Source organism: Vreelandella halophytica (assembly GCF_968193635.1).
Genome location: NZ_OZ309107.1, coordinates 1 through 455,849, shown reverse-complemented (window position 1 = coordinate 455,849; position 455,849 = coordinate 1). Strand labels below are relative to the sequence as shown.

Genomic DNA, 455,849 nt, shown 5'->3' with positions numbered 1-455,849 from the left:
TGTGCATGGCGCTGGTGGACAAGGTCTGCCACTCCAATGCCCTGATGCAGCGCCTGGCCATTCCCGAGTTCATGTGGGACACCATTTTTGAGTCCTGGCGCGCCGGGCAGCCGCATCTCTACGGACGCATGGACTTTGCCTACTCAGGTGTAGGCCCGGCGAAGCTTTTGGAGCTCAACTACGATACGCCGACCTCGCTCTACGAGACCGGGCTTTTTCAGTGGGTGTGGCTCGAGCAGGCGATTCAACAAGGGCTCATTCCCCGCCAGGCCGACCAGTTCAACTCGGTGCACGAGCGTTTAATGGGCGCCCTTGCCCATATCGGCCAGCGCCTCGACGACGCCACCCTCTACTTCTCGTGTATCAAGGACAACATCGAGGAGCGCGCCACGGTTCACTATCTACAGGATATCGCCGTGCAGGCAGGGCTCAAGGCGCCGTTCATCCATACCGAGGATATCGGCTACCAGCCCGGCGGCGACTACTTTTTGGATATGGACGATGCGCCGATCGGCGCTCTGTTCAAGCTCTACCCCTGGGAAGAGCTGGCGCTTGAAGACTTCGGCAAGATGATCCCTAAGCTTGCGACCCACTGGTTCGAACCGCCCTGGAAGGCGGTGCTCTCCAACAAGGGGATTTTGCCGCTTTTATGGGAAGAGTATCGGGACCACCCCAACCTGTTGCCCGCCTACTTCGAAAAGCCGGGCGAGTCGCCGCTGGCGCCGGGCTGGGTGCGCAAGCCGTTTTTCTCCCGCGAGGGTAGCAACGTCGCGATGATGACCGATAAAGGCGAGTTTGAAGAGGTCAGCGGGCCCTACGTGGATAGCCCCTGGATTCGCCAGGCGTACCACCCGATGCCGCGCTTTGGGCAGTATCACGCCCTGGTGGGGAGCTGGGTCATCGGTGATCGTGCCTGCGGAATGGGCATCCGCGAGGATGTGGGGCGCATTACCAAGGATTCCTCCTGTTTTGTACCCCACGCCATCGTTTAAGCCGCTTTTAGGCGGCGCTTGCGCTTTGCAGTGAGTGCTCGCTTCGTGCGCGGCTCGCCAGGGCGGGCGCATCGCATTCAGCCTCCGGCAGTACGAAACCGCGCGGGCCAACCCAAGAGACAGGCCCACCCAGCTCGACTTCCTCGAGTGCGCTGCCTTTTGAGAAACGCAAAAGATAGTCGTCGCTTTCCGTGGGGTGCCAGTGCGCTAAAAGCTCGAACGGCGCCTGCTGCGCGCGGCGGGCAGCAATAACGCCCAGCGCGGGCTCGCTATAGAGCTCCACGATATGGGCAACGCCTTTTTCTTTCAGCGCACGGTGGGTGTCGGCGTCCAGCGGCGTGGTGGCCAGGGCCGTGATGCCCTCGGGAAGCGTTGGCAAACGCTGGACCAGCTGACGCCAGCGCGCCCTGTCGGTGGCAATGACATCGCCGGCGTTGAGTTCCCAAAGCGCCGCGGCGCTTTCGAAAAGCGAACGCGCCTTCCAGTTGGCCTGTTGGGGCAGCAGCGCGCCGAGCATGAAGCCCGAAACGGTTTGTAGCGAAAGCCAGCTAATCAGCGTGCGCCCGCCGCCTGTCGGAAGATCCAAAAACGCTTTCAACCCTTCGGCTTCCTGTACAAGTGCCGTACTCGAATGGCGGTAAGGGCGCTGCAGGCGGTTACAAAACGCCCCGGAGGTCGTGTCGAAAAGATTGAGATAGTCGATCTCGGCATGGCTCAAGGCGTTTGCCCATTCGCTCAAGGTGATCGAAGACGCGGGCAGTGAAAGCGTGCGCGTGCCGAAAAAGTGCTCGAGCGCATGCATCAACCCGGCGCGTTCGGGGGTGCCCGCACTGGGCAGCATATCCGTATGCTTCACCCGATAGTACTGAGCCGTCACCGCGCGAAGAACGCTCGAGGTCGTTTCAAAAGAGAGTGACAACATGACAGCATCCTCTGCAAGTATGTCGATCTGATACGGTAAATTACTTTGATGTATCACTCTTGTCAAAATAATTACACTTAGCGAATCCGCCGAAAATTCTTAAAAATGCTTCAAATTCTGATATTTATCAAAAAAACATGAAATGAAAAGCTCATTTCCAATAAAGGCAAAGATACCTCTGTACAATATTAACCAATGTTATGCCAATACGCGGTACAGACGAAATGGCGCCGTTTCAGCCGCACCCTCCTTTAGCCGATAAACTAGAAACGGGCTATAACCTGCAAGCGCGTTGCCCGTATGATGGGCCTAATCATACGTAGCGCTTGCTATCATTCTTACCGGTTTCTCTGGAGCATCAGTGTTGATAACGGCGCGTTGGAAGTCCTTATCCCTTGGTTTAAGACTATTCCTCTCGTTTGGAGCGGTGCTGGCACTCACCCTGCTGCTAGCACTTTATTTGCAGGCGCGGGCCCAAGGCCTGGCGCGCCTCGAACGGCTGATCAACGAAGAGTTGCCCCAGCAGGTAGAAGGGCTCGCCACGCACTTGCTGCTGCGCTTGAGCCCGTCGCTTGCGATATCGGAAAGCCTGGCGAATAGCTTCATGCTCGAGCAGTGGGTGCTGGACGGCCTGCCGGAAACCGGGCGACCCGATGTTGCCGGCTACCTTTCACGTACCAACGCCCAGCTGGATACGGACCTGTCCTTTTTGGCCGTTCAGTCCCCGGCCGGGGCTTACTACTTTCAGTACCGCGACGGCGAGCTTTTACAGCGCCCGCTTCAAGACCCAGCCAGCGGCGACCGCTGGTACTTCGAGTTCATCGGTAGCGAAGCACCTTATAACCTCAACCTGGACGCCGACACGTTCACGCCAAGCGATGCCTTCGTTTTCTTGAACGTTCGAAGCCAGGCGTCGGCGCCTAACGGTCGCCCGCTCATCGTGGCGGGCGCGGGGCTCAACCTGGCGCAGATGTCTCGGCTCATCGAAGGCTTTTCACTGGGGGAGACCGGCCGGGCAGCGCTTTTGAACGCCGAAGGCGAGCGGATGATCGACAGCGAAAGCACCCGATTACCAAGGCCTGGTCCAGCCCTGTCAGGCGAGGCGCGCAAGCGTAGCGGCATTCAGGTCGAGGAAATCACTCGCGGTGACGCCATTTATCTCACCGCCACCCGCTGGATGCCGGAGCTACAGCGCTACCTGGTGATCGAGGTCGCCAAAAACGAGTACGTCTTGGCTGCCAAGCAGCGCTTTTTGAGCTCCACCGGCTGGGGGTTTTTGATTTTGCTGGCGGGGCTGGTACTGCTTTACCCGCTGACCGCTAGCCTGCTGCGTCCGTTGAAGCGCTTCCAGCGCCAGCTCAAGGAGATCACGCTGAGTCTCGACCTGACCCGCCGGGTCACCACGGATGACCGGGCCGAGCTTGGCGATTTGGCCAAGCAAACCAATGAACTACTGGCGCGCCTGGCGCGGGCCATGACCGCCGTCTCCCACAATGCGCTGGCGCTCGATAGCGTGGCGGATCGGCTGGCGCATACCGCGGGGCTCTCCGGCGCGAAACCAAGCGGCCCGGGGCTGGAAGCCGACCAAACCATGGCCGCAGCGGTCGAGGAAATGGCCTCGTCGGTGGCCGAAATCACCGCCACCATGGAGGAGTTCTCTGCCTCGTCGACGCAAATTGCCGATCACTCCCAGTCGGTGGTGGAGGTGGCCAACCAGACCCTGGAGCGCAGCCGCAAGGGCTCCGACGCCATGGCGCACCTGCAGTCGCAAATGCAGGATATTCGTCGCGACAGCGAGCAAAGCCTTGCCGAGATCGTCGCGCTGGGCACCAAGTCCAAACAGATCAATAAGGTGATGGTGCTCATCAACGGTCTGGCCGCTCAAACCAAGCTGATCGCCTTCAACGCCGCGCTCGAGGCCTCGAGCGCCGGGGAGTCCGGGCGGCGTTTTTCGGTCGTGGCCAGCGAGATTCGCCGCTTGGCCGACAGCGTGACCGACTCCACCCAGGAGATCGAAGAGCATACCGAGGATATTCAGCGCTCGATTAGTCGGCTGGTCGTGGCCTCGGAAAAAGGCGCGGGCTCGATCGAGAAAGGGGTCGAGGTGAGCTTTACCACCGCCGAGGATCTGGAGGCCGTATTGATGGCCGCCCGCCAGACCAGCAGCGCGGCCCAACAAATATCGCTCTCTACGCAGCAGCAAAAAACCGCCAGCGGCCAGGTAGTCAGCGCGCTTCGCGATATCGACCAGGCCGGCGCCCGCAACGCGCAGTCGGTGCGCCATATTACCGATATCAGCCAGGAGATGATCAAGATGTCCGCCGAGCTCAACGAGCTGGTCCAGGAATTCACGCTTCCCGTGGCGCCCGATGACACCCGCTAAACCAGAACACCTGCCCGGTTACAAGACGGTTAGTGCCCCCCTGCCGACCCGCCAGGGCGCTTTTTCATCCCGGTCATTGCCATTATGAGCTCATACGCCCCGTTCAAGCAGCTGGTGTACGAACACTACGGCCTGCACCTCGATGGGCTGGCCGAGCCGCGGCTGGTCAAAGCAGTCGAGGCGCTTCACGCCGCTACCGGCGAGACGGATAGCGCGGCGCTTGCCGGTCGACTGCGCCAGGAAAGCGCCCTGTTCGACACGTTCATCAGCCAGCTGACCATCAACGAAACCTACTTTTACCGCGAACCCGAAGCGCTCGACTGGCTGGCAAGCCACTACCTGCCCGCCCTGTTGGCCGAAAAAACGCCGCCGCTGCGCATCCTAAGCGCAGGCTGCTCCTCCGGCGAAGAGCCCTATAGCCTGGCCATGACGCTTCTGGAGCGCTTTGGCGAGCGCGCTAAAACGCTTTTCCATATCATCGGCGGCGATGTGGACCACCAGGTGCTGGCCCGCGCCCGGCGCGGTATTTACGCGGGTCTGGCGTTTCGCGCCCTGCCAAAAGCGCTACAAAGGCGCTATTTCACCGCCCGGGGCCGCCACTACGTCATCGATGCTTCGCTGCGCGGCTGGGTCGGCTTTTGCACGTTCAACGTCCTCGAAGAACACGCGGATGCCGCGCCCTTCGACGTGATCTTGTTTCGCAACGTCTCGATCTATTTCGACAAAAATACGCGCGGCCTCATTCAAAAGCGCCTGGCAAAGCGCCTGGCCCCGCAGGGCATACTGCTGTGCGGCGTCGCCGAAACGCTGGGCAACGACCTGGGTGTGCTCGAACTTGCCGAAAACCAGGGCATTTTCTACTTCCATCGCCCCGCGACTACGCCCCCCCCCGCGCTTTCGCCGCCGTCTTTGACCCTGGTCGCTCAAAGTCACGAAGAAGCTTGTGCTCAAACGGACGCCAGTACGCCGGCAAGCGCCTGTGCGGGCGAGGCGCTCACCCCCGCATCGCCGGCTGAAGCGGCGCTTGAAGAAACGCTCGGCCAGGGTGTTCACGCCGCCCATGCGCACCTGGATCAAAGCCGTTTCAATGACGCCGAAACGCTTTTGAGCGCCCTTTTGAGCGAACACCCCAGGAGCGTGGACGCCCTTTTACTGGCGGGGCTGGCGGCACGCTGGCAGCGAAAGGCGCGAAAGGCCTACGACTACTTCGAGCGCGCCCTCTCTATCGCCCCCGAGTGCTGGCCGGCCCATTTTTATCAGGCCGAGCTTTTCCGCCTCGAGGAACTCCCGCCCGGTTCAGAGCCCCCTGGCCTGGGTTACGAGGCGGCCCTTCGCCTTCTAGCGGCAAACCCCAGGTCCAGCGGCGGGCTGACGTTTCTTCGCTCGCCCATCCCGCCGGGAGACGCGGCCTTTTTGGCAAAGTGCTATCTTGCACAGTGCAATCTTGCAAAGAGCTATCTCGCAAAGAGCGATCTCGCAAGCGATACGCTAGAGCGCGCCCGCCATGGCCCTTGATATTACCCGTTTTATCGAACGCTTTGTCGAGGAGGCGCAGGATCAACTGCCGCGCCTGCGCGAAGGCGTGACCGCACTCGAACACGGCGGCCACCGCCCGCAGGCGATCAACGCGCTGTTTCGTGCGGTGCACACGCTCAAGGGCTCGTCGCGCATGCTCCGCCTGGAGGCGATTAGCACGCTGACCCATGCCATGGAAGAGCTTTTGGGCGCGCTGCGCGATGGGCTGCGCGAGCCGGACCCGGCAACGCTTGGGCTTCTTAACCAGGCCGCCGACCTGCTCGACACCCAGGTGAACCGGCTGGCCGAGGGCCACCCGCCACAGACGCTCCCCCAGGCCGACCCGGCGCTTTATCGCGCCCTGACGATGGCGCCGGATGCGATCCAGATCCCGGACAGCGCGCTCCAGCGGGACAGCAGCGCCGCGGCGGCGCCTTCTGACCAGGCCACGCCCTCGGTTGCCAGCGGCTCCCCCCCGCCGCGGCTTCGGCTCAGCGACAGCGTTCGGGTTCGCCGGGAGCGGCTGGACGATCTTATCCACCTGATGGGCGAGGTGCTGTCAGGCCACCACCACCTGCACGACCTGGTGGACCAGGCGCGGGGGCTCGGCGCCGCGCTCCCCGAAGGGCACCAGCCCGCGCTGCGCGCCTTTCACCGGGAGTTCAAGGATAGCGTGCAAAGCCAGGACGCCTCGATGAGCGAGCTCCACGACCGCGCGCTTCAACTGCGTATGCTGCCGCTGGCCGTGGTGTTCGACCCACTCGCACAGATGACCAGGGACCTGGCGCAAGGGCTCGACAAAAAGGCCGTGTGCCGGCTCCAGGGCAGCGACATCGAGCTCGACCGGCAGATGATCGACCACCTCTCCGAGCCGCTGCTCCACCTGTTACGCAATGCGCTCGATCACGGCCTTGAATCCCCCGAGGCGCGCCGCCTGGCGGGCAAGAACGCCCAGGGGCGAATAACCCTCGAGGCAAGGCAGGACGGCAACGGTGTGGTCATCGAGCTTGGCGACGACGGCGCGGGTATCGACATCGACGCGGTTCGAGAGCAGGCGCTGGCGCGCAGGCTTGTAAGCGAAGAGGAGCTGGCGCTTTTGAGCGAGCAGGAGATCGTCGAGCTGATTTTTGCCCCGGGCTTTTCGACCCGGCCGACCATCACCGAGACGTCCGGCCGGGGGGTGGGCATGGACGCCGTCAAGCGCACCGTCGTGGATGAGCTAAGCGGCGATATCCGCCTCGCCCACCGCCCGGGCGAAGGCTGCACCGTGACTCTACACTTGCCGCTGTCACTTGCCATGATGCGGGTGCTGCTCGTCCGCGCGGGCCAACACACCTTTGGCGTTACCGCGCCCTACGTGGCAACGCTTTTAGAGGTTTGGCGAAAGGAGCTGACCGACACCGCGGGCCAGCGCACGCTGATTTTGGGCGACGCCTCCATTCCCGTGGCCGCGCTGGCGACGCTTTTGGGGCTGGAGGCGGCGCCGGAGAACGACCGCTTGCTGCTACTCATCGCCCAGCAAGGAACCCAGAAGCTTGCGCTCATCGTCGACGAGATCATCGACGAGCGCGACATGGTCATCAAGCCCCTCCCCGAGCACCTGGGCGATCTGCCGCTGGTCGCGGGGATGGTCAGCACAGGGCGAAACGCACTCGTTAGTCTGTTACACGTCCCTTCCCTATTAACCCAGGTTAAACTACACCCGGAGCGCGACAGCACCGGGGAACCCGACGGCCATTTTTCGCCTCGTATCCTGATCGTGGATGATTCGCTCCACACGCGCGAAATCGAAAAGGATGTGCTCGAGGCCTGGGGCTACCGGGTGACGCTTGCCGAAAATGGCCAACAGGGGCTCGACAAGGCGCTGGCGAACGCCTTCGATGCGATACTCACGGATATCGAAATGCCGGTAATGGATGGGTTTACCCTCATAGCCCGGCTGCGTCGAAACGAGCGCTACCGCCAGGTGCCGATCATCATCATCACCTCGCGAGAGCAAGAGATGGATCGTAAGCGGGGTATGGCGGCAGGCGCCAACGCCTATATCATTAAAGGCGACTTCGACCAAAACCACCTGGTGGACACGCTGAAGACCTTGCTGGACTAGTCACCGCGTTTTTAAAAAGAGGATAATCATGCGGATTTTAGTCGTCGACGACGATGAACTGTCGGCCGAAATGACCGCTGCGATCATTGCCGCGCAGGATTACGCGCCGGTGACGGCGCACAATGCGATGGAGGCGGTTCTACAGTTGCAGGCGCAACCGGATATCGCCTTGATCGTCAGCGATATGTACATGCCGCTGGTCAACGGCGTTGAGCTTCATGCCATGTTAAGCGAGCAAGGCGTGACGCTTCCGTTTATCCTTTTGACCGGCGACACCCCGGATACCGCGCTCGCCGCCACGCCGGGCCTTTATGCATGTCTGCAAAAAGAGGCAGACCTGGCGCACACGCTGGGTCGCACCATCGACCAGGCATTGAATCCTTCGCCCGCCCGCTTTTAAGTTAACAGGTACGCTCATGTCTTCCATGACACTGCACGAGAAGCTTGACGAGCTAAGGTGGCGCTTTATCGAGCAGCTACCCGCCCGGTTACAGCTCACCGCCCAGCAGTGGCAGCAAAGTCGGCTCTGCCTCCCGGCGCGGGCGCGCCTGGCCCCGGAGCTTCACCGATTTTTTCATAGTTTGAAAGGGACCGGACGCTCCCTCGGGTTCGAGCGGATCGCTGCACTGGCGCACCAGGGCGAAGAGGCGCTCACGCTCTCTCCGTTGCCCGAGGATCTCGATCACACCATCGAACACCTGCTGGAAAGGCTCACCCAGGAGCAGACACAGCTACGTCAAGAGCGAACGCCGCCGCCCAAGCCACCATCGTTCAATACCGTCGAGTTCGCCGCGCCCGCTCAGCCTTCGGGCAGCCGCCAGCGGCTGATCTACCTGTGCGACGACGAGCCCGGCCAGATAAGCCAGCTGCTTCACCATCTGCGCTGCTTTGGGCACGAAGTGGTCCACTTTGCCGATCCTCACGCCTTCTTCAACGCCGTGCTGACACGCCGCCCCGATGCCATCATCATGGATGTGCAGTTCCCCCAGGGGGATACCGCCGGCACCGAAACGCTGACCAGCCTGAACAAGCTCACCGGCGAGCGCCTACCGGCCATCGTGCTTTCCGCCTTCGGCGATTTCCATTCGCGGCTCAGCGCCGTGCGCGCGGGCTGCAAGGGCTATTTCACCAAGCCGTTCAAACCGCTGGACGTGATGCTGGCCGTGGACGAGATGACCTCGCCGCCGGATGGCGAGGCGCTGCGTGTGCTGGTGGTGGACGACGAGCCGGAGATGGCCGGCTATCACGCGCTGCTGCTCGAGCAGGCAGGTATGGTCGTCGAGCAGGCCCACCACCCGTCCGAGGCCCTGGGGGCGCTCGAGCACTTCAGCCCGGATTTGATTTTGATGGATATGTACATGCCGGTTTGCTCCGGCGAGGAGCTGGCCACGATCATTCGCCAGCAGCCCGAGCACGTAGGGTTGCCGATACTCTATCTCTCCGGCGAGACCAACAGTCAAAAGCAGTTCACCGCCATGACCGCGGGCGTCGAAGGGTTCATTACCAAGCCGGTCGTGCCTGCCGAACTCGTCTCGGCGGTGCGGCTGCGCGCCGAGCGGCTGCGTCATCTTCGCACGCTGATGACCCAGGACAGCATGACCGGCCTATACAACCACAGCACCACGACCGATCTGATCGACCGCGCGCTGGTTCAGGCGTATCGCGACGATGGCCGACATGTCATGGCGATGATCGATATCGACCATTTCAAGGAGGTCAACGACACCCACGGCCACCTGGCCGGCGACCAGGTCATCATTACCCTGGCGCACATGCTCAAAACCCGCCTGCGGGTATCCGACATCGTGGGCCGTTGCGGGGGTGAGGAGTTCGTCGTGTTACTCAAAGACATCAGCGTCGAGTGCGCGGTTACGCTCATCGACGGGCTACGCCACGACTTCGAACAGGTCGAATTTCACGCCGGGAGCGCTCGCTTTAGCTGCACCTTTAGCGTGGGCCTGAGCGCTTTTCCGGAGCAGCCGTCGACCGAGGCGCTGCGCGTGAGCGCCGACCGCGCGCTGTACCGGGCCAAAAACCGCGGCCGCAACCAGGTCGCCATCAGCCAGGATCCGCCGGGTGAGTGACCCCGACCCCCCGGGCCTGAGCGAGGCCGACGAGCCGACCGAGCAGCTGGTACTGTTTCGCCTGGCGGGGCAGCGCTTTGCGCTCAAGGGGCATCACGTCAGCGAGATATTGAGCGGCGATCAGAGCGTCTACTTCGTACCCGGCGCGGGCGATTACGTCGAAGGGGTGATTCACCGGCGCGGCAGAATCGAATCCGTCATGACGCTTCACACGCTTTTGGGACTTCACCCGGCCGGGGCAGGCGGCATGGTGCTGTTCGTCAACGCCGCCTCGATACGAACCGGCGTGCGTATCGAGGCGCTGGAGGATGTCTGCGAGGTAAAAGTGAGCGCCTTGAAAACGCCGTCCAGGGCCCAGGCCGAGGCGCTTGCCCCCTTCGTCTGCGCGCTGATCGAGTCAGCGCTCCATGAAACGATTCATGTGCTGGATGCCGACGCGCTACTGAGCGCGTTGCAGTCAGCCCAGCGCCCGCCAGGCCCTGACCGGGCTAGCGGCGCCGCTTTCGCCCCTTAGGGTTGAAGCCAAAGGCAGGCCACCGTATCCCCCGGTTCGACCGTCTGATGGGGGTCGATCACCGCCAGGCCGTCCGCCGCTACGCAGGACGAAAGCACCGACGAGTCCTGATCCTCAAAGGCGCTCGCCTCGATGCCCGCCGGGGTGAACGAAAGCGTAACGCGCATATAGTGCTGGCGCGGGCCGGTGGTGGTCGAGAACGCCGCAACCGCGCTCAACCGGGGAAGCGAGCCAAGCGCCGGGCAGCCAAGTAGCGCCCCCATCAGCGGGCGCAAAAAGAGCCACGCCCCCACGAAGCCCGACACCGGGTTACCGGGCAGGCCGACAAAGCGCGCCAAGCTTGCGTCTTCTCGCGGCAGGCGCCCCAGCGCCAGGGGCTTGCCGGGGCGAATCGCCAGCCGCCAGAGATCCAACCGCCCCAGCATCTGCAGCGCGTTTTTGACGTGATCCTCTTCGCCCACGCTCACCCCGCCGGTGGTGATCACCACGTCACTCAGCGCGGCGGCCTCTTTCAAACACTGCTGCGTGCGTTCGGCGCTGTCCGGTACGCTTTCAAGCTGCACGACCTCGGCGCCGAAGGTTTCCAGCAGGTGCTTGAGCATCGGGCGGTTGCTGTTGTAAAGCTGGCCCGGCTTCAAGGGGGTGCCGGGCTCGACGACCTCATCGCCGGTCGATAAAAGCGCCACGCGGGGTCGGCGCCTCACTTCGACGTGCGCGATACCCTGCCCCGCCAGATGGCCCAGCGCCGCGGCGTTCAGCCGCGTGCCGGCTTCGATCAACGTAGCCCCTTTGGCGACATCGCGGGCGCGGCGGCGCACGCTATTACCCGGGGCTATACCGGCGGGAATGCGCGCGCGCTCGCCGCCGCGCTCGCCGCTGCACTGGACCTCTTCCTGCATTACCACGCAGTCGGCGCCCTTTGGGAGCTCGCCGCCGGTAAAGATGCGCGCGCAGGTGTTCGGCGCCAAAGGCGCGGCGGGGCTGCCCGCCGCAATACGCTGGGACACTGGCAACCAGCCGCCGGCGTCCGCGGCGCGCAGGGCGTAGCCGTCCATGGCGCTGTTATCGAAGGCCGGCACATCCAGGGTGGCCACGGCGTCTACCGCCAGCACTCGGCCGGCGGCGTTTGCCAGCGTGACGTGTTCGGCGCCAAGCGGGGTGACGTCGCCAAGCAGCGCCTCAAGGGCCTGCTCGATGGGGGCGAGTTCAGCCATGCTGGCCTCGCCCGGGGATCACCAGGTTGGCGAAATTGCAGGGTTTGTGGCGGCTGTCGAGCTGTTCGGCCAAGAGATGATCCCAGCCGGTACGGCACGCCCCGGTCGAACCCGGCAGGCAGAAGATGACGGTGGCGTTGGCAAGCCCGCCCAGGCAGCGGCTTTGGATGGTGGAGCTTCCGATCTCGTCACCGCTTAGCTGGCGAAAACGCTCGCCAAAGCCCTGGATTTCCTTGTCGAAGAGTACACAGACCGCTTCCGGCGTGGAGTCGCGCCCGGTAAAGCCGGTGCCGCCGGTGGTGATCACCACCTGGACCTCGGGCTCGGCGATCCAGTGCGCCACCTGGGCGCGAATGCGGTAGGTGTCATCCGCCACGATACGCTTTTCCACCAGCCGGTGGCCGGCCTCTTTCAGGCGCTCTACTAAAAGCGCCCCGGAGCGGTCGCTCGCCTCGTCACGGGTATCGGATACGGTCAGCACTGCGATATTCAACGCCACCATCGTTTCCAAAGCGCTACTCCTTGTGCTCTTTTGTCGCCTGGCGGGCTTCCAGGGCGGCCAGCTGTTCCGGCGTTGCCTTGGCCTGATACAGCTCTTTCCACTCGCTGTAGGGCATGCCGTAGACGTGCTCCCGGGCGGCTTCATAATCGAGCGTCTCACCGCGCGCCTCGGCGGCGCTCACCAGCCACTTGGAGAGACAGTTGCGACAAAAATCCGCCAGGATCATCAAGTCGATGTTCTGGACGTCCTTGTTGTCGTCCAGGTGGGTGAGGAGCCTGCGAAAGGCGGCGGCTTCGAGCTCGGTCTGGGTCGGCTGGTCTAATTCGTTGAAGGCTTGCATGATATCTCCCGGGTGTCGGACGTTTCCCAGCATAGCAAAAGACACGCTTTAAAAACGCCTTCACCGCTGCGAATATGATAAACCCCGGGCACTCGCCGGCCCTGCCCGAGTCTATACTCAACGCCTGGCAGCGCCGCTTGCCGGGGGCGGGCTCACTCATCACGCGCAAGGCATTTCAATGATCGCCCAAGACGAACTGACCGGAATGATTTTAGCTGGCGGCGAAGGCCGGCGAATGGGCGGGCGCGACAAGGGCCTCGAGCCCTTCGAGGGCTTGCCGCTGTTTGCCCACGCCTTGACGCCGCTTCAGGGCCGTGTGGCCGAGATCCTCGTCAGCGCCAACCGCAATCTGGATGCCTATAAGCTATTCGGCCACCGCGTGATCGAGGACGTCGAGCCGGGCTTTCATGGGCCGCTCATGGGGATCTACAGCGGGCTTTTGGCGGCGAAAACGCCGTGGCTGCTCGTCGTGCCCTGCGATACGCCGCTGCTGCCGGCGACGCTGGCCGAGCGCCTGAGCGCCGCAATCGGTGACGGCCATATCGCCGTGGCCTTCGACGGCGAGCGCCGCCACCCGACCGTGGCGCTGATCGCCACGTCGCTGGCGGCGGATCTGGGTGCGTTTTTGGCCTCGGGGGAGCGCAAGCTGGGCCTTTGGTACGATCGCCACGGCGCCCAAAATGTCGATATGGCGGATATCAAGGACGCATTCGTCAACCTCAATAGCGAAGCGGAGAAGCAGCGCCTGGCGTTTGCCCGCGCCGAGTCGAAGGGGCGCCCATGACGTTCTCCTGCTTCGAAGACGATGCGCTCCTCGGTGTCGACCAGGCCCGCGAGGCGCTGGCTGCGCTGATCCCCCGCCGGGTGGGTGTGGAAGAAATCGCCCTCGACGAAGCCTTTGGCCGCCGCCTGGCCGCGCCGGCCATCGCCCCGCTCGATGTGCCCCGGTACACCAACGCCGCCCTCGACGGCGTGGCCCTTGCCTGGCCTGGCGAGGTGCAAGAGCATTGGCCGCTGGCGGGCAGCGCCTTTGCAGGCCAGGCGCTCGAAGGCGCGGTGGCGCCCGGCACCTGCGTACGCATCACCACCGGCGCGCCGCTGCCCGCGGGCACCGACACCGTGATTGCCCAGGAGCAGCTCGATGAGCACGGCGCGGGGGTAACGCTCACCGCCCCCGAGCGCGTAACAAAAGGCCAGAACGTGCGCCTGGCCGGGGAAGAGATTGCCACGGGGACTACCGTGCTAAGCGCGGGCACGCGTTTGGACGCCGCCGCGCTTGGCCTGATCGCCTCGCTCGGTTTTGCCAGGGTCAGCGTTTTCAAACGCCCGGTGGTCGCGCTTTTTTCGACCGGCAACGAGGTGACCGCCCCCGGCGAGGCGCTGGCCGAGGCGGGTATATATGACGCCAACCGCTTTGCGCTCATGGGCCTTGTGCGCGAACACGGCGCCACGCCGCTCGACCTGGGCATACTGCCCGACGACCCGGCGGCGCTTGGGAGCGCACTTGGCAACGCCGCCGGGCAGTGCGATTTAGTGCTGACCAGCGCCGGCGTGTCCGCCGGGGCGCGGGACTTCACCCGCACGGCGCTGGAAGAACTGGGCAAGCTGGTGTTCTGGCGCGTGGCGCTGCGCCCGGGCAAGCCGCTGGCCTGCGGCTACCTGGGCGATGATCAAACCCCTTTCGTCGGGCTACCCGGCAACCCGGTGGCGGCCATGGTGACGTTTCATCAGTTCGTCGCGCCGCTGCTGTCACGTTTGGAGGGGCAAACGCCCGGCCCGGCCCGGCGCCTGACGGCGGTGCTGGACGCACCGGTCGAAGGACGCCTGGCGCGCACCGACCTGATTCGCGGGGTATACCGCGGCGATACCCAGGGCAGGCTTCGCGTTTACGCGCTCAAAGCCCAGGGCTCGGGTATGTTAACCTCTATGGTAGCGGCCAACTGTTTGATCGAACTCAACGAGGCGCTCGAGGCCGCCGCTGAAGGCGAGGTGGTCGTTATTCAGCCGCTTCGTTCGCCGCAATCGCCTACACTGCCCTAATTCACAGGCTAGAGAGATGGCAATGACCGAGCAACTGATTGACAGCGTTGGCCGCCGGGTCAACTACGTACGGATCTCAGTCACTGACCGCTGCGACTTTCGCTGTGTGTACTGCATGAGCGAGGAGATGACGTTTCTCCCTCGGGCCAAGGTGCTGACCCTGGAAGAACTCGCCACCCTCGCCCGCGCCTTTACCGAGCTTGGGGTCGAAAAGATCCGCCTGACCGGCGGCGAGCCGCTGGTGCGTAAAAACATCGAAGAGCTGGTCGACGAGATCGGCGCGCTGCCGGGGCTCGACGACTTCACCATGACCACCAACGGCGCCGGGCTCAGAAAGCACGCAAAGCGTCTTTTCGACGGCGGGCTAAAAAGGCTCAACGTTAGCCTGGACTCCCTCGACCCCGAACGCTTCAAGGCGCTGACGCGTACCGGCGATCTGCACAAGGTGATCGACGGCATTCGCGCCGCCAAGGAGGCGGGGTTCGAGCGCATCAAGCTCAACGCGGTGATTTTAAAAGGGCGTAACGACGACGAAGTGCTGGATCTGGTCGAATTCGCCCGCCGTGAGGGTCTCGATATCAGTTTCATTGAGGAGATGCCGCTGGGTGATGTATCGGATCACTCCCGGGCGGAGACCTTCTACTCCAGCGACGACGTCAAGGCGCTAATCGAGGCGCGTTACCCGCTGACCCCGAGCACGGTGACGACCCCCGGGCCTTCGCGCTATTACCAAATGAGCGACAGCGACAGCCGTGTCGGGTTTATTTCGCCTCACACCCACAACTTCTGTGAAAGCTGCAATCGCGTGCGCGTCACCGTCGAGGGGCGGCTTTTACTCTGTTTGGGCAACGAGCACTCGGTGGATCTGCGCGCGGTCATGCGCCGCCACCCCGGCGACATGGACGCGCTCAAACGCGCCATCATCGACGCGCTGCCGCTAAAACCCGAGCGTCACCACTTCACCACCGACGGCGATGTGCAGGTGGTGCGCTTCATGAATATGACCGGCGGCTAGAGGGTGGCGACGGCGCGCATCCCCACCCACGTGGTGACCGGCTTTCTGGGCAGCGGCAAGACCACGCTTATCCACAGCCTGATCGAGCAAAAGCCTGTGGACGAGAAATGGGCGATTCTGGTCAACGAGTTCGGCCAGATCGGCATCGACCAGGCGATGTTCGAAGACCGCGACGATGTGGTGGTGAAAGGCCTGCCCGGCGGCTGTCTGTGCTGCCAGCTCGCGTTCGTGTTGCAGGCGGCGCTGGTGAGTTTGATCACCCGCACCCAACCCGACCGGCTGATCATCGAACCCTCGGGGCTTGGCCACCCGGCGGGGCTTTTGGACCTGCTGCGCGGCGAGGCTTTTGCCTCGACCCTCGAGGTGCGCGATATCATCGCCACCCTCGACCCGCGCCGGCTGGACGAGGCCCGGGTGCGCGAGCACGAGACCTTCAACGACCAGCTCGCCGTGGCCGATGCGCTGGCGCTGACCATGACCGAGCAGGCAAGTGCTTTACAGCTCGAACGTGGCGATGCGTTTATCGAAACGCTTTGGCCCGCCCCCAAATGGGTGCACCGGGCCGCAGGCGGCACGCTCCCGCTTTCGCTTCTTCTTCAAAGCGGGCCCACCGCGGCCGAAGAGCGCGCCCGGCCCGCCGCGCATCGAGCCCTCGAGGCGCCCCCTTCTGTCGAAGGCGTGTTTTTCGATGCCCCGCCCGAGCCCGGCGCCCCGCGCGTCGAAACCGCCAGCGCCCTGGGCTATAAAAGCACCGGGCTTCGTTGGCACCTAAGCGAGCGCTTCGATCTCGACCAGCTCGCCCAGGTGCTTTCGACACTCCCCAAAAAGGCGCGCGCCAAGGGCGTCTTCAACACCGCCGATGGCTGGAAGCGGCTCAACCGAGGCTTGGGCACCTTGAGCATCGAGGCGAGCGCCTGGCGCCAGGACTCGCGCCTGGAGATCATTCTTCCTACGGAATGTCCGGCGCTGGACCCGCACCAGCTGCTCGAGCGCCTGCACGCCGTTACGTCCCGCTCACCCCCAGCGCTTGGCGCGTGAGCGCGGCCACCGGCATGGGCCGGCCGAAGAGAAACCCCTGATACGAGAGGCAGCCATGGGCGAGAAGCCAGGCGTACTGCTCGCGGGTTTCCACGCCTTCGGCGATCACGTCCAGGTTCAAACTTTTCGCCAGGGCGATGGTACTCTCCACGATGGCGGCGTTGGCCGTGCTGCCCGGTATCTGCTGCACGAAAGACTGGTCGATCTTGAGCTGATCCAACGGCAGCTGGGCCAGGTAGGCAAGCGACGAGTAGCCGGTGCCGAAATCGTCCAGCGAGAAACGTACGCCCCGGGCTTTCAGGCGCAGCATGGTCTCGCGCACCTCGCTCGGCGCCTCGACGAACAGCGACTCGGTCACTTCGAGCTTCAACTGCTCCAGCGGCGCGCGGGTGCGAGCAAAGACGCTTTCGATGCGCTCGGCAAAGCCTGATTCGCGAAACTGCACCGGGCTGATATTCACCGAGATGGTCAACCGACCCAACACCGGGTGCCCCGCCCACTCGTTGAGCTGCCAGCAGGCCTGCTCGAGTATCCACTCGCCGACTTCGTTGATCAGCCCCGTGCTTTCCAAAAGCGGTATGAACTCGCCCGGCGAGATGATCCCGCGCTCCGCGTGGTGCCAGCGCAGCAGCACTTCCATACCACTCATGACGCCGCGCGGGTCGACCTGGGGCTGGTAGTAAAGCTGCCACTGCTTGAAGAGCACCGCCTGGCGAAGATCGGACTCCAGCCGTACCCGGGCCAGTAGCTCGGCCTGCATACCCGGGTTGAAAAAGCGCAGCGTTTGACGTCCGCTGCTCTTGGCCTGGGAGAGCGCCATGTCCGCCTGCTGGAGATAGTCGTCCATGTTGTGCTGGTCGCTGGACATCATCGTGACCCCGGCGCTGACGGTGATCGTGACCAGGCTATTATTGAGCTTGATGGGCTCGTTCAGCGACTCCATCAGCTTGTAGGCGATTCCCTGGGCAAGCTGGTGCGTCTGGGCGAGGTTGCTGTTGACCCCTTCGATCAGCACGGCGAATTCGTCGCCCCCAAGCCTTGCCAGGGTGTCGGTATCGCGCAGCATCCGCGAAAGGCGCTGCGCCACGCCCTGCAAGAGCTGGTCACCGGCGTGATACCCCTGGGTGTCGTTGACCTCCTTGAAATTATCGATATCGAAGAGCATGAGCGCACCGTAGCGCTGGTGACGGTTAAGCTCTTTCAGCGCCGCTTCCAAACGGTCCATGAACAGGCGCCGGTTGATCAGCCCGGTGAGCGGGTCGTAAAACGCCAGTTGATGTATCTCTTGCTCGGCCGCCTTGCGCTCGCTGATATCGCTGATGGTCGCGACGTAGTGGCTGAGCGTGCCGTCATCGTCGTAAATGGCGCTGATGGTGATCCACTGCGGGAAAAACTCGCCGTTTTTACGCTTGTTCCAGATCTCGCCTTCCCAGTTGCCCACTCGATTGACGCGCTGCCAAAGCTCGCGGTAGAACGCCGCGCCGTGCTGGCCCGAGCTGAACATCCGCGGGGTCTTGCCGACCATATCGGCGTCCTGGTAGCCGGTGATGCGCTTGAACGTGTCGTTGGTCTTTAGGATGTAGCCCTTTCGGTCGGTGATCAAAATACCCAGGTGGGTTTGAAAGGCCGCGGCGGCGATCTTGAGCTCCGCCTGGAGCCTTTTGTCCTCGGTCACATCGCGCACCACGGACAGCACGCCGCTAAAGGTTCTGCTGACATCGACCAGCGGGCTCACCGTGGCATGGAAACAGTGGTGTTGGCCGTCGATCATCAGCGCGTATTCGAAGGTTTTGACCTGATGAAAGCGCTTGACCCGATCGAAGACGTCGCTGAACGTTTCCGCGATGTCGGCGGGTAGAATGTTCGAAAAGTGCTGGCCAAGCGCCGCGTCCGGGTCGATCAACAGAAGCCGCTGGTCGATGGCGTGAATATGGCGAAACCGCCCCTGCTCATCGAACACGAAGAGCAAGTCCTGCAGGGAATTGACCAACGCGTCCAGGCGGACCTCGCGCTCGAGGGCATGAGCGCGGGCCGCCTCGCGTTCCTCGATACGCCGTTGCAAAAGACGCGAAAGCGTAATCCGGTTGAGGTAGTGGCGAAGCCCCCAGCCCCCTAGCAGCGCGATGACCACCATGATGACGAGCAGCAGCGCCGTGCGGTCGCGCCAATCGCTGAGCAGGCTTTGCAGGTCGACACCGACCACGGCGTACACGGGGTAGTCGCCGATACGCTCGAGGCGAAACAGGCGCTCGCGCTGGTCGACCGGCGAGCGCATACGAAAGGCCTGGCCCGCCTCGCCGCCGCCCACCGGGCGCCACTGAGTCGGCGGTTCCAATCTTTGCCCTACCGTGACGTCCAGGGGCGGCTGTGAATGCCGGGCTATCAACTGGAAATCGGTATCGACCAGCGTGATGCTCTCGCCTTCATTCATGCTCAGTCGTTGCAGCGCATCGGCAAAGATTTGCGGCTGGATGCGCGAAACGGCGATACCGGCAAACTCGCCCAGCGCATTCTCCAACCGCTTGGCGTTGTACAGAAACACTTCGCCGCTTTCCGGGGAGCGCTGTAGGGTCGTCACCTCACGCGTGAGCTCGCTGTCTCGAAACGCCTGAAAGAATTCGGTGTTGCGGTAGGAGAACCCCTCGTAGCGCTCGTCGCTACTCAGCACAACGCGCCCCGCGGTATCGAGCACGCCCATGGCATCCACCGACGACACATATTGGGTGAGCTCGTCGATGGCCTGCTCGAGCACCTGGCGGCTCTGCTCATCGGGATCTTCGAACAGCGTGACCAGCTCGTTGAGGCTAAAAAGCGCTTGCTCGCTCTGGCCCAAAACGCCCTGGGTCCACTGGGCCACGACGCCGACGCGGGCCTCCATGCGTACCGTGGCCGCTTCTATCTCGCGCTGGTACTGCTCGTAGGCCAGCCAGCCGAACATGCTTGCCATGAAGAGCAGCGCCAGCACGTAGAGCAGTACGGCGCGCCGGCTGGCGCTGGCGGTTTCATCGGGCCCAATAGCGGCCGGGGGGGAAGTATCCGGTACAACGGACATTGCGCGTATGCCTTTTCTTAATAAACCCTGCAAACCGCTGTAAAAACAGCCACCCGAGGCGCCATTTTCCTTTAAAAAACGTGGTCCTGTCTAATGGCAGCGTGCTATTTTCGATACAAACCGTTTTTATTGTAAATGATTTGTTAAGCAAGGCCGTTTCGTACAGCGCGAAGGAGGCGCCCATGGTATCGCTTGGGCAAATGAGTGATTACGAGATCCGCTTGGTCCGCGTGTTCAATACGGTGGTCGAGTGCGGCGGCTTTACCGCGGCGGAAACGACCCTGGGGATCAGCCGCTCGGCGATCAGCCAGCACATGAGCGACCTGGAAAAACGCGTGGGTTTGTCGCTTTGTCAGCGCGGGCGCGGCGGCTTTAGCCTCACCGAAGAGGGCAAGGAGCTCTACCAGGCCGGGCTCACGCTGCTCGCCGCACTGGAAGCTTTTCGCAGCGACGTCAACGCTCTACATCATACCATCAAGGGCGAGCTCAATATCGGCATTACCGATAACCTGGTCACGCTGCCCGCCATGAACGTCACCAACGCCCTGGCCGAGCTTACCGGGCAAAGCAGTGAGGTGAGCGTCAATATCCATATGGAGCCCTCCGACGCGGTAATTCGCCAGGTGATGGACGGCCACTTGCACGTGGGCGTCGTCCCCAGCGTCAACCTGCCGGCAAGCCTCGAGACACGCTGGCTCTACGACGAACCTTCCTACCTTTACTGTGGCGCCGGCCACCCGCTTTTCGAAACCACAAGCCAGCCCCCGGATGCGGCCGAAATTACCCGGGCGCCGGGGGTGGCGCCGCGCTATCCGCTGCCCCCCAAAGCGCGCCAGGCCCACGACGCCTTGACGCTACGCGCCTCGGCTTCGGATCGCGAGGGCGCGGCCTTTCTCATTCTCACCGGGCACTACATCGGCTTTTTACCCGAACACGTGGCCGCGCAGTGGGTCGCCGCCGGTAAAATGCGCCCGCTATGCACCGACCAGTACGGCTATCGCGTTCCGTTCGTGCTGATTACCCGCCGCGACCGGCGCCCCAACCGGGTGGTGGATGCCTTCTTGAGCCTGGTGAGCACCGCGGCGGCCGATACCTAGCCGCGGCTGGCAAGGTCGGGCGCACACATTTTACTACAATCGTTGAATATAAATTGACGCAAACGGCCTCGATTAGCTGCTAAAGTGTGTTTAAAACTTGCATAAAAAAATCAGCATCACGACCGGATCGCCCCGGGTGTGAGGGGAGCGCTTTTCATGAAGCGCTACTCGTCTGCCCGTGTCGATCGATGCACGAGGTGAGACCATGACGATTCAAGTAACCCGACGCGGGTTTTTCAAGCTGGGGGCGGCAGGGCTTGCCACCTCCAGTATGGCGATGATGGGGTTCTCCCCGGAAGCCGCCGCCTCTTCTATTCGCCCTTTCAAGCTGACGCACACGAAAGAGACGCGCAATATCTGCACCTACTGTTCCGTGGGGTGCGGGGTGCTGATCTATAGCCGCGGCGACGAGGCGAAAAATGCCCACCAGCAGATCATCCACATCGAGGGCGACCCGGACCATCCGGTGAGCCGCGGCGCGCTTTGCCCCAAGGGCGCGGGCCTACTCGACTACGTGAAAAGCCCCTCGCGCCTGAAATACCCCGAGGTGCGCGAGCCCGGCACCAACGAGTGGAAGCGCATCTCCTGGGAGGAAGCTAACGACCGTATCGCCCGCCACATAAAAGCCGATCGCGACGAGAACTTCGTTGCCACCGACGACGAGGGCCGTACGGTCAACCGTTGGACGACCACCGGCTTTCTGGCGGCCTCGGCCTCTTCCAATGAATCGGGCTATCTCACCCACAAGTTTGTAACCAGCCTTGGCATGCTGGCTTTCGACAACCAGGCGCGCGTTTGACACGGACCAACGGTGGCAGGTCTTGCCCCAACATTTGGTCGCGGTGCGATGACGAACCACTGGGTCGATATTCGCAATGCTGACGTCATTCTGGTCATGGGTGGCAACGCCGCTGAGGCGCATCCGGTCGGTTTTCGCTGGGTCACCGAAGCAAAAGAGCACAATAACGCCCAACTGATGGTGGTGGACCCGCGCTTTACGCGTACGGCTTCAGTGGCGGATTTCTACGCGCCGATTCGTACCGGCACGGATATCTCCTTTCTCGGGGGCTTGATTCGCTATCTGATCGACAACGACCAGATTCAGCACGACTACGTGCTCAACTACACCGACGCCGCCCTGCTGGTGGACGAAGGTTTTGGCTTCGAAGAAGGCCTGTTCGACAGCTACGACGAAGCGACCCGCTCCTACGATAAGGAGAACTGGGTCTATCAAACCGATGAAGACGGTTTCGCGCTTAGAGACGATACGCTGACGCACCCGCGCTGCGTCTACCGGCTGCTGCGCGAGCACTTCGACGCCTACACGCCGGAAATGGTCTCCTCGATCTGCGGCACGCCCGTGGACAAGATCATGCGCGTGTGGGAGACATTGGCGAGCACCGCCACGCCAGATCGCACCACCACGCTTTTGTACGCGCTTGGCTGGACTCAGCACTCGCTGGGTTCGCAGATCATTCGTACCGCGGGCATGGTGCAACTGCTGCTGGGCAACATAGGCCAGCTCGGCGGTGGCGTGAACGCGCTGCGCGGTCACTCCAACATTCAGGGGCTGACCGACCTTGGCCTGCTCTCGAACCAGCTGACCGGCTACATCGCCGCACCGACGGACGACGAGGAAGACCTCGACACCTTCCTCGAGGCCCGGCGGCGGGCGCCGCTGCAGCCCAATCAGGTCTCTTACTGGCAAAACGCCGACGCGTTCTTCGTAAGCCTGATGAAGGCCTGGTACGGCGACAACGCCCGCGCGGACACCCAGTGGTGCTTCGACTGGCTGCCCAAGCTCGACAAGCCGCTCTACGATATCCTCGACACCTTCAACCGGATGTCGAAAGGCGAGATCTACGGCTACTTCTGTCAAGGCTTCAACCCGCTGGCGGCGATTCCCAACAAGGCGAAGGTGTCACGCTCGCTTTCGAAACTGCGCTATCTGGTTTCGATCGACCCGCTCAACACAGAAACCGCCGAATTCTGGCGCAATGCCGGCGAGTACAACGACGTCGACCCAAGCGAGATCCAGACCGAGGTATTCCGCCTGCCGGCGCTGTCGTTCGCCGAGGACGCGGGTTCCACAGTCAACAGCGCCCGCTGGCTGCAGTGGCACTACCCCGCTGCGGACGGCCCCGGTGAGGCGCGCGCCGATACCCATATTCTGGGGGCCCTGTTCACCCGGGTGCGCGAGCTTTACGAGCGCGACGGCGGCGCCTTCCCGGATCCGATCCTGGGCCTTGCCTGGAACTACAAAAAGCCCGAGGAGCCCGCACCGGAAGAGCTTGCCCGGGAATACAACGGCCGCGCGCTGAGCGATGTGTACGTCGACGGGCGGCTGGTGCGTCCCATGGGTGAGCAGCTCGCGGGCTTTGGCGAGCTGCGCGACGACGGCTCGACGGCCTGCGGCTGTTGGATTTTCGCGGGCTCCTGGACCGAGGCCGGTAACCAGATGGCCAACCGCGATAACGCCGACCCCTACGGCATCGGCCAAACCCTGGGCTGGGCCTGGTCCTGGCCTGCCAACCGGCGCATTCTTTACAACCGCGCCTCGGCCAAGCTCGATGGCAGCCCCTGGTCCGAGCGCAAGTCCCTGGTGTGGTGGGATAACGTGACGCGGCGCTGGACCGGTGCGGACGTGCCGGACTTCCCGGTCGACTCCGCCCCTACCCGCGGGCAGATGCCTTTCATCATGAACCCGGAGGGCGTGGGCAAGCTGTTCGCAAGCCAGGGCATGGCGGAAGGCCCCTTCCCCACCCACTACGAGCCGCTGGAGAGCCCGGTGCCGGAGGGCAACCTGCTCTTCCCGCGCAACAACCGGGTGCGCTACAACCCGGCGGCCCGGGTCTTCGACGAGGACCTGGCGATGATGGGGACCTGGGAGGATTACCCTTACGCGGCGACCACGTACCGCCTGACCGAGCACTTCCACTACTGGACCAAGCACGTGCATCTGAACGCGATCGTGCAGCCGGAGCAGTTCGTGGAGATCGGCGAGGCGCTGGGGAACGAACTCGGCATCGTGGAAGGCGACTGGGTACGGGTTTCATCGAAACGCGGCTATATTCGCGCCGTGGCGGTGGTCACCAAGCGGATCAAGGCGATTACCGTGGGAGACCGCATCGTGCACCAAGTCGGTATTCCGATCCACTGGGGCTTTTTGGGGCTCGCCAAGAAGGGCTTTTTGGCGAATACGCTGACGCCCTTCGTAGGCGATGCCAATACCCAGACCCCGGAGTTCAAATCCTTTCTGGTCAACGTTGAAAAAGACACCACAGGAGGCAGGGCATGAGCAATCCGCAAAATATCCTGCGCCGCTCGGCAACGACGACGACGCCCCCCCAGGGGCGTCACGAGGTCGAACCCGTGGCCAAGCTGATCGATGTCAGCCGCTGTATCGGTTGCAAGGCGTGCCAAGTCGCCTGCATGGAGTGGAACGACGTGCGCGACGAGGTCGGTATCAACACCGGCACCTACAACAATCCCAATGACCTGACCGAAGACTCCTGGACGGTGATGCGCTTCACCGAGTTCGAGAACGCCCAGGGCGATCTCGAGTGGCTGATCCGCAAGGACGGCTGCATGCACTGCGCCGACCCGGGCTGTTTGACCGCTTGCCCGGCGCCGGGGGCCATCGTTCAGTACGCCAACGGTATCGTCGATTTCGACTCGGACAAGTGTATCGGCTGCGGCTACTGCGTGACCGGCTGCCCCTTCGACATTCCGCGGATCTCCGAGCGTGACAGCAAATCCTACAAATGCACGCTCTGCTCGGATCGGGTCTCGGTGGGCCTGGAGCCCGCCTGCGTGAAAACCTGCCCAACCGGCTGTATCGAGTTCGGCTCCAAGGCGGACATGCTGACCCGCGCCGCCCAGCGCGTGGACGACCTGAAAGGCCGCGGCTTCAGTGAGGCGGGCATTTACGACCCGGCCGGCGTCGGCGGCACCCACGTCATGTACGTGCTGCACCACGCGGACACCCCGGACATCTACGCGGGCTTGCCTAATGACCCGAGCATTTCGCCCTTCGTCAGCGCCTGGAAAGGCCCGACCAAGCCGATCATGAGCGCGATCATCGGCATCACGGCGTTTGCCGGCTTCATGCACTACCTCACCAAGGGGCCGAAGGACGAGCCGCTGGATGAAGAGGTGTTCGGCCCGGAAGGCGAAGACGCCTACCTGCGCGATCATCCCTCTGATGCGCCGGACGCCGAGCAGGCCGATGCTCGGCAGGAGAAGTGACGATGAAACGCGATTCTTACAAGCGTAACCAGCTGGGTCAGCGCATGATGCTGCGCTACCCGCCCTCTACCCGGGTCAACCACTGGACGATGGCGCTGAGCTTCATTTTGCTGGCGCTGTCGGGGCTGGCGTTCTTTCATCCGGCGTTTTTCTTTCTCTCCCACACCCTGGGCGGGCCGGTGTGGGCGCGCATTCTGCACCCGTTCATCGGCGTGGTGTTCTTTCTGCTCTTTGCCCTCATGGCCGTGGGCCACGTTCGCTCCAACCTGCCGATCAAAAACGATGTGCGCTGGATGAAGCAGCTCGATGATGTGCTGAGCAACCGCGATGAGAAAGTCCCGCCGATCGGTAAGTACAACCCGGGCCAAAAACTGGTGTTCTGGCTGTTGGTGCTCTGCGTGCCGACACTTCTAATCACCGGTGTGCTGATGTGGCGCCCCTGGTTTGCCGGCTACTTTCCGGTCACGGTGGTGCGTATCGCAAGCCTTTTGCACGCGGTGGCCGCCTTCGGGGCGATCGTCACGATCGTGGTGCACATCTACGCGGCGATCTGGATCAAGGGCTCGTTCGGCGCCATGATTCGCGGCTGGGTGACCCACGCCTGGGCCAAACACCACCACCCGCTCTGGTACGATGAGCACGTTAAAGGCGAGCGCGAACGCCAATCCCGGGAGCCCACTCCGGCGGCCGACGACCCGCACCAACTCAACACTCAGGACTAACACGGGGCGCCAACGGCGCCCCGTGTGACAGGAGCAGGCATGAGCGAATGGATTTCCGATACGCTGCACGACCCCAAGCCGCCGCGCCACGGCGAGCCGCCATTGGTGGTGCTGCCGGAATCGCGCCTTTTCGCTACGCGGGCCACTCGCTTTAGCGAACTCGAAACGCGCTTCGATGAGATGGCGCCGTTTCTCGCCTTCAACGCCCACCTGGCCCGCGCTCAGCACCGTGTATTGAAGGATCGCAAGGCCGAGTCCTTTGATTCACAGAGCTGGGATGTCGCGCTTGATCACGAGTTTCCGCCGCTCGCGCCCTCGGCACTGATCACTACCCTGGATTGGCAGGCGGATCTAAACGCCCTGATCGCAGAGCTCGACCGGGCGCTCGAGGCCGAAAACGCCACGTTCGCCGCCCAGCGTGAGCTACTCGCCAGGCTGGGGGGGCTCAGTGAGCGCAAGGTGGCCGAACTTGCCCGGGCGATTGTCGAGCAGCAAGGCGTCGACGCCGAGCTTCGCGGCCTGGCGCCGCTGGTCGGCGCGGCGCTCCAGGTGGCCTGGACGCGGCTGGCGCAGTCGCTTGCCCGGCTTCCCCACCGCCCCAAGGACGCAGCCCAGGGACTTTGCCCCTGCTGCGGTACGCCGCCAGTGGCCTCTACTGTGCAACTGGGTCGGCACCGCTCGCGGGTACGCTATCTGGTGTGCGGGCTTTGCGCCACCCAGTGGTACCTGGAGCGGACGCGCTGCAGCCACTGTTTCGACACCGAAAAGCTCGACTATATTGGTGTTGAAGGGCCGGACGGCAAGCGTGCCCTGCCCATTCGCGCCGAGAGTTGCGGGGCCTGCCGGGCAAGCGTTAAGTTAATGGACCGCGAATGGGAAGCCGACACCGACCCCTTTGCCGACGATATCGCAACGCTTGGCCTGGACGTACTACTGGAAGAGCAGGGCTACGCCCGCGCCGGCTTCAACCCGCTGCTCGCCTTTGGCGGCGAGGACGGCTAGCCCCCGCGCCTGCGATATCACTCCCGGACACCGCTCGACACGGATGCAAGCCTGATGACGGATATCGCCCCCTCTCAAACAACCGAAGACTGGCGCCGCACGCTGCCCTCGGTCGACCGGCTGCTCAACCACCCGCACCTTTTGGCGCTTGCTGCCCAGTACGGCAAGCCGCTTTGTAAACGCATGACCCGCGACACGTTAAGCGCGCTGCGCCAGGCCCCTCTTCATGAGCCGCTGGATGACGAGGCGATTACCCGCCAGGTGCAGGCAAGGCTTCTGGAGGCTATCCGCCCCAACGCCCGCGCCGTGTTCAACCTGACCGGCACCGTGATTCACACCAACCTGGGCCGTGCGCTGCTCTCGGAGTCTGCCATCGACGCCATGGCAAGCGTTGCCCGCTCGCCGGTGGCGCTGGAGTACGACCTGGCCACCGGCGGGCGTGGCGACCGGGATGATCTCATCGAGGCGCTGATTTGCGAGCTGACCGGCGCCGAGGCCGCCACGGTGGTCAACAACAACGCCGCCGCGGTGGTGCTCACCCTGGGCGCTTTGGGCGCTGGGCGAGAAGGAATCGTCTCCCGCGGCGAGCTGATCGAGATCGGCGGCTCCTTTCGCATGCCGGATATCATGGCCGCCGCCGGTTGCCAGCTTCGCGAAGTCGGCACCACCAACCGCACGCATCCGCGCGATTACCGCGAGGCCATCAACGAAAACACCGGGCTTCTGGTCAAGGTGCACGCCTCCAACTACGCCATCGAAGGTTTTACCCAGTCAGTCGACGAAGCCGGCATGGCCGAGATCGCCCACGCAGCCGGGCTACCGCTGGTGGTGGACCTGGGCAGCGGCGCGTTGACCGACCTGTCCCGGTATGGCCTGCCCTACGAGACCCAGCCCCTGGATGCCATCACCGCCGGCGCCGATGTCGTCACCTTCAGTGGCGACAAGCTTTTGGGCGGCCCCCAGGCGGGTATCATCGCGGGCAGCCGCGCCTGTATCGAGCGCATCAAGCGCCATCCCCTCAAGCGCGCGCTGCGCCTGGACAAACTCGTGCTGGCCGCTTTAGAGGCCACGCTCAGACACTACCGCGACGACGAACACCCGAATCAAACGCTGCCCACGCTTAGAATGCTCACCCGCCCCGAATCGGATATTCACGCGGCGGGCGAGCGCTTGATGGCGGCGCTCGCAACGCCGCCGGGGGAATACGAACTCGCCCTGGTGTCCTGCATGAGCCAGCTGGGCAGCGGCTCGCTCCCGGTGGATCGGCTACCCAGCAAAGCGCTGGTCATCGCCTCGACCGCAAAGCGGCGCGAGACCCGCGAGCGCGATCTGCGCCGGCTGGAAAGCGCGCTTCGCGGCCTGCTTAGGCCGATCATCGGGCGCATCAAGGAAGGCGCGCTATGGCTCGATTTACGCTGCCTTTTCCCTGACGACGAAGCGCTGCTCGCCGAGCAGCTACACACCGCGCTGACCCAAGAGACGGCTTCATGATTCTGGCAACCGCCGGCCACGTCGACCACGGCAAGACCACGCTGATCCAGCAGTTGACCGGCGTCGACACCGACACGCTCAAGGAAGAGAAAAGCCGCGGGCTGACCATCGAGCCCGGCTTCGTCTACCCGGAGACCGACGGCAAGGCGGAGCTTGGCTTCATCGATGTGCCCGGCCACGAGCGCTTTATACACAACATGCTTTCCGGCGTGGCCGGTGTCGACGGCGCGCTGTTGATCATCGCCTGCGATGATGGCGTCATGCCGCAAACCCGTGAGCATTTGGCCATTCTTCAACTGCTCTCGATTTCGATTACCGCCGTGGTACTGACCAAAAGCGACCTGACAAGCGCCGAGACCCACGCGCTTCGCCGCCAGCAAGCCCAGGCCCTCGTCGGCGACGTACCGGTCTTTTGTGTCTCCGGGCGCACCGGCGAAGGCGTGGCGGCGCTATCCCAGTGGCTGAGTGAACGGGCCGAACGCTGGCAAGCGCGCCCGGCACCGGGGCGCTTTCGCCACGCCATCGACCGTGTGTTCAGTAAAAAAGGCGCGGGGCTCGTAGTGACCGGCACGGTAGTGGACGGCACCATCGAAGAAGGCCGCCATCTCTGGCTGCTGCCCCAGGGCCAGCGGGTGCGGGTGCGCGGACTGCGCCGCCAGAACCGGCCCTCCCAAAGCGCCCAGCGCGGCGACCGCTGCGCCCTCAACCTGGCCGGCATCGAGCGCGAAAACGTCGCCCGGGGCGATTGGCTGCTGGACGCACCGGCGCCGCTTCCCGGCAGCCAGCGCCTCGATGTCACGGTCAACCTGCTCGACTCGCTGGAGCGCGACACGCCTCACTGGACGCCGGTTCACGTGCATATTGGGGCGGCCCACCTGACCGGGCGCTTGGGGTTGCTGGAGGGCCAAAGCCTTGCCCCCGGCGGCCGGGCGCTGGGCCAGCTGACCCTCGACACCCCGCAACACGCCTGCTGCGGCGACCGCTTCGTTATCCGCACCCAAAGCGCCGACCACACCCTGGGCGGCGGGCGCGTGCTCGACCCGCAGCCACCCCGGCGCGGCGCGCGGCGCCCCGAACGGCTGCGCACCCTCAAAACCCTGGAGCAGGCGATTGAAAGCGGCGCGCCGGAGCGCCTCGAAGGCTACGCCGACACGCTGAAAACCCTGGCGCAGCAGCAAGCCAACGGTGTATCGCTTGTCGCGCTGGCCGCCACCTTCAACCGCCCACTCGAGGCGCTGGAAAGCCAAGCGAACGAGCAGGGTTTGACGCTGCTCAGCGCCGGCGAAGAGCACCGCGCGTTCGACCCGGCGAACCTCGCAGCACTCGGCCAGACGCTTTGCCAGGCGCTGGCCGCGTACCACGAGAATGCCCCCTCCGAAGTCGGCGTGGAGCGCGACCGCCTGCGCCGTTGGGTCGCCTCCAAATGGCCGGACGGCATCTTTCGCCGCTGGCTGGACACGCTGATTCAGGCAAACCAGGTTCGCGCCCAGGGCCCCTTCATCGCGCTACCCGAGCACCGCGCCCGCCTCGATGAGGCCGACGAAGCACAGTCCCAGACATTATTGCCCCTGCTGGAAGCGACCTTCGATCCCCCTCGTGTGCGCGATATCGCCCATGCCCAGCAGCTCGATGAGCCCCGGGTACGCGAGGTGCTGCGCGCCAATGCGCGTTTGGGGCGGCTATTCGAGGTCCGCAAGGATCACTTCTACCCGCTGGCCACTTTGCAACGTCTGGCCGAACAGGTGGAGACCCTCGAGGCCGACCATGGCGCTATCACCGCCGCCGGCTACCGCGACCGTACCGGCGTCGGTCGCAAGCTCGCCATCGCCCAGCTCGAATTCTTCGACCGCGTCGGTTATACCCGGCGCGTGCGCGACGAGCGTAAGCTGCGCCAGCCTGGCATGTGGCGTTAAAAACCGTTAGGCTTTCCTGGTGTGTGAGGAGGAGGATCGTTCCCCGGTGGGGCGACCGGACTTCAACTCCGTGTAGGGGCTGCCATGCAGCCCCTGGTGAGTTCGACTCTCACCCTCCTCCGCCATTTTTTGGCCGTGCCCCTCAGCGCGATTGCGCCGCCGCAACGCCTCCCGCCGCGCGCTCATGGCCCAGCACGGTGCTGGCCACGTAGTAAACCACCGCTCCAAGGGCCGAGCCGGTAAACCAGCCGTAGTCGTAGAACCAGCTCATCGTACCTGTCAAAAGCGCCATCAATGTCAGCGCGACGGGCACGCCGAAGGCGATAAAGCCTGCGATGTTGACCGCCGGGTAAGCGCGCCCATCCTGATACAAGCTCGGCACATCCAACTGCTGCTTTTTGATCAAAAAGTAATCCACCGCCATGATGCCGGCAATCGGCCCCAGCAGGCTCGAGTACCCCAGCAGCCAGTTGGAGTACATCTGCTCGAGCGACACCCCCTGAGCGATCACCCCCGCCTTTTGCAGCAGGTCATACCCCATCAATAGCACCCCGACGAGCCCGGTCAACAGCACCCCGCGGGTCTGATTGATCAATTTCGGCGCGATGTTCTGAAAGTCGTTGGTGGGCGAGACGATGTTGGAGGCGGTGTTGGTCGAAATGGTGGCCACGACGATCAACAGCATCGCCAGAATCACCCAGAACGGGCTGTCGATGAAACCGATCAGGCGCACCGGGTCCGCCACCGTCTGCCCCACCAGGGATTCGGAGGCCGCCGTCATCACCACGCCAAGGGAGGCAAAGAAGAACATGGTCAGCGGCAGGCCGATGATCTGGCCGACGATTTGATCCTTCTGGCTTTTGGCGAAACGGCTAAAGTCGGGAATGTTCAGCGAAAGCGTGGCCCAAAAGCCGACCATGGCGGTCAGGCCCGCAAAGAAGTAGCCGTAGACCGAGGCGCCTTCCGGCCGCGACGGTGGCTGGGCCAAAAGCGCGGTCATCGACATGTTCGGCCACGCCCACACCATCAGCCCGATGCCCACCACCAGCAGCAACGGTGCGGCGAGCGTCTCCATCCATTTGATCGACTCCGCCCCGCGAATCACCACGTAAAGATTCATCGCCCCGAATACGAAAAAGCCGATCACCTCGCCGACCCCGCCAAGTGCCGCCCAAGCGGGAAACAGCGCCGACAGCAGCAGGTGAATGGCCAGCCCCCCGAACATGGTCTGAATACCGAACCAGCCACACCCGACCAACGCCCGCACCAGGCAGGGCACGTTGGAGCCCAGAATACCGAAGGAAGAGCGCAGCACGATGGGAAACGGTATGCCGAATTTAGTGCCTGGAAACGCGTTGAGCGTTAGCGGCAGCAGCAAAATGACGTTGGCCAGCAAAATGGCAAACAGCGCCTCCCCCACGCTCAAGCCAAAGTAGGCGGTCAGTACACCCCCCAGGGTATAGGTAGGCACGCATATCGACATCCCCACCCAAAGAGCGGCGATGTTCCATTTGCTCCAGGTGCGCTCAGCGGCGGTCGTGGGGGCAATATCCTCATTGAAGCGCGGGCTATCGCGCACGTCATCGTTGACTTCAAGCTCGATCAATCCCTCGCGATCCACCATCCGAGATGTTGACACAGTCATGACTTTCTCCTTGAAGAGCCGCTGTCTATTATCGTTATCTAGTCAACTCAAACTCCAGCAATAAGCATGCCTAACCGATTAACTCGGCACATAACCTATTGATAAAAAGCTGACTTTATCGACAGTTAAAGCACTTCTTCACATATTGTTTTTGTTATCAACCGCCTTCTTATAAGGCACTCCTTAAAAAGAGTAGCTTTAAAAAAATAAAAGCACCATAAAAGCGCGACCCAAAATCAACACACTTCATAAAATTAAATAACCAATTGATTATTAAACAATTAAAAAAGAAATATAGTAGTGCAAGCATTCACCAAACTGGTTACTTAACTACTAAACTCAAGCTTAATCATAAGCTTGCGCGTTATTCTAAAAACACTTGAAATAGTCCACATCATCAAACTAATCTAAAAGCTGTCTTGATAGACAACTTTTAAAATAATAACGGTGCCTTGATAAAAAAGGCCAAACAGCACGCCACTAACGCCAATAACCTACTCAATCGTTAGCCGCCTGGGCGACTCGGGCGGGGTGTGGACTACAAGAGAGGGCTCTTGCATGCAAAAGATGAAAATCGGCTTGATCCAAATGGGCTTGAAAGCCAGCACAGAATCCGACCCGGCAGAGATTCGCGAGGCCATGAATGCGGCGCACCTGCCGATGATCAAGCAGGCCGCCGAACAGGGCGTTCAGGTGCTCTGTTTTCAGGAGGTCTTCAACCAACCGTACTTCTGCCCCAGCCAGGACGAAAAGTGGTACGCCGCCGCCGAAAAGGTGCCCGAGGGCCCCACCTGCCAGATGATGCAGAAACTCGCCGCCGAGCACCGCATGGTGATCATCGTACCGGTTTATGAAGAAACCGAAACCGGCGTTTACTACAACACCGCCGCGGTATTCGACGCCGACGGCAGCTACCTGGGCAAATACCACAAAACACATATTCCCCAGATCGCCGGCTTCTGGGAGAAGTACTTCTTCAAGCCGGGTAAGTCCAACTGGCCGGTGTTCGATACCGCCTTTGGCAAGATCGGCGTGTATATCTGCTACGACCGCCACTTCCCCGAAGGCTGGCGGGCGCTGGCGCTCAATGGCGCCGAGGTCATCTTCAACCCCTCCGCTACGGTCGCCGGGCTTTCCCAATACCTGTGGGAGCTCGAACAGCCCGCCTCCGCCGCCGCCAACGGCTGCTTCATCGCCGCCATCAACCGGGTGGGTACCGAGGCGCCCTGGAACATCGGCGACTTCTACGGCTCGAGCTATATCGTCAACCCGCGCGGCAAGATCGAGGCTCAGGCCAGCGCCACCGAGGACGAGCTGCTCGTTCACGAGATCGACCTGGACGCGGTGCGCGAGGCGCGCAACAACTGGCAGTTCTTCCGCGACCGCCGCCCCGAGACCTACACGCGCCTGACCGACGGCGAGTAATCAAGCGACTGGATAAGCAGGAGTAACGCAATGAGCCTATTGATCAAGGGCGGCACGGTCGTCACCCATGCCGACACCTACCGCGCCGACGTCCTCTGTGTGGATGGCAAGATCGAAGCGATCGGGGTCGATCTGGATACGCCCCAGGGTTGCGAAGTCATCGATGCCACGGATCAGCTGGTCATGCCCGGCGGCATCGACCCGCACACCCACATGCAGATGCCCTTCATGGGCGCGGTGGCCAGCGAAGATTTCTACACTGGCACCGCCGCGGCCATGGCTGGCGGCACGACCACCATCATCGACTTCGTCATCCCCCAACCTGGGCAGTCGCTTTTGGAGGCGTTCGACACCTGGCAGGGCTGGGCGGAGAAAGCCGCCACCGACTTCGCCTTTCACGTGGCGATCACCTGGTGGGACGAAAGCGTCAAGGAGGAGATGGGCACGCTGGTACACGAGCACGGCGTGAACAGCTTCAAGCACTTTATGGCTTACAAGGGCGCGATCATGGCCACCGACGATATTTTGGTGGAGAGCTTCTCGCGCTGCCTGGAGCTGGGCGCGGTGCCCACGGTGCACGCCGAAAACGGCGAGCTGGTCTACCACATGCAGCAGAAGCTGCTCGCCCAGGGCATGACCGGGCCCGAGGCGCACCCGCTTTCCCGCCCACCGCAAGTGGAGGGCGAGGCGGCCAGCCGCGCCATTCGTATCGCCAGTACGCTGGGCGCGCCGGTGTATCTGGTTCACGTTTCGACCAAAGACGCGGTGGACGAGATCGCCTACGCCCGACGCCAGGGCCACGCGGCATTTGGTGAGGCGCTGGCCGGGCATTTGATGATCGACGACAGCGTCTACCAGAACCCGGACTGGGCCACCGCCGCGGCCCACGTAATGAGCCCGCCCTTTCGCCCGAAAGGCCACCAGGAGGCCCTCTGGCACGGCCTGCAGTCCGGCAACCTGCAAACCACCGCCACCGACCACTGCTGTTTCTGCGAAGAGCAGAAAGCCAACGGCCGCGAGGACTTCACCAAGATCCCCAACGGCACCGCCGGGGTCGAGGACCGCTTGGCGGTGCTGTGGGACGAAGGGGTGAACACCGGCAAGCTCTCGCCCCAGGAGTTCGTCGCGGTGACCTCCACCAATACCGCCAACATCTTCAATCTCTACCCGCGCAAGGGCGCCATCCAGGTAGGGTCGGATGCCGATATCGTCGTCTGGGACCCTAACGGCACCCGCACGATCTCCGCCAAAACCCACCACCAGAACGTCGATTTCAACATCTTCGAGGGCAAGACGGTGCGCGGTATCGCCCGCCATACCGTAAGCCAGGGCAAGTGGGTGTGGCGTAACGCCGAGGAGCTTCACGCCGAGCGTGGCGCCGGGCGCTATCTCGAGCGCCCGGCCTACCCCGGCGTCTTCGAGCAGCTCAAAAAGCGCGCCGAGCGTGAAACCCCCAAGGCCGTGAGCCGCTAATAACGCTAATAACACCCCGGGAGAAACGACCGTGACCCATTCCCTCGATCACCTGCCCAGCGCCAAGGAGGTAGGCACCTTCGACCCCGAAGCGCTTGCCCGCAACTTCAGCGATATTCACCCGCCGCTCACCGACCGCCAGGCGATCATCGAGAGCCAGCGCTGTCTCTACTGCTTCGATGCGCCCTGCGTCGAGGCCTGCCCTTCGGAAATCGACGTGCCGAGCTTCATTCGCCAGATCAGCGAGGGCAACGTCAATGGCGCAGCACAAACGATTCTCGAGGCCAATATCCTGGGCGGTAGCTGCGCCCGGGTCTGCCCGACGGAAATACTCTGCGAAAAAAGCTGCGTGCGTAACCACGACGCCGAGTGCCAGCCGGTGTTGATCGGCCTTTTACAGCGCCACGCCACGGATAACATGCACTTCGACGGCCACCCTTTCCAGCGGGAAGCGCCGACCGGCAAGCATATCGCCGTGGTGGGCGCCGGCCCCGCCGGGCTCTCCTGCGCGCATCGCCTGGCGCTTTTGGGCCATCAGGTGACGATTTTCGAAGCCGAGCAAAAACCCGGCGGCTTGAACGAATACGGCATCGCCCGCTACAAGATGACCGACGACTTCGCCCGCCGGGAGGTCGAGTTCCTGCTCGGCGTGGGCGGCATCACCATCGAGTACGGCCAGCGCCTGGGCGACAACCTGAACCTCGAGGCGCTGCGCGAGCGCCACGACAGCGTCTTTCTAGGCCTTGGGCTAGGCACCAGCCGCGCCCTTGGGCTGGTGGATGAAAACACCCCGGGCTTGCTGCCCGCGGTGGAGTACATCAAACCGCTGCGCCAGGAAACGGATCTCGAGCGGCTGGCGGTGGCCAATCGCTGCATCGTCATCGGCGCGGGCAATACGGCGATCGACATGGCCACCCAGATGGCAAGGCTCGGCGCCAAAGAGGTATCGCTGGTCTACCGCCGCGGCAGCGAAGCGATGTCCGCCACCCAACACGAGCAGGACATCGCCAAGGCGAACGGCGTGCGCATCGTGACCTGGGCGCAGCCCGACGAAGTGCTGCTCGACGAGCAGGGCCGGGTGGCCGGCATGCGTTTTGCGGCCACGAAGGACGAGGACGGGCGCCTGGTAAGCACCGGCGAGACCTTCGAGATTGCCGCCAACGCGATTTTCAAGGCAATCGGCCAAGGGTTCGATAGCCAAAGCCTGGCCGATGTCACCGCCCGCGAGCTTGACCGCGACGGCGAACGCATTCGCGTCAACGCCCACTTTCAAACCTCACTTGGCAATGTGTATGCCGGTGGCGACTGCATCGCGCCGGGCCAGGATCTGACCGTCCAGGCGGTGCAGCACGGCAAGCTCGCCGCCCACGCCATCCATCAGGCGTTGACCGCCCAGCAGGAGGCCGCATGAGCACATTCGCATTTAACCCCAGCGTTAGGCAAAACAGCCGCGAAAACAGCGTCAACGGGGTCGATCTTTCGGTGAACTTCGCCGGCATCAAGGCGCCCAACCCCTTCTGGCTCGCCTCCGCCCCGCCCACGGACAAGGCGTATAACGTGACCCGCGCGTTCGAGGCGGGCTGGGGCGGCGTGGTCTGGAAAACCCTTGGCGAAGAGCCCCCGGCGGTGAACGTCTCCTCGCGCTACTCCGCCCACTACGGCAAGAACCGCGAGGTGATCGGCTTCAACAACATCGAGCTGATCACCGACCGTTCGCTGGAGGTGAACCTGGCGGAGATCACCCAAGTAAAGAAAGACTGGCCGGACCGGGCGCTGATCGTCTCGATCATGGTGCCCTGTGTGGAGGAGTCCTGGGCGTACATCCTGCCGCGGGTCGAGGCCACCGGCGCCGACGGCATCGAGCTAAACCTGGGCTGCCCCCACGGCATGCCGGAGCGCGGCATGGGCGCAGCGGTCGGCCAGAACCCGGATCTGATCGAACAGGTCACCGCCTGGTGCAAGAAGTACTACTCCAAACCGGTGATCGTAAAGCTGACCCCGAATATCACCGACATTCGCGTGGGTGCCCGGGCGGCGCTGCGCGGCGGGGCGGATGCGGTCGCATTGATCAATACCATCAACTCGATCTCCAGCATCGATCTGGACAACATGGTCGCCAAGCCCACGGTGGGTCATCAAAGCACCCACGGCGGTTACTGCGGCAGCGCCGTCAAGCCCATCGCCATGAACATGGTGGCCGAGATCGCCCGGGACCCGGCAACGCCGACGCTGCCCATCTCCGGCATCGGCGGTATTGCCAGCTGGCGGGATGCGGCAGAGTTCATCGCCCTGGGGGCGGGCAGCGTGCAGGTCTGCACTGCGGCGATGCTCAACGGCTTTCGCATCGTCGAGGAGATGAAAGATGGCCTGTCGCGCTGGATGGCAGAGAAAGGGTATGACTCCATCGCGGCGTTTTCGCGCAAGGCGATCCCGCAGACCACCGACTGGAAGCACCTGGACATCAACTTCCAGACCATCGCCCACATCGACCAGGACCTGTGCATCGAGTGCGGGCGCTGCTATATCGCCTGCGAGGACACCTCGCACCAGTCGATCGCCAAGCTCGCCGAGCCCGACGGCGCGCGCCGTTACGAAATCATTGAGGAAGAGTGCGTGGGCTGTAATCTCTGCCAGATCACCTGCCCGGTAGAGAACTGCATCACCATGGTGCCCCAGGACACCGGCAAGCCCTTCCTGGCCTGGGACCACGACCCGCGCAACCCCTTCAAGGCTGCGGGCTAATCGCCTTAAGCGCCCTGCGGGGCGCTTTTTTTGGGCTCGGCCACCATCACGTAATCCGCGCCGTGGCTGAGCCCGCCGTCGATCTCGATATGCTCAAGCGCCCGGCGCTCCAGGTCGTCGACGTGCTCGAGCATCGCCCGGGCCAGCTTGCGGTCGGCGATGGTCGCCATGCGCTGGCGACACATCTTCATCTGCCCCTCGACGAATTTCCTGGCGTAGCGAATCGGGAAGCGCTTGGTCTCGACGACCTCGAAACCGGCACGGCCCAACTGGCGCTCGACCCAGGCGCTCGGGTACTCGCGGTAGGTGCGCTCGCCGGCAAGCAACAGGCAGGCGTCGCGCAGCCGACCGATCTCCACCACCAGCTTACCCGCGGCGGTGGTCGCATCGAAGGGCACGTAGGGCTCGAGGCCGACCAGGTAAAGGCGCTTTTTGGTGAGCGCACAAAGCCTTGGGAAGAGCTCGTCCTGCCAGTAGGGGGCGAAGCCGTCGATGGCGCCGAGCAGGTAATCCGCCAGCACGGTGTCGAAGCGCTCCTCTTCCAGAAAGCGCGGGTCTTGCCAGTTGCCCAGTACCAAACGGTCCTGGTCGCGTTTTTTGCCCGCCACCGCGCGCTCGACGCTTTGCGCCATGCCGCCGGCACCGGTGACCGCCGTCCAGCTCTCGGTGTTCAAAGCGCTGACCCAGCCAATCGAGTTGACGCCGGTCCCGGCGTCCAGAAAGTGGCCCCAGGGGCGCTCGCCCTGTAGTGCCTCGATGTGCTCGAAAAGTAGTGAGGCCACGTGCCCCTCCCAAAACCGGTTGCCCTTTTGAATGGCCGAACGAGGCCATCTATTTAATTACATTATAACATATCAAATTAAAACATTAACCGCGAGCTTCTTGAGGCGCTCGTAAATTCAATGAATTAGCGTGACAGCCTCAGACTAATTTGCCATTATGATAATCGATCTCATATAAAACACTTTCTCAAAAAGGAGACATCATGAAAAAAATGCCCCTCAACAACGCCGCCCTGAAGACACCGGTCATCACGGCGTCGCTGCTCGCGGCCGCCATGAGCGCTTCTGCCCACGCGGATGAGCGCTTCGCCGTTTTCGATCTGGGTAGCCTGGACACCCTGGACGCGCTGGGCGCAAGCGACCAGGTCGTGGGCCTGCCCAAGCAGGTGCTGCCGGACTACCTTGCTCACTTCGACGCCGACGAGTACACCGACCTTGGCGGGCTAAAGAGCCCGGATCTCGACGCGCTCGAACAGAGCGAACCGACGCTGATCGTCTACACCGGCCGCCAAAACGAATCGAAAGCAGAGTTCGAAGAGCTCGCGCCGCTGTTCGATGCCGGTATTAGCGGTGACGATTACCTGGCCGCCTTCGACGACAACGTCCGTACTCTGGCCGAGCACGCCGGCGTCGAAGAGCAAGCCGAAACCTCGCTGGAAACGCTACACAGCGAAATCGAAAACCAGCGCGAAGCGCTCGAGGACGCTCCCCGCACTCTGGTGATCATGCACAACGACGGCAGCTACTCGCTGAACGAAAACCCGGTGGTCCACGAGGTGCTGGGGGTCGCGACCCAGGACATCCCCGAGAGCGCCGAACGACGCACGTTTGGCGAGCGCACCTTCGTCACGCTAACCCCCGAAACCATCGCCGAGATCGACCCCGAGCGCCTGTTGGTCGTCGACCGTAGCGCCGCCATCGGCCAGGAGCCGCTGGATGCCGACGAACTGCGCCAGCAGCTCGCGGACGCCGGTGCCGACAATGCCGAGGTGGCACTGCTCTCTCCCGAGCTTTGGTATCTTTCCGGCGGCGGCCTGCAGAGCCTGACGCTACAGATCGAAGAAGTGGTCAGCGCACTGGCAACCCAGCCGTAACGGCTCTTGGGTACACAAGCCCCTCCCACCTGGTGGGCAGGGGCTTTTTTATGGAAGTAACCTGGGCGACACCTGGCGTCAAACCATTAAGCCCCTGTTCTGGCACTATTATTGCTTATTGTTAGTACTACGTTGCGAACAATTACGTTGCTAACCATGAGGCCACGCCCGTGCAATCTTCCGACTACCCCCTCAAAGAGGTACCCCAAAGCGCTCGCAAGGGGCTTTTATCCACATCGGTGGTCCTGCTCGGGTTCACCTTCTTCACCGCCACCATGTGGGCCGGCGGCTCGCTGGGCCAGGCGTTTCCCATCGGCCAGCTTTTATGGATCATTCTGGCGGGCAATTTGCTACTCGGCACCTACGCCGCGGCCCTTGGCTATATCGCCTGCAAAAGCGGCTTGAACGCCGTATTGATGGGACGCTTCTGCTTTGGCGAAAAAGGCAGCAAGCTGTCGGATTTCATCCTCGGCTTTACCCAGATCGGCTGGTACGCCTGGGGCACCGCGACCATCGCGGTGGTACTGGTACGCACCACGGGGATGCCCGAATGGATGGAAAGCCCCTTAATGGTGCTTTTTGGCTTCGGCTTTTGCATCACGGCGATGATTGGTTACCGCGGTATGGACTGGCTTTCGCGTTTTGCCGTGCCGGCGATGATGCTGTTCATCGTGATCAGCCTGTTCACCGGACTGGTGGACGTGGGCGGCCTGGCCGGACTTGGCCGGCAAACGCCCACCGAGAGCATGAGCGTGGCCGCGGCGGTCACGGTGATCATCGGCACGTTTATTAGCGGTGGCACTCAGGCCACCAACTGGAGCCGCTTCGCCAAAAGCCCGCGCACGGCGGTGGTGGCCACGCTGGCGGCTTTCCTGGTGGGTAACGGGCTCATGGTACTGACCGGCGCCCTGGGCGCCATGATCTATCAGCAGGCGGACATCGTGGACGTGCTCATCGCCCAGGGCTTCGTCTCCATGGCGGTGCTGATGCTGTTTCTCAACATCTGGACCACCCAGGACAACACCATCTACAACTTTGCCGTAGCCGGCTGTAACCTGCTGCGCACTAAGCGCCGCCGGCTGGTCACGGTGGCCGGCGCGGCCATCGGTACCGTACTCGCGGTGGGCGGTATGTATAACCTGCTGATTCCCTTTCTGGTGTTGCTGGGTACGTTCATCCCGCCGATGGGCGGGGTCATCATGGCGGATTTTTGGCTGAAACATAATGGCCGTTACCCGGCGCTGGACACCGCGCGACTTCCCGACTTCAACCGCCGAGGCCTGGCCGCCTACGCGCTCGGCGCGGGCGCGGCCTACTTTTCGCCGCTGCTGCCCCCATTGGTGGGGGTGCTGGCCGCTGCGCTAAGCTACGCCGTACTGCTTCGCCTGAACCAGGCTTCTTCAACCGCCCCCTCACCCGCTACCGCTAAACAATAAGTGAGCTTCCCATGGATATCGTCAATGCCCGCCTGCGCCACCGCTCCGAGCTTTTCCATCTTACGATCGAGGACGGCGTATTTAGCGCTATTACTGCCCAGGACAGGCACAATCAGGCGACGCCAGAACAAACCGATGCCAAAGGCCAACTGGTCTGCGCGCCTTTCATCGAACCCCATATTCACCTGGACGCCGCGCTGACCGCCGGCGAGCCTGCCTGGAACGAGAGCGGCACCCTGTTCGAAGGTATCGAGCGCTGGGGCGAGCGCAAGCCGCTGCTCTCGGAAAACGATATTCGCGAGCGCGTGTACAAGACGCTGAACCTGCTGATCGGCAACGGCGTGCAGTTCGTGCGTACCCACGCCGACACCAGCGACCCGAGCCTGGTCGGCCTGCGCACGCTGTGTGCGCTTCGCGACGAATTGAAGGACAAGATCGAGATTCAGGTGGTGGCGTTTCCCCAGGACGGGCTGCTCTCCTACCCCGGCGGTGACAAGCTCATGGAGGAGGCGCTGGAGATCGGCGCCGACGTGGTCGGCGGCATCCCGCACTTCGAGTACACCCGGGAGCTTGGCGTGGCCTCCATGAAGCGCGTCATCGAGTTGGCCCTGAAGTACGACCGGCTGGTCGACGTGCACTGCGACGAGATCGACGACCCCAACTCACGCTTTCTCGAAGTGCTGGCGGCCGAGGCGCTGTTCAACGACCTGGGCTCGCGGGTGACCGCCAGCCACACCGTGGCCATGCACTCCTACGATAACGCTTACTGCTCGAAGCTCTTCTTGTTACTCAAGAAGTCAGGCATCAACTTCATCTCCTGCCCGACCGAGAGCATTCACTTGCAGGGGCGCTTCGACACCTACCCCAAACGTCGCGGCGTCACACGCGTTAAAGAGCTCAATGAGGCGGGTATCAACGTCTGCTTCGCCGAGGACTCGATTTTTGATCCCTGGTATTCGCTGGGTAACGGCAAGCTCTTGCGCACGCTGGATTTCGGCCTGCATATCTGTCAGATGATGGGCTACAAGGACTTCAGCCAGGCGCTCTCCTTGGTGACCGACAACAGCGCGCGCACGCTCAATATCCAGGAGCGCTACGGCATCGAAGTGGGCAAGCCGGCAAGCTTCAACGTACTGGACGGCGAGGACGACTACAGCGTGCTGCGCAACCAGGGCGACGTGCTTCTTTCGGTGCGAAACGGCGAGACCATCATGCAGCGCGAGCCCTCGCGCATCGTTACCCCAAACTGGATTGGCTGAGTCGAAAAAACCGCGTTAATCTGAAACGGTTCCCAACAAGGAGGTGGATGTATGAGCGTTGAAACCGTGCGCAGTTTTCTGGCCGAGCACGCCCCGGACATCGAGATCATCGAATCCAGCGAGAGCACGGCGACCGTGGCCGAGGCGGCCCAAACTCACGGCGTCGAGCCGGGCCAAATCGCCAAGACGCTCGCCTTCAAGGTGAACGAGATGCCGCTTTTGATCGTGGCCGCCGGGGATGCCCGCATCGACAACGCCAAAATCCGCGCGCGATTCGAAGGCAAAGCGACGATGCTCGACGCCGATACGGTGATGGAACTGACCAGCCATCCGGTCGGCGGTGTCTGCCCGTTCGGTCTTGCCGCCGACGTGCCGGTTTACTGCGATGCCTCGCTCAAGCGCTTCGATGAAGTGCTGCCCGCCGCGGGTTCCGGCAACAGCGCCGTGCGCATCGCCCCCAAAAGGCTCGCCGAGCTGGTGCACGCCGAGTGGGTGGATGTCTGCTCGCTCAACGACACACGCTAAGCGCTTTAAATCGATCAGTACAAGGGCCCTGCGCCGCTGGCGGCGCAGGGCCCTTGTGCGTACACTAAGCGGGCTAACGGCTCGCGCCGATACGGTGCGAGCGATCAGCGACGTTCTCAGGGCGGGGTGCAAGTCCCCACCGGCGGTGATGGCGCACTAAACGCCCAAGCCCGCGAGCGCTCCAGCCTTATGTTGGAGGTCAGCAGATTCGGTGAGACTCCGAAGCCGACGGTGATAGTCCGGATGAAAGAGAACGGCGCCGCGACCCGCTTTTATGCGTGCCCCTGGGCGCGTGCAAGGGCGTGGCGGTCGGGCGCCGCATGCCCTGATTCTGGCACTTTATTCGATGAGAATGACCATGAATCAGACCTTTCCGTTAGAGCTTTCCTCGCACACCACGTCTCAGCGTATCGCCTTCATTCAGGGCCACTGGCATGGCGACATCGTCGGCCAGGCGTACCAGGCGTTTATCGCAGAAATCGAGCAAAACGGCCTCAAAGCCGATCAGGTCGATGTCTTTACCGTTTCCGGCGCTTATGAAATTCCGCTACAGGCGAAAGTGCTGGCCGAAAGCGGCCGCTATGGGGCAATCGTCGGCGCGGGCTTCGTGGTGGATGGCGGCATCTACCGCCACGACTTCGTCGCCCACGCGGTGATCGACGGCATGATGCGCGTTCAACTCGATACCCAGGTCCCGGTGATCTCGGTGGTGCTCACCCCGCACCACTTCCACGAGCACGCCACCCATCACGACTTCTACTTCCAGCACTTCCTGGCCAAGGGCAAGGAAGCAGCAAGTGCGTGCCTGAACACCATGGAAAACCTGCACCGCGCGCGCAAGCTAAGCGAAGCGTAATACGCAGCGAAGCGTAACCGCACGGGGCCCGGCCGTTGCCGGGCCCCGGTTTTTTAGGCTAGCAGCCGCACTCCGCAAGCGGCGCTTTCAAAAGACGCCCCCGCTCTTCCCCTTCCTGTACCGGGTGCGCGTCCCGGCGCCAGAAATCCAGCCCGCCTAAAAGCTCCTTTACATGAAAGCCGGCACTTGCCAGCTTCCACGCGCCCTTGGTCGAGCCGTTACAACCGATGCCGTCGCAGTAGGTAACGTACACTTTCGAGGGGTCGAGCGCGGCAAGTCGCTCGGACGTCATTTCCCGGTGGGGAAAGCTCACCGCTCCGGGAATGTGCCCGGCGCAGTAGTGCTCGAAACTTCGCGTGTCGATCACTACGACCTCCTCGACGTCGTTGGCGAGATCCTGGGCCAGGTCCCAGGCATCGGTGTGATGGCAAAGCTTGTCGTACATCGCTTTGGCCATATCGGAAGGAGGCGCAGGCGGGAAGGCGAGCACCGCGGAAGAAGGCGTATCGGTCACGAATGTCTCCTTTATCAGGTATTCAACAGGTAGCTGTAGAAAGCCGTGTTGCGCTGCCAGCCCAGTGTTTCGTAAAGGCGCTGGGCCGGTTCGTTTTCGACCTGGGTCATCAGCACCAGCCGCGCCACGCCGTGCTCGTGGGCAAGCGATGCCGCAGCCTCCATCAGCGCCCGGCCAGCCCCTCGCTGGCGGGCGCTGGGGGCGACGTAAAGGTCGTTGAGCGTCCAGCGGGCGTTCAGGCCGACGGTGGAGAGCCCGGGAAATATCTGCACGAACCCGTCGAGTTCGCCGCGTGCGTCTTCGCTGACCAAAATGAACGAGTCCCCCAGCCCGAAGCGCTGTTCCAGAAAATGGCGGGCGGTGCTTACATCGCCGGGCTGCTGGTAGAACTGACGGTACGCATCCAGCAGCACGCTCAACGCTTCGAGATCGTTCATTACGGCGGCTCTGATCGTCATGGGCTTTTCCTCTTGACTGGCTGTTGGACGATTCAGTCTCGCGCTATAGTGGCCCCTTGGTAAGAGCCACTTTTTGTAATATCGGGGGAACCAGTGAGCCAGCGCGCTACCGCCAGTGATTGGATCATCGATGCCTTGGCGCTGCGGGTCGCCCCGTACACCGCCACGCCGCTAAACCGCCAGCTCTACACGACGCTTCGCGACTGGATACAGCGCGGCGAGCTGGGCGCCGGCAGCCGTTTGCCTTCGTCACGGCGGCTGGCAGGCGGGCTAGCGCTTGGCCGCAACACGGTACTCGCCGCGTTGGAGCGGCTGGTGGCCGAGGGCCTGGTGGTCTCGAAAAAGGGCGCGGGGCTTTACGTTGCCGAGCTGCCCGCCTTCACTGCCCCTAATGCGCCGCCACCGCCCGCCGCGTTCAGCGCCTCCCACCGGGGCCAGGCGCTATTGGAGCGCTGCGCCACGCTAAGCGAAGAGCACCTGGCGTTTGCCCCGGGCGTGCCGGGGCTCGATCTTTTCCCCCACGCCCAGTGGCAGCGCCTTTTACGCCGCCACTACCGCCAGGCCGATAGCCAATGGCTTGGCTATCAAACCCAAGGCGGCCTGCCCGCTTTAAAAGAAGCGCTGTGCGATTATCTGACGCTCTCGCGCGCGGTGCGCTGCCGCCCGGCTCAGATCGTAATTACCCAGGGCGCCCAGCAGGCGTTCGAACTCATCACCCAGCTCTTAACCGACCCCGGCGACGGCGTATGGATGGAGGAGCCGGGCTACGGCGGCGCCCAAACCAGTTTTCTGGCCGCCGGCCTCGATCTGATCCCCGTGCCGGTGGATGACAAAGGCCTAAACCCGGCGCGCTGCCCGCCGGGCTCCAAGCCGCCACGGCTGATTTACGTCACGCCCTCGCATCAGTACCCCACCGGGGTGACCATGCCGGTGCCCAGGCGCCTGGCGCTTTTGGAGCAGGCCGCCGCCCAGGATGCCTGGCTGATCGAGGACGACTACGACAGCGAGTTTCGCTACGATATTGCGCCGGCCCCGTCGCTTCAGGGGTTGTCGGAGACGGCGCGGGTTATTTACATCGGCACCTTCAGCAAGGTGCTCTACCCCGGGCTTCGGCTGGGCTATATCGTGCTGCCCGAGGCGCTGGCGGACACCTTCCGGCTGGCCAACGCCCGCCTTCACCGTGAGGGGCATTACCCGTTGCAGGCGGCGCTGGCCGAGTTCATCACGAAGGGGGATTTTTCCCGCCATATCGGGCGGATGCGTGGCTACTACCGCCAGCACCAGGCCTGCCTGCGCCGGGCGCTGGCACCGGCAGTCGAAGCCGGGCTGGCCCTGTCGTCCGGCCATGCCGGTATGCACCTGGTCGCCGAGCTTGAAAACATGCAGCAAGAGCGCGCGCTCGTCGATAGGGCGCGAAAGGCTGAAGTGACGCTGTCACCGCTTTCCCGCTACTATATGGGCCAGCCCCAGCGTGCCGGGTTGGTGCTGGGCTACGCCGGAGCGAGTGAGGACGAACTTTCCCGCGCCGGCCGCTGGCTCAGCCAAGCGTGGCTCGAGGTAACGCGCGACCCGTCAAACGGCGTCACCGGCTAATGCGGCAGGCATCTTAAACGCCCGCGGCTTCAATGTTTCAGCTATCTTCATTAAAGCCGCCTGGCGTCTTCAAAGCGCCCGCGACCAAAAGAACGCCATCGGGTCACGTATTCCCGGTGCAGCGTCTTGTAGTAGGGTAGCGCTTTAAACGCACATCTATACACCCAACAGTCCGGGAACACGGCGTTCCCCATGAGGTTAACGTGGCTCAACCGCTCTCTTCACCCGCCCCCTCACACGCATCACGATACAAGGCGTGGAGCGTGCACGTGTTAACGGCCAGCGGTGTGCTGCTGGGCACCATGGCGCTTCTGGCGCTGGTCGATGACAACCCGGTGGCCTGCCTTTTGTGGCTAGGCGCGGCGATGATGATCGACGGTTTCGACGGTACGCTTGCACGCAAGTACGAGGTCAAAACGATACTCCCGCACTTCGACGGCTCCACCCTGGACATGGTCATCGATTACCTGACCTGGGCGTTCATTCCTGCGCTTTTCATCTACTACTTCATCGACCTGCCCGCCGGGTTCGAGCTGCTGGCGGTCTTCACCATCCTGCTTTCGTCGATGTTCTGCTTTTGCAACGTGGACATGAAAAGCCAGGATAACTACTTCGTCGGCTTTCCCGCGGCCTGGAATATCGCCGCGGTCTACTTCTATATTCTCGGCTTCCCCGCCTGGGTCACCTTTGCCGGCATCATCTTTCTAGCCGTGCTCACCGTTACCAAAATGAAGTTTCTCCACCCGTTCCGGGTGCGCCGGTTCATGCCGGTCAATATCGCCATCACGCTGTTATGGTGCGTGTGCGCCACCGCGCTGGTCCTTTCAAGCCCGCAACACGCAGGCTGGGCGCTGGTGGGGCTGGCGGTATCCTCTGTTTATTTTGTCGGCATGTGCGTGTGGCGCACCGCCCAGGAGTGGTTCGAGTAAACGATGTCCCTCACGCCGCGCCAACTCGAACACTTCGAAGCCCTGGCCGCCGAGACCGACGGGATCGATCTCGAGGTGTACGCGCGCTTCGAGCGCGACCCGCTTAAACCAATCATCGGCCTGGGCGAGCCCCATTTGCGGGTCGGCTTTTTCGGCCGCGACCCGGGCCGGGACGAGGTCCGCCATGGCGACCCCTTCATCGGCGCCGGCGGCCAACTGGTGAGAAAAGCGCTTTATGAGCGCCTTTACGGCGAAGAATTGCCGGACTTCGAGGCCTCCCGCGCGGTGGGCGAGCACTTTTTCTGGATCAACACCGTGCCCTACAAACCGATTGGCAACAAGGCGTGGTCGATGAAGGTCAAGCGCCGCTTCCACCCCTTGATCAGCGAGGTGGTAGTTGCAGACTGGCAGGGCCAGGATTTGATCACCCTGGGGCGCGAGGCGTTTTTATGGTTCGGGATCAACCGCTCCAAAGAGGAGCGCGCCCGGCTCGAGGCGTTCTGGAAACGTGACGACCGCTTCGAGAGCAGTATCGATGTGACCCTCGAAGACGGTAACGGCGAGGCGCGCAGCGTCACGCTTCATCCGCTGCCCCACCCCTCCCCGCTCAACCAGACCTGGTACACCCGCTTTCCCGGTTTATTGAAGCAGCGTCTGGCGCAGCTCGATGTGCGCCAGGATAACCTGCGGCTTTAAACGGCGCCGCCGGCGCCAGGCGGCGCCAGCTCGGTAATCTCGATGATCTCGGTGAGCTTCGCTTCCAGCAGCGCCTGGGTGTGCGGTGCCTCGTAGTGGGCCTTTAGCCCCGCCTTGCCTTCCCAGCACTCCCAGAGCAGAAAATCTCCGGCCCGCGCACTATCTTCCAGCACCTGAAACTGATGGCAGGCGGGCTCCTTTTGGGTCGCTGCCTCCAGCTTTAGAAGTCTTTCCCGGGTTTCATCGAGGCGCTGGAAGTCGGTGGCGCGGATACGCGCGCATAGATAGTAAGCCGTCATGTCGTTCTCCTTTGGGGTCAGGAGACGTAGCGTACTCGGCCCGCCTGCCGGCCTGTAGCGCCAACCTTTCAAAGCCGTTTTTCAGAAGTGGAAAGCAAGTCGCGGGCGGAGGCTAAACCGAGAGCCCGATCCCGCGCAGTACGATCGAGGTCACCGACTGCACCGCCTTCTCGAATTGCATGTCGCTAAGTGGCTGGTCGTCGTTGAGCAGTTCGACCTGGTAGTCGAAGTCGGCGTAGTGCTGGGTGGTGGCCCAAATCATATAGAGCAAGTGAGAAGGGTCGACCGGCGCGATTTGCTGGGAGGCCACCCATTCGGCGATCTTGGCCTCTTTGAGCTTGGCCCAATCGAACAGGTTCTCGCGCAGGCGCTCCTTGAGAATCGGCGCCCCCTGCATGACCTCCGCTGCCCATACTTTCGAGCCCTGGGGGCGATAGCGCGAGTGGTTCATCTTGGCGCGAATATAGCTCGAAAGCACCACGCGGGGGTCATCGTAGAGCTCGAAGCAGAGCGCATCCTGTTTCCAAAGCGCCAGCAGGGCCAGCAGCACCTCCTGGTAGAGCGCTTCTTTGGTCGAGAAGTAGTAGTGCACGTTGGATTTGGGCAGCCCGGCCCGGGCGGCGATCTCGGCCATCGAGGCCCCGGCGTAGCCCTTTTCCGCAAACAGCTGCTCCGCCGCCTCGAGAATGTTCTTGACGTTGGTTTGCCGAATTTCATCCTGGGTTCTCGCCACGCGATACACGTCCCTTTCCATTCAGTGACCTAAAAAAGCACGCCCCCACCGGGTGAAGACGCTGTGACGATCACCTGAATAGCCACCAACGTCAACTCCAGCGGCGGATGATAAGCCAAACGCTTTCTCACTCCCTGCGCAGCGGCAACCCTTGAGCCTTCGTGCGGCCAAATTCTTCTTTGCCATTTTGTATATTAGAGACCGTTCGAGTAGGCTAACCGGAGTGCCTGGGAGTCCGCCAAAAGCGGTCGGGCATCGCCCGTTGGTTCGACAGAAGTGTCTCGAACACTGATTCATTCAAGGAAGCGCCCCATGAAGTGTACGGCCTGCCAAGAAGGCAAACTCGTTCCCAGTTTTCTCGACTCGCTCTTTCGCTGTCATACCTGCGAAAATTGCGGCGGCAACTGGCTCTTGATCGAAGACTATATCAGCTGGAAAGAGCGCCACCCCGAGCACGTGTTCGACGATGACCACATCGAAAACATCGATGCCGAAGACACCGTGGGCGCGATGATCTGCCCGGTCACCGGCGGCATCATGAGCAAGTTTCGTATCAGCAAGGACCACAGCCACCGCCTGGACTACAGCGCGCGGGTCGGCGGGGTCTGGCTCAATCGGGGCGAGTGGGAAATGCTGGTGGCGGAAGGCCTGGCGGGTAATCTGAACGCCATTCTCACCGATCACTGGCAGCAGCGCATTCGCGCGGAAAGAACCAGCGACACCTTCGCCGACCTCTACCGCCAGAAGTTTGGCGATGAAGATTACGAGAAGGCGCTAGCGATTCGCCAATGGCTTCACGACCACCCGCAAAAGCCGGACCTGCGGGCGTTCCTGATGGCCGAGAACCCGTTTTCCGCCGTCGAATAAACGCGCAAGGCGGGCCCCAGGGGATACTGTTCAGCACGATACTGAGCCCGAGGCTATGACCGCTCGGGCAGGCTATTGGTACTGTCCAGGCGCGGTTCCTGCTCCAGCAGTTGGGCTCGCCAGCTAGCAAAACTATTATCAAACAGCTTCAATTTTATTTAGTTGAGATGCACGCTTTTGCTGAAGATGTAATATCCAGAACGACAGTACAGCCAACGCTGAGACGCCAATAATCAAAGTCCATGCACTTTGGTAGCCAAAATCTTCAATAAATGAACCCATAAACATGTAGGTTGGCATCAGCCCTATATTTCGGATGGTGAGCAAAGTACCGCTGATTCGTCCTCGATGACTAGCAGGCGATTGATTGGCAATGTAAACGCCTTCTTTGGTTAAGAGCAAAACCTCGGCGGCGGCAAGGAAAAACCAAGCAACAAATTGCATTGGTATGGTGGCATATGCAATAACTAAACTATAGCCGATCACAAAGAGGGCGCCTGAAACAGCTAAGCTATTCAGTTCGCAATGACGAGAAGTCATTCTCATTAGAACAGGAGTGATAATCACCACGGAAATGCTTGCAAAAGTCATCAATTGACCAAACAGAACGGCGCCTTCTTTATCAAAGATATGACTGTAATACAGAGGACTGGTCAAGGTCATTTGGTTCAGGGTAAACCAAAGAAAAGTACATAAAATGCCAAACACAAGCAGACGAGGGCGTTCTTTCAATATTGACCATACCCCTCCATCGGTACTCTTTTCTAGCTCAGATACCTCTTGCTCACCGTCGATTGTCTGGGGCTTATCTTTGACGTAAAAGGCCACAACAAAAATCCCGATCAAAATAGCCAAACCATTTCCCCAATACACCCACTCTGTGTAATTCCAGAACAAGTATCCCGCTATCACTGGTCCAACTCCAGAACCGAGATTATAGGCAAGATAGCTCAGCGACATAACGGCATCACGGTTTTGAGGATTCGAATGATCGGCAACTAAGGCATTGCTGGCTGGTAAGGCGATACCGATAAAAAAGTACCCCAGGAACAATAGCCCCGGCGCCAGCAAATAGTGCTCTGCAAAAAATCCGCAGGCGATAATAACCAAAGCGCCAAGCAGCTCGCCAATAACCATGATTTTTTTATGGCCATAAGCATCAGAAAGTTTGCCACCCAAGAGGCTACCGGCCATGTAGGTACCAATCACAACCATGACTAACGAACCCGCCACGGAGGTTGAGTAACCTTGTTTTTGAGTGAGCAGGAGCACCATGAAAGGAATGATAAAATTGCCTAACCCCAGAATAAACCTTGCAAGGGCAAGGTAATAAATGTCTTTCGGCAAACCTTTATATAATAAAAATATATTACTGATCCTTTGTAGCATGCTTAAGCCTTTTTTTGCTTTTGTGATTTCTCATTAGCCCTAAACCTTAATAAAAATACTTTTTTATTAATCTTCCATCGAGATCAGTGAGATGTATACTTATGCCGTCTAAATTATTTTTCGTTATCTTAGAGTATTTTTTGAAGCTCTACTCTTGAAGTAACTTTCTACATTATGTGTCCGGCATAGTAAAATGATGCCTGATGAAACAAGGGGCAGGGATTACCCACCACTGCTCAACTCGTACTCTTAGCTGTTTTATAAAACCCTGGAAGCTAATTAGTTCAATACTTTGATGGCCGGGAATTTCGGTCGGCTGAGCCATGTCCTCCCAACGGCGAGTTGGGAGGATCTTCTTGATCATCAAACGTCGCCGATAATGACCGTGCCCGAGCCTTCGATCACGGTATTGCCGTGGGCGCCGACGCTACTGAGAACGGCGGCGGGCTTGCCGTTGATGAATACCGTGGAGGAAACGGTCCCGGTGATGGGGCTTCCACAGGCCGACTTGTCGCCGAGCCGTGCCGCGGACAATCCGTCGTGAAACACGTCGGGGGAGCCCTCGACCAGCGGGTTGGTTCCGTGCCCGGGGATCGGGCACGCGGTGTCGTCGGTCACACGTGCTGCTGGCTTGCCACTCATGGTCGAACTCCTTGAAAAAACGTGTTTTCGGCTGTCACACCCGGTACGTCATAAGGCCTCATTAGCCTTCGTCCTGGCGCGTCTTGCCCCACTGACCAACCCCTTCGGCGATCAAACTCAGTTGGCGCACCACCAACGCGCCGGTTTCTTCGTCGCCGCCGGTGAGCTGGCGGCGCTTGAACTCGCGCTTGATCTCGTCCCAGCGCGCTTTTTCCTCCTCGCTTAGCGTGCCGCGAAGCTCCTTGAGCTTGAGCAGGTTCTCCTCCGCGCCCTGGGTGAGAAGCTGGGCTTCGCCCACGTAGTGGTCGTCGATGATCGCCTCGAGCTCGGCGTCGCTCAGGATGGGCGATATCTTCTCCGCCAGGCGGTTCATGTTGCGGTAGCTGCCCTGAAGGCGAAACGGCGGCTCGGTGCGGTACTCATCGGCCTGGGCGCTGGAGGCGATGTACTGCTGATTGACCCGCAGAACCACCTCGCGCACCTTGAACATGTTCTTGAGCACGGCCAGGATCTCTTCGCGCTCTGCACCGCTGTAGTCGTGCTCGAAGTCGGTGCTGGGCACCTCGCGCCCCTGGGCCTGGTCGACGAAGCGGTAGAAGTCGTCCAGCCCGCGGGTAGAAAGCGGCGCCAGCACCGTGTTGGCACTCATCGAGTTCTCGATATAGGAGAGCGCGAACACCTCTTCCATGCCGCTCAATACGTCGCCCAGGTTGTAGACGTCGGCGCGGTTGGCGAGCATGTCCGGCACCTTGAAGACGTCGCCGCTTTCCGTGTAGGGGTTGCCCGCCATGGCGATGCAGAAACGCTTGCCGCGCATGTCGTAGGTTTGGGTGCGCCCGTTCCAGATGCCGTCGATTCGCCGGCTGCCGTCGCACAGCGAGATGAACTTCTGCAAAAACTCCGGGTGCGTGTGCTGAATGTCATCGAGATAGAGCATGACGTTGTTGCCCATCTCGAAGGCCAGGTTCAGCTTGATCAACTCAGCCCGGGCGGTGGAGTGGGTGGCGGACTCCGGGTCCAGCGACGTCACGTCGTGGCCAAGGCTTGGGCAGTTGATCTTCATAAAAATTAGCCCCAGCCGGTTGGCCACATACTCCATCAGCGTCGTTTTGCCGTAACCCGGCGGCGAGATCATCATCAAAAGGCCGCTGTTATCGGTGCTGCGCGACTCCCCGACGGTGCCCATCTGCTTGGCGAGGTTGTCGCCGATGATGGGCAGGTAGCTCTCTGTAATCAGCTTGTTGCGCACGAAGGAGTTCAGCGGCTTGGGCAGGTACTCCTCGAGTCTCAAGCGTTCGCGCTGCTCGCGCAGAATGATCTGGCGGCGCTCCTGAAGCTGTGTCCAGTCGCGAATCACCACGTGCTCGTGGTGGCGCAGCCGCTGTTGGAAGTCGTCGAGCTGTAGCGCAAGGCTTTGCTGATCCAAACGTTCGTGTTGGCCAATCAGCCCCTCGACGGTAAAGGCGAGCTCGACGCTGTGGGCACTCGTCGTCAGCCGCTGGGCGGTGTTGAGCAGGGCAATGGCTTCGGGCAGATAGTGCAGCACGCCCTGCTGGCCGGCCTGGCGGGCGTGGGCCTGGAGCCAGTGGGACGTAATCGTCCAGCGCGCGCCGGGCTGGCCTTTGACCACCGCCAGCGCCTCCTGAAAATGGGCGTAGTGCCCCTGGCGCTGCATGGTCTCGATAAAGCCCTCGGTAAGGGCCGCGGCGTATTGCGTGGTCGAGAACGCTTCGCCTTCCTCGGCAAGCTGGCGCACCAGAAACTCCGCGGCGCTGTCGCGCTCGGCGGGGCCGCTCGGGAGCGCATGGTGCTCAACAAAGGCGCTTAGCTTTGGCGCGATCTCGTCGATCAGCGCGCGCAGCAGGTCTTCGCTTTGCATGATGCGGCTCAAAATCCCCGCGGACAGGCAGCGCGCGCGCAGGTTGCGCGCGGCCTCGTCGTCGCTCAAGCGATCCGCCCAGAACAGCATGGCCAACGCCCGCGGCAGCGGCCCGAAGCCGAGCAGCCCGGCGCTCTGGCGGGCGGGCCACAGCGTGCGCACGATCAAGGCGGCGTCGTGGTCGTGGATGCCCTTCTCGTAGCCTTCCCGGTAACGCGGCGAGGCAAACGTGGCAATCTCGCGCTGGAGCGCCTCGGTGTCTTCCACGTTAATGGGCGCGGCGTCGGGCTTAGCCAGTTCCTCCATGAAGCGGTAGGCCAGGTACTCCGCCCGGTAGACCTGGCGGCTTTCGGAAGGCAGCGACATAGTCCAGTAGCCGCTAAGCGCACTCAGGCGCTCATCCGTCAGCGGCTCGTAATACTGGGTGCCGGTCAGGTGCAGCATGATGCGCTCGTCCCGCGGCACCAGGGTCAAATCCAGATGCTGCTGGTTGACGCTGAAACGGTGGCGCGGGCCCAGGCGAATCACGTTGCCGCCGGATTCGAAGATATCGGCGCGGTCGCGCACGCTGCGCAGCGCCGCGTCCTGGGAGGCGCGCAGGCGTCCGCCGATGTCGTCGGCCTCCAGATTGGCGCCGAAGCCGCGCAGCTCCTCCACCATGCTGCGCACCTTGCCCACCATGGCATCGGCGGCGAAGAAGCTGTGCAGCTCCTCGAGGGTTTCGAAGCGCTCGGTGCGCTGGACGACGTTGTCGAGAATGCGCCGGCTGGCGTCGGTCAGGGTGGTGACGCGGCGCTGGCGCTCGTCCTGAAGCTGCTGGCGGCGGCTTTCGATGCTCTCGTGGGCGCTTTCACGCTGCTCGAGGATCGTGGTCAAAAATTCGTCATATTCGCCGAACTGGCTCTCAAGCTCCTGAAGCTGGTCGAGTATGCGCGTCATTAGCTGGTCGCAGTCGTCCGGCTCGCGAAGGGCGCCCACGCCGTTGGCCAGGCTCTGCTCGAACAGGCGAATCTGGGCGGCGAACTGGGCCTGGGCCTCGGCGCTGCCCTGCTCGCGCAGGCGGATTTCGGCCTTCGAGCGCTGTTGGTTGATGCTGGCGTAGATGCTCGAGATATTCTCGGTAATGCGCGTCTGCTCCTGGGCGTCGCCGCCGGGCATCGACGAGAGCAGCCCCTGGATCATGTCGAGACCGGCGGTCAGCTCACGGTAGCGCTCGACACACTCCGCCAGCGCCTTGCGGTTTTCCGCTTCGCTGACCGCGGTTTTGATCTCGTCGAGGGTGGCGCGATACCCTTCGAGCGCCTCGGGCGTTGCGAGAAACGAGAACGTCTGCTCGGTCAGCGACGTTTCGGCTTTATCCAGCGCCTGTTCGAGCTCGGCCAGGCGCGCCGTATCGAGATAGCGCCGCTCGCCCAGCGCCATCAGCCGCCCGCGGTGATCGCGCAGCTTTTTCAGGTAGGTGACGAACAGATCCGGCGTTTTCCAGCTGCTCGGCTTGAGCTCGCGCAGAAGCGCCGACTGGGCCTTTTCGAGCTCATTCAGGGCCTCGGCGGTCTGCGCGCGGATCGCCTGTACTTTCTCGTACTCGTCGAGCATCAGCTCGGCGGTGTGCTTGAGCTGTTCGAGCACGGCGTGAATGGCGGAGAAGTCCGCCTCGCCCATCCAGTAGAACTGATTCAGCGTGCGGTCCACCCGGCGGATGATGGCGTTGAAGTGGCGCTCGTTGGCCTGACCGTCGCCGGCCAGTTGAACGATGCTGTTGAGCTCGGCGATGCCGCGCACCAGCTCCGGGTTGCCGATCCGCCCCATGGGCGTGTCGTTGCGCACCGCCTCCTGGGCGTGAAAGCCTTCGGACATGAACGGCGTCGCCCACACCTGAATGGGGTGCACCAGGGTCGGCTCGTCCTCGGCGTAGAAAATCGCCAGGTGGCCGTTTTCGAGCACCGCGGCGCCATGGCCGACCATGGGCGTGTCGACCTCTTTGCGGATCAGGTTGTAGCGGTACAGCACGACCTGCCCGGTACTCACGGCGTAGAACACGTAGAGCACGTCCTCGCCATTGGGCGAGCGCACGACGCGCTTGAAGCGCAGATCCTCTTCGGGCACCTCGAACGTGGTCAGCTCGCCATTGTTGAGGTAGCACCCGGTGGGAAAGATGATGCCGTGGTTTTCCGGAAGCTCGACCACCGAGCCCGCCATGGCGTCGATGCGTTTGACGTGCTGCTCGCCGCGATTGAACAGGTAGTAGCGCCATTCGGCTTCGTTGAAGGGCAGAATGCGCACCAGCAGCACCGCGCCCAGGTCGGCGTACTCGAAGGTGGCATCGTCCAGCGACTGGGAGTCCGAATCGACCGGGTCGCTGAAGATCCCTTCGCCGCTTTTGGTGTTGTTCTCGATCTTGAACGTGATGTTGCCGCCCAGGTTGTCGACGAACACCGTATCGAGAATGTTCAGGTGCGGCGCACGGCCCTGCTCCTGCATATCGCGCCCGGCGCTTTGCCAGGCGAAAGCGAAGCGCTCGGGAAAGACCAGGTCGCGCTCGCCGCGGTTGTCGATATAGCGGCTTACCTCGCCCTGGGCGCTGAGCTCCCAGCGGAAAACCCGCAAGTCGGTGAGCTTTTCACCGATCTGAAACGCCACCAATAGCTTGCCGCTTAACGTGGCCATCTGCGAAAGCGTGGCGTTGCTGTAATACTGCTGTAGCTCGCGAAAGTCGCGGACGAACTGCTCGTCGGTTAGAAAGCTATCGGCCAACGTGCTTTCGGTGAGTTCGAGCCCGTCGTCGTCATCCTTGAGATGATAAAGCGCGAAGACGTCGCTTGCCTCGAGCGCCTTGCGAAGCCCTAGCTGAACATTGAAGCCGAACAGAATCTGGCCGCCGATACGCACCATGTCGCGGGCGACGGCGTTGTTCTCGGTACGCACCCGGGCGCGGCCCAACAGCGCCATGTTGCTGGTACCGAAAACCTCGGCGCGCGCGTCGTTCAAACGCGTCACCGACGCGCCCAGCTCGCTTGACTGGGTGGTCAGCCGGCGCTGAATGGTCTCGAAGGCCGAGCTCTCCCTGACGAGGTTCTCGACGGCGTCCTTCGACGTAGTATCGCTTGATCCAGTGTCCTTCGACATCGTGTCCATCCTGAATGAGTGCTCGCGAGACAAGGGCTCACGACAAAACAAAAAAGACCGCACGTGGCGAACACCTGCGGTCTTTCAAAGGCGCTACAAGGCGGCGGTTAAACCGTTTCGGACGACTTTTTCGCGCCCAGGGCGCGGTCGGCCAGGCCTGCAAGGGTGGCCTGCAGCGCCGGCGATTTGTCGAGCACGCCCTGAATGGACTTGCCGTAACCGATACCGGTGGCGAACTTCTCGAAGATGTCGCCGTCGCCGCCGATCAGCTCGAACTTGGCGTTTTGCAGGGCAGCGGCCATGACCTTGCCGTTTTCCAGCATACCGACACGATGCGCCTCGATCTGGGCCATCACTTCCTTCTCGTGAACCTCCAGGTTCATGCGGAACTCTTCGAAGTTGCGCGCTTCTTCGGACATGTTGTCGTAGGCGCGCAGCTTCTCGACCAGGCCGTTGGCCTCGGCCTTGGCCATCGCCTCGCGGGCCTGGGCCTTGGCGGTACCCAGCTTCTCTTCGCCCATGGCTTCGGCTTCCAGGCGCTGTTCGAGCACGCGCACCTCGGCCATGCCGGCATCTTCGTCGGCCTTGGCATTAGCGGTTTTGACTTCCGCCTGGGCCAAGCCCTCGCTGCGCTGGGCGTGGGCCCGCGCTTCCAGCACCTGGGCTTCGGCCAGACCATCCGCCGCGGCCAGTGCCTGGTGGCCACGCGCCTGCTTCTCTTCGGCGGCGGCGCGCTTCTCGGCGGAATCCAGCTCGGCCTGAGCGCGGATGATGGTTTCTTCGGCTTCGAGCTTGGAGCGCTCGAAGACCGCTTCGGCGGCGCGCACTTCCTTGAGCTTGCTCTCTTCGGCCTCGGCCTGGGCGGCGGTCAGGCGAGTGACTTTCTTACGCTCGGCTTCGGAGCGGTTGCGAACATCGTTGATGTTCTCTTCTTCTTCGGCCACGCTGCGCTCGACGGCGATGCGCTGGCTGGTAATCTCGGCAATGTCCTTGCGCTCTTCTTCCAGCGCTTTCTCCATGCCGATCCGTTCGATCTCGACTGCCCGCTCGCGGTTGACGTCCTCGAGCTCCTTGGCCTGGCGAATACGCACTTCTTCGATCTGGACGGCGCGCTCGCGGGCCTTGGTCGCCATCTCGATCTGGCGCTGCATGTTCTCGTCGGCAATCGCCAGCTCTTCATCGGTCTTGATGCGAGCGGCTTCGCTCTTGGAGCGCTCCTGCTGGCTGACCTGCTCGGCTTCGGACTCTTCGCGCGAGCGTAGGCTTTCGATCTCGCGGCGCTGGCGCGCCTCGGCGTCGGCCTGGGTACGCTCTAATTCGAGCGCCGCTTCCCGCGCCGAGACGTTCTTGCGCTGCACCTCGAGGTCTTGATCGCGCTCGAGCCGGTTGGTCTCGACATTATGCTTCGCGGTGATCTCGGTGATGCACTTGATACCTTCGGAATCAAGAATGTTGTTCGGGTCGAGCGAGCTCTTGGGCGTCTGCTCCAGGTAGTCGATCGCCACGTCTTCGAGCACGTAGCCGTTGAGATCCTGACCGATGGTTTCGACGATGGCGTCGCGGAACTGCTGGCGCTCGTCGAACAGCTGCATGAATTCCATCTTCTTACCGACGGTCTTCAGTGCCTCGCTGAACTTGGCGTTAAAAAGCTCGTTGACGGCGTCGCGGTCCGAGGCGCGGTTAACACCCACGGACTTGGCCACCCGCAGCACGTCTTCGGCGGTCGCGTTAACGCGCAGGTAGAAGGCCACGCTGATGTCGGCGCGCAGGTTATCCCGGCAAATCAAGCCCTCTTTGCCCGTCCGGTTGAGCTCGAGGGTAATGACCGAGATTTGCATGGTTTCGGCGCGGTGAATCACCGGCAGCACCATCGCCCCCGTGAAATAGACCTTCGGCGTGGTTGCCAGATCGTTGACGATCAGCGCCTGGCCCTGGTCGATCTTGCGATAGAACGTTTTGATGAGCGATAAAATCGCCAACAAAAGAACCACAATGATGCCAATGACAAAAAGCGTTGGCATGAGCCACGGTAAGTCCATTTCTTCTCTCCTGTTAACGGGGTGGTCAGTCGTTCGAGCCGGCGTTGAAATCGTCTTCCGGGATGACCCGGTAGGCGTCCTCATCGGCCAGGTAGTTAATCAAAATCGCACGATCCCCCCGTACCAGCGGTTTGTCGCTGCGCACCTGAAGGATGAGATGGTCGCCGTCGATATAGGCGTCGGCGCGCCCACGGGCTCTGTCGACGCTGCCGGAGCGGATCGTACAAAGCGTGCCTGCCAGGCGCTGCTCGGTAGGCAGATGCAGCGCGGGCTTGAAGAGCGGGCGCAGTGGCTTGATCAGCCAGGAGGTAATGAAGATACCCACGAAGAACCCGAGGACCAGCACGACCAGGCTAAAGAGCCCGTATAAAAGCCCGGCAGCGACGTACTCCCCCACCAAGAGCTCGGCGAAATAGCTAAACAGCCAGCCAAACAGCACGACCAGGGTAACGGCCAGCGGGAGTGGCACGCCCTTGAGGCCTAACGTCGCCAGCAGGCCGCCGGCGTCCACGGAGCCATCGGCGCCGTCCATATCGCCCAGGTCGTCACCGGTCATGCCAGACAGCGAGATCAGCCAGTAGATGACGGCCACGCTGAGCAGAATGGTGAAAATCACCGTCGGGAAGGTCGAAATGATCGAGATAAATAAAGGCATGCGCCTTCTATTCCTTGAAAGCCGGGTCAGGATGGCGCTCGCAGCGAACGCCCTGCGCGATAGTGAGAGTCAGCGAGAGCAGGCGCACCGCGCGCTATTTTCCTGCCCTCAGGATTAGCAAAAACTACAGGAGCGATGCTTAAAAGCAAGATATAAGGAGTTTTTAAGCGATCACTTACATAGCGTGTAGGCAATCTCTTACATTTCGAGTTAATTCGACTGTAGTTATTAAAAAATTGAATGGAAGCGTACGTCCTCGATGACCTTATTAGCTTTGCCTTAATAAACGCCACGTCATACATTAAGGCCCCAAGCGCTTACACGGCGCGCCGCAGTACTCTGACGCAACTCGGCAAACGGCTATCCAACTCAGGGATGAATACCATGGATGACACGCTTTCTAACGGCTTCTCTTTGGCCGAGTTTCAGCAAGACCGGCTATCGGCGGATCAGCGCACATTGCTGCAATGGGCCGACTGCGAACTCTATTCGGCCTTTGTGCGCAATGCAGCAGGTGAGGAAGAGCCGGCCGTCGTTCAGATGGACTCGGCGTCACGCTACGTCGCCTCCACCAGCCCGGACACCTTGCACACCCTGCTGGCTGGAGCCAAGCTTGCAGAAGGCAGCGAAGTGGTCGTCAAGCCACTGCCACTCAATGAGTTGGCGCGCAATGCGTACCTCTATGCTGTGGGCCTACACATTCTCGACGACGAAAACGGCCAGTATCTCGACCGCCCGACCCTGCTAACACTGGGGTTGACCGCCGTGGTGGCGTTGCCGGAAAGTAAAGAGACCCTCTACCAAGCGGACATTTTCTTTTTCGCACCAGCGCACGATGCCCAAACCGTGCCGCACGGCGCCGTTCAGTACTGGTACGACGCAAGCCCCGAGCCCTTCGAAAGCCAGGACACGAGCCTAAAAGCGTCGATCTACGTATTTGACGATGAGCTGGATTGGGCCAACCCGCTCTTTCCCGACCTGCCCGAAGGCGCGGTTGCGTTGAGCACCCTTTCGCCCGGCGCTAAGGCCTTTTTCGAGCGTACACGATGGCCGCTGCTAAGAGGCCTGAACCTGGAGCCAGCAAAGCCTCTCGAAGGCGAGCAGCCCTACCACAACAGCCTGGCCGAAGGACAAGCGCTGACCTCTTTCAACCAGCTGCGGGCCATGATGGGGCGGGACATCGTACCCTCAGCCCTGGACATCACCCTGAACGTTGCAGACGCTGACGCGCAGGAGAAAGAATCTGCCAATACCTCGGCGATCTGGAAGGTCACGATCAGCTTTACCACACCCTTGAACATCAAGGCGCTCTTCACACCACTGTGGGTGCCGGCGTCGCTATGTCAGGCCAACACAGAGCTACCCGACACCACCGGCATCCACCGCGCCAGCAAAGCGCTACGCGAGCGTATCGTGGATCATCTCGCCTGGATATTTCTCCACCGAGGGCGAAGTTTCGACGTGGCGCTGTTCGGCAACTGCCTGGAAGGGCTACTACCTGGCCACGTAATCAACCAGTTCGAGCCTTTTCAGCCGGACTACACCGACCACCGTTTTCCCTGCTTGGCGCGCTTTCAATGTGCGGATGAACAGGTGCCCGTACTGCTACTCGGCCAGGAGGGTGGCCACTACGTGTGCAAGCCGCTGAAGAATGCCGATATACAGGAATCGAAGGTACCCACCTCGATCCCCCGCCGCAGCGAACTGATCGATATGGCCTCCCAAAGCATGCCGCTCTCCAGTATTGACGACATTCTGGTGCTCCCCCCCGCGCTCATCGATTTCCCCGAACCGTGGTACGAAGGCATACGGATCAGCGATCAAAATCTCAAGGCGTCGTTTTTTTCCAGCATGCGCGTCAACGTCTTCCTGGACGAGGTCGAGCGAAACGATAGCGCGGCCACCAGCCCCCTGGTGAAAGGGATATTGGGGGCCTGCCTGGTCGTGATGGTGATTACTGCCCTCGTCGCGTTGAGTTTGTAGCTTTCACCGGGTTAATGCGTGAATGGCGAACCTGGAGAACGGCTGCCGCACGGGCATAAAAAAACCCGCCTTCGACCGAGACGGGTGTTTAGATGAGAAGGCCCGGCGCCTGCCCGGGATGGCAGGCGCCGGATAAGCCGCTACTCGGCTTCGAAGATAACCGGGTACTCCTCGACGGGTTCGTCGCAGGCTTCGGCGGCGCGGTATTCGGTGAGGTGAAAATCGGCGCCCTGCCACTGCCAGGTGCGTGCACCGCCACAGCCGCCAGCGCCGCGGTCCTTGTACTGATCACTCAGCACCGCGGTATCGGCATCGAACGTTGGGTCGAAAAGTTGATCGGTGCCGGTCCAACTGCCGTTACGCCACTGGGCAAAGAGTAGCTTGCGCGGATCGGCGTCCTCGGCCTGATAGATCGCCTCATAAGAGGTCTGATAGGCACCGGCGTTGCACGGCACCAGCCACAGATCGCCACTGACCAGATCATCCTCGATTTCGTGATGCTGCGGCGCAATTCCCCGGGCGGGGTCGATCGGCCCACAGGCCTCCCCCACCATTGCGGCTACCTCTTCCGGCAACTCTTGGGGCGCCGAAGAGGTCTCATTCATCTGCGCGGCGGCAAAGCCGGCGGAAACCGTCAGCGTCGCGGCGGTCAACCAGCTTAGTGTGCGTAACATCATATCCACCTCCTGTTTGTGGTTTGCCTTGAATAACGTTTTTCGACAAGCGCTCAAGCGTGCTGGCTACTTCATAACGCATTGTTTGGCCGTCTGTCACGTGGCTATCCAGGTTTAGCTGATTGTTTCAGAGCGATTCGCCCCCGCGCCTGCGGGGAACGGAACGGCATGTAAAAACCAATGAAGAAATCAACGTACAAATTGCAGCGTGTAACGTTACGCGCTACAGTGCTATCGACATTCACAACATGGGAGGGGTTAGCAATGCGATGATTAAAAAGATTAAGCACAAGGGTTTGAAACGGCTCTATACGCATGGTGAAACACAGGGAGTCCAGCAAGATCATGTCATCGATTTGAGAGAAATACTTTCAGCACTGGACGATGCCGTAAAACCCAAGGATATGGATTTGCCCGGGTTGGATTTTCACCCTTTGAAAGGCAAGAGAAAGGATTTTTTCTCGGTGCATGTAAACGGTAATTGGGTGGTCATATTTACGTTTGAAGGCGACCAGGCAACCCTTGTCGATTATTTGGATTACCACTAGTGGCGGCGCATCTTGATAACTGGCTCGGTACGGTTATCAAGGTGCACCGAACAGGTTATTGCCGGCGATGCCGGTAGCCTGGATGGCACCACCTTTAAATAGAGTAGAGAGACTCAAAAAAATGACGATGATGAACCCGCCCCATCCAGGTAGTTTATTGCGCCGTCGGATCGTTCCGGCGCTGGGACTGACGGTCACCGAATTTTCCGAAAAGCTGGGCATGTCACGCGCGGCTGTATCACGCGTATTGAATGAACGCGCCAGCATCTCCCCTGATTTTGCCGTTAGGCTCGAACATGGTGGCATCGGTAATGCCCGGCATTGGCTAGCAATGCAGTCGAGTTACGAGTTGTGGCAGGCTGAGCGTAAAGAGCAGAATCACATAGATAATTTTGCTACTGCTTGACTGGGTCTAATACCCAGCCAAAAAGCCCGGTGTACTGCGACGCCGGGCTTTTTGGGTATAAAGGAAGCTGTGTAAATCAAAACGATGATCTGATTAAACCGCAGAGACTATATGCGTCTTGATAAACGACTCACCCCCACGCCTACGCGGAATGCTTGAACCTCGACATTATAACGCGCGGTGCGACCAAGGGCTTGTTACGCAAGCGACGCCTGCGACTCTTCCACCATCTCCCCCGCCAATTCACCCACCGTACGCACCGCGCTTTCCATCGCCGGCGTGAGCGTGAACGCGTAGTTCAGCCGCAGGCACTGGCGAAACTTGCCCGAGGCGGAGAAGAGCGACCCCGGCGATATATGAAGCGCGTGGGGCGCCAGGCGTTCGTTCAGGCGTACGCAGTCCACCGCGGCGGGCAGCTCCACCCAGAGTAGAAAGCCGCCCTGGGGGTAGCTGATCGCCGTGCCGTCGGGGAAATAGCGCTGCACCCAGTGGATCATCACATCGCGCTGGCGCTGGTATTGGCGAACGACAAAGCGCAGGTGGCGATCGAAATAACCCTTGGCGACGAACTCTGCCACGGCCAACTGGGGGAGCGTGGCCGAGGCGCCGGTGGAGACGTATTTCATGTGCAGCGCCTGGTCGCGGTAGCGCCCCGGTGCCATCCACCCTACTCGAAGCCCCGGCCCCACGGTTTTGGAAAAGCCGCTGCACAGTAGCACCCGGCCATCGTCATCGAAGGATTTTATGGTGGGCGGCCGGGGCTGGCTGAATGACAGGTCGCCGTAGATGTCGTCTTCGATGATCGCCACGTCAAAACGCTGGGCGAGCTGAAACAGCGCTCGCTTACGCGCGGCGGGCATGGTGTAGCCCAGCGGGTTATTAAAGGTGGGCGTGACCTGAATGGCGCGGATCGGCCACTGCTCCAGGGCCAGCTCCAGCGCCTCCAGGCTGATGCCGGTTTGCGGGTCGGTGGGAATCTCGAGCGCCTTCAGGCCGCTGGCCTTGAGAATCTGCATGGTGCCGTAGAAGCTGGGGGAATCGACCGCGACCACGTCGCCGGGCTGGGTCAGGGTGCGCAGCGCGATGGACAGCGCCTCCTGGCAGCCGGTGGTGACCATGATGTCATCCGGGTGTAGCAAACAGCCCGAGGCGACCGCCAGGCGCGCCACCTGCTGGCGAAGCTCGGGGCTTCCAATCAGCTTGTCGTAGTTGAAGCCGTGAAGGTCGGTGCGGCGGTGCAGTCCCGAGAGGATTTTGGAAAGCGGGTTGAGCGTTTCGTACTCTAAATTGGGGATGCCGCGCCCCAGCAGCAGGCGCTGGTCGTCACGCTGGGTGGCGACCATCTCGAGCACCTGGTCCCACTGGGAAACGTCCAGCGGGCGCTGGGCCGGGCGCGACACCGAAGGCAACGCCGCCGGCGCCCGGCGGGCCAACACGAAGTAGCCCGACCGCGGCCTGGATCCGATCACCGCCGAATCCATCAGTTGGCGGTACGCCTCCTGGGCGGTGGAAATACTGACATCCAGCTCCTGGCATACGGCGCGAATCGAGGGTAGCCGCTCGCCCACGGGGTAAATATCGTGCTCGATGCGCTCGCGCAGAATACCCGCCACTTGCTCGTAACGCGTCATACCAGTCTCCCGATGAAGGCTCCAACGACCATACAGATTGAAGGATTTTTACCCTACAGAGCGCTAATATCGACCCTCTGTATCTTAAAATCAATAAATCCTATATCTGTATCCTCATTCACGCGCCGGTTACCTTGGAAAAGCCCTCCCAAGGAGACTCGCCATGCCCCGTTTCAGCCTGAACCAGCTTCGCGCTACCCTACGCAAGTACCTCGAACGCCGCCGCAGCCGCCGCCAGCTGTTGACCCTAGACGACCGCCTGCTGCGCGATATCGGCATGAGCCGCGCCCAGGTCAATCGCGAAGCCAAGCGCCCGTGTTGGCGCAGCTCACTACCCCAAGGAGGCCCGTATGACACGCGCTGATTACTACCTGCTCGATGTATTTACCGATCGACCCTTTACCGGCAACCCGCTGGCGGTGTTTCTGAAAAGCGACGCGCTCGATACCCCCACCATGCAGGCGATCGCCCACGAACTGAACCTGGCGGAAACGGTGTTTCTGGGTACGGCCAAAGCACCCGGGCACTACCCGATGCGCATCTTCACCCCAATCGAGGAGCTGGATTTCGCCGGCCACCCCACCGTGGGCACCGCTCAGCTGCTTGCCGAACTTGGCCTGGTCGAGCGCGAGCAAACGCTGGTATTGGCGCCGCCGGTAGGCGAGTTGGCCGTGCGCTTCTCGGATACAAAAGCCACGTTTACGACCGCCCGCGCGGCCAGCATTGACCCGAGCCCGCTCAGCCGCGAAGGCGCCGTGGCTCTTTTAGGGCTTGAACCTGGCCAGGTACTGGGCGAGCCGGTCGTCGCCTCCTGCGGGCTGGCGTTTCATCTTGTCGAGCTGAGTGATGCCAAGGCCCTGGGCGCCGTGCAGGTGTCCGCCGCCGAGTGGAACGCCACGATTGCCCCGAGCGGCGCCGAGCAGGTCTATCTTTACGTGCGGGAAACCGACACCAATAACGCGGGCGCCATTCGCAGCCGCATGTTCTCGATGCACGATAGTCTTTGCGAGGACCCGGCCACCGGCAGCGCGGCGGCGGCGCTTAGCGGCTATTTGGCTACCCAAGGGGATACGCGCCGCTGGACGATCCACCAGGGCGTTGAGATGGGCCGGCCTAGCGTGATCGAGACTGAAATGAACGGCGATTTGGTGGACGTGAGCGGCCAGGCGGTACTCGTGGGCAAAGGCACGCTCTACTTACCGGATTAACATGAACAAGCCCCACCCGGTTATCCGGATGGGGCTCTCAATGCCGCTGCGCCAGGCGCTAACGCCTGGCGCTTCTCATCAGTTCTGATTGGCGGGAAACGAGAACTCCGCCCGGGTCGCTTCACTGACCGACGGCCAACGCTGAGACACCGCCTTGCGCCGGGTGTAAAAGCGCACCGCGTCCGGGCCATACGCGTGTAGGTCGCCAAACAGCGAGCGCTTCCAGCCGCCGAAGCTGTGGTAGGCCACCGGCACCGGCAGCGGTACGTTGACGCCGACCATGCCCACTTCGATACCGTCGGTGAAGCGGCGCGCCGCCTCGCCGTCGCGGGTGAACAGGCACGTGCCGTTGCCGTACTCGTGGTCGTTGATCAGCTGCATGGCTTCATCCAGGCTGCCCACGCGCACTACGCAGAGCACCGGGCCGAAGATCTCTTCCTGGTAGATGCGCATATCCGCGGTGACGTTGTCGAACAGGCAGCCGCCGACGAAGTAGCCGTTTTCGTGGCCTTTCACGGTCAGCTTGCGGCCGTCGGCCACCAGTTTTGCCCCGGCATTCACGCCCTCTTCGATAAAGCTCAGCACCTTGTCGCGGTGTTCGGCGGTGACCAGCGGGCCCATGTCCAGGCCCTTGTCGGTACCCGGGCCGACCTTGAGATCGGCGATCTTGGGCAGCATGGCGTCCACCAGCCGGTCGGCGGTTTCATCGCCCACGCATACCGCGACCGAAATCGCCATGCAGCGCTCGCCGCAGCTACCGAACGCAGCGCCCATCAGCGTGTTGGCGGCGTTATCGAGATCCGCATCCGGCAGCACCACGGCGTGGTTCTTCGCCCCGCCCAGGGCCTGAACCCGCTTGCCGTTGGCGGTGCCGCGGGTGTAGATCGCCTCGGCCACCGGGGTGGAGCCCACGAACGAGACCGCCTTCACCGCCTTGGCGTCCAGCAGCGTTTCCACCGCCTCGCGGCTGCCGTGGACCACGTTCATCACGCCATCCGGCAGGCCCGCTTCTTTCAAGAGCTCGGCCACGGCCATGGTGGAGGATGGATCCTTCTCCGAGGGCTTCAATATGAAGCAGTTACCGCAGGCGATCGCCATGGGATACATCCAGAGCGGCACCATGGCGGGGAAGTTGAACGGCGTGATGCCGGCCACCACGCCCAGCGGCTGAAAGTTCGACCACGCATCGATGCCTGGGCCCACGTTGTGGGAGTACTCGCCTTTCAAAAGCTCCGGCACGCCGCAGGCGTACTCGACGTTCTCGATGCCGCGCTTGAGCTCGCCCAGGGCGTCTTCCGGCGTCTTGCCGTGCTCTTCACTAACGAGCTGCACCAGGCGCTCTTGGTTGTCTTCCAAAAGCTGCTTAAAGCGGTACATCACCTGGGCGCGCTTGGCCGGGGGCGTATCGCGCCAGGCCGGGAACGCGGCCTGGGCGGCTTCGATTGCACGCTCGACATCCTCGGCACTTGCATCGCACACCTGGCGGATTACTTCGCCGGTCGAGGGGTTGGTGACGTCCAGCGTGCGCGGGCTTTCGACGCGCTCGCCGTTGATGAAATGAGAAACAACGCTCATCGCTTTACTCCAATCGGTTATGCCAACGAATCCAGGGTACTTGCCACCGCATCGAACAGCCGCTCGAGCTCGGCTTCCGTGGTACCAAACGGAGGGCCGAACTGCAGCGTATCGCCACCGAAGCGTACGTAAAAGCCGGCTTCCCAGAGTGCCATATGGGCATCCCGGGGGCGAATGGTCGGGTCGCCGTCGCGCGGGGCAAGCTGAATCGCCCCGGCCAAGCCAAAATTGCGGATATCCACCACGTTCGCGCGGCCTTTTAGCGCGTGCAGCTTCGCCTCGAACGCCGGGGCGATACCGCGTACCTGGCCGGGGAAGTCTTCGCGCTCGAACAGTTCGAGCGAGGCCAGCCCCGCCGCGCAGGCTACCGGGTGGGCGCTGTAGGTGTAGCCGTGGACGAACTCGATGGCGTGGTCCGGCCCGCCGCCGTGCATGAAGGTATCGAAGATCTCACTGTTGGCGATCACCGCGCCCATGGGCACCGCGCCGTTGGTGACCTGCTTGGCCACGTTCATGATGTCCGGCGTCACGCCAAAGGCCTCGGCGCCGGTACGCGCGCCACTGCGCCCGAAGGCGGTAATCACTTCGTCGAAAATCAACAGGATATCGTGCTCGGTACAGATCTGGCGCAGCCGGTCCAGGTAACCTTTCGGCGGCACGATGACGCCGGCGGAGCCGGACATCGGCTCGACGATCACCGCGGCGATGTTCGAGGCGTCGTGCAGGGCGATCTGGTCGAGCAGCGCATCGGCAAGCTCCGCGCCGGTCTCGGCCTGGCCCTTGGTGAAGGCGTGGCCAGTCTGGAGGGTGTGCGGCAAGTGCGTGACGTCCAGCAGCTGGCCGTAGTGCTTACGGTTGCCACCAATGCCGCCCATGCTCGTGCCGCCCACGTTCACACCGTGATACCCCTTGGCGCGGCCGACCAGCCGCGTCTTTTCGGGCTTGCCTTTCAAGCGCCAGTAGGCCCGGGCCATCTTGAGCGAGGTGTCTGCCGCATCAGAGCCGGAGTTGGTGAAAAAGACGTGGTCGAGCCCTTTAGGCGTAAGACTTGCGATCTTCTCCGCCAGCTCGAACGCCAGGGGGTGGCCGATTTGAAAACCCGGGGCGAAATCCAGCGAACCGAGCTGCTTCGAGACGGCTTTTTGGATCTCCTCCCGGTTGTGCCCCGCGCCACACGTCCAGAGCCCGGAGAGCGAATCGAAAAGCTTACGGCCCTGGTCGTCGATGTAGTAGCGCCCCTCGGCGCCGGTAATCACCCGGGGGTGAGCGCGAAAATCGCGGTTGCCGGTGTAGGGCATCCAGTAGTGCTGGTTCATCGTTTCGTTGGCGCCTTGCTGGGCCCCAGCGTGCGAGGTCGTGGAGAGATCCGTCACGGTGGCAAACTCCATAGCGATAGGGATATGAAGTCAGCATGCGTTACGAAATACGTTTATCAAACAAGATTTCTCTTTAGCTCACGTTAGTAAATTTATACGTAATACGTGGCCGTGACAGGCACGCACTCCTTGACGTTTTTTGTGAACAGCCCTAATTATTGTATTTATACGAATAAATATAAAAACCGATAAGCACGCCTACCCAGGTCACACATCGCGGCGCCCTTGCGGCTCTCGACGGTGCTGACTGCCGCTCACAACTACGTATAAAGCGGATATCAACAAAGGGCTAACTCGTCATGAAGCACTTCCCTCCTGCCAAGCTGTGGCTGTATGGCGCCATCGCGTTTGGTTTTGTAATGCTGGAAAGCCCCCTCATCCTGGTGGCCAATCGTATCGAGCCGACGGTGCTCGGCATTCCCTTCTTTCTGGCCTGGAACCTGTTCTGGTGGCTGATGCTGACGCTGACGTTTTTGGTGGCGTATTTCACCGACTGGGGCAGCGCGGCACCGGCTCGTCGAGCGGACCACCCCACTGATCAGGGAGAAAAATAATGTCTGGCAGCCTCTTTATCATTGCGGCCTTCATGATCATCCCGTTGATCGTTGGGGTGCTATCGGCCCGCCAATCCCAGGCCACCAGCGAGGACTTCTTCGTTCAGGGCCGGGCAATGGGCAGTATTGCGGTATTTTTTACCGTGGCGGCGACCTGGTGGAGCGCCTTCGCGTTTCTGGGCTCCAACGCCACCTTCTACACCAACGGGCCGGTCTTTCTCACCGCCCTTGCCTGGAATCTCCAGTTTGGCTTCATGTATTACGCCGTGGGTAAACGGGTCTGGTTTCTGGGCAAGCGGTTCGACTATTTAACGCCTTCGGACCTGATGGGCGACTTTTATAACAGCGAGGCGCTGCGCATCACTGTGGCCGCCATCATTCTGTTTTTTACCGTCCCCTATCTGCAGATCCAGCTCACCGGCGGCGCCTACTTGATCGAAGTCGCCTCCAACGGCTTGATTCCCTTCTGGCTGGCGGCGCTGCTTTTCTACTTCATCATCATCGTTTACGTCTGGATCGGCGGTATCCGCGCCATCGCCTGGACCGATGTGATCTACGGCGCCCTGCTGTTTTTCGGCATGATGTACGCGGGCTACTACATCTCGAACCAGTTGGGCGGGCCTGTCGCGCTATTCAGCCAGCTACAGCAATCCTCGCCGGCGCACCTGACCCTGCCGGGGCCGAACGGCAACATGGGCTACCCCATGTGGTTCTCGCTGTTTGCGATTACCGCCATCGGCGCCTTCATGGGCCCGCAAATCTGGCTGCGCATGTACTCGGTCAAGCACGGCAAGCTTTTCAACCTGATGCCCTTTTTGCTGGGCCTGGCAGCCTTTGCCTACGTGGGTTCGGTGCTGTCGGGCTACTCCGGCGTGCTGCTGGAGCCGGGCGTGGAAAACCCCGACCAGATCCTGCCCATCATGCTGATGGAGTACGCCCCTTATCTGCTTGCCTCGCTGATCATGGCGGCGGGCGCTTCGGCGGCGATGTCGACGGCCAACTCCCAGATCCACGCGGTGTCCACCGTGGTCACCATGGATATCTACAAGCGCTACGTGAACCGGGACGCGAGCCAGATACGCATCGTGACCATCGGGCGCTACTCGCTGGTCGGCTTCTCGCTGGCCGCTTACATCATGGCGCTCACCGTGCCCGGCGTGCTGGTGACTATCGGCATTGCCGCGCTGGCGGGTACCGCGCAGCTGATCGTGCCCACCGTTGGCGCTATCGCCTGGAAGCGAGCCCACCCCATCGCCGCCCTGGCCGGCCTGTGGGCGGGCGTGGCCTGCGTACTGCTGATGACCTTTGGCCCGCTGAGCGCGCCCTTCGGTTTTCACGCCGGCATCTGGGGGCTTTTGCTCAACGTTTTGCTGTTTATCGGGCTGAGCCGTGCGTTAGAGCGCCGCGACACCGAGGTGGTCGAACGCTTCACCCAGGCGCGTAGAGAGTACGACGCCGAGTACCACCCGGAGCGCCTGACCACCGATACCGCTTCCACCGCTACGCGTAACCGGTAAGGAGCGCCTTGATGGCTCACCCCGCCACGCCCGGCCGCCGCCCCAAGCTCGCCGAGCTGATCAGCGACGACATCAAGCGCTGGATCGCCGCTGAGTCGCTCGGTGAAGGCGACCGGCTGCCCAACGAAAAAGCCTTGATGGAACTCTACGGCAGCGCCAAAGCCACCGTGCGCGAGGCGCTGAAGATTCTCGAGGTCGAGGGGCTGATCACCTTGAAAACCGGCCCCAAAGGGGGTGCGGTGATCAATCAGCCGGGCATGGAACCCGCCAGCCGCATGCTGCGCAATTTTCTGCACTTTCAAAAGCTCGACGGCTGGCAGGTGTACCAGTTGCGCAAACTTCTGGAAGTGGAGCTGGCCGCCTCCGTGGTCGGTCGGCTGAGTGAGGAAGATTACCGCCAGCTCGAAGCCAATATGGCCGCTTGCGGCGGCTGTGGTGCCAGCGAGGACGATCACCGCCATCAGCGGTTTCTGGAGCTCGAGTTCCATCAGCTGCTGGCGGCCGCCTGCCCCAACCCATTGCTTGCATTCATGTGCCGGTTTCTCAACGACATGCTGCGCGACCTGGTCGTCATCAAGAAGGCTTACGTGCCCGAACGCGGCCAGTTCGACCGGGCCAACCAGGACTACCACCGTCAATTGGTAGAGGCCTACCGCGCCGAGGACACGCCGCGCGTGCGCAAGATAATGGCCGAGCACATGGCGGATGCGGAATTTCACATGAGCGCCCTGGAAGCCGAGATGGCCGCCCAGATGCTGACCGGCAGCCTTCACTTCGATTCACATCAACGCTCCAAACTGCACGATTTGCTGACAGACAACGCTCGACCGGCGCCCTCGGCGCTTAACCCTGCGAGGAGAACAAAATGACCGCGACGCAAACCACCCCAACCGACCTGACCACCGACAGCGAGCGCCTTTGGGCCTCGATGATGGAGATGGCCAAGCTGGGCGAAACGCCTAAAGGCGGCGTCAACCGCCAGGCGCTCACCGACCTGGACCGTCAGGGGCGCGATTTATTCATCGAGTGGTGCAAGGCCGAAGGCTGCACGGTGCGTATCGACCGCATCGGTAACATCTTCGCCCGCCGGGAAGGCCGCGACCCGCAGGCCAAGACGGTCATGGCCGGCAGCCACCTGGACAGCCAGCCCACCGGCGGCAAGTATGACGGCGCCTTTGGCGTGCTGGCGAGCCTCGAGGTCGTTCGCACCCTGAACCAGCACAACATCAAAACCCGCGCGCCCGTCGAGATCGCCGCCTGGACCAACGAAGAGGGCTGCCGCTTTGCCCCCTGCATGATGGGCTCCGGCGTGTTTACCGGCGAGCTCGGCTTCGACGAGATGATGGCGCGCACCGATGCCGAGGGCATGACGGCAAGCGACGCGCTGGATGAGACCGGCTATCGCGGCAGCGACGCCGTCTCCCCCGAGGAAATCGCGGCCTACTTCGAACCCCACATCGAGCAGGGCCCCATCCTCGAAGACACCGACACCACCATTGGCGTGGTGATCGGCGCCCTCGGCCAGCAGTGGTTCGACCTCACGCTCACCGGGTTAGAAGCCCACGCCGGCCCCACGCCCATGGATTTACGCCGCGACGCCATGATGGGCGCAGCGGAAGTCACCCAAGCGCTCAACCGTATCGCCCATGCCTACGCCCCCCACGGCCGGGGTACGGTGGGTTACATGGCGCTTCACCCGGGCTCGCGCAACGTGATTCCCGGTCAGGTGAAGATGACTCTGGACATGCGCCATTGGGAACCCGAGGCGCTGGAAGCGATGAGCCGCGAGGTAACCCAGGCCGTCGAGGAGATCAGCAAACGCCACGGGCTCGAGTACGAGCTCACGCCGACAGCGACCTTCGCGCCGGAGTTTTTCGATAAAACCTGCGTCGAGCGTGTTCGCCAGGGCGCCGAGACGTTGGGGCTGTCGCATCAGGAGATCATCAGCGGCGCGGGCCACGACGCTATTTTCATCAATCGCGTGGCGCCGGCGGCGATGATCTTCATCCCCTGCAAGGACGGCATCAGCCACAACGAGGCCGAAAGCGCCACGCCCGAACACGTTCACGCCGGCGCCAACGTGCTGCTCCGGGCGGTGCTGGACGCAGCGGGTATCGATGAAGGGAGCGCGTGATGACCACCCCTTCCCAGGAAACCTTCGAGACGCTCACCGCCTGCGAAGCGCTGGCGCGGTTTCGCGAAGGTACGCTCAGCCCGGAAACCCTCGTCGAAGACTGCCTGGCCCGCATCGCGCGCGACAACCCACGCGTGAACGCCTTTAGCGTGGTCAATGAGCGCGAGGCGCGCGAACTCGCCAGGGCATCGCACCAGCGCTGGCAGCGGGGCGCGCCCTGCGGGCCGCTGGACGGCGTACCGGTGACCATCAAGGATTTGACGCTGACGAAGGGGCTGCCCACCCGCATGGGCTCGACCACCACCTCGCCGGATGGCCCCTGGGAGGTGGACGCGCCCATCAGCCGCCATCTTCGCGCGGCAGGCGCCATCGTGGTCGGCAAGACCACCTCGCCGGAATTTGGCTGGAAAGGCGTGACCGACAACCCGCTGCATGGCATCACCCGCAACCCCTGGAATACCCGGCTGACGCCCGGTGGTTCATCCGGCGGCGCGGGCGCGGCGGCGGCGCTGAACCTGGGGCTACTGCACCAGGGTAGCGATGCGGGCGGCTCCATTCGCATTCCGTGCAGCTTTACCGGCACCTTCGGCATCAAGCCAACGTTTGGCTGGGTACCCCAATGGCCCGCCAGCGCCATGAGCACGCTTTCGCACTTGGGGCCCATGACCCGCACCGCCGCGGACAGCGCGCTGATGTTAAGCGTGATGGCCCAGCCGGACAGCAGGGACGGCTACGCGGGCAACCCACAAGGCCCCGACTGGCGAGCCCCCCCGCCGGCCGACCTGAGCGGCTACCGCATCGCCTTTAGCGCGAACCTGGGTTACGTGGACGTGGCGCCGGACATCGCCAGGCGAGTGGAAGAAGCGGTCACGCACCTTGAAGCGCTGGGTGCCACGGTCGAACGCGTCGACCCGGGCTTCGACAACCCGCTGGAAACGTTTAATACGCTCTGGTTCGCAGGCGCCACCCAGGCGCTGGAAAAGCTCAACGAAACACAGCAAGCGGCCCTGGACCCGGGCTTTTTGGATATTGCCCGGCGTGGGCAGGATGTATCGCTTTCTGCGTACCTGGCCGCCCGGCGCGCGCGCAGCGAGCTGACCGCCCACATGGCGGCGTTTCACGAGCGATATGACCTGCTGGTGACCCCCACCATGCCGATATCACCGTTCACGGCGGGCCATAACGTGCCGCCCGGTGGGCCTTATAAGGATTGGATGGACTGGACGCCGTTCAGCTACCCTTTCAACCTCACTCAGCAACCCGCAGCGTCGATGCCCTGCGGGCTGGATGACCAGGGGCTGCCGGTAGGGCTTCATCTGGTGGCGGGGAAATATCAGGATATGAAGGTGCTGCATGTGGCGCGGGTGTTGGAGGGGGTATTGCCGAGGTTAACGCCACCTGCCGCATGAATATAACCAACGGCAGTGAAATGCTTATCGGGATATTCAATAAGGCGGCGTTTATGTTGAAGGGTGGGCTCGTTTCGTCATAACACCTTGCTCACCGGTGAATTAGGAGCGCAGCGAGTAATTTATCCGCGTGCAGCAACTTGTTATGCTTCGCCCGCACCAAGACTTCGAATGAGGGGTGCAATCTCAACATAATCATCTACCCAGATCACGTTCAACCCAAGCTCGTTTGCGTCTTGCTCCTCCAGCAAATGGGCCAGTTCATCTACCGTCTCGCCCGATGAGACCGTAGACGGAGACTTCTTGATAATGTAGTGACCAAGTACTGAGGAAGGGTTCTTTCGATTTGCGACATCTAGGAGCCTGCGCATATTCGGGTCGGAAAGACTGAGTCCAACAAACAAGCAAACATTCTGACTAAGCTTGTTAAGCTGAATTAAATTTGACCAACTGAATGGATCGATAAATTGGCTGTGATAGGCATCTTCAGAAAAGACAATTTCGTCGTCCTTTTTGATGCGTCCCTTACGGGGCAAGTAACCGTGCACATGATAGATAGGGAGTTCTGACGGCTTCGTCCGCTCACCCTCTTGTGAGATAGCCTTAAACTTAATATGGCTGGCTGCAAGGTTTTCTTCGATGAGCCCATCAAAGTTAAATGTGATTATTGAATCTAGAGGTTTTCCATCTCGTTGTGGGCGAGAAAGATCCACTATCGCATCAATCATTTCGCAACTAGAGGGATTTTTACTATACAGAGCATCACGAAGTTTTGGCAAAAAATCGCTGCCAAGATGAGACTTTAGGTACTTACCAACTACCAAAGAAGAAGGACCATATTTGTCATGGAATTTCTGCGCCTCTGCACCTTTCAAAGAAATTGAATGGTTTTGAGATATCGCGTCCATCATGGACTCAAGTAAGTTCATTAGCAGATCGTTCCATGAGGACACACCTGCTCCGATGGATACGCCCGCGCCGCACACGAGTGTTAGATTTCCAGCTGACAGCGCTAGGGATAGCTGTTTAATTGCGTTATCGTAGTTCCTTTTTCGATCTAGCGCTCGAGGTGCTTTTTTCTTCTTGGAAGTGCCCAAGGCATCTAGAATCCTGCCTAAACCAATTTCTCGGTCTTGGGTTAAATCTACGTAGAGATAGCGCGCCAAATAATCTGGCATGCTGCTTCCATCAATCAATACCGGAATGATCTTTAGCTCACGACCTGAAATATCTCCCAGGGCCAGAGCCGAGTACTCTTTCATTACCCACTTTGATCGAAGGGAAGCCTTACTAACTATCACGATGAGCGCGTCCGCACCCTTCAATCCGGATTCAATTTTATTGAGGAGGTTATCTCCAACGCGAAGAGCCCATTTATCAAACCAGACTTTATGGTTCGCCTCTTTCAACCTACCAGCCAACCACTCGGCAAAGTCTTTATTGTGTTGGCTGTAGCTTAGAAATACGTTCATCGTTCACCTAGATACATAACGCCCGCAACAGCGGAAAATTTAGCGCATAGCGATTAATTTGTCCGGCTGATTGCGTTTGTTAGAATAACTATGAATCTAACTTAGCTGTTAATATCTTAAACCCTGCCGCTCCAAAAAAAACGGCGAAAAAAGCTTCAAACCAGCGGCGAAGTTTTAGATACGTACTACGAACTTTGGGTATTGAGAAAATATAAGCGTAACCTTGAAATATAATTAAACTTTCTAAACCAACAACACCTATTACTTTGATTAAGTCCTGTGGTGAGGTATTAGCTGGTATACCAATGGCATACAATGACCCATAGAACAAAATGGCTTTCGGGTTGGTTAAATGAATGGCAACACCTCGGAGGTATGTTTTCATTAAGCTTGATTTAGAGGTGCTACTTATTTCAATATCTTTGTGATAAATGGATGAACGAAACGCCTTGTAAGCTAAAAATATTAAGTAGCATGCCCCAACGTATCTAACCAGCTCAAGTAACCATGCATTCGTATACATAATAGCACTAAGACCAAATGCTGCTGAACAAGACCAGAAAAAAGACCCTGTTAGCGTTCCGGCCGCCAAAGTCGCACCATGTAAACGCCCTTGACTCATTGATGTTCCTGCAATGGCTAGAGTCGCTGGCCCGGGGCTGGCTACTACAAAAAAAGCAGCTGCGATTATTAAAATATAATTTATTTCCATCATGGTTTTCAGCCCTTTTTCAAGTTTGTACTATCTGTGACTTATTCTAATGCAGAGCGCACCGGCGGCCTTTACAGAGCGAAGCGGCGTAAAGTGCATCCGAGTGCCGCGTTTTGTTAAGGCTTTCGCCCTGTTGTGATTTGATTAGAAAGTACCGGGAGCACATAAATTGTTCTTAACATAGCCTCCGCTATCTCCAGAGCAGCTATTAACTCCGGTGGTCGAGCAACCCCCACTTCATGGGCTGCTACATTCCCTAAAAAACGATGCCCGTGCAATATAGCAGCCTGATCACTCGATAAAACGCCATTGCCAGCCAAGCCGTCTATCAGCTTTTCAAGGTTACTACCTTTGACTCCCCTGTCTTTGCATATGGCTTCTATCAATGCGCGCAGACCTATCGCCGTTAACAAGGGTAGCTGAGCATTCATTGCACCAATAATTTCGCGGTAAATAGATCGAATTTTCAGGGGCAGCAGGTGATTGTCATCAAAGGTATGACGTTGGCTTTTTGAATTTGGATAAGTTCGCCAGCTTGAATCCATTTCTCCTGTGTGAGGGTTCCAGTCAGCCTCGTCCCATTCCGAAATGGCGTATGCATAGCTATCACAACCTGCGCACTGGCAAAAATAGTGCTGCTGGCCCCATTTTTCGACTTCTAATGGATGAGAATCCACAGACCGCTTTGCAATGATCAAGTGGTTTGTAGAGCGCTTGCAATCGCCGCAGTATATTTTGACTTTGTCTCCTATCACCATATTTTCGTAGCCTTAACGCTTGCAGCATGCGGGCCCATGGAATGGAGCCGAAGGCGCAATGTAATGGGGGTCGCCATGCCTGCACTTGTTATACATCATTTGAAACTTGCTCCCAAACCGCTAAGCGCCATTCACTCAAATAAGGCAGACAATTAACCAGCAATAGCTCCTTTTCCCCACACAAGTCAGAAAGCAGATCTGATAGTGGATAATCAGCCGAATCCCTGCTATTGAGAATGGTATCTACTGTTTTTTGCGCCCTATACTGAAGCTCTGAAAGCCAGTAATGCCACTCAGGTTCATGTTTCCAATAGTTGGCCGCAGAGTGGACTAATTTTGCTACTGCGACCCCATTTCTGCTTTTGGGGCCCAATTCTCTTGCTAGCCCAGGGTCAATTTTCACATCACGCAGAATATCGAATAGGTACCGCTGCATGACACAGAACCCTGCGCCGATAAGATATTCACCTTTGTCACACAGGCAGCCTCTATCCCAGACATCCAATTTCATTAATTGAGCATTTGTTTTAGCCAGAGACACATCAATGGAACCCAGCAACTCTTCGAGATAGGAAAATTCGGCGTCCGCAAATTTCACCTGCTCTCCATCGTTAATCACAAGGAACACTGCGAATCCCTCTTGATGTATAACAGTGATTATACGCCCAACCACATAACACCAATAAACGCGCCAGCGCGTTTATTGGTGTTATACAGCCCGCACGCGGCCCATAACTTACTGATCTCTTTAGATCCGATAAACTTTTTAGGCAGCCTATCCACTGTTCACGTGCCCACTCGTTTTACTCGATTCAATCATACCCTATCGCCAAATTTACCTTAGATCACGCAAAAATTTGATGACACCCATCAGCCATAGGTCGTAGATGCTCGCTCGCCAGCTCTTTCGGCTTGCCTAAGCATTTTCCGCGCCTTCGCAGCAAACGCCTGTCGTGAGGGCTTGAACCCCACACCCTCAGGCCAGGCAAGCCAGGCGTCCGGCACCATGAAACCAGCCAGCGCTTCACGTACCCAGGCGTCGAGCGCGGCTTCGGCCACCGCCTCGGCGTGGTAGTCAATAAACGCCACCGGGCGTTCGCCCCATTCCGGGTGGGGCACGGGCACCACCAGCGCCTGGGCGATGCCGGGGTGGTCGACCAGACGCTGCTCGATGGCTTCGGGTTGGATGTTTTCGCCGCCGGAGATAAAGGCGTTGTCCCGCCGTCCTTCGACGACCAGCTCGCCTTGTTCGGTGAAGTGGCCCTTGTCCTTGGTGGCAAACCAGCCTTCACTATCCACCGCTGAGTCGAGCTGCCCTTCGCGCAAGTAGCCGTCGAAAAGCGTTTCGCCGCGCACCTGAATCTCGCCCTCTTTGATGCGTACCTCGCGCCCGGGTAGCGGTACGCCGACCACGCCGGGGGCGCCGGGCAGGCCGGTGCATACCTGGCTTGCCATCTCCGAGAGCCCGTAGCTCACTTTGGGCGTTAACCCGAGGGCAGTCATTTTGTCGACCAGCGGCGTGGGGATCGCCGCGCCGCCCAGCAGTAGCTCGCGCAGTTTGGTCTTTTGCGGGTCAAAGCCCGCGTGAAGCAGGCGCCAGAGCTGGGTGGGCACCAGCGAGAGGTGGGTGATTGGTTGCTGCTCGAGGCGCGCCAATAAGGGCGAGCCGTCGTCGATAATGACGCGCCCGCCGGCCAGAAAGACCCGAAAGGCGATGGCGTAGCCGCCGATATGAAAAAGCGGCAGCGAGAGCAGCCAGCCGCTCGTTTGATCCACGGGAATAAACGACGCCGAGCCCCGCGCCGAGGCCAGGTGGTTGCCCAGCCGGTGCTGCACCGCCTTGGGCGTGCCGCTGGAGCCGGAGGTAAAGATCGTATTGCTGGGCTGCTCTGGGTCGAGGGTGGGTTCGCCCGGCTCGGCCTCAGCGATGAAGTCCAGCGCCAGCGCCGTCAGCGCCTTGGCGTTTGTAAGCTCCGCGCTGACGCCTTCGGGCTGGGCCACGAAACGCGCGGGCAGGCGCCCCGCCATGGCAAGCTGCTGGGCGGCGGGAAACGCCGGGTTGACCGGGCAGAACACCACGCGGGCGCGCAGGCAGGCCCAGGCCAGCAACAGCGCTTCAAGCGAGCCGCGGGCGGGCACCAACAGCCGCTCGCCGGGCGGGACGTGTCGCGCCAGCTGTTGGGCCAGCGCTGCCACGCGGCGGTCCAGGCCGCGGTAGCTTAGCCGCAGGTCGCCCGCTTCGATTGCAGTATGTTCGGGGGTCTGGGTGGCCCAGTAATGGATGGGGCATAGCTCGGTCACGCAACACTCCTGACGATGGCTGAATGAAGTGGATAACGGGGAACGCGAGGGCGTCTCACTCCGCGCGGCAAAGGCACTGGCAGCGCTCACGCAGGACCGCGCCGCGCTCATCGGTGATGCGCTCCGCAAGCCAATCCGCGGTATCGAGCCCCGGCGGCTGGCCCGGCGCCCACTCCCGGGCAAGGCGCGAAAGGAGGCCTAGCCCTAGGTCGGATTCGAAACTCGACGAGACCACCACGCCAAGCCCCAGCGCCCGGGCGCGTTCGACCAGCGCCTGGCATTTGGAGAGCGAGCCGACCAGGGTGGGCTTGATGACCAGCGCGGCGAGCTGCGGATGGGGCTGCCAGGGGCGCTGCTGCGAGAGCGTTTCGTCCAGCGCAAACGCCACCCCGGTCGCCTCGGCCACCGCCTGGGTGTCGGCAAGCGCGGCGCAGGGTTCTTCCAGATAGTCGACTTGCCCTACCGGCAGCCGGGCGCAAAAACGCAGCGCCTGCTCGCGGGTAAAGCCCCCGTTGGCATCGAGGATCAGCCGGGTGGTGGGCAGGCGCTCGCTTAGCCGCTTGATGAGCGCCAGCTCTTCATCGATGGGGTAACGGGCGACCTTGAGTTTGAGGCGCGCAGGCGGCGCCGTTCGCCACGCCTTGAGGCGGACTTCGATAGCGACCATCAGATAGGCGGGCGTGCCCTGCAGCAGCGGATAAGGGGCGGCCGCCTCGGGTAAGTGTTCGGGCCAGGCGCGCTGGGCGCAGTCGAGGCCAAACTGCACCGAGGCAAGCTGCGGGGCGATGGGTTCGCCGCGCTCGAGGGCGGCAAGGCAGTCAAGCGCCTCGGCTTCGGCCTGGGCCAGCGTCTCTTTGGAGAAGCCCGGCAGCGGGGCGACCTCGCCCCACTGGCCATCGGTCTCTATCAGCAAGCCCTCGCGGTGGGTCAGCCGTTCGCCCTTCAACACCAGCGGCTTAGTCAGCGCCAGCGCGTAGCGGTAGAGCGCCCGCGCCATCAGGGGTTACGCGGGTAGCGGGAGAAGTCCGGGCGGCGTTTTTCGTTGAACGCGTTGCGCCCCTCCTGGCCCTCTTCGGTCATGTAGTAGAGCATGGTGGCGTTACCGGCCAGCTCCTGAAGCCCGGCCTGGCCGTCGCAGTCGGCATTGAGCGAGGCTTTCAGGCAGCGCAGCGCCATGGGGCTGTGCTGGAGCATCTCGCGACACCAACGCACGCTCTCGCGCTCGAGCTCGGCAAGCGGCACCACGTGGTTGACCAAGCCCATGTCGAGCGCCTTGTCAGCGCTGTACTGGCGGCACAAAAACCAGATCTCCCGGGCCTTTTTCTGACCCACGATACGCGCCAGATACGAGGCCCCAAAACCGCCGTCAAACGAGCCCACCTTGGGCCCAGTCTGGCCGAACACCGCGTTATCGGCGGCAATGGTCAAATCGCACATCAGGTGCAGCACGTGGCCGCCGCCAATGGCGTAGCCCGCCACCATGGCCACCACCGGTTTCGGGCAGGTGCGAATGTCGCGCTGAAAATCCAGCACGTTGAGGTGATGGGTGCCCTCTTCGTCCTGGTAGCCGCCGTAGTCGCCGCGAATGCGCTGGTCGCCGCCGGAGCAGAACGCTTTATCACCGGCGCCGGTCAGTAGAATGGCGCCAATGGCGCTGTCGTGGCGGGCGCGATTGAGCGCCTGGGCCATTTCATTGACCGTTTGCGGGCGAAAGGCGTTGCGCACCTCGGGCCGGTTGATGGTGATGCGGGCCACGCCCTCGCTCGAGGTGTGATACAGAATATCCTGGTAGTCTGCGGAGTTGTCCTGCCACTCGATGGGGGCATAGAGTTCTGATTCAGTCAGTCCGTTAATCATGTCAGTCTCTTTTAATCGGTTAAGGCGTTCTGCGTCCCGGTCAGCTCAGCATACCGGCCACCACCAGGCCTAATGCCAGCATACTCAGCAGCGTAGCCGCGCCGTACATCAGTTTCTTGTTGAAGCCGTCGCGGCCCACGCTTATATCGAACAGGCCATGGCGCAGCCGGTGGGCAGCATGAAAGAGCGGCAGGCACACCACTGCGCCGACAAACAAAAAGCCCGGTACGCTGAACAGTAGCGCCGTGGCCCGCCCGTAGCTTAGCGCGTCGGCGGGCAGCAGCCCAAGCGGCAACAAAACGCCAATAAACAGGATAACGGCGGGCAAAAGGACGGCAAAACAGACGCCGCCCGCGCTGAAAAGCCCCCACCAAAGCGGCTCATCGAAGGCTTGTTGGTGGGGGGCCGCCTGTGTACTGCCGGGTTTACTCATGGCTTGCTTGCTCATATTCAGGCCCTCCCCAATAACCAGAAGAACAGCAGCGCGACGACCACCACACCTGCCCACTGCCCCGCCACGATCATGTTGTCAGGCAGGCTACGGCCCGCGATGCGCAGCGGCATGACCCGTGGAAACAGCACAAAGAACGTGGCGGCGTGATAAAGGCTCGCGGCAAGCGCCAGAAGGTTCAGCGCCAGCACCAGCGGCGAGCCCATGAAGCCCACCCAGCCCTGCCAGCTCTCCGCCCCCTGAACGAGCGCCACCATTCCCGCCATCAAACAAAGCAGGAAAAACACCAGCGGCAAAACCGTGGCTTCGCGCAGCATATAAAGCTTGAAAAACCGATGCTTTAGCCACCAGTTGCGTTTCAGTGGCGGCAAGCGTTGCGATGATGTTTTATTCATGCGCCTTCCCCTCGCCGTTCATCTCATCGCCTTTGAACAAGGCGATCAAGGTATGCTTGGCCGCTTCGACCTTGCCCTGGTTCACCGCCGCGGCGGGGTCGACGTGCTTCGGGCACACCTTCGAGCAAAAGCCGACAAAGGTGCAGCTCCACACGCCCTCGTGGCGGTTGAGCTCCGCCATCCGCTGCTTTTTGCCGTGGTCGCGGCTGTCCTGGTTGTAACGGTGGGCCAGCGCGATCGCCGCCGGGCCCCGAAACTCCGGGTTGAGCCCGAACTGCGGGCACGCCGAGTAGCAGAGCCCACAGTTGATGCAGTTGGCGAACTGTTTGTAGCGGGCAAGCTGCGCCGGCGACTGCTTATAGGTTTCCGGCGCTTTAGGGTCGTAAGGTTTTACTGGATTGTCGTCAATCAGGTAGGGCTTCACCGCCGCCAGGTGCTCGAGAAAGATCTCCATGTCCACGACCAGGTCGCGCTGTACCGGAAAGTGGGCGAGCGGCTCGATACGAATCTCGCCGTCATAATCGCGCAAAAAGGTTTTGCAGCCGAGCTTGGGAATGCCGTTCACCATGACCCCACAGGAGCCGCAGATCGCCATGCGACACGACCAGCGGTAGCTCAGCGTGCTATCCAATTGCTCTTTTATATGGTTGAGGGCGTCCAGTAGCGACGTGCTGTCATCAACCGGCAGCTCGAAGGCCTGCCAGTAAGACTCCGCCGCGTTATCGGGTACGTAGCGCTTAACGCTGATGGTCTTGTTCATACCTTGCCCCCTTTACCGGCATCCCCATAAGCCCTTTCTGCCGGGGCGGAAAAGCGTACATCGACCTCCTGCCAGTGCAGCCTGGCAGGCGCCTCGCCTTGATAGAACACCTGGCTGTGCTTGAGGTAGTTAACGTCGTCCCGCGTTTGCATCCCTTCGTCCAGACGCTGGTGGGCACCGCGGGATTCACGCCGCTCCAGGGCACCAAGGCACGAGGCTTCGGCGATATCCAGGCCACACCCAAGCTCGAGGCACTCCAGAAGCTCGGTATTGAATATCTTGCTGGTATCGTTGACGCGAATCTCGCGGTAGCGCGCGCGCAGCTTTCGAATTTGTGCCAACGCCTGGGCCATGCTCTCCTCGGTGCGGTAGATACCACAGCCGCTTTCCATGGCCTGCACCATGGCGTGCTTGAGATCCACCCAGTTCTCGCCGCCGCCGCCGCCATCGCAAAGGCGCGCAAGCGTGGCCTGTTGGCGCTCGGCCTGGGCGTGTAGAAGAGCGCTATCGGCCCATTCGGTGTGTGCCGCACGCCGGCTTGCCTGTTCACCGGCCAGGCGGCCAAACACCAGCAGTTCGGTGAGCGAGTTGGAGCCCAGCCGATTGGCGCCGTGCAAGCCGACCGAGGCACACTCCCCGGCGGCGTAGAGCCCAGTGATCGAGGTTTCGCACTGCGGGTTGGTCTCGATCCCGCCCATGGTGTAGTGAACGGCGGGGCGAATGGGGATGGGTTCCTTCACCGGGTCGACGTTGATATAGGATTTGGCCAGCTCGCAGATGAACGGCAGGCGCTCGAGGATGGTTTTCTCACCCAGGTGGCGAAGGTCGAGATACACCACGTCGCTGTCGCTGAACTTGCCGGTGCGCCCGGCCTGTTGCTCCTGCCAAAACGCCTGGGAGAGCTTGTCCCGCGGGCCCAGCTCCATGTACTTGTTTTCCGGTTGGCCCAGCGGCGTTTCCGGGCCCAGGCCGTAATCCTGCAAGTAACGGTAGCCGTCCTTATTGAGCAGAATCCCGCCTTCGCCGCGGCACGCTTCGGTAATCAGAATGCCGGAACCGGGCAACCCGGTAGGGTGATATTGCACGAACTCCATATCGCGCAGCGCCACGCCGTGGCGGTAGGCCATCGCCATGCCGTCGCCGGTCACGATGCCCGCATTGGTATTGAAGCGAAACAGGCGCCCGGCGCCGCCGGTGGCCAGCACCACCGCCTTGGCGCGCAGCAGGGTCAGCTCGCCGGTCGCGATCTGCAGCGCAATGACGCCGATGACCGCGCCTTCGTGAACGGCCAGGTCGAGCACGAAATACTCATCGAAGCGCTCGATTTCCGGGTATTTGAGCGAGGTCTGAAAGAGCGTATGCAGCATGTGAAAGCCGGTTTTATCCGCGGCAAACCAGGTGCGGGCGGTTTTCATGCCGCCAAAACGGCGCACCTGCACCTGGCCGTCGTCTTTACGGCTCCAGGGGCAGCCCCAGCGCTCCATCTGCACCAGCTCCTGGTAGGCATGGTGAACGAAGTAGTCCACCACGCCCTGCTCGACCAGCCAGTCGCCGCCGGAGACGGTGTCATCGAAGTGTGCCTGGTGGGTGTCGTCGCTGCTGGTAACCGCCGCCGCGCCACCTTCGGCGGCTACGGTATGCGAGCGCATGGGATACACCTTGGAGAGCATTGCAATACGCTGCGAGGTGCCCTGCTCTTTGGCGGCCTCGGCCGCGCCTATCGCGGCGCGCAACCCCGCACCGCCTCCCCCTACGATGACAATATCGAAATCCTGCTGGCGCATGGCACCCCCTTCCGCTGGTCAGGTTAAAAGCCTACCGATACAGCGCTCTACGGCATTCTCTGCTGATTTGAAATTACCATACCCGGGCACGGCAAAGTATTGATTGCGCCTTAATCTAAAGAACTATTGACACATATCAATCAACGGCTTCTAGCACACGTATTACAGTCATATCTCCACCCATCGTGACGTTGCGCCGGCGTCTTTCAGGCCGCGCACAAGGAGGCCACTCACCCCCACTTTTTCCTCCCGTGAATGATTTACGGGTAATTTTCTGACCTGACCCGCTATAAGAGAGGGCAACATGACCAGCCGTGCTCAACCCGTGCCGTTATGGAAGTTGTTAGCACCCGTTTTCGTCGCCATCGTCGTTGCCTTGATACCCGCGCCATCGGGACTGGCACCGCATGCGTGGTACTTTTTTGCCATTTTTCTGGGCTGTGTGGTCGGGCTGATACTCGAGCCCCTGCCCGGTGCAGTCGTTGGCCTACTCGGGGTGACGCTGGCCGCGCTGCTTTCGCAATGGGTACTGTTTTCACCGGAGCAGCTGGCAGCGGATGGCTTCAATGCGGCCAACCAGGCCTTCGCCTGGGCGGTCTCGGGCTTCACCAACTCGACCGTTTGGCTGATTTTTGGCGCCTTCATGTTTGCCCTTGGCTATGAGAAAACCGGTCTGGGGCGACGCATCTCGCTTTGGCTGGTGAAATCCATGGGCAAGCGCACCCTAACGCTGGGTTACGCGGTCATGATTGCGGATGCGATTCTGGCGCCGTTTACCCCCTCCAACACCGCGCGTAGCGGCGGCACCATCTACCCGGTGATTCGCAACCTGCCGCCGCTTTATGATTCCCACCCCAACGACCCCAGCATGAAGCGCATGGGCAGCTTTTTGATGTGGACGGCCATCGTGTCCACCTGTGTCACAAGCTCGCTGTTTCTGACCGCACTGGCCCCCAACCTGCTGGCCATCGCACTGACCGAAAGCGCCACCGGCCTGCATATCCACTGGGGGCAGTGGTTCATGGCGGTCGCGCCGGTGGGCATTTTCCTGCTACTCCTGGTGCCCTTGTTGTGCTACTGGCTGTGCGCCCCAGAGGTAAAAGCGGGTAATGAAATTTCCGACTGGGCCGGCCAGGAACTGGCCAAGCTGGGCCGCTTGACCCGCCATGAAATCCTTTTGGTCGTCATGGTGGCCACCGCCTTGCTGCTGTGGATCTTTGGTGGCGATATCATTTCGGCGTCCCTGGTGGGCCTGGTGGTCATTTGCGCCATGCTGCTGACCGGCATCATCGACTGGAACGATATTCTCGATAACCGCGCGGCCTGGAATACCTTTGTCTGGTTTGCCACCCTGGTGGCCTTGGCCGGCGGGCTGAGCCAGGTCGGGTTCGTCAACTGGTTCGGTGGCGTGGTCGGCGGGCAGATCAGCGGCTTCAACCCCGTGATGGCCATGGTCGCGCTCACCGTGATTTTCTATCTGCTCCACTACCTGTTTGCCAGCGTCACCGCCCACGTGACGGCTTTACTGCCGGTCATGCTGGCGGCGGCCTCGGGCATCGCGGGGCTGGATATGGAGCTGTTCGTTCTGCTGCTGCTCCCCACACTTGGCTTCATGGGCATTCTGACGCCCTACGGCACCGGCCCCAGCCCGGTCTACTACGGCAGCGGCTACCTGCCAAGCGGCCTTTGGTGGCGGCTGGGAGCGGTCTTTGGTCTGCTGTTTCTGGTGGTCTGGCTGGCGGTCGGGCTTCCGTGGCTGCTGCTGATCCACTGAGTAAAGGGCCCTTAAAGGAGCGCGCGATACCAGCTTTCCAGCTGCCGCGCGACCTGGCCGGGCTGCTCGGAATGCAGATTGTGCCCCCCTTCGAGGGGGGCATGCGCTATATGGGGCGCCGCCGCTACCAGGCGGGTCGCCAGGCCGCTGAATTTGGCGTCGTGAAGGCCGGACAGATAGCCGACCGGCAACGAGGTATTCGCCAGCCACTGCCACTGAGAGGGCTGATGCCCCAGCGACGTGGCCCGCAACATGCAAGCAACGGACTTACCAATATTGTGCCCCCGGCGCTTGCACTGCTGGCTGCGCGCTGCGGTGGAGAGATCGGCAAATACGGGCTGCTGGTACCAGTTGGCGAGCACGTTTTGAAGCGGCTCCTGCTCGAAGCGTATTGCCCAGCGTTCATCATGCGCAAGACGCCCCGGCCGCTCGCTTTCGGGTAGCCCGGGGTGGGCACTCTCCAGCCATAACGCTTGAAGCCCCGGCGGTTGTCGGCTGGCGTGATAAAGCGCCAGCCGCCCGCCCAGGGAATACCCCAGCAAGCAGTAGCGGTCGATGCCCCGGGTGTTCAAGGTATCGCCCAACCAGTGATGAAACGCGTCGAAAGAGCTTACCTGCACGTCGTGGTTCTCGCCGTGACCGGGCAGGTCCAGTGCCAGCGTCGGGATACCTTTCCCCGCCAACTGGTCACGGACCTTTATCCAGTCGTGCCGGTCGCCTAACAGGCCATGCAGCATTACCAGGGGCGGGTTGGAAAAATGGCTGGAAGAATGGTTGGAAGAGTCGCTCACGTCAGGCCTCTCGAATCACTGCGCCCAGGGCCGCCAGCTCATCTGCTACCTGCTGATGAGGCAAGCTGATTTCGATCAGCGTAACGCCGGCCTCGAGGGCCTGTTGGTAGGCCGCGGTAAAAGCATCGAGCGAATCCGGCGCGGCGTACGCAAGCCCGAACATCGAAGCCGCATGCTCAAAGCTCAGCCCGTGGGGCTGGCGAAAGTAGCGCTCCAGCTGCTCGCCTTCTTTGGGCACCGGCAGCATATGAAAAATGCTGCCACCATCGTTATTGAGAATGACCACCACCAAGGGGTGCGCCGCCCGTTTCAGCAGCGCCAGGCTGTTGAGGTCGTGCAGGGCGCTAGTGTCCCCCAGCACGAGGGTGGTGGGCCCTGGATGGGTACGACTGAGGCCGTAGGCCGTGGCCGTCAGGCCATCGATGCCGGAAGCGCCGCGATTGGTGAATACCCGCAGGGGCATTTCGCGGTGGGTGCCCAGCATATTCATCAGCCGCGCCACCAGGCTATTGCCGACCACCAGCTGCCCTTTCGCCTGCTGCGCCAGCTGGTGGCACACCCCCAGTTCGGAAAACGCAGCACATCGCGCGTCGATACACTCGCGGGTGCGCCGTTGAAGGCGATCCAGCCGGTGCCAGGCCGGCCGCTCGGCGGGTGTGGGCAACGCTTCAATGAACGCGTCGGGCGGGCTGACCCAGCGGCGCCTGATCAGGTAATCGGGGTCGAGCCGTTGCGGCAGCGGATCGACCAGCCAGGTGTCCTGCCAGGGCTTTTGCGCAATAAAGCCGGTCAACCGCTTGGAAATCAGCCGCCCGCCAAACTGCAGCAGTACCTCGGCCTGGGCGAGCTCTTCGTAAAACTGCGGGTCATGAAGGGCCAGGTCGAAATACACCAGGTTTTGCGGATCGAAGCGAAGCTGGCTTTGCAGGTCCGCCAATAAAGGCCAACCCAACTGTTTGGAGAGCTCGACGATCTTCGCTACCTGGTGGGGGGCATGGGCGCTTCCCTCGATATTGCCCACGACAATCACGCCCTGCTTTCGGGAAAACACCTCCCACTCGCTATCGCACGCGCTAGTGTGTGCAGGGGTTTCCACAGGCGCCTGCCAATCACTCCAGGGGGCGGGGCCTGCCTGCCAGCGGCCTAGCGGGGCAAGATAGTGGGTGGCATCCAGTAACTCGCGGCCCGGGTAGAGCGGTTCGCGATACCGGCAGTTAATATGGATAGGCCCAGGCGTGCGGCGCTGTCGATCGACACAGTGGTCGATGGTACTCAGCAAAAAAGCCGCTGGCATCTCAGCGGCTGGCGGCGGCAAATCCCGGTGCTCGACCGTGTGGCGGGCGAAAATATCCCGCTGATCGATCGCCTGGTTGCTGCCGTTATCCAATAGCTCGATCGGCCGGTCGGCGGAGAGCACCACCAGCGGAACGCCGGTCAATTTGGCTTCCACGACCGCCGGATAGAGATTAGCGACCGCCGTCCCCGAGGTCGTGATGATCACGACCGGCCGATGGCTGCCTCGGGCCATGCCGAGCGCGAGAAAGCCAAGCCCGCGTTCGTCGAAATGGCAGTGGCAGTTTAACCCGGCATGTTCGCTGGCCGCCGCCGTCAACGGGGCCGAGCGCGAGCCCGGCGCCAGCACCACATCGCGCACTCCCAGGCGATAAAGCTCCTCCAGCATCAGCGCGGCCCAGAGGTGATTGAAGGTGGCGTGATGTGTTGCAAAGCCAGGCATCGAAGCAGGCGCGGTCATGTGTGTTACCCCATACCCAAAAGCGCCATGATATCGGCAATTTTACTATCCAGCTCGCGCCATTCAGCCTCGGGTTCAGAGCCTTCCACGATACCGGCACCGGCGTAGAGGCGAATCGTATCGGTGCCTACATGGGCACAGCGGATCGCGACCGCCAGGTCGCTATTGGCATGGCTAATACGCCCGACGACCCCCGCGTACCAACCACGCTGATGGCTTTCATGGCGCTGAATGAACGCCAGCGCCGCGGCGCGTGGCACGCCCCCCACCGCCGGCGTGGGCGGTAGGCGCATCAAAAGCTGCTGATCGGTCACCTCGGGATGAAGCTCGGCATGAATGAGGCGGCGGATATGCTGCACCGAACGCAGCGTAACGATGTGCGCCTCGCCCGTGCCGACCTGGCGCGAAAGCGGTTTTAGCTGGGTCAGTATCTGATGATACACACACTGGTTTTCCAGACTGTTCTTGGTATCCCGAAGCAGTGCGTCCGCCAGCTCACGATCCTGCTTGGCATCGCGCCCGCGGCGCGTCGTGCCCGCCAGGGCTTCGCTCTCCACGTGGCGGCCTTCGCGCCCATAAAGCCGCTCCGGCGGGCAACCAATAAACGCCTCATCGGGGGTGAACTGAATACCAAACTGAAAACAGCCGGTGGCTTTCGCCTGCCACCGCGCCAGCAGCGCCCAGGGGTCCGGCAGTTCACTGCTCGTCAGGCGTGTCTCGCGTGAAAGCACGACCTTGGGGGTTTCATTCAATTGCTCGGGCCGTGTCACGCGTTTGACCCGTTCACCCCACTCTGCCCGCGTGGGTATGTCGTCTCGCATAAGGGTAAGCGGCACGGGGGGCGGAAAGGGTCGTGGGGGCATTAGTGAATCGAGCGCTGCCCGGGCATCGGCCAGCTCCTGCTCCCGCGGGCGCTCATCAAAGCGTAGATTCAGCGACAGGGTCGTAAGCGAGCCCTCGCGCTTTAGCTCTATACGGGGCAACACGAAATGACAGGCGCCGAACCCGGTCCACCCAGGTGCCCCGGGGTCGAAGGCCATTCCGCCAAAATAGCCGGGCTGCGCGCCTGGTTCGGCGGCCAGGGCCCACTGGTCGCCATGCAGCGCCGCCAGGGTATTAAACGCCCGGGCGGCGCCCACTATGGCGTATTCCGGCGCTTCGGCTTCCCGCGCTTTCCAGTAAAGCCTGGGTAACGCGCTCTGCCCGTTCAGCCAATCCATCAAAGGGCCACACGGGCAAGGCGTGCTCAGGCGTATAAATCCCCGCCGGTCGTCAGGGCAAAGCGCCTCCAACTGGCGCTTTAGCTCGACGACCGGCGTTGGTGATGACTTCATTGAGCACCTACTTCCTTTACCTGCTGCGCAATGCGACGGCCCGGCTTAGAGGTGGTTCGCCTCAAGAGCGGCGGGCACCCAGCCACCGGTGTTTGATATAGGGCAGCACCCAGCGGTCTCCGCCAAAGCGGCCTGCATTGGCGCCGGCAACCAGCAAGAAGAAGGTGAGCGCGATCATCCACGGGTTGGTCGAGACGGTACCCGCCATCAAGAAGGACATATTCATGACGATGGCGAAAAAAGCGGCAAACGACGTCAAAACGCCCGCGATCAGCCCAAGCCCGACCAGCATTTCGCCCATGGGAATGACCACATTGAACACGTCGGCGTAAGGCAGTGCGAAGTGTTCCAGAAAGGCCACGTAGTTGGGGTACACCATGCTACCCTCGCGCATGACCGGGTTGGCGACCGCATTACTCAAAAAGCCCTGAGCATCGAAGCCCCCGGTGATCTTGCCAATGCCCAGCATGAGCCAGGTCACGCCCAGGTAAAGGCGCAACACCAACCAAACGAAGGCCGCATATTTGTTTTTCCTAAATAAGTCACCGATCATCTCGTAGACTCCTTTTTAAAAGGGAACACCCTTATTGTGGTTGAAAGTGGGCTGGCGCTTTATGACACATGTCTATGTTTCATCACTTAATCGGCCATTCACCTACGTTTTTGCCTGGGTTGCTTGCAGGATGAGCCAACTCGCCGTTTCTTAATCCATGTTATCAAAAGAGATAGTAATCGATGGTCCACTTCAAACGATACCCCGACTTCAAAACCTGGCTTTTGGCGGCCCGGCCACGCACCTTACCGCTGGCCTGCGCTTCCATCTTGCTGGGTAGCGGGCTGGCCGCCCAGCAGGGAAGTTTCGAGACGGGTATTTTCGTGCTGACCCTGTTGACGGCGATGTCGCTGCAGATACTTTCCAATTTGGCAAACGACTACGGCGACGCGGCCTCTGGCGCCGACGACGACGCGCGTATCGGCCCGGTTCGAGCGGTGTCGTCGGGCCTTATGACGGCGGCGGCAATGCGCCGGGGCATGGTGGTCACCGCCGGGGCGGCCGCGGTGTTGGGAAGCTGGCTATTACTGGCCGCGTTCGGCGGGCAGTGGGGGCATATTCTGGCGTTTTTGCTATTGGGGGCGGCGTCCCTGCTGGCGGCAATTACCTATACCGTGGGGCTCGGCGGCAAGCCTTACGGCTACCGGGGGCTGGGCGATATCGCCGTGTTCTTGTTCTTCGGGCTACTGGGGGTGCTGGGCACGTATTATCTTCATACGCAGCACATAAGCGGGCTTTCGATACTCCCCGCCGCGGCCTGTGGGCTGTTATGCACCGCCGTACTGAACGTGAACAACGTGCGCGATATCGAAAGCGACGCGCGTAATGGCAAATTGACCCTGGCGGTCAAGCTCGGCCGCGAAAGCGCCCTTCGCTATCACTGGGCACTGCTGGGCACGGCGCTACTGCTGACCCTGGCCTACCTGCTACTCCTACCGGTGCCCTGGCTGGGCTGGAGCTGCCTGCTGGTGGCAAAGCCCCTCTCTGATGCCGCCAGAACGCTTGGCAACACCCGCGACGGTGAAACCCTGACCGGAATGCTGAAGAAGACGGCGCTTTCGACGCTGGTTTATAGCGTACTGCTGGCGAGTGGGTTGGCGTTTTTTTAGGGGATGTCGGCAAGTGTTGAGAGCCCGTTATAAACGACGGGCACTTAACTGCGGCTAACCATCTTGATGTGAGGCACACGATACCGCTACCCACACATATCGCCTTAATCACTAAAGCCAATGCTTAGTAAAAATGCCATGCGTGCCGAATCTACTGAACAATTTTTAGATCGCAGCTACTACTCATCAATGTTCTTGGACATATTGAAACCAGTAATCGCAAAGCCGACTTCCTGGTATAGCTTGAGCGCACGCTCATTTTGGCAAGCTACCCTTAGCTTTATTTGATTAATACCCACTTCTTTTAGCTGCTGTTCAAAAGCGGCAATAGCCAAGGTGCCATAACCCAAACCCCGAAACTCATCCAATACGAAGAAATCACAAATATATGTCGACTTATCTTCAGCATTGATCGAATGCCACAAATAACCTACATGCTTTAGCTGCCCATCAATGTCAGCATCAATGCACAACAGTGAATGCTCACTCCCCTGTAAACCATTGGGAAAGCAACGTTGGAGATCCTTCTTAGCCAGCTCAACTCCCCACTCTATGGAGTGCCCATAGTTTTGGGCTATTTCCCGGCTGTAGTCGTCAATAAAATACTGACAATAAGTGGGATATTCCTCTTTTCGCATTTCCCGAAGCACCACCATTTATATTCCTTTTTATACGATGAAACTCATTTGCAATATAACGCCGCGTCAAGGGGTGAGCAACGCCGACCACCACACCTAAACCATCGTCCCTTACCCTTAAAAACGAAATTCAACTTAAACTAAAATAGTCGAGCGTTGCGAACGCGCTTTAACTAGCTGTCTCGAAGTGGATAAAACATTAGAAGATCGACATCTTTAGCTTGTGACAAGCTGTAACCTTCACCCACGACATTGGAAACGGCAGATTCCCAGAAACTCAGGGCGCCGGAGTTCTCCAGAAGAATACGAACTTGCCACTTACCAGGAAACGCCTTAACCACCTGCGAAAAAATATTTTTACCTATTCCTTGACCTTTAAACTTACGAAGTACGAAAAACTGGGCGACATCGTATATTGATAAAGCGCCTGGATAACGACGAATCAACACAAAACCAGCCAGTTCGGAACCCACGTAAATAAAGTAAGGGATACAATCTTCCTGCTCCCAGTACACGTCAAACATTGAAACGTCGTAACTAAATTTACCCTCATGGTCAGGATTCCATTTCATATACTCGGTCATATCGTATATGTAATAGGAAAACAGGTTCTCAAGTACCTTGCGCTCTTGCTCTTTAATTTTGATCAGCTGAACTTCCATTTCTCTCCTGCCAGTTAACGTCCGGTTAAGGGGCTGACAACGCAAAAACAATAAACCTAAAATAACAACCGTAAGCACACATGCCAATTTAAAAAAATTGTCACGCGTTGGCAGTCTCTCTTGAACCGTTTTTTTATTTTATTTATAGACGACCTTGACGCGTTCTAAAACCAACAGCATATCCTCTGTTGGCTCAATACTCAGTTCGCTGCACTCTAAGCTGAAAAATTCCCAATGGGCTTCTCGCCACCACTTTAATGACTTGTCGCCCTCACCTTCTTCTGCTGCAAACGCCGCTGTCACATCGCTGTATTTACACTTACTGACGGAGGTGAGTTCGATGATACAGACTGGGTTACCCTCCCAATCCGTCACTACTTGAAGATGACCAACTTCTGGCATGGGTTCACCCTCGTGACTATACCAACACTCCAGGCTACACGAGGCACGTTTTTCTCCACGCAGTATTAAGTCGGCACATACATTGGCGTTGTACTCATCTGCGCAGAAATAATCAGCACTGAAAGACGTATATTTTTCCGCGGTTTCGCTAGGCAATGAGTTTAGATATTTGTTTAAATAAGCCTGACTTCTTTCTTCCATAATCTCGAATCCCAATTAAAAATATAACGCTAATCTAAGTGGCTAAAAATGCCACACTAGCCCTAAAATTACCACCGTAAACATATAAATCCAATTTAAAATAAAACCGCCACGCGTTTGCAATCCGCCTTAAGCACCATGTTATGTGCGCAGCCAACTCTTACACCATTTTTACCCATTTGGAACGCCATTCTTGCGCTTCCTTTGGGTCAGGCCAGAATTCTTTTTGTTTACGGATAAGCCCATTTTCTACAGTATGGAACGTAATAGCACGCGCCTTTTTAATGCTATCAGTTATAAAAACATCAGTGACTACGGTTTCGCCATCACAGACGATTGAATGAACGATGAATTCCCAAGTACTATTTGCTGGATAGTAGGAGTTGATTGCTGTGAAATTTTCTCGTCCAACAATAAGCTCACCAGATTGAGGCCAAAAACCTTCAAAACCCGGACTAAGCCACTCACTAGCTTTCGCGAAATCATTAGTTTTCATTGCATCCCAAAATGACAAGACAACTTCCTTTGAATCCATGATTTCCCTCCAAGCACATAACGCCGCGTTAAGGTATGAGCGACGCTTGGCTATACTTGAGCGAAGCGAAACTGCCAAGCGTTGCGAATCACTCTTAAATGCTTTGTTATGCGTAATTTTTGACGTACTTTGTCATTGCTGTTTCCGAGACTGACAAACCGTCGATTCTATATTGATCTTTGAACTCTCCAACAACATCGAACCCTGCTTTTAGGTAGAGGTTCTTTGCTGAGAAATTCTCTGATAGTACACAAAGATCAAGCCAGTCAATTTCGGCTTTTTCTTGGCAGAAATTTATAACCGCATCAATGAGTCGTTGACCAATACCTTGTTTCCGGCAGGAAACATCTACGCCCATACCAAGTAGAACTCGATGAGAACGGCTATCATCACCGTGGTGGCGAAGATCAATGTGACCTTTGATACTTCCAGAGGTGTCTTTTACAACCCAGAGCTTTCTCCAACCTAAATCGCCAAAGTGATGGGAAAAGCCTTGGATAAACTTATCTTTTGTTGCTTCTGGAATTTCACTTTGCTCTCTGGATATTGGCTGGAAAAGAGGAACTTCTCCATTACCATTTTCAGACAGCTGATTTTCAAGATACGCAAAGAATGAATCTAAATCCGATTTTTCCGCTTCTACTACTTCCATCTAATACTCCGTAGTCCATCGATTACGCATAACAGTGATTATACGCCCAACCACATAACATCAATAAACGCGCCGGCGCGCTTATTGATGTTATGCAGCCCAAGCGCAGCCCGTAACTTACTGATCAATTTAACGCCGACCCTTTTTCAGGCAACCTATTCATTATTCGCATGCCCGCTCGTTTTGCTCGCTTCAATCATACCCTATCCACAAATTTATCTTCGGTCACGCGTAAATTCGATTACGGTTTTCAGCCATAGGTCGTAGGCTTTCGCTCGCCGACTTTTAATAAAGGCCCAACACAACACTGCCGCTCGTAAGCGGCAGCATTGAATGAGTGGTTGGAAAGCGAAGCGTCAAAGCACCACTTCATACCCTTCGAACTTCGTGGGCCAAGGTAGATGCCTGAAGGTGACTTGGCATTGGCGTGGGCCCTGCGGAAGGCTTCGGACTGGGCCCAGGCGCGGAAGGCTTTTTTCACGGTCCCATACGCTGTGGGAGATGAAGACGGTGTGGTCGTCCTGCTTGTCGCCCTGGAGCATCTTGAACTTCTTTAACTTCTTTAACTTCTTGAAGCCGGGCACTTCATCGAGGTGGGAGTCGCGGTTGCGCCACACCTCCAGAAAATCCTCTTCCCGGCCGGGGGCGATACGAAAACGGTTCATGGCGATGCTTCTATAGGGGCTGGTTACCATAACGCACCCTGTAGCAGAATGACGTGCTGGCTACGCGCCGCGATCAGCACCTGGCTTGGCAGCACCAGCAGCGCTTCGGGTTAACGAATCCAGCGATACATTAGGTTTGATGGCTCCAGATAGCCGATGCAAGCAACAAGCTAAACGGTCCATTTGTACCTTCTTCTTAAACGGCCGCCACTTTTATACGCTGGGTCGGTTTTTGGAACGACTAGCGTCTCTAAATATTCTGCGCCAAGGAGCTCGATGACCCGGATAGACGCCTTATTATCATCTTCCACAGTCAAAATTAATTCGCCATGCATATCGACTGCCTGCTGCTTTAGTGCCATGCATGCGAAATAAGAATAACGGTTTCCTCTAAATTTCTCATGGACGCCATAGCCGATATGTCCAGCGTATTTCAAAATATGTTCTGTATTTCCGTCTTTTAAAGAAATATGACCCACTTGTTGTGAGCCTGCATGAATGCAGTAGCGATAGAAGGGCACCAGTTGGCCAACCTCTTGGGGCACAATTTTCTTGTCGAACCGAAGAACTATGGGGCCATATTCTATCACTTCGTCCCGCAACGTTTCTCTCCTTTAATACTTAACGTTTGAATTTACGCCTAACATGATTTTTTAGTTGCCATTCCGCATATCCAACACCATGAATCTAGAATCTGAACGGCAGCTAGCACCATCGCTCCCACACCAGATACCCCAAATCGTGCTACCGATATTAATGAAGTAAATGACCAGGCTTTGATCAAGTGATCCAGTTACAGCTAATCGGTGTGCCTTTTCTACAGGCTCTGGGTCTAGCCCTGATTGCAGCTCAGTTATAGCGGCCTGCGCCTCTGGATTGTTAGTGGGCATCTCTAAAAATTCAATCTTTGTAATGTGAGACGCTCCGCCAATCGGTTCCGGCTGAGTATGTAAACATCCCCGTTCAACCATTATGCCGAATCCTAAAGATCCAGTGCAGCGATAGACTGAATACCGCAAGAAACGGGTCGGCTTGGAAGAAAATCTTGTCAACAATGGAGGTCCTACCCCTAACGAAAGTTCATTGATCGAGGTATGCCTAATGGTTCGTTTTGTAGCTCTTGATACTGCCTCCGTACGGAAGCTCCAGAATGGAGGGCTTGATGCCAACGGGCAACCGTGTGAGCAGGCGACTTCCACTGGTGGCGGAATACCGTGTCGCCACTGTCTTCGACACATTGAGGAAGGTGACAAATATCTAATTCTATCATTTCGCCCATTTTCTACCCTCCAGCCCTATTCCGAGCAAGGCCCCATATTTCTGCACGCGAAGGAATGCGAGAGGCATGAAAGCGGTAGCGACCTTCCCCCCATTCTGGATAGCGCTCAATACATTGTCAGAGGCTACGATTCCTCCGACAGAATAAGATATGGAACGGGAAAGGTTACCCAGAGAACTCTGATTTCGGACTACGCAGAAGCGCTTTTTGCGGACCCAGGCGTTGCTTATCTTCACGTGCGGTCGGCCGCAAACAACTGCTACCAGTGTCGAATCGAAAAAGAGTGAACCGATTCACGGTGCACTCTATCTCATCGGTATTCGTTGGGTTCGGTTGCAGTTCCTAACGCCTGGCGCTGGCGGTCGCTTTGCCGCTGTTTTTTAGGCTACTGATGCTTTGAAACCAGCAACAAACCACCAGCGCCAATTAAACTACCACCAAATATTTTACCCAAATTAAGCGGCAAACTTCCTACAACTTTATGCGACGCCTTGCGTACAAGTATTGAGCACACACATAAACAGCTAAATGATAAAGCTACAAACGTTCCTAACAATATTGAAAACTGAAAAAATACGCTTTGGCTCTGCTCGATAAACTGAGGAAAGAGCGCCGTTGTAAACGCAATAGCTTTAGGGTTTGAAAGTGAAACCGCGATACCTTGTAGGTACAAGAATCTACCACGTTCGTTTGAATCAGCCTCTTCGACATTAATAGGCGAGACGCCATTCCGCCAAATTTTGACTCCAAGATATATGAGGTAGAACGCTCCCACTATTTTAACGGTCAGAAAAGCGCCTGAAGAATACATGATTAGCGCACTTAAGCCCGTAACCGAGATGCTCGATAGAATGGCCAGACCCGTAATGTTACCCAGGATCGTTTTTAACGATTGAAGGATTCCGAATTTCAAACTATGTGTGGCGACCAGAAGCATCGCCGGCCCAGGCACGATAGTCGCTACGGATGCAATTGCAGTAAATGCCAGCCAAACTTCGATGTTCATTAATTTCTCTAAGTAGCCTAACGTTTTTGTCGCCGCGGCCAGAAGTGGCGCGCCAGCGACGCTTAGGTGTCTGGTCCCGCGAAGGGATGGAATCGACTAGCGTGATGATCATAATGATCGCGTAGCCGGTTGAGTGCTGAAGTGAAGGCTGCCTATGCCAATCAAAAGTGCCCGCCCAGCCTACTCCTCGGGTGGGGAAAGGTGGGCATCGGTCAACGTACGTGGTCGGTACTCATACGTGGTATCGGCCCAGCGCTTCCATACACTCACATCGACTGACATATTCACCGCAGGCAGTCCCTGCATGCCGTGCGAATATTGCCGGTACAAACGACCGTCCGGTGCCTTTCCAAGGCGTTTGGATCTGGCGTAGAGGCCCTTAGAACACGAATCCCTGGGTGCCATGTTCCAGCCGAGCCCAGCCACATCGAAAGGTGCCACTTTTAGGCCTGCCTTTTGCGCTTTGGCTACCATTCAGCTCAGCGATATGTCGGCCAGCGTGTCGTCGGTGCCATAGCCGCCGCCTACATTAGCATGAGCACCGATGCACCAGCGCGGTTCTACGTCGCTGTTACCCGCTTTCTGCTGGCCGTCTTTGCTCGTCCAGAGCGAAAAGTAGTCATTGAGCCAACAGGTTCAAGAATCGACAGCGCTATTTAAACCACACTTTTCCCCCGATAAATTTATACGCTGGCGTGCCGCGCACCAAGGTCTCGCGTGCGAACGCTTTGTCGCATTGAGGACATATACAAGCCAGGGCGGTGAAGTCTTCCACAATGCGTTCTTTGAAACATTTCACCAGCGCCCCCTTCCCCCCTTTGCGATATTTGAACAGCTGGGCACCGCAGTTCTTACAAAAGATATCGATGGTTTTGGTCGGGCCCTTTTTATTGGGTTTCGCCATTTGCTGCCACTCGTAACTTCATGTGAGATTTCAAGCGTGCATCGTGATGAGTCTGCTCAAGCATGTCAATTTCGTGGATAGCGCGAGTTGGCTTCTAAAGTCGGCGTAAGATTTTTACCTTCTCAGTGTGGTGCTAGAAACAACTGATAGGTAAATGAAATGCTAAATAAAATTTATTGTCGTCTTGCCAGGCTGTGCTAGCAAACAATCCGGCAGCCAATACAGCAATGCTTTCCGGGAGCATGGAAGAAGCCTCGATTTGGCTTAACGCAAGCCATCAGCCGCGCGAGGTACGAGCGTCGGCTGAATGGCCTCGTTCGATGCTATCCGTATTTGCTTTCAGGATTTCCTGCGTAGACTGAGAGAATTTAAGCGGAGCGCAGTCGAAGCGGACACCATACTTGAGACGAATCCCATCGCTATCAAATTCGAAGAATAGCTTCCGCAGCTCCGTCGACGTCTCAACGTATTGAGGTAGTACGGACTCGAGCTGCGGCACGCCTACCTTCCAAAATGAGTCGATCAGAGACTCAGATGGGTTTGTTATGCAGACATCGACTTCAACAACGTGGTCGTGATGAGGGTGACCAACATGCGTTGAGAAAATTAGCAGGAACTCATCTTTCGAAGCGGCTTTCCTCTCAATGAGTTTGCTCAGTTTCTTTTTAGCTAAGTCCCAAGAATCTGAACCCATCTTGCCGAAGAAGCCGGCTGCAAACGACGATCCCGCGACCCCAAGGAAGCCCGCGATTAGCCATAATATACTGAGAGGTTCCGCGGCCTTCTTATGCTCTTGATTAGTGTGGGCGCCTATGGCTTCAGCCAACTCTGCGATGAGTTCCTGATCCTCTTCATTGAGATAGCTGCGGTCCCAAGTGACGGCTAACGTGCCACTGGGTTGGGTACGGTTCTGCACGACCTCCCGGCCATCCTGGATCTTGGCAATAGTCCCTTCGAAAATCTCAACATCCGCGGCTACTTCATATTCTCCGTCGGCCCTCTCCCTTACCTCTGCCGACAAAACGCGCCCGCAAGGACCTCCGCGTGGATCATGCTCGACGTTCATCGGAATAAACGAGTTGCAAACCGAATCCGCCAGTTGATCCAACGCAGATCGTGCCAGTCGGTCTCCGTGTTTATCCGGATGGGATGTCGCCATTATCGTGGTGTATCGCTTCATTCCGACTCCATTGAACGCCCGGCTAACCGCGCAAATGTTTTATGGCGACTTTTTTGCGATTTTTTTGCAAAAATGGTGGCAGTGAATATTTTTCCATTTGAGCCGATTGTTATGTTCTTTTGAGATCATTATTAGCCACCTCGACGAGTTTTTTCAGTGTTTTGTCATGCTCTTTGTATTCTTGTTCATAGAACTCAAATCTTGGTTCATTATAGTAATCTAGCTGCTCTCGGCTTCTCAATTTCTGAAGTACATATACAGCATCCTGAGAAATATAAAAAGCTCCAATGTCAGTAGCTTTACTTAACGACGAAGAAGCTCTGATGTACTCTTGAAGTAATTCTCGCTCTCGCTCATCTGACAACCCTGTACCTTGACCATGATCCTCTTTATGTACCCTAAAGTATTTAATCATGTCATATAGAGCGACAATTATTTCTTCGTATGCTTGTTCACGCCTCGTGATTTGTGTTTTATAACTTTCAAGTTTTAAATCATATTCGTGCTTTACTGAGGCTTTAAGCCTTTCCAATAACCAATTACGACCCAGATACGTAAGAAGCGCGATTAAACTAACGCTACTAACTGAGCTGAGCAGTGCAACTAGAATACTTTCCATGCTCCCTCACGAACATAACAGTGATTATACGCCCAGCCACATAACCTCAATAAACGTGCCGACACATTTGTTGAGGTGGCCAACGCAAAAACCATAACCCACTGATAAATATAGCATGCCCCAATTGCCAGGCAGCCTACCCCCTCTTCGCGTGCCCGCTCGTTTTACTCGATTCAACCATACCCTATCCACAAATTTATCTTCGGTCACGCTTAAATTTGATGAAAGCCGCAAGCCATAGGTCTTAGGCCTGCGCTCGCCAATTTTTAGACAGGCCCCACACAACACTGCCGCTCGTAAGCGGCAGCATTGAATGAGTAATTGAGGCTCAAGCGTTAAAGCACCACTTCATACCCTTCAAACTTCGGCGGGCCCAGGTAGATGCCTTCCGGCGACTTGGCATTGGCATGCGCCTTGCGAAACGCTTCGGATTGCGTCCAGGCGCGGAAGGCGTCCTCGGATTCCCACACGCTGTGCGAAATAAACACGGTGTGGTCATCCTGCTTGTCGCCCTGGAGCATCTTGAACTCCTTGAAGCCGGGCACTTCATTAAGGTGCGAGTCGCGGTTGCGCCACACGTCCAGAAAATCCTCTTCCCGGCCCGGGGCAATACGAAAACGGTTCATGGCGATATACATGGGCTTGCTCCTTGGAAAATGGTGATGTGACGTCACTCGATGGTAACGTCACGGATCAGGCGCGGATAGCCTTGGGAGGCAGTATGGCAAAGACCGGCATCCAGGTGGTTTGGTTCAAGCGCGATCTGCGTATTCACGATCACGCCCCGCTCAGCCTTGCCTGCGTAGCGGGCCCGGTGCTTCCCGTGTTCGCCATCGAACCCGGCCAGTGGCAGGCGCCGGACAGCGCCCTGCGCCACTGGCAGTTCGCTGCGGAATCACTTGTTGATCTTTCAAACGCTTTGGACGCGCGTGGCCTGCCGCTGTGTATCTGGCAGGGTGATATTATCGCGCTGCTGAATGCCTTGAAGGCGCGTTATGACACCATCACGCTCCACTCCCACGAAGAGACCGGCAACGCCTGGAGCTACCAGCGCGACCGCGAGGTAAAAGCGTGGTGCAAGGCGCAGGACACCGAATGGCTGGAGGCGCGCCAGGTGGGCGTGGTACGCGGGCTTTCAAGCCGCGCTGACCAAACCGACTGGGAGGCGCAGTGGGAAGCGCTGATGCAGGCGCCGCCCTTCAAGGCCCCGGAAGGTGCCCGTGCCGCCCCCGGCTGGGAGGCGTTTCACCATCTTTCAGTAGAGGCGCTGCCCGCGCTTTCGCTTGGCTTTGACACCACGCCCTGCCCCGGGCGCCAAACCGGGGGCCGCAGCGCCGGGCGCGCGCTCTGGTACAGCTTCATCACCCGGCGGGGCGAGCGCTACCGCGGCTCGATCTCCAAGCCTCTGCTGGCCTGGGAGTTCGGCTCGCGGCTTTCGCCGCACCTGGCCTGGGGCACGCTTTCGATGCGTGAAGTGGTGCGCTCGCTTCGCCACCAGCGCGAAAAACACGCCGAAGAAACCCGCTGGGCGCGCTCGCTGCGGGCGCTCGCCTCGCGGCTTCACTGGCACTGTCACTTCATTCAAAAGCTGGAAAGCGCGCCGAGTATCGAAGACCAAACCCTGCACCCGGCGCTCAAGGGGCTTCGCGAGCGTGACCCGGACCACCCGCGCTTGCTGGCCTGGAAGCAGGGCCAAACCGGCGTGCCGCTAGTGGATGCCTGCATGCGCTGCCTGCGTGATACCGGCTGGATCAACTTTCGCATGCGCGCCATGCTGATCTCGTTCGCCACCTTCGGCCTGGGGCTTCACTGGCTGGAGCCGGGCCGCCACCTGGCCCAGCTGTTCACCGACTTCGAGCCCGGCATTCATTACCCGCAGATCCAGATGCAATCCGGCGCAACCGGCTTCAATGCCCTGCGTATCTACAACCCGGTCAAACAGGCTGAAGAAAACGACCCCGACGGCGAATTCGTCGCCCGCTGGGTGCCGGAACTCACCGTATTGCCCGTCGAGTGGCGCGCCAAACCCTGGGCGCTGCCGGAAAGCCTGCAAACGCGCTACGGGTTTATCCCCGGCGAGCACTACCCGCTGCCCCATGATTTCGAAACCGAGGCCCGCCACTGGAAAACGCTGATTTATGAGGCAAGCCACACCCCCGAGGCCAAGGCCATTAGCCAGGAATTGATGGCGCGGCTGGCCAGCCAGCGCCGCCCCAGCGCCCGGCGTAAAACGACAAAACCCGCCCACCGTCAGCAGCTTTCGCTGTTTGACGGCGGCGGGTCGGGTTTTGAGCGTGGCTAGCTCGCGGCTAACAAGGGCGCCAGCGTACGCTTTCTAGAAGTGGTAGTTGATGAACGCGCCGGTGCGCCACTGCACGTCGTTGCCTACATCGTCGACGATCGGGCTGTCGCTGGCGTCGCCGGTGAGCTTCGACACGCCCAGAAGGCCGGTAACGGACCACTGCTCTGTCAGGTAGTAACTCAGCGATGCATTGGCACCTAGCGCGAAGGCGCCATCGTCGGACTCGAAAGCCGCGATGCCGGAGCGCGCGCTATCGGCGGGCGAGACACTAAACAGGGCATCGGTCCATTTGTCGCTGGTATAGGCCAGTTCCGGACCGAAGGTCATCACAGTGCGTTCGCTCAAGCGCGTGACATGCTGGGCCTTGAAGGCGAGGCGGTAGCCGTCGATATCGCCGGTAAAGGGCGTTTCCGCCGACCCGGTGTAGCGCCAGCCAGCACCGCGGTAGCTAACGCGCAGCCCCGCCGTTGCGCCACCATCGACCTCTTCGAAATGCCTCAGGTCGCCGGTATCGTCGCGGCCGAAGGTGTAGCCGATAAAAGGCGCCACCTTCAAGTTACCCTGATTGATGACGTTCCAGCCGATCCCGTCGCGAATGCTCAAGAACAGCGTGTCGTCGTAGGTCGCTTCCACCACCGGGAAGGGGTTCCACTCGTAGTCGTCACTGCCCAGGTAGTCCGGGGTGTAGATCGCACCGGCGCCCAGCGTGCCCTCCCACTGCGCCGATGCCGATGAGCAAAGTGCCCAACTGCCAATGGCCAGCACAAGCGTTAGCGGGCGGAGATAGTCGTTGGCATGCATCATGTCCTGGGTCCTGAGCGGCTCGAAGTCAGCATGCACTCTATGTACAAATCAATGATCGGGCAATCGTATAACGACCCAGTGGTCGTTAAGGCATAGTCGACTTTTCAACGCTAGCGAGGCGGTTTCGTCTCAAGATGCGCGCCAAAAAATGCCTATCTCGGCGCCTTGTAGAATAAAAACTCGCCTTCGTTGGCCGCATTTTGCCCCCAGAGCCAACCTGATCATGCGCATATAGTTTAGACACACCACCTGTTTCGGTTTAAAATTTTTACCATATTGTACTTTTTATAAACCAACGTATGCCTTACGCATAGAGGTCGCCATGATTGGAGAACGTGTTAAGCGTGCCCGCGCTGCAGCGGGTCTCTCGATGCAGGTATTGGCCCAGCATGTTGGCGTCAGCGCCAACATGATCAAAAAATATGAGCACGATGAAAGCATGCCAGGGTCAGGCGTGCTCATTAAGCTGGCGAAATCACTTGGCGTTCGCAGCGAATACTTCTTTCGCCCGATGAAAGTAGAGTTAACGGGCGTGGAATACCGCAAACGCGCCAAAACACCTAAAAAACTCCTCGATAAGATATCTGCTGATGTTTTAGACCAGGCCGAGCGATGGGCCGAACTCGAGAATTTATGGCCTAATTCTCCACTTGCGGATTTTGTTATTCCTGAGGCTTTCTCCAAGCATTTTGAGTCGCTGGATGAGGTTGAAAATGCGGCTAATGTACTGCGCGCTAACTGGGCGCTAGGTACCAACCCGATACATGACTTGATCGATACTTTCGAATCTCATGGCATCCTCGTCATTACCACCAACGTAGATGTAGAAACCAAATTCGATGGTCTACAGGCTCAAGTTGCCAATAAGCCCGTGATCGTTGTCTCTTCCAATTGGCCGGGGGATCGACAGCGCTTTACGCTGGCTCATGAACTAGGCCACTTGCTACTTCACGGACGGCTGGGCGATCACCTTGATGAAGAAAAGGCCTGTAACCGTTTTGCCGGGGCATTCTTGCTACCCGACACCCGGGTTTACCAGCACTTGGGTGAGAAACGCCGCCATCTCGAGCCCAAAGAGCTCTATCTGCTCAAAATGGAGTACGGGATTAGCATGCGGGCATGCGCCTTTCGCGCGCTAGACCTTACGATTATCGACAGAAATCACCACCGCCAGCTTTCGATCACGTTTTCCAAGCATGGATGGCACAAAAAAGAGCCGGGCGCTGATTATCCTGGGGAAACGACGCTAACGTTTCAGCAGCTGGTTTATCGAGCGTTAGGCGAAAAAATCATCAGCGAATCAAAAGCAGCTGAGCTACTCGGCATCTCACTGATGCGCTTTCATAAGGAGCGCAAGCTGGAGCCATTGAATGCAACAGCTACTCATCAGTGATACCAATATCCTGATTGACCTGGAAGAAGGTGAGCTGATCGCCACGTTGTTCCTTCTTCCTTATGACTTTCAAGTACCCGATATTCTTTATGTAGAAGAACTTGAAGAGCAACATGGTTACTTGCTTTCGATGGGACTTTCACAACGAGAGCTATCACCTGAAACGCTGACTTATGCACAGCGCATCATGCAAAATTCCCTCGGGCCCAGTCGTAATGATTGCTTTGCGCTCGCGCTTGCACGTCAAGAAAATTGCCCCCTCCTCACGGGTGACAAAGCGCTGAGAACGACTGCTCTGACTGAGGCCATCGATGTTCGTGGCACCATTTGGGTCGTTGAAGAACTTATCCGCTACCAGCTTATTACCCCTGAGCATGCCCACCAAACCTATACATTAATGCAGGCGCGCGGCCGACGCCTGCCTTGGGCACACGCGTTTAAACGCTTGGAAACATTCGCAAGTAAAGGTTAATAACACACAAAACCCGCCCCCGCCGCAAGCGGACACTTGCAGCGGGGCGGGCTAGTCGTGCCTACCGCTTTGTTGGCTCGGCGAGCGAGGGGTGACAAAGCGCGGGGCCATGAAGGCAAGGCCCAGGCGTCTTTTATCCATCGAACGGGGAGAGCGGATAAAAAAGGTAGTCGCCCCCGGCGGCCACATCGGTATCCGGCTCGACCATCAGGTAGCCATCGGCCTGGCTTGCGGCGCTGAGCATATGCGAGCCCTGCCCACCGGCCAGCCGGGCCACCGGCGTGTCGCCCTGCCAGGTCAGCGCCACCCGTAATAGCTCACAGCGCCTCTTGGGCCCGCGTTTGTCGAAGCCGGCTTTTACCCGGTAGCGCTGAAGCGGCGCCGTGCGCCGGCCTTGCCGCGCGTGAATGAAGGCCAGCGCCAGCCAGTGCCAGCCCACCAGCGAGGCGACCGGGTTACCCGGCAGCGCGATCAGCGGCGTGGTTGCGTCGCCGCTTCCAAGCGTGGCGAAAGCGAAGGGTTTACCGGGCTTGACGGCGACGCCGTGAAAGTCGATTCGCCCCAGCCGCTGGATCACCGAGCGCACGTGATCCTCCTCCCCCACCGAGGCCCCGCCGCTACAAAGCACTACATCCGCCGACGTTGTGGCCGCTTGCAAGACGCGATATAGCGCCTCGGGGTCATCGGCGATGATCCCGACGTCGATCACCTCGCACTGTGCTTTTACCAGCAGTGCGTTAAGCATGGCGCGGTTGCTGTCGAACACCTGCCCCGACGCGCGCGCCGCGCCCGGTTCGATCAACTCGTCGCCGGTGGAGAGCAGCGCAACGCACAGGCGGCGATACACGCTCACTGTGTTGACGCCGTGGCTTGCCAGCAGGGCGATGGCCGCCGCGTCCAGCGTATCGCCCGCCTCGAGAAGCGGCGCGCCGGTGCGCGTTTCTTCCCCTTGCCGGCGAATGTTGGCGCCCAGCGTCGGTGCTTCATCCAGATGAAGGCGGCCCCGGGCATCCAGCCAGGTGCGCTCCTGGGCCACGACGGTATCGGCGCCCAGCGGCAGCGGCGCACCGGTAAAGATGCGCGCGCAGCCGCCTTCGGGCAGGTGCAGGACACCCGCCCCGGCCGGCACGCGCAGCAGCACGGGCAGCCCTTCGCCGTTGGCGGCGTAGTCCGCCAGGCGCAGGGCAAAGCCGTCCATGGCGCTGTTGTCCACGCCGGGCAGGTCCACCGGCGCGGTGACGGCCTCGGCCAACACGCGGCCCTGGGCGTGGGCAAGGGCAACACGCTCGGTGGCGTTAATCGGCGTCGCGGCGTCGACCAGCCGCTGCCGGGCCTCGAAAAGCGGCATGAGGGGGCGGTGTTCGAGCTCGCCGCAGGGGCAGCTCATAGGCCCTCCGGGTCGTTCGAGGCCACCGCGTGCCGGCGGCTGCCGCAAAGCGGCGCGGTGGGGAAGATCATGGTGGCGAAGTTGCAGGGCCGGGTGCGCGCATCGAGCTGCAGCGCGATGATCTTGTCCCAGGCCAGCGCGCAGGCTTTGGGGGAGCCTGGCATGGTGAACAGCAGCGTCTGGTTGGCAAGCCCCGCCACGGCGCGGGACTGGATCGTGGCCGTGCCGATCGTCTGAAGTGAATAGTGGCGAAAGAGCTCGCCGTAGCCTTCGATGGCCTTGTCGAACAGCGGCGTCAGCGCCTCGGGGGTGGTGTCCAGCGCGGTGAAGCCGGTGCCGCCGTTGACCAGCACCACGTGGATCTCGGGCTCGGCGATCCAGGCCGAGACCGCGGCGCGAATCTGGTAGATATCGTCCACCAGGATACGCCGCTCGACCAGCACGTGGCCCTGCGCGGTCAGGCGCTCGGCGAGCAGATCGCCGCTGCCGTCCCGGTCCGGCCCGCGGGTATCGGACACGGTCAGAACCACACAGTTGAGCGGGATGAACCGAGCATCGAACGGGGTATGCGACATGAGTGCCTCCTGCTTACTGCATCAAGGAGCCGCTGGCGTCGTCGTCCAGCGCAAAGCCTTCGACGCCGAACTCGCTCTCCAGGGCCAACAGATAGTGGCGAAGCGCCCGCCGCGAGGTCTGCTCGCGCAGGTGATGGCGAACTCTATCGGCCACGTGTTCGAACACGGCCTCGCGCCCTTCTACCCGCTCATCGATGCTGACCACGTGCCAGCCGTAGCGCGAGGCGAGCGGGCGCGCGTGAAGCCCTACGGGCAGATGCTGTAGCGCCCGGTCGAGCTCCGCCACGGTCTGGCCGGGCACCAGCCAGCCCAGGTCGCCGCCGCTCTCTTTGGAGGGGCAGGCGGAGTAACGCGCGGCGAATTCATCGAAGCGCTCGGGCATCGTCTTAAGTGTCTCGATCAGCGATTCGCCTTGCCGGTACGCCGCGTCGCGCCCGGCCGCGTCGTCCGGGGCGGCGGCCAGCAACACATGGCGAACGTGGATCTGCGCGGGTTCGTTGAAGCGCTGCTGGTGCATCTCGAAAAAGCGCCGCGCGTCGTCCTGGGAGGGTTCCGGCACCTGGAGTACCTGCTCTAAAAGGGCCGTGATCGCTGCCTCCTGCTCGGCGCCGGATGGCTCATCGCCATCCGCCCAAAGCCCCAGCTCGCCGGCGCGCTGGCGTAGAAGCGCCTGAACCACCAGCGCCCGCGCCGCTTGGCTCTGCGCCTCTCCGGCGGTGGCCGCCGGGTGGTGCTGCATTTCCCGGGCGATGGCTTCCTCGTCGATCACGACACCGCCTACGCGAATCACCGGGGCCACGGCGCTGCCGGGAAGCTGTTCTATATCGATCTTTTGAAAATCAGTTGCCTGCATCTGGATCACCGTTGTCTCGTTGGCTTGATTGAAGGATTAACCGCGGCGGCGAACCAGCTGGTAGCGCCGGGTAACGTAGCCAAAGGGCGCGCTCCACACGTGCACCAGACGAGTGAAGGGGAATAGCAAAATGATGGTCAGCCCCAGGAAGATATGCATCCGGTAGATCCAGGGGACTTCCTGCATGTAGTCCGCCGCACCACCGCCGAAGAAGACGATGGCCTGGGCCCAGCTGGAGAGCGTGAGCATCATTTCGCCGTCCATATGGCCCAGCGAGAAGAGAATAGTGACCATGCCAAGGCCCGCCTGTACCACCAGAATCGCCAGTACCAGGGTGTCCATCAGGCTGGAGGATTGACGCACGCGCAGATTGAAAAGGCGGCGATACAGCAGTATGCCCCCGCCGGCAAGGCACATGGCCCCGGCGATGCCGCCCACTAAGATGGCGAGCAGCTGCTTGTTATGCGCGGCGATGAAGGGCTCATACACCCAGTGCGGGGTGAGCATACCGAACAGATGCCCAAAGAAGATGACGATAATACCCACGTGAAACAGGTTGCTCCCCAGGCGCATAGTGCCGGGAGAGAGCATCTGGCTGGAACCGGTTTTCCAGGTGTACTGGCCATGGTCGAAGCGGACCAGACTGCCGATCAAAAACACCGTGCCGGCCAGATACGGGTAGTAGCCGTAGATCAGGTGGGTGAAGTAGTGCGCGATGGCATCGAACATGATCTTTCTCCTTTAACGACCGGCGGACGGGGAAGACGAGCCGGCATTGCCGGGCATGATGCGCACCGTCTGCGGCTGTACGGCGTGCTTGCGCTCGGCCAGGCGGCGGCCTTCGGCGGATTGCAGGGCGCAGTCTTCGTCGGATTTGGCGGAGAAGCGCACCGCCTCCTCTTCCCACACCGCATCCAGCGCTTCGGGGGTGTGATCCGGCGCCTCCTTTTGTACCTGGGGTCGGTGAGCGGCAACGTCGTCCTGCGCGCCGATCAACGCCAGAAGCGTTAGCGGCACCAGGGCGTGGTCGGCCTCGCGCTCTTCGAGCCGCGCGGTCAAAAGCGCCAGAATATGGCGGATCTCGCCCAGCCAGCGGCCGATATCCGCCGGGCTGCAAAACGACAGATACTCCAGAAACACCGGCAGGTGGTCCGGAAGCTCCCGGGCGTCGAGCTCGAAGCCGGCGGCGCGATACTCGGCCAGCAGGTCCACCATGGCCTGGCCGCGATCCCGGGACTCGCCGTGCACGTGCTCGAAGAGCAACAGCGAGGTGGCGCGCCCTTTATCGAACAAGGCGACATACTCCGCCTGCAGTTCGAGCAGGTCGTACGCCTGTAGGCGCTGACACCACCCGGTGAGCGACGCCTTCATGGCGCCGTCCAGGCGCGGCTCGGCCTCGATGATCTCGACCATTTCGCCACACGCTTGTTGAAGCGCCGCACTGGGGTAGTCCAGCAAGCGGGCCAAAACCCGCAGCGTGCGCATGCCGTGCTCCTCGGTGGGTAAAGCCTCGGCGCCAAGCGCTTTTGGGGCCACATTAGTCATGACGCACCTCCTCGGATTGTGGCTCGAAAACGCCGACCGGCTCGACCAGCACACTGGTCTGCTTGCGGCCGTTGAACAGGTTGGGTTGGCTCTCGCCGTGGCAGCCATCGCCGAAGGTGAAGCCGCAGCCACCCCGTTCGGGGAAGGCATCCACCGCCATTTCCCGGTGGCTGGTAGGAATCACGAAGCGGTCCTCGTAGTTGGCGATGGCCAGGTAGCGGTACATCTCTTCCACCTGGCCGCGGGTCAGCCCCACCGCCTCGAGCACGTCGTCGTTCAACTCGCCCTCTACGTGCTTGCCGCGCATGTAAAGGCGCATTGCCATCAGGCGCTTGAGGGCCAGCACCACCGGAGCCTCTTCGCCGGCGGTCAGCATGTTGGCCAGGTACTGCACGGGAATGCGCAGCGACTCGATTTTGGGCAGCACGCCGTCGAACTCGATGTGCCCTGAATCAAAGGCGGACTGAATCGGCGAGAGCGGCGGCACGTACCAAACCATGGGCAGCGTGCGGTACTCCGGGTGCAGCGGCAGCGCCAGCCCCCAGTCGATGGCCATCTTGTAGACCGGCGACGCTTGCGCTGCCTTGATGACGTTGTCTTCCACGCCGTCGCGCTTGGCCTGGGCGATCACCTCCGGGTCGTGAGGGTCGAGAAATATCTCGCGCTGGCGATGATACAAATCGCGCTCGTCAGCGGAGGCGGCGACCTCTTCGATGCGGTCGGCGTCGTAAAGCAGCACGCCCAGGTAGCGGATACGGCCCACGCAGGTTTCGGAGCAGATCGTCGGCTGGCCGGACTCGATGCGCGGGTAGCAGAAGATGCACTTCTCGGACTTGCCGCTTTTCCAGTTGTAGTAGATCTTTTTGTACGGGCAGCCGGAGATACACATCCGCCAGCCGCGGCACTTGTCCTGGTCGATCAGCACGATGCCGTCCTCTTCGCGCTTGTAGATCGCCCCGCTGGGGCAAGAGGCCACGCAGGTGGGGTTCAGGCAGTGCTCGCAAAGGCGCGGCAGGTACATCATGAAGGTGTTTTCGAACTGGCCGTAGATATCCGCCTGCACGTTATCGAAGTTGGCGTCCTTGCGCCGCTTGGCGAACTCAGTACCCAGGATCTCTTCCCAGTTGGGCCCCCACTCGATTTTCTTCATGCGCTTGCCGGAGATCAGCGAGCGCGGGCGGGCCACCGGCTGGTGCTTACCGACTTTGGCGGTATGCAGGTGCTGGTAGTCGAAGGTGAACGGCTCGTAGTAGTCGTCGATGGCGGGCAGGTCCGGGTTGGCGAAGATATTCGCCAACACCCGCCACTTGCCGCCGATACGCGGCTCGATGCTGCCATTGGCACGCCGCAGCCAGCCGCCCTTCCATTTGTTCTGGTTCTCCCACTCCTTGGGATAACCGATGCCGGGCTTGGTTTCGACGTTATTGAACCAGGCGTACTCCATGCCTTCGCGGCTGGTCCAGACGTTTTTGCAGGTCACCGAGCAGGTATGGCAGCCGATGCACTTGTCGAGGTTCAAGACCATGCCGACCTGGGAGCGAATCTTCATTTCACGGCCTCCTGTGAACGGTTGTTTTGCTTATCGTCATCTTGCGCGTCGCTGTTCTGAGCGTCTTTAGGCTGACGACCGGGTTCCTGGACGCTGTCGTTGCCCTCGCCATCCAGCCAGTCGACGTGGTGCATCTTGCGCACCAGCACGAACTCGTCGCGGTTGGAGCCGACCGTGCCGTAGTAGTTGAAGCTGTAGGAGAGCTGGGCGTAGCCACCGATCATGTGGGTCGGCTTGGGGCAGACGCGGGTCACCGAGTTATGGATACCGCCCCGGGTACCGGAGACTTCGGAGCCGGGCACGTTCACCTGGCGCTCCTGGGCGTGATACATCATCACCGTGCCGTCCTTGACCCGCTGGCTCACCACGGCGCGGGCCGCGATGGAGCCGTTGGCGTTGTACACCTCGAGCCAGTCGTTATCCTCGATCCCGATATCCGCTGCGTCACTCTCGGAGAGCCACACCACGGGTCCGCCGCGGTTGAGGGTCAGCATCAACAGGTTGTCGGAGTAGGTGGAGTGAATGCCCCACTTCTGGTGCGGGGTAATGAAGTTGAACGCCTTGCTCTTGAAGCCGTTGTCCGCCGGCAGAATGAAGCCTTTGGCCGCTTTGGTATCGATGGGCGGACGGTAGACCAAAAGGCTCTCGCCGAAGGCGCGCATCCAGGCGTGGTCCTGATAGAACTGCTGACGGCCGCTGACGGTGCGCCAGGGAATCAGTTCGTGGACGTTGGTATAGCCCGCGTTGTAGGAGACGTGCTCGTCCTCCAGGCCCGACCAGGTGGGGCTCGAGATGATCTTGCGCGGCTGCGCGACGATATCGCGAAAGCGAATCTTCTCCTCGTGCTTGGAGGTGGCCAAGTGGGTATGGTCACGCCCGGTAATATTGGAGAGCGCCTGCCAGGCCTTCACGGACACCTCACCGTTGGTTTCCGGCGCCAGGGTCAGGATCATTTCCGCGGCGTCGATGGCGGTGTCGATACGCGGGCGCCCGGCGTGGGGGCCTTCGGTTTTGCGGTGGTTGAGCTTGCCCAAAAGCTCGACCTCGGCCTCGGTTTTCCAGGCAATGCCCTTGCCGCCGTTGCCGATACTTTCCAGAAGCGGCCCAACCGAGGTGAAGCGCTCGTAGGTTTCCGGGTAGTTACGTTTCACCTCGATGAGTGACGGCATGGTCTTGCCGGGAATCGCCTCGCACTCGCCTTTTTTCCAATCGAGTACCTCGGGCTGGGCAAGCTCGCCGGGGGAGTCGTGCTGCATGGGCAGCGTGACCAGATCGGTCTCTTCGCCCAAGTGACCTTCGCAGACCCTGGAAAACACCTTGGCGATGCCCTTGTAGATCTCCCAGTCGCTGCGGGACTCCCAGGCGGGATCGGTCGCGGCGGTCAGCGGGTGAATGAAGGGGTGCATGTCGGAGGTGTTGAGGTCGTCCTTCTCGTACCAGGTCGCCGTCGGCAGCACGATGTCCGAATAAAGACAGGTGGTGGACATGCGAAAATCGAGGGTGACCAGCAGGTCCAGCTTGCCTTCCGGGGCGTCGTCGCGCCAAACCACTTCCTCGGGTTTCTGGCCGCCGAAATCGCCCAGGTCCTTGCCCTGAATGCCGTGGCGGGTGCCCAGCAGGTACTTGAGCATGTACTCGTGGCCCTTGCCGGAGCTTCCCAGCAGGTTGGAGCGCCAGATGAACATGTTGCGCGGGAAGTTTTCCGGGGCGTCCGGGTCTTCTGCCGCGAAGCGAAGCTTGCCGCTTTTGAGCTGGTCGACGGCGAAGTCGGCGGTGGCCATGCCCGCGGCCTCGGCCTGAGCTTTCAAGCGCAGCGGGTTGGCGCCCAATTGCGGCGCCGAGGGCAGCCAGCCCATGCGCTCGGAGCGTACGTTGAAGTCGATCAAACTGCCCGGGTACTCCTCGGCCCTGGCCAGCGGCGAGAGAATCTCCTTGATCTCCAGCTTTTCGTAGCGCCACTGGGAGGAGTGGTTGTAGAAAAACGAGGTGGAGTTCATGTGCCGCGGCGGGCGCTGCCAGTCCAGGCCAAAGGCAAGCGGGGTCCAGCCGGTCTGCGGGCGTAGCTTTTCCTGGCCCACGTAGTGGGCCCAGCCGCCGCCGCTTTGACCGATACAGCCGCACAGGATCAGCATGTTGATCAGGCCGCGGTAGTTCATGTCCATGTGGTACCAGTGGTTCATACCGGCCCCCACGATGATCATGCTGCGCCCCTGGGTCTTGTGGGCGTTGTCGGCGAACTCCCGAGCGATACGGGTACACTGCGAAGCCGATACGCCGGTGATCTTCTCCTGCCAGGCCGGGGTGTACGGGCGGATCTGCGCGTAATCGGTGGCGCCATCGTCTTCGCCGTCGGCGGCCAGGCCGCGGTCGATACCGTAGTTGGCGCACATCAGATCGAACACCGTGACCGCCAACATCTCGCTACCGTCGGCACGCTTCAAACGCTTGGCGGGCAGATGGTGGAACAGCAGATCGTCGGCGGCACCAGCGCCCTCGCCTTTCACGTGGGCAAAGTGCTCGTGCTCGATCCCTCCAAAGTAAGGGAAAGCCACCCGCGCCACGCTGTCGTGATGGCTCACCAGGCTCAGTAGAGGCTTGATCTCGACGCCTTCGGCGTCCAGCGGCTCGAGGTTCCACTTGCCGACGTTGTCGCCGGTTTCACCCCACCGAAAGCCGATAGAGCCGCGGGGCACGACGAGCTGGTCGCGGGTTTCGTCCCAGGCGACGGTTTTCCACTCCGGGTTGTTCTCCTGACCCAGCGCGGCGTCGAAATCGCTGGCGCGTAGCTGGCGGCCCGGCGCAAAGCTTCCGTCGGCGCGGGGCTCGAGCTCGACCAGAAACGGCATGTCGGTATAGCGGCGCACGTAGTCGGTGAAGTAGGCGCTGGGGTTGTCGAGGTGGAACTCCTTCAAGATGACGTGGCCCATGGCCATCGCCAGGGCGGCGTCGGTGCCCTGCTTGGCCGAGAGCCACTCATCGGTGAGCTTGGAGACTTCCGCGTAGTCCGGGGTGATCGAGACGGTCTTGGTGCCCTTGTAGCGCACCTCGGTGAAAAAGTGCGCATCCGGCGTGCGGGTTTGCGGCACGTTGGAGCCCCAGGCAATGATGTAGCTCGAGTTGTACCAGTCGGCGGACTCGGGTACGTCGGTCTGCTCGCCCCAGGTCATGGGGGACGCCGGGGGTAGATCGCAGTACCAGTCGTAGAAGCTCATGCACACGCCGCCGATCAGCGACAGATAGCGGCTGCCCGCGGCGTAGCTCACCATCGACATGGCGGGGATCGGCGAGAAGCCGATGATGCGATCGGGCCCAAAGGTTTTCGCGGTATAGACGTTGGAGGCCGCGACGATCTCGTTCATCTCCTCCCACTCGCCGCGCACGAAGCCGCCCATGCCCCGAGCGCTTTTGTACTGCTTCGTTTTCGCCGGGTCTTCGACGATCGAGGCCCAGGCATCCACCGGGTCGGCGTGTTGGTCGCGCGCCTCGCGCCAAAGCGCCAGCAGCGGCTTGCGCACCAGCGGGTACTTCAGCCGGTTGGCGCTGTACAAATACCAGGAGTAGCTGGCGCCGCGCGGGCAGCCGCGGGGTTCGTGGTTGGGCAGGTCCGGGCGGGTACGCGGGTAGTCGGTCTGCTGGGTCTCCCAGGTCACCAGGCCGTTCTTGACGTAGATTTTCCAGCTGCACGAGCCGGTGCAGTTGACGCCGTGGGTGCTGCGCACCACCTTGTCGTGCTGCCAGCGCGAACGGTAGCTATCTTCCCACTGGCGGGATTCGCTGCGTAGTTCGCCATGCCCGTTGGCGTAGGCGTCGCGGTCTTTGCGAAAGAAATTCAGCCGATCTATGAAGTGACTCATGGTCGCTCTCCAGGCTCCTTGAAAATGGGCGCTGCCCGCCAGGCGGGCTCCATGGCGACAAGTCTGAGCGATTGAAAAGCGAATTACTGCGTGGTTACCTCCATATACCGCCGGTCTACCTCCAAGGTGATAGAGCCCTTGTCAGCCGGGATTAGCCGCGCGGCCCTCAATCTTCTTATAATGGTCTGGATACAACGGCGAACGGCCCACTCAGGAGCAACGCACCTTCCATGCAACTTACCCAATTCACCGACTACTCCATTCGCGTGTTGATTTATCTCGCCGTGAAAGGGGAAGAGCGCGCAACGATCAGTGAGATTGCCGAGACCTTCGAGATCTCGCGCAACCACCTGATGAAGGTGGTCCAGGCGTTGAGCCAGAAGAACTACGTGACGGCGATGCGGGGTAAAAACGGCGGGTTATGGCTGGCGCGGGACCCGAAAACGATCAAAATGGGCGAGCTGGTGCGCGAGATGGAGCACGATATGGGCCTGGTCGAGTGCTTTCAGCGAGGCAACACCTGTGTCATTACCCCTTCGTGTCAGCTCAGGTCCGTACTGGGCGAGGCGCTCGCCGCCTTTTTGGCCGTGCTCGACCGCTACACGCTCTCGGACGTACTCGACAACCGCCACCCGGAGCTTGCCGGGCTGATGCGCATTCCCACCGTCAACGCCTGAGACTGAAAAACATAACCTTGACGGAGATCAACTGGCGGCGCCTTTTTCAGATTGTGTTTTCAGAACGCGCTTTATAAGATGCATATGAAATACATCTTATAAGGAAAACGCCATGCTCAGCCACGAACAAGAAGCCCTGATCAGCGCCACCGCGCCGGTGGTTGCCGAACATCTCAACACCATCGCCCAGCAGTTCTATCAGCTGATGTTCAAGCGCTACCCCGAGGTCAAGACCTTCTTCAACCAGGTACACCAGGAAAACGGCAGCCAGCCGCGGGCGCTGGCCGCCTCGGTACTGGCCTACGTTCAGCTCCGTAGCAACCCCGCCAAGGCGCGGGCGGCGCTGGACATCGTGGTCAGCAAGCACGTTTCGTTGGGTATCCTGCCCGAGCACTATCCGATCGTTGGCGAATGCTTGATGGAGACCATCGGCGAGGTGCTGGGCGACGCCGTGACCCCCGAAATCGCCGACGCCTGGACCGCGCTCTACAACGAGCTGGCCGCGCTTTTGATCGACCTGGAAGACCAGCGCTACCGCGAGTTCGAAAGCCGCCCCGGCGGCTGGCGGGGTACGCGTCGCTTCAAGATCGCGCGCACCCAGCAGGAAAGCTCGGTCATCCGCTCGTTCGTGTTCGAACCCGAGGATGGCGGCCCGGTGGCGGACTTCGAACCCGGCCAATACGTCGGCGTGCGCTTGATGATCGACGGCGAGCCGGTGTATCGCCACTACAGCCTTTCCGATACGCCCAACGGCAAGAGCTACCGTATCTCCATCAAGCGCGAAGAGCACGGCCGCGTCAGCCGCCATTTCCACGACGTGCTGAAACCCGGCGATACGCTGGAGCTTCTTCCCCCCGCCGGCGATCTTACTCTGGCCCAGGGCGACGAGCCGGTCCTATTGGCAAGCGGCGGCGTAGGCCAAACGCCAATGCTGCCCATCGCGCGCCACGCGCTCTCCCAGGGGCGCCAGGTGGTATACATGCACGCGGCCATCGACGGCGAGCATCAGGCCTTTCGCGATGACATCGCGGCGTTGGCCCAGGACTACCCCGAGCAGCTCAAAGTGGTCAACGTCCACGAGCGGGGCGACCAGGCGGACCATCAGGGCCGCATAAACCGCGACCTGTTGGCGCGCTACTTGCCCAACCTGGACACGCGCTGCTACTTCGTGGGCCCGCAAGGCTTCATGGCGGCCATGAACACTACCCTGGCGGAGCTGGGTATCGAGGAGAGCCGCCGTCATTTCGAACACTTCGGCCCCGCGCGCCCGCTCGAAGCCGCCTGATCCAAAACGGCCCCCGGGTGTATTGCACACCCGGGGGCCGTTTTTTTGCTCGAAGGCCCTGGCTTGAAACGCCTGACTTAAGGGCCTTTTCTCAGACGGCTAGCGCCCGTCGGTGCCTTCATCCAGCTGGGCGACGATGGGGTGGCTGATACAGCGATCCACCAGATCCGTCGAGGCGCCGATACGATCGGCCACTTCCGTTCTCGACATGCCCTGATCGATGAAGGGCTTAAGCGACATCCCCAGGTCCGCCACCGGGTTGTTGGTGTGCTCATGCCCACCCGGATTGGCATCCGGCCCGGTGTCCGTGGCGGCCTCGGCATCCTGAATCATGGTCGGTGTGACGTCTTCGAGATTTTTAACGATCGGCATGACAGCTCCCTGTCTCTTGAGTGTACTCAATACAGTAGAAGAGGGAGACAGAAGCTTCAAATGCCAGCCCGCATTCCTAGAGCAGATCGGCGATCCCCGGCAGGTCCAGCTTCTCGTTCAAGTGGCGAAGCTCCGGCTGGTGGCGCCGGGCAATCGCTTCGACGTGCTGCGCACCCTTGGGCAGAAGGTGGACCTCCATACGGCGACCGTCGCTTCGCCCGGGGCGGCGCTCGACGAGCTCGAGCTGCTCGCAGCGATCCACCAGCATCACCACGGCGTGGTGCTTGGACTGCAGCCGCTCGGCAAGCTCACCGATGCTCGCCCACTCGCGCCCCTCGAACCCCATCAGGTGTAGCAGGAGCTGATACTGCAGCGGCGTCAGTCCGTGTTCTCGGCAGATGTCCTCGCTCTGCCTGAGAAAGCAGCGCAGTTGATAGCGGAAGTCGGAGAGCTTGTGGAAGTCCTGCTTGGATAGCGGCGCGTCGGCCATTGCGTTCTCCTCTTGACAAATACCCGTGATCGTCTTAAATCTAAATAATATCATACCGTGATATAAAGCATTCGCTCATTTCCGGTGCGTGCGTTCCAAACGACAAGCGAGGCGATCATGACGCCACTCAATATCCTGCAACTCCCCTTCACTCACCAGACGGGCTGGCCAGCGCTCAAACGACACCGCCCCTCCATCGCCACACTGGCTTGGGGCGTGGTGCTGCCCATGTCGCTATTGCCGCCCATTCTGCTTTTCTATGCGGGAACTCACTACGGCGATGCCTTCGCCGCCGGGTTTGCCGAACGCCAGTGGCGCTTCATTACGACCATCCTGTTTCTCGCCGAACTTTTAACCTTCTTCGTGATGGGCTGGCTGATTCAGGCGGTGGTCAACGGCCACGACGAGCTATCGATCGACTATCACAGTGCCTACCTGCTCGCCGCCCTGGCGCCGCTGCCGCTCTGGATCGCGTCGCTAGGGCTTTTAGTTCCCAGTCTGGTCGTCAATGCGGTACTGGCACTGGCGGCGCTCGCCCTCGCCTGTAGTCTGGTCTACCACGGTCTGCAGGCGCTTTGCGAGCGCCACACCCGCGACGTCGCGTTGATGTCGGTCACTCACACCATCATGGCCGCCGGCGTGCTGGCCTGGGGGCTATTGATGGCGATCGTCTGGGCTTACTGAATCGAGGAGGGAATATGGCAATCGAACTGAAACGCGCCTTCGACACACCGCACAAGGAGGACGGCTACCGCGTGCTGGTAGACGGCATGTGGCCCCGCGGGGTCTCAAAGCAAGAGGCCAATATCGACGAGTGGCCCAAGGAGATCGCCCCGAGTAGCGCGCTGCGCAAGGCGTTTCACGACGGCTCCCTCGGGTGGGGCGATTTTCGCAAGCGCTACATGAAGGAGTTGACCGGCCATCGCGAGCGCCTGCGAGAGCTTGCCAGGCGGGCTCAAAAGGAAAAGGTGACGCTGGTGTTCGCCTCGAAGGAGGAGCGCTACAACAACGCTGGCGTGGTACGCCAGTACCTCAATATGCTGACGTAAAAAGGCCGACGCTTTTGCGCCGGGCACTGGCCCAGGCCGCCATTACGCAAGCCAGGAAAGCGGGCTGTGCCGGATGGCGGCGCCGACCATGTAGGCGAACACCGCCACCGCCAGCAGCGCGGCCACGCCGCGCCGGCGTGGCGTGGCGCCCCGCTTGATCGCCAGGGTGCCAACGCCGATGTAGACCAAAAGTGCCAATAGCTTGGCGGCCAGCCACGGCTGCTGCCAGGGCCAAAACCGCAGCGTCACCATGAGCGTGACCCCCAGCCCCAGTAGCGCCGTGTCGATGAGGTGCGGAAGGATCTTCACCCAGCGCGCCTGCAGGCGCGGGCTTTCGCGTACCGACCACCAGGCGCGTACCAAAAATAAACCGATACTCAGCGCCGCCGCGCCCATGTGAAGATGCTTGATTAAAAAGTAGTGTTCTATCACGTAACCCTCTCCCTTGGTCTACCCATCACTTTCTTTCATCGGGCTCTGCGGCGCCTCGACGAATAGCCACAGCAGCAGCATGATCATCACCAAAGGAACGAGCAGACTCAGCGGAGCCGCCTGAAAGCCATAGGCCTTTACCACCAGCGGCACCAGGCGCAGCGAAAACCCCACCCCCGCCAGGGTGGCCACGCAAAGGCTTGCCGCCAGGCATAGCCAGCAGCCGGGCAGCCACCGCCTGGCATGGGCGGTACCGCTTGCAATGATGCCACCCCCGAGCCCAAACCCGACGCCCAGTAGCCAGAACTGCCAGGGCTTGTGGGCAACGCCAAAGAGCAGCAGCGCCAGAGCAAGCCCCGCCAACAGCCCAAGCATCAGGTAGCAGGTGCTATAGCGCCGCGCCCAGTATCCGCAAGCCAGGGCCAGCAGCAGGCCACTCATCAGGGGCAGCCATACATAAGCCGGACGGGCGGCGAGCATGGCGTAAAGCGTCCAGCCCGCCACCGCCACCGCACTTGCCAACGGCACCAACAGCATCGCGACCAGCCTTTGGTAGTCATTGACAGGCAACGGCGGCGGCCTGGTTTTCGCGCTAGGGGGCACACTGGAGGGCATCGCAAGATTTCCCGTTAGGCTAGGAAGGCGCCAGAAGACATGCCAGAATTGTCGGCGCTCGTCTTATCCAGGTCAAAAATCATTAGGGGTAATACCGCTACCCCCAAAGGGATAGCACCGCGTATGCCGGTCACGATAGTGCCACACTCCTTTTCCCTTCTCAGGCGGCTGGAACCGTTATGAAACTGCTCCAACGCTCGCTAGTGGCCCGTATCATGGCGTCACTGATCGCGATCAGCGCCATGGCGTTCATCAGCATCACGCTGACCATGAACATGTCGAATAGCACCCGCGGCGACGCCTCGGCGATCAACGTGGCCGGGTCGCTGCGCATGAACGCCCACCGCATTCTGGTCGAGCTGCAGCGCTTGGAGTACGCCCCGGACGCAACCACCGGCGGCCAACTCGACGCGCTCGTGGCGCGCTTCGACCAGCGCTTGCACGGCGCTACCCTGCAACGCAGCGTGCCCGAGGATGCCCATCACGAACGGCGCCAGCAATTAAGCCGTATTCAGCGCTACTGGCAAGACACCGTGCAGCCCGCGCTGGACGAGGCGGGCGCCGGTGGCGGCATCGATCTCGCCGCCTTCGAGACCATGGTGACCACCCTGGTCGGCGATATCGAGATACTCGTCGAGCAGCTCGAAAACAGTACCGAAGCCAAGGTGAGGCTTTTGGGCATCATGCAGGTGCTCTTTTTGCTGCTCATTAGCCTGGTCGTCGCCATTGCTCTTTTCGATGTGCGCCACAACCTGGTCGCCCCGTTGCACCAGCTCATGGCGCTTACCCGGGAAGTGGCGAAGCGCAACTTCAACCAGCGCTCGAAGCTTTCGGGCAGCGACGAGCTGGCGCGGCTGGGGCGAACGTTCAACACCATGGCCGCGGAGCTTGCAACGAGTTACGCCGCTCTCGAAGAGAGCGTCTCGCGCAAGGAGCAGGCGCTCGAGCGCAGTAACCAAGCCATGCGCGTAATGCACGATGCCAGCCGCACTCTTTTCGGCGGCGGCAACGACCTTTGCGCCAGCGCCGCCCCCATGCTGCGCGAGCTGGAAAGCCTGCTGGGTCTGGGCCCCATCCGCCTGTCGCTCAACGACCCCTTCGACCAGCGCATCATGCCGGTTTTGGAAACGCACTCGGTGACACGCCCCGAGTACTGCCGCGACATGGCCTGCGATGCGTGCCTGATCGACCCGCTGCCCGCCTCGGGCGAGCGCCTCCAGTGTCTACAGCTCTCCATTCGCGCCGGCGATACGCTACTGGGTAACCTGGAGGTGTGGTACCCCGAAGGCGAGCTCAACGATAACACCCGCCGGCTTTTGAACATTCTGGCCGACCAGCTCGCCACCGCCGTGTATTTGCAGCGCCGTATCGACGAGCAGCAGCAGGTCACGCTCATCAACGAGCGCACGATCATCGCCCGGGAGCTGCACGACTCCCTGGCGCAGTCGCTCTCGTACCTCAAGATGCAGGTGACCCGGCTCGAGCGCATGCAGCAAAAAGAGGCCTCCCGCGAGGCCCAGGCCACCGTGATCGACGAGCTGCGCAGCGGCCTGAACAGCGCCTACCGCCAGCTGCGCGAGCTTTTGACCACCTTCCGGCTCAAGCTGGAAGGCCCGGGGCTTCAGTTCGCCCTGCGCCAAACCACGGACGAGTTCACCCAGCGCCTGGGCTTCGCGGTCGCGCTCGATTACGATGTACCGCCCTACCTGCTCAACCCCAATGAAGAGATCCACGTTCTACAAATCATTCGCGAGGCGCTGGCCAACGCGCACAAGCACGCCCAGCCCACTTGGGTCAGCATCACCGTGCGCTTTAGAGATGCCCGCTTGCAGGTCCGCGTGGAAGATGACGGCATCGGCCTTCAAAACGACGCCTCGCCGCCGATGCATTACGGCCTGGTCATCATTCGCGACCGCGCCACCACCTTGAACGGCGAGCTCTCCATTTTTAATCGCCCCGTTGGCGGGGCCTGCGTGGAGGTCATCTTCACCCCCTTGACCGCTCGCTTGACTCAACAGCCGCCGACAGCGGCCACCGACGATGCTCATTCAGGCACACGGAATCTTTAATGTCTCAGACCAGCCACGACACCCCTGCCACGCTTTTGATCATCGACGACCACCCGCTATTGCGCCGCGGCGTGGCGCAGCTTCTCGAACTCGAAGACGACCTGGAATTGGTCGGCGAGACCGGCAGCCCCGAAGAGGGCATTCGGCTGACGCTCTCGCTCGAGCCCGACCTGGTCCTGCTCGATTTGAACATGCCCGATATCGACGGCCTGGAGGCTTTACGCCGCCTGCGGGAGAACGACTTTAGCGGCCGCATCGTCATGTTCACCGTCTCCGACCATGAAGAAGACGTGGTAGCGGCCCTGCGCGCCGGCGCCGACGGCTACCTGCTCAAGGACATGGAGCCCGAGGACATGGTGCGCCAGCTACGCCAGGCCGCACTCGGGCGCATGGTGATCAGCGAAAGTCTTACCGCGCTTCTGGCCGAGGCGCTGCGCAATCAGCGCGCGACGCCCACCGCGCCGGATATTCGCAGCCTCACCCAGCGCGAGCGCGAGATCTTGCGCCAGCTCGCCGGCGGCCTTTCCAACAAGCTGATCGCACGCAAGCTGGATATCACCGAAGGCACGGTGAAGGTGCACGTCAAACACCTGCTCAAGAAACTCAACCTGCGCTCGCGGGTGGAGGCGGCGGTTTGGGCCGTGCAAGCGGGCATCAACGACTAGCCAATCAATGTAGATACCTCCAAATAGCGCGCCGGCGCCTGCGCTTCTCGGCGCGCTTACCCCTTCGCTTTTTTCTTCAATGAAATCAGGCTTCTGGCTCTTGAAAGCACCTACCCACAAAGAGGTAGGCTATTGATTTCGCTGGCTTTCAGGGCCATTCCCAGCCCTTCCCCGCGCGCGTATCTTTCCTTTATCGGTGAGCCGCTAATGGTTCGACGCCAGGTAATGGTTTACGCAAAGGGGAACCATCATGACCAAGAGAAATGCCGACATCGTCGCTTGGGATGTCGAAGACGAACGCTTCTGGGAGCAGCAGGGTAAACACGTTGCCAACCGCAACCTTTGGATCTCCATTCCAAGCCTGCTGGTCGGGTTTGCGGTGTGGATGATGTGGGGCATGATCACCACCCAAATGCAGAACCTGGGCTTTGCGTTTTCCGTCGAGCAGCTCTTTACGCTCACGGCACTGGCGGGGCTTTCCGGGGCGACGCTGCGCATTCCCGCCTCGTTCATGATTCGCATTGCCGGCGGGCGCAACACCATCTTTTTGACCACGGCGCTACTGGCCATTCCTGCCGCCGGCACCGGCCTTGCGCTGATGAGCCCGGAGACACCGTTCTGGATTTTCCAGGCGCTGGCGCTGCTCTCCGGCATCGGGGGCGGTAACTTCGCCTGCTCGATGAGCAATATCTCGACCTTTTACCCCAGCAAGCAGCAGGGTTACGCGTTGGGCATGAACGCGGGACTGGGCAACTTCGGCGTCACCACCATGCAGATTTTGATTCCGCTGGTGATGACCGTCGGGCTCTTCGGAGCGCTGGCCGGCGGCCCCATGGCACTGGAAAGCGCCAGCGGCACCTTGATCGGGCGTATCGAGGCCGGCACCGACACCTGGATTCAAAACGCCGGCTTCGTCTGGCTAGTACTGCTGGTGCCGCTCGCCTTTTTGGGTTGGTTTGGCATGAACAATATCCGCACGATCACCCCCAACCCGGGCGCGCCCCTCACCGCCTTTGGCAAGATTCTCGGGCTTTACGGCGTGGGCCTTTTGACCTCGATCGCCGGTATGCTGGCCCTCGCCTGGCTCAACATGTGGGTCGCCCTGCCGCTTACGATCGTGCTGACGCTGGTGCTGCTGCGCCTGATTCCCGGCGACATCAAGCCCAATATCCAGAAGCAGTTCGCGATCTTTTCCAACCATCACACCTGGGCGATGACGATTCTCTACATCCTCACCTTCGGCTCCTTCATCGGCTTTTCGGCGGCGCTGCCGCTGTCGATCAACGTGATCTTCGGCAACATGATGGAAAGCGCCGCCGACGGGAGCCTGGTGCGCGTGGTCAACCCTAACGCCCCGAGCGCCCTCACCTGGGCCTGGATAGGGCCGTTCGTCGGCGCGCTCATTCGCCCGGTCGGCGGTTGGATCTCCGACAAGGTCGGCGGCGCCATCGTCACCCAGATCATCTCCGCGGTCATGGTGGTGGCCTCCGTTGCCACCGGCTACGTGATGATGCTGGCCTACAACGCCACCGACCCCAATGCATTCTTCTGGCTCTTCCTTTTGCTTTTCATCGTGATGTTCGCCGCCAGCGGCATCGGCAACGGCTCCACCTTTCGCAGTATCGGGGTGATCTTCGACGCCCAGCAAAAAGGCCCAGTGCTTGGCTGGACCTCGGCGGTGGCCGCCTACGGCGCCTTCATCGCCCCCAGCATCATCGGCGCGCAGATCCAGGCGGGTACCCCGGAGCTTGCCATGTACGGCTTTGCCGTCTTCTACACCATCTGCCTGGGCATCAATTGGTGGTTCTACCTGCGCAAGGGCGCGGCTATTCGCAACCCTTGAAAGAGACGCGGCCCGATACCGGGTATCGGGCCGCTCTGATCACCGACCCGGATCGTTACCCGGCGTCGGTGATATCGGTAATCCAGGTGAGCGCGGCCACGGCGGCGGGAAAGCCGATGGTCGGCACCGCCAGCATGGCGGCCTGCTTGAGCTCTTCAGCGCTTAGCCCCTCTTCGAGCCCACGGCGCACGTGAGAATGCACGGCGCCTTCGGAGCGGTTGCCAATGGCAAGCGCAAGCTTGACCAAGCGTAGTTCGCGGCCCTCTAACGGCCCGGAGTGCGAACACGCCTTGCCCAGTGCCGCGTAGGCGTCCCATACCTCGGGGTATTCACCGGCGACATCGCCGGCGCCGGAGGGAAGCTTCTCTGACGTCATGACGCGTCTCCTTATACAGTGATTGTGAACTCATTATAGAAGCCCGTATCAGTGTCGCCAGAAACGCCGTTGGTCGCCCGCGTTACGCGCGGCTGAAAAAACGAATCACCCTGCCCATGGTCAGCCCTTGCACGGCAATCGAGAAGATCACCACGCAATAGGTGAGCGTCAGCGCCAGGTCGCGAAACTCGCTTGCGGGTAGTGACAGCGCCATGGCCACCGAAATACCGCCGCGCAGCCCGCCCCAGGTCAGAATCGGAATCGCACCTTTCGACTGATCCTTAAGCTTGCCAAGCGGGCCCATGATACTGGCGACACACAGCAAACGCGTTCCCAGCACGATGATGATCGCAAGCCCTCCGGCCACCAGCCAGTCACGCTCGATCGGCAGCACCAGAAGCTCCAAACCGATCAGTAAAAACAGCACCACGTTGAGGATTTCATCGACCAGTTCCCAGAAGGTATCGACGTTGTCGCGCGTTTTATCCGACATGGCGAACAAGCGTCCGTGATTACCAATGAACAGCCCCGCGACCACCACGGCGATGGGCGCCGACAAGTGCAGGCTATCCGCCAGGGCGAACAGGCCCATCGCCAAGGCGAGAGTGATCAACACCTCGACCTGGTAGTTATCGACCCGCTTGAGCATCTGGTAAACCAGGTAGCCCGCCACTGACGCCAACAGCACCGCCCCGCCAACCTCCTTAAGGAGCAGCAAACCGATGGCCGCAATATCGATAGATGACTCGACCGGTACCTCTTCCCCGCCCATGGCGCCCAGCCCGGAAAGGCCCAAAAGTACCAGAAAGACCACCACGCTCAGGCCATCGTTAAACAGCGACTCGCCGGCAATTTGATTTTCGAGCTGCCTGGAAACGCCGACGGATTTCATGATGCCCACCACCGCGATGGGGTCGGTCGGTGAGATCAAGGCGCCGAACACCAGGGCATACAAAAAGGGCACGGGCAGCTCCAGCCACCCCAGCACCAGCCAGGTCAACGCGCCGATAATAAAGGTCGACATCACGTTGCCCACCACGGCAAGCAGCGCGATGGTTAGCCACTCTTCCCGCAGGTGGTCGAACTTGACGTGTATGGCCGCGGCAAACAGCAAAAAGGCCAACATGCCGTGCAGCACCACCTGATCGAAATCGATCCGCTCCACCAGCGCCGCTGCCTGGCCGTGCAGCCCCGCCGTGTAGGGTGTGACGATAATCAGCAAAAGCGACGACACCAGCGCCAGCAGCATGACGCCAATGGTGGTCGGCAGCTTGATATAGCGATAGTTTAAGTAGCTCGAGACGGCGGCGAGCGTAATCAGTACGCTCACCAGGGAAAATAGACTCATCGGGACTCCTGATAGATAAAGCGGCGGTATCGATAAAGGGCGCGGCGGGCGGGCCCGGCACCTTTTAGGGGCGTTACTGTAGCCCTAAAACGCGCAACCCGCCGCAAGCAAGCGCTTGCGGCGGGCAGGCCGTAGAACCTCGGGCGACGTATCCTCCAATGGCAGGTACTCAGGGGATGCGATTTAGAAGCCGCCCTCGCCCTGAACCGGCTCGATGACGCTGGCCACGTGCCGGTTTTTGAGTACGTTCAGCGCCTGACGGCATTGACGACGCCTCAAAGCCCACCAACACAGACGTATTTCAACTCGGTGAATTCATCCAGGCCGTGGTGGGAGCCTTCGCGGCCAAGGCCGGACTCCTTCACGCCGCCAAACGGCGCCAGCTCGGTGGAAATCAGGCCTTCGTTGACACCGACCATGCCGTACTCGAGCGCCTCCAGGGTGTGCCAGATGCGCCGGTAGTCGGTGGCGTAGAAGTACGCCGCCAGCCCAAACGGCGTATCGTTGGCCATTCGGATCGCCTCTTCATCCTGGGTGAAGCGGAACACTGGCGCGACCGGGCCAAAGGTTTCCTCATCGGCCACCGCCATCTCGGTGGTGACATCCGCCAGCACCGTGGGCGTGAAGAAGCGCTCGCCGGCCGCGTGGGCCTGGCCGCCGCACAGTACCCGGGCGCCCTTTTGCTGGGCGTCGTCTACGTGGCGCTGTACTTTATCCACCGCGGCCTGGTTGATCAGCGGGCCGATGACGCTGCCCTCACTCAGGCCATCCCCCACGTTCAGCGCCTGAACACGCTCGGTCAGCTTGGCAACGAACGCATCATAAATGCCGTCCTGCACCAGAAAGCGGTTGGTGCAGACGCAGGTTTGCCCGGCGTTACGGAATTTGGAGGCAATGGCGCCGTCCACGGCGGCGTCCACGTCCGCATCATCGAACACGATAAACGGCGCGTTGCCGCCCAGTTCCATGGCGGTTTTCTTCACCGTGCTGGCGCACTGGGCGAGCAAACGCTTGCCCACCGGCGTGGAGCCGGTGAACGACACCTTGCGCACGCGGGAATCCGTGGTCAGCACCTCGCCCACCTCGGCGGGTTTCGAGGCCGTGACCACGTTAATGGTGCCGGCGGGCAGGCCGGCTTCCAGGCCCAGGTAAGCCGCGGCGAGTGCGGTGAGCGGCGTGGCCTCGGCGGGTTTGATCACCACGGTGCAGCCGGCGGCCAGCGCCGGGGCGCACTTGCGGGTGATCATCGCCAGCGGGAAGTTCCAGGGGGTGATAGCGGCGACCACGCCGACCGGCTCGCGTAGCACCATCAGACGCTTGTCCGCGCCGTGGCCTGGCAGGGTTTCACCCGCCATGCGTTTGGCCTCTTCAGCGAAGAACTCGATGAACGAAGCGCCGTAGCCCACTTCGCCCTTGGCTTCAGCTAGTGGCTTACCTTGTTCCAGGGTCATCAACCGCGCCAGGTCGTCGGCGTGTTCATTGATCAGTTCGAACCAGCGACGCAGCACTTTGGAACGTTCCTTGACCGGGGTGGCCCGCCAGGCGGCGCCGGCATTGTAAGCGGCGGCCACGGCATCCGTAGTGTCATCGGCGCTCAATTCGGCCACCCGGGCGATGGTCTCGCCGGTGGCGGGGTTGTCGACAGCAAAGGTCTCTTTGCCCTTGCGCCACTCGCCGCCGACCAGCGCCGGTACGCTGTCGCTCAACCACTGTTCGATAAAGCTCATAAAGTCTCCTAAACGCTTGAAAAATTAAAGATCGCCGAGCATGTGCTGGTCGCTGTAGGCGCGCCCGTAGGTGCGCAGCGAATGGATGTAAAGCGCCACGCCAAGCAGCGACCAGCCGGCGAAAATGACCCACTCGGCGCCGCTTAGCGCGGAGGGGCTGCCCGGCATGTACAAAAACGCCATGCCGACGGAGAGCAAAATCGCCAGCACGCCGCAGGGCAGCCCGAAGCTCACGCGAAACGGGCGCGGCATGTCCGGCTCGCGCAGGCGCAGCACGACGAAAGAGATCGCCACGAACAGGTAGGCGATCACGATGCCAAGCCCGCCGGCGTTGACGATCCAGACCAGCGCTGGGCGGCCGAAAAACGGCGCCAGACACGAGAGAAAGCCCATCATGAAGATGGCGTTGGTCGGGGTTTTATAGCGCGGGTGCAATTTAGCGAACGCCCTGGGCAGCATGCCCGCGGTGGCCAAGGCGTAGATGGCGCGGGAGCCGCCAATGTAGAAGGAGTTCCAGCTGGTGATGATGCCCGCGATACCGGCCAGTACCATCAGGTTGCTCGCCCAAGGGGCGTTGAACAGCGCGCCCATGGCATCCGGTACGCTCAAGCTCGACCCCTCCAGCGCCACGCTATCCAGCGAAAGACTGGTGGCCAAAATGATCAGCGAGTACCACGCCACGGCCAGCAGCACGGAGACCATGAGGACCTTGCCGATCGCCTTGTAAGGCAGGTTGATCTCTTCGGCGGCCTGGGGGATGACGTCGAAGCCGACGAACAGAAACGGCACCATGACCAGCACCGTCACGATGCCGGCCAGCACACCGGTCTCATTCGAAGCGAACAGCGGCGACATGTTCGCGGTATTGCCCTCGAATAAAGCGCCGGTAATGAACATCACGCCCACCAACAAAATCAAGCCGGTGACGACCTTTTGCAAAAGTGCGGCGGTGCTTACACCGAAGTAGTTGATCATCATCATGGCAAGTGAGCCACCCACGCCGACCGCGACCCAGGTCGCCTTGACCTCCCAACCGCCGATGGTCCACAGATGGCCGACGGCGTAGTTGGGCGCAATATGCTCGACCACGGTGGGAAGCGCCACGGCCTCGAACGCCACCACGCTCAAATAGCCCAGGATGATCGCCCAGGTGCATAAAAACGAGGCGCCGTGGCCCAGCGCCCGGTAACTGTAAACGTGTTCGCCGCCCACCTTGGGCATCGCTGAGGCGAGCTCGGCGTAGGTCAGCCCCACCAGCAGGATCGCGATGCCGCCCACGATGAAAGCAAGAATGGCGCCGAGGCTGCCGGCGGACTCAATGGCGGTGCCGGTCAGTACGATCCAGCCCCACCCGATCATGGCCCCGAAGGCCAGCGCCAGCACGTCCCCCCGTGCCAACACGCGAACAAGCTTTGCCTGTTCAGGAGTCGATGTCGTCATGATGCAAATATCCCAGCTGTGATTGGTGGTGGGTGGTTGTATGAGCGTGGCAGGTTGTTATTGAGCGCCGCGATGCAGGCCCTGGCCGTGGGGCCAAGCCCTGGCATGGGCTTTACTACACGCTAGCAGGGCCGGCCAGCTACGCGAATGGACCACTTTCGGGTTTCACTGGACCACTTTGCGCTAATATGCGATAACGCCTCGACTTTAGGGCCACTACGCTTTTTACTCGCAAGCGTTGAAGGAGCGTCAATGGACTACGAGAAGATGCTCGCACAGTTAACCGCGCTCTTTCAGTCCCAGCCGGAGCGGCTCAATAAGCAGGTTCGTATCGAGCAGGCGCTGCGCCAGGCGATTACCCAGCACTGGCGCCAGGGTAGCCGCTTGCCGCCCCACCGGGCGCTTGCCAAAGCCGTTGGCTGCGCGCGCCAAACCCTGGCGCAGGCGGTCAATACGCTGCTTGGCGAAGGGCTTCTCAAAACCGCTCACGGCCAAGGCACCTGGGTGCGCCGGCATCCTCCCGCCCCCGCGCCCTCGACGCTTTCCACGCCGCTTTCAAAACGCGCAAGCCAGGTATTGAGCGCGCCGGGGTCGAGCAGTATTCAAAACGGCTCCTTCATGCCCGGTATTCCGGATATCGCCCAGTTCCCCATGCGGCGCTGGCGAAAGCTTTATGAAAGCGTCACGGTGTCGCAAAATGCCCTGCTGCTTTCCTACTCCACCGGCGGGTTTGGGCCTTTAAAGCGCGCCATTCGCGATTTTTTGGCGCGCTGGCGCAACATCGACTGCGACGTGGACCAGATCATCATCACCGATGGCACCCATAACGGCATCGAGCTTTGCGCCATGGCGCTCACCGACGTGGGCGATACGGTGGTCATGGAATCGCCCTGCTACTGGGGGGCGCGCAACGTTTTCACCGCCGCCGGGCTCGATATCGACCTGCGGCCCTGGTATCCGGAGCACGGCTACCCCCTGGCCGGCGCATCGAAGCCCGTCGCCCTTGCCTACCTGACCGGCTCCCACCACTACCCGCTGAGCATGCCCGCGAGCGCCGCGCACAAGGAGCGCTTGTGCGCGGCGCTCGAGCCCGCCTACGTGCTGGAGGACGATTACGAGTTCACGCGAGACGACCATCCCGAGCTTTTGTTCGAGCCCGGCTCTTCGCGGCATTTGCTGGTGGGCTCGTTTTCCAAGATGATGTTTCCCGGCCTGCGTCTGGGGTATCTGGTAGTGCCTCGCCATCTGGCCGCGCCGATGAACCGGCTGCGCAGCGAGCTCTTTCGCGAAGGCCGCATGCTCGATCAGGCGGTACTCGCCCAGTTCATGTTCGATGGCAGCCTGGACAGCTGGTGCCGGCGCATACAGCGCGACTACCTGGGCCGCCAGCAAGTCTTGCACGACCAGCTTTGCACACTGCCTCGGGTCGAGCGGATATCGCCGCCCAGCAGCACCCTTAGCCTGTGCATCGAATTCGAGCCCGGCGTCGACGACGTGGCCATTGCCCAGGCGCTTTTGAAGGAGCACCTGATCGCGCGCCCGCTAAGCCCGGTGTGTGGCCAGGGGGACACCCGCTCGGGGCTGGTGATGGGCGTCGGCATGCTCTCCGGCGAAACGCTGACCCGGGAAGTACAGCGCCTGCGCCACCGGCTGGCGGCGCTTTTGCGCTAAAGGTAGCCCCCCAACAACCGATAACACCGCATACCGATCAAACAGGAGACTTCATGCGCTACCCTAGCGGCTTTACCGGACACGCCCGGCGTCTTTGGGCGCTGTGTGCCCTATTCATGCTCTCGGGCTGCGCCACCTTCGCGCCCAACCCGCCGCAAAATCAAAGCAACGTGTGCGAAATCTTTCGCGAACAGCCCAGCTGGTACGACTACGCCCGCGACTCCGAAAACCAGTGGGGCACCCCGATTGCGACGCAAATGTCGTTCATTCAGCAGGAGTCCTCGTTTCGAAGCCACGTTCGCCCGGACCGTAAATACTACCTGGGCTTCATACCAGGCCCCCGCCCCTCTTCCGCCAAGGGCTACGCCCAGGCCCAGGACCCGGTATGGGGCGAGTATCGCGACCAGGCCGGTAGCCTCTTTGCCCGGCGTACCCACATGAAGCACGCCACGGACTTCATCGGCTGGTACAACGCCCGCACCCGCGCGCAAACCGGCATTTCGCTGAATAACCCGGAGCACCTCTATTACGCCTACCACGAAGGCGCCGGCGGCTATAAGCGCGGCACCTACCGAGGCAAGCCCCATGTGCTGCGCGCCGGGCGCCAGATCGCGGAACGATCGAGTCGCTATCAGGCCCAGCTCAACGCCTGCGAGGCGGAGTTTCAGTGCCGCAAGTTCTATCAGGTGTGGCCTTTCTGCCGCTAGGGACGTCCCATGACTTTATTGATGGGTGCGGTGTTCGCCGGCGTTGTGTTTTTGACGTCGCTTTTATCGGGCATTTTCGGCATGGCCGGCGGGCTGGTGCTTTTATGGTTTCTGCTGCTGGTGTTTCCCGCCGCCTCGGCCATGGCGGTTCACGGGGTCATTCAGCTCACTGCCAACGCTTCCCGCGCCTGGCTTTCACGGCGTTTCATCAATTGGCGGGTGGTCGCGCTGATGGCCGCGGGCGTGGCCGGCGCGGCGGGGCTTTTGCTGTTTTTCGACTACAGCCCCAACGCCGCCACGGTATCGCTTTTGATCGGCCTGCTGCCGGTGCTGGTGTGGATGCCCAAGCGCTGGTTCTCGCTCAACGCCAACCGCGCAAGCCATGCCCTGGCGTGCGGTCTCGCCTCCGGGGGCTTGACCATTGCGGCGGGGGTGTCCGGCCCGTTGATCGATATCTTCTTCGTGCGCTCGAACATGGACCGCCGCGCAGTCGTCGCCACCAAGGCGATGATCCAGGTAATCGCGCACAGTATCAAGATTCTCTTTTACCTGGGCTCGGCGCTGGCGCTTGGCGCTGGAGAGTGGGGTATGGTGTTGCTCGCCACGCCCTTTGCGCTTTTGGGCACCCAAACCGGCACGCGCATTCTGCACCGGCTGACCGATGCCAACTTTCGCGCCTGGACCCGCTGGATCGTCACCGCCATCGGGGTGTTTTACCTGATCCAGGGGCTTTACCTGCTGGCGGGCTAGCCCAGGCCGCGCGTTTGACACCGACACGGGCGCACGCTATCTTTGCATCTAAATGTAAATGAGAAACATTTTACTTTAATGAGTCGCAATGGAGCATCAGCATGAAAAGGTGGAGTGCCCCCCAGCCCCCGCGCCAACTTCGCCACACCGTGCTCTTTTTACGCACCTCGTTCGAAGCGATGCAGAACGCCATCGCCGTACGCCTCGAAGACCCGCTGCCCTGCTGGCTGGATACCCATACGCTCTCGATGCTCGCCAGTGAGCTCAAACAAGCAAGCCAGGCCGCCAAATCGAGCCTGCCGCCGGATGCCTTCACCCAGCTCTGCGTGGCCTCCAACCAGTGCGAGCTGTTGCTGAAACAGTGCCCCGGCGTTTTAAGCAGCGCCGTGTGCCACCGCCAGCTAGGCGCGATCGTCACTGCCCTGACGACCGCCCTTGTGCATATGGCCGCCCCCGCCCCTAAAAGGCGCTGGTTCTGGCCGTCCTGATACCGCGTTAGCCAGCAACGTCCGGTGCGCCGGGCGGGTATGTAACGCCCATGCACTATTCATTTTTTTCAGCCATGCTCGATACTGTTTTTCAGACACGTTCGAAACCGCGTCGGGATTAGCCCATCCAATAAGTGCATCGAGCGCCATATAAAATCGTAATTGGCGCTTGGTAGTAAACTGGTCTATTCTGCCCTGACACTATTTAATCGCAAGAAGGAGTTTGCCCATGGCGTTCGAGACACTACTCGCCCCTACCCAGCTTGGCAGCCTGCCACTTCCCAACCGGGTCATCATGGCCCCGCTCACCCGGGCGCGTACCCCGGACAGCGTTCCTGGTGAAATGCAGCAAGCCTACTATGGCCAGCGCGCCGGTTCGGGTTTGATCATCTCTGAGGCGACCAATATCTCGCCCACTGCGCGGGGCTATGTGTATACCCCGGGTATCTGGACCGACGAGCAAGAAGCCGGTTGGAAAAACGTCGTCGACGCGGTGCACGCCAAGGGCGGACGCATCGCCATGCAGCTCTGGCACGTTGGGCGCGTTTCTCACGAAATGGTTCAGCCCGAAGGTCAAGCACCGGTCGCGCCCAGCGCCTTGAAAGGTGAAGGCGCCCAGGCCTTTGTCGAGTTCGAGGATGGCAGCGCCGGCCAGCACCCTGCGAGCACGCCGCGGGCGCTCGAGACCGACGAAATCCCCGGCATCGTCGAGGATTACCGCCAGGCGGCGCAGCGCGCCAAGCGCGCAGGCTTTGACATGATCGAAGTCCACGCGGCGAACGCCTACCTGCTCAACCAGTTTCTGGCCACCGGCACCAATAAGCGTGACGACCAGTACGGCGGCTCGGTCGAAAACCGTGCGCGCTTCCCGCTGGAAGTCGTCGATGCCGTCATCGAGGTGTATGGCGCCGACCGCGTGGGTATCCGCCTGACGCCGTTCATCGAGATTTTCGGTCTGACCGACGACGAGCCCAAGGAGATGTCTTTTTATCTGGCCGACGAGCTCGCCAAGCGCGGCCTTGCGTATATTCACTTGAACGAGCCCAACTGGGCCGGCGGTGACAATGAGTTCCCGGAAGGCTTTCGCGAGCAGATGCGCGAGCGCTTCAACGGCAGCATTATCTACTGCGGCCACTACGACGCCGAAAAGGGCGAGGCGCTGATCAAGAGTGGTAACGGCGACCTGGTGGCCTATGGTCGTCCCTATATCGCCAATCCGGACCTGGCCGAGCGTTTCCGGGCCAACGCGGCGCTCAACGAGCCAAACCACGACACGTTCTACGGCGGCGATGAAAAAGGCTACACCGACTATCCGTTTATGGATAACGGCCATGACCGCCTCAAATAAGCGTCGCCTTGTGATAGGTTATTGACGTTTATAAAACGTACTTGATTGATCCAAAGCACCACTCACGTGGTGCTTTTTTTATATCCTCGCGCCTGTAAAGCCTGCTATTTTCACCTACCTTATCGATAAGGTTTTAGGACGCCCGTCGTCAAGGTTTGATTAAAGGCGTCCCTAATGTTGGTATCAGGCTCAGGGTGATAAAATGGACACTGTTTCCCTTCCCGTAGGATTTGCGCTTTTTTCGCTGCTTCTCGGCGTGGTCGCTATCGCGATTTTCGCTTATTTAGCGCTGGCAAAAAAACGCCGCATCAAAGCACCCAGGGTCGCGCCGCCGACCCACCCGCCCCGCGCGCAAGCGTCTCAAGCGGCCGCGCCCACGGCGCCCACCCCGGCGGCGAATAGAAAAAAGCAGCACTCGCTGTTCGTGATTTTCGCCCAGCCAGACGTAACCACCGACGAGCGTCTGACCGAGTGGCTACGCGGCAAAAACGCCCGGTTCGACCCGCTCAAAAAGGTGTTTTTGATCGACGGGCAAAAGCGCACCAACCCGATCGTCGTCGCCAACGCCTTTCCCCCGGGGGAGATGCCGGACCTGTTGCGGGGCGAAACCGACGGCACCATTCGCGGGGTCAGTTTGCTGGTCAAGCCGCCCATTCATCGGCGACGCAACCAGCAGATGCACGTTTACGTGGCGCTGGCCAAGGAGATGAACGACACCTTCAAGGGCGATATTCTCGATAGCGAACAAAACCCTGTCTCGGAAGCGACCTACCAGCACATATTGGGCGAAACCCAGTAGGGTTAGACGACGCCCTGGCTTTTCAGGTAGTCGTCGTAGCTGCCGCTGAAGTCGATGATTCCCTCGGGCTGCATATCCAGAATGCGCGTGGCCAAACTCGATACGAACTCCCGGTCGTGGCTGACGAAAAAGAGCGTACCGGGGTAGTTCTCAAGCGCCAGGTTGAGCGCCTCGATGGACTCCATATCCAGGTGATTGGTGGGTTCGTCCATCAGCAGTACGTTGGGGTTGGTCAGGGTCAGCTTACCAAACAGCATCCGCCCCTGCTCGCCGCCGGAAATCACCTTCACCGACTTGCCGATATCGTCGCTTGAGAAGAGCATGCGGCCAAGCGCGCCGCGCACCACCTGCTCGCCGCCTTGCGTCCACTGGCCCATCCACTCGAACAGGGTGGCATCCTCGGCGAAGTCCGCCGCGTGGTCCTGGGCGAACACGCCAAGCTCGGCGGCGTCGGTCCACTTTACCTCGCCGCTGTCGGGTGCGAAATCGCCGGACAGGGTCTTCAAAAGCGTGGTCTTGCCGATGCCGTTGGGGCCGATGATGGCTACGCGCTCGCCGGCTTCGACCCCCATGGAGAAGCGCTCGAACAGCGGCTTGTTGCCATCATAGCCTTTGGTGATCGCCTCGACGTTCAGCGCATTACGGTGAATCTTTTTGTTCTGCTCGAAGCGGATGAACGGGCTGACCCGGCTGGAGGGCTTGATGTCTTCGAGCTTGATCTTGTCGATCTGGCGCGCCCGGGAGGTGGCCTGTTTGGCCTTGGAGGCGTTCGCCGAGAAGCGGCTGACGAACTGCTGAAGTTCGGCGATCTGGGCTTTTTTCTTGGCGTTGTCCGCGTGCTGGCGCTCGCGGGCGGCGGTGGCCGCGGTCATGTAGTCGTCGTAGTTGCCCGGGAACAGCGTGATCTCGCCGTAGTCCAGGTCCGCCATGTGGGTGCAGACGCTGTTGAGGAAGTGGCGGTCGTGGGAGATGATCACCATGGTGCTGCTGCGCGCCTTGAGCATGTCTTCCAGCCAGCGGATGGTGTTGATATCCAGGTGGTTGGTCGGCTCGTCGAGAAGCAAAACGTCCGGATCGGAGAACAGCGCCTGGGCGAGCAGCACGCGCAGTTTCCAGCCCGGCGCTACCTCGCTCATGGGGCCGAAGTGCTGCTCGATGGGGATGCCCAGGCCCAACAGCAGCTCGCCGGCGCGCGCCTCGGCAGTGTAGCCGTCGAGCTCGGCAAAGCGCACCTCGAGATCCGCCACGGCCATGCCGTCCTCTTCGCTCATTTCGGCCATCGAATAGATGCGCTCGCGCTCTGCCGCGACTTTCCAGAGCTCGGCATTGCCCATGACGACGGTGTCGATCACGCGCTCATTTTCGAACGCGAACTGATCCTGGCGCAGCTTACCCAGGCGCGTGCTGCTATCGAGCATCACCTGGCCGGCGGAAGGCTCGAGTTCGCCGCCGAGAATCTTCATGAAGGTCGACTTGCCGCAGCCGTTGGCACCGATCAACCCGTAACGGTTACCGTTGTTGAATTTGACCGAGACGTTTTCAAACAGGGGCTTGGCCCCGAACTGCATGGTGATATTGGCGGTGGCGATCAAGAGGAGCCCCTGGTTGATGATGAGTGCACACGTGCGCGCATTAAAGGCTCGCGATTCTACGCGCTCTCACCGCGTCTGGCACTACCGTAACGCGCCCAACACGCTTTAGAGCAGCGTCAGCAAAACCCGGCCTTCATCCAGCGCCTGACGCAGCCGCGTGTGCAGGATCGCCACGATGCCATCGTGCTCACCGGCTAATGGCGTGGTGACTACCTCGAGGTTTGGATGCCGCGCCTGGGCGGCGCGGCAGATCTCGGCGATATCGCCGTCTTCCCCGGCGTGGCGCCCGGGGGACAGGAATAAAAGCGCCACCACCACGGTGGCACTATTAAACCTATCACTTTCCAAAAGGTGCTCCAAAAGCGGCTCGTTGAAGCGGTATTCGTCGCCTTCGCGGCGCTCCATGGAGGCCGGCGCCACGCAGGCGGCGCGCTCGCCCAGCACCGCGCCGAGCTGGCCCGCCAGGCGGTTACGCACCGCGGTGACCTCGAAGATCGGGCTGCCGTGATCCACCAGCACCACGCTGGGTGGCGCGCCTTCGGGCATTGTCTGGAGGACGTTGTCGGCCAATAAATGCGCCAAGCGCAGGTCGTTGTCGCCCTGCTCGTCCACCAGCGGCATCGCAACGCGCACCCGCACGTTTGGAAAGCGCGCTTGCAGCTCGCCCATACGTTTGGGCAGGTAGTCGGTCAGCGCACGGCTTGCGCCGAAGAAAAACGGCAGCACGATGATCTCGCAGGCACCCGCCTCGGCGCTTCGTTCGGCGGCCGGGCCCAGCGTCTGCGCCGCTACGCCGCCGAGCGCCTCGGCGTCCACCTTGTTGGAGTGCAATAGCGAGGCGGGCTGGACCGTCTCGCCCAGCCGTTCGCTGAGTGCCCCCGCCACCCGGCGCAGGTTGAGCGTTGCCGCCGGGCGCAGCGAGCCGTTATCGACCAAGAAAATCGCGCGCATAAAAGCCTCCCAAAGAGCGTTTCAGGCCATGTTACCATGGCCGTTTACCGACTTTTTGTGGCGATTTCATGTTGATAGATACCACCGCCGTTAACCAAAGCCGCCGCCCTTTCGATGACAACGGCGACATCTGGCTATTCGGTTACGGCTCGCTGATCTGGAAGGCGGACTTTCCCTTTCTGGAGCGGCGAAGCGCCTACATCACCGGCTGGGAGCGCCGCTTCTGGCAGGGCTCCCACGACCACCGCGGAACACCGAACGCCCCGGGCCGGGTAGCCACCCTGGTACCGGTAGAAGGCGCGGTCTGTCACGGTATGGCCTACCGAATTACCGAGGAGACTTTGGCACCACTCGATCACCGGGAAAAAAACGGCTACCTGCGTGAAATCACGCCGCTGCACTTTGCAGACGCCAGCGAGGTGCAAGGGCTTGTCTATATGGCGACCGACGATAACCCGGCGTTTTTGGGCCCCGCCCCGCTTGATGCCATGGCGCGCCAAATTGCCGCCGCGGTGGGCCCCAGCGGCCCCAACCGCGACTACCTGGTCAATCTTGCCCAGGCACTGCGCGAGCTGAACGTAGAAGATGCGCATATCTTCGCGCTGGAAGAGCAGCTCAAACGATTTTGAGACTACCAGTAGCGCGGGTAACGGCGGTGGCGCGCCAGGTTATTGACCAGTATCGCCACGACCAGCATGACCACGCAGCCCATGCCGATCGGCAACAGCGGATACCACCACCCCAACTGATGAACGCTCGCCCCGCCGCCGACCGCGATCAACGCCGCCGCCGCGCCAGGCGGATGTACCGTATGAGTCAGCTGCATGACCAGAATGGAGAGCGATACCGCCAGCGCCATGGAGACCGGCGTGGCACCCAGTAGCTGGTAGCAGGCAACGCCCACCCCGGCGGAGAGAACGCTGCCAAACAGCACGTGGCTTGGCTGGGCGAAGGGGCTTTCCGGGGCGGCGTAAATCAGCACCGAGGTCGCGCCGAACGAGCCCACGATCAACAGCTGCTGGCTAAGCCACTCGGCGCTGAGCCAGCAGATCAAGGCCATACCGCAGAAAGCCCCGATCCAGGACCAGAGTGCATCCTGCCAGCCTACCCGGGCACGCTTGAAAGGCTCCCCGCGCATTTTGCCTAAATACGTTTTCATCACACTCACGCAAGCACTAAATGAGTGCGAATAATCGCAAAATGTACTCAATAAGCAAGTGGTGATTGATCAAGATCGAATGAATTTCATTCAACCAGACCCGGCACTACATCATCAGCCACGAGAGGATGAAAAGCGCGATCAGGGTTTGCACGATACCGCCAATGATCGAACCACGCAGAAACGACTTGATGCCGCCCCATAGAATCAGCAGACCAATGATCAGCACGGCAATGCTGAAAAAGGAGTCGTTGATGCCCAGCGAGCGCGTCAGGCCATCGATGAAGTCGCCAAACGCGCCAAAGAAGTTGCCAAAAATGCCCAGCAGGAACTCTACCACCACGCGAATTGCATCGCCGATGGCCTCGCCTACCCCGTCGAAAAATCCGTTTGCCTGCATGCGCGTCGTCTCACGTGGAAAGAAGTCCGGCATTGTCGGTTAAAACGTTTATCAGGGCAAAGCATGGGGACTACAAAGCAGTCGACTCTCCAGCACTCAATCTTGCTTTGAGCCTGGTCTGCTAAACTAGATTTCCTCTCCTTTATGCTTTATCGGGTGATGTTTCATGCTCAACCAGCGCGCGCTCGTCTATTTGAACGAGGTCATCCGCCGAGGCTCACTGCGCCGAGCGGCGGCACATCTGGATGTGGACCCTTCCGCTCTTAGCCGCCAAATAAAGGCACTAGAAGAGGCGCTTGGCAGCAAACTTTGCGAAAGAGCCGGCAGCGGTATGCGTGCCACTCAAGCAGGACAACTGCTCGCCCAGCATTTCAATACGCAGCGCGCTCAGGAAGAAGCGGTTCTCTCTCGGTTGACTGCGCTACAAGGGCTCTCTCACGGCAACGTACGTATCGCAGTAGGGGAAGGATTCATCGCTGACCTTATCGCCAAGCCGTTGGGCGAGTTCATGAATGCGTTCGAAGGTATCAACGTGGATATCCGCATGGCCGGCGTCAACGAGGCCGTCTCGCTTCTGAAGGATTACGAGGTAGATTTAGCGCTTTTATACGCTCCGCCCGTCGACTCGGCGCTTTATTGTCATGTGGAGACGCGTCAGCCGCTGGATTTGATCGTTCCGCCGAACCACCCGCTGTGCGAACTCGAGCGTCCCTTAACGCTGGTGGATCTCAGCCCTTGGCCGCTTGGCCTCATGGACAATCCTTTCGGTATGCGCCAGATGGTCAATATGGTCGAACAGCTAGAGCGTATCCACCTCGAGGCGCGTCTCTATACCAATTCTGTGGCGGTACTCAAAAATTTCGTACGCTCGAATATTGGGGTTACTTTCATGCCCGAACTGACCGTGGTGGATGAAATCGAACGCGGCGAGATCGTTACGCTGCCCATGCAGTACCCCTTGATGAACGACGCCCGCGCGCAAATCGTGAGCCTCAAAGGCCATGAACTCACCGTTGCCGCCGCAACTTATCTCGATCACCTTCATCTCGGCATGCGCTTTTTCTCAAATGACGCGCCACGTCTGTTGCCTTAAAAACAACGCTTCAGGTATTGCATAGTCAACACTTCAATGCCTAACCTCATTATGAGGTTCGATCAATAATAAATAGGTAATCCATTACCTGCTCACAACGATCTGATCATTATAAATTGAAGACAGGAGATCCCTTATGCTGCGTTTCACACCGAACCGCCTTGTCAGCGCCTGCCTGCTCGGTTCATTGGCCATCGCAGGCAACGCACTTGCTGCCACGACCATCAACCTGAGCTATAACGGCGCCCCGGACCCGGAAAAAAATGCGGTGCACGTTTTCGCCACTAACCTGAAAGAGCTGGTGGAGGAACGTACCGATCAGGAAATAGAACTGCGTCTTTTCGCCAACAGCATGTTAGGTGACGAAGAAGAGCGTATGGAACAAACGATGAATACGCCCATGCTTAACATTGCCTCTTTTGCTGGCATCTCACCTTTAGCGGACGAACTGTTTGTTAGCGCGATTCCCTTTTTGTTCGAAGATTTTTCAGACGCTCGCCGCTTTTTTGATGAGGGCACCTACTGGAAAGCTTTTAAGGATGAATTCAGTGAGCGCACTGGGGTAGAGATGCTCGCGGTGGTCGAGGAAGGCGGCTTTCTCTCCTTCACGAATAACGAACGACCCATCAGTCATCCGGACGATTTCGAAGGTCTACGTTTTCGTGCCATGGACCCAAGCCAGGTAGCACTTTACGAGTCCTTTGGTGCCTCAGGCACACCGATACCCTGGACGGAAACCTACATGGCACTGCGTACCGGCGTAGCCAACGGCCAGATGAATCCGCCGATGTACATTATCCTGGGTAGCCTTTACGAAGTGCAGGATTACCTGACACTGGCCAATATCCAGTACTCCGATCAGTTTCTGGTAGGCAACAGCGCCATGATCGATAACTGGGACGATGAGCTTCGTGAAACTTTCATGGAGGCGGTCGTCGAGGCGAACCAGAACGCGCGTGAAAGCAATGAAGCGCAGGTCGAATCACGTATCGCCTACCTTGAAGAACAAGGCATGGAAGTAATTCGCCCATCTCAAGAAGAGCTTGAAGCGTTTCGTGATATCGGCCAACCCGCTTATTTTGAGTGGCTGGAAGAGCGCGGCATCGAACAGCGCTGGATCGACATGGCGCTCGAGGATGCAGGCGAAAGCGGCACGGCACAGTAGCCAGTAACTTTTACCGCTTTAGGGGCCAGCAACCGCTGGCTCTTTTCCAAAGGCTTGCCGGAGCGATGCCATGCTAACCACCTTACGTCAGCGGCTGCTTACGATAAGCCGCCCCGTTACCCTCACGTTGGCCGGCGGTTTGCTGGCGATCAACGTTGCCATTATTTTATACGGCGTCTTCGCGCGCTATATAGCAGGTGGCGCACCTATATGGACCGACGAGCTCTCGCGTTTTCTTATCATTGCCACCGTGATGCTGGCAGCCGGAGCTGTATGGACAGAAGGTGGGCATATGCGGGTAGCGTTACTAGAGCGTCTATTACCCGCCCCCTTTTCAAAAGGGCTCAACCTCTACCAATGGGTAGTGACACTGTTAATCACCCTGGGGGGTGCCTGGATAAGCTTTCGTTACGCACTTTCCCCATCGGTAGGACTTTTCAAAACGTCCGGCCTAGGCATTAGCCGCTCAGTACCGCTATGTTCTCTAGGCATCGGGTTTGCACTACTCGCCTGGCAAGTACTTCTTTACGGGCCCGCACCGCTTAAAACCGTGGAGGATAACGCATGATTCTGACCATGCTGGGTGTCTTTCTCGCTCACGTGCTGCTCGGGCTGCCACTTTTCATCGCGCTTTTAGTTACCGCTTTGACCGGGTTCCTGTTCGTTGATCCCGCCATGATCTTGCGGATGATGCCCCAGCAGTTTTTTGGCGGCATCAATGTCTTCTCGCTGATGGCGATTCCGCTTTTCATCCTGGCGGGCAATCTGATGAACGCCAGCGGTCTCACCGAGCGCTTGATGGGCTTCGCCCGGCTGATCGTTGGGCACCTGCGTGGTGGCATGGGGCATGTCAATGTGGTGTCGAGCGTCTTCTTTGCCGGCGTGAACGGCTCGGCAGTAGCCGATACGTCCGCGCTGGGCTCGCTGCTGGTCCCGGCCATGGAGAAAGAGGGATACTCCCGCGCCTTCGCCGCTGGCCTAACTGCGGGCAGTTCACTGATCGGGCCGATCATTCCACCTAGTATTTTCATGATTCTCTACGCCTCGCTCACCAATACCTCGGTAGGCGACCTGTTCCTCGCCGGCGTCGTGCCTGGGCTACTGCTGGGCCTGGCCTTTATGGGCATGAACGCTTGGTATGCCTGGCGCCACAATTTGACCACAAACGGCCGTCTGCCCACTTTGAAAGAGCTGAGCGTGGCGTTCGTAGCCGCGCTGCCAGCGCTGATTGCCCCGTTCATCATCGTCGCAGGTATCGTGCTGGGTGTGTTCACACCGACAGAGTCGGGGGCACTAACGGCTCTTTACGTTGCGCTTTGCGGTGCGGTATTGGGCGGGCTGCGGCTGCGCCACTGCTGGCAAGCTATCAAAGACACCGCCCGACTTACTTCAGCGATCTTTTTGATCATGGCCGCATCGTCCATCATCAGTTGGCTGCTCTCCTACGCGCAAGTGCCGACGCAATTCGTCGACCTTCTCTCGCCTTACGTGGATAACATGGTCGTCATCTTGTTATTGCTTAGTGCGATCACCTTCATCACGGGGATGTTCATGGAGGAGGTGTCGGCACTAATGCTGCTCACACCCATCTTTTCGCCGGTAGCGATGATGGCGGGCATCGACCCGATCCATTTGGGCGTGATCATCACGCTGAACATCACCATTGCGCTGATCACCCCGCCACTGGGAGCGTGCGTGTTCGTAGCCGCCGCCGTGAGCCGGCTGGAAATCGTCTCTCTATTCAGGACGATCTGGCCTTTTGTTCTCACCGCCGTGGCCGTACTGCTGCTATTGATCGTGTTCCCTCAGCTCACGCTTTGGCTGCCCACCTATTTTGGATAACACCGTGTTGGATGAAAAAGCGTTGCACACGAACCCTTTGAATAAAACCTTGGCCAACAAGACAGAGCCACTAAGTAACGAAGAGTGGCGGGCATTGCCGCCTATCCCTCACTATCCCGCGCCAGACTGGGAGCACGTCAACAGGCTCTCGATTCGGGACAATGGCGAACGGCTACTGCCAATGAGCCTGGCGCCCGCGCCCATCCGAGTCTTCCCTGCCTACGCGCGTTTGGGTATTCCTGGCGCGATTAATGAGTGTTTCGTGCGTGAAGGAGTTTACCGAGCGCTAGTGGCCGCTGCGCGGCGCCTGCCCAGCGGGCTGGGGCTGATCGTGCTGGATGGCTGGCGCCCTTGGCGAGTGCAGCAGTATCTTTTCGAAACGCTGCAGCTGGCGATCCGTGATCGTTTCCCCGACCTCGACGAAAAGGCGCTGCTACTGCGCACCCGAGAGTTCGTCTCCCTTCCCAGTCAAGACGCCGCGGCGCCTAGCCCGCACCTCACCGGTGGAGCGGTGGACGTCACCTTGTGCGACGCGGACGGCGTACCGCTCGACATGGGCACGCTGTTCGACGAGGCGATCCCCGCCTCGCATACTGCCTACCTCGAGCGCTCTCTCGAGCACCACTCACTCGATGCCCGAGATCATCGGCGCCTGCTTTACCACATCATGACCGAACAAGGATTCACCAACTTACCGAGCGAATGGTGGCATTTCGACCGAGGCGATCAACTATGGGGACACTATCAAGAGCAATCCGAGGTGACTTACGGCTCGGCGGCACTGGATACGATCGAGAACCGCTGGCGCCGCCAGTTAGGCTAAGCCTTCACGAACACGGCCCAAACCCGCTACATTAGAGTGGCGCAGTACAATATTCACGTCAGTCAGGAGGTTTTACGATGCCTAGCGTTTTGATTACCGGCGCCACGTCGGGCTTTGGCCGGGCCGCCGCCTACCGCTTTGCCAAGGCGGGCTGGTCATTGATTTTGACCGGGCGCCGTGAAGAGCGTTTGAAAGCGCTCGAAAGCGAGCTTGGCGATCAGGTCAGCGTGCTCACGCTGACGCTGGACGTGCGCGATAGCGACGCCGTTACCCGCGAGCTTGGCAACCTGGACGAAGCGTTTTTACCGCTGACGTGTCTGGTCAATAACGCGGGGCTTGCGCTAGCGCCGGGGCCGGCGCAGAACGCCGATTTAAAAGACTGGCACACGATGATCGACACCAATATTACCGGGTTGGTCAACGTCACCCACGCGGCGCTGCCGCTTTTGATCGATCACGGCGAAGGGGCGAGCATTTTGAACCTGGGTTCGGTGGCTGGGCACTGGCCCTACCCGGGTGGGCACGTGTATGGGGCGTCGAAGGCATTCGTCGAGCAGTTTAGCTATAACCTGCGCTGCGACTTGCTGGGGACCGGCGTGCGCGTCACCGACCTGGCGCCGGGCATGGCGGAAACCGAGTTTACCCTGGTGCGCAACAAGGGCGATCAGGAAGCTTCGGACAAGCTCTATCGTGGCACGAGCCCGTTGCAGGCCGAGGATATCGCCGAACAGCTTTTCTACCTGGCCACGCTGCCCGCGCACATCAATATCAACCGTCTCGAGATCATGCCGGTACGTCAGGCGTGGTCCCCGTTTGCCGTGGATCGCGACAATGGCTGATTAGTAGCGGACCCGATTACGTCCTTGCTCCTTGGCCTGGTAAAGGGCGTTATCGGCACGTTTCATCACGCTTTTTTGCGATTCGTTCAGGCGTGCCTCGATGACTCCCAGGCTGACCGTCACGCTGCCCACCTGGGGAAAGCGCGTCTTTTGTATACAGCAGCGGATCTTTTCCGCCAGCTGTACCGCCTGTTCGAGGGAGGTTTCCGGGGCCAAAATCATGAACTCTTCGCCGCCCCAACGGGCGCAGTGGTCCACTTTACGCAGGTTGTTTCTCAGTAGCCTGCCAAGCTTTGCCAGCACCTGGTCGCCTACGTCATGGCCGTGGCTGTCGTTGATCGTCTTGAAAAAGTCGATATCGAGCATGATCAGCGAGAAAGAGCGCACGTAACGGTTGAGCCGGTTGATCTCTTTTTTAAGCAGTTGGTCGAAGCGGGCGCGGTTATAAAGCCCGGTCAACGTATCGGTGGTGGCAAGGCGCTCGAGCTCGGCCTCTTTTTCGACGCGTTTGGAAATATCGCGTTGGACCAGTACCAGTACGCGCTCGGTGTAGCCGGGCATGGTAATCGCCGTAACGCGCCACTCGATCAGTACGCTCGGCTTACCCGCGCTTAGCGGGCTCTTATCGAGCCCGCTAAGCGAGTAGCCAGCGTCCACGTCCCCCTTGGCCAGCGCACAACTTAGCTTGCGCAGTAGCTTTCGGTTGTCGATATCGTGACTCACGATTTTAGGCGATGCGCCCAGCCACTGCTTGCGCTCTCCGCCCCAGAACCGCGTGTACTCATCGCTGGCATCCAGAATATGCAAGCCCATGCTATCCGGCCGGCCGCCCAAAATGGCGATGGCTTGGCGATTGGGCTCCATAACAGGAGGAGTTGGCGTTACCAGAGGTTCCAGCATGTATTTTCGTCCAATGAATCATGATTGAGCAGCGTCCTTCACTACTCTTTAAAGCCGTGAAAATACTGGCAGCCGCTATAGGCCGCCAGGACGGCTCTTTTCAATTACACTATGATACACTTTTTAACCGATATCGCTGATATCCCACACTATTAAACAAATAAATTACATAACAAAAACAGTTCTCTCACTTTTTCAGGGGTGGCCGGGGAGCCGAATCCATCGCCTCCTGGCGCCACACCTGGAGGCTATGACACCGGTAAACGCCGCCACGTTCTAAAAAAGGCGCGCTTTCACCTCGGTCGCTACCCAAAAAACGCCCCCAGGCGATTGAGCGCAGGGGGCGTTGGGTGATGTTGTCAGCACTGCTGCCCGGTTAGTGGGCGAGCATTTCCGATACGATTTCGTCGCTATCCATTCCGCTTGGGTAGTAGGTTGGCCAGTTCGTCACCTCTTCCAGCAGGGCTTCGCGGTCATCGCCCCAGTAGAGGTGGAAGTGATGTGCCTGGACCGGATAAATATCATGATCGCTGAACTGGATATAGCGCGGCATGCTATCGGTGTCCTCGTTTTCAAAGATAAACCGAACGCCGCGATTGCCCGCCTCGTATTCCAGAATTTCGTAGCCGTCGTATTGATACTCGGCGCTGCGCTCTTCGCCGTTTTCATAAAACGTGATGGTGTTGCCATCGATCACGATGCGCTCGACCTCGGTTTCATAACCGATGTCGTAGTAATCGGCATACTCCTCGGCGGTTTTGTCACCGTTTTCAGCCTTGTGCTCGAACACCGGCTCCAGCGAGCCATCCTGTAGATAGGGATAAACGGACTGCCAATCGCCTTCCCAGTCGGTTAGCGGACGATCTTCCACCTGTTCATCATCGAAGTAGCCGGCGTAAATATCGCTGTCGTGATCGTGGGAATGCGAATGGTCATGGCCGTGATCGTGATCGTGATCGTGAGAATGGTCATGGTCGTGGGAGTGCTCATGATCGTGGGAGTGCGCGTGGTCCTCTTGCTCGGCATGCGCGCCCTGCAAACCTACCAGCAGCAGCGAACCCGCGGCGACCGCCCCTAGTGTCTTGCCTGAAAAACGTGACATATACGCTCCTGTTTTTAAATCAAATGTAACCCGAGGGTTTGTTTTGAGCCTGATGGACAGCCCTTAAAACAATGATATAACATATCAATAAAAAGCGAGATTCGCCAATAGTCCAACCCGCTTTTTTAATCCTGGTAGTGATCGTTTTATCGCGCTAATTTAAGCGGGTAGGCGCCGACATGGCCGGGGATAACAAGGATCGAACATGCTTTACACACTGAGTTTGCTGGGCGGCATCGCGCTTTTAACGCTGGGCGGTGAAGGGCTCGTTCGCGGTGCGGTCGCCGGGGCCGAGCGCCTCGGCGTCTCGGCACTTTTTACCGGTCTGGTGATCGTCGGCTTTGGCACGTCCATGCCGGAGCTCATGGTGTCGATCAACGCCGCGCTCGGGCAACAGCCCGATATCGCCATTGGTAACGTAGTGGGCAGTAATATCGGCAACGTTCTGCTGATTCTGGGTCTGTGTGCGCTGATATTCCCGCTTACCGCCAAACGTGAAGTGCTCAAGCGCGATGGCCTGGTCATGCTGCTCGCCACGTTTTTATTCATCGCGCTGGGCTTGAGCGGCGAGCTTGGCCGGTTGGATGCCATACTGCTGCTGGCCGGGCTTGCCGCCTACCTCGTTTGGGCGTACCTGGGCGAGCGTCAAGCGGGCGGTGAGGCCGAGCTCGCCAAGACCCCAACACCGCCACCGGCCAAGCGCCCTACCTCGACCCTGTGGATTCTCGCCAGTCTCGCCGGCGGGCTCGCGCTGTTGATTGGCGGCTCTCAGCTGCTGCTTTACGGCGCCGTGGGCATCGCCCAGGCGGCGGGGCTCTCCGAGGCGGTCATCGGGCTAACCGTGGTGGCGGTGGGCACTTCATTGCCCGAGCTTGCGGTGTCGCTGGTGGCCGCTCTTCGCCGCCAAGCCGATGTAGCGGTGGGTAACATTCTGGGCAGTAACATCTTCAACCTGTTGGGTATTCTGGGCATATCGGCATTTTTACAGCCGCTTACGCTGGTCGAGCGCATGGCGGCGTTCGACCAGTGGGTCATGCTGGGCGCGGCGGTCGTGCTGGTGATATTTCTCTACACCGGGCGGCGCCTTTCCCGAACGGAAGGGGCACTGCTGCTGGCAGCCTACGTGGCCTACGTAGCGGCAAGCTTTACGCTTTTGGCATAATGATGCGCCCCCCTGCCGATGAAAGGAGCCGCCCGTGCGTTTGGGCACATTAGGACCAGAGAGCAGCAACCACGCGCTGATCGCCCAGCGCTACCTGGCACACCACGCCCCAGCGGGCCAGAGCGTCTACTTTGACACCTTCGAGCGCGCCTTCACCGCGCTTTTAAACGGTGAGATTACCCACCTGCTGCAATGCACCGCTCACGCAAGCCACGCCGAGTGCGTGAGCCGCACCATGCACCGCGCCTTTCCGGTGGACACGTTCATTGCCGGCTCCCACCCGCTGGCGTTGGTGGTGCGCCGCGACGTCGAAAGCCCCGCGCGGGTGGCGCTTCAAGCGGCTACTCGCTACTACACCGATTTGAGCGCCTTTGCCGAGGTACGGGAATTGCCGACCACCGCCGCTGTTGGCCAGGCGCTGCTGGAAGGCGAAGAGGTGGCGGGCATTTGCGCCGAGGCGGTGGCGCTTAACGCGCCAAGGACGTTGCGCGTTGCGCGCTCACTAGGCCCAGCGCTGGATAGCTGGGTGGTCTACGCAACCACCCCGCTTGGAAAGGATTCGCCGCTGTGGCTACACGAGAAAGATCGCCGCGGCGCCTAACAGTACCAGCAGCACTCGCCACCAGGTCGCGCGCCGGGCGATCACGCCAAACGAGATCAGCGCCAGGCCTACCGCCACCTTGAACGCCATGAGCACCGCCTGGGCGGGGTCGACGGCAAGCTCGATGATGGCGGGGTTGGCCACCATGGCCAGCGGAATGATGTAGAGGCCGATACCCAGCGCCATTGCCTTCAAGGCGACCTTGAGCCAGTTCTCCCCCACCATGCCCGCAGCGATGAACACCCCACCGCACACCGGCGGCGTAATCGTGGACAACAGCGCAAACCAGAACACGAACAGGTGGGCCAGCAGCGGCGAAAGGCCGAGTGAGGTCAACGCCGGCCCCGCCACCGACACGCAAATGACGTAGGCGGCGGTAGTGGGCACTTCCATACCCAGAATCAAACAGGCCAAAGCGGTGAGCAAAAGTGCGGGCCAGAGCATATCGCCGGAAAGCGACAAAATGCCCGAGGTGATCTTCACCCCCAGCCCGGTCAGCGAAAGCACGCCAATCACCAGCGAGGCGCAGACGATGATCGAGCCGATCACGGCGATCTGGCGCCCGGCGGTGAGGGCCGCCTCGCTCAAACGCTGACCAAACCCGGCCAGCGAGAAGCGCAAGCGAACGTTGAACAAAAGCAGCGCCATGCCCGCGAAAATCGCAATACTCGCCGCGTACTGCGGGGTATAGCCGCCGTTGAAAATACGCTCCAACAGCAGCACGAAGGGCACCGCGAAAAACAGCGAGGTAATCAGCACCTCTTTCGCCGCCGGGCGCTCGCTGGCCGCCACGGGCTTGAGATCGTAGCGGGTCGCATAGGCGTTGATGCCTACCCAAACGGTCAGAAAATAGAGCACCGCGGGCAGGGCCGCCGCCGCCATGATCAGGGTATAGGGCGTGCCGGTCAGCTCGACCATGACGAAGGCGCCGGCCCCCATCAAGGGCGGCATGATCTGCCCGCCGGAAGACGCCACCGCTTCGACCGCGCCGGCCAGCGAACGCGGGTAGCCCAGCCGCACCATGGAGGGAATGGTGATCGCGCCGGTCGAGGCCACGTTGGCCGAGGCGGACCCGGAAATCGAGCCCATCAGCGCCGAAGAGATCACCGAGACCTTCGCCCCGCCGCCGGTCAACCGCCCGGCAAGGGCGCCCGCCAGGTTCATGAAGCCCCGGCCCGCCTCGCCTGCGTTGAGCACCGCGCCAAAAATGACGAAGATCGCGACCACGCCGACGCTAACCCCGGTGAGTGACCCCCAAAGCCCGCCTTCGGCGATGGTGAGCGTGCCCACCATGCTGGGTAAAGGAATGCCCGCGTGGCCGAACGTGCCGGGAATGTATTCACCGAAGACGCCGTACATCAGCGCCAGCAACGCCACCAGCGGCAGCGGCCAGCCAATCGCCCGGCGGGCGGCCTCCAGGGCGAGAAAGATCAAAAACACGCCGATGGCCATCTGAAGCGGCGTATCGATGAAGCCGTACTGGTAAGCCAACGCCTGCTCGTTGAGCGCGATATAGCCACACGCCGCCACGCCCAGAAGCGTCAGCAACCCACCGCTTAGCCGTTGAAAGCGGGTGCGTGCCATATACACCAGCACCCAGGGCAGCAGCAGCGCCATGTGCAGCGGCCGGCTGACCAGCGCCGGGGCCAGGCCGTAAAAAATGAGTCCAAGATGAAAAAGGACGCTTGCCGCGCCCAGGGCCACCCACCCCTTCGCCCAAGGGCTTGCCTTGGCCGCGGGCGTTTCTGAAAGAGCCTGCATCGGATATGCCTATCAACACAAACGCACTACAGCGGCCTGGCCGCTGTAGTGCGTATCAGGAAAATAAAGGGGGTTAACGCAGTGCGTCGGGCACGTCGATACCGGCTTCATCGTAATAGCGCAGCGCCCCGGAGTGCAGCGGCGTTGCCAGGTTGTCCAAAAGCGCCGGGGTGATGCTGCCCCACCAGGCGGCTTCTTCGGCCATGGCGTCGCGGCGCTCCCAGAAGGTTTTGGTCAGCGTGTAGGCGGTGTCGTCGTCCATTTGCGCGGTGGTAAAGGCCATGACCGGCAGCGACGTGGTGTTGACGTCTTCATCCACGCCGGGATAGGTACCGCCGGGAATCAACTGCGCCGTCGCGCCGGTTTGCTCGATCTGCTCGTCGGTAAGCGATACCAGCGTGATCGGCATACTGGCGGCGATTTCGATCACGTTGGGCGTCGGGAAGGAGCTTGCGGTCACGAAGGCATCGATCTGGCCGTTTTTGAGCGCATCCGGGCCGCTGCCCAGCGCCGCATCCGCCACGCGAATGTCGTTTTCAAGGTCGAACAGCTCGAAATAGCGCTGCGCTTCCCGGGCGCCAAAGGTGCCGCGGCCGATCAACACGTGCTTACCCGCTAGCTCGTCGAACGACGCCGTCCCCTGGTCGTCGGCCAGCACGAAGTGCATGGTAATGAAAGGAATCGGGAAAAGGCCGCGAATTTCCTGTAGGCGCGGGCCCTGGCGCTGAGCAAAAGGCCCCTCGCCCGCCATGGCCTGCTCGACGAGCGCCGGCGGCGTAGTGAACACATAATTGCCCTGGCGCGCCATCACTTCCATGACGTTTTGTACCGAGCCCTGGCTCTCCTCGAGCGTCAGAATGATGTCATCCTGGGTACCTTCGCGGATCGCTTCGGAAAGCTCGACGCCCATTTGATAATAAGCGGTTCCCGCCGAAGAGGATTTATAGGTGATCCGGGTTTCCGCCTGGGCGGCGAAGGATAAAGCACTCAAGGCGAGCAACGTGGCCGATACACTCAGTGCGCGGCGAAGTGAGCAAGTAAAATGGCGCATGGGGCGTCCTCGTTGGGGGCAGCTCTCGATAGAGATCTCTTGATGGCCAGCCCGCGAGGCCGGCGCGGCTAACATACCATGACTTGACGCTCGAGACAGCTACATGCCGAGCCCCGCCCCAGCGCCTGAGCTGATCCATAGTGCCAGGCCCATAGTGTCAGGCGGTCTTATCGACTGGCGGCTTATCGAAACCCGTTTAACGTGCTTTATCGACTAACGGATAAGAGCATTAAGAGATATGCCACTTATGGGCGATATTGGCTATTAGCGAAACGGTTAATTTACTAAAAAAAGATTCATTAAAACCAACTTACTACAAACTTCGTTCGTTTTAATTCCGTATTGCGATAAAAGCTGAATTGTTAAACTTGGCAGGACTTTTTCGCCCTTTTTAAACTCACAGGAACTTGCTCTCATGCTAACGCTGCATCAAGCCCCACGCCAGCCGCGACCCTCTCGCCGCTGGCTTTTTTGGTTGTCACTAGTGCTTTTTTGTTTGGCTCCTTCCGCGTTTGCGGTGACCGGCGATCTCGATTTGACCACATCAACAGTGGGATTTTTTGCGCTGGGCGTGTTCGTACTGGCCTATGCGCTGGTCATGGCCGAAGAAAAGATCCACATGCGCAAATCCAAGCCGGTGCTGGTCGCCGCGGGCATCATCTGGGGACTCATTGGCTGGGTATACGTTCAAAACGGGCTATCAGAGGCGTCGGAGTACGCGTTTCGGATGACCCTTTTGGAGTTTACCGAGCTAATGCTGTTTTTGCTGGTGGCCATGACCTACATCAACGCCATGGAAGAGCGCCGGATATTCGATGCCCTGCGCTGCTGGATGCTGCGTAAAGGCTTCAATTACCGCACGCTGTTTTGGTTGACCGGGGGGCTTGCCTTCGTGCTTTCGCCCATTGCCGACAACCTGACCACCGCACTTTTGATGTGCGCAGTCATTACCAAGGTCGCCGAAGGCGACCGGCGTTTCATCAACCTGGCGTGTATCAATATCGTGGTGGCTGCCAACGCCGGCGGCGCGTTCAGCCCCTTTGGCGATATCACCACGCTCATGGTGTGGCAGGCCGGGCTCATCGAGTTTCAGGACTTCTTCATTCTATTCGTGCCGGCACTGGTCAACTTCCTGGTCCCTGCGCTGATCATGAGCGCCTTCATCAAGAACCAAAAGCCGGGCAGCGTTTACGAGGAGGTCGCTTTGAAGCGCGGCGCGCGGCGTATCGTTGCGCTGTTTTTGCTCACCATTACCACCGCCGTACTGTGTCATACGCTTTTACACCTGCCGCCGGTGCTGGGCATGATGACCGGTCTTGGCTACCTGCAGTTTTTCGGCTTTTACCTGCGCAAGAGCTTACCCAAGTCGCTTGCGCGAAAGCGCGAACGTTACAGCCGCCGGGGCGACAATAAAAAGCTCGAGCAGTTGGGTAGCGTGGTGCCTTTCGATGTTTTCAACCGGGTGGCACGGGCCGAGTGGGACACGCTGCTATTCTTCTACGGGGTGGTGATGTGCGTAGGGGGCCTTGGCTTCATGGGCTACCTGGGGCTTTTGTCCGAGGCGCTCTATACCGGCTGGAACCCGACCTGGGCCAACGTGGTGCTCGGCGTGGTCTCGGCGGTGGTGGACAACATTCCGGTGATGTTCGCCGTGCTGACCATGCAGCCGGAGATGGCGCACGGCCAGTGGCTATTGATTACGCTGACCGCCGGGGTCGGGGGCAGCCTGCTCTCGATTGGCTCGGCAGCGGGGGTCGCGGTGATGGGCCAGGCCCGCGGGTCGTATACCTTCATGGGCCACCTTCGCTGGACGCCGGTGATTCTGCTTGGCTACGTGGCGAGTATTCTGGTCCACCTGTGGCTCAACGCGGGTAGCTTTGGGCCACTGAATTAGCCCTACCCCCGGCGCCGCTCGTCTGGCGCCGGGGCAATCGTTTAACGCTCGAGTATATTCAAAGGCCCGGCGCGTTCGATCACGCGCTGCCAGGTCGGGTCGCTTTCGATGCGTTGGGCGTAGGCGTCGATGCTTGGATACGCCTCCAGCGAGCGTGTGCCCTTCAGCGCCAGAATGGGAAAGCTCATCTGCACATCCGCGCCGCTTGGCCACTGGCCGCCGAAGTTGCCGTGCTTTGCCAGGTGCGCTTCCATGAACGCCACGTGCTGGTCGAGCTGCGGGTCGATAAAGCGCTCGCGCACCGTCGAGCTTATGCCCTTGGCCACGGGCCGCACCAGGGCCGGCGACTGTTTGGGAATCATGCTAAAGATCAGGCTCATCAGCAGAAGCGGCATCAAGGAGCCTTCGGCGTAGTGCAGCCAGTAACGATAATCGACCCAGTCATTGAGCGCGTCGATGTCCGGTTTGAAACGCCCGTTGCCGTAGCGCTCGATCAGGTAGTCGATGATCGCGCCGGACTCGGCAATGACCAGCTCGCCGTCGGTAATCACCGGCGATTTGCCCAGCGGATGCACGTCCTTGAGCTCTTTGGGCGCCTGCTGGGTTTTGGGGTTGCGCTTATAAACGCGGATCTCGTACTCGAGTTCCAAAAGCTCTAAAAGCCAGATAACCCGGTGGGAGCGCGATTTCTCGAGATGGTGTACGTGGATCATGGCCCTTCCCTGTCGTCGATGGCGGTATTGCCTGGTGCCTATCGTCTGGCCGGGCTTGCCGACCAGACGTCATCCGTTACAGCTTGGCCTGGGAGCGGTAGCTTTGCCACCAGCGCGAAAGCATCTCCCGCGGCGGCCACTTGCCCTGAAGCCAGGGCCGGAGCAGTCGGGTCGAGAGCGGAATAAAGATAAACACCATGACCGGAGTGAGCGCTAGCGTACTCACCAGTACACGGGGCACCAGCGCCCAATCCGCCAAAAAAGCACCAAACAGCGCCTGAAACATCAGCGAAATGGGAAAGAACGCCAGCCACACGGCTACCGCTTGCTTCCAGCGCGGCGGCGGCTCGCCCCCATCCATTTGAAACCAGGCGCCAAGCCCCGTGGCGCGCTGTTCGATTGGGGCATCGTAAAGGCCCTTACCCCGCTTGAGCCAGCCGCCCCGAGAGGCCGAATGCTGCCAGGCGTTGAGCGTTTGGTGGCTACTAAAGCGAAAAACGATTTGATACTCGTCGTCGCCCTTGGGCGGCGCCAATACGCCGGAGCCCAGGTAGCCGGGGAAATCCGCCGCCAGGTCACGGCCTTCGTTCAACCAGCGGTTAAAGTCCTGATAGCGGCCGTCGGCCACGCGACGGGCCACCATCAAGGTAACGGGTGAGGCAGACATGGGTTATCTCCTGATCAATGAAGCAGCTTGCCGGGTAGGCCGGCTGCCAGCCGCCGGGGCGGGTAAGCCCTGGGCGAGCGTCTCATTATAGAGGCAATATGCGTGCCAGTGGAGTCTAAACCTGGGAATTAATGATGGACGGGCGTCGAGCGCTCGCCGCGCTGAAAAGCGCGTACGCGCTGGTAGATGGCAATGGCCTCGGCAACGGCCAGCTCTTCATCCTCCGAGAGCCAAAGCGCCTCGGTGGGGTGGTGTTCATCGGCAAGCAGCGCGTTCACATCGCGCCGGTGGCGCTCCAGCAGCACCTCCAGCGCCAGGCGCAAGCGATACACCTCCAGTGTAAAGTGCTCTTTTTGCTCTTTACGCCTTATCACCTCGAACGGGTCACTGGCGCTTTCGATCAAACTTTCGAGCGTATTGAACACCAGCTTTTCCGCCAGGTTCAGGTTGGGAATAACGCTAAGTACCAACTCCCGGAGGGTTGTCGTCACTGCCTTTTGGGAGTGCATTTAAATCACCTTCGAACAAAAACGATACGACTAAAACGACCTTCATCGGTAAAGATCAACCTAAACACGCCGTGGACACCGTCCTGGTCCACTACGCGGCGAAGCGCTTCAGCGGGAAACACGACCCAGCGGCCGTCGATACTGCGTGCCCGTACATTGTTATAGCGACCTTCGTAGTGCGCCAGGCACTCACGCTGGGTCAGGTTAAGGATAACATCGATAGAGGGCATGGTCGGGGCTTCAAAAATCACTCAAACTAACATCGTTCGACATTTATCGCAGGCCTTTCGATAACGGCTTGAGGGTTTGCCAATCGAGACGCTCGGGCCACTGCTCGATCCAGCCAGGCACCTGGCCGGCGGCCATGGGTTTTGCGATACCGTAGCCCTGGGCCAGGTGACAGCCAAGTGCCATCAACGCGCTGGCGTGGGCCAGCGTTTCCACGCCTTCCGCCAGCATCGGTTTTTTGAACCGGTTGGCCATATAGATCACGCTCTCGACGATCGCCATGTCGTCGTTGTCGATGAGCATATCCCGCACGAAGCTTTGATCGATTTTAATCAGGTTCACCGGCAGCTGACGAAGGTGGGTCAGCGACGAGAAGCCGGTGCCGAAGTCGTCGATCGCAAACCCGACCCCCAGTGCCTGGCAGCAGGTCATGTTGACCAGGGCTGACTGAATATCGTGAATGGCAGCGCTTTCGAGCACCTCCAGCTTCAAAAAGCGGGGGCAAACGTTGGGATACGCCGCCAAACACGCCGACAAACGCTGGCTGAAGTCCTTCACCAGAAGATGAGCCGGGCTGATATTGACACTGACCGTCAGCGCCAGTCCCTGATGTTGCCACACCGAGAGCTGGCGCAGCGCTTCGTTGATCACCCATTCGCCAAGCTCTACCTCGAGGCTGGTGGTTTCGATGGCCGGTAAAAAGGCCGCCGGCGCCAGCAGGCCATCTTCAGGGTGCTGCCAGCGGATCAGCGCCTCCAGGCCAATGACCTCGCCGCTTCGCATATCGATTTGCGGCTGATAGTGAAGGCGTAGCTCCTGATGGCTGAGCGCGTCGACGAAGCGCTTGCGCTGTTCGTGACGCGCGCGCAGCAGCCGGTCCTGGAGAGGGTCGAAAAAGTGGTAGATATTGCGCCCGCGCTGCTTGGCGCGGTACATCGCCTGATTGGCATGGCGCAGCAGTACATCACCCTGGGTGTCATCTTCCGGGTAAAGCGTGACGCCCAGACTCACCGTCAGGTAGATGCTTTGCCCATCGATCAACAGCGGCTGACGAATAGAGTCCAGCAGCGCCTCGAAATACGCCTGGTCCACGCCGTGGTGCAACAGCAGCACGAACTCGTCGCCGCCTACGCGGGCCAGCACGTCATCGCCAAATAGAAGGTGACTGACGCGCTGGGAGAACGTGGCGAGAATCGTGTCGCCGCACTGCGGCCCCAAACGCTCGTTGATCGTTTGGAAGTAGTCGATGTCCAGCGAACACACCGCCAGCGGAAGCCCGCGGGCGTCGGCGTGGGCAATGGATTCCTGGATCAGCTGGGTCAAAAGCTGCAGGTTGGGCAGGCCGGTCAGCGAATCGAAATAGACCTCGCGGTTTAAATGCCGCGCATGGGCGGGAATGGCCGAAAGGTCCGCGAGCACGATGACGTGGTAGGCCACCGCGCCCTGCGTGTCGCGTACCCGGTTGGTCGACATCATCGCCGGGTAGAATTTGCCATCGTGGCTTTTGTAGCTGACCTGGCTTTTGCCGCGATCACGAAACCGGGCTTCCTCGCGGACCAGGCGCGATTCGTGGTTATCCTCAAGCGCCAGAATACTGAACGACTGGGGCGACTTACCCATCGCCTGTTCGCGTGTAAGCCCGGTCAGCTCGCAAAACGCCGGGTTGACGTCGAGCACCAGGTTGTCGGCATCGGTAATGATAATGGCTTCGTTGGCGTAGCCGAACGCGGCCTCGCTGGGCGAGAAAGAGCCGCCGACGTCAACGACCGACAGCGGTGCACCGGGGCCCAAAGACGGCGCAATATCGGTTTTTTGTGGGGTCAATGAACTGCTCCTTAAGCAGATCGAGCAGCGGGCTTTATCGCGCCCGTCTTACTCTCTTATGCAATCGACACACCGGTCACTGATACCGCTTGCTTGACCACCCTTTACTCACACGCGTGACTGACACGCGTAGCTCATGCTGCTCGTCACTCGAACGAACCCTCGAGCGGCCGGGCCACGCCTCCCTGAACGTCTAAACCTGGTCGCGCCCGGCGTAACGGTATTAAAACCCTCATACCCGCGTCAGGGTAATTCTCATTTTATCCAGGATAACACTATTAACACTTTCCCGACGTGCTTGCATTAAACGTACGAGGTTTACTGACCCGATCAAGGCGCCAGGGCGGCGGCGCCCAAATAGCGCTGTTCCCAGTAGTCGATATCCAGCGGCACGCTCACCACGTGACGACCGGAGCCCGGGGCGTGAATCATCTGACGGTTACCCCGGTAAATTCCGACGTGGGTTGCCTTGGAGCCGCTGCCAAAAAACAGCAGGTCCCCCGGGCGCGGTGTTGCCGTGTTGGGGAGCGCGCGGTACTGCGCGTCGGCGGTGCGGGGCACGCGCAAACCAGCGGCGCGATAGGTCATTTCGACCAGCCCCGAGCAGTCGAGCCCCTTGGGGGAGTTACCGCCAAAGCGGTAGGGAGTGCCGATCGCCTGCTGGGCGTGGGAGAGGATCAGCGCGCGCTCCATCGAGATACCCGCCATGGTGTCGGGGCCGGGCCCCGGCGCGGTGGCGATCTCTTTACTGGCGCACCCGGCCAATAGAAAAAGGGCCAAAAGCGGCCCAAGACGGCGAAGACCAACGGCGTAGAACGAGGCAAACGAAAACAAAGTGGTCGACATGGAGCACTCAGCCAATTGAAGTGGGATGCCTTCATCATGGCCCAAGCCGCGGCCCCCCGCCACTCGATCCTACACCTGGCGCCTCAAAGCATGGCGTGGCGCACCCGCGCCGAGACCCACTCGGAAACCAGTACCGTGGCAAAAATCATCACAAAGATGACGCTGACCTGGCTCCAGGCCAGACTGTTGATCGAGGCGTTCAGCTGAAGGCCGATACCGCCAGCGCCCACCAGCCCCAGCACCGTCGATTCGCGGATATTGATATCCCAGCGATACACGCTGATACCTGCGAAAGCGGGCATGACCTGGGGCAGCACGGCGTAGTTCATCACCTGCAGGCGGCTGGCACCGGTGGCGCTGATCGCTTCCACCGGGGTCGGGTGGATCTCTTCGATCGCCTCATACAAAAGTTTGCCCACGAAACCAATCGAGCGCAGGGCAATGGCGATGATGCCCGCCAGTACGCCGGGGCCGACGATGGTGACCAACAGCATCGCCCAGATCAACGAGTTGATCGAGCGCGACGAGACGATCACGGTCAGCGCCGCACTGCGCACCAGCGGGTGCGGCGTGGTATTACGCGCGGCCAGAAACGCCACGGGAAAAGCCATTAAAATGCCCAGCGCCGTGCCCAGGGTCGCGATGTTGATGGTGTCCCACATGGGCTGCCAGAGCCTGGCGGCGTATTCCCACTTGGGCGGCAACATCCGGCTGATCAGATCGCTCCCCTGGCGCCCGGCGTCCAAAGCGAACACCCACATGGTGTTGTCGGAAATCACTTTCCAGCAGAGCAAAAAGAGACTTGCCCCAAAAAGCCAGCCGCCGAAACGCAGCCACTGAGCGCGAGACGTGCGCCGCTGCCAAAGCGGTACGCCGGTGGCGGAGGTTGAAACGGGCATCGCGGGCTCCTATTGAGTAAAGCGGCGGACGTGGCTGGAGGCGTATTCGCTCAGCAGCACGATCGCGATGATGATCAGCAAGATAGCCGCGGAAGTGCTGTACTCGTAGCGGCTAAGCGAGGTGTTAAGCGTCGCCCCGATTCCCCCGGCGCCGACGATGCCGATCACCGCGGACTCGCGAAAATTGATATCCAGCCGGTACATGGAGAGCCCGATCAGACGCGGCATCACCTGGGGCTGCACGGCGTGGTTCATCACCTGCCACCAGCCGGCGCCGGTGGCGCGCACGGCCTCGACCTGGCGCGCGTCGAGATCCTCGATGTCTTCGGCGAGAAGCTTGGCCATGAAGCCGATGGTGGCAAACGCCAGGGTGATCATGCCCGCCAGCGGCCCGAAGCCGAACATCACCACGAACAAAATGGCGATGATGATTTCCTGAAAGGTGCGCGAGATGGCGATGATCGCCCGGCACACGGCGTAAACCGGCAGCGGGGCGATGTTACGCGCCGCCCCCAGCCCCACGGGAATCGCCAGCAGTACACCGATCACCGTAGAGGTGAGCGTCATGGTCAAACTTTCCAAAAGCCCCGCGATGATATCGTTTTGACGGCTAACGAAATCCGGCTGCGTGAACGCCGCCAGAAAATTGACCGCCCGCCCGGCGCCTTCGGCGACCCGGGCCCAGTTGACCTCGACGGACGCCAGCGCCAGCACCAGATAAACGCAAGCGCCAACGATGATGGCCAAGCGTAGCCAAGGGCGCTCGATGAACGGCCGCCGCCGCCACTGGCCAAGCCGTGCAGCCGCCAGGCGCGCGTCGGTGTTTGGCCCCCTCATCGCACGGCCCCGCTTGCCGGTGCTGACAACACCCGAGGCTTGGCGGCTGTATCGATACGCCGAACCGGCGGCGGGTTTTCCGGGATGGGCTCTTCGGCCTCCTCGGCGCGGGTGTCCCACTCCTCTTCGCCGTAGATGGTCGTGAGGATATCGCCGCTAAGTTCGGCCGGGGCACCGTCGAAGACGATTTGGCCCGCGTTGAGCCCGACGATGCGGTCGGCGAACTGCTGGGCCAGCGCGACATCGTGAATATTGATGATGGCGGCAAGGCCGCGCTCGGCGCAGAGCTCACGAATCAAACGCATGATCTGGCGCGAGGTTTTCGGGTCGAGGCTCGCCGTGGGCTCGTCGACCAGCAAAAGCCGAGGGCTTTGTAAAAGCGCCCGGGCGATACCCACCCGCTGGCGCTGCCCGCCGGAGAGCGCATCGGCACGCTTGTCGATGGCGTGGGCAAGCCCGACCCGTTCGAGCAGGCGAAACGCCTCAGCCACCGCGTCCTCGGGGTAGCGGCGCAAAAAACTGCGCCAAAAACCGACGTAGCCCAGCCGCCCGGAGAGCACGTTCTCCATCACCGTGAGCCGGTCGATCAGCGCGTACTCCTGAAAGATCATACCCATGGAGCGCCGTGCCCGGCGAAGCGCGCGCCCGGAAAGCCCGGTCAGTTCGAGTTCGTCCAGCCGAATGCAGCCTTGGGTTGGCTCGACCAGGCGGTTCACACAGCGAATCAGGGTGCTTTTACCCGCCCCGGAGGGGCCGATCAACGCCATGACTTGCCCTTTGGGCAGCGAAAGCCCGATATCGGTCAGGGCATGATCCCCGGTGGGGTAGCGTTTGCCAACGCCGGTTAGGGTAAGCATTGAAACACCTCCTCTGGATAGCAAGCCGGCCGAAAGGATGCCCTTTCGGCCGGCGTTCGTGGTGCGTCAGCGCTTAGTCGCAGTCGTAGGTCACATCGTTGGCGTCGGCGATGGTACGAATGACCGACCAGTCTTCTTCATAGGTGATGGGAATGAACTGCGCTTCACCGGAGTTGGCGAACTCTTCTTCCAGCGCTGTGCCTTCCCAGTCATAGCTGAAAAACGCGTCCTGAATCTGCTGGGCCAGTTCCGGATCGAGGTTGTGGGCCAGGCCGTAGCCGGTGGTGGGGAAGGTTTCCGAGGTATAAATCACCTCGTAATCGCCTTCGTTGACCACACCCCGGGCCAACATCCGCGTGGCGACGGAGTTGGCGATGGCGGCGGCGTCGTAATCTTCGTTGACCACGCCCAGAATGGAGTTGTCGTGGGAGCCGGAGAACGCGGTTTCGAAGTCTTCGCCGGCTTCCATGCCGTATTCCGAGCGCAAAAGCGCCGAGGGCGCGCGAAAGCCGGAGTTGGAGGTTTCCGAAGTGAACGCCATCTGGCGTCCTGCCAGGTCCTCGACGGCTTCGATACCGCTGCCCGGATAGGTGATGATCTCCATCTCGTAACCAAAGCTTCCGTCGTCTGCCGCCATCATGGCAAACGGTCTAAAGCCGCCACAGTTGACCGCTACCGGCACGCCGCCGGTATTGAAGCCCGCTACGTGCAAGCGTCCGGCGCGCAGCGCCTCCTGCTGGGCGGCGTTGGACTGTACCGGGAAAAACTGCACGTTCTTACCGGTCGCCTCGCTCAGGTGATCCAGGAAATCCGCCCACACCTCGGCGTACACCGCCGGGTCTTCTACCGGCGTGTAGGCAAATACCAGCGTATCCGGGTTGACCCACTCGGCGGCGTCTTCGGGTACGTCGGCTACCATGTCGCCGTCGTTGTCGGTGTAGCGCGATGAAAGGTCGGCGGAGGCGGTGAGCGCGGTCAGGGCGAAGGCCCCCGTTACCGCAGCGCTTAACAAAGTACGAGAAAGAGAGAGCGTCGACATACATCACCCAAAATGTTGTTTGAAGTAGCGCTATGCTGACAAGCCCGGGTGACAAGCCTGCGACACTTGCATGACGCCTTTATGACGCCGCGGGGTAAACAGCGCAGGCGTACCCGTCACCACGGCGCTCGACGAAAAGGCTATTACCGGCGATCTTCTTGGCCTGATGTTTGAGTTCCGAAAGCTGCGCGGCGATCTCCAGCGCCCGGCAGCTCGTGGTATCGAGTATCGGCTTGACCGCGATCGACACGCTGACGAAGGAAAAGAAGTCCGCCTCGCCCCGGCGGTTTTCAATATGCACCCCGCCCTGAAGGCGGTCGCGCTCGTCGAAAAAGCCCGGCGCCATCACCTCGAAGGAGTCGAGGATCTGGCGGCACACGCCCTCCCAGTGCTCCAGCGGCAGCAGCATCATGAAATCGTCGCCGCCGATGTGGCCGATAAAGCCCCCGGCGCTGTCCACCTGGGCCTGTAAAAGGCGCGAAAGCGCAATGATCACCTGGTCGCCCCGGGCGTAACCGTAGGCGTCGTTGAAGGCCTTGAAGTTGTCCAGATCCACGTAGGCCGCCGCAAAGGGCTCGCCTTTCTCCAGCGTGTGCCCCAGGGTTTCGTTGATCAAAATATTGCCCGGCAACCCAGTCAGCGGATTGGCGTGGCGCGCCTGACGCACCTGGATGGCGGTGATCTCGCGCAATAGATCGACGATGCTGCCCATCCCCAGGTAGCGCCCTGCATCGACGATCACGAAGTCCTCCTGTTCGATATCGCGGCTGTCCGTGAGCTGCTGGCTGAGCACTTCGAGTGGCGTATCCGCCTCGGCGATCAGCGGTTTGGTATCCGCCACCTCCAGCACCTTGCGCTTGGCGTAAAGTGCGTGGCTATAGGGGTTGGTGAACAGGGTCAAGAATGCGCTTCGCCGCACCACCCCCACCGGCGCGTCGTCCTTTACCACCGCGACGCAGCGAAGTGCCGGGTGGTGGCGAAAGCGCTCGGCCAGGGCGATCACCGAATCGCCCGGCGCGGCGGTTTCGATGGCGCGGGAAATGGTCCGGGCGGTGCGCCCGGAGCCGCTGGCAGGCCCCGGCGCCGGCAGTTGCATGTTCAGGGTAAACGGCGGATCGATGCTGGGGCGGGCAAAGTAAAACCCCTGCAACAGCGAAAGCCCCCGGTCGAGCTCCCAAAGGCAGAGGTGCTCGGCGGCGGTCTCCACGCCTTCGGCAATGAGGTGGCAATCGAGGCTTCGCGCCACGTCCAGAATCGAGCGCAGAAACTCGCGCTTGGCGGGCTGCTGGTCGATCCCGGCAATGAAGTGACGGTCGAGCTTGACGAAGTCCGGGCGCAGCTCTGCCCAGTGGCGAAGACTCGAGTGCCCAGCGCCCAGATCATCGAGGGCGACCTGAAAGCCCATGTCCCGGTAGTGGTCCACCGCCTGGCGCATCAGGGCGTAATCGTGAATCGGCACGTGCTCGGTCAGCTCGATCACTACCCGCTTGGCGGGCAAGCCGCTTTCGCGTACGAAGCCCAGGGTCAGCCCCTCTTCGAAGTCGCGCTCGACGATGGTCAGCGGCATCACGTTGAGAAACAAGAACCCGGGCAGTCCGAGCTCGGCAAAACGGCGAATGGCCAGGCGCCGGCACATAAGATCCAGCTCGACCAAATGCCCCGCCTGCATCGCCACGTCGAAAAGGCGCAGCGGCGAGTAGAGCGGCGAGTTTTCGGGCCCGCGCGCTAACGCTTCGTAGCCGAATATCGCCTGCTGGCTGGCATCCACGATGGGCTGGAACACAATGGTCAAGTCCTCGTTTTCAAGAATGTGGTTAAGCCATTGAGTGTCTTGAGCAGTCATGTGCCGGGTGCCTTTGCAAACGTCGTCAGCCGAAAAAACCGGCTAACGCGTCCTGAGTCGACGGGAGGAGGTTAAGTCCAAAAAGATTGGGATATTTTGATGACGCTTTTATGACACCCGGTGTTGCGGGGCGTCATGCGCCCGGGGCCACCACGGGGAGCTCGACGGCCACGTAGACCCCGCCGGCTTCGCCCCGCGTAAGGTGCAGCGTGCCGTGGTAAAGCGCCACCAAATCCGCGACGATGGCGAGCCCCAGGCCGCTGTTCGAGCGCTGCTCGTCCAGCCGCGTGCCCCGGGCAAGCGCGGCCTGACACTGCGCCTCGCTCATGCCGGGGCCGTTGTCGCTAACGCTCATCAACAGCGTCTCGTCTTGGGCGTCCACGCGAAGCGTCACCTCGCTTTGCGCCCAGCGCAGCGCGTTATCCAGGAGGTTACCGGCGATTTCCTGAATATCCTGGCGGTCCATACGGACCTTCGGGCGCGCTTGCCAATCGGCGCTGAGCGCGACCTGGCGGCGGTGAGCCAGGCGGGAGAGGCCCTCGATCAACCCGGAAAGGGCCTCGTCAAGGACGATGGGCGCCAGGTGCAGGCCCTCGCCGGCCGCCGAGGCGCGGGCCAGGTGGTGGCGTACGGCGCTATCGATGCGCGAAAGCTCGGTATCCAGCCGCTCGCTGTGTTCGCCGGGCAAATGCTTTAGTTGCAGGCGCATCACGCTCAGCGGCGTTTTTAGCGCGTGGGCCAGGTTACCCGCCGTGTGACGGCCGCGCTCGATCAGCCGCTGATCGCGCACGAGCACCGCGTTCATCGACCCGGCAAGCGTTGCCAGCTCCTCGGGCAGTTGCGTATCCATGCGCTCCGCGGTGCCCTTTTCCACTTCGCGAAGGTTGGCGTTCATGCGCCGAAGCGGCGCCAGCCCCCAGCGCACCTGTAACGCCAACACGCCCATCAAGAGCGCACCGAGCGTCAAAAGCCCCAGCCATAAAAGCCGCTGGAACCGGGCAATGCTCGCGCCCAGCTCGGTCTCGTCCGCGGCCACGCTGACGTGCAGCGGCGTATCCAGCGGTGCCAGATAAATATCGCGCTCGAGCACGCGTAGCGGCTGGCCGCGGGGACCTTTTAGGCTTCGCGCGCTTATCCGGCGGCTGTCGGTCACCGGCAGGCGCTGGTCCCAAAGCGAGCGCGAGGCGAGATGGTGCGTGTTTTGGTCGGTGATCTGCCAGTACCAGCCGGAAAACACCTGATCGAAGCGGGGATCGCCCAGCGCGCTTGGATAGCGCAGGGTATCGCTTGCGGCGTCGAACGCCACCCCGGCGATCACTACGTTCAGCGTCGCTTTTAGGCGCTCGTCAAAGGCGCTTATGGCGGCGGTACGGTAATAATGCGCAAGCCACGCCCCGGAAAGCGGCAGCGCCAGCGCAATGATGACGAGTGCGGCGAGCAGCAGCCGCGTGGCGATCGAGCGGTGGGACCAGCGCTTGCGCAGTTGGCTCCAGACAAGCCGGCCGCGGTTAGCCGACATCCGGCGCCTCGGCCAGCAGACGATAGCCCTGGCCTCGAAGCGTGGCAAAGCGCCAGCCCCCAAGCTTGCGGCGCAGCCGACTGATCTGCACGTCGATCACGTTGGAGTCCGGCTCCTGGTCACGGTCGTAGACGTGCTCGGCGAGCTCGCCCCGGCTGACCACCCGCGGGGCGGCGTGCATCAAATAGCTCAGCAGGCGCGTCTCCTGGGCGGTCAGGCTGACCGGGCGTCCGGCAAGCGTCACGTGCTGGGCATGGGTATCCAGGTGGAGCTCGCCCACCTTGATGACCGGGTGCGCGTAGCCGTGGGTGCGGCGAACGATCGCGCGCAGGCGAAAGAGCACCTCGGCGGGCTCGAAGGGTTTCGTCACGTAGTCATCGGCGCCGGCCGTAAACCCCGCGGCCTTGTCCGCCCAGCGCTCGCGGGCGGTCAGAATCAGCACAGGCAGGTCGATACCGTCGTCGCGCCAGGCGCTTAGCCAGCGCGTGCCGTCGCCGTCGGGCAGGCCGACGTCCAGAATCAGCGCGTCATATGCCTCGACGCGCACCAAAAAATCCGCTTTTTGGCCGGTGGCGGCATGCTCCACCAGCCAGTCGCCCTCTTTTAGCGCTTGGCCGAGCTCAAAGGCCAGCGCCTGGTCATCCTCTACCAATAAACACTTCATGGCCCGCCACCCTCGACGCTTTCGCGCTGCATCTCGTTGATACGCACGCCTTCGATTTTCATGAGCTTGCCGCTGCGCCCGTCGAACTCGAATTCGACGACCTGCCCCTGGGGGCCGAGCATCTTGATCTCGTACTCGATGTCGCCGTCGTCGCGCTCCATCTCGACCTCGATGACTTCGCCCAGGTAGCGCGCTTCCAGCCAGTCCAGAAGCGACTCCAGGCTCACCGCCTCGCCCGAGCGCACCTGGTCATGCAACCCTTCCCACTGCGGATCCGCCCCCACGCTTTGGACACCAAACCACGCCACCAGCGCCACGGCCAGGGGCCAGCGGCGCTTAAGGCGCGATGAATGAGGCGTTAAAAGCGTTTTCATGGTGTCAGCATGCCAAAGTCGATATGAACGTTGGATGAACGGCGCCTTCAGGTTAGCGACAGAGACGCGGTGCTATAAAAGGGGCGTCGCATCGGCAAGCGCCGGTGCGCGTCGATCATTCACCCCGTATCGCTCAAGAAGGAGTTTGACATGAATCTTACGAAAAAAGTGCTGATGATGCCGGCCACTGCCCTGCTGCTAAGCGCAGCGGCGGGCGTAGCCCAGGCCGACGAGGGCCTGGCCCTCGAGCGCCTCGACGACGTGCTCGGCTATACCGCCGACTACGGCTTTACCCAGTATCAGGAAATCAACGTCGAAGGCAGCGACCGGGTCGAGGTCGAAGGGTGGCTCGATGACGAGTGGTTCGCCGATATCGAGTTCTCGCTGGAAAGCGGCGAAACCCTGCAAGAAGAGCGCGAACGCCTGGTCAGCGGTGCCTGGGGCATGAGCGAAGACGATATTCGCCAGGCATTCGAAGTCGCTTCCGAGGAAGGCATGGTGACCTTCGAGGAGATCGACATGAACCAGAGCGGTATCATCGACATCGAAGGCCGCAACGCCGAGGGCCGCGAGGTCGAGCTGAGCGTGCGCCAGGGCTCCTACGAGATTACCGCGATGGATCGCGACTAGCCTGGCCGCCCCCCAACGTATTGCATCATGGGGTGTTGCAGCATGTCGCAAAGCGGGCCCTGACGAGGGCCCGCTTTTTTCGATGCGCGCGTGTTTATCGACTTTCCTGGCAAGTGTTTATCGGCTTTCCTGACAGTTGCCCCGCGCCATGATCGCCTCGGCGATACGCTCGATTCCCTGGCGGTACGCCGCCTGACGATAGGTCACCTTCTCCTCTTTGGCGCGCTGGAGCACCAGGCGCGCCTCGCGCTCCAGCTTTTCATCGAGGCGCTGGTTGACCTCCTCTTCGCTCCAGGCTTGGCCGGCGCGGTTTTGTAGCCATTCGAAGTAGCTCACGATCACCCCACCGGTATTGGCCAGCACATCGGGCAGCACATCGATGCCGCGGTTGGCGAGCTCGCGGTCCGCGTTGCTGGTGACCGGGCCGTTGGCAATTTCCAGAATCATGCCGGCCTGGATATCGCCGACGTTATCGCCGTGCACCTGGTTTTCCAGCGCGGCCAGAGCCAGCACGTCGACTTCGAGCGCCAGGAGCTCGGCGCCCTGGAGGGCCTTGCCCTGGCGGCACTTGGCGAGCGCGCCGTGTTTTTCCTTGGCCTTTTGGGCCGCGTCGATATCCAGCCCCGCCTTCTTGTAAATGCCGCCGCTGGAGTCCGACACCGCCACGACCTTGTAGCCCCGCGCGCTTGCCTGGCGGGCGAAATACGTCGCCGCGTTGCCAAAGCCCTGCACCGCGACGGTGGTGTCTTCGGGCTTGCGGTTTTGTTGCTCGGCCCACAAATCCAGCACCTTGAGCGCGCCGTGGCCGGTGGCCGCCACCCGGCCGGGCGAGCCACCCAGCGGCAACGGCTTGCCGGTGATCGCCGCCGGTGCCCGGGCGCGCACGATGTTCTCGTACTCGTCGATCATCCAGCCCATTACCTCGGCGTCGGTGTTGACGTCCGGGGCGGGAATGTCACGGTCCGGGCCCATCACGTCGGCAATGGCGCGAATGTAGCCCCGCGCCAGGCGTTCGCGCTCCAGCGATGAAAGCGCCTTGGCATCGACCTGGACCCCGCCCTTGCCGCCCCCAAAGGGGAGGCCGACGACCGCGCACTTGATCGCCATCCAGAAGCTGAGCGTGGTCACCTCGTGTTGGTTGACCTGCGGGTGAAAGCGCACGCCACCCTTGGCCGGCCCCAGGCTGATATCGTACTGAACCCGCCAGGCCGGAAATGCCTGCAGGCGGCCATCGTCCATGCGTACCGGTATACTGACCTGTAGCGAAAGCGCGGGCTGCATCAATCTCGCCCGGGCATCGGGATGGATATCCAGGGCGTCGAATACCTCCTCCAGCCGCGAGTGGGCGTCCTCGAAAAGCGCCGCGCCGGTTTGCGGGGTAAGCGCCTGGGCCTCGACATGCGACGGGTCGGGGCCACCTTTTTTAGCTGCCCGTTTGTTCGATGAGCTGGCGGGGGCTTTCTGCTTTTTGGTTTTCGAATTAGCCATTAACACACTCCGTTGCATCGTTGGGTAAAGGCCGGGGCTTGCGTAAGCTCAAGCGTAGCATTCATTGTTTTACTTCGCCCTCGCCCACCCTCAAGCCGCCCAGGGGACACCACTATGCCACCAATACCACCGGCCGACACCCAAGGCGCCTTGCTTGAAGACCCCATTGCCCGGGACCTGGCGTGGCTTCTGGATACGCCGGATTTGGTGGCGTTAAAAGGCTACCCGGGCCGCCCCACCCGAGCCGAGCTTGGCCTTGAAAGCGACGCCCACGCCTGGCTCGAGCGACTGTTACCGGCGTGCCGGGCGGTGGTGAAAAAACGCCTAACGCGCATGGGCCACTACCACGAGACGCTTTGGCATCTGCTGCTCGGCCACGCACCCAACACGCGGCTTTTGACCCATAACGTTCAAATCAGAGAAAAACGCCTGACCCTGGGCGAGCTGGATATGCTCTACCGCACCTGCGCCGACCCGGCGCCCATCCATTTGGAAGTCGCGATCAAGTTCTACCTGGGGCTCGACGAAGGCCCAAGCGGCGCCACCAGCCAGAACCGCTGGATCGGCCCGGGCGGGCTCGACAGCCTGGCGCGCAAGTGCGCCCATTTGCACGCCCACCAACTGCCGCTTTCCGCCACGCCCCTGGCCCAAAAAACGCTACGCCACTGGCTGGCGCCGCGGGACTGCGCGCCCTTCGAGCCCGGCGCCGGCGCACTCACCCAGCGCCTGGCCATGCCCGGGGTGCTGTTTTATCCGTTTCACGCAACGCTGCCCCCACCGGAAGGCGCAAGCGCGCATCACCGCCGCGGGCAGTGGTGCTACTTGAAGGATTGGGAGACACTTTTGGCGCGCGAGGGGGAGGTGAAGATGGCCTGGCTGAAGAAGCCTTTCTGGCTGGCGCCGCCGCTAGAGACGGCGTTTGATTCGCCAAAAGCGTTTGGGCCTGCGCTCACGGCGCATATCGCGCAGTACGGCCCCCAGCAGGTCATGCTGAAAGCCGAAGGCGGCGCGGCGCTTAAACGGGTATTCATCGTGCCCAACGACTGGCCGCGGCAGATACCGCTACCGCTTGGGCCATCGAAAACCCGGCCCGGGCGTTAAACGACCACCAGGTTATCTCGATGGATCAGCTCATGGGCCTCGACGAAGCCGAGGATCGCCTCGATCTGATGGCTGGGCTTGCCGGCCAGCAGGCGGGCGTCGTCGGCGCCGTAGTTGATCAGCCCCTTGGCGACCCGTTCGCCCTGCTCGTCCACGCACAGCACCATGTCGCCGCGCTTGAAGCTGCCCTGCACCTGGCGTACGCCCACCGGCAGAAGGCTCGAGCCCTTGTCGCGCAGCACGTTGACCGCCCCGGTATCCAGGGTGAGCGTACCGCGTACCTGGAGCTGGCCGGCCAGCCAGCGCTTGCGCGCCGCCATGGGGGCCTGGTTGGGCGTCAGCAGCGTGCCCAGCGCCTCGCCGCCCATGATGCGACTGATCACATTGGGCTGGCGGCCGCTGGCAATCACGGTGAGCGCCCCGGAGCGCGCCGCGAGCGTGGCGGCGCGCACCTTGGTACTCATACCGCCACGGCCAAGCGCCCCGCCGCTGCCTGCCACGGCGGCAAGCCTTGGGTCGTCGGCGCGGCCTTCGTCGATCAGCGTGGCGCCGGGGTCTTCCCGGGGGTCGGCGTCAAAAAGCCCTTCCTGGTCGGTCAACAGCACCAGGGCGTCGGCCTCGAGCAGATTGGCGACCAAAGCGCCCAGGGTGTCGTTGTCGCCAAAGCGGATCTCGTCGGTGACCACGGTGTCGTTTTCGTTGACCACCGGCACCACGCGCATCTCGACCAGGGTGCGCAGCGCCGAGAGCGCGTTGAGGTAACGCTTGCGGTTGGAAAGATCGTCGTGGGTCAAAAGGATTTGCGCGGTCAGCATGCCGTGACGGGCGAAGTGCTGCTCGTAGCACTGGGTCAGGCCGTTCTGGCCGACGGCGGCGGCGGCCTGTAGCTCATGGACCGCGGTGGGCCGCGCCTGCCAGCCAAGACGCACCATGCCCGCGGCGACCGCCCCGGAGGAGACCAGCACGACCTCGACACCGCGGCTTTGCAGCTCGGCGATCTGGTCGACCCAGGCGCCGATGGCGGCGTCATCGAGCCCCCGCCCGTCGTCGGTAATCAGGGCGCTGCCGATCTTCACCACCACGCGGCGCGCGCCCCTTAGCGCCTCCCGACCCGGCAACTGTTCACGCTGTTCCATGCCGCCTCTCTTTTGCCCACACCTAAACGTTCGTCGTGATTTACCGGCCGCTGGCTCAGGGCGCGTACTCGACCTCGACATCGAAATCATCGTCGTCGAAGTCGTCGTCATCGTCCTGGTCGCGCCGCTTGCGGTTGTAGCCCAGACGCGCCTCGGTGCGGGCGACGGACTCTTCTTCCATGCGTTGGCGCATCTCGCGCTCGCGCTCGAAGGCCTCTTCGTCTTCGTTTTCCAGGCGCTGCTGCTCGGTCAGCCAGCGGTGCGCGGCCTGGACCAGCTTATCGGTGCCTTCGCTGCCGATCGCCGAGATGCGAAACACCGGGCCCTCCCAGTCAAGCGCATCGATGACCGCCTGGGCGCGGGCTTCGCGCTCCTCTTCCGGCACCAAATCGAACTTGTTGAGCACCAGCCAGCGCGGGCGCTCCGAGAGCGCCGGCGAGAACTCACCGAGCTCATGGACGATCGCCTGGGCGGCCTGCACCGGGTCGGACTCATCGAACGGCGCGATATCCACCACGTGGAACAAAAGCCGCGTACGGGTCAGGTGCTTCAAAAAGCGAAGCCCGAGGCCCGCACCGTCCGAGGCGCCTTCGATCAGCCCGGGCACGTCCGCCATCACGAAGTGCTCGTGCATCCCCAGCTTCACCACGCCCAGGTTAGGCACCAGGGTGGTAAACGGGTAGTTGGCGACCTTCGGCTTGGCGGCGGAGACCGAGCGAATCAGCGTCGATTTACCGGCGTTGGGCATGCCCAAAAGGCCCACGTCGGCCATGACCTTCATTTCGAAACGCAGATTGCGCCGGTCGCCTTCGGTGCCCGGCGTGGTACGCCGGGGCGCGCGATTGGTCGAGGACTTGAAGTGAATATTGCCCAGCCCCCGGCGTCCGCCTTCGGCGACCAGCACGACCTGGCCGATTTCGGTCACATCGGCGATCACTTCCAGGGTGTCTTCGTCGATCACCGTGGTGCCGACCGGCACTTTGACGTGCAGGTCAAGACCTGCCTTGCCGCTCATCTGACGCCCCATGCCGCCCTGGCCGTTTTCGGCCTTGTAGAAGCGCTGGAATTTGAAGTCGATCAGCGTATTGAGCGCATCGTCACCGATCAGGTAGACGCTGCCGCCATGGCCGCCGTCACCGCCGTCGGGGCCGCCTTTAGGGACATATTTCTCGCGGCGAAAGCTCAGACAGCCGTTGCCGCCCTTGCCTGCCTCGACAATCACCGAGGCTTCATCGACGAACTGCATTGAATTCTCCCGGCCGCTTTCGCCGCCCTTGCATCCCCCGCCTTCACAAAGACCAAGGGGTTAAACAGACAAAAAAGCCCCGCCAATGCGGGGCTTTTCTTTCGTGCGATCGTCCAAGCGCTCAGCGCTTATTCAGCAACGATGCTCACGAATTTACGGTTCTTCGGGCCCTTGGTCTGGAACTGGACCTTACCGTCGTTCAGTGCGAACAACGTGTGGTCGCGGCCGATACCGACGCCCTGGCCTGCGTGGAAACGCGTGCCGCGCTGGCGAACGATGATGTTACCCGCGGTTGCCGCTTGGCCACCGAAGAGTTTCACACCAAGGCGTTTGGATTCGGAATCGCGACCGTTACGCGTGGAGCCGGCTGCCTTTTTATGTGCCATCGAAATAGCCTCCTAATTAGGGGAATGAACCGTTTTAAACGGAGATTCCGGTAATTTTGACTTCAGTGAACCACTGACGGTGGCCCTGACGCTTCATGCTGTGCTTACGACGACGGAACTTGATGATGTTGATCTTATCACCACGGCCGTGAGACACGATTTCAGCGGATACTTTAGCGCCGCCGATCATCGGTGCGCCAATGTTGAAATCGTCGCCGTCTGCAACCATCAGCACTTCTTCGAAATCGATGGACTCGCCGGTGGCGACTTCGATTTTCTCGAGCTTGATGGTCTGACCTTCTTGAACGCGGTACTGCTTGCCACCGCTTTTGATAATTGCGTACATGTCGCTCTCCGGACTCGTCATTGAAGCTGGCACCTTGTTAAGCCAGCGCTCATCATCTACCGCGCTTTCGCGTCGTGCTCTTAAGACCTGCTGCGAGTGGCGCCCCTTTTGGCAGCCATCTGACAGGGAGCATGATGAGTGGGTCGCGGATTATAGCGCCGTTCGACCTTTACCACAAGCCCCTGGGGAGGTGTCAATCCGGCCGGTATCGGCCCCGGGGCGGGGCTCGAAGTAGAGCGCGCCTTGACGCCTTACAGGCGGCCCCATAGCATAATCCCCACTCAGGGCGGTAATTGCCGCTTTTCACCTGCCGCGATGAACAAACTCCATGACTAACGTCTCTCCTAAAACGTCTGCCAGCCCAACGCCTTCACCGCTTCACGCCGTGGTGGCGGGCGACTTCGAGGCCGTTAACCGTACCATTGTCGAGCAGCTCAACTCCAAAGTCCCGCTGGTGGAAACCATCGGCCAGTACATCATCGAAAGCGGTGGCAAGCGCATGCGCCCGCTTTTGGTTTTGCTGGCCGCGCGCTCGCTGGGCTACGCAGGCGACAAGCACATTACGCTCGCCACGCTGATCGAGTTCATGCACACCTCCACGCTTTTGCACGACGACGTGGTCGATGATTCGCACCTGCGCCGCGGCAAAAAAACCGCCAACGATGCCTGGGGTAACGCGCCGTCGGTGCTGGTGGGTGATTTTCTCTACTCGCGCTCGTTTCAGCTGATGGTCAACGTCGGCTCGATGCGTATCATGGCGATTCTTTCGAGCGCGACCTGCATCATCGCCGAGGGCGAAGTGCTCCAGCTGACCAATATCGGCAACCCGAGCCTGACCGAGGACGCCTACTTCGAGACCATCCAGGGTAAAACCGCGATGCTGTTCGAGGCGGCGTCCCACAGCGGCGCGGTACTGGCCGACGCCACCCCGGCGCAAGAACGCGCCCTGCAACATTACGGGCGCTACCTGGGGCTCGCCTTTCAGTTGATCGACGATTTGCTCGACTACCAGGGCGACGCTGATGCCATGGGCAAGAACGTCGGCGACGACCTGGCCGAAGGCAAGCCAACACTGCCCTTGATCAACGCCATGGAGCGCGGCACCCCGGAAGAGGCCAAACTGATCCGCCAGGCGATCCGCAAGGGTGGGCTCGAGCAGCTCGACGAGGTACTGGCGATCGTTCACCGCACCGGGGCGCTTGAGTACACCCGCAGCCGCGCGGTAGAAATGGTCGATAAAGCCTTGGCGGAACTCGAGACGCTGCCCGAGAGCCCCTATCGCAACAGCATGGCGGATCTCGCCCGCATGGCGATCGAACGCCAGTCCTGAATCGCAGGTTTTATGGGGCACGGTGAAATTTCTACTTGAAAAGTCCCGCGCTCACGAGTAAGATTCATCCCCGTTATTAAGCGCCGGAATATAGCTCAGCTTGGTAGAGCGCTGCCTTCGGGAGGCAGAGGTCGTAGGTTCGAATCCTGCTATTCCGACCACTAATTGTTAGAAAAATGGCCACTTAGCTCTTCGAGCAAGTGGCCATTTTTTTGTGCCCGCCATTCTGACTGGCTTTTCGCAGCGACGGTTTTTCAGGCCACGTGAGTGAAAAGCCAGGATGTCGTTTTGCACGATAACCCGCTATTCTGTCTCGAATCGAAATTAAGGGGCAATGCCGGGTTTTACGCTTGGCAAGCTGCCACCTGATTGACTTCCAAGTGCATGACCGCCCTCACCCCGGGGCGACATTCATCATGCCGTCCCGCCACATTCGAGCACTCTCATGTTTTTAAAAACTCTACTCTGGATCGTTCGGGTTCTGACGATTGTTTTGATAGCGGTCAGCCTGCTGCCCGAGATTCCCAGCGGTCATTGGTCGATCCGGCTTTGGGAGTTTCCGCGCCTGCAGCTGAGCGTGGTATTGGCCGTCGTGCTGTTGCTTCTGACCTTGCATGCCTGGCTTGGAAGAGCGCAAAAGGAGCACGGCGTATTGCTTGCGCTGCTGCTGGTAACCGGCGGCTGGCAAGTGTCCCATATCCTGCCCTTTACCCCGGTTTGGCCGAAGGAGGTGCAAGAGGCGGATGCGCGAACCCTCGAGAACCAGTCCACGTTCAAGATTCTGACCGCCAACGTCGACTACACCAATGACCGCTACGCCGAGGCGCTGGATTTGATCGAGCGCGAAGACCCGGACGTCGTGCTGATCATCGAGATCGATCGCGAGTGGGCAGCGGGGTTGGCCCCGCTGGACGAAAGCTATGAGTACTACGTGGGCGAGGTGCGTGAGGAAGGGTTAGGCATCGCGCTTTGGTCACGCGTTCCTCTGCAGGCGCAAGAAGTGGCGCATCTGGTGTCCGAGCGCCGGCCGTCGGTCTTTGCCACCCTGGACGTTCCCGGCATCGGGGCGGTGCGCTATGTCGGCATTCACCCGGTGCCACCGGGGCTTAAAGAGCGCACGCCAGACGATGGCGGCGACGCGGAACGCCGGGACAGCCGAGAGCGCGACGCGGAACTGATGCTCGTGGCCGAGCGCGTCGAACAGGACCCGGACAGCCGCTGGATCGTGACCGGGGACTTCAACGATGCGGCCTGGTCCAATACGACCCAGCTATTTATGGGCTTGAGCGATCTCAAGGATCCGCGCCGCGGAAGAGGCTTGCTGAGTACCTACCACGTCGATTATCCCTTTTGGCGCTACCCGATCGACCATCTGTTCGTCTCTGACGGCTTCGAGCTCGTCGCGCTGGACCGCGTAACGCTTGCGGGGTCGGATCATTTCGCCATCACGGCAACGTTGACCGCCGCCGCACAAGACCCGGCTGCGCCCGAGGCCTCGGCCCAGGAGCAACAAGAAGCCGATGAGCTGATCGAGGAAGGTGAAGAAGACGCCCGCGAAGAAGGCGTCAGCAGTTAAAGAGTGATCGTATTAGAAAGCGCACTAGAAAAAGGCCACCCCTATCATGCGGGTGGCCTTTTTCGTTGCAAGCGCGGGTGTATCACGCCATCTCGAGTTCTCGAATCGACGCCACCAGGTCGTTGAAGCGCTCGCCTTGAACGGTGACGTGCTCGCGCAGAAGGCGCTCGGTCGTTTTGCCGTCGCCGGCTTCGATCGCTTCGACGATGGCTTCGTGCTCGGCCAGCGAGCTCTCGACGCGCATACGCACCTGAAGCTGCATCCGCCGGTAGGGCTGTAGCAGCGCATGGAGCCGCGCCGCTTCCTGGGCAAGAAACTGGTTATGGCTGGCCGCGTAGAGGCAGTGGTGAAATACACTGTTTTCGTAGTAGTAGCCGTTGGTATCCCCCTGCTCGGCCATGGTGCGGCACGCCTTGAGCGCCTGGGTCAGCGCAACGTGCTCCTGGCCGGAAATACGCCGGGCGGCGAGGCGCCCGCAGAGCCCTTCGAGCTCGGCCATGACTTCAAAACGCTCGACCAGCTCGGACACACCCAGCCGGGTCACGAAGGTGCCACGCTTGGGGACCACCTGCACCATGCCCGACACGGCGAGTTGCTGAATGGCTTCGCGAATCGGCGTGCGCGAGCAGGCGTACTCCAGCGCCAGTGCATCCGGGTCGAGGCGCTCGCCGGGGTTGAAGCGCCCGGCGACAATCGCATCTTCCAGCAGGTCGCGCAGCCGCTGTGCCTGGGACACCTTCGCCATAAGTCTACCCCCTCCAGCCTTGACTCATAAATTCTTTGGCTCTATTTGTTATATACAACATGCCGCACTGTTTAATGTTTACCACGCTAACTCACAATTATAAAGCGCTGGCGTCGTAACAAGCAGTCCGCCCACCGATTCACAACAAGGCCGATGCGCATGAACATGAATATGACGTTTCTCCAGGGGCTGCTCACCAATATCAGTACGCGTACGCGTCAGCTAAGTAGCGTTTTGGGCAACGAGAAAGACAGCGAAAGCCACTTCAAGGGGCTCGCCGCCGCTTGCAAGGGGTTGATGGGCCGTACCGGCGAGGCCTCCCAGATCCTGCTGGCCCAGCAAGCGCTGGCCCACTATCAGGCGCTCACCGAGGAGGAGAAGCTGGCATTCTTTCAGCTTCTTGCCAACGACTACGCCGCGGAACCTGCCGATATTCACAGCGCCTACCAGGCCTACTGCGAGCGTGAGGACAACGCTTCGCTGGATCGGCTGTTCAACGCCTGCGAGCCGCGCCGCCAGGACCTGCTGCGCCGTTTGAATCTGTGCCCCGGCGGCACCTATGAGCTCGTGAACATGCGCGCCGATCTGCTCAAGTGCCTGCGTCAAACGCCGGAACTCACGGCGCTGGATAGCGACTTTGCCCACCTTTTCAGCTCCTGGTTCAACCGCGGCTTTCTGGTACTCGAAAGCATCGACTGGAACACGCCCGCGGCGGTGCTTGAAAAGCTGATCCGCTACGAGGCGGTGCATGAGATTGGCGACTGGCACGACCTGCGCCGTCGCCTCGACCCGGACGACCGCCGCTGCTATGCCTTTTTCCACCCGGCCACCGGGGACGAGCCGCTAATTTTCGTGGAAGTCGCGCTATGCGACGGCATTCCCGGCAACGTACAAAACATTCTGGAGCACGGCGAAGAATTGCCCCTCGACGACGCGGACACCGCCGTGTTCTACAGCATCAGCAACTGTCAAAAGGGGCTCAAGGGTGTCTCTTTCGGTAACTTTTTGATCAAACAGGTCGTTCAGGAGCTCAGCCGGGAGCTTCCGCAGATCAAGAACTTCGTCACCCTTTCGCCGGTGCCCGGCTTTGCGGATTGGCTCGAGGAGATACGCGGGACGGCCACGCTCTCCGAGGAGCTCACGACCTATCTGGAGTCCCACGAAAGCAAGGAGCTCTCCTCGCCCGCGCACAAGGAGTTCATGCGTTTGGCGGCCCACTACCTGACTGAGGTCAAACACAAAAGCGGCCAGCCCTTGAACCCGGTAGCGCGCTTTCACCTGGGCAACGGCGCGAGCCTGCACCGCTTGAACTGGCGAGCGGACACCTCTCGCAAGGGGCTGCAGCAGGCCCACGGGCTAATGGTGAACTATCTTTATCAACTCAACCGTATCGAGCAGAACCACGAAGCGTACAGCGTCAATCACACGGTGGTGTGCGCCAGCGACATTCGCCGCCAGGCGAATCAAGCAAACCAGTATTTAGAAGCCAAGCCAGCGGCGAAATCGCCGGCCAAGGCATAAGCCCGGATACGTTTGACGACAATAACAAGGAGTCTTTTATGAACCATAACCTCTACCTGCACTTTTACCCGCACTTCGAGCGCGCGCCGGACAAAGTGCTGATGGACACCCTCGACGGCCAGCGCTACCGCTACAGCGATGTGCTCTGCCAAAGCCGGCGGATCGCCACGACCCTGCTGGCGCTGGGGGTGGAGCCTGGCGACCGGGTCGCCGTTCAGGTCGACAAGAGCCCTGAAATCGTCATGCTGTATCTTGCCTGCCTGCAGGTCGGCGCGGTGTATCTGCCGCTGAACACCGCCTACACCGATAGCGAAATCGCCTACTTTCTGGAAGACGCCGAGCCGCGCCTGTTCGTCTGCCGGCCGGAGGTACATCGCGAAGCCCGCGCCATCGCCGAGAAAAGCGGCGGTGCCCAGGTCGAGACCCTTGGCACCCGCGCCAACGGCAGCCTGATGGAAAAAGCCACCAGTGCTGACGAGACCGACGCCGTCTGCGAAGTAGCCGCCGATGACCTGGCCGCCATTTTGTACACCTCGGGCACCACCGGGCGCTCCAAGGGCGCGATGCTGACCCACCAGAATCTCGCCTCCAACAGCCAGGCGCTAACCGAGGCGTGGCAGTACAGTGAGAACGATCATTTGATCCACGCGCTGCCCATTTTCCACACCCATGGGCTGTTCGTGGCGTGCAACGTCACGCTAATCAACGGCGCGTCGATGACCTTCTTGCCCAAACTCGATGTCGAAGAACTGCTCGACCTGATGCCGGATTCCACGGTGCTGATGGGCGTACCGACGTTCTACACCCGCCTGCTGGCAAGCCCGCGCCTGAACCGCGAGGTCGTCGCCAACATGCGCCTGTTCATCTCGGGCTCGGCGCCGCTGTTGGCGGAAACCCACGAAGAGTTCAGCGAACGCACCGGTCACGCCATTCTGGAGCGCTACGGCATGACTGAAACCAATATGAACACGTCCAACCCGTATGAGGGCGAGCGCCGCTCGGGCACCGTGGGTACGCCGCTTCCAGGGGTGACGGTGCGCATCACCGACCGGGAAACCGGCGCCGAGCTCGCCCAGGGCGAAACCGGCATGGTCGAGCTGACCGGGCCCAACGTGTTCAAAGGCTACTGGCGCATGCCGGAAAAAACCGAGGCCGAGTTTCGCGATGACGGCTACTTCATCACCGGCGATTTGGGCCTGATCGACGACAAGGGCTACCTGAACATCGTCGGCCGCGACAAGGATCTGGTGATTTCCGGCGGCTACAACGTCTACCCGAAGGAGATCGAGCAATTCATCGACGACCTGGACGATGTCGAGGAGTCCGCGGTCATTGGCGTACACCACGCCGACCTGGGCGAGGGCGTGGTCGCCGTCGTGGTACCCAAGGCGTCGGCAAGCGTAGACGAAGCGCAGATTCTCGAGGCGATCAAGGACGACCTGGCGCGCTACAAGCAGCCCAAGCGCGTCTTCTTTACCGAGGCGCTGCCGCGTAACGTGATGGGCAAGGTACAAAAAAACCAGCTGCGCGACACCTACGCCGATACGTTCAGCGAGAAGCCGGCGGCCGCCAACGCCTAACCCACCCACTCAAGGCGCCGATGTAACCCCCTGACGACACGGCGCCGGTATCCCCTAAAAACAAAGACAACGCTAGGAAAACGCCATGGTAATTTACGGAGTCGCTTTGCTGGCCGGCTGCATGCTGGTCGGCCTATGGGTAGGTGATGTGCTGGGCATGCTGCTCGGCGTGGAGTCCAACGTAGGCGGTGTCGGCATCGCCATGCTGCTGCTGATCTTTCTCGGCGGCTATCTCATCGACAAGAACAAGATGCCCGCTAGCACCGAAAGCGGTATTACGTTCTGGAACGGCATGTATATCCCCATCGTGGTCGCCATGGCGGCCAGCCAAAACGTGGCTGCGGCCATCGATGGCGGGATGATTGCGCTGTTGGCAAGCCTTCTGGCGGTGGCGGCAAGCTTCGCTCTAGTGCCCGCGTTGACCAAACTGGGCCGCCCCAAAGAGGCCGAAACACCGCCCCCCGCGCCGGATGCAACGCCGGTCGACAAGGTCGCCTCGCGCGCCCCGGCGTCGCGTTCGAAGAAAACCGCCCGCCCTGCCAAATCCGCGCGTCCCACGCGCCCCCACCACGCCCGCTAAGGAGCTGCCACCATGCTTGACTCACTATTGACGCAGCTCGAAACCCAGCACCTGATCGCCGCCTTCGCCCTGGTGGGCGCGGCCATGTACGTGTCGTATCTCGTCAGCGCCAAGCTCACCAACGGGCGCGTCCACGGCTCCGCCATCGCCATCATGGTGGGCCTGGCGCTGGCCTACTTTGGCGGTATTTATACCGGCGGCACCAAGGGGCTAGCGGATATCAGCCTGTTCGCCGGGCTTGGCCTGATGGGCGGCGGCATGCTGCGCGACCTGGCGATCATCGCCACCGCCTACGGGGTGCGTTTTCAGGAGATTCGCCAGGCTGGGCTGAGCGGGATTCTGGCGCTGTTTTTGGGCGTGATCGTCTCCTTCATTGCCGGTGTGGCCGTGGCCTACGCCTTTGGCTACCGCGACCCGGCCAACCTCACCACCATCGGCGCGGGCACGGTGACCTATATCGTCGGGCCGATCGCCGGCGCCTCCATCGGCGCCTCGTCGGAAGTGATTGCGCTCTCCATCGCCGCGGGCCTGTTCAAGTCGATTCTGGTGATGGTGCTCACGCCGATCGCCGCGCGCCGTATCGGCCTGGACAACCCACGCTCGGCAATGATCTTCGGCGGGCTGATGGGCACCACCAGCGGCGTGGCCGCCGGGCTCGCCGCCACCGACCCGAAGCTCGTGCCTTACGGGGCCATGACGGCCACCTTCTACACCGGCCTGGGCGCACTGCTGGCGCCGTCGCTTTTGTACTTCTGCGTGCGCGCCCTCTTCTAGCGCTCCCCCTCAACCGGCAATCGGTAGGCGCTTGCGGCTGAATACCGTAAGCGCCTTCGCCTGGGTCGATTCACACATCGATCAACGCCCCTTGAACGACTCTCACCACGCTTAACGCACGCCCGTAAACGCAGCCGGTATCCAGACAGCGGATATCGGCGCGCCCCGTGTCACCGTGAAGGCTGGACCAGTGACCGAACGCCCATATGCCGGACTGGATGGGCCAGGCGTCGAACCAGGGCACCAGTGAGGCGCTCTTTTGGGCCGGCGATTTAGCAGTGAAGTCGATGGTCGGGTGGTTCGGGTCGGAGACGTCGCAGTAGCGCATTTCGGTGAAGGCGCAGATGATGTGCTGCCAGCTATCCATGCCGCCTTGGGTATGGCGGTAAGGCGAGCGCGCCAGCTGCGCGAGCCACGCATCGCTTGCCATGCGCAGCACCTGGCTTGCCTGGAACGCGTAGCGCTCGGCCAGCGCCAGACTCCACCCGGGAAAGATACCCGCGTGGGAGAGCGTCAGCTCGAGCGAGGGCTCGCGCAGCAAAAGCGGCTGCTGGCGCAGCCAGTGCTTCCAGTCGACACTGCCTTTATCGCTCAGAACGGGCGCGAGGGCGGCGTCCCCCGGCCCATGAGCGCCGGCCAGCTGGCCCAGCAGCCGCGTTTCGTGGTTGCCCAGCACCATCTGGAAGCGATCGCCCAGCGAGGCCACCAGGCGTAGCACCTCCAGGGAGTGCGGCCCCTTGCCCACCAGGTCCCCCACGCTCCAGAGCCGGTCTACGTTGGGGTCGAAGCCGATCCGCCCCAGCGCCTCTTCAAGGTCATCGATGCAGCCGTGCACATCGCCTACCACATATAAAGCCACGGGCCTCCTTAGGTAAATGCCAGCGCGCTGTGGTACGGAAAGGCGACGTGCAGCGCAGCGCCGCGCTCATGAGGCTGCTCGCTGGTCAAGGAGAGCAGCGTGCCGCCCAGGTCCAGGCGCAGCCGCCACTGGTGGCCCTCGAAAAGGCACTGGCGCACGGTGCCTGAAAGGTAGTTGGTGTTCGGCTGCGCGGCTTCATCCTGCGAGCACAGGCGAATGGAGCCGCTGTGAAGCATCAGGCTCACCGGCTCGCCGGCCACACCCCGTGCCTCTTGCGCCAGGCAGCACGCCAGGCGCTGGCCGTTGACCGCCACCTGCCAGGTCTGTTCGTCGAGCGGGTGCTCCAGCCGCGCCGTCAGCCGGCTGTCGAAGCCGGCAAGCCCCGCCACCCAGGGCGAGGCCGGCTGGGCGAACAGCGTACGTACAGGCCCCGCCTGCTCCAGGTAGCCCTCCTTGAGCACCAAAAGCTCATCGGCGAAGGCGCACGCCTCCAGCGGGTCGTGGGTGACGTAGAGCACGGTCTTGTTCAGCCGCTCGAAAAGATCGGCCAGCTCGAAGCGCATCTCCATACGCAGCTGCACGTCCAGGTTGGAGAGCGGCTCGTCGAAGAGCAGCACCTCAGGGTCGGTGGCCAGCGCCCGGGCGATGGCCACCCGCTGCTGCTGGCCGCCAGAGAGCTGCGACGGCAGCCGATCGCCGTAATCCTCCAGATGTAAAAGTGCCAACAGCTCGTCCACGCGCTGGCGCCGTTCAACTCGCGAAAGCGCGGTCAGCCCGTAACCGACGATGCGGCGCACGTTCATGTGCGGCCAAAGCGCGTAGTCCTGAAAGACCATGTTGATCGGGCGTTTTTCCGGCGGCAGCGAAAAGCCGGGTTTGGCGATGAGCTGGCCGTTGATGCGCACCTCGCCGCCGTCCGGCTCCTCCAGCCCGGAAATCAGCTTGAGCAGGGTGGATTTTCCGCACCCGGACGGGCCGAGCACCGCCAGCACGCGCCCCGGTGCCAACGTAAGGCTGATATCGCTCAGCGCAACCGCGGGGCCGTAACGCCGGCCCAAATGGGAGAGTTCAAGCATGGCGTACCTCGGCGTTGTCAGCCGGCACCGGCGTCTTTGGCGGGTGCGTATGCAATAAGTGTTGAAACAGGCGCCGCGCGCTCATGTGAACGGCTTGAATCACGCCAAGCGTCAGCGCCGCGGCGACCAGGGTCGAGGCGGTGGACTCGCCGTAGAGCCCCTGCTGGAACATGCGGTTGATCACCACGGGCAGCACCTCGTAGCCGGGCGGATGAAGAATGGAGGTGATCGCCAGATCGAACACGCTGGAGCCGAAGCTCGCGAGCCCCGCGGAGAGAAACGCGGTCAGCGTCAGCGGCAGCAAGATGGTGAAAAGCCGCCGCCATACGCCCGCCCCCTGCAAGGCCGCAGCGGCCATGAAGGAGTGAGGGATCTGCCCCATCGCCCCCAGCAAGACGCGAATGGCGATGGGAATGGCACCGGCCATACCCGCCAGCACCAGCAAGGCGGGATGGCCGTAAAGGCTGAGCCCCAGGGCGTCGAGCCAGGGGTGGTTCCACAGAAAAATGAACCCCACGCCCAGAATCACCCCGGGCACGGCCAGCGTGATGGTCGAGATCACGTTGATCAGCCCGTTCAAATAGAACTGGCTGAACGTGAGCAGATACGCCGCCAAAAAAGCGACCAGCAAACTGGCCACGGCGGCGATCGCGGCGATCTGAAACGAATTGGCCAGCGCCGCCCGCAGCCCCGAGCCGCTTGCCAGCACCGTCCGGTAGTGCGCAAGCGTCATGTTGCTCGCCGTCACGCCGTCGCCGAGATTGTCCAGCAGCGAGACCACCAGGCTGCTGCAAAGCGGAATGCCCACCGCGACGGCCACGAAGGCGAAGGCCGCCACGGTGAGCAGCGGATGCCCGCGCGTCGCCGGCCGGCCCGCCTCGGCCTTGGCGGTCAGAAAATCGAACCGGGAGCGGCGCAGAAGCCACAGATACAGCGCCACGGCCACCACCAGAATCGCCATCAGGTACACCGAGAGCACCCCGGCCAGATCGAAGCGAATCGGCGACTGGTTCATCGCGGTGAAGATGGTGTAGGGCAGCGTGGGAAACCGGTAGGTCGTCGCCAGGGCCGCGGGCAGGCCGAAGTCGCCCAGTGTGTCGATGAACACCAGCACCATGCCGGAGAGTATCGCGGGGGCCAGCAGCGGCAAGCGGATAGTCGCCAGGGTGCGCAGCGGCCCGGCGCCGCACAGGCGTGCGGCGTGCTGGTGCTCCTTGACGTGCCACTGCATGGCGGCGGTGATCGCCAGATACGCGAACGGAAAGTTCTTGAAGCACATGATCGCCACCAGCCCCGGCGGCGAAAAGACCGCGGCGTTCACCCAGTCAGCGCCCAGCCACTGGGCGGCGATACCGCTTTTGATGCTGAACAGTATCCACCCCTGGGCGACGATGAACGACGGCACGATCAGCATGGCCCAGGCGCACAGATCCAGCGCCGCCGCGCCCCAGGCCGAACACTGCTGGCGCACCACGGCGAGCGCCCCACCGATCAGCGTACCGAACAGCGCCGTATATCCTGCCAGGTAAAGCGAGTTGGTCAGCGAGACGCGCCAAAGCCTGCGATGGAAAAGCTCGGCCAGGTTCGAAAAACCGGCAAAGCGGGTATCGCCTTGCAGGATGCCCGGCCAGAACGCCTGCAGCAGCACCAGCGTCATGGGCACGGCGACCAGCACCAGCAGTACCAGGGTGATCGCCGCGCCGAGCAGCGTGTCGGGCTTGAAGCGCCCCAGACCGCGCCGGGTTTTCATGGCCTGCATGTTAGTAAACGGCCTGATCGGCGAACCAGTTCTTGATCGCCGCCTCGTTCTCGGCGGCCCACTCGGCGGGGGCCACGTTGTAGACGGCGTTCGCCTCGGGGCCATAGGGAAGCGGCGTGACGCCCTCGACCGGCGAGAGGAACAGGCCGTCCTTGCCGCCGTTATCGGTCAGAAACTGCTGCGTCTCGGGGTCGAGCATCCAGTTGGCGAACGCCTCGGCCGCCTCCGTCTGTTCGGTGTCGGCCTGGATGGCGACCCCGCGCGAGGAGGACGGCGCGCCGCCTTCCGGCCACACCACCTCGACCGGCTCGCCGGACTCTTTCAAGGCGTAGGCGTTGGGCGAAGAGAGCATCGCCACGGAAATCTCGCCGGAGGCCAGCGCCCGCCCGGTCGGGCCGTTGGTGCGAAACACCCGCAGGTCGTTGTCCAGTATGCCGGAGTAGAGCTCGCGCGCCTGCTCCATTCCCCGGTCGTAGTGCAGCCAGGCCACACAGGGGTATGCCGGTGCCGCCACCGCCGGGTCCGCCTGGCCGACCACACCCTCGAATCGGCTGTCCGTCAGGTCATCGAAGGAGGTCGGCGCCTGGTCCACCAGGTCGGTGCGATACGCCAGGGCGCAGGAGGCGGTCGTGCCCGCCGGCACCCAGGCGCGGCTCTCGGGCAACAAGGCACGGCCCTGCTCGGTGAGATGGCGCTGGTTATCGACCTCGAGGTCGCGTTTGAGAAGCCCCTGCTGGTCCAGGCTGTGCAGGCTGCCCACCCCGTCGAACAGCAGCACGTCCCAGTTGGGGTTGTTGCGCTCGGCGGCGATACGCGCAAGCAAATTGCCGCCGCTCATCTGAACGACCTCGATCTCGAAGCCGGTGTCCGCCGTGAAGCGCTCGCCGATGATGTCTTCGAAGTCGTTGGTATAGAGCACTAAGGGCGACGCCAGGGCGGCGTTGCTCAGTAACCCAAGGCATAGGCCGGTGACTGCTTTCATGGTGAGGACTCCCCGTTGAGAATGCGTTGCCTGCTGAGACGGCGCTAATCTAACGCCAGCGCTCAACGTCTTGAATACGCCTTGTCGTCCCAGTATTGCGGACGTTCTTTGCGCTAATGTGTCACAAGACTGCAATCACACCTTGGTAAGTAACGGGAGCCCATCCAACGCGAGAGTGCTATGCCGGAAACCAAGCAAACGAACGACTCCTTACCTCAGGTCGCCGCGTTCGTGCAGACCGTACGCCAGGGCGGCTTTGCCGCGGCGGGTAGAAAACTGGGGCTTTCGGCCTCGGCGGTGGGGAAAAGCGTGACGCGCATGGAGCAGCGTCTGGGGGTGAAACTGCTCAACCGAACGACGCGCAGCGTGGCGCTGACCGAGATCGGCGAGGCCGTCTTCGGGCGCTACACCCACGTACTGGAGCTACTCAAGGAAGTGGATCTGCTCGCCGGGCAGGACGCGCAAACGCTGAGCGGCACGCTAAAGCTCGACCTACCCAAGGTGTACGGCGCTCGGGTCATCGGCCCCATGCTTGCCCGGTTTGCAAGCCTGCACCCCGGCATCAGCCTGGATATTCGGCTCAACGACGAAGTGTGTCATCTCGTCGAAGAAGGGGTCGATCTGGCCGTTCGAATCGGCACCGTGGCGGATAGCGACCTGATTGCCCGGCCGCTGGACCGCCAGCGCCTGGTCGTCGTCGCCTCGAAGGAGTATCTCGCGCGTTACGGCACGCCGCAAAAGGCCCGGGCGCTTGGTGAACATCAGTGTCTGGGGTTTCGAAGCGCCTCGACCGGGCGTCTCAGGCCCTGGCTATTCAAAGATGAAAGCGGCGTGGATACATCCCTGGCGCTCGATCATCGCTACCGCTTCGACGAAGGCATCGCCATCAAACGCGCTGCAGAGGCCGGGCTGGGCGTGGCCCAACTGCCCTCCTACATGGTGCGCCGCGCCGTGAAAGAGGGAACGCTGGTCAGGCTTTTGGATGAGTTCCGCCCGGGCCCTACGCCCATTCAGCTCATCTACACTCAAAAGAGCAAACACAACGTCCGGCTTCAGGCGCTGGTGAATTTTCTGCTCGACGAGGCGCGCCAGGGGCGGTTCGGGCCGAGCTGAGAGCGCCGCACCGGCGCTTCAGTTGGCCTCGACGGCCGCCCGGCCCTTGATGATCGAGCGGGCCAGCATCAGATACGCGATGGCCCCGCAGGCTGCCATGGCCAGAATGATGGCCTCGAGGGTGTGCGGTAGCACCGTGGAAAGCCCGCTGACGATGCCGGCGATGCCGAACTGGGCGGCGCCCAGCAGTGCCGCCGCCGTGCCGCCGCTGGTCGGGAAGAACTCCAGAAAGCAGGCCTGAATGTTCGGGGTGATCGCCCCCATCGCGCCGATGGTCAGCATCATGGCCGGCAGGAAGGCATAGAGCGGCCAGTCCATGAAGGCGGCGGTGATCAACAGCACCATGCCCACGGCCTGGCACCCCGAGGCGAGCTGCAAAATGCGCAGCGACGGCAAGCGCGAGAGCAGCAGCCGGTTGAAGATATTGAATACCAGCATGGTGAGAATATTGGCGGCGAACAGCAGCGAGAACGTCGACGGCGACTGCTCGAAGTGCCCCTGATAGATAAAGGAGGCGTAGGTGATGAACATCATCATGGTGGAGAACGACGCCGCCTGCCAAACGATGAACGGCAGCGCCGGTTTGGTCGAAAGCACCAACTTGTAGCGCGCCAGCAGGCTCATTTTCGGGCTTTTGGCCCGCGAGACCTTGCCTCTGCCGGAAAACACCGCCCGCATCAGCAGCGGCACCAGTACCAATGCATAGACCGCCAGCGCGAAGAAGATGTAGTGCCAGGAGCCAAAGGAGAGAATCGCGCTACCGACGCTGGGCGCCACCCCCGGCGCCAGCACCATGATGAACCCCATCATCGAGAAGAGCTTGGCGGCGTCACGTCCCGCCACGCGGTCGCGCACCAGCGCGGGGACCGAGACCAGCGTCCAGCCCGCGCCGAACGCCTGGGTCGCCCGCCCGATCAGCAGCGCATCCAGCGACTCGGCCATACCGATGGCAATGCTCGCGACGGCGAAGACCCCGAGCCCGCCCATCAAAATACGCTGGCGCCCGAAACGGTCCGACAGCGCCCCGCCCACTAGCTGGCCCAGCGCCATCGCGAACACGTAGATCGACACGCTCAGCGAGATCGCCTGCTGCGAAACGCCAAGCGACTCGCCGATCACCGGAAAGGCCGGCAGGTAAGTGTCCATGGAAAAGGGGCCCAGCATCATCGTCAGTGCCAGGCTCAGCACGACGATGAAAGGCGTTTTGGGTTGACTCATGATAACTCGCGTTTGAATGGCTTAAGACGTATGGCGACCCCGCTATGATAAAGCGTGGCGCCCCGCACGGCCAGCCAGAGGTAGCGGGGGCGGGCTGCAGTTGATCCTCGGCGCGGTGTAAAAAAGTAGCCTGCTAAGAGATATGCTAAGCTAGTCGATCCGCTCTCATAAATGACGAGGATGTGCGCCATTCACCATAACGCTCACACCAAAGCAGTGCTGCTGTTCGCGAGTACCATGACCGTGATGTCCGGGGCGATCATCGCCCCGGCGCTACCCGGCATCGGCCGTTTTTTCGAGGACGAACCCCAGGTCCTGATCCAGCTGATTCTGACGCTGCCAGCGCTGATGATTACGCTTTTCAGCCCGCTGATGGGCTATCTGGCCGATAAGTTTGGCCGCAAGCCGCTCTTACTGATCATGCTTTCGATCTACGGCTTCGCCGGGGCGTCCGGGTTTTTGATCGACCGGGTGGAGGTGTTGTTGGCCTCGCGAGCGCTAATGGGCGTGGCGGTGGCGGGTATTTTGAGTATCAGCACCACGCTGGTGGGCGACTATTTCAGCGGCGCCGAGCGGGCGCGCTTTTTAGGGCTGCAAAGTAGCTCGATGGCCCTCGGTGGGGTGATCTTCATCAACCTGGGCGGGGTGCTGTCGGACTGGAGCTGGCGCGGGCCGTTTCTTTTATACCTTACCGGTGCGCTGCTGCTGCCCTACGCCTGGGCCATCCTGAAGGAGCCGCACCGGGAAACCGCGGGCACTACCCCGGATCAGGCCCCCCTGCCACGGGTGGATATCCCGCGTACCGGGCTTGCCTATCTGATCGCCATGATCAGCATGCTGATGTTTTATATGTTTCCCGCCCAGCTGCCGTTTCTGCTCACCGCCCAGGGCGATACCAGCGGGCTGGCCATCGGTATCGCCCTCTCCATGGCGGCGCTGTCTGCTAGCGTGGTGAGCTTTTATTATGGGCGCATCAAGATGTTTTTCTCGGTGATGACGATTTACGTGGTGGGGTTTTCGATCGCGGCACTCGGCCTTTTGATCGTGGGTCTGACCTACAGCTACCCCATGGCGATCATGGGGGCGGGGGTAGCTGGCCTGGGGCTTGGGCTTTTCATGCCCAACACCACCACTTGGCTAATGCGCATTACCCCGGAGCGGGTACGTGGGCGGGTGTTCGGCGGCTTCACCTCGACGTTTTTCTTCGGCCAGTTCATCTCGCCGGTGATCGTTGCCTGGATGTCGCTGTGGCTCGATTCGCTGCGCGACGTGTTTATCACCATGGCGCTGCTTTGCGTGGCGCTTGCGCTGGTCATTACGCTGCTGAGCAAAACGGTGCTAAAAGCCGACAGCGCGCTCTAGCGCGCTAACAGCGCGTGGTACACATCGACGTAATCCCGCGCCATCCGTTCGGCGGTGAAACGCGCCAAAAAGCGTTCGCGCACGCGCTCGCGGCTCAGTTCGGGTAGCCGTTTCACCGCCGCCACCGCCTCCTCGACCGAGTCGACGATGAACCCGGTCACGCCTTGCTCGATGACCTCCTCGACGCTGCCGTTTCGCCAGGCGATGACCGGCGTGCCGCAGGCCATCGCCTCGATCATCACCAGCCCAAAGGGCTCCGGCCAGTCGATGGGAAACAAAAGCGCGGCGGCACCGCCCAGCAGCGTTTGCTTTTGAACGTCGTCGATCGTGCCCACATGACGAATCACGTCGTCGAGCTCGGGGACGACGAAGCGGTCGAACCAGTCCGGGTTGCCGACATCCACCCCGCCGGCAAGCGTTAGCGGGTAGCCGACAGCGCGCGCCACCTCGATGGCCCGGTCCGGGCGCTTTTGGTCGGTCATGCGGCCGATGAACGCCAGATACCCGCCATCCCCCGCTCCCAGAGTGAAGCGGCCAGCATCGAGGCCGTGATGCACCACCCCCGCCAGGTTCGTTTGAGGAATGCTCCGCGCCTGGGCGTGGGAGATCGCCGCGACCGGCAGGTCCGGAAAGCCTTCGAACAGCAGCTGACGGTCGAGCTCGTCGACCCGCCAGTGCACGGTGGTCAGGCTGTGGGCACGGCGGCGACCCAAAAGCGGCGCGTGGCAGAACTCGCCGTGGCAGTGAATCACATCGAATTCATCCAGATGCTCGCGCAGCTTTTCCAATACCCGCGCCTCCAAAGCGCCGGGCACGCCGGGGGGAACAGTGCCGTGAAGCGCCTGCAACTGGCTAAGGCTCGGCGCGCAGGCCAGATGCCGGGCCGGGGTCTGGCAATCCGAAGGGCCGATCAGAGTGACATCGTGATTTAAGTTAAAGAGTGCCTCGGTCAAGTCCGCCACAATGCGCTCAGTACCTCCGCTGCCCAGAGGCGGTGTGGGAAAGATAACTGGAGCAACCTGGGCAATGCGTATACGCTTTTTAATGGGCATAGCGTGGCTGAGCCTTAAGTGAAAGGACTTCACAACATGCATATCGTACATATTGCGTTACAGGGATGCCTTCGAGGTCACGACGTCGAATACGGGATAACCGCCGACACCGGCGGCCATATCCGCTACCTGCTGGAGCTCGTCGAAGCCTCCGCTCTCGACCCTCTCGTTACGCGTATAACGTTAGTCACCCGCGCCTTCGAATGCCAGTTTAGCGATGTCGACTACGGCCAGGGCGTGGATCAGATAAGCCCCAAAATCGAACTGGTCCGCCTGCCGAGCCAACGCCCCGACTACCTCGCCAAGGAAGCGCTTTGGCAGGAGCTACCCTCTTTCGTCGATGCCTTCACCGCCTGGCTCGACACCCTGCCCGCGCCGGCGGACATCCTGCACGCCCACTACGCCGATGCCGGCGAAGTCGCTGCACAGATCAGCGCGCGCCGGGGTATTCCCTTCGTTTTCACGGCCCATTCCCTCGGGCGCAGTAAGCTGAAATGCCTGGCGCACGACGGCCACCCCCTGGACGAGCCGACCCGGGCGGCGCTTTCCCGGCGCATCGCGTTTGAAGAGCGCGCGATACGTGAAGCGGCGTTGGTCATAGCAAGCTCCCGCGACGAAGCGGAGAGCCAGTACGCCGACTACGCTCACTACGCCCCGGGCAAGATTCGCGTGATCGCCCCGGGCAGCCACCTGAGCGAATTCGAAAACGCCTGCTCTACCCCGGCGGTGGACGCGCTGCTGGCACCCTTTTTGACCGATCCCGACAAGCCCGCGTTGATCGCCATCGCCCGGCCGGTGACGCGCAAGAACCTCGCCACGCTGGTGCGGGCCTTCGGCGAGAACGCCACGCTCAGAGAAACGGCCAACCTGATCATCATCGCCGGGGTGCGCGAGCATATCGATTGGCTGGAGCCCGAGCTTGCCGGCAACCTGCACGAACTTTTAACGCTGATCGACGATTTCGATCTTTACGGCCATGTCGCCTATCCCAAGCACCACGCCCCAAACGATATCAAGGCGCTCTACGCCTGGGCGCGAGAGCGGCGCGGTATTTTCATCAACCCGGCGCTCAACGAGCCCTTTGGGCTCACGCTTTTGGAAGCGGCGGCGGCGGGGCTGCCGCTCATAGCCACCGACAGCGGCGGACCCAACGATATTATCGAGCAGTGCGGCAACGGCATACTAATCGACCCGCGCCGCGCCGAGGACATCGGCCGCGAAGCGCTGGCGCTGTTCGGTGACACCAAACGCTGGCAGCGCATGGCCGACAACGGCCGCGAGGCAGTGAAAGCCTTCGACTGGCAGCGTCATACCGAGCGCTACCACGATTTGTTGACGCGCCTTTGCACGCCTGCGCAAACGCGGGCGCTCGACGGTATGTCGGCGCTACTGATTTGCGATATCGACAACACCCTGACCGGCTCACCGGTGGGCGTGCGCGCGTTCAACCAGTGGTTTGCCGGCCAGCGAAAGATGGGCTTTGGCGTGGCTACCGGGCGAAGCTTTCACAGCGCGCTGGCGATTCTCGCCCAAGCGGGCATTCCCCACCCGCAGTTGGTTATCGCCTCGGTGGGCTCGGAGATTTATTACCTGGAGCCCGACGGCGTCACTTACCGCCAGGATGACGGCTGGCGCGAGACGCTCGACAGCGGCTGGCAGCGTGACGCCCTGGCCCGAGCGCTCGAAGCGTTTAGTGATATCGCCCCTCAAGGCCCACTCGAGCAGCGCGCCCATAAACTAAGCTATTTGAGTGACAATGACGGCGAGCTGGCCCAGCGCATCACCACTCACCTGCAGCGTGCGAACCTGCGCGCCACGGTGATACACAGCCACGGCCGCTACCTGGATATCCTGCCCGAGGCGGCTTCCAAAGGGCGCGCGGTGGCGCACGTTCGCAAAGCGCTGGGGGTCGAGGAAACCGCGCTGTTCGTGGCCGGTGACTCGGGGAACGACCTGGATATGCTGCGCGCCTCGACATGCTCGATTCTAGTGGCGAACTACAGCGACGACCTGGAAAGCGCCCCGGGCATGGGGCATGTCTACATCGCCCGAGCGCCCCACGCCCAGGGGGTGATCGAGGGCGTTCAGCACTTTCAGCGCCGCCGCCCGTCCACCAAAACCTACGACGACGTGGCCTCATGAAGCTAAGCGCGCTCACCCTGGTACGCGGGCGCCGCGCCCACCTGGTCAACCTGATGCTGAGCCTGAACGCTCAGACACGCCCACCGGACGAGCTGGTCATTGCCTGGATGCAACCAGACCCGGAAAAGAACCTGCCGCTTACGCGTTTTCCGGTCCGCCACGTAATGGTCGAGGGTGAGGCGCTGCCGCTGGCCCGCGCCCGCAACGCCGCGGTCGAGGCAGCCTCCTTCGACGCCCTGGTGTTTCTGGATGTGGACTGTATCGCCTCGCCTACGCTGGTGGCGCGTTATCACCAGGCCCTGAGCCTGCAAGCGGCGCTTTATATCGGCGAGGTGCACTACCTGGCCGAAGGGGCGGTGCGCTACTCGGGTAGCGGCGAGCTCGACCTTGAAGCGCTTTACCAAGAGGGCGAGCGCCACCCCGCCCGCCCGGCAATCAAGGACGACGAGACACGCCCGGAGCCGGATCACGGCAACCTCTGGGGCTTGTCCTTTGCGCTGATGAAAGCGGACCACCGGCGCGCCGGCGGCATGGACGAAGGCTACGTTGGCTACGGCGGCGAAGAGACCGACTACGCCTGGCGGCTGGCCCAGGCCGACGTCGCGCTTTATTGGGTGGGCGGAGCGCTGGCCTGGCATCAGCACCACGCCATATACGCCCCGCCCTGGCCGCACTTCGAGGCGATCATCGCCAACGCCCGGCGCTTTCACGCGCGCTGGGGGCGCTGGTGCATGGATTACTGGCTTGGCCAGTTCGATGACGCCGGGGCGATCAGCTGGACTCCGGACAGCCCACACATCGAGGTGCATCGCCAGCCAAGCAGGGATGAGATCGAAAACGCGCGCCTGCCGCCGAGCGTGCGCTTTGGGTAACGCGCCTTAGGGCTCGAGGTAGGCGTTGATGGCTTTCGCGTTCACCGCGGACACCGTGGGCGCGCCTTCCCACAGCTCATCGACACACCGCTCGAGCCACTCGGCGGCGCGCGCGGCGGCGGCGCGATCAAACAGGGTGGCGAGCTTTTCGATATCCAGCCCCCGGGCTTTTTCCAGCACCGCCTGCCAGCCCGCGAAATCGCCAGGCCACACCGGCATGTTCACCGCCGCGCCAAGTGCTGCCAGGCGTTCGGCCTTGCGCGTCTGCTCACCGAAGTAGCGCCACTCCGGCGCCACGATGTAAGGACGTTCGAGCATGGCGATTTCATGCACGGTATTGTCCCCCGCCGAGGCCAGCACGATATCGCTGGCGGCCAGGTAGTCCACCACGTTGTCCACCCAGCCGACGTTCACCAGATTGGCGAAATCGGTCTCGTGCCCTTCCAAATGCAGCGGGCCGATGGTGAGAAAAAGCGTTTGCGGCGCGGCGCGGGCGGCCACGGTGAGCGGCGCGTAGGGCGTGCCCGCCCCGCCGCCACCGGTCAGCGCGACCACGATTTCGCGCTCCCTATCGAGCCCTAGACGACGGCGCGCTTCTTCACGGCTGGGCACCGTGGCGGTGGTGGTGCAAAGCCCGCCACTATAGAAGGTCTTCCCGCGCAGGTCGGCGGGGTAGTCGTCCTGCTCCAGGCGCTCGTCGAACGGCGCGAGCATCCCGACGCTTGCCTCGTAAGCGCCCAGGTGGCCCGGGTCGTTGCGATCGCCGTGCATGCGCACGCTCACCGCGGGGATGCTGGCGATACGCGACAAAAGCGCCATTTCCGCAGAGACGTCGATCACGAACAGGCCCGCGTCGATATCGTCCAGGTGATCGAGAATGCGGCGCATGGTCTGGCGCATCTCGACCACCCCCATGGGCACGCAGTGCATCACCGACGGCGTGGGCTGCTCATAAAGCGCCTGGGTGGGCACCGCCGCGCCGATCATGTTGGGCAGGGTAATGATGTCGATCTCACGCTCGAAGCCATCGAACAAGGACGGGTCGGCGGTCATCACGCTCACCGGGCGCTCTTTTGAAAAGTGGCGAATGATCGCCATGGCACGCCGCGCGTGGCCGCGGCCCTGATGGTGGACGAAAAAGCTGATCGGTTTTTTCATGGGAACACGTTCCGTTGTGTTGGCAAGCCGAGCCGGCAGGTCCACCCGTCGGCCTTTGTTTTGATACGCCTGGGCTAAGCATAGTCGTCCGCGGGGAAAAGTCGCCCTGACGCTCTTTATCCGGCAGCTCTAGAGAGCCCACCAGTCGGGCAGCAGCGCGCGGATGGGCGGCTGGTTGAAGCGGTCGTCCATCAGCACCACCACGCCTTCGTCGTCGGGACCCCGGATCACCCGTCCGGCGGCCTGCACGACCTTGATCATCCCGGGGATCCGGTAGGCGTACTCCTCGCCCTGACCGAACCGGGCGTGAAGGCGCGCCTTGAGCGCTTCGTTGAAGGCGTTGAACGGCGGAAAGCCGAGGGTGGCGATAAAGGCGCCGATCAAGCGGTCGCCGGGCAGGTCCACCCCTTCGCCGAAGGCCCCGCCGAGTACCGCGAAGCCGACACCCCGCCCGCCGGGGGTGAAGCGCGCCAGAAACGCGTCGCGCTCGGCCTCAGCCATTCCTCTGGTCTGCGCGAAGCTGGGGATTTCGGGCCACTGCTGGCAAAAGCGCTCATAAACCGCCTCGAGATACGCGAAGCTGCTGAAAAACGCCAGATAGTGGCCGGGCATCTGCTGGTACTGGGCGGCGAGGGTTTCAACGATGGGGTCGACCGAGGCTGCGCGGTCGCGAAAGCGGGTCGAGATATGCGGGGTGACCTGCACACTGAGCTGGTGGGCGGCGAACGGCGAGCCCACCTCGCGCCACACGGTGTCCGCCGGCAGACCCAATAGGTCCCGGTAGTAGCGCCCCGGCGTCAGCGTGGCGGAAAACAGCACGGCGCAGTGGGCGCGTTCAAAGCGCGGAGTGAGAAAATCCGCCGGAATGACGTTGCGAATCCCCAGCACGGCCTGGCCCCGGCCCTGGCGGGTAAAATCACAAAGCGAGTGTTCGCCGAACTGCTCGGCCAGCCGGCAAAACCCGAGTGCTTCGAACAAAAGCTCCTGAAGTTCCAGCCCGGCGGCCTGGGGCTGCTCGCCGAGGTATTCGGTAATGGCGCTCGCCACCTTGTAGAGCGCGCCGACCAGCTTGCCCGGTAGTGCCTCCAACAGCCGGTAGCTCGCCTCGCCGGTGGCCTGAGCATTACCTGCATCGACCAAGGTTTGCCACTGCTTGCCCAGCTGATTGAGCGGGCCCTTGAGCGCGGCCGGGGCACTTTTTTTGGCGCGGTTGAAACGCTTTTGCGAGATCTCGGCGCTGTACATGCCGCGGGCGCGCTCGACCAGGTTGTGTGCCTCGTCTATCAGCAGACCCACCCGCGCCTCTGTCGCGATGGCCTGGCCGTGGAGCAGCGCGTGAGCGTCGAACCAGTGGTTCACATCCCCCACCGCGACATCCGCCCAGCGGGCCATTTCCTGGCCCAGATAATAAGGGCAAACGTCGTGTTCCAGCGCCACCTCCCTGAGCCCGGCGCGATCCAAAAAGCCGCGCTCGACGCAGGCCTGGCGCGCCCCGGGCAGGCGGTCGTAAAACCCGGCGGCCAGCGGGCAGGCCTCCCCGTGGCAGGCGCGGTCCGGATACTCGCAGGCCTTGCTACGCGCGGTGAGCTCCACCACACGAAGCGGCGCGGCGCTGGAGGCGGTCAGCGTGGTCAGCGCCTCCAGGGCCAGCCGCCGCCCCGGGGTTTTCATGGTCAAAAAGGCCACGCGGTCAAGTTGCTTGCGGGGCATGGCGGCCAGCATGGGAAACAGCGTCGCCAGGGTCTTGCCGATACCGGTGGGTGCCTGGGCGAGCAGGCAGCGCTCGGTACTGACCGCCTTGAAGACGTTCTCGGCCAGCTCGCGCTGGCCGGGGCGAAAGCGCGCGTGGGGGAAGGTGAGCTTGCCAAGGGCGCTATCCCGCGCCGCGCGGTGCGTCGTTTCTTGCTTCGCCCAGCTCAAAAAACGCCGGCACTGCGCGGCAAAAAACGCCTGGAGCTCATCAATACTCGCCTCGACCGTCAGGCGGGTTTCGCGCTGGCTGGCTATCTCGAAGTAGACCAGCGCCAGCGTCACGTTTTCAAAGCCGCGCTCGGCGCACAAAAGCGCGCCGTACACCTTCACCTGGGCCCAGTGGAGGGCGCGCTGGTTGTCCGCCATGCGCGAAAGATCGCCCCGGTGGGTCTTCACCTCTTCAAGGCAGTGGGTGTCCGGGTCATAGCCATCCGCCCGGCCCGATACCTTTAGGCCTTCGAAGGTAGCGGATAGCGGCAGCTCCGCGACGTAGCGCTCGCCTCGACGGCTGGCCACCAGGGTGTGCCCGGCAATGCCTTCCTGGGCGCTGGGCGCGGGGGTAAAGCGGTAGTCGAGATCGCCTTGGCGGGCGGTAAATTCGCATAGCGCGCGCACCGCGATCCGGTACTCGCTCACGCGCCGACCTGCCAACGCACGTAGCACACCTCGACGGGCATCTGGTGGCGCTCGAAGCAGTCGAGCCAGCGGCGCTGATTGTCCTGCAGCCGGTCGCCGGGGCCTTTTACTTCGATCATGCGATAGCGCGGGCCCGCCTCATCCTCGGGAAAGAACTGAATCAGGTCGGGAAAGCCCGCCCGGTTGTGTTTTAAATCCCCCAGCAGCCGCTCGAACAGCACGCGTAGATGGGCGGCGGGAATGCAGAGAAGCGCGGTGTCCAGTAGCGCCTCGCTCAAGACCGGCCAGTGCACGAAAGCGCAGGCAACGCCGTACCTGGCGGCGAAGGTCTCGCGGATGGTGTCGGCGTAGCGCCCATCCTCGAGCTGGGCCAGGCAGGCGTGGATCTCCTGCGCGCGCTGCTCGGCGAAGTCCTCCCGGTAGAGATCCGCCGGCCCGCTTTGGAAGGGATGAAAAAACGCCCCCGGTCGCGGGGCGAAAATCGCCGGCCACAGCAACAGCCCGAAAAGCCCGGTGATCAGGCAATTTTCCACGTAGTAAACCGGCGCTTCGGGGGTGGCCAGGTGCTCGGCCACGGCGCGCTCGACCGGCTGCGGCCCCAAAAGTGTGAGTACTCGTTCGGGCACGTTTGCCGCGCGGCTACGCGGCGCCGGTGGCCCGCCCAGGCGCCGTTCGAGGCGCGGCACCAGCCGCTGAAGCGCCTGACGTTCGCTTTCAATGGGGGCGTCCATCAGTGCCTCGCGGGCCATTTCCAGCGCACGGCGGTGGCGGCCAAGGCGCTCGAGCAGGCGCAGCGCGCGAATGCGGGCGTCGCTACTCGTGGCCGCGTGGTATAGCGTCAGGGCAAGCTCACCGTCACCGCCGCGTTCGGCTTCGCGCCCCATGCTCACCAGCAGCCGGTCCCGCCTTCCGGCGAGCCAACGGTTATCGCCGGAAGGCGGAAGCGCCTCATAAAGCGCCGCGGGCGGCTCGCCCTCGGCCAGCCGCTCGCGCAGGCGGTGAAGCGCCAGGTAGGTGGTGACCTCGCCTCGGTGGCCAAACGCCCGGGCGTTTGGGGAAAGCGCCACCGGCTCGAAGCGCTGCAGGCCAAGCTCGGTCAGCACGAACTCCGCCCAATCCTGGCGCAGGTTGCCAAAAAACATCAGCCGTAGCCGGTCGCAGGTGGCCATGACGTTGAGGCGCACGATTCGATCCGGCGCCTGTGGCCACCAGGCCTTTAACGGCTGTACGGCCTCGAGCGACGGCACCAGGGTTTCCAACAGGGTTTTCTTGGAGGGCGAGGCGCCAAGCCCGGCGGCGCGCAGGGCGTCGGCCAGGGCCTGTTTGAGCTCGTTCAAACGCAGGTGGTGGAAAAGCTCGGCGCTGGTCAGACGCGGCGCCGGCTCGACCAGGCCCGCCTCAAACAGCGGCATGAGCGCCTGGTCGGTGTCGCCGATCTCGGCGTAGGTGAGCTTCCCGGTTCTAAACAGCTCGCCCTTGCGCATCACCATGCGCGCCAGCAGCGCCTGGGAGGGCTTTGGCAGCGCGTCGAACGCCGCCAGAAAGGTGGTTTCCTCTTCGCCCAGCAGATCTCGGTGGCGCTCGGCCACCCAAGCGAGTACGTAACGAAAATTCGTCAGGTAGTAGAAGGGATCATCGAGGGAGGCCGTGGCCGGACCAGAGAGGGCACTGTTCATTCATCCATTGTAACAGCGCGGCAGCGGCTTCGATAACCCGCCGCTCACCCGACCTTGTGCTGCAAAAGCGCCTCGAGGGATTCGGGTAGGGCTTCTTCCCCGCCGCTTTGTGCCGGCGCCGGCGCCTCGGCTTTCGGCGTTTTACCGCTGACCAGCACGTACCACTCGGTTTCGGTCAGGTAATGCTGGCACCAGCGGCTCAGGCTGTCGGCGATCATGTCGCTTGCGCCCTGTTCGCCGCGAAAGGATTGGGCCAGGCAAAGCAGGTCCTGGCGGGCGGTACGCGCGCGCGCCGTGCCGCCGTGCACCCGGGAGAGCGGGCAGCGCCGGTCGAAAGCGGCGTTGACCAAGGCATTTAGCCAACGCTCCACTTCGTGTGCCTGAATACCGCCATACACTGCCACGCTTTTACTCCTTGCCCTTTGCGGGTTCGCCCACTCAAACCGGGGACACAACCCATTCTGGCTGCAAAGGGCGCTAGACTGCCCGAATTAGCGCGCGCTGTCACCTGCCGCGCGGCGGGGTTCTTCAAATCCCTGCAGTACGCTTACCACATTACGACCGATATCGTCCACCGCGTAGCCGCCTTCCATCAAAAAAACGCAGGGCAGCCGCACCTGCGTCAGTCGGGCAGCTCGCAGGGCCAGCGTGCTGCCCAGCGGCGTTTATCGCCCGGCGTTTGCTGCTTTAGCCGGTACTCGGCACGGCTGGCTTCGCTGCGGTCGGCGAAGGGCTGGGCACCAAGCAGCGCCAGGGGCGGGTTGGCGCGGGTGTAGCGCGCGCCCTTGCCTGCGCAGTGCGCCTGGTAGCGTTTGGCCAGGTCGTTGGTGATGCCGGCGTAGGTGCCACGCCGGCATTCGAGCAGGTAAAGGTACCAAGGCGCCTGAAGGGGCTCGTTATCGGCGGGGGGGGCGCTTGAAGTGCTAGCCACCGCAGCATGCCTTGAGCTTACGCCCGCTTCCACACGGGCAGCGCTCGTTGCGCCCGGGTTTTAATTTATCCAAGCGCGGCTCGCCATCCAGGTACCACCAGCGCCCGTCTTCCAACACGAAGCGCGAGACCTCCTCCAAAACGTGCCAGCCGCCTTCCTGAAAAAAGGCCTTGAAATGGACGGTTGCACGCCCGTCCTCGGGTGCGGGGGCGTGTTCGATCACCAGCCGCTTCCAGCGCGTGGCCGGGTCCGGGGCCAAGGGCTCGGGCCGGGTACTGGGGTGCCAGGTGGCTTTCAGGTAATCGACCAGGTCGAGGGCAAAGGCGCTGTAGCGCGAGCGCATCAACGCCTCGGGCGTGGGGGCGATGGCGCCCTGATGATAAGCGCCGCAGCACGCCTTGTACGCCGCGGTGCTATCGCAGGGGCAACTTGTAAGCAGGCTCGAGGTCATAACGGTGGCCCTATTAACGCACGTGCGCGGGGCCATTTTCCTGTATCGGTGACGGTTTATGCGGGTATAGTAGCAGAGTCACATTACCAAAAAAGACGGAGTACGAAACACGACCAAACCATCTTTCCAGACGCATCGGAGGTTCTCATGAAGGTATACAGACCGGAGTGGCAGTGCACGTTTAGCGTAAACGAAGGCGCAGTAGAATCAGCCCATTGGAAAGAGCGCATCGCCTGGCGATTGCGTCGGTTTGCCGACCGCCTTCAAGGCGGTGGCCGTACGATCAAGATCGATTGCCATGTTTCACCTTTTGTGAGCCGCGCCGAGGTCGACACCTGCCTGGCCAAGGGCTTTGAAGTCACCCAGGGCCTGATCACCCAGCTGGCTCACCAGCAAGCCTGTGAAGACGTCATGCGCGACGCCAAGGCCGAGCTTTATGAGGAGCACCCGCTCCCCGAAAAGTTGCCCGGCCTGTAAGCACGGCTCGGCTTGTCAAAAAACACCCGCCCAGGCGGGTGTTTTTGTTCCGCTTACTCACCGAATGCCTGGCCCGCGAGCGCTACCTGCTCGACGATGCCGGTGTAAAGCTCACGTTGGGATACCATTTGTGAATGAGCGTCGCTGAGCACGACGTCCAGAGTTTCCTGCTCGCCGGGCTCGCGCATGTCTTCGAGGGTCAGCAGATTGCCCGTGCCCAGGAAGGTGCTGACGGGAAGGTCGAAGACCAGCAGCTCTGCGTGATGCTCGAGCGCAAACGCCGACGCGGTGGATGCCTCGGAGTGGGCGACACTTTCGACGATAGCGTTCGCTTCCAACGCAACATAGCGTTCCAACTGCTGCTGCACGTTGTTACGGTGTTCGCGTAGCCGATTGCGCTCGAAGGTTTCCCGCGCTCGCTCGCTTTCCGCTCTGCCGAGCTGCTGCTGGATTCTGCCGATCCGGCGCTCGGTATTGCCAAGCTCGCGTGCCAGCTGACGGTGATCGCCGTTGCGGTTTTCAGCGCGAATCAAATCTGCCGAGCGTTCTTCCTTTGCCTCGCGAAGCTGCTGATTAAGCGTATCGTCCTCGCTTTGCACGCCGTACGGGCGCCCGCGCAGCTCAGAAAGCTCGCGGTACTCGTCAAACAAGGCGGCATACTGCTCGTTGATGGGCGCGGGGTGCAGCGTTTCATCCGGCAGCCAGAGCCGATAGCAGGTATCTTCCTCTGCCAGGCGGTCCACCGTTACGTCGTCGGTGGAGGCGGGGCAGCTATCGGTGTTCGTCCTGCCGCCATAGGAAAATACCCGGCTGCGCTCGGGGTCGAGCGTTCTGACCGCCAGATCGTTTTCCAGAATATAGTCATTCCAGCCTTCGACCACCGCCCGCTCCATCTCGGCCTGACGCTCGACCGTCTCCTCGATGCGCGCTTCCAATTCCGCTATTTTTTGATCCGCGGGCGCCAGCGCCTCGTCAAACGCCGCCTGGGTCTCTTCGAGCTTTGCAAGCTCGCTTTGCTCGGTTTCCAGTTCGGCTTCCAGCGGCGCCGTACTTTCTTCAAGATGCGCACGCCAAACCGCGTCCTGGTTTTCGCGCTGCTGCTGGAACGATTCCGTCGCTTCCCAGAGCTCTTGCGCATCGTCAGGAAATTCAACGTCGGGTAGCTCGTCGCCGGGCGAGGCCAGCCATGCGGTCAAAGCGCTATTGAATTGCTGTAACTCGGTGGCTTCACCGATGGCTTGTTCATCGAAGTAGTACACCCGCGCCTGCCGAGTCTGATCGAACATGGAGGGGTCGAGCCCGCCCTCGGCGGAAATTTCTGCCTGATCCGGGTAGTCGCTCCCACAGCCCGCCAGTAGCAGCACCGCGGCAGCCCCTGCCCATAGATTGAATTTCCCGCTCACCGCCATCTCCTCAATTAACCAAGCTTATCGGCAAAATAGTCTATCGCTATTTCACATTATCCTAATGATACTGGACATGACGCAACACTTTATCGCGACACCTTCTTCGCGACACTGGGAACCGATTAGCTATCCTGGCCGACGCCCAAGCGGGCGCTAGGAAAATGGCGACTCGAGCGCTTTGCCCATCCGGGTCATGAAATCCAGGCACGCTGCGAGCTCGCTTTTGTCGATGTACTCGTCGGGCTGGTGGGCCTGGGCGATGCTGCCCGGCCCCAGGATGATGGTTTGCAGGCCCAGGCCCTGGAACTGGCCGGCTTCCGTGGCGTAGGCCACGGCGTGGTTGCAGCACTGCCCCGGCAAGTGTTCCTTGGCCAGGCGCAGCACCGCGTCGTTGTCGCGATCGGCCAGGCCCGGCACCGTGACGTTGAGCGCCTCGGTGGCGATGTCGACGGTTTTCCCCCGGGCCTGCAGCTCGGCCTTGAGCGTTTCACCAAACGATGTGACGCGAGCGAAGACGTCCTCGAAGGTGTCCGTGGGCAGGTGGCGGATCTCCCACTCGAACTGGCACTCCCGGGCGGTGATGTTGATCGCCGTGCCGCCCCGGATGCGGCCTACGTGCAGGCTGGTGTGGGGCACGTTGAACGCCTCATCCACACGCCCTTCTTCCACCAGGGCGGCCATGGTGTCCTCGATGAAGGTGACCAAACGCGCGGCCACGTGAATGGCCGAGGTGCCCTGGTTGACCTGGCTGCTGTGCGCCTCGACCCCGGTGACCGTAGTGCGCAGGTTGGTCGCGCCCTTTTGCGCCACCACCGGCTGCATGCTGGTGGGCTCACCGACGATCACGTGCGCGGTGGTCGAGTAGTGATCGAAAAAGCGCTCGATCAGCGCCGGCGCGCCGACACATCCGACTTCCTCATCATAAGAAAAGCCAAAATAGATGGGCTGCTGCAAAGGCGCCTGGGTCCACTTGGCCACCATGGCCAGCGCGCAGGCGATGAAGCCTTTCATGTCGCAGGTGCCGCGACCAAACAGGCGGTCGTCGTCGCCTTCGACCAGCGTAAAAGGGTCCGTCGACCAGGGCTGGCCTTCGACCGGGACCACGTCGGTGTGGCCGGAGAGCATCACCCCGCCCGGGGCGTCCGGGCCGATGCGCGCGATCAAATTCGCCTTGGTGCCGCAAGGGCTCATTACCCGCTCCGAGGTAACGCCGTATTCGGCGAGATACCCTTCGACGAATTCGATCAGCGCCAGGTTGGAGCCGCGGGAAGTGGTATCGAAAGCAACCAGTTGGCTGAGTAGCGCTTGTGCATCGGTCATGGCGTGGCCCTTGATTGACGTCTTTTCATTACCCTATCACCGCCGGGGGCGCACCGCCTACGGCCAAAGTTGCATGAGCAAACCGGGGGCTGCGCGTAGCGTTCATCAAAATGTCATGTACACTCACTAATGTTCAGTGCAACCAAAAAAAACGCCCTAAACGTACTGTGCCACCCGGCCGATCCCAGGCCCTAAAGGAGCTTTTATGTCTCGTTTCACGTTACGTGCCCTCTCTGTAGGCATCGCGGCGGCTACCTTGAGCGTTTCCGCCCAGGCCGCCACCGAGATCACCTGGTGGCACTCCATGGGCGGGGAGCTGGGCGAGCGCCTGAGCGCGCTGGCCGAGGACTTCAACGCCTCCCAGGACGAATACCGGGTGAATCCTTCGTATCGTGGCGAGTACGAAGAGACGATGGTCAACACCATCGCCGCCTTCCGCGCCGGCCAGCAGCCGCACATCGTCCAGATCTACGAAGTCGGCACCGGCACCATGATGGCCGCCCGGGGCGCGATCTACCCGGTCTTCGAGCTGATGGAAGAGCACGGCAGTGACTTCGATCCGGACGACTACCTGCCCGTGGTGACCGGCTACTACACCGACACCGACGGCAACATGCTCTCCATGCCGTTCAATTCCTCCACGCCGATTCTCTACTACAACAAGGACGCCTTCGAAGCGGCCGGCCTCGACCCGGAAACCCCGCCGACCACCTGGCAGGAAATGGGCGAGATAGGCCAACAGATCGTCGATGAAGGCGCGGCGTCCTGTGGCTTTACCATGGCCTACGCGGCGAACTGGGTGGGGCTTGAAAACTTCTCGGCGCTGCACGATCTGCCGATCGGCACTCTGGAGAACGGCTTCGGCGGCCTTGAAACCGAGTTCACCTTTAATGGCGAAGAGCAGGCGCGCTTCTGGGATCAGATCAAGGAGTGGTCGGATAGCGGTGTGTATAGCTACGGCGGCCCGGCCAACGGCCCGGACGCCGCGCCCGCGTTCTACTCCAGCGACTGCGCGATGTACATGAACTCCTCGGCATCGCGGGCGGACGTGCTGGCCAACTCGGACTTCGAAGTGGGCTTTGGCATGCTGCCTGTTTATGACGACGTGGACGGCGCGCCGCAGAACTCGATCATCGGTGGCGCCACGCTTTGGGTCCTTTCCGGCCACGAAGACGACGAGTACACCGGCGTTGCGGAGTTTCTGGAGTACCTGTCACTGCCCGAAGTCCAGGCCGAGTGGCACCAGGGCACGGGGTATCTGCCGATCACCACCGAGGCGTTCGAGCTGACTCAAGAGCAGGGCTACTACGACGAGAACCCGGGCGCGGATATCGCCATCGAGCAGATCAACCTCAACGAACCCACCGAGAACTCCAAGGGCCTGCGCTTTGGCAACTACACCCAGGTACGTATGGTGCTGGACGAAGAGTTCCAGGCGGTGCTGGCGGGTAACAAGAGCGGCCAGGAAGCGCTGGATGACGCGGTAGAACGCGGCAACCAGATCCTGCGCGACTTCGAAGCCGCCAATAACTAATTTAGCGGCACCACTCGAACCCCGGCTTCTATAAGCCGGGGTTTGTTGTGAGGGCCCACCCATACGCCCGACGACGCGGACCTATGGGTGGGCTTTCTCCGGGCCGGGTTCAACAGGACGCCTCATGCAGACCAAACGCTCCACCTATCAAAGCCGGTGGCTTCCCTTCTTTTTGTTAGCGCCGCAGTTGGCGATCACCCTGGTGTTCTTCATCTGGCCGGCGACCCAAGCGGTGAAGTCGAGCTTCGAGCGCACCGACGCCTTCGGCTTCAACACCACCTTCGTGGGCCTTGCCAACTACGCCCGGGTGCTGGCCGACCCCAGCTACTTGAACGCTTTGGGGCGCACGGCGATTTTCGCCGTCTCGGTTACCGCGCTTTCCATGGGCACCGCGCTTTTACTGGCCGTGTGCGTCAATCGGGTGCTGAAAAGCGCCCGGTTCTACACCACGCTGCTGGTCTGGCCCTACGCCGTGGCGCCGGTAGTTGCCGGGGTGCTGTGGTGGTTTCTGTTCAACCCGACTATCGGCCTTCTGCCCCACTTGCTCGACTGGTTCGGTATCAACTGGAACCACCGGGTCTCGGGTAGCCAGGCGATGATCCTGATCACCATCGCCGCCGCCTGGAAGCAGATCTCCTACAACTTTCTGTTCTTTCTGGCCGGGCTTCAGTCGGTGCCCCATTCATTGATCGAGGCCGCGGCCATCGACGGCGCCACGCCGTTCAAACGCTTCTGGACCATCGTCTTCCCGCTTTTATCACCGACCACCTTCTTCTTGCTGATCATCAACATCAACTACGTGATGTTCGAGACCTTCGGGGTGATCGACGCCACCACCGGCGGCGGGCCGGGCCAGGCGACGATGACGCTGGTCTACAAGGTCTACACCGACGGTGTGGCCGGGCTCAACATCGGTTCGTCCTCCGCCCAGTCGGTCATGTTGATGGGCATCGTGATCGTGCTGACGTTCATCCAGTTCCGCTACGTGGAACGTCGCGTCAACTACTAGGCACAGGGATCCATCATGGTCGAAAACAGACCCTATCTGAACATTCTGACCCACCTGGTATTGATTGCCGGCGTACTGGTGGTGGCGTTTCCGGTGTACGTGGCGTTCATCGCCTCGACCCACGAACCCGGCGCCTTCGTGCGCGGGGTGATGCCGCTGCTTCCCGGCGACAACATGTGGGCCTCCTACAAGCAGATGCTGACCTCGGGCTGGCAGGTGGGCGGCGCGCCGCCGGTATGGCTGATGCTGGGCAACTCGCTGATCATGGCGCTGACGATTGCCATCGGCAAGATCGCGATTTCGATCATCTCGGCCTTCGCGATCGTCTACTTTCGCTTCCGGTTTCGTATGCTGGCGTTCTGGCTCATCTTCATCACGCTGATGCTGCCGGTCGAGGTGCGCATCATCCCCACCTACGCGGTGGTGGCGGATTTAGGGATGCTCAACTCCTACGCCGGGCTCACGCTTCCGCTGATCGCCTCGGCCACCGCGACCTTTCTGTTTCGCCAGTTCTTCATGACCGTGCCCGAGGAGCTGATGGAGGCCAGCCGGGTCGACGGCGCCGGGCCCATGAAATTCTTCAAGGACATCTTGCTTCCGGTGTCGATCACCAATATCGCCGCACTGTTCGTCATCATGTTCATCTACGGCTGGGTGCAGTACCTGTGGCCGCTTTTGGTCACCACCGACGAGGATTTTTACACCATCGTGCTGGGCATCAAGCGGCTGATGGCGTCGTCTGATCGTGTGCCCGCCTGGAACTTGATCATGGCGACGGTGACGCTTGCCATGCTGCCCCCGGTGCTGGTGGTGCTGTTGATGCAGAAACTGTTCGTGAAAGGCCTGACCGAGACGGAGAAATAGGATGGCCAGTATTACCCTGGAAGGACTCAAGAAAACCTACGCCGGCAACGTGCAGGCCGTCAAAGGTGTCGACCTGGCCATCGAGGACGGCGAATTCGTGGTGCTGGTGGGGCCGTCGGGCTGCGGGAAATCCACACTTTTACGCATGGTTGCCGGGCTCGAGACGATTTCCGAGGGCACGCTGAAAATCGGCGACCGGGTGGTCAATACGTTAGAGCCCGCCCAGCGCGATATCGCCATGGTGTTTCAGAACTACGCGCTCTACCCGCACATGACGGTGTATAACAACCTCGCCTACGGGCTCAAGAACCGCGGCTTCAAAAAGCACGCCATCGAAGAGCGGGTGCGCAAAGCGGCCAAAATGCTCGAGATCGAAGAGTACCTTCCGCGCAAGCCGCGCAATCTTTCCGGCGGCCAGCGCCAGCGGGTGGCCATGGGCCGGGCGCTGGTGCGCGAGCCCGCCGCGTTTTTGTTCGACGAGCCGCTGTCTAACCTGGACGCCAAGCTGCGCGTGCAGATGCGGGTAGAAATCAAACAGCTCCAGCGCCGGCTAAAAACCACCAGTCTTTATGTGACCCACGACCAGCTGGAAGCCATGACCCTGGGCGACCGGCTGGTGGTCTTGAACGCCGGACAAATCGAGCAGGTAGGCACGCCCATGGAGATCTACGCCCGCCCGGCGTCGATGTTCGTGGCCGGGTTCATCGGCTCACCGGCGATGAACATGGTGCCCATCGAGTACCTGCAAACCCGCGGCGCCCGCGAGCTGCTGGCGGATCTGCCGGCGGACACCGACGTGGTCGGCATTCGCCCGGACGACATGCGCCTGACCCCGCCCGATGCCCCGCACCTGGTCGTGGATTCCACCCTGGAGCTTTTCGAGGCCGCCGGGGCGGAAAGCCATCTCTACGTGCGCTTGCTGGATAGCGACCAGCCCACGGTGATTCGCACCAGCGGCCAGCCGCCGGTAAGCGAAGGTGAAACGCTGCGCTTTTATGTCGCTCGCGAAGCGCTTCACCCGTTCAATAATGACACCGGTAGGCGTACGGGCTAGTACGCTTACTGCCGCGCCACATCCACGATGCGCCCTTCTACCCGGGGCGCGACCTCGCCTTCGGCCACCATGTAGTCGCGCAGCATTTCCCAGTCGGTGTTGCCTACGATATGGCTGCGGTCATCATCATGTGCCGCTTCGAGCGCGGTATGGCTGTCGCCTCCGGCGGCGGTGAAGTTGTTGGTGGCGATCACGTAGGTCCGCGCCGGGTCGATATCCATAAGCTCGCCGTCCTGGGTCACTTTCAGGCTCACCACCCGCTCGCCGGCGGGTTCGCGGCTGTCATACACGACCTCGACCCCGCGGGAGACCTGCAGAAAGGCGCCGCTTTCTTCCGGGGCGTTGGCGAGAGCGATCTCGAAGGTCTTGAGCAGCTCGGCGCCGGTGACGTCCATCAGCGTCAGCCGGTTACCGAAAGGCTGCACCGCGATCAGCTCGCCAACAGACACATCCCCCGCCGCTATCGGCTCGCGAACGCCGCCGCCGTTTTGCAGCGCCAGCACGGTGTCCGGGTTCACTCGGCGGGCAGCGGCCAGTTGGCCATCGGCAATCAGGTTCCCAAGCGCCGTCTCATCGGCGCGCACGCTCGCCTCGTCGCCATTGCCGTGGCGCGGGTTGGGAAGCGCTGTATCAAGGTGGGCGCCTACCTGGGTATCGCGCACTTCTTCGATACGCGCGGTGTAGGGTTCGAGCATCGCAGCCGCCTCGAGATCCGGCTCGAAGTCTTCGGTGGCGAGCAGCTCGCCGGTGGCGTCCGTCACCACACCGTCATCGTCGAAGGTAACCTGCATCACGCCCAGGTACTTGCCGTACTCGTTCGCCTGGCCGATCACGGTGGGCGTTTTAGGCTCGCCCCGGTCGTTTTCGCTGATCATCACGGGGGCGTCCAGGCGCGTGTGGCTGTGCCCGCCGATGATCACGTCAATACCTTCCACATGCTGGGCGAGCAGCACGTCGTTGCCCACGCTCGGGTCGCTTTCATAGCCCAGGTGCGTGAGCGCGACGATCTTGTCGATGCCCTCGGCTTCAAACGCCGCCACCATCGCCTCGGCCGCTTCGCGGTAATCCCCGATGGTCACGTTGCCCGGGCTCGAGACGGTCTCGCTCGATTGCGTGCTGAGCCCGAAAATACCGATTTGCTCGCCGCCGTGCTCGACAATGACGCCATCGTACAGATGGCCAGGTTTGGGCTCGGCGCTGATCGAATCCCCCAGCAGCTCGGCAAACTCCGGCGCGGCGGAGAAATCCAGGTTCGCGCCCACAATGGGAAACTCGGCAGCGGTGAAAAGATCCGCCAGCGCCTGGTGGCCCGTGTCCGGGTCGTTCAAATCGAACTCGTGGTTGCCGGGCACGAAGGCGTCATAGCCCATCCGGTTCATGAACGCGACGGCGTCCTGGCCGCGAAACTCGTTGAAGTAGAGCGTGCCGGAGAAGATATCGCCGGCATCGAGCAACAGGCCCTCGCCGAACTGGCTGCGCGCCTCGTCGAGGGCGCTCACCAGTTGCGGGTACTGGTCAGTACGCCCGTGCAGGTCGTTGGTGTGAAAGATAGTGAGCGTGTAGGGGGCGGCGAGCACGCTGGGCGAGAACGCGAGTATCAATGCACCGGCCGATACGCCCATCCCCCAGGACCCGCTTTTCGATGACAACATGGCAATTCCTTTTAATCCTGTTTTATTCGTTGCGCTGGCGAAACGATGGCGCCGCGCCCAAATCGCATTCTCTATAATTATTAACAGCATTTGTGACGTTTATTAAGGCCCCGCCTCTTCTGTTGGCGCCGAAACACGCTTTTTCGCGGCGAAGCGACCCGGGCGGCGGGGGCCGCCGAGCCTTTGACAAATACAGACGATCACCTAGGCTTAAACCCGCCATGCTCACGAGCAAATGCAATACTACTTTCGTTTAACAGGGATGCTGCCGAAATGAAATATCGCCCGTTGGGAAACTCTGGCCTGCTGGTTTCTGAAATCGTGCTGGGCACCGTGCCGTTTGGCGGCAGCGCCGGCTTCGAAAAAGCCGCAAGTGTCGATGTAGCCGGCGCCAAGCGCCAGATCGACATGGCCCTGGACGCCGGCGTGAACCTGATCGACACCGCCGATCTCTACTCCATGGGCGAGGCCGAGGAGATCACCGGCAAGGCGCTGGGTGAGAAGCGTAACGACATCATTCTCGCCTCCAAGGCGCGAAGCCCGCTGGGCGACAACCCCAACCACAGCGGCTTTTCGCGCTATCACCTGATCAACGCGTGTGAAGCGAGCCTGAAGCGCCTGGGCACCGATCACATCGATCTGTACCAGATGCACAACTGGGACGGCGTGACCCCGGTCGAGGAGATGCTCTACGCCCTCGACCACCTGGTGCAAAGCGGCAAGATTCGCTACTACGGCACTTCCAACTTCACCGGCTGGCAGATGATGAAGACCATCGGTAAAGCCGAGCTTCACAATCTGGCGGGCCCGATCAGCCAGCAGATCTACTACACGCCGGAATCCCGCGAAGCGGAATACGAGCTGATGCCGCTGGCCATCGATCAGAACATCGGCACGCTGGTGTGGGGGCCGCTGGGCGAAGGGCTCTTCAACGGCAAGGTGCGCCGCGGCCAGAAAGCGCCGGAAGGCACCCGCCAGGGCAACGGCTGGCCCGAGCCCTACGTGCACGACATGGAACGCGCTTACGACATCATCGAGCTTCTGGCCGAGATCGGCGAAGCCCACGGCACCTCGATCCCACGCACCTGCCTTGCCTGGCTCAAGGATCGCCCCGGCGTGACGTCGTTGATCGTGGGTGCACGTAACGAAGAGCACTTGAAGGACGACCTGGCCGCCGCGGAGCTCACCTTGAGCGCCGAGGAGATCGAGCGCCTGGAAGCTGCCACCCGCCCGGCGCCGCAATACCCCTACTGGCACCGGGTCGTCGCCGGTATGGACCGCATCGACAAGGCGGAGCAGCCGTTCATCGATCAATACCGCAAGACCATCGATAACCGCAGCGACGAGCGCTGATTCCCGCGTAAGCGCTTACCCCCATGCGACGCAAAAAACCGGTACGGGGTTTCACCGTACCGGCTAAAGATCGATTCGAGTAGTGCCAGTTAGCCAGGCCCTTGCGCAAAGCAGGCGCCTGGCCGCAAGGGTGCCTTGTTAGAAGTAGTAGCGCGCACCCACTGCGTAGTAGAGGTCGTTATCGTCGTAGCGGTCGAGGGAATCCAGGTCGGACTCGTAGAGCTCGGCAAAGACGTCGAAATCATCGGAAAGGTTATAAAGCGAGCCCAGCGCCCAGACGTTGCGCTTGTCGTCGTTGTCCGGGTCGATGTGGTAGTAGTCACCGTACACGGCCAGCGCGTCGTAGGTGTAGGTCGCGCCCAGGCCGACGCGGTCGAATCCGCCGCCGTACGTGCTGCTGTCGCCGCGGGTCTCGTAGCCTACGCGCACCTGGAAGGCGTCGCTTGCAGTGTAGGCAGCGGTGGTACCCACGCGGGTTTTGCCGTTACCGCCACCGCGTACGGTGTCTTCCGTATAACCCACCGCCAAACGCGCAGGGCCGGCCTCGTACACTACGCCGCCCTGGGTGGCGACTACGCTGCCTTCACTGGTTTGCTCGTCGACGGTCAAGCCGCGCTCGGAGAAGTGCTTGGCGGCGAAGACCACCTGAAAGCCCTCGAGCTCCGGTGATTCGTAACCGATGGAGTCACCGCGCGCCTGCAGACCGCCGCCGGCGAACTCGTAACCTTCGCCCACGTAGACGTCGAAAACCGCCATGACGTAGTTGTCGTAGAAGCTGTCGAAGTTACCCGCGGTAAACGTACCAAAGCGGCTGCTCTCGACACCGATGTAGCTTTTACGCAGTTCCTTGAAACCCGGACGACTGCGCTCATCACCGTTGAAGCGCCACTCCAGGCGGCCGAACGCGGCAAGGTCCGGCGCTATTTGCTGTTGTAGCTTGAAGCCCATGCGCGAGCTGAAATCGCGAAACTCGGCGCCGTTATTCACACCATCGTTAAGACCGCCCCCCTCGACCCCCATGGCGATCCGCCCGTAGACGTTGACGGCGGTGCCGTCTTCGTCATAAACGCTGGCCGCCTGCGCGCCCGCTGCTGTGAATGCACTTGTGAGCGCCAGCGCCAGTACCGTTTTTTTAAACATGAACCATCCCATTGCAGTGAACAGCAGTCGTTGCTGCTTCATTTTTTAATAAGCGCGTGACATGAGCCCCCAGGCGGGTTCCCGGGCCACCACCAACCCCTTAGCGAAACAAACTCTAGTAGGTTTTTATTGCAGTAATCTTAAAGTCTGTCGCTGAAAGCGATAAAAATAAAATTCTCCTAATATATCAATTTGTACATATAAATTAAATATTTAGATGTTATGTAAAAGAGTGAAGGTAAGCGCGGGCGGTGTTGTCATTAGTTGTTCACTCGCGTGACCCGGATTTGTCATGACGTTTTGCCACGCTTGGTGAAACGTTGAGGGAAGGAGCGAGGCACATGCGGCTTTGTATAGTGAGTGAGACTTGGGCGCCGGATATCAACGGAGTCGCCCATACACTCAATCGCCTCGCTCACGAGCTAAAACGCCAGGGCGTACATATCGATATCGTGCGCCCCAAACCCCGTGCGGGCGGGCATATCACGGCGTTTGGCGAGGAGCTGCAGGTTCATCGCCTGCCTCTTCCCGGCTACGCCGAGGTGCAGGTTGGGCTTGCAAGCCCGGGCAAGCTTGCCCGTTTTTGGCAAAAGCACCCACCAGACGTCATCTATTTGGCCACCCAGGGCCCGCTTGGGCTTGCCGCGCGCCGAGCGGCGCGCCGATTGGGCGTGGTTTGCGTAGCCGGCTGGCACACCAACTTCGATCACTACTGCCATGACTACGGCATGTCCTGGCTCAGCGCCGCCACGCTTCGCTACCTGCGCCACTTTCATAACGGCTGCGCGCTCACGCTGGTGCCCACCCACGCGCAGGCCAGCACCCTGCGAAGCCAAGCCATTCGCGGCGTCAACGTTCTTTCGCGGGGGATCGACGCCGAGCACTTCTCGCCCGCGCACCGCGACCATACGCTGAGAGCGCAGTGGGGCGTCAACGAACATCAGGGCGTTGCGCTATACGCAGGGAGGCTGGCGGCGGAAAAGAACCTTACGCTGCTGGTGGAAACCTTCCAGGCGATGCGCGAAGTGCGCCCGGACATGGCCCAGGTGATCGTGGGCGACGGCCCGGCCCGGGAGCAGCTTCAAAAAGCGCTGCCCCAGGCGTACTTTACTGGCTTTTTGGACCAGCCGGCGCTTGCGCGCCACTACGCCAGCGCCGATATCTTCGTATTTCCGTCGCTTTCCGAAACCTGGGGTAACGTGATTACCGAGGCCATGGCAAGCGGCCTGGCGGTGGTCGCCTTTAACCACGCCGCCAGCGCCGAATTGATCCGCAGTGGTGACAACGGCGTCAGCATCGCCCCGGATGACCCGGCCGGCTTTCATCACGCCGCCGCCGAGCTTTGCCAGCACCCCGCCGACTACGCTCGGCTCGGGCGCACGGCCAGGCTTGGCGTGCTCGAACACAGCTGGACCGGCATTGCCACGCAGTTCAAGCGTTACCTACAAAAAGCCCAGGAGGCCCACCATGCGCTCTCGCCCACTTGTCGTATTCGATCGTCTTGATGTGTGGGAGTGGCGCTTTTGCCAGCGCGTCACTCGCCTGTCACTGAACCCGGCCTGGCGGGTCGTACTACAAACCGCCAGTAAACTGGGCGATTGGCCAGTATGGGTACTGTTGATTGCCGCCCAGCCCTGGCTAACCCCGGACGGCAACCGCCGGGTGATGCAGTACAGCGCCATCGCCCTGATCGCCCTGTGTGTTTACCGGTTGATCAAAACCCGGCTTTGTCGGGAGCGGCCGTTTATCACCTACCTGGGCGGCGTGCACTGCGGCGAACCCGCCCGCGACCGCTACAGCTTTCCAAGCGGGCATACCATGCACGCGGTGATGTTCAGCGTGATGGTCGCCGCGCATACGCCCTGGCTTTTGGTGGTCGTGCTGCCGCTAAGCGCCTTGATCGCCCTTTCCCGGGTGGGCCTTGGCCTTCACTATGTAAGCGACGTACTGGCCGGCGCGGCGATTGGCTACGGCTTTGCGCTGCTGAGCCTTTATGTCATGCCGTAGCGCATTGCGTAGCGCTTTTACCCAAAAACCACTACGGTTAAATCACTCCTAACGTTTATGTACCTTGCAAACGTTGCCCCTCCAATGCCGATCATCAGGGAGTGATGACATGACCATGACCGTAGGTGAGCTTTTCATTGCGCTGGTATTGATAGGCCTGGCGCTATTGTTAAGCAACGCCATCCGCTTGCTACTGCCCTGGCTTCGCCGCCTCTTTCTGCCCAGCTCCGTCATCGCGGGACTTTTGCTTTTGCTGTTGGGCCCGGACGTGATCGGGCGCTTCATGCCGACCCTATTCGAAGAAAGCCCGGGGCTTTTCCCCGGCTACGTGCAGGAGAGCTGGTCGTCGCTGCCCGGGCTTTTGATCAATGTGGTGTTCGCGGCCCTGTTCATCGGTAAAACGATCCCTGGGCTTCGCACGATCTGGATGCGCGCAGGGCCTCAGGTGGTGGTGGGACAAACCATGGCCTGGGGGCAGTACGTGGTGGGGCTAACGCTTGCGCTGCTGGTGTTAGCGCCGGTGTTCGGCATGAACCCCATGGCCGGGGCGCTGATCGAAATCGGCTTCGAGGGCGGCCATGGTACGGCCGCCGGCATGGCCGACACCTTCGCCGACCTGGGCTTTGCCGAAGGCGCCGATTTAGCGCTGGGGCTTGCCACGGTGGGTATCGTCTCTGGCGTGCTGATCGGCACGGTGATGATCAATATTGCCGCGCGGCGTGGAGTGGTCACCCTGGGTCAGGAAGAGCAAGAAGAGACGCCGGACGAAACCATGCGCGATGACGAGCGCCCCTCGACGGAAGAGTTCAGCGAGTTCAAAAAGGACCTTAACCAGGAGGCCGGCACCACCGACCCGCTGAGCCTGCATATTGGCCTGGTCGGCATTGCCATCGTGCTTGGCTGGCTAATCCTCTCCGGGCTTCAATGGATCGAGCAGGTCACCTGGGCAAGCGATGGCGGGCTCGAAATCCTTGCCCACGTGCCGCTGTTCCCGATTGCGATGATCGGCGGGGTGGTCGTACAGCTGATCATCATGCGCTTTGGCTGGGAGCGCCACGTGTCGACGCGCACCATGTCGCGCATTGCGGGCACCGCGCTGGACTTTACCATCGTGGCCGCACTCGCCACGCTTTCGCTCACCACGCTAAGCGAATACCTCGTGCCGTTTTTGCTGCTGGCGTTTGCGGGTATCGCCTGGGGGCTATTCGTTTTGATCGTGCTGGCCCCGCGCATCATCCCCGAGCACTGGTTCGAGCGCGGCATCGGCGACTTTGGCCAGTCCATGGGCGTGACGGTCACCGGGCTTTTGCTCATGCGCATGGCCGACCCTAAAAACGAGTCCGGTGCGCTCGAAAGCTTTGGCTACAAGCAGCTGATGTTCGAGCCCATCGTAGGCGGCGGGCTCTTTACCGCTGCCGCCCTGCCCCTGATCGCCGAATTCGGCCCGCTCGCCATTCTCATCTTCACCGGGCTTTTGACCGCCGGATGGCTGGCGTTCGGACTGCTGTATTTCGGCCGGATGGTGCCCGAGGGTGGCAAGGGCCGCTGGCAGGGTGAGTCCAACGAATGAAACGCCGCTCGTAAAACGCCAACGCCCGCATAAGCGGGCGTTGGCGTTGGATGATGGGTGTGGGAGTGAACGGTGTGATTAAAACAAAAGCCCCGGTGCTGAATACACTACCCGCCAGGGGCGCGGTCGACGCCTTTACTTGAGATCCGGGGGAATATCGTCGAGCTCTTCCGGCGTCATGAAGGACGTCTTGAACATCACGTAGACGCCCACCGCAGAAAAGCCTAAAAACAGTATAAACATGACGAACATCAATGCCATTGCCATGACGCGTATCCCTGAGTAGACGGCTGTTACGTTGACGTTTTATAGCCGCTGAATTGGTTTATCCCTGAGGATAGACCAAAAAGGATCCACCATCTGTATAAAATTTCATACAGACGTTCGTAGGCTGCCTTTGACGTGGCAAATTAGGTATAAATATCAGTCAATTAATAATTTTTTATGGACGCAAAAAAGCCATCTCGCTTAAACGAAATGGCCAGTTTGCATCGCCGCCGCTCCTTGGCCTTGATGCCGACGCGATCCTGCGTCGGTGCGAGTGAGCAGGCTAGTGTCCATTAAAATCCATCTTCTGTTGGCTCCATGCCGTCCTTACTATCCTGTAGCCTGCTCAAACCGTTTTAAGGGGTTTCAATCACTTAACGCGGTGGCTACTGCCCATAACATTGCACGACACGGGCCAACATGCCAAAACAAACAATAAAAGCCATTATAATCAGTTAATTAAAAAACAAATAAAAGTCAGACCTGTCGCTTTGTAAGCGTGCAAAAGAGGTCAAATCTTGTATAAAAATGGCACATGCGACATTAACCAACCCCCGGCTGGTCACGATGGCACAGCCTGGCCTTACCCAGGCCGATACCCCCTCGCTCTACGCGCTAGCCCGGCGGCCGGGAAACCTGTAAATAGTGCTTACCAAAGTACGCATTGCTGGCTAAAGTAGTGTTGAGGTAGCCGATGCTAACGCGCTGCCCGGAAACGCCCCCGCTTCTATCCTTACGACAGGTATCCGCCAATGACACGCGCTCTTGCTATGGGTTTACTGCTGTTGATGACACTTTTATTGGTAAGCGGTTGCAACACGATTCGTGGCGCCGGGGAGGATATTGAACAGGGGGGCTCGGTCATTCAGGACGCAGCGGAGTAATTTTGAAACAGGTTTATTTATCCCACGGTTTGGAAAGCGGCCCCGAGGCGCTGAAAGTGCAAGCGCTCAAGAGCGTGGTAGAACGTCATGAAGGTTATGAGCCGGTCGTGATGGATTACCGCAGCCAACCGAGCTTCAAGGCACGCCTCGAGCACCTGTTCGCCACGTTGCAAGCCCGGGGCGACGACCCCGCCCAGTGTATTCTGGCGGGGTCGAGCCTGGGCGGTTTTCTGAGCGCGGCGGTCAGCCAACGCTACCCGGTGCTGGGCTGTTTTTTACTGGCGCCGGCGCTTGGCATGGCAGAGTACCCGGAAACGACGGTGACGCTTCAGGCCCGGCACACGCATATCATTCACGGTTGGCAGGACGACGTGGTGCCTTTTGGCCCGGTCATCGAACACGCCCGCCGCCAGCGGCTTGGGCTTCGCATGGTGGATGACGACCATCGCCTGCACGCAAGCCTCGAACTCATTCTGCGTGACTTCGAGCAGTTTCTAGCCCTTTGCCAAAGCGCCTGACGCGGCGCGGCTACTTCTGTTAGTTAGGCTCTGCCTGAAAAGTGCCTGCGCTCGACAATACGGCGTTAAAAATTGGCTCAAAATACTCATTTACACATGTAAACTCCGTTTTTTCGCCAATTTTTGCCTTGTCTTGTCTTCGCTCGCCGACTTTTCAGACAGACCCTAGGCTTCATCCGCCAGCGCGGGCAGCAGCGTTTTTAGCTTGCGGGTCAGCGTATTGCGCCCCCAGCCCAAAAGCTCGGCGGCTTCGCCCTTACGCCCGCCGGTGTGCTTGAGCGCGGTTTCGATCAAAATGCGCTCGAAATCCGGCACCGCTTCTTCCAACAGGTGGGTATGGCCCTCGGCCAGGGCGTGGTCCGCCCAGCCGCGAAAGGCCGTGCGCCAATCGCTTTGGCCCCCGGCGGACGAAGCGCTGATGGTACGCAGCTCCGGGGGCAGGTCCTCGATCAATATTTCACGCCCGGACGCCATGACCGTTAGCCACCGGCAGATGTTTTCCAACTGGCGGACATTACCCGGCCAAGGCAGCTTGGTCAGGTGTGTCTCGGCGTCCGCTGTGAGCACCTTGATATCGGTCGAAAGCTCCTTGGCGGCCTCGGCCAGAAAGTGACGCGTAAGCCGCGGGATATCTTCCCGGCGCTCGGAGAGCCGTGGCAGGTGAACGCGGATCACGTTCAAGCGGTGGAACAGATCCTCGCGAAAGCGCCCTTCGTCCACCAATGACTCAAGGTTCTGGTGGGTGGCGGCGATGATACGTACATCGACCTTCACCGAGGTATGCCCGCCCACCCGGTAGAACTCTCCGTCGGCCAGTACGCGCAGCAAGCGGGTCTGCGTTTCCGCCGGCATGTCGCCGATCTCATCCAAAAAAAGCGTGCCACCGTTGGCCTGCTCGAAACGGCCCTGGCGCTGCGCACCGGCGCCGGTAAAGGCGCCTTTTTCATGGCCAAACAGTTCGGACTCGATGAGATCCTTCGGAATCGCCGCCATGTTCAGTGCGATAAACGGGTGGCCGGCGCGGGGGCTGTGCTGGTGAAGCGCCTGGGCAACGCGCTCCTTACCGGTACCGGACTCGCCGTTGATCAACACCGTAATGTGCGAGTGCGACAGCCGCCCGATGGCGCGAAACACCTCTTGCATGGCCGGCGCCTCGCCGATGATCTCGGCGTTGAGGCCTTCCGGCACGCTGACCGGGCGCTGACGCTCGCGAGCGTGGGCGACCGCACGACGCACCAGCGCCAGCGCTTCGTCCACGTCGAAAGGCTTGGGCAGGTACTCGAAAGCCCCGCCCTGATAGGAGGCCACAGCGCTGTCTAAATCCGAGTGGGCGGTCATGACGATGACCGGTAGATCCGGATGCGCCTCGCGCACGCGCGAGAGCAAATCCAGCCCGTCGATCCCCGGCATGCGGATATCGGTGACCAGCACATCCGGCGGGTCGCTCAAGAGCCGGTCAAGGGCGGTATCGGCGCGCTCGATACACTCGACGTCAAGATCCGGCTGCGCCAGGGCGCGCTCCAGCACCCAACGGATAGCGCGGTCGTCATCGACGATGACCACCCGTGAAACATCGGTTTGTGTCGCCTCAGTCATGACGCGTCTCCGGTAATGTTATTGACCAACGGAATTAACAGACGAAATTCGGTACGTCCGGGGTGTGAGTCGCATTCGATCAATCCCTGATGTTGATGCAGAATCGACTGAGCAATGGAGAGCCCCAGGCCGCTGCCTTCGGCGCGCCCGGAGACCATGGGGTAAAAAAGCGTCGCGCGTAGGGCCTCGGGGATACCCGGGCCGTTATCGATCAGACCCACTTCGCTCACCAGCCGATGGCGCTCCGCGCCCAGGGTGAACTGGCGCTTGGCGCGGGTACGCAGAATCAGCTCCGGGGTGGGTGTCTCGGCTTCGCTCATGGCCTGGACGGCGTTGCGCGCCACGTTCAACACCGCCTGTATCATTTGGGATTCGTCGCCGGAAAGATCCGGCAAGCTGGGGTCGTAATCCCGCGAGATGACCACATCGGGATGCTCGGCGAGCAGCAGCGTGCGCACGCGCTCGAGCACCTTGTGAATATTGACCGGCGCGTGCCGGGTAATGTGATGAGGGCCGAGCATGGAGTCGACCAAGTCTTTTAGCCGGTCGACTTCTTGAACGATGATATGGGTATATTCGCGAAGCGCCGGGTCGTCGAGGTCGCGCTCAAGAAGCTGGGCCGCGCCGCGAATACCGCCCAGCGGGTTTTTCACCTCGTGGGCGAGGCCCCGGGCCAGCACCTTGATGGTTTCCTGGCGGGTGGTCAGCGCCTCCTCCCGGGAGATCTGCATTAGCCGGTCCCGCGGCTCCACTTCGAGTAGAAGCTCGCCAGGCGAAAGCGGCGTGACGGTGTAGTCCACGGTGAGTGGCTCGCCGTTGAGCGGGGTAATGCGCGCCTCGCGCTGGGTATAAGGGTGAAAGGCGTCGCGCGCCTTGGCCAATACATTATCGATACTTTCGCCACAGCCCAGCAGCGTGTCCAGACTCATGCCCTTGACGCGGCTAATGCTGACCGCCAGTAGCGCTTCGGCGGCCGGGTTCATCCAGCAGACGCGCAGTTCACCGTCCAGCAGCAGCACTGCGGTGGTGAGGTGTTCGAGTAAACGCTGATACATGGCGTGTCCTGAGGAGCCCCTTAAGAATTCGCGTGGCTTGATCATCGTGTGGTGCAATGTCTGTGTGATGTTTTAAGAGGAATTGCAAAAAGCGCGCCAATTGGGCGCTAGCACCGTCGTGCACGGCTTTAACGCATTAAGGCGGCGCAACGCGGCGTTTAATAGCGCAGCACAGCCCGGTTAACGCCGCGACTTCGCACCATTTTAGTGCATATTAGCGCGGCGCGACGGTAATACTCACCGCGTCAGTGCGGTGCTGAACGCGCCCCTGGCTATCGAGCAGCTCGGCTTGAAGCCGGTGGTGCCCTTGCGGCAAGCCGGTCAACCAAAACGCGTCGCTGTGCAGCGCCGACTGGCTGACCTCGCCGTTCACCAGAAGCCTTATTTGATGGTCGTCGCGCAGGGCCGGCTCAACGTACACCTCGACCGGGGTCATGGCATCGCGAATCAGCGCCTCGGCCGACGGGTTGGCGATCACAAACCGGTCGTAGGGCATGAAGGGCTGGCCGGGCCGGGCCCTTGTCGGGCTCGAAGACGGTGGCGGCGACGTCCGCTCGACCCCGGGCAACGGCGCCAGCGTGATCGCCTCGCCGCCGCGCTCCGGGTTGTCGGTATAAGTGACCCGGCCGCTTTCATCCACCACGCGGTACACCGTTTGCGCCTGAAGCTTTCCCGCCGTCAGCGAAAGCCCCAACAGCAACGCCGCCAGGCGCGCGTACTTCGCCATGCCAATGACACGCATGCCCATGTTCTCCCCATAAAAAAACCCCGCCGAGGCGGGGTTTTGAGTCAGTAACACCTCAAGGGTGCCCCTAACGTTAGAGCTTAGCAGCTGTAGTACAGGTCGAACTCGACCGGGTGCGTCGCCATACGCATGCGCGTCACTTCTTCCATCTTGAGCTCGATGTAGGCGTCGATCATGTCATCGGTGAACACACCGCCTTCGGTCAGGAAGGTGCGGTCAGCGTCGAGGGCTTCCAGCGCCTGGTCGAGGCTCGAGGCCACGGTCGGTACGGCCTTGCCTTCTTCCGGCGGCAGGTCGTACAGGTTCTTGTCCATGGCATCGCCAGGATGAATCTTGTTCTTGATGCCGTCGATACCCGCCATCAGCATGGCCGCGAACGCCAGGTACGGGTTGGCGGTCGGGTCGGGGAAGCGCGTTTCGACACGCTTGCCTTTCGGGCTAGCCGTGTACGGAATACGGATCGACGCACTACGGTTACGCGCACTGTAGGCCAGCATGACCGGCGCTTCGAAACCCGGCACCAGACGCTTGTAGGAGTTGGTCGAGGCGTTGGTGAAGGCGTTCAGGGCACGGGCGTGCTTGATGATGCCGCCAATGTAGTAAAGCGCCATTTCGGAAAGGCCCGCGTACTCGTCGCCGGCGAACTGGTTGGCGCCATCTTTCCAGAACGACTGGTGAACGTGCATGCCGGAGCCGTTATCGCCAACCAGGGGCTTGGGCATGAAGGTCGCGGTTTTGCCGTAGGCGTGGGCCACGTTGTGGATCACGTACTTCATTTCCTGAACTTCGTCGGCCTTCTTCACCAGGGTGTTGAACTTGACGCCGATTTCGTTCTGACCGGCGTTCGCCACTTCGTGGTGATGCACTTCGACGCTCTGGCCGATCGCCTCAAGGGTGTTACACATTGCGCCACGAATGTCGTGGAAGCTGTCCACCGGCGGAACCGGGAAATAGCCGCCTTTCACACGCGGGCGGTGGCCCAGGTTGCCGCCTTCGATCTGGCTGTCGGTCGCCCAAGCGCCCTCTTCCGAGGAGATCTTGTACATGGAGCCTTGAATGTCGGTCTTCCAGTGTACTTCGTCGAAGATGAAGAACTCGGGTTCCGGGCCGAAAAACGCGGTGTCGCCAAGGCCGGTGGACTCGAGGTAGGCTTCGGCACGCTTGGCGATGGAGCGCGGGTCGCGATCGTAACCCTGCATGGTGGCCGGCTCGATGATGTCGCAACGCAAAATCAGCGTGGCATCTTCGGTGAAGGGGTCGAGAAAGCCGGTGCCGTCTTCCGGGCGCAGAATCATGTCGGATTCGTTGATGCCCTTCCAGCCTTCGATGGAGGAGCCATCGAACATCTGACCGTTTTCAAAAAACTCTTCGTCCACGTCCCGTGCCGGTACGGTGACGTGCTGCTCTTTACCGCGCGTATCGGTGAAACGCAGGTCTACCCATTTGACTTCATTTTCTTCGATTAGCGCGAGCGTCTTGGCTGACATACTGTTCTCCGTCTCCGGTATGAGCGTGGCTTAAAGCGTGTACTGTTAAGCGATCTATTAAACGTATTGTTGAACAAAACCGTTGATACGCCGCGAGCGTATAGCACGCCTTTGTTGTGTATTCGCATTAAGGCGAGTTTCAAACCCGACCCTGTGACCAGCGATTAAAATAAACCGACTATCGTTGTAGCACGCTGTGAGGCGTTTGCCTACGACGCCAGCCGTTGCCGTTTAATAAGCATGTAACGTGCCAACTTTGCACCAATATGGCATGGCGAATTACCAAGCCTCTGTTTTAAAAATGATTTTCTCAACCCGAAAGCTGCCCTGATGTTGCGCGTTCAAATCAACGCACCCGGGACGGGGCTCAGAAGTCACTTTCAACTGCACCAAAAGGGTTCATAAAAGCCTTTATTGAACCAAATGCGTGCGCAAGCACGGGGTGATCGCCTCTTTGCTACACTTTCAAGCGCTTCCCAAAGAGCATGGTGGTCAACGTGGTGGTATTCGCGATCTTGTTCAGCCCGATAGAGCCCACGACGCCCACGACGATCAACAGCAGCGCGTAAAGGAAAAGCGGCAGGGTTTCTACGCCGACCACCGTATCGACAATGGCAAAAAACATCGGGTGGGCGAGATAAATGCCGAAGGAGTAGCGGTTGATCGTGCGCATCCACGCAGGCGCGGGGCGCCCTTTCAGGTAGCGCATGGCGCAAAGCGTTGCCAACACGAACAGCGGGATCACCCACACCTCCTTGGAGGTGAACACCAGCCAGCCGGGAAGCGTAGCCAGTACGATCAGCACCACCGCCCCGGCCAGCCAAACCGGGGAGGAGAACACTTGCATCCAGCGCGGCGGGCGGGGTTTTGTCGCGCCTTGCGCTACTGGCTGGTAGTAGCGCACCAGCACCAGCGCCAAAAAGAACAGATACACCCAGCCAAGCGGGGCGACCCATAGCAGGTAGCCTGGCGGCGCCACCTCGAGCCAGTAGGCCGTGCCCCAGTACGCCATGCTGACCACGCAGCTCACCCAAAGCCCGGGCACCGGGTCGAACCGCCACAGCCGCCAGCGGGCAAACAACCAGTACGCCACGTAGAACTGCATGGCGATAATCAGAAAGTAGCCGTGCCAGCCCGCGTAGAGAAAGTACTCCCGGGCAACGCTTAAATACCCCACCGAGGTCCCGCCCATATTCAGGCGCACCCACTCGGCGGTGGCGTAGATAAACCCATACGTTACGTAGGGCAGCATCACGTACTTAACGCGTTGCCATAAAAACCCCGGCGGCACCTGGCGGGCGTAGCGAAGCGCGAACACGAAAATGGAGATAAACAAAAAAACCGGCGTTCCCAACACCAGGGGGATACGCATCAAATCGGTGGTCAGGGTGTCCACGCGTTGATTGAGATGGTCCAGCCAATGAAACAGGAAAACCGCCGCGCATCCGTAGGCGCGCAGCCAATAAATCTCCTCGACCTTTTGCATCCAAGCCTCCTGCCCTGAGGCGCTGCTATGCTAATAGCGCAGCCAGCCCCGCTGGTCACATCCCTTTTGTCATGAACACTCGGAGGCAGTGTGCCCCTTCACCCTATTGCGGCTTATCTTATGCGCTCAGCGCGTGCGCTCACTGTTGTTATGAGTACTTTTTTACTCAGTGCCCCGGCGCTGGCCGGCGAGGTCTCGCGCCACGCGTTCCCCTCCCCGGTGCTAGGTGATGACTACCCTTACACGCTCTACCTGCCCGACGGCTACCAGGTAGATGCCGCCGAGCCCTACCCGGTGGTCTACATGCTGCATGGCTCGTTCGGCAACGAACACGACTGGGTCAGCCGGGGGCGGCTGGCCCGAACCGTCGACCGTTTGATCGACGCCGGGCACCTCCCCCCGGCGGTGTTCGTCATGCCGGGCAGCCGCAGTTGGTGGGTCGATGGCTATAACGAGCCTGCTCGCCGCGCCTTTTTCGACGACCTGATGCCGCATATCGAAACCACCTACCGCGTAGGCACCACCCGCGCCAAGCGCGGCGTGGCCGGGCTCTCGGCCGGCGGCTTCGGCGCGCTGAATTTCGCCCTCGAGCGGCCGGACCTGTTCGCCGCGGTAGCGGCGCTTAGCCCGGCAAGCTACGTCCCCGCACCGCCGCGCAACTCCTCGGCGCACCGCCACCCGGCCTTTCTCGACGCCCAGGGCGAGTTCGATCAAGCGCTTTGGCAGCGGCTCAACTATCCGGCTCACCTGGAAGATTACCGCCTGGCGGTCGCGCCGGGCGCCAACAACGAACCCAGCGCCACGCCCCCGGTGCCGCTTTATATCAGCGCGGGCCGCCGCGATGAGTTTGACGCCGAATATCACGCCCGCCTGCTGCGCCAGGCAATCGAGCGCATTCAACCAGGCCAAGTGCGCCTGGACCTTTACCCCGGCGGGCACACCTGGCGTGTATGGCGTGCCAGCCTACCCGCGGCGCTTACCTTCCTGTTTCAATACGTTGGCGCCGAGGAAACACCCGATAACGGCGAATGGGACGGCCAGTAGGCGAGGCCCCTGACGACAAACTACACTAAGCTCATCACTCACTCGACAAAAGGATATTGAGGATGCATCAACATATCGAATGGGACGACCCCGGCAGCGCCAGCGTCGCGGCCTACTTCCAGGGCGACCCCAACCACACCCCGCCTTACCCCGGCGCCATTCTCTCCGCCCGCTACCAGCGCCGTATCGTACGCGTCAAAGTAGAAACCTACCGGGAAGAAGACGCCGTCAGCATCGGCACCGTGGCCGCCATCCTCGACGAACACGGCCACCGCCACAAAACCCAAGGCAAACTCAACATCGACGACATCGTACGCCTGCCGGATGACAAGCGCGCGATGGAACGCTGGGAAGAAGAAAAGTAAGCCCCGCCTACGCTAACGCAGCGTGCGCCCCACCGCTTATGACGAAGTACCCCCAAGCGGTGGGGCCGAATCAGTCGGCTCTTGATTAAAGCCTTTCAACAGCACGGTATGAAAGTTCGAGTCTCCCCATCTGCATCGCCCCACTCGCTGGACGTTCTCTACTCCCCCGTATGCGCTGGCGGCCCATGCGGCAGCGAACCTGAAGGCACAGCCTGAGCTCTTCGACGACATTTTCTAAGCTGCCTGGGCGGCAGCGAACGGTAGCGGGCTGGCGGGGGTAGCGGGCTGGCGTTTCTAAGCTGCCTGGGCGGCAGCGAACATGTGCGGTAATAGCGTCAGCCCGCTGCCTATTTTCCAAGCCGCCTAGGCGGCAGCGAACAGTGACATGGCGTGCTGATAGTTGTTGCGATATTTCTAAGCTGCCTGGGCGGCAGCGAACAAAGTTATTGCGGTACTGAATCAGAAAGGCGGTTTCTAAGCTGCCTGGGCGGCAGCGAACGAGGGCGTCGGCATCTACGACAACGACTTACTGTTTCTAAGCTGCTTGGGCGGCAGCGAACCTGAAGCAATACAGCTTATCAGTGCAGCAAGCTTTCTAAGCTGCCTGGGCGGCAGCGAACAGGGGAGCAGAGGTATCGTGTCAGTAGCGGGCTTTCTAAGCTGCCTGGGCGGCAGCGAACGCAGTAACGCTGCTGATGCCGCCGATAGTGCTTTTCTAAGCTGCCTGGGCGGCAGCGAACTGGGCTACTTTCCCACGTCGCGCTATCCCGATTTTCTAAGCTGCCTGGGCGGCAGCGAACTGGCAAAAACCGGACTGCTCGGCTTGAAGGTTTTTCTAAGCTGCCTGGGCGGCAGCGAACGGGTCGCACTGTCGAGGCGACTACTGTCAAGATTTCTAAGCTGCCTGGGCGGCAGCGAACCCGAGTTCACGATCGACGAGGACATGCTTAACTTTCTAAGCTGCCTGGGCGGCAGCGAACCTTGATGAGCGTTTCGAACTCGTCATCTTCCATTTCTAAGCTGCCTGGGCGGCAGCGAACGCCTCCAGGTAGCTGATCTGGCCATCGCCGTTTTTCTAAGCTGCCTGGGCGGCAGCGAACGGCGGGCATCGGCGGCCAGGCGGTGTCGTTCTTTTCTAAGCTGCCTGGGCGGCAGCGAACGAGGCTGTGATTACTCGCCGCAATCGCCTCCATTTCTAAGCTGCCTGGGCGGCAGCGAACGATCCTCTTTCCAGGAGAACCACACGGCCACTTTTCTAAGCTGCCTGGGCGGCAGCGAACTCAGACACGCCGATGTCCATGCTGGCCGTGGTTTTCTAAGCTGCCTGGGCGGCAGCGAACCTCGGGCGAAGCCGGGGCCATTCGCGTCAGAATTTCTAAGCTGCCTGGGCGGCAGCGAACGTGCGCTGTGAATCGTCGCGGTTGCCGGTTGATTTCTAAGCTGCCTGGGCGGCAGCGAACGCCTCAAACTCGTAGTCCTGGGCAACGATGATTTTCTAAGCTGCCTGGGCGGCAGCGAACTTGCTCACGGTAGCGTTGATCGCATAAGTCTTTTTCTAAGCTGCCTGGGCGGCAGCGAACTTGGTGGGTGCGTGTAAGGAGCTATCGCGCTGTTTCTAAGCTGCCTGGGCGGCAGCGAACGGCACGCTACCCGGCATAGACGCCAACGCAGTTTTCTAAGCTGCCTGGGCGGCAGCGAACCCAAGCTGCTCGAGCTGCAACGCGCCGAGCATTTTCTAAGCTGCCTGGGCGGCAGCGAACTCTTTGGGCTATCGTGCTGCTCATTTTTCTCTTTTCTAAGCTGCCTGGGCGGCAGCGAACTGAGCACAGACAGCGACGAAGCCGGGCCGATATTTCTAAGCTGCCTGGGCGGCAGCGAACGAGACGTTCAAGCAGGAAATGGCGAAGCGTAATTTCTAAGCTGCCTGGGCGGCAGCGAACGGCGAAAATGATCGAAGTGTACGGGGCGACATTTTCTAAGCTGCCTGGGCGGCAGCGAACATTTCACAGCCCATCTCCAAGAAGCCTGTCATTTTCTAAGCTGCCTGGGCGGCAGCGAACCCTGTGTAATTGGATACGCACACAGTGCCTTTTTTCTAAGCTGCCTGGGCGGCAGCGAACGTTTTTTCTAGCGCATTGCCTTCATGGTATTCAGTTTCTAAGCTGCCTGGGCGGCAGCGAACCCGATCAGGTGCAAAAGATCAATTCGCGCATCTTTCTAAGCTGCCTGGGCGGCAGCGAACCTGGGGCTCTTTCGATGAGACCGGCGCGTGGTTTTCTAAGCTGCCTGGGCGGCAGCGAACTAGAGCATACCAAAATTAACGTTCTGATTGTTAAAGAGCTTTAGCCAAAAAAGCGGTATCACCCCTTTTCCAAGTGATACCGCTAAGTGCTTGATTAACCGCTACCCTTTCTTATGCTCAAAAAAAGGGTCAAAACCATGGCACGGTCGCGTCGGGGCTTAAACCATAGCGGTTGAACACACCCACCACCGATTGGCCCCGAGGTTTACCATGCTCGATAAACAGGCTAAAACGCTGTTGGGTCGAGCGGCTATTGATGTTCACGAAGGGTAATTCGATACGCTTTTCCGCCACCTTGGCGTAAATTTGGCGCGCCTCGCTTTCTGATACGTCATGCCGTTTGGCATAGCGTTTCGCACGGCTGGGGCTTCCCGTATTGAACTGCCTACGCGCTACGTTAATGTGCTGAGCATTGGCGGGCACCGCTAGCACGTCGCTCACGCTCACGTGGTCGCGCATGCCGGTGAGCCAGTTGGCGGCCATCAGCTGCTGAAGGCGCGCTTGGGTGGCGTGCAAACGCAGATGACCGCCCAGCGTGCGTGCGTTCACTCCGTGCTTACGTAGCGGAAAGCTAACGCCGATATCGTTTGCTTCCAGGTCGAAAAGCGCCCGGTGCAGTTTGTTATAAAGCGCGCCCATCAGCATGGGTTCGGGGAAATCCGGGTCGGGCCTTAAGTGGATATCGATATAGTGATCCATGGCCTACCCCGCTTCGCCGAATACGCCGCCGCGGATGAGGGTCGCCATGACAAAGTGCTGGTTTTCGGTAGACGGCACCTGATCTTTAATCATCCAGTTATCCAGCAGCGAGTAAAAATCCGCTTTTTGCTTGGGCTGACGATACGCTTTGCCCTGTGTGGTCACTGAGCCGTATGGTTCTACGGCAATAGGCCCCAGGTCTTCATCGTTTTCATTGGGGTACCAGGTGTCGATGGTACGAATGGCATTACCCAACTTCTGCGAGTGAATACCGGCAATATCGCTGACGTGATACAGCGTTTTGCTCTTATCGCCACGCCCCCGGTCAAGAATCAGTTCCTGGGAGGGGAATACTTCCTGGCCACTGCCCACGCGCACGTAGGCTACTACCTCAAGCAGCAGGTGCTGCTCACCCGCCAGCGCTTTTGCGATCACACTGGCGAGTTCTTTAAGCTCGGCGGTGTCTTCGAACGTTCGCAGCGAAAGCGATAACGCATCGAATTTCCACTCTTTAGCGACGCTGCCTTGAGCCAACTGACGAATACTGACTTCTACTTGCTCTGCGCCCATGCGGTTGCGCCACAAGAAGCGGCCGTTAGCGAGATTATTGGCGTAACGGTGGGCCAGCTCGCCGAAGCCTTGTGCTTGCTTGTACTCAGCAACTGCCTGCTCCAGCTTGGCCTGGTATTCGGCGTTATTGCAGGCCGAAGGCGTTCCGGCACCAGCCAATACTCGAAGGGTGAAGCGAGCGACCAGGGTATCGGCATCATGAGGTAGTGTGGCGACATCTACCGTTTGAAGATTGGGATTTTCAATTTCAGCATCCAGCTTCGCAGGATCCTGGTCTTTCGCTTTGAGACGATTGGAAATCGTCCCGCGTACCGACTTTTCACGCACTAGGACTGGCTGCCACTGCTGTTCATCTTCCCGCGCATCCCAGCTGCTGGCATAGAGCAGCGCGTCGGAGGGGTCGAGCTTACGCTCAAAGGCAAGGACGGAGGCGGTTTTAAGGGTATCGTTTTTAGCCATGATAAAACTCCTTGTTTATTGTGCAGTGGCGCGAAGGTGGTAATCGTTATTGAGCCGGTAAAGATCCGCTTCTTCGTCGTTATCAACGTACCAAAGCAGATCTTCGGGTTGCTTCATGCGGTGCGGGCTAACCCACTCGCCAATCGAGTAGAGGCTTTCGACAAAGCGAAACCTGGTTTTTTCATCACGGGCATTGGCGACTTCGCCAGGATTGAAAAGATCGGAAATAGCGCCGTACCCTACGGGAATAGGCACCAGCCAGCCGCGATAAGGGCGCTGCACCTGCCAAACGGGCTTCTCGTTGGACTGGCCTTCGTTTTCTAGCGCGCAGTGGTGGTTAAGCCGTGAGAGATCAAGCCATGCGTCCAGCAAGCTGGCCTCGGAGTTTTGCTGTTGTAGCGTCTGGTGATGTTTCGCGAGGTAGTCATCGCGCAGGGTGAGCGCAAAGCCCGGCAGCCAGCGGCGCTTGAGGCGCGCAAACTGCCTGGCCCGCTCTTCCTCCTTGTCATCCAGCACCACCCATTGCGGGCGCTGCTGATGGCTTGGCACGTTGCGGTTAGACACCACGCTGCCCCCGGCAATACGCATGCCTGCCACGATTTCACAGATCTGGTTAGCCATATTGTCGTGATCGCTTTCTACAGCGGCGGTCTCAATGGCAAAGACCAACGTGATATCCAGATGAACGCGCCCTTCTTCTACAAAAGACGGTGTTATGTAACTGCCATCTTTTTCGATTTTCTTACGATCTTCATCAGAAGAGAGAGGGTTACGTGTTAAATGAAAGCCCCGGATATAGCCGTCTTTAGTGGCTTGGGCTTCAAAGTCATGGCAAATTACGCCAACGCTACTAAGCGAAACGTTGATACCGGCTAAAAAGAGCTTGCGCTCCAGGGCGTGCATCAAGCCCACAAAAGCGCTCATGGCGGGAAAGCCCCAAGTCATCGGGCTGGAAATCGCGTTGGCGTTTTGTACCCGCAGGTGCGGCAGAACCAAGAGATTTTTAACGTTACTCATCGTCATCACCTCCTGGCAGGTTGGTTAAGTCTTCCACGAGGTTTTCCATCCAGCGGCGGTCACGATCCAGCATGGCTTGGTGGGTCGTATCTTTTGCCAGCGTTTTCTTCCAGTGACGAAATTCCACATCGCCTAAAGGGAGCTTGTTACCCACCGCCGCATTGAGCCAGTTAGCAAAGCGATGGCGAATATCATCGGCCCATTCCGCGCTGTTTCGCGCCTCACGAAAAGCGACATCTTCCTCGGCACGGCCAGGGTCTAGCCAAAAGGCTTCTTCGGCGACCAGTTCACATTTTTCGTCGTTGCTCCATCCCGGCGACAGGCTATGCATTTGCATCGTGAACAGCGCCAGCTCATCCATCAGCATGGCCGTGTAATCATCACGCAGGTCGCGGGTGTGCATGTCCGCGTTCGGGTTAGTTTCAAGAAATTGCTTAAGCTCTTTTATCAGCGAGCGCACTTCTGGACGACGGCTAAAAACGCCGGGGTGAGTAAAAACCGAGGCTAATTTTAGCGGCGGGCGAATATCGCGCACGTTCCAACGAGGTGGCATGGAGGCTAATAGATAGTTATTCCCGCCCCGCTCGCTATTAAGCTGAGAGATATTCTGCGGCTTGGTGCCACCCATTTTCTGCACGGCCAGGTCGGGGTAGTTGTGTACCGGCTGCTCCGTGTATTTGCCTTCTCGTTTAGCTTTACGGGCGTCTTTGGCCTCTTCGCTAAAGCGATCATGATTAATGGTTTGAAAGACGCGGTGCGCCAGCGAAGTGGCATAGAGCGGGGCTAGTAGATGAAAGTTCTCGGCGTCATTTTCAATGTCTGCGGCATCATCCCCCATTAGCCAGTAGAGCTGTTTTGCGCGGGTATGCGAGGCGTGCTCACCACGCGGTTCGGTAATCGCCGCGAAGGCGTTGATCCACGCCTGAGCTTGTTCGGGGTTATCGCTTAACGCTAGGGCAAACTCGTTATCGTTTTCCAGCGCGCGCTCAAGCAGCGATTTGCCTTCAAATTGCAGCTTCAAGAACTTGTAAACGTCCAGGGCGGCAGCGTTTCCCACCACATCGCCTGCAAAGTCAGCAGGTAATACATGACTACCGACAAGATAGTGTTTGTGTAGCGATTCCGGAGGTGCGTAAAGGCTGGAGCCTTTTGCATCAGGGTGGATGGGTTTTAAAGAGTGGGTAACCACTTGCAGCTGGCCTACACGCCTTGCCGCATCGTTGATCCAGGTGTCGAACTGGAACTGCTCCACCAGCGCTTGGTATTTTGGGTCGTCGGGCACCAGCTTTTCCGCTTTGGTATCGAAGCGTTCTTTTAAGAATTGTTCAATGATGCTTCGAATCACTGCCTGCTGAGTTATCACCATGGATTATCCTTGTGATTGTCTATGGAGCTTCTCGACAATTTAGAAGTACTGCTAGCCAAGCTATGCGAAGTTAATTTAAATTTCCAGTTATTTTCCAGTGTACTCGTGATAGCCAATTCTGGGCTATAATAACGACCTGGCGTAAAGCTAGCTTAGTAAAGTGTGCTCGTTACTTAGCGCTGCCGCACAGGCAGCAGGGGCCTCTGCCTCAAGCCCTAAAACGTGACATATCATTTATACAGTACTATTATTGGTACTAAAGATAAGAGCGCCTATGGCAAAGCTTGATAAGCTTCTGGATAAGGCACGTCGTCAGCCCAAGAACATGAGCTTCGACGAGCTAGCATATCTTTGTGACCACTACTTTGGCCCTCCTCGTCAGCAAAAAACCAGTCATCAGGTGTACAAGACACCGTGGCCCGGCGACCCTCGCGTTAATATCCAGCGAGGGAAAAATGGAGAAGCCAAGGTTTATTAGGTACGCCAAGTGCTCACTGCCATTGATAAATTATCGTCATCTATATGACGATAGGAGTCGTGCCATGGTTAACCATACCCATTACACATACCGTATACGCTGGTCTGAAGAAGACGACCAGTTCGTTGGCTTATGCACCGAACTACCCAGCCTTTCCTGGCTTGCAGATAGCCACCAGGAAGCCTTGGACGGCATACTCTCCCTCATTTCTGAGGTGGTGGGCGACATGGAAGCCGAAGGCGAAATCCCCCCCACCCCTCTTTCCGAGCGGCACTATTCTGGTCGTTTTAATGTGCGAATCCCCCCGGAAAAACACCGTGAGCTTGCGATCAAGGCAGCAGAGGAAAACATAAGCCTCAATCGCTTGGTTAGTGATCGGCTCGCAAATGTTTAGCTAGCGACTCCGCCAAAATCCTAATACCGGGTGATACCCCCACCGCTGGTTTCTAGCGGAGGCCGTTACCGTGCCGAAGACCCGAGCAGCGCGATCAAGGGGGATATCCAGGTCTTCTGCCAAGTCAGCCAGTGCCGTCAGGTAGTCGCTTGTACCCCAAGGCTGAATCCGCTCTCCTTGCTCGCTTGCCAGGTCTATCCGTACCAGCAGGCTCTCTTCCACTGGTACATAAAGCTTTTCACCACGCCTTGCGCCGTCGTCTACGCGGTGCAGTGTCCAGCTTTCTCCGCTCTCATCGGGCAACAGCGCTAGCGTTATTTCAGGTTCGAGCTGCTTACGAAACGGATCACGTTGAATCAACACCCCCGTCAAATGCAGGTGTGGCATTACGTGCCAACTGTAAGCGCCTAGCGGCGGCGGGTTAGGCGCTTTGCCTATGCGTAGTTCTTTTTTAGTTAATGGCTCGGCGGGCGGCTCGATCATCAGTTGGTGCAGCCGCGCGTGTTCAAGATCAACGAGGCTTTCCTTGGCGTGCAACGTTTCCCGCGCCAGCACACGGGGCCGCGCGTCAATTACCTGATACTCATCCGGCGTTAACAAGGTGTTAAGAGAGTGGTTATTGAGACGCCAGGTAGCGTTCGTCTCAAAACCAGGTTTATGGAAGGCAGGGGCACCCGGTTGCTCAAGGTCTTTTAGATTGCTTTCCAAAAGCAAAATATTGGGCACTTCGCAGGCTTGTTCGCGGTGACGGCGCACGCGGCCCGCTAACTGAATAATCGAACGCATGGAAGAAGGCTCGACAATGGCCCAGTCGTAGTCATGATCACGCCCCACTTCCGTGACCGGCGAGCCTAGCACGATAAACAGGTGGTCGTTTTCTGCGCAGCTATCCAATAACCGGCGGATATCGGGCTGCTGAAACACGCGTTCAGGCTCGGCCCGTTGCAACGTTTTGTCCAACCGACGTTCAATTTCTGAGCGCATGACTAATGGGTGGCGAGAATGATAGACGCACAGATGAAGTCGCACATCTTCAGGGGCACCCTGTTGAAATAGTGCCCTGGCAACATCCACCAACGGGTCAATATTGGCCATTCTAATCAAGCCAAAACTGACGCGTTTGCCTGAGCAGGGGTCAACGGAGTGATGCTGTTGGTGGAGCGCGAGCGCATTTTCACGCAGCAGGGTCGCTATCGCAGGCCTGATCTCTTCCGGGCGTTTACCCAGCGGTGGCAACGCTAAAATATCCGCGCGGCGGCGTACCGGGCTTTTGGCGAGGCGCTCTAACCGACGCTTGGCAAAGGCGTGGTGGGCTGTTTTGAAGGTCTCACTACTGACGCAATCGTGATGCTGGCGATCGTGCTCATCGAACCAGGCACAGCAGATATTGACCGACAAGCCCGGTTCGCCACGGTGGCGTTGAAAGGCTTCACGCCCGCTGCGGTAGGCTTCATACAATCCTTCCACCAACGCGGGCGGCAGGGTAGCCGAAGAAAGTAGTACCCGTGAGCCAAGAAGCCCTGCCCAATTGACGAGCCGGGTAAGCGCAGGCAGGTCGCTGATATCGAAATCGTCTATTTCATCGAGCACCAAGTCACTGCTCATCAGGCGAAGCATCGGTACGATTTGCCGTCCGCCTCGTGTGCTCTCTGTAGAGGGAACCAGATGGTCAACGGTACATACCAGAATGGGGGCGGCAATCAGTGCGCGAGTACCCGGCTCGTCACTCAAACGACGCAGCACCGGGTGGCTCTCAAAATTGCCGTCAAATACCACGTGGGCGTCTTCTTCGATCAGCGCCTGCCTGGAAGCCGAGCCGCTGGCTTCGGCCTCTTGCTCGTAGTGCTCAAACAAGGTTTTATTGGCGCTGCCTCCCACCCGCACAGCGAGTTCATCTTCACCCAAATGTAGACGTTCACGCAGGGCCTGACCGGTTTGCAGCGTCAAGGTGCGCAGACCTAGCGCAATACTGAAGCGCGCGCCCTGCTGAGGATCGGCCAGCGCATACATGATGCGCCCATTCGCCAAGGTTTTACCGCAGCCGGTGGAAGCCATGTTGATACCAAAAAAACCCTGACGTTGACTGCGTTCTCTCAGCGACTGGGCTAGATCGAAGGCCTTATCCTGCCAGCGAAAACGTGGGTGACTACTGCGCTTACGAAAGCCCTTATGGCGAGCTAAACGGGGTAAGTGGCTGTCGACGCTGGGCAGCGCACGGGCGACTGCGGCGGCGTGTTTTTCAACGCCCAGAATATGCTCATCCAATGGCTGATTGGGCTTGCCGGTTTTACGCACGGTATTGGCGGTCAACGGATAATTGGGTTCGCCCCTCACACGATGCTGCAAGTCTTCCAGGCTTGAATAGTGGTGGTCGGCCAACATCAAGCTAAGCCGGGCCAAGTGCATCACGTAGCGGCTTTCCAGCCAGTGACTACCATTTTGCAGCCGCGCCTGTAGCCGAGAGGCTAACTTCCCCGCTCGTTCGCGCCAGCGCGGCGTGCTGACCGGCAAGCCCTTACTGAACTGCCAGTACGGCGCTATGCGTTTGGGATCCTGGGTCTCAGGAATCTCGTTCCACTCGGCATGAATAGATGCAAACAGCCCGCCTAGCTGCTCTGCCTGAAGTGGTGTCTTTCCTCTGCCCCAGCGCCGTTCAGCCGTGCCATCTTGCTCCGGTGGTTTTAGCGGTAGCCGGTGGTGGCTAAGCACCAGCCAACCCAGCGCGGCAGCTAGCGGCGGCAGTTGACTAAATACTGCAGAGGTAGAAGCATCTATTCCGTCATGCCCCATATCTTCCAGCCAGTCCCGCTCTTGATAGCCACCTTCCGCCAAGCGCGCCAACCAAGCAGCGTCGTCGTCACGTCCTACAAAGGCTTGGAACAGGCGTAGCGATATCCATTCATGGCGGTACAAGTTGCGGCCTTCCAGTTTGCCTTTAAGCCGCTGCTGGAAGGCGTCGCAGGCTTTGCCTAGGTCGTGCAGCAACGCGGCCAGCGCGGTGAGCAGGAGAATGTCTTCGCCGTTGTGCCAGTCGTTTTCATCGCGGCGGCGCAGGATATCTCGGGCGGTGGTATTGGTCGGTACTGCGCCATTGAGATTGAACTTGGCTGCATCCCCCACCACCCACAAAAGCTCGCTGTGATCGTGCCCGCGAATCCAGTGGCAGGCCACGGCGGTATTCTTGCGGGCGGATTTGCGTAAAAGCTTACGCAACGTATCAAGCCCGGCCTGGGTGATCGGTGTTTGCCAGGTGCGGTCCCCTCGGCGCTCAGCGAACTGATCGAGAATACGCCGGGTCTCCTTGAGCGCGTTCTTGTTGCACTGGGAGATCAGCAGCACGTTCATGGCTCGCCGCTCTTCTCTTGATGCCCCAGCGCCTGGGCCACGTCCTTGAGCGTATCGATCATGAAATCGAGGGATTCGGTCCGGGTCAGTCGCTCGATGCAGGCCTGGCGAAATTCCTGCTCTTCATCGCCACGCATGGCAGAGATAAACGCCTGGGGTAGAATCACGGCGTCTTTGACGAGATCCGCCACGTCGAACACCAGCCCACCCCGGCGGGTTTTGCCGTGCAACACGGCAAGCCCGTGCGGGATGCCCAGCACCCAGGTGGCGGTGGCGGCCAACCCATACGCCAGGTAGTTGCCGTGGTCGAGAAAGCGGTTGGCGGGGTCAACGCCGGTACCGCGCTTGGCACGGGTGAAGTCGCCATAGTCGGTGGCGTTCACCGCTAATTTGAAAAGCGTTTTGGTCAGGCGCGCTTCGAGGGTAAGCAGGTCAACCGTGCTGGGTGCTTGGGCGATCGCTTCGCGATGGTGACCCAGCGCGCCATGCAAATGGTCGGTTGCAATGACGAACCCGGCGTCTTTCATTACCCGGCTGGTCCACAGCGCTTCGATACGCGCAAGGCGGGCCTGCTGGAACGCCCTGGCGGCATCCAGGCGTTTTACGTCATCGAACCAAAAACGTACCCAGTACTGCAGGTACTCCGTGGGCCGGTACTCGCTTTGCGGGGTTAGCCAGGCAACGTCGACATCCACTTCGTTGGCGGCAAATAGCGGCGTGCCACCGCCGCCACAAAAACCCACCAGCACGCCTGCCTTGGCAAGCTCGCGCATCGCCGCTTGAGTAATCGAGGTGCCGGTGCCCAACAAAAGCGAGGTGGTATTGGCGATGGGGATATTCCAGTAGCGCGACTTACTGCCCTCATCGGTGACGTACTCGACCCGGCCGCCGTTGACCAGCACCCGGCAGTGTTGAAGGTAATAAAGGTTCGCCCGCTTCGAGTGCAGGATGGTTTTCAAATCGTTGGGTGAAAAATCATCCATAAAGCCCCCTTAACCTTTTTTATCATCAAACCATTCCTGGCCCTGAAACACCACTGGCCCTCGCTATACTTAAGCCTAAAGCACCTTAATTAAACGCTCGTTTTTCTCGTTGCGTGCTACGCTTAGCGTGACTTTTTTACCACCCATAAACAGGTTCACGACCATGCGGCTACACCCTTGGCTCTGCGCGCTCGTATGCGCGTTCGCCCTTCCGGTTCACGCGCAATCCACCAACGACTGGGCGCAGTACGATGAGGTGTTCGAAAACGGTGCGCGCCAGGCCAACCTTTGGCAGTGGGGATGGACGGGCGTCTACGCGACGAGCCTGGCGGTGAACGCCTACCAGTCGAGCGAGGCAAGCGACCGCGACGACCGGTATGACGCGCGCGTGGGTGCGGTGAAATCCGCCCTGGCGCTGGGTGGCATGTTGACGGATCGCCAGCCGCATCCGGCGGCCCTCGAGCGCTACGAGCGCTTGAAAGCCAGCGGTGAACTGAGCGGCGTGCAGGCACTCGGCCTGGAGCTCGCTCAGGCCGAGCGGGCGAGGCGGGGCCTTGGCGCCCGGGTGAGTTCGCTGGTGGTCAACGGCTTGGCGGCCGGGGTGATCGCCGCCGACGGCCGCGGTGACGATGCGGCGATCAACTTCGCCTCGGGCATGCTGGTCAACGAGCTCCAAATTTGGACGCAACCAAGCCAGGCCTCTTCGGCCATTAACCGTTTTCAACCCGCCCAGGTGTCGCTGGGCCCCATCACGCTCAAGGGCGAATACGCTTTGACGTTGGCCCCTCACCAGGTGGGCGCGACCTGGCGCTATTAAGTGTTAGTCTGGATTTGAATACGACGTGATACAGGGGACAGCGCGGCCCGTGAACGCGGGTCGCGCCACGCAAAAAGGGTCAAGAGAAACCCATGAGTACCGCTCTAAAACAAAGCGTTGATAGTATCGAGGTGGTGGACGCGCGCCATATCGCCAAAGTGCTTGCGAGCCTGGACGATAGCCGCCATGCATTGACGGTGGCCCTCGATGGCCAGCCACCGGATTACCCGGCGCACCTGGAAAACCTAAGCCTGGAGACCGGCGAGCTGGCCTTGGTCGTGACCGACGCGGGCAGCCTCGACCCCGCCACACTCGCACAGCGCGCGATAACGCTGAAAGCCGAAAACGATCAGATTCTGAGCTTTGATGACTTCAAGGTCCGCCAGGCTGAACGTTGTGGCGAGGCGCTGACGATACGCGGCGCGATCCCCCAACGCCTGACTACCGCCGCGCGGCGGGGGCAGGCGCGCATCAAATTGCGAAAGGATATGCCGGTGAACGTGGCGCTGTCGCTTTTTACCGGCCAGCCGCCCATTACATCGAAACTACGCGATATTTCCGGCGGCGGGTGCCTTGTGCAGTTGCCGCTGGGGAAGTGCGTCCCGCTGACCGAAGAGGCGGTGGTCCCCAATGTCGTACTGACCTTTCCCAACGGCGAGCGCTTCACCGCCAGCGCTTCGGTACGCCATATTACGCCCATCGCCTATACCAACGAGGCGGCGATCGGGCTCGCCTTCGAAGACCTGGACCGCCCGCATCAGCAGGAACTGACCCAGATCGTCTTCACCACCGAGCGGGAAATCGCCTGGCGAAGCGGGGAAGGCTCGCGCCTGGTGTCACCGACCAAGCTCTATACCTCGCCGGACGCCAAAAAGCGCGCGCGGCGCCGGTCGAACACTCGGCCTCAGCGCTCCTCTCGCGCTGTCTCGGTATTGCGCGAAATCACGCGCGACTTGCACCTTTTTCTGCTGGCCTTACAAGCCGGCCAGCCGCTGCCGTTCGAACGCCTGGAACGCAGCGCCAACAAGCTCATCAAGCTACACGGCAAAGGCCGTCAGGCGTTTTTCTTTAGCCTGACCTGCTTGCGGGACGAACCCGCCTGGATGCAGCACTCGGTGAACGTGGCCGGCAAACTGGCCGACCTGATGCTGGCGGAGCCTTCGCTGGCGGACGATACCCATCGGGCGGTCAAGGCGGCGCTGATCCACGATATGGGCAAGGCAATGCTGATCGACGAGACGCTGCCGTCGCTTGAAAGCGATATGGACGAGCGACAGCGCCTACGCCTGCAGGCCCACGTCGATACGCTACTCAACGCACTCGAGCAGGCGGGCTACCCGTGCGGGCCGCTGGAGCGCGAGGTGATCGGGGCGATCAACGAGCGCCTGGATGGCTCGGGCTACCCGCGGGGGCTCAAGGGTGACGCGATCTCGACGCTGGCACGCATGGCGGCGGTCATCGATGTGATCGATGCCATGACCCGCGTGCGCGGTGATCGCCCGCCGCTGGATATCGTTCAGGCGTACCGCTTTCTCTACAATCGCCCGGAGCGCTTCGATCAGCACTGGGTCACGCGCTACGTACAGCGCCACGGCTTCTACCCTTTGGGCAGCCTGGTCGCGTTCTCCCACGGCTATCTTGCCTGGGTGTTGGATCTGGACGAGCGGGGCCAGCCAAACCGTGTCCACGTCGTGCGCAATACACACCGCGAGAAGGTCTTTTACGACGACGAGCTCGGCCGGGTGGATTTTGACCAGCTGGGCCGGCTTACCGGGCCTGCCCAGCCCCACCTCCACGGCCTTTGAAGCGGCTCTAAAGGCATCTGCCCGGTGCCCGCCCGCGCTCGTCGAATGCCAGGAAGCAGCGCGGCTGGCGGCGCGGGGGTAAAAGCGGCATATTGGCGCGGTCATTGTCAAAGGCGATGAAGCGGGTAAAATACTCGGCAATTTTTTGACACTTATAAATGTTATGTTATAACCTAATCGATCTGCCGAGGAGAGAGACGTTGAGCCACCATCCACATCGCCATAATCGCGAAGGGCCTTGCCACTTTTCGCTGATGTCACTCTCGGCCACTCGCCGCTTGCTGCTGGTGGCGGTGCCTATCGCCGCCCTTTGGCTACTGGTGTTCTGGGCCGGCGGGTGGGGCCGATGAACCATCGCGACCACACCAGGCTACAGCTGCACGACCTTCACCTGGCCCAGGGCCGGCGCATGGTGCTCGAACAGCTCAATGGCGATTTTCTACCCGGGGCGATTACCGCCCTGGTCGGCGCCAACGGTGCGGGCAAGAGCACGCTGATACAGGCCATGATGGGCGAATTACGTCCGGTCTCGGGCAGCGTGAAGTGCACCGTGGCCCCGGAGCGCCGCGCCTGGCTGCCGCAACAGCTGGCGCTGGACTTGACCTTTCCCATGAGCGTGGAAGAGCTGGTCATGACCGGCACCTGGCCAAGCCACGGCGCGCTCAAAGGGTATTGTGCGGCGCACTACCGCAAGGGTCGCGACATCATGGCAAGGCTGGGTATTTCGCACCTGGCCCACCGCCCGCTAGGTGAGCTTTCCGGGGGGCAGCGCCAGCGCGCGCTGATCGGGCGCACGCTAATGCAGGAAGCCGAGCTTTTACTGCTCGACGAGCCCTTTGCCAACGTGGATCGCGAAACGGTGGACATCCTGGTGACGATTCTGCGCCAGATGGCCGAGAACGGCGTCACGCTGATTATCGTGCTGCACGACATGGACCACCTGAAGCGCCTGGCCGACGAAGTGCTGATACTCAGCCACGGCCACGGCCGTTGGATCGCCCCGGAAGCGATCGCCGAACCGCATATGCCCGCTCAAAGCGTGCCGTTTAACGCAGGGGGTCTCCATGCTGGAACTGCTTAATGCCTGGCTGATCGCCCCGTTCGACTACGGCTTCATGCGCCGCGCGGTGGTCGGGGGCCTGGCGCTCTCCATCGCCGCACCGCCCTTGGGCGTGTTTCTGGTGCTGCGCGGCATGAGCTTGATCGGCGACGCCATGGCCCACGCCATCCTGCCCGGTGTGGCGCTGGGCTTTCTGTTGGCCGGTTTTTCGCTGCCGATGATGAGTATCGGCGGCGTGCTGTTCGGGCTGATGGTGGCGCTACTGGCCGGGGCGGTCTCGAAGATGGGCGGTCAGCGCGAAGACGCCGCCATGGCGAGCTTTTTCATCATCTCGCTGGCCGCCGGGGTCATGCTGATCTCGATCGGCGGCAGCAGTGTGGACCTTACCCACGTGCTGTTCGGCTCGATTTTGGCGATCAACTCCACCGCGCTTTTACTCATTGCCGGTATCAGCACCCTCATTGTGCTCATCATGGCGTTCATCTTCCGCGCGCTGGTGGTCGAGTGCCTCGACCCGCTGTTTCTACGCGGCCAGAGCCGGCGGGGCGGCTGGGTGCACAGCGTGTTCCTGGCGCTATTGGTGCTCAACCTCACCGCCGGGTTCCAGACACTGGGCACCTTAATGGCCGTGGGCCTGATGATGCTGCCCGCCACCGCCGCGCGGTTTTGGAGCAAACGCCTGGAGGGGCTGATGGGCATTGCCGTGGTGCTGGCCATGATCGCCAGTACCGGGGGGCTTTTGCTCTCTTATCACCTGGATATTCCCTCGGGGCCGAGCATCATCTTGCTGGCGGGCGTGGCGTATTTCTTCTCGGCACTGTTTGGCCGTTACCACAGCCTGGCCGCCCGGTTACGCCGTAAAACGGCGCCGCTGGATGCGCCGCTCGAGCATTCTCATACGCATTAGGAGTTTCGTTATGTCGCTACGTTTTGCCCCGCTATTGGTGGGCGTGTCTACCCTGCTCGCCCTGCCCGCCGCCATGGCCGCTGAGCGCGTTCAGGTGGTCACCAGCTTCTCCATTCTGGCCGATATGGTCGAAAACGTAGGCGGCGAGCACGTCGAAGTAAACTCGCTGGTCGGCCCGGACGGCGACGCCCATGTCTACTCACCACGCCCGGGGGATGCACGCGCGCTGGCCGAGGCGGACCTGGTGGTGTTCAACGGCTTGTTGTTCGAAGGCTGGATGGACCGGCTGCTGGACTCCAGCGACTACCAGGGCCCGCTGGTCACAGCGACCGACGGTATCGAGGCGCTGGATTATCATCCCCACGATCACGGCCATGATCATGGACACGAGCATGATCATGGGCACGACCATAGTCACGATCATGACCACGGGCATGAACACAGCCATGATCATGCGCACGAAAGTGATCAAGCTCATGATCACGACCACGATCACGTGCACGGCGATTCCGACCCGCACGCCTGGCAGGATATGGTCCAGGCCGAGGTGTATATCGCCAACATTCGCGATGGGCTGATCGAGGTAGACGAAGAGAACGCCGACGATTACCGCGCCAACGCCGCGCGCTATTTGGAAGAGATGGCCGAACTCGACCGCGAGATTCGCGCTTTGATCGAGGAGGTGCCCGCCTCGGCCACCGTGATCACCGGCCATGATTCGTTTGGCTACTTTTCCAGCGCCTACGGCGTGCGCTTTCTCTCGCCCTCAGGGCTTTCCACCGAGGTGGAGCCCAGCGGCGCCGGTATGGCCGCGCTGGTCGACGTGATCAACGATGAAGGCGTCCAGGCGCTGTTTCACGAGAACATGACCAACCCGGCGGTGATCGAGCAGCTCGCCGAGGAGACGGGCCTCGAGGTGGCCGGCACGCTTTACGCCGACGCCCTGGCCGCCGAGGGCGAGGCAAGCACCTATCTTGGCATGATGCGCCACAACGCCGAGCTTTTGCACGGCGCCCTGGCCAAGCCCGGCCATGATGATCACGACCATAGCCACGAGCACGAGCACGAGCACGAGCACGAGCACAGCCATGATCACGGCCACGAACACGAACACAGCCACTGATCGAACCGCTCTCGCGTCATTCAAAGCGCCCCTCGGGGCGCTTTTTTTATGGAACGTGACGCCAAACGGCAACCCCTCTATTCTGATGTCTTCCGGCAGCCACCCCGTGCCTCCCGCTCACTTCGAGGTTCCCCATGCGTAGATTCACTCAGTGCTTCTGGGCGGCATTGTCGCTTTCCTTAACGTTCGCCGTGCAGGCGAACGAGCGCGCGCGCCTTGAAGCGCTGGTGGATGACACCGTGGCGCCGCTCATGGCCGAGCACCACGTTCCAGGCATGGCGGTGGCGCTGAGCGTGGGCGGCGAGCGCTATCTCTTCACTTACGGGATGGCCGACCTGGAGGCGGGCCGCGCGGTGGGCGATGACACGCTGTTCGAGCTGGGCTCGCTCAGCAAGCTCTATACAGCGACGCTTGCCGCCTACGCCGACACCACCAGCGCGCTTACGCTGACCGAGCCCGCCAGTCGCTACCTGAGCGAACTCGAAGGCAGCGCGTTTGATGCGATCAGCTTACTCGAGCTTGCCACCTATACCGCCGGCGGGCTGCCCCTGCAGTTCCCTGACGTGGTCGATGACGCGGCCATGCTCGACTATTTCCGCGAGTGGAGGCCGGCGTATGCCCCTGGCACGCGCCGGCTTTACTCCAATCCGAGCATCGGTTTGCTGGGCTATATAACGGCGCATCGCCTGGGCCAGCCCTTTGAAAAAGCAATGGCCGAGCACGTTTTTTCACCACTGAACCTGGCCCACAGCTTTTATGACGTCCCGGCTGAGGAGCAGATCAACTACGCCTACGGCTACTCGGCCGATAATGCGCCCATTCGGGTGAACCCGGGCGTGCTGGACGCCCAGGCCTATGGTTTGAAAGCCACCGCCGCCGATGTGCTGACGTTTATCGAGGCCCACCTGGAAAGCACGGCGCTTACACCTGCGCTGCAAGAGGCGCTGCGTACCACTCGAACCGGCTACTTCACGCTAAATGATCTAACCCAGGGCCTTGGCTGGGAGCGCTACGCAACGCCTGCCACCCTCGCCCAGCTCGAGACAGGTAACTCGATGGCAGTCGTACTGGAGGCAAACGCGGTGGAACTTGCCACACCGGCGCTTTCACCGGAAAGCCCGGCCTGGTTCAACAAGACCGGCGCCACCAACGGCTTTGGCAACTACGTGGCGTTCGTTCCCGAAAAGCAGATCGGCATCGTGCTGCTGGCCAACCGTAACTACCCCAACCAGGCACGCATCGAGGCCGCCTACCGGCTGATCGACGCGATCACCGAGACGCCTCGATGAGTGCATCCCAGGTGTTTATGCGTTGCATTTTTGCCGCGGGATGAGGAGACTTAGCCTCTTTTCCTGGTGAACAAGAGTCAGCCCATGCGTTTAAACGCCGATTTTTCCCGGTTTGCCTGTGTGATGCCTGCAGAGTACGAGTGGGTGGATTCCCCCAGTGCCGGGGTTGAGCGGATGATGCTGGACCGCATCGGCGATGAGGTCGCCCGGGCGACGAGCCTTGTGCGCTATGCCCCGCACAGCCAGTTCGAGCGCCACGTGCACGGCGGCGGCGAAGAGATTTTCGTGCTGGAAGGCGTGTTTGGCGACGAACACGGCTGCTACCCGGCGGGCAGCTACCTGCGCAACCCTATCGGGACCGGCCACACCCCGCAAATAGGCGAAGAGGGCGCGCTGATTCTGGTCAAGCTTCACCAGTTCGAGCATACCGACACGCTACGCGTTGCGATGCCCGCGCACCGCCTGCCCTGGCAGCCCGACCAGCGCGAGGGTGTGCGCTATAAGATGCTGCACACCCACGGCCAGGAGCGGGTAAGCCTCGAGCAGTGGGAAGCTGATGTGACCGTCAATTACCCGCAGCTTAGCAAGGGGCTGGAGATATTCGTGCTGGAGGGTGTGCTATGGGAAGGCGGCACCGAGTACCCGGCAGGCAGCTGGTGCCGCTATCCGTTTGGGTCACTGCCTACGCTCAAGGCGGGAAGCGACGGCGTGCGCCTGTACCTCAAGCGCGGGCATCTGTCCGCGGCGTAGCCCGCTAAAGGCCGCCAAGGCCCAGAAACGGCAACAGCGTCAGCAGCGCAATCAACGCCACCGCGACGAGGGTGAGCACCACCTGAAGCGGGTGAGCCATAAAACGACGCCAGAGCGTCGGCGCCTCGCCCCGGGCCCTGGCCTGCTCGAAGGCGTGGCGCTCGCTTTGCTGGCGGCGCTGCTGGTACTCGGCAAGCGCCGCGTCGGCGGCCTCGCGTTGGCCCTCATCGCGCAGCCAGATCGCATCGACCCCCAACCGGAAAAAGCCCGCCTGGGTCTCGTAGACATCGAAGCCGCGCTCAAAGAGCAGCGCGCGCACCTCCGACGCCTCTTCATCGGTGACATGGCGCAGCCGAAAAAGCAGATGCGCCACGCTAGTCGCCCGTCTCGGCCATCAAGTCCGCCTGAATGACCTCGATCCAGTAGCCGTCCGGGTCTTTCACGAAGATGACATCCTTCATTTTGCCCTGTTCGGCGCGCTTCACAAACGTTACCTCATTGACGTCGAACCAGGCCTGGGCGGCGTTAAGATCCGGCACGCTAAAGCAGATATGACCAAAGCCCTGGGGCTCGGCATTGCCGTCGTGATAGGCGAAATCCGCCTGCGCCTCAATACCCCAGTTGTGGGTCAACTCCAAAAGGCCTTTCTGGCTGAACGTCCAGGTCGTGCGCTCCCGGGTATCTTCGGGAATCTGCTCGTCGCTTTCGACATTGGCAAGGAAGTAGAGCGAGAACTGCATCTCGTCGAAATCGAGCCGGCGCAGTACCTGCATGCCAAATACGCGCGAGTAAAATGCCAGTGCCGTTTGTGGGTCTTTCACCCGCAGCATGGTGTGGTTGAAACGAAAGCCTTGCGTGTTGGCCGGCGCTGGTACGACGCCGGGATGCTGCTCGCCCTGGAAACTCATGGAACACTCCTTATTTGACGCGAAACTTTGACGAAACCGAGACTTTGTACAAGGCTGTAGTCTAATTGATACAGGTGCAACGCACATTCAACGCCCGTTCGACATACAAACTTAACCATGAGGGCAGACTTTGGCTAATTCCAGCCCTGCTCTCAGGAGGCATCATGTCTCGTGACCGTAACGTTTTCGGTGAGCCTTTAACACCCTGCTGCCATAGTCCTAAAGCAGGCTTCTACCGCGACGGTTTTTGCCGCGTAGGCCCTAATGACATCGGCGTACACTCGGTGTGCGCCATTGTGACAGAAGAGTTCCTGGCGTTCTCCCAGGCGCAGGGTAATGACCTTGTCACCCCGCGCCCGGAATTCGGCTTTCCAGGCCTGGCGCCGGGCGACCGCTGGTGTCTTTGCGCCAAGCGCTGGCAGGAAGCCGCCGATGTCGGCCTGGCACCGCCGGTCATCCTGTCCGGCACGCATGAGAAAACCCTCGACATCGTCCCGCTGATCACCTTACAGCAGCACGCCATGGATGCCGTGCACTAGATACTCGCCAGGCTTTACAAGCCACCTCGGTATCCGGATAGTAGACCCACGACAGGGGCGCCCGGCAACGGGCTGAGACGTACCCTTTGAACCTGAACCGGATAGTACCGGCGTAGGGAGTCGTGGTGTTCTCACCACCTCCCGCCCGGGAGGATGCCATGACTCTACCCCCCCTTGGACGCTACCTGAGCGCGCTACATGACGCGACGCCGCTCGTACACTGCATGACCAATTTCGTGGCCATGAATTCGACCGCCAACCTCGTGCTGGCCGTGGGCGCCTCGCCTGCCATGTTGCATGCCCAGGAAGAAGCGCCGGAGTTCACGGCGATAGCGGATGCGCTTTCGATCAATATCGGCACCATCTCCCCGCATTGGGCAGCGTCGATGATGGCCTGCGCCGAGGTGGCCAGGCGCCAAACAAAGCCTTGGGTGCTGGACCCGGTCGCGGTGGGCGCCACGGCGTATCGCCAAAGGCTTTGTGAAGAGCTTTTAACCCTCGAGCCCACGGTCATTCGCGCCAACGCCTCGGAAGTATTGGCCCTTAGTGGATTGGAAAGTCGCGGTCGCGGCGTGGACGCCGCCGCCAATGTCCAGCAGGCCGACGACGCTGCCATCGCGCTTGCCCAACGCCACGGCTGTGTCGTGGCCATGACCGGCGAGCAGGACTTCATCACCGATGGCACCCAACATGCCCGGGTCACCGGTGGCCACGCGCTGATGCCCCGGGTGACTACGCTTGGTGGCGGGCTTAGCGCCATCGTGGCCGGTTTCGTTGCCGCCACGCCGCAACAACCCTTCAAGGCGAGCGTAGCCGCGCTGGCCGGCTTTGCGCTGGCGGGCAGCCGGGCGGGGAAAAAAGCCAACGGCCCGGGTAGCTTTCAGGTCGAGCTGTTGGATGCGCTCTATCAGCTGACACCCGAGACGCTATCGCGTCAGGGCCTTTGGGAGAACGTCGACCCGGCCAACAGCCAGGGAGCGCCGCAGTGAGCCTCGACCTTTCGCTTTATCTGGTGACCGACGCGGCGCTGTGCAGTGCTTATGGGCTCGAAAAAACGGTCGAGGCGGCGGTGGCCGGTGGCGTCACCGTCGTGCAGCTTCGCGACAAGCACGCAAGCGATGCGGCCATGATCGACCAGGCCAGACGCTTGAAAGCATTGCTGGCGGGTAGCGGCGTTCCCTTGATCATCAACGACCGGCTGCACGTGGCCGTCGAAAGCGGCGCCGATGGCCTGCACGTGGGTCAAAGCGATGCCACAGTGCCGAGTGCTCGCCAGGCTTTAGGCCGTCATGCGCTGTTGGGGCTGTCGATCAATACGCTGGCCGAGCTCGAAAGCGCTCCGCTTGAGACGCTGGACTACCTGGGGCTCGGCCCGGTCTTCGCCACCGCCAGCAAGCAGGATCACGCCCAGCCGCTGGGCTTTGACGGCCTGGCAGCCCTGGCCCGGGCGAGCCGCCTGCCAAGCGTGGCCATTGGCGGGCTGAAAGCCGAGCACGCCGGGCGCGTGTTCGAAGCCGGTGCCCACGGCCTGGCGGTGATTTCGGCGATTTGCGGCACGCCCGACCCCTACGAAGCGGCCCGGGCGTTCAAACGGTGAAGCACCAACTCGAGCATATCAGTGCCTTCGTGAAGGTCGCCGAGCTGGGTAGCTACACCCGCGCCGCCGAGGCGCTGGATATCTCGCGTACCCGGCTTTCCCGCCAGGTGATGGCGCTGGAGGAGTCGCTGGGGGCGCGGCTTTTGCAGCGCACTACCCGGCGCATTCACCTGACCACCGAAGGCGAGCGCTACCTGGCCCACGCCCAGGCCATTTTGCAGGCGCTGGACGAAGCGGCGAGCGACGTGAGCAGTACCACCCAGCAGGTGGGCGGCGAGATGCGCATCAATGCGCCGATGAGCTTCGGCGTGCGCCACCTGGCGCCACTGGTTGCCCGCTTCATGACCGAGCATCCCGCGCTCCGGGTGCGCCTGGATCTCAACGACCGCCGGGTGGATCTTGTCGAGGAGGGCTACGACGTGGCGATCCGTATCGGCAAGCTGGCCGACTCCAACCTGATTGCCCGGCGTATCACCCGCTGCCGGATGCTGTTCTGCGCCTCGCCGGATTACCTTGAGCGCATGGGCACGCCGACGACCTTCGAGGCACTGGCCGAGCACCACTGCCTGCGCTACCGAAGCGGTCAGGCCACCGGCAGCTGGACGCTTGGCAATGCAACGACCCTGACGCCCCACGGGCCGGTCGAGAGCAACAACGGCGATGTGCTCACCCATATGGCCGAAGCCGGACTGGGTATCGCACAGCAGCCGAGCTTTCTGGTCACCGAGAGCATCCTGGCCGGACGGCTGGTGCCGCTACTGACCGATGCGCCGCCGGTCATGCTCGATATACACGCGCTCTACCTTGCCAGGCGCTACCTGCCGGCCAAGGTCGAGCGCTTTATCGCCCTGCTGACCGAGGCCTGGGGCGACCCGCCCTGCTGGGAAGAGGCCATGGGATTGTCGCGCATAGCGCAACAGTGAAGTGAAAAAAGCGCAGATTATCTTCACTCGTGCGCGGGTTATAGTTTCTCCATCAGCCACATCCCTGACCGCTTATGGAGCAACCCTCATGACCACGACCGCGAACATCTCGACCACCCCTTTCTTCCAGCCCTACGCCATCACGCTTTTACGTGTCTCGCTGGGTGTCATGGCGCTGGCTCACGGCCTTTTGAAACTGCTCGTGTTCACTCTGCCCGGCACCGTGGGCTACTTCGAGTCGCTCGGCCTGCCCGGCTTTCTCGCCTACTTAACCATTGCCGGCGAGATCGGCGGCGGCCTTGCCCTGATACTGGGGATCTACACCCGCTGGGTCAGTCTTGCGATGATTCCGCTGCTGCTGGGCGCCGCCTCGGTGCATTTGGGCAACGGCTGGATGTTCTCCAACGAAGGCGGCGGCTGGGAATTCCCGATCTTTTGGGCCGTCGCGCTGCTGGTGCAAGCAGGACTGGGCGGTGGACGCTTCAGCCTGACCGAACGTACCCGCTAACCTCTACGCCAGGCCCCGGCTCGCCCGGGGCCCTTGAAGGAGATTCACCATGCTGCCCAGCCTGTTTATTTCCCACGGCTCGCCGATGCTCGCTCTGAACACCACCCCTGCTCACCGTTTTCTGCGCGGGCTGGGCCAGACCCTGACGCCCAAAGCGGTCATCGTGATCTCGGCGCACTGGGAGAGCCTAAAGCTCAAGGTCAGCCAGACCGCCTGGCCGGAAACCATTCACGACTTCGGCGGCTTCCCCCGCGAGCTTTTCGAGTGCCACTACCCCGCCCCCGGCGAGCCCGCCCTGGCCGAGCGGCTGGGAACGCTGTTAGGAGCGGATGTCGTCGAGCGCGGCTTCGACCACGGCGCCTGGGTACCGCTGTCGCTGATGTTTCCCAACGCCGACGTGCCGGTCGTCTCGATGTCGCTGCCGCTTCGCTGGTCGAGCGAGGAGCTAAAGGCGCTGGGTGAAAAGCTCGCTCCGCTTCGCGAAGAGGGCGTGCTGATCGTGGGTTCGGGAAGTTTGACCCACAACCTCTACGAGACGATGCCGCTGGGCAGTGCCATGCCCCCTTGGGTGGGCGAGTTCGCCGGCTGGGTCAGCACCCAGTTCGAACAGAACAACCGCGACGCGCTGCTGAACTGGCAAAGCGCCCCCGAGGCGCGGCGTAACCACCCCACGCCGGAACACTTTCTTCCGCTACTGGTGGCCATGGGAGCCGGAGGCGATGCCCGCCAGCTTCATCACAGCGTCGAGCACGGCGTGCTGGCCATGGACGTGTACGCTTTCGAGTAAAGCCCTCAACGAAAAGCCCCGCTAACGCGCTGTTAGCGGGGCTTTTTTATGCGAGGCGCACGCCTTTGACGTTAAAGGCTTGCGTTGACCACCATGCAGTCCATGCCCTGGGCATGCAACGTTTGGCAGGCAGCAATGGCGCGCGCTTCGTCGAGTGCGACCACACGGGCGCGGAATACCGGCGTGTGGCCCTCGACGGTATCGACCGCGGCGCGGCCCCCCACGTCATTGGGCAAACGCTGAGCGGCCTGGCGGGCGAGCTGTTCGGCGTGGCTCGCCTGGCTAAACGCACCTACCTGAATCCCCCAACCACCGTTGGCGCTGGCAACGGCAAGCGGATCGGCCATGGTTTGCTGCTGCTCTTCGATCAGCGCTTGTAGCGGGTCGTGGTGCGTGACGGGTGCTGCGCGGGAGGGCTGGGGTGCGGGCGCCTGATTGGCGGCAGCGGCCGGTGGCCGAGCACTCGTATCCACATTAGCCAGAATGGGAGATGGCGGCATGCTGGGCGGCGGCGTGGTAAGCGGCGCCGAGAGCCCAGGGAAGCTCATGAACTCGCGGGAGAAGTTGGTATCGGCAAGCCAGGAGGGGTTGTCGCGAAGCCCGGCCCTGGCGAAGCTGCGATCGAGCAGGTCGGCCATGTGCTCATCCCGCGACGACGAGCTGAACCCGCCCATGACCACAGCGATCATACGCCGGCCATCGTGCACCGCAGTGGTCGCCACGTTAAAACCCGAGGCACGGATAAAACCGGTTTTCAGACCGTCGGCACCGGGGTAGTCGCGCACCAGGCGGTTGTGGCTGGTATGACGGGTGCCCTTGTAGCTGAACTCCTGTAGACCGAAGTAGTGGTAGTACTGGGGGAAGTCCTGCATCACGCGAGTCGAGAGAATCAGCATGTCCCGGGCGGTGGTGATCTGGCCATCGTCGGGCAGGCCCGAGGCGTTGCGAAAGGTCGTGCTGTGCATGCCAAGCTCCCGCGCCTTGGCGGTCATCATGTTCGCAAAGCGCTGTTCGCTGCCGCCCACCGCCTCGGCGACCACGACGGCCACGTCGTTGGCCGAACGTACGGTCAGCGCGCGAATAGCGGTATCCAGCGGGATGGTGCTGCCCGCCGAGAGCCACAGCTTGGTGGCCGGCATGGCGGAGGCCTGGGCGGAGACCGCAAGCGGTTGGTCGAGGCGTAAATTGCCGTTTTCGACCGCCTCGAGGGCCATGTAAATGGTCATCATCTTGGTGAGCGAGGCGGGATAGCGCGGCAGATCGGCATTTTCCGAGTAGAGCACTTCACCGTTTTCCAGATCGACCACGATGCCCGCATAGCGCGGGTTACCGTCGGCATGCGCAGTACTGCCCAGTACCAACACCGCCATGGCGACGGCGCACATTAGCCACCACCGCATGGCGGTGTTTGAAGTCACTCCCCTCGCTGCCATACCTGCCCCTTGCTACTCGCTTTAATTGATCTCAAGGCCCGGGATTCACGGCCTTCGTCCCAAGCGCTCAGGTTAGCACGTACCCGATCACAGTAAACGTATTCTAAAGTGAGAAAAGGGTCTGTTTTAGTAGCACGCATAAAAAAACCGGCCCCCAGGGGGCCGGCTTTCACTCGACTTTTAAAAGCGTGCTTTCAAAAGCGGTGCGATCTTACTCTTCCGCAGCGGCTTCTTCGACGGCCGGGCGGTCGACCAGTTCGACGTACGCCATGGGCGCGTTGTCGCCTGGACGGAAACCGCACTTGAGAATGCGGATGTAGCCACCGGGACGTTCGGCGTAACGCGGGCCCAGCTCGTTGAACAATTTGCCGACGGCTTCTTTAGAGCGCGTGCGGGCAAATGCCAAACGGCGGTTCGCGACGCTGTCCTGCTTGGACAAGGTGATCAGCGGCTCGATAACGCGACGCAGTTCCTTGGCCTTGGGCAGGGTTGTCTTGATGACTTCGTGCTCGACCAGCGACACGGACATGTTTTTGAACATGGCCTGGCGGTGCGAGCTGTTACGGTTTAATTGACGACCACTCTTACGATGACGCATGGTTGTGATTCCTTACCAAACTGGGACTCAAGTCGACGCTTACGCGGAGGCCTTGTCGTCCTTCAAGCTCGCGGGTGGCCAGTTCTCCAGCCGCATGCCAAGGGAAAGACCGCGCGCTGCCAGGACATCCTTGATTTCGTTCAAGGACTTCTTGCCGAGGTTCGGTGTTTTCAACAGCTCCACTTCCGTGCGCTGGATCAAATCACCGATGTAATAAATATTCTCGGCTTTCAGGCAGTTCGCGCTGCGAACGGTCAACTCAAGATCGTCTACGGGGCGCAACAGGATCGGATCGATATGATCCTCTTCCTCTTCGACTTCCTGCTCTTTATCAGCTTCCAGGTCGACGAAGGCGGCCAGCTGCTCTTGCAGAATGGTCGCACTGCGGCGGATAGCCTCTTCCGGATCCAGAGTACCGTCGGTTTCCAGGTCGATAATCAGCTTATCGAGGTCGGTGCGCTGCTCGACACGAGCGGCTTCGACCGAGTAGGAAACGCGGCGGACAGGGCTGAAGGTGGCATCCAACTGCAGGCGGCCAATAGCACGCGTCTCTTCATCAGAGCCGCGGGCGTCAGCCGGTTCGTAGCCACGACCCAGCGCCACCTTAAGCTGAATTTTCAGCTCGGCACCTTCATTGACGTGTGCAATGACGTGGTCCGGGTTGACGATTTCGACGCTATGATCAAGCGCAATGTCGCCAGCGGTGACGACGGCTGGGCCCTGCTTGTTCAGCGAGAGCACCGCCTCATCGCGGCTGTGCATCTTGATCGCAACATCTTTCAAGTTCAGGAGGATTTCGATTACATCTTCCTGCACCCCTTCGAGGGCACTGTATTCGTGCTCGACACCGGCAATTTCAGCCTCTACCACGGCAGCGCCGGGCATGGATGAAAGCAGAATGCGACGCAGTGCATTCCCCAGGGTGTGGCCAAAGCCGCGCTCGAACGGTTCGAGAACGATCCTGGCATGATGTGCGCTGATTTCTTCGACCTTGATATCGCGAGGACGAAGAAACTCTGTCACTGAACGCTGCATATGAACACCTTTCAGGCTGCCAAACGGATACTGAGTACTCTAGAGCGTGTACTCAAGAGCATCCGGGCGGTGCGTTGGACGAACCGCCCGGGCTTCAAGAAGCATATTTGCCAAGCAAACGGCTTACTTGGAGTACAGCTCGACGATCAGGTTTTCGTTGATGTCGGCAGTCAGGTCACCGCGTTCAGGCAGAGCCTTGAAAGTGCCTTCCATCTTCTTGGCGTCGATGTCGATCCAGGCGATATCGCCACGGTTGGCCGAGATGGTCAACGCGAGTTGGATACGGGCCTGGTTCTTCGCCTTTTCGCGAACGGAGATCACGTCACCCGGCTTCACTTTGTAGGAAGCCACGTTAACGCTACGACCATTGACGGCAATCGCCTTGTGGCTGACCAGCTGACGCGCTTCAGAGCGAGTCGAGCCAAAGCCCATGCGGTAGACGACGTTATCCAGTCGGGATTCGAGCAACTGCAACAATACTTCACCGGTGGCGCCTTTCAGGCGAGCGGCTTCTTTGTAGTAGTTACGGAACTGCTTTTCGAGTACGCCGTACATACGACGTACTTTCTGCTTCTCACGAAGCTGCAAGCCGTAGTCTGAAAGACGCTGACGACGCTGGCCGTGTACACCCGGAATCTGCTCGGATTTACACTTTTTCTCGAACGGAGTCACGCCACTCTTCAAGAAGAGGTCGGTGCCTTCACGACGAGACAGTTTGCACTTCGGTCCAATATAACGAGCCATGAATCTCTCTCCTTAAACGCGGCGTTTCTTAGGCGGACGGCAGCCATTATGGGGAATGGGCGTCGCGTCTACGATGCTTTGCACGCGGAAGCCGGCGGCGTTCAGTGCGCGCACGGCGGATTCACGGCCGGGGCCGGGGCCCTTGACCAGCACGTCTACGTTTTTCACACCATACTCGGCTGCAGCAGTCGCTGCACGTTCACTCGCTACTTGAGCTGCGAACGGGGTACTCTTACGAGAACCTCGAAAACCCGAACCACCGGCAGTTGCCCAAGAAAGCGCATTGCCCTGGCGGTCTGTGATCGTCACGATCGTGTTGTTAAAAGAGGCATGGATGTGCGCAACGGCGTCCACTACCTGCTTTTTAACCTTTTTACGGTTACTACGCGGGTTAGCCATGTTGATGTCTATTCCTGTCTTAACGCCGGTTCTGCCTTAGTTACAGAACCTGCGTATTATTTGCGGATCGGCTTACGCGGGCCCTTACGGGTACGCGCGTTAGTCTTGGTCCGCTGACCACGCAGCGGAAGACTACGACGATGACGCAGACCACGGTAGCAACCCAAGTCCATGAGACGCTTAATATTAAGCGTGACATCACGGCGAAGGTCGCCTTCTACGGTGTACTTGCCAACTTCAGAACGCAGGGTATCGACTTCTTCAGCCGAAAGTTCCTGGATCTTGGCAGTATGGGCGATACCAGCAGCGTCACAGATGTGAGCGGCGCGGGTACGGCCAATCCCGAAGATATAGGTCAGCGAGATCGCCGCATGCTTGTTGTCCGGGATATTGACGCCTGCAATACGGGCCATCAGCTTACTCCGAAATTTGAGCGGCTTGCTCGTTTGTTCATCTTTAAAAGGCGCAACAGCATACCCCTTTTACTGCCCTAAGGCAAGGGGTATGCGACGCCCGCTTAAAACAGCGAGGGGATTAGCCCTGACGCTGTTTGTGCCGCGGTTCGGTGCAAATAACGCGGACAGCGCCATTGCGACGAATGATTTTGCAGTTACGGCACATCTTCTTTACGGAAGCTCGAACTTTCATCGTTCTTTCTCCAAAAACGGCTCGCGGCACGTCCGGGGTGTTTGGCCAGGGGGTGTCGAAACACACGCCTGGCCAAATGCCTGGGAGGCAGTGCTTAGCGCACTATGCCACCGCTACCGTAGCCTTTCAGGTTGGACTTCTTCATCACCGAGTCATATTGATGCGACATGAGATGCGACTGCACCTGAGCCATGAAGTCCATGATGACCACTACCACGATCAGAAGGGACGTGCCGCCAAAGAAGAACGGGACGTTCCAGGCAACGATCAGGAACTGGGGCATCAGGGAAACTGCAGTGATATACAGGGCACCGAACAGAGTGAGACGTGTCATCACCTTGTCGATATAGCGAGCGGTCTGCTCGCCGGGACGAATACCCGGCAGGAACGCACCTGACTTTTTCAGATTGTCAGCTACATCCTTGGGATTGAAGACCAGCGCTGTGTAAAAGAAGCAGAAGAATACCACTGCCGCCGCAAAAAGCAAGATGTAAAGCGGCTGGCCGGGGCCAAGCGCTTGCGATGCACGCTGCAGCCACTCCATTCCTTCACCGGCACCGACCCATTGCCCGATCGACGCCGGGAAGAGAAGGATGCTGGAGGCGAAAATAGCCGGAATGACACCGGCCATATTCACTTTCAGGGGAAGGTAACTGCTTTGGCCCGCATACATCTTGTTGCCGACCTGGCGCCGTGGATAGTTCACCTTCAAGCGGCGTTGGCCACGTTCGATGAATACCACGAATGCCACGGTGGCGATCCCTAGCACTGACAGCGCTAACAGCGGAAGAACATTCCAGGCCCCTTCGTTGCGGGCAAGCTCGAAAGCCTGACCCACGGCGCTGGGTAGCCCGGCGACGATCCCGGCAAAGATCAACAACGAAATGCCGTTGCCGATACCCTTCTCGGTGATCTGCTCACCTAGCCACATCATAAACACCGCGCCGGAGACGAACGTCACCACGGCAGTGAAGTAGAAGCTAAAGTCAGCGCTGTAAGCGATGCCTTGGCTAGCCAGGCCCACGGACATGCCGGTGGCCTGGATAAACGCCAGTATCACCGTGCCGTAGCGGGTGTACTGACTGATCTTTCGGCGGCCGGACTCGCCCTCTTTCTTGAGTTGCTCAAGCTGAGGGGAGACCGCAGTCATGAGCTGCATGATGATCGACGCCGATATGTAGGGCATGATGCCCAAGGCGAGAACACTCATACGCTCCAGCGCACCACCCGAGAACATGTTGAACATGCCCAGGATGGTGCCCTGCTGCTCCCTAAACAAGGCAGCAAGCTGGTCAGGATTGATACCGGGAACGGGAATATGGGCACCGATACGGTACACCACGATGGCGAGGAGCACGAAGCGCAAACGCGCCCATAGTTCACTCAGACCGCTGCCCGTCGCCGGCATGTTTCCTGACTTGGCCATTTAGTCCTCTACCTTGCCGCCAGCGGCTGCGATCGCGTCACGGGCACCTTTGGTGACCTTGAGACCGCGAACGGTAACCGCTTTATTCAATTCGCCGGAAAGAATGATCTTCGCAAACTGCGTAGCATTCTTCAGCACATTGGCTTGCTTTAAGGTTTCGAGAGTGACTTCGTCACCCGCGACCTTGGAAAGCTCGGCCAGGCGTACTTCTTCAGAGACCAGCGACTTCGCCGACGTAAAGCCGAACTTCGGCAGACGGCGCTGCAGCGGCATCTGACCGCCTTCGAAACCAGGCTTGACGCGACCGCCACTGCGAGATTTCTGACCTTTGTGGCCACGGCCACCGGTCTTACCCAGACCGGAACCGATACCACGACCAACGCGCTTTTCAGCGTGTTTTGAGCCCGGAGCCGGGCTTAAGGTATTAAGTTTCATGGATTACTCTCCCTCAACGCGCACAAGGTAAGTTACCTTGTGGATCATGCCGCGTACGGCAGGGGTGTCTTCCAGTTCAACCGTATGACCGATGCGACGCAGGCCCAGACCTTTCATGGTCGCCTTATGCTTGGGCAAAACGCCGATGGTGCTGCGGACCTGGGTAACCTTGATCAAAGCTGCCATGGTGCTTACCCCGTAATCGCTTCGACAGACAGACCGCGCTTGGCGGCCACGTCGTCCGGTGATTGCATGGAGGAGAGACCTTTAACAGTCGCTCGCACCACGTTAACCGGGTTGGTGGAACCGTAGCACTTGGCCAGTACGTCGTGGACACCGGCGAGCTCCAGTACGGAGCGCATGGCGCCACCGGCGATGATGCCGGTACCTTCAGACGCCGGCTGCATGAATACCTTGGAAGCGCCGTGACGCGCTTTCACCGGGTACTGCAGCGTTTGGCCTGCAAGGTTTACCTTGACCATGTTGCGACGCGCCTGATCCATCGCTTTCTGGATCGCGACCGGCACTTCACGCGCCTTGCCACGACCAAAACCGACACGACCATTACCATCACCAACGACGGTCAGCGCGGTGAAGCCGAAAATACGACCACCCTTGACCACCTTGGCGACGCGGTTGACCTGCACGAGTTTTTCTTGCAGATCACCGCCTTGCTGTTCGTTCTTCGCCATCGTAAAACCCTTTAGAATTCCAGGCCGCCTTCACGAGCGGCGTCGGCCAGAGCCTTGACGCGACCGTGATACTTAAAGCCAGCACGATCGAAGGCCACCTGGGTGATGCCTGCTTCTTTAGCGCGCTCGGCAATCAAAGCGCCAACTTTGGAAGCGGCTTCTGAGTTGCCCGTCGCACCTTCGCGCAGTGCCTTGTCCAGCGTAGACGCGCTGGCCAGCACTTGGCCACCATCCGGCGAGATAATCTGCGCATAGATGTGACGCGGCGTACGGTTGACGCACAGGCGATACACGCCCAGCTCGCGGATCTTGGCGCGAGCGCGGCGGGCACGACGGAGACGAGATTCTTTCTTCGCGTTCATAACCCTGCCTTACTTCTTCTTGGCTTCTTTGCGACGCACCTGCTCGTCGGCGTACCGGACACCCTTGCCTTTATACGGCTCGGGGGGACGGAAGGCGCGGATCTCCGCGGCGCACTGACCAAGTGCCTGTTTGTCCGCGCTTTTCAGCACGATCACGGTGTTCTTCGGCGTTTCCGCTGAGACACCTTCAGGCAGTTGATAGTCGACCGGGTGCGAGAAGCCCAGTGAAAGATTGAGCGTCTGGCCTTTCGCTTGAGCGCGATAACCGACGCCAACAATTTCGAGAGTCTTCGTAAAGCCCTCGGATACGCCCGTCACCAGGTTCTGAACCAGGGCGCGGGTTGTACCGGCCATTGCCCAGCTCTTGGCATTTTCACTCGGGGCGAAGGTCAGCTGGCCATCTTCTTGACCGATCACCACGTCGCGGTGAAGGGGCATTGACAGCGTGCCCTGGCCGCCCTTGGCGGTCAGCTGGTCGTCGTTGATTTTGATTTCAACGCCGGCAGGCACTTTAACCGGATATTTCGCTATGCGGGACATTCCAGCCTCCTAGAATACGGTGCAGATGACTTCGCCACCGACGCCAGCCTGGCGCGCGGCACGATCGGTCATGACACCATTGGAGGTGGTGACAATCGCGATACCCAGACCATCGGCGACCTTGGGAAGATTGCTCTTGCCCTTGTATTGACGCAAAGACGGCTTGGAGACCCGCTGAATATGCTCAATAACCGGCTTGCCCTCAAAGTACTTGAGCGCCACGGTCAGCGTCGGCTTAACGCCTTCGGCAACCGAAAAGTCGGTAATATAGCCTTCTTCTTTTAGCACGCGGGCCACTTCCACTTTCAACCTGGAGGACGGCATGACTGCCGTCTCCTTGGTGGCCATCTGCGCATTGCGGATACGGGTAAACATATCCGCTAGAGTATCTTGCATGCTCATTTAATGTGCGCTCCTGATGATTCTACGTGGCGTTACCAGCTGGACTTCTTCAGACCAGGGACGTCGCCACGCATGGCGGCTTCACGCAGCTTGTTACGGCCGAGACCGAACTTGTTGTAAAAACCGTGCGGACGGCCGGTGATGCGGCAGCGGTTAGTCTGACGCACCGGGCTCGAGTCGCGCGGCAGTTGCTGCAGCTTCAGCGTTGCCTCGAAGCGCTCTTCCTCGGACGTGTTCACGTCCGAGATGACCTTCTTGAGTTCAGCGCGCTTGGCGGCATACTTCTCTACCAGCTGAGTGCGCTTGAGCTCACGTTCTACCATGCTCTTTTTAGCCATGATCCAACCCTTATTTCTTGAACGGGAAGTTCAGCGCCGCTAGTAGCGCGCGACCTTCCTCGTCGGTGTTGGCGGTAGTGGTGATGGTGACGTCCAACCCGCGGATACGATCGATTTTATCATACTCGATCTCCGGGAAGATGATCTGCTCACGCACACCCATGGAGTAGTTGCCACGACCGTCGAAGGACTTCGGGTTGAGACCACGGAAGTCACGCACGCGAGGAATCGCGATGTTCACCAAACGGTCCAGGAAGTCCCACATACGCTCGGCGCGCAGTGTTACTTTGATACCGATTGGCCAGCCTTCGCGCACCTTGAAGCCCGCGATGGACTTGCGTGCCTTGGTCACCAGCGGCTTTTGACCGGAGAGCTTCTCCAGATCACCGATGGCATTGTCGATCAACTTTTTATCGTTGACCGCGTCGCCGACACCCATGTTCAGCGTCACTTTCGTGATGCGTGGTATCTGCATTACGTTGGCGTAGCTAAACTGCTCTTTGAGCTGAGCCACTACCTCGTTTTGATAACGTTCTTTCAAGTTCGCCATTGTGCTACCCGACTCGCGTTAGGCGTCGATCTGCGTCTGCGTCGACTTGTAGATACGTACCTTGGTACCGTCTTCCTTCACCTGGAAGCCGACGCGATCCGCCTTACCGGTCTCCGAATTGAAGATGGCTACGTTGGACGCGTGAATCGGAGCCTCACGCTCGACGATACCGCCCTGATTTCCCGCCATGGGATTGGCTTTGGTGTGACGTTTGATCATATTCACACCGGACACCAGAAAGCGGTTTTCTAATACCCGCTTAACGGTGCCACGCTTGCCTTTATCCTTCCCGGCGATGACGATGACTTCATCGTCACGTTTGATCTTTTGCATATTCGCCTCGCTCCTTACAGCACTTCAGGCGCTAAGGAAATGATCTTCATAAACCGCTCATTACGCAGTTCACGAGTGACCGGACCGAAAATACGGGTGCCGATCGGCTGTTCGTTGGTGTTGTTCAACAAAACCGCCGCATTTCCATCGAAACGAATAAGCGACCCGTCGTTACGACGGACACCGCTGCGGGTGCGAACGACCACCGCCTTGAGGACCTGGCCTTTTTTGACCTTGCCCCGCGGGATAGCCTCTTTCACCGTTACCTTGATGACATCACCTACGCGAGCGTAGCGACGGTGTGAACCGCCTAGCACCTTGATGCATTGCACCCGGCGCGCTCCGCTGTTGTCGGCGACATCCAGCATTGTCTGAGTCTGAATCATCGGTTTTCTCCAAACCTAATCTGACTGCACTGGTTGGAAGACCAGGGGATCAACCCTTGGCCTGCTCGACCACCTCGACCAGCGTCCAGGCTTTCTTCTTGGAAAGCGGACGGCACTCCTCGATGGAAACCGTATCGCCTGCCTTTGCCTGGTTCGCCTCATCATGGGCGTGCAGCTTGGTGGAGCGCTTAACGTATTTTCCGTAGATCGGGTGGCGCTCACGACGCTCGATCATGACGACGATGGATTTCTCCATCTTGTCGCTCACCACCTTACCGGTGAGCGTACGTGCTTTTTTCTCTTCGGCCATCTCAATCACCTGCCTTCTCGTTGAGCAAAGTCTTCACACGGGCGATATCCCGACGGACCTGCTTGAGCAGATGAGTCTGGCTCAGTTGGCCAGTGGCCTTCTGCATGCGCAGGTTAAACTGCTCGCGGAGGAGCTCGAGGAGCTGCTCTTGGAGCTCTCCTGCGGACTTTTCACGAATTTCTTGAGCTTTCATCACATCACCGTCCGTTTTGCAAAGGTGGTGGACAAGGGCATCTTCTGTGCGGCCAGATCAAATGCTTCACGGGCCAGCTCTTCGGATACGCCTTCAATTTCGTACAGGACCCGACCCGGCTGGATCTGGGCTACCCAGTACTCAACAGACCCCTTACCTTTACCCATACGAACTTCGAGTGGCTTCTTGGAGATCGGCTTGTCCGGGAATACGCGGATCCAGATCTTACCGCCACGCTTAACGTGACGTGTGATCGCACGACGGCCGGCTTCGATCTGGCGCGCAGTGATGCGGCCGCGACCGGTAGCTTTCAGGCCATATTCCCCGAAGCTGATCTTGCTTCCGCGATGCGCGAGGCCACGGTTGCGGCCTTTCTGCATCTTACGGAATTTCATACGCTTGGGCTGTAACATCGACTCGCTCTCCCCTTATCTGGAACCTTTCTTCTTGGGCGCGTTGCCGGAAGGCTGTTGCTGCTTGGCCTTGGCACGTACTTCCTCGATACCGCCGAGGATTTCACCCTTGAAGATCCACACTTTGACGCCGATAACGCCATAGGTGGTGTGAGCCTCAAATGTGGCGTAATCGATATCAGCACGCAGGGTATGCAGCGGAACGCGACCTTCGCGGTACCATTCGGTACGTGCGATTTCGGCGCCACCCAGACGACCTGACAGCTGAATCTTGATACCGCCAGCACCCAAACGCATGGCGTTTTGTACCGCGCGCTTCATCGCACGACGGAACATCACGCGACGCTCAAGCTGGCCGGCAACGTTCGCGGCGACGAGCTTGGCATCAAGTTCCGGCTTGCGAACTTCTTCGATGTTCACGTGAACCGGAACACCCATCATCTCGGTAAGATCGCGACGCAGACGGTCGACATCTTCACCTTTTTTACCAATCACGATACCCGGACGGGCAGTGTGAATGGTGATGCGGGCATTGTTCGCAGGGCGCTCGATATGGATATGGCTAACGGAGGCGTTTTTCAGACGCTCTTCCAGGAAGCTGCGCACTGCGAGATCGTTATTGAGCTTATCGGCGTAAGCGCCGCGCTCGGCATACCAGACAGAAGCATGGTCTTTGACAATGCCCAGTCGAATGCCTATTGGATTGACTTTCTGACCCATCTGGTCGACTCCTACTTCTCGGCTACCTTGACGGTGATGTGGCAGGTGCGCTTCAAGATACGATCCGCACGGCCTTTGGCGCGCGGCTTGATACGCTTGAGCGTCATGCCCTCATCGACGCAGATGGTCGAGACACGCAGCTCGTCGATGTCCATGCCGTTGTTTTCTTCCGCATTCGCGATGGCGGACTGAAGCACTTTCTTAACCAGCTTGGCAGCCTTCTTCGGGGAGAAGGTCAGCAGGTCAATAGCTTCGGCAACCGGTTTACCGCGCACTTGGTCAGCCACCAAACGGGCCTTCTGTGCGGATAAAGCAGCGCCACTCAGCTTAGCTGTGACTTCCATCTCTCAATCCTCTCTGGCTTACCGTTTGGCTTTCTTATCCGCCGCATGACCGCGATATGTGCGGGTAGCAGCGAATTCGCCAAGTTTATGACCCACCATTTCCTCGGAGACGTGCACCGGGACATGCTGGCGTCCGTTATGGACCGCGATGGTGAGACCTACCATATTGGGCAGAATCATCGAACGACGCGACCAGGTCTTGATCGGTTTGCGATCGTTCTTTTCTACTGCCGTCTCGACCTTCTTCAAAAGATGAAGGTCGATAAATGGACCTTTCTTCAGTGAACGTGGCACAGCCGTTACCTCTTAATGTCTTGGCAATTTAGATCAACGCGTCTTGTTACGACGACGTACGATCAGCTTGTCGGTGCGCTTGTTCTTACGCGTCTTGTGACCCTTGGTCGGAATACCCCAAGGAGAAACCGGATGACGACCACCGCTGGTGCGGCCTTCACCACCACCGTGCGGGTGGTCTACCGGGTTCATCGCGACGCCGCGAACAGTCGGACGCACGCCTCTCCAGCGCTTCGCACCGGCCTTGCCAAGTTGACGCAGGCTGTGCTCGGAGTTGCTCACTTCGCCCAGGGTCGCGCGGCACTCGGCCAGGATCTTACGCATTTCGCCAGAGCGAAGACGCAAGGTGGCGTAGTTACCTTCACGCGCAACCAGCTGTGCGCTAGTACCGGCACTGCGAGCAATCTGCGCGCCTTTACCCGGCTTCAGCTCGATACCGTGAACGGTAGAACCGAGCGGGATATTGCGCAGCGGCAAGGCATTGCCTTTCTTGATGGGCGCGTTAACACCGGATTCCAGCACGTCACCCGCGCTGACACCTTTCGGTGCGATGATGTAACGACGCTCGCCATCGGCATACTTAAGCAGCGCAATGTGCGCACTACGGTTCGGATCGTGCTCAAGACGCTCAACGGTGGCGGGAACGCCATCCTTGGTGCGTTTGAAGTCGATCAAACGGTAGTGCTGACGGTGACCACCGCCCACGTGGCGGGTGGTGATGCGACCGTAGTTGTTACGGCCACCGGACTTGGACTGTTTTTCCAAAAGCGGCGCATAAGCGCGGCCCTTGTACAGCTGCTCACCAACGATCTTGACGACGTGGCGGCGACCGGCGGATGTGGGTTTGGTCTTGACGATTGCCATTATCCGTACTCCTGCCCTTATTCGGCGCCAGAGAAGTCTTCGAGCGTTTCGCCCGCAGCCAGGGTCACATACGCTTTGCGGTAACCCTTACGCAGGCCAACACCATGAGCAGTACGCTTGGTTTTCCCCTTGACGTTCAAAACCTGAACACTGCCGACTTTCTTGTCGAATAGCGCTTCAACGGCTTTTTTGATCTCGGGCTTGGTAGCATCAGATGCCACCTTGAAAACGTACTGGTTGCGCTCGGCGGCCGACGCGGCCTTTTCGGTCACGTGCGGTCCAAGCAGAACCTTGAATACGCGTTCCTGGTTCATGCCAGCTTCTCCTCGAATTTACGCAGGGCGGAGACGGTGATCAGGACCTTATCAAAGGCAACCAGGCTCACCGGATCAGCTGCCGCGACATCCACCACGCTCACGTGGGGAAGATTACGCGCGGCTAAATAGAGCGTTTCGTCGATTTCATCGGTGACGATCAACACTTTTTCAAGGTTGAGCTCTTTTAGCTTGGCAGCGACCTGCTTGGTCTTGGGCGCGTCTACGCTGAACTCTTCAACCGCAACCAGACGTTCCTGGCGTACCAGCTCAGACAGGATGGAGCGCATCGCCGCACGGTACATCTTGCGGTTAACCTTCTGGGAGTGATCCTGCGGACGTGCCGCGAAGGTTACGCCGCCACTGCGCCATAGCGGAGAGCGGATGGTGCCGGCACGTGCGCGACCGGTACCTTTCTGACGCCACGGCTTTTTACCACCGCCACGGACGTCGGAACGATTCTTTTGAGCGCGGGTGCCCTGACGGCCACCTGCCAAATAGGCAGTAACGACCTGGTGGACCAGCGCTTCGTTGAATTCTTTGCCAAAAGTGGCGTCGGCTACTTCAACGGTACCCGTGCCTGCAGCAAGATTCAGATTCATTGGTAATTATCCCCTTCAGCCAGCTTTCACGGCGCTGCGAACGATGACGTCGCTACCGGTTGCACCCGGAACAGCACCTTTGATTAGCAGCAGGTTACGCTCGGCATCGACACGGACGATTTCAAGGCTCTGCACGGTGCAGCGGGCGTTACCCATCTGACCGGCCATTTTTTTGCCTTTAAATACGCGACCCGGGGTCTGACACATGCCGATAGAACCCGGCGCGCGGTGCGACAGGGAGTTACCATGGCTGTTGTCTTGGGTACGGAAGTTCCAGCGCTTAACAGCACCCTGGAAGCCTTTACCCTTAGAGGTGCCGGTCACATCGATCATTTGACCAGCTTCGAAGAGGGATACGGTGAGTTCGCCACCCACTTCCGGAACGTCCTCACCTTCTGCAAGGCGGAATTCCATCAGTGAACGACCAGCCTCAACACCCGCCTTGGCAAACTGTCCAGCTTGCGCTTTGGTGAGGTGCTTGGCCTTGCGAGAGCCGGTGGTAATCTGAACCGCTGCGTAGCCGTCGGACTCGACGGTTTTTACGCGTGTAACACGGTTAGGATCCACTTCAATAACGGTTACGGGCACGGATGCGCCGTCTTCGGTAAAGACACGGGTCATCCCGGCCTTTTTACCGACTAAACCGATAGTCATACTCAGTCTCCTATAGTGTACGGGGCTATCACCCGCTATGGCTGCCCTTTCCAGAGCATTCCACTAGCACATTGTATGGCGCCATCCCGGCGCGGCGGCTGCTGATCAGTTAATCGATGATCGCTGGGCCGCAAGTGTCTAGTGTGATTAGTCGAGCTTGATTTGCACGTCGACGCCAGCGGCGAGGTCGAGCTTCATCAGCGCATCAACAGTTTTCTCGGTCGGCTCAACGATGTCGAGCACGCGCTTGTGCGTACGAATCTCATACTGGTCACGCGCGTCTTTGTTGACGTGCGGTGAAATCAGAATGGTGTAGCGCTCGCGGTTGGTCGGCAGCGGGATCGGCCCACGGACCTGAGCACCAGTACGCTTAGCGGTTTCTACGATTTCCGCTGTGGACTGATCGATCAGGCGATGGTCGAACGCTTTCAACCGAATGCGAATCTTTTGGTTCTGCATTTGCCCTAAACTCCAATGGATGTCGACGGCGCGAGCCGTCTACCCACGCATTCAAAGGATGCGCATTATATGCACCTCAAGAGACAGTGTCAAACATTTGCTCTTGATGCGCAGAAAAGGGGGCTCATGAGAGCCCCCTTCGTCATTCAGCTAAAAACTTACTGAACGATCTTGGCTACGACGCCGGCACCAACGGTACGGCCGCCTTCGCGAATCGCGAAGCGCAGGCCTTCTTCCATGGCGATCGGCGCAATCAGGGTAACAACCATCTGGATGTTGTCGCCCGGCATAACCATTTCAACGCCTTCCGGCAGTTCACAAGTACCGGTTACGTCGGTGGTACGGAAGTAGAACTGCGGACGATAGCCCTTGAAGAACGGCGTGTGGCGGCCGCCTTCGTCTTTGGACAGCACGTAGACTTCGGCTTCGAAGACGGTGTGCGGCTTGATGGAGCCCGGCTTGGCCAGAACCTGACCACGCTCGACGTCATCACGCTTGGTACCACGCAGAAGCGCACCAACGTTCTCGCCTGCACGACCTTCGTCGAGCAGCTTACGGAACATCTCAACACCGGTAACGGTGGTTTTGGTGGTGTCTTTCATGCCGATGATTTCGACTTCTTCACCCGCTTTAACGAGACCACGCTCTACACGACCGGTAACAACGGTACCACGGCCAGAGATAGAGAATACGTCCTCGATCGGCATCAGGAACGGCTGATCGATCGCACGCTCCGGCTCCGGGATGTAGGCGTCAAGCGCTTTGATCAGCTCGGCAACGGCGGTAGTACCCATGCCGTTGTCGTCTTTACCTTCCAGCGCCATCAGCGCGGAACCGGTAATGATCGGCGTGTCGTCGCCCGGGAAGTCGTACTGGTCGAGAAGCTCGCGAACTTCCATTTCGACCAGCTCGAGCAGCTCTGCGTCATCGACCATGTCCGCTTTGTTCAGGAACACGACGATGAACGGAACGCCAACCTGACGGGACAGCAGGATGTGCTCGCGGGTCTGCGGCATGGGGCCGTCAGCGGCGGAACATACCAGGATCGCGCCGTCCATCTGCGCAGCACCGGTGATCATGTTCTTGACGTAGTCGGCGTGTCCCGGGCAGTCGACGTGCGCGTAGTGGCGTACTTCGGACTGATACTCAACGTGAGACGTTGCGATGGTGATACCGCGCTCGCGCTCTTCAGGAGCGTTATCGATGGTATCGAACTCACGCCAGTCACCGCCGAAAACTTCAGCAGACACGCGCGTCAGGGCCGCTGTCAGAGTCGTTTTACCGTGGTCGACGTGACCGATGGTGCCGACGTTGATATGCGGTTTGGAACGTTCAAATTTTTCCTTAGCCACTGCTATAACCTCTTTACGTTAGCTAACGGTTAACCGTTTTGGTTGATGACGGCTTCAACGACGCTGTTGGGCGCCTCATCGTACTTCGCGAACTCCATGGAGTAGCTCGCACGGCCCTGGGTCTGAGAGCGTAGATCGGTTGCGTAACCGAACATCTCACCCAGCGGCACCGTTGCACGGATGATCTTACCGGAAGAGGAGTCATCCATGCCCTGCACCAAGCCGCGACGACGGTTCAGGTCGCCCATGACGTCACCCATAAAGTCTTCGGGGGTCACGACCTCGACCTTCATCACCGGCTCCAGCAGCACGGCCTTGGCCTTCCTGGCACCCTCTTTGATCGCCATGGAAGAAGCAATCTTGAACGCAGTCTCGTTAGAGTCCACGTCGTGGTAGGAGCCGTCGAACAGCGTAACCTTGACGTCGATCATCGGGTAGCCCGCGATGACACCATTTTTCAGCTGCTCGTAGGCACCCTTCTCAACCGCAGGGACGTACTCCTTCGGAACCACACCGCCCACGATTTCTGAGACGAATTTGAAGAAGATTTCATCATCGCCTTCGCCTTTCTCTTCAGCAGTCAGCGGCTCGATACGCAGGTAAACGTGACCGAACTGACCACGACCACCGGATTGGCGTACGAACTTGCCTTCCTGCTCGACGCTGCCGCGAATGGTTTCGCGGTAGGCGACCTGCGGCTTACCGATGTTGGCTTCTACCTTGAACTCGCGACGCATACGGTCAACGAGAATGTCCAGGTGAAGCTCGCCCATACCCGAAATGATGGTCTGGCCGGTTTCTTCGTCGGTCTGCACGCGGAAAGAGGGGTCTTCCTGGGCCAGCTTGCCCAGTGCCACGCCCATTTTTTCCTGGTCCGGCTTGGATTTCGGCTCAACTGCTACCGAGATAACCGGTTCCGGGAATTCCATGCGCTCGAGCACGATCTTGTGGTCGATATCGCACAGAGTGTCACCCGTGGTGACGTCTTTCAGGCCGATACATGCCGCGATATCGCCGGCACGCACTTCCTTGATTTCTTCACGCGAGTTGGAGTGCATCTGTACGATACGACCCACACGCTCTTTCTTCGACTTAACGGAGTTGAAGACACCGTCGCCAGAGTTCAGAACGCCCGAGTAAACGCGAATGAAGGTCAACGTACCAACGAAGGGGTCGGTGGCGATTTTGAACGCCAGCGCCGCGAACGGCTGATCGTCGTCGGCTTCACGGGTCTCGATGGTGCCGTCTTTGTCGTCCAGCTCACCTTCGATCGGCTTGACTTCGGTGGGTGACGGCATGTATTCGATAACGCCGTCCAGCACCGCCTGTACGCCCTTGTTCTTGAACGCGGAACCACAGGTAACCAGCACGATCTCGTTGGCCAGAGTGCGCGCACGCAGACCCGCCTTGATCTCTTCGATGGACAGCTCGCCCTCTTCGAGGTACTTGTCCATCAGCTCTTCAGAGGCTTCAGCAGCAGACTCGACCATCTCTTCACGATACTTCTCGGCGGTCTCCTGGAGATCGGCCGGGATATCGACGAGCTCGTAGTTCATGCCCTTGTTTTCTTCGTCCCACAGAATCGCTTTCATCTGGATGAGATCGATGACGCCTTTGAAGTCTTCTTCCGTGCCCCAGTTGATCTGGATCGGCACGGCGTTGGCACCCAAACGCTCTTTGAGCTGATCGAGAACCATGAAGAAGTCAGCGCCGGTACGGTCCATCTTGTTGACGAAGACCATGCGCGGAACTTCATACTTGTTGGCCTGGCGCCATACGGTTTCCGTCTGCGGCTGAACGCCGGAGGAACCACACAGTACGACGACCGCACCATCAAGAACACGCAAGGAACGCTCGACTTCGATCGTGAAGTCAACGTGTCCGGGGGTGTCGATGATGTTGATGCGGTGCTCGTCGAACTGCTTGCTCATGCCCTGCCAGAAACAGGTCGTCGCAGCTGAGGTGATAGTGATACCACGCTCCTGCTCCTGCTCCATCCAGTCCATGGTCGCGGCACCGTCGTGCACTTCACCCACTTTGTGGGAGAGGCCGGTGTAGAACAGTACGCGCTCGGTTGTCGTGGTTTTACCCGCGTCAACGTGAGCCACGATACCGATATTGCGATAACGCTTTAGTGGAGTCTTGCGTGCCACGGTGAAACTCCCGTTAGTTGGCGATGCTCGTTAATAAAGCTGCGACTTTTTTTATGCCACCGCCGCCATCAGCGGATAGCGGCGGAGAGTTGCAGCGGCGTCACACAGCGTGTGGCGCGTGCAACGGGGCATAAAAAACCCACACTTGGCAGCGCCGAGCTTAGAAACGATAGTGAGAGAAGGCTTTGTTGGCTTCTGCCATACGATGCACGTCTTCACGCTTCTTAACTGCAGAGCCTTTGCCTTCTGCGGCATCCAGCATTTCGCCTGCCAGGCGTTGAACCATCGTTTTTTCACCGCGGCGACGCGCAGCGTCTACCAGCCAGCGCATTGCGAGCGCCTGACGACGTGACGGGCGAACTTCGACCGGCACCTGATAGGTCGCACCACCTACGCGGCGCGACTTGACTTCGACCATCGGCTGGATGGTTTCCAGCGCCTTGTCGAAGATTTCCAGCGGCTCTTCATTACTACGCTCGGCAACCCTGTCCAACGCACCGTATACGATGCGCTCAGCTACGGACTTCTTGCCGCTGGTCATCAGGTGGTTCATGAACTTCGCCAGACGCTCACTTCCGAACTTCGGATCCGGCAGGATTTCGCGTTTGGCTACAACTCTTCTTCTAGGCATGATAAGCCCTCGTTTAAGGATCCTTCAGGTAAACCCGGGGCTTATAGTCGCCTTTTGGCGTCGCCCGACCTTACTCTTATCAGACCAGCAAATTCGTATTAAAGAGACCGCGAGTCTTAGGACTTCGGCTTCTTGGTACCGTACTTGGAACGACCCTGGCGACGGTTCTGAACGCCAGAGGTATCAAGGGCGCCACGAACGGTGTGATAACGCACACCGGGCAAATCCTTAACACGACCGCCGCGGATCAGAACGACCGAGTGTTCCTGCAGGTTGTGACCTTCACCACCGATGTAGGAAGCGACTTCGAATCCGTTGGTCAGGCGCACACGGCAAACCTTACGCAGGGCCGAGTTCGGCTTCTTCGGGGTGGTGGTGTAAACGCGCGTACATACGCCGCGCTTTTGCGGACAAGCCTGAAGCGCGGGCACGTCACTTTTGGTGACGGGGCGCTTGCGCGGCTTGCGCACTAGCTGATTAATCGTTGCCATGGTGTTTAGCTGACTCCAATGGTTGCCTTGGCCTTTTTCGTGGTCGCGGGCGCACCCACCCCACTGTTAAAGGCTGCGCATTCTAATGGCTGGCCATGGGTTGCGTCAAGTCTTGCCGGCATTTTCGCCGGCAAGACCGCCTCCCAAAGGCCAACCGCCTGGTACGTGGCTAACGTCATTCGATGCTGATCAAAGGCTTTCTTAAAGCTCGTCGTCAGTATCGAGGGCGGTTAGCTGTGCACCCAGCTCCTGTTCAACCTCGGTCGCCGAGGGATTGAACTGGCGCTCGACGTCTTCGCGCTTGCGACGACGCTCGGCGTGGTGGGTCAGACCGGTACCTGCCGGAATCAGACGCCCAACCACCACGTTTTCTTTCAAGCCGCGCAGGTAGTCGCGCTTGCCCGTTACCGCGGCTTCGGTGAGTACCCGTGTGGTTTCCTGGAACGAGGCCGCGGAAATGAACGACTCGGTCGCCAGGCTCGCCTTGGTGATACCCAGCAGCAGGCGGTTGCACTTGGCCTGGAACTTGCCCTCTTTCTCAAGGCGCACGTTCTGCTCGAGCACGCGTACGAGCTCTGCCTGGTCACCGGTGATGAAGTCGGAATCACCCGAATCGGTGATCTCGACCTTGCGCAGCATCTGACGCACGATGACTTCGATGTGCTTGTCGTTGATGCCCACGCCCTGCAAGCGGTAAACGTCCTGTACTTCGGCCGTGATGTACTTGGCGAGTTCCGCCACACCCAGAAGACGCAGGATGTCGTGCGGATTGCTCGGGCCATCGGAGATGACTTCGCCCTTCTCGACGGTCTCGCCTTCGAATACCGCGATCTGACGCCATTTCGGAATCAGCGCTTCGAACGCATCGCCGGTTTCCGGGGTAATCGTCAGACGACGCTTGCCCTTGGTCTCTTTACCGAAGCTCACCACACCGCTGATTTCGGCAAGGATCGCGGACTCTTTCGGCTTACGCGCCTCGAACAAGTCAGCAACCCGCGGCAGACCACCGGTGATGTCCTTGTTACCCGACGCTTCGACCGGAATACGCGCAACGACCTCACCGACACCGATGCTCGCGCCGTCGTCGGCGGAGATGATCGAGTTACCCGGCAGCAGGTATTGAACCGGCGTATTGGAGCCGGAAACCGACACGTACTCGCCAGCCGCGTCCTGCAGCATGACCATCGGGCGCTTGTCGCGACCGGCCATCGGGCGTGCCGCGGACTCGATCACCTCGATAGAGGAAAGACCGGTCATTTCGTCGACGGAGCGGTGCATGGTGACACCCTCGTCAAGATCGATGAACTGCGCCTTACCTTCTACTTCGGCCACGATCGGGTGGGTGTGCGGATCCCACTTGGCCACGGTAGCGCCGGCATCGACGACGTCGCCGTCGCGTACCGAAAGCTCGGCACCATAAGGCAGCTTGTAGTACTCGCGCTCACGGCCGTGGTCGTCGGCGACGGCCAGGGCACTGGAGCGTGATACCACGACCAGCTTGCCGTCGGCGCGCTCGACGTGCTTGATGTTGTGCAGGCGTACCTTACCGCCGTGCTTGACCTGAACGCTGTCCACCGCGGATGAACGCGAGGCCGCGCCACCGATGTGGAAGGTACGCATGGTCAGCTGGGTACCCGGCTCACCGATGGACTGCGCGGCGATGACGCCGACGGACTCACCGATGTTGACCTGGTGTCCACGGGCCAGATCGCGGCCGTAGCAGGACGAGCACACACCGTGCGCCGTGTCACAGGTAATCGTCGAACGCACCACGATCTCATCGACACCCATGGTGTCGAGTGCGGCACACCAAGCTTCGTCGAGCAGGGTGTTACGCGCGATCAGCACTTCCTCGGTGCTCGGGTCGATGACGTCGAGCGCCACGACGCGGCCGAGTACGCGCTGGGAAAGCGGTACGATGATGTCGCCACCCTCGATGATCGGGTGCAGCGTCAGACCGTTCTCGGTGCCACAGTCGGTCTCGGTGATGACCAGATCCTGGGCCACGTCGACCAGGCGGCGCGTCAGGTAACCGGAGTTGGCCGTTTTCAGGGCCGTATCCGCCAGACCTTTACGCGCACCGTGGGTCGAGATGAAGTACTGAAGTACGTTCAGACCTTCACGGAAGTTGGCGACGATCGGCGTTTCGATGATCGAGCCATCCGGCTTGGCCATCAGGCCCCGCATACCGGCGAGCTGACGAATCTGAGCCGCACTACCCCGGGCACCGGAGTCGGCCATGATGAAGACGCTGTTGAACGAGTCCTGCTCGACTTCGTTGCCATCACGGTCGATCACGGTCTCTTTCGAGATACCCGTCATCATCGCCTTGGCCACCTTATCGTTGGCCTTGGACCAGATATCGATGACCTTGTTGTACTTCTCGCCCGCGGTCACAAGACCCGAGGAGAACTGGTCTTCGATCTCTTTGACTTCGGCTTCCGCCGCGTCGACGATCTCGGTCTTGGCGTCCGGGATGACGAAGTCGTTAACGCCGATGGATGCACCGGACCAGGTCGCCAAACGGAAACCGGTATACATCAGCTGGTCAGCGAAGATGACCGTGGGCTTGAGCCCGGAGCGGCGGTACACCTCGTTGATCAACCCGGAGATCGCCTTCTTCTTCATCGGCTTGTCGATGAGCTCGAAAGGCACGCCTTCGGGCAGAATGCGGTACAGAAGCGCCCGGCCGACGGTAGTGTCGTAGATGGAGCGCTTGTCGCTACGCTCGCCGGTCTCTTCGTCGACGACGACCTCGTCGAGGCGAACCTTGACCCGGGCGTGTAGGGATACGGTTTGGGTACCGAAGGCGCGCTCGACCTCGTTGAGGCCGGAGAACACCATGCCCTCGCCTTTCGCGTTGATCTTCTCGCGGGTCATGTAGTAAAGACCCAGCACCACGTCCTGAGAAGGAACGATGATCGGCTCGCCGTTGGCCGGCGACAGCACGTTGTTGGTGGCCATCATCAGCGCACGGGCTTCGAGCTGGGCTTCCAGGGTCAGCGGTACGTGAACCGCCATCTGGTCACCGTCGAAGTCGGCGTTGTAGGCGGCACACACCAGCGGGTGCAGCTGGATCGCCTTACCTTCGATCAGAAGCGGTTCGAACGCCTGGATACCCAGACGGTGAAGCGTCGGGGCACGGTTCAAGAGTACCGGGTGTTCGCGGATGACATCGGCCAGGATGTCCCACACTTCCGGAAGCTCACGCTCGACCATCTTCTTCGCGGCCTTGATCGTTGAGGCAAAGCCCAGCGATTGAAGCTTGGAGTAGATGAACGGCTTGAACAGCTCGAGCGCCATTTTCTTCGGCAGACCACACTGGTGCAGGCGCAGCGTCGGACCCACGGTAATCACCGAACGGCCCGAGTAGTCGACACGCTTACCCAGCAAGTTCTGGCGGAAACGACCCTGCTTACCCTTGATCATGTCGGCAAGGGATTTAAGCGGGCGCTTGTTGGAGCCCGTAATCGCCCGACCGCGGCGACCGTTGTCCAGCAGCGCATCGACCGCTTCCTGAAGCATACGCTTCTCGTTGCGCACGATGATGTCCGGCGCGTTCAGATCGAGCAGACGCTTCAGGCGGTTGTTACGGTTGATCACACGACGATAAAGGTCGTTGAGATCCGAGGTCGCGAAGCGGCCGCCGTCCAGCGGTACCAGCGGACGTAGATCCGGCGGTAGAACGGGCAGCACTTCCATGACCATCCACGCCGGCGCATTGCCGGAGTGGTAGAACGCTTCCAGCAGTTTCAAACGCTTGGAAAGCTTCTTGATCTTGGTTTCAGAGTTGGTCTGCGGAATCTCTTCGCGCAGCGTGTTGATCTCTTCTTCCAGATCGATGTCTTTGAGCAGTTCCTGCACCGCTTCGGCGCCCATACGGGCATCGAAGTCGTCGCCGAACTCTTCGAGCGCCTCGAAGTACTGCTCGTCGTTCAAGAGCTGACCACGCTCGAGGGTGGTCATACCCGGGTCGATGACGACGAAGGACTCAAAATAGAGCACGCGCTCGATATCGCGCAGCGTCATGTCCAGGAACATGCCGATGCGTGACGGCAAGGATTTCAAAAACCAGATGTGCGCAACCGGGGATGCCAGCTCGATGTGGCCCATGCGCTCACGGCGCACGGCGGCCTTGGTCACTTCGACGCCGCACTTCTCGCAGATGATGCCGCGGTGCTTCATGCGCTTGTACTTGCCGCACAGGCACTCGTAGTCCTTTACCGGGCCAAAAATCTTGGCACAGAACAGCCCGTCGCGCTCGGGCTTGAACGTCCGGTAGTTGATGGTCTCAGGCTTCTTCACCTCGCCAAACGACCAGGAGCGAATCATGTCCGGCGACGCGAGTGTTATCTTGATCGCGTCAAACTCTTCGGACTGAGACTGCGATTTGAGTACTTTCACCAAATCTTTCATTGGACAGCTCCTAGCTCTCTAACTCGATATCGATGCCCAGCGAGCGGATTTCCTTCACGAGTACGTTGAAGGACTCCGGCATGCCTGCCTGCATGGTGTGGTCGCCATCCACGATGTTCTTGTACATCTTGGTGCGGCCCTCGACGTCATCCGACTTGACGGTGAGCATCTCTTGTAGCGTGTACGCGGCGCCGTAAGCCTCAAGCGCCCACACTTCCATTTCACCAAAGCGCTGGCCACCGAACTGCGCTTTACCACCCAGCGGCTGCTGGGTCACCAGCGAGTACGAGCCGGTAGAACGTGCGTGCATCTTGTCGTCGACCAGGTGGTTCAGCTTCAGCATGTACATGTAGCCAACGGTCACCGGACGGTCAAACATGTCGCCGGTACGGCCGTCGTACAGCTTCATCTGGCCCGACTCCGGGATATCTGCAAGCTTCAGCAGATGCTTGATCTCGTGCTCCTTGGCACCGTCGAATACCGGCGTTGCCATCGGGACACCGCCCTTGAGGTTCTTCGCCAGCGCAATGACTTCTTCGTCACTGAGCGAGTCGATGTCCTCGAGACGGGTACCCGGGGTGTTGTAGACCTGTCCCAGGAAGTCGCGAATCTCGGCAATCTGCTGGCCACGCGCGTCGCGCAGCATCGCGTCGATCTTCACACCCAGTCCGCGTGCGGCCATACCTAGGTGGGTTTCGAGAATCTGACCCACGTTCATACGCGACGGTACACCGAGGGGGTTCAGTACCACGTCGACCGGCTCGCCCTTCTCGTCGAACGGCATGTCTTCGACCGGCATGATCGCGGAGATAACACCCTTGTTACCGTGACGGCCGGCCATTTTGTCGCCCGGCTGAATGCGGCGCTTCACGGCCATGTAGACCTTGACGATTTTCAGAACGCCCGGCGCCAGGTCGTCGCCTTGAGTGAGCTTGCGCTTCTTGTCTTCGAAACGCTCGTCCATCTCCTTGCGGCGGTTCTCGAGCTGCTCGTCGGCCTGGGCCAGCAGTTCGTTGAACGACTCGTCCTGCATGCGCAGCTTGAACCACTGCTGACGCGGAAGCTCTTCCAGGTACGCTTCGTCGAGCACGTCGCCTTTTTTCAGGTTCGGGCCGCCGTTGACCGCCTGGCCGTCCAGGGTACGCTTGAGACGCTCGAAGGTGGCGTCTTCGGCGATACGGTAGGTCTCCTGAAGATCCTTACGCACTTCGTCGAGCTGCATCTGCTCGATGGAGAGTGCGCGCGAATCTTTTTCGACGCCGTCGCGGGTGAAGACCTGCACGTCGATGACCGTACCCTTCATGCCGGTCGGGGCGCGCAGCGAGGTGTCCTTAACGTCGGACGCCTTCTCGCCGAAGATGGCACGTAGCAGCTTTTCCTCCGGCGTCAGCTGGGTTTCCCCTTTGGGCGTGACCTTACCGCACAGAATGTCACCCGGGCCGACTTCGGCACCGATGTAGACCACGCCGGCCTCGTCCAGCTTGCCAAGCGCCGATTCGCCGACGTTGGGAATGTCCGAGGTGATCTCTTCCGGGCCGAGCTTGGTGTCGCGAGACACACAGGTCAGCTCCTGGATGTGGATCGTGGTGAAACGGTCTTCCTGGACGGCCCGCTCGGAGAGCAGGATGGAGTCCTCGAAGTTGTAGCCGTTCCAGGGCATGAACGCGATGCGCATGTTCTGACCCAAGGCCAGATCACCCATGTCGACGGACGGGCCGTCGGCGAGAATGTCGCCGCGCGCTACGTCGTCGCCGGGGCGAACGATCGGGCGCTGGTTCATGCAGGTGTTCTGGTTGGAGCGCGTGTACTTGGTCAGGTTGTAGATATCAACGCCGGCTTCACCGCCGATGATTTCATCTTCGTTGACCCGTACGACGACACGACGTGCGTCGACGGAATCGATCACGCCGCCACGCCGCGCCACGGCGCAAACGCCGGAGTCCCGCGCTACGAAGCGCTCCATACCGGTACCAACGAGCGGCTTGTCGGCGCGCAAGGTCGGCACGGCCTGACGCTGCATGTTCGCACCCATCAAGGCGCGGTTGGCGTCATCGTGCTCCAAAAACGGAATCAGGGCCGCGGCCACCGATACGACCTGACGCGGAGAAACGTCCATCAAGGTCACCTGCTCGGGACGCATGAAGGTGGTTTCGCCACGGTGACGGACCTGTACCAGGTCATCGCTAAGCTGACCGGCTTCGTTGACCGCCGCCGACGCCTGGGCGATAACGAAGTCGCCCTCTTCGATGGCCGACAGGTGAACGATGTCATCGGTGACCTGACCCGAGTTGACCTTACGGTACGGCGTCTCGAGGAAGCCGTAGCTGTTGGTATGGCTGTAGGTCGCCAGCGAGTTGATCAAGCCGATGTTCGGGCCTTCCGGCGTTTCGATCGGGCACAGACGGCCGTAGTGCGTGGCGTGTACGTCACGTACTTCGAAACCGGCACGCTCACGGGTCAGACCACCCGGGCCGAGGGCGGACACACGACGCTTGTGCGTGACCTCGGAGAGCGGGTTGTTCTGGTCCATGAACTGAGAAAGCTGGCTCGAGCCAAAGAACTCTTTCACCGCCGCCGCGACCGGCTTGGCGTTGATCAGATCCTGGGGCATCAAGCCTTCGCTTTCCGCCATGGAAAGACGCTCTTTGACCGCGCGCTCGACGCGCACCAGACCGACACGGAACTGGTTCTCGGCCATTTCGCCTACGCAGCGAATACGACGGTTACCCAGGTGGTCGATGTCATCGACGTCGCCAAAGCCGTTACGAATGTTGATCAGCTCGCGCAGCACGTCGAGGATATCGGTACGGTCCAGTACGCCAGCACCGGTGTCGGCATCGCGACGCAGGCGGCGGTTGAACTTCATGCGGCCGACACCGGACAGATCGTAACGGTCTTCGGTGAAGAACAGGTTGTGGAACAGCGTCTCGGCGGCTTCCTTGGTAGGCGGCTCGCCGGGGCGCATCATGCGATAGATCTCAACGAGGGCCTCGAGCTGCGAACCGGTGGTATCGAGCTTCAAGGTATCGGAGATGAACGAACCGCAGTCCAGATCGTTGGTGTAGAGCGTTTCGACGTGCGTAATGCCGCCCTGCGCCATACGTTCGAGGACTTCCGGGGTGATCTCGGTGTTGCAGTTGACGATCAGCTCGCCGGTCTTGGCATCGACCTGGTCTTTGGCCAGGGTCTTGCCGTAGAGGTACTCCATCGGCACTTCCAGACGCTCGAGGCCGGCTTTTTCAAGCTGACGAATATGCTTCTGGGTGATCCGACGGCCCTCTTCGACGATGATCTCGCCGTTGCCGTCCTTGATGTCGAACGTAGCGGTGTCACCGCGCAGGCGCGACGGAACGAGCTCCACGGAGAAACCGGATTTCTCGATGTGGAACTTGCTGGTCTCGAAGAACTCGTCGAGGATCTCTTCGGTGCTCATGCCAAGCGCACGCATCAGTACCGAGGCCGGCAGCTTCCGACGACGGTCGATACGCACGAACACGTTGTCTTTCGGGTCGAACTCGAAGTCGAGCCAGGAGCCACGGTAAGGAATCACGCGCGCTGAATAGAGCAGCTTGCCCGACGAGTGGCTCTTGCCTTTATCGTGGTCGAAAAACACACCGGGTGAGCGGTGGAGCTGGGAGACGATTACCCGCTCGGTACCGTTGATGACGAAGGTACCGTTCTCGGTCATCAGGGGGATTTCCCCCATGTAGACTTCTTGCTCTTTGATATCTTTGATGGCTTTATTGGAAGAGTCGCGATCGTAAATGATCAAGCGAACCTTCACGCGCAGCGGCGCCGAGTAGGTAACACCGCGCAGCTGGCACTCTTTTACATCGAATGCCGGCGTGCCGAAACGGTAGCTGACATACTCGAGTGCAGCGTTGCCAGAAAAGCTCTCGATTGGAAACACGGACTTAAACGCCGCATTCAGACCGACCTCGTGACGCTCATCAGGCGAACGGTCCTGCTGGAGAAAGTCGTAGTAGGAATCAAGCTGGATCGCCAGCAAGTAAGGCACATCCATCACTTGGGGCAGTTTGCCGAAATCCTTGCGGATGCGTTTTTTCTCAGTATATGAGTAAGCCATCTGTATTCCCCAGCTTGTTCACCATGGGTGGCCGATGCGTGGTCATCTGCCCCGCGGGCGTTTCAGACGCAGACAGCAAGCTCCTAAATCGGTAGCTCGCCGTCAAAAATCTTGATAGATAACAGTGTTATCGGACGCTCATTAAGGTATAAAAACCTTGAATGCCGATACCAAACACCGGTCTTACTGTTGTTACTGCCCTCAGGCAGCCCTTCTGCATAACACGATGCATCCAATGATGCCAGTTACAACAGAAAAAGGCCGGCAGCGGGAGTTGCCCGCCGCCAGCCGTGGAAGCTTACGCTAAGCGTAAAGCCGCCGGCACAAGAATTACTTGAGCTCGACGGATGCGCCCGCTTCTTCCAGCTTGGTCTTCGCTGCTTCTGCGTCGTCCTTGGACATGCCTTCTTTCAGCGTGGCCGGCGCGCCGTCAACGGCACCCTTGGCTTCTTTCAGGCCAAGACCGGTGATTTCACGAACGGCTTTGATGACGTTAACTTTCTTGTCACCAGCAGAGGTCAGAACCAGGTCGAATTCAGTCTGCTCTTCTTCAGCAGCTGCTTCGCCGCCGCCCGGGCCCGCGACAACGGCTGCCGCTGCGGATACGCCGAACTTCTCTTCCATTGCTTCGATCAGCTCAGCGACTTCCATTACGGACATGTCGGCTACAGCATTGATGATATCGTCTTTGGACAGTGCCATTGTTTCATTCCTAACTTTGCGGGAGTCTGTAGACTCAGGTTTCATTGCTCGGTTCAGGCAGTCAGGCCACAAGGCCTGGGATGCCGGCAGAGAAGCGCCTTAAGCGGCTTCTTCCTGCTTCTGGTCGCGCAGCGCGGCCAGAGTACGAACCAGCTTGCCAGCAGAGGCTTCTTTCATGACCGACATCAACTTGGCAATCGCCTCGTCGTAGGTCGGCAGGGTTGCCAGACGGTCAATGTCGGCAGCCGGGATCAGCTCACCTTCGTAGGCCAGCGCCTTGACTTCGAAGTTCTGCTCGGTTTTGGAAAACTCCTTGAACAAACGAGCGGCAGCGCCCGGATGATCGGTGGAGAAAGCCAACAGAGTCGGACCAACAAAGCTCTCGTTCAGGCACTCCCACTGAGTGCCCTCGAGGGCGCGGCGTGCCAGCGTGTTGCGCACAACACGAATCTGGACGCCATTCTCGCGCGCTTGCTTGCGCAGGTCGGTCATTTTGCCAACCGTGACGCCGCGAGAATCGGCAACTACGACGGAGAGTGCGTCCTTGGCCGCTTCACTCACCTCGGCAACAATCGCTTTCTTGCCTTCAAGTGCTAGTGGCACAGTGATCACTCCTTCGTGCCGGACCTCAAAGGTCCGGTGGTTACCATCTCTTTTAGGGCCAAATGCACCCTAAAAGCCTTGGGGATGGTGCTCACCAGAAAAGCGTCGCTCAAAAAAGCATCAACCAACTGGCGGCCACACCATCTGCGCAGGCGCTCTTAAGCGATTAAGCCAGCCCGGAAAACCGGGTGTGGCACCTGCGGTCTTTGACGGTGCTCTGCCTGGCGTACCGGGCAGAGGACCGCAAAGTTCTTGCTTAACTCTTTCTTTACCGTTCTTGCTTCATCGGGCGCTTGGCCCGCCACCCACCGAACCGTTTCGCTTACGCGTACTGGGAATGGTCGATGGTGACACCCGGGCCCATGGTGGTGGACAGGGTCATTTTCTTCAAGTAAACACCTTTGGAGGTGCTCGGCTTGAGACGCTTCAGGTCGGCGACCAGCGCTTCCAGGTTGCCCTGTACCGCGGAGGCGTCAAAATCGATCTTACCCAGCGTGGTGTGGATAATGCCGTTTTTGTCGGTACGGAAACGTACCTGACCGGCCTTGGCGTTTTTAACGGCCGTGGCGACGTCCGGGGTCACGGTGCCGACTTTCGGGTTCGGCATCAGGCCACGCGGGCCAAGAATCTGACCCAGCTGACCGACAACGCGCATGGCGTCCGGCGAGGCGATGACGACGTCAAAGTCCATCACGCCTTTTTTGACCTGCTCGGCGAGCTCGTCCATACCCACGATGTCGGCGCCGGCTTCTTTAGCGGCGTCGGCGTTGGCGCCCTGGGTGAAGACGGCTACGCGCACGTCTTTACCAGTACCGTTAGGCATAACGGTGGCACCACGAACGACCTGGTCGGATTTACGCGGGTCAACACCCAGGTTGATCGCGATATCAACGGACTCTTTGAACTTTACAGTAGAAAGCTCGGAGAGAAGCGCAACCGCTTCTTCCAGGGAGTACGCTTTTTTGACGTCTACTTTTTCACGAATGATCTTCGCGCGCTTGGATAGTTTAGCCATGATCAGAGACCCTCCACGTTTAGGCCCATGCTACGAGCGCTACCAGCGATCGTGCGTACCGCGGCGTCAAGATCGGACGCGGTCATGTCCGGCTCTTTGGTTTTGGCGATCTCTTCAAGCTGCTCGCGCGTCACGGTGCCGACTTTTTGCTTGTTCGGCTCGCCGGAACCGGACTTGATGCCCGCTGCTTTTTTCAGCAGAACGGCGGCCGGCGGCGTTTTAGTGACGAACGTGAAACTACGGTCAGAGTAGACCGTGATCACGACCGGCGTCGGCAGGCCCGGCTCGATGTCCTGGGTTTCTGCGTTGAACGCCTTACAGAATTCCATGATGTTCACGCCGTGCTGACCCAGCGCAGGGCCCACGGGGGGACTCGGATTGGCTTTACCTGCAGCGACCTGCAGTTTGATATAAGCCTGTACTTTCTTCGCCATGCTTATTACTCCAATTGGGTGATAACGCCTTGCGGCTCCCCGGGGTTAGCAGGGGCTTACCCTGCACGAAACAACTTGTCTGTCTTTACTCTTTCTTTACTTACTCTTTCTCGACCTGGGAGAACTCGAGCTCCACAGGCGTAGCACGCCCGAAGATCAGCACGCTGACCTGCAGACGGCTCTTTTCGTAGTTCACCTCTTCAACGACACCGTTGAAGTCGGCAAACGGGCCATCGGTCACGCGGACCGACTGACCGGGTTCGAACATTGTCTTGGGGCGCGGCTTATCGGTGCCGTCTTTGACGCGGTGCAAAATAGCGTCGGCCTCACGCGTGGTGATCGGCGCCGGCTTCTCTTTGGTTCCACCGATAAAGCCCATCACGCGGGGCGTTTCGTTCACCAAGTGCCAGGTCTCGTCGACCATTTCCATTTCGACCAGCACGTAGCCCGGGTAGAACTTGCGCTCGCTTTTACGACGCTTGCCGTCGCGCATCTCGACCACTTCTTCCGTCGGCACCAGAATTTCGCCAAAGCGGTCTTCCATGCCGTACATTTTCACCCGCTCAAGGAGCGAGCGCATCACGTGCTTTTCAAAGCCGGAATAGGCGTGGACGACGTACCAACGTTTGGACATGCAAACTCCTAACCAATGACGCCGGACATTGCCCAGCCAAGAAGAGTGTCAATCAACCAGAGCATCAGACCGACGACCAATACGGCCACCAGCACGATGGCGGTGGTCTGAATGGTTTCGGGCCGAGTTGGCCATACAACGCGCTGAATCTCTTTCTTAGCGCTTACCGCAAGCTCTACCAATGCGCGCCCCTTGGTGGTGGTCAACGCAATCAAGCCGGCCGCGGCGCACACAAGCACCACGCCCAGCACACGATAGAGCAACGCGATATCAGCAAAATAGACATTACCGACGACTGCAACGACAAGCAGCGCCACGACCGCCGCCCACTTGAGCCCGTCATGACGCGACTGTTGCACCTCTGCGCCATGTTTTACGGAACTAGGCTTCATAAAAACGAGACTCCTCAGGGTGCAGCGAGCGATCTGGAATTCTGGATAAAAGACGTACCAACCTGGGGAAGGTTGGCAGGCCAGGAGGGACTCGAACCCCCAACCTGCGGTTTTGGAGACCGCTGCTCTGCCAATTGAGCCACTGGCCTGTATCATGATGTGCGTCGGCACACCTACGCTACAGAGCGGGCGCCATGATAGCCAAGAAACCGCTATCTGACAACCCTTGCACTTCGCCCACCGCATAAGCCACGGCGACAAAGACAAAAAAAAGCGAGCAATGCCCGCTTTTTTCATAATATGGAGCTCATGGACGGAATTGAACCGTCGACCTCACCCTTACCAAGGGTGTGCTCTACCCCTGAGCTACATGAGCACAATCACAGCAAACGCTAAACTGGAGCGGGTGGCGGGAATCGAACCCGCACCATCAGCTTGGAAGGCTGAGGTTCTACCATTGAACTACACCCGCTTGACTACCAAAGAATCAAAAACCGGCAAGCTCAACCGTATACATGCCTTGCGGCTTTTAACCCCAGACAACGCAAAAGCCGTTGCCGTAAAACTGGTGGAGAGGGAAGGATTCGAACCTTCGAAGCTTTCGCGGCAGATTTACAGTCTGCTCCCTTTGGCCACTCGGGAACCTCTCCAGCTGTGGCGGCACATTATGCCAGCCTCCAAAACAGTGTCAAGCCAGATATTTACTTAATTTATCATGGCTTTTCAGGATAACCTGTCGCGCTTTCACGCTGACCTACTGCCTTGGAACGCGCTGCATTCTGTCAAAGCAGCATGGAAAATGCAAGCGCCGCGCGAATTTTTTCAAGCGCCACGGGCTCGGGCACCCTCGGCGCACCGGCCATTTTCCCGGCGCGTTCGGCGAAGGTCAGCGGAAAGCTCGCCTCCAGCCCGCCGTACACCATGTCCGGCCACACTGCGTGGGGTACCCGCACCCCGCGCGACACCACCCGAGCATCGCCGCCGGTGAGCAGCATCGGAAGCGCCACGCCCTGCTGGTCGCACACTTCGCTATAAATACGATTGATCGCACTGACCGCCGCCATGTAGATACCGTGATTCACCGCATCCACCGTGCGCCGGCCAGGTTCCAGCAGCGCATCGGCTTCGCTGTCCGGGTCGATGGCCACGTTGCGCGTGCCGAGTTTCAGGCTCTCTTTCATCAAGCGAAGGCCCGGCACGATGAAGCCCCCTAAATGCACGCCGCCGGGCAGCACGAAGTCGATGGTGATAGCGCTGCCGCAGTCCACCACGCAGCAGCCCCCGGCCAGCTGGTAGCCGGCAAGCGCCCCCATCCAGCGATCCACCCCGAGCTTGCCCGGTTCTTCATAGCCGTTGACCACGCCCAGCGATTCCGGCAGCGACCGGGCGACATGGACCTGACGCACCTGGCGGCGCAGCAGTTTGACGGTATCGCCCAGCACCGCCGCCCGCGCCACGCTCGAAATACGTACCGCCTCGACGACGTCGAGATCCGGTATGTCCGCCCCGGGGCGCCACTCCTCGCGGGTCCATACCGCGCCGCGGGAACGTATTTCGCTGCTGGCCGCATCTTTCAGGCGCCACTTGGAGAGCGTATTGCCAATATCCAGATCTAAAATCATAAGCGCCTGCGTACGCTGATCTCACCGCCGGACAAACGCCGCGGCTGACCGTCTTCGGTGACCCAAAGGTTGCCGCTCTCGTCTACATCCCCGGCCACCGCTTCGCTTTCGCCCGCGCCCTGGAGCACGCGAACGCTCAAGCCCGCGTAGGCGTGGCGCGCGTTCCAGGCGTCACGCCACACCCCAAAGCCACGCTCTTCGAACTCGGCCAGCATGGCCAAAAGCCCGGCAATCACCTCGGCGGCCAGCTGGTTGCGCGAGAGGCCCGGCTTTTCGTCGAAAAGCGCTGCCACCGGCTGGCCGATGCTCTCGCGAAGGCTCTCGGGCAGCGACAAATTCATGCCCATGCCAATCACGGCCTCGCAGGGGCCAGCGGCGTCGCCGGTCACCTCGATCAAAATACCCGCCAGTTTGCCCAGTTCGCGGCCCTGCTCGGCCAACAGGATATCGTTGGGCCACTTGAGTTTGGGCGCCACGCCATGGCGCTCGAGCACCTGGCAGACGACCACCCCCACCGCCAGGCTCAACCCTTCCAGCGAGGCCACCCCGGCCTCGAAGCGCCAGCCCAGCGACATCATCAAACTCTGCCCCCAGGGCGTGGACCACACGCGGCCGCGGCGACCCCGCCCGGCGGTTTGCAGCTCGACCAGGCACACCTCGCCGTGGCCGGCGCCCTGATTGAAGCGCGCGCGCAGGTACTCGTTGCTCGAGGGGAGCTGGTCTTCGACGAACAGCCGCGCCAGCAGATGGCGCGCCTCGGCGGGTAGTTTAGCCACTACCTGCTTGCCTTCCAGCGGCTCCAGCGGGTGGGCCAATCGGTACCCGCGACCTTTCACGGCGACGAGCTCCACCCCCATGGCCTCCAGCTTTTTAAGCTGTTTCCACACCGCGGCGCGGGAAACGCCCAGCGCCTGGCCGAGCGCTTCACCGGAATGGACCTCGCCATCGCTTAACAAACGCATCAGGTTACCGATGGTCATGTCCTTGCCCCAGTTGGGAAAACGCCTATCTTACCGGAAGCGCCATAGCGGCGAAAACTGCCGCCTTTGGGTTATTGACTTGCCCCTTTATTTAAGACAGCGCTGGTAGTAAGGCCTACCCAGACCCTATAATGCCGCCCTATTTTTCCAGCAGGATCGCGTCGTGATCGAGAATCTTCGTAACATTGCCATTATCGCCCACGTTGACCACGGTAAGACTACCCTGGTCGACAAACTCCTGAGCCAGTCCGGCACCCTCGACCGCAAGGCCGAAGGCCAAGAACGTATCATGGACTCCAACGACCAGGAGAAGGAGCGCGGCATCACCATCCTGGCCAAGAACACCGCTATTCGGTGGCAGGATGGTGAGGGCAAGGACTACCACATCAACATCGTGGACACCCCTGGACACGCCGATTTCGGTGGCGAGGTCGAGCGCGTGATGTCGATGGTCGACTCGGTACTGCTGCTGGTCGACGCCGTCGACGGCCCGATGCCGCAAACCCGCTTCGTGACCCAAAAAGCCTTCGCCCAGGGCCTGAAGCCGATCGTCGTGGTCAACAAGATCGACCGCCCCGGCGCGCGTCCTGACTGGGTCATCGACCAGATTTTCGATCTGTTCGACAACCTGGGCGCTTCCGACGAGCAGCTCGACTTCCCGATCATCTACTGCTCCGCGCTCAACGGCATTGCGGGCATGGAGCCGGACGCCCTCGAAGAGAACATGGACCCCATGTTCAAATCGATCGTCAACATCGTCGAGCCGCCCAAGGTCGAACTCGACGGCCCCTTCCAGATGCAGATCTCGGCGCTGGACTACAACAGCTACGTGGGCGTTATCGGCCTTGGCCGCATCAAGCGCGGCAGCGTCAAGCCCGGCCAGCAGATCAGCGTCATCACCAAGGAAGGCGCGACGCGTAAGGGCAAGATCGGTCAGGTAATGACCCACTTGGGCCTGGATCGCGTGCAGACCGATGAAGCTACCGCCGGCGACATCGTCTGCATCACCGGCATCGAAGACCTGGCGATCTCCGATACGCTTTGTGACTCGAGCGCCGTCGAGGCACTGCCGGCGCTGACCGTCGACGAGCCGACCGTCTCCATGACCTTCCAGGTCAACGACTCGCCCTTCGCCGGTAAAGACGGCAAGTACGTCACCAGCCGTAACATTCGCGACCGCCTCGACCAGGAGTTGATCCACAACGTGGCGCTGCGGGTCGAGCAGGGCGAAACGCCGGAGAAGTTCAAGGTCTCCGGGCGCGGCGAGCTGCACTTGTCGGTACTCATCGAGTCCATGCGTCGTGAAGGCTTCGAGCTGGCCGTGGGCCGCCCGGAAGTCATCATCAAGGAGATCGACGGCGAGAAGCAGGAGCCCTACGAAGAAGTCATCATCGACTGCGAAGAGCAGCACCAGGGCGCGATCATGGAAGAGCTCGGCTACCGCAAGGGCGAGCTTTCCAACATGAACCCGGATGGCAAGGGCCGTGTACGCCTGGACTTCATCATTCCGGCACGCGGCTTGATCGGCTTCCGTGGTCAGTTTTTGACGCTGACCTCCGGCACCGGCATTCTGACCAGCCGTTTCGATCACTACGGCCCGCTCAAGCCGGATGCGTCCATCGAGCGTCGCAACGGCGTGCTGGTCTCCATGGTCGGCGGTAAGGCGCTCTCCTACGCGCTTTACACCCTGCAAGAGCGCGGCAAGCTGATCATCGACCACGCCACCGAAGTGTACGAAGGCATGCTGATCGGTATCAACAACCGGGCCAACGACATGGTCGTCAACCCGACCAAGGGCAAGAAGCTCGATAACATGCGCTCCACCGGTAACGACGAGAACATCGTGCTGACGCCGCCGATCAAGTTCACCCTGGAGCAGGCGATCGAATTCCTCGACTCCGACGAGCTGGTAGAAGTGACGCCGTCGCACATCCGTCTGCGCAAGAAGCACCTGACCGAGAACGAGCGTAAGCGCGCCGGCAAGAAATAAGCCCGCCGCCCGCATCGAAAGCCCGCCATCGCGCGGGCTTTTTTGTGCGCGCAGGTTCGCGCGCTAGCATGTCTGCCGGGCGGCTTCGCTTGATCGGGTTAACGCAGCCTAAACGCAAAGGGGCTGGAAAGCGGGGCGAATCTATCGCAGAGTAGACCTCGAAGCGCGCCACGAGAACGCGTGCACACTACAATTCATACAGCCGTTTGGATCGCGATGCGACCCGGCGCCCGGACAGGGACCCTCCTTCACATGAGCCGTTGTCAAAGTGTATCGGGGGCGCTTGCCTTGCCAGGCATGAGGACACCATGACCCCCATTATCGAAGTACAAAACGTCAATAAAGCCTTCGGTGGGCTCCACGTCATCAACGATTGCTCGATTCACGTCGAGAAAGGCTCGATTACCGGCATGATCGGCCCCAACGGGGCGGGTAAATCGACGCTTTTCAACCTGATCGCGGGCTCGCTGATTCCGGATAGCGGTCGTATTCTGCTCGAAGGCGAGGAGATCACCCGGCTTTCCGCCGACGCGCGCTTTCACAAGGGGCTTTTGCGTACCTTTCAGATCGCTCACGAATTCAGCCAGATGAGCGCGCTGGAAAACCTGATGATGGTGCCACCGAATCAGGCCGGAGAAAGCCTTTTCAACACCTGGTTCAAGCCTTCGCTCGTGCGCGAGCAAGAGGCCGAGGTTCGCCGCCGGGCGCTGGAGGTGATCGATTTCGTTGGCCTGCACCACGTGCGCAACGAACTGGCGGGCAATCTTTCCGGCGGGCAGAAAAAGCTTTTGGAGCTGGGTCGCACCATGATGACCGACGCCAAAGTGGTGCTGCTCGACGAGATCGCCGCCGGCGTCAACCGCACGCTGCTGGGCGAGCTGATCGGCAACATCGAGCGGCTGAACCGGGAAATGGGCTACACCTTTTTGGTCATCGAGCACGACATGGACATGATCGCAAGACTCTGCGACCCGGTCATCGTGCTCGCCCAGGGCAGCGTCATGGTGGAAGGTTCCATCGAAGAAATTCAGAACAACCCCGAGGTGATCGAGGCCTATTTCGGCACCGACGCCGCGTAAAAAAACACGCCTCGTACAACAACCACTACTACGTCGAGACACGTTGACCATGTCGATTGATGCGTCACCCAACGCTGCGCCGACGCCGCTACTGCGCGCCCGCGACGTGCACGGCGGCTATGGCAGCATGAACATTCTGAACGGGGTCGAAATGACCCTTTACGCCGATGAAATCGGCGTGATCGTCGGCCCCAACGGGGCCGGCAAGTCCACCATGCTCAAAGCAGTATTCGGCCTTTTGAACGTCAACCAGGGCGACATTTTGCTCAACGGCGAGCCGATCCAGAACCTGCCCCCGAACCAGCTGGTCAAGCGCGGCATGGGCTTCGTCCCCCAGGAGAAAAACGTCTTCCCGAGTCTGTCGGTGAAAGAGAACCTGGAGATGGGCGCGTATTTGAAGCCACACAACGTCAAGCGCATGCTCGAACAGGTGTATGAGTTCTTTCCGCCGCTCAAGGACAAGCGCCGCCAGCCCGCCGGCGAGCTCTCGGGCGGGCAGCGCCAAATGGTCGCCATGGGCCGGGCGCTGATGGCCGAACCCACGCTCTTGTTGCTCGACGAGCCCACCGCCGGGCTCTCGCCGCTTTACATGAACGAGATCTTCGACCGGGTGAAAAAGATCAACGCCGCGGGGGTCGGTATTTTGATGGTCGAGCAGAACGCCAGGCAAGCGCTGGCGATTGCCGACAAGGGTTTCGTGCTGGCCGCCGGCCAGAACCGTTTTACCGATACGGGGGCGGCGCTGCTCGCTGACCCGGATGTCGCCAAAAGCTTTTTGGGCGGCTAGCCCGGGGGGAGAACGCTGTGAACGAACTGGTCTTTTTTATCAACAACGTGGTGATCGCCGGCAGCGTCACCGGCTCGATCTACGCCATCGGTGCGATCGGCGTGACGCTGATTTTCAGCATCATGCGCTTTGCCCATTTCGCCCACGCGGACATGATGACCTTCGGCGCTTTCATGGTACTGCTGCTGACCACCGCCTTTCCGACCCTCGGGCCGAGCATCGGCGTACCCACGGCGCTGATCATGCTGCCGCTGGCGATGATACTGACCGCCCTGCTCGCCGTGGGTATCGACAAGGCGTTCTACAAGCCGCTGCGCGCCTTTGGTGTGAAACCCATCGTCATGGTGATCGGATCATTAGGCGTCACCCTGATGCTGCAGGGTTTGATTCGCCTGTTTGCCGGCACCAGCGGCCAGAGCCTTTACGTCGACGACCGCAAGGAGATCTTCCGCCTCGCCCTGCCCTTCGAGGGCGCCCGCGCGCCGATCGTGGTCACCGAGCCACAGCTCTATCTGTTCGTGATCACGATCGTCGCGGTGGTCGCGCTGGCGGTGTTTCTGAACCGCTCGCGCCTTGGCAAGGCGATGCGCGCCATGTCGGATAACCCGGAGCTCGCCCAGGCCTCGGGCATCAACACCAATACCATCGTGGCGGTCACCTGGGTGATTGCCGGGGGCCTGGCGGCGATTGCCGGTACGCTTTTATCGCTGGACGTCACCTTCAAACCGGACTTGAGCTTCTTTTTGCTGCTGCCGATTTTCGCCGCGGCGATCGTCGGCGGGGTGGGCCACCCCTACGGGGCGATCGCCGGCGGCTTCGTGGTCGGCTTTGCCGAAACCCTGGCGGTGTTCAACTGGAACGTGCTGCTGCGCCCGTTCCGGGACAGTTTGCCGGACTGGCTGGAGCTTCCCTCGAACCTGGCGTTCGTGGGCACCGAGTACAAGATCGTGGTGCCGTTTTTCATTCTGCTGGCCATTCTGGTATGGCGCCCAACGGGGCTGTTCAAGGGTAAGGTGATCTGATGAACGAACGAAACGCATCCTACACGCCCAAAGACGCCACCGTGACGCGCCGCTTCCCGGTGCGCGAGCTGGTGCTCTTCGCCGGGCTGCTCGTTGCCGTGCTGGGCGTTTACGCCATGATGGGCGCCGCCTACAGCACGCGCATGCTGGTCGAGGCGGCCTGCTACGCCATTCTGGCGCTGGGCCTGACCATCCAGTGGGGCTACGCCGGGCAGTTCAACGCCGGCGTCATGGGCTTCGTGGCCCTCGGCGGCTTCTGCGCGATGCTCTTCAGCGTGCCGGTCAACGACGCCTTTTGGGGCACCGAGCTGCCCGGGGAACTGGGCCGGGTGCTGCTTTACGGGGTGGCTGCGGTGCTGGTGGTGGTCGGCGCGAGCAAACTCGACCGCGTCGGCGTGCCCAAGCTCTTGCGTACGATTATCACCGTGGTGCTGGCGGTGGTGCTCTACCTGGCGGTGATCAGCCTACTGCGCGAGGTGACCGGCGAGATTCAAAACCGTGCGGGCTTCGTCGGCGGCTTTGGTCTGCCGCCCTGGGTCGGCTGGATCGTCGGCGGCTTACTTGCCGGCGGTGTGGGCTACTTCATCGGCCATATCTGCCTGGGGCTTAGAAGCGACTACCTGGCGATCGCCACGCTCGGCATCGCCGAGATCATCAAGGCGTTTTTGAAAAACTCCGACTGGCTGACCCGCGGCACCGCCACGGTGTCGCCGCTGCCCTGGCCCACCCCGGGCCCGGCAGAGCTCGGCTTTACCTTATCCCGGGCGATCTATCTGTCGCTGACCGCGGTGATCATCGCGGCGATCTTCTTTTTGCTGCACCGCGCCTACCACGCCCCCTGGGGGCGAATGATCCGCGCGATTCGCGACAACGAAGTCTCCTCGGCGGCGATGGGCAAGGATATTAACAAGCGCCGGCTGGAGATTTTCGTACTGGGTTGCATCCTGATGGGCCTGGGCGGCGGCGTGCTGGGCACTTTCAACAGCCTCTTCGACCCCCAGGGGTATCTGCCGCTCAACCACACCTTTTTGGTGCTGGTGATGGTGATCCTCGGCGGGCCGGGCAACAACCTGGGCACGATCTTCGGCGCCGTGGCGGTGTACATCATCTGGATCATGTCCGAGCCATTGGCGCTTTTCATCATGCAGCTGGTGGTAAGCCTTGGCGAAGGCGCAGGCTGGGAGCTACCCAGCAATATGGATAGCCGCGCGCTACAAGCCAGGGTGCTAGTGATCGGTATGTTGATCACCCTGGTCCTGCGCTTCGCGCCCAAGGGGCTGTTGCCGGAGAGCATCAAGACCCACGGCTAGCCTGCGCTTTTGGAAAACGCCCCAGGGCCTGGCCCGGGGCGTTTTTTTATACCCGCCGCCTAGTGCTTGCCCCCAGGATATTTCCACCCCGTTACTTTTCACTGCGCTACTTTTTCACCCGGTGCGGCGGCCACAACGCGGCGTTGCGTCCGGCCAAGCTTGAGTCCTGAATAGGGTTTTGTTAATTTAATGCTAATAGTTATCATTAGCACAGGTAATAAGCTCTCATGTCTTCTCTGCCGTCGTCGACCGTTACCGACTCCCAGGACAACGTTTTCCAAGACAACGCCTCTCGCCAGGTGGATAGCCGCACGTTATTGGGCAGCGCCGGTGAGCTCGTGATCGTGCATGAGAATCGTCGCTACGTGCTCCGGCGCACCAAAAGCGGCAAGCTCATTCTCACCGCCTGACCGCTTTTTAAACGCAAGCCAGGTAACGCCGCGGCGTACCCAGCCAGCCCACCTCTTCTCTTAACTGGTTGGAACTACCCGGCTCATGACTCATCACGTCTCTCTTCGTCCATTTTGTCTTGCCCTGCTACCACTGCTCGCCCCTGCCGCGTTGGCCAACGAGGTCCTCGAACCGATGACCGTGACCGGCACTCGCACGCCGGTCGATCTTTCCCGCGCGCCGCTGATCGTCAACATCATCGACCGCGACGATGCGGTGCTTGCCACGGCAGCCCGGGTGGAGGACGTATTGAGCCGTCAGCCGGGCCTTCACGTGGGCGGGCAGGGGCGGCGTAACGGCCAAACCCTGAGCATGCGAGGGTTCGACCGCCAGGGCGTGCTGGTGCGCCTGGACGGCGTGCGCCAGGATATCGCGACCGGCCACGTGGGCAATTTCTTTCTCGACCCGGCGCTGATCAAAGAAGTGCAGATCGCCCGCGGCGCGCTGTCGAGTCTTTACGGCAGCAACGCCATGGGCGGCGTCGTAAGCTTTGATAGCGTCGATGCCGACGACCTGCTGCGCCCCGGCGAAAATAGCGGCGCGCGCCTCTCCGTGGGTGGCGCCAGCGCCAGCAACGAGTGGCGTACCAACGTGGCCGCCTTTGGCCGGCGCGACACCGACCGAGGCGCCCTCGACGGGCTCATCTCCTTTGGTCGCAGCGAATCCGGCGATATCCGCCGCGCCGGCGGGGACGAGGCCCCAGACGACGCCGCGCTCAACAGCCTGCTGCTCAAGGGCGGCTGGGAGCCGAGCCGCGAACAGCGTCTCTTCGTTAGCTGGCAGCACTACGACGAGCGCGCCACCCAGCCGGCCAACCCGCAGCAGCGGGCGGTGAGCACAAGCAACGCGCTTCGCGAGCGCGACGTAACAAGCGATAACGTGCAGCTTGGCCACCGCTGGCAGCCAGGACCGGGGACCGACGTTACGTCCCGGCTCACGTTCAGTCAGCAGGATATCGAGGACGACCGGGCCACTCGCCGGCTCGACCGGGTCGGGCTGCAAAGCGATGGCTACCATCAAATGGAGCACGGCTGGCTTTCGCAAACCCTCGCCTTCGGTGGGGAACTGGAGAAGACGCGCCAACGCCCCTCCCAGCACGCCAACGGCTTTCCCCGCGCGGATATCGAAACCCAGGCCGCCTATCTCGATACCACGCTGAGCGCGGGGGCGTACGTCGACGAAGGGGGTGCCGGCGCGTTCGATTTGGGCCTTGGGGCACGTTTCGACCGCTATGATGCCAGCGGGCAAAACGGAGAGGATAGCGTTCACGACCGGGTTTCACCGCGACTTAGAGTGGCCTGGCGCCCGGTGGATGGCCTGATGTTCTTCTCGGGCTACGCCGAGGCGTTTAGGGCGCCCAGCCTTTCCGAGCTTTACGCCGACGAGCGCCACTTCGCCGGCTTCTGCGCCGGGCCGGCCTTTTGCACCCCGGACAACTACTGGATGCCCAACCCGTCGCTGTCACCGGAAACCAGCCACACCTGGGAGAGCGGGCTCGTCTGGCAACGGGGCGACTGGCAGCTTCGCGCCAGCTACTTCGACACCCGCGCCGACGACTTTATCGACACCCAGGTCGACATCATGGCCGGCACCACCCAGGCGGTGAACGTGCAGCGTGCAGCGCTTTGGGGCTTCGATACGCGCATTGCCTGGCAGCCCAGCGCCCTGCCCAGCGTTACCGGCTTTGCCGGGCTTTCCGAAGTCTCTGGTAAGGATCGCGATAGCGGCGAAGCCCTCGGCAGCCAGACACCGCTGGAGGCGAGCCTGGGCGGCGAAGTGGCGCTTTTCGACCCGGCCCTGCGTCTGGGCGCTCAGGGCCGCTTCGCCCGCGCCTTCGATAAACAGGACGCCGCTGCGCGCCTGCCCGGCTACGCCCTTTTCGATGCGCACCTGGCCTGGCAGCTCACCCCGAAGGTGGACACATCGCTTCGCCTGGCGAATCTGGGCGACAAGGTGTGGTACCGCCCGGACGGAAGCCTCGGCGATGGCCGCAGCTTACTGGCTACCCTCAACTGGCAGTGGTAACGTTTAAAGACGTCCCGCGCACGCGAGCGCCTCGAGTGGCGTGAGCTTTTCACGGCGCTTACCGACCCACAAGGAGCCTTTGAATGAAGGTAGTGTTATGAAGAGAGTGGCCACATGGATGCTGGGTGCGTTGACGGCGCTGTTTAGCCTGACCGCCGCCGCGGATGAGCGCTGGGTAGTACTCGGGGGCGACGTTGCCGAAACCCTGGCACAGGTAGCGCCCGCCCTCGACGTGGTGGCCCGGGACGACACCGTCGTCTACCCGGCGTCGATGGCAGCCCTTCCCTCGGTGGGTTATCTGCGTAGGCTCTCCGCCGAGAGTCTGCTTTCGGTCAAACCGACCCACGTGATCGCCAACGAACATGCCGGGCCCCAACAGACGCTCGAGCAGCTCACTCAGGCCGGGGTCGAGATCATGCTGATCGACGCCCCGGACACCCTGGCCTCGATCAAAAACAAGGTGCGCGACATAGCCCGCCACACAGGCCAGGTGGAGGCCGGGCAAGCGCTTGCCGACCAAATCGATGAAGAGCTTAACCGGCTGGCCGAGCAACCCGCCCTGCCCGCTACCCGGGCGATGTTCATTTTGCACCACAGCGGCATGACACCCCGAGCGGCAGGCAACGCCACCGCCGCGCATACCGCCCTTGAAGCCATTGGCGCCGACAACGCGTTTGCCACCATGCAGGGCTATCAAAGTGTCGGGGCCGAGGCGCTGGTGCGTGAAGCACCGGATATCGTCGTCATGTCCGCCCGCGGCCTCGAAGCGCTGGGCGGCGAAGCCGCGCTTTGGCAGCTTCCCGGCATGGCGCTGACCCCGGCAGGCGAGGCCGAGCGGCTGGTGGTGATCGACGACCAGGCGCTACTTGGCTTTGGCCCGCGCACGCCGGCCCATCTGCTGGCGCTTCACCAGGCCGTTGCCGAGGCCATGAACCGCGAGGCCGCGCAAGCAGCGCCATGATCCACTCTTTACGCTCGTTTCACCGCCCGCTGCTCGAGCGCCGCGGGCGGGTGCTTTGGGGCCTTGGCCTGGCGCTTTTAGTCGCGCTTGGCTGGGCGGGGGCCTCCGGGGCGCTGGGCATTTCGCCTTGGCGGCTTTTAACCGGCCAGGCGGACGCCTTCGATACCCACGTATGGTGGCAGCTTCGCTTGCCGCGCCTTTTATTGGGCGTAGCGGTCGGGGCCATGCTCGCCGGCAGCGGCGCCGCCATGCAGGGGCTTTTTCGCAACCCTTTGGCCGACCCGACGCTTTTGGGGCTTGCCAGCGGCGCGGGGCTTTTCGTGGCGCTTTGGATCGTGCTGTTCCAGGGCAGCGGCGGCGTTAGCCTGTATGGCCAGTTTCTGGCCGGCTTTCTCGGGGCGCTCTGCGTCTGCCTGCTGGTCTTCGCGATCGCCAAACGCCAGGGCGGGGGCAGCGCCGCGGTCATGACCCTGCTGCTGGCGGGGCTTGCGATCAACACCCTGGCCGGCGCCGGCGGCGGCATTCTGGCGTTTATCGCAAGCGACGAGCAGCTTCGCCAGCTAAGCCTTTGGGGCATGGGGACGCTGACCAACGCGCTTTGGCGCACCACCGTGCTGGCCCTGGTCGTGGTGAGCATGGCCCTTTTCATGCTGCTGCGAAGCGCGCCGGCGCTGGATCTTCTTCAGCTCGGCGAAACCACCGCTCACGCCGCCGGCCTCGACGGGGCGCGCTTGAAACGCCACATTATCGTGGCTACCTCGCTCGGCGTCGGGCTCTGCGTGGCGCTAACCGGGGTGATCGGCTTTTTGGGGCTACTGGTGCCCCACTGCCTGCGCCTGGGGCTTGGCCCCAACCACCGCCTGCTGCTGCCCGCCTCGATGCTGGGCGGCGCGCTGCTGCTGGTCGTGGCCGATACGCTGGCGCGAACGCTGGCCCCGCCGGCGGAAATCCCCGTCGGGCTTTTAACGAGCCTTTTGGGCGGGCCCTACTTTCTCTTTCTGCTGCTGCGCCGAGGCCACTGATGCTCACGCTCCATCAGGCCGGGTTGACCACGACCCCGGCCCTTGCGCCGCTCACCGATACCCTCGTCCCCGGTGAACTGGTGGCCGTGGTCGGCCCGAACGGCGCGGGCAAGAGTACGCTTTTGAAGCTTTTGTCCGGGTTTCGCCTCTGCGAGCAGGGGTCGGTGACGCTGGACTGTATCGCGCTCGAGCGCTGGTCGATCACCCGGTTGGCCCACCGACGCGCCCTGGTGGCACAACAAGAACACCCGGCGTTCGACTGGCCCGTGGCGGAACTCGTCGCCCTGGGCAGCGCCCCCTCTTCGGCACTTTTGGCCACGCTGCTGGAGGATATGGATCTATCGGCGCTCGCCAGGCGCAGCGTGCTGTCGCTTTCCGGCGGCGAGCGCCAGCGGGTGATGATCGCCCGGGGCGCGTGCCAACTGCTATCGAAGCCCCTCACGGACGCCTCGACCGGGGCGGTTTTACTGCTGGACGAACCCACCAGCGCGCTGGATATCGGCCATCAACAGCGGCTGATGCGCAGGCTACGTAGCTGGGCGGCGGACTATCATTTGGCGGTGGTGTGCGTGCTGCACGATCTGAAGCTGGCCACGATCTTTGCCGACCGGGTATGGCTCATGCACGAAGGAAGGCGGATCGCCTCGGGAAGCCCGCAGGACGTGCTCGACCCCGAAACGGTCGCGAGGGTGTACGAAGCGGATTTAAACGTCGAGCGCCGCCCGGGGGCGGCGCCTTACTGGAGCCTGGCGCGCTAGTGAAAAAGCACGCCAAGCAGGTTTTTGGATACGCGGTTCAGCGGTTTACAAATCGAGCTGGCCCTTGGTGACGAAGCGGCCGTCTTCGACGGCCATTTCGACCACCACGCCGGGTACGTCGCCATTGTCATCGAACTCGTGGGAGCCGGAGGCGCCTTCGTAGTTGATCTCGGTACCGGCGGCGATCAGCTCGACCGCCTTCTCCCACTCGCCGGGCAGGATGACCTCGCCGGGTTCGCTTGCCACGCTGCGCAGTGCATCCGCCAGGCCTTCGCGCTCGGCGCTGCCGTTTTGCTCGATGGCAAGCGCCAGCAGGAAGGCGGCGTCATACGCTTGGGCTGCGAACACGGCGCTGGGGTCGAAACCGGCATCATCAGCGGCGCTATTGAAAAGCTCGGTACCGGGCAGGTCCGGGCTGCCCGGGCGGGTGGCGATCATGCCGTCGAGCACGTCGGCGCCAATGGCGTTGACCAGGCTATCGCCCACCATGCCGTCGGCGCCCACGTACTGGGTGAACATGCCGCTCTCATAGGCCTGGCGTAGCACGGTCTGGCCCGAGGTGTCGGCGTAGGCGAGCACCACCAGGGTGTCGGCGCCGCCGGCGGAGAGCGAGCCCAGCTCCGAGCGGTAGTCGGCGCGGTTGTCTTCGTGGGCCAGGCTTTCGGCGATTTCGCCGCCGCCGTCTTCGAAGGCCGTAGTGAAGGCATCCGCCAGCCCCTGGCCGTAGTCGTTGTTCACGAAGGTGACGGCCACGTAATCGAGGCCCTTGTCCAAAAGCAGCTTGGCGAGCATTTCGCCCTGGAAGGCGTCCGAAGGCACGGTGCGAAACACCAGGCCATTGTCGTCGAGCTCGGTGACCGCCGGGGCGGTCGAGGCGGGAGAGACCATCACCACCCCCCCGGGAATGGCGGCGTTGTTGGCCGCGGCGATGGTGGCGCCGGTACACAGCGCGCCGACGATAGCGGTGACGTTTTCGGAGTTCACCATACGGTCGGCGGCGTTGGAGGCCGCCGAGGCGTCAGAACAGGTGGTATCGCCGGACGGCATGGAAAGGGTTTCACCGCCCAGGATGCCGCCCTGCTCGTTGACCTGGGCCACGGCCAGCTTTGCGCCTTCGAAGATGGGCGGTGTCAGACTTTCGATGCCGCCGGTAAAGCCCCCCAGAAAGCCAATTTTGACCTCGGCCTGGGCCGTGGCGGTCAGGGCCAAAGAAGACGCCGCGATAGCGGCCACGAGTGTGCGTTTATTGATCATATTATTCGTCGCTCCCGGTGTGTGAGACGCCCCGGCTTACGCCAGCGCTTCTCTTAATCTGAAACCGAAGCCGGGAAAACACAAGTGGCTTTATCCAACGCTCCTTAACGCAGCCGGGGCCGACTTATAGCAAAGGGGCCAGGTTGAAGGTCTGGCTAAACCAGGCATTCAGGTGGCGCCAGTGGCTGCCGGGCTCTTCGTCTACGCGGCGCATCTCGCTTTCGTGCTCGTACTCCCAGCCCGGCGCGCCCTGGTCGTCGAGGGTGACGCGGTAGCTAATGGCGGGCTCGCGGCCGACGTCGATCAGCTCTTCGAAGGCGGTCAAAAGCGCCTCGCTCTGCGCCAAAACGCCTACCTCGGTATTCCAAAGCACCGAACGCGGGTCGACGTTGAACGAGCCGATAAACACCTGGTCGTCAAAACGCAGCGCCTTGATATGCAGCGCCGAGGCCGAGGCGCCGGGCACGCGCATGTCCTCGACCTCCTCGTCGGCGCTGGTCTCTTGCTCCGGGCGCAGCTCGTATAGGCGAATGCCGCTTTCCAGCAGGGCCGGCCGCCAGGGCGTATAGGCGCCGTGGACCACCGCCGCATCGGTGGACTCCAGGGAATTGGTGATGATATCGACCTCCACGCCCTCGCCGGCCAGCGCCACGAGCCGCTCGACGCTCGCCTCGGTGGGGACGAAGTAGGCCGACACCAGCACCAGCCGTTCGCGGGTTTGGGTGTGCTGTAAAAGCTCGCCCAAAAGCGTTTGGCGCCAGGGCGGCGCGCCGTCGTGCTCGACTTTGGCCGGCGCATCCCACATTGCCCGCCCCTTGCCCCAGTAGAGGGTCTGCCAGGGCGGCGATTCGCCTGGCAGGGCGCGCAGATCGGCGATGTAGTCGGCATCGGCGTTTTCATCCAGCCAGGCCTTGAGCTGCTGGGCCAGCGCCTGCCAGGCGCCCTCCTTTGCCGAGTGGTAGCGCGCGATCGGCTGGGCGAGTGCGTAGTTCCAGTAATCGTCGAAACTTTGCGAGAGTGCCGGTACGACCTGGCCGATGGTGACCAGGTCCAGATCGGCAAAGTTGAGCGCATCGTTGGCATCGAAATACTCGTCGCCCAGGTTGCGCCCGCCGGCGATCGCCACGCTGTTATCGGCGATCCAGAGCTTGTTGTGCATGCGACGGTGCTGTTGGGTCGGGTTGGTGAACGAGGCCAGCACCCGGGTGGCCAGGTGGCCGCGGCCAAACGCCACCGGGTTGAACACGCGCACCTCGATATTGGGATGGCTCGAAAGCGCCGCCAGCCGGTCGCCCTGACCAATCGCCCCCATATCATCGAGGATCAAACGCACGCGGACACCGCGCTCGGCGGCGGCCAGCAGCTCATCCATCACCAGTCGCGTCGTCTGGCCATCGCCGAACAGATAGGTCTGTATATCGAGCGAGCGCTCGGCCTGGTGGATCAGTTCCACGCGCACTTCAAACGCCTCCTGGCCGTTGGCAAGCAGCGAAAAGCCGTCCGGCTCGCCCTGGCCCGCCAGGGCCTCGGCGGCTTGCTCGCCAAGCCAGGTCCCACGCGCCTGGTCCAGCGCCAAGGCAGTGCGCGTCTCCCGCGGTACGTCGCTATCGACACAGCCGGCAAGCGCGACCAGGGCCACGAAAAAAAGCGCGGCGAGCCCCCGCCGAGGGCTATTCATCGTCGAATCCGGCCTCACTCAGCTGCGCCCGGCGCGCATCCGCCTGTTTACGCTGACGATTACCTCGGTAGAGCCTGGCCAGCGCAATCGACAAAGCCGCGGCCAGCATTACGCCCAGCACCACGCCCTGCCAGGGGCGGGCGGCGTTTCCCATCACGGTTTCCAGGCCAATGATCAGGGTAAGGCCCAGCGCCTGGGACCCAATCGCCAGCGCGCGAAGCACATCAACGCGGGACTGGTACATAGACATCTCCGTAAAAACCAACGTGCATGATATGGTGGACCAGTGTAACTGCTTAACGAGAAAACGATGAACGCGATTGCCCTTGGACCGCTACTAATTTCGCTGCCGCGGCTTTACGCGCTGGGCTGCGCGCTGGCGCTGCTGCTGGCCAGCCGCTTTTTGCTGTCGCTGCCGGCCCGCGATAAAAGCCGCTGGTTCAACGGCCTGGTGCTTGCCTGGCTGGTGGGCGCGCGCCTGAGCTACGTGGCGCTCAACTTTTCGAGCTTCGCCGGCGAGCCGCTGGAAGCCCTCAAGGTCTGGCAGCCAGGCTATCATCCGCTGGGCGGCTTCATGGCCGGGCTTTTGTGGTGCGGCTGGTATCTGCGCGACAATCTCAAGGCAATGGCCAAGACCATGATTTTGTTCGCCCTGGCCTCGGCCATCTGGCTGGTGGTGATAATGGTATCCGCCCCGCAAAGTAGCTTCGCCGTCGCTGAACTGCCCGAGGTGACCCTCGAGGATATCGACGGCAACCCGCGCTACCTGCCCGACCTTATTGATAGCGACGACCGGATCATCGTCAACCTCTGGGCGACCTGGTGCCCGCCGTGCCTGCGTGAAATGCCGCTTTTGCAACAAGCCGATGCACGCGAGGGTATCAGCGTGGTGATCGTCAATCAGGGCGAAGACCTGCTGCCCGTGGTGCGCTACCTCGACGAGCAGGGTCTGACGTTTCGCCATGCGCTGCGCGACCCGAGCCAGACGCTGATGGCGCGCTTTGAAGCCCCAGGGCTTCCGACCACCTTACTGTTCGACTCGAACGGGCGCACCGAGGATATCCACGTCGGCGAACTGACCCGCGCCCAGCTCGAGCAGTGGCTGGACAATTAAACGACGCACCGCTTAATCCTTCCCGGCCTTTGCGTTAGAATCCCTCGCCCTGTCGCCGCCTGCCCGCCAGGCGGCACGCCCCGTTTTATGAACTTCTTGAGGCACCATGAGCGATTTTACACCCGGCCAGCGCTTTATTAGCGACGGAGAAGCCGAGCTTGGGCTAGGCACCGTACTAAACTGCGACGCCCGCAGCGTTACCATTTTGTTCAGTGCCAGTCAGGAAACCCGCACCTACAACACCCGTCAGGCCCCCTTGACCCGCGTGGTGTTCGGCAGCGGCGACAGCGTGATCGCCGCCGACGGCTGGCAGATCACGGTGGATGAAAGCACCCTCCACCAGGGTCTGATCACCTACCACGGCTTGGACAAGGACGGTACGCCCCAGTCGCTTCCCGAGACAAAGCTTGCCGACACCATGCAGTTCAATCAGGCCCGGGATCGTCTGCTGACCGGCCAGGTGGACCGCAACGACTGGTTCGATCTGCGCTTTCGCACGCTGCACCACTACCAGCGTATCGAGCAGCACGAGGCCCTGGGCTTTAGCGGCCCGCGCATCGACTTGATTCCCCACCAGCTGTTTATTGCCGATGAAGTGGCGCGGCGTCACGCCCCGCGCGTCATGCTCGCCGACGAAGTAGGCCTGGGGAAAACCATCGAGGCCGGGCTGATTCTGCACCGCCTGTTGATGAACGGCCGGGTGGCGCGCGCGCTGATTCTGGTGCCCGACAGCCTCACCCACCAGTGGCTGGTCGAACTGCTGCGCCGCTTCTCGTTAAACGTTTCGCTGCTCGACGAGAGCCAAAGCCTGGCCCACGGCGACGAAAACCCCTTCGATAGCGCTCAGCTGATTCTGGCAAGCCAGGGGTGGCTGTTCGCCAACCGCGAGCGCCAGGCCCAGGCACTGGCGAGCCAGTTCGACCTGCTCATCGTCGACGAGGCCCACCACCTGGAGTGGCACGCCGACGGTGAAAGCGGCCCGGGCTACCAGTGCGTCGAGCAGCTCGCCGGTCAAATCGCCGGACTGTTGCTGCTGACCGCCACGCCGGAGCAGATGGGGCTGGAAAGCCACTTCGCCCGCCTGCGCCTTTTGGACCCGGAGCGCTACCAGGAGATCGAGCGCTTCAAGGAGGAAGAGGGCCACTACGCTGAGGTGGCAGGCGCCATCGAAGCCCTCGACGACCTGCCCAAAAGCCGCGAACAGGTGGCACGCGTGGCAAGCGACTCGGACAGCCAGGCGCTGCTGGCAACCCTTTGTGAAGCGGGTGCAAGCGATGAAGCGAAGGCGAACGCCAAAGCGCAGCTGACCAATGCCCTGCTCGACCGCCACGGCACCGGCCGGGTGATGTTTCGCAACAGCCGCCGCCACGTGGGGGGCTTCCCCGAGCGCCGCCTGCACCAGAGCACGCTGGAGCTGCCCTCGGCGTATCGGCGCACGCTGCGCCGCATCGAGCGCGACGAAGACTACTTCGACGAGCTGCTGATCGAAACCGGCATGGATCATCCGGACGTGGTGATCTACCCGGACGCCACGTACCGCGCGCTCTCCGAGGACCCGCTGAACAGCGAACCCTGGTGGCAGATCGATCCGCGGGTGAACTGGCTGCTGGAAAAGCTCGCCGATACCGACGAAGAAGGCCTGGCCGGCGACAAGGTACTGGTGATCGCCCACCACCGGGAAACTGCAGAAGGCCTTTCCGAGGCGCTGCGCGTGCTGGGCGGCTACCAGGCGCCGGTGTTCCACGAAGACCTCTCATTGATCGAGCGCGACCGCGCCGCGGCGGCGTTTGCCGACGAAGAGGAAGGCTGCCAGGTGCTGGTCTGTTCGGAGATCGGCTCGGAAGGGCGCAATTTCCAGTTCTGCCGTCATCTCGTCATGTTCGACATGCCCCAGCATCCGGACCAGCTGGAGCAGCGTATCGGCCGCCTCGACCGGATCGGCCAGCAGCACGCCATCGAGCTGCACGTGCCGACCTTTAGCACCTCGCCGGGTGAGCGGCTGGTACGCTGGTATCACGAGGGCATGAGCGCCTTTAGCGCGCCCCACGGGGTGGGCAGCGAGCTGTTCGACGCCTTTGGCGACGCCCTGGCGGATGCGCTACTCGACGACGAGGCGCTGACGGAGATCATCGGCGAGACCCGCACGCTGTTTAACGAGAAACTGGCCGAGCGCGAAGCCGGGCGCAACCGGTTGCTGGAGCTCAACGCCTGCCGCCCCGCCCGGGCCGAGCAAGTCATCGAGGCGGTGCGCGAGCTGGATGACGACACCGCCCTGCCCCGCTACGTCGAGCGGGCGCTGGACGTGTTCGGCGTCGATAGCCAGGAAATCGGCAAGGGCCTGCTCTACTTGAAGCCCGGCTCGCACATGATCGACGGCCTGCCGGGGCTGGTGAAGGGCGAAGAGGGCTTTTCGGCCACCTACCGGCGGGACCTGGCGCTGGCCCGGGACGACGTGCATCGCCTCTCCTGGGAGCACCCGCTGGTGCGCGAAATGATGGGCCGGGTGCTGGATGGCACCATGGGCAATACGGCGCTGGCGCTTCTGCGCCACCCGGCGATTCCCAGCGGTCGGCTGATGGCGGAGCTGGTGTTCTGCACCCACTGCCCGGCGCCCAGGTCGCTGCACCTGAACCGCTTTTTACCCCCCACGGCGGTGCGCGTTTTGATGGACGAGTCCGGCGCCAACCTGACCGCCAGCATCTCGTTTACCGGCCTTTCCAAAAACGTTCAGAAAGTGAACAAGTCGATGGCGCGGGATTTGATCAAAAGCCGCCACGACGAACTGCGCGCGCTGGTCACTCAAGGGGAAAGCGAAGCCGAGAAGTCGCTGCCGGCGCTTTTGGAGACGGCGCGGGAGCGCATGCGCGAACAGCTCGACGGCGAGCTGAACCGCTTGAGCGCGCTGGCCAGCAATAATCCGGCGGTGCGCGATGAGGAACTCGAGGCTATCAAGGCTGAGCGTCAGGCGCTGGAAGAGGCGATCGACGCCACCCGCCTACGCCTGGACGCCGTGCGAGTGGTGATCACCGTCGACCCTAACGCCTAAGACGTTTTGGCCAGGATATCGTCCAGGGCTTTATCGAGGGTCGGGTAGCCGAAATTGAACCCGGCCTCGTGCAGACGCTCGGGGCGCATATCCGCGCCGGTCAACAGTAGCCGCGACATCTCCCCCAGCCCCGCTTTCAAGACGAAAGCGGGTACCGGGAACATCGCCGGACGATGGAGGTGGCGCGCCAGGGTTTTGGTAAAGGTTTCGTTGGTCACCGGGTGCGGCGCGCCACCATTGAACGGGCCTTCGAGGCCGGGCTTGTTGATCAGGTAGATGATCGCCTCGACCAGATCCTCGCGGTGCACCCAGGGCATGAACTGCTGGCCGTCGCCAAAGCGCCCGCCCAGGCCCATTTTAAAGGGAGGCAGCATCTTGGCCAGGGTACCGCCGCCGGCTTCCAGCACCAGCCCGATGCGTACGATGGCCAAGCGCAAGCCGAGCGCCTTGACCGGTTCGGCGGCGGCTTCCCACTGCACGCAAAGCCGGTGGGCAAACTCTTCGTGGGGCGGGGTTTGCTCGTCCACTTTCTTCTGGCCCTGGTCGCCGTAATAGCCCATGGCCGAGCCGCTGACCATGACCGCAGGCAGGGGCTTGCCCGCCTTCTCCAGTGCCTTGCAGAACTCGACCAGCGCCGTGGTGGTCTCGACCCGGGAGCTAATCAGGCGCTTTTTCTGGGTATCGCTCCAGCGCTTACCGGCAATGGATTCGCCGGCCAGGTTCACGATCGCTTCCGGCGGCGTATCGATGAACGCCATGGCGCTTTCGCCGGTCGTGCATTCCCGCGGCAGTACGCGAGCCGCCTTGGAGGGTGAGCGCGATACCACATCGACCTGATGACCGCCGCCGATCAGCTTTTCACAAAGCCGCTTGCCGACAAAGCCGGTACCGCCGGTAACAAGAATCCGCATCGAGAACCTCCTCTACGTTGTAAACGTGGCGTGGCACCGCGCTATAATTACACAAATGCTATACGATAGTGCTACGATAAGTATATTAACTTTAACGTATTCTCGCGAGGATTTATGCCTGAAAACCCTCTTGCGGGCTCACGCCCCGAGAGTGTCGCCGTTATCGGTGCCGGTATCGCCGGACTTGCCTGTGCCCAGGCACTGGCGGAGCAGGGTATTGGCGCCACCCTGTTCGATAAGGCCCGCGGCCCCGGCGGGCGCATGGCCAGCAAACGCCGCCCCACCGCCACCCTCGACCTGGGCGCGCAAAGCTTCACCGTGCGCGACCCGCGCTTTTCACGGCTCATCGATACCCTCGTCGAAAACGGCGCCGTTGCCCCGTGGCCGGCCGCCCACTACCGCGTGGATGAAAGCGGCTGGCAGGCGCTCGTCGATGACCAGCCGCGTTATATCGGCGCACCACGCATGAGCGCGATGACCCGCGAGCTTCACCACCGGCTGGCGGCGTTCGCTCACGTTCACACCCACTTCCAGACGCGCATTACCGCGCTGGAAAAGGGTCCGGGCACCACCGCTGGCTGGCAGCTACGCGATCATGATGACAACCTGTTGGGTCCTTTCGACACGGTGGTCATCACCGCCCCTCCTCCCCAGGCTGCGGCGCTGATCGGCGAGTGGGATGCAGCGCTTACCAGCGCTTGCCAGGCGCGCCCCCAGCGCGGCTGCTGGGCGGGTTACGTGGTGTTCGAAACCACGTTGCCCGCCCTGGAAGGCATCGATGACTGGGACAGCCTTCACGCCCGCCACCCGGTGCTGCGCCTGGCCTCGCGCTATCACACCAGACCCGGCCGAGAAAGCCAGCCCGAAAGCCTTAGCCTGCTCGCCCAGCTCGACTGGAGCGATGACAACCTCGAGCTTTCACCCAGGCAAGCCGCCTGCGCGCTATACGCCGCGTTTCGCTCGCTGCTGCCCCGGGAAATGACGCTGCCGCCGATTCGAGAGCTTTGCGCGCACCGCTGGCGCTACGCTCAGGCAGCAGCGCCCTCGAACGTTTCATACTTATACAGCCGCCAGGGTCTTGCCCTGTGCGGCGAAAGCTTTCGTGGCAGCCGCGTCGAGGATGCCTGGCTGTCCGGATTTGAGCTTGCAAACGCTTTGTTAGCGCTACCAAACAGTTACCCAAATCAAACGACTGTGTAAGAAAAAGATCGCCAAGGTTGTACCCGGCGCCAAAAAGTTGTACAAATTAAGCTACCTAAAAAGGCTTTAGAGTTTCACCAGACGGCCAACAGACGCTATTGCGCTGTGCGCCGCCGCCATTTACGAAAGATCCCTGTGGCAAGCGCGGCAGGCAACCAAGAGGCAAGGCGCCCATGAACACCAAGGCGACCCATCCACCCGATACCCCGCTCTACCCCATTCGGGAGGTTTCCCGGTTAACGGGTGTCAACTCGGTCACCCTGCGCGCCTGGGAGCGTCGTTACGGTCTTATCTGCCCTCAGCGCACGCCCAAGGGTCATCGCCTGTATGCCCAGGACGACATCATTCGCATCGAGCGGATTTTGCAGTGGCTCAACCGCGGCGTGCCGGTCAGCCAGGTGGCGGATCTGCTCGATCAGCCGGAAACCGTCGAAGCGCCGGTGCCGGACGCGGGCGACTGGGCCAGCCAGCGCCAGCAGCTTTTGGCGACCATCGAGGCGATCGACTTGCCCAAGCTCGAGTCGCTCTACCAGCAGAGCCTGGCGCTTTACCCTTTGAGCACGGCGGTCAACGAGCTGTGGCAGCCGGCGATCTCCACCCTCGAGGCCAAGTGGGCGATCGAGCCCGACGACCTGGTGCGCCGCTCGCTGGAAGCCTTCTTGAGAAGCCAGGTGGGTATTCGCCTGCACTACGCCAACCAGGCGACCCGCGGCCCGCTGATTTTGCTCAACGCCATGCCTGACGATCCGGGCCCGCTCTGGGTGCTGTTGACCGCGCTGATGGCAAGCGAACAGGGCTACCGCGTACAGCTGCTCGATCATTCCCTGGCGCTGGCCGACCTGCCCCAGGCGGTGTCGCGACTGCACTGCTCCATGGTGCTGCTGACCAGCGGCCAGCGCGAAAGCGACGACTTCATCCGCCGGGCGCTGCCCGAAGCCGCCACCGCGCTCAATGTGCCCCTGGGCGTCTGCGGGGAGGTCGCCCGCCAGCGCGACGCCGACCTGCGCGACAGCGACGTCCACGTACTCGGTGATGATCTACCCCAGGCCATTGCCCGGCTGCGTCCGCTGCTGCGCGAATCCGGCATCCTCTAACAGCTCACATTTCACACCGTCATCCATAGCGTCGAGGGGTTGCTACCTTGGCGCTTTTGATACGCCAGGGAGGGCGTCATGGCGCTTCAGCTTGTCTGGTTTCGTACCGACCTTCGCACCTTCGATCACGCCGCTTTGGCCGCCGCCGCCGAGAAAGGCCCCGTGGTCGCGGTGTTTCTACGCAGCGTCGAGCAGTGGCAATCCCATGGCCACGGCGCCAACAAGATCGATTTCTGGCACCGCACGGTTCGGGCGCTGAAGGCGTCGCTCAACGAGCTCAACATCCCCCTTCTGCACCGGGATATCGGCCATTATGAGGCCGCCGCCGACACGCTTTTGGAGATCGCCCGCGAGCACGATATAAAGCAGCTGCACTTCAACTATCAATACCCGGTCAACGAGTACCAGCGCGACGAAAACGTGCTCAAAGCGTTCAAGGACGCAGGCATTGCCGCTCACGGCTATCACGACGCCGTGGCCTTCGCGCCGGGCACGCTTTTGACCGGCAAGCACGAGTACTACAGCGTATTCACGCCCTTCGCCAAGGCCTGGCACAAGAACCTCAAGGATTCGCAGCTTCACGTGCTCGACGCGCCCAAAAAGCAGCAGGCGCTCTCTATCGGCAATAGCGCCATCCCGGCGCTGCCCGAACTTGCCCAGGCGCCGGTCAATCAAGACGCCTGGCCCGCCGGTGAAGACGCCGCCGGCGACCGTTTAGCCCACTTTCTGCAAAAGCGCGCCAAACGCTACAACGACCAGCGCGACTTCCCCGCCGTAGCGGGCACCAGCGAGCTTTCCCCTTATCTCGCGCTAGGCGTGCTGTCGTACCGCCAGTGTATGCAGGCGGTGATGAGCCACAACGGCGGCCACCTAAGCGACGGCGACAAGGGCCTGACGACCTGGGTCAACGAGCTGGTGTGGCGCGAGTTTTATCAGCACGTGGTGGTAGGCTTTCCCTACGTTGCCCGCCGTGAGCCGTTCCAGCAGCACACCAAAAAGCTTGAGTGGCGCAGCGACGACGACGGCTTCCAGGCGTGGTGTGAAGGGCGCACCGGCTACCCGCTGGTGGACGCCGCCATGCGCCAACTGGTGACGACCGGCTGGATGCACAACCGGCTGCGTATGGTCACCGCCATGTTTTTGAGCAAGCACCTGCTGATCGATTGGCGCCGCGGTGAGGACTTTTTCCTCACCCACCTGATCGACGGCGAATTCTGCTCCAACAACGGCGGCTGGCAGTGGGCGGCATCCACCGGCACCGACGCCGCGCCCTACTTTCGTATCTTCAACCCCACCACCCAGTCGGAGCGCTTTGACCCCGAGGGCGACTTCATCGCCCACTGGCTGCCAGCGCTTGCCGAACTGCCCGCCAAGGCGCGCCACGCCCCGCCCCGCGACATGCTGACGAAACTCGGTTATCCCGAACCCATCGTCGACCATAAGGCAGCCCGTCAACGAGCGCTCGAGGAATTCAAGGCGCTTTGAAAGCGCTTAAAAAAGCGCCGCTTGAGGTGAGCCAAATCAACGATAGATCGACGATGGCGTGCATTCAGCGGTTTCCGGAAGTAGACTAGGCGTGGCCTTGCCAGCCGTTTGTCGTACTTGACCCAAGCGTTAGCCGGGGGTCGAACGCCACAGGCGGCCAACGTCCACCTTGATATTCGGAACGATTCAGTGACCAAGCAACACTCCTTTGATCGCGAAGAACTGCTGGCCTGCTCCCGCGGCGAGCTTTTCGGCCCCGGTAACGCCCAGCTTCCGGCGCCCAACATGCTGATGCTGGACCGCATCACGCACATCCACGAAGAAGGCGGTGAGCATGGTAAGGGCGAACTGATCGCCGAGCTCGATATCACGCCGGATTTGTGGTTTTTCGACTGCCACTTCCCGGGCGACCCGGTGATGCCGGGCTGTCTGGGGCTGGACGCCATGTGGCAGTTGGTGGGCTTTCACCTGGGCTGGCTTGGCCACCCCGGGCGCGGGCGCGCTTTGGGCTGCGGCGAAGTGAAATTCAGCGGCCAAATCCTGCCCGATGCCAAGACGGTCACCTACCGCATCAATATCAAGCGGGTCATCACGCGCCGGCTGATTCTCGGCATTGCCGATGGCACGGTGGCCGTCGACGGACGCGACATCTATCAGGCTAATGACTTACGCGTTGGCCTATTTACCTCCACTGCGAATTTTTAACAGGAGGCTTCCATGCGACGAGTGGTAGTCACCGGCCTTGGCATCGTATCTTGCCTGGGCAATGACCAGCACCAGGTCCTGGACGCGCTGAAAAACGGGCGTAGCGGCATTCGCTTTAAAGAGGAGTATGCCGAGCGCGGTTTTAGAAGCCACGTGGCCGGCAGCATCCATATCGACCTCGAAGCACTGGTCGATCGTAAGCTTCTACGCTTCATGGGCGATGCGGCGGCCTACGCCTACGTCTCCATGGCCCAGGCCATCGAGGATGCGGGGCTGACCCCGGCGCAGGTGTCCAACGAGCGTACCGGCCTGATCGCCGGCTCCGGCGGCGCCTCCAGCGCCAACCAGGTGGAAGCCGCCGATGTCCTGCGCGAAAAAGGCCTGCGCCGCGTGGGCCCCTACCGGGTGACCCGGACCATGGGCAGCACCGTCTCGGCCTGCCTGGCGACGCCCTTTCAAATCAAGGGCGTGAACTACTCGATCTCTTCGGCCTGTGCGACCTCGGCACACTGCATCGGCAGCGCCATGGAGCAGATCCAGCTGGGTAAGCAGGACGTGGTCTTCGCCGGCGGCGGTGAAGAGGAGCACTGGACGCTTTCGTGTCTGTTCGACGCGATGGGCGCGCTCTCGACCCACTACAACGATTCGCCGGAAACCGCCTCGCGGCCTTATGATCAGACCCGCGACGGCTTCGTCATCGCCGGCGGCGGGGGTATGGTCGTGCTCGAAGAGCTCGAGCACGCCAAGGCCCGCGGCGCGAAAATCTACGGCGAAGTCGTGGGTTACGGCGCGACCTCCGATGGCCACGACATGGTCGCCCCCTCCGGCGAGGGTGCCACGCGCTGCATGCGTCAGGCCATGGCGACCGTGGAGGGCGATATCGACTACATCAACACCCACGGCACCTCGACGCCGGTGGGCGATGTCGCGGAGCTGAAAGCGATCCGCGAAGTGTTCGGCGATACCACCCCGGCGATGAGCTCGACCAAGTCGCTGACCGGACACTCCCTGGGCGCCACCGGCGTGCAGGAAGCGATCTACTCGCTGTTGATGATGCAGCACGGTTTCGTAGCCGCCTCGGCCAACGTCAGCCAGCTCGACGAAAAGGCCGACGGCTTCGACATCGTGACGAGCCGCCGCGACGACGTCGCCATAGAGCGCGCGCTCTCCAATAGCTTCGGCTTTGGCGGCACCAACGCCTGTTTGGTCTTCCAGCGCTACGCTGACTAGACAGGCTACGACAGGCAATCACAAAAACGGCGCCCAAGGGCGCCGTTTTTGTCTGTATAAAGCGTTACTTACCTAGCAGCGTTACTTACCTGGCCGGGGGCGCGGAGCTCATGACCACCGGCTCGTCGCCTCGGGGCACGTCGGAAATCTCGACGAGCGTGGTTTCGATCCAGCGCTCGACCTCGGCCAGTACTTCATCCGGCGTGCGCCCCTCGGTCGGGATCGGCGCGCCGATGCGTACCCGCAATACGCCGGGCTGCTTGACCCAATGGCGCCCGGGCCAGCGCTCGCCGGCGTTGTGCGCCACCGGCAGCACCGGCACACCGGCGCGGCACGCAACGACCGTACCGCTTTTGTTGTAGCGCTTGCGGCTTCCCGGGTCGACCCGGGTGCCTTCGGGAAAGATCAGCACCGAAAGCCCGGTTTGCAGCCGCGCCACGCCCTGGGTCAGCACTTGTTTCATCGCCCGGGCGGGCCGGGAGCGATCGAGGCCGATCGGGCGCAGAAGGCGAAGCCCCCAGCCGAAAATCGGAATGCGCAGAAGCTCCTGCTTGAGCACGGTGCAAACCGGCGGCTTCATCACCTGCAAAAAAACCGTCTCCCACTCGCACTGGTGGTTGGCCTGAATCACGCAGGGCCCGTCGGGGATCTGCTCGCGGCCCTGAATGTCGTAGCGCACGTTGCAGGCCAGCCGGAACCAGAAAATCAAAAAGTAGTTATACAGATTCAACAACCGGTAGCGCCCGGCCAGCGGCAGAAAAGGCGCCAGCGGCAGAAACAGTACGCCGCACAGCAGCATGGCCGAAAAATAGCCCAGGTAGAACACCAGGCTGCGCAGGGCATTGATCAAGCCGACTCTCCTTGTTCCGGGCGGTTCTGGTCGCGGGTCGAACACCATGCGTCCAGCATACGCCCTACTTCCAGACGCCAGGGCTTTTGATGAACGCCAAACACGTCCAGCACGCGGCGGCAATTGAGCACCCGTCGAAGCTTGGCATCGTGGTGATGGTTCAGCGCCTCGACCGCGCCCAGCGTGACCGTTTCGCCGCGGCCTTCCAGATGGGTCGCCAACTGCGTGCGCACCGTGGAGATAAACGTAAAGGTGCTGACCGGCTCGATCCCCGCCAGGTGATAGGCGCCCCAGGCATCGGCGCCGCACTTCTGCTGGGCCAGCATGCCGATCAGCGCCATGGCGGCCGCATCCGCCGAGGTCGGACAGCAAATCACATCCTCGGCGGCGCGCACGCTCTGACCCGCCACCAGGCGCTCGATGATATCGCTCAGCCAGGCATCGCCCCCGTCGAGCGCGAACAGCGGCCCCAGACGCACGATCAAATGACGATGATACTCGCCGCGAATCCGGTCCCCGGTGGCCACCAGCCGGCGCAGGCTCTCATCCCGCGGGGCGGGCACCACGTGCTCGTCGATGGGGATCTCGAAGCCTTCTTCGTAGAGCTGGTCCGACACGCACCATACGAGCGCGATATCGTTGGCCTTGCACGCCTCCATGCAGGCCTCGACCGCATCGGCGTGGGCCTTCACATCCGCGGGGGGCATGACCTGAGGGTGCGCCAGGGGCGGAATGATCACCGCGTGCGGCGCAATCGCTTCGAGCTCGGCCGCGTCGATGCGCATTTCCTGCTCGATGACCAGCTCGGTGTCTGCACGGCGGCTGGCCTCCCGGGCCAGCGCCAGGCTCAAACAGTGCCCGGCATCCAGTATCAAAAGCTTCAAGGCCGACGACCTCCTGTCTCGCGATGCCGGTCACACACCCCCGGCAAATGGCGTGATTAAAACGGAATTTCGTCGTCGAAATCGTCGAAATTGCCCGGGTCCGGGGCGCCGTAACGGCTGTTTTGGTCGTTATTGGGCGCGCCCTGCTGGCCACCCTGATTGGGCGGGTTGTTCTGGCCATTACCGTACTGGTTGCCCGGGGCCTGGTTGTTCTGCGGCGGCGGGTTGTTTTGATAACCGGCATTTTGCGCCGGGGCGTTCTGGGGCGCGTTATTTTGCGGAGCGCCGTTTTGCGGGGCGTTGTTTTGATAACTCTGCGGCGCGCCGCCACCGCCCTGGAAGTCGCCGCCACGGCTATCCAGCATCTGCATGTCGTTGGCGACCACTTCGGTGCTGAAGCGGTCCTGGCCGTTCTGGTCCTGCCATTTACGCGTCTGCAGGCGGCCTTCGATGTACACCTTGGAGCCCTTTTTCAGGTACTGCTGGGCGATCTCGGCGGTCTTGTTGAACAGCACGATACGGTGCCACTCGGTGCGCTCCTGGCGCTGGCCGCTCTGGCGGTCGGTCCAGGTGTCCGAGGTGGCCAGGTTCAGGTTCGCCACCGCCGTACCCGAAGGGGTAAAACGGACTTCCGGGTCCTGACCCAGGTTGCCGATCAGGATGACTTTGTTAATACCGCGCGCCATAGCTCGCTCCTTTTAAATAAGATCCGTTCGAATAGAGGCCGTTCTCAAATAAGGGCCGCTCAATCGTACTGTCGAATCGGTCAGGGTTGTGTCGCCGCCAGCGGTTAGGGTATCACCGATTGCGCCGACACGAATTCACTGTTTGTAGCAGCCGGATCAGGGGTTGTCCGGCGGAATCAGCTTCTCCAATGCGCTCCGGTCGAGCGCATTGCGGTTCACTTTCAAATACAACAAACGCTCTTCGGGCACCACCATCACGTCTTCCACACCGACCACTTCCGCCAGGCGCTGCATCAAAAGATCCAGCGTGTCCGGGTGCGTATCGTCGAGGGCGACGATTTCGCTCGAAAGCGGCGGCGGTGTCGGCAGCCCCCACATGACCAGCCACCAGCCAAGGCCGAGCAGCGCACAGCCAACGAACACCGCGTCCAGCCCCCAGGCGCTCGACAACACCCCGCCCAGGGTGCCGCCCAAAAAAGCGCCCAAAAACTGGCTGGTGGAGTACACGCCCATGGCGGTGCCCTTGGCACCCGCCGGGGCCAGCTTGCTCAACATCGAGGGCAGCGTGGCCTCCAACAGGTTGAAGCCGGTAAAGAAGACGAACAGCCCGACGAAAAGCCCCTTGCCGTGAGACGCCGGCAAGGCAAGCGCAGCCAGGCTCAGCGCGATGGCCGTGATCGCAAGCAGACACACCGTTTTGATGCGCTGGCGCTTCTCCGCCAGGATCATCAGCGGCACCATGGCCACGAAAGACAGCGCCATGATCGAAAGATACACCACCCCGTGGTACTCCATGGCCACCCCGGCACCGATCAGCCGAAAGGGTACCGCCACGAAAATCGCCATCAAAATCAGGTGCAGCGAGAAGATCGAGGCGTTCAAACGCCACAGGTCCGCCCGCGCCGCCACGCTTTTGAACTGCGCCCGGTCCATGCCCACATCCTTGTGGCGCACCCGGCGCGGGGCCGGCGGCACCCAGCGCCACAAAACGAATAGCCCGACGAAAGTGAGCAGCGCAGTGACCCAGAAAATGCCCGAAAGCCCCGCCCAGCCGGCAAGCCAGGGGCCGAGCACCATGGCGACGGCGAAAGAGACGCCAATGGAAAGCCCGATGGTGGCCATGGCGGCGGTACGTACCTGCTCGCGGGTTTGATCGGCCAGCAGCGCCATGATCGCGGCGGCCACCGCGCCGGCGCCCTGCAGCGCGCGACCGGCAATGATCCCACCGATGGAGTCGGCCATGGCCGCCACGACGCTGCCCAGGGCAAATATCAAAAGCCCCAGGGCGATGATACGCTTGCGCCCGAAGCGGTCCGAGAGCAAACCGAAAGGAATCTGCAGCGTGGCCTGGGTCAGCCCGTAAACGCCCAGCGCGACACCGATCAATAGCGGCGTGGCGCCGCTTAGCGTGTCGGCGTAGAGCGCAAGCACGGGCAGCACCATGAAAAGTCCCAGCATACGGGACGCATAAAGCCCCGCCAGCCCACTGATTGCGCGGCGCTCAGAGGCCAGCAGCAGTGTGGAAAGGTTGCGCATAGTGCCCTTTTAAACGGTCGGAGGCGGGTGAAAGCCCAGAAAAGCCGTCCATTCTAGCGCTTTGTCCAGGCGCTGGAAACGCTCGCCTTGCGACAAAGCGTCTCTGCCGCTTTGCCGTAATGGGACCGGCAAACGTATAATCACGCTTTTGCCACGCGATTCGAGGTGTTGATGGACAGCATTCTGGTCAGAGGTGCACGCACTCACAACCTCAAGCAGATCGATGTGGAGCTGCCGCGCAATAAGCTGATTGTGATTACAGGCCTTTCGGGGTCGGGCAAATCGTCGCTGGCGTTCGACACGCTGTACGCCGAAGGCCAGCGTCGCTACGTGGAGTCGCTCTCTACCTACGCGCGCCAGTTTCTTTCCATGATGGAAAAGCCCGATGTGGATCATATCGAAGGGCTTTCGCCGGCGATCTCCATCGAGCAGAAATCGACCTCCCACAACCCTCGCTCGACGGTCGGCACGATTACCGAGATCTACGATTACCTGCGCCTGCTGTTCGCCCGCGCCGGTACGCCGCGTTGCCCGGAACACGGTGAAGACCTGGAAGCCCAGACCATCTCGCAGATGGTCGACCAGGCCATGAATCTGGAGGAAGGCACCCGGCTGATGCTGCTCGCCCCGGTGGTCAAGGGCCGCAAGGGCGAGCACCTGCAGCTTCTGGCCGAGCTTCGCGCCCAGGGCTTCGTGCGCGTGTTGATCGACGGCCAGGTGCTGGAGCTTGACGACATCGCGCCGCTCGACAAACGCAAGAAGCACGACATCAGCGTCGTGGTGGACCGCTTCAAGGTGCGCGACGATATCGCCCAGCGGCTGGCGGAGTCTTTCGAGACGGCGCTGAATTTGGCCGACGGCACGGCGATGATCCATTTCATGGATAGCGAGTGTGAGGACATGGCATTCTCCTCGCGCTTTGCGTGCCCGGTGTGCGGCTACTCGCTCGCCGAGCTCGAGCCGCGGATGTTCTCGTTCAACAACCCCGCCGGCGCCTGCCCCACCTGCGACGGCCTGGGGATCCAGCAGTACTTCGACCCGGAAAAGCTGATTAGCCACGACGAACTGTCCCTGGCCGAAGGGGTGATCAAGGGCTGGGACCGGCGCAACATCTACTACTTCACCCAGCTCCAGGCGCTGGCCAAGCACTATGATTTCGAGCTCGAAACGCCCTGGAACGCGCTCTCGAAGCGCCAGCGCGACGTGATTTTAAACGGTAGCGGCAACGAGTCCGTGCCGTTTAGCTACGTCAGCGACCGCGGCCGCAAGGTGACCCGCGAACACGCCTTCGAGGGCGTGCTGCCCAACATGCAGCGCCGCTACCGCGAAACCGAGTCCAACATGGTGCGCGACGACCTGGCCAAGTACATCGCCATGAAGCCCTGTACCTCGTGCAACGGTACGCGCCTGCGCCGCGAGTCACGCCACGTCTTCGTCGACGATCACAATATCGCCGACATCGTGCGCACGCCGATCGGCGAGGCCTGGGATTATTTTGCCAACCTGGCGTTGCCCGGGCGCAAGGGCGAAATCGCCGAGAAGATCGTCAACGAGATCCACTCGCGGCTCGAATTTTTGGTCAACGTGGGCCTCGATTACCTGAATCTCGAGCGCAGCGCCGACACGCTTTCCGGCGGTGAAGCCCAGCGGATTCGCCTGGCGAGCCAAATCGGCGCGGGGCTTGTCGGCGTGATGTACATTCTCGATGAACCCTCCATCGGCCTTCATCAGCGCGACAACGACCGGCTGCTGAAAACCCTGGAACGGCTGCGCGACCTGGGCAACACGGTGATCGTGGTCGAGCACGACGAGGACGCCATTCGCGCCGCCGATCACGTGCTGGACATCGGCCCCGGCGCCGGGGTCCACGGCGGCGAAATCGTCGCCCAGGGCACGCCGCAAGACATCATGGACAACAAGGACTCGCTGACCGGCCAGTACCTGTGCGGCACCCGCGAAATCGCGATACCGCCCTACCGCATTCCCGGCAACCCGGAAAAGCAGCTGGTGCTGCGCGGGGCAACCGGCAACAACCTGCAAAACGTGACGCTGACACTGCCGCTGGGGCTTTTCATCGCCATTACCGGGGTGTCCGGGTCGGGCAAGTCGACGTTGATCAACGGCACGCTGATGCCGATCGCCGCCCGGGATTTGAACCGCGCCTCGACGCTGACCCCAGCGCCTTATGCGGCCATCGAAGGGCTCGATCAGCTCGACAAGGTCATCGATATCGACCAGAGCCCGATCGGGCGCACGCCGCGCTCCAACCCGGCCACCTACACCGGGATCTTTACGCCGATTCGCGAATTGTTCGCCGGCACCCAAGAAGCGCGCTCGCGAGGCTACAAGCCCGGCCGATTCAGCTTCAACGTCAAGGGCGGGCGCTGCGAGGCGTGCCAGGGCGAGGGCATGATCAAGGTAGAAATGCACTTTTTGCCGGATATCTACGTACCCTGCGACGTGTGCAAGGGGAAGCGCTACAATCGCGAAACCCTGGATATTCACTACAAGGGCAAGAACATTCACGACGTGCTGGAGATGACCGTCGAAGAAGGGCTCGAGTTTTTCAGCCCCGTACCGGCCATTGCGCGGCGCCTGCAGACGCTGTTGGACGTCGGCCTCTCCTATATTCGCCTGGGCCAAAGCGCGACTACGCTCTCCGGCGGCGAGGCCCAGCGGGTCAAGCTCGCCCGCGAGCTTGCCAAGCGCGACACCGGCCAGACGCTCTATATTCTCGACGAGCCCACCACCGGGCTACACTTCGAGGATATTCGCCAGCTTCTGACGGTGCTTCATCGCCTGCGTGACCACGGCAATACCATCGTGGTCATCGAGCACAACCTGGATGTGATCAAAACCGCGGACTGGGTCGTCGATCTCGGCCCGGAAGGCGGCTCCGGCGGCGGGCGCATCATTGGCGAAGGCACGCCGGAACAGCTTGTGAAGAAAAAAGGCTCCCATACCGGCGAGTTTTTGGGACCGCTTTTAAAAAAGAAATAGTCAGAGTACTACTCGCACGTCAAAGGCCGGCGTTAAGCTGGCCTTTGAGGGTCGGTTAAACCCATGGCCACCAGCTAGTCGAGCGTATGCTACTCAAAAGAGGAGAAACCGATCATGGGGCAGGAAAAAAGCTGTATTGTCCGCCATTTCAATCACTTCTATTCGCTGTCAGAAGAGGAAGAGAAGCTGCTCGACTCGCTGGAAGAGAGCCCGGTCGATCAAAAGGCGGGCTCGCTTCTATGGGAAATGAAAGACCCGGCGAACGAATTCTGCACGCTGCGTAGCGGCTGGGCGTACTCCTATCGCCACCTGGAAAACGGCGACCGGCATATTTTGGAAGTGTTCCTGCCCGGCGATATCATCGGCCTGCGCGAGTTCGCCTTCTCGAAGCGCCTGGAAAACGTGCGCTTTATCACCGACAGCGTGGTGTGCCGCTTTCCCCACAAGCGGATGATCGATCTTTTCAATGATTCGCTGCCACTGACCTCGGTGATGTTCGCCATCAGCAGCCGCCAGCAAGCGCTTTTGACCGAGCGGCTGGTCAATTTGGCACGGCGCACTGCGCGCCAGAAAATGGCTCACTTTCTACATGAAATGTACGTTCGCCTGAGCCAGACCAACACAGGTCTTACCGGCCAGTTCCGTCTGCCGCTCTCCCAGGAGCAGTTGGCCGACGTACTCGGCCTTAGCCCGGTGCACGTCAGCCGAACCTTCACGGCGCTCAGCGAGGATGGCCTGGTGTATCGTGACCGTCACCACGTCAATATTCCCGACATGGCGGCGCTGGCCGCGGAAGGCGAGTTCGACGATTGCTACTTAAACGACAGCGTAAGGCCCCTGCTCGGCCAGTCCGATTGATCCGGCTACGCCTTTTTAACCTGCTCAACGTTTGGCCTTTTACATCATGACCACTCGCTTACTTGCTTCTTTCGCGCTGGGCGCGGCCGGGCTTTCGTTTTTCAGTGCGGCGCTGGCCGAGCGCTACCCGGTGAGCCAGGACGCCGCTTTTGACGCCTGGCAAGCCGTGACCCTCGAGGCCCAGGACAAGCGCCATTTTCGCGCCGTCGAGACGCAAAGCTACTCGGACGCCACGCTGAGCGTAAACGCCACCGAAGGCATCTGCCACCTGCCCTGGCTCGAGATGCGCGTCACCCTGGAACAGACGCAAACCGAAAGCCGCGCGGTGAACCTGGTACCGGCCCGGCTACGCGTCGACCAGGCGCCGCTGATCGACACCATGGCGGAGTTTATCGTCGAGGAGGGGGATGACGGCTTCTATAGCCACTTCTACCTGGGCGAGCTCGATGCGCTGCTCGGTCAGATGAGCGACGGCGAGCAGCTTTATATCGGTTTCGATCAGGGCGACGAACCGCCCTGGACCATGACGTTCAGTTTGGCGGGCGCCGGCGAGGCGATTCGCGAAACGCAGCGCCGCTGCGCCAGCGCCTAACGCGAGGCCGGCGCCTGGGCGTTCGGCGGCCGGCGCAGTACGAACTCGACGCGCCGGTTGGCGGCGCGCCCGCTTACGGAGTCGTTCGCCTCGAGCGGGCGCGTATCGGCGTAGCCAACGGCGCGCAGGCGTTCCCGCGCCACGCCTTCCTCTTCCAGGTGGCGCACCACGGCAATCGCCCGCCCCGTCGAAAGCTCCCAGTTGGAGGCAAACGAGGCGGTGGCGATCGGCACGTTGTCGGTGTGCCCCTCCACTGATATCTCGCCATCGAAGGTGTCGATGACCTCGCCAAGGCTTTCCAATACCTCTTCGCCTTGAGCGGTCAGCCGCGCCGCGCCGCTATCGAACAGCAGGCTATCGTCGATGCGCAGGGTAATGCCTTCGCGCCCCTCGGAGACGCTCACGCCTTGAATATCGAGGCCGTCCATCGCCGGGCTCAGCCCACTGTGGAGCGGTTGAAGTCCCGAAGAGAGCGGCTGAATACCCGAGGTCGTGGGTGTGCCGGCGGCTTCGTCGCCGGTGCCCGCCGGGGTGAGCGCCAACAGCAGCACGAACAGCGTGATCAACAACGTCAATACGTCCAGGTAGCTGGTCAGCCACCCATCTTCACTGTCGCCATCCCCGGTGAATGGCGATTCCAGTGCGTGGCGGGCTTCGCGGTTCATCGCCCTACCCCTTGGCAGGCGCGTCGTTCTCGGCGCGCGGCTTCACGTTGGCATCACGAATCTCGTCGTTGTAGTTGGCCACGAAGGAGTTCAACGTCTCTTCGATGAACGACGGCAAGCGGCGCTTGGTGATCAGCGAGATGCCCTCGAGCACCATGTTCATGGTGATCAAGCGCTCTTCGGTGCGCCGCTCGAGTTTCACCGCCACCGGTTTGAAGACCAGGTTGGCAAGCAAGATACCGTAGAAGGTCGTGAGCAGCGCCACCGCCATGCGCGGGCCGATCACCTCCAGGTCACCGGCGTCCATGACCTCCAGCATGTTAACCAGCCCCACGAGGGTGCCGATCATGCCGAAGGCCGGGGCGTAGGTCGCCATGGTGCGAAAGATTTGCGCCTCGGCGTGCTCGCGCGCCTTGAGCCGGGCGATACGCCAGCGCAGCATGTCGAAAATTTCATCTTCCTTGGTGTTGGCGATCACCAACTGAATGCCGGTGCGCAGAAACGGGTTGCGCGTGTGTTCGAGCTCGCGCTCCACCGCCCGTACGTCGCCCTTGAACCAGAGCCGCGACATGGACACCAGCTCGTTGATATCGTCGCGCACGTAGGTGTTCTCGCGGCGAAATACCAGCCCCACCAGGCGTACCACCCGCAGTACCTCCTTGAGCGGGTAGCTAATGAAGGTCGCCGCCAGGGTGCCGGTCACCACGATGGCAAGCCCGGGCAAGTTGAGAAAGCTCTCCGGGGATTCCGCGGTGAAAAACAGCACGCTAACCAGTAGCAGAATACTGGCAAATATACCGATCAAGGTAGAGGGGTTCATCGACGGCTCCTCGCCGGTTGGGTTTAACGGTTAAAATGCGTCAATCTGGCTCGTGCAGCCGCGCGCGCAGACGGCTAATGGCTTGGCTATGCAGCTGTGAAACACGCGATTCGGTCACCCCCAGTACTGCGCCCACCTCTTTCAGGTTGAGCTCCTCCTGGTAGTAAAGCGCCATCAAAAGCTTTTCCCGCTCGGGCAGCGCTTCGATCGCCGCGATCAGGGTTTCGCGCTGCTGACCATCCAAAAGCTCCTCAAAAGGCGCATTCAGCGCCTCCTGAGCGGGTTCCCCGCCCTCTTCCAGAAGCTCCTCGAAGGGCAGCAGGTGGCCGCTGTTGGCGTCGTTGAGCAGTTGGTGATACTCGCCGAGCGGCATGTCCAGATGCCGGGCGATCTCGCCCTCCTCCGGCGCCCGGCCCAGGTTCTGTTCGAGATGGCGGACCGCCTCGTCCATGGCCCGGGCCGAACGTCGCACGCTGCGCGGCAGCCAATCCCGGGTGCGCAGCTCATCGACCATCGCCCCGCGAATCCGCTGGCTGGCAAAGGTGGCAAAGCTCGCCCCCTGGGAGGCGTCAAAGCGCCCGAGCGCCTCCAATAGGCCGACCATGCCGGCCTGAATCAGATCATCGAGTTCGATGCTCGCCGGCAGGCGGACCTGCAGCGCCAGCGCCTGGCGGCGCACCAGCGGCATGTGCTGAGTGACCATTTCGCTGTGTTGAATTCTGCCTTGTGCTGTATACATCCTCGTGCCTCGTGGCTATACACTCGTCACTGGTAGTTCACAATCACGTGAAGCCCTTTTACCCGCATCGGCCGCTGCCCGCGCCCCAATGCGAAGCGAAACGCCAGCGGCGCATCGGCGGAAAGCCCGGCAAACCCGGTTTCGCTTCCGCGCTGGCCGCTTAGCTCGACGCAGCGCTCGGGGTGGCAAAGCCAGGCCCGCAGCGCGGCGTCGAACGGTGCCTCATACCGCCAGTGAACGCCTTCGATACGCCCCTGGGCGATCTCCGCTACCGGCGGCGGCGCCAAAACCTGGCTGCTGACCGCCCGGTCGCTCATGGCCACCATCATACCGGTGACCTCCTTACTCCAGCTGCCTGTGCCCGCCTGAGCGGTCAATGCCAGGCTCGCCCCCATCGCCATGAGTAGCGCGACGCCTTGAAGACTCTTTTTCAGAAAACGCTTTTTCATTGTGGCCTACCGCGCTAGTAGCAGCAGTTCGATATTCAGATAATTCGCCGCCGCCTTCTGCAAATTGTCTAAAAGCCCTTCGCGGGGCAAGCCGGGCTCGTGCAGCGCCAGTAGCTGGCGGGGCCCCTGGTTGTCGTTGAGCTGGCGCAGCGTGCGATACATGCTCGCGAAGGCGTCCGCGTCGCTGCGCACCCAAAGCGCCCAGCGTGAATAGCGCTCGCAAAACGCCTCCAACGGCTCGCTGGCATCCACCGGGATGACCTCCCAGCTTTCCGGGGTCGCCGCCCAGCGCCGGCCAAGCTCGGCCCACTCGCCAAGGCGCTCTTTGACCGGGGCGACGCTTTTCGTCGGTAGCCCCACCACCGCCAGCGGCGTCTTGACCACCGGCGTGGCGGCGTCGCTTGCCGGCGGGGTGGCCTGGGTGTCTACGTCGGGCTCGGCGTGCTCGCTGCCAGCCTGCTTTGCTGGTGTCTCGTCGAGGGCGGCCTGCTGCGCCCGTTCTTCGTTGCGCAGGCTCGCCCACTGGCGCAGCCCCGAGGCCTGGTCGCCGCCGCTCATGCCAGGGCCTCGCGGCTGACGCTACCTAGTTGGCGGATGGCGTCCCGGGTCATCAACATATGCATCAGCGCGTCGAGTAGCGCGGTATCGCGGCGCTTGCGAGATGTTTTGGAAAGGCGCATCACGTCCTGGCGCAGCGTTTGCGCGGCCTCGTCCTCGGCGTTGTCCAGGTGCGTGGCGGCCGCGGCGGCACCGCTGGCCATCAAAAGGCGCAGCTGAGCACTGACCTCGCCGCCATCGGCTTCCTTGAGCGCGCGCCAGGCTCGCTTGGTCAATATAGCCGCGCCTTCGCTTTGCAGCTGAGTGACCAGCAGCGATAGCACTTCGGCCCCCAGCCGCGCCGGGGTGAGCCAGTAGCGTTTGGCCACGCGCTTGGCGCTTTCCGGGTCGCGCAGCTCGCCGTACCAGGCGAGAAAATGCCGCCCGGCCTGGTCGGTGACCTCGGCGTGGGCATTCCATAGCTGTAGCGGCTGGCCGCGAAAGCGCACGTCGACCCGATGCGAGAGTTCGCTTTCGCCAAACAGGGCCGTCAACGCGTAGCGCTCGCCCTGCCAGTATATCCGCTGAGCGCCGGTCGCCTGGCTGACCCAGGTCAAACGCTCGCTTTCCAGCGTGTCCAGGGTCTCGCCTTCGGCAAGGGTCGGCAGTAGATGGACCGCCGCCTGGCGCTGGGCGTCGATACGGGCCTGCCAGCCGGCGGGCTGGCGGTGCTGTAAAAGCGTGAGCGCACAAAGCTGGCCGTCGGCGTCGAGGCTCAGATCCGGCATCGACCACTCCATGCCACGCTCGTTGCGCCGCGGTGACCAGACGATGCCCAGCGCATTCTGCTCGCCCGCCTGGTCGGCAAGTGCCGCCAGGCGCTGGTCGTGCAGTACGCCCGGCAGCGCGCCGATATCCCATACCGCTTCGAGCAGCGCGAACCCGGCCACCCGCTCACGCAGCTGCGCGAGCAGCAGGCTCAACCGGCGCCCCTGGCCCAGCACGTCCTGGGACCAGCGCGGTGCCAGCGGCGCGTTCGGCCACGGCGGGCAGTCCGGTGCGGCGTCGGTATGGCCTGCCAGCGCCTGCTCGACCAGCGCAGCCGGGTCGGCCAGCGCCATATCCTCGGGCACCTGCTGGCCGTTGGAGGAGAACAGCACGCGCAGCCCAAAGCGCATGACGATATCCAGAAGCGGCGCCAAACGCCCCGCTTCGTCCTGTTTGGTAATAATACACTCGTCGAGCTCGGCGCCCGCCGCCCGCGCAGCCTGGCGGTAGCGAAGCACCACCTCTTCCAGGGTTTCGGGTTGGCTGGCGGCGTTGAGCACCAGCACCAGGCGCACCCGGGATTCGCCACCCTGGAGCTGGCCGATCTGCTCGATGACGCGCTGATCGCGCTGGCTCATGCCCACGGTGTCGATGATCACCCACTGCTTGCCGCCTAACCGCCCCAGCAGGTTGTCGATGGGCTGCTCGTGATCGAGGGCGTACATCGGCGTATCGAGCAGGCGCGCATAAATGCGTAGCTGCTCGTGGGCGCCGATCCGGAAGCTATCAGTGGTCACCAGCGCGACGGGGCGGGTGCCGTGGCGCATGACGAAGCGCGCGGCAAGCTTGGCGGTGGTGGTGGTCTTGCCAACGCCGGTGGGCCCCACCAGCGCCACGATACCAGTTTGGTCGAAAAAGTCCGCCTCGCTCTGAAGCACGGAAAGCCGCGCTATCAGTTGGCGGTGCAGCCAGCCGAGCAACCGCTCATCCTGAAGTTCCAGCGCGCCAAGGGAGTCGGGCAGTGCCGCGCCGATCTCTTCGGCAAGCTCACTGCCAAAGCCGGCGCGGGTCAAAAGCGTGGTCACCGTGGCACCGCCGGCGGGCGGCGCACCCTTGGCGTCGCCGGTTTGCGATCGGGCCAACAGGGCACGCATGTCCTGCATTTCGCGCAGCAGCCGCTCGCTGACTTCCTCGAACGGGTGCGCGGGGCTCGCCTTGGCCGGCGCGGGCTGGGCGGCCAGGAGTGTTGGCGCGCTTTCATCCATGCCCACCGCTTCGAGCGGCGCGGCCTGCTCGAGCGCGGCCTCTTCGGCCATGGCCAAAATCTCGACGCCGGTGTCCGTGCGCCGATTGGCGACGATCAGCGCTTCATCGCCCAGCGCCTGGCGCACCTGGCGCATGACATCCCGGCTGTTAGCGCCGACAAAGCGTTTTACGCTCATGGGTTAACCTCCAGGTTTTCCAAAGCGGGGGTCTGCAAAGCGCCCAACGCAACACGCATCACCGGCCACCTACCAGCGTGGTGATTTTAAGCGTACGGTCGTCGGGAATTTCCGCTTGAGACATGACGACCAAATGGCGCAGCCGGCGGCGCAAAAAGCGCGCCACAATAGCGCGAAGCGAGTGCTGCACCACCAGTACAGGCGGCTCGCCGCTGGCCTCCTGGCGCTCCAGCGCCTGCTGCGCCTGGTTCATCAGCGTGTCGGCAAGCCCCGGCTCCATCGCGCCGTTGCCGTTCATCGCTTGAATCAGGACCTGTTCGAGCTGGGCATCGAGGCCGATCACGTTCAGCGTCTCCTGGCCTGCAAACCACTGCTGGGTAATCGCCCGGCCAAGGCCGATGCGCACCAGCGCCGTCAACTCGCCCGGGTCTTTCTGCTGGCCGGCGTGCTCGGCCAGCGTATCCAAAATGGTACGTATATCGCGAATCGAGACGTCCTCTTCGAGCAGATTTTGTAAAATCCGCTGAAGCACGGTCAGCGTAATCGCCTTGGGCACGACCTCTTCCACCAGGGATTTCTGATCGTCGCCCACCTTGTCGAGCAGCTTCTGCACTTCCTGGCGGCCCAGCATCTCCGGCGAATGACGGTGCAGCAGGTGGTTTAGGTGGGTGGCGATCACGGTACTGGCGTCCACTACAGTGTAGCCAAAGACCTGGGCGTGCTCGCGCTGGTTGGCATCGATCCACACCGCCGGCAGACCGAATGCCGGGTCCTGGGTGGGCGTGCCGGAAAGCTCGCCGGTGACCTGACCCGGGTCGATCGCCAGCCATTTGCCCGGCTGGGCGTCGGCCCGACCGATCTCCGCGCCCTTTAGCGAGAGCACGTAGGTGTTCGATGAAAGCTCCAGGTTGTCGCGGATATGCACCACCGGCGGCAGAAAGCCGACGTCCTGGGCAAACTTCTTGCGCACGCTTTTGATGCGCGCCAAAAGCTCGCCTTTCTGGCGCGAGTCCACCAGCGGAATCAGCCGGTGGCCCACCTCGAGTCCCAGGGTATCCACCAGTTGGACGTCTTCCCAGCTCGCCTCCGGGGTTTCCTGCACCGCCGCCGGGGCCTCTTTTAGATCCTCGGTGACCAGCGCTTTCTCCTGCATACGCGTCAAAAGCCAGGCCAGACCGCCGAGCACTCCGGTAAAGATCAGAAAGACCAGGTTAGGCATGCCCGGCACCATGCCTAAAAGCCCCATCACCGCCGCGGCCAGAATCATCACCTGGGGGTTGACGAAAAGCTGGCTGATCATCTGCTGGCCCACGTCCTGATCGGTGTTGACGCGAGACACGGTGACACCGGCGGCGGTGGAGATCACCAGCGCCGGAATCTGGGCGACCAGGCCGTCGCCGATGGTAAGCAAGGTGTAGGTGCGCGCGGCGTCGCCAAAGCCCATGTCATGTTGCATCATACCGATCAACAGCCCGCCGATGACGTTGACCACCATGATGACCAGCCCCGCCATGGCGTCGCCGCGCACGAACTTGCTGGCACCGTCCATGGAGCCGTAGAAGTCGGCTTCCTGAGCGACTTCCGAGCGGCGTTTCTTGGCATCCTCTTCACCGATCAAACCGGCGTTCAAATCGGCGTCGATCGCCATCTGCTTGCCGGGCATGGCGTCCAGGGTGAAGCGCGCGCCGACCTCGGCGATGCGCCCGGCACCCTTGGTGATGACCATGAAGTTGATGATGACCAGAATCAAAAACACCACCATACCGACCGCGAAGTTACCGCCGACCAAAAAGGTACCGAACGCTTCGATGACCTTACCCGCCGAGGCCCCGCCCTGGTGGCCCTCCATGAGCACCACCCGGGTCGAGGCGACGTTGAGTGACAGGCGCAACAGCGTGGTGAACAGAAGCACCGCCGGGAAAGCGGCGAAGTCCAGCGGCTTCGAGGCAAACATGCTGACCAGCAGCACCATGATGGCCAGCGCGATGTTGAAGGTGAACAGCATATCCAGCGCGAACGGCGGCAGTGGCAGGATCATCATGCCAAGGATCATGAGGATCAGAAGCGGGCCGGCCAGCAGCTTCATGGGCACACTGCCAAACGGGTTGCGCTGGCTGATTAATTGGCCAATGTTCATGAACGTGCCTCGCTAGCCCCGGGGCCACGGTTGGGATGCGTCATTTCGTCGGGAACCGGTAAATGTTCAGGGGTCGGGGGCGTTTCGCCCCCTTCTTGCGCCACGCTTTTCAAACGGTACGCCCAGGCCATGACCTCGGCCACGGCGGTGTAGAGTTCTGCCGGTACTTCGCCATCCAGATCCACGTGATGATAAAGCGCCCGAGCCAGCGGCGCCGCTTCAAGACGTGGCACCTTCGCTTCAAACGCCAGCTCGCGAATGCGCGCGGCCACCGCGTCGGCGCCTTTCGCCACGACGCGCGGCGCGCCCATCTTGCCTTCCTGGTAAGAAAGCGCCACCGCATAGTGCGTCGGGTTGGTGATGATCACGTCGGCCTCGGGCACTTTACTCATCATGCGCCCTCGGGCCATGGCCTGCTGCTGCTGACGGATACGCCCTTTGACGTGCGGGTCGCCCTCGGACTCCTTGTGCTCGCGCTTGATCTCTTCCTGGCTCATGCGCAGCTTTTTGGCGTTACTCCAGAGCTGAAAGGGCACGTCGATCAATATCACCACGACCAGCGAGAAGATCGCCAGCGCCGCCGCCAATGCCGCCATATTCAGGGCATCCGCCAGCGCCTGTTGAATCGGCTGGTCGGGCAGGCCCAAAAATCGGTCGATATTGACGTAGATGAACGCGCCGGAGATGCTGCCGACCAGGACCGATTTGGCGATCGCCTTGGCAAGTTCGATGAGCGCCTGGCTCGAAAAGATGCGCTTGACGCCGCTGATCGGATTGAGTTTCGAGAATTTCGGCTTCATGGCTTTGGCGGATACCAGCCAGCCGCCCAGCAGCGCCGGCGCGACCATCGCGACGACACCGAGCAGTACGAAAAGCGGTATCAGCGAAATCAGCGTCCGCCGGCCCAGATCGAGCGCGGTGGTCAGCATGGGCATGGTATCGAAAGCCTGTCGGCGGTCGAACAAAAACGCCCGCTCCATGACCATGCCGAGCTGATCGTAAAGCATCTGTCCCATGCTCCAGAGCCCTATGACACCCGCCAGGAGCAACAGGAAGGTCGTGAGCTCGCGCGAGCGGGGGACCTGGCCCTCCTCCCGGGCTTTCTCTTTTCGTCGAGGCGTGGCCTCTTCGGTCTTTTCCTGATCGCTATCGTTGTCTGCCATCGACCATCCGGCTCATCAAAAACCGCGCACCAAAAGTCAGCCGCCCCGAAGGGCGGCTGAACAAGATGCCTAGTGTGCCAGATGAGACGCGGGACAATGTCTTAATAACGCGGCATTAAAAGCCTAATTCGTCCAATAAGTCGTCCACCTGATCCTGGCCGGTGACGATATCCGGTGCGGATTCGTTGATCTGCGGGCCGTTGAGAAGCTCCTCCTTGCGCCGGGCAGTGTCGTTTTCCCACTGATCCTGAGCCTTGCGCTGCATGGTTTCCCGCGCCTCGGCACCGGGCACGCTATCGATCAACACCTGCACCAATTGGTGTTCGATTTCGCGGATCACGTCCATCATCTTCTTGATGACCTGGCCGGTGAGATCCTGGAAATCCTGCGCCATCATGATGTCCATCAGCTCTTTATTGGTCGCGGCGGTGACCTCGGGCACGTTATGAAGATAGGCGCGCGTCTCTTTGACCAGGTCTTTCGCCTCGTCAAGCTCCTGGGGCGCTTCGAACCAGGCGTCCCAGCGCTTGTCGAGCGCGGTGGCGCGATCGGCCAGATCATCCTGCAGCGGCTGCGCACGGTCGATCGCGTTGAGCGCCTTATCCGCGGCCTGCTCGGTCATGGTGGCAACGTAGTGCAGCCGGTCGCGCGCATCGGGAATCGCTTCCGCCGCTTTTTCGATCTCCTTGTCGAGACCCAGCTCGCGCATGTTGTCGCGCAGCATGCGGGTTAGCTTGCCGATCCGGTGTATCAACTCTTCTGCGGCTTCGTCGGGCAATTGGTTAGTGCCTGACTCCTCATTCTGACTCATGGTGCTCTCCTCGCGAGCCAGGCGCGGGCCTGGCTCACTTTATTTACCCATTTTATCAAAGATTTTATTGAGCTTTTCTTCGAGGGTGGCGGCGGTAAACGGCTTGACCACATAGCCATTAGCACCGGCTTGAGCCGCGGCGATGATATTTTCCTTTTTCGCCTCGGCGGTCACCATCAGGACCGGCAGCTCTTTCAGAGCATCGTCCTGGCGAATCTCCTTGAGCATCTCGAGACCGTCCAGGTTGGGCATGTTCCAGTCGGACACGACAAACTCGAAATTGCCTGCCCGCAGCTTGTTGAGCGCGTCCTGGCCGTCCTCGGCCTCATCGACGTTGGTAAAGCCAAGCTCTTTTAACAGGCTGCGTACGATGCGGCGCATGGTCGGAAAATCATCCACGACCAAAAAGCTCATGTTTTTATCGGCCATTGCTCTTTCTCTCCACGTATATGGCGTTAAGTACCCCTGCGCTGTGTCAGGGGCGTTGAATTAAAAGGATTCCCACTCTTCGACCGCGCTTTCACGCTTGCCGGGCTTTTCCGAACGCGGCCCACTGTGTTTCGCCGGGGACGCCAAAGCGGGTTTACGGGCGGCCTGCTGGCCCGCGGCGTGAGCGCCGGAAGCCGACGCGCGACTCTGCTGGCCTTCCAGCACTTTAAAGACCGCGACCGCCTGCTCGAGCCGGCTGGCCTGGTCCTCGAGCGATGCCGCCGCTGCCGCTGCCTGCTGGACCAGGGCCGCGTTTTGCTGGGTGACTTCGTCCATCTGACCCACGGCGTGGCTGACCTGTTCGATGCCGTCGCTCTGCTCCTGGGAGGCCGCAGAGATTTCATCCATGATGTCGGCGACCCGGCGAACGGCGCTGACCACGTCGGTCATGGTGGTGCCGGCCTGCTCGACCAGGCTCGAGCCGCTGGCGATCTGCTTGACCGAGTCATCGATCAGGGTTTTGATCTCTTTGGCCGCGTCGGCGCTACGGCTGGCGAGGTTGCGCACCTCGCCGGCCACGACGGCGAAACCGCGGCCCTGCTCACCGGCCCTGGCGGCCTCGACCGAGGCGTTCAGCGCCAGTATGTTGGTTTGAAAGGCGATCGAGTCGATGACGCTGGTGATGTCCGCCACTTTTTGCGAGCTTTGCGAAATCCCGTGCATGGTCTGCACGACCTGCTCGACGACCTGGCCGCCCTGCTCGGCGGTGGACGATGCCTCACCGGCAAGCCCACTTGCCTGACGGGCGTTATCCGCGTTCTGTTTTACGGTCGCGGTCATCTGCTCCATGCTCGCCGCTGTTTCCTCGATGGACGCAGCCTGCTGCTCGGTCCGCGAGGAGAGCTCGGTATTACCCTGGGCGATTTCCCGCGTGCCGTGGTGAATCGAGCCGCTGCCTTCGCGTACCCGGCCGACCAGCCGGATGAGGCTCTCCTGCATGGTTCCCATCGCCGCGAACAGCTGGCCGATTTCGTTATTACCCGCCTTGGGTAGTGGTTCGGTCAAATCGGCGTCGGCAATCTTGTTGAGACGGCGCACGGCGTCGTTGAGCGGCGTCGTCACGGTACGGCGCAAACCGATATAGATCGCGACGACGATCAGCAGCGTCACGAGTACCGCAACGATATAGAGCACGTTGAACAGATGGCGCTGGTCCTGAATATCCTCATGGATTTTGTCCACGCGCGCGAACCCGCCATCGGAAAATTCGCTAATACCGTCCACGAGCGCGAGAAGCGGAGCCCTTAGCTCCAGACGCAGCTCGTTGAATCGTTCGATATTACCCGCCTGAAGGCTTGCGTACTGCTCCTTGACCAGGGGCATGAGCCGCTGATAGCTCTCGATCACGGGGCGTGCGAGCTCTTCGCCGAGAGGCGTTTTGGGAGAGGCGATGAAATTGTTGAAGCGCATCTCCGTACCCTCGATATGCCTCGCCGCTGCCGCCATCGCCGAGCCGACTCTTTCGTCCTGGCCGGCCACGGAATAACTCAAGCTCATCTCCAGTACCCGCATCGACTGGTTGAGCAGCGAATCGCCTCGATTGAGCTCGTTGAGCTGGTCGCGGCTGATCATCGTCAATAGATTGACGTTTCTCTCGGTGGAGCGATCCGTCATTATGTTGAGCGCGATCAGCGCCAAGATCAGTACGCTGAAAAAGCCCAGTGCCGCAATGACCGCCGTGTGAATACTCAGGTTTCGTGTGAACCGCGCCATTTAAATGATCCTTGGTATGTAACGTTTTTTCTGGTTTAAACCCGCTGCGCGCGGCCCGAAGCGGCGACGAGCGCCATCAAGCGCGCGGGAATATCGTCTAGCGCCAGGGTCTCCCCGGCGCCGCCTACCGCAATGGCTTCCCGCGGCATACCGAAGACCACGCACGTCTGTTCGTTTTGGGCAATCGTCGGCGCGCCGGCCTGGCGCATCTCCAAGAGCCCGGCGGCGCCGTCCTTGCCCATGCCCGTCAGGATGACGCCGATGGCGTTTTTCCCGGCGTGTTTGGACGCGGAGTGAAACAGTACGTCCACCGACGGCCGGTGGCGGTTGACCGGGTCGCCGTCGTGCAGGCGAACCACGTAGTTGGCGCCGCTTCGCGCCAGTTCCAGGTGCTGACCGCCAGGCGCGATATAGGCGTGACCGGGCAGTACTCGCTCGCCTTCCGACGCCTCCTTGACGGTGATCCGGCAAAGCCGGTCGAGGCGCTCGGCGAAGGAGTGGGTAAAGCCGCCGGGCATGTGCTGGGTAATCAAAATGGCGGGGGCATTGGCCGGTAGCGGCTCGAGCACGCTGCGAATCGCTTCGGTACCGCCGGTCGAGGCGCCGATGATGATCAGCTTTTCGCTGGTGACCAGTGGCGCTTTCAGCGCCGTGGGCGCCGCCGCCGGCTTACGCGCCTGGCGCGGGCGTGAGCGGGCCGCGGCACGAATTTTCTCGGCGATTTCGTTGGCGTACTCCATCATGCCGCTGCGTACCCCAAGGCTTGGCTTGGCGACGAAATCCAGCGCCCCGAGTTCCAGCGCGCGCAGCGTGATCTCCGAGCCGCTTTGGGTCAGCGACGACACCATCAGCACCGGCATCGGACGCAGGCGCATGAGCCGGTCCAAAAAATCCAGACCGTCCATACGCGGCATCTCGACGTCCAGCGTCAGCACATCCGGGTTGTACTGTTTGATCAAATCCCGGGCCACCAGCGGGTCGGGCGCGGTGGCGACCACTTCCATATCCGGCTGCTCGTTGATGATCGTGGTCAGCAAATCGCGAATCAGCGCCGAGTCGTCCACGCATAGCACTTTGATTTTGGCAGTACTCAAAGCCCGCCTCCTGTTATTGAACTCACCGGTAGAAACCTCCTGAAGGGTGGCCACGCGGCCGCTGTCACTTTGCGCGGGTGTAGACCGTCTGCCCGCGCAGCTTGAAGGCGTCGCTGATATAGGAAAAATTCTCCGAATGCCCGGCAAACAGCAGCCCGTCTTCTTTAAGCAAAGGGGCAAAGCGTTGCAAAATGGTTGCCTGGGTTTCTTTGTTGAAATAGATCATGACGTTGCGACAGAAAATGGCATCAAAGGGGCCCTGCACCGGCCACTTGGGCGCCAGCAAATTCAGGGGCAAAAACTCCACCAGCGCCGATACTTCCGGCCGTATCCGGGCAAGACCGATATGGTTGCCCGTGCCCTTCTGGAAGAAACGTTTGACCCGCGCCTCGTCGAGCTTGCGTACCTGCTCCTGGGGGTAGATCCCCGCTCGGGCCCGGGCCAAGGCATCGGTATCGATATCCGTGGCGACGACCTTGGCGTTGGACGCCTTGGCGCCCAGCACTTCCAAAAGCGTCATCGCAAGCGAATAGGGCTCTTCGCCCGTCGAGGCCGCGGAACACCAGATCGTGATCGGCCCGGCCTTGTCCTTGATATGCTCGGCAAGCAGCGGAAAGTGGTGTGCTTCGCGAAAAAACGCGGTCAGGTTGGTGGTCAGCGCATTGGTAAACGCCTCCCACTCTTTGGCATCGGGCTGGCGCTCTAGCCGCGAAAGATAGTCGGTAAAGCGGGTCATGCCGTGATGACGTAGCCGCCTTGCCAGACGGCTATAGACCATCTCTCGCTTGTGTTCGGCCAGCACGATCCCGGCGCGCTGATAAATCAGCTCGCGGATACGCAAGAAGTCAGCGTCGGTCAGTACAAGATCGCGCTCGATCTGACCTCCCGTCGTCCATTGACCGGTATCTGCCGACCCATCACGTGGTTCGTTCAAAATGCTTGCCACTCCTCTGCAACCGCGGTCTGCCGTTTGATAGGCACAGAAGCCGACGGGGTAGTTGTTGATGTATCGCTTGAAGACATCGCGGATGCATCTTTTAGGGCATTATGGGGTGTTCTGGGTGGCGAAAACCCGCTGGCGGTGGCCGCCCTGGGCGCCTCACTCTCCAGCCTGAACGCCTCGACCGACAGCGCCAGCAGCGTCGTTTGACGCTCGAGCGATACCGCGGCCTGGGCCGTTTCCTGCACACGCGCGGCGTTTTGCTGTGTCGCCTGATCCATTTCGGCCACCGACTGGTTCACTTCGCTAATACCGGCACTCTGCTCTTCGGACGCCGAAGAGATTTCGTGCATGATGTTCGTGACGCTGCGCGCGGTTTCCGCTACGTCGCCGATCGCCGTCTCGGCGCGTTCGACAAGCCCGGCCCCGGCGGCGACATCCTGACGCGAGCCATCGATCAGCGTGCGAATTTCCTGGGCGGCGGAGGCCGAGCGTCCGGCCAGGTTGCGCACTTCTTCGGCGACGACGGCAAAGCCGCGGCCATGCTCGCCAGCTCGGGCCGCCTCGACCGATGCATTCAGCGCCAGTATGTTGGTCTGAAACGCAATCGAGTCGATGGCGTTGATGATATCGGCCATTTGCTGAGAACTTTGCGTAATCCGCTGCATGTTGCTGACCAGCTGGGTCATCAATTCGCCGGTTTCACTCACCCGCTCAGCATTGTTATCGGCCAAACGGCGCGCCTGTTGAGCGTTTTCACTATTTTGGCGAACGGTCGTGGTCATCTCTTCCATGCTGGAGGCGGTTTGCTGAAGCGACGCCGCCTGCTGTTCGGTACGCGCGGAGAGCTCTTCGTTGCCGCTGGCGATGTTCTGAGCCGCCGGTGTCACGACACCGATCCCCTCTTTGACATCGCCAATGATGCTGCCAAGGCTCTTACGCATGGTATTGAGCGAGCCCATTAGGTGCCCGATCTCGTCCTGGCGGCGCTCGGGAACCCGCGCCGCCAGGTTGCCGCCGGCAATTTGCAGCGTAAACCGCGAGGCGTCTTTTAGCGGTCTCAAAATGGAGCGCAGAAGCACCGTACCGAGCAGAATCAGCGCCAGCAGGCCAACCCCGAGCACGCCGGCCTGGGTAGCCAGCATGGCCGTTTGCGCCTGTTCCGCGTCAGCGGCCATCGCCTCGGCGGCATGCTGTTCCTGGGCGATCAGCTCGTTGACCATCAGCGATAGCTCGCGGCCTTCGCTATTCATGGCGCTGGTGACATCGCCGATGCCGGTCAGCACGTCCAACGCATCTTCGGCCTGGAGCAGCCGGGCAGCGCCGCCCATGCTGTCGGCAAAAAACACTTGAAGACGCTCGTCAAAGGCATCGGCAAGCTCGGTGGCATTGGTCTCGCTTGCGTAAAACGCCTGCCAGGTGGCGCCGATTTCTTCGATCTCCTGCTCGATCTCCGCGCCGATCTCGAAACGCTGGTCGATGAGCTCCATACGCCCACGTTCGACCAACTGCTGCCGGGCCTGGGCAAGGCCCTGGTCGATCTGCTGAAGGCGAATGACATCGCGCAAGCCATCCTGATTGAGCCGCTGGAGGCGCTCGCCGGAGGCGTCGATGCCGTAAAGCCCGATCCCGCCGCTGGCGAGCAGCAGCGCCCCGCCGACCACGATCATTCCCACCAGCTTGGCGCGAATGGTGTCCGGGCGCAGCCGCTTGATACGTGCCACCACGCCCCGGCGGCGGATACGCCCTTTATCGAGGTACACGCCCCTGGCCCGCCCTTCGCGTATGCCCGCGTAAACGCCTTCCGCGTAGGCGATGGCCTCGCGACTTGCCTGCACGCGTACCGAGGTATAGCCCACCACTTCATCGTTTTCGATGATCGGCGTAACGCTCGCCTCTACCCAGTAGTGATCGCCGCTTTTGCAGCGGTTTTTAACCAGCCCGCGCCAGGTCTCCAAGGCGCGGGCGGTCTGCCACAGGTTTTCGAAGGCCGCCGGCGGCATATCCGGGTGGCGAATGATATTGTGCGCCGCGCCGATCAGCTCTTCGCGGCTGAAGCCGCTAATCTCGATGAAGGCCGGATTGGCGTACGTGATACGCCCGTCAAGATCCGTCCGCGAGACAAGAAAGTCGTCCCCTTTGAGCTCTACTTCCCGCTGGGTAACTGGCTGATTATTGCGCATGGCATTGCCTTATTTTTGGTATTAGTAACGTCGTTGCTCTTTCAAGCCTGGGCCAAGAGCCTGCTTATCCGGGACAGGAGGCCTAAAAGGCTTCCCACTCTTCAACGGCCTGACCGCGCGGGGCGGGCGCCGGGCTTGCAAGGCTTGCCGGGGCCGGGCGCGCCAGCGGTGCGGGCGCCGGGGCCGGCGCTTGTTGCGCACGCTCGGCGACCCTGAAACGCTCGACCGCCTCCCTCAAGCGCGCGGCGTCGCTTTCGAGCTCGTTGGCACGGCCGGCGGCCTGTTGCACCAGTCGGGCGTTCTGCTGTACGACGTCATCCATCTGGGTAACGGCCTGATTTACCTGGCTGATACCGTTGCTCTGTTCTTCCGAAGCCGAGGCGATTTCATCCATGATGTCGCTGACTCGCTGAACCGCGCTGACCAGGCCTTGCATGGTTTCGCCGGCCTGATTGACCCGGTCGGTGCCGCTGTCCACCTTGGTGAGCGAGGCATCGATGAGCGCGCGGATCTCTTTGGAGGCGTTGGCGCTGCGGCTGGCCAGATTACGCACCTCTTGCGCAACCACCGCAAAGCCACGGCCGTGCTCGCCGGCCCGCGCGGCTTCCACCGAGGCGTTGAGCGCCAGAATATTGGTCTGAAAGGCGATGGTGTCGATCACCGTGATGATGTCGGCCACCTTGTGTGAGCTGGAGCTGATCTCCTGCATGGTCTCGACGATACGACTGACTTCGTCACCGCTTTGGCGCGCGGTGAGCGTGGCGTCGCCGGCCAGGGTGCTTGCCTGACGCGCGTTGTCTGCATTGTGGTTCACCGTCGAGGCGAGCTCCTCCATGCTGGAGGCGGTCTCTTCGAGCGACGAGGCCTGCTGCTCGGTACGCGATGACAAGTCGTTATTGCTGCTGGCGATACTCTGGGCGCGCTCGAAGATGGACGTGCCGCTTCGGCGAACCACCCCGACGGTTTCCGATAGCGAGGTTTGCATGTCCGCCATGGCAATATAGAGCCGGCCGATTTCGTTATTCCCCGGCGCGCTAATCTGCTGGTTCAAGTCACCTTCGGCCATGCGCTCGAAATAGCCCACCAGACGGCTGAGCGGGCGCAGTACGTTGACGGTGACGCCCCATACCACGACCGCCACGGTGAGCGCGGTCACGACCAGCACCGCGATCAGCGTCCAGCGGACAATACCGGCAAAGTCAGCGAAGAGCTGCTGTTGGACCGCGATATCGCTCGTTGACCTTAGGATGGCACCGCTCTCCTGAAGCGCGTAAAGCCCCGTCGCGCAGGCGGCGACGACAAGCAAGGAGAAGGTAACCAAAACCAGTGCCCAGCTAAGCCGGACGGTCATGTTGTTCATCAACTGATGCATTAGCGATATCCCTTTTCTACGCCTGCGGCTCTGGTCCTGCCAGTGCTCTTTATTGCCAAAGTCTTTTAACTCGATCTTTTAAAAAGGTCTTTCGCGCCCGGCCTCTTAAAAGCGTTACGCCTGCCCGGGGTTACGCTTGCTGCGTACTGTCGACGAGCGCCATCTCTTCGCTGGTTAAAAGCTTGTCGATATCCACCAGTACCAGCATGCGGTCTTCGAGGCTGCCCAGTCCGCTCAAGAAATCCGAAGAGAGCGTGACGCCGAACTCCGGCGCGGGTTTGATCTGGTCCGGCGTCAGGGTCATGACGTCCGAGACGCCGTCCACCACGATACCGACGACGCGCTCGGCGACGTTGACCACGATCACCACGGTCTGGCCGCCGTACTCGACGTTGTCCAGGTGAAACTTGATGCGCAGATCGACGATCGGCACGATCACGCCGCGCAGGTTGGTGACCCCTTTGATGAACTCAGGGGCGTTGGCAATACGGGTCACGTTTTCGTAGCCGCGAATTTCCTGAACCTTGAGGATATCGATGGCGTACTCTTCTTCGCCCAGTGAGAACACCAGAAATTCGCTGTTGTCCGCTTCCGCGGCGGCCAGCACCGCGTCACTATTGGAATGACTCATGACAGCTCGGTCTCCTTGTCATACGAGAAATGGGGGTGGTGGTGAACGTTTTTGCCCGCTTCTTTTTTATGGCGGCTTAAGCGGTGTAGGCCGGTAATATCCAGAATCAGCGCCACGCTGCCATCGCCCAGGATCGTGGCGGCGGAGACACCGGGCACCTTACGGTAGTTGTCTTCCAGATTCTTGACGACCACCTGCTGCTGTCCCACCAGCTCGTCGACCAGCAGCGCATAGCGCCGGCCTTCGCCCTGTACGATCACAGCGATACTCTTGGTCGGGTCGGTAATGGCATCCGTCACGTCCAGCGCTTCATGGATCGCGATCACCGGCAGATACTCGTCGCGCACCTTGAGCACGACGTCGTCGCCGGCCATGGCGTACATGTCGTCGCTGGAAGGCTGGAGCGATTCAAGCACCGTGGATAGCGGTAGAATGAAGGTTTCGCTACCCACCTTGATGGACATACCGTCCAGAATGGCCAGCGTCAGCGGCAGCACGATACGCGTGTTGGTGCCTTCGCCGAGTTTGGATTGAATCTCGACGCGCCCACCCATTTTCTGGATGTTCCGCTTGACCACGTCCATGCCGACACCACGCCCGGAGACGTCGGTGACCTCGGCGGCGGTGGAGAAGCCGGGGGCGAAAATGAGCTGAAAGACCTCTTCGTCGGTCATGGTGTCCGAGACGTTCAGCCCGTTCTCGCGAGCCTTGGCGAGCAAGCGGTCACGGTCCATGCCGGCGCCGTCGTCCTTGACCTCGATGAGAATATTACCGCCCTGATGGCGGGCGGCCAGGGTTAGCTTGCCTTGGCGGGGCTTGCCCAGCGCCTCGCGCACCTCGGGCATTTCGATGCCGTGGTCGAGACTGTTACGCACAAGGTGGGTCAGCGGGTCGGTGATCCGCTCCACCAGGCTCTTGTCGAGCTCGGTGGACTTGCCTTCGGTAATCAGCTCGATCTCTTTACCCAGCTTGCCGGCGGTATCGCGCACCACGCGGGGGAAGCGGCTGAACACGAACTCCATGGGAATCATGCGGATCGACATGACCGATTCCTGCAGATCCCGGGCGTTGCGCTGAAGAAGGCTCATGCCGTTTTGTAGCGACCCGTTGCCTATCGACTGATCGTTTAAATCGCTCACCGTTTGATCGAGCATCGACTGGGTGATGATCAGCTCGCCCACCAGGTTGATGATTTGGTCGACCTTGTCTACGGAGACGCGAATCGAGCTCGATTCGGGCACGGCTTTCTTGGCCGCTGCCTTGTCGGCTTTTGGGGCCGCGGCCGGTGCGCTCGCACTTTTTTGCGGCGGCGCAGGTTTTTCTGCCTGGGGCGCTGGCGCAGCAGAGGCCGGGGGCGAGGCTTGGGCGGGCGCGCTGGGCGCCGCCACGGCGCTTATTTCGATCTGGTCGGGCTCGATGATAAAACACATCACCGCTTCGATATCGTCGGCACTCGTGCTTGCACTCATCACGACTTCAAAGCGCTTTTCGTCGCCGGACTGCTGCACGATGTCGCCCAGCTGTCCAAGTTCCTCTACCAGCAGCGCACGGTCTTTATCACTTACGTTCAAAAGGGCCACGATCAGCTGACTTTCTTGCGCTGGCACCGCTTCGCTTTCGCTGGACGCCGGCGCCGGCTCCTTGGGCGCGGTTTCGCTGGGCGTTATGGCCACTTCCAGTGGCTCGCCCATCTCTTCCAGCGCGATTTGCTGAAGCACATGGCAGATGCGCTCAAACGCCTGCTGGTCGGGTTCTTCCTCGCTGCGATAAGCATCGAGCTGTTCGTGCATGATGTCTTTGGCCTCTAAAAACGTATCAACGAGGTCGGGGCGTAGAACGAGTTCTCCCTTTCGCGCGTGATCCAACAGGTTTTCCAGGATATGCGTGGTTTTTTGCAACACGCTAAACCCAAATGTTCCCGCACCGCCTTTGATGGAGTGGGCGGCACGAAAAATGGCGTTCAGCTGCTCGCTATCCGGATTATCGACATCCAGCTCCAGCAAGTGCTGCTCCATATCCGCAAGCAGTTCTTCGGCTTCTTCAAAAAAGGTGTCAAAAAAATCCGCTATATCCATGCACTGCTCCACATTAGTGTCATAGTCGTTATGACAAGCCTCGCTTACTGCGCTATATCGGCTTGCGGAAGGTTTTCTAAAGTTTCTTCCATACTATTTTCATCCGACACCGTATCTCCCGGGCCCAAAATACCGGGGTTGCGGATGGCTTCGGCGATCTCTGGAAGCAGTACGACAAGCTCGATGCGTCGGTTGCGTGGATCTATCGCCGTTGTCTCGGGTAGCAGTACCCGGTCGGCAAAGCCCGACACGCGAAGCAGCTGGTCCGGGTCGAGGCCGCCGGCCACCAGCTCGCGGCGCGAGGCGTTGGCGCGGTCGTTGGAAAGCTCCCAGTTGCTGTAGCCGCGGTAGCCGCCGGCATAGGGCACGCTGTCGGTATGCCCACTAATGCTCAGGTCGTTGGGCAGCTCGTTTAAAAGCGGCGCCATCGTGCGTAGAAGGCTGCGCATGTAGGAGGCGACCTGGTCGCTACCCAGCTCGAACATCGGACGCTGATCGGTATCCAGAAGCTGAATGCGCAAGCCTTCCCGGGTCAGGTCAAAGCGCATTTGGGAGCGCAACTGACGAAGCTCCGGGTCCTGATTGATCGCGCGCTCGATGCGCTCCTGAAGGTCGTTGAAAAAGCGCCGCTCCTCCAGGCTTGGCCGGGTATGCTGCATGACGTCGATACGCGCACGCTCGCCGTCGGTATGCGTCGGATCGGGGCCACCGCCGGGGATCACCCGAGTGCTGCCCGAGCGGTCACCGCCGGTCACCGCGGTGACCAGCGGGGCACTGAAGTACTCGGCCACGCCTTGGCGCTGCTCGTCACTTGCCACGCTCAAAATCCAAAGCACGAGAAAAAGTGCCATCAGCGCGGTCATGAAGTCTGCCAACGCGATTTTCCACGCGCCGCCATGATGGGCGTGGACCACTTTTTTGCGCCGAATGACGATCGGGCGCTTGTCGGCCCCCTTACTCATGCATTACCGCCCTTTTTCGCATCGCGCACGTACTCCTCGAGTTCGCTAAACGTTGGCCGCTCCTCGGTGTGCAGCGCTTTACGACCAAACTCCACCGCCAGCTGCGGGGCGTACCCATGCAGGCTTGCCAAAAGCGTCACGCGAATGCACTGAAGCATTTTCTCGGCCTCTTTTGCTTGGCGGTCGGCGTAGCTGGATATCGGGCTGATAAAGCCGTAGCCCATCAAAATACCCAGGAAGGTGCCGACCAGGGCGTGGGCGATCATTTCACCCATCTCGTCGGGGCTGGCATCGGCATAGGTCAGCGCTTTCACTACGCCCATGACCGCCGCCACGATACCGAACGCCGGCATGGCATCCCCCACCTTGCTGATCGCATCGATCGGTATATGAAGCTCCTGCTCAAAGACCTCGATTTCGTGGAGCATCAGCTCATCGATTTCCATGGGCTCCATGCCCCCGCTGACCATCAGGCGCAGGTAGTCGGTCAAGAAGTTCATGATATGCGGGTCGGAAAGCACCGTGGGGTGTTCCTGGAAAAGCTCGCTCTCCTGGGGGTTGTCGATATCACGTTCGATACCCAGCATGCCCTCACGACGAACCTTGGAAAGGATTTTGAACTGCAGCGCCATTAGCTCCATATAGAGCGCTTTATTGTACTTTTTGGAGCGCTTAAGCTTAGGGAGTACCTTGAAAGTCGCCTTGATGGCCTTGCCGTTATTGGACGCAATGAACGCGCCCACGCCAGCCCCCCCGATAATTAATAACTCGAGGGGCTGATAAATTGGTCCAAGGCTTCCCCCCGCCAAGACATACCCACCAAACACCGACAGCAGTACTACCAAATAACCTAAGAGAATCAGCACACGTACGTTCCTTGCGATGACAGTGAGACATCAGAGGTGTCTGCTTCATCGGTTGTGGTGATGAACGTGGACACTCCCCGCCTATTTGACGCTTAGGCCTATCATACCAGGGCACTTGCAATTCTTAATGATAAAGTACCGCTACCTTTCCCCCCTATCTCAGGATTAAACACGAACTTAATGTGAGTTAGGAGGTAATAAAAGGCTTCGAGGGGAGGCTATGTTATGCCTGAGGTTTGCGGGTCTTACCCGCGCGGGAAGGGGGCTGGCAGATGCCGCATACGTAGTCGCGGGTAGGGCTGTGCGCGTGCGCGACGAAACGGCCCAGGCAACGAGTGCAGGAGGTAAGCTGTAAAAGATCGCTCTCGAAAAAACGCACCAGCGTCCAGGCGCGGGTCAAGCCCAGCACCGGGTCGACGTTTTCAAGCGTGACCTGCTCTTCATAGAGTCGGTACGCCTTGACGAAGGCGTCGATACGCTCGCAAGGCGTGTTTTTTCTGAGGCTGCCATAGATATTATAAAAAAGTGACGAGTGAACGTTGGGTAACCAGGTCACGAACCAGTCAGTCGAAAAGGGCAACATCCCCTTGGGCGGGGAAACACCGCGGACCTCCTTATAGAGCTTGATGAGCCGGGTACGGCTAAGCTCGGTTTCCGTCTCCAATACCTGCAATCGGGCACCCAGCTCGATGAGCTCAATCGCCAGCTGAACCTGGTGCATTTCATCGACCAAGCTTTTTTGAGTCACTCGGCCTCCCCTTTGGGCAGCGAATCAAACGGTTCGCCGGCCATCAAAAGTGAGGCGTGCAACCCTGAAAGCCCCTGATCTCGGGGGTTTTCCATCACCTGACGTAGTTGTTTGGCGCTTATGTCGCTAAACCGGCACACCAATTGATTGGTGCGGGCCAGCCTGGAAAGCTGACGGGCGTTCAGGGACACCAGCAGGTCAGCGAGCTCGCCGTCCACTTTCAAACGCAGCATCGCCGCATTGCGGTCTTCGCTTAAAAGACGCTGGGCCAGCAGCAAATACGCGAGGTTAATTTCCTGGATTTCATCGAAGAAGCTTGTTTGACTCATAATGTTCCATCGAACGTCGCGGCGTTAATCAACCACTACACTGACGCCAAAATGATTGTTGTTCCCTACCATCATGGTTGCACACAACGTCAGTATTGGCTACTTGCGCCTTTCAACATGAGTTTCTTCTTCTCCAGAGAGCTCGAACACCCATACGAGAAGCTCCGCTACTACCTGGTATAGGCTAGCAGGAATTTCCGTGTCCAGGTTGAGCTGCATCAAAAGTGCCACGAGTTCCGGCGCATCGTGAACATAGATCCCCTGGCGCTCCGCCTCCGCCATGATACGCTCGGCAAGCTCGCCATAGCCCTTGGCCACGACCCGGGGCGCCTGCTCCCCTTCGTGATAGGCAAGGGCCACTGCCTGGCGGCGGCGCTCGGTCGAGGAATCCATCAGGTCTCACCCTGGGGTTGCTTTAGATTGACGCGCACTTTTTGAAAGTCCAGCGCACCAAGGCGCTCCTCCAGCCGACCAATCGAGGGTGCCAGGTGCGCGTAAGTCTCCTCATCGAAGGTATCCACCGACACCTCGAGCACGGACCGGAAAAGCGAAAGCGTCACGCTGAATGCGCCCACGTTGGGTACTTCGAGCTGCATCTGTGAGCGCCACTCCTGCTCGGCCTCTGCGCCTTCGCCTCCCTCGTCACCCTGCTGCCGACCGGTGGGTAGATTGATGACCAGCGCCATGAAGATACCCGCCCAGACATCACCCTCCCAACGCAGCACCGGGGTAGCCAGCATTTCAAGCTGCTGGCGCACCAGCCCCTGTAGGCTTTCGTGAACGACCTCGCGCTTGGTAGACGATAAAGCTTCGAACTCACGAAGCGCGGCGGTTTCCCGCGCTGCGAGCGCGCGCGCCTCCGGCTTTTCGGTCAGTGGCGAAGGCGTTGTAGCCAGGTTACCTACGGAGCGCTCGATCCCAGCGCGCTCGCTTGCAAGCCCCGGCGCAACACCCGCGCTGGTGTTCGCGCCACCCGCCCCTGCGCTGGCCCCGGGCAGATTAGCCGCCGCCTGGGCCGCCGGAGCGGTGCTCGGCCCCGGCACGCCCACGCCACCCGCCGCGCCTTGTACGAATACCAGCGCCGTGTTGGGCAAAATGGGGCCGGGCGTGCCCGAGCCTGGAAACGCCCCCCAGCTCGGCGCCTGGCTGGCGACCAGGGGCCTGACAAACGACGTTTGGGGGTCTGCAGACGTTTGAGCCGATGACGGATACGCCCCCGGCTGGGCCTGTGGTCCAGCGGACAACTGACCTGTCGACTGATACACGCCAGGCTGTATTTGCGGGCCAGCCGGCAGGGGGCCGGACGGCTGAAGCGCGCCAGACTGTATGGGTGGGCCAGCGGGCAGAGGACCAGGCGACTGGAGGGCGCCGGGTTGGACTTGCTGCCCAGCCGACAAGGGACCGGACGGCTGAAGTGTACCGGGTTGCGTTTGCGGGCCAGCCGGCAAGGGGCCGGGCGGCTGAAGTGCACCGGGTTGCGTTTGCGAGCCAGCCGGCATTGGGCCGGATACCTGAGGCCTGGCAAGCTGCATCTGGGGCTCGCGCATCAGCTGCTGGCGGGGGACCTCGCCTTGAAACCAGCGCTTCAAGTGGGCTTCGTAAAACAGGCCACTATCGCGAATACTGGCGTTGAGTCGGTTGGAGAGCGTCTCGGCACTGGCGGGCTCGTCGGGGCCCATCAGCGGGGCGTCGAGTCGCACTGCCGTGGGGGGCGCGGGAAAGCGCAGCAGAACATCGGCGATACTACGCGCCGCAGGGCTAAAGTGGGTTTGCGTCGAGCCCGGCGCTCCCTCGCCTTTGGACGCGGGCAAGCCCCGCCCGCCCTGGTCCGGCGAAGCAGGGAGGCGGCGCAAGTCGTCAAGAGGAAGATTGGTTGTGGGGCGACCATCGAGGCTCGAGTCGCGGGATAATGCGCGGGGGCCGTCGCCGGGCGTAACCGGCTGGACGGGGGCGTTGATCGAGCGCTGTAGCGAATCCGACTGACGCCCCAGCACCTGGTGCATCAGCGTATCGATCAACGGCGTGATGCCGCTCACAGCGTGGTGTCATCCTGGCCGGTGACGCCCTGCTGAGGCGCGTAGGCGCGGTGCAGGTCGCGCTGCTTTTGAGAAGCGCCGATCAGCTTGCCCAATTCATCGCGACGGGTGACCAAGCGGCGGCGAATATCGACATCGTGCTCCAGGATGCGCTCTAAAAGCTCGGCTTTGAGCGTCCGACCCGAGGCATCGAGCGCGACACGCTCATCAAGCACACGAAGCTTATCGACTAGCACAACGTAGTGGGTACGCTGTTCGATAAGCTCCGCCCACTGCTCGTTGCTCGCCAACGACTGCATATGCGCTGCGCGCGATAACAGCTCGCTGTAGGTATCGAGCAGGGCTTGCTGGGTATCGGCATGTGCCGTGTCAAAAGCAGACATGATGAGCCTCACGCACTTTGTGGATGGCCTATTTCACGCCAGGCCGAGGCAATATCCTCTAAAAGGCGTTCTGCCTGATCGAGGCTTTCTTCGTCGTTACGCAGGTTCGCGGCCAATAAAAGCCGTGCGATGTAGTCGTAAAGTGAACCGAGCCGCTCGGCAACCGCGCCCCCTTTTTCCTGATCGAGGGCGGCGTTTAGGCCGTTATTGACGATATCCAGCGCCTTGGAAATAGCGCGACCCTTTTCGCTGACATTACCCGCCTGCATGTGGATGCGTGCCGCGCGAATCGACGCCTTGGCACCGTCGAACAGCATAACGATCAGTTGATGCGGGTCTGCGGACATGACGCCACTCTCCACGCCGACGCGGGCGTAGGCATTAGCCCCCCGTCCATAGGCGCCGCCGCTGCGAGAATAAGTCATAAGGGTACTCCTTAAATGAATAAAATAGCCGCCGATGTCGCAATGCCTGATGGGCTGCTCGAACGACCTCGTTCAAACGGACCGGCCTGTATTGTTTATCGGCGTAGCCCAGGGCGACTTTAACGGGTCGCGGGCTTTTTGATCGGTCTTTGCAGCGGTTTAGGTGGAGACCGCCACCTCGCGTTTCGGCGTGCCCAACCGCTCGGCGACATCGCCGGCAACGCTATATTTCAGCGTACTGCGTAACGGCGCTGCGGCCTCCTCGGTCAAAATGACCTCCGTTGGCGTCCCTTGCTCATCGACACGCACCACCCAGGCCAACTGTTCGCTCGAAAAAAGCGCCAGCGCCCCTACGGGGAGCGACTTGAAGTGGTCGATATAACGCTTGACCCAGCGCGGGTCGAACTGCTGCGGATGACTCAGCAGGTAGCGGTAGATTTCCTGAGTCGTCTTGGCCGGACGGTCGGGGCGGTCGCGGCGCATGGCCTCGACCACGTCGATAATCGCGCAGGCCTTGGAGAGCTCGCTTAGCTCATCACCACCGAGCTGGTCGGGATAGCCGCTGCCATCCATGCGCTCGTTGATCCCCTTGATGACCGCTTGAGCGACGTTTTTCGAAAGCCACTGACAGCTCTTCAACCGATCGAGCAAAAGCCCCGGGTGTTCGCCAATCGCTTTTAAATGGCTAGCGTCCAGGTTGGGCGCGGTGAATACGACTTGGGGAATCAATGCCTTGCCCAAATCGTGGACGAGGGAGCTTGCCACCATGGCCTTGCGGACATTGTCCGGCGTGTCGCGGCCGAGCCAATCCAGAAGATGAATCGCCACCGCGATGCCATGACGTACCAGCAGCGGCTCCAATGACAGGCAGCGGGAAGCGAAGAGCAGCGCCTGGCGATCCTCCTCATGCAAACTGATGATGCGGTCGGCGTTGAGTGAGAGCTGGCGCGAGTCGATATCGCTGCCCTCTTGCAACAATAGAAGCTGGGCGTCCAGGTAGGCGGCCACTTTTACCAAACGCCGCGCGGCCGGAGTAGCGTAGTACTGGAGATCGCGACGGCCGACCTGGTACTGCTCGCCTTTTTCGGCTCCCTGAGCGGCGAATAGCGGCGACGACTGGCGCGCCCCCTGGTTTGCTTCCTTGTCGTAGCGCGTCGCTTCGCGTTCGATTTCACATACGAAGTACCAGATCTTGCGCGACTGCTCGGCGGTATGATCCACCAGCTCGAACCCAACGCGCAGCAGGTGGTGCTCGGCGTCGGTCAATTGATGCCGTGCTTCGCCATCTACCGCGAACTGCGTGCCGTCGGGAAAGGTAAAGCCAAGCCTTAGCGGCGAACCGGCGTTGGCAAGTAAACCGCTGGCCTTGAGAGGGAGTTCTACTTGGCAGCCACTTTGAGACAAGTCGCGCAACTCGCCCTGAACACTCTCGCCCTGCTCGTCGGTCACCGATACCGCCACCGTCATGCCCATGCGCAGCTGGGTGCGAAACGTTTCGCGCCGCTGGAGCACATAAAGCGCTTCGGGGTAATTGCTGCGGCACAAAAGCCGCCCGCCGGAGTGGCTTGCGTCGATCAGCGAAAGCGGAGCCGTGCGAATGACCTTGCCCTGGGACTGGCCACGCAGGAAGAAAGGCTCTGCCGCCTGCAGCCGGGGAAGCAGATAGCTCACCGATGACAGATCCATTACCAGCGCCTCACCTGCCTGTTGCTCCATGAGAACGATGGGCTCGGGGCTTGCATCTGGCGTCATCAGACAAATCGATACCCCGCCCGTTTCGATCATCGTATCGAGCAAAGAGCCGATTATTGAAGGGGTACTGACGCTTTCAAACCCGTCCTGCTCCACTTCCATCACCTTCTTCTCCGCGATCGACGCTAGTCGTTAGCGTCCTTGTTATTACAGTGAGCATACCAAAGCGCGAGGCAAGCTATTGGCCTATATGGCGCTACGTGGACAGCTATTTTAGGCATTTAAGAAATACCGGCGATTAATTTTCCATCACAGTAAAGTTCGCTCGATAGCAGCCGATGGTTCTTCGTGAGGCCCATACGTTTATGCCGGGGCTTCGAAGACACGATGTGTGATTTCCGCCGCTTGGCAAACTTCAAAAGGAATACACGTATGGACTCTTTACCGCTGGATAGTTCCGTCATTTCATCTTCCACGAGCGCCTCCTCCCCACCCGCCTGGCAAACGCAGCCCCTGCGCCAGGAAAGCGTGGCAAGCCTGCTTCAAACACCAACGCAAAGCCAGCCCCCGGCAACCGAGGTCTCCAGGGAGGAGCTGGAGGAGCCCATTGCCCGCCTCAACGAAGCGCTGCGTGATCGTGGCGTGGAGTTCGAGGTCAGCGAAGAGGCTTCCAGGGTAATCGCCCGTGTGATCGACCGGGAGACGGGGGACGTCATTCGCCAGATCCCAAGCGAAGAGGTACTCGAGGTGGCCAAGCGGATAGAGGAGATGAAGGGGGGAATTATTTCACTCGAGGCTTAAAAACCGCGCAGCCTGCCGCCACCGAACTACCGGCTGAGGACACGCTGCGGCTGCGCCGCGCTTCGTGCGTAGCGCAGGCTTTAAACCTGCATGTTCATCACGTCACGGTAGGCGCTGACCAAACGGTTACGCACCTGCAGGCCCATTTGAAAGGCCACACTGGCCTTTTGCATGTCGACCATGACGTCGCCGAGCTCCACGTTAGGCGCACCGGCCTGGAACTCCATCGCCTTGGTGTCAGCGCTTTGTTGTAGCTGGTTGATACGCCGGATGGAGGCCTGCAGCTCGCCGCCAAACCCACTTTGCCCCAGGGCGGCCGGCTCGCTTTTCAGCGGCGCTCCTGCTTGAGAAGCCATACCCTGCATCTGCTGTAGCGCGGACTGAATGGCGGGTGAACTCATACGTATGCCTCATAGTCGATACGGTTGAAGTAATGTCGCTACCCTACCACTGGCAGCACTCCTCTCATACGAACAAATAAGTCATAAAAGCTGAGCTTTTCCTTCGTTCATGCTCGACCCGCCTAAGCATAATGGCGCACATCAAAGTTCCGCATCAATTATCGATTAAACGTCTGTGTTCACGACTTACCGGGATTGACGAGTATAGCCTATGCTTTCATTGATGATGTGCTTGGGCCGTGACCAGCTTTGCTCAACCTCCAGGAGGAATACATGAGCGAGACTGGTGCTACGGCAGGCCGTCAAACCAGCTCGACCCCTAACGCTTCCAGAGGCGACACGGCAGAGAGTTTAAAAAACAACGCCACGCTTACGCGCTTGAAACAGCAAATGCGCGCGAGCCCGTTGGTTGTCTTAATCGTGGCAGCCGCGGCCTCTATCGCGTTGGTGGCTGCGCTTTTCATGTGGGCGGGCAGTCCCGAATACCGAGTGCTTTACAGCAACCTGGACGAAGCGGACGGCGGCCGGATCATCACCGAGCTCGATAGCCGCGCTATTCCCTATCGTTTCAGCGATAGCGGACAAGCGCTTCTGGTGCCCAGCGATCAGGTCCATATGCTACGACTCCAGCTTGCCGAACAGGGGCTTCCCCGGGGTGGCAATCAAGGCCTCGAGCTGATGGACAACCAGGCGTTCGGTATCAGCCAGTTTGCCGAGCAGGTCAACTTTCAGCGCGGGCTCGAAGGTGAGCTTGCCCGCTCGATCGAATCCCTGGGCCCGGTAGAGCGAGTGCGTGTTCACCTCTCTTTGGCCAAGCCCTCGGTATTTATTCGCGACCGTGAGCCGGCCAAGGCGTCTGTCGTACTCACGCTTTTGTCCGGACGCGTACTCGGGGAAGGCCAGGTCAGCGCGATTGTGCACATGGTATCGAGCAGCGTACCCGAGCTTGCCGCCGAAGACGTGACCGTCGTGGATCAAAACGGTCGCCTGCTCTCGGCAAAGGCCTCCCAGGGTAACGACCTGGACGGCACTCAGCTCGAGTACATTGCCGAGGTGGAGCGCTCCTATCAGCAGCGTATCGAAAACATCCTGACGCCGATTTTGGGAAGCGATAACGTGCGCGCTCAGGTCGCCGCTCAGATCGACTTCTCGCGGCGCGAACAAACCTCCGAGCGCTACGGGCCCAACCAGCCGCCGAACGAAGCGGCGGTGAGAAGCCGTCAGTTAAGCCTCTCCTTCGATGGCGAAGATCCGCTGGCGACCGGTATTCCTGGCGCGCTGAGCAATACGCCCCCGGGTACGGCCCCTTCGTTCATCAACCAGGAGGGCGAAGGCGAGGATGGCGAAGAGGCGCCGGAAAATGCGCTTTCGAACCTGCGCCAGGACGATGTCGTCAATTACGAAGTGGATCGTAGCATCGAGCACATTCAGCAGCGCCTCGGCCAGGTTCAACGCTTGTCCGCCGCGGTGGTCGTCAATTTCAGAACCGTGATCAACGGCGAAGGTGAAGCCGAGCAGGTCGCCCTGACGCCGGAAGAGGTGGGGCAGCTGGAGCGGCTGGTACAGCAGGCAATGGGCTTCTCCGAGGTTCGCGGCGATCAAATCGAAGTGGTCAATACGCCCTTCGTCCGCGCCAGCGACATCGAAGACGACACCGTCTGGTGGCAGCGCCCGGCAACGCTTTCGCTTGCCACGACCCTTGGACGCTACCTGATGGTCGCCCTTGTCGCGCTGCTGCTTTATCTGCTCATTCTGCGCCCGCTGATCAAGCGCTATACCCAGACGCCTCCCGCTGCAGCACCGACGGCGCCGGGTAGCACTTTCCGCGCAAGCGTTGGCGATGAAGAAGAAGGTGAAGGCGAGCTTGGCGAAGAGGGTGAGCGCTCGGAGTCGGAAGAAGACGACACCTACGCGGCGCGTCCCAAGCGCCGGCGTAAAACGTCTCTTTATGAGCACAATCTTAAAGACCTGCAGGATATGGCCAAGGACGACCCACGTATGGTCGCCATGATTATTCGCAGCTGGATGAATGCCAATGAGTAGCGCCATCGAACAAATGGGCGGCGCCCGTAAAAGCGCCATTCTCCTGCTCACGCTGGACGAAGACAGCGCGGCAGAGGTGTTCAAGTTTCTAAACGCCTCTGAGGTACAGGCGATCAGCCTCGAGATGGCCAAACTCGATCAGATTTCTCACGAGGACATGAAGGCCGTGCTGGAGGCTTTCCACCGCGAGACCGACGAGTTCGTGGCGCTGAACCTCAACTCGAGCGATCATATTCGCTCGGTATTGACCAAGGCGCTGGGCAGCGAACGCGCCTCGAGCCTGATCGAGGACATTCTCGAGAGCACCGGCAACAATTCGGGTATCGATGCGCTCAACCTGATGGAAGCCTCGATGGTGTCCGAGCTGATCCGCGATGAGCATCCGCAGATCATCGCCACGATCTTGATTCATCTGGAGCGCAATCAGGCCGCCGACATTCTCGAGCTCTTCGAGGAAAAGCTGCGTAACGACGTCGTGCTGCGGATTGCTACCTTCAGCGGCGTTCAGCCTGCCGCCCTCCAGGAGTTGACCGAAGTGCTGACCAGCATGCTGGACGGTCAGAACCTCAAGCGCAGCAAGATGGGCGGCGTAAGAACCGCAGCGGAAATTCTCAACCTGATGAACTCGTCCCAGGAAGAGGGCGCGATCGATACCGTGCGTGCCCACAACGAAGACCTGGCGCAGAAAATCATCGACGAGATGTTCCTGTTCGAGAATCTTCTCGACCTGGACAGCCGGGCGGTTCAGATGGTACTCCAGGAAGTCGAAACCAACTCGCTGGTTATCGCGCTCAAGGGCGCTCAGGAGGCTTTGGTGGACAAGTTTTTGCGCAACATGTCGCAACGCGCCGCGGATTTGGTGCGCGAAGACATGGAGGCCCGTGGCCCCATTCGCGTCTCTCAGGTCGAGACCGAGCAGAAAGCCATTCTGCAGGTGGTCCGCCGCCTGGCCGACTCCGGCGAGATAGTGCTGGCCGGCGGAGACGACGAGTATGTCTAGCGGCCGCACGAGCGAGTTCGACCGCCACGGCCAGTGGCAACGCTGGCAGATGGACGAGCTCCAGAGCCACGCGTTCGAGGCCGGTGATGACCATGCCGCCTCGCCAAGCGCTTATCAGCGCCGAGTCGCCGCCGCGCAAAAAGCCGCCGAGCAGGCACGTCTTCACGAGGAGCAAGAGCGTGAAGCCGTTTACGAACGCGTGCGCCGCGAAGCCGAACAGCAAGGCTATCAGGACGGCCTCGCCCAGGGCCATCAGGAGGGTTTGGAGCAAGGTCTGAAAGAGGGGCGCGAAGAGGCGCAAAAAACCCTCGACGAGCAGATTCATCATGCCATCAAGCCGCTCGAAATCCTGGCCAAACAGTTCGCTGACGCCCTGGAGCGCATCGACGACACCATCGCCGACGATTTGGTCGAGCTTGCCATGATGACCGGGCGCCAGCTCGCCCTCGACGCACTGGCCGAACAGCCCGAACAGGTTCTTCAACTGGTGCGCGAGCTTTTACATACCGAGCCGCCGCTCACCGGTCAGCAGCGCCTGTGGCTCAACCCGGACGACCACGCGCTTGTAGAAGAGCGGCTAGGCGTCGAGCTAAGCGCCGCCGGCTGGGCGCTGCAGCCCGACGACCAGCTTGCCCGCGGCGGATGCCGGGTGACCAGTGCTCAGGGGGAGCTCGATGCAACCTTCGAGAGTCGCTGGCAGGCCATCACCTCCCAGATGCGCAGGCGCAATAAACCCGCGGATACCGCCGGGGGCAACGCATGAACAGCGCCGCCCACCATACTCACACGCAGCACTGGCGCAAGGCGCTCACGCGGACCTCGCGCCGGGTAAGCCAGTTGCCCCACTACCGGCGTAGCGGCCGGGTAGTGCGCGCGACCGGCATGGTGATCGAGGTCGTGGGTCTGCGCGTGGCAGTAGGCAGCGCGTGCCGCATCGAACTGCCCAGCATGGACGGGCGGGTCAACGACAGCGAGGCGCATGCGGAAGCCGAAGTGGTAGGGTTTTCCGGCGAAAAGCTCTTTTTGATGCCGCTCGAGCAGATTTCCGGCCTCATGCCCGGTGCCCGCGTCTCTCCCCTGGTCGATGGCAGCGGCCATAGCGCGCGGCGCTTTCCCATTGGCGATGAGCTTTTAGGCCGGGTGCTCGACGGTAACGGCAACCCCCTGGATGACCGCGAAGGCATCGACGAGGTCGCCCGGGCGACGCTGCATACCGCACCACTCAACCCGCTGTCGCGCGCGCCGATCGACACCCCGATCGATGTCGGCATTCGCGCCATCAACGCGCTGTTAAGCGTTGGCAAGGGCCAGCGCATGGGCCTTTTTGCAGGCTCCGGCGTGGGTAAATCGGTGCTGCTGGGCATGATGGCGCGCTACACCCAGGCCGATGTTATCGTGGTCGGGCTGATCGGCGAGCGTGGCCGCGAAGTACAGGATTTTATCGACAATATTTTAGGCCCGGAGGGGCGCCGCCGCGCAGTGGTCGTGGCCGCCCCGGCGGACACCTCGCCGCTTCAACGCTTGCAGGGCGCCTCCTACGCCACACGCCTGGCCGAAGGCTTTCGCGACAGCGGGCGCAACGTGTTGCTGATTATGGACTCGTTGACCCGTTACGCCATGGCCCAGCGTGAGATCGCGCTGGCCATTGGCGAGCCGCCGGCGACCAAGGGCTATCCACCCTCGGTGTTCGCCAAACTGCCGGGGCTGGTCGAGCGCGCGGGTAACGCCGAACGCGGTGGTGGTTCGATCACGGCGTTTTACACCGTTTTGACCGAAGGCGATGACCAGCAGGACCCCATCGCCGACTCGGCCCGAGCGATTTTGGATGGCCATATCGTGCTGTCGCGCAGCCTGGCAGAGGCGGGGCACTACCCGGCCATCGATATCGAGGCGTCGATCAGCCGGGCCATGAACGCCGTTGCGACGGACGAGCAGATCAAACGAGCGCGGACCTTTAAACAGATTTTTTCACGCTATCAGCGCAATCGCGATTTGATCAGCGTGGGGGCGTACAGCCCCGGGCACGACCCTCGGCTGGACGAGGCGGTCAACCTGTTTCCAGAGCTCGAGCGCTTTTTGCAGCAAAGTATCGAAGAGCGCGCCACACTTGAAGAGTCAAGACAGGCACTAGTGCAGGTGGTGGGAGGCTAATATGCAGCATTCACAGCTCGACATTTTAACCAATCTGGCCCGGGACGCGCGCGACCAGGCGGGTAAGCTGTTGGCCGAAGAGCGCCAGAGCCAGCACCAAACCCAGGCGCAGCTCGAGTCGCTCAGCCGCTACCGCGCCGAGTACGCCGAGCGCCTACAAACGGCCATGCGCGACGGTATCGACCCGGCGACCATGTTCAACTATCAGCAGTTTTTGGCCTCGCTCGACGCCGCGCTCAGCCGCGCTCGTCAAGCGCTTACCGCCCAGCAAAAGCGCGTTCAACAAAGTCAGCAGCACTGGCAGCAGGAGCAGCGTAAACTCTCCTCCTACGACACCCTGGCATCGCGGCGGCTACTCGAAGAGCACCGCCGCCAGGAGCGGGCCGACCAGAAAGCCAACGACGAGTTCGTAACGTCCCAGACCGCCCGCCGTTCACCGGACAGTTCGCAGTAATGCGCGCGAGGATTTCAACACCATGACTATGTCGCTACTGCCATACACCAGCCAGGACCTCTCTAGCTCGAACCTCTCGAGCCAAGGTCTGCGCGGTGCGCTCACTACTTTGTCCGGCGCAACGCCCTCGCCCGGCGCCTCGGAAGGCTTTCAAACGGCGCTACGCCAGGCATTCGATACCCGCGCGGGTACGTCTCTAACCAGCGACCCGCTTCAAGCGTCGCAAGCGCCAGTCCAGGAGCACTTTCGCGCCGCGCTGGCCGCGTTGGGCGTCGAGCCCGATACGCTGGATGAAACCGATGCCAGCACACTGTCCGGTCAGCCGAAAACGTTGCCACAGGGCATGCTCGCGGACTTTCGCGATGCGATGAGCGCGCTAGGCGTGGACGGGGAAGCACTCGATGAAACCGCGCTACGCCAGGCGCTGGACACGCGCGCAGCCGCGCCTTTAGCCGGCCAGGCTCAGTCCCAGTCTCAACCCCAGGGTGCAGCGACGCTCGACGCCTTTCGTGATGCGCTGAGCGCGCTGGGCATGGACGCAGAGGCCCTCGATGAAACGGCGCTACGTCAGGCGCTTGATACGCTTGCAGCCACGCCTTCAGCCGGCCAGTCTCAGCCGCAGGACCCGGTGGCGCTCGACACCTTTCGCGAAGCCCTGACGGCACTGGGTATCGACGTCGGCACGCTCGATGACGCCTCCTTGAGCGCGCTTTTTAACGCCACCGGCCAAGTGCTGGCGGCCGATGTACCCAGCGGTCAGCGTCTCGAGAGCCTGGAAAACATGTTCGCCAGACTCAACGCTTCCGCGTCCGCTGACGAAAACCCGATAATGGCACCGCTTACCCTCAACACGGCCGGGACAACGCCCTTGTCCGGGCCGGCTGACGGCGTGGAAGAACAGAAGTGGGCCGACGCCCCGCTGGACGAAGTGCAGGCGCGCCTGGCGCTGATGGCGGCGTTTGCCGAAACACCGGCGAAGGCAGCCGAGCCCGGCATGCCCGAAACGGCGCAGCTCAATAGCGCAACACCGGCGACCTTTGCACTGAGTGAGGCGGCAAGCCAGGTGCTGAACGCCGCTAACGCTTTGCGCGCCGAGGCCGACCCGACCGCCAGGTGGGCAACCTCAGCCTCGGGTGAGACGCGGCCGACCTGGAGCGCTCAGGGCCCGGCTTCGCTCTATACCGCTGCCACGACCCTGTCTACCGCGCCCGATGGCGGCCTTACCCCGGCCCCGCTGGTAGCCCGCAGCGATGCGATGCCGGCAGCCACGGCGAGCCTGTTACAAACCGCTTCGGCGCCGGCCCCTTCGACGGGCGCCGAGCAGGCAGGCCTGGGAGCGGCCCCTGGCGGCGCACCGGTCGCAACACCGGGCAGTGCCAGCACGGCCATCAACGCACCGGTCACAAGTGCCGCGTTTCCTGAAAAGCTGGGCCAACAGCTGATTCAGCTGACCCAGCGCGGCGGTGAGCAGCACGTCAAGCTCGAGCTACACCCGGCAGAATTGGGGCCGCTTTCGATCTCGCTGAAAGTGAGCGAACACGGCACCCAGGCACAGTTTTTCTCGGCGCACGCCCAGGTTCGTCAGGTCGTCGAGCAGGCGATCCCTCAACTGCGCGAAGCGCTGGCCGCCCAGGGAATCTCACTGGGTGAGACCTCGGTTGGTGAACACGGTCAACCTAACGAGCAAGCCTTCGCCCAGGCGAATGGCGCTTCGGCTCGAGGCGGCGGCGACGCCGCCGAGGGTGGACTGGAGGGCATCGACGCAGGCCTGGCCACACCGGTGCGCCTGACGCTGGATGGGCGAGTCGACCTCTACGCGTGATGGTGGCCCCGGCGGGGCAGTCACAATCTCAACGCCTTAAAAAGCTAAGCCAAAAGATAGGCTCTCCTGGAGAGTCTGTTCATTTACTAAGCGGCTGGCTCATTAGGCATAATGCATGGCATTCGTCATACGCAAGGATCATGGGAACAGTCAATGGCAGAAGCAAGCGGTGGATCCAAGAAACTGCTTTATATAATGATCGTGCTGGTCGTCCTGTCGGCGCTCGGTGCCGCGGCCGCTGTTTACATGGTGCTGGGCGGCTCAAGCGACGATGAGGCGGGCCAGACCGAAGTGGTCGCCGAACCCGAGCCGCCGGTTTTCACACGTATCGAGCCCTTTACGGTGAACCTGGCGGACGACAACTACGGTTCACGCCTTCTGTATACCGGCATTACGCTGCGCGTCGGCGGTGAGCAGAGCAAGGCGATCATCGAAGAGCACATGCCCCAGGTACGCAGCCGCTTGCTGATTTTGTTGTCCGGCAAGCAGGCCAGTGAATTAACGTCTATCGAAGGTAAGGAGGCGCTTGCCCAAGCGATTATCAGCCGGCTCACCGTTCCACTAACGGAAAACCAGCCGCCGCTTGATCTGCAGGAAGTGCTGTTTACCGATTTTATCGTGCAATAACCTCGGGCGCGGGAGCCGTTCATGTCACAGGACGATCTACTGTCCCAGGAAGAAATCGACGCCTTGTTGAAAGGCGTCAGTGGAGATGAGGAGCCAGCAAGCACCTCCTCCTCTCCTTCAAAAGATGATCAGCGCATTCGTCCTTACGATCCGGCGACCCAGCACCGGGTCATCCGGGAGCGTCTGCACGCGCTGGATTTCATCAACGAACGTTTTGCCCGCTACTTTAGGAACGGGCTGTTCAACCTGATTCGTAGAAGCGCCGATATCACGGTGGAATCGGTTCGCTATCAAAGTTTTAGTGATTTTTCGCGCAACGTACCGGTGCCCACCAACCTCAACATCGTCTCCATGAAACCGCTACGCGGCTCGGCGCTGGTCGTCTTTCCGCCCAACCTGGTGTTCATGGTGGTGGATAACCTGTTTGGCGGTGACGGTCGCTTCGTGACCAAATCCGACGGCCGCGAATTCACCAATACCGAGCAGCGCATCATTCAGCGCCTGCTCAATTTGGCCATCGATGCCTACCAGGAGGCCTGGAAGGTCGTCCATCCGCTGGAGGTCAACTTCTTACGCTCCGAGGTACAGGCCAAATTCGCCAACATCACCAACTCGCCTAACGAGATCGTGGTGAATACCAAGTTCAATATCGAAGTAGGCAACCTTTCCAGCAGTTTTCAGATCTGTATGCCCTACGCCATGATCGAACCGCTGCGGGATCTTCTTGCCAACCCGATCAACGACAGCAACCACGACCACGACGGCACCTGGTCGCGGCGCATGGCCAGCGAACTTCGCCAGACAGAAGTCGAGCTGATTGCCGAGTTTGCCCGGATCCCAAGCCGAATCTCCCAGGTAATGGGGCTGAAAAAAGGCGATGTACTGCCCATGGACATTCCCAGCACCATTACTGCCAGCGTCGATGGTGTGCCTGTCATGGAGTGCGAGTACGGAAGCCAGCAGCAGCACCACGCCCTGCGCGTGCTTAGCGTGATCGACCACGGTGCCATGAATAACGCCGCGTCCCTGGACTTCATTAAAAGCCCGCGACGCCAATCCAAGGAACAAACGCATGACTGATCCTAACAAACCCGATCAACCTGTTTCCGACGATGATTGGGCGAACGCCATGTCTGAGCAAGTCCCCGAGTCGGACGCCGCCGGCGAAGAAGACCCCTGGGCGGCCGCCATGGCCGAACAGGAATCCGCCGAGCAAGAAAGCGCTGAACAAGCCCCGGAAGCCGAGCCGCAGCCCGCCGCCAGAGCGGCAAGCGAAGACATTTTCCGCCCGCTAAGCGGCGAAGGCGCTTCCAGTGTCTCCCGGGACCTGGAAATGATCATGGATATTCCGGTCAAGCTCACCGTCGAGCTCGGCCGGACCAAACTGACCATCAAGCAGCTTTTGGAGCTTGCCCAAGGCTCGGTCATCGAGCTCGAAGGGTTGGCCGGCGAGCCGATGGATATTCTGATCAATGGCTATCTAATCGCCCAAGGGGAGGTCGTGGTGGTGGAGGACAAGTACGGTATCCGCATCACCGAAATCATTACCCCCTCCGAGCGTATTCACAAACTCAACCGATGAGCGTCGCGACGTCTATAAGCCAGCCAGGCTCGGTCGATGCGCTGGGCTCGGATGCGCTGGTCGGTATGGCAGCGCTGGGTAAAACCGCCGCAGCGTTGGCGCTGGTGGTGGTTATCATTTTGCTGTGTACGGCACTTTTGAAGCGTATACAGCAAAAACGTTTCGATAGCGGTGCGCGGCTACGCGTGGTCGGCACGACAGCGGTAGGCGGACGCGAGCGCATCGTGGTGGTCGAGGTGGAGGATACCTGGCTGGTCGTGGGCGTTGGGGGTGGGCAAATCACCAAGTTGCACGAGCGCCCTGCCCCCACCGACCGCCAGGTGCCCGAAACGGAGGTGTCCGCCGGGTTCTCCCAGCGTCTGGCGAAGGCGATTTCGGGCCGCCGTTCTGATCCCGCCTCCTCCGAGTCAAGCCCCCCTCCATCGCCATGAGAGACGTCATGCCCCGTTATCGGTACCCTCTTCACGAGCGGCTCGCTTATGCACTGTTCGGTGCGCTGCCGTTTTTGCTGTTGATTTTGCTGCTCCCCAGCCTGGTCTCGCCCGCCGAGGCCCAGCAGCTCCCGCCCGGGCTGATCTCACAGCCGCTGGAGAATGGCGGCCAGCAGTGGTCACTTTCGTTACAAACGCTGCTACTCTTGAGCTCGCTGGCGTTTTTACCCGCCATGCTGTTAATGATGACCAGCTTTACGCGCATCATTATCGTTTTGAGTCTGTTGCGAACGGCGATGGGCACTCAGTCTACGCCGCCCAACCAGGTACTATTGGGTATCGCGCTATTTTTGACCTTTTTCATCATGTCGCCGGTGATCTCCGAGGTGTACGATACGGCCTGGCAGCCGCTCAGCAACGAGACGATCAATTTCGAAGAGTTTTTGGTGCGCGCTCAGGTGCCCTTTCGCGAATTCATGTTGGCGCAGACCCGGGAACCGGACCTGGCGCTGTTCGCGCGTTTGGCCGATGTCGGCCCCATGCAGGGTCCCGAGGATCTGCCCATACGGGTACTGCTGCCTGCCTTTGTCACCAGCGAACTGAAAACTGCCTTTCAAATCGGTTTTACGATTTTTATCCCGTTTTTGATCATCGACCTGGTCGTGGCCAGCACGCTGATGGCACTCGGGATGATGATGGTACCGCCGGTGACGATTTCGCTGCCGTTCAAACTGATGTTGTTCGTGCTGGTGGACGGCTGGCAGCTGTTGATTGGCTCACTGGCGCAAAGCTTTTACATGCTATAGCGCCTCGGTGACCCCCGAGCGAGAGGAGCGATCATGACCCCCGAAATCGTAATGAGCATGGCCTATCAGGGAATGCGTCTTACCCTGTTCATGGGCGCACCGGTACTGCTGGCGGCGCTGTTTACGGGCCTCATCATCAGCCTTTTTCAGGCCGCCACCCAGATCAACGAGATGACCCTGACGTTCATCCCCAAAATTCTGGCGGTCTTTACCGTGCTGGTACTGGCGGGCCCCTGGCTGATTGGCCTGATTACCGACTACACCCACCGGCTATTTACCAATATTCCCAATATGGTGATGTAGGGTGGTCGACATCACCTTTACCCAGCTTCAAGCCTGGCTTGTGGCTTTTTTTTGGCCCTTCGTGCGGATTACCGGCTTTATGGCCATCGCCCCGCTCTGGGGGCACTCGAGTATTCCCAATCAGGTCAAGGTAGGCCTGGCCGCGCTGGTCTCCATCGTGATCGCCCCCGTGCTTCCGCCTATGCCCGAGGTAGCGATCTTTTCCTGGGCAAGCCTTGGGATCATGATCGAACAGCTTCTGGTGGGCCTGGCCATGGGGCTGGTGATGCACATCATCTTTGCCGTGGTACAGGCCTCGGGCGAGTTCATCGGTTTGCAGATGGGTCTGGCGTTCGCCAGCTTTTTCGACCCGTCCAGCGGCACCAACATCATGGTGCTTTCGCGCATTCTCTATATGATCACGCTGCTCATGTTTCTAGCGCTGAACGCCCATCTCATGGTGCTGGAAACCCTGATCATGAGCTTTCAAACCCTGCCCGTCGGGCTGGGTGGCCTAAACCCCAACGCTTTTGAGCTGCTGGCCCGCTACGCCGGGACGATTTTCGCTTCGGGTATGCTGCTGGCGCTGCCTCTGGTGGCGTCTCTGCTCATCATCAGCTTGTCGCTGGGAATTCTCAACCGTTCGGCGCCTCAGCTCACCGTCTTCAATATCGGCTTTCCTACCTCGCTGACGGTGGGGTTGGTGCTATTGATGGTGCTAATGACCGATATTGGGCGCTTTTTGCAGCCGCTATTTAGCCAGGGCATCAACTTCATGCAGGGCCTGATCGAGACCATGGCGGGCCTGTAAAAAAGCCGCCCCAAGGGGCGGCTAAAAACCTGCTTCAAAAAAGCGGTTTGCGGCTTACAGGTAGTCGAATAGCGACATGCTGCTCATATCCACGAAGGTACGCTGGGCGGCCTGCATACCGACCTGGCGCAGGCTGTACTCGGAAATCGCCTCGACCATATCCAGATCAACCAAATCAGACATCGTTTGCGTGTAGTTCAACATGCGGTTACTGGCAACCGAGTCGACCACGTCCAGCTCGTTTAGCCGAGCGCCGGCCGAGGCGCGCTTCGTTAATACATTATCCAGCGCATTGTCGAGCTCATTCATCGAGGCCTTGAGCGTGCCATGCAGCTGCTCACCAGGTGTCGTCGGGTTCTCAAGCACGCTCAGCGCATCTTCGATCGTGCGAAAAAGGTCAGGGGCGGCTCCCGTCTCCTTTGCGCTGTTAGTTGCCTGTTTGAAAATCTCGTCGCCGGTCATGGTGACCTGCATACGCCGCGAGGAATCGATGCGCTGTTCACGGTTTTCAGTGCCGCCGACGTAGGATACGCCGCCACTTTCATTTTTCTCGAAGGGGGGCTTATCGTCCGCGTAGCCACCGAAAAGATAGCGGCCGTTGCCGTCGGCCGAGTTGGCCTGACCGATCAAGGTTTCGTAGACGCCACGCAGCTCGCTTGCAATCGACTCGCGGTCGGTAGCGCTCAGCGTATCGTTGGAAGCTTGAATCATCAGCCCTTTGGCGCTGGTGATCGAATCGCTGACGCTATTGAGGATACTCTCGGTTTGCGACAGCGAGTTGCGCGCCGATACGCGCGAGTCCGTGAACTGCTCGGTCATCGCCATGGACTGGGCAACGCCGACCGAACGTGAGGCGGCCTGCGGGTCGTCGGAGGGGTTGACCACCCGGCGGCCGCTGGCAAGCTGCTGGCTCACCTTCAAAAAATCGCTTTGCTGGCGGTTGATGGAGGCCGAGCTTTGTTCGTACATGGTAACGGTGCTTATACGCATAGTAGGTATCTCCCCTAGCTCCGCAGATTCAGAATGGTATCCAACAGGGTGCCAGCGGTATCGATCACTCGTGCGTTAGCCGCGTAGAACTGCTGGTAGCGAATCAAGTTGGCCGCCTCTTCATTGAGGTTGACGCCGGACTCGGACTGCTGCACCGCGCGCAGCTGGTCGGTCAGCCCCTGGCGGGCGTCCAGGTTCACCTGGGTAATGTTGGTGCGATTACCCACATCGGAGACCATCGCACCGTAGGCGCCACTGAGAGAGGCGCTACCACCTACAACACTTCGGTTACTTTGCAGATCCTGCAGGGCGAGCGCATTGCGGTTATCGCCAGCGGAGCCTTCGGTGCCTGCCGCAATTTTGCTCGGGTCATCAAACGCTGTCTCCATGCCCGCCCCCGCTCGGCGTACGGGCTGGATTTCGAAGCGATCACCCGTTCGTGGAGCGCCATCGAACTCGATGCTGAGACCACCAAACTTTAGCCCTTGTCCCGCATCCCAGGCCGCCTGATCGAACTCTACGGCACTGCCGCTACCCTTACGCGTAACGCTTGGCTGGCCATCGTCGAAACGCACGGTATAGTCCGTTGCCCTAAGCTGATCGATATTGCTAACGTCGAACGTTATCGACGACACCTCAGCATCACCCTTGTTTTTCAGGTTCGCATAGGCCTGTGGTTCGCGTAGGGAGAAGAAGTCGCCTCCCTGTTCACCCTTTAGATCTACGCCCTCCTTGTGCTGCTCATTGAATGCTACCGAGAGCGATACGGCCAGCTGACCAATCTGATTTTGGGTTTTGTCCAGGGTTTCGGCGCGGAAACTCATCAGCCCACCAAGCGAGCCCCCCTTGATGGAGGATTCACTGAGTTGAATGGTGCTACCCGCGCCGTCACGGTAGCCCACTACCGTACGTTCTGGATCATTGTCAGCCTGAACGGCTTCGAGCCTAAAGCTCGATGTGCCGGTCACCAGCGGCTGTCCATTGGGCAGGCTAACGTTATAGGTTTTACCGTCTTGAACATCCAGGCGCAGATCCATACGCTCATTGAGCTCGGATATTAGTTGATCACGCTGGTTGAGCAAACTATTGGGAGCCTCACCGGAGCGCGCCCGCGCCAGGGAAATCTCCCTATTGAAGCTGGCAATTTGCTCGACGGTGTTGTTGATCTGGGTAACTTCATCCTTTATTTGGCTATTGATGTTGTCCTGCATATCCTGCAAATAGCCATCGAAGGAGCGGAACTGGGCGCTCAACGTATCCGCCGTCCCCATCACGCCTTGACGAGAAGCGGGGTCTGACGGCGCACTGGCCAGATCTTCAAGGGAAGAGAAAAAATCCTGTATCAGCGGCGAAAGGCCCGCTTCGCGGTCGGCCAGCAGGTTGTCGATCTGCGATATTTGCCCCGCATAGGTCTCAAGCGCGCTGGACTGGGTCTTGGCGTTATTGAGCTGGTTAGCCACGTACGTGTTGAACTGGCGCTCGATGGCGTCCACGCGCACGCCGCCGCCCACGTTGCCTTCACTGAGCTTGGGCAACTCGCGATTATAGCCGGGCGTGAACAGGTTGCTGATATTGTTACTGGTCGCGCCGAGCGCTCTTTGCGCTGTATTCAGGCCACTTAAGCCTGTTGAAAACATGCTCATGGTTCAAATCCTCAAGCTGATACTCATTTATCGGCAGCGCGGTGCACAACTTGAATGACGTTAACGTGCGTCGGCCAAAAACGCCGGCCCGGTGGGCAGCGGCCCCATGGTGTTCATGATGGCGACGAGCTTATCGGCGTAGCGCGGGTCGGTGGCGTAGCCGCCACGCTGTAGCTCACGAGCGGCCTGCTCGGCATTTTGCGCCTCGACGACACCAGCGTAGCGCGGGTTTTTACCGATCAAGTTGGCATAGTCGGTAAAGGCGTGCTCGAAGGAGTCATAGACTCTAAACGTGTCCACCATCTGGGTGCGCTGACCATTGAGATATTCGTGGGTCGTGATATCGGTGGTATTGCCCTTCCAATGGCTACCTGCCTTGATGCCGAACAGGTTATGGCTGTTGCGCCCTTCGTGGGTCGCGATTTCGTGTCGGCCCCAGCCGGTCTCAAGCGCGGCCTGAGCCAGAATCAGCTCGGCGGGAACGCCACTCGCCCGGCTGGCGGCCTGGGCAGGCTCGGAAAGCGTGGCCATGAACCGCTTCACGTGATCCGGCGCGTTGGGGTTGATCACCGGTGCCGTCATGGGCGCGTTGGCCGCGGCGGCGGGCGCGTTACCAAGCGACTCGGCGCTCGCTTGCGGCGCAACCTGGCCCTGGCGGATCGCTTCGAGTTCGCTCAAGAAGCGCCCGCTTGCTTGGCCGCCCGGGCCTGGGGGCTGTAGCGGGTCATCCAGCACGCGCGGCGTACCCCGCGGGATACCGGCAATCAGCGCCTGAGTCTCATCGTCGCCTTGAGCAGTGCCCTTGATAGCGCCCTGGCGCTGGAGCTGCTCGTACAGTACGTCGGCCAGGCCCATACCTTTATCGGCAATGACTTGGGACCACTGTTGATCGAGCATTTGCTGATAGGTGTCGGTCGTACTGCTGCTCATCAATCCGGAGGAGGGAATCGCTTCGCGCATGCTTTTCATCATCATCTGCACGAACAGCGCTTCGAACTGCTGGGCAGCGCCGTAGGCGCCCTCTTCCGGGTCGACCCGGGCGTTGTGCTGCATGCGCTGAAAGCCGTTCATATCGAAGGCGAGCTGGTTGGCCATGCTGTTGACACTCATCAGATCACCTCGAGCTCGGCGCGCAGCGACCCGGAGGCTTTTAGCGCCTCCAGAATCGACATCAAGTCCTGGGGCGTGGCGCCTAGTGCGTTCAAGGCGTTGACCACGTCGTTGAGCTGAGCACCTTCGACGATCTGCAGGTAGGCCTCTTGCTGCTCGATATCGATATCGGCATTGGGTACCACCACGGTCTCACCCTGGCCAAAAGGCGCTGGCTGGCTAACACCGAACTGCGAATCGATCATGATGGAGAGATTACCGTGGGCAACCGCCGCTTGGCGCAGCGTAACGGCACTATTCATGACCAGCGAGCCGGTACGCGAGTTAAGCACCACCCGCGCCGGGGCGTCCATGGGTGTGAGCTCGACGTTTTCCACGCGGGCCATGAAATTTACCCGCAGGTTGGCGTCCATGGGGCCATCCAGAGCAATGACGCGTCCATTACGCGCGTAGGCCACCGACTGGCCGAATTCGTTGTTGATCGCCGTCACCATGCGCTGCACGGTGCCAAAGTCGGAATCATTGAGCTGGAGCTCCAAAAGCCCGCCATTGCCGCCCAGATTGAGCGCTACTTCGCGCTCGACCAGGGCACCATTGGGAATGCGCCCGGCCGCCTGCTGGTTGATCTGCACGCTGCTGCCGCCCGCCTGAGCGCCCGCCCCGCCGACCAGCATATTGCCCTGGGCAATCGCGTAGGTATCGCCGTCGGCGCCTTTCAGGGGCGTCATCAACAGCGTGCCGCCGCGCAGGCTACGGGCGTTGGCAATCGACGAGACGACGATGTCCAAACGCTGGCCCGGGCGAGCAAACGGCGGCAGATCGGCGGTGACCATGACCGCCGCTACGTTACGCAGCTGTAAATTGGTGCCCGGCGGCACGCTAACGCCAAGCTGCGAGAGCATATTGGTCAAACTCTGGCTGGTAAACGGCGCCTGGGTGGTCTGGTCACCGGTGTTATCGAGACCCACGACCAGGCCGTAGCCGACGAGCTGGTTGTCTCGCACACCGGCGAAATTGGCAAGCTCGCGTACGCGTTCGGCAAAGGCGTTGCTTGCGACCAGACATAGCGCTATCAGAGCCATCGCCTGAATCCAGCGCTTGACGTGTAACCTTGAAGTCATCACAACTCTCTTCTCGAGCGCCTAGAACGGCGAGACGTTAAGGAAGAAGCGCTGCAACCAACCCATGTGCTGCGCCTCGTTGATATAGCCATCGCCCACGTACTCGATGCGCGCATCGGCCACCTGGTTGGAAGGCACCGTGTTGGCCGCGGTCACCGTTTGCGGGTTGACGACCCCGGAGAAGCGGATGAACTCGGTCCCCTGATTGATCGCGATCTGCTTTTCACCGCGCACCCGCAAATTGCCGTTATTGAGCACTTCCAGTACCGAGACGGTGATCGTGCCGGTCATGGTGTTGTTCGCTTGGGTAGCGCCGCTGCCAGAGAAAATATTGTCACTGGCGACATCGAAACCGTAATCTTCCAGAAAGTCGATGATATCGGGAATCTGAGCCAAATCGAGCGAAGCCGAGCCGCTGCGGTTAGCGCTCGACTGCGAGGTCTGACTCGCGCTGACCTGCTCGTTGAGCACGATGGTCAGGATATCGCCGATCGCCCGAGGGCGGCGGTCCTCGAACAGCGGCTGATAGCCACGGCGCGACTGGTAGATCGAACCGTTGGCCACCGCCGGCGGCCGGTCCACAATATCGATCTGCTCCTGCTCGCCGACGACCGAAGCACGAGGAATCTGTGCACACCCAGCGGCGGTTACTATCAATAGCATGAGAGCCAACTGCGCTAAACGGCGAAAAGCGGTGTTTTTAAGCATCTTACGACCTCGGAAGCCTCTATCAAGCGCTCCTTGATACAGGATTAGAGCTGGCTCAGGCGGGCCAGCATCTCATCGCTGGTAGACACCGCTCGGCTGTTGATTTCATAGGCGCGCTGGGTCTGGATCATGTTGACCATCTCTTCCACCACGTTGACGTTGGAGGTCTCTACGTAGCCCTGGAACAGACGCCCGGCACCGTTATTACCCGGAACATCCTGGTTGGGCGCCCCGGATGCGCCTGTCTCCAGGTAGAGGTTGCCGCCCACACTCTCAAGACCGGCCGGGTTGATGAACGAGGCAACGTTGATCTGGCCGATATCCGCATCCTGGGCAATGCCGGGCTGGCGAACGCTGACCGTACCATCCTCGCCAATAGCGACTGACAGCGCATTGGGTGGCACGAAGATAGCGGGCTCGAGGGGGTAACCATTCGCGGTCACCATTTGGCCGTTTTCATTGAGCTGAAAACCACCATCCCGGGTATAGCCCACCGTGCCATCCGGCAGCAGCACCTGGAAAAAGCCATCGCCGTCGATTGCGAGATCCCGGGAGTTGCCGGTTTGCTCCAAACCGCCCTGAGTATGCAGACGCTCGGTGGCCACGGCACGGACACCGGTACCCACCTGCATGCCCGAAGGCAGGCGATCCTGAATGTTGTTCTGGGCGCCAGGCTGGCGCATGTTTTGATACAGAAGATCTTCAAAGACCGGGCGCGAGCGTTTGAAACCGTTGGTGCTCACGTTGGCCAGGTTGTTGGAGATCACGTCGAGCTTGGTCTGCTGCGACTCGAGCCCCGTTTTTGCCGTCCACAACGACTTAATCATGGTGTCTTCCCTCTAAACCAGGCGGCTGGGATCAGCCTTGAAGTGATAGCATGCTGTTGGCGCGCTGGGCGTTCTCGTCGGCGTTGCTGAGCATGCGCATCTGCATGTCATAGCGGCGCGCAACGTCGATCATCGACACCATGGCGTCGACTGCACTGACGTTGCTGCCTTCGAGCGCTCCGCTCACCAAACGCGCATCTTCGTTAGCTGCCAGCACACCGGGCTCGCCTTCTTCATTGAGCGGCGCGCGAAACAAGCCATCTTCGCCACGGGTAAGCGCGAGCTCATCCGGCGTTACCAGCTTGATACGACCGACATCCACGAGCGCTTCCGGCCCTTCGCCCTGGGGGATAGCGCTAATGGTGCCGTCGGCACCGATCGAAATTTGCGCGCCCTGCGGAAGCGCAATCGGCCCGCCATCGCCCATCACCGGACGACCGACGCTAAGCAACACGCCGTCGCTATCGATTTGCAAATCACCGCGGCGGGTATAGGTTTCGCTGCCGTCGTCGGCCTGCACCGCCATCCAGGCGTTGTCCTGCATGGCGACATCCAGGCCGCGTCCGGTACGCTCGATCGGCCCTTGTGAAAAGTCGGTTCCCGGCGTCGTGGTCACCGCCGAGACGCGCGTGTGCAGCGCACCCGCACCCTCGACGGGCACCGAGCGCGCCGCCTGCAACTGTGCACGAAACCCCGCCGTGGAGACGTTGGAGAGGTTCTGGCTCACCACCGACTGCTGATCCATGGCGTTCTTGGCTCCGCTCATGGCGGTATACAGCATTCTATCCACGTGCTTGCTCCTTACACAGGTGACCGGCTATTAAAGGTTAATAATGGTCTGCAGGAGTTCGTCCTGAGTGCTGATGGTATTGGAGTTCGCCTGGTAGGCGCGTTGAGCGACGATCATATCGACCAGCTCACGGGCGAGTTCCACGTTGGAGGCTTCAACAGCGCCTGCCTGAATTTGGCCATACTGACCGGAACCGGGAGCTCCCGTATTAGCGACACCCGAACTATTAGTAGCGGCCCATAGATTATTGCCTAACGGGCGCAACCCTTCTTCATTTCGGAAAGAGTCCAATGCAATCTGGCCTGCGGGGCGAGACTGTTCATTAGAGAAGTTACGCATTACGGTACCATCACCAAGCACTTCGATACCGACCAACGCACCTGATGTATAGCCATCCTGACTAAATTCGCGGCGTGCTGACGTGCTGGCAAACTGCGTGCTTCCATCAAAACTCAAATCAAAAGAAACCTCTTCGGCCTCGGTTCCACCGGGGAAATTAATCGTCGTGCTTGCTCCCCCACCTACTCCGGTTACGGTACCGTTAGCATCTGTTGTCAAACGTCCGCTAGGCGTAAAGTTAAGTGTGAAAGTATTTCTTTGCACACCATCGGTAACCGCTGTCGCAGTCCACTGGTTTCCTTCACCCCTCTCAAAATAAGTCGATACGTTTATCGCATTACCCAAGGAGTCATAAGCAGTGAAATTATTCGAGAAGTGGTAATCGAGTTCATCGCCATTGGCTAATTCGACCGTATTTAAACCACTCCCTTGAACGGTTGAAGCGTCCAGGTTAAGCAGAATATCGGCGCCCGTAGTAGCCCTTGCGGGTATATCATTCGCAGACACATTGAGCGGAATCGGATCGCTTCCCGCCAGCACGTTAGAAAAAGGAAACGCTGATTGCTCGGCCGTATCCTCTGTCACCGAGGGGTCCAAACCATACCCCATCAGTCGGGCGCCCTGGGCATTAACGATATCGCCATTAGCCGCCAGGCTAAACTCACCATTTCTTGAAAAGCCCACTTCACCGGATGACTGTTGCAGGCGGTAGAAGCCGTTTCCGGAAATAGCCAAGTCAAGATTACGGTTCGTGCTTTCGATACTGCCTTGTGAAAAGTTCTGGCGTGTATCAGATACCCTGACACCTATTCCCTGAGAGTTAGCGAACACATCGGCAAAACGCACGCTCGAGCTTTTGTAGCCCACGGTTTGTGAGTTGGCGATGTTGTTACCAGCAGAATTCAGCCTTTCTGATTGGGCGTTGATACCCGAGACAGCTGTCGTGAATGACATGGTCAATCCTCAAAATAATTTGATTAAAGAATCTGTTTAACTTGCCCAAGTGTTACTTGGCCATAAACGGCGCCAAGGTCCAGTCGAACGTCACCACTATCAGAGTTCGGTGTAACACGATTGACGAGCGCATAATTAAGTGTGCTGGAGTCGATTGGCTCACCTTGTGAGTCAAGCGCCTCTAACTGCACGGTATAACGTCCACTCGCTGCCGCGACCCCTTGATCATTCAGACCATTCCAATCAAATGATTGAACACCGGCCTTGAGCGCACCCAGATCATATTGGCGGATCACCTGGCCACCTTCGCCAACGATCGTCGCTTTTACATTCGACGCCGGACGGTCCAGCTCGATACCAAAAGGCGTTGCATGGGTGCTGCCGTCGCTAGCTTGCTCTAACAAAACCTGCCGCCCAGGCACCATGACACCCTTGCCAATCAGGCCACTTGCTTGTAGCGCCTGGTTGGCATCCATCTGGGCGGTAATACCCTTGAGCGTTGAGTTCAGCTCTTCGATACCGCTGACGGTGTTGATTTGGGCCAGCTGCGAGGTCATCTCCGCGTTTTCCATCGGATTGAGCGGGTCCTGGTTTTGCAGCTGGGTGACCAGCAGCGTCATGAAGCTGTCGCGCATTTCCTGGGACTGGCTGGCGGACAGGTTGGCCGCCCGGCCACCGCCGTTGACGCTATTGATAATGCTTGAATCGATATTCATGTTTAGCCCTCACCGAGCGAGAGTGTCTGAACCATCATCTGTTTGGTGGTATTGAAGACTTCCACGTTGGCCTGATACGAGCGCGAGGCGGAAATCATGTTGACCATTTCGTGCACCGGCTCGACGTTGGGTTTGGCAACGTAGCCTTCTTCATCGGCGGCCGGGTGACTGGGCATGTACTGAAGACGCAGCGGTGAATCGTCCTCCACGACCTCGGTCACCCGAACGCCGCCTACGCCATAGCGGTTGTTCTGCGCCTGGGTTTCGAACATCACTTGTTTCGCCCGGTAGGTCTCGCCGTCGGGGCCGGCGATACTATCGGCGTTGGCCATATTGCTGGCGGTTACGTTCATGCGCTGCGCCTGGGCGCTCAAGGCAGAGCCTGCAATATCAAAAGCTGAAAACATCGACATGGCTTATTCGCTTCTCCTGAGAATCGGTTATTCCGGCTGCATCGCGTTTTTCAGCCCTTGAATGCGGCGATTCATGATCGTAAGGCCCGCCTGATAGCGAAGGGCGTTATCGGTAAACTGCGACCGCTCCCGGTCCATATCCACGGTGTTGCCGTCCAGGCTTGGCTGGTCGGGCACCCGGTAAAGCAGATCGGTGCTGGCCGCCCCGCGCCAGGTAGCGCCCTGGGCTTCGATATGACGCTCCGAGGTGCGGGCCAGCGCCACGCCACCGTTTTGCTGAGCGCCCTGCCCGGCTTTCACTGCTTTGTTCAGCTCGCTGGCGAAGTCGATATCGCGCGCCTTGTAGTTCGGCGTATCGGCATTGGCGATGTTGCCCGCCAGCACTTCGTGACGCGACTGGCGAAGGCTCAGGGCGCGCTGGTGAAAATTGAATGCGGATTCGAGTTGGTCGATCATGCCGTCCCTCGTTTGCTGAGAGGCAAAGGTAATTCGGTCGTTTCTGAGGGTGCATAATAGGGAAGCGCACTCAAACTAAAGCATGGAACAAATGCCTTTTACCCCAGTATTTCGCATGATGTAGGACCGACGTTTGCATTAAACTTCTGCCTATCAGCTAGCGCTCGCTGGCTTGGCCTCCTTTCTATCAAGCGATGACTCCCATGCCCCATTCGCCTTTTCAGGCGCTACGCGACCTATCACTGGTAATCAAACTATTGGCGGCGATCACACTAGGGCTGATGACCACCCTGCCGGCCTACGCCGAGGATCAACCGCTCATCGAGACCGTACAAAACTTCCTTTACCAGCAAACCCAGTCTCTGGGCGAGGAGGTAGTGATCGATGTTTCGCCGCCATCGGCCCATTTGCCTGCCTGCATTGCGCCGGAACCTTTTTTTCCTAACGCCAACCAAACGCCTTTAGGGCGCGTGTCGGTGGGGGTGCGCTGCGGCGAGGGCCGCCGCCAGGTGCGCTACATTCAGGCCCAAGTGGATGTGATGGGAAGCTACCTGGTCGCCGCCCAGGACATTGCGCGGGGCACGCTTGTCACGGCGTCGATGGTGACACAGCGCCAAGGCAACCTGGGCGAGCTTGCAAACAATGCCTTGACCGATGAAGATGCTATTATAGGGTTGGTTGCCCAGCGCCCCATTCGCAGCGGCGATGTATTTCAGGCGCATTCGCTCCAGGCGCCGGATCTGGTGGAACGCGGGCAGCGTGTGACGGTCATAGCACAAGGTTCGGGCTTTCGTGTGGCCCGGGAAGGTGAAGCACTCGAAAGCGGTGCCTTGGGCGCACGGATTCGCGTACGTTTTGACACTCGCGAGCTGGTGACCGCCCGCGTTTCCAGCCAGGGTGTTTTGACGGTAGATTTTTAAGTTAACGTCTAAAGTCCTCTGTATCGGTGCCGATACTCTGTATAACGGCACAGAGCCATCGCGTTTAGAACGCTTTAACGTTGACGATGAGGCCCACAACGTGAAAATTGATAATTTGAATCCGCTGTTACGCACCAATCAGCCACAGCAGCGTGATGACACTCAAAAGGTCGGCGGCGCTCAGTCATCGCCCGAAGGCAGTACCACTCGCGAATCCACGCGTCTTAGTCAGATGCACATGGATGATTCGCAGGATATCGACATGACCAGAGTGGAAGAGCTTCGCGAGGCCATTCGTGACGGAAGCCTCGAAGTTCGCGCCGACCGTATCGCAGACAGCTTGATTGCCCAGCTAGGGGAGTAACCTGTTATGAGCCTTTCCCGGTTGCTGTTGGATCAGCATCAGCGCCTTGACGAACTCGTCGAGCTGCTTACCCAAGAGCAGGCTCAACTGATGCAGGGTGCGATCGACGGCGAAGTACTGGCCTCGCTGGCCGAAACCAAGCAGACCCTCTTGAGTTCGCTCGAGCGGATGGAAACGCTGCGCCGTTCGACGCAGCTGCGGCTGGGTTACGATGATGATGCCAGCGGTGCCTTTAAAGCCGCCGTCGATGCAGGCTGTCAATCCAGCTGGGAAAGCTTTTTGAATAAGAGCGAGCGCGCCGCACGCATGAACGCGCTGACCGGCGAAATGCTGTCGGTACGTATGAAGCACAATCAGGATATGCTGGGTTACATTCAGCAGATCGCCGAAAAAACGCTTTATCAGCCCAACGGGCGCAATCAGGCGCAATCCAGCCGTCTCAATACCTCTGCTTGACCCGCCAACTCTGCTATTAAATAGCCGAATCTCATAGCCAAACGCTTCAACAAGAACACGTATGTTCTAAGCTTGTTTTTATAAACAAGGAGCGTTGAATGCTTGATTACCTACCCGACGGGTTTACCGCGATCGTCACCGGCGCCAATGGCGGTATTGGCCATGCCGTCATCGAGTCGCTACTCGCCTCTACCCAAGTCGGCACCATTATTGCCGTTAGCCGTCGCAAAACGACGTTAGCAGACGCTCGCATCCTCTCCATCGCTGCCGATATCACCACCCAGGAAGGCCTCGACGCCCTGGTGAAGACGCTCGATGGCCGCCCTCTTCACCTGCTGTTCAATGCCCTCGGCACGCTCCACGACGACCAACACAACGTGCAGCCGGAAAAACGTCTCGAGCAGTTCGACGCCGACGCCTTCGCCCATGTGATGCACGTAAACGCGGCGACGCCGATGCGACTGTTGTCCGCTCTCAACGCCTCGCTAAAAGGCCATCACCCGAGCATTATTGCCAGCCTATCCGCTCGGGTCGGCTCGATCGGTGATAACGGTTTTGGCGGCTGGTACACCTACCGAGCCAGCAAAGCGGCCCACAACATGCTAATGAAAACCGCCTCTATCGAGCTTGCCCGGCTCAATAAACAGGCTATCGTACTCTGCCTGCACCCGGGAACTACCGACACCTCACTGTCCGAGCCGTTTCAAGCGCGCGTACCTGAGGACAAACTGTTCTCGCCGGCGTTTGTGGCCAAGCGCCTTTTACAGGTCATCGATCAGCGCACCCCCGAGGACACCGGCAGTTTCTGGGATTGGGCGGGCGAGCCGATCGAATGGTGAATGGTGAATGGTGAATGGTGAATGGTGAATGGTGAATGGTGAATGGTGAATGGTGAATGGTGAATGGTAGGAGCAGGCTTTAGCCCGCGATGCGGCGCAACGTGCCGCCGGGGTAGCGGCCGGCACGATGGGCACGGTGGCAAATCCAACCCCGGGCGGCTGATGCCGCCATCGCCCAATGAATTGGGCTCCTACAAGGCCGCAGTGACACCGAGGCCATTTGTGCCCCCGTTTTTGTAGGAGCAGGCTTCAGCCCGCGATGCGGCGCACCGCGCCGCCGGGGTGGCGGCGGCACGGGAACATTTCCTGCACACATAAAAAAGCCCCGAACACAGAGTGCTCGGGGCTTTTTCGAAGAGGTGCCTGACGATAACCTACTCTCGCATGGGGAGACCCCACACTACCATCGGCGCGTTGCGGTTTCACTTCCGAGTTCGGCAAGGGATCGGGTGGTTCACGCAAGCCATGGTCGTCAGGCGTAACTTTCAATGTATATCGGCTGACGGTTTTGTGATCGTTTCTTTTTTGCGTATCCGGTGCTCTGTCGAGCGTCGTTGTCACTGCAGGACCAGACCCCTTGGGTGTTATAGGGTCAAGCCTCACGGGCCATTAGTACACGTTAGCTCAACGCCTTGCAGCGCGTCCACACCGTGCCTATCAACCAGCTGGTCTCGCTGGGCCCTTCAGGAGGCTCAAGGCCTCGGGGATGTCTCATCTTGAAGGGGGCTTCCCGCTTAGATGCTTTCAGCGGTTATCCCGTCCGCACATAGCTACCCGGCAATGCCACTGGCGTGACAACCGGAACACCAGAGGTGCGTCCACTCCGGTCCTCTCGTACTAGGAGCAGCCCTTCTCAAACATCCAACGCCCACGGCAGATAGGGACCGAACTGTCTCACGACGTTCTAAACCCAGCTCGCGTACCACTTTAAATGGCGAACAGCCATACCCTTGGGACCGACTTCAGCCCCAGGATGTGATGAGCCGACATCGAGGTGCCAAACACCGCCGTCGATGTGAACTCTTGGGCGGTATCAGCCTGTTATCCCCGGAGTACCTTTTATCCGTTGAGCGATGGCCCTTCCATACAGAACCACCGGATCACTAGAACCTGCTTTCGCACCTGCTCGACGTGTCTGTCTCGCAGTCAAGCACCCTTATGCTCTTGCACTCATTGCACGATGTCCGACCGTGCTGAGGGTACCTTCGTGCTCCTCCGTTACTCTTTGGGAGGAGACCGCCCCAGTCAAACTACCCACCACACACTGTCCTCGATCCGGATAACGGACCCGAGTGAGAACACCAATGATGCCAGGCTGGTATTTCAAGGTTGGCTCCCTCCGAACTGGCGTCCGGAGTTCAAAGCCTCCCAGCTATCCTACACAGGCAACATCAGTATCCAGTGTGAAGCTATAGTAAAGGTTCACGGGGTCTTTCCGTCTAGCCGCGGGTACACCGCATCTTCACGGCGATTTCAATTTCACTGAGTCTCGGGTGGAGACAGCGTGGCCATCATTACGCCATTCGTGCAGGTCGGAACTTACCCGACAAGGAATTTCGCTACCTTAGGACCGTTATAGTTACGGCCGCCGTTTACCGGGGCTTCGATCAAGAGCTTCGCCTTGCGGCTAACACCATCACTTAACCTTCCGGCACCGGGCAGGCGTCACACCCTATACGTCCGCTTGCGCGTTAGCAGAGTGCTGTGTTTTTACTAAACAGTTGCAGCCACCTGGTATCTTCGACCGGTTCGGGCTAAAGGAGCAAGTCCTCTCACCCTAATCCGGCGTGCCTTCTCCCGAAGTTACGGCACCATTTTGCCTAGTTCCTTCACCCGAGTTCTCTCAAGCGCCTTGGGATTCTCACCCTGACCACCTGTGTCGGTTTGGGGTACGGTCGCATGTCATCTGAAGCTTAGAGGCTTTTCCTGGAAGCGTGGCATCAGTGACTTCCGGATCGTAATCCGTTCGTCTCGCGTCTCGGCTTTAAAGGGTCCCGGATTTACCTGAGACCCAGGCCTACTCGCTTTCACCAGGACAACCAACGCCTGGCTCACCTAGCCTTCTCCGTCCCCCCATCGCAATGACATCCGGTACGGGAATATTAGCCCGTTTCCCATCGACTACGCCTTTCGGCCTCGCCTTAGGGGCCGACTCACTCTGCTCTGATTAGCATCGAACAGAAAACCTTGGTCTTCCGGCGGGGGAGTTTTTCACTCCCCTTATCGTTACTCATGTCAGCATTCGCACTCGTGATACCTCCAGCAGACCTCTCGATCCACCTTCATCGGCTTACACGACGCTCCTCTACCGCTCATCCAGAGGATGAACCCGTAGCTTCGGTACCTGGTTTGAGCCCCGTTACATCTTCCGCGCAGGCCGACTCGACTAGTGAGCTATTACGCTTTCTTTAAAGGATGGCTGCTTCTAAGCCAACCTCCTAGCTGTCTGAGCCTTCCCACATCGTTTCCCACTTAACCAGGATTTGGGGACCTTAGCTGACGGTCCGGGTTGTTGCCCTTTTCACGACGGACGTTAGCACCCGCCGTGTGTCTCCCACGCTGCACTCACCGGTATTCGGAGTTTGCCTCGGGTTGGTAAGCCGGGATGGCCCCCTAGCCGAAACAGTGCTCTACCCCCGGTGGTGATACGTGAGGCGCTACCTAAATAGCTTTCGAGGAGAACCAGCTATCTCCGGGCTTGATTAGCCTTTCACTCCGATCCACAAGTCATCCAAATCTTTTTCAACAGATCCTGGTTCGGGCCTCCAGTTGATGTTACTCAACCTTCACCCTGCTCATGGATAGATCGCCCGGTTTCGGGTCTATATCCAGCGACTGGTCGCCCAGTTAAGACTCGCTTTCGCTACGCCTCCCCTATCGGTTAAGCTCGCCACTGAATATAAGTCGCTGACCCATTATACAAAAGGTACGCAGTCACCCAACAAGTGGGCTCCTACTGCTTGTACGCACACGGTTTCAGGATCTATTTCACTCCCCTCGCCGGGGTTCTTTTCGCCTTTCCCTCACGGTACTGGTTCACTATCGGTCAGTCAGGAGTATTTAGCCTTGGAGGATGGTCCCCCCGTCTTCAATCAGGGTTTCTCGTGCCCCGACCTACTCGATTTCACATGATCAGACTTTCGACTACGGGGCTATCACCCGCTACGGCCGGACTTCCCAATCCGTTCGTCTAGCCATTCACATGCTTAAGGGCTGGTCCCCGTTCGCTCGCCGCTACTGGGGGAATCTCGGTTGATTTCTTTTCCTCGGGGTACTTAGATGTTTCAGTTCCCCCGGTTCGCCTCGTATCCCTATGTATTCAGGATACGATACTGACCTTGTGGTCAGTGGGTTTCCCCATTCAGAAATGTCCGGGTCGCAGGTTGTTTGCCACCTCACCGAACCTTATCGCAGGCTACAACGTCTTTCATCGCCTCTGACTGCCTAGGCATCCACCGTGTGCGCTTCATTGCTTGACCCTATAACCCGAAGGAGTCTGGATCCCGCAATGACAACGATTGCCGGATACGCTTGAAACGTATCACAAAACAATTGCGTATCGAGATCACGCCACGAACACGCAAGCCCGGGGGCTCTTGTCTTCGTATCGTCATTCGATACTGTCAGCATGATATACATTGTTAAAGAGCGACTGTTCAATGAACAGTGATAAGGCGACGTACAACGTGCGACTTATCAATGGTCACGAAACAAACAAACGGTAGCGGAGATAATGGTGGAGCCAAGCGGGATCGAACCGCTGACCTCCTGCGTGCAAGGCAGGCGCTCTCCCAGCTGAGCTATGGCCCCATTATTGGCACTTGCCTCTCGGAATTTCATTCAGCACAAGGCATTTCATGGCGAAGCATAGCCTTCTATGCGAGTCATGAAATAACGCAGCGATGGATGAAATTTGGTGGGTCTGGGCAGACTCGAACTGCCGACCTCACCCTTATCAGGGGTGCGCTCTAACCAACTGAGCTACAGACCCAAGAGGGGATCGTGCATCAACCGTTTGCTCTATCACTTGATCAGGTAATTCATTGTGAGCGCTTGCCGGGAGGATGACGCATCGTTTAAGGAGGTGATCCAGCCGCAGGTTCCCCTACGGCTACCTTGTTACGACTTCACCCCAGTCATGAACCACACCGTGGTGATCGCCCTCCAAAGTTAGGCTAACCACTTCTGGTGCAGTCCACTCCCATGGTGTGACGGGCGGTGTGTACAAGGCCCGGGAACGTATTCACCGTGGCATTCTGATCCACGATTACTAGCGATTCCGACTTCACGGAGTCGAGTTGCAGACTCCGATCCGGACTGAGACCGGCTTTCCGGGATTCGCTTACTCTCGCGAGTTCGCAGCCCTTTGTACCGGCCATTGTAGCACGTGTGTAGCCCTACCCGTAAGGGCCATGATGACTTGACGTCGTCCCCACCTTCCTCCGGTTTGTCACCGGCAGTCTCCCTAGAGTTCCCACCATTACGTGCTGGCAAATAGGGACAAGGGTTGCGCTCGTTACGGGACTTAACCCAACATTTCACAACACGAGCTGACGACAGCCATGCAGCACCTGTCTCTGCGTTCCCGAAGGCACCCCGGAATCTCTTCCGGGTTCGCAGGATGTCAAGGGTAGGTAAGGTTCTTCGCGTTGCATCGAATTAAACCACATGCTCCACCGCTTGTGCGGGCCCCCGTCAATTCATTTGAGTTTTAACCTTGCGGCCGTACTCCCCAGGCGGTCGACTTATCGCGTTAACTTCGCCACAAAGTGCACAAGGCACCCAACGGCTGGTCGACATCGTTTACGGCGTGGACTACCAGGGTATCTAATCCTGTTTGCTACCCACGCTTTCGCACCTCAGTGTCAGTGTCAGTCCAGAAGGCCGCCTTCGCCACTGGTATTCCTCCCGATCTCTACGCATTTCACCGCTACACCGGGAATTCCACCTTCCTCTCCTGCACTCTAGCGTGACAGTTCCGGATGCCGTTCCCAGGTTGAGCCCGGGGCTTTCACAACCGGCTTGTCATGCCACCTACGCGCGCTTTACGCCCAGTAATTCCGATTAACGCTTGCACCCTCCGTATTACCGCGGCTGCTGGCACGGAGTTAGCCGGTGCTTCTTCTGCGAGTGATGTCTTCCCTGGCGGGTATTAACCGCCAGGCGTTCTTCCTCGCTGAAAGTGCTTTACAACCCGAAAGCCTTCTTCACACACGCGGCATGGCTGGATCAGGCTTGCGCCCATTGTCCAATATTCCCCACTGCTGCCTCCCGTAGGAGTTCGGGCCGTGTCTCAGTCCCGATGTGGCTGATCATCCTCTCAGACCAGCTACGGATCGTTGCCTTGGTGAGCCGTTACCTCACCAACCAGCTAATCCGACATAGGCTCATCCGATAGCGGGAGCCGAAGCCCCCTTTCTCCCGTAGGACGTATGCGGTATTAGCCTGGGTTTCCCCAGGTTATCCCCCACTACCGGGTAGATTCCTATGCATTACTCACCCGTCCGCCGCTCGTCAGCGTCCAGCAAGCTGGACCTGTTACCGCTCGACTTGCATGTGTTAAGCCTGCCGCCAGCGTTCAATCTGAGCCATGATCAAACTCTTCAGTTTAAAATCATTGTGATTCTTGCCTGTTGCTCGAAAGCAACAGAGGCGAATCAATCCTAGCTCAAGGTTCAAACGAATTTGAAGAATTCGAAAATTCTTCTTGTGCGCTTGCCTTGATATTTGGTGACTTGTCACCCTCATCGGCAAACGCCCACATGAATTACCTGATCAAATTGTTAAAGAGCGGTTTCGCTTCGACTAATACTTGACTCGATGACCTGAGCCGGTTGCCGTAGCGAGGAAGGCGTATTCTACGCTCATCCTTGAATTTGTCAACCGCCTATTTTGGCGAGTGAAGCGAGCGAACAAAAACCGCTAACTTCCTGACAAACCGAGAGTTTTCACTCTCATTCACCGCTGGCAACGCCTTGCGTCCCCGGCAGCGGATGCGTACTTTACGGCCTCGAAGGCTCGAGTGCAAGCGCTTTTTAAAATGGTATCAAAAACGCGCTCATGACCGCGTTGGGCGCCCTTCACCCCCTTTAGCCGTAGACGGGGTTAAACTGTTGAGCGTCACCGGCAAACTCCATACCCTTGGCCTATCGATACCGCAGGCGAGCCCGATGACCTACCCGCCCCTTTATTACCCGCGTCTAGCCGGTGCGCCCGCGCCCCTTAAAGCCATGATGGCTCAAGGGAGCATCCCGCCGGTAGATCATCGCGCCCCGAGCACTGCGCTATATATAAGCAGTGTTTCGCCATGAGTGCGCCGCGGCCACGCTACTGGCGCCTGCTATGGGGGCTTGCGCTTACGCTGGGGCTTGCCTTCAGCATGTGGCAGGCCGCCAGTTTTGCCCGAGAGCGCGCGCTTGGCGAGCTCGCGGAAGATGCCGAAAACGAGCTACGCCTGTCGGCGGCGAACCTCAACGGCTATTTACTGCGCTTTGACTACCTGCCGCCGATGCTTGCCACCCGCGAAGCCGTGCGGCGCTTTCTGGCATCGCCGCAGAGCCAGAATGCCATGGCGCTCAATATTTTGCTGGACCGGTTTCGCTTCACCACCGGGGTCTCGGATGTCTACCTGCTGGACCGGGCGGGCACGACCATCGCGGCCAGCAACTGGCACCGCCCCAATACGTTTATTGGCCACAACTACGCATTTAGAAGCTACTACCGCCAGGCCATTGCCGGCCAGCAGGGGCGCTTTTACGGTTTGGGCACCCAGTCCCAGGAGCGTGGCTACTTCTTCTCGGCCCCGGTATGGCTGGACGAGACCGATCCAAACGCCACGCCGGACGGCGTGATGGTCGTCAAGGTACTGCTCGATGAAGTCGAACAGAGCTGGGCCGAGCAGGACGCCGAACTACTGGTAACCGACAGCGACGACATCATCTTCATGGCCAGCCGCCCCGAGCTTCGCATGAGCGCTCTGCACCCGCTAAGCGCAGAACAGCGCGAAACCTTGAGGCGCACCCGCCGTTACGCCATGGAGCCTTTGAGTTATTCCGGCATCGTGGTGGAGGCCGGCGATGACGTCGAGAGCCGTTTGGTTAGCTTCGAGTCCGGGCCGCTTGCCGAAGGGCGCTACCTGAGTCTGACCCGCTCGGTGGTGGAGTTTGGCTGGCAGATGCATATTCTCAAACCGCTGACGCCGGTGGTGAGTGCCCAATGGGTCGCCGCCTTAATGGCTGGCGGGCTTTATGGCCTGCTGATACTAGGGGGCGGGATCGGCTGGCAGCGCCGCCGACTGCGCCGGGAGCGGGAAGCGTTTGCCGAGCGCGAGCGCCAGACCCTGGCGCGAGTACGTGACGAGCTGGAAGTCAGCGTTGCCCGGCGAACCCGCGACCTGGTCGCCAGCAACCAGCGTTTATCGAGCGAGATCGACGAGCGCCTGCGCGCCGAAGCCAACCTGCGCCAAACTCAGGACGAGCTGGTGCAGGCCGCCAAGCTTGCCGTGCTGGGACAGCTGGCGGCGGGCATCAATCACGAGCTCAACCAGCCGCTGGCGGCGATTCGCGCCTACGCCGAAAACGCCCGTCGCTTTATCGAACTAGCTCGCACTGAGCAGGCCGACGCCAACCTGGCCCAAATCGTCGAACTGACCGAACGCATGGCCGATATCAGCGCCCAGCTTCGCCAGTTTTCACGCAAGAGCAGCGAACGTCACGAAAGCATTGCCGTACAGGCGTGTATTCACTACGCACTGCGCCTGTTTCAAAGCCGCCTGCGCGAAGGCAACGTCGAAGTGATCGAGCGAATGCCCCAGGACACTCTCTGGGTGACCGGCGACCTGGTGCGTTTGGAGCAGGTATTAGTCAATCTGATCGGTAACGCCCTACAAGCCATGAAGACCCACACCTCACGAAGCGATGCGGCGCCCACGTTAACGCTGAGTGCCCAGAGAGAAGAGGATCGCGTGCATATCCACGTTGAAGATAACGGCCCCGGCATCGAAGAGGCGCATCTGGCTCAGATCTTCGAGCCCTTTTTCACCACCAAGGCGCCGGGCAACGGTTTGGGCCTGGGGCTTTCGATTTCATCGCGCATCATGGTGGATCTTGGCGGCACGCTTGGCGTGGCCAACACGCCCCAGGGCGCGCGATTTACCGTGACACTTGCCGTTGGCGGGCCGCCCGCCTCCAAAGACGCCCCGCCGCTGGAGAGCCATCATGCATGAGCCGACAACCCTGCCCGTCATGGTGATCGACGACGAGCCGCACCTGCGCATTACCGCCAGCCAAACCCTGGAGCTGGCGGGCTACACGCCGCACTGCTTCGAATCCGCCGAACAGGCACTGGCCGCCCTGCCCGACCACTTTCCCGGGGTCATCGTCAGCGACATTCGCATGCCGGGCATGGACGGCATGACGCTTTTGCACGAACTCAAACGGCGCGACCCGACGCTACCGATCATTCTGATTACCGGCCACGGCGATATCTCGACCGCCGTGGAAGCGATGCGCGCCGGGGCCTGGGACTTTCTGGAAAAACCCTTTGCCGGCGAGCAGCTGCTCGACGTGGTGCGCCGCGGGACCGAAAAGCGCCAGCTCAGCCTCGAGAACACCCGCTTGAAGGCGGAGCTCGAGGCGCAGCAGGCCGCGCTCGGCCCGCGACTCGTTGGGCGCACACCGGTGATTTCGCGCCTGGCCGCCATGATTCAGCGCATAAGCCAGGTAGAAGCCGACGTACTGCTGTTCGGGGAAACCGGTACGGGCAAGGACCTGGTCGCCCGAGCGATCCACGAGCGCAGCGCCCGGCGCAACAACCCCTTCATGGCGATCAACTGCGGCGCGGTGCCCGAGCACACCATCGAGTCCGAACTGTTCGGTCACGAGAAAGGCGCCTTTACCGGCGCGGTAGAGCGGCGCATCGGCAAGTTCGAGCACGCCAACGGCGGCACGGTGTTTTTGGATGAGATCGAATCCATGCCGCCGGCGCTCCAGGTGAAGCTTTTACGCGTGCTGCAGGAGCGCAGCGTCGAGCGACTGGGCGCCAACGAGACGGTCGGGCTGGATATTCGCGTGATCGCCGCGACCAAGGTGGACCTCAAGGCCGCCGCCGACGAAGGCCGCTTTCGCGAAGACCTCTACTACCGGCTCAATGTCGTGACCCTGCCGCTGCCCGCCCTGCGCGAACGCCGCGAGGACATTCCCCTACTGTTTCAGCACTTTGCCGTGGTGGCCGCCAACCGCAGCGGGCTGGAAGCGCCGACGCTGGACAACCACGCTGTGGCCACGCTACTGGCCCACGACTGGCCGGGCAACGTGCGCGAGCTTAGAAACCTGGCCGAGCGCTACGTGCTGCTGGGGGCGGCCTTCGACTACCGGCTGGACGTACTGCTTGCCGGTGAAGCGGCCAGCCCCCAGGAGCCCACGCTCTCCCGCCAAGTCGAGCTTTTCGAAAAAAGCCTGATCAGCCAGTCGCTGGCCCGCCACCACGGCCGGGTGACCGACGTATGCAGCCACCTGGGGCTGCCGCGCAAAACCTTCTACGACAAGCTGAAAAAGCACGGCCTGAGCGCCGAAGACTATCGCCACAGTAGCGACCCCTGATGCAAAAGCTGGCCCAGCACGTTCCAGGGCGGCACCCAGGGAATCAGCGTCATGAGCGCAATCAGCATCAAAAGATTCGACACCGGGCGGCGGCTGTCGCCCAGCTTCAACGCCGTACCAAAGGAGCGCTTTAGCCGCGCGCCTTCCAGGTCGACGCTGAAAAGCTCGTCGAGCCCCAGGTGAATCAGAAAGCCGAGCAGCACCCCCGCCCCGTGGGACCAGGCATTCCAGGGCGGCTGAAGCAGTACGTGGTAACTCAGCGCCGCGGTCGCTGACGAGCAGAGCGCCGCCGCCATCAGCGAATGCCAAATACCTCGATGCACCGTCAGTCTGGAGAACAGCAAACTCGCCAGGTAGCGCACGCCGAAGTAGATCCCGCCGCAGGCAACGAGCAGCGCACCAGGGCTCAGATAGGGTTGCAGCAGCAGCACGCCAAGCACCAGCGAGGGCACCGAAAGCAGGTTGAAAATCAAACGGATGGAGTGCGAACGGTCGGCGTCGATATCCGGCAAGATACCGCCGAAGGCCACCAGCACGACCATTAAAAGCGCCTGCGAGGGCGACCACCACTGGGCGTGATAGCCCGCAAACGCCAACAGCGTGCCGCCCGCTGCTGCCACGGTGATGTGCGTGCGAAAATTAGCCATAACGCGGCACCCTATAAAACTGTATAAATTAACAGATTATAGACTGCCGCGACACGATCAGGATAGAAAAAAGAGTGTCAGGCCAACCGTTTAGCGTTAATCAGGGTTCGGTTCGGCCAAAAACTGATCCTTGAGCTTCACGTAGTTGCCCGCGGTATAGGTAAAGAACTCGCGCTCTTTCTCCTTGAGCGGACGCAGCGCACTCGCCGGGCTGCCCGCGTAGACGTAGCCGCTTTTCAGCACCTTGCCCGGCGTGACCACGGCCCCCGCGGCGATGATCACCTCATCTTCGACCACCACGCCGTCCATAACGATCGCGCCCATACCGACCAGAATGCGATTGCCAAGCGTTGCGCCGTGCAGCAGCGCCTTGTGGCCAATGGTGACGTCGTCGCCCACGGTGAGCGGAAAACCCTCGGGGTTGAAGTCGCTTGAGTGGGTGATATGCAAGACGCTTCCGTCCTGAACGCTGACCCGGGCACCAAGGCGAATCTGGTGCATGTCACCGCGAATCACCGTCATCGGCCAGACCGAACAGTCGTCCCCCAGGACGACATCACCGATCACCACACTCGCCGGGTCGATGAACACCCGCTCGCCAAGCTTTGGGAAATACTCCTTGAACGCTCTCAACGCCTTGCTCATGTTGTCTCCTTTACATGTCCTGCGGGCTCAAGCCAACGACAGCACGCCGCCGATCAAAACCACCAGCGTTAACGGAATCGATACGAAGCGAAGCGTAGCACGCCACAGCCGGTAGCCACGACTGCCCCCGCCCAGCGCCTGGCTGCCCAGCGATTCGGGCAATACCCAGGCGGCAAAAGACGCGATCAAAAGACCGCCCAACGGTAGAAAGATATCCGGTGGAATCGAGCTTAGAAGCTCGAACACGTTGCGCCCCCAGAGCGGGCGGAATTCGCCAAGTGTCGAGAAAGAAAGCGCCGCCAGTACGCCCAAAAGCCACACGCTTGCCGCGACCAAGGCGGTACTTATGCTTCGCCGCCAGCCAAAACCGGTGAGCGTGGCGATCATGGGCTCGGCCAGGTTGATCGCCGAGGTCCAGGTCGCCAGTAGCAGCAGCAGGAAAAAGCCGCTGAGCCAAATGCTGCCAAAGGGCAGCTCGGAGAACGCGATGGGCAGTGTGACGAACATCAGCCCCGGGCCCTGGGCCGGGTCGAGCCCTTGGGCGAAGACGACGGAGAAGATCGCGATACCGGACAAAAGCGCCACGCTGATATCGAGCACGGCCACCGCAAAGGCCGCCTTCGTCAGGCTTTGCTTCTCGGGCATGTAGGCCCCGTAAGCCATCAGCGCGCAGGCGCCCACCGCCAGGGTAAAGAAGGCGTGGCCCATGGCGTGAAACACCACCGTCCAGTTGAGCACCTCTAAAGAGGGCAAAAAGAGCCACGCCAGCGCCTCATTGAAGCCATCGGTGGTCGCGCCGTAGCCCGCCAGCACCAGCAGCAGCACGTAGAGAATCGGCATCAAAAGGTTATTGAGCCGCTCCAGCCCTTTGGCCACCCCGGCGGCGGCAACCGTCATGGTCATGAACAAAAACAGCGAATGGTTGAACACCAAAAGCCCGGGGTTGGCCAAAAAGGCGTCGAATCTCTCCCCGATCGCCTGGGGGCTTTGCTGATAAAAGCTGCCGTTGATCGAGGCGACCAGAAACTCGATGGACCACCCCGACACCACCGAATAGAACGACAGGATGCAGAACACGGTCAGCGCGCCGAAAAGCCCCAAAAAGCGCCAGCGCGTGCTGGCCCCGGCGGCGGCGGCCAGCGCCCCCAGCGAGCGCATGGGGCTTTGCCGCCCGGCGCGGCCGATCAGAATTTCCGCCATCATCACCGGAATGCCCAAAAGCAGCACGAAGGCGATATAGAGCAGTAAAAACGCCGCCCCGCCGTTTTCACCGGCGATATACGGAAAGCGCCATATATTGCCAAGCCCGACGGCCGCCCCGGTCATCGCGAGGATAAAGGCGCGCCTGGACCCCCAGCGCTCTAACGTCTCGTTCATTCCCTTTCCCTACTCATGGCGGTATTGAAAGCCGGCAAGCCTAGCAGGCGCCCACCCAAAGACCAATTATCCCGGCGTTGGCTCGACCGTGGCATGCATTGGCCGCCCATTGGCGGCCCGGCCAAATATCACCGCTGTCATTGAAAGCGCGGGGCTTCGCCCGCACTCTGTCTTTATTGCTGAGTCTTTATTGCTGCGCGTTTTTTATTGCTGCGCTCCCGCGCTATTCAATCTTCAACGAGGTGTCTATGTCCCGCAATCCCCTGCTTGAGACACACGAGCTTCCCCCTTTCGCCGATATCCGTGCCGAGCACGTCGTTCCGGCCCTCGATGCGCTATTGAGCGAAAGCCGCGAAGCCATTGACCGCCGCGTCGCCCAGGCCGGTACTCAAGCGCCCACCTGGGACAACTTTGCCGCACCGCTCGAAGAGGTCAACGACCGCCTCTCCAAAGCATGGTCACCGGTGAGCCAGCTCAACGCCACCATGAACTCGCCGGAACTGCGCGAAGCCTATGAAGCCTGTATCGAGAAGCTCTCTGCCTTCGGTACCTGGGTCGGCCAGCACGAAGGGCTTTTTCACGCCTGGCAAGCGCTAAAGCAGGAGCCGGTCTGGTCGAATCTCGATAGCGGGCAACAGCGCACCGTGGATAACGCCCTGCGCGATTTCCGCCTGGCTGGCGTCGACCTGCCCGCGGATCAAAAAGCCCGCTACGGCGAGATCCAGGCGCGCCTGTCGAGCCTTTCCAACCAGTACTCCAACAACGTGCTGGACGCCACCCAGGCCTGGCACAAGGACATCGAAAGCATTGAGGCGCTCGCCGGTGTGCCCGAAAGCGCTCGGGAAACGCTAAAAGCCGCCGCCGAGGCGAAAGGTGTCGAGGGTTACCGGATCACGCTCGACTTTCCAAGCTTCTTCCCCGTGATCAGCTACGCCGACAGCCGCGCGCTCAGAGAAGAGGTCTACACCGCCTTCGTGACCCGCGCCTCCGACCAGGGCCCCAACGCGGGCACCTTCGACAACGCCGCGCTGATGGAAGAGATTCTGGCCCTTCGCCAGGAACTTGCCCACCTGCTGGGCTTCGATACCTACGCCGACTTGTCGCTGGCCACTAAAATGGCCGACTCGCCCAACCAGGTGCAAGCGTTTTTGAACGACCTGGCAAACCGCGCCAAGCCCCAGGCCGACGAAGAGTTCGACGAGCTGAGCCGCTACGCTCGCGACGAGCTGGGTATCGATACGCTCAAGCCCTGGGATGTGGCCTACGCAAGCGAGAAACTTCGCGAAGCGCGCTACGCGATCAATCAGGAGCAGTTGCGCCCCTATTTTCCCGCCCCCCACGTGGTCAACGGGCTGTTTCAAGTGCTGGAGCGCCTGTATAACCTTCAGGTGGAAGAGGACGTGGATGCGCCCCGCTACCACCCGGACGTGCGGTTTTACCGTCTGATGGAAAACGGCGCGCCGATTGCCGGCTTCTATCTTGACCTGTACGCCCGGGAAGGCAAACGGGGCGGTGCCTGGATGGCCGACTGCAGCGTTCGTCGCGAAACCGTCAACGGCCTGCAGTTGCCGATCGCGTTTTTGACCTGCAACTTCACGGCGCCGGTGGGGGACAAGCCCGCGCTTTTGACCCACGACGAAGTCACCACGCTGTTTCACGAGTTCGGCCACGGCCTTCACCACATGCTCACACGCCAAGCGATTGCCGATATCTCCGGCATCAATGGGGTGGCCTGGGACGCGGTGGAACTGCCCAGCCAGTTCATGGAGAACTACTGCTGGGAGCGCGAAGGCCTCGATCTGCTCGCACGCCACGTGGATACCGGCGAACCCCTGCCCCAGGCGCTGTTCGAGCGCCTGCTGGCGGCCAAAAATTTCCAGTCCGCGATGGGCATGATGCGCCAGATCGAGTTCTCGCTTTTTGATCTGCGCCTGCACTTTGAGCTCGAAGCGCCCGGGGCCGACGACGTTCAGGCACTGCTAAACGAGGTGCGTCAGCAAACCTCGGTGGTGCCCACGGTGGACTTCAACCGCTTCCAGAATAGCTTTAGCCATATATTCGCCGGCGGCTACGCGGCGGGCTACTACAGCTACAAGTGGGCAGAAGTGCTCTCGGCGGATGCCTGGAGCGCGTTCGAGGAAGCGGGTATTTTCGACCCGGCCACCGGCGCCCGCTTTCGCGAGGAGATTCTCGAGAAGGGCGGCGCGGTGGATGCCGCCGAGCTGTTCCAGGCGTTTCGCGGTCGCGAGCCAAGCGTCGAGCCGCTTTTACGCCATAGCGGCATCCGCGCCGCCTAAACCTTTTTTAGCGCCGCCCGCGTCACCAGGCGGCGCCACCTATCAACGAACAGAGCGCGGCCGCCGCTGCGCTCGGGAGCCTTCATGTGAGTGTAAAACGCTTTATTGCCGGCGTGATATGCCCGCGCTGCGCGGCCATGGATCGCATCCGCGCCTGGGAGCAGAACGGCATCCGCTATCGGGAGTGCGTCAGCTGCGATTTTTTCGAACAGTTACCCATCGAGGACGAAAACGGCGCGGAGCTCACCACCCGGGTCAACCAGGTGCGCGACGACCAGAAAAACCAGGACGTACAGCCAGTGAGGATTCTCGACCCCAAAAACAAACCCTGACCGGCCCGCGCGTCCATGGCCGTGCGCTTTCGACGGTTCGACGCTGAAATCTGTGTGGTTTTTCACACACCAAAACCGCACCCGTGTGCGGACTTCCAGCCAAATAAGGTCTGCCGGTTTTCTACCAAAGTGGCAGGCCTTTTTCATAACTAATTGATAGTTATACGGCAGAGCAGGATTGGCACGGCAATCGCTCTAATTAAGCTGTCTGACCTGATGCGCGACCCCGCTGTCCGCTCCTCATTTCAATAACAGCTTAGGAAACATCGCCATGCGCCAACTCATGCCTAAAACCGTCCTGTTTCTCGCCAGCGGCGCCCTCGTCGCGGCCGCCGGCAGCGCCCACGCTGACCGCAGCGAATGGCCGGAGAACTTTACCGTCGGCACCGCAAGCCAGGGCGGCACCTACTTCGTCTACGGCTCCGGCTGGGCCAACTTCATTGCCGACGAGCTCGGGCTTTCCGGCGGGGGCGAAGTAACCGGCGGCCCGACCCAGAACCTGGCGCTGGTACACAGCGGCGACATGGCGTTTGGCCTGACCACCATGGGGCCGGCTGCCGATGCGGTGAACGGCGAGAGCCCGCTGGCGCCGGGCCTTCAGATGGATAACGTCTGCGCGCTGTTCCCCATGTATGAAACGCCGTTTTCCATCACTGCGCTTTCAAGCTCCGGTATCGAATCGATTTCGGACATCCCCGACGGCGCGCGCATCGGCTTTGGCCCCGCCGCCTCGACCTCGGACACCTACTTTCCGGCGATGCTCGAAACCCTGGGCGTGAATTTTGATCGCCGTAACGGCGGCTGGTCGGACCTCGGCGGCCAGCTCCAGGATGGCCTTTTGGACGTCATCGCCTTCGCCGCGGGTATTCCGATTCCGGCGGTGAGCCAGCTCGAGGTGCAGACCGACGTCAACATCATCTCGTTTAGCGACGAAGAGCGCGCCACCGTGCTCGAAAACTACCCGGTCGCGGAGTTCGATATTCCCGCCAGCACCTACTCCACCCTGGACGAGGACTCCCACGTGGTGTCGATGTGGAACTTCGCCATGGCGGCCTGCGACCTGCCGGAAGACTTCATCTATGAAGTCACCAAGGTCACCATGGAGAACAATGACCGCATGCGCTCGATCCATAGAAGCGCCGAAACCACCATCCCGGAAAACATCGTGCACAACACCGTGTTGCCCTTCCACCCGGGTGCGGCACGCTGGTTCGAAGAGAACGGTTATGAGATCGACGAAGACATGATCAAGTAAGCCAGTACGGCTCCACGGCCCCGACCGGTTGCGCCGGGCGGGGCCGTTTTTCTTTTCCCTTTTCTGTCTTGCTGTGAGGGTGACCTCTAATGAGTCACAAGTCCGACCCCACTTCCCTAAACGACCCGGATGAAGGTCATGCGACGTCTGCCTCGACCGCCACGATCGCCGACGGCGTGGATGAGGAGGCCGTTGAGGCCAATCGGCGCCTATTCACCGGCTGGCAGTTTTTGTTGTTTGCCGGCCTCGCCATCGCCTACTCGGGCTTTCATCTGTTTTCGCTAAACGTGTACCCGATCGAAACCTGGTCGTTTCGAATCATTCACATCGCCGGTGCCCTGATTTTGGGCTACACCCTGTTTGCCGGCGCCCGCTTTGCCGAGACCGACGCCGAGGCCTCCCCCGCCTGGCTCAAAGCGGTCAGCGTCGCGCTATTGATCCCGGCGGCCTATAGCCTGGTGCAGGTCTTTTTGATGCAACAGACCCTGGCCGGCGGCGCGATGCGCATCGACCCGGGCGTGGAGAACTGGCACTTCGGCTACCCGCTCATGGCGACCACCGCCGCGGCCATCGCGCTCTCCTGGTTTTTCCGTCAGGCCCGCCACCGCTTCAGCCCTGCCGACCTGGTGCTGATGGTGTGCGCGCTGGCAAGCGCGGGCTATCTGCTGTTGATGTACAACACGCCCATGCGCGCCTCCACCGGCACCTCTTTCGCGCCCATCGGTATTTCCTGGGCGGCGATTGCCGGCTCGCTGTTGATTTTGGAGCTGACCCGGCGCGTGGCGGGGCTGGCGCTTGTGGTGATCTCGGTGATCTTTTTGGGGTACGTGTTCGCCGGCCCTTATCTACCGGGCTTTCTGGGCTACCCGGGCCTCTCGGTGCAGCGCTTTTTCAGCCAGGTCTACACCGACGCGGGCATTCTAGGCCCGACCACCGCGGTCTCGTCGACCTACATTATTTTGTTCATCATCTTCGCGGCGTTTTTGCAGGCTTCCAAGGTCGGCGACTACTTCGTGAACTTCGCCTTCGCCGCCGCCGGGCGCGCCCGCGGCGGCCCGGCCAAGGTGTCGATCTTCGCCTCGGGCTTGATGGGTATGATCAACGGTACGTCGGCGGGTAACGTGGTCTCGACGGGCTCGCTGACCATTCCACTGATGAAGAAGGTCGGCTACCCGGCGCGCAGTGCCGGCGCCATCGAGGCGGCAGCCTCCACTGGCGGGCAAATCATGCCGCCGATCATGGGCGCCGGCGCGTTCATCATGGCGGAAGTCACCGGTATCCCCTATACCGAAATCGCCATCGCCGCGATCATTCCGGCGGTGCTCTACTTCGCCTCGATCTACTTCATGGTCGACTTCGAGGCCGCGCGCAAGGGCATGCGCGGTATGCGCAAGGACGAGATTCCGCTGTTCTCGCGGCTGGTCAAGCAGGTGTATCTCTTTGCGCCGATCATCATCCTGATCGTGGCACTCTTCATGGGCTACTCGGTGATTCGCGCGGGCACGCTGGCCACCGCCTCGGCGGCGGTGGTGAGCTGGATCTCGCCGAACAAGATGGGCCCCCGGGCCATTCTGAAAGCGCTTCAACTGGCCGGCACCATGTCGATCCAGATCATCGCCGTGTGCGCCTGCGCCGGTTTGATCGTGGGCGTGATCTCGCTGACCGGCGTCGGCGCGCGTTTCTCCTCGCTGCTGCTGGGCCTGGCCGGTGTGAGCCAGCTACTGGCGCTGGTGTTCGCCATGCTGATCAGCATTTTGCTGGGTATGGGTATGCCGACCACCGCCGCCTACGCGGTCGCGGCCTCGGTGGTCGCCCCAGGGCTCATCAACATCGGCATCCAGCCGCTGGTGGCGCACTTTTTCGTGTTCTACTTCGCGGTGGTCTCGGCGATCACCCCGCCGGTGGCGTTGGCTTCTTATGCGGCAGCAGGCATCTCCGGGGATAACCCGATGGGCACCTCCGTGGCCTCGTTCAAGATAGGTCTTGCAGCGTTCATCGTGCCGTTCATGTTCTTCTACAGCCCGGCAATGCTGATGGAAGGCTCCGCGATGCAGATTCTGCGCGTGGGCGTGACCGCGACGCTGGGCATCGTGCTGCTTTCGGGCATGGTGCAGAAGTGGTTCTTCGGGCCGGTGAACACCCTCCAGCGGGTGGTGATGCTGGTGGGGGCGATCTTCATGATCTACGGCGGTATCTACACCGACGTGGCGGGCCTGGCCATCGGCGCGGCACTGTTTGTGATGCAGCGCAAGCAGTACGCCAACACGCCCTCGCCCAGCCCCTCGTCGTAGGGATCGTGTAAAATACAAACGCCCGCTCAAGGTGACTTGAGCGGGCGTTTTTTATGGGCTTGTGCTAAGCAGCCTCGAGCAATCCTACGCGGGCCGCTATGAATACATCCTTGTACGCTACTTTCGCCATCTGACCGCCAGGGATGGCGGGAATGCCGAAAATGCAGGAGCTATTTTCAGCCCTGGCGAAAAACGCCCGCTACGGATTACTCGAGACTGCGTCAGGTAGCGGTGCAAAAACGAGTTGTTTACTCATCACCCGGCAAGGTTATTCACCACTTTCAAAACCGGGGCGGACTGGTTCAGCGTGTAAAAGTGCAGGCCCGGGGCGCCGCCTTCGAGCAGGCGCTGGCAAAGCCGGCTGATCACCTCGGTACCGAATTCGCCAATCGCGTCGCTGTCGTCTCCGTAAGACTCGAGCTGTTTGCGCATCCAGCGGGGGATCTCTGCGCCGCAGGCATCCGAAAAGCGCGCAAGCTTGGTGTAATTGGTGATCGGCATGATGCCGGGAATGATCGGCGCCGTGATGCCGCGAGCCCGGACGCGCTCGACGAAGTGGAAGTAAGCGTCCGCGGTGAAGAAGTACTGGGTGATCGCCATGTTGGCGCCGGCCTGCATCTTGCGCGCAAAGTTATCCACATCCCGCTCCAGATTGACGGCCTGTGGATGAGATTCCGGATAGGCGGCCACGGCGATTTCGAAATGATCGCCGGTCTCCGCGCGGATGAACTCGACCAGCTCGTTGGCGTAGCGCAGCTCACCGATGCTCGCCATGCCCGAGGGCAGATCGCCGCGCAGCGCCACCAGGCTATTCACGCCCTCTTCTTGGTACTGGGCGAGAAGATCGCGTAGCTGCGCCTTTTCGCTGCCGATACACGACAGGTGCGGCGCGGTGGTGATGCCGGTTTCGCTCACTCGGCGAACGATATCCCGGGTGCGGGCTTGGGTGGAGCCGCCGGCGCCGTAGGTCACCGAGAAAAAGCGTGGGTTGATGGCGGCCAGCTCATCGCGCACATGAATCAGCTTCTCGCGCCCGGCATCGGTGCTGGGCGGAAAGAACTCGAAACTGATACCTAACGGATGTTCCTGGCGGCTCATGGCGGGCCTCGCGGTGGGCTTAAAAGGTGATAGTGTAGCCATTGTCGCCGCTTGGCCGGGCCGCGGCTAATGAAAGATTCCACGGTTTTACTTTAATCTGATTCATACTCACCGCTGATTTCATTGGGACGACACCATGGATTTATCCTCGGCCACGCTGATGGGCCCCTTGCTCACACTGTTGGGATTTGTCGCGCTGGGCTTTATCGCCGCGCGGCGCTTGCAGGTAAACCCGCAGCCCATTGCCACGCTGCTGGTCTATGTGATCGCGCCGCTGACCATTTTTAGAGCGCTCATGAACGGCGAGCCCACTATCGATTACCTGGGGCTGACGCTTGCGCTTTTTATCCTGACCAGCACTATTGCGCTACTGGTCAACCGCGTCGGCCGGCGCTACCTCGGCCCCCACGAAGGCGCGCTTTTGGCGTTCTCCTCGGGCACCGGCAACACCGGCTACTTCGGCCTCCCCATCGCCCTGGTGCTGCTCCCCCCGGAAGGCGTCACGCTTTATCTTTTCTGCATGCTGGGAATCAATCTCTACGAGTTCACCGTGGGCTTTTATCTAAGCGCCCGGGGGCAGTTTACGGTGCGCCAGAGCCTTACCAAGATCAGCCGGCTGCCGCTGCTCTACGCGTTTGCCTCGGCGCTTTTGCTGAGCGCGCTATCGGTGGCGCTCCCCGCGCCGGTCATGGAGTCGCTGGCGGTGTTTCCCGCCACGTTTACGCTACTAGGCATGATGATCATCGGCATGACGCTAAGCCAGGTAAAGCTTGCCGCCTGGGATACGCGCTTCATCCTGGCCTGTTTGGGGCTTCGCTATGTGCTTTGGCCGGTATTGATGCTCGTCATCGTGCTGGCGCTTGGCGCGCTCACCCCGATTTCTTTGGAGCTTGGCTTGGCGCTTTTGCTCTTGAGCGTAGTGCCTATGGCTTCCAACGTCGTGGTGGTCGCCATGGAGCTCGGGATTCAGCCCCAGAAAGGGGCATTGGCGGTACTGGTGAGTACGCTGCTGGCACCGCTTTTGATCCCGCTTTACCTGGGGGCGATGCTCTCGATCACCGGCCTGGGTTAGCGTCAGCCTAGAAGCCCGCTACCCGGTAGGCTCTTAGCTGCGTGACCATGCGGGTCACCTCCGGGTGGCTGAAAAACGCGGCCAGCGCCTCGCCGCGTACCGGGCCCACCCCGGGCCGTGCTTGCCACTCATCCGCGCTTAGCGCGCGCAGCGCCTCCCAGTCACCCAGGCGCGCATCGCCGCCGGGCGGCATGCCCAGCGCGGTCAACCAGGCTTCGAAGGAGGCGCGCCGGGCCTGACCGAACGCCCCCATCAACGCCTCGGCGCGAGCCGTGCCAATGCCGGAAACGCGGGTTAACTCCTCATGGCCCAGCCGCTGCCAGGCCAAAAGACCGTCCACCTGGCCCGCGTCCAGCAGTGCGCGCCAGGTACCTTCGCCAACGCCGTTCATGCCCAGTTGCTCGCCCAAATAGGTCAGCCGCGCCAGCAACTGATCCTGACAATCCGGCGTCAACGTAAAGCAGCTTAAAAGGTGATACTGCTCGGGTGCGGGTGGGGTGAGCTCGCCGCGCTCGCGGGTGTGCCAGACCACCTCGCTTACCTGGGGAATGGTCAGCCCGGCAAGCTCGACGGCGACCTGATCGCCGGGGCGCACGTCCCATTGTTCCCAGCGATCCAGCGAGCCAAGCGATACCCGGCTGATGCGTCGGCCGTCGAGCATGACCGGGTCGAGCCATAAAAGCGGCGTGACCCGCCCGGTGCGGCCCACGCGAAACTCTACCCCGCGCACCATGGCCAACGCCTGGGACGGCGGGTATTTCCAGGCAATGGCCCACTCAGGGGGCGATGAGGACCAGCTCTGCACCCCGGGCCGCTCGGCCTGCTTGATCACCACGCCGTCGGTGGCAAAGGGCAGCGGCGCATTGAACCAGACATCGCGCCAGTAGGCGGCGTCGTGTTCGGCGTCGAGATGATGGGTGTAGGCACCGGTATCGAAGCCAAGCGATGCAAGCGCTTCCAGCCGCGCGGCCATGTCGGTGGGCCCATCCGGCCAATCCCAGACGAACAGACCAATGCGATTAAGCGTCTCTACGTTTGGACTGCGCTGGGCCATGGCGTCGGCCACCAGGCCTCGCGCGCCGCTGTCCGGCGCCTGGGACTGAACGTGATCCTCCAGGCGCCAGTAGAGCTCGCCCTGGAAGATGGCATCGATGGCTTGCGGGAGTTCGTTGGGTACGGTGTCGATTCTTTGCGCCCGTGCGATCCAGTCCTGGCCGCGTTCGCCGTCTCCGCGGCTCACCGCCTCGACCAGCGTGCCCTGCGCGTAGCGCAGCGTCACCGCCACGCCGTCCACCTTGGGCTGAATCCAAAGGTTTTCCCGCCGAGTGGTAAAACGGCGCACGCCATCTTCGTCGGCTTTTTCAAGCCCGGTCTGGGCCGCCGGGTGATGCCGGGTCGAGGTGGTGCGCACTACGCCTTCGAGCGGGCGATGCGTCGGCGTTTGCCCCAGGCACCGCTGCCACTCGCCCAACCGCGCGACGGCTTGGTCGTAAAGCGTGTCGCTCACCAGGCCAACGCCCTCGGCGTGGTAGCTCAAATCCCACAGTGCGACTTGCTCGGCGAGCGCCTGGGTTTCCAGCGCCAGCTGCGCCTCGGGCCAGGGGGGGCAGGCATCGGCTTTTGCCGCGAGCGGCCAAAGCAGCGTCCAGAGCGCCATCCCGAGGGCGGCGATCAGATAATACGCGGTTCGCGCGTGGGCGTGTCTGGGTCGTTTGACGTTCATTATTCTGCCCCGAGCCTAACTATTCATAGCCAAGCCTAGGCTAAAACGACGCGTTCGCCCACAAAAAAACGCCCCCGGGGTAACCGGGGGCGTTGTCTAGCCAGCGTTCGACTTAAAGCCCGGCGGCGCGGCGCAGTGCGTCGGCCTTGTCGATCTTCTCCCAGGGGAACGCCGTGAAGGTTTCAGTGCGCGTCTCGCCCTTGTCGTCGACCCACTGGTAGCTGTGCTCGAAGGGCTCGCGGCCGAAGTGGCCGTAGGCCGCGGTGAGCTGATACATCGGGTGCAGCAGATCGAGCATTTTGGTAATCGCGTAGGGACGCAGGTCGAAGTGCTCGCGCACCAGCTCGACGATGCGCGCGTCGTCGAGCTTACCGGTGCCGAAAGTGTCGATGGCGACCGAGGTCGGCTCGGCCACGCCGATGGCGTAGGACACCTGGATTTCACACTTGTCGGCCAGGCCCGCGGCGACTACGTTCTTGGCCACGTAGCGCCCGGCGTAGGCGGCACTGCGGTCCACTTTCGACGGGTCCTTGCCCGAGAACGCGCCGCCGCCGTGGCGGGCCATGCCGCCGTAGGTGTCGACGATGATCTTGCGCCCGGTCAAGCCGCAGTCGCCCACCGGGCCGCCAATGACGAACTTGCCCGTCGGGTTGATGTGGTACTGAGTATTCTCATCTAGCCATTCGGCGGGCAGCACTTCTTCGATGATTTCGCGCTGAACCATGCGGCGCAGGTCTTCCTGGGCGATCTCCGGGTCGTGCTGGGTCGAGAGCACCACGGCATCCACGCCGCAGGGCTGGCCTTTGGCGTCGTAGCGGAAGGTCACCTGGCTTTTGGCGTCCGGGCGAAGCCAGGGCAGCATGCCGTTTTTACGAAGCTCGGCCTGGCGCTCTACAAGGCGGTGCGAATAGTGAATCGGCGCCGGCATGTAGGAGTCGGTTTCGTTGGTGGCGTAGCCAAACATCAGGCCCTGGTCGCCGGCGCCCTGATCTTCGGGCTTGGTGCGATCCACGCCCTGGGCGATCTCCACACTCTGCTTACCGATCAGATTCACCACGCCGCAGGTGGCACCGTCGAAGCCCACTTGTGAAGAGGTATAGCCGATCTCGGTGATCACATCGCGCACCAGGGTTTCGAGATCGACCCAGGCGGAGGTCGTGATCTCGCCGGCGATGATCGCCACGCCGGTTTTCACCAGGGTTTCGCAGGCCACGCGCGCCTGCTTGTCCCGGGCGATGATCGCATCCAGCACCGCGTCGGAAATCTGGTCGGCAATTTTATCGGGGTGCCCCTCGGAAACGGATTCGGAGGTAAACAGGGAATATTCGCTCATTACGCGCTCGGCCCTCGTACGACGGCTGCCAGCTGACAGCATCAGGAAAATCATGGCAGGAGGCACCCTGCCAGAGTCATAAAGCGGCGATGCCGCCTTAAACGGTAAAGTTTACACGCAAGGGCTCCGTCTTCCCATAACGCGCGCCTTTAATTTGCCGATGCCGGGGAAGTCAGCGACAATAACGCTTTTACCGTTTTCGTTTAGGCGAGGAGCCCCCCATGCCGTCCCGTTTTGAGCTGGCCAACGCCATTCGCGCCCTTTCCATGGATGCCGTCCAGAAGGCCAAGTCCGGCCATCCTGGCGCCCCCATGGGAATGGCGGACATCGCCGAGGTGCTGTGGAATGACTACCTCAAGCACAACCCCGAAGACCCGAAATGGGCCGACCGCGACCGGTTCGTGCTCTCCAACGGGCACGGCTCGATGCTGCTCTACTCGCTTTTACACCTCACCGGCTACGATGTAAGCCTCGAGCACCTGCAGGCGTTTCGCCAGCTCCACTCGCCCACCGCGGGCCATCCGGAGTTCGGCTACGCGCCGGGTATCGAAACCACCACCGGCCCGCTCGGTCAGGGCTTTGCCAACGCGGTCGGCTTTGCGATTGCCGAAAAGACCCTGGCGGCGCAATTCAACCGCCCCGGCCACACCGTGGTCGATCACCACACCTGGTGCTTTTTGGGCGATGGCTGCCTGATGGAAGGCATTTCCCACGAGGCGGCATCGCTTGCCGGCACCCAGCAGCTGGGCAAGCTGATCGCGCTTTATGACGACAACGGTATCTCCATCGATGGCGAGGTCGAGGGCTGGTTCACCGACGACACCGCCAAGCGCTTCGAGGCCTACGGCTGGCACGTGGTGCCCAACGTCGACGGCCACAAGCCAGACGAGATCAAGGCGGCCATCGAGCTTGCCAAGCAAAGCGATAAGCCGAGCCTGATCATCTGCAAGACCATTATCGGCTTCGGCGCGCCCAACAAGCAGGGTAAAGAAGACGCCCACGGCGCCCCGCTGGGTGATGAAGAAATCGCCGCAGCGCGCAAACAGCTTGACTGGGCGCACGCGCCGTTTCATGTGCCCGAGCCGATCTACTCGGCCTGGGATGCTCGCCAAGAGGGTAAAAAGCAGCAAGAAGCCTGGAACGAGCGCTTTGCCCGTTACGCCGATGCCCATCCGGAGCTCGCCCGCGAGTTTAAGCGTCGCATGAAGGGCGAGCTGCCTGCAGAGCTTGGCACCGAGGCGCTGATCGAAAAGGCCCAGGAAAAAGGCGAAAGCATCCCGACGCGCAAGGCCTCGCTTTTGGCACTCAACGCGATTGGCCCGCAGATGCCGGAGCTTCTGGGCGGCAGCGCCGACCTGGCGCCTTCTAACCTGACCTTCTGGGAAGGCACCAAAGCGATCACCGCGGAAGACCCGAATGGCAGCTACCTGCATTATGGTGTGCGCGAGTTCGGTATGGGCGCGGTGATGAACGGCCTTGCCCTGCATGGCGGCTTCGTGCCTTACGGCGCGACCTTCCTGATCTTCATGGAGTACATGCGCAACGCCGTGCGGATGGCCTCGCTCATCGGTAATCACGCGATCTACGTGTTCACCCACGACTCCATTGGCCTTGGCGAAGATGGCCCGACCCACCAGCCGGTCGAGCAGCTCACAAGCCTTCGCACCACGCCGAACCTTTCGACCTGGCGCCCGTGTGACGCCGTCGAGACCATGGCGTCCTGGGATGCGGCGCTCAAACGCCGCTCCGGGCCCACGGCGCTGGTGCTGTCGCGCCAGAACCTGCCCCACCAGGCGCGCACCAAAGCGCAGCTGGCCGCCATTCAGCGCGGTGGCTACGTCCTGAAGGACTCCGAGGCCACCCCGGAGCTGATTTTGATCGCCACCGGCTCGGAAGTGGGTCTGGCCATGGACGCCGCCGCCGAGCTCGAAGGCCAGGGGCGCGCCGTTCGCGTGGTCTCGATGCCTTCGACCTACCGTTTCGACGGTCAGGACGCCGAGTACAAGGAGAGCGTGCTACCCAAGGCGGTAACCAAGCGTATCGCCATCGAGGCGGCCCACGCCGATTACTGGTACAAGTACGTGGGTCTGGATGGCCGGGTAATCGGCATGACCACCTTCGGTGAGTCCGCGCCGGCAGGCGATCTGTTCAAGCACTTCGGCTTCACCGTCGAAAACGTCGTCACCCAAGCCAATGAGCTGTTGGGTTAAATCGAAACGAATAGGTCATAGGCCACAATGCCTGCGTTAACCGGTTTCTTGTGGCTGATTGGCTACTACCTGATCGGGGAGGCGGTGATTCATTTCACCGGCCTCCCCGTCTCTTCCGGCGTGGTAGGAATGCTTGCGCTGACCGCCACGCTGATCGTGCTGCGCCGCGTGCCCGCACCGCTTGCCGCGGCGGCCCAGCCGCTCATCGCGATGTTGGCCATGTTGATCATGCCCGGCGTCGTCGGGGTGTTTTTTATCCTCGACGAGCTGGGCGGTCAGTGGCTGGCCATTTTGTTTGCGTTAGTGGTGGGCACGCTTTTGAGCGTCGTCACCACACTTTGGCTTCTCAAACGCCTGATGGACACCCCCCGTGCCCGCTAACGGTTTGCTCGAAACGCTGTCCGCCACGCCGCTTTTTGCCGTTGCGTTGACGCTGGCGGCGTATCTTTTGGCCAACGCCCTGTTTATCCGCTTGAAGCGACCCGCCTGGCTACCGGCGGTGCTGATCGCCGCGCTTTTACTGGCGGCCACCCTCGCCTTGATCGGCCTGCCCTACGAGGTTTACCGGGAAGGGGCGACGTGGCTAACGCTTTTGCTCGGCCCCGCCACCGTGGCGCTGGGCTTACCGCTTCACCAACAGCTCCCCCACATTCGCGCGCTCTGGCGCCCGCTTCTGGTCTGTTTACCCCTGGCCGCTAGCCTGGCCGTTTGCTACGCGCTGGGGATCGCCTGGCTACTGGGCGTGCCGCCGGCGCTTTTGTCGTCGTTGGCGGCCAAATCGGTGACCGCGCCCATCGCAATCGGTATTACCGAGGAGATCGGCGGGTCGGTCGCGCTGATGCTGGGGGCACTGCTGGTCACCGGCGTGACCACGGCGGCCTGTACCGCCGCCGCCGCAAGGCTTTTGAAGATCGACGACGACCGACTGATCGGCTTTGCGTTAGGGCTCAACGGTCACGCCATCGGCACCGTACGGGCCTTCGACATAAGCCCGGCGGCCGGCGCCTTCGCCTCGCTAGGCATGAGCCTGACGGGCATTTTTACCGCGCTTTTACTGCCGTTTGCCTGGCAGCTGGTAGGAGCCGGGGCTTAAAATACGCTATTATCCCAAGCGTTTACGGCCGCTACGGCCCCACCGTTTTTTTGAAGAGCCGCCACGCCATGGCCGATTCCAGGACATACCGCATCGCCATCAACGGGTACGGCCGTATCGGTCAGTGCTTTTTGCGTGCACTGATCGAGCGCGGCCCCCCGGAGCTCGAGGTCGTGGCGATCAACGAGCGCTCGGACCTGGCAACGATCACCTACCTCACCCGGTTCGACACCACCCACGGGCGCTTTCCAGGCGAGGTGGAAAACGACGGCGAAGCGCTCATCGTCGGTGGCCAGCGCATCCAGATACTCAACGAGCCCGACCCGGCGAAGCTGCCTTGGCGCTCGCTTGGCATCGACCTGGTGCTGGAGTGCTCGGGCAGTTTCAAGGACCGCGCCACCGCCGAAAAACATATCGAAGCCGGCGCGAAGCGGCTGCTTTTCTCCCAGCCGGCGGAGTCGGACGTGGATGCCACCATCGTATGGGGCATCAACGAGGATTCGCTTTCGCTCGAGCAGCGCATTCTGTCGGCGGCCTCGTGTACGACCAACTGTCTGGTGCCGCTTTTGACCGTGCTGGATGAGGCGCTGGGCCTCGAGCACGGCGTCACCACGACCATCCACTCGGCCATGAACGACCAGCCGGTGATCGATGCCTACCACCAGACCGATCTTCGCCTGACACGCTCGGCGATGCACTCCATCGTGCCCGTGGACACGGGCCTGGCCGTGGGTATCAGCCGATTGATGCCGCGCTTTGCCGGACGTTTCGAGTGCTTGCACGTGCGCGTGCCGACGATTAACGTTTCCGCCATGGACGCCTCGCTCACCGTGCGCCGCGATACCGACGCTTGCGAGGTCAACGCGCTGCTGGGCCAGGCCGCCAAAACGCGCCTGGCCGGAGTGCTGGGTTATACCGAGGCACCGATGGCGTCGATAGACTTCAATCACGACCCGCACTCGGGCATTCTGGATGCCACCCAGACCCGCGTGGCCGGCAAGCGCCTGGTCAAGCTACTCTGCTGGTTCGATAACGAGTGGGGCTTTGCCAATCGTATGCTGGACATCAGCCAGCGCCTGGCCGCTTTGACCGCCTCCGCGCGCTCGAAACCATGACGCGTCACCGCCCAACCACAAGGAAGCCGCTTAGATGAACGTGCAAAAAATGTCCGAATTATCGCTTCAAGGACAGCGTGTACTGATCCGTGAGGACCTAAACGTACCGATCAAGCATGGCCGTGTGTCGAGTGATGCGCGCCTGCGCGCCGTTTTGTCGACCGTTCGAGCGGCGGTAAGCGCAGGGGCCAAGGTCATGCTGATGAGTCATTTGGGCCGGCCTACCGAAGGCGAGTCGGCAAAAGAGTTCTCGCTGGCCCCGGTCGCCGAGCGCTTGAGTGAGCTTCTGGGCCAGCCGGTCACGCTCTCGACCGATTATCTGGACCAGCCGCCGACCCTCGATGACGGCCAAGTGGTGCTGCTCGAAAACGTACGCTTCAACCGCGGCGAGAAAGGCGACGACGAGGCGCTTGCCAAGCGCTACGCCGCGCTTTGCGATATCTTCGTAATGGACGCCTTCGGCACCGCTCACCGCGCCCAGGCCTCGACCCACGGCGTCGCGCGCTTTGCGCCAAAAGCCTGTGCCGGCCCGCTGCTGGCCCAGGAGCTCGAGGCGCTGGAGAAAGCGTTGGCCAATCCGAAGCGCCCGATGACGGCGATCGTCGGCGGCTCGAAAGTCTCCACCAAGCTCGACGTTCTCAACGCGCTTTCTGAAAAGTGCGACCAGTTGATCGTCGGCGGCGGGATTGCCAATACGTTCATCGCCGCGGCGGGCTACAATGTGGGCAAATCGCTTTACGAGGCGGAGCTAGTCGACAAAGCCAAAACGTTAATGGCCACGGTCGATATCCCGCTGCCGACGGACGTGGTCGTCGCCACCGAGTTTTCCGAATCCGCTGAAGCGACGGTCAAGCCGGTCGACCAGGTCAATGACGACGAGATGATTCTGGATATCGGCCCGGAGACCGCCAAGCGCTTGGCCGGCCTTTTGAAAGAGGCGGGTACCATTTTATGGAACGGCCCGGTGGGGGTGTTCGAAATCGATCAGTTCGGTAAAGGCACCGAGGCGCTTTCCAACGCCATCGCCGAAAGCCCGGCGTTCTCGATTGCCGGCGGAGGCGACACCCTGGCGGCTATCGACAAGTACGCCATTAGTGACCGCGTCTCGTATATCTCGACCGGAGGAGGCGCGTTTTTAGAGTACGTCGAGGGTAAGGAGCTCCCCGCCGTGACTGCCCTTGAAGCCGCCGCCCGCGGCACCCGGTAATTGCATCCACCTCATCCATCAATACAGACAAACTTAAGGTGACTTCATGGCTTTAATCAGCATGCGCCAAATGCTCGACCACGCCGCCGAGCAGGGCTACGGCATCCCGGCCTTCAACGTCAACAACCTCGAGCAGATGCGCGCCATCATGGAGGCCGCAGACAAAACCGACTCGCCGGTCATCATTCAGGCCTCGGCGGGGGCGCGCAAGTACGCCGGTTCGCCGTTTTTGCGCCACCTGATTCTCGCCGCGGTCGAAGAGTTTCCGCATATCCCCGTGGCCATGCATCAGGACCACGGCACCAGCCCCGCGGTATGTCAGCGCTCGATTCAGCTCGGCTTCTCCTCGGTGATGATGGATGGATCACTCGGTGAAGATGGCAAGACGCCCATGGACTACGACTACAACGTCGACGTGACCCGTCGCACGGTGGAAATGGCCCACGCCTGCGGTGTTTCCGTCGAGGGCGAGCTTGGCTGTCTGGGCAGCCTGGAAACCGGCATGGCCGGTGAAGAGGACGGCATCGGCGCGGAAGGCAAGCTCGACATGGAGCAGCTTCTCACCGACCCGGAAGAGGCCGCCGAGTTCGTCAAGGCGACCCACGTGGACGCGCTGGCCATCGCCATCGGCACCAGCCACGGCGCCTACAAGTTCACCCAGCCGCCCACCGGCGATACGCTCTCGATCAAGCGCATCAAGGAGATCCACGCCCGCATTCCCGACACCCACCTGGTGATGCACGGCTCCTCCTCGGTCCCCCAGGAGTGGCTGGATGTCATCAACCAGTACGGCGGCGAGATTCCGGAAACCTACGGCGTGCCCGTCGACGAAATCGTCGAAGGTATCAAGCACGGCGTGCGCAAGGTCAACATCGACACCGACCTGCGCCTGGCCTCCACCGGCGCGGTACGCCGTTTTCTGGCGCAGAACCCGGCCGAATTCGACCCGCGTAAATTCCTGAAAGAGACCGTCACGGCCATGCGCGATCTGTGTATCGCCCGTTATGAGGCCTTCGGCACCGCCGGTAACGCCAGCAAGATCAAGCCGATCAACCTGGAAGCGATGTTCGAGCGCTACGCGCGCGGCGAGCTGGATCCCAAGGTAAAATAACGCCGGGTTCCACACGTAAAGAAAAGGCGGCCCTGGCCGCCTTTTTTATTTGCCCGCCCCAGGCGCTAAAACGGTTGTTGCAGCGCAGCATCGGTGTAGTATGGCGCTTCGGGGCGCTTGCGCGCCTATCCCGCATCGTTACAGGTAGCTCTTATGAAACAAACGCCGTTTAGCGCCCCCTTTCTACCCGTACTGGGCATCTACAAAGCGGGCTTCATGGCTTTCGAGCTTTGGAGCACCTCGCTTTCGACGATTACCGAGCGACAAAAGTTATGGCAGACGCAGCCGTTTTTCAGCCCCTCGATGATGCTGGAGAATCAGCGCATGGTCACCGAGAAAATCGAGGCGAGCCTGGAAGCCGGAATGGTGATGCAAAAGACCTTTCTTAACGCGCTAAGCGGCCATTACGCGCCCTGGTGGGTCACCAGCCAAAACACGCTTTCGCCCTATCATCGCCGCAGCCGGGCCAACTCCCGCCGACTCACACGCTAGGCTCTATCTGAAAAGTGCCTGCGCTCGACAATACGGCGTTAAAAATTGGCTCGCGCGCGAGTCCGATCAAAATACTCATTTACACATGTAAACTCCGTTTTTTCGCCAATTTTTGCCTTGTCTTGTCTTCGCTCGTCGACTTTTCAGACAGACCCTAAGGTTTTAGCTTTTGCATCGGTTCGGTTTGCGCCGAATAAGCTTTCGTCGTTAGGTGAAGGTTTTAACACGCTTTTTGTCGCTGCCTGTCATCATCCGCAGCCCCACAAGGGCCGCGGCGGCGTTATATAACTGTAAAAAAATTATAAAACAGTGTTCACAAAACCCTAAAAATCTCGTTCAATAGGTCAACAGTCGGCTTTTATCACTACACGCAGCGAAACGCTGCAAGGATCAACGATGCCGCTTCCACTTTTGTTGTTCGATTGTGATGGCACTTTGGTTGATAGCGAACCCCTTCTTGCCGAAGAGATGGCCACGGCGCTGAGCAGTGTCGGACTGCCCTTCGAACGCAGCGATTACATGGGTGAATTCCGCGGCGCGCGCTTTCGCAATATCGTCGCCGAGCTTCAGGCCCGTTTCGGCACCGTCGATGCCGAAACCCTCGATCGGGCCGAGCGCATCATGCGCGAAAATCTGGCTTTTCGCCTTGCCCAGGAACTGACGACGCTAACCGGGGTGTACGATGCGCTCGAAAATCTGAGCCATTTTCCCAGCGCCGTGGTCTCCAACGGTCCGGAAACCAAGATTCAGACCGCCCTCAAGGCTACCCGATTAGACACCTACTTCGGTAAACGCTTTTTCAGCGGCTATACCGCCAACTGCTGGAAGCCCGAACCCTGTCTACATTTACACGCAGCCAGTATCATGGGGTATAGCGCCGGTGAGTGCATCGCCATCGACGATGCCCTGGTCGGCGTACGCGCCGCCTTGAAAGCGGGGATGACGGTCATCCACCTCAACCGCTTTCCCGAGACAGAAACCACGCCCGAGGGCGCGCTCGAGATTCGCAGCATGCGCGAGTTGACCGGGGTGGTGGAGCGTCTGGCCTTCGAACGAGAGCCCGCGGCAATACCCGAATCGTTAGTAGAGAAACAGTATGGCGTCATTACGTGACCAGTTGGGTGGTCTTGTATACTCAACCGAACAGGGTAAAACCTGCCCCGATTGCCGCGAACCGGTCGAGCAGTGTCGCTGCGAAGAGGCCAGCGAACAGGCGCGGATCGAAGCCCTCGATGGCATCGTGCGCATCCGCCGCGAAACCAGCGGACGTAAAGGCAAAGGGGTCACGACGCTAAGTGGCATTCCGCTTGGCGGTGAAGAACTCAAAACGCTTGCCAAGACGCTCAAGAAGCGCTGCGGTACCGGCGGCGCGGTGAAAGACGGTATCGTCGAGATTCAAGGGGACCATCGCGAAACGCTCAAAGTGGCGCTTGAAGCAATGGGCTACAAGGTTAAGCTGGCGGGTGGCTAGACGACCCGCCAGGCAAACACCGCAGAGTGACTCTGCTTACCGGTAAGGCACTGCAATGGTTTGGCTGGATTACCTGCTACCGCTCATTTTCCTGTTCCCGATGGCCGCCATGGCCAGCGTCGTTCTGGCGCTGCGCAGCCTGCACGATGCGCGGGTCCAATCGCCCTTCGATGCGCCGCTACGCGAACCGGGTCAGGCCCTTCGCCACCGCCTCGATCAGGCCTATTCCAGCCTGTTTTTAAACGGTGCACTAGGCCCGATCATAAGCCTTGCGCCGCTGGTCTACGGCATGGGGCGCATGCTGTTCGTCATCCGTCAGGAGTGGATCGAATGGGCGCTCTACGGCCTGCTGAGTACGCTATTGGTGGTGGCGTTTTCGCTGCTTTTGATTCGCGACTATCAGCGCATTCGCCGGCTCAAGCTGGGGCTCGCTTGCGAGCTGGCCGTCGGCCAGGAACTCGAGCGGATGATTCGCCCCGAAGCGCATCCCTACTACGTGTTTCACGACGTGCCTACCGATAGCTTCACCCTCGACCATGTCGTGGTCACGCCGCAAGGCGTCTTCGTCGTGGAAACCCGGGCGCGCACGCTAGCGATCAATACCCAAGGTAAAGAGGTCAACCAGGTCGCGGTCGAGCGGGAACGGTTGCGTTTTCCCCATTGGCAGGAGCGCCGCCCGTTGCATAAAACCCGCCAGGGAGTGGCCTGGCTTTCTCAGTGGCTGGAGCAGCGCTGCGGCGTACCCGTCAAGGTGAAAGGCGTACTGGTGCTACCCGGCTGGGAGATCGACACGAGTGAAGCCGCGCCGGATGTGATGGTGGTCAGCGGCGAGCAGCTCTCGCGTCAGCTAAACCACATCACGACGGGGCCACTTAGCGATATCATGCATGACAAGGTCATTCATGTGCTCATGGAGCGCTCACGGATCATGGAACCCCGCCATCTGCGTCAGCCGTCGGTATAACGTCTTTAGTCGCCGCGCAGCCGGCCGCCCATCTCCTGGGCCAAGTCCACGGCGTAGTGGTCGGTCATCCCGCCGATGAAATCGAGCATCCGCCGATAGCTGTCGTAAAGCGTCCAGGAGGGCAGCGGCGTGTTCTCACCAATCAGCGCCAATACGCGCTGATGTTTGAACGAGCTCTGCCCGGTGTGGTGTAGCTCGTGGGCCGCGCCGATAAACGCTTCCAACAGAATCCCCAGCGTCGTATAGGCGCCGATCTCGAGCTTTGCCTTGCGCTCGTTTTGAAAGATCCGCTCTCTTGCCAACTGTTTAGCGGCCTGTACCCCCCACCCCAGGTCCGGATGGCAAAGTTCCAGCAAATCGTCGCCCAGTGTGCCGGTCAACAGTGCCTGCTCGTTTTGCACGAACACCGAGGCTACTTCATTGACCGCGCGTTCCATGGCCGCCCCGCGCAATAGCGCAATACGCCGGCGTTGAGAGACGTTACGGCTGAGCATCTCGTCGTACTCCGGCGGAAACTCGCCGGCGACCTGGCGCAGAATCTCGACGACCTCTTCATAGCGCAGAATGCCCATCTCCAGGCCATCTTCCAGGTCGAGCAGCGCGTAGCAGATGTCGTCCGCGGCTTCGACCAGCCACGCCAACGGGTGGCGACACCAGCGCTGCTCGCCCTGGGGTAAAAGGCCCACTGCCTCGGCCACCTCGGCCAGCAGCGCTTGCTCGGACTGGTAGCAACCAAATTTGCCCGCCCGGCCGCCGTAGCGCGCCGTCCAGGGGTATTTCAGCAACGTCCCCAGGGTCGCTGCCGAGAGACGCATGCCGCCATTGAACTGGTTGTACTCGATCTGGGTAATGACCCGAAAGCCCTGGGCGTTGCCTTCGAAGGTAAGCAAGTCTTCACACTCGGCCTCGGACAACCCCTCCAGCAGCCCGCTGCCCTGGGCGCGGCGGAACCAGTCGCGAATGGCGTACTCGCCGGCGTGGCCAAAGGGGGGATTGCCGATATCGTGCCCCAGGCAGGCGGTCTGCACGATCACGCCCAGATCCGCCGGCGTAATCCATTCCGGGAGCTGGTCCTGAAGCAGCTCGCCTACGATCATGCCCAGCGAGCGCCCAACGCAGCCTACTTCCAGGGAGTGGGTCAAGCGGGTATGGATATGGTCGTTTTCGGTAAGCGGATGAACCTGGGTCTTGCGGCCCAACCGACGAAACGAGCCCGAGAACACGATGCGGTCGTGGTCCTTGTGAAACGGAGTACGCCCTATTTCGCGGCCAGTGGTCGAGCGCTTGTCGTGCAAACGGCGGGGCGAGAGCAGCTGCTCCCAGCGCATCTGTGTCATGGCAATCCTCCTTGAGACCGTGCATTTTGACACAAACGGCGATCCGGCGTGAGTGGGCAGCGTGTTATACGGGGGCAGGCATTGTAGGAGCAGGCTTCAGCCCGCGACGCGGCGCACCGCGTCGCCGGGGTGGATGGCCGGCACGGTGGCGAATCCAACTCCGGGCGGCTGACGCCGCCATCGCCCAATGAATTGGGCTCCTACAGGGCCGCGGTGGCACCGAGGCCTTGTTGTGCCCCTGTTTTTGTAGGAGCAGGCTTCAGCCCGCGATGCGGCGCAACGCGCCGCCGGGGTAGCGGCCGGCACGGTGGTGAATCCAACTCCGGGCGGCTGGGCGCCGCCATCGCCGAGGTGTCGGACCACCAAGGAATCGGGCTCCTACAAGGCCGCAGTGACACCGAGGCCATTTGTGCCCCCGTTTTTGTAGGAGCAGGCTTCAGCCAGCGATGCGGCGCACCGCGCCGCCGGGGCGGATGGCTGGCACGGTGGCGGATTCCACCCCGGGCGGCTGACGCCGCCATCGCCCGATGAATCGGGCTCCTACAAGGGCATGGTGGCACTGATACTTTTGTGCCCCCTGCCAGTGCTCGCCTCTTCTCTCGGCCTTTTCCTGCGCACATAAAAAAGCCCCGAACACGATGTGCTCGGGGCTTTTTCGAAGAGGTGCCTGACGATAACCTACTCTCGCATGGGGAGACCCCACACTACCATCGGCGCGTTGCGGTTTCACTTCCGAGTTCGGCAAGGGATCGGGTGGTTCACGCAAGCCATGGTCGTCAGGCGTAACTTTCAATGTATATCGGCTGACTGTCTTGTGATCGTTTCTTTTTTGCGTATCCGGTGCTCTGTCGAGCGTCGTTGTCACTGCAGGACCAGACCCCTTGGGTGTTATAGGGTCAAGCCTCACGGGCCATTAGTACACGTTAGCTCAACGCCTTGCAGCGCGTCCACACCGTGCCTATCAACCAGCTGGTCTCGCTGGGCCCTTCAGGAGGCTCGAGGCCTCGGGGATGTCTCATCTTGAAGGGGGCTTCCCGCTTAGATGCTTTCAGCGGTTATCCCGTCCGCACATAGCTACCCGGCAATGCCACTGGCGTGACAACCGGAACACCAGAGGTGCGTCCACTCCGGTCCTCTCGTACTAGGAGCAGCCCTTCTCAAACATCCAACGCCCACGGCAGATAGGGACCGAACTGTCTCACGACGTTCTAAACCCAGCTCGCGTACCACTTTAAATGGCGAACAGCCATACCCTTGGGACCGACTTCAGCCCCAGGATGTGATGAGCCGACATCGAGGTGCCAAACACCGCCGTCGATGTGAACTCTTGGGCGGTATCAGCCTGTTATCCCCGGAGTACCTTTTATCCGTTGAGCGATGGCCCTTCCATACAGAACCACCGGATCACTAGAACCTGCTTTCGCACCTGCTCGACGTGTCTGTCTCGCAGTCAAGCACCCTTATGCTCTTGCACTCATTGCACGATGTCCGACCGTGCTGAGGGTACCTTCGTGCTCCTCCGTTACTCTTTGGGAGGAGACCGCCCCAGTCAAACTACCCACCACACACTGTCCTCGATCCGGATAACGGACCCGAGTGAGAACACCAATGATGCCAGGCTGGTATTTCAAGGTTGGCTCCCTCCGAACTGGCGTCCGGAGTTCAAAGCCTCCCAGCTATCCTACACAGGCAACATCAGTATCCAGTGTGAAGCTATAGTAAAGGTTCACGGGGTCTTTCCGTCTAGCCGCGGGTACACCGCATCTTCACGGCGATTTCAATTTCACTGAGTCTCGGGTGGAGACAGCGTGGCCATCATTACGCCATTCGTGCAGGTCGGAACTTACCCGACAAGGAATTTCGCTACCTTAGGACCGTTATAGTTACGGCCGCCGTTTACCGGGGCTTCGATCAAGAGCTTCGCCTTGCGGCTAACACCATCACTTAACCTTCCGGCACCGGGCAGGCGTCACACCCTATACGTCCGCTTGCGCGTTAGCAGAGTGCTGTGTTTTTACTAAACAGTTGCAGCCACCTGGTATCTTCGACCGGTTCGGGCTAAAGGAGCAAGTCCTCTCACCCTAATCCGGCGTGCCTTCTCCCGAAGTTACGGCACCATTTTGCCTAGTTCCTTCACCCGAGTTCTCTCAAGCGCCTTGGGATTCTCACCCTGACCACCTGTGTCGGTTTGGGGTACGGTCGCATGTCATCTGAAGCTTAGAGGCTTTTCCTGGAAGCGTGGCATCAGTGACTTCCGGATCGTAATCCGTTCGTCTCGCGTCTCGGCTTTAAAGGGTCCCGGATTTACCTGAGACCCAGGCCTACTCGCTTTCACCAGGACAACCAACGCCTGGCTCACCTAGCCTTCTCCGTCCCCCCATCGCAATGACATCCGGTACGGGAATATTAGCCCGTTTCCCATCGACTACGCCTTTCGGCCTCGCCTTAGGGGCCGACTCACTCTGCTCTGATTAGCATCGAACAGAAAACCTTGGTCTTCCGGCGGGGGAGTTTTTCACTCCCCTTATCGTTACTCATGTCAGCATTCGCACTCGTGATACCTCCAGCAGACCTCTCGATCCACCTTCATCGGCTTACACGACGCTCCTCTACCGCTCATCCAGAGGATGAACCCGTAGCTTCGGTACCTGGTTTGAGCCCCGTTACATCTTCCGCGCAGGCCGACTCGACTAGTGAGCTATTACGCTTTCTTTAAAGGATGGCTGCTTCTAAGCCAACCTCCTAGCTGTCTGAGCCTTCCCACATCGTTTCCCACTTAACCAGGATTTGGGGACCTTAGCTGACGGTCCGGGTTGTTGCCCTTTTCACGACGGACGTTAGCACCCGCCGTGTGTCTCCCACGCTGCACTCACCGGTATTCGGAGTTTGCCTCGGGTTGGTAAGCCGGGATGGCCCCCTAGCCGAAACAGTGCTCTACCCCCGGTGGTGATACGTGAGGCGCTACCTAAATAGCTTTCGAGGAGAACCAGCTATCTCCGGGCTTGATTAGCCTTTCACTCCGATCCACAAGTCATCCAAATCTTTTTCAACAGATCCTGGTTCGGGCCTCCAGTTGATGTTACTCAACCTTCACCCTGCTCATGGATAGATCGCCCGGTTTCGGGTCTATATCCAGCGACTGGTCGCCCAGTTAAGACTCGCTTTCGCTACGCCTCCCCTATCGGTTAAGCTCGCCACTGAATATAAGTCGCTGACCCATTATACAAAAGGTACGCAGTCACCCAACAAGTGGGCTCCTACTGCTTGTACGCACACGGTTTCAGGATCTATTTCACTCCCCTCGCCGGGGTTCTTTTCGCCTTTCCCTCACGGTACTGGTTCACTATCGGTCAGTCAGGAGTATTTAGCCTTGGAGGATGGTCCCCCCGTCTTCAATCAGGGTTTCTCGTGCCCCGACCTACTCGATTTCACATGATCAGACTTTCGACTACGGGGCTATCACCCGCTACGGCCGGACTTCCCAATCCGTTCGTCTAGCCATTCACATGCTTAAGGGCTGGTCCCCGTTCGCTCGCCGCTACTGGGGGAATCTCGGTTGATTTCTTTTCCTCGGGGTACTTAGATGTTTCAGTTCCCCCGGTTCGCCTCGTATCCCTATGTATTCAGGATACGATACTGACCTTGTGGTCAGTGGGTTTCCCCATTCAGAGATGTCCGGGTCACAGGTTGTTTGCCACCTCACCGAACCTTATCGCAGGCTACAACGTCTTTCATCGCCTCTGACTGCCTAGGCATCCACCGTGTGCGCTTCATTGCTTGACCCTATAACCCGAAGGAGTCTGGATCCCGCAATGACAACGATTGCCGGATACGCTTGAAACGTATCACAAAACAATTGCGTATCGAGATCACGCCACGAACACGCAAGCCCGAGGGCTTTTGTCTTCGTATCGTCATTCGATACTGTCAGCATGATATACATTGTTAAAGAGCGACTGCCATAAGCAGTGACAAGCGATCTTTCACGTTAAAAAAGAAAAAAGATCTTGAAACCTCAAGGCTTTTTCTTTTGATGTGTGAAGGACAGAACGTTTGTCACTGCGCATCAACAGCTACTTGATCAGGTAATTCATTGTGAGCGCTTGCCGGGAGAGTGACGCATCGTTTAAGGAGGTGATCCAGCCGCAGGTTCCCCTACGGCTACCTTGTTACGACTTCACCCCAGTCATGAACCACACCGTGGTGATCGCCCTCCAAAGTTAGGCTAACCACTTCTGGTGCAGTCCACTCCCATGGTGTGACGGGCGGTGTGTACAAGGCCCGGGAACGTATTCACCGTGGCATTCTGATCCACGATTACTAGCGATTCCGACTTCACGGAGTCGAGTTGCAGACTCCGATCCGGACTGAGACCGGCTTTCCGGGATTCGCTTACTCTCGCGAGTTCGCAGCCCTTTGTACCGGCCATTGTAGCACGTGTGTAGCCCTACCCGTAAGGGCCATGATGACTTGACGTCGTCCCCACCTTCCTCCGGTTTGTCACCGGCAGTCTCCCTAGAGTTCCCACCATTACGTGCTGGCAAATAGGGACAAGGGTTGCGCTCGTTACGGGACTTAACCCAACATTTCACAACACGAGCTGACGACAGCCATGCAGCACCTGTCTCTGCGTTCCCGAAGGCACCCCGGAATCTCTTCCGGGTTCGCAGGATGTCAAGGGTAGGTAAGGTTCTTCGCGTTGCATCGAATTAAACCACATGCTCCACCGCTTGTGCGGGCCCCCGTCAATTCATTTGAGTTTTAACCTTGCGGCCGTACTCCCCAGGCGGTCGACTTATCGCGTTAACTTCGCCACAAAGTGCACAAGGCACCCAACGGCTGGTCGACATCGTTTACGGCGTGGACTACCAGGGTATCTAATCCTGTTTGCTACCCACGCTTTCGCACCTCAGTGTCAGTGTCAGTCCAGAAGGCCGCCTTCGCCACTGGTATTCCTCCCGATCTCTACGCATTTCACCGCTACACCGGGAATTCCACCTTCCTCTCCTGCACTCTAGCGTGACAGTTCCGGATGCCGTTCCCAGGTTGAGCCCGGGGCTTTCACAACCGGCTTGTCATGCCACCTACGCGCGCTTTACGCCCAGTAATTCCGATTAACGCTTGCACCCTCCGTATTACCGCGGCTGCTGGCACGGAGTTAGCCGGTGCTTCTTCTGCGAGTGATGTCTTCCCTGGCGGGTATTAACCGCCAGGCGTTCTTCCTCGCTGAAAGTGCTTTACAACCCGAAAGCCTTCTTCACACACGCGGCATGGCTGGATCAGGCTTGCGCCCATTGTCCAATATTCCCCACTGCTGCCTCCCGTAGGAGTTCGGGCCGTGTCTCAGTCCCGATGTGGCTGATCATCCTCTCAGACCAGCTACGGATCGTTGCCTTGGTGAGCCGTTACCTCACCAACCAGCTAATCCGACATAGGCTCATCCGATAGCGGGAGCCAAAGCCCCCTTTCTCCCGTAGGACGTATGCGGTATTAGCCTGGGTTTCCCCAGGTTATCCCCCACTACCGGGTAGATTCCTATGCATTACTCACCCGTCCGCCGCTCGTCAGCGTCCAGCAAGCTGGACCTGTTACCGCTCGACTTGCATGTGTTAAGCCTGCCGCCAGCGTTCAATCTGAGCCATGATCAAACTCTTCAGTTTAAAATCATTGTGATTCTTGCCTGTCGCTCGAAAGCAACAGAGGCGAATCAATCTTGGCTCAAGGTTCAAACGAATTTGAAGAATTCGAAAATTCTTCTTGTGCGCTTGCCTTGATATAAGGTGACTTGTCACCCTCATCGGCAAACGCCCACATGAATTACCTGATCAAATTGTTAAAGAGCGGTTTCGCTTCGGCTAATACTTGACTTGATGACCTGAGCCGGTTGCCGTAGCGAGGAAGGCGTATTCTACGCATTTCCTGAAGTTTGTCAACCGCCAATTTTGGCGAGTGAAGCGAGCGAGCAAAAAACCGCTAACTTCCTGACAAACCGAGAGTTTTTACTCTCATTCACCGCTGGCAACGCCTTGCGTCCCCGGCAGCGGATGCGTACTTTACGACCTCAACGGCTTGAACGCAAGGGCTTTTTAGAGAAAATGCTTCACTGGGTAAAGGAAGCTTATTAAAGCGTTTCGGCAAGGTGTAGGTTGGCGGTTACACTAGCGCTCTCGCCCACCATTTCACCGAGGTCCGTGATGAGCCCCCACCTGCTATCCGTCGACTCATTAAACCGCGAAAGCGTTAACCACCTTTTACGCGTTGCCGCGCAAATGGAGCCCATCGCCAGCCGCCAGCAGGTTACGCGCGTGTTGGAAGGCGCGGTGTTGGGTAATCTGTTCTTCGAAGCCAGTACGCGTACCCGCGTTAGTTTCAACGCCGCGTTTTGTCGTCTGGGGGGCAGCGTGTGCGATACCACCGGCTTTACCTTCTCTTCCATGGCGAAAGGCGAGTCGCTTTACGATACCAGCCGGGTCATGAGCGGCTACTGCGATGCCATCGTGATGCGCCACCCCGACCAGGGGTCGGTGGCCGAGTTTGCCGAGGCAACCAACGTGCCGGTCATCAACGGGGGCGACGGCCCCGGCGAGCACCCAAGCCAGGCGCTGTTGGACCTTTATACGATCGACAAGGAGTTTCAGCGCCTCGGCAAGACGTTAAGCGGTGCACACATTCTATTGACCGGGGATTTGAAGTACGGCCGCACCGTACACTCGCTGATCAAGCTGCTCTCTTTATATGACCCGCTGCGAATTACCCTGGTCTCGCCGCCGGGTCTGGAGATGCCGGCCTCGCTTATCGACCTGGTGACATCCCGCGGCCACCGGGTAGAGACACGCGAACATCTGGGCATGGACTTCAGCGACCTGGACGTGGTGTACACCACGCGGATTCAAAAAGAGCGCTTCACCGAAGAAATGAACGAGGGCTTCAAGGGGCTTTCCAGCGACTTCGTGGTGAACAAGGCGTTTCTGGACCAGTACTGCGGTAAGTCCACCATCGTGATGCATCCGCTGCCGCGGGATAGCCGGGCCCAGGCCAACGATCTCGACGTGGATCTCAACGGCGACCCGCGGTTGGCGATTTTCCGCCAGACCGATAACGGCATCCCCATGCGTATGGCCATTTTTGCCACGCTTTTGAAAGTGGATGGGCTGATCGCCGAGGATCTGCGCCCGGTACGCTGGTTCGTGCCCGGCCAAACCGGCACGCTGGATATCTGACGCCCTGGCCATTTGAGTCGTGTAGAAACGACGAGCATTAAAAAAGCGCTCTTTAAAGAGCGCCTTTTAGAGCGAAAGCCGCCCGCCGGGTAATCCTTCCTGGTGGGCGAACCAGCCTTCCAGTATCAGCACGGCGGCAATGCCGTCGACACTCTCTTCACGGTAATTGCCGCGATGGCCCGCCTCGCGAGCGATTGTCTTGGCTTCCCGAGTGGAGCCGCGCTCATCGACCATTTCCACCGGATGACCAAAGCGCCCGTGTAAACGATTGCCGAATTTGCGTGCCCGGGTGCTCATGGCCGATTCGCTGCCGTCCATGTTGAGCGGCAGGCCCACCACCAGCAGATCCGGCTGCCACTCCTTTAATAGCGCCTCGACACGCTGCCAGTCGGGAATGCCGTCGCGCGCGGTCAATGGCTCGAGCTCGCGCGCGCTTCTTAGAAGCTCGTTACCCACCGACAAACCGATACGCCGCGTGCCGTAATCGAAGGCAAGTATCAGGCGCTGACCCGCCATGGCCATTAGGCGTGCCCTGCATCGCGGGTCATCAAATTAAGGTCGACGCCGAGAATACCGGCGGCGGCGGCCAGCCGCTCAGCGGGCGGGGTTTCGAAAATAACGCCGCCGTCGCCTTCCACGGTCAACCAGCTATTCTCCTTGAGTTCCTCTTCGAGCTGACCCACTTCCCAGCCAGAGCACCCCAGGCAGACCAAAAACTGCTCGGGGCCTTCGCCATCGGCCAGCGCTTTGAGAATATCCATCGAGGTGGTCAGCGCGATATGGTCATCGACCTGAACGCTTGAGTCCCACGCCTGGCTGTCGCCTACATGCAGAATAAAGCCGCGGTCCTTGTGCATCGGCCCGCCGTAGTAAACCGGCGCATTGCGATGGGGGCTGTCGTCTCCGCCCAGCGAGAGCTGCTCGAACAGCGTATCGAGGGTGATATCCATCGGGCTATTGAGAATCACGCCCATGCAGCCGTTGTGATCGTGGTCGCACAGATAGATCAGGCTACCGGCGAAGTTGGCATCATCCAGGTGCGGCATGGCCATTAAAAAGTGGTGCTTTAAGCTTTGCATGCGTCTCCTACGGCGCGCGGAAATCCAGCGCGCCTCGCTTGATGTGCAGTAAATCGCGGGTTATTGGGCCTTACGAGGCGAGCCGACGCTCGACGGCGTCCAGTAGCAAGCCTGCGATATCGGTCCCGCGCTGGTCGTCGATTTCGCGCACACAGGTAGGGCTTGTGACGTTGATCTCGGTAATGTAATCGCCGATGACGTCGAGGCCTACGAACATCAGGCCCTTTTCCTTGATGGCCGGCTTGACCTGGTCGATCAGCCAGTGGTCGCGCTCGGTGAGCTCGCGGGCTACGCCACGCCCACCGGCGGCCAGGTTGCCCCGGGTTTCACCGGCAGAGGGAATGCGCGCCAGCCCAAAAGGCACGGGCTCCCCATCCACCAGCAGAATGCGCGTGTCGCCATCCTTGATTTCGGGCAGGTAGCGCTGAGCCATGATCTGGCGCTGACCGCGCAGGGTGAGCTGCTCGATCACCGCGCCGATGTTGCGCCCGTCCGGGCCGATATGAAAAATGCCGGTACCGCCCATGCCATCCAGCGGCTTGAAGATCACATCGCCGTGCTCGGCATGAAACGCGCGCAGTACGTCATCGCGGCTGGCCACGATCGTCGGCGTGCAGCACTCGGGGAATTGCTGGGCGAAGAGCTTCTCGTTGCACTGCAAAAGCGCCTGGGTCGGATTGACGATCAGCACGCCTTCACGCTCGGCAAACCCGAGCAGATGCACCGCGTTGATGAACTCGGCGTCCACTGGTGGGTCCTTGCGCATCAAGACCGCATCGAGATCCGACAGCGGACGCGACTCGGTCTCGCCCAGATCGAACCAATGCGCCGGGTCGTGGTGCACGGTGAGCGCGCGCATGCGTGCGTAGGCTTTGCCCGCCTGCATGAAAAGATCGCCCTGCTCCATGTAGTAAAGGGTGTAGCCACGCGCCTGGGCAGCCCACAGCATGGCCAGGGTCGTGTCTTTTTTGTAGGCGATGTCGCTGATGGGGTCCATCACGACGCCAAGCTGCAGATTCGATTGACTCATCGGGGCACTATCCATTCATAAACGTAGGGAAGCAGTATGCCGCACTGGTGATACGGCTCCAACCTCAGGGCTCAAGTGCCGGGCACCAGGCGTATTGCATCCGGCGCAAGCGTGATCAGTTGCTGCTTGTAAAGCCGACCGATCGCCTGCTTGAAGGCGCTTTTACTGACCCCCAGGCGCGCCTTGATCGCGTGGGCGTCGCTTTTATCGCCCAGCGGCAGATAACCGCCGCTTTCGCGAAGCGCAACGAGAATTTTCTCGCCCACCACGTCCAGGCGCGCCGCCCCGGGCGGCAGCAACGAGATATTCACGCGGCCATCCTCACGGCGCTGCTTGACGTAGCCGGTGACCGATTGGCCACGGCGCAGAGGCTTGGTGATGTCGTCCTGATAGATCAGGCCCCAGTAGCGGTGATTGACCACCACTTTCAAGCCAAGATCGGTACGGTCGGCCACGATAATGGCGACTTCCTCGCCGTTTTCAAGGGGGGTGGCGTCGTCACTCAAAAAGCGGTCCAGCCGCATCGTCGCCACCGGGCGGCCCTGGTCGTCCTCGTAAAGCATCACCAGGACGCGCTTGCCGGGGTCGGGGCGAAAGCGCTGTTCGCTATAGGGCAGTAGCACGTCCTTGGGCGGGCCCCAGCGCAGAAACGCACCGGTATTATTGACAGCCGTTACCGTCAGGTAAGCCACTTCCCCTATTTGGGCGCTTGCATCGCTTGCCGACCTGGGGGTTGAGCGCGCGTCGTCAGCCATGAACAGCATCCTCGAAAAATGAGCCCTCATTATGGCGCCTGGCCCGCCCCCGGGCAAAGCCGCCGGAGTGTTTTTACCCAGGCGCGCTTGATTCAATGGCCTTAAGACAACCTGCTATGCTCAAAAAAGACACAACAAAAGGGCAGGAGAGGTGTATGCAAGGGTTCACGTTGTTGGATACGGTCGTATTGATCGGTTATATCGCGCTGATCGCCTGGATCGGCTCGCGCTTTGGCAAGGACCAGCACAGTCCCGAGGATTACTTTCTGGGTGGGCGCAAAATACCCAGCTGGGCCATCGGGCTTTCGGTCATGGCGACCCAGGCAAGCGCGATTACCTTTATCGGCGCGCCGGGCTGGGGGTTCGAAGGCGGTCTCGAACGGCTGGTCACCTTCATCAATGTGCCGCTTGCGATGATCGTGCTGATCCTGGTGTTCGTCCCGATCTTTCACCGCGCGGGGATTTACAGCATCTACGAGCTTCTGGAGCGCCGCTTCGGCCCGGGTACGCGTACGCTGACCGCGCTTTTGTTTTTGATCGCCCGCGGCCTTGCCACCGGCGTCGTGCTCTATGCCCCGGCGCTGGTGCTGGCGGTCGTCACCGGCTGGAGCGTGAACCTCACCATCATCATCATGGCGGTACTGGCCATCAGCTACACGGTGCTGGGCGGGATTAGCGCGGTGATCTGGACCGACGTCATCCAGATGTTCGTGCTCTGGCTCGGCGCGCTATTGAGCGTGATTTTTTTGGTCACGAGCCTCCCCGGCGGATGGAGCGATGTGTTTGCCTTCGGCGCGGACTCTGGCATGTTCAACGCCATCGACCTGTCGCTTGACCCAAGCGTCACCTACTCCCTCTGGGCGGGCCTTTTTGGCGGCTTCTTTCTCCACGTGGCGTACTTTGGCACCGACCAGAGTCAGATTCAGCGTGTGCTCTCGAGCCCTTCCGTGCCGGATGCCCAGCGTTCGCTGCTGATCGGCGGTTACCTGCTCATCCCGCAGATGCTGTTGTTTTTGTTCGTCGGCATCATCCTGGCCGCCTACTACCAACAAAACGGTTTGACCGCGCCGGAGAACCTCAACGAATTGCTGCCCCGCTACGTGGTCGAGACCTTCCCCTCCGGCATGGCGGGGCTGGTGATCGCCGGGGTGTTCGCCGCGGCGATGTCGAGTCTTGATTCAGCGCTCAACTCGCTCTCGGCGGTCACCGTGCGGGATTTCTACAGCCGCTATATAAAGCCCGATGCAAGCGATACCCACTACCTGAAAGCTTCCCGCTGGGCGACGGTCTTCTGGGGCTTTTACGCCACGCTCTTTGCGTTTTTCGCGGGTAATCTGGGCCCGGTCATCGAGGTGGTCAATCAGGTGGGCTCCTGGTTTTACGGGGCGCTTTTGGGCACGTTCCTGCTCGCGATTTTCAGCCACCGCAGCAACGGCCGGGGCGCCCTGGCAGGGCTCTGCACCGGCATGCTGGCGGTCTGGGCGACCACCGCCTTCATGGACATCTCCTGGCTTTACAACAACACCATCGGCGTGGCGGTGTCGGTCGGCGTGGGCTATTTGGTGAGCCTGACGAGCCCCGCGCCGCAAAGCGAGCAGCTCAGCGATGTCCTCATCGACGAGACCGCCCCGGACATGCAGGCGATCCTTGCCGCCCGGGCCAACAGCGCCCCGGAAGTGGGCTTCGAGGCACGCCTGACCCGGCGGCGCTGCCTGGGGCTCGCGGCATGGTTCGCTCTGATGCTGGCCCTGCTCGCCCTGCTCCAGGGATGGGCGAATGGATAAGCCTTTAACGCTTGCGCGGCGTATCGACTTCGACACCGCCCAAAAGCGCTTCAAACGCTTGGGCGCCCAGCGCTTCGAGCCCGTTTGGGTGCCGCTCTGGGCATTTGCCCTGGGCACAGCGCCCCAAACGCCCTGCGCGTGGCTGCTGGCAAGTCTCAGCCTGCGCCGACCGATGCTTTTAACCAGTGCCATGCTTGCCAGCCAACAAGCGCGCCCCGCCGGAGAACTGGCGCTCGAGGGCAGTGAAGCACCCGCCGCCGACACCGTCACCAGGCAGTGGTTTTGGGAGCGGATGGCCAACCCCAGGCGCTGGAAGGTGCAGCTACTGGAAGCCCCGCCCAAGCCGCTCTGGCTGCCCTGTTGGCTTGGCTACTCGAAGGGGCGCCAGCACCGCGTGATCGTGCTGAGCGCACTTTCCGGCGAAACCCTGCCGGTACTCAAACCCGTGATACTTGACGGGCTCGAACGGGCGGCACGGCAAAACCCGCGCGGTGAACCCGCTTTTGGAGAAAGAAAGGATGAAAAGCGAAAGTTGAGTCAGAAGGGGCGCATCATGTAAGTAAGCGCTTACATATCGCCAAAGTGGTGCTGAAGAAGGGTCAGCGCAACCACCGGGGCGGTTTCGGTGCGCAGCACCCGCGGCCCCAGGGTCAACGGTGTGAAGCCCAGGGCCTGGGCTGCGCTAATATCCTGCTCGGTCAACCCCCCCTCCGGGCCGATCAATAGCGCCGCTCTTTCGGGGCGCTCGATCGAATCGAAGCGGTTGCCGGTGGCCAGGTGCAGCATCAGCCTGAGCGGCTCATCCCGCGCGCCAAGCCAGGCCTCGAGCGCCATGGGCGGGTGCACCACCGGCACCGTCGCCCGCCCGCTTTGCTCGCAGGCGCTTTCGGCCACCGCTTGCCAATGGGCGTGCTTTTTGGCTTCGCGCTCGTCTTTCAAGCGTACATCGCCGCGCTGGGTATAAAGCGGGGTGATCGCCGCTACGCCCAGTTCCACGGCTTTCTGAATGGCGTAATCCATCCGGTCGCCCTTGGAGATCGCCTGGCCCAGGTGAACCGCCAAGGGCGACTCGCCTTCGCCCGACCACACGGTTTCGACCTGGGCGATGGTACGCTTGCGCCCGGCCTCGACGAGGCGCACGCCGGCCTCCTGGCCGTTACCGTCGAACAGCACCAGCGGCGCGCCTTCCCCCATGCGCAAAACCCGGGTGACGTGACGCGCTGGCCCTTCCGGTAGCTCCACCCGGGCACCGACGCTGAGCGCGGCGCTCACGTAGAGGCGCGGCATTTTACCGTGCTGAGCGTACCAGTCGGCTTTCATGGCGTTGTCCTGGGCGTGCGACTTAGTGGGTATTTTCGGTAGCGGCCGGGTCCTGCTGCGCTTCGCGCTTTTTGCGCTGGGCGTACATGGCCTCGAAGTTGACCGGCGCCAGCATCAGCGGCGGGAAACCGCCCCGGTTGACCAGGTTATCCACGCACTCGCGGGCGTAGGGGAACAGCAGGTTCGGGCAGAACGCACCGAGGGTCTGGTCGAGCTGCGCGCCTTCGATGCCGGCGATACGAAAAAGGCCTGCCTGCTCGACTTCGGCCAAAAACGAGGTCGTGCCGGTTTCACTGTCGTTGACCTGGGCGGTTACCTTCACCACGACTTCATACTGATTTTCGTCGATTTTGGTGCTGGTGGTGTTCAAATCCAGATTGACCTTGGGCTTGAACGACTGCTTGAAGACCGACGGCGAATTCGGCGCCTCGAAAGAGATGTCTTTAACGTAAATACGCTGCAGCGAGAATTTCAGCTGGGGCTTTTCGCCTTCGGCTGCGCCAGCGCCGGCTTGAGGGGCATTGTTGTCTTCCGCCATGGGAGTTCTCCTGATGATTTATACGTTTGAATGAGCTGCGCCGCGGCGCAAAAGGCTTACTTTTTCACCACCGGCAGGCCGTCGGCTTGCCACTGCGCCATGCCGCCCTTGAGCTTATTGGCGCGCTCGAAGCCCGCCTTGGCGAGCTTGGCTTGAACGGTGCCCGCGCTCTGGCCATGCTTGCACACCACGATGATGGGCTGGTCTTTCACTTTCTCCAGCTCCTTCATGCGGCTGTCCAGGCTGCTTTGGGGAATGTTGCGCGCACCGGCGATATGGCCGGCCTTGAACTCTTTACTCTCGCGCACATCCACCACTACCGCGTCTTCGCGGTTGATGAGCTGGGTGGCCTGCGAGGAACTCACGGCGTGCGTCGACGCATTGCGGGTTTCGTAGACGAGCCACGCCAGCAGCACCAGCAAAAATGCGCCCACCAGCAGGGGGTGGTTCATTACGAATTCGAACAGCTGATCGATCATCGCGAACACAATCTCTTGGTATATGCAAAAAAAGCGGCCAGGCCACTGTCAAACCCGACAAGTATACACGTCACGGACCGGTAAGCGCAGGTCATGACGCCTAACGACCGGCTGCGTTATGATGCCCCAAGCGGGCACGCGCCGCGACCCCCACCAAAAGGGCATGCTGGAAACGCCGCGCAAGCGCACCGCTTTCCAGCACGTCTTTATTATCGCAGGATGTTTTTACACCACGATCCGACATAACGAGGCTTCAATGGCTACATCGACCCCGCGCCCGGTGGCGCTGATCATTCTGGACGGCTACGGCCACAACCCCGATGCGGCGCACAACGCCGTGGCCGCCGCCAACACGCCGAACATGGACGCGCTCTGGTCATCGCGCCCCCACGCCTTCCTTCACACCGACGGCGAACACGTGGGCCTGCCCGAAGGGCAAATGGGCAACTCCGAGGTCGGCCACATGAACCTGGGCGCGGGGCGCGTGGTGTATCAGGATTTCACGCGGATCACCAAGGCGGTCAAGGAGGGCGAGCTCGAACACATCGCACCGCTTACCCGGCCCATCGACGAAGCGGTGGCCAACGGCCGTGCGGTGCATCTTTTAGGGCTTTTATCCCCCGGCGGCGTTCATAGCCACGAGGATCATTTTCTCGCCATGGCGGAGCTTGCTGCCAGCCGCGGTGCCAAACGCATCTACCTGCACGCCTTTCTCGACGGCCGCGACACCGCGCCAAAAAGCGCGCTGGCCTCGATCGAGCGCGCCAATGCCAAGCTTGCCGAGCTGGTCGGGGCGGACAACGGCTTCGTCGCCTCATTGATTGGGCGCTTTTACGCCATGGATCGCGACAACCGCTGGGAGCGCGTGGAAAAAGCCTACCGCCTGCTCACCGACGGTGAGGCCGAGCACACCGCGAAAAGCGCCGAGGCCCTGGTGGACGCCGCCTACGCGCGGGGTGAAACCGACGAGTTCGTCACGCCAAGCCAGGTACGCCCTGCTGATCACGGCGTGACCCTGGAAGACGGCGACGCGGCGATTTTCCTCAACTTCCGCTCCGATCGCGCCCGGGAGCTGACCCGCGCCTTCGTCGACGACGACTTCGACGGCTTCACCCGCCAGCGCCGCCCGGCCCTGGCCGACAAGGGCCTGGTGATGATGACCCAGTACGCCGCCGACATTCCGGCCCCGGCCGCCTTTCCGCCCACGGATTTGACCGATACCCTGGGGGAAGTGGTCGCCAAGCGGGGTTTGAGCCAGCTGCGCATCGCCGAAACCGAGAAGTACCCCCACGTGACGTTTTTCTTCTCCGGCGGCGAGGAGAACGAGTACGAAGGTGAAGAACGCATTCTGGTGCCCTCGCCGCGGGACGTGAAAACCTACGACGAAAAGCCCGAGATGAGCGCTTTCGAGATCACCGACAAGCTGGTCGAGGCGATCGACAGCCAGCGCTTCGATTTGATCGTGTGCAACTACGCCAACGGCGACATGGTCGGCCACACCGGCGACTTCGACGCTGCGATGAAAGCCATCGAAACCGTGGACACCTGCGTGGGCCGGGTGGTCGAGGCGATCGAGCGGGCCGGCGGGGCGTGTCTGATCACCGCCGATCACGGCAACGCCGAGCAGATGGTCCACCCGGAAACCGGCGCGCCGCAAACCGCCCATACCACCTTCCTGGTGCCTTTGATCTACGTGGGCGAGCGCCAGGCCGCGCTTAAAGAGGGTCGTCTTTGCGATCTAGCGCCGACGCTTTTGACCATGATGGAGCAAAGCGTGCCCGACGCCATGACCGGCAAGCCGCTGCTTACTTTTTCATCATGATGAAACGCCCCGCCCGCGCCCTGCGCCGCACGCTGCTGAGCGCCGGCGTTGTCCTGGCGCTCAGCGCCGGGGGCGCGGCGGGCCAGGACGAGCGCGCCGCCCGGGAGGAGCTCGACGCTTTGGGCCAGCAGATCGATTCGCTGGCCACGCAGCTAAGCGAAACCGACCAGGCCCGGGACAGCGCGACCCAGGCGCTGGCCACGGTGGAAACCGAGCTGGCCCAGACTCACCAGCGCCTGGACACCCTACAGGCCGAGCGACGCACCCTGGACGATGAAACCCAGGCCCTGCGCCGCCACCGGGACCGCCTTCAGGGCGAGCGCGCCGGCCAGGTAGCGGCGCTGGCCGAGCAGTTCGCCGCGCTCTACCGGCTGGGGCCGACGCCGCAGTTGAAGCTTCTGCTCAATCAGAGCGACCCGGCCCAGCTCGATCGCATGCAGGCCTACCTGAACCGCCTGACCCGGGCGCGCCAGCAAAAGCTCGACGATATTGCCCAGCTGGATAGCGCCCTGGCCGAGACCGAAAACGAGCTCGATGCGCGCCAGACACGGCTTGCAGCGCTGACCGATGAGCTCGAGGCGCAAAGCGAAAAGCTGGCCGAAACCAGCGCCGAACGCCAAAGTGTGGTGGCCACCCTGGACGACCGCTACGCCAGCGAAGCCGACCGCCTGGCGGATCTCAACCAGACCCGCGAAGAGGCCGAGGCGCAGCTTCGCCGCATTCAGGCGGAAATGGCGCAACTGGCCGAGGCGTCGCCGACCACCCACATCGGCCGTACCCAGGGCGATCTCCCCTGGCCGGTACAGGGGGCGATCAGCGCGGGCTTTCGCGGCCAGGACGGCGTTCACTACAACGGCATCGTCATAGAGGCCAGCGCCAATACGCCGGTCACCTCGGTCCACGCCGGGCGGGTCGTGTTCGCTGACTGGATGCGCGGCTTTGGCAACCTGTTGATCATCGACCACGGCGACCAGGTCATGACCCTCTACGCCCATATGCAGCAGTTCAGCGCCCGGCCGGGCCAACAGGTGAGCCGCGGCGACGAAATCGGCCGGGTGGGAAATAGTGGCGGCCAGAGCCGCGCCGCGCTTTACTTCGAAGTAAGAAACCGTGGCGAGCCAATTAATCCACAGCGTTGGATTGCGCGCCGCTGACGGGATAAGCTGACACGACTATACACGCGGCGTCCTTCGCGCCGCCCACTGCCTTGCGGAGTCTGCATGACGCGAACTGTTAACGAGGTAATGGCCCCCGCCAGGCGGCTAATAGTGACGCTGCTACCGCTGGCGCTGCTGGCCGCCCCGCTGCCGCTAACGGCCCAGGGCGTAAACGCGGCCGATCAAGACGAGCTGCCGCTGGAGGAGATCCAAACCTTCGCCGAGGTGTTCGAGCGTATCAAGCGCGGCTACGTCGAAGAGGTGGACGACGCCACGCTTTTGCGTAACGCCATGCGCGGGCTTTTGAGCGAGCTCGACCCCCACTCCGCCTACCTGGACGTGGACGAGTTCCAAAGCCTACGTGAATCCACCCAGGGCGAGTTCGGCGGGATCGGCATCGAGGTGGGCACCGAAGGCGGCCAACTGATGGTGATTACGCCGATCGACGATACCCCCGCCTCCCGGGCGGGGCTGCTCGCCCGAGATATCATTTTGACCATCGACGGTACGCCCACCGAGAGCCTGTCGCTGCAGGAAGCCGTCACGCTGATGCGCGGCGAGCCCGGAAGCCAGCTCAACCTGACGATTCTGCGCGCCGGGGAAGAGAGCCCGCGGGACATTAGCCTGGCCCGCGAGGTGATTCGCAGCGAAAGCGTCAAGCACGAGCTGCTGGAATCCGGCTACGGTTATCTGCGCATTAGCCAGTTTCAATCGCGCACGCCAGAACAGGCCGGCCAGGCACTCGAGCGCATGGGCCAAAACCAGCCGCTGGAGGGTTTGGTGCTCGACTTACGCAACAACCCCGGCGGCGTGCTGCAGGCCGCGGTGGGCGTGGCGGACCTTTTCCTGGACAACGGGCTGATCGTCTACACCGAAGGGCGTCTCGACAATACCGAGATGTCGTTTTCCGCCAACCCGCAGACCCCGGCTCGGGACATTCCGCTGGTGGTGCTGATCAACGGCGGCAGCGCCTCCGCCGCCGAAATCGTGGCCGGTGCGCTGCAGGATCAGCGCCGGGCGGTCATCATGGGCACCGAAAGCTTTGGTAAAGGCTCGGTACAGCAGATCATGCCGCTGGGTAACGGCGAGGGCTTGAAGCTTACGACCGCGCTCTACTACACCCCCAACGGGCGCTCCATTCAGGCCCAGGGGATCACGCCGGACGTAGACGTGGTGCGCGGGCGTCTCGAGGTCGCCGAAGGGCGCCGCGAAATTCGCGAAATCGACCTGGAGGGCCACCTGAACAACCAGGCCGGCGGCGCGCGCGAGCGCAGCGGGCTTTCCGAGCGGCTGCGCGACGACTACCAGCTCAGCGAAGCGCTCAATCTGCTCAAGGCCCTCAACGTGGTGGACCGCCGCCGCTAGGCCTTAAGCTTTGGCCTAGCGGCAGGTTTGCGGCAGGCGACCCCGTTCCCCGGTCGCCTGGCGCATGATCAACCGCTTGAGGGGCACCGCCTGGTTCATACCACTCAGCCCCAGGTTGCGCGCCAGCGTCAGCACCGGCAGGCGGCTGCCAAAAAGTCCCTTGAACCCCTTCATGAGCGCAAGCATAGCAGCGTTGTCCAAACGGCGGCGCCGCTCGAAACGCGAAAGCGTCGAAAGCTCGCCCCAGGGGGCGCCGCGCCGCCAGGCGTACACCACTTCTTCGGCAAGTACCGCGGCATCCATCAACCCCAGATTCACCCCCTGGCCCGCCAGCGGGTGAATCGTGTGGGCGGCGTCGCCCACCAGCGCGAAATGTGGCTGTACGTAGGTGTTGGCGTGGCGCTGAATGAGCGGGAAGCGGTAGGTGTGATCCAGCACCTCGACACCCCCCAGCCGGTGGCCAAACGATTCGCCAAGCGCCGCCCCCAGCGCCGCCCGGGAAAGCCCTTCCAGGGTGTCCGCGTGCTCGGCCGTGGTCGACCAGACGATCGAGCAGTAGCGTTCGTCGCCGTCGACCGTGAGCGGCAAAAAGGCCAGCGGCCGGCCATCGTTGAACACCTGGCGGGCGCAGCCGCCGTGCGGCTTTTCACAGCGCACGGTGGTCACGACCGCGTCCTGAGCCATGGATTCTTCGGTGGTCTCGATCCCGGCCAGTTCACGCAGCGCCGAGCGGGCGCCGTCGGCGGCGATCAAAAGCGGTGTTTGCAGCGTACGGCCATCCTCGAGCACCAGGTAGCGCCCCTGGGGCGTGGTTTGCAACGCCGTGACCTTAACGCCGTAAAAAAGGCTCAGCGCGGGCAGGCCTAACACCTGCTCGTTGAGCGCGGCCAGCGTGACGCTGTTCTCGACGATATGGCCCAGCACCGGCGTGCCGGCCTCATCGGCGGAAAAATCGATGCTGCCACTGCCCTCGCCGTCCCATACGTGCATATAGCGGTACGGGGTGACCCGCTTGGCGGCCATGGCGGGCCAGGCGCCCAGTTGGGTTAAAAGCCGCTGGGACACCGGGGTCAGCGCACTCACCCTGGGCGTCGGCGTTGTCACGTCGAGGGTTTTCAAATCGAGCGGCGCGGCGTTGGCCTCGACCAGTGCGGTGCGCATGCCGGCGCTGGCCAAAAGCCCCGCCAGGGCGGTGCCTACCATGCCCGCGCCAACGATGACCGCATCGAACGGCTCGCGGGTGTTGCGCGATGACGCCTGTTGGGTATGCATAACCTTCCTTGTCGTGAGTGGTAGAGGTGGGGCCGTGGATGACCGGCCGGTTTAGCGCTCGAGGCCCATGGCGCGACGCGCCAGGCTTCGCCTCAGCGGGCCGATGAGATTGAGACCGATCAACCCCGCAGCGCGGGCGTGGGGCAGCAGCGGAAACGAGGCGCCAAAAAGGCGCACGAGACTGTCACTAAAGCGGATCACGTTGGTGCGATCCCGGGCCCGGCTCTGCTCGAAGGCGAGCAGCGTATGCATATCACCCAGCCCCCGGCCCTGCTGCGTGCCCTGCTCGAGCGCTTCGACCAGGTCCATCACCGAGCGCAGCGCCAGGTTAAACCCCTGGCCCGCCACCGGGTGCAGCGCGTGGGCAGCGTTGCCCAGCACCGCAAGCCCCGGGCGAACCGGCTCCCTGGCGGTGACCAGAGACAGCGGGTAGCTAAAGCGCTTGCCCACTTTGGTAAAGCGGCCCACCCGGTCGCCAAAGGCGCGCTGTAGTTGATCCAAAAACGCCCCGTCATCGAGCGCCATGCGCGCGTGCTCGGCACCGTTTTCATGGGTCCAGATCAGTTCCATGGCCTGGTTGGGCAACGGCAGCAGCGCAATCGGCCCTTCGTCCGTAAAGCGCTCGAACGCCACACCGTGATGAGGCTCGCTAATGCCTACGTGGGTGATCAGCGCGGTCTGCTCGTAGGAGCGCCGCTGGCTTTCGATGCCCAGCTGCTCCTTGAGCCCGGACCGCCCGCCATCCGCCAGCACGGTCAACGCGGCGTGAAGCGTGTCGCCGGTCGAAAGCGTCAGCCGATGGCCACCGCCATCGGCGGCCATGGTGTCGACCTTCGCCGGGCAGTACCACTCGATGGGCAGCTCGCCCAGTTTTTGATGCAGCACCTGGCCCATCCAGGCATTGGGGATGACGTAGCCCAGGGCGTCGACGCCCAGCTCACCGGCATTGAGGCGCGTGGCGCCCAAACGGCCGCGCTCGCTGATATGAATACGCGAGATCGATGAGGCCTCCTGCCGCATCGCCGCCCACACGCCGAGCTCGCGAAAGCGCTGCGCGGAGCCGGCGGCGATGGCACTGGCCCGGGCGTCGAAACTCGGCTGCCAGGTGGGCGCCTGGTCCGGGGACGAAAGCGCAGTGGCTTCCACGATCGCCACGCTCAAACCATGACGCTCGATCAGCGGTGCCAGCGCGCAGCCAAGGCTTGCCCCCACCAGCCCGCCACCCACGATCACGATATCGTAAGCAGCCGTTTTTGAAGCTTTTTCAGACGCCTTCGTGGGCATTAAGCGGCCTCCTTAAGCCATTCGTAATTTCGTAACGTAAATTACATAAAGATATTTTCTGACGTTTTAATCTGGTTACTTATTCGCCATTAACGCTTCGATTTCAGCCACCTGCTTGGGCACGTCTGCGGTGAGCACCTCGCCGCCGGTTTCGCTCACCGCGACGTTATCCTCGATACGAATACCGATACCGCGATAGGCCGCCGGGATATCGTGGTCGTCGGGCACGTAAAGGCCAGGCTCGACGGTAACGACCATGCCCTGATCGAGCGGACGCGGCGTTTTTTCATCCAGCCGGTAGGTGCCGACATCGTGAACGTCCAGGCCCAGCCAGTGCGAGGTGGAGTGGAGATAGAAGCGCCGATAGCTTTCATCCTCGATGCGCGCCTGCACATCGCCTTCGAGAAGCCCGAGTTCGACCAGACCGCGGGTCAAATCCTCGACCACGTTGGCGTGGATAGCGGCCAGGGTGGCGCCGGGGACCACGGCGGCCACGGCGCGCTCCTGGGCCTTGAGCACGACCTCGTAAAGTGCGCGCTGCGCCTCGTTGAAGCGCCCGCTGACCGGGAAGGTACGGGTAATGTCGCCGGCGTACAGGTCGAACTCGGCGCCAGCGTCGATCAGCACCAGCGAATCGCGCGTAAGCTCGGCGCTGTTTTCAATATAGTGCAACACGCAAGCGTTGGCGCCACCGCCGACGATGGTGCTATAGGCCGGGCCGCTGCCACCCTGCCAGACGAACTCGTGCTCGAGCTCGGCCTGAAGCTGGTACTCGAAAAGCCCGGGCGTACAGGTGCGCATGGCCCGGCAATGGGCGCGGGCGGAAATCGCGCAGGCATGGCGCAATAGCGCAAGCTCCGCCGGGCTTTTGACCAGCCGCTGGGCGTGGATCAATTCGCGGCTATCGAGCCAGCCCTTGAGCGCGGGCAAACCCCGGCGCTTGCCCGCTTGTGCGAACGCCAGCGCCTCTTCGGCGATGGCGAGCGCTTCGGGCTGATCCAGCGGCGCGTAGAGCAGCGTGCGCCCTTCGAGCAGGCCGGCCAAACGCTCTTCGCGCTCGGCGTTCTCGAAAGCTTGATCGATATCGTGGTGCGCCACTACGCCGCTGGCGCCCAACCGGCGGCCGGTCCAGGCCTCCAGGGTAGCGTCGCGGTCCTGGCAGAACACCACGCTTTGCCCCGCCTCCCGGCCAGGCAGCAACAACAACAGCGCGTCGGGCTCGGTGATGCCGGTCAGATAATAAAAGTCGCTTTGCTGGCGAAAGGCGTACTCGCTGTCGTTGGAGCGGGTCGCAAGCGAAGCGCCGGGGACGATCACGGCGGCATCGTCGGGGATTTGCGCCATCAGCGCCGCGCGGCGGGCGCGGTATTCGTCGTTGGCGATCGCGGCGGGGCGCGCAAGCATCTCGGGTAACATCAAAACTCCTTGATCAGTGAACCGGGGCGTCGGTCTGCTCTACCTGGGGCTGGCCCGGGTGCTGCTCGGTGTAGAGCATCATCGCAGCCATACGCGCATGCTCGCTCAGCGCGAACAGATCGTTCTCGTTTTCTGGCGAGTCGTCGATGTCCGCATCGATCTGGCCAAAGTTCGATAGATCGTCGATCGCCTCGGCCAGCGGCTGCGACCAGCGCTTTTTGAGCGCCTCGTCGGCTACCTCGTCGATGACCTCCATAAAGCCTAGCGCCCACTCCTTGAGCGCCTGAGCCTGCTCGCCGAGGGAGAAAAGCTCGTCGGGCAAAAGCGGCGCGTAGTTCAAGTCGCTGGCGCTTAATGCCTCCAGAGTTTGCCGGCGCCAGCCAAGCAACCGCTCGGCACTTGGCTCGTCTTTGGGCTGCTCGACCCCCAGGCTCATACAAACTTCATCGAGCCAGGCCTCGGCGCTGACATCGCGAAGCGCCAGAAGCGCGCAAAGCCGCCCGTCGAGAAACGCGGGTGACTGCATGCTGCCGTGAAGAAGAAAGACGTCAGCCACGTCGGAAAAGTCCTGGCGCTGTTCAATGAGGGACATGGTGTTCTCGCTTTTACGCTTTAAAAAATGGGCAAGGGGCCGACATGAAACACCCCTGCGGGCGAGTGCGCGTTGACCCCGCGCAAGTGGCTCTCTTATAGTGAACGCCGACCTGCCTTCCTATACCGTGATGTTAACGCATTCGGGCCCTGACGTGCCCGTGCCGGAGCCTTCGATGAGTAACGCCAAGCGGCCAACCAAAGAAATCACCCTGCTGGGTCGCGGCTACATGATCGCCTGCGACACCGGCGAACAAGCCAAGCTTGAACGCGCCGCTCGCTACCTGGACCGCGCCATGCAGGGCATCCACAAGCAAAGCAGCGTGCTGGGCAGCGAGCGCATCGCCATCATGGCGGCGCTGAATATCACCCACGAGCTTCTCGAGGCGCTTGACGAACACAAAGCGGGCGAGGCGAGCCTGAACCGGCTGCACGACCGACTGGAGCGTGCCTTACAAGGTACCCGCCCGGCGGAGCAGCCCTAGGGCAAACCGTTAAGCCCGGGTCTATGGCATCGGGCCTGGCTCTGTTAAGATAAGCGGGTTCTCTGGAGTGTGCGCCAGTCGTTATAGTCCCTCGAGCCTATGCGATGTACCCAGGGGGCCAAATGCTAGCCAGACCCGTGTGCATGTCCGTGCGTCGGAAAGCCTGACGGTCTGGCTGCGGCCACCCACTCTGAACCAGTAGGTTCAGGGCCAGAATGACAGCGGCACTCTGGGGAACCCTATTTTGAACGACCACACCGTGATCGACGCCCAACGTTTTGATAAAAACGCCCTGCGCCGCGAACTTCGCCGCAGACGGCGTGGGTTGAGCGAAGCGCAGCAGCAAAAAGCGGCCACCGCGCTTTGTCAGCGTCTCCAACACCTTCCCGAACTTCAGCGCGCCAGCCGCGTAAGCCTCTATCTGCCCGTGGGCGGCGAAATCGACCCGACCCCGCTACTTGGCTGGTTGGCCAAGCGCCGCGTGCAGGTCTACCTGCCGGTGCTACGCCCGTTAAGCCACAACGCGCTCTGGTTCGTTCGCTTCGACGACGATACCCCCATGGTCGAGAACCGCTTCGGCATCCGCGAGCCCTGCACCCGTTTTGGCGCCAGGCGCCACAACCGGCTGCCCGCCTGGGCGCTGGATACGCTCATCGTGCCTTTGGTGGGCTTCGACGCCCAGGCCAACCGCATGGGCATGGGCGGCGGCTTCTACGACCGAACCCTCGCCTTCATGCGCCGCAAGGGCCCAAAGCCCAACCTGATCGGCGTGGCTCACGCCTGTCAGCAGGTGAACGAACTAGCCGTCGAGGCCTGGGATATCCCGTTGAACGCGGTGGTAAGCGATCGAGGGATCGCGCGGCGTAGCTAATGAACGAAAAAAAGAACGAAAAAAAGAACGAAAAAAAGGGCTGATAGAAATCAGCCCTTTTTTTAAGCGTGTGTGTCAGCGGTTGGTTGCGTCATACCCGGCGCTGACCTTGCCAGTGGCGATCAGCTCCCTGCCAATGCCTGGGCGTATCCGGTGGCCAGTACGCCTAGAAGAAAAACCACCGTTAACGCCATCACCACATCGGGCTTTTTACGCCGCATGCCTTGTCTCCAACGTCTTTATTCGTTGCCAATGCTTTAAAGCGCGCCATCTGGCTGTCGTATCAAAAGATGGCCCACTTGACTAATTTTCAAAGCCGACTATAGAGCCAAGAGCGGGCCGCTGACAATAGCTCAAAGAGCCCTTTTTAGCGCTTATTTAAACGTTTTAACACATTACAGACGCTTGCGTGCTCTGATACGCAAAGTTAGTAAATACTTACACCGCTAGGCCATGAAGAGCTTGTAGGCCGGGTTGTCACTCTCCTGCCAGTAGCGATAGCCAATGGCGTCCAGATACTCGGCCACGTGGGTGCGGTCGATGCTGGGCACCTGCATACCGACCAGCACGCGCCCGTAGGCGGCGCCGTGGTTGCGGTAGTGAAACAGCGAAATGTTCCAGTCGTGGGGCAGCTGGGTGAGAAAGTTCATCAGCGCACCGGGCCGCTCGGGGAACTCGAAACGGTAAAGCTCTTCCTCGAAACGCTCGCTGGGCCGTCCGCCGCTTAGGTGGCGAATGTGCAGCTTGGCAAGCTCGTTATCGGTGAGATCCTCGACCTGGTAGCCGCCCTCCGTCAGCCGGTCGATCACGGCCTGGCGGTCCTCCCCGCCGGGTTTGACCTGAACGCCGACGAAAATATGGGCGTCACTGTCATCGGCGTAGCGATAGCTGAACTCGGTGACCATGCGCCGACCAAGCGTACGGCAGAACTTCTTGAAACTGCCGGGCTTCTCTTCGATGGTGACCGCCAAAATCGCCTCGCGCTGTTCGCCGAGTTCGGTACGCTCGGCGATATGCTGCAACCGGTCGAAGTTGGTGTTGGCACCGGAATTGATGCACAAAAGCGTTTCGCCCTCGGCGCCGGTTTGCTGTACGTACTTCTTGAGCCCGGCCAAAGACAGCGCCCCGGAGGTTTCCGACACCGCCCGGGTGTCCTCGAAAATATCCTTCACCGCCGCGCAGATTTCGTCGGTATTGACCGTGATCACGCCGTCGATCAGGGTTTTGGCCAGGCTAAACGGCACCTCGCCGATCTGCGCCACCGCCACGCCTTCGGCGAAGGTGCCGACCTGGTCGAGCACCACGCGCTCCCCGGCCTCGAGCGCGGCCTTCAGGCACGCGCTGTCCTCGGCCTCGACGCCGATCACCTTGATGTCCGGGCGCAGATATTTCACGTAGGCGGCCACGCCGGCGATCAAACCGCCGCCGCCTACCGGCACGAAGATCGCATCCAACCGCCCGCTGTGCTGGCGCAGTATCTCGACGCCGATGGTGCCCTGGCCTGCCACCACGTCGATGTCGTCAAAAGGCGGGATGTAGGTGTAGCCGTGCTCCTCGATTAGCGTTTGGGCGTGGGCGGCGGCATCGGCGAAAGCGTCGCCCTTGAGCACCACACGGGCGCCGCGGGAGCGCACCCCCTGGACCTTGATCTCCGGGGTACTGCGCGGCATCACGATGGTCGCCTTCACGTTCATCAGTTTCGCCGCCATGGCCAGGCCCTGGGCGTGGTTGCCGGCGGAGGCGGCGACTACGCCTTTCGCCTTCTGCTCATCGGATAGCTGGGCCATCTTGTTGTAGGCGCCGCGAATCTTGAACGAGTACACCGGCTGCAGATCTTCACGCTTGATCAAAATCTGGTTGTTGAAGCGGCGCGACAAAAAGGGAGCGGGAGAGATAGGCGTTTCGCAGGCGGCCTCGTAGACGCGGGCCTGCAGAATCTTTTTGACGGTAGCTTCGAGCATGCGGATATCCAGATTGTGAAACGGCCCGGTCGGGCAGGAAAAGCCCTTATTGGTAGCAGATCGCGCCTAATGGCGTCCAGCGTTATACGCGCGCATCAACACGCAAGGCCAGAGGCGTTATACTGACGCCGCCCTTACACTGCCCCGGAGCCCCCTTATGACGCAGGACGAGCTAAAAGCCGCCGTTGCCGATGCCGCCATCGCCGAAATTACCCCGCACCTCGAGAAAGAGACCGTGCTGGGCATCGGCACCGGCTCGACGGCGAATCTGTTTATCGACCGCTTAAAGCCGCTTCGCGACCGTTTCAAAGGCGCCGTGGCGAGCTCGGATGCCTCTAAAGCGCGCCTCGAGGCGCTGGGCATCGAAGTATTCGAGCTCAACGATGTCGGTGACGTACCTTTTTACATCGATGGCGCTGACGAAGTGAACGCTCACTTTCATATGATCAAGGGCGGCGGTGCGGCGCTCACGCGTGAAAAGATCGTGGCCGCCTGCGCCAAGCGCTTTATCTGCATCGCCGATGGCTCCAAGCGCGTGGACACCCTCGGCGAGTTTCCGCTGCCGGTCGAGGTGATTCCCATGGCGCGCTCGTTCGTCGCGCGAGAGCTTACCAAGCTCGGTTTCGAGCCGGTCTACCGCCAGGGCGTGGTGACGGATAACGGCAACCAGATCATCGATTGCTTCGAGGTCCAAATCACGGACCCGGTCGAGATGGAAACACGCATCAACGCCATCGTCGGCGTGGTCACCAACGGCCTGTTCGCCGCCCGCGGCGCCGACGTGCTGCTACTCGGCACTAAAGAGGGCGTAAAGCGTAGCGAGCGCTAACTCAAAAGCTCATCGAGGCCGTCCAGGGTGCGTTTAAGCGCGCCCTGATTCGCCCGGATGACGGCTCTGCCCGCTTCGCCGCGTGCCCTGGCAGCGCCGGGGTCGGCGAACAGGATTTCGAGCGCCTCTGCCAGCGCCTCGAAGGTGGCGACCTGGGTGAGCGCGCCCGCCTCGAGTAGCGGCGCTGCCACGTCGTCGAAGTTCTCGAGCGACGGCCCGCAAAGCACCGGCAGGCCGAGCGCGGCGGGTTCGAGCACGTTGTGCCCGCCCAGCGCCACCAACGAGCCGCCCACGAACGCTATATCCCCCGCCGCGTACAGGGTGGCCAGTTCCCCCAGGGTATCGCCCAGATAAACCTCTACGTCGTCGGTCACGCCCGCCTGCGCACTTCGCCTGGCCGTTGTGAAGCCCTGGCGCTTGCAAAGCGTGGCGACCTCGTCAAAGCGCTGCGGGTGGCGGGGTACGAGGATTAAAAGTGCTTCTGGATAACGCTTTTGCAGCGCCTGATGGGCGCTTAGCAACAGCGCCTCTTCGCCGTCCCGGGTCGAGCCCGCCACCCACACCGGGCGCTGGCGCTCACCCAAAAGTAAGCGCTTACTCTCTTCCAACGCCCTTTCATCGATAGAAACATCAAACTTGAGCGAGCCCACCACGCTAGTGCGCCCGGGCATGCCCAGGGCGTGGAAACGCTCGGCATCGCCTGTGGATTTGGCGGCAAGCCAGGTGACGTTTGAAAGCGCGGCGGCCATCAAGGGTCGAATACGTTGGTAGCGCGCCAGCGCCTTTGCGGAGAGCCGCCCGTTGACCACGGCCACCGGCACGCCCTGCTTTTGGCAGGCGTGGAGCAGGTTGGGCCAGAGCTCGGTTTCGAACATCAAGGCAAGCGCCGGGCGTAGGCGGGCGACGAACCGCCGGGCGGCGCCGGGAAAGTCCAGCGGTAGAAAGCGGTGAGCCAGGCGCGCCTTGAGCGGCTCGGGCTGGGCGTCGATCAGCGTTTGGGCTTGCTTTGCGCCGGTGGCGGTCATGGTGGTGATCAAAAGCGTATGACGCGGGTAACGCGCCAGCAGCGCCTCGATCAGCGCGCGCGCGGCGCGCACTTCCCCCACGGAGGCGCAGTGCAGCCAAATGCGCGGCCCCGGGGGGAGCGCGCCAAGGCCCAGGCCAAGACGCTGGCGGCGCGGGTAAGTGGGCACTTGCTCACGCCAGACCCGCTTTAATATCAGCGGCGAGAGCGCATAGAGCGCCGCACAGTAGAGCCCCCTGGCAAGCCCGGGGCGCTTCATCAGCGCTCGCGCTCGAGGATGGTGTCGATCATGGCCGAGGTCGATACGCCGTCCTCGAAGCCGAGCACCTTCACTTCGCCGCCGTTTTCGAGCACGGCCGTGCTTCCGGCGATCTCCTCCGGGCGGTAATCGCCGCCCTTGACCAGAATATTGGGGAGCACGGTTTCGATCAGCGCCGCCGGGGTGTCCTCGCTAAAGGGCACGACCCAGTCCACCGCGCCGAGCCCCGCGAGCACCTGCATGCGCCGCTCGAGCGGGTTGATGGGCCGCTTGGCACCTTTCAGCCGGCGAATCGAAGCGTCGTCGTTGACCGCCACGATCAGCCGGTCGCCGAGGCGCCTGGCCTGCTCCAGGTAGCTTACGTGGCCCGCATGGAGGATATCGAAGCAGCCGTTGGTCATCACCACCCGCTCGCCGCGCTGGTTGGCGGCGCGCACCGCTTTGACCAACGCCTCGCACTCGGTCACGCCGAACTCGGCAGGCTTGTCGCCGTACTGGGCGCTGGAAAGCTCCTCCACGCTGAGCGTGGCGGTGCCGGGCTTGGCCACCACCAGCCCGGCCCCCAGGTTGGCGAGCATCATGGCATCCGGCAGCTCGCTACCGGCGGCCAGCGCCAACCCCATCAAAGCGATCACGGTGTCGCCGGCGCCGGTGACGTCGAACACTTCCTGGGCGCGGGTGGGCAGGTGAAGCGCGGGGTGCTCCTTGCGAATCAGCGTCATGCCTTTTTCGCTGCGGGTAATCAAAAGCGCATCGAGTTCGAGCTCGGCGCGTAATGCCTCACCGCGGCGCTCCAGGGCTTCGTCGCTTTCGCATACGCCCACCACCGCCTCGAATTCGGCCAGGTTGGGGGTAATCAAACTCGCCCCGCGGTAGCGGGTAAAGTCGGTGCCCTTGGGGTCAATCAAAACGCGCTTGCCGCGGGCCCTGGCCATGGCGATGAGTCGCTCGACCTGGTTGAGCGTGCCCTTGCCGTAGTCCGAAAGAATCATCACCTCGGCATCGCCAAGGGCACCGTCCACCTGGCCGAGCAGGTCGTCGGTCTCCACGCCGGCAAGCGACTGCTCGAAATCGAGCCGGATCAGCTGCTGGTTACGACTCATCACCCTTAACTTGGTAATCGTGGGGAGCCGCGGGCTCACCTGGAAGTGAGTGCTTACATTGGCGCTTGCCAACTGCTCTCTTAAAAGCGCGGCGTGTTCGTCGTCGCCCACTACGCCGGCAAGCGCGGTTTGCGCGCCGAGCGCGGCCACGTTGAGCGCCACGTTCGCCGCCCCGCCTGGCCGGTCGTCGGCCCCTTCCACGCGGACCACCGGAACCGGCGCTTCCGGGGAAATACGCGAGGTGTTGCCGTGCCAGTAGCGGTCGAGCATCACATCGCCCACCACCAGAACGCGGGCGTGCTGCAAAGTGGTTAAATCGACTTTCATCCAATGACCCCGTTGTGGTGGGTAGCAGTGTGCTCGAGCAGCGCGTCGAGCTTTTTGATCACCTCGTCGGTGCTGATCAGATCCATGGCGTCGGCGTGGCGTACCCGCTGCCCCCAACTGACCTCGTCCACCGATTTGTTCAGATAGGTACGCACCGCTTGCGGGTAGGCGTTGACGGCGAACTCTTTCCACAGATACGGCGCGGCGCGCTGGGGGTTGGTGGTGGCGTAAAGGCCAAGCGTCGGCGTGCCCAGGGCATTGCCCATGTGGGCCGGACCGGTATCCGGGGCGATCACCGCGCGGGCCTGGTCGATCAGCGCCAGTACGCCCTTGAGCGATGTACCGCCAATGGCGTTGACGACGCTGCCCTTCTTGCAAAGCGCTTCGATCGCATCGCCCATTTCACGCTCGGCGGCGCTGCCCCCGCCGGTGAGCACGCTTATAAGGCCGTGGTACTGGTAGGCGTGATCGATCACGCTGGCGTAGCCCTTGACCGACCAGTTGCGAAAGTTTCGAAGCCTTGCGTTGCTGCACGGGTTGATCACCAGGTACGGCGCCTGGCCTGCCAGCGCCTGGGCCTCCTCGTAAGCAGTCGAGGGAATCGCCAGATCCCACTCCAGCCGGTCGTCCTCCACGCCCAGCGCTCGTGCAAAGTCCATGAACGACTCGAGCACGTGGGGGTGGCGGCGCGGGGTAAGCTGGTGCTGGGTGAACCAGTGCTGGCAGTCCTTGGCGCGGGCCTTGTCATAGCCCAGCCGCACGTCGGCCTTGAGCCCGAGCGACAGCACGCTTGCGCGGATCGCCTGCTGCATGTGCAAGAGCACGTCGAAGCGGGTATCCGCGAGGGCGCGCCAAATATTGCGCATGCCCGCAAGGCCGGTCGCCTTGTCGAACACGATAAATTCGACCCCGGAAAGACCCGACAGTAAACTGTGCTCGCCCTTGCCGATGATCCAGGTGATGCGCGCCTCGGGCCACTGGCGCTGCAAGGCGCGCACCGTGGGTACGAGATTGCACACATCTCCCAGCGCCGAAAGGCGTAAAATGGCAATATGGCGAGGATTCTTGGGCAAAGAGGGCTTCATGCGCTTAGCGGCACTCCAGCAGAAAAATTGGCTGATTCTACACGATGTAGACAGTTTAAGTGACGACACCTCGCCACACCAACCTGGGCCCGCGCTCTTCGATGGCGACCAGTGGCGCCGCCAGGGCCATGTCGTGGGCGAGGCGCCGGGGCGCGGCAGTAGCCTGTTCCTTCGCGTCGGCGATGAGCAGTGGGTGCTGCGCCCGTACCGGCGCGGCGGGCTGATCGCCCGACTCAGCGAAAAGCGCTACCTGTGGCTCGGCGCCGAGCGCACCCGCGCCTTTCGCGAACTGCGCCTTACCGCCGCGCTTTATGACCAGGGCCTGCCGGTGCCCCGCCCCATCGCCGCTGGCGTCACCCGCAAGGGTGCAAGCTACGAAGCCGCGCTGATCACCCGGCGCATCCCCGGCGCCCGGGCGCTTGCTTCGCTTCTCGCCGAGAACACCGCCAGTGAGGCGCTACTGGAAAGCGTGGGCGCGATGATCAAGCGCTTTCACCTGGCCGGGCTCGACCACGTGGATCTCAACGCGCGCAATATACTGATCGACGCGCAGCATACGCCCTGGCTGATCGATTTGGACCGCTGTCGGCTACGCCCGCAAGGGCGCTGGCAGGCGAGTAACCTCGAGCGCCTTGCACGCTCGATGGCCAAATTCATGGCCTCTCCCGATACCGCCATGATGGCCATCGCCGCGGGCTATGACCACGATCAAGCCAGCGCGTCGTAGTAGCCCATGAGCTTTGTGACGTGGCGCTTGTTGCTGTAGTGCTGCTCGACGCGCTGCCTGGCCGCCGCGCCCATGGCCTTGCGGCGCGCCTCGTCGTCGATCAGCGCCGCCATGGCGTCGCGCCAACCATCGACATCGAAAGGATCGACCAGCACGCCCGAAGAAGGGTCGACCAGCTCGGGCAGCGAGCCGGTATTGGCGCCGATGATCGGCAACCCGCAGGCCATGGATTCGATGATCGTTAGACCAAACGCCTCGTTTTCCGACGGGATACACACCAGATCGAGCACCGGCAGAATCTCGGTCAAATCGCTGCGGTGGCCCAAAAAGCGGATTTTTTCGGCAAGCGGGGTGTTCTCGATCATCGCCTGGAGCTTTGCATAGAAATGCTCGGTGCCGCCGGAGGCGTAGTCGGTGCCGCCAATCGAAACGGCGAAAAACGCGCGCTCCGGGGGAAGCTTCAAAAGCGCCTGAACCCACACGTCCTGGCCCTTGCCCGGCGTTACTCGCCCGGGCAGGCCAATGGCCACCGCACCTTCGGGAATACCGAGCTCGGCGCGTTTGGCGCTGACCGCGCCGGGCGTTCGAGCCGGATGATACTTGTCGATATCCACGCCGTGGGGCAGGCAGATGATGCGCTCCCGCGCCAGCGGCAGGTTCTTGACGTTACGCGCGTGGGTGGCCTGGCTAATCGAGAGCACGCGGTCCACGCTTGCGTAGGCGAAGCGGTGGTAGGGGCTTTTCTTGGCCCGCTGGCCGCCGACGTGGTCGGTGTACAAAACGCGAATGCTCGGCAGCAAAAGCCTCAAAAGCGAGGTCAGGCGCAAGTCGCTCGATTTATGGCAGTGAATCACCCGCACGTTTTCGTCGATCAGCCAACGGCGAATGCGCAGCGCGCTTTTGAGCGCCTGCACGTTGCTCTCGAACGCCAAAAAGTTGACGCCATTGCGCTCGAAGTAGGTCTCGATTCGGGTCTCGCGCAGGCACAGTCCGATGACCTCGACCCCGGCCTCGAGAAGGTCCTCGATCACCCGGTCGACATAAAGCTCCATTCCTCCTTTGCCATCGGACATGCAAAGTTGTAGCACTTTCTTCGCCATCATCGCCCCGCTAAACGCGCCGTTAAACAAGTTCGTCGTTGTCTTGTAGTATACAGGCTGCAATTAACCGGGTATTCATCATGGCGCAGAAAGTGCTGGTCGTGCGTAACGACAAAATTGGCGATTTTATGCTGGCCTGGCCGGCCCTTGCCTGTCTCAAAAGCGCCACTCCCCAACCCCACGTCACCGTGCTGGTGCCTGCCTACACCCAGGCATTGGCCCAGGCTTGCCCCTGGGTGGACGAGGTCATTATCGACCCGGGCCCACAGGGCGACAAGAGCGCCCAAAAGGCGCTGCTCGAGGCCATCAAGGCCGCGCGTTTCGACGCCCTGCTGACACTTTTCTCCACTCCTCGCGTTGGCATACTGGGCTGGCGGGCGGGCATACCGCGGCGCCTGGCGCCGGCGACCAAGTGGGCGCAAATCTTCTACACCGACCGCATCACCCAGCGCCGCTCGCAATCGAAAAAACCCGAGTACCAGTACAACGTGGACCTGGCCTGCGCGCTTTTGGAAAAGCTCTCGCTCAAGCTGCCCCGCCTGCCCGCCCCGCCCTTCTGGCCACTGGACGACGCCCTACGCGAGCGCGAGCGCCAGGCGCTAGTGGGCCAGGAAAACGCTTTCGCGATCGTGGTGCATCCGGGCAGCGGCGGCTCGGCGGTGAACCTTACCACCGCGCAGTACGCCGCGCTGGTGCGCCAGGTGAATGAGCAAGTAGACGCCGCGCTTTGCTGGCGAGTGAGCGCCGGCCCCGGTGAAGAACCCCAGGCCCAGGCGCTGGTCGAAATGCTCGCCCTGGAAGACATTAGCGCCGCGCGCCTGGCGCCCAGCGAGAGCGTCAAGGCGTTTGCGCTACAGCTGGCCGGGGCCGACATGCTGATCGCCGGTTCCACCGGGCCGCTGCATATCGCCGGCTGTTTGAATATCGCCACCGCCGGGTTTTACCCGGCCAAACGCTCGGCCACGCCGCTTCGCTGGCAAACCTGCAACGCCGCCGATAAACGGCTGGCCTTTAGCCCGCCGGAAAACGCCGATAGCCAAGACATGGCCGCCATCGATATCGACGCGGCGGCTGCCGATATTTCAGCGCTTGTCCGCACCCGGCTGATGGCGCACCCATAGCGCGGCGTACTTGTTGAAGGTGGAGTGCGCGGAGAGAATAGCGAGTAGCAGCCCTTGGCGGCCGTCTAAAAAGCCTGCCTTGAGCAGGTACATCTTGATGAAGCAGCCCAGCCCATGCGCCACGCCCTGGCCGATGGAGGCTTTTTTGCCCAGGGCTGCGCGCTGCTCGGCCCAGGCATCGGCGTAGTGGGCGGATTTCTCCAGGTAGTGGCGCACGTCGCGGTAGGTGTAGTGCAGTAGATCGCCGCTTAGCGGCTCGACGCTGAGCGCCTCGGGCACGACGAGTTTTTCGTGCACGAGTGCCGCGTTATAGGCGGCCTGGCCTTTGGGGTAAAGGCGCAAAACCCGGTCCGGGTACCAGCCACTGTGGCGGATGAAACGGCCAAAGCACCAGGAGAGCCGACTCAGGGCGTACACCGCCGGCGGCGCCTTGACGGCGTTTTCGATGCTTTCGCGAAGCTCATCGGTGACGCGCTCGTCGGCGTCTATCATCAGGATCCAGTCGCCTTGCGCCAACGCCTCGGCGCGCTGACGTTGAACGCCAAAGCCTTGCCAGTCGGCGTTCACGTTGACATTGTCGGTGAACTCCCGGGCGATGGCGCACGTCTCATCAAGGCTTCCGGCGTCGAGAACGACGATCTCATCGGCCCAGGCCAGGGTTTCGAGGCAAGCGCGAAGGTGGTGCGCTTCGTTTTTGACGATCAGTACAGCGGAAATGGCCACAGGTCACCTTTGCCAGGTACGGGGTGTTAATCGTTGCCGGCCGGGAATCTGCCACCCGCACACAACACATTTGCTAAGCTAGCATACTCATTTGATTCACGATGGAAAGGGATATGGCATGGCGTGGATAAGGACCTATCGACTCACCCCTTGGCTGCCGCTTATGGTTCTAGGGCTAAGCCTTGGCTACGCCGTGACGGTTGTAACGCGCCTGCCCTGGTGGACGCTTTTCATCATTGCCGCCGTCTGGATCGGCGCGGGGCTCAAACTTCGCTGGGGCAAACCCCGGCGGGCACGCTATCGCGCCGTATGGCCCTGGTCGCTGGTTCCCTTGAGCCTTCTAGGCATTTACGTCTACCTGGCCGATAGCTTTGGCAACGTGGACCTGGGGGCGGTGTTTTTCCACCTGCAGGCGGGCATCACCAACCACGGCGGCGGCGGCAAGGTCGTCATCGCCGTGCTCTATACGCTGACGATGGTCGCGGTGCTTGCCTCGGTGACCTGGATGGCCCGTCACGACCAGCGCTGGCGGCTTGCCGAGCGTTTTTTCGCGCTGGCGATCCTTGCCATCAACCCGCTGCTTTATGGTTTGGGCCAGCGCAGCGCGGCCATCGTCACCGACGATGGCGAGTGGCTCGACCGGCGCTACACGCCGCCGCCGCAGGTCAGCCAGAGCGACCCACCCAACCTGGTGCTGATGTACCTGGAGAGCCTGGAGCGTACCTACGGCGACGAACGCTTTGGCGATGCCTACGCCGACCTGGAGGCGCTGGGCGAGCGCGGGATGGTCTTCGAAGGGGTGCGCCAAATGGAGAACACCGGCTGGACCATGGCCGGCATGATCGCAAGCCAGTGCGGTGTACCCTTGATGCCGGCGGGGCTTTTGCACGACACCCAGTTCGAGCCGCTACAGCAGGTAGTGCCCGGGGTGGAGTGTTTGGGCGACGTGCTGGCCGGGCAAGGCTACCGGCTCAGTTATCTGGGTGGGGCCAGCTCGCAGTTTGCCGGCAAAGGGCTTTTTTATCGCGGCCACCAATTCCAGACCGTCAAAGGCAAGGAGGAGTGGGTCGAGGAGCTCGATAACCCGGAGTACATCAATAGCTGGGGCGTTTATGACGACACGCTTTACGATCAGACCGAGCAGGAGATACGCCGTTTGAACAGCGAGGATGACGGCCCCTGGGCGGTGGTCAATCTAAGCCTGGCCGGCCACGCCCCCCACGGCTTTCCCTCGCAAACCTGCCTCGACCGCCAGGGCGAGTTCGACGGCCAGGATATTCTCTACTCGGTGGAGTGCTCGGCCTGGCAAGCGCGGGAGCTGATCGAGCGCCTGGACGATCAGGGCCTTTTGGACAATACCCTGGTCGTGGTGCTGAGCGATCACTTGACCATGCGCGTCTCGGTGTGGGACCAGCTCACCGCCCTCGACCGGGACAATACCCTGATCATGCTGGGCGATCACATCGAGCCTCAACGCATTCGGCGAAACGCCACCATGCTCGACGTATTCCCCACCCTGCTGGAAGCGATGGGCCTGCCTTTAAAGGAGCACCGGGCGGGGCTTGGCGTGTCGCTATTGGGCGACCGCTCGACGCTTACCGAGGCCCACGGGCTGGAGGTGCTCAACGAGCGCCTGCGCGAAGAGACCGCGCTTCAACACAGGCTTTGGGAAGGCTTGACCCCGCAACGCCGCGCCGCGTCGACGCCGTCCGAGCAGGCCCTCGAAAGGCCGGACGCCGCGACCAGCAACGCGGACCTCAACCGCTGACGATAACGTTGGGTGCGCCTTCGTGAGCGGCGTGCAGCGCGTTATAAACCCGCTGCTCGGTCAAATGGTTCAAGCAGTTGGTGTGGCCCAGCGGGCAGACGCGCTTGAAGCAGGGCGAGCACTCGAGCCCCAGGTAGTGGATGGTCGCGCTGTCGGTGAGCGGCGGCGTATAGCGCGGCGACGACGAGCCGTAGAGCGCGTGAATAGGCACGCCCACGGCGGCGGCTACGTGCATTAGCCCCGAATCGTTGGTCACCACCTGGCGGCAGTCGGCGAGCAAATCCACCGCATCTGCCAGCGCCGTCTGCCCGCACAGGTTGTAAACGTGGGGAAGGTCGCGTTTGATTTCTTCGCCCACCGCATGATCCTTTGGCCCGCCGAAAATGCGCACCTCGAACCCGTCATCGATCAAGCGCTTGGCCAGGGCGTGAAAATACGCCGGCGGCCACTGCTTGGCCGGGCCATACTCCGCGCCCGGCATCATCCCCACCGCCGGGCGCGACGAAAGCGCAAGCTTCAAACGCAGGTTCACCAGGTTGTCTAAATCCACGTCGAGGCGCGGCGGGGTAATCGCGAAATCGCCGTTTAGGGCCTGCTCCTGGGGCAAGCCCAGCGAGACGAAACGCTTCACGGTCTGGTCGAGCACCGTTTTGTCGAGCTTACGCGCCTCGGTCAAAAGCCCGTAGCGGTACTCTCCCAGAAAGCCCACTCGCTCGGGGATACGGGCCAAAAACGGTACCAGCGCGGCCTTCCAGGAACGGGGCAGCACGATGGCCGTATCGAACCGCCCGCGAAGCCGCGCCGCCAGTTCGCGGCGGCTTTTCAAACCAAACTCGCCGTGGCCTGCTGACAGCGCCAACACTTCATCGACCTGGGGCATACGCGCAAGAATCGGCTGCGACCAGCCGGGGGCGACCACGCCGAGGGTGGCGCCCGGATAGCGCGCCTTGAGTTCGATAAAAAGGCTCTGGGCCATCACCATGTCCCCCACCCAGGAGGGACCCACGACCAAAAGCCGCTTGGCGGTGTTAGCCATTGAGCCACTCCAGGTAGGCTTTCACGCCCTGGGCGACGGTCTTGAACGCCACGTCACACCCGGCTTCTCGAAGGCGCCCGATATCCGCCCGGGTGTAGCTCTGGTAGCGGCCCTTGAGTTCTTCGGGGAAGTCAATGTAGTCGATCTGGCCCTTGCCGTAGTAGTCGATCACCGCCTCGCCGATCGCCTTGAACGGCTCCGCCCGGCCGGTGCCCAGGTTGAAAATACCCGAGACGCTCGGGTGATCCAGAAACCACAGGTTTACATCGACCACGTCGCCGACATAGACGAAATCGCGGCTCTGCATGCCGGCCTCGAACCCGTCGTGGGCGCCAAAAAGCTTGAGCGTCTCGCCCGCGCTCACCTGACGGTGGTTATGAAACGCCACGCTCGCCATCTTGCCCTTGTGTTGCTCCCGCGGGCCGTACACGTTGAAGTAACGGAACCCGACGACCTGGGTGGTCAGCGTCGGCATACGCGCCCGTACGTGCTGATCGAACAGCAGCTTCGAGTAGCCATAAACGTTGAGCGGCTTCTCGAACGACGGGTCCTCCTTGAAGACCTCACTGCCACCGTAGGTGGCCGCGGAGGAGGCGTACAACAGCGCCGCGCCGTGCTGCTCGCAGTACTCCAGCAACACCTTCGAGTACTCGAAGTTGTTTTCCATCATGTACTGACCGTCCCACTCGGTGGTGTCCGAGCAGGCGCCTTCGTGGAAAACCGCCTCGATGGCGGGAAGGTCGTTGGGCTCGCCACGTAGTGACGCCTTGATCTCGGCGATGAAGTCGTCCTTGTCGCGGTAGTCGAACAGCGTGCAGTCGACCAGATTGACGAACTTGGTGCCGTCCGACAGGTCGTCGACTACTAAAATGTCGGTGCGTCCGCGCGCATTGAGCGCTTTTACGATATTGGCGCCGATAAATCCGGCTCCACCGGTCACTACGATCATAAGATCTCCTTCAAAAGCGCTCTGGTTGGCTTTGGTGCCTATAACCCATCTGCTTGGGATTGTATACTTGACGGCTTCTGAATTCATGGCCAATGGTGCTTTTTGCGATGAGTGTCTCGACGAACCAATCGACACCGGATGTGTCGACCTTTCAAGGCTTGATCCTTGCGCTGCAGCAGTACTGGGCGGAACAGGGCTGTGTGATCCTCCAGCCGCTGGATATGGAAGTGGGCGCGGGAACCTTCCACCCCGCCACCTTCCTGCGCTCAATTGGTCCGGAGACCTGGAACGCCGCCTACGTGCAGCCTTCAAGACGCCCCACCGACGGGCGCTATGGTGAAAACCCCAACCGCCTGCAGCACTACTACCAGTTTCAGGTGGTGATGAAGCCTTCGCCGAGCAACTTCCAGGAGCTTTACCTTGGCTCGCTCAAACGCCTGGGGCTCGACCCGCTGATCCACGACGTTCGCTTCGTCGAAGACAACTGGGAGTCCCCTACCCTCGGCGCCTGGGGGCTTGGCTGGGAAATGTGGCTCAACGGTATGGAAGTGACCCAGTTCACCTACTTCCAACAAGCCGGGGGGATCGAGTGTTACCCGGTCACCGGCGAGTTGACCTACGGGCTCGAGCGTATCGCCATGTACCTGCAGGACGTGGACAGCGTGTACGACCTGGTGTGGGCGATTGCCCCGGACGGCAGCCGCGTCACCTACGGCGACGTCTACCTGCAAAACGAGCGCGAGCAGTCGACCTATAACTTCGAGCACGCCGACGTCGATCACCTGTTCGCCAACTTCGACCACCAGGAGCAGGAGTGCCAGAAGCTGTTGGCGGCTTCACTGCCGCTGCCCGCTTACGAGCAGGTGCTCAAGGCCTCGCACACCTTCAACCTGCTGGATGCGCGCCACGCGATCTCGGTCACCGAGCGTCAGCGCTTCATCTTGCGCGTGCGCACGCTGGCCCGCGACGTGGCCCACGCTTATTTCGAATCGCGCAAGGCAGCAGGCTTCCCGATGGCCTCCGAGGCCCTTCGCCGTGAACTACTAGACGACCAGGGAGACGCATAAATGGCCGCTGATACGCTACTACTCGAGCTTGGCGCTGAAGAACTGCCGCCGAGCGCCCTGGATGCGCTGTCGGACGCGTTCGCCTCGGGAATCGAAAAAGGGCTTACGGATGCCGAGATCGGCTTCGAGAAAGTAATCGCCTACGCCACGCCCAGGCGTTTGGCCGTGCGCGTCGAGGCGCTGGCCGACAAGCAGCCCGACCGCGAAGTCGAAAAGCGCGGCCCGGCATTGGCCGCCGCCTTCAAGGACGGTGTGCCCACCAAGGCCGCCGAAGGCTTCGCGCGCTCCTGCGGGGTCAGCGTGGACGAGTTGATTCACCTGGAAACCGACAAAGGCACCTGGCTTGGCTTTCGCGAGCACCAGCCCGGCGAGAGCGTCCAGGACCTGCTGCCGGCGCTTCTTCGCAAGACGCTGACTACCCTGCCGGTGCCCAAGAACATGCGCTGGGGTGCTTCCCGTGTCGAGTTCTCGCGCCCGGTTCACTGGCTGTTAGCGCTTTACGGCAGTGACGTGATCGCCGCCGAGGCGCTGGGGTTGGAGGCGAGCCGTACCACCTACGGCCACCGCTTCCACGCCCCGGATGCTCTTCAGCTCGCGCACGCTGACGACTACCTGGCCACCCTGGAGAACGCCTATGTGCTGGCGGATCGCACCAAACGGCGCGAGCGCATCCGCGAGCAGGTGCTGGCCGAGGCCGAGGTTCACCATGCCAACGCCGTCATCGACGAAGACCTGCTGGTTGAAGTAAGCGGTTTGGTCGAGTGGCCCGTCGCGCTGACCGGCACCTTCGACGAACGCTTTTTGAAAGTCCCCGGTGAGTGTCTGATCTCGTCGATGAAGGCGAACCAGAAGTACTTCCACCTGCTGGACGACGACGGCGCGTTGAAGCCGCTGTTCATCACGGTGTCCAATATCGAAAGCCAGGACCCACAGCAGGTGATCGCGGGTAACGAGAAGGTGATTCGCCCGCGCCTGGCGGATGCGGTGTTCTTCTATGATACCGACCGCAAACAGAGCCTGGCCTCGCGCATTCCCCAGCTCGAGCACGTGGTGTTCCAGCAGCAGCTCGGCACGCTTGCCGACAAGGTACGCCGCAGCACCGCGATTGCCACGTTCATTGCCCAGCAGATCGGCGGTGATACCGGCCATGCCCAGCGCGCCGTGGCGCTGGCCAAGTGCGACCTGGTGACCGAAATGGTGCTCGAGTTCCCCGAGCTTCAGGGCATCATGGGCCGCTACTACGCCGAGCAGGACGGTGAACCCGTCGAGGTCGCCCAGGCGCTGGAGGAGCAGTATCTGCCCCGCTTCGCTGCGGACGATATACCGCAAAGCCAGGCGGGCAAGGCGCTGGCGCTGGCCGACCGCCTCGACACGTTAGTGGGTATCTTCGCCATTGGTCAGCGCCCCACCGGCGCCAAAGACCCCTTCGCCCTGCGCCGCGCCTCCATCGGCGTGCTCAACATTTTGGTCAAAGGTGAGCTCGACCTGGACCTGGGCGAGCTTTTGAACGTGGCCGCCGAACAGCACCGCGAGCTCGCCTCGGCGGAACTGGTCGACGACGTTCTGACCTACATGCTGGACCGCTTCCGTGCCTGGGGTCAGGAGGAAGGCATTACCGCGGAGATGTACCTGGCCGTACGCGCCCGCCCGGTGACCAAACCGCTGGATTTTGCTCGCCGCTTGCACGCGGTGAAGGCGTTTACCCAGCGCGAAGAAGCCCAGGCGCTGGCCGCCGCCAACAAGCGCGTCTCTAATATCCTCAGCAAACAAGACTTCGACGGCAGCACCGCCGTAGAAGAGACACTGTTGCAGGAAGACGCCGAGCGCGCGCTATTTGACGCCGTTTCCAAAAGCCAGACCCAGGTCGCGCCGCTGTTTGCCACCGGCGACTACCAACAAGCACTGGATACATTGGCAACGCTCAGGGCGCCGGTCGACACCTTCTTCGATGACGTCATGGTCATGGCCGATGACCCGGCGATCCGCCAAAACCGTTTGGCGCTTTTGGCAAGCCTTCAGGCGCTCTTCCTCGAGGTGGCGGATATCTCGCTTTTGCCTCAGTAAAATACTGGCGCTCGTATTCAAGGGGACCTCGGTCCCCTTTTTTTTATGATGCTTGTTAGGGCAATACCGGCGTGCAAAACACGCTGTTTCACGTGAAACACTTAGCGTATCTTGCTAAGTTAATAGAGTTCGCGAGCCGTTGAAGGCGCCGCCCACGCTCGAAAAAAGAGACCCCGATGTACGAAACGTTTTTGAAGCAGACCTACCCGGACCAACAGGCGTCCATGGCTGCGCATACAATCGATGGCGAAAAGGTATGGTTAAAGCGGGCGGCGAAACGCAATTCGCGGCTCGCCTACGCGCCGCTCAAACTTTTAGCCGGACTCACCAGAATCGAAGCGCTCAAGCCCGTTCCCAACCTGGGCGGCGAGCAGAGCATTCAAACCGAAGTGGCCAGGCTACAAGCGCTGGACGCAGCGGGCTTCAACGTTCCCACCGTGCTGGCCGCGGATGACAACGCGCTGCTTCTCGCCGATGCTGGAACCCCGCAGGCCCCCGCCACCACCCTGCTCGATGCGCTCAAGCGCGCCTCGACACAAGCCGAGGTCGATTCGCTACTCACCCTCGGCCTCGACTCATTGGTCGATCTTCACCGCCACGACGCCTACCTAAGCGAGGCCTTTGCGCGCAACATTCTCATCACTGAAGGCAAAGTGGTCTTCATCGATTTTGAAACCGACCCGGGCCAGGTACATACGCGGGTTAACTGCATGGTGCGCGACTGGTACTGCCTGATATTCTCGCTTTACGGCAAACTGCATAAGTCACCGCTTGCGCGCGAGCGGTTGACGCCGGCGTTCATTGCCGGGCTCGAGAACGAACGCGAGGACGTCGTCAGCCAGTTCAAGGCGATGCTGCCTGCCCTGCTGCGCCTGCGTAAAATCCCCTTCAAGCGCCTGGGCGGCGACGGGCGCAAGATCGATGTCACCCTGCGCTCGCTTACGGCCTTACACGAGCACTTCTCATGAGCCCCACTCTGCCCGTATCAGCAAGCAAACTGGTGATCCTCGACCGCGACGGCGTGATCAATCACGACTCGGACCACTACGTTAAATCTCTCGATGAATGGGTCGCCTACCCCGCCTCGATTGCTGCGATCGGCGAGCTTACCCGCGCTGGCTTCACCGTGGCCGTGGCGACGAACCAGTCCGGCCTGGCCCGGGGCTATTTTAGCGAGGCGACGCTTGCGGCCATGCACGACAAGCTCACTCACTTGGTCGAAAACGTGGGCGGCACTATCGCCCACATTGCTTACTGCCCTCACGAACCCGCCGACGATTGCACCTGCCGCAAACCGCTGCCCGGCCTTTTGCAACAAATTCAGCACGCGCTGAATCTTGAAAGCCTAAAAGGCAGCTGGATGGTGGGCGACAGCCTGCGCGATCTTCAAGCCGGTGTTGCAGTAGGCAGCCAGCCGGTACTCGTAAAAACCGGCAAGGGAGCACGAACGCTCGAGAAAGGAGAAGGGCTGGAGAACGCCCAGGTATTCGATGACCTGGCGGCGTTTACCCGGTGGCTACTCGCCGCTTAAGGCGTAACAAAGGTTGGAAGCCGCAGAATCGCAGGTTCAAAATATAAAAAAACGCCGCGCTAAGCGCGGCGTTTTTTTGCTCATGTTTCACGTGAAACAAAGCGCTAGATATCGAGGTTAGCGACCAGCGCGTTGGTTTCGATGAAATCACGGCGAGGCTCGACTTCGTCGCCCATCAGCGTGTTGAACATCAAATCCGCGGCCACGGCGTCTTCGATGGTCACGCGCAGCATGCGGCGGCTATCCGGGTCCATGGTGGTTTCCCATAGCTGGTCCGGGTTCATCTCACCAAGGCCCTTATAGCGCTGTACCGAGAGCCCTCGCTGGCCTTCGTTCATCAGCCACACCAGCACCTCGGAGAAGTCTACAACGGGCTTCTTGCGCTCACCGCGGGCGATAAAGGCGCCCTCTTCCAGCAGATTGTTCAGTGTTTCGCCTAGTGCCGACATGGCGCGGTAATCGGCGCTCTCGAAGAAGTCGAGCCCCCACACGTACTCGGTGGTGACACCGTGGGCGATGAGCGACACCGTGGGCAGCAGCAGCCCGCGCTCGCTATCTTCCTTCAGCGCGAAATGGTAGCGCGGCCCCCCTTCGTAGGCCACCCGTTCGTCCATGGCGGTTTGCAGCTCGGCAATCCAGTTCTCCATGGTGACTCGATCCTTCAGGCTGGTTTCGCCTTGAAGAGCGCTTGCGTGTACCGCCTGACGCAGCACCTCGATCGGAAATACTCGTCCCAGGCGATCGATACGCTTCATCACATTGCGGTACTGATTCACCAGTGCTTCGAGCTGAGAGCCGGTAATCGCCGGCGCATCGGCATTGACGTGAAGCCCGGCACCGTCGAGCGCCGTGGTGGTCAGGTAGTCGATCATCGCCTGCTCGTCTTTCAGGTAGAGCTCTTGCTTGCCGCGCTTGATCTTGTAAAGCGGCGGCTGGGCGATAAACACGTGACCGCGCTCAATAAGCTCCGGCATCTGGCGGAAGAAGAACGTCAACAGCAGCGTGCGGATGTGCGAACCGTCGACGTCGGCATCGGTCATGATGATGATCGAGTGATAGCGAAGTTTGTCCGGGTTGAACTCTTCGCGGCCGATACCACAGCCAAGCGCGGTGATCAGCGTACCGACTTCCGCCGAGGAGAGCATCTTGTCAAAGCGTGCTTTCTCGACGTTGAGGATTTTACCCTTGAGCGGCAAAATGGCCTGGGTGCGACGGTCACGCCCCTGCTTGGCGCTACCGCCGGCGGAGTCACCCTCCACCAGGTAAAGCTCGGACTGGCTGGGATCTTTCTCCTGGCAGTCGGCGAGCTTGCCGGGCAGACCTGCGATATCCAGCGCCCCTTTACGGCGGGTCATGTCACGCGCCTTGCGCGCCGCTTCCCGGGCCCGGGCAGCATCGAGCATCTTGTTGACGATCGCTTTCGCCTCGTTGGGCTTTTCGACCAGGTACTCGGCCAGCAAACGGCCCATCTCCTGCTCGACCGCCGTTTTCACCTCGGAGGAGACCAGCTTATCCTTGGTCTGCGAGGAGAACTTGGGATCCGGCACCTTCACCGAAATGATCGCCGTCAAACCTTCCCGCGCATCGTCACCGGCCGTGCTGACCTTGGCTTTTTTCAGCAGGCCTTCGGTTTCGATATAATGGTTCAAGGTACGCGTCAGCGCCGCACGGAAGCCGGCCAGGTGTGTACCACCGTCGCGCTGGGGAATATTATTGGTATAGCAGTAAATGCTTTCCGTGAAGGTATCGCTCCACTGCATCGCGACTTCCACCTCGACACCATCATCACGGATCGCGTTGAAATGGAACACCGGGTTCAGCGTCGACTTGTTCTGATTAAGATGCTCGACGAAGGCTTTCAAACCACCTTCGTAGTGAAACAGCTCTTCCTTGCCGCTGCGCTCATCCATTAAACGAATGGCAACGCCAGAGTTTAGAAACGATAGTTCACGTAAGCGCTTGGCAAGAATGTCGTAATGAAACTCGATATTGGCGAAGGTATCGGTCGAGGGGCGAAAGTGCACACGGGTGCCGCTTTTCTCGGTTTGACCTACAACGCCCAGCGGTGCCTGGGGCACGCCATGCCTGTAGAGCTGCTCGAACACTTCACCCTGACGCCATATGGTCAGTTTGAGCTCTGCCGAGAGCGCGTTGACCACCGATACACCGACACCGTGCAGTCCGCCAGACACTTTATAGGAGTTGTCGTCGAACTTGCCACCGGCGTGGAGCACGGTCATGATGACTTCCGCCGCCGATACGCCCTCTTCTTCATGAAGCTCTGTAGGAACGCCTCGTCCGTTATCGCTAACGGTAATGGACTCGTCCGGGTGGATTACCACGCGAATCTCGCTGCAGTGGCCCGCCAGAGCTTCATCGATGGAATTATCCACCAGCTCGAAGACCATGTGATGCAGTCCGGTGCCGTCGTCGGTATCACCGATGTACATACCGGGGCGCTTGCGTACCGCATCGAGCCCTTTGAGCACCTTGATGCTTGATGAATCGTAAGCCTGCTCGCTCATTGACCACTCCGTCGTGAAGTCTGTCTCGTTCCGTGTCATCTACCCGGCTGAGGCCAGCCGGCCGATCCCATTATCGTCATGTTTCACGTGAAACATCTTTATTTGGGTCGCCGGCTGCCAAAGCTCGCTTAGCGCTTGTGGGTCGACGCTGGTAATAAATACCTGGCACTCCATCTCTTCCAGCAGTTCACAAAAAAGTTTGCGGTGCTGATGGTCGAGCTCTGCCGGTAAATCATCTATCAGATAAATACATTGCCGCTTGGCGCTGCTTTCCAGAAGCCGCCCCTGGGCCAGTTTTAGCGCACTGACCACCAGCTTCTGCTGGCCTCTGGAAAGCACCTCAATGGCGGGCTGCTTATTAAGCCTTATGCGCAGGTCCGCACGCTGCGGGCCCTGCTGGGTAAATCCCATTTGCTGATCGGTCTCGCGGCTGGCTTTCAACACCTCGGCCAAAGAGCGCTTGGCATCCCACCCACGGGCGTAGCGCAGTGATAGCCCCTTGGTCGGCAGCAGCCGTTTCAACGTCTCTTCGAATACCGGTAGAAATGCGTTGAACCAGGTTTGCCTCAGCGCGTCCATCCGCTCGCCGGACTCACAAAGCTCCTGCTCCCACACGGCGATTTCAGCATCGGTTATTCTACCACGCCTTAGCAGTGCATTCCGATGTTTCACCGCGCGCCGGGCTCGCTTCCAAGCGGTCAAAAAGTCGTGTTTCACGTGAAACACGCCCCAATCCATGAATTCGCGTCGCCCGGCGGGGGAACCTTCGAGCAGGCGAAACGCATCCGGGTTGATGAGCTGCAGTGGCATGGCATCGACCAGCTCTGCCAGGCGTACGTCCTTTTGCCCGCGCAGGCGCAGCTCGAGCTCGCGCTCGGCCCGCAAGCGGCGCACTCCAAGGGCTACCTCCGGGTCACCGGCCAAACGCCCGTAGAGCGTCATGGCGGCGGCCTCGAACTGTATGGCGTGCTTGAGCTGGTGGGTGCGAAAGGAACGGCCCATACCCAGAATATGAATACCTTCCAACAGGCTCGTCTTACCGCTGCCGTTTAGCCCGTGAATCAGGTTGACGTGGGGCGACGGCGCCATATCCACTGGCGCAAGATTACGAATGCCTTGCAGATTGAGCTGGGTCAGGCTCATTAACGGGGTTCGCCTTTACTGCCAGGGGTCATGGAAAAGCGGCGCCTTCTTCAAAGGCGCCGCGTCGTGAACTAAAGCGAGGTTTCACTCGTTCAGGAACCATCAAAGCCGCATGGGCATGACCACGTACAGCGCATCGCCGCCGCCGGGCTCTTCCAACAGCGCGCTGCTGTTGGGGTCGGCCAGGGTCATCTGCACGCGCTCTTCGTCGAGTACGGAAAGCACGTCGACCAGATAGCCGACGTTGAAGCCGACCTCCATGGCGGGTCCGGTGTACTCGATGGCCACGTTCTCCTCGGCCTCTTCCTGTTCCGGGTTATTGGCCATGACCTTGAGGTTGCCCTCTTCCAGGTAAAGGCGCACGCCACGGTACTTCTCATTGGAAAGAATCGCGGTACGCGAGAGGACCTGTTTGAGTTCGGCGCGCTCGGCAATCAATACCTTGTCGCCGTTTTTCGGCACGACTCGCTCGTAGTCCGGGAACTTGCCGTCGATCAGCTTCGAGGTAAAGGTGAAATCACCGGTGTGGGCACGCAGATGCGTGGCACCCAGGGTGAGGCTGACCGGCTCGTCGCTGTCGTCGAGCAGGCGCGAAAGCTCCAGGATACCTTTTCTGGGCACGATCATTTTCTGACCCTGCTCGATGTTGACGTCGGTTTCCCGCGAGCACATGGCCAGGCGGTGGCCGTCGGTTGCAACGGCGCGCAGCAGTTGGCTCTGGATATCCAGCAGCATGCCGTTCAGGTAGTAGCGTACGTCCTGCTGGGCCATGGCGAAGGACGTCGATTCGATCAGGTGCTTGAGCGTGCCACGCGGTACGCTGAGCTCCTGGCTGCCTTCGCCATCTTCAATATTGGGAAACTCGGCCACGGGAAGCGTCGAGAGCGTAAACCGCGAGCGGCCGCTGCGCAGTACCGCCCGCCCCTCCTCTACCGCTAGCTGAATCTCGGACTGATCCGGCAAGGATTTGCAGATATCCATCAGCTTGCGCGCGGGGACGGTCGCGCCGCCTTCCTGGTCCACCTGACTTGCCACCGTGCGGCCGACCAGCTCGACTTCGAGGTCGGTACCGGTCAGCGCGACCTGGTCCCCTTCGACCTGGATCAGCACGTTGGAGAGCACCGGCAGCGTTTGACGGCGCTCGACCACGCCCGCAACCAGCGTCAGGGGACGTAGTAACGCCTCTCGGGAAATTGAAAACTTCATCACTACTCCAGGTTAAATGGTCGTCAGCCGCATCTGGCTTTTAAGTGGATTTTTACAAAGCCTTAACTGGTGAGCAGGCGCATGAGGTTTTTGTAATCCTCGCGGATATCCGCACTCTCTTCCTGCAGGGTCTTTACCTTACGACAAGCGTGCAGCACCGTCGTGTGATCGCGCCCGCCAAAGGCGTCGCCTATTTCCGGCAGGCTGTGGTTGGTCAGCTCCTTGGCAAGCGCCATCGCCACTTGCCGGGGCCTGGCCACCGAGCGCGAGCGCCGCTTGGAGAGCAGATCCGCCACCTTGATTTTGTAGTACTCCGCCACCGTGCGTTGAATGTTGTCCACGCCGACCTGCTTGTCCTGCAGCGCGAGCAGATCCTTCAGCGATTCGCGAATGAAGTCCTGGGTGATGGGCTTGCCCATGAAGTGCGAATCGGCGATGACTTTCTTGAGCGCGCCTTCGAGCTCGCGCACGTTGGAGCGAATTTTTTGCGCGATGAAAAAGGCGGCGTCATGCGGCAAATCGACGCTGGCTTGATCGGCCTTTTTCATCAGGATGGCAACCCGGGTTTCGAGCTCCGGCGGCTCGATGGCAACGGTTAGCCCCCAGCCAAAGCGGGACTTCAAGCGCTCTTCGACCCCGTTGATCTCTTTGGGATAGCGGTCCGAGGTCAAAATCATTTGCTGGCCGCCTTCCAAAAGCGCATTGAAGGTGTGGAAAAATTCCTCCTGGGAGCGCTCCTTACCGGCAAAAAACTGGATGTCATCGATCAACAGCGCATCGACGCTGCGATAGAAGCGCTTGAAATCGTTGATGGCGTTGAGCTGTAGCGCCTTGACCATATCCGCCACGAAGCGCTCGGAGTGCAGATACACCACGCGAGCGTTTTCCCGCTTTCCGGCCAGGGCGTTACCTACCGCGTGCATCAAGTGGGTTTTACCAAGGCCCACACCACCGTACAAAAACAAGGGGTTATAGGCACCGCCGGGGTTTTCCGAGACCTGGCGCGAGGCCGCTCGGGCCAGCTGGTTCGACTTACCTTCGACGAACTTGTCGAAGGTGAAATTGGGGTTGAGCCCGCTGCCGTGCTTGAGGCTGCCCTCGACCTGCACCTGGCGCTCGTTGCCGCGCTTGTTTTGAGGCTGTTCGCGCAGCGTTTCGATTTCGCGTTCGTCGGCGATATCGCCGCGCGGCGGCGTATGTACCGCCGGTGCGGAAGGGCGCTCAGGCGCGGCGGAGACCGGGTTACCCAGATCCCGGGGCTGGGGCGTTGCCGCGGCGCGACGGCTGCCGACGGTCAAACTCACTTTAGGCGGTTTGGCCGGGGCGAGCTCGCGGATCAGCTCGCTAATGCGTTTGGCGTATTTATCGCTCACCCAGTCGCGCACGAAGCGGTTAGGCGCCAACAAACATAGCTCGTTGGCGCCCCCTTCTTCGGCCTGCAAGGGGCGAATCCATGTATTGAACTGCTGGGAGCTTAGTTCGTCCTGCAGATAATCCAGGCACTGCTGCCAAAGCGCGAGTGACAC

Annotated in this window: 421 protein-coding genes, 8 tRNA genes, 6 rRNA genes, 1 other RNA gene, 1 pseudogene, 1 CRISPR repeat array and 2 riboswitches (1 of these 440 running past the window's edge); of the genes and pseudogenes, 185 read left to right on the top strand and 252 right to left on the bottom strand. The window is 61.0% G+C overall.

The features are described from left to right. Nucleotides 1-992, top strand: the 3' portion of a protein-coding gene (locus ACWHXT_RS02185) for a glutathionylspermidine synthase family protein (protein ID WP_447957066.1). Its footprint begins 175 nt before the window's first position; the window shows 992 of its 1,167 coding nt (coding positions 176-1,167); its start codon lies beyond the left edge, outside the window; the stop codon is at nt 990-992. Between the two features lie 7 nt (nt 993-999). Here ACWHXT_RS02185 and ACWHXT_RS02180 read toward each other — a convergent pair whose 3' ends face one another. After that, nucleotides 1,000-1,914, bottom strand: coding sequence for a hypothetical protein (locus tag ACWHXT_RS02180; protein ID WP_447957065.1), 915 nt, complete (start codon nt 1,912-1,914; stop codon nt 1,000-1,002). A gap of 427 nt (nt 1,915-2,341) precedes the next feature. Between ACWHXT_RS02180 and ACWHXT_RS02175 the strand changes: the two genes are divergently transcribed. From ACWHXT_RS02175 to ACWHXT_RS02150, 6 genes are all read left to right on the top strand, one after another. After that, nucleotides 2,342-4,297: a methyl-accepting chemotaxis protein gene (locus ACWHXT_RS02175; protein WP_447957064.1), complete on the top strand. Its 1,956-nt coding sequence runs from the start codon at nt 2,342-2,344 to the stop codon at nt 4,295-4,297. A gap of 84 nt (nt 4,298-4,381) precedes the next feature. Then, nucleotides 4,382-5,812 (top strand): CheR family methyltransferase, encoded by a 1,431-nt coding sequence (locus ACWHXT_RS02170; protein ID WP_447957063.1) that lies wholly within the window; start codon nt 4,382-4,384, stop codon nt 5,810-5,812. Next, entirely contained in the window at nt 5,802-7,919 is a 2,118-nt protein-coding gene (locus tag ACWHXT_RS02165; protein WP_447957062.1) for a hybrid sensor histidine kinase/response regulator, read from the top strand. Before ACWHXT_RS02170 ends, ACWHXT_RS02165 begins: the two co-directional genes overlap by 11 nt. 28 nt (nt 7,920-7,947) lie before the next feature. Next, complete coding sequence (locus ACWHXT_RS02160; RefSeq protein WP_447957061.1) at nt 7,948-8,319, top strand: response regulator; 372 nt, start codon at nt 7,948-7,950, stop codon at nt 8,317-8,319. Between the two features lie 16 nt (nt 8,320-8,335). Then, complete coding sequence (locus ACWHXT_RS02155; RefSeq protein WP_447957060.1) at nt 8,336-10,003, top strand: diguanylate cyclase; 1,668 nt, start codon at nt 8,336-8,338, stop codon at nt 10,001-10,003. Further along, entirely contained in the window at nt 9,996-10,517 is a 522-nt protein-coding gene (locus ACWHXT_RS02150) for a chemotaxis protein CheW (RefSeq protein ID WP_447957059.1), read from the top strand. Before ACWHXT_RS02155 ends, ACWHXT_RS02150 begins: the two co-directional genes overlap by 8 nt. Here ACWHXT_RS02150 and ACWHXT_RS02145 read toward each other — a convergent pair. Genes ACWHXT_RS02145 through ACWHXT_RS02135 form a run of 3 tightly spaced genes read right to left on the bottom strand, consistent with a single transcriptional unit; the run spans nt 10,514 to nt 12,573 of the window. Beyond that, a complete protein-coding gene (locus ACWHXT_RS02145) occupies nt 10,514-11,731 on the bottom strand; it encodes a molybdopterin molybdotransferase MoeA (RefSeq protein WP_447957058.1) in 1,218 nt (405 codons plus the stop codon). The genes ACWHXT_RS02150 and ACWHXT_RS02145 overlap by 4 nt on opposite strands. Then, complete coding sequence (moaB, locus tag ACWHXT_RS02140; protein ID WP_447530489.1) at nt 11,724-12,233, bottom strand: molybdenum cofactor biosynthesis protein B; 510 nt, start codon at nt 12,231-12,233, stop codon at nt 11,724-11,726. The genes ACWHXT_RS02145 and moaB (ACWHXT_RS02140) overlap by 8 nt, the downstream gene beginning before the upstream one ends. Before the next feature lie 13 nt (nt 12,234-12,246). Continuing rightward, nucleotides 12,247-12,573, bottom strand: a complete 327-nt coding sequence (locus ACWHXT_RS02135; RefSeq protein WP_447957057.1) for a DUF1244 domain-containing protein — start codon at nt 12,571-12,573, stop codon at nt 12,247-12,249. Between the two features lie 178 nt (nt 12,574-12,751). Between ACWHXT_RS02135 and mobA the strand changes: the two genes are divergently transcribed. Genes mobA through ACWHXT_RS02115 form a run of 4 tightly spaced genes read left to right on the top strand, consistent with a single transcriptional unit; the run spans nt 12,752 to nt 16,666 of the window. Then, the gene (gene mobA / locus ACWHXT_RS02130; RefSeq protein WP_447957056.1) at nt 12,752-13,357 is read left to right on the top strand and encodes a molybdenum cofactor guanylyltransferase MobA; all 606 of its coding nucleotides are present in this window, start codon (nt 12,752-12,754) and stop codon (nt 13,355-13,357) included. Then, nucleotides 13,354-14,613, top strand: a complete 1,260-nt coding sequence (locus ACWHXT_RS02125; RefSeq protein WP_447957055.1) for a molybdopterin molybdotransferase MoeA — start codon at nt 13,354-13,356, stop codon at nt 14,611-14,613. The genes mobA and ACWHXT_RS02125 overlap by 4 nt, the downstream gene beginning before the upstream one ends. Before the next feature lie 22 nt (nt 14,614-14,635). Beyond that, on the top strand, nt 14,636-15,628 hold the full coding sequence (moaA, locus tag ACWHXT_RS02120) for a GTP 3',8-cyclase MoaA (protein WP_447957054.1): 993 nt from the start codon (nt 14,636-14,638) through the stop codon (nt 15,626-15,628). A gap of 3 nt (nt 15,629-15,631) precedes the next feature. Continuing rightward, nucleotides 15,632-16,666: a CobW family GTP-binding protein gene (locus ACWHXT_RS02115; protein WP_447957053.1), complete on the top strand. Its 1,035-nt coding sequence runs from the start codon at nt 15,632-15,634 to the stop codon at nt 16,664-16,666. Here the strand turns inward: ACWHXT_RS02115 and ACWHXT_RS02110 are convergent. Then, nucleotides 16,632-19,718 carry a bifunctional diguanylate cyclase/phosphodiesterase gene (locus tag ACWHXT_RS02110; RefSeq protein ID WP_447957052.1) on the bottom strand — a complete coding sequence of 1,029 codons (3,087 nt, stop codon included), beginning with the start codon at nt 19,716-19,718 and terminating at the stop codon, nt 16,632-16,634. The two genes, ACWHXT_RS02115 and ACWHXT_RS02110, sit on opposite strands and share 35 nt — an antisense overlap. A gap of 182 nt (nt 19,719-19,900) precedes the next feature. Between ACWHXT_RS02110 and ACWHXT_RS02105 the strand changes: the two genes are divergently transcribed. The 8 genes from ACWHXT_RS02105 to ACWHXT_RS02070 all read left to right on the top strand — a co-directional run bounded on the left by ACWHXT_RS02105 (nt 19,901) and on the right by ACWHXT_RS02070 (nt 30,316). Then, on the top strand, nt 19,901-20,815 hold the full coding sequence (locus ACWHXT_RS02105) for a LysR family transcriptional regulator (protein ID WP_447957051.1): 915 nt from the start codon (nt 19,901-19,903) through the stop codon (nt 20,813-20,815). Nucleotides 20,816-21,026: 211 nt separating this feature from the next. After that, nucleotides 21,027-24,113 (top strand): formate dehydrogenase-N subunit alpha, encoded by a 3,087-nt coding sequence (gene fdnG, locus ACWHXT_RS02100; protein ID WP_447929111.1) that lies wholly within the window; start codon nt 21,027-21,029, stop codon nt 24,111-24,113. Beyond that, nucleotides 24,110-25,063, top strand: coding sequence for a formate dehydrogenase subunit beta (fdxH, locus tag ACWHXT_RS02095; RefSeq protein ID WP_447527648.1), 954 nt, complete (start codon nt 24,110-24,112; stop codon nt 25,061-25,063). The genes fdnG and fdxH overlap by 4 nt, the downstream gene beginning before the upstream one ends. Nucleotides 25,064-25,065: 2 nt before the next feature. Beyond that, entirely contained in the window at nt 25,066-25,785 is a 720-nt protein-coding gene (locus ACWHXT_RS02090) for a formate dehydrogenase subunit gamma (protein ID WP_447895051.1), read from the top strand. Nucleotides 25,786-25,824: 39 nt separating this feature from the next. Then, complete coding sequence (fdhE, locus tag ACWHXT_RS02085) at nt 25,825-26,787, top strand: formate dehydrogenase accessory protein FdhE (protein WP_447957050.1); 963 nt, start codon at nt 25,825-25,827, stop codon at nt 26,785-26,787. Between the two features lie 54 nt (nt 26,788-26,841). Continuing rightward, nucleotides 26,842-28,278, top strand: coding sequence for an L-seryl-tRNA(Sec) selenium transferase (gene selA / locus ACWHXT_RS02080; RefSeq protein WP_447957049.1), 1,437 nt, complete (start codon nt 26,842-26,844; stop codon nt 28,276-28,278). Next, on the top strand, nt 28,275-30,191 hold the full coding sequence (gene selB / locus ACWHXT_RS02075; RefSeq protein ID WP_447957048.1) for a selenocysteine-specific translation elongation factor: 1,917 nt from the start codon (nt 28,275-28,277) through the stop codon (nt 30,189-30,191). Before selA ends, selB begins: the two co-directional genes overlap by 4 nt. Nucleotides 30,192-30,218: 27 nt before the next feature. Beyond that, nucleotides 30,219-30,316, top strand: a tRNA-Sec gene (locus ACWHXT_RS02070). 17 nt (nt 30,317-30,333) lie between these two features. Here ACWHXT_RS02070 and ACWHXT_RS02065 read toward each other — a convergent pair. Further along, the gene (locus ACWHXT_RS02065; RefSeq protein WP_447957047.1) at nt 30,334-31,836 is read right to left on the bottom strand and encodes an NCS1 family nucleobase:cation symporter-1; all 1,503 of its coding nucleotides are present in this window, start codon (nt 31,834-31,836) and stop codon (nt 30,334-30,336) included. Nucleotides 31,837-32,394: 558 nt separating this feature from the next. On the opposite strand from ACWHXT_RS02065, the gene ACWHXT_RS02060 reads away from it, so the two are divergent. From ACWHXT_RS02060 to preA, 4 genes are read left to right on the top strand one after another with little or no spacing between them, the layout of a single operon-like run. Beyond that, nucleotides 32,395-33,261 carry a nitrilase-related carbon-nitrogen hydrolase gene (locus tag ACWHXT_RS02060; RefSeq protein ID WP_447957046.1) on the top strand — a complete coding sequence of 289 codons (867 nt, stop codon included), beginning with the start codon at nt 32,395-32,397 and terminating at the stop codon, nt 33,259-33,261. Nucleotides 33,262-33,291: 30 nt separating this feature from the next. After that, nucleotides 33,292-34,734: a dihydropyrimidinase gene (hydA, locus tag ACWHXT_RS02055; RefSeq protein WP_447957045.1), complete on the top strand. Its 1,443-nt coding sequence runs from the start codon at nt 33,292-33,294 to the stop codon at nt 34,732-34,734. 31 nt (nt 34,735-34,765) lie between these two features. Beyond that, a complete protein-coding gene (locus ACWHXT_RS02050) occupies nt 34,766-36,145 on the top strand; it encodes an NAD(P)-dependent oxidoreductase (protein ID WP_447957044.1) in 1,380 nt (459 codons plus the stop codon). After that, nucleotides 36,142-37,476, top strand: coding sequence for an NAD-dependent dihydropyrimidine dehydrogenase subunit PreA (gene preA, locus ACWHXT_RS02045; RefSeq protein WP_447957043.1), 1,335 nt, complete (start codon nt 36,142-36,144; stop codon nt 37,474-37,476). Before ACWHXT_RS02050 ends, preA begins: the two co-directional genes overlap by 4 nt. A 5-nt stretch (nt 37,477-37,481) precedes the next feature. On the opposite strand, the gene ACWHXT_RS02040 is transcribed toward preA, so the two are convergent. Then, nucleotides 37,482-38,258 (bottom strand): class I SAM-dependent methyltransferase, encoded by a 777-nt coding sequence (locus ACWHXT_RS02040; protein WP_447957042.1) that lies wholly within the window; start codon nt 38,256-38,258, stop codon nt 37,482-37,484. A 203-nt stretch (nt 38,259-38,461) separates the two neighbouring features. On the opposite strand from ACWHXT_RS02040, the gene ACWHXT_RS02035 reads away from it, so the two are divergent. From ACWHXT_RS02035 to ACWHXT_RS02015, 5 genes are all read left to right on the top strand, one after another. Further along, complete coding sequence (locus tag ACWHXT_RS02035; RefSeq protein WP_447957041.1) at nt 38,462-39,352, top strand: ABC transporter substrate-binding protein; 891 nt, start codon at nt 38,462-38,464, stop codon at nt 39,350-39,352. A 170-nt stretch (nt 39,353-39,522) separates the two neighbouring features. Further along, entirely contained in the window at nt 39,523-40,788 is a 1,266-nt protein-coding gene (gene codB, locus ACWHXT_RS02030) for a cytosine permease (protein ID WP_447957040.1), read from the top strand. 11 nt (nt 40,789-40,799) lie between these two features. Then, nucleotides 40,800-42,047 carry a cytosine deaminase gene (codA, locus tag ACWHXT_RS02025; protein ID WP_447957039.1) on the top strand — a complete coding sequence of 416 codons (1,248 nt, stop codon included), beginning with the start codon at nt 40,800-40,802 and terminating at the stop codon, nt 42,045-42,047. A 51-nt stretch (nt 42,048-42,098) separates the two neighbouring features. Further along, on the top strand, nt 42,099-42,572 hold the full coding sequence (locus ACWHXT_RS02020) for a YbaK/EbsC family protein (protein ID WP_447957038.1): 474 nt from the start codon (nt 42,099-42,101) through the stop codon (nt 42,570-42,572). A gap of 108 nt (nt 42,573-42,680) precedes the next feature. After that, nucleotides 42,681-42,831, top strand: a riboswitch (FMN riboswitch). 99 nt (nt 42,832-42,930) lie between these two features. Next, nucleotides 42,931-43,428 carry a 6,7-dimethyl-8-ribityllumazine synthase gene (locus ACWHXT_RS02015; protein ID WP_447957037.1) on the top strand — a complete coding sequence of 166 codons (498 nt, stop codon included), beginning with the start codon at nt 42,931-42,933 and terminating at the stop codon, nt 43,426-43,428. Between the two features lie 58 nt (nt 43,429-43,486). Here the strand turns inward: ACWHXT_RS02015 and ACWHXT_RS02010 are convergent, their stop codons facing one another. Continuing rightward, on the bottom strand, nt 43,487-43,942 hold the full coding sequence (locus tag ACWHXT_RS02010; RefSeq protein WP_447957036.1) for a rhodanese-like domain-containing protein: 456 nt from the start codon (nt 43,940-43,942) through the stop codon (nt 43,487-43,489). 14 nt (nt 43,943-43,956) lie between these two features. Beyond that, on the bottom strand, nt 43,957-44,400 hold the full coding sequence (locus ACWHXT_RS02005) for an N-acetyltransferase family protein (RefSeq protein ID WP_447957035.1): 444 nt from the start codon (nt 44,398-44,400) through the stop codon (nt 43,957-43,959). A 93-nt stretch (nt 44,401-44,493) separates the two neighbouring features. Between ACWHXT_RS02005 and pdxR the strand changes: the two genes are divergently transcribed. The 3 genes from pdxR (at nt 44,494) to ACWHXT_RS01990 (ending at nt 47,618) form a co-directional block, all read left to right on the top strand. Next, nucleotides 44,494-45,993 carry a MocR-like pyridoxine biosynthesis transcription factor PdxR gene (gene pdxR / locus ACWHXT_RS02000; RefSeq protein WP_447957034.1) on the top strand — a complete coding sequence of 500 codons (1,500 nt, stop codon included), beginning with the start codon at nt 44,494-44,496 and terminating at the stop codon, nt 45,991-45,993. Nucleotides 45,994-46,196: 203 nt separating this feature from the next. Then, nucleotides 46,197-46,922, top strand: a complete 726-nt coding sequence (pcsA, locus tag ACWHXT_RS01995) for a phosphatidylcholine synthase (RefSeq protein WP_447957033.1) — start codon at nt 46,197-46,199, stop codon at nt 46,920-46,922. A gap of 3 nt (nt 46,923-46,925) precedes the next feature. After that, on the top strand, nt 46,926-47,618 hold the full coding sequence (locus ACWHXT_RS01990; protein WP_447957032.1) for a uracil-DNA glycosylase family protein: 693 nt from the start codon (nt 46,926-46,928) through the stop codon (nt 47,616-47,618). Here the strand turns inward: ACWHXT_RS01990 and ACWHXT_RS01985 are convergent. Together ACWHXT_RS01985 and ACWHXT_RS01980 are read right to left on the bottom strand one after the other, a co-directional pair. Next, nucleotides 47,615-47,917, bottom strand: a complete 303-nt coding sequence (locus tag ACWHXT_RS01985; RefSeq protein WP_447957031.1) for a putative quinol monooxygenase — start codon at nt 47,915-47,917, stop codon at nt 47,615-47,617. The two genes, ACWHXT_RS01990 and ACWHXT_RS01985, sit on opposite strands and share 4 nt — an antisense overlap. Nucleotides 47,918-48,029: 112 nt before the next feature. Next, complete coding sequence (locus ACWHXT_RS01980; protein WP_447957030.1) at nt 48,030-48,650, bottom strand: TetR family transcriptional regulator C-terminal domain-containing protein; 621 nt, start codon at nt 48,648-48,650, stop codon at nt 48,030-48,032. A 312-nt stretch (nt 48,651-48,962) separates the two neighbouring features. Here ACWHXT_RS01980 and ACWHXT_RS01975 point away from each other — a divergent pair, with 312 nt between their 5' ends. After that, a complete protein-coding gene (locus ACWHXT_RS01975; RefSeq protein WP_447895028.1) occupies nt 48,963-49,517 on the top strand; it encodes a zf-TFIIB domain-containing protein in 555 nt (184 codons plus the stop codon). 138 nt (nt 49,518-49,655) lie between these two features. On the opposite strand, the gene ACWHXT_RS01970 is transcribed toward ACWHXT_RS01975, so the two are convergent. The 5 genes from ACWHXT_RS01970 to ACWHXT_RS01950 all read right to left on the bottom strand — a co-directional run bounded on the left by ACWHXT_RS01970 (nt 49,656) and on the right by ACWHXT_RS01950 (nt 59,247). Beyond that, the gene (locus ACWHXT_RS01970) at nt 49,656-50,906 is read right to left on the bottom strand and encodes an MFS transporter (protein WP_447957029.1); all 1,251 of its coding nucleotides are present in this window, start codon (nt 50,904-50,906) and stop codon (nt 49,656-49,658) included. A 363-nt stretch (nt 50,907-51,269) separates the two neighbouring features. Further along, nucleotides 51,270-51,548 (bottom strand): PAAR domain-containing protein, encoded by a 279-nt coding sequence (locus tag ACWHXT_RS01965; RefSeq protein ID WP_447527622.1) that lies wholly within the window; start codon nt 51,546-51,548, stop codon nt 51,270-51,272. A gap of 61 nt (nt 51,549-51,609) precedes the next feature. After that, a complete protein-coding gene (locus tag ACWHXT_RS01960) occupies nt 51,610-56,553 on the bottom strand; it encodes a DNA repair ATPase (RefSeq protein ID WP_447957028.1) in 4,944 nt (1,647 codons plus the stop codon). 107 nt (nt 56,554-56,660) lie between these two features. Next, nucleotides 56,661-58,592 (bottom strand): SPFH domain-containing protein, encoded by a 1,932-nt coding sequence (locus ACWHXT_RS01955; RefSeq protein WP_447957027.1) that lies wholly within the window; start codon nt 58,590-58,592, stop codon nt 56,661-56,663. A gap of 25 nt (nt 58,593-58,617) precedes the next feature. Beyond that, nucleotides 58,618-59,247: a hypothetical protein gene (locus tag ACWHXT_RS01950; RefSeq protein ID WP_447957026.1), complete on the bottom strand. Its 630-nt coding sequence runs from the start codon at nt 59,245-59,247 to the stop codon at nt 58,618-58,620. Nucleotides 59,248-59,631: 384 nt separating this feature from the next. Here ACWHXT_RS01950 and ACWHXT_RS01945 point away from each other — a divergent pair, with 384 nt between their 5' ends. Next, a complete protein-coding gene (locus ACWHXT_RS01945; protein WP_447957025.1) occupies nt 59,632-61,230 on the top strand; it encodes a hypothetical protein in 1,599 nt (532 codons plus the stop codon). A 140-nt stretch (nt 61,231-61,370) separates the two neighbouring features. Here ACWHXT_RS01945 and ACWHXT_RS01940 read toward each other — a convergent pair whose 3' ends face one another. Beyond that, nucleotides 61,371-61,907: a DUF1176 domain-containing protein gene (locus ACWHXT_RS01940; RefSeq protein ID WP_447957024.1), complete on the bottom strand. Its 537-nt coding sequence runs from the start codon at nt 61,905-61,907 to the stop codon at nt 61,371-61,373. Nucleotides 61,908-62,026: 119 nt separating this feature from the next. On the opposite strand from ACWHXT_RS01940, the gene ACWHXT_RS01935 reads away from it, so the two are divergent. Continuing rightward, the gene (locus ACWHXT_RS01935; protein WP_447957023.1) at nt 62,027-62,452 is read left to right on the top strand and encodes a type II toxin-antitoxin system RelE/ParE family toxin; all 426 of its coding nucleotides are present in this window, start codon (nt 62,027-62,029) and stop codon (nt 62,450-62,452) included. Nucleotides 62,453-62,573: 121 nt separating this feature from the next. Further along, a complete protein-coding gene (locus ACWHXT_RS01930) occupies nt 62,574-62,858 on the top strand; it encodes a HigA family addiction module antitoxin (protein ID WP_447895020.1) in 285 nt (94 codons plus the stop codon). Nucleotides 62,859-63,055: 197 nt separating this feature from the next. Here ACWHXT_RS01930 and ACWHXT_RS01925 read toward each other — a convergent pair whose 3' ends face one another. Beyond that, nucleotides 63,056-64,489 (bottom strand): aminotransferase-like domain-containing protein, encoded by a 1,434-nt coding sequence (locus ACWHXT_RS01925; RefSeq protein WP_447957022.1) that lies wholly within the window; start codon nt 64,487-64,489, stop codon nt 63,056-63,058. A gap of 163 nt (nt 64,490-64,652) precedes the next feature. On the opposite strand from ACWHXT_RS01925, the gene ACWHXT_RS01920 reads away from it, so the two are divergent. Then, on the top strand, nt 64,653-64,853 hold the full coding sequence (locus ACWHXT_RS01920) for a DUF1127 domain-containing protein (protein ID WP_447927846.1): 201 nt from the start codon (nt 64,653-64,655) through the stop codon (nt 64,851-64,853). Next, entirely contained in the window at nt 64,840-65,697 is an 858-nt protein-coding gene (locus tag ACWHXT_RS01915) for a PhzF family phenazine biosynthesis protein (protein WP_447957021.1), read from the top strand. The genes ACWHXT_RS01920 and ACWHXT_RS01915 overlap by 14 nt, the downstream gene beginning before the upstream one ends. 78 nt (nt 65,698-65,775) lie before the next feature. Here the strand turns inward: ACWHXT_RS01915 and ACWHXT_RS01910 are convergent, their stop codons facing one another. Together ACWHXT_RS01910 and ACWHXT_RS01905 are read right to left on the bottom strand one after the other, a co-directional pair. After that, nucleotides 65,776-67,272: a CoA-acylating methylmalonate-semialdehyde dehydrogenase gene (locus ACWHXT_RS01910; protein WP_447957020.1), complete on the bottom strand. Its 1,497-nt coding sequence runs from the start codon at nt 67,270-67,272 to the stop codon at nt 65,776-65,778. A 17-nt stretch (nt 67,273-67,289) separates the two neighbouring features. Next, nucleotides 67,290-68,588: an aminotransferase class III-fold pyridoxal phosphate-dependent enzyme gene (locus ACWHXT_RS01905; RefSeq protein ID WP_447958001.1), complete on the bottom strand. Its 1,299-nt coding sequence runs from the start codon at nt 68,586-68,588 to the stop codon at nt 67,290-67,292. A 359-nt stretch (nt 68,589-68,947) separates the two neighbouring features. Here ACWHXT_RS01905 and ACWHXT_RS01900 point away from each other — a divergent pair, with 359 nt between their 5' ends. The 5 genes from ACWHXT_RS01900 to ACWHXT_RS01880 are packed head-to-tail and all read left to right on the top strand — an operon-like array spanning nt 68,948 to nt 74,262. Then, nucleotides 68,948-69,202, top strand: coding sequence for a DUF3311 domain-containing protein (locus tag ACWHXT_RS01900; protein WP_447957019.1), 255 nt, complete (start codon nt 68,948-68,950; stop codon nt 69,200-69,202). Continuing rightward, nucleotides 69,202-70,719, top strand: coding sequence for a sodium:solute symporter family protein (locus ACWHXT_RS01895; RefSeq protein WP_447957018.1), 1,518 nt, complete (start codon nt 69,202-69,204; stop codon nt 70,717-70,719). The genes ACWHXT_RS01900 and ACWHXT_RS01895 overlap by 1 nt, the downstream gene beginning before the upstream one ends. Before the next feature lie 11 nt (nt 70,720-70,730). Then, complete coding sequence (locus ACWHXT_RS01890) at nt 70,731-71,588, top strand: FadR/GntR family transcriptional regulator (protein WP_447957017.1); 858 nt, start codon at nt 70,731-70,733, stop codon at nt 71,586-71,588. Beyond that, complete coding sequence (locus ACWHXT_RS01885) at nt 71,585-72,853, top strand: Zn-dependent hydrolase (RefSeq protein ID WP_447957016.1); 1,269 nt, start codon at nt 71,585-71,587, stop codon at nt 72,851-72,853. The genes ACWHXT_RS01890 and ACWHXT_RS01885 overlap by 4 nt, the downstream gene beginning before the upstream one ends. Then, nucleotides 72,853-74,262 (top strand): amidase, encoded by a 1,410-nt coding sequence (locus tag ACWHXT_RS01880; RefSeq protein ID WP_447957015.1) that lies wholly within the window; start codon nt 72,853-72,855, stop codon nt 74,260-74,262. The genes ACWHXT_RS01885 and ACWHXT_RS01880 overlap by 1 nt, the downstream gene beginning before the upstream one ends. A 143-nt stretch (nt 74,263-74,405) precedes the next feature. On the opposite strand, the gene ACWHXT_RS01875 is transcribed toward ACWHXT_RS01880, so the two are convergent. The 11 genes from ACWHXT_RS01875 to frdA form a co-directional block, all read right to left on the bottom strand. Further along, the gene (locus ACWHXT_RS01875; protein ID WP_447957014.1) at nt 74,406-75,734 is read right to left on the bottom strand and encodes a TIR domain-containing protein; all 1,329 of its coding nucleotides are present in this window, start codon (nt 75,732-75,734) and stop codon (nt 74,406-74,408) included. A gap of 88 nt (nt 75,735-75,822) precedes the next feature. After that, nucleotides 75,823-76,449: a LysE family translocator gene (locus ACWHXT_RS01870; RefSeq protein ID WP_447957013.1), complete on the bottom strand. Its 627-nt coding sequence runs from the start codon at nt 76,447-76,449 to the stop codon at nt 75,823-75,825. 113 nt (nt 76,450-76,562) lie between these two features. Next, complete coding sequence (locus ACWHXT_RS01865; RefSeq protein WP_447957012.1) at nt 76,563-77,204, bottom strand: DUF4145 domain-containing protein; 642 nt, start codon at nt 77,202-77,204, stop codon at nt 76,563-76,565. Between the two features lie 88 nt (nt 77,205-77,292). Continuing rightward, nucleotides 77,293-77,832, bottom strand: a complete 540-nt coding sequence (locus tag ACWHXT_RS01860; RefSeq protein WP_447957011.1) for a hypothetical protein — start codon at nt 77,830-77,832, stop codon at nt 77,293-77,295. Between the two features lie 242 nt (nt 77,833-78,074). After that, on the bottom strand, nt 78,075-79,505 hold the full coding sequence (menE, locus tag ACWHXT_RS01855; protein ID WP_447957010.1) for an o-succinylbenzoate--CoA ligase: 1,431 nt from the start codon (nt 79,503-79,505) through the stop codon (nt 78,075-78,077). Between the two features lie 55 nt (nt 79,506-79,560). Beyond that, on the bottom strand, nt 79,561-80,502 hold the full coding sequence (gene menC / locus ACWHXT_RS01850; protein WP_447957009.1) for an o-succinylbenzoate synthase: 942 nt from the start codon (nt 80,500-80,502) through the stop codon (nt 79,561-79,563). After that, nucleotides 80,502-81,362 carry a 1,4-dihydroxy-2-naphthoyl-CoA synthase gene (gene menB, locus ACWHXT_RS01845; protein WP_447927833.1) on the bottom strand — a complete coding sequence of 287 codons (861 nt, stop codon included), beginning with the start codon at nt 81,360-81,362 and terminating at the stop codon, nt 80,502-80,504. The genes menC and menB overlap by 1 nt, the downstream gene beginning before the upstream one ends. Before the next feature lie 40 nt (nt 81,363-81,402). After that, on the bottom strand, nt 81,403-81,810 hold the full coding sequence (gene frdD, locus ACWHXT_RS01840; protein WP_447927832.1) for a fumarate reductase subunit FrdD: 408 nt from the start codon (nt 81,808-81,810) through the stop codon (nt 81,403-81,405). A 2-nt stretch (nt 81,811-81,812) separates the two neighbouring features. Beyond that, a complete protein-coding gene (locus ACWHXT_RS01835) occupies nt 81,813-82,208 on the bottom strand; it encodes a fumarate reductase subunit C (protein ID WP_447927831.1) in 396 nt (131 codons plus the stop codon). Then, entirely contained in the window at nt 82,201-82,968 is a 768-nt protein-coding gene (locus ACWHXT_RS01830; RefSeq protein WP_447527589.1) for a succinate dehydrogenase/fumarate reductase iron-sulfur subunit, read from the bottom strand. The genes ACWHXT_RS01835 and ACWHXT_RS01830 overlap by 8 nt, the downstream gene beginning before the upstream one ends. Next, the gene (gene frdA / locus ACWHXT_RS01825) at nt 82,965-84,752 is read right to left on the bottom strand and encodes a fumarate reductase (quinol) flavoprotein subunit (protein WP_447957008.1); all 1,788 of its coding nucleotides are present in this window, start codon (nt 84,750-84,752) and stop codon (nt 82,965-82,967) included. The genes ACWHXT_RS01830 and frdA overlap by 4 nt, the downstream gene beginning before the upstream one ends. Nucleotides 84,753-85,056: 304 nt before the next feature. Between frdA and ACWHXT_RS01820 the strand changes: the two genes are divergently transcribed. Continuing rightward, the gene (locus ACWHXT_RS01820; protein ID WP_447957007.1) at nt 85,057-86,526 is read left to right on the top strand and encodes an anion permease; all 1,470 of its coding nucleotides are present in this window, start codon (nt 85,057-85,059) and stop codon (nt 86,524-86,526) included. A gap of 11 nt (nt 86,527-86,537) precedes the next feature. On the opposite strand, the gene menH is transcribed toward ACWHXT_RS01820, so the two are convergent. The 4 genes from menH to ACWHXT_RS01800 all read right to left on the bottom strand — a co-directional run bounded on the left by menH (nt 86,538) and on the right by ACWHXT_RS01800 (nt 90,957). Next, nucleotides 86,538-87,317, bottom strand: a complete 780-nt coding sequence (gene menH / locus ACWHXT_RS01815) for a 2-succinyl-6-hydroxy-2,4-cyclohexadiene-1-carboxylate synthase (RefSeq protein ID WP_447957006.1) — start codon at nt 87,315-87,317, stop codon at nt 86,538-86,540. Nucleotide 87,318: 1 nt separating this feature from the next. After that, complete coding sequence (gene menD, locus ACWHXT_RS01810; RefSeq protein ID WP_447957005.1) at nt 87,319-89,070, bottom strand: 2-succinyl-5-enolpyruvyl-6-hydroxy-3-cyclohexene-1-carboxylic-acid synthase; 1,752 nt, start codon at nt 89,068-89,070, stop codon at nt 87,319-87,321. A gap of 5 nt (nt 89,071-89,075) precedes the next feature. After that, nucleotides 89,076-90,404 (bottom strand): isochorismate synthase, encoded by a 1,329-nt coding sequence (locus ACWHXT_RS01805; RefSeq protein WP_447957004.1) that lies wholly within the window; start codon nt 90,402-90,404, stop codon nt 89,076-89,078. A 61-nt stretch (nt 90,405-90,465) separates the two neighbouring features. Next, complete coding sequence (locus ACWHXT_RS01800; protein ID WP_447927824.1) at nt 90,466-90,957, bottom strand: DoxX family protein; 492 nt, start codon at nt 90,955-90,957, stop codon at nt 90,466-90,468. A gap of 182 nt (nt 90,958-91,139) precedes the next feature. Between ACWHXT_RS01800 and menA the strand changes: the two genes are divergently transcribed. Beyond that, complete coding sequence (menA, locus tag ACWHXT_RS01795; RefSeq protein WP_447957003.1) at nt 91,140-92,066, top strand: 1,4-dihydroxy-2-naphthoate octaprenyltransferase; 927 nt, start codon at nt 91,140-91,142, stop codon at nt 92,064-92,066. Nucleotides 92,067-92,245: 179 nt separating this feature from the next. Here menA and ACWHXT_RS01790 read toward each other — a convergent pair whose 3' ends face one another. The 7 genes and pseudogenes from ACWHXT_RS01790 to ACWHXT_RS01760 form a co-directional block, all read right to left on the bottom strand. Then, nucleotides 92,246-92,722 (bottom strand): GNAT family N-acetyltransferase, encoded by a 477-nt coding sequence (locus ACWHXT_RS01790; RefSeq protein WP_447957002.1) that lies wholly within the window; start codon nt 92,720-92,722, stop codon nt 92,246-92,248. 155 nt (nt 92,723-92,877) lie between these two features. Continuing rightward, nucleotides 92,878-93,366, bottom strand: a complete 489-nt coding sequence (locus ACWHXT_RS01785; RefSeq protein ID WP_447957001.1) for a GNAT family N-acetyltransferase — start codon at nt 93,364-93,366, stop codon at nt 92,878-92,880. A 138-nt stretch (nt 93,367-93,504) separates the two neighbouring features. Next, nucleotides 93,505-93,969, bottom strand: coding sequence for an ASCH domain-containing protein (locus ACWHXT_RS01780; protein ID WP_447957000.1), 465 nt, complete (start codon nt 93,967-93,969; stop codon nt 93,505-93,507). 160 nt (nt 93,970-94,129) lie between these two features. Next, nucleotides 94,130-94,504 carry a nuclear transport factor 2 family protein gene (locus ACWHXT_RS01775; protein WP_447956999.1) on the bottom strand — a complete coding sequence of 125 codons (375 nt, stop codon included), beginning with the start codon at nt 94,502-94,504 and terminating at the stop codon, nt 94,130-94,132. A 106-nt stretch (nt 94,505-94,610) separates the two neighbouring features. Then, nucleotides 94,611-95,156: a GNAT family N-acetyltransferase gene (locus ACWHXT_RS01770; protein WP_447956998.1), complete on the bottom strand. Its 546-nt coding sequence runs from the start codon at nt 95,154-95,156 to the stop codon at nt 94,611-94,613. 356 nt (nt 95,157-95,512) lie between these two features. Continuing rightward, nucleotides 95,513-95,851 (bottom strand): annotated as a pseudogene (locus tag ACWHXT_RS01765) (antibiotic biosynthesis monooxygenase family protein). A gap of 140 nt (nt 95,852-95,991) precedes the next feature. Then, on the bottom strand, nt 95,992-96,423 hold the full coding sequence (locus ACWHXT_RS01760) for a GNAT family N-acetyltransferase (protein ID WP_447527575.1): 432 nt from the start codon (nt 96,421-96,423) through the stop codon (nt 95,992-95,994). A 499-nt stretch (nt 96,424-96,922) separates the two neighbouring features. Here ACWHXT_RS01760 and ACWHXT_RS01755 point away from each other — a divergent pair, with 499 nt between their 5' ends. Continuing rightward, nucleotides 96,923-97,387, top strand: coding sequence for a DUF1203 domain-containing protein (locus tag ACWHXT_RS01755; protein ID WP_447958000.1), 465 nt, complete (start codon nt 96,923-96,925; stop codon nt 97,385-97,387). 98 nt (nt 97,388-97,485) lie between these two features. Here the strand turns inward: ACWHXT_RS01755 and ACWHXT_RS01750 are convergent, their stop codons facing one another. From ACWHXT_RS01750 to ACWHXT_RS01730, 5 genes are all read right to left on the bottom strand, one after another. Continuing rightward, on the bottom strand, nt 97,486-98,106 hold the full coding sequence (locus ACWHXT_RS01750; protein WP_447527572.1) for a LysE family translocator: 621 nt from the start codon (nt 98,104-98,106) through the stop codon (nt 97,486-97,488). 652 nt (nt 98,107-98,758) lie between these two features. Beyond that, the gene (locus ACWHXT_RS01745) at nt 98,759-99,010 is read right to left on the bottom strand and encodes a hypothetical protein (RefSeq protein WP_447956997.1); all 252 of its coding nucleotides are present in this window, start codon (nt 99,008-99,010) and stop codon (nt 98,759-98,761) included. 277 nt (nt 99,011-99,287) lie between these two features. Continuing rightward, a complete protein-coding gene (locus ACWHXT_RS01740; RefSeq protein WP_447956996.1) occupies nt 99,288-100,190 on the bottom strand; it encodes a hypothetical protein in 903 nt (300 codons plus the stop codon). 109 nt (nt 100,191-100,299) lie between these two features. Then, a complete protein-coding gene (locus ACWHXT_RS01735; protein ID WP_447956995.1) occupies nt 100,300-100,809 on the bottom strand; it encodes a hypothetical protein in 510 nt (169 codons plus the stop codon). Nucleotides 100,810-101,144: 335 nt separating this feature from the next. Next, nucleotides 101,145-101,447, bottom strand: a complete 303-nt coding sequence (locus ACWHXT_RS01730) for an antibiotic biosynthesis monooxygenase family protein (RefSeq protein ID WP_447555104.1) — start codon at nt 101,445-101,447, stop codon at nt 101,145-101,147. 83 nt (nt 101,448-101,530) lie between these two features. On the opposite strand from ACWHXT_RS01730, the gene ACWHXT_RS01725 reads away from it, so the two are divergent. After that, nucleotides 101,531-103,111, top strand: a complete 1,581-nt coding sequence (locus ACWHXT_RS01725; protein WP_447956994.1) for an FAD-binding domain-containing protein — start codon at nt 101,531-101,533, stop codon at nt 103,109-103,111. Between the two features lie 33 nt (nt 103,112-103,144). On the opposite strand, the gene ACWHXT_RS01720 is transcribed toward ACWHXT_RS01725, so the two are convergent. Further along, a complete protein-coding gene (locus ACWHXT_RS01720) occupies nt 103,145-103,915 on the bottom strand; it encodes a MipA/OmpV family protein (protein WP_447956993.1) in 771 nt (256 codons plus the stop codon). Between the two features lie 322 nt (nt 103,916-104,237). Between ACWHXT_RS01720 and ACWHXT_RS01715 the strand changes: the two genes are divergently transcribed. Further along, nucleotides 104,238-105,308, top strand: coding sequence for a helix-turn-helix domain-containing protein (locus ACWHXT_RS01715; protein WP_447956992.1), 1,071 nt, complete (start codon nt 104,238-104,240; stop codon nt 105,306-105,308). Beyond that, nucleotides 105,286-105,780: a PIN domain-containing protein gene (locus ACWHXT_RS01710; RefSeq protein WP_447956991.1), complete on the top strand. Its 495-nt coding sequence runs from the start codon at nt 105,286-105,288 to the stop codon at nt 105,778-105,780. The genes ACWHXT_RS01715 and ACWHXT_RS01710 overlap by 23 nt, the downstream gene beginning before the upstream one ends. A 133-nt stretch (nt 105,781-105,913) precedes the next feature. Here ACWHXT_RS01710 and ACWHXT_RS01705 read toward each other — a convergent pair whose 3' ends face one another. From ACWHXT_RS01705 to ACWHXT_RS01675, 7 genes are read right to left on the bottom strand one after another with little or no spacing between them, the layout of a single operon-like run. After that, nucleotides 105,914-107,167 (bottom strand): molybdopterin molybdotransferase MoeA, encoded by a 1,254-nt coding sequence (locus tag ACWHXT_RS01705; protein ID WP_447956990.1) that lies wholly within the window; start codon nt 107,165-107,167, stop codon nt 105,914-105,916. After that, the gene (gene moaB / locus ACWHXT_RS01700; protein WP_447956989.1) at nt 107,164-107,742 is read right to left on the bottom strand and encodes a molybdenum cofactor biosynthesis protein B; all 579 of its coding nucleotides are present in this window, start codon (nt 107,740-107,742) and stop codon (nt 107,164-107,166) included. Before moaB (ACWHXT_RS01700) ends, ACWHXT_RS01705 begins: the two co-directional genes overlap by 4 nt. A 13-nt stretch (nt 107,743-107,755) precedes the next feature. Next, complete coding sequence (locus ACWHXT_RS01695) at nt 107,756-108,595, bottom strand: peptidylprolyl isomerase (protein WP_447956988.1); 840 nt, start codon at nt 108,593-108,595, stop codon at nt 107,756-107,758. 36 nt (nt 108,596-108,631) lie between these two features. Next, nucleotides 108,632-109,324 carry a respiratory nitrate reductase subunit gamma gene (gene narI, locus ACWHXT_RS01690; RefSeq protein WP_447956987.1) on the bottom strand — a complete coding sequence of 231 codons (693 nt, stop codon included), beginning with the start codon at nt 109,322-109,324 and terminating at the stop codon, nt 108,632-108,634. A gap of 12 nt (nt 109,325-109,336) precedes the next feature. Then, on the bottom strand, nt 109,337-110,140 hold the full coding sequence (gene narJ / locus ACWHXT_RS01685; protein ID WP_447927800.1) for a nitrate reductase molybdenum cofactor assembly chaperone: 804 nt from the start codon (nt 110,138-110,140) through the stop codon (nt 109,337-109,339). Further along, nucleotides 110,133-111,689 (bottom strand): nitrate reductase subunit beta, encoded by a 1,557-nt coding sequence (gene narH / locus ACWHXT_RS01680; RefSeq protein WP_447927799.1) that lies wholly within the window; start codon nt 111,687-111,689, stop codon nt 110,133-110,135. Before narH ends, narJ begins: the two co-directional genes overlap by 8 nt. Further along, nucleotides 111,686-115,543, bottom strand: coding sequence for a nitrate reductase subunit alpha (locus ACWHXT_RS01675; RefSeq protein ID WP_447956986.1), 3,858 nt, complete (start codon nt 115,541-115,543; stop codon nt 111,686-111,688). The genes narH and ACWHXT_RS01675 overlap by 4 nt, the downstream gene beginning before the upstream one ends. A 230-nt stretch (nt 115,544-115,773) precedes the next feature. Here ACWHXT_RS01675 and ACWHXT_RS01670 point away from each other — a divergent pair, with 230 nt between their 5' ends. Beyond that, nucleotides 115,774-116,220, top strand: a complete 447-nt coding sequence (locus tag ACWHXT_RS01670) for an Rrf2 family transcriptional regulator (RefSeq protein ID WP_447927797.1) — start codon at nt 115,774-115,776, stop codon at nt 116,218-116,220. A gap of 112 nt (nt 116,221-116,332) precedes the next feature. After that, on the top strand, nt 116,333-117,505 hold the full coding sequence (gene hmpA, locus ACWHXT_RS01665) for an NO-inducible flavohemoprotein (RefSeq protein WP_447956985.1): 1,173 nt from the start codon (nt 116,333-116,335) through the stop codon (nt 117,503-117,505). Between the two features lie 99 nt (nt 117,506-117,604). On the opposite strand, the gene ACWHXT_RS01660 is transcribed toward hmpA, so the two are convergent. Together ACWHXT_RS01660 and ACWHXT_RS01655 are read right to left on the bottom strand one after the other, a co-directional pair. Beyond that, nucleotides 117,605-117,877 (bottom strand): hypothetical protein, encoded by a 273-nt coding sequence (locus tag ACWHXT_RS01660; RefSeq protein ID WP_447956984.1) that lies wholly within the window; start codon nt 117,875-117,877, stop codon nt 117,605-117,607. 76 nt (nt 117,878-117,953) lie between these two features. After that, on the bottom strand, nt 117,954-118,367 hold the full coding sequence (locus tag ACWHXT_RS01655) for a MarR family winged helix-turn-helix transcriptional regulator (RefSeq protein WP_447956983.1): 414 nt from the start codon (nt 118,365-118,367) through the stop codon (nt 117,954-117,956). 117 nt (nt 118,368-118,484) lie between these two features. Between ACWHXT_RS01655 and ACWHXT_RS01650 the strand changes: the two genes are divergently transcribed. Both ACWHXT_RS01650 and ACWHXT_RS01645 read left to right on the top strand, forming a co-directional pair. Next, nucleotides 118,485-119,051, top strand: a complete 567-nt coding sequence (locus ACWHXT_RS01650) for a YIP1 family protein (protein ID WP_447927794.1) — start codon at nt 118,485-118,487, stop codon at nt 119,049-119,051. A gap of 14 nt (nt 119,052-119,065) precedes the next feature. Next, on the top strand, nt 119,066-119,416 hold the full coding sequence (locus tag ACWHXT_RS01645; protein WP_447927793.1) for a DUF488 domain-containing protein: 351 nt from the start codon (nt 119,066-119,068) through the stop codon (nt 119,414-119,416). Nucleotides 119,417-119,458: 42 nt separating this feature from the next. Here ACWHXT_RS01645 and ACWHXT_RS01640 read toward each other — a convergent pair whose 3' ends face one another. Together ACWHXT_RS01640 and ACWHXT_RS01635 are read right to left on the bottom strand one after the other, a co-directional pair. Then, a complete protein-coding gene (locus ACWHXT_RS01640) occupies nt 119,459-119,845 on the bottom strand; it encodes a SirB2 family protein (RefSeq protein WP_447556538.1) in 387 nt (128 codons plus the stop codon). Nucleotides 119,846-119,866: 21 nt separating this feature from the next. After that, complete coding sequence (locus tag ACWHXT_RS01635) at nt 119,867-120,385, bottom strand: hypothetical protein (RefSeq protein ID WP_447927792.1); 519 nt, start codon at nt 120,383-120,385, stop codon at nt 119,867-119,869. 257 nt (nt 120,386-120,642) lie between these two features. Here ACWHXT_RS01635 and ACWHXT_RS01630 point away from each other — a divergent pair, with 257 nt between their 5' ends. From ACWHXT_RS01630 to ACWHXT_RS01620, 3 genes are all read left to right on the top strand, one after another. Continuing rightward, nucleotides 120,643-122,532 carry a type IV pili methyl-accepting chemotaxis transducer N-terminal domain-containing protein gene (locus ACWHXT_RS01630; RefSeq protein WP_447956982.1) on the top strand — a complete coding sequence of 630 codons (1,890 nt, stop codon included), beginning with the start codon at nt 120,643-120,645 and terminating at the stop codon, nt 122,530-122,532. Beyond that, nucleotides 122,532-123,197 (top strand): two-component system response regulator NarL, encoded by a 666-nt coding sequence (narL, locus tag ACWHXT_RS01625; RefSeq protein WP_447927790.1) that lies wholly within the window; start codon nt 122,532-122,534, stop codon nt 123,195-123,197. Before ACWHXT_RS01630 ends, narL begins: the two co-directional genes overlap by 1 nt. A gap of 250 nt (nt 123,198-123,447) precedes the next feature. Then, entirely contained in the window at nt 123,448-125,040 is a 1,593-nt protein-coding gene (locus ACWHXT_RS01620; protein ID WP_447956981.1) for an antiporter, read from the top strand. Nucleotides 125,041-125,095: 55 nt separating this feature from the next. On the opposite strand, the gene ACWHXT_RS01615 is transcribed toward ACWHXT_RS01620, so the two are convergent. The 4 genes from ACWHXT_RS01615 to ACWHXT_RS01600 form a co-directional block, all read right to left on the bottom strand. Further along, complete coding sequence (locus ACWHXT_RS01615; protein ID WP_447956980.1) at nt 125,096-125,416, bottom strand: carboxymuconolactone decarboxylase family protein; 321 nt, start codon at nt 125,414-125,416, stop codon at nt 125,096-125,098. Between the two features lie 82 nt (nt 125,417-125,498). Then, nucleotides 125,499-126,764: a cation:proton antiporter gene (locus ACWHXT_RS01610; RefSeq protein WP_447956979.1), complete on the bottom strand. Its 1,266-nt coding sequence runs from the start codon at nt 126,762-126,764 to the stop codon at nt 125,499-125,501. A gap of 275 nt (nt 126,765-127,039) precedes the next feature. Continuing rightward, entirely contained in the window at nt 127,040-128,491 is a 1,452-nt protein-coding gene (locus ACWHXT_RS01605) for an NAD-dependent succinate-semialdehyde dehydrogenase (RefSeq protein WP_447956978.1), read from the bottom strand. A gap of 24 nt (nt 128,492-128,515) precedes the next feature. Beyond that, the gene (locus ACWHXT_RS01600; RefSeq protein ID WP_447956977.1) at nt 128,516-129,931 is read right to left on the bottom strand and encodes an APC family permease; all 1,416 of its coding nucleotides are present in this window, start codon (nt 129,929-129,931) and stop codon (nt 128,516-128,518) included. 252 nt (nt 129,932-130,183) lie between these two features. Here ACWHXT_RS01600 and ACWHXT_RS01595 point away from each other — a divergent pair, with 252 nt between their 5' ends. From ACWHXT_RS01595 to ACWHXT_RS01570, 6 genes are all read left to right on the top strand, one after another. Then, nucleotides 130,184-131,602: an aminotransferase-like domain-containing protein gene (locus tag ACWHXT_RS01595; RefSeq protein WP_447956976.1), complete on the top strand. Its 1,419-nt coding sequence runs from the start codon at nt 130,184-130,186 to the stop codon at nt 131,600-131,602. Nucleotides 131,603-131,655: 53 nt separating this feature from the next. After that, entirely contained in the window at nt 131,656-132,309 is a 654-nt protein-coding gene (locus tag ACWHXT_RS01590; protein WP_447956975.1) for a transglycosylase SLT domain-containing protein, read from the top strand. Between the two features lie 9 nt (nt 132,310-132,318). Beyond that, on the top strand, nt 132,319-133,059 hold the full coding sequence (locus ACWHXT_RS01585) for a TSUP family transporter (protein WP_447956974.1): 741 nt from the start codon (nt 132,319-132,321) through the stop codon (nt 133,057-133,059). Between the two features lie 101 nt (nt 133,060-133,160). Further along, nucleotides 133,161-133,547 (top strand): hypothetical protein, encoded by a 387-nt coding sequence (locus ACWHXT_RS01580; protein WP_447927777.1) that lies wholly within the window; start codon nt 133,161-133,163, stop codon nt 133,545-133,547. A 229-nt stretch (nt 133,548-133,776) separates the two neighbouring features. Next, nucleotides 133,777-134,895 carry an alkene reductase gene (locus tag ACWHXT_RS01575; protein WP_447956973.1) on the top strand — a complete coding sequence of 373 codons (1,119 nt, stop codon included), beginning with the start codon at nt 133,777-133,779 and terminating at the stop codon, nt 134,893-134,895. Nucleotides 134,896-135,097: 202 nt separating this feature from the next. Continuing rightward, the gene (locus ACWHXT_RS01570; RefSeq protein ID WP_447927775.1) at nt 135,098-135,694 is read left to right on the top strand and encodes a cell division protein ZipA C-terminal FtsZ-binding domain-containing protein; all 597 of its coding nucleotides are present in this window, start codon (nt 135,098-135,100) and stop codon (nt 135,692-135,694) included. Nucleotides 135,695-135,696: 2 nt separating this feature from the next. On the opposite strand, the gene ACWHXT_RS01565 is transcribed toward ACWHXT_RS01570, so the two are convergent. Together ACWHXT_RS01565 and ACWHXT_RS01560 are read right to left on the bottom strand one after the other, a co-directional pair. Next, entirely contained in the window at nt 135,697-137,286 is a 1,590-nt protein-coding gene (locus ACWHXT_RS01565) for an ABC-F family ATPase (protein ID WP_447927774.1), read from the bottom strand. A 105-nt stretch (nt 137,287-137,391) separates the two neighbouring features. Next, nucleotides 137,392-138,237: a sirohydrochlorin chelatase gene (locus ACWHXT_RS01560; protein WP_447956972.1), complete on the bottom strand. Its 846-nt coding sequence runs from the start codon at nt 138,235-138,237 to the stop codon at nt 137,392-137,394. A gap of 68 nt (nt 138,238-138,305) precedes the next feature. Between ACWHXT_RS01560 and ACWHXT_RS01555 the strand changes: the two genes are divergently transcribed. After that, entirely contained in the window at nt 138,306-138,866 is a 561-nt protein-coding gene (locus tag ACWHXT_RS01555) for a gamma-glutamylcyclotransferase (RefSeq protein ID WP_447956971.1), read from the top strand. Between the two features lie 2 nt (nt 138,867-138,868). Here the strand turns inward: ACWHXT_RS01555 and ACWHXT_RS01550 are convergent, their stop codons facing one another. Together ACWHXT_RS01550 and ACWHXT_RS01545 are read right to left on the bottom strand one after the other, a co-directional pair. Beyond that, nucleotides 138,869-139,396 carry an HPP family protein gene (locus tag ACWHXT_RS01550; protein WP_447956970.1) on the bottom strand — a complete coding sequence of 176 codons (528 nt, stop codon included), beginning with the start codon at nt 139,394-139,396 and terminating at the stop codon, nt 138,869-138,871. 106 nt (nt 139,397-139,502) lie between these two features. Then, nucleotides 139,503-139,796, bottom strand: a complete 294-nt coding sequence (locus tag ACWHXT_RS01545; RefSeq protein ID WP_447527528.1) for a hypothetical protein — start codon at nt 139,794-139,796, stop codon at nt 139,503-139,505. 166 nt (nt 139,797-139,962) lie between these two features. On the opposite strand from ACWHXT_RS01545, the gene ACWHXT_RS01540 reads away from it, so the two are divergent. The 6 genes from ACWHXT_RS01540 (at nt 139,963) to ACWHXT_RS01515 (ending at nt 145,558) form a co-directional block, all read left to right on the top strand. Next, nucleotides 139,963-140,889, top strand: a complete 927-nt coding sequence (locus ACWHXT_RS01540; protein WP_447956969.1) for a LysR family transcriptional regulator — start codon at nt 139,963-139,965, stop codon at nt 140,887-140,889. Between the two features lie 136 nt (nt 140,890-141,025). Further along, on the top strand, nt 141,026-142,054 hold the full coding sequence (dctP, locus tag ACWHXT_RS01535) for a TRAP transporter substrate-binding protein DctP (RefSeq protein WP_447956968.1): 1,029 nt from the start codon (nt 141,026-141,028) through the stop codon (nt 142,052-142,054). A 70-nt stretch (nt 142,055-142,124) separates the two neighbouring features. Beyond that, on the top strand, nt 142,125-142,622 hold the full coding sequence (locus ACWHXT_RS01530) for a TRAP transporter small permease (RefSeq protein ID WP_447956967.1): 498 nt from the start codon (nt 142,125-142,127) through the stop codon (nt 142,620-142,622). Beyond that, nucleotides 142,619-143,896, top strand: a complete 1,278-nt coding sequence (locus ACWHXT_RS01525; RefSeq protein ID WP_447956966.1) for a TRAP transporter large permease — start codon at nt 142,619-142,621, stop codon at nt 143,894-143,896. The genes ACWHXT_RS01530 and ACWHXT_RS01525 overlap by 4 nt, the downstream gene beginning before the upstream one ends. Before the next feature lie 262 nt (nt 143,897-144,158). Further along, a complete protein-coding gene (locus tag ACWHXT_RS01520) occupies nt 144,159-144,719 on the top strand; it encodes a M15 family metallopeptidase (protein WP_447956965.1) in 561 nt (186 codons plus the stop codon). A gap of 77 nt (nt 144,720-144,796) precedes the next feature. After that, complete coding sequence (locus ACWHXT_RS01515) at nt 144,797-145,558, top strand: SDR family NAD(P)-dependent oxidoreductase (protein WP_447956964.1); 762 nt, start codon at nt 144,797-144,799, stop codon at nt 145,556-145,558. Here ACWHXT_RS01515 and ACWHXT_RS01510 read toward each other — a convergent pair whose 3' ends face one another. Together ACWHXT_RS01510 and ACWHXT_RS01505 are read right to left on the bottom strand one after the other, a co-directional pair. Then, nucleotides 145,559-146,458, bottom strand: coding sequence for a GGDEF domain-containing protein (locus tag ACWHXT_RS01510; protein WP_447956963.1), 900 nt, complete (start codon nt 146,456-146,458; stop codon nt 145,559-145,561). Between the two features lie 376 nt (nt 146,459-146,834). Continuing rightward, nucleotides 146,835-147,560 (bottom strand): metal-binding protein ZinT, encoded by a 726-nt coding sequence (locus ACWHXT_RS01505; protein ID WP_447956962.1) that lies wholly within the window; start codon nt 147,558-147,560, stop codon nt 146,835-146,837. A gap of 205 nt (nt 147,561-147,765) precedes the next feature. Between ACWHXT_RS01505 and ACWHXT_RS01500 the strand changes: the two genes are divergently transcribed. Together ACWHXT_RS01500 and ACWHXT_RS01495 are read left to right on the top strand one after the other, a co-directional pair. Beyond that, nucleotides 147,766-148,722 carry a calcium/sodium antiporter gene (locus tag ACWHXT_RS01500; RefSeq protein ID WP_447927762.1) on the top strand — a complete coding sequence of 319 codons (957 nt, stop codon included), beginning with the start codon at nt 147,766-147,768 and terminating at the stop codon, nt 148,720-148,722. A gap of 34 nt (nt 148,723-148,756) precedes the next feature. Next, a complete protein-coding gene (locus ACWHXT_RS01495) occupies nt 148,757-149,323 on the top strand; it encodes a hypothetical protein (RefSeq protein ID WP_447956961.1) in 567 nt (188 codons plus the stop codon). On the opposite strand, the gene ACWHXT_RS01490 is transcribed toward ACWHXT_RS01495, so the two are convergent. After that, complete coding sequence (locus ACWHXT_RS01490) at nt 149,294-151,084, bottom strand: TRAP transporter permease (RefSeq protein ID WP_447956960.1); 1,791 nt, start codon at nt 151,082-151,084, stop codon at nt 149,294-149,296. The two genes, ACWHXT_RS01495 and ACWHXT_RS01490, sit on opposite strands and share 30 nt — an antisense overlap. Nucleotides 151,085-151,157: 73 nt before the next feature. Continuing rightward, on the bottom strand, nt 151,158-152,135 hold the full coding sequence (locus ACWHXT_RS01485) for a TAXI family TRAP transporter solute-binding subunit (protein ID WP_447956959.1): 978 nt from the start codon (nt 152,133-152,135) through the stop codon (nt 151,158-151,160). A 415-nt stretch (nt 152,136-152,550) separates the two neighbouring features. Between ACWHXT_RS01485 and nhaD the strand changes: the two genes are divergently transcribed. Further along, entirely contained in the window at nt 152,551-154,029 is a 1,479-nt protein-coding gene (gene nhaD / locus ACWHXT_RS01480; RefSeq protein WP_447956958.1) for a sodium:proton antiporter NhaD, read from the top strand. A 41-nt stretch (nt 154,030-154,070) separates the two neighbouring features. On the opposite strand, the gene ACWHXT_RS01475 is transcribed toward nhaD, so the two are convergent. The 14 genes from ACWHXT_RS01475 to ACWHXT_RS01410 all read right to left on the bottom strand — a co-directional run bounded on the left by ACWHXT_RS01475 (nt 154,071) and on the right by ACWHXT_RS01410 (nt 166,848). Further along, nucleotides 154,071-154,742 carry a glutathione S-transferase gene (locus ACWHXT_RS01475; RefSeq protein WP_447956957.1) on the bottom strand — a complete coding sequence of 224 codons (672 nt, stop codon included), beginning with the start codon at nt 154,740-154,742 and terminating at the stop codon, nt 154,071-154,073. A 76-nt stretch (nt 154,743-154,818) separates the two neighbouring features. After that, on the bottom strand, nt 154,819-155,409 hold the full coding sequence (locus ACWHXT_RS01470) for an antibiotic biosynthesis monooxygenase (protein ID WP_447927757.1): 591 nt from the start codon (nt 155,407-155,409) through the stop codon (nt 154,819-154,821). 128 nt (nt 155,410-155,537) lie between these two features. Further along, nucleotides 155,538-155,918 carry a hypothetical protein gene (locus ACWHXT_RS01465; RefSeq protein WP_447927756.1) on the bottom strand — a complete coding sequence of 127 codons (381 nt, stop codon included), beginning with the start codon at nt 155,916-155,918 and terminating at the stop codon, nt 155,538-155,540. 5 nt (nt 155,919-155,923) lie between these two features. Beyond that, nucleotides 155,924-156,148: a DUF2835 family protein gene (locus ACWHXT_RS01460; protein ID WP_447929108.1), complete on the bottom strand. Its 225-nt coding sequence runs from the start codon at nt 156,146-156,148 to the stop codon at nt 155,924-155,926. Nucleotides 156,149-156,191: 43 nt separating this feature from the next. Beyond that, nucleotides 156,192-157,970 carry a putative bifunctional diguanylate cyclase/phosphodiesterase gene (locus ACWHXT_RS01455; protein ID WP_447956956.1) on the bottom strand — a complete coding sequence of 593 codons (1,779 nt, stop codon included), beginning with the start codon at nt 157,968-157,970 and terminating at the stop codon, nt 156,192-156,194. Between the two features lie 330 nt (nt 157,971-158,300). After that, nucleotides 158,301-158,816, bottom strand: coding sequence for a C40 family peptidase (locus tag ACWHXT_RS01450; RefSeq protein ID WP_447956955.1), 516 nt, complete (start codon nt 158,814-158,816; stop codon nt 158,301-158,303). A gap of 83 nt (nt 158,817-158,899) precedes the next feature. Then, nucleotides 158,900-159,715 carry a phosphonate ABC transporter, permease protein PhnE gene (phnE, locus tag ACWHXT_RS01445; protein ID WP_447956954.1) on the bottom strand — a complete coding sequence of 272 codons (816 nt, stop codon included), beginning with the start codon at nt 159,713-159,715 and terminating at the stop codon, nt 158,900-158,902. Nucleotides 159,716-159,724: 9 nt separating this feature from the next. Further along, nucleotides 159,725-160,552, bottom strand: coding sequence for a phosphonate ABC transporter, permease protein PhnE (phnE, locus tag ACWHXT_RS01440; RefSeq protein WP_447956953.1), 828 nt, complete (start codon nt 160,550-160,552; stop codon nt 159,725-159,727). Next, the gene (phnC, locus tag ACWHXT_RS01435; RefSeq protein WP_447956952.1) at nt 160,549-161,409 is read right to left on the bottom strand and encodes a phosphonate ABC transporter ATP-binding protein; all 861 of its coding nucleotides are present in this window, start codon (nt 161,407-161,409) and stop codon (nt 160,549-160,551) included. The genes phnE (ACWHXT_RS01440) and phnC overlap by 4 nt, the downstream gene beginning before the upstream one ends. A gap of 73 nt (nt 161,410-161,482) precedes the next feature. Continuing rightward, nucleotides 161,483-162,448: a phosphate/phosphite/phosphonate ABC transporter substrate-binding protein gene (phnD, locus tag ACWHXT_RS01430; protein ID WP_447956951.1), complete on the bottom strand. Its 966-nt coding sequence runs from the start codon at nt 162,446-162,448 to the stop codon at nt 161,483-161,485. A 79-nt stretch (nt 162,449-162,527) separates the two neighbouring features. Then, nucleotides 162,528-164,291, bottom strand: a complete 1,764-nt coding sequence (locus ACWHXT_RS01425) for a bifunctional diguanylate cyclase/phosphodiesterase (RefSeq protein WP_447956950.1) — start codon at nt 164,289-164,291, stop codon at nt 162,528-162,530. A gap of 133 nt (nt 164,292-164,424) precedes the next feature. Further along, nucleotides 164,425-165,810 (bottom strand): sensor histidine kinase, encoded by a 1,386-nt coding sequence (locus ACWHXT_RS01420; RefSeq protein ID WP_447956949.1) that lies wholly within the window; start codon nt 165,808-165,810, stop codon nt 164,425-164,427. Next, entirely contained in the window at nt 165,800-166,474 is a 675-nt protein-coding gene (locus ACWHXT_RS01415; protein WP_447956948.1) for a response regulator transcription factor, read from the bottom strand. Before ACWHXT_RS01415 ends, ACWHXT_RS01420 begins: the two co-directional genes overlap by 11 nt. Continuing rightward, nucleotides 166,471-166,848 (bottom strand): PepSY domain-containing protein, encoded by a 378-nt coding sequence (locus ACWHXT_RS01410; RefSeq protein WP_447956947.1) that lies wholly within the window; start codon nt 166,846-166,848, stop codon nt 166,471-166,473. The genes ACWHXT_RS01415 and ACWHXT_RS01410 overlap by 4 nt, the downstream gene beginning before the upstream one ends. 150 nt (nt 166,849-166,998) lie before the next feature. On the opposite strand from ACWHXT_RS01410, the gene ACWHXT_RS01405 reads away from it, so the two are divergent. After that, a complete protein-coding gene (locus tag ACWHXT_RS01405; RefSeq protein WP_447956946.1) occupies nt 166,999-167,478 on the top strand; it encodes a PepSY domain-containing protein in 480 nt (159 codons plus the stop codon). A 117-nt stretch (nt 167,479-167,595) separates the two neighbouring features. On the opposite strand, the gene ACWHXT_RS01400 is transcribed toward ACWHXT_RS01405, so the two are convergent. Further along, nucleotides 167,596-168,966 (bottom strand): Glu/Leu/Phe/Val family dehydrogenase, encoded by a 1,371-nt coding sequence (locus ACWHXT_RS01400; protein ID WP_447956945.1) that lies wholly within the window; start codon nt 168,964-168,966, stop codon nt 167,596-167,598. A gap of 114 nt (nt 168,967-169,080) precedes the next feature. On the opposite strand from ACWHXT_RS01400, the gene ACWHXT_RS01395 reads away from it, so the two are divergent. Continuing rightward, a complete protein-coding gene (locus tag ACWHXT_RS01395; RefSeq protein ID WP_447956944.1) occupies nt 169,081-170,067 on the top strand; it encodes a DUF1853 family protein in 987 nt (328 codons plus the stop codon). Here the strand turns inward: ACWHXT_RS01395 and proB are convergent. From proB to rplU, 4 genes are all read right to left on the bottom strand, one after another. Continuing rightward, entirely contained in the window at nt 170,064-171,203 is a 1,140-nt protein-coding gene (proB, locus tag ACWHXT_RS01390) for a glutamate 5-kinase (RefSeq protein ID WP_447956943.1), read from the bottom strand. The genes ACWHXT_RS01395 and proB overlap by 4 nt on opposite strands. Before the next feature lie 55 nt (nt 171,204-171,258). Then, nucleotides 171,259-172,449, bottom strand: a complete 1,191-nt coding sequence (gene cgtA / locus ACWHXT_RS01385; protein ID WP_447894920.1) for an Obg family GTPase CgtA — start codon at nt 172,447-172,449, stop codon at nt 171,259-171,261. Between the two features lie 128 nt (nt 172,450-172,577). After that, a complete protein-coding gene (rpmA, locus tag ACWHXT_RS01380; protein ID WP_447927743.1) occupies nt 172,578-172,835 on the bottom strand; it encodes a 50S ribosomal protein L27 in 258 nt (85 codons plus the stop codon). 34 nt (nt 172,836-172,869) lie between these two features. Continuing rightward, nucleotides 172,870-173,181, bottom strand: coding sequence for a 50S ribosomal protein L21 (rplU, locus tag ACWHXT_RS01375; RefSeq protein WP_447527500.1), 312 nt, complete (start codon nt 173,179-173,181; stop codon nt 172,870-172,872). Nucleotides 173,182-173,509: 328 nt separating this feature from the next. On the opposite strand from rplU, the gene ispB reads away from it, so the two are divergent. The 3 genes from ispB to ACWHXT_RS01360 all read left to right on the top strand — a co-directional run bounded on the left by ispB (nt 173,510) and on the right by ACWHXT_RS01360 (nt 176,087). Further along, nucleotides 173,510-174,511, top strand: coding sequence for an octaprenyl diphosphate synthase (gene ispB, locus ACWHXT_RS01370; protein WP_447956942.1), 1,002 nt, complete (start codon nt 173,510-173,512; stop codon nt 174,509-174,511). Nucleotides 174,512-174,595: 84 nt separating this feature from the next. Further along, a tRNA-Pro gene (locus ACWHXT_RS01365) sits at nt 174,596-174,672 on the top strand. Between the two features lie 284 nt (nt 174,673-174,956). Beyond that, nucleotides 174,957-176,087: an endonuclease/exonuclease/phosphatase family protein gene (locus ACWHXT_RS01360; RefSeq protein ID WP_447956941.1), complete on the top strand. Its 1,131-nt coding sequence runs from the start codon at nt 174,957-174,959 to the stop codon at nt 176,085-176,087. Between the two features lie 82 nt (nt 176,088-176,169). On the opposite strand, the gene ACWHXT_RS01355 is transcribed toward ACWHXT_RS01360, so the two are convergent. Then, a complete protein-coding gene (locus ACWHXT_RS01355; protein ID WP_447927740.1) occupies nt 176,170-176,832 on the bottom strand; it encodes a GntR family transcriptional regulator in 663 nt (220 codons plus the stop codon). 165 nt (nt 176,833-176,997) lie between these two features. Between ACWHXT_RS01355 and ACWHXT_RS01350 the strand changes: the two genes are divergently transcribed. From ACWHXT_RS01350 to madM, 4 genes are all read left to right on the top strand, one after another. Continuing rightward, the gene (locus ACWHXT_RS01350; protein WP_447957999.1) at nt 176,998-178,353 is read left to right on the top strand and encodes a malonyl-CoA decarboxylase; all 1,356 of its coding nucleotides are present in this window, start codon (nt 176,998-177,000) and stop codon (nt 178,351-178,353) included. Nucleotides 178,354-178,391: 38 nt separating this feature from the next. Then, the gene (locus tag ACWHXT_RS01345) at nt 178,392-179,933 is read left to right on the top strand and encodes a malonate--CoA ligase (RefSeq protein ID WP_447956940.1); all 1,542 of its coding nucleotides are present in this window, start codon (nt 178,392-178,394) and stop codon (nt 179,931-179,933) included. An 85-nt stretch (nt 179,934-180,018) separates the two neighbouring features. Continuing rightward, complete coding sequence (gene madL / locus ACWHXT_RS01340) at nt 180,019-180,513, top strand: malonate transporter subunit MadL (RefSeq protein ID WP_447927738.1); 495 nt, start codon at nt 180,019-180,021, stop codon at nt 180,511-180,513. Nucleotides 180,514-180,525: 12 nt separating this feature from the next. Next, nucleotides 180,526-181,287, top strand: coding sequence for a malonate transporter subunit MadM (madM, locus tag ACWHXT_RS01335; protein ID WP_447527494.1), 762 nt, complete (start codon nt 180,526-180,528; stop codon nt 181,285-181,287). 70 nt (nt 181,288-181,357) lie between these two features. On the opposite strand, the gene ACWHXT_RS01330 is transcribed toward madM, so the two are convergent. The 4 genes from ACWHXT_RS01330 to ACWHXT_RS01315 are packed head-to-tail and all read right to left on the bottom strand — an operon-like array spanning nt 181,358 to nt 185,963. Then, a complete protein-coding gene (locus ACWHXT_RS01330) occupies nt 181,358-182,146 on the bottom strand; it encodes a symmetrical bis(5'-nucleosyl)-tetraphosphatase (protein WP_447956939.1) in 789 nt (262 codons plus the stop codon). Nucleotides 182,147-182,154: 8 nt separating this feature from the next. After that, complete coding sequence (locus tag ACWHXT_RS01325; RefSeq protein ID WP_447956938.1) at nt 182,155-183,222, bottom strand: ABC transporter ATP-binding protein; 1,068 nt, start codon at nt 183,220-183,222, stop codon at nt 182,155-182,157. After that, nucleotides 183,215-184,981: an ABC transporter permease gene (locus ACWHXT_RS01320; RefSeq protein WP_447956937.1), complete on the bottom strand. Its 1,767-nt coding sequence runs from the start codon at nt 184,979-184,981 to the stop codon at nt 183,215-183,217. Before ACWHXT_RS01320 ends, ACWHXT_RS01325 begins: the two co-directional genes overlap by 8 nt. Before the next feature lies 1 nt (nt 184,982). Further along, entirely contained in the window at nt 184,983-185,963 is a 981-nt protein-coding gene (locus ACWHXT_RS01315; RefSeq protein ID WP_447956936.1) for an extracellular solute-binding protein, read from the bottom strand. A 180-nt stretch (nt 185,964-186,143) separates the two neighbouring features. On the opposite strand from ACWHXT_RS01315, the gene ACWHXT_RS01310 reads away from it, so the two are divergent. After that, nucleotides 186,144-187,076: a LysR family transcriptional regulator gene (locus ACWHXT_RS01310; RefSeq protein WP_447927729.1), complete on the top strand. Its 933-nt coding sequence runs from the start codon at nt 186,144-186,146 to the stop codon at nt 187,074-187,076. 18 nt (nt 187,077-187,094) lie between these two features. Here the strand turns inward: ACWHXT_RS01310 and ACWHXT_RS01305 are convergent, their stop codons facing one another. Continuing rightward, complete coding sequence (locus ACWHXT_RS01305; protein ID WP_447956935.1) at nt 187,095-188,294, bottom strand: Bcr/CflA family efflux MFS transporter; 1,200 nt, start codon at nt 188,292-188,294, stop codon at nt 187,095-187,097. A gap of 180 nt (nt 188,295-188,474) precedes the next feature. Here ACWHXT_RS01305 and ACWHXT_RS01300 point away from each other — a divergent pair, with 180 nt between their 5' ends. After that, nucleotides 188,475-189,656 carry an MFS transporter gene (locus tag ACWHXT_RS01300; protein WP_447527485.1) on the top strand — a complete coding sequence of 394 codons (1,182 nt, stop codon included), beginning with the start codon at nt 188,475-188,477 and terminating at the stop codon, nt 189,654-189,656. Here the strand turns inward: ACWHXT_RS01300 and ACWHXT_RS01295 are convergent. Further along, nucleotides 189,653-190,708, bottom strand: a complete 1,056-nt coding sequence (locus ACWHXT_RS01295) for a glycosyltransferase family 4 protein (protein ID WP_447956934.1) — start codon at nt 190,706-190,708, stop codon at nt 189,653-189,655. The genes ACWHXT_RS01300 and ACWHXT_RS01295 overlap by 4 nt on opposite strands. 36 nt (nt 190,709-190,744) lie before the next feature. Between ACWHXT_RS01295 and ACWHXT_RS01290 the strand changes: the two genes are divergently transcribed. Further along, on the top strand, nt 190,745-192,850 hold the full coding sequence (locus ACWHXT_RS01290) for an HAD-IIB family hydrolase (RefSeq protein ID WP_447956933.1): 2,106 nt from the start codon (nt 190,745-190,747) through the stop codon (nt 192,848-192,850). After that, nucleotides 192,847-193,722, top strand: a complete 876-nt coding sequence (locus ACWHXT_RS01285; RefSeq protein WP_447956932.1) for a glycosyltransferase family 2 protein — start codon at nt 192,847-192,849, stop codon at nt 193,720-193,722. The genes ACWHXT_RS01290 and ACWHXT_RS01285 overlap by 4 nt, the downstream gene beginning before the upstream one ends. Before the next feature lie 6 nt (nt 193,723-193,728). On the opposite strand, the gene ACWHXT_RS01280 is transcribed toward ACWHXT_RS01285, so the two are convergent. The 6 genes from ACWHXT_RS01280 to ACWHXT_RS01255 all read right to left on the bottom strand — a co-directional run bounded on the left by ACWHXT_RS01280 (nt 193,729) and on the right by ACWHXT_RS01255 (nt 200,326). Further along, a complete protein-coding gene (locus ACWHXT_RS01280) occupies nt 193,729-194,880 on the bottom strand; it encodes a glycosyltransferase (RefSeq protein ID WP_447956931.1) in 1,152 nt (383 codons plus the stop codon). A 129-nt stretch (nt 194,881-195,009) separates the two neighbouring features. Continuing rightward, nucleotides 195,010-197,268 carry an ATP-dependent DNA helicase gene (locus tag ACWHXT_RS01275; RefSeq protein WP_447956930.1) on the bottom strand — a complete coding sequence of 753 codons (2,259 nt, stop codon included), beginning with the start codon at nt 197,266-197,268 and terminating at the stop codon, nt 195,010-195,012. Beyond that, nucleotides 197,265-198,944 (bottom strand): VRR-NUC domain-containing protein, encoded by a 1,680-nt coding sequence (locus ACWHXT_RS01270; protein WP_447956929.1) that lies wholly within the window; start codon nt 198,942-198,944, stop codon nt 197,265-197,267. Before ACWHXT_RS01270 ends, ACWHXT_RS01275 begins: the two co-directional genes overlap by 4 nt. Before the next feature lie 44 nt (nt 198,945-198,988). Continuing rightward, complete coding sequence (locus ACWHXT_RS01265; RefSeq protein ID WP_447527478.1) at nt 198,989-199,348, bottom strand: hypothetical protein; 360 nt, start codon at nt 199,346-199,348, stop codon at nt 198,989-198,991. A 218-nt stretch (nt 199,349-199,566) separates the two neighbouring features. Continuing rightward, nucleotides 199,567-199,875 (bottom strand): GIY-YIG nuclease family protein, encoded by a 309-nt coding sequence (locus tag ACWHXT_RS01260; RefSeq protein ID WP_447956928.1) that lies wholly within the window; start codon nt 199,873-199,875, stop codon nt 199,567-199,569. Beyond that, nucleotides 199,868-200,326 carry a YchJ family protein gene (locus ACWHXT_RS01255; RefSeq protein ID WP_447894900.1) on the bottom strand — a complete coding sequence of 153 codons (459 nt, stop codon included), beginning with the start codon at nt 200,324-200,326 and terminating at the stop codon, nt 199,868-199,870. Before ACWHXT_RS01255 ends, ACWHXT_RS01260 begins: the two co-directional genes overlap by 8 nt. Nucleotides 200,327-200,473: 147 nt before the next feature. Here ACWHXT_RS01255 and ACWHXT_RS01250 point away from each other — a divergent pair, with 147 nt between their 5' ends. Further along, nucleotides 200,474-200,803 (top strand): hypothetical protein, encoded by a 330-nt coding sequence (locus ACWHXT_RS01250; protein WP_447894899.1) that lies wholly within the window; start codon nt 200,474-200,476, stop codon nt 200,801-200,803. Between the two features lie 53 nt (nt 200,804-200,856). On the opposite strand, the gene ACWHXT_RS01245 is transcribed toward ACWHXT_RS01250, so the two are convergent. Both ACWHXT_RS01245 and argE read right to left on the bottom strand, forming a co-directional pair. After that, nucleotides 200,857-202,206: a hypothetical protein gene (locus ACWHXT_RS01245; RefSeq protein ID WP_447956927.1), complete on the bottom strand. Its 1,350-nt coding sequence runs from the start codon at nt 202,204-202,206 to the stop codon at nt 200,857-200,859. Between the two features lie 156 nt (nt 202,207-202,362). Beyond that, complete coding sequence (gene argE / locus ACWHXT_RS01240; RefSeq protein ID WP_447956926.1) at nt 202,363-203,529, bottom strand: acetylornithine deacetylase; 1,167 nt, start codon at nt 203,527-203,529, stop codon at nt 202,363-202,365. 205 nt (nt 203,530-203,734) lie between these two features. Here argE and ugpB point away from each other — a divergent pair, with 205 nt between their 5' ends. From ugpB to ACWHXT_RS01220, 4 genes are all read left to right on the top strand, one after another. After that, entirely contained in the window at nt 203,735-205,063 is a 1,329-nt protein-coding gene (gene ugpB, locus ACWHXT_RS01235) for a sn-glycerol-3-phosphate ABC transporter substrate-binding protein UgpB (RefSeq protein WP_447956925.1), read from the top strand. Between the two features lie 124 nt (nt 205,064-205,187). Further along, a complete protein-coding gene (ugpA, locus tag ACWHXT_RS01230) occupies nt 205,188-206,072 on the top strand; it encodes a sn-glycerol-3-phosphate ABC transporter permease UgpA (protein WP_447527471.1) in 885 nt (294 codons plus the stop codon). A gap of 15 nt (nt 206,073-206,087) precedes the next feature. After that, the gene (gene ugpE / locus ACWHXT_RS01225) at nt 206,088-206,936 is read left to right on the top strand and encodes a sn-glycerol-3-phosphate ABC transporter permease UgpE (RefSeq protein ID WP_447527470.1); all 849 of its coding nucleotides are present in this window, start codon (nt 206,088-206,090) and stop codon (nt 206,934-206,936) included. A gap of 1 nt (nt 206,937) precedes the next feature. Beyond that, entirely contained in the window at nt 206,938-207,990 is a 1,053-nt protein-coding gene (locus ACWHXT_RS01220; RefSeq protein WP_447956924.1) for a sn-glycerol-3-phosphate import ATP-binding protein UgpC, read from the top strand. 5 nt (nt 207,991-207,995) lie between these two features. On the opposite strand, the gene ACWHXT_RS01215 is transcribed toward ACWHXT_RS01220, so the two are convergent. Further along, entirely contained in the window at nt 207,996-209,642 is a 1,647-nt protein-coding gene (locus ACWHXT_RS01215) for a bifunctional metallophosphatase/5'-nucleotidase (protein WP_447956923.1), read from the bottom strand. Between the two features lie 273 nt (nt 209,643-209,915). On the opposite strand from ACWHXT_RS01215, the gene ACWHXT_RS01210 reads away from it, so the two are divergent. Beyond that, the gene (locus tag ACWHXT_RS01210) at nt 209,916-210,995 is read left to right on the top strand and encodes an aldo/keto reductase (protein WP_447927709.1); all 1,080 of its coding nucleotides are present in this window, start codon (nt 209,916-209,918) and stop codon (nt 210,993-210,995) included. A 138-nt stretch (nt 210,996-211,133) separates the two neighbouring features. Here the strand turns inward: ACWHXT_RS01210 and ACWHXT_RS01205 are convergent, their stop codons facing one another. Next, entirely contained in the window at nt 211,134-212,135 is a 1,002-nt protein-coding gene (locus tag ACWHXT_RS01205; protein WP_447956922.1) for a porin, read from the bottom strand. 341 nt (nt 212,136-212,476) lie between these two features. Here ACWHXT_RS01205 and ACWHXT_RS01200 point away from each other — a divergent pair, with 341 nt between their 5' ends. The 3 genes from ACWHXT_RS01200 to ACWHXT_RS01190 all read left to right on the top strand — a co-directional run bounded on the left by ACWHXT_RS01200 (nt 212,477) and on the right by ACWHXT_RS01190 (nt 215,712). After that, nucleotides 212,477-213,640, top strand: a complete 1,164-nt coding sequence (locus tag ACWHXT_RS01200) for a glycosyltransferase family 4 protein (RefSeq protein WP_447956921.1) — start codon at nt 212,477-212,479, stop codon at nt 213,638-213,640. Then, nucleotides 213,603-214,142 carry a phosphatase PAP2 family protein gene (locus tag ACWHXT_RS01195; protein WP_447527464.1) on the top strand — a complete coding sequence of 180 codons (540 nt, stop codon included), beginning with the start codon at nt 213,603-213,605 and terminating at the stop codon, nt 214,140-214,142. The genes ACWHXT_RS01200 and ACWHXT_RS01195 overlap by 38 nt, the downstream gene beginning before the upstream one ends. A 109-nt stretch (nt 214,143-214,251) precedes the next feature. After that, nucleotides 214,252-215,712, top strand: coding sequence for a sodium/glutamate symporter (locus ACWHXT_RS01190; protein ID WP_447927706.1), 1,461 nt, complete (start codon nt 214,252-214,254; stop codon nt 215,710-215,712). 135 nt (nt 215,713-215,847) lie between these two features. On the opposite strand, the gene ACWHXT_RS01185 is transcribed toward ACWHXT_RS01190, so the two are convergent. Further along, nucleotides 215,848-215,979 carry a hypothetical protein gene (locus ACWHXT_RS01185; protein ID WP_447527462.1) on the bottom strand — a complete coding sequence of 44 codons (132 nt, stop codon included), beginning with the start codon at nt 215,977-215,979 and terminating at the stop codon, nt 215,848-215,850. Nucleotides 215,980-216,731: 752 nt separating this feature from the next. Between ACWHXT_RS01185 and ACWHXT_RS01180 the strand changes: the two genes are divergently transcribed. Then, nucleotides 216,732-216,863, top strand: a complete 132-nt coding sequence (locus tag ACWHXT_RS01180; RefSeq protein WP_447527461.1) for an entericidin A/B family lipoprotein — start codon at nt 216,732-216,734, stop codon at nt 216,861-216,863. Between the two features lie 2 nt (nt 216,864-216,865). After that, nucleotides 216,866-217,381: a YqiA/YcfP family alpha/beta fold hydrolase gene (locus ACWHXT_RS01175; RefSeq protein ID WP_447956920.1), complete on the top strand. Its 516-nt coding sequence runs from the start codon at nt 216,866-216,868 to the stop codon at nt 217,379-217,381. A 165-nt stretch (nt 217,382-217,546) separates the two neighbouring features. Here ACWHXT_RS01175 and glnG read toward each other — a convergent pair whose 3' ends face one another. From glnG to ACWHXT_RS01150, 5 genes are all read right to left on the bottom strand, one after another. Continuing rightward, the gene (gene glnG / locus ACWHXT_RS01170) at nt 217,547-218,977 is read right to left on the bottom strand and encodes a nitrogen regulation protein NR(I) (protein ID WP_447527459.1); all 1,431 of its coding nucleotides are present in this window, start codon (nt 218,975-218,977) and stop codon (nt 217,547-217,549) included. Beyond that, nucleotides 218,974-220,032: a nitrogen regulation protein NR(II) gene (gene glnL, locus ACWHXT_RS01165; RefSeq protein ID WP_447956919.1), complete on the bottom strand. Its 1,059-nt coding sequence runs from the start codon at nt 220,030-220,032 to the stop codon at nt 218,974-218,976. Before glnL ends, glnG begins: the two co-directional genes overlap by 4 nt. A gap of 214 nt (nt 220,033-220,246) precedes the next feature. Further along, entirely contained in the window at nt 220,247-220,831 is a 585-nt protein-coding gene (locus tag ACWHXT_RS01160; protein ID WP_447894886.1) for a DUF4124 domain-containing protein, read from the bottom strand. A gap of 26 nt (nt 220,832-220,857) precedes the next feature. Then, nucleotides 220,858-222,264, bottom strand: a complete 1,407-nt coding sequence (gene glnA / locus ACWHXT_RS01155) for a glutamate--ammonia ligase (RefSeq protein WP_447956918.1) — start codon at nt 222,262-222,264, stop codon at nt 220,858-220,860. A gap of 457 nt (nt 222,265-222,721) precedes the next feature. Continuing rightward, a complete protein-coding gene (locus ACWHXT_RS01150; RefSeq protein WP_447956917.1) occupies nt 222,722-223,750 on the bottom strand; it encodes an acyltransferase family protein in 1,029 nt (342 codons plus the stop codon). A 150-nt stretch (nt 223,751-223,900) separates the two neighbouring features. On the opposite strand from ACWHXT_RS01150, the gene ACWHXT_RS01145 reads away from it, so the two are divergent. Together ACWHXT_RS01145 and ACWHXT_RS01140 are read left to right on the top strand one after the other, a co-directional pair. Continuing rightward, nucleotides 223,901-224,794: an alpha/beta hydrolase gene (locus tag ACWHXT_RS01145; protein ID WP_447956916.1), complete on the top strand. Its 894-nt coding sequence runs from the start codon at nt 223,901-223,903 to the stop codon at nt 224,792-224,794. Between the two features lie 62 nt (nt 224,795-224,856). Then, complete coding sequence (locus tag ACWHXT_RS01140) at nt 224,857-225,159, top strand: hypothetical protein (protein ID WP_447894882.1); 303 nt, start codon at nt 224,857-224,859, stop codon at nt 225,157-225,159. Nucleotides 225,160-225,390: 231 nt separating this feature from the next. Continuing rightward, a CRISPR array of direct repeats spans nt 225,391-227,461; the repeat unit is 28 nt; unit sequence TTTCTAAGCTGCCTGGGCGGCAGCGAAC. Between the two features lie 129 nt (nt 227,462-227,590). Here ACWHXT_RS01140 and cas6f read toward each other — a convergent pair. The 4 genes from cas6f to csy1 are packed head-to-tail and all read right to left on the bottom strand — an operon-like array spanning nt 227,591 to nt 231,572. Then, entirely contained in the window at nt 227,591-228,160 is a 570-nt protein-coding gene (cas6f, locus tag ACWHXT_RS01135; RefSeq protein WP_447956915.1) for a type I-F CRISPR-associated endoribonuclease Cas6/Csy4, read from the bottom strand. Nucleotides 228,161-228,163: 3 nt separating this feature from the next. After that, nucleotides 228,164-229,189 (bottom strand): type I-F CRISPR-associated protein Csy3, encoded by a 1,026-nt coding sequence (csy3, locus tag ACWHXT_RS01130; RefSeq protein ID WP_447956914.1) that lies wholly within the window; start codon nt 229,187-229,189, stop codon nt 228,164-228,166. Nucleotides 229,190-229,204: 15 nt separating this feature from the next. Next, nucleotides 229,205-230,212: a type I-F CRISPR-associated protein Csy2 gene (gene csy2 / locus ACWHXT_RS01125; RefSeq protein ID WP_447956913.1), complete on the bottom strand. Its 1,008-nt coding sequence runs from the start codon at nt 230,210-230,212 to the stop codon at nt 229,205-229,207. After that, entirely contained in the window at nt 230,199-231,572 is a 1,374-nt protein-coding gene (gene csy1 / locus ACWHXT_RS01120; protein WP_447956912.1) for a type I-F CRISPR-associated protein Csy1, read from the bottom strand. Before csy1 ends, csy2 begins: the two co-directional genes overlap by 14 nt. 274 nt (nt 231,573-231,846) lie before the next feature. On the opposite strand from csy1, the gene ACWHXT_RS01115 reads away from it, so the two are divergent. After that, nucleotides 231,847-232,050: a toxin HicA gene (locus ACWHXT_RS01115; RefSeq protein WP_447956911.1), complete on the top strand. Its 204-nt coding sequence runs from the start codon at nt 231,847-231,849 to the stop codon at nt 232,048-232,050. Nucleotides 232,051-232,114: 64 nt separating this feature from the next. Continuing rightward, nucleotides 232,115-232,444, top strand: coding sequence for a type II toxin-antitoxin system HicB family antitoxin (locus ACWHXT_RS01110; protein WP_447956910.1), 330 nt, complete (start codon nt 232,115-232,117; stop codon nt 232,442-232,444). Here the strand turns inward: ACWHXT_RS01110 and cas3f are convergent, their stop codons facing one another. Together cas3f and cas1f are read right to left on the bottom strand one after the other, a co-directional pair. After that, entirely contained in the window at nt 232,445-235,789 is a 3,345-nt protein-coding gene (gene cas3f / locus ACWHXT_RS01105; RefSeq protein ID WP_447956909.1) for a type I-F CRISPR-associated helicase Cas3f, read from the bottom strand. After that, entirely contained in the window at nt 235,786-236,772 is a 987-nt protein-coding gene (cas1f, locus tag ACWHXT_RS01100; protein ID WP_447927694.1) for a type I-F CRISPR-associated endonuclease Cas1f, read from the bottom strand. Before cas1f ends, cas3f begins: the two co-directional genes overlap by 4 nt. 163 nt (nt 236,773-236,935) lie before the next feature. Here cas1f and ACWHXT_RS01095 point away from each other — a divergent pair, with 163 nt between their 5' ends. The 8 genes from ACWHXT_RS01095 to ACWHXT_RS01060 all read left to right on the top strand — a co-directional run bounded on the left by ACWHXT_RS01095 (nt 236,936) and on the right by ACWHXT_RS01060 (nt 244,523). Beyond that, a complete protein-coding gene (locus ACWHXT_RS01095; RefSeq protein WP_447956908.1) occupies nt 236,936-237,589 on the top strand; it encodes a hypothetical protein in 654 nt (217 codons plus the stop codon). 92 nt (nt 237,590-237,681) lie between these two features. Next, complete coding sequence (locus tag ACWHXT_RS01090) at nt 237,682-239,394, top strand: HD domain-containing phosphohydrolase (RefSeq protein ID WP_447956907.1); 1,713 nt, start codon at nt 237,682-237,684, stop codon at nt 239,392-239,394. 200 nt (nt 239,395-239,594) lie between these two features. Beyond that, nucleotides 239,595-239,744, top strand: coding sequence for a hypothetical protein (locus tag ACWHXT_RS01085; RefSeq protein ID WP_447527445.1), 150 nt, complete (start codon nt 239,595-239,597; stop codon nt 239,742-239,744). After that, nucleotides 239,741-240,475 carry a metal ABC transporter ATP-binding protein gene (locus ACWHXT_RS01080; protein ID WP_447956906.1) on the top strand — a complete coding sequence of 245 codons (735 nt, stop codon included), beginning with the start codon at nt 239,741-239,743 and terminating at the stop codon, nt 240,473-240,475. The genes ACWHXT_RS01085 and ACWHXT_RS01080 overlap by 4 nt, the downstream gene beginning before the upstream one ends. Next, entirely contained in the window at nt 240,459-241,361 is a 903-nt protein-coding gene (locus ACWHXT_RS01075; RefSeq protein WP_447956905.1) for a metal ABC transporter permease, read from the top strand. Before ACWHXT_RS01080 ends, ACWHXT_RS01075 begins: the two co-directional genes overlap by 17 nt. Before the next feature lie 10 nt (nt 241,362-241,371). After that, complete coding sequence (locus ACWHXT_RS01070) at nt 241,372-242,484, top strand: metal ABC transporter solute-binding protein, Zn/Mn family (protein WP_447956904.1); 1,113 nt, start codon at nt 241,372-241,374, stop codon at nt 242,482-242,484. 134 nt (nt 242,485-242,618) lie between these two features. Further along, nucleotides 242,619-243,773: a class C beta-lactamase gene (ampC, locus tag ACWHXT_RS01065; RefSeq protein WP_447956903.1), complete on the top strand. Its 1,155-nt coding sequence runs from the start codon at nt 242,619-242,621 to the stop codon at nt 243,771-243,773. An 84-nt stretch (nt 243,774-243,857) separates the two neighbouring features. Further along, nucleotides 243,858-244,523, top strand: a complete 666-nt coding sequence (locus tag ACWHXT_RS01060) for a cupin domain-containing protein (protein WP_447927688.1) — start codon at nt 243,858-243,860, stop codon at nt 244,521-244,523. Nucleotides 244,524-244,527: 4 nt separating this feature from the next. Here ACWHXT_RS01060 and ACWHXT_RS01055 read toward each other — a convergent pair whose 3' ends face one another. Both ACWHXT_RS01055 and gloA read right to left on the bottom strand, forming a co-directional pair. Further along, on the bottom strand, nt 244,528-244,896 hold the full coding sequence (locus ACWHXT_RS01055) for a DUF6164 family protein (RefSeq protein WP_447956902.1): 369 nt from the start codon (nt 244,894-244,896) through the stop codon (nt 244,528-244,530). 1 nt (nt 244,897) lies between these two features. Next, the gene (gloA, locus tag ACWHXT_RS01050; RefSeq protein ID WP_447956901.1) at nt 244,898-245,431 is read right to left on the bottom strand and encodes a lactoylglutathione lyase; all 534 of its coding nucleotides are present in this window, start codon (nt 245,429-245,431) and stop codon (nt 244,898-244,900) included. Between the two features lie 164 nt (nt 245,432-245,595). Here gloA and ACWHXT_RS01045 point away from each other — a divergent pair, with 164 nt between their 5' ends. The 6 genes from ACWHXT_RS01045 (at nt 245,596) to ACWHXT_RS01020 (ending at nt 249,785) form a co-directional block, all read left to right on the top strand. Continuing rightward, the gene (locus ACWHXT_RS01045; RefSeq protein ID WP_447927685.1) at nt 245,596-245,970 is read left to right on the top strand and encodes a DUF2237 family protein; all 375 of its coding nucleotides are present in this window, start codon (nt 245,596-245,598) and stop codon (nt 245,968-245,970) included. A 43-nt stretch (nt 245,971-246,013) separates the two neighbouring features. Further along, nucleotides 246,014-246,106, top strand: a riboswitch (TPP riboswitch). 22 nt (nt 246,107-246,128) lie between these two features. Then, on the top strand, nt 246,129-246,959 hold the full coding sequence (gene thiM, locus ACWHXT_RS01040; RefSeq protein WP_447956900.1) for a hydroxyethylthiazole kinase: 831 nt from the start codon (nt 246,129-246,131) through the stop codon (nt 246,957-246,959). Next, nucleotides 246,956-247,567 carry a thiamine phosphate synthase gene (gene thiE, locus ACWHXT_RS01035; RefSeq protein ID WP_447956899.1) on the top strand — a complete coding sequence of 204 codons (612 nt, stop codon included), beginning with the start codon at nt 246,956-246,958 and terminating at the stop codon, nt 247,565-247,567. Before thiM ends, thiE begins: the two co-directional genes overlap by 4 nt. Beyond that, nucleotides 247,564-248,490 carry a LysR substrate-binding domain-containing protein gene (locus ACWHXT_RS01030; protein ID WP_447956898.1) on the top strand — a complete coding sequence of 309 codons (927 nt, stop codon included), beginning with the start codon at nt 247,564-247,566 and terminating at the stop codon, nt 248,488-248,490. Before thiE ends, ACWHXT_RS01030 begins: the two co-directional genes overlap by 4 nt. A gap of 88 nt (nt 248,491-248,578) precedes the next feature. Continuing rightward, on the top strand, nt 248,579-248,998 hold the full coding sequence (locus ACWHXT_RS01025) for a DoxX family protein (protein ID WP_447927681.1): 420 nt from the start codon (nt 248,579-248,581) through the stop codon (nt 248,996-248,998). 49 nt (nt 248,999-249,047) lie between these two features. Continuing rightward, a complete protein-coding gene (locus tag ACWHXT_RS01020) occupies nt 249,048-249,785 on the top strand; it encodes a DODA-type extradiol aromatic ring-opening family dioxygenase (RefSeq protein ID WP_447927680.1) in 738 nt (245 codons plus the stop codon). Between the two features lie 71 nt (nt 249,786-249,856). Here ACWHXT_RS01020 and ACWHXT_RS01015 read toward each other — a convergent pair whose 3' ends face one another. From ACWHXT_RS01015 to ACWHXT_RS00785, 47 genes are all read right to left on the bottom strand, one after another. Beyond that, nucleotides 249,857-251,218: a D-alanyl-D-alanine carboxypeptidase gene (locus ACWHXT_RS01015; RefSeq protein ID WP_447956897.1), complete on the bottom strand. Its 1,362-nt coding sequence runs from the start codon at nt 251,216-251,218 to the stop codon at nt 249,857-249,859. Nucleotides 251,219-251,429: 211 nt separating this feature from the next. After that, nucleotides 251,430-251,816, bottom strand: a complete 387-nt coding sequence (gene rplQ / locus ACWHXT_RS01010) for a 50S ribosomal protein L17 (protein ID WP_447527434.1) — start codon at nt 251,814-251,816, stop codon at nt 251,430-251,432. Between the two features lie 39 nt (nt 251,817-251,855). Further along, complete coding sequence (locus tag ACWHXT_RS01005; RefSeq protein ID WP_252105880.1) at nt 251,856-252,851, bottom strand: DNA-directed RNA polymerase subunit alpha; 996 nt, start codon at nt 252,849-252,851, stop codon at nt 251,856-251,858. Between the two features lie 123 nt (nt 252,852-252,974). Then, complete coding sequence (gene rpsD, locus ACWHXT_RS01000) at nt 252,975-253,595, bottom strand: 30S ribosomal protein S4 (RefSeq protein WP_447927678.1); 621 nt, start codon at nt 253,593-253,595, stop codon at nt 252,975-252,977. 12 nt (nt 253,596-253,607) lie between these two features. Then, the gene (gene rpsK, locus ACWHXT_RS00995; RefSeq protein WP_009099028.1) at nt 253,608-253,994 is read right to left on the bottom strand and encodes a 30S ribosomal protein S11; all 387 of its coding nucleotides are present in this window, start codon (nt 253,992-253,994) and stop codon (nt 253,608-253,610) included. Nucleotides 253,995-254,050: 56 nt separating this feature from the next. After that, entirely contained in the window at nt 254,051-254,407 is a 357-nt protein-coding gene (gene rpsM, locus ACWHXT_RS00990) for a 30S ribosomal protein S13 (protein WP_447927677.1), read from the bottom strand. Nucleotides 254,408-254,528: 121 nt separating this feature from the next. After that, the gene (gene rpmJ, locus ACWHXT_RS00985; RefSeq protein ID WP_031384759.1) at nt 254,529-254,642 is read right to left on the bottom strand and encodes a 50S ribosomal protein L36; all 114 of its coding nucleotides are present in this window, start codon (nt 254,640-254,642) and stop codon (nt 254,529-254,531) included. A gap of 94 nt (nt 254,643-254,736) precedes the next feature. After that, nucleotides 254,737-256,068 carry a preprotein translocase subunit SecY gene (gene secY, locus ACWHXT_RS00980; protein ID WP_447527431.1) on the bottom strand — a complete coding sequence of 444 codons (1,332 nt, stop codon included), beginning with the start codon at nt 256,066-256,068 and terminating at the stop codon, nt 254,737-254,739. Further along, nucleotides 256,069-256,503, bottom strand: a complete 435-nt coding sequence (gene rplO, locus ACWHXT_RS00975; RefSeq protein ID WP_447527430.1) for a 50S ribosomal protein L15 — start codon at nt 256,501-256,503, stop codon at nt 256,069-256,071. Nucleotides 256,504-256,506: 3 nt separating this feature from the next. After that, nucleotides 256,507-256,689, bottom strand: a complete 183-nt coding sequence (rpmD, locus tag ACWHXT_RS00970; RefSeq protein WP_252105875.1) for a 50S ribosomal protein L30 — start codon at nt 256,687-256,689, stop codon at nt 256,507-256,509. A gap of 5 nt (nt 256,690-256,694) precedes the next feature. Continuing rightward, the gene (gene rpsE, locus ACWHXT_RS00965; protein WP_447527429.1) at nt 256,695-257,195 is read right to left on the bottom strand and encodes a 30S ribosomal protein S5; all 501 of its coding nucleotides are present in this window, start codon (nt 257,193-257,195) and stop codon (nt 256,695-256,697) included. A gap of 11 nt (nt 257,196-257,206) precedes the next feature. Continuing rightward, the gene (rplR, locus tag ACWHXT_RS00960; protein ID WP_447527428.1) at nt 257,207-257,557 is read right to left on the bottom strand and encodes a 50S ribosomal protein L18; all 351 of its coding nucleotides are present in this window, start codon (nt 257,555-257,557) and stop codon (nt 257,207-257,209) included. A 9-nt stretch (nt 257,558-257,566) separates the two neighbouring features. Then, the gene (rplF, locus tag ACWHXT_RS00955; RefSeq protein WP_447927675.1) at nt 257,567-258,097 is read right to left on the bottom strand and encodes a 50S ribosomal protein L6; all 531 of its coding nucleotides are present in this window, start codon (nt 258,095-258,097) and stop codon (nt 257,567-257,569) included. 9 nt (nt 258,098-258,106) lie between these two features. After that, entirely contained in the window at nt 258,107-258,499 is a 393-nt protein-coding gene (gene rpsH / locus ACWHXT_RS00950; protein ID WP_447527426.1) for a 30S ribosomal protein S8, read from the bottom strand. A gap of 32 nt (nt 258,500-258,531) precedes the next feature. Continuing rightward, the gene (rpsN, locus tag ACWHXT_RS00945; RefSeq protein ID WP_447927674.1) at nt 258,532-258,837 is read right to left on the bottom strand and encodes a 30S ribosomal protein S14; all 306 of its coding nucleotides are present in this window, start codon (nt 258,835-258,837) and stop codon (nt 258,532-258,534) included. 10 nt (nt 258,838-258,847) lie between these two features. Continuing rightward, on the bottom strand, nt 258,848-259,387 hold the full coding sequence (gene rplE / locus ACWHXT_RS00940) for a 50S ribosomal protein L5 (RefSeq protein WP_447527424.1): 540 nt from the start codon (nt 259,385-259,387) through the stop codon (nt 258,848-258,850). A gap of 18 nt (nt 259,388-259,405) precedes the next feature. Next, nucleotides 259,406-259,720 (bottom strand): 50S ribosomal protein L24, encoded by a 315-nt coding sequence (gene rplX, locus ACWHXT_RS00935; protein WP_447527423.1) that lies wholly within the window; start codon nt 259,718-259,720, stop codon nt 259,406-259,408. A 14-nt stretch (nt 259,721-259,734) separates the two neighbouring features. Further along, entirely contained in the window at nt 259,735-260,106 is a 372-nt protein-coding gene (rplN, locus tag ACWHXT_RS00930; RefSeq protein WP_252105868.1) for a 50S ribosomal protein L14, read from the bottom strand. A 49-nt stretch (nt 260,107-260,155) separates the two neighbouring features. Further along, complete coding sequence (gene rpsQ, locus ACWHXT_RS00925; RefSeq protein ID WP_447929105.1) at nt 260,156-260,416, bottom strand: 30S ribosomal protein S17; 261 nt, start codon at nt 260,414-260,416, stop codon at nt 260,156-260,158. Nucleotide 260,417: 1 nt separating this feature from the next. After that, complete coding sequence (gene rpmC, locus ACWHXT_RS00920) at nt 260,418-260,609, bottom strand: 50S ribosomal protein L29 (RefSeq protein ID WP_007111999.1); 192 nt, start codon at nt 260,607-260,609, stop codon at nt 260,418-260,420. After that, nucleotides 260,609-261,022 carry a 50S ribosomal protein L16 gene (gene rplP / locus ACWHXT_RS00915; protein ID WP_252105866.1) on the bottom strand — a complete coding sequence of 138 codons (414 nt, stop codon included), beginning with the start codon at nt 261,020-261,022 and terminating at the stop codon, nt 260,609-260,611. Before rplP ends, rpmC begins: the two co-directional genes overlap by 1 nt. Before the next feature lie 15 nt (nt 261,023-261,037). Beyond that, a complete protein-coding gene (gene rpsC / locus ACWHXT_RS00910) occupies nt 261,038-261,742 on the bottom strand; it encodes a 30S ribosomal protein S3 (protein ID WP_252105865.1) in 705 nt (234 codons plus the stop codon). 11 nt (nt 261,743-261,753) lie between these two features. Then, nucleotides 261,754-262,086: a 50S ribosomal protein L22 gene (gene rplV / locus ACWHXT_RS00905; protein ID WP_009723900.1), complete on the bottom strand. Its 333-nt coding sequence runs from the start codon at nt 262,084-262,086 to the stop codon at nt 261,754-261,756. Between the two features lie 18 nt (nt 262,087-262,104). Further along, a complete protein-coding gene (gene rpsS, locus ACWHXT_RS00900) occupies nt 262,105-262,380 on the bottom strand; it encodes a 30S ribosomal protein S19 (protein ID WP_072824351.1) in 276 nt (91 codons plus the stop codon). 33 nt (nt 262,381-262,413) lie between these two features. Then, complete coding sequence (gene rplB, locus ACWHXT_RS00895; RefSeq protein WP_447927673.1) at nt 262,414-263,244, bottom strand: 50S ribosomal protein L2; 831 nt, start codon at nt 263,242-263,244, stop codon at nt 262,414-262,416. 17 nt (nt 263,245-263,261) lie between these two features. Further along, a complete protein-coding gene (rplW, locus tag ACWHXT_RS00890) occupies nt 263,262-263,558 on the bottom strand; it encodes a 50S ribosomal protein L23 (RefSeq protein ID WP_447527421.1) in 297 nt (98 codons plus the stop codon). Further along, on the bottom strand, nt 263,555-264,160 hold the full coding sequence (gene rplD / locus ACWHXT_RS00885) for a 50S ribosomal protein L4 (protein ID WP_447527420.1): 606 nt from the start codon (nt 264,158-264,160) through the stop codon (nt 263,555-263,557). Before rplD ends, rplW begins: the two co-directional genes overlap by 4 nt. A gap of 15 nt (nt 264,161-264,175) precedes the next feature. Beyond that, nucleotides 264,176-264,814 carry a 50S ribosomal protein L3 gene (gene rplC / locus ACWHXT_RS00880; RefSeq protein WP_447527419.1) on the bottom strand — a complete coding sequence of 213 codons (639 nt, stop codon included), beginning with the start codon at nt 264,812-264,814 and terminating at the stop codon, nt 264,176-264,178. Between the two features lie 147 nt (nt 264,815-264,961). Continuing rightward, nucleotides 264,962-265,273: a 30S ribosomal protein S10 gene (gene rpsJ / locus ACWHXT_RS00875; protein ID WP_009098983.1), complete on the bottom strand. Its 312-nt coding sequence runs from the start codon at nt 265,271-265,273 to the stop codon at nt 264,962-264,964. A 158-nt stretch (nt 265,274-265,431) separates the two neighbouring features. Next, on the bottom strand, nt 265,432-266,625 hold the full coding sequence (gene tuf, locus ACWHXT_RS00870) for an elongation factor Tu (RefSeq protein ID WP_447527418.1): 1,194 nt from the start codon (nt 266,623-266,625) through the stop codon (nt 265,432-265,434). A gap of 29 nt (nt 266,626-266,654) precedes the next feature. Continuing rightward, nucleotides 266,655-268,778 (bottom strand): elongation factor G, encoded by a 2,124-nt coding sequence (gene fusA, locus ACWHXT_RS00865; RefSeq protein ID WP_447956896.1) that lies wholly within the window; start codon nt 268,776-268,778, stop codon nt 266,655-266,657. 160 nt (nt 268,779-268,938) lie between these two features. Beyond that, entirely contained in the window at nt 268,939-269,409 is a 471-nt protein-coding gene (gene rpsG, locus ACWHXT_RS00860; protein ID WP_447927672.1) for a 30S ribosomal protein S7, read from the bottom strand. A gap of 116 nt (nt 269,410-269,525) precedes the next feature. Beyond that, on the bottom strand, nt 269,526-269,900 hold the full coding sequence (gene rpsL, locus ACWHXT_RS00855) for a 30S ribosomal protein S12 (RefSeq protein WP_447927671.1): 375 nt from the start codon (nt 269,898-269,900) through the stop codon (nt 269,526-269,528). A gap of 201 nt (nt 269,901-270,101) precedes the next feature. Next, nucleotides 270,102-274,316, bottom strand: coding sequence for a DNA-directed RNA polymerase subunit beta' (rpoC, locus tag ACWHXT_RS00850; RefSeq protein WP_447956895.1), 4,215 nt, complete (start codon nt 274,314-274,316; stop codon nt 270,102-270,104). Between the two features lie 10 nt (nt 274,317-274,326). Beyond that, on the bottom strand, nt 274,327-278,403 hold the full coding sequence (rpoB, locus tag ACWHXT_RS00845; RefSeq protein WP_447927669.1) for a DNA-directed RNA polymerase subunit beta: 4,077 nt from the start codon (nt 278,401-278,403) through the stop codon (nt 274,327-274,329). A 330-nt stretch (nt 278,404-278,733) separates the two neighbouring features. Then, nucleotides 278,734-279,105 carry a 50S ribosomal protein L7/L12 gene (rplL, locus tag ACWHXT_RS00840; protein ID WP_447527412.1) on the bottom strand — a complete coding sequence of 124 codons (372 nt, stop codon included), beginning with the start codon at nt 279,103-279,105 and terminating at the stop codon, nt 278,734-278,736. Between the two features lie 99 nt (nt 279,106-279,204). Next, entirely contained in the window at nt 279,205-279,708 is a 504-nt protein-coding gene (gene rplJ, locus ACWHXT_RS00835; RefSeq protein ID WP_447527411.1) for a 50S ribosomal protein L10, read from the bottom strand. A 322-nt stretch (nt 279,709-280,030) separates the two neighbouring features. Continuing rightward, the gene (gene rplA, locus ACWHXT_RS00830; RefSeq protein ID WP_447927668.1) at nt 280,031-280,723 is read right to left on the bottom strand and encodes a 50S ribosomal protein L1; all 693 of its coding nucleotides are present in this window, start codon (nt 280,721-280,723) and stop codon (nt 280,031-280,033) included. Nucleotides 280,724-280,725: 2 nt separating this feature from the next. Beyond that, the gene (rplK, locus tag ACWHXT_RS00825; RefSeq protein WP_447527409.1) at nt 280,726-281,157 is read right to left on the bottom strand and encodes a 50S ribosomal protein L11; all 432 of its coding nucleotides are present in this window, start codon (nt 281,155-281,157) and stop codon (nt 280,726-280,728) included. A 100-nt stretch (nt 281,158-281,257) separates the two neighbouring features. Further along, nucleotides 281,258-281,791: a transcription termination/antitermination protein NusG gene (gene nusG / locus ACWHXT_RS00820; RefSeq protein ID WP_447527408.1), complete on the bottom strand. Its 534-nt coding sequence runs from the start codon at nt 281,789-281,791 to the stop codon at nt 281,258-281,260. A gap of 8 nt (nt 281,792-281,799) precedes the next feature. Next, nucleotides 281,800-282,183, bottom strand: a complete 384-nt coding sequence (gene secE, locus ACWHXT_RS00815; RefSeq protein ID WP_447927667.1) for a preprotein translocase subunit SecE — start codon at nt 282,181-282,183, stop codon at nt 281,800-281,802. Nucleotides 282,184-282,256: 73 nt separating this feature from the next. Continuing rightward, nucleotides 282,257-282,332, bottom strand: a tRNA-Trp gene (locus tag ACWHXT_RS00810). Nucleotides 282,333-282,484: 152 nt separating this feature from the next. Further along, nucleotides 282,485-282,559: transfer RNA gene (locus ACWHXT_RS00805), tRNA-Thr, on the bottom strand. Between the two features lie 22 nt (nt 282,560-282,581). Continuing rightward, nucleotides 282,582-282,655 (bottom strand) — tRNA-Gly (locus ACWHXT_RS00800). Nucleotides 282,656-282,749: 94 nt separating this feature from the next. After that, nucleotides 282,750-282,833, bottom strand: a tRNA-Tyr gene (locus tag ACWHXT_RS00795). 132 nt (nt 282,834-282,965) lie between these two features. Continuing rightward, nucleotides 282,966-283,805 carry a type III pantothenate kinase gene (locus ACWHXT_RS00790; protein WP_447927666.1) on the bottom strand — a complete coding sequence of 280 codons (840 nt, stop codon included), beginning with the start codon at nt 283,803-283,805 and terminating at the stop codon, nt 282,966-282,968. Next, nucleotides 283,802-284,785 (bottom strand): biotin--[acetyl-CoA-carboxylase] ligase, encoded by a 984-nt coding sequence (locus tag ACWHXT_RS00785; RefSeq protein ID WP_447956894.1) that lies wholly within the window; start codon nt 284,783-284,785, stop codon nt 283,802-283,804. Before ACWHXT_RS00785 ends, ACWHXT_RS00790 begins: the two co-directional genes overlap by 4 nt. Nucleotides 284,786-284,948: 163 nt before the next feature. Here ACWHXT_RS00785 and typA point away from each other — a divergent pair, with 163 nt between their 5' ends. From typA to ACWHXT_RS00735, 10 genes are all read left to right on the top strand, one after another. Next, entirely contained in the window at nt 284,949-286,775 is a 1,827-nt protein-coding gene (gene typA / locus ACWHXT_RS00780) for a translational GTPase TypA (protein ID WP_447956893.1), read from the top strand. A gap of 308 nt (nt 286,776-287,083) precedes the next feature. Next, nucleotides 287,084-287,854 (top strand): ABC transporter ATP-binding protein, encoded by a 771-nt coding sequence (locus ACWHXT_RS00775; protein ID WP_447956892.1) that lies wholly within the window; start codon nt 287,084-287,086, stop codon nt 287,852-287,854. 49 nt (nt 287,855-287,903) lie between these two features. Continuing rightward, nucleotides 287,904-288,641: an ABC transporter ATP-binding protein gene (locus ACWHXT_RS00770; RefSeq protein WP_447927662.1), complete on the top strand. Its 738-nt coding sequence runs from the start codon at nt 287,904-287,906 to the stop codon at nt 288,639-288,641. Between the two features lie 17 nt (nt 288,642-288,658). Further along, a complete protein-coding gene (locus ACWHXT_RS00765) occupies nt 288,659-289,663 on the top strand; it encodes a branched-chain amino acid ABC transporter permease (protein ID WP_447927661.1) in 1,005 nt (334 codons plus the stop codon). Then, nucleotides 289,663-290,973: a branched-chain amino acid ABC transporter permease gene (locus tag ACWHXT_RS00760; RefSeq protein ID WP_447927660.1), complete on the top strand. Its 1,311-nt coding sequence runs from the start codon at nt 289,663-289,665 to the stop codon at nt 290,971-290,973. The genes ACWHXT_RS00765 and ACWHXT_RS00760 overlap by 1 nt, the downstream gene beginning before the upstream one ends. Nucleotides 290,974-291,200: 227 nt before the next feature. Next, nucleotides 291,201-291,383 (top strand): hemin uptake protein HemP, encoded by a 183-nt coding sequence (gene hemP, locus ACWHXT_RS00755; protein ID WP_447927659.1) that lies wholly within the window; start codon nt 291,201-291,203, stop codon nt 291,381-291,383. A gap of 85 nt (nt 291,384-291,468) precedes the next feature. Further along, a complete protein-coding gene (locus ACWHXT_RS00750) occupies nt 291,469-293,448 on the top strand; it encodes a TonB-dependent receptor domain-containing protein (protein WP_447956891.1) in 1,980 nt (659 codons plus the stop codon). 97 nt (nt 293,449-293,545) lie between these two features. Then, nucleotides 293,546-294,409 carry a heme/hemin ABC transporter substrate-binding protein gene (locus ACWHXT_RS00745; protein ID WP_447956890.1) on the top strand — a complete coding sequence of 288 codons (864 nt, stop codon included), beginning with the start codon at nt 293,546-293,548 and terminating at the stop codon, nt 294,407-294,409. Next, nucleotides 294,406-295,431 (top strand): FecCD family ABC transporter permease, encoded by a 1,026-nt coding sequence (locus tag ACWHXT_RS00740; RefSeq protein ID WP_447927656.1) that lies wholly within the window; start codon nt 294,406-294,408, stop codon nt 295,429-295,431. The genes ACWHXT_RS00745 and ACWHXT_RS00740 overlap by 4 nt, the downstream gene beginning before the upstream one ends. Further along, nucleotides 295,431-296,189 (top strand): ATP-binding cassette domain-containing protein, encoded by a 759-nt coding sequence (locus ACWHXT_RS00735; protein WP_447956889.1) that lies wholly within the window; start codon nt 295,431-295,433, stop codon nt 296,187-296,189. The genes ACWHXT_RS00740 and ACWHXT_RS00735 overlap by 1 nt, the downstream gene beginning before the upstream one ends. A 45-nt stretch (nt 296,190-296,234) precedes the next feature. On the opposite strand, the gene ACWHXT_RS00730 is transcribed toward ACWHXT_RS00735, so the two are convergent. The 3 genes from ACWHXT_RS00730 to ACWHXT_RS00720 form a co-directional block, all read right to left on the bottom strand. After that, nucleotides 296,235-297,443 (bottom strand): ABC transporter substrate-binding protein, encoded by a 1,209-nt coding sequence (locus tag ACWHXT_RS00730; RefSeq protein ID WP_447956888.1) that lies wholly within the window; start codon nt 297,441-297,443, stop codon nt 296,235-296,237. Between the two features lie 124 nt (nt 297,444-297,567). Then, entirely contained in the window at nt 297,568-299,121 is a 1,554-nt protein-coding gene (locus ACWHXT_RS00725) for a phospholipase D family protein (RefSeq protein ID WP_447956887.1), read from the bottom strand. Further along, a complete protein-coding gene (locus ACWHXT_RS00720; protein WP_447927652.1) occupies nt 299,114-299,365 on the bottom strand; it encodes a hypothetical protein in 252 nt (83 codons plus the stop codon). Before ACWHXT_RS00720 ends, ACWHXT_RS00725 begins: the two co-directional genes overlap by 8 nt. A 66-nt stretch (nt 299,366-299,431) precedes the next feature. Between ACWHXT_RS00720 and ACWHXT_RS00715 the strand changes: the two genes are divergently transcribed. Both ACWHXT_RS00715 and rapA read left to right on the top strand, forming a co-directional pair. After that, nucleotides 299,432-300,235, top strand: a complete 804-nt coding sequence (locus tag ACWHXT_RS00715; protein WP_447956886.1) for a prolipoprotein diacylglyceryl transferase family protein — start codon at nt 299,432-299,434, stop codon at nt 300,233-300,235. 106 nt (nt 300,236-300,341) lie between these two features. Beyond that, nucleotides 300,342-303,281 carry an RNA polymerase-associated protein RapA gene (gene rapA / locus ACWHXT_RS00710; protein WP_447956885.1) on the top strand — a complete coding sequence of 980 codons (2,940 nt, stop codon included), beginning with the start codon at nt 300,342-300,344 and terminating at the stop codon, nt 303,279-303,281. Here rapA and ACWHXT_RS00705 read toward each other — a convergent pair. Continuing rightward, entirely contained in the window at nt 303,278-304,192 is a 915-nt protein-coding gene (locus ACWHXT_RS00705) for a TIGR01777 family oxidoreductase (protein ID WP_447956884.1), read from the bottom strand. The genes rapA and ACWHXT_RS00705 overlap by 4 nt on opposite strands. Before the next feature lie 114 nt (nt 304,193-304,306). On the opposite strand from ACWHXT_RS00705, the gene ACWHXT_RS00700 reads away from it, so the two are divergent. The 5 genes from ACWHXT_RS00700 to fabB all read left to right on the top strand — a co-directional run bounded on the left by ACWHXT_RS00700 (nt 304,307) and on the right by fabB (nt 309,906). Continuing rightward, nucleotides 304,307-305,392, top strand: coding sequence for an NAD(P)/FAD-dependent oxidoreductase (locus ACWHXT_RS00700; RefSeq protein ID WP_447956883.1), 1,086 nt, complete (start codon nt 304,307-304,309; stop codon nt 305,390-305,392). Nucleotides 305,393-305,565: 173 nt separating this feature from the next. After that, nucleotides 305,566-306,486, top strand: a complete 921-nt coding sequence (locus ACWHXT_RS00695; RefSeq protein WP_447927647.1) for a MerR family transcriptional regulator — start codon at nt 305,566-305,568, stop codon at nt 306,484-306,486. A 78-nt stretch (nt 306,487-306,564) separates the two neighbouring features. Continuing rightward, on the top strand, nt 306,565-307,971 hold the full coding sequence (phrB, locus tag ACWHXT_RS00690; RefSeq protein ID WP_447956882.1) for a deoxyribodipyrimidine photo-lyase: 1,407 nt from the start codon (nt 306,565-306,567) through the stop codon (nt 307,969-307,971). A 189-nt stretch (nt 307,972-308,160) separates the two neighbouring features. Continuing rightward, a complete protein-coding gene (gene fabA, locus ACWHXT_RS00685) occupies nt 308,161-308,676 on the top strand; it encodes a 3-hydroxyacyl-[acyl-carrier-protein] dehydratase FabA (RefSeq protein WP_447527387.1) in 516 nt (171 codons plus the stop codon). 12 nt (nt 308,677-308,688) lie between these two features. Next, nucleotides 308,689-309,906 carry a beta-ketoacyl-ACP synthase I gene (gene fabB / locus ACWHXT_RS00680; protein ID WP_447956881.1) on the top strand — a complete coding sequence of 406 codons (1,218 nt, stop codon included), beginning with the start codon at nt 308,689-308,691 and terminating at the stop codon, nt 309,904-309,906. Nucleotides 309,907-309,991: 85 nt separating this feature from the next. Here the strand turns inward: fabB and ACWHXT_RS00675 are convergent, their stop codons facing one another. From ACWHXT_RS00675 to ACWHXT_RS00660, 4 genes are all read right to left on the bottom strand, one after another. Next, entirely contained in the window at nt 309,992-310,756 is a 765-nt protein-coding gene (locus ACWHXT_RS00675; protein ID WP_447956880.1) for a lysophospholipid acyltransferase family protein, read from the bottom strand. Continuing rightward, entirely contained in the window at nt 310,753-311,640 is an 888-nt protein-coding gene (locus tag ACWHXT_RS00670; RefSeq protein WP_447956879.1) for a sugar nucleotide-binding protein, read from the bottom strand. Before ACWHXT_RS00670 ends, ACWHXT_RS00675 begins: the two co-directional genes overlap by 4 nt. Before the next feature lie 56 nt (nt 311,641-311,696). After that, entirely contained in the window at nt 311,697-312,326 is a 630-nt protein-coding gene (locus ACWHXT_RS00665; protein WP_447956878.1) for a single-stranded DNA-binding protein, read from the bottom strand. A gap of 156 nt (nt 312,327-312,482) precedes the next feature. Beyond that, nucleotides 312,483-313,862, bottom strand: a complete 1,380-nt coding sequence (locus tag ACWHXT_RS00660) for an MFS transporter (RefSeq protein WP_447927641.1) — start codon at nt 313,860-313,862, stop codon at nt 312,483-312,485. 171 nt (nt 313,863-314,033) lie between these two features. Between ACWHXT_RS00660 and uvrA the strand changes: the two genes are divergently transcribed. From uvrA to ACWHXT_RS00645, 3 genes are all read left to right on the top strand, one after another. Continuing rightward, nucleotides 314,034-316,862 (top strand): excinuclease ABC subunit UvrA, encoded by a 2,829-nt coding sequence (gene uvrA, locus ACWHXT_RS00655; protein ID WP_447956877.1) that lies wholly within the window; start codon nt 314,034-314,036, stop codon nt 316,860-316,862. A gap of 114 nt (nt 316,863-316,976) precedes the next feature. Then, complete coding sequence (locus tag ACWHXT_RS00650; protein WP_447927639.1) at nt 316,977-317,720, top strand: Crp/Fnr family transcriptional regulator; 744 nt, start codon at nt 316,977-316,979, stop codon at nt 317,718-317,720. A gap of 46 nt (nt 317,721-317,766) precedes the next feature. Beyond that, nucleotides 317,767-318,312 carry a hypothetical protein gene (locus ACWHXT_RS00645; protein WP_447894851.1) on the top strand — a complete coding sequence of 182 codons (546 nt, stop codon included), beginning with the start codon at nt 317,767-317,769 and terminating at the stop codon, nt 318,310-318,312. Here ACWHXT_RS00645 and ACWHXT_RS00640 read toward each other — a convergent pair. From ACWHXT_RS00640 to ACWHXT_RS00515, 26 genes are all read right to left on the bottom strand, one after another. Beyond that, a complete protein-coding gene (locus ACWHXT_RS00640) occupies nt 318,309-318,977 on the bottom strand; it encodes an OmpA/MotB family protein (RefSeq protein WP_447956876.1) in 669 nt (222 codons plus the stop codon). The genes ACWHXT_RS00645 and ACWHXT_RS00640 overlap by 4 nt on opposite strands. Before the next feature lie 4 nt (nt 318,978-318,981). Continuing rightward, on the bottom strand, nt 318,982-319,797 hold the full coding sequence (locus ACWHXT_RS00635; protein ID WP_447527377.1) for a motility protein A: 816 nt from the start codon (nt 319,795-319,797) through the stop codon (nt 318,982-318,984). 40 nt (nt 319,798-319,837) lie between these two features. Further along, nucleotides 319,838-320,536 carry an RNA polymerase sigma factor FliA gene (locus ACWHXT_RS00630; RefSeq protein ID WP_447527376.1) on the bottom strand — a complete coding sequence of 233 codons (699 nt, stop codon included), beginning with the start codon at nt 320,534-320,536 and terminating at the stop codon, nt 319,838-319,840. 26 nt (nt 320,537-320,562) lie between these two features. After that, nucleotides 320,563-320,985 (bottom strand): flagellar protein FlhE, encoded by a 423-nt coding sequence (locus ACWHXT_RS00625; protein ID WP_447956875.1) that lies wholly within the window; start codon nt 320,983-320,985, stop codon nt 320,563-320,565. 6 nt (nt 320,986-320,991) lie between these two features. Next, nucleotides 320,992-321,543: a hypothetical protein gene (locus ACWHXT_RS00620; RefSeq protein ID WP_447956874.1), complete on the bottom strand. Its 552-nt coding sequence runs from the start codon at nt 321,541-321,543 to the stop codon at nt 320,992-320,994. Then, entirely contained in the window at nt 321,540-323,732 is a 2,193-nt protein-coding gene (gene flhF / locus ACWHXT_RS00615) for a flagellar biosynthesis protein FlhF (protein ID WP_447956873.1), read from the bottom strand. The genes ACWHXT_RS00620 and flhF overlap by 4 nt, the downstream gene beginning before the upstream one ends. Nucleotides 323,733-323,790: 58 nt before the next feature. After that, nucleotides 323,791-325,869, bottom strand: coding sequence for a flagellar biosynthesis protein FlhA (flhA, locus tag ACWHXT_RS00610; protein ID WP_447927632.1), 2,079 nt, complete (start codon nt 325,867-325,869; stop codon nt 323,791-323,793). Next, entirely contained in the window at nt 325,866-327,032 is a 1,167-nt protein-coding gene (gene flhB, locus ACWHXT_RS00605) for a flagellar biosynthesis protein FlhB (RefSeq protein ID WP_447927631.1), read from the bottom strand. Before flhB ends, flhA begins: the two co-directional genes overlap by 4 nt. Nucleotides 327,033-327,147: 115 nt before the next feature. Then, on the bottom strand, nt 327,148-327,843 hold the full coding sequence (gene cheZ, locus ACWHXT_RS00600) for a protein phosphatase CheZ (protein ID WP_447927630.1): 696 nt from the start codon (nt 327,841-327,843) through the stop codon (nt 327,148-327,150). 39 nt (nt 327,844-327,882) lie between these two features. After that, a complete protein-coding gene (cheY, locus tag ACWHXT_RS00595) occupies nt 327,883-328,272 on the bottom strand; it encodes a chemotaxis response regulator CheY (RefSeq protein ID WP_447927629.1) in 390 nt (129 codons plus the stop codon). A gap of 60 nt (nt 328,273-328,332) precedes the next feature. Further along, on the bottom strand, nt 328,333-330,045 hold the full coding sequence (locus tag ACWHXT_RS00590; RefSeq protein WP_447956872.1) for a methyl-accepting chemotaxis protein: 1,713 nt from the start codon (nt 330,043-330,045) through the stop codon (nt 328,333-328,335). 35 nt (nt 330,046-330,080) lie between these two features. Further along, nucleotides 330,081-331,139: a protein-glutamate methylesterase/protein-glutamine glutaminase gene (locus ACWHXT_RS00585; protein WP_447927627.1), complete on the bottom strand. Its 1,059-nt coding sequence runs from the start codon at nt 331,137-331,139 to the stop codon at nt 330,081-330,083. Between the two features lie 64 nt (nt 331,140-331,203). Next, nucleotides 331,204-332,073 carry a CheR family methyltransferase gene (locus ACWHXT_RS00580; protein WP_447927626.1) on the bottom strand — a complete coding sequence of 290 codons (870 nt, stop codon included), beginning with the start codon at nt 332,071-332,073 and terminating at the stop codon, nt 331,204-331,206. Then, the gene (locus ACWHXT_RS00575) at nt 332,070-334,262 is read right to left on the bottom strand and encodes a methyl-accepting chemotaxis protein (protein WP_447956871.1); all 2,193 of its coding nucleotides are present in this window, start codon (nt 334,260-334,262) and stop codon (nt 332,070-332,072) included. Before ACWHXT_RS00575 ends, ACWHXT_RS00580 begins: the two co-directional genes overlap by 4 nt. Nucleotides 334,263-334,344: 82 nt before the next feature. Then, nucleotides 334,345-335,634, bottom strand: a complete 1,290-nt coding sequence (locus tag ACWHXT_RS00570) for a methyl-accepting chemotaxis protein (RefSeq protein ID WP_447956870.1) — start codon at nt 335,632-335,634, stop codon at nt 334,345-334,347. 130 nt (nt 335,635-335,764) lie between these two features. Beyond that, the gene (gene cheW, locus ACWHXT_RS00565) at nt 335,765-336,265 is read right to left on the bottom strand and encodes a chemotaxis protein CheW (protein ID WP_447927623.1); all 501 of its coding nucleotides are present in this window, start codon (nt 336,263-336,265) and stop codon (nt 335,765-335,767) included. After that, on the bottom strand, nt 336,262-338,340 hold the full coding sequence (cheA, locus tag ACWHXT_RS00560; RefSeq protein WP_447927622.1) for a chemotaxis protein CheA: 2,079 nt from the start codon (nt 338,338-338,340) through the stop codon (nt 336,262-336,264). Before cheA ends, cheW begins: the two co-directional genes overlap by 4 nt. A 44-nt stretch (nt 338,341-338,384) precedes the next feature. Continuing rightward, nucleotides 338,385-339,302, bottom strand: coding sequence for a flagellar motor protein MotB (gene motB / locus ACWHXT_RS00555; protein ID WP_447927621.1), 918 nt, complete (start codon nt 339,300-339,302; stop codon nt 338,385-338,387). Continuing rightward, a complete protein-coding gene (gene motA, locus ACWHXT_RS00550; protein WP_447927620.1) occupies nt 339,299-340,168 on the bottom strand; it encodes a flagellar motor stator protein MotA in 870 nt (289 codons plus the stop codon). The genes motB and motA overlap by 4 nt, the downstream gene beginning before the upstream one ends. A gap of 223 nt (nt 340,169-340,391) precedes the next feature. Further along, a complete protein-coding gene (gene flhC / locus ACWHXT_RS00545) occupies nt 340,392-340,916 on the bottom strand; it encodes a flagellar transcriptional regulator FlhC (protein WP_447927619.1) in 525 nt (174 codons plus the stop codon). Further along, on the bottom strand, nt 340,913-341,245 hold the full coding sequence (gene flhD / locus ACWHXT_RS00540) for a flagellar transcriptional regulator FlhD (protein ID WP_447927618.1): 333 nt from the start codon (nt 341,243-341,245) through the stop codon (nt 340,913-340,915). The genes flhC and flhD overlap by 4 nt, the downstream gene beginning before the upstream one ends. 99 nt (nt 341,246-341,344) lie before the next feature. Beyond that, the gene (locus ACWHXT_RS00535) at nt 341,345-341,638 is read right to left on the bottom strand and encodes an EscU/YscU/HrcU family type III secretion system export apparatus switch protein (RefSeq protein ID WP_447527358.1); all 294 of its coding nucleotides are present in this window, start codon (nt 341,636-341,638) and stop codon (nt 341,345-341,347) included. Then, on the bottom strand, nt 341,638-343,281 hold the full coding sequence (locus ACWHXT_RS00530) for a hypothetical protein (protein ID WP_447956869.1): 1,644 nt from the start codon (nt 343,279-343,281) through the stop codon (nt 341,638-341,640). Before ACWHXT_RS00530 ends, ACWHXT_RS00535 begins: the two co-directional genes overlap by 1 nt. Beyond that, nucleotides 343,278-343,664: a flagellar protein FliT gene (fliT, locus tag ACWHXT_RS00525; RefSeq protein ID WP_447956868.1), complete on the bottom strand. Its 387-nt coding sequence runs from the start codon at nt 343,662-343,664 to the stop codon at nt 343,278-343,280. The genes ACWHXT_RS00530 and fliT overlap by 4 nt, the downstream gene beginning before the upstream one ends. A gap of 8 nt (nt 343,665-343,672) precedes the next feature. Beyond that, on the bottom strand, nt 343,673-344,089 hold the full coding sequence (gene fliS / locus ACWHXT_RS00520) for a flagellar export chaperone FliS (protein ID WP_447527355.1): 417 nt from the start codon (nt 344,087-344,089) through the stop codon (nt 343,673-343,675). Between the two features lie 159 nt (nt 344,090-344,248). Then, nucleotides 344,249-345,943 carry an HD domain-containing phosphohydrolase gene (locus ACWHXT_RS00515; protein ID WP_447957998.1) on the bottom strand — a complete coding sequence of 565 codons (1,695 nt, stop codon included), beginning with the start codon at nt 345,941-345,943 and terminating at the stop codon, nt 344,249-344,251. Between the two features lie 270 nt (nt 345,944-346,213). On the opposite strand from ACWHXT_RS00515, the gene ACWHXT_RS00510 reads away from it, so the two are divergent. Next, nucleotides 346,214-346,582, top strand: a complete 369-nt coding sequence (locus ACWHXT_RS00510) for a flagellar protein FlaG (RefSeq protein WP_447956867.1) — start codon at nt 346,214-346,216, stop codon at nt 346,580-346,582. 80 nt (nt 346,583-346,662) lie between these two features. On the opposite strand, the gene fliE is transcribed toward ACWHXT_RS00510, so the two are convergent. Next, nucleotides 346,663-346,983, bottom strand: a complete 321-nt coding sequence (fliE, locus tag ACWHXT_RS00505; RefSeq protein ID WP_447956866.1) for a flagellar hook-basal body complex protein FliE — start codon at nt 346,981-346,983, stop codon at nt 346,663-346,665. A 273-nt stretch (nt 346,984-347,256) separates the two neighbouring features. On the opposite strand from fliE, the gene fliF reads away from it, so the two are divergent. The 13 genes from fliF (at nt 347,257) to fliR (ending at nt 358,992) form a co-directional block, all read left to right on the top strand. Then, nucleotides 347,257-349,026 (top strand): flagellar basal-body MS-ring/collar protein FliF, encoded by a 1,770-nt coding sequence (gene fliF / locus ACWHXT_RS00500; RefSeq protein WP_447956865.1) that lies wholly within the window; start codon nt 347,257-347,259, stop codon nt 349,024-349,026. Continuing rightward, entirely contained in the window at nt 349,019-350,026 is a 1,008-nt protein-coding gene (gene fliG / locus ACWHXT_RS00495; protein WP_447927612.1) for a flagellar motor switch protein FliG, read from the top strand. The genes fliF and fliG overlap by 8 nt, the downstream gene beginning before the upstream one ends. After that, the gene (locus tag ACWHXT_RS00490; RefSeq protein ID WP_447956864.1) at nt 350,019-350,789 is read left to right on the top strand and encodes a flagellar assembly protein FliH; all 771 of its coding nucleotides are present in this window, start codon (nt 350,019-350,021) and stop codon (nt 350,787-350,789) included. The genes fliG and ACWHXT_RS00490 overlap by 8 nt, the downstream gene beginning before the upstream one ends. Then, nucleotides 350,786-352,177, top strand: a complete 1,392-nt coding sequence (fliI, locus tag ACWHXT_RS00485; protein ID WP_447927610.1) for a flagellar protein export ATPase FliI — start codon at nt 350,786-350,788, stop codon at nt 352,175-352,177. Before ACWHXT_RS00490 ends, fliI begins: the two co-directional genes overlap by 4 nt. 1 nt (nt 352,178) lies before the next feature. Next, nucleotides 352,179-352,631 carry a flagellar export protein FliJ gene (fliJ, locus tag ACWHXT_RS00480; RefSeq protein ID WP_447927609.1) on the top strand — a complete coding sequence of 151 codons (453 nt, stop codon included), beginning with the start codon at nt 352,179-352,181 and terminating at the stop codon, nt 352,629-352,631. A 22-nt stretch (nt 352,632-352,653) separates the two neighbouring features. Continuing rightward, the gene (locus ACWHXT_RS00475) at nt 352,654-354,453 is read left to right on the top strand and encodes a flagellar hook-length control protein FliK (RefSeq protein WP_447956863.1); all 1,800 of its coding nucleotides are present in this window, start codon (nt 352,654-352,656) and stop codon (nt 354,451-354,453) included. 153 nt (nt 354,454-354,606) lie between these two features. After that, nucleotides 354,607-355,080: a flagellar basal body-associated protein FliL gene (gene fliL / locus ACWHXT_RS00470; protein WP_447527345.1), complete on the top strand. Its 474-nt coding sequence runs from the start codon at nt 354,607-354,609 to the stop codon at nt 355,078-355,080. A 21-nt stretch (nt 355,081-355,101) separates the two neighbouring features. Further along, the gene (gene fliM / locus ACWHXT_RS00465) at nt 355,102-356,160 is read left to right on the top strand and encodes a flagellar motor switch protein FliM (RefSeq protein WP_447927607.1); all 1,059 of its coding nucleotides are present in this window, start codon (nt 355,102-355,104) and stop codon (nt 356,158-356,160) included. Continuing rightward, entirely contained in the window at nt 356,153-356,662 is a 510-nt protein-coding gene (gene fliN / locus ACWHXT_RS00460) for a flagellar motor switch protein FliN (protein ID WP_447927606.1), read from the top strand. Before fliM ends, fliN begins: the two co-directional genes overlap by 8 nt. Continuing rightward, nucleotides 356,659-357,093 carry a flagellar biosynthetic protein FliO gene (fliO, locus tag ACWHXT_RS00455; RefSeq protein ID WP_447956862.1) on the top strand — a complete coding sequence of 145 codons (435 nt, stop codon included), beginning with the start codon at nt 356,659-356,661 and terminating at the stop codon, nt 357,091-357,093. The genes fliN and fliO overlap by 4 nt, the downstream gene beginning before the upstream one ends. 8 nt (nt 357,094-357,101) lie before the next feature. Next, entirely contained in the window at nt 357,102-357,899 is a 798-nt protein-coding gene (gene fliP / locus ACWHXT_RS00450) for a flagellar type III secretion system pore protein FliP (protein WP_447927604.1), read from the top strand. Nucleotides 357,900-357,932: 33 nt separating this feature from the next. Continuing rightward, nucleotides 357,933-358,202, top strand: coding sequence for a flagellar biosynthesis protein FliQ (gene fliQ / locus ACWHXT_RS00445; RefSeq protein ID WP_447527340.1), 270 nt, complete (start codon nt 357,933-357,935; stop codon nt 358,200-358,202). A 1-nt stretch (nt 358,203) separates the two neighbouring features. Beyond that, a complete protein-coding gene (gene fliR, locus ACWHXT_RS00440; protein ID WP_447927603.1) occupies nt 358,204-358,992 on the top strand; it encodes a flagellar biosynthetic protein FliR in 789 nt (262 codons plus the stop codon). A gap of 54 nt (nt 358,993-359,046) precedes the next feature. Here the strand turns inward: fliR and flgL are convergent, their stop codons facing one another. From flgL to flgB, 11 genes are all read right to left on the bottom strand, one after another. Next, nucleotides 359,047-359,982, bottom strand: coding sequence for a flagellar hook-associated protein FlgL (gene flgL, locus ACWHXT_RS00435; protein WP_447956861.1), 936 nt, complete (start codon nt 359,980-359,982; stop codon nt 359,047-359,049). Between the two features lie 14 nt (nt 359,983-359,996). Then, nucleotides 359,997-361,625, bottom strand: a complete 1,629-nt coding sequence (gene flgK / locus ACWHXT_RS00430) for a flagellar hook-associated protein FlgK (RefSeq protein ID WP_447956860.1) — start codon at nt 361,623-361,625, stop codon at nt 359,997-359,999. Between the two features lie 60 nt (nt 361,626-361,685). Continuing rightward, complete coding sequence (gene flgJ / locus ACWHXT_RS00425) at nt 361,686-362,735, bottom strand: flagellar assembly peptidoglycan hydrolase FlgJ (RefSeq protein WP_447956859.1); 1,050 nt, start codon at nt 362,733-362,735, stop codon at nt 361,686-361,688. Next, complete coding sequence (locus tag ACWHXT_RS00420) at nt 362,735-363,817, bottom strand: flagellar basal body P-ring protein FlgI (protein ID WP_447530482.1); 1,083 nt, start codon at nt 363,815-363,817, stop codon at nt 362,735-362,737. The genes flgJ and ACWHXT_RS00420 overlap by 1 nt, the downstream gene beginning before the upstream one ends. 60 nt (nt 363,818-363,877) lie before the next feature. Beyond that, a complete protein-coding gene (locus tag ACWHXT_RS00415) occupies nt 363,878-364,519 on the bottom strand; it encodes a flagellar basal body L-ring protein FlgH (protein WP_447894828.1) in 642 nt (213 codons plus the stop codon). An 89-nt stretch (nt 364,520-364,608) separates the two neighbouring features. Beyond that, nucleotides 364,609-365,391, bottom strand: a complete 783-nt coding sequence (gene flgG / locus ACWHXT_RS00410) for a flagellar basal-body rod protein FlgG (protein ID WP_447527334.1) — start codon at nt 365,389-365,391, stop codon at nt 364,609-364,611. Nucleotides 365,392-365,422: 31 nt separating this feature from the next. Continuing rightward, nucleotides 365,423-366,181 carry a flagellar basal body rod protein FlgF gene (locus ACWHXT_RS00405; protein ID WP_447894827.1) on the bottom strand — a complete coding sequence of 253 codons (759 nt, stop codon included), beginning with the start codon at nt 366,179-366,181 and terminating at the stop codon, nt 365,423-365,425. Between the two features lie 30 nt (nt 366,182-366,211). Further along, nucleotides 366,212-367,474 (bottom strand): flagellar hook protein FlgE, encoded by a 1,263-nt coding sequence (gene flgE, locus ACWHXT_RS00400; protein WP_447956858.1) that lies wholly within the window; start codon nt 367,472-367,474, stop codon nt 366,212-366,214. Nucleotides 367,475-367,497: 23 nt separating this feature from the next. Next, entirely contained in the window at nt 367,498-368,190 is a 693-nt protein-coding gene (locus ACWHXT_RS00395) for a flagellar hook assembly protein FlgD (protein WP_447956857.1), read from the bottom strand. A gap of 2 nt (nt 368,191-368,192) precedes the next feature. Continuing rightward, entirely contained in the window at nt 368,193-368,603 is a 411-nt protein-coding gene (flgC, locus tag ACWHXT_RS00390) for a flagellar basal body rod protein FlgC (RefSeq protein WP_447927595.1), read from the bottom strand. Nucleotides 368,604-368,630: 27 nt separating this feature from the next. Further along, nucleotides 368,631-369,059, bottom strand: coding sequence for a flagellar basal body rod protein FlgB (gene flgB / locus ACWHXT_RS00385; protein ID WP_447956856.1), 429 nt, complete (start codon nt 369,057-369,059; stop codon nt 368,631-368,633). 203 nt (nt 369,060-369,262) lie between these two features. Between flgB and flgA the strand changes: the two genes are divergently transcribed. The 4 genes from flgA to ACWHXT_RS00365 all read left to right on the top strand — a co-directional run bounded on the left by flgA (nt 369,263) and on the right by ACWHXT_RS00365 (nt 371,638). Continuing rightward, nucleotides 369,263-369,979, top strand: coding sequence for a flagellar basal body P-ring formation chaperone FlgA (gene flgA / locus ACWHXT_RS00380; protein WP_447956855.1), 717 nt, complete (start codon nt 369,263-369,265; stop codon nt 369,977-369,979). 100 nt (nt 369,980-370,079) lie between these two features. Further along, on the top strand, nt 370,080-370,343 hold the full coding sequence (flgM, locus tag ACWHXT_RS00375) for a flagellar biosynthesis anti-sigma factor FlgM (RefSeq protein WP_447956854.1): 264 nt from the start codon (nt 370,080-370,082) through the stop codon (nt 370,341-370,343). A 6-nt stretch (nt 370,344-370,349) separates the two neighbouring features. Continuing rightward, nucleotides 370,350-370,799 carry a flagella synthesis protein FlgN gene (locus ACWHXT_RS00370; RefSeq protein ID WP_447894822.1) on the top strand — a complete coding sequence of 150 codons (450 nt, stop codon included), beginning with the start codon at nt 370,350-370,352 and terminating at the stop codon, nt 370,797-370,799. Between the two features lie 98 nt (nt 370,800-370,897). After that, nucleotides 370,898-371,638, top strand: coding sequence for an SDR family NAD(P)-dependent oxidoreductase (locus tag ACWHXT_RS00365; RefSeq protein ID WP_447956853.1), 741 nt, complete (start codon nt 370,898-370,900; stop codon nt 371,636-371,638). Nucleotides 371,639-371,999: 361 nt separating this feature from the next. Here ACWHXT_RS00365 and rrf (ACWHXT_RS00360) read toward each other — a convergent pair. The 5 genes from rrf (ACWHXT_RS00360) to ACWHXT_RS00340 all read right to left on the bottom strand — a co-directional run bounded on the left by rrf (ACWHXT_RS00360) (nt 372,000) and on the right by ACWHXT_RS00340 (nt 377,248). Further along, a 5S ribosomal RNA gene (gene rrf, locus ACWHXT_RS00360) occupies nt 372,000-372,115 on the bottom strand. A gap of 111 nt (nt 372,116-372,226) precedes the next feature. Beyond that, a 23S ribosomal RNA gene (locus ACWHXT_RS00355) occupies nt 372,227-375,117 on the bottom strand. Nucleotides 375,118-375,372: 255 nt separating this feature from the next. After that, a tRNA-Ala gene (locus ACWHXT_RS00350) sits at nt 375,373-375,448 on the bottom strand. A 104-nt stretch (nt 375,449-375,552) separates the two neighbouring features. Further along, nucleotides 375,553-375,629 (bottom strand) — tRNA-Ile (locus tag ACWHXT_RS00345). Between the two features lie 86 nt (nt 375,630-375,715). After that, a 16S ribosomal RNA gene (locus tag ACWHXT_RS00340) occupies nt 375,716-377,248 on the bottom strand. Together the 16S, 23S and 5S rRNA genes with 2 tRNA genes alongside form the textbook arrangement of a ribosomal RNA operon. 697 nt (nt 377,249-377,945) lie before the next feature. On the opposite strand from ACWHXT_RS00340, the gene ACWHXT_RS00335 reads away from it, so the two are divergent. Both ACWHXT_RS00335 and ACWHXT_RS00330 read left to right on the top strand, forming a co-directional pair. Continuing rightward, nucleotides 377,946-379,862: a sensor histidine kinase gene (locus ACWHXT_RS00335; protein WP_447956852.1), complete on the top strand. Its 1,917-nt coding sequence runs from the start codon at nt 377,946-377,948 to the stop codon at nt 379,860-379,862. Continuing rightward, complete coding sequence (locus ACWHXT_RS00330) at nt 379,855-381,237, top strand: sigma-54-dependent transcriptional regulator (RefSeq protein ID WP_447956851.1); 1,383 nt, start codon at nt 379,855-379,857, stop codon at nt 381,235-381,237. Before ACWHXT_RS00335 ends, ACWHXT_RS00330 begins: the two co-directional genes overlap by 8 nt. Here the strand turns inward: ACWHXT_RS00330 and ACWHXT_RS00325 are convergent. The 3 genes from ACWHXT_RS00325 to ACWHXT_RS00315 all read right to left on the bottom strand — a co-directional run bounded on the left by ACWHXT_RS00325 (nt 381,213) and on the right by ACWHXT_RS00315 (nt 383,906). Beyond that, entirely contained in the window at nt 381,213-381,884 is a 672-nt protein-coding gene (locus tag ACWHXT_RS00325) for a metal-dependent hydrolase (protein WP_447927590.1), read from the bottom strand. The two genes, ACWHXT_RS00330 and ACWHXT_RS00325, sit on opposite strands and share 25 nt — an antisense overlap. Nucleotides 381,885-381,980: 96 nt before the next feature. After that, nucleotides 381,981-382,529: a gamma carbonic anhydrase family protein gene (locus ACWHXT_RS00320; protein WP_447927589.1), complete on the bottom strand. Its 549-nt coding sequence runs from the start codon at nt 382,527-382,529 to the stop codon at nt 381,981-381,983. A gap of 27 nt (nt 382,530-382,556) precedes the next feature. Then, complete coding sequence (locus tag ACWHXT_RS00315; protein WP_447956850.1) at nt 382,557-383,906, bottom strand: sodium-dependent transporter; 1,350 nt, start codon at nt 383,904-383,906, stop codon at nt 382,557-382,559. Between the two features lie 248 nt (nt 383,907-384,154). Here ACWHXT_RS00315 and prlC point away from each other — a divergent pair, with 248 nt between their 5' ends. From prlC to ACWHXT_RS00295, 4 genes are all read left to right on the top strand, one after another. Further along, nucleotides 384,155-386,203 (top strand): oligopeptidase A, encoded by a 2,049-nt coding sequence (gene prlC / locus ACWHXT_RS00310; RefSeq protein WP_447956849.1) that lies wholly within the window; start codon nt 384,155-384,157, stop codon nt 386,201-386,203. Nucleotides 386,204-386,289: 86 nt separating this feature from the next. After that, a complete protein-coding gene (locus ACWHXT_RS00305) occupies nt 386,290-386,535 on the top strand; it encodes a YheV family putative zinc ribbon protein (RefSeq protein ID WP_447956848.1) in 246 nt (81 codons plus the stop codon). 271 nt (nt 386,536-386,806) lie between these two features. Next, nucleotides 386,807-387,790, top strand: a complete 984-nt coding sequence (locus tag ACWHXT_RS00300) for a TAXI family TRAP transporter solute-binding subunit (RefSeq protein ID WP_447956847.1) — start codon at nt 386,807-386,809, stop codon at nt 387,788-387,790. A gap of 89 nt (nt 387,791-387,879) precedes the next feature. Beyond that, nucleotides 387,880-390,081 (top strand): TRAP transporter permease, encoded by a 2,202-nt coding sequence (locus ACWHXT_RS00295; protein ID WP_447956846.1) that lies wholly within the window; start codon nt 387,880-387,882, stop codon nt 390,079-390,081. Nucleotides 390,082-390,336: 255 nt separating this feature from the next. Here ACWHXT_RS00295 and metF read toward each other — a convergent pair whose 3' ends face one another. Next, nucleotides 390,337-391,179 carry a methylenetetrahydrofolate reductase [NAD(P)H] gene (gene metF, locus ACWHXT_RS00290; protein WP_447956845.1) on the bottom strand — a complete coding sequence of 281 codons (843 nt, stop codon included), beginning with the start codon at nt 391,177-391,179 and terminating at the stop codon, nt 390,337-390,339. 136 nt (nt 391,180-391,315) lie between these two features. Here metF and ACWHXT_RS00285 point away from each other — a divergent pair, with 136 nt between their 5' ends. Beyond that, entirely contained in the window at nt 391,316-392,251 is a 936-nt protein-coding gene (locus ACWHXT_RS00285; protein ID WP_447927583.1) for an AEC family transporter, read from the top strand. A gap of 7 nt (nt 392,252-392,258) precedes the next feature. Here the strand turns inward: ACWHXT_RS00285 and ligB are convergent, their stop codons facing one another. Continuing rightward, on the bottom strand, nt 392,259-393,974 hold the full coding sequence (ligB, locus tag ACWHXT_RS00280; protein ID WP_447956844.1) for an NAD-dependent DNA ligase LigB: 1,716 nt from the start codon (nt 393,972-393,974) through the stop codon (nt 392,259-392,261). A 112-nt stretch (nt 393,975-394,086) separates the two neighbouring features. Continuing rightward, nucleotides 394,087-395,307 carry a methionine adenosyltransferase gene (gene metK / locus ACWHXT_RS00275; protein WP_447956843.1) on the bottom strand — a complete coding sequence of 407 codons (1,221 nt, stop codon included), beginning with the start codon at nt 395,305-395,307 and terminating at the stop codon, nt 394,087-394,089. A 221-nt stretch (nt 395,308-395,528) separates the two neighbouring features. On the opposite strand from metK, the gene tkt reads away from it, so the two are divergent. The 10 genes from tkt to ACWHXT_RS00225 all read left to right on the top strand — a co-directional run bounded on the left by tkt (nt 395,529) and on the right by ACWHXT_RS00225 (nt 404,970). After that, nucleotides 395,529-397,517: a transketolase gene (tkt, locus tag ACWHXT_RS00270; protein ID WP_447956842.1), complete on the top strand. Its 1,989-nt coding sequence runs from the start codon at nt 395,529-395,531 to the stop codon at nt 397,515-397,517. Nucleotides 397,518-397,544: 27 nt separating this feature from the next. Beyond that, nucleotides 397,545-397,898: a CidA/LrgA family protein gene (locus tag ACWHXT_RS00265; RefSeq protein ID WP_447956841.1), complete on the top strand. Its 354-nt coding sequence runs from the start codon at nt 397,545-397,547 to the stop codon at nt 397,896-397,898. After that, nucleotides 397,888-398,610, top strand: coding sequence for an LrgB family protein (locus tag ACWHXT_RS00260; protein ID WP_447956840.1), 723 nt, complete (start codon nt 397,888-397,890; stop codon nt 398,608-398,610). Before ACWHXT_RS00265 ends, ACWHXT_RS00260 begins: the two co-directional genes overlap by 11 nt. A gap of 68 nt (nt 398,611-398,678) precedes the next feature. Then, on the top strand, nt 398,679-399,725 hold the full coding sequence (locus ACWHXT_RS00255) for a type I glyceraldehyde-3-phosphate dehydrogenase (RefSeq protein WP_447956839.1): 1,047 nt from the start codon (nt 398,679-398,681) through the stop codon (nt 399,723-399,725). Nucleotides 399,726-399,759: 34 nt separating this feature from the next. Next, nucleotides 399,760-400,932 (top strand): phosphoglycerate kinase, encoded by a 1,173-nt coding sequence (locus ACWHXT_RS00250; protein ID WP_447956838.1) that lies wholly within the window; start codon nt 399,760-399,762, stop codon nt 400,930-400,932. Between the two features lie 46 nt (nt 400,933-400,978). Then, nucleotides 400,979-402,043 carry a class II fructose-bisphosphate aldolase gene (gene fba / locus ACWHXT_RS00245; protein ID WP_447527306.1) on the top strand — a complete coding sequence of 355 codons (1,065 nt, stop codon included), beginning with the start codon at nt 400,979-400,981 and terminating at the stop codon, nt 402,041-402,043. A gap of 153 nt (nt 402,044-402,196) precedes the next feature. Then, nucleotides 402,197-402,535: a hypothetical protein gene (locus tag ACWHXT_RS00240; protein WP_447927576.1), complete on the top strand. Its 339-nt coding sequence runs from the start codon at nt 402,197-402,199 to the stop codon at nt 402,533-402,535. A 396-nt stretch (nt 402,536-402,931) separates the two neighbouring features. Continuing rightward, nucleotides 402,932-403,648, top strand: coding sequence for an HAD family hydrolase (locus ACWHXT_RS00235; protein ID WP_447956837.1), 717 nt, complete (start codon nt 402,932-402,934; stop codon nt 403,646-403,648). Beyond that, nucleotides 403,632-404,006, top strand: coding sequence for a translation initiation factor Sui1 (locus ACWHXT_RS00230; protein WP_447927574.1), 375 nt, complete (start codon nt 403,632-403,634; stop codon nt 404,004-404,006). The genes ACWHXT_RS00235 and ACWHXT_RS00230 overlap by 17 nt, the downstream gene beginning before the upstream one ends. Before the next feature lie 55 nt (nt 404,007-404,061). Further along, nucleotides 404,062-404,970, top strand: a complete 909-nt coding sequence (locus tag ACWHXT_RS00225) for a nuclease-related domain-containing protein (RefSeq protein ID WP_447927573.1) — start codon at nt 404,062-404,064, stop codon at nt 404,968-404,970. Nucleotides 404,971-404,975: 5 nt separating this feature from the next. Here ACWHXT_RS00225 and ACWHXT_RS00220 read toward each other — a convergent pair whose 3' ends face one another. The 4 genes from ACWHXT_RS00220 to ACWHXT_RS00205 all read right to left on the bottom strand — a co-directional run bounded on the left by ACWHXT_RS00220 (nt 404,976) and on the right by ACWHXT_RS00205 (nt 411,967). Next, nucleotides 404,976-406,307 (bottom strand): deoxyguanosinetriphosphate triphosphohydrolase, encoded by a 1,332-nt coding sequence (locus ACWHXT_RS00220; RefSeq protein ID WP_447927572.1) that lies wholly within the window; start codon nt 406,305-406,307, stop codon nt 404,976-404,978. A 665-nt stretch (nt 406,308-406,972) separates the two neighbouring features. Continuing rightward, nucleotides 406,973-407,088: ribosomal RNA gene (gene rrf, locus ACWHXT_RS00215) — 5S ribosomal RNA — on the bottom strand. Nucleotides 407,089-407,199: 111 nt separating this feature from the next. Continuing rightward, nucleotides 407,200-410,090, bottom strand: a 23S ribosomal RNA gene (locus tag ACWHXT_RS00210). Between the two features lie 344 nt (nt 410,091-410,434). Continuing rightward, nucleotides 410,435-411,967, bottom strand: a 16S ribosomal RNA gene (locus ACWHXT_RS00205). A 534-nt stretch (nt 411,968-412,501) separates the two neighbouring features. On the opposite strand from ACWHXT_RS00205, the gene pyrB reads away from it, so the two are divergent. Further along, nucleotides 412,502-413,527 (top strand): aspartate carbamoyltransferase, encoded by a 1,026-nt coding sequence (gene pyrB, locus ACWHXT_RS00200; protein ID WP_447956836.1) that lies wholly within the window; start codon nt 412,502-412,504, stop codon nt 413,525-413,527. A gap of 66 nt (nt 413,528-413,593) precedes the next feature. Here pyrB and ruvX read toward each other — a convergent pair whose 3' ends face one another. The 4 genes from ruvX to ACWHXT_RS00180 all read right to left on the bottom strand — a co-directional run bounded on the left by ruvX (nt 413,594) and on the right by ACWHXT_RS00180 (nt 416,391). Next, nucleotides 413,594-414,049, bottom strand: coding sequence for a Holliday junction resolvase RuvX (ruvX, locus tag ACWHXT_RS00195; protein ID WP_447927570.1), 456 nt, complete (start codon nt 414,047-414,049; stop codon nt 413,594-413,596). Then, the gene (locus ACWHXT_RS00190; RefSeq protein WP_447956835.1) at nt 414,049-414,606 is read right to left on the bottom strand and encodes a YqgE/AlgH family protein; all 558 of its coding nucleotides are present in this window, start codon (nt 414,604-414,606) and stop codon (nt 414,049-414,051) included. Before ACWHXT_RS00190 ends, ruvX begins: the two co-directional genes overlap by 1 nt. A gap of 70 nt (nt 414,607-414,676) precedes the next feature. Beyond that, nucleotides 414,677-415,636: a glutathione synthase gene (gene gshB, locus ACWHXT_RS00185; protein WP_447927568.1), complete on the bottom strand. Its 960-nt coding sequence runs from the start codon at nt 415,634-415,636 to the stop codon at nt 414,677-414,679. 71 nt (nt 415,637-415,707) lie between these two features. Continuing rightward, the gene (locus ACWHXT_RS00180) at nt 415,708-416,391 is read right to left on the bottom strand and encodes a CvfB family protein (RefSeq protein ID WP_447894794.1); all 684 of its coding nucleotides are present in this window, start codon (nt 416,389-416,391) and stop codon (nt 415,708-415,710) included. Between the two features lie 155 nt (nt 416,392-416,546). Here ACWHXT_RS00180 and ACWHXT_RS00175 point away from each other — a divergent pair, with 155 nt between their 5' ends. After that, nucleotides 416,547-418,175 (top strand): sodium:solute symporter, encoded by a 1,629-nt coding sequence (locus ACWHXT_RS00175; protein ID WP_447956834.1) that lies wholly within the window; start codon nt 416,547-416,549, stop codon nt 418,173-418,175. Continuing rightward, nucleotides 418,168-418,734 (top strand): hypothetical protein, encoded by a 567-nt coding sequence (locus tag ACWHXT_RS00170; protein WP_447956833.1) that lies wholly within the window; start codon nt 418,168-418,170, stop codon nt 418,732-418,734. Before ACWHXT_RS00175 ends, ACWHXT_RS00170 begins: the two co-directional genes overlap by 8 nt. A gap of 8 nt (nt 418,735-418,742) precedes the next feature. Here ACWHXT_RS00170 and ACWHXT_RS00165 read toward each other — a convergent pair whose 3' ends face one another. From ACWHXT_RS00165 to ACWHXT_RS00155, 3 genes are read right to left on the bottom strand one after another with little or no spacing between them, the layout of a single operon-like run. Further along, nucleotides 418,743-419,495 (bottom strand): 16S rRNA (uracil(1498)-N(3))-methyltransferase, encoded by a 753-nt coding sequence (locus ACWHXT_RS00165; protein ID WP_447956832.1) that lies wholly within the window; start codon nt 419,493-419,495, stop codon nt 418,743-418,745. Between the two features lie 22 nt (nt 419,496-419,517). Continuing rightward, nucleotides 419,518-420,033, bottom strand: a complete 516-nt coding sequence (gene secB / locus ACWHXT_RS00160; protein ID WP_447927564.1) for a protein-export chaperone SecB — start codon at nt 420,031-420,033, stop codon at nt 419,518-419,520. Nucleotides 420,034-420,089: 56 nt separating this feature from the next. Beyond that, nucleotides 420,090-420,512: a rhodanese-like domain-containing protein gene (locus tag ACWHXT_RS00155; RefSeq protein ID WP_447927563.1), complete on the bottom strand. Its 423-nt coding sequence runs from the start codon at nt 420,510-420,512 to the stop codon at nt 420,090-420,092. Nucleotides 420,513-420,768: 256 nt separating this feature from the next. On the opposite strand from ACWHXT_RS00155, the gene gpmI reads away from it, so the two are divergent. The 3 genes from gpmI (at nt 420,769) to ACWHXT_RS00140 (ending at nt 424,856) form a co-directional block, all read left to right on the top strand. Then, the gene (gene gpmI, locus ACWHXT_RS00150) at nt 420,769-422,334 is read left to right on the top strand and encodes a 2,3-bisphosphoglycerate-independent phosphoglycerate mutase (protein ID WP_447956831.1); all 1,566 of its coding nucleotides are present in this window, start codon (nt 420,769-420,771) and stop codon (nt 422,332-422,334) included. Then, nucleotides 422,331-423,488: a murein hydrolase activator EnvC family protein gene (locus ACWHXT_RS00145; RefSeq protein WP_447956830.1), complete on the top strand. Its 1,158-nt coding sequence runs from the start codon at nt 422,331-422,333 to the stop codon at nt 423,486-423,488. Before gpmI ends, ACWHXT_RS00145 begins: the two co-directional genes overlap by 4 nt. Nucleotides 423,489-423,554: 66 nt before the next feature. Continuing rightward, nucleotides 423,555-424,856 (top strand): S41 family peptidase, encoded by a 1,302-nt coding sequence (locus ACWHXT_RS00140; protein WP_447956829.1) that lies wholly within the window; start codon nt 423,555-423,557, stop codon nt 424,854-424,856. A gap of 15 nt (nt 424,857-424,871) precedes the next feature. On the opposite strand, the gene ACWHXT_RS00135 is transcribed toward ACWHXT_RS00140, so the two are convergent. The 4 genes from ACWHXT_RS00135 to ACWHXT_RS00120 form a co-directional block, all read right to left on the bottom strand. Then, nucleotides 424,872-426,128 carry a UbiH/UbiF/VisC/COQ6 family ubiquinone biosynthesis hydroxylase gene (locus tag ACWHXT_RS00135; RefSeq protein WP_447956828.1) on the bottom strand — a complete coding sequence of 419 codons (1,257 nt, stop codon included), beginning with the start codon at nt 426,126-426,128 and terminating at the stop codon, nt 424,872-424,874. Nucleotides 426,129-426,179: 51 nt separating this feature from the next. Then, on the bottom strand, nt 426,180-427,412 hold the full coding sequence (gene ubiH / locus ACWHXT_RS00130) for a 2-octaprenyl-6-methoxyphenyl hydroxylase (protein WP_447956827.1): 1,233 nt from the start codon (nt 427,410-427,412) through the stop codon (nt 426,180-426,182). A gap of 75 nt (nt 427,413-427,487) precedes the next feature. Then, entirely contained in the window at nt 427,488-428,828 is a 1,341-nt protein-coding gene (gene pepP / locus ACWHXT_RS00125; protein WP_447956826.1) for a Xaa-Pro aminopeptidase, read from the bottom strand. Between the two features lie 13 nt (nt 428,829-428,841). After that, nucleotides 428,842-429,420: a UPF0149 family protein gene (locus ACWHXT_RS00120; RefSeq protein WP_447927556.1), complete on the bottom strand. Its 579-nt coding sequence runs from the start codon at nt 429,418-429,420 to the stop codon at nt 428,842-428,844. 175 nt (nt 429,421-429,595) lie between these two features. Here ACWHXT_RS00120 and ACWHXT_RS00115 point away from each other — a divergent pair, with 175 nt between their 5' ends. The 3 genes from ACWHXT_RS00115 (at nt 429,596) to ACWHXT_RS00105 (ending at nt 430,775) form a co-directional block, all read left to right on the top strand. Next, nucleotides 429,596-429,904 (top strand): cell division protein ZapA, encoded by a 309-nt coding sequence (locus ACWHXT_RS00115; RefSeq protein ID WP_447527283.1) that lies wholly within the window; start codon nt 429,596-429,598, stop codon nt 429,902-429,904. Nucleotides 429,905-429,960: 56 nt separating this feature from the next. Further along, a non-coding RNA gene (ssrS, locus tag ACWHXT_RS00110) (6S RNA) lies at nt 429,961-430,144 on the top strand. Between the two features lie 4 nt (nt 430,145-430,148). Beyond that, on the top strand, nt 430,149-430,775 hold the full coding sequence (locus tag ACWHXT_RS00105) for a 5-formyltetrahydrofolate cyclo-ligase (RefSeq protein WP_447956825.1): 627 nt from the start codon (nt 430,149-430,151) through the stop codon (nt 430,773-430,775). A 446-nt stretch (nt 430,776-431,221) separates the two neighbouring features. On the opposite strand, the gene ilvA is transcribed toward ACWHXT_RS00105, so the two are convergent. Beyond that, nucleotides 431,222-432,736 carry a threonine ammonia-lyase, biosynthetic gene (gene ilvA / locus ACWHXT_RS00100; protein WP_447927554.1) on the bottom strand — a complete coding sequence of 505 codons (1,515 nt, stop codon included), beginning with the start codon at nt 432,734-432,736 and terminating at the stop codon, nt 431,222-431,224. A gap of 157 nt (nt 432,737-432,893) precedes the next feature. Between ilvA and rpiA the strand changes: the two genes are divergently transcribed. Continuing rightward, nucleotides 432,894-433,565 carry a ribose-5-phosphate isomerase RpiA gene (rpiA, locus tag ACWHXT_RS00095; protein WP_447927553.1) on the top strand — a complete coding sequence of 224 codons (672 nt, stop codon included), beginning with the start codon at nt 432,894-432,896 and terminating at the stop codon, nt 433,563-433,565. On the opposite strand, the gene waaA is transcribed toward rpiA, so the two are convergent. Genes waaA through ACWHXT_RS00080 form a run of 3 tightly spaced genes read right to left on the bottom strand, consistent with a single transcriptional unit; the run spans nt 433,562 to nt 437,363 of the window. Continuing rightward, on the bottom strand, nt 433,562-434,848 hold the full coding sequence (gene waaA / locus ACWHXT_RS00090) for a lipid IV(A) 3-deoxy-D-manno-octulosonic acid transferase (RefSeq protein ID WP_447956824.1): 1,287 nt from the start codon (nt 434,846-434,848) through the stop codon (nt 433,562-433,564). The two genes, rpiA and waaA, sit on opposite strands and share 4 nt — an antisense overlap. Then, nucleotides 434,848-436,278 (bottom strand): bifunctional D-glycero-beta-D-manno-heptose-7-phosphate kinase/D-glycero-beta-D-manno-heptose 1-phosphate adenylyltransferase HldE, encoded by a 1,431-nt coding sequence (gene hldE / locus ACWHXT_RS00085; protein ID WP_447956823.1) that lies wholly within the window; start codon nt 436,276-436,278, stop codon nt 434,848-434,850. Before hldE ends, waaA begins: the two co-directional genes overlap by 1 nt. Next, nucleotides 436,275-437,363 (bottom strand): glycosyltransferase family 9 protein, encoded by a 1,089-nt coding sequence (locus tag ACWHXT_RS00080; RefSeq protein WP_447956822.1) that lies wholly within the window; start codon nt 437,361-437,363, stop codon nt 436,275-436,277. The genes hldE and ACWHXT_RS00080 overlap by 4 nt, the downstream gene beginning before the upstream one ends. Here ACWHXT_RS00080 and ACWHXT_RS00075 point away from each other — a divergent pair. Next, nucleotides 437,362-438,090 carry a 3-deoxy-D-manno-octulosonic acid kinase gene (locus ACWHXT_RS00075; protein WP_447956821.1) on the top strand — a complete coding sequence of 243 codons (729 nt, stop codon included), beginning with the start codon at nt 437,362-437,364 and terminating at the stop codon, nt 438,088-438,090. The genes ACWHXT_RS00080 and ACWHXT_RS00075 overlap by 2 nt on opposite strands. Here ACWHXT_RS00075 and ACWHXT_RS00070 read toward each other — a convergent pair. Beyond that, on the bottom strand, nt 438,072-439,163 hold the full coding sequence (locus ACWHXT_RS00070; protein ID WP_447956820.1) for a glycosyltransferase family 4 protein: 1,092 nt from the start codon (nt 439,161-439,163) through the stop codon (nt 438,072-438,074). The genes ACWHXT_RS00075 and ACWHXT_RS00070 overlap by 19 nt on opposite strands. A 107-nt stretch (nt 439,164-439,270) precedes the next feature. Between ACWHXT_RS00070 and ACWHXT_RS00065 the strand changes: the two genes are divergently transcribed. Further along, complete coding sequence (locus tag ACWHXT_RS00065) at nt 439,271-440,311, top strand: glycosyltransferase family 9 protein (RefSeq protein WP_447956819.1); 1,041 nt, start codon at nt 439,271-439,273, stop codon at nt 440,309-440,311. Here the strand turns inward: ACWHXT_RS00065 and ACWHXT_RS00060 are convergent. Continuing rightward, nucleotides 440,273-441,034 carry a glycosyltransferase family 2 protein gene (locus ACWHXT_RS00060; protein ID WP_447956818.1) on the bottom strand — a complete coding sequence of 254 codons (762 nt, stop codon included), beginning with the start codon at nt 441,032-441,034 and terminating at the stop codon, nt 440,273-440,275. The genes ACWHXT_RS00065 and ACWHXT_RS00060 overlap by 39 nt on opposite strands. Before the next feature lie 118 nt (nt 441,035-441,152). Between ACWHXT_RS00060 and ACWHXT_RS00055 the strand changes: the two genes are divergently transcribed. Continuing rightward, nucleotides 441,153-442,802 (top strand): sulfatase-like hydrolase/transferase, encoded by a 1,650-nt coding sequence (locus tag ACWHXT_RS00055; protein ID WP_447956817.1) that lies wholly within the window; start codon nt 441,153-441,155, stop codon nt 442,800-442,802. On the opposite strand, the gene waaF is transcribed toward ACWHXT_RS00055, so the two are convergent. Both waaF and rfaD read right to left on the bottom strand, forming a co-directional pair. Beyond that, entirely contained in the window at nt 442,792-443,838 is a 1,047-nt protein-coding gene (gene waaF / locus ACWHXT_RS00050; RefSeq protein ID WP_447956816.1) for a lipopolysaccharide heptosyltransferase II, read from the bottom strand. The genes ACWHXT_RS00055 and waaF overlap by 11 nt on opposite strands. Next, nucleotides 443,831-444,787 carry an ADP-glyceromanno-heptose 6-epimerase gene (rfaD, locus tag ACWHXT_RS00045; RefSeq protein WP_447956815.1) on the bottom strand — a complete coding sequence of 319 codons (957 nt, stop codon included), beginning with the start codon at nt 444,785-444,787 and terminating at the stop codon, nt 443,831-443,833. Before rfaD ends, waaF begins: the two co-directional genes overlap by 8 nt. Nucleotides 444,788-444,894: 107 nt before the next feature. Here rfaD and glyQ point away from each other — a divergent pair, with 107 nt between their 5' ends. The 4 genes from glyQ (at nt 444,895) to gmhB (ending at nt 449,449) form a co-directional block, all read left to right on the top strand. Further along, nucleotides 444,895-445,854, top strand: coding sequence for a glycine--tRNA ligase subunit alpha (gene glyQ / locus ACWHXT_RS00040; protein WP_447927542.1), 960 nt, complete (start codon nt 444,895-444,897; stop codon nt 445,852-445,854). Further along, the gene (gene glyS / locus ACWHXT_RS00035; RefSeq protein WP_447956814.1) at nt 445,855-447,918 is read left to right on the top strand and encodes a glycine--tRNA ligase subunit beta; all 2,064 of its coding nucleotides are present in this window, start codon (nt 445,855-445,857) and stop codon (nt 447,916-447,918) included. It begins immediately after the preceding gene. A 176-nt stretch (nt 447,919-448,094) separates the two neighbouring features. Then, the gene (locus ACWHXT_RS00030; protein WP_447927540.1) at nt 448,095-448,886 is read left to right on the top strand and encodes an RIO1 family regulatory kinase/ATPase domain-containing protein; all 792 of its coding nucleotides are present in this window, start codon (nt 448,095-448,097) and stop codon (nt 448,884-448,886) included. Beyond that, nucleotides 448,883-449,449, top strand: coding sequence for a D-glycero-beta-D-manno-heptose 1,7-bisphosphate 7-phosphatase (gene gmhB, locus ACWHXT_RS00025; protein ID WP_447956813.1), 567 nt, complete (start codon nt 448,883-448,885; stop codon nt 449,447-449,449). The genes ACWHXT_RS00030 and gmhB overlap by 4 nt, the downstream gene beginning before the upstream one ends. Nucleotides 449,450-449,553: 104 nt before the next feature. Here gmhB and gyrB read toward each other — a convergent pair whose 3' ends face one another. From gyrB to dnaA, 4 genes are all read right to left on the bottom strand, one after another. Next, the gene (gene gyrB / locus ACWHXT_RS00020; protein WP_447927538.1) at nt 449,554-451,974 is read right to left on the bottom strand and encodes a DNA topoisomerase (ATP-hydrolyzing) subunit B; all 2,421 of its coding nucleotides are present in this window, start codon (nt 451,972-451,974) and stop codon (nt 449,554-449,556) included. Nucleotides 451,975-452,013: 39 nt separating this feature from the next. Beyond that, nucleotides 452,014-453,117 carry a DNA replication/repair protein RecF gene (gene recF / locus ACWHXT_RS00015; RefSeq protein ID WP_447956812.1) on the bottom strand — a complete coding sequence of 368 codons (1,104 nt, stop codon included), beginning with the start codon at nt 453,115-453,117 and terminating at the stop codon, nt 452,014-452,016. 102 nt (nt 453,118-453,219) lie between these two features. Then, on the bottom strand, nt 453,220-454,323 hold the full coding sequence (dnaN, locus tag ACWHXT_RS00010) for a DNA polymerase III subunit beta (protein WP_447894765.1): 1,104 nt from the start codon (nt 454,321-454,323) through the stop codon (nt 453,220-453,222). A 62-nt stretch (nt 454,324-454,385) separates the two neighbouring features. Further along, nucleotides 454,386-455,849 carry a chromosomal replication initiator protein DnaA gene (gene dnaA / locus ACWHXT_RS00005; protein ID WP_447927536.1) on the bottom strand — a complete coding sequence of 488 codons (1,464 nt, stop codon included), beginning with the start codon at nt 455,847-455,849 and terminating at the stop codon, nt 454,386-454,388.

Coding starts and splice junctions, on each gene's coding strand:
- ACWHXT_RS02180 (WP_447957065.1), bottom strand. CDS start 1,914: ATGTTGTCACTCTCTTTTGAAACGACCTCGAGCGTTCTTCGCGCGGTG.
- ACWHXT_RS02170 (WP_447957063.1), top strand. CDS start 4,382: ATGAGCTCATACGCCCCGTTCAAGCAGCTGGTGTACGAACACTACGGC.
- ACWHXT_RS02165 (WP_447957062.1), top strand. CDS start 5,802: ATGGCCCTTGATATTACCCGTTTTATCGAACGCTTTGTCGAGGAGGCG.
- ACWHXT_RS02160 (WP_447957061.1), top strand. CDS start 7,948: ATGCGGATTTTAGTCGTCGACGACGATGAACTGTCGGCCGAAATGACC.
- ACWHXT_RS02155 (WP_447957060.1), top strand. CDS start 8,336: ATGTCTTCCATGACACTGCACGAGAAGCTTGACGAGCTAAGGTGGCGC.
- ACWHXT_RS02145 (WP_447957058.1), bottom strand. CDS start 11,731: ATGGCTGAACTCGCCCCCATCGAGCAGGCCCTTGAGGCGCTGCTTGGC.
- moaB (WP_447530489.1), bottom strand. CDS start 12,233: ATGGTGGCGTTGAATATCGCAGTGCTGACCGTATCCGATACCCGTGAC.
- ACWHXT_RS02135 (WP_447957057.1), bottom strand. CDS start 12,573: ATGCAAGCCTTCAACGAATTAGACCAGCCGACCCAGACCGAGCTCGAA.
- mobA (WP_447957056.1), top strand. CDS start 12,752: ATGATCGCCCAAGACGAACTGACCGGAATGATTTTAGCTGGCGGCGAA.
- ACWHXT_RS02125 (WP_447957055.1), top strand. CDS start 13,354: ATGACGTTCTCCTGCTTCGAAGACGATGCGCTCCTCGGTGTCGACCAG.
- moaA (WP_447957054.1), top strand. CDS start 14,636: ATGACCGAGCAACTGATTGACAGCGTTGGCCGCCGGGTCAACTACGTA.
- ACWHXT_RS02110 (WP_447957052.1), bottom strand. CDS start 19,718: ATGTCCGTTGTACCGGATACTTCCCCCCCGGCCGCTATTGGGCCCGAT.
- ACWHXT_RS02105 (WP_447957051.1), top strand. CDS start 19,901: ATGGTATCGCTTGGGCAAATGAGTGATTACGAGATCCGCTTGGTCCGC.
- fdxH (WP_447527648.1), top strand. CDS start 24,110: ATGAGCAATCCGCAAAATATCCTGCGCCGCTCGGCAACGACGACGACG.
- ACWHXT_RS02090 (WP_447895051.1), top strand. CDS start 25,066: ATGAAACGCGATTCTTACAAGCGTAACCAGCTGGGTCAGCGCATGATG.
- fdhE (WP_447957050.1), top strand. CDS start 25,825: ATGAGCGAATGGATTTCCGATACGCTGCACGACCCCAAGCCGCCGCGC.
- selA (WP_447957049.1), top strand. CDS start 26,842: ATGACGGATATCGCCCCCTCTCAAACAACCGAAGACTGGCGCCGCACG.
- selB (WP_447957048.1), top strand. CDS start 28,275: ATGATTCTGGCAACCGCCGGCCACGTCGACCACGGCAAGACCACGCTG.
- ACWHXT_RS02065 (WP_447957047.1), bottom strand. CDS start 31,836: ATGACTGTGTCAACATCTCGGATGGTGGATCGCGAGGGATTGATCGAG.
- ACWHXT_RS02060 (WP_447957046.1), top strand. CDS start 32,395: ATGCAAAAGATGAAAATCGGCTTGATCCAAATGGGCTTGAAAGCCAGC.
- hydA (WP_447957045.1), top strand. CDS start 33,292: ATGAGCCTATTGATCAAGGGCGGCACGGTCGTCACCCATGCCGACACC.
- preA (WP_447957043.1), top strand. CDS start 36,142: ATGAGCACATTCGCATTTAACCCCAGCGTTAGGCAAAACAGCCGCGAA.
- ACWHXT_RS02035 (WP_447957041.1), top strand. CDS start 38,462: ATGAAAAAAATGCCCCTCAACAACGCCGCCCTGAAGACACCGGTCATC.
- codA (WP_447957039.1), top strand. CDS start 40,800: ATGGATATCGTCAATGCCCGCCTGCGCCACCGCTCCGAGCTTTTCCAT.
- ACWHXT_RS02020 (WP_447957038.1), top strand. CDS start 42,099: ATGAGCGTTGAAACCGTGCGCAGTTTTCTGGCCGAGCACGCCCCGGAC.
- ACWHXT_RS02015 (WP_447957037.1), top strand. CDS start 42,931: ATGAATCAGACCTTTCCGTTAGAGCTTTCCTCGCACACCACGTCTCAG.
- ACWHXT_RS02005 (WP_447957035.1), bottom strand. CDS start 44,400: ATGACGATCAGAGCCGCCGTAATGAACGATCTCGAAGCGTTGAGCGTG.
- ACWHXT_RS01990 (WP_447957032.1), top strand. CDS start 46,926: ATGTCCCTCACGCCGCGCCAACTCGAACACTTCGAAGCCCTGGCCGCC.
- ACWHXT_RS01985 (WP_447957031.1), bottom strand. CDS start 47,917: ATGACGGCTTACTATCTATGCGCGCGTATCCGCGCCACCGACTTCCAG.
- ACWHXT_RS01975 (WP_447895028.1), top strand. CDS start 48,963: ATGAAGTGTACGGCCTGCCAAGAAGGCAAACTCGTTCCCAGTTTTCTC.
- ACWHXT_RS01970 (WP_447957029.1), bottom strand. CDS start 50,906: ATGCTACAAAGGATCAGTAATATATTTTTATTATATAAAGGTTTGCCG.
- ACWHXT_RS01965 (WP_447527622.1), bottom strand. CDS start 51,548: ATGAGTGGCAAGCCAGCAGCACGTGTGACCGACGACACCGCGTGCCCG.
- ACWHXT_RS01960 (WP_447957028.1), bottom strand. CDS start 56,553: ATGTCGAAGGACACTGGATCAAGCGATACTACGTCGAAGGACGCCGTC.
- ACWHXT_RS01955 (WP_447957027.1), bottom strand. CDS start 58,592: ATGGACTTACCGTGGCTCATGCCAACGCTTTTTGTCATTGGCATCATT.
- ACWHXT_RS01950 (WP_447957026.1), bottom strand. CDS start 59,247: ATGCCTTTATTTATCTCGATCATTTCGACCTTCCCGACGGTGATTTTC.
- ACWHXT_RS01945 (WP_447957025.1), top strand. CDS start 59,632: ATGGATGACACGCTTTCTAACGGCTTCTCTTTGGCCGAGTTTCAGCAA.
- ACWHXT_RS01940 (WP_447957024.1), bottom strand. CDS start 61,907: ATGATGTTACGCACACTAAGCTGGTTGACCGCCGCGACGCTGACGGTT.
- ACWHXT_RS01930 (WP_447895020.1), top strand. CDS start 62,574: ATGACGATGATGAACCCGCCCCATCCAGGTAGTTTATTGCGCCGTCGG.
- ACWHXT_RS01925 (WP_447957022.1), bottom strand. CDS start 64,489: ATGACGCGTTACGAGCAAGTGGCGGGTATTCTGCGCGAGCGCATCGAG.
- ACWHXT_RS01920 (WP_447927846.1), top strand. CDS start 64,653: ATGCCCCGTTTCAGCCTGAACCAGCTTCGCGCTACCCTACGCAAGTAC.
- ACWHXT_RS01915 (WP_447957021.1), top strand. CDS start 64,840: ATGACACGCGCTGATTACTACCTGCTCGATGTATTTACCGATCGACCC.
- ACWHXT_RS01910 (WP_447957020.1), bottom strand. CDS start 67,272: ATGAGCGTTGTTTCTCATTTCATCAACGGCGAGCGCGTCGAAAGCCCG.
- ACWHXT_RS01905 (WP_447958001.1), bottom strand. CDS start 68,588: ATGAACCAGCACTACTGGATGCCCTACACCGGCAACCGCGATTTTCGC.
- ACWHXT_RS01900 (WP_447957019.1), top strand. CDS start 68,948: ATGAAGCACTTCCCTCCTGCCAAGCTGTGGCTGTATGGCGCCATCGCG.
- ACWHXT_RS01895 (WP_447957018.1), top strand. CDS start 69,202: ATGTCTGGCAGCCTCTTTATCATTGCGGCCTTCATGATCATCCCGTTG.
- ACWHXT_RS01890 (WP_447957017.1), top strand. CDS start 70,731: ATGGCTCACCCCGCCACGCCCGGCCGCCGCCCCAAGCTCGCCGAGCTG.
- ACWHXT_RS01885 (WP_447957016.1), top strand. CDS start 71,585: ATGACCGCGACGCAAACCACCCCAACCGACCTGACCACCGACAGCGAG.
- ACWHXT_RS01880 (WP_447957015.1), top strand. CDS start 72,853: ATGACCACCCCTTCCCAGGAAACCTTCGAGACGCTCACCGCCTGCGAA.
- ACWHXT_RS01875 (WP_447957014.1), bottom strand. CDS start 75,734: ATGAACGTATTTCTAAGCTACAGCCAACACAATAAAGACTTTGCCGAG.
- ACWHXT_RS01870 (WP_447957013.1), bottom strand. CDS start 76,449: ATGATGGAAATAAATTATATTTTAATAATCGCAGCTGCTTTTTTTGTA.
- ACWHXT_RS01865 (WP_447957012.1), bottom strand. CDS start 77,204: ATGGTGATAGGAGACAAAGTCAAAATATACTGCGGCGATTGCAAGCGC.
- menC (WP_447957009.1), bottom strand. CDS start 80,502: ATGGCGCGGGCGCTCTACCGCTACGCGCTGGCGCTGACTAAGCCGCTG.
- menB (WP_447927833.1), bottom strand. CDS start 81,362: ATGATTAACGGACTGACTGAATCAGAACTCTATGCCCCCATCGAGTGG.
- frdD (WP_447927832.1), bottom strand. CDS start 81,810: ATGAGCAAGCAAGCCATGAGTAAACCCGGCAGTACACAGGCGGCCCCC.
- ACWHXT_RS01835 (WP_447927831.1), bottom strand. CDS start 82,208: ATGAATAAAACATCATCGCAACGCTTGCCGCCACTGAAACGCAACTGG.
- ACWHXT_RS01830 (WP_447527589.1), bottom strand. CDS start 82,968: ATGAACAAGACCATCAGCGTTAAGCGCTACGTACCCGATAACGCGGCG.
- frdA (WP_447957008.1), bottom strand. CDS start 84,752: ATGCGCCAGCAGGATTTCGATATTGTCATCGTAGGGGGAGGCGGTGCG.
- ACWHXT_RS01820 (WP_447957007.1), top strand. CDS start 85,057: ATGACCAGCCGTGCTCAACCCGTGCCGTTATGGAAGTTGTTAGCACCC.
- menD (WP_447957005.1), bottom strand. CDS start 89,070: ATGACCGCGCCTGCTTCGATGCCTGGCTTTGCAACACATCACGCCACC.
- ACWHXT_RS01805 (WP_447957004.1), bottom strand. CDS start 90,404: ATGAAGTCATCACCAACGCCGGTCGTCGAGCTAAAGCGCCAGTTGGAG.
- ACWHXT_RS01800 (WP_447927824.1), bottom strand. CDS start 90,957: ATGATCGGTGACTTATTTAGGAAAAACAAATATGCGGCCTTCGTTTGG.
- menA (WP_447957003.1), top strand. CDS start 91,140: ATGGTCCACTTCAAACGATACCCCGACTTCAAAACCTGGCTTTTGGCG.
- ACWHXT_RS01790 (WP_447957002.1), bottom strand. CDS start 92,722: ATGGTGGTGCTTCGGGAAATGCGAAAAGAGGAATATCCCACTTATTGT.
- ACWHXT_RS01785 (WP_447957001.1), bottom strand. CDS start 93,366: ATGGAAGTTCAGCTGATCAAAATTAAAGAGCAAGAGCGCAAGGTACTT.
- ACWHXT_RS01780 (WP_447957000.1), bottom strand. CDS start 93,969: ATGGAAGAAAGAAGTCAGGCTTATTTAAACAAATATCTAAACTCATTG.
- ACWHXT_RS01775 (WP_447956999.1), bottom strand. CDS start 94,504: ATGGATTCAAAGGAAGTTGTCTTGTCATTTTGGGATGCAATGAAAACT.
- ACWHXT_RS01770 (WP_447956998.1), bottom strand. CDS start 95,156: ATGGAAGTAGTAGAAGCGGAAAAATCGGATTTAGATTCATTCTTTGCG.
- ACWHXT_RS01755 (WP_447958000.1), top strand. CDS start 96,923: ATGGTTCGTTTTGTAGCTCTTGATACTGCCTCCGTACGGAAGCTCCAG.
- ACWHXT_RS01750 (WP_447527572.1), bottom strand. CDS start 98,106: ATGAACATCGAAGTTTGGCTGGCATTTACTGCAATTGCATCCGTAGCG.
- ACWHXT_RS01745 (WP_447956997.1), bottom strand. CDS start 99,010: ATGGCGAAACCCAATAAAAAGGGCCCGACCAAAACCATCGATATCTTT.
- ACWHXT_RS01740 (WP_447956996.1), bottom strand. CDS start 100,190: ATGAAGCGATACACCACGATAATGGCGACATCCCATCCGGATAAACAC.
- ACWHXT_RS01735 (WP_447956995.1), bottom strand. CDS start 100,809: ATGGAAAGTATTCTAGTTGCACTGCTCAGCTCAGTTAGTAGCGTTAGT.
- ACWHXT_RS01730 (WP_447555104.1), bottom strand. CDS start 101,447: ATGTATATCGCCATGAACCGTTTTCGTATTGCCCCGGGCCGGGAAGAG.
- ACWHXT_RS01725 (WP_447956994.1), top strand. CDS start 101,531: ATGGCAAAGACCGGCATCCAGGTGGTTTGGTTCAAGCGCGATCTGCGT.
- ACWHXT_RS01720 (WP_447956993.1), bottom strand. CDS start 103,915: ATGATGCATGCCAACGACTATCTCCGCCCGCTAACGCTTGTGCTGGCC.
- ACWHXT_RS01715 (WP_447956992.1), top strand. CDS start 104,238: ATGATTGGAGAACGTGTTAAGCGTGCCCGCGCTGCAGCGGGTCTCTCG.
- ACWHXT_RS01710 (WP_447956991.1), top strand. CDS start 105,286: ATGCAACAGCTACTCATCAGTGATACCAATATCCTGATTGACCTGGAA.
- ACWHXT_RS01705 (WP_447956990.1), bottom strand. CDS start 107,167: ATGAGCTGCCCCTGCGGCGAGCTCGAACACCGCCCCCTCATGCCGCTT.
- moaB (WP_447956989.1), bottom strand. CDS start 107,742: ATGTCGCATACCCCGTTCGATGCTCGGTTCATCCCGCTCAACTGTGTG.
- ACWHXT_RS01695 (WP_447956988.1), bottom strand. CDS start 108,595: ATGCAGGCAACTGATTTTCAAAAGATCGATATAGAACAGCTTCCCGGC.
- narI (WP_447956987.1), bottom strand. CDS start 109,324: ATGTTCGATGCCATCGCGCACTACTTCACCCACCTGATCTACGGCTAC.
- narJ (WP_447927800.1), bottom strand. CDS start 110,140: ATGACTAATGTGGCCCCAAAAGCGCTTGGCGCCGAGGCTTTACCCACC.
- narH (WP_447927799.1), bottom strand. CDS start 111,689: ATGAAGATTCGCTCCCAGGTCGGCATGGTCTTGAACCTCGACAAGTGC.
- ACWHXT_RS01675 (WP_447956986.1), bottom strand. CDS start 115,543: ATGAGTCACTTCATAGATCGGCTGAATTTCTTTCGCAAAGACCGCGAC.
- ACWHXT_RS01670 (WP_447927797.1), top strand. CDS start 115,774: ATGCAACTTACCCAATTCACCGACTACTCCATTCGCGTGTTGATTTAT.
- hmpA (WP_447956985.1), top strand. CDS start 116,333: ATGCTCAGCCACGAACAAGAAGCCCTGATCAGCGCCACCGCGCCGGTG.
- ACWHXT_RS01660 (WP_447956984.1), bottom strand. CDS start 117,877: ATGCCGATCGTTAAAAATCTCGAAGACGTCACACCGACCATGATTCAG.
- ACWHXT_RS01655 (WP_447956983.1), bottom strand. CDS start 118,367: ATGGCCGACGCGCCGCTATCCAAGCAGGACTTCCACAAGCTCTCCGAC.
- ACWHXT_RS01650 (WP_447927794.1), top strand. CDS start 118,485: ATGACGCCACTCAATATCCTGCAACTCCCCTTCACTCACCAGACGGGC.
- ACWHXT_RS01645 (WP_447927793.1), top strand. CDS start 119,066: ATGGCAATCGAACTGAAACGCGCCTTCGACACACCGCACAAGGAGGAC.
- ACWHXT_RS01635 (WP_447927792.1), bottom strand. CDS start 120,385: ATGCTGTTGGTGCCGTTGGCAAGTGCGGTGGCGGTGGCGGGCTGGACG.
- ACWHXT_RS01630 (WP_447956982.1), top strand. CDS start 120,643: ATGAAACTGCTCCAACGCTCGCTAGTGGCCCGTATCATGGCGTCACTG.
- narL (WP_447927790.1), top strand. CDS start 122,532: ATGTCTCAGACCAGCCACGACACCCCTGCCACGCTTTTGATCATCGAC.
- ACWHXT_RS01620 (WP_447956981.1), top strand. CDS start 123,448: ATGACCAAGAGAAATGCCGACATCGTCGCTTGGGATGTCGAAGACGAA.
- ACWHXT_RS01615 (WP_447956980.1), bottom strand. CDS start 125,416: ATGACGTCAGAGAAGCTTCCCTCCGGCGCCGGCGATGTCGCCGGTGAA.
- ACWHXT_RS01610 (WP_447956979.1), bottom strand. CDS start 126,764: ATGAGTCTATTTTCCCTGGTGAGCGTACTGATTACGCTCGCCGCCGTC.
- ACWHXT_RS01605 (WP_447956978.1), bottom strand. CDS start 128,491: ATGAGCTTTATCGAACAGTGGTTGAGCGACAGCGTACCGGCGCTGGTC.
- ACWHXT_RS01600 (WP_447956977.1), bottom strand. CDS start 129,931: ATGACGACATCGACTCCTGAACAGGCAAAGCTTGTTCGCGTGTTGGCA.
- ACWHXT_RS01595 (WP_447956976.1), top strand. CDS start 130,184: ATGGACTACGAGAAGATGCTCGCACAGTTAACCGCGCTCTTTCAGTCC.
- ACWHXT_RS01590 (WP_447956975.1), top strand. CDS start 131,656: ATGCGCTACCCTAGCGGCTTTACCGGACACGCCCGGCGTCTTTGGGCG.
- ACWHXT_RS01585 (WP_447956974.1), top strand. CDS start 132,319: ATGACTTTATTGATGGGTGCGGTGTTCGCCGGCGTTGTGTTTTTGACG.
- ACWHXT_RS01580 (WP_447927777.1), top strand. CDS start 133,161: ATGAAAAGGTGGAGTGCCCCCCAGCCCCCGCGCCAACTTCGCCACACC.
- ACWHXT_RS01575 (WP_447956973.1), top strand. CDS start 133,777: ATGGCGTTCGAGACACTACTCGCCCCTACCCAGCTTGGCAGCCTGCCA.
- ACWHXT_RS01570 (WP_447927775.1), top strand. CDS start 135,098: ATGGACACTGTTTCCCTTCCCGTAGGATTTGCGCTTTTTTCGCTGCTT.
- ACWHXT_RS01560 (WP_447956972.1), bottom strand. CDS start 138,237: ATGCGCGCGATTTTCTTGGTCGATAACGGCTCGCTGCGCCCGGCGGCA.
- ACWHXT_RS01555 (WP_447956971.1), top strand. CDS start 138,306: ATGTTGATAGATACCACCGCCGTTAACCAAAGCCGCCGCCCTTTCGAT.
- ACWHXT_RS01550 (WP_447956970.1), bottom strand. CDS start 139,396: ATGAAAACGTATTTAGGCAAAATGCGCGGGGAGCCTTTCAAGCGTGCC.
- ACWHXT_RS01545 (WP_447527528.1), bottom strand. CDS start 139,796: ATGCAGGCAAACGGATTTTTCGACGGGGTAGGCGAGGCCATCGGCGAT.
- ACWHXT_RS01540 (WP_447956969.1), top strand. CDS start 139,963: ATGCTCAACCAGCGCGCGCTCGTCTATTTGAACGAGGTCATCCGCCGA.
- dctP (WP_447956968.1), top strand. CDS start 141,026: ATGCTGCGTTTCACACCGAACCGCCTTGTCAGCGCCTGCCTGCTCGGT.
- ACWHXT_RS01530 (WP_447956967.1), top strand. CDS start 142,125: ATGCTAACCACCTTACGTCAGCGGCTGCTTACGATAAGCCGCCCCGTT.
- ACWHXT_RS01525 (WP_447956966.1), top strand. CDS start 142,619: ATGATTCTGACCATGCTGGGTGTCTTTCTCGCTCACGTGCTGCTCGGG.
- ACWHXT_RS01515 (WP_447956964.1), top strand. CDS start 144,797: ATGCCTAGCGTTTTGATTACCGGCGCCACGTCGGGCTTTGGCCGGGCC.
- ACWHXT_RS01510 (WP_447956963.1), bottom strand. CDS start 146,458: ATGCTGGAACCTCTGGTAACGCCAACTCCTCCTGTTATGGAGCCCAAT.
- ACWHXT_RS01505 (WP_447956962.1), bottom strand. CDS start 147,560: ATGTCACGTTTTTCAGGCAAGACACTAGGGGCGGTCGCCGCGGGTTCG.
- ACWHXT_RS01500 (WP_447927762.1), top strand. CDS start 147,766: ATGCTTTACACACTGAGTTTGCTGGGCGGCATCGCGCTTTTAACGCTG.
- ACWHXT_RS01490 (WP_447956960.1), bottom strand. CDS start 151,084: ATGCAGGCTCTTTCAGAAACGCCCGCGGCCAAGGCAAGCCCTTGGGCG.
- ACWHXT_RS01485 (WP_447956959.1), bottom strand. CDS start 152,135: ATGCGCCATTTTACTTGCTCACTTCGCCGCGCACTGAGTGTATCGGCC.
- nhaD (WP_447956958.1), top strand. CDS start 152,551: ATGCTAACGCTGCATCAAGCCCCACGCCAGCCGCGACCCTCTCGCCGC.
- ACWHXT_RS01475 (WP_447956957.1), bottom strand. CDS start 154,742: ATGATCCACGTACACCATCTCGAGAAATCGCGCTCCCACCGGGTTATC.
- ACWHXT_RS01470 (WP_447927757.1), bottom strand. CDS start 155,409: ATGTCTGCCTCACCCGTTACCTTGATGGTGGCCCGTCGCGTGGCCGAC.
- ACWHXT_RS01465 (WP_447927756.1), bottom strand. CDS start 155,918: ATGCACTCCCAAAAGGCAGTGACGACAACCCTCCGGGAGTTGGTACTT.
- ACWHXT_RS01460 (WP_447929108.1), bottom strand. CDS start 156,148: ATGCCCTCTATCGATGTTATCCTTAACCTGACCCAGCGTGAGTGCCTG.
- ACWHXT_RS01450 (WP_447956955.1), bottom strand. CDS start 158,816: ATGTCGACCACTTTGTTTTCGTTTGCCTCGTTCTACGCCGTTGGTCTT.
- phnE (WP_447956954.1), bottom strand. CDS start 159,715: ATGCCCGTTTCAACCTCCGCCACCGGCGTACCGCTTTGGCAGCGGCGC.
- phnE (WP_447956953.1), bottom strand. CDS start 160,552: ATGAGGGGGCCAAACACCGACGCGCGCCTGGCGGCTGCACGGCTTGGC.
- phnC (WP_447956952.1), bottom strand. CDS start 161,409: ATGCTTACCCTAACCGGCGTTGGCAAACGCTACCCCACCGGGGATCAT.
- phnD (WP_447956951.1), bottom strand. CDS start 162,448: ATGTCGACGCTCTCTCTTTCTCGTACTTTGTTAAGCGCTGCGGTAACG.
- ACWHXT_RS01425 (WP_447956950.1), bottom strand. CDS start 164,291: ATGACTGCTCAAGACACTCAATGGCTTAACCACATTCTTGAAAACGAG.
- ACWHXT_RS01420 (WP_447956949.1), bottom strand. CDS start 165,810: ATGTCGGCTAACCGCGGCCGGCTTGTCTGGAGCCAACTGCGCAAGCGC.
- ACWHXT_RS01415 (WP_447956948.1), bottom strand. CDS start 166,474: ATGAAGTGTTTATTGGTAGAGGATGACCAGGCGCTGGCCTTTGAGCTC.
- ACWHXT_RS01410 (WP_447956947.1), bottom strand. CDS start 166,848: ATGAAAACGCTTTTAACGCCTCATTCATCGCGCCTTAAGCGCCGCTGG.
- ACWHXT_RS01405 (WP_447956946.1), top strand. CDS start 166,999: ATGAATCTTACGAAAAAAGTGCTGATGATGCCGGCCACTGCCCTGCTG.
- ACWHXT_RS01400 (WP_447956945.1), bottom strand. CDS start 168,966: ATGGCTAATTCGAAAACCAAAAAGCAGAAAGCCCCCGCCAGCTCATCG.
- ACWHXT_RS01395 (WP_447956944.1), top strand. CDS start 169,081: ATGCCACCAATACCACCGGCCGACACCCAAGGCGCCTTGCTTGAAGAC.
- proB (WP_447956943.1), bottom strand. CDS start 171,203: ATGGAACAGCGTGAACAGTTGCCGGGTCGGGAGGCGCTAAGGGGCGCG.
- cgtA (WP_447894920.1), bottom strand. CDS start 172,449: ATGCAGTTCGTCGATGAAGCCTCGGTGATTGTCGAGGCAGGCAAGGGC.
- rpmA (WP_447927743.1), bottom strand. CDS start 172,835: ATGGCACATAAAAAGGCAGCCGGCTCCACGCGTAACGGTCGCGATTCC.
- rplU (WP_447527500.1), bottom strand. CDS start 173,181: ATGTACGCAATTATCAAAAGCGGTGGCAAGCAGTACCGCGTTCAAGAA.
- ispB (WP_447956942.1), top strand. CDS start 173,510: ATGACTAACGTCTCTCCTAAAACGTCTGCCAGCCCAACGCCTTCACCG.
- ACWHXT_RS01360 (WP_447956941.1), top strand. CDS start 174,957: ATGTTTTTAAAAACTCTACTCTGGATCGTTCGGGTTCTGACGATTGTT.
- ACWHXT_RS01355 (WP_447927740.1), bottom strand. CDS start 176,832: ATGGCGAAGGTGTCCCAGGCACAGCGGCTGCGCGACCTGCTGGAAGAT.
- ACWHXT_RS01350 (WP_447957999.1), top strand. CDS start 176,998: ATGAATATGACGTTTCTCCAGGGGCTGCTCACCAATATCAGTACGCGT.
- ACWHXT_RS01345 (WP_447956940.1), top strand. CDS start 178,392: ATGAACCATAACCTCTACCTGCACTTTTACCCGCACTTCGAGCGCGCG.
- madL (WP_447927738.1), top strand. CDS start 180,019: ATGGTAATTTACGGAGTCGCTTTGCTGGCCGGCTGCATGCTGGTCGGC.
- madM (WP_447527494.1), top strand. CDS start 180,526: ATGCTTGACTCACTATTGACGCAGCTCGAAACCCAGCACCTGATCGCC.
- ACWHXT_RS01325 (WP_447956938.1), bottom strand. CDS start 183,222: ATGCTTGAACTCTCCCATTTGGGCCGGCGTTACGGCCCCGCGGTTGCG.
- ACWHXT_RS01320 (WP_447956937.1), bottom strand. CDS start 184,981: ATGCAGGCCATGAAAACCCGGCGCGGTCTGGGGCGCTTCAAGCCCGAC.
- ACWHXT_RS01315 (WP_447956936.1), bottom strand. CDS start 185,963: ATGAAAGCAGTCACCGGCCTATGCCTTGGGTTACTGAGCAACGCCGCC.
- ACWHXT_RS01310 (WP_447927729.1), top strand. CDS start 186,144: ATGCCGGAAACCAAGCAAACGAACGACTCCTTACCTCAGGTCGCCGCG.
- ACWHXT_RS01305 (WP_447956935.1), bottom strand. CDS start 188,294: ATGAGTCAACCCAAAACGCCTTTCATCGTCGTGCTGAGCCTGGCACTG.
- ACWHXT_RS01300 (WP_447527485.1), top strand. CDS start 188,475: ATGTGCGCCATTCACCATAACGCTCACACCAAAGCAGTGCTGCTGTTC.
- ACWHXT_RS01295 (WP_447956934.1), bottom strand. CDS start 190,708: ATGCCCATTAAAAAGCGTATACGCATTGCCCAGGTTGCTCCAGTTATC.
- ACWHXT_RS01290 (WP_447956933.1), top strand. CDS start 190,745: ATGCATATCGTACATATTGCGTTACAGGGATGCCTTCGAGGTCACGAC.
- ACWHXT_RS01285 (WP_447956932.1), top strand. CDS start 192,847: ATGAAGCTAAGCGCGCTCACCCTGGTACGCGGGCGCCGCGCCCACCTG.
- ACWHXT_RS01280 (WP_447956931.1), bottom strand. CDS start 194,880: ATGAAAAAACCGATCAGCTTTTTCGTCCACCATCAGGGCCGCGGCCAC.
- ACWHXT_RS01270 (WP_447956929.1), bottom strand. CDS start 198,944: ATGAACAGTGCCCTCTCTGGTCCGGCCACGGCCTCCCTCGATGATCCC.
- ACWHXT_RS01255 (WP_447894900.1), bottom strand. CDS start 200,326: ATGACCTCGAGCCTGCTTACAAGTTGCCCCTGCGATAGCACCGCGGCG.
- ACWHXT_RS01250 (WP_447894899.1), top strand. CDS start 200,474: ATGAAGGTATACAGACCGGAGTGGCAGTGCACGTTTAGCGTAAACGAA.
- argE (WP_447956926.1), bottom strand. CDS start 203,529: ATGACCGATGCACAAGCGCTACTCAGCCAACTGGTTGCTTTCGATACC.
- ugpB (WP_447956925.1), top strand. CDS start 203,735: ATGTCTCGTTTCACGTTACGTGCCCTCTCTGTAGGCATCGCGGCGGCT.
- ugpA (WP_447527471.1), top strand. CDS start 205,188: ATGCAGACCAAACGCTCCACCTATCAAAGCCGGTGGCTTCCCTTCTTT.
- ugpE (WP_447527470.1), top strand. CDS start 206,088: ATGGTCGAAAACAGACCCTATCTGAACATTCTGACCCACCTGGTATTG.
- ACWHXT_RS01220 (WP_447956924.1), top strand. CDS start 206,938: ATGGCCAGTATTACCCTGGAAGGACTCAAGAAAACCTACGCCGGCAAC.
- ACWHXT_RS01215 (WP_447956923.1), bottom strand. CDS start 209,642: ATGTTGTCATCGAAAAGCGGGTCCTGGGGGATGGGCGTATCGGCCGGT.
- ACWHXT_RS01210 (WP_447927709.1), top strand. CDS start 209,916: ATGAAATATCGCCCGTTGGGAAACTCTGGCCTGCTGGTTTCTGAAATC.
- ACWHXT_RS01205 (WP_447956922.1), bottom strand. CDS start 212,135: ATGTTTAAAAAAACGGTACTGGCGCTGGCGCTCACAAGTGCATTCACA.
- ACWHXT_RS01200 (WP_447956921.1), top strand. CDS start 212,477: ATGCGGCTTTGTATAGTGAGTGAGACTTGGGCGCCGGATATCAACGGA.
- ACWHXT_RS01195 (WP_447527464.1), top strand. CDS start 213,603: ATGCGCTCTCGCCCACTTGTCGTATTCGATCGTCTTGATGTGTGGGAG.
- ACWHXT_RS01190 (WP_447927706.1), top strand. CDS start 214,252: ATGACCATGACCGTAGGTGAGCTTTTCATTGCGCTGGTATTGATAGGC.
- ACWHXT_RS01185 (WP_447527462.1), bottom strand. CDS start 215,979: ATGGCAATGGCATTGATGTTCGTCATGTTTATACTGTTTTTAGGCTTT.
- ACWHXT_RS01180 (WP_447527461.1), top strand. CDS start 216,732: ATGACACGCGCTCTTGCTATGGGTTTACTGCTGTTGATGACACTTTTA.
- glnG (WP_447527459.1), bottom strand. CDS start 218,977: ATGACTGAGGCGACACAAACCGATGTTTCACGGGTGGTCATCGTCGAT.
- glnL (WP_447956919.1), bottom strand. CDS start 220,032: ATGTATCAGCGTTTACTCGAACACCTCACCACCGCAGTGCTGCTGCTG.
- glnA (WP_447956918.1), bottom strand. CDS start 222,264: ATGTCAGCCAAGACGCTCGCGCTAATCGAAGAAAATGAAGTCAAATGG.
- ACWHXT_RS01150 (WP_447956917.1), bottom strand. CDS start 223,750: ATGCAAAAGGTCGAGGAGATTTATTGGCTGCGCGCCTACGGATGCGCG.
- ACWHXT_RS01145 (WP_447956916.1), top strand. CDS start 223,901: ATGAGTACTTTTTTACTCAGTGCCCCGGCGCTGGCCGGCGAGGTCTCG.
- ACWHXT_RS01140 (WP_447894882.1), top strand. CDS start 224,857: ATGCATCAACATATCGAATGGGACGACCCCGGCAGCGCCAGCGTCGCG.
- cas6f (WP_447956915.1), bottom strand. CDS start 228,160: ATGGATCACTATATCGATATCCACTTAAGGCCCGACCCGGATTTCCCC.
- csy3 (WP_447956914.1), bottom strand. CDS start 229,189: ATGGCTAAAAACGATACCCTTAAAACCGCCTCCGTCCTTGCCTTTGAG.
- csy2 (WP_447956913.1), bottom strand. CDS start 230,212: ATGACGATGAGTAACGTTAAAAATCTCTTGGTTCTGCCGCACCTGCGG.
- csy1 (WP_447956912.1), bottom strand. CDS start 231,572: ATGGTGATAACTCAGCAGGCAGTGATTCGAAGCATCATTGAACAATTC.
- ACWHXT_RS01115 (WP_447956911.1), top strand. CDS start 231,847: ATGGCAAAGCTTGATAAGCTTCTGGATAAGGCACGTCGTCAGCCCAAG.
- ACWHXT_RS01110 (WP_447956910.1), top strand. CDS start 232,115: ATGGTTAACCATACCCATTACACATACCGTATACGCTGGTCTGAAGAA.
- cas3f (WP_447956909.1), bottom strand. CDS start 235,789: ATGAACGTGCTGCTGATCTCCCAGTGCAACAAGAACGCGCTCAAGGAG.
- cas1f (WP_447927694.1), bottom strand. CDS start 236,772: ATGGATGATTTTTCACCCAACGATTTGAAAACCATCCTGCACTCGAAG.
- ACWHXT_RS01095 (WP_447956908.1), top strand. CDS start 236,936: ATGCGGCTACACCCTTGGCTCTGCGCGCTCGTATGCGCGTTCGCCCTT.
- ACWHXT_RS01090 (WP_447956907.1), top strand. CDS start 237,682: ATGAGTACCGCTCTAAAACAAAGCGTTGATAGTATCGAGGTGGTGGAC.
- ACWHXT_RS01080 (WP_447956906.1), top strand. CDS start 239,741: ATGAACCATCGCGACCACACCAGGCTACAGCTGCACGACCTTCACCTG.
- ACWHXT_RS01075 (WP_447956905.1), top strand. CDS start 240,459: ATGCTGGAACTGCTTAATGCCTGGCTGATCGCCCCGTTCGACTACGGC.
- ACWHXT_RS01070 (WP_447956904.1), top strand. CDS start 241,372: ATGTCGCTACGTTTTGCCCCGCTATTGGTGGGCGTGTCTACCCTGCTC.
- ampC (WP_447956903.1), top strand. CDS start 242,619: ATGCGTAGATTCACTCAGTGCTTCTGGGCGGCATTGTCGCTTTCCTTA.
- ACWHXT_RS01060 (WP_447927688.1), top strand. CDS start 243,858: ATGCGTTTAAACGCCGATTTTTCCCGGTTTGCCTGTGTGATGCCTGCA.
- gloA (WP_447956901.1), bottom strand. CDS start 245,431: ATGAGTTTCCAGGGCGAGCAGCATCCCGGCGTCGTACCAGCGCCGGCC.
- ACWHXT_RS01045 (WP_447927685.1), top strand. CDS start 245,596: ATGTCTCGTGACCGTAACGTTTTCGGTGAGCCTTTAACACCCTGCTGC.
- thiM (WP_447956900.1), top strand. CDS start 246,129: ATGACTCTACCCCCCCTTGGACGCTACCTGAGCGCGCTACATGACGCG.
- ACWHXT_RS01025 (WP_447927681.1), top strand. CDS start 248,579: ATGACCACGACCGCGAACATCTCGACCACCCCTTTCTTCCAGCCCTAC.
- ACWHXT_RS01020 (WP_447927680.1), top strand. CDS start 249,048: ATGCTGCCCAGCCTGTTTATTTCCCACGGCTCGCCGATGCTCGCTCTG.
- ACWHXT_RS01015 (WP_447956897.1), bottom strand. CDS start 251,218: ATGGCAGCGAGGGGAGTGACTTCAAACACCGCCATGCGGTGGTGGCTA.
- rplQ (WP_447527434.1), bottom strand. CDS start 251,816: ATGCGTCATCGTAAGAGTGGTCGTCAATTAAACCGTAACAGCTCGCAC.
- ACWHXT_RS01005 (WP_252105880.1), bottom strand. CDS start 252,851: ATGCAGCGTTCAGTGACAGAGTTTCTTCGTCCTCGCGATATCAAGGTC.
- rpsD (WP_447927678.1), bottom strand. CDS start 253,595: ATGGCTCGTTATATTGGACCGAAGTGCAAACTGTCTCGTCGTGAAGGC.
- rpsK (WP_009099028.1), bottom strand. CDS start 253,994: ATGGCTAACCCGCGTAGTAACCGTAAAAAGGTTAAAAAGCAGGTAGTG.
- rpsM (WP_447927677.1), bottom strand. CDS start 254,407: ATGGCCCGTATTGCAGGCGTCAATATCCCGGACAACAAGCATGCGGCG.
- rpmJ (WP_031384759.1), bottom strand. CDS start 254,642: ATGAAAGTTCGAGCTTCCGTAAAGAAGATGTGCCGTAACTGCAAAATC.
- secY (WP_447527431.1), bottom strand. CDS start 256,068: ATGGCCAAGTCAGGAAACATGCCGGCGACGGGCAGCGGTCTGAGTGAA.
- rplO (WP_447527430.1), bottom strand. CDS start 256,503: ATGAAACTTAATACCTTAAGCCCGGCTCCGGGCTCAAAACACGCTGAA.
- rpmD (WP_252105875.1), bottom strand. CDS start 256,689: ATGGCAGCTTTGATCAAGGTTACCCAGGTCCGCAGCACCATCGGCGTT.
- rpsE (WP_447527429.1), bottom strand. CDS start 257,195: ATGGCGAAGAACGAACAGCAAGGCGGTGATCTGCAAGAAAAACTCGTG.
- rplR (WP_447527428.1), bottom strand. CDS start 257,557: ATGAACGCGAAGAAAGAATCTCGTCTCCGTCGTGCCCGCCGCGCTCGC.
- rplF (WP_447927675.1), bottom strand. CDS start 258,097: ATGTCCCGCATAGCGAAATATCCGGTTAAAGTGCCTGCCGGCGTTGAA.
- rpsH (WP_447527426.1), bottom strand. CDS start 258,499: ATGAGCATGCAAGATACTCTAGCGGATATGTTTACCCGTATCCGCAAT.
- rpsN (WP_447927674.1), bottom strand. CDS start 258,837: ATGGCTAAAAAGAGCATGGTAGAACGTGAGCTCAAGCGCACTCAGCTG.
- rplE (WP_447527424.1), bottom strand. CDS start 259,387: ATGGCGAACTTGAAAGAACGTTATCAAAACGAGGTAGTGGCTCAGCTC.
- rplX (WP_447527423.1), bottom strand. CDS start 259,720: ATGCAAAAGATCAAACGTGACGATGAAGTCATCGTCATCGCCGGGAAG.
- rplN (WP_252105868.1), bottom strand. CDS start 260,106: ATGATTCAGACTCAGACAATGCTGGATGTCGCCGACAACAGCGGAGCG.
- rpsQ (WP_447929105.1), bottom strand. CDS start 260,416: ATGGCCGAAGAGAAAAAAGCACGTACGCTCACCGGTAAGGTGGTGAGC.
- rpmC (WP_007111999.1), bottom strand. CDS start 260,609: ATGAAAGCTCAAGAAATTCGTGAAAAGTCCGCAGGAGAGCTCCAAGAG.
- rplP (WP_252105866.1), bottom strand. CDS start 261,022: ATGTTACAGCCCAAGCGTATGAAATTCCGTAAGATGCAGAAAGGCCGC.
- rpsC (WP_252105865.1), bottom strand. CDS start 261,742: ATGGGTCAGAAAGTCAATCCAATAGGCATTCGACTGGGCATTGTCAAA.
- rplV (WP_009723900.1), bottom strand. CDS start 262,086: ATGGAAGTCACAGCTAAGCTGAGTGGCGCTGCTTTATCCGCACAGAAG.
- rplB (WP_447927673.1), bottom strand. CDS start 263,244: ATGGCAATCGTCAAGACCAAACCCACATCCGCCGGTCGCCGCCACGTC.
- rplW (WP_447527421.1), bottom strand. CDS start 263,558: ATGAACCAGGAACGCGTATTCAAGGTTCTGCTTGGACCGCACGTGACC.
- rplD (WP_447527420.1), bottom strand. CDS start 264,160: ATGAATCTGAATCTTGCTGCAGGCACGGGTACCGTTGAAGTAGCCGAC.
- rplC (WP_447527419.1), bottom strand. CDS start 264,814: ATGACTATCGGTTTAGTCGGTAAAAAGGCCGGGATGACCCGTGTCTTT.
- rpsJ (WP_009098983.1), bottom strand. CDS start 265,273: ATGCAGAACCAAAAGATTCGCATTCGGTTGAAAGCGTTCGACCATCGC.
- rpsG (WP_447927672.1), bottom strand. CDS start 269,409: ATGCCTAGAAGAAGAGTTGTAGCCAAACGCGAAATCCTGCCGGATCCG.
- rpsL (WP_447927671.1), bottom strand. CDS start 269,900: ATGGCAACGATTAATCAGCTAGTGCGCAAGCCGCGCAAGCGCCCCGTC.
- rpoC (WP_447956895.1), bottom strand. CDS start 274,316: ATGAAAGATTTGGTGAAAGTACTCAAATCGCAGTCTCAGTCCGAAGAG.
- rpoB (WP_447927669.1), bottom strand. CDS start 278,403: ATGGCTTACTCATATACTGAGAAAAAACGCATCCGCAAGGATTTCGGC.
- rplL (WP_447527412.1), bottom strand. CDS start 279,105: ATGGCACTGTCCAAAGACGATATCATCAATGCTGTAGCCGACATGTCC.
- rplA (WP_447927668.1), bottom strand. CDS start 280,723: ATGGCTAAACTATCCAAGCGCGCGAAGATCATTCGTGAAAAAGTAGAC.
- rplK (WP_447527409.1), bottom strand. CDS start 281,157: ATGGCGAAGAAAGTACAGGCTTATATCAAACTGCAGGTCGCTGCAGGT.
- nusG (WP_447527408.1), bottom strand. CDS start 281,791: ATGTCCAAACGTTGGTACGTCGTCCACGCCTATTCCGGCTTTGAAAAG.
- secE (WP_447927667.1), bottom strand. CDS start 282,183: ATGAAGCCTAGTTCCGTAAAACATGGCGCAGAGGTGCAACAGTCGCGT.
- ACWHXT_RS00790 (WP_447927666.1), bottom strand. CDS start 283,805: ATGATTTTAGATCTGGATATTGGCAATACGCTCTCCAAGTGGCGCCTG.
- ACWHXT_RS00785 (WP_447956894.1), bottom strand. CDS start 284,785: ATGACCATCGGTAACCTGATGCGTTTGTTAAGCGATGGCGAGGTCCAT.
- ACWHXT_RS00775 (WP_447956892.1), top strand. CDS start 287,084: ATGACCCCCATTATCGAAGTACAAAACGTCAATAAAGCCTTCGGTGGG.
- ACWHXT_RS00770 (WP_447927662.1), top strand. CDS start 287,904: ATGTCGATTGATGCGTCACCCAACGCTGCGCCGACGCCGCTACTGCGC.
- ACWHXT_RS00760 (WP_447927660.1), top strand. CDS start 289,663: ATGAACGAACGAAACGCATCCTACACGCCCAAAGACGCCACCGTGACG.
- hemP (WP_447927659.1), top strand. CDS start 291,201: ATGTCTTCTCTGCCGTCGTCGACCGTTACCGACTCCCAGGACAACGTT.
- ACWHXT_RS00750 (WP_447956891.1), top strand. CDS start 291,469: ATGACTCATCACGTCTCTCTTCGTCCATTTTGTCTTGCCCTGCTACCA.
- ACWHXT_RS00745 (WP_447956890.1), top strand. CDS start 293,546: ATGAAGAGAGTGGCCACATGGATGCTGGGTGCGTTGACGGCGCTGTTT.
- ACWHXT_RS00740 (WP_447927656.1), top strand. CDS start 294,406: ATGATCCACTCTTTACGCTCGTTTCACCGCCCGCTGCTCGAGCGCCGC.
- ACWHXT_RS00735 (WP_447956889.1), top strand. CDS start 295,431: ATGCTCACGCTCCATCAGGCCGGGTTGACCACGACCCCGGCCCTTGCG.
- ACWHXT_RS00730 (WP_447956888.1), bottom strand. CDS start 297,443: ATGATCAATAAACGCACACTCGTGGCCGCTATCGCGGCGTCTTCTTTG.
- ACWHXT_RS00725 (WP_447956887.1), bottom strand. CDS start 299,121: ATGAATAGCCCTCGGCGGGGGCTCGCCGCGCTTTTTTTCGTGGCCCTG.
- ACWHXT_RS00720 (WP_447927652.1), bottom strand. CDS start 299,365: ATGTACCAGTCCCGCGTTGATGTGCTTCGCGCGCTGGCGATTGGGTCC.
- ACWHXT_RS00715 (WP_447956886.1), top strand. CDS start 299,432: ATGAACGCGATTGCCCTTGGACCGCTACTAATTTCGCTGCCGCGGCTT.
- rapA (WP_447956885.1), top strand. CDS start 300,342: ATGAGCGATTTTACACCCGGCCAGCGCTTTATTAGCGACGGAGAAGCC.
- ACWHXT_RS00705 (WP_447956884.1), bottom strand. CDS start 304,192: ATGCGGATTCTTGTTACCGGCGGTACCGGCTTTGTCGGCAAGCGGCTT.
- ACWHXT_RS00700 (WP_447956883.1), top strand. CDS start 304,307: ATGCCTGAAAACCCTCTTGCGGGCTCACGCCCCGAGAGTGTCGCCGTT.
- ACWHXT_RS00695 (WP_447927647.1), top strand. CDS start 305,566: ATGAACACCAAGGCGACCCATCCACCCGATACCCCGCTCTACCCCATT.
- phrB (WP_447956882.1), top strand. CDS start 306,565: ATGGCGCTTCAGCTTGTCTGGTTTCGTACCGACCTTCGCACCTTCGAT.
- fabB (WP_447956881.1), top strand. CDS start 308,689: ATGCGACGAGTGGTAGTCACCGGCCTTGGCATCGTATCTTGCCTGGGC.
- ACWHXT_RS00665 (WP_447956878.1), bottom strand. CDS start 312,326: ATGGCGCGCGGTATTAACAAAGTCATCCTGATCGGCAACCTGGGTCAG.
- ACWHXT_RS00660 (WP_447927641.1), bottom strand. CDS start 313,862: ATGCGCAACCTTTCCACACTGCTGCTGGCCTCTGAGCGCCGCGCAATC.
- uvrA (WP_447956877.1), top strand. CDS start 314,034: ATGGACAGCATTCTGGTCAGAGGTGCACGCACTCACAACCTCAAGCAG.
- ACWHXT_RS00650 (WP_447927639.1), top strand. CDS start 316,977: ATGGGGCAGGAAAAAAGCTGTATTGTCCGCCATTTCAATCACTTCTAT.
- ACWHXT_RS00645 (WP_447894851.1), top strand. CDS start 317,767: ATGACCACTCGCTTACTTGCTTCTTTCGCGCTGGGCGCGGCCGGGCTT.
- ACWHXT_RS00640 (WP_447956876.1), bottom strand. CDS start 318,977: ATGAACCGCGAAGCCCGCCACGCACTGGAATCGCCATTCACCGGGGAT.
- ACWHXT_RS00635 (WP_447527377.1), bottom strand. CDS start 319,797: ATGAACCCCTCTACCTTGATCGGTATATTTGCCAGTATTCTGCTACTG.
- ACWHXT_RS00630 (WP_447527376.1), bottom strand. CDS start 320,536: ATGTATACAGCACAAGGCAGAATTCAACACAGCGAAATGGTCACTCAG.
- ACWHXT_RS00625 (WP_447956875.1), bottom strand. CDS start 320,985: ATGAAAAAGCGTTTTCTGAAAAAGAGTCTTCAAGGCGTCGCGCTACTC.
- ACWHXT_RS00620 (WP_447956874.1), bottom strand. CDS start 321,543: ATGAGCGGCGGCGACCAGGCCTCGGGGCTGCGCCAGTGGGCGAGCCTG.
- flhF (WP_447956873.1), bottom strand. CDS start 323,732: ATGAGCGTAAAACGCTTTGTCGGCGCTAACAGCCGGGATGTCATGCGC.
- flhA (WP_447927632.1), bottom strand. CDS start 325,869: ATGAACATTGGCCAATTAATCAGCCAGCGCAACCCGTTTGGCAGTGTG.
- flhB (WP_447927631.1), bottom strand. CDS start 327,032: ATGGCAGACAACGATAGCGATCAGGAAAAGACCGAAGAGGCCACGCCT.
- cheZ (WP_447927630.1), bottom strand. CDS start 327,843: ATGAGTCAGAATGAGGAGTCAGGCACTAACCAATTGCCCGACGAAGCC.
- cheY (WP_447927629.1), bottom strand. CDS start 328,272: ATGGCCGATAAAAACATGAGCTTTTTGGTCGTGGATGATTTTCCGACC.
- ACWHXT_RS00590 (WP_447956872.1), bottom strand. CDS start 330,045: ATGGCGCGGTTCACACGAAACCTGAGTATTCACACGGCGGTCATTGCG.
- ACWHXT_RS00575 (WP_447956871.1), bottom strand. CDS start 334,262: ATGCGCAATAATCAGCCAGTTACCCAGCGGGAAGTAGAGCTCAAAGGG.
- ACWHXT_RS00570 (WP_447956870.1), bottom strand. CDS start 335,634: ATGCATCAGTTGATGAACAACATGACCGTCCGGCTTAGCTGGGCACTG.
- cheW (WP_447927623.1), bottom strand. CDS start 336,265: ATGAGTCATTCCAATAGTGACGCGGTGCTGGCCGCCGCGGAAGCGGAC.
- cheA (WP_447927622.1), bottom strand. CDS start 338,340: ATGGATATAGCGGATTTTTTTGACACCTTTTTTGAAGAAGCCGAAGAA.
- motB (WP_447927621.1), bottom strand. CDS start 339,302: ATGAGTAAGGGGGCCGACAAGCGCCCGATCGTCATTCGGCGCAAAAAA.
- flhD (WP_447927618.1), bottom strand. CDS start 341,245: ATGAGTCAAACAAGCTTCTTCGATGAAATCCAGGAAATTAACCTCGCG.
- ACWHXT_RS00535 (WP_447527358.1), bottom strand. CDS start 341,638: ATGGATTCCTCGACCGAGCGCCGCCGCCAGGCAGTGGCCCTTGCCTAT.
- fliT (WP_447956868.1), bottom strand. CDS start 343,664: ATGTCTGCTTTTGACACGGCACATGCCGATACCCAGCAAGCCCTGCTC.
- fliS (WP_447527355.1), bottom strand. CDS start 344,089: ATGACTTATTCTCGCAGCGGCGGCGCCTATGGACGGGGGGCTAATGCC.
- ACWHXT_RS00515 (WP_447957998.1), bottom strand. CDS start 345,943: ATGGAAGTGGAGCAGGACGGGTTTGAAAGCGTCAGTACCCCTTCAATA.
- ACWHXT_RS00510 (WP_447956867.1), top strand. CDS start 346,214: ATGGACTCTTTACCGCTGGATAGTTCCGTCATTTCATCTTCCACGAGC.
- fliE (WP_447956866.1), bottom strand. CDS start 346,983: ATGAGTTCACCCGCCATTCAGTCCGCGCTACAGCAGATGCAGGGTATG.
- fliF (WP_447956865.1), top strand. CDS start 347,257: ATGAGCGAGACTGGTGCTACGGCAGGCCGTCAAACCAGCTCGACCCCT.
- fliG (WP_447927612.1), top strand. CDS start 349,019: ATGAGTAGCGCCATCGAACAAATGGGCGGCGCCCGTAAAAGCGCCATT.
- ACWHXT_RS00490 (WP_447956864.1), top strand. CDS start 350,019: ATGTCTAGCGGCCGCACGAGCGAGTTCGACCGCCACGGCCAGTGGCAA.
- fliI (WP_447927610.1), top strand. CDS start 350,786: ATGAACAGCGCCGCCCACCATACTCACACGCAGCACTGGCGCAAGGCG.
- fliJ (WP_447927609.1), top strand. CDS start 352,179: ATGCAGCATTCACAGCTCGACATTTTAACCAATCTGGCCCGGGACGCG.
- ACWHXT_RS00475 (WP_447956863.1), top strand. CDS start 352,654: ATGACTATGTCGCTACTGCCATACACCAGCCAGGACCTCTCTAGCTCG.
- fliL (WP_447527345.1), top strand. CDS start 354,607: ATGGCAGAAGCAAGCGGTGGATCCAAGAAACTGCTTTATATAATGATC.
- fliM (WP_447927607.1), top strand. CDS start 355,102: ATGTCACAGGACGATCTACTGTCCCAGGAAGAAATCGACGCCTTGTTG.
- fliN (WP_447927606.1), top strand. CDS start 356,153: ATGACTGATCCTAACAAACCCGATCAACCTGTTTCCGACGATGATTGG.
- fliO (WP_447956862.1), top strand. CDS start 356,659: ATGAGCGTCGCGACGTCTATAAGCCAGCCAGGCTCGGTCGATGCGCTG.
- fliP (WP_447927604.1), top strand. CDS start 357,102: ATGCCCCGTTATCGGTACCCTCTTCACGAGCGGCTCGCTTATGCACTG.
- fliQ (WP_447527340.1), top strand. CDS start 357,933: ATGACCCCCGAAATCGTAATGAGCATGGCCTATCAGGGAATGCGTCTT.
- flgL (WP_447956861.1), bottom strand. CDS start 359,982: ATGCGTATAAGCACCGTTACCATGTACGAACAAAGCTCGGCCTCCATC.
- flgK (WP_447956860.1), bottom strand. CDS start 361,625: ATGAGCATGTTTTCAACAGGCTTAAGTGGCCTGAATACAGCGCAAAGA.
- flgJ (WP_447956859.1), bottom strand. CDS start 362,735: ATGAGTGTCAACAGCATGGCCAACCAGCTCGCCTTCGATATGAACGGC.
- ACWHXT_RS00420 (WP_447530482.1), bottom strand. CDS start 363,817: ATGGCTCTGATAGCGCTATGTCTGGTCGCAAGCAACGCCTTTGCCGAA.
- ACWHXT_RS00415 (WP_447894828.1), bottom strand. CDS start 364,519: ATGCTATTGATAGTAACCGCCGCTGGGTGTGCACAGATTCCTCGTGCT.
- flgG (WP_447527334.1), bottom strand. CDS start 365,391: ATGATTAAGTCGTTGTGGACGGCAAAAACGGGGCTCGAGTCGCAGCAG.
- flgE (WP_447956858.1), bottom strand. CDS start 367,474: ATGTCATTCACGACAGCTGTCTCGGGTATCAACGCCCAATCAGAAAGG.
- ACWHXT_RS00395 (WP_447956857.1), bottom strand. CDS start 368,190: ATGAATATCGATTCAAGCATTATCAATAGCGTCAACGGCGGTGGCCGG.
- flgC (WP_447927595.1), bottom strand. CDS start 368,603: ATGTCGATGTTTTCAGCTTTTGATATTGCAGGCTCTGCCTTGAGCGCC.
- flgB (WP_447956856.1), bottom strand. CDS start 369,059: ATGATCGACCAACTCGAATCCGCATTCAATTTTCACCAGCGCGCCCTG.
- flgA (WP_447956855.1), top strand. CDS start 369,263: ATGCCCCATTCGCCTTTTCAGGCGCTACGCGACCTATCACTGGTAATC.
- ACWHXT_RS00370 (WP_447894822.1), top strand. CDS start 370,350: ATGAGCCTTTCCCGGTTGCTGTTGGATCAGCATCAGCGCCTTGACGAA.
- ACWHXT_RS00365 (WP_447956853.1), top strand. CDS start 370,898: ATGCTTGATTACCTACCCGACGGGTTTACCGCGATCGTCACCGGCGCC.
- ACWHXT_RS00335 (WP_447956852.1), top strand. CDS start 377,946: ATGAGTGCGCCGCGGCCACGCTACTGGCGCCTGCTATGGGGGCTTGCG.
- ACWHXT_RS00330 (WP_447956851.1), top strand. CDS start 379,855: ATGCATGAGCCGACAACCCTGCCCGTCATGGTGATCGACGACGAGCCG.
- ACWHXT_RS00325 (WP_447927590.1), bottom strand. CDS start 381,884: ATGGCTAATTTTCGCACGCACATCACCGTGGCAGCAGCGGGCGGCACG.
- ACWHXT_RS00320 (WP_447927589.1), bottom strand. CDS start 382,529: ATGAGCAAGGCGTTGAGAGCGTTCAAGGAGTATTTCCCAAAGCTTGGC.
- ACWHXT_RS00315 (WP_447956850.1), bottom strand. CDS start 383,906: ATGAACGAGACGTTAGAGCGCTGGGGGTCCAGGCGCGCCTTTATCCTC.
- prlC (WP_447956849.1), top strand. CDS start 384,155: ATGTCCCGCAATCCCCTGCTTGAGACACACGAGCTTCCCCCTTTCGCC.
- ACWHXT_RS00300 (WP_447956847.1), top strand. CDS start 386,807: ATGCGCCAACTCATGCCTAAAACCGTCCTGTTTCTCGCCAGCGGCGCC.
- ACWHXT_RS00295 (WP_447956846.1), top strand. CDS start 387,880: ATGAGTCACAAGTCCGACCCCACTTCCCTAAACGACCCGGATGAAGGT.
- metF (WP_447956845.1), bottom strand. CDS start 391,179: ATGAGCCGCCAGGAACATCCGTTAGGTATCAGTTTCGAGTTCTTTCCG.
- ACWHXT_RS00285 (WP_447927583.1), top strand. CDS start 391,316: ATGGATTTATCCTCGGCCACGCTGATGGGCCCCTTGCTCACACTGTTG.
- ligB (WP_447956844.1), bottom strand. CDS start 393,974: ATGAACGTCAAACGACCCAGACACGCCCACGCGCGAACCGCGTATTAT.
- metK (WP_447956843.1), bottom strand. CDS start 395,307: ATGAGCGAATATTCCCTGTTTACCTCCGAATCCGTTTCCGAGGGGCAC.
- tkt (WP_447956842.1), top strand. CDS start 395,529: ATGCCGTCCCGTTTTGAGCTGGCCAACGCCATTCGCGCCCTTTCCATG.
- ACWHXT_RS00265 (WP_447956841.1), top strand. CDS start 397,545: ATGCCTGCGTTAACCGGTTTCTTGTGGCTGATTGGCTACTACCTGATC.
- ACWHXT_RS00255 (WP_447956839.1), top strand. CDS start 398,679: ATGGCCGATTCCAGGACATACCGCATCGCCATCAACGGGTACGGCCGT.
- ACWHXT_RS00250 (WP_447956838.1), top strand. CDS start 399,760: ATGAACGTGCAAAAAATGTCCGAATTATCGCTTCAAGGACAGCGTGTA.
- fba (WP_447527306.1), top strand. CDS start 400,979: ATGGCTTTAATCAGCATGCGCCAAATGCTCGACCACGCCGCCGAGCAG.
- ACWHXT_RS00240 (WP_447927576.1), top strand. CDS start 402,197: ATGAAACAAACGCCGTTTAGCGCCCCCTTTCTACCCGTACTGGGCATC.
- ACWHXT_RS00235 (WP_447956837.1), top strand. CDS start 402,932: ATGCCGCTTCCACTTTTGTTGTTCGATTGTGATGGCACTTTGGTTGAT.
- ACWHXT_RS00230 (WP_447927574.1), top strand. CDS start 403,632: ATGGCGTCATTACGTGACCAGTTGGGTGGTCTTGTATACTCAACCGAA.
- ACWHXT_RS00225 (WP_447927573.1), top strand. CDS start 404,062: ATGGTTTGGCTGGATTACCTGCTACCGCTCATTTTCCTGTTCCCGATG.
- ACWHXT_RS00220 (WP_447927572.1), bottom strand. CDS start 406,307: ATGACACAGATGCGCTGGGAGCAGCTGCTCTCGCCCCGCCGTTTGCAC.
- pyrB (WP_447956836.1), top strand. CDS start 412,502: ATGAGCCCCCACCTGCTATCCGTCGACTCATTAAACCGCGAAAGCGTT.
- ruvX (WP_447927570.1), bottom strand. CDS start 414,049: ATGGCCATGGCGGGTCAGCGCCTGATACTTGCCTTCGATTACGGCACG.
- ACWHXT_RS00190 (WP_447956835.1), bottom strand. CDS start 414,606: ATGCAAAGCTTAAAGCACCACTTTTTAATGGCCATGCCGCACCTGGAT.
- gshB (WP_447927568.1), bottom strand. CDS start 415,636: ATGAGTCAATCGAATCTGCAGCTTGGCGTCGTGATGGACCCCATCAGC.
- ACWHXT_RS00180 (WP_447894794.1), bottom strand. CDS start 416,391: ATGGCTGACGACGCGCGCTCAACCCCCAGGTCGGCAAGCGATGCAAGC.
- ACWHXT_RS00175 (WP_447956834.1), top strand. CDS start 416,547: ATGCAAGGGTTCACGTTGTTGGATACGGTCGTATTGATCGGTTATATC.
- ACWHXT_RS00170 (WP_447956833.1), top strand. CDS start 418,168: ATGGATAAGCCTTTAACGCTTGCGCGGCGTATCGACTTCGACACCGCC.
- ACWHXT_RS00165 (WP_447956832.1), bottom strand. CDS start 419,495: ATGAAAGCCGACTGGTACGCTCAGCACGGTAAAATGCCGCGCCTCTAC.
- secB (WP_447927564.1), bottom strand. CDS start 420,033: ATGGCGGAAGACAACAATGCCCCTCAAGCCGGCGCTGGCGCAGCCGAA.
- ACWHXT_RS00155 (WP_447927563.1), bottom strand. CDS start 420,512: ATGATCGATCAGCTGTTCGAATTCGTAATGAACCACCCCCTGCTGGTG.
- gpmI (WP_447956831.1), top strand. CDS start 420,769: ATGGCTACATCGACCCCGCGCCCGGTGGCGCTGATCATTCTGGACGGC.
- ACWHXT_RS00145 (WP_447956830.1), top strand. CDS start 422,331: ATGATGAAACGCCCCGCCCGCGCCCTGCGCCGCACGCTGCTGAGCGCC.
- ACWHXT_RS00140 (WP_447956829.1), top strand. CDS start 423,555: ATGACGCGAACTGTTAACGAGGTAATGGCCCCCGCCAGGCGGCTAATA.
- ACWHXT_RS00135 (WP_447956828.1), bottom strand. CDS start 426,128: ATGCATACCCAACAGGCGTCATCGCGCAACACCCGCGAGCCGTTCGAT.
- ubiH (WP_447956827.1), bottom strand. CDS start 427,412: ATGCCCACGAAGGCGTCTGAAAAAGCTTCAAAAACGGCTGCTTACGAT.
- pepP (WP_447956826.1), bottom strand. CDS start 428,828: ATGTTACCCGAGATGCTTGCGCGCCCCGCCGCGATCGCCAACGACGAA.
- ACWHXT_RS00120 (WP_447927556.1), bottom strand. CDS start 429,420: ATGTCCCTCATTGAACAGCGCCAGGACTTTTCCGACGTGGCTGACGTC.
- ACWHXT_RS00115 (WP_447527283.1), top strand. CDS start 429,596: ATGAGTAACGCCAAGCGGCCAACCAAAGAAATCACCCTGCTGGGTCGC.
- ilvA (WP_447927554.1), bottom strand. CDS start 432,736: ATGCTCGAAGCTACCGTCAAAAAGATTCTGCAGGCCCGCGTCTACGAG.
- rpiA (WP_447927553.1), top strand. CDS start 432,894: ATGACGCAGGACGAGCTAAAAGCCGCCGTTGCCGATGCCGCCATCGCC.
- waaA (WP_447956824.1), bottom strand. CDS start 434,848: ATGAAGCGCCCCGGGCTTGCCAGGGGGCTCTACTGTGCGGCGCTCTAT.
- hldE (WP_447956823.1), bottom strand. CDS start 436,278: ATGAAAGTCGATTTAACCACTTTGCAGCACGCCCGCGTTCTGGTGGTG.
- ACWHXT_RS00075 (WP_447956821.1), top strand. CDS start 437,362: ATGCGCTTAGCGGCACTCCAGCAGAAAAATTGGCTGATTCTACACGAT.
- ACWHXT_RS00080 (WP_447956822.1), bottom strand. CDS start 437,363: ATGAAGCCCTCTTTGCCCAAGAATCCTCGCCATATTGCCATTTTACGC.
- ACWHXT_RS00070 (WP_447956820.1), bottom strand. CDS start 439,163: ATGTCCGATGGCAAAGGAGGAATGGAGCTTTATGTCGACCGGGTGATC.
- ACWHXT_RS00065 (WP_447956819.1), top strand. CDS start 439,271: ATGGCGCAGAAAGTGCTGGTCGTGCGTAACGACAAAATTGGCGATTTT.
- ACWHXT_RS00055 (WP_447956817.1), top strand. CDS start 441,153: ATGGCGTGGATAAGGACCTATCGACTCACCCCTTGGCTGCCGCTTATG.
- waaF (WP_447956816.1), bottom strand. CDS start 443,838: ATGGCTAACACCGCCAAGCGGCTTTTGGTCGTGGGTCCCTCCTGGGTG.
- rfaD (WP_447956815.1), bottom strand. CDS start 444,787: ATGATCGTAGTGACCGGTGGAGCCGGATTTATCGGCGCCAATATCGTA.
- glyQ (WP_447927542.1), top strand. CDS start 444,895: ATGAGTGTCTCGACGAACCAATCGACACCGGATGTGTCGACCTTTCAA.
- glyS (WP_447956814.1), top strand. CDS start 445,855: ATGGCCGCTGATACGCTACTACTCGAGCTTGGCGCTGAAGAACTGCCG.
- ACWHXT_RS00030 (WP_447927540.1), top strand. CDS start 448,095: ATGTACGAAACGTTTTTGAAGCAGACCTACCCGGACCAACAGGCGTCC.
- gmhB (WP_447956813.1), top strand. CDS start 448,883: ATGAGCCCCACTCTGCCCGTATCAGCAAGCAAACTGGTGATCCTCGAC.
- gyrB (WP_447927538.1), bottom strand. CDS start 451,974: ATGAGCGAGCAGGCTTACGATTCATCAAGCATCAAGGTGCTCAAAGGG.
- recF (WP_447956812.1), bottom strand. CDS start 453,117: ATGAGCCTGACCCAGCTCAATCTGCAAGGCATTCGTAATCTTGCGCCA.
- dnaN (WP_447894765.1), bottom strand. CDS start 454,323: ATGAAGTTTTCAATTTCCCGAGAGGCGTTACTACGTCCCCTGACGCTG.